The 461,373-nt window shown below is 45.8% G+C and carries 456 protein-coding genes, 10 tRNA genes, 1 other RNA gene, 1 pseudogene and 1 riboswitch (2 of these 469 only partly in view); of the genes and pseudogenes, 181 read left to right on the forward strand and 287 right to left on the reverse strand.

From position 1 onward, the window contains the following. The 3 genes from tilS to C2759_RS04865 all read left to right on the forward strand — a co-directional run. A protein-coding gene (gene tilS / locus C2759_RS04855; protein WP_215356516.1) for a tRNA lysidine(34) synthetase TilS crosses the window boundary here: on the forward strand, positions 1-289 show its final stretch. 1,025 nt of this gene lie to the left of the window's left edge; the window shows 289 of its 1,314 coding nt (coding positions 1,026-1,314); its start codon lies beyond the left edge, outside the window; the stop codon is at positions 287-289. An 82-nt stretch (positions 290-371) separates the two neighbouring features. Further along, the gene (locus tag C2759_RS04860; protein ID WP_215356517.1) at positions 372-1,622 is read left to right on the forward strand and encodes an aspartate kinase; all 1,251 of its coding nucleotides are present in this window, start codon (positions 372-374) and stop codon (positions 1,620-1,622) included. 90 nt (positions 1,623-1,712) lie between these two features. After that, positions 1,713-1,807: transfer RNA gene (locus C2759_RS04865), tRNA-Ser, on the forward strand. A gap of 73 nt (positions 1,808-1,880) precedes the next feature. Here the strand turns inward: C2759_RS04865 and C2759_RS04870 are convergent. After that, positions 1,881-3,197 (reverse strand): amidase, encoded by a 1,317-nt coding sequence (locus C2759_RS04870; RefSeq protein WP_251367032.1) that lies wholly within the window; start codon positions 3,195-3,197, stop codon positions 1,881-1,883. A 314-nt stretch (positions 3,198-3,511) separates the two neighbouring features. On the opposite strand from C2759_RS04870, the gene C2759_RS04875 reads away from it, so the two are divergent. From C2759_RS04875 to C2759_RS04895, 5 genes are all read left to right on the forward strand, one after another. Beyond that, entirely contained in the window at positions 3,512-3,808 is a 297-nt protein-coding gene (locus tag C2759_RS04875) for a hypothetical protein (RefSeq protein WP_215356518.1), read from the forward strand. Positions 3,809-3,854: 46 nt separating this feature from the next. Beyond that, a complete protein-coding gene (locus tag C2759_RS04880; RefSeq protein WP_215356519.1) occupies positions 3,855-4,295 on the forward strand; it encodes a Smr/MutS family protein in 441 nt (146 codons plus the stop codon). Positions 4,296-4,361: 66 nt separating this feature from the next. Further along, positions 4,362-4,697, forward strand: coding sequence for a YqjD family protein (locus C2759_RS04885; RefSeq protein WP_215356520.1), 336 nt, complete (start codon positions 4,362-4,364; stop codon positions 4,695-4,697). 6 nt (positions 4,698-4,703) lie between these two features. Then, entirely contained in the window at positions 4,704-5,072 is a 369-nt protein-coding gene (locus tag C2759_RS04890) for a phage holin family protein (protein ID WP_215356521.1), read from the forward strand. Continuing rightward, positions 5,069-5,353: a YqjK-like family protein gene (locus C2759_RS04895; protein ID WP_251367033.1), complete on the forward strand. Its 285-nt coding sequence runs from the start codon at positions 5,069-5,071 to the stop codon at positions 5,351-5,353. Before C2759_RS04890 ends, C2759_RS04895 begins: the two co-directional genes overlap by 4 nt. Positions 5,354-5,360: 7 nt before the next feature. On the opposite strand, the gene C2759_RS04900 is transcribed toward C2759_RS04895, so the two are convergent. Then, positions 5,361-5,879, reverse strand: coding sequence for an adenine phosphoribosyltransferase (locus C2759_RS04900; protein ID WP_215356522.1), 519 nt, complete (start codon positions 5,877-5,879; stop codon positions 5,361-5,363). Positions 5,880-5,890: 11 nt separating this feature from the next. Between C2759_RS04900 and C2759_RS04905 the strand changes: the two genes are divergently transcribed. Both C2759_RS04905 and C2759_RS04910 read left to right on the forward strand, forming a co-directional pair. Beyond that, the gene (locus tag C2759_RS04905) at positions 5,891-6,454 is read left to right on the forward strand and encodes a 5'-methylthioadenosine nucleosidase (protein ID WP_215356523.1); all 564 of its coding nucleotides are present in this window, start codon (positions 5,891-5,893) and stop codon (positions 6,452-6,454) included. Positions 6,455-6,490: 36 nt separating this feature from the next. Next, entirely contained in the window at positions 6,491-8,158 is a 1,668-nt protein-coding gene (locus C2759_RS04910) for an AMP-binding protein (protein ID WP_215356524.1), read from the forward strand. Between the two features lie 3 nt (positions 8,159-8,161). Here the strand turns inward: C2759_RS04910 and C2759_RS04915 are convergent, their stop codons facing one another. From C2759_RS04915 to C2759_RS04925, 3 genes are read right to left on the reverse strand one after another with little or no spacing between them, the layout of a single operon-like run. After that, on the reverse strand, positions 8,162-9,070 hold the full coding sequence (locus tag C2759_RS04915) for a transporter (protein ID WP_215356525.1): 909 nt from the start codon (positions 9,068-9,070) through the stop codon (positions 8,162-8,164). A 24-nt stretch (positions 9,071-9,094) separates the two neighbouring features. After that, complete coding sequence (locus C2759_RS04920) at positions 9,095-9,631, reverse strand: hypothetical protein (RefSeq protein ID WP_215356526.1); 537 nt, start codon at positions 9,629-9,631, stop codon at positions 9,095-9,097. 22 nt (positions 9,632-9,653) lie between these two features. Further along, positions 9,654-10,952 carry a U32 family peptidase gene (locus C2759_RS04925; protein ID WP_046330128.1) on the reverse strand — a complete coding sequence of 433 codons (1,299 nt, stop codon included), beginning with the start codon at positions 10,950-10,952 and terminating at the stop codon, positions 9,654-9,656. A gap of 189 nt (positions 10,953-11,141) precedes the next feature. Here C2759_RS04925 and C2759_RS04930 point away from each other — a divergent pair, with 189 nt between their 5' ends. Further along, complete coding sequence (locus C2759_RS04930; RefSeq protein ID WP_215356527.1) at positions 11,142-11,726, forward strand: hypothetical protein; 585 nt, start codon at positions 11,142-11,144, stop codon at positions 11,724-11,726. 63 nt (positions 11,727-11,789) lie between these two features. Here the strand turns inward: C2759_RS04930 and C2759_RS04935 are convergent. Continuing rightward, positions 11,790-11,864 (reverse strand) — tRNA-Asn (locus C2759_RS04935). 21 nt (positions 11,865-11,885) lie between these two features. On the opposite strand from C2759_RS04935, the gene thiD reads away from it, so the two are divergent. Beyond that, positions 11,886-12,770 carry a bifunctional hydroxymethylpyrimidine kinase/phosphomethylpyrimidine kinase gene (gene thiD / locus C2759_RS04940; RefSeq protein WP_215356528.1) on the forward strand — a complete coding sequence of 295 codons (885 nt, stop codon included), beginning with the start codon at positions 11,886-11,888 and terminating at the stop codon, positions 12,768-12,770. A gap of 31 nt (positions 12,771-12,801) precedes the next feature. On the opposite strand, the gene C2759_RS04945 is transcribed toward thiD, so the two are convergent. The 10 genes from C2759_RS04945 to C2759_RS04990 form a co-directional block, all read right to left on the reverse strand. Next, positions 12,802-13,728 carry a thiamine phosphate synthase gene (locus C2759_RS04945; RefSeq protein WP_215356529.1) on the reverse strand — a complete coding sequence of 309 codons (927 nt, stop codon included), beginning with the start codon at positions 13,726-13,728 and terminating at the stop codon, positions 12,802-12,804. Between the two features lie 12 nt (positions 13,729-13,740). Continuing rightward, positions 13,741-14,559 (reverse strand): thiazole synthase, encoded by an 819-nt coding sequence (locus tag C2759_RS04950; RefSeq protein WP_215356530.1) that lies wholly within the window; start codon positions 14,557-14,559, stop codon positions 13,741-13,743. A 9-nt stretch (positions 14,560-14,568) separates the two neighbouring features. After that, entirely contained in the window at positions 14,569-14,766 is a 198-nt protein-coding gene (gene thiS, locus C2759_RS04955; RefSeq protein ID WP_215356531.1) for a sulfur carrier protein ThiS, read from the reverse strand. Next, on the reverse strand, positions 14,757-15,908 hold the full coding sequence (locus C2759_RS04960; RefSeq protein ID WP_256441208.1) for an FAD-dependent oxidoreductase: 1,152 nt from the start codon (positions 15,906-15,908) through the stop codon (positions 14,757-14,759). Before C2759_RS04960 ends, thiS begins: the two co-directional genes overlap by 10 nt. After that, entirely contained in the window at positions 15,909-17,846 is a 1,938-nt protein-coding gene (gene thiC / locus C2759_RS04965) for a phosphomethylpyrimidine synthase ThiC (protein ID WP_251367034.1), read from the reverse strand. It lies immediately after the preceding gene. Positions 17,847-17,886: 40 nt separating this feature from the next. Further along, positions 17,887-17,993: riboswitch (TPP riboswitch) on the reverse strand. A gap of 75 nt (positions 17,994-18,068) precedes the next feature. Beyond that, the gene (locus C2759_RS04970; RefSeq protein WP_215356532.1) at positions 18,069-18,932 is read right to left on the reverse strand and encodes an NUDIX domain-containing protein; all 864 of its coding nucleotides are present in this window, start codon (positions 18,930-18,932) and stop codon (positions 18,069-18,071) included. Between the two features lie 211 nt (positions 18,933-19,143). Further along, a tRNA-Arg gene (locus C2759_RS04975) sits at positions 19,144-19,218 on the reverse strand. A gap of 61 nt (positions 19,219-19,279) precedes the next feature. Then, entirely contained in the window at positions 19,280-19,423 is a 144-nt protein-coding gene (locus tag C2759_RS04980; protein WP_215356533.1) for a hypothetical protein, read from the reverse strand. A 7-nt stretch (positions 19,424-19,430) separates the two neighbouring features. Then, positions 19,431-20,666, reverse strand: coding sequence for an MFS transporter (locus C2759_RS04985; protein WP_215356534.1), 1,236 nt, complete (start codon positions 20,664-20,666; stop codon positions 19,431-19,433). Between the two features lie 26 nt (positions 20,667-20,692). Continuing rightward, on the reverse strand, positions 20,693-21,175 hold the full coding sequence (locus tag C2759_RS04990) for a hypothetical protein (protein WP_215356535.1): 483 nt from the start codon (positions 21,173-21,175) through the stop codon (positions 20,693-20,695). A 147-nt stretch (positions 21,176-21,322) separates the two neighbouring features. Here C2759_RS04990 and C2759_RS04995 point away from each other — a divergent pair, with 147 nt between their 5' ends. Next, positions 21,323-22,804 (forward strand): NAD-dependent succinate-semialdehyde dehydrogenase, encoded by a 1,482-nt coding sequence (locus C2759_RS04995; protein WP_215356536.1) that lies wholly within the window; start codon positions 21,323-21,325, stop codon positions 22,802-22,804. A gap of 24 nt (positions 22,805-22,828) precedes the next feature. Then, entirely contained in the window at positions 22,829-23,836 is a 1,008-nt protein-coding gene (locus C2759_RS05000; RefSeq protein WP_251367035.1) for a tripartite tricarboxylate transporter substrate binding protein, read from the forward strand. Here the strand turns inward: C2759_RS05000 and C2759_RS05005 are convergent. Further along, positions 23,833-25,053 carry a CaiB/BaiF CoA-transferase family protein gene (locus C2759_RS05005; RefSeq protein WP_215356537.1) on the reverse strand — a complete coding sequence of 407 codons (1,221 nt, stop codon included), beginning with the start codon at positions 25,051-25,053 and terminating at the stop codon, positions 23,833-23,835. The genes C2759_RS05000 and C2759_RS05005 overlap by 4 nt on opposite strands. A 78-nt stretch (positions 25,054-25,131) precedes the next feature. Here C2759_RS05005 and C2759_RS05010 point away from each other — a divergent pair, with 78 nt between their 5' ends. Both C2759_RS05010 and parC read left to right on the forward strand, forming a co-directional pair. After that, on the forward strand, positions 25,132-27,120 hold the full coding sequence (locus tag C2759_RS05010) for a DNA topoisomerase IV subunit B (RefSeq protein WP_046330139.1): 1,989 nt from the start codon (positions 25,132-25,134) through the stop codon (positions 27,118-27,120). A 74-nt stretch (positions 27,121-27,194) separates the two neighbouring features. Then, positions 27,195-29,567: a DNA topoisomerase IV subunit A gene (parC, locus tag C2759_RS05015; protein ID WP_251367051.1), complete on the forward strand. Its 2,373-nt coding sequence runs from the start codon at positions 27,195-27,197 to the stop codon at positions 29,565-29,567. A gap of 65 nt (positions 29,568-29,632) precedes the next feature. Here parC and C2759_RS05020 read toward each other — a convergent pair whose 3' ends face one another. After that, entirely contained in the window at positions 29,633-30,592 is a 960-nt protein-coding gene (locus tag C2759_RS05020; RefSeq protein ID WP_046330140.1) for an XdhC family protein, read from the reverse strand. 75 nt (positions 30,593-30,667) lie between these two features. On the opposite strand from C2759_RS05020, the gene C2759_RS05025 reads away from it, so the two are divergent. Then, positions 30,668-31,324 carry an NTP transferase domain-containing protein gene (locus C2759_RS05025; RefSeq protein ID WP_215356538.1) on the forward strand — a complete coding sequence of 219 codons (657 nt, stop codon included), beginning with the start codon at positions 30,668-30,670 and terminating at the stop codon, positions 31,322-31,324. Here the strand turns inward: C2759_RS05025 and C2759_RS05030 are convergent. The 3 genes from C2759_RS05030 to C2759_RS05040 all read right to left on the reverse strand — a co-directional run bounded on the left by C2759_RS05030 (position 31,321) and on the right by C2759_RS05040 (position 33,916). Then, on the reverse strand, positions 31,321-31,779 hold the full coding sequence (locus C2759_RS05030) for a RidA family protein (protein ID WP_215356539.1): 459 nt from the start codon (positions 31,777-31,779) through the stop codon (positions 31,321-31,323). The genes C2759_RS05025 and C2759_RS05030 overlap by 4 nt on opposite strands. A 71-nt stretch (positions 31,780-31,850) precedes the next feature. Further along, entirely contained in the window at positions 31,851-33,026 is a 1,176-nt protein-coding gene (locus C2759_RS05035) for a VWA domain-containing protein (RefSeq protein ID WP_215356540.1), read from the reverse strand. Positions 33,027-33,058: 32 nt separating this feature from the next. Then, positions 33,059-33,916 (reverse strand): MoxR family ATPase, encoded by an 858-nt coding sequence (locus tag C2759_RS05040; protein WP_215356541.1) that lies wholly within the window; start codon positions 33,914-33,916, stop codon positions 33,059-33,061. Between the two features lie 165 nt (positions 33,917-34,081). On the opposite strand from C2759_RS05040, the gene C2759_RS05045 reads away from it, so the two are divergent. Then, the gene (locus C2759_RS05045) at positions 34,082-34,447 is read left to right on the forward strand and encodes a cytochrome c (RefSeq protein ID WP_215356542.1); all 366 of its coding nucleotides are present in this window, start codon (positions 34,082-34,084) and stop codon (positions 34,445-34,447) included. A 17-nt stretch (positions 34,448-34,464) separates the two neighbouring features. Beyond that, positions 34,465-34,809, forward strand: a complete 345-nt coding sequence (locus tag C2759_RS05050; RefSeq protein ID WP_215356543.1) for a cytochrome c — start codon at positions 34,465-34,467, stop codon at positions 34,807-34,809. A 79-nt stretch (positions 34,810-34,888) separates the two neighbouring features. Here the strand turns inward: C2759_RS05050 and C2759_RS05055 are convergent, their stop codons facing one another. Next, positions 34,889-35,527, reverse strand: coding sequence for a GntR family transcriptional regulator (locus C2759_RS05055; protein WP_215356544.1), 639 nt, complete (start codon positions 35,525-35,527; stop codon positions 34,889-34,891). A 149-nt stretch (positions 35,528-35,676) separates the two neighbouring features. Between C2759_RS05055 and scpA the strand changes: the two genes are divergently transcribed. From scpA to C2759_RS05095, 8 genes are read left to right on the forward strand one after another with little or no spacing between them, the layout of a single operon-like run. Beyond that, entirely contained in the window at positions 35,677-37,818 is a 2,142-nt protein-coding gene (gene scpA / locus C2759_RS05060; RefSeq protein WP_215356661.1) for a methylmalonyl-CoA mutase, read from the forward strand. A 22-nt stretch (positions 37,819-37,840) separates the two neighbouring features. Beyond that, positions 37,841-38,866: a methylmalonyl Co-A mutase-associated GTPase MeaB gene (meaB, locus tag C2759_RS05065; RefSeq protein WP_215356545.1), complete on the forward strand. Its 1,026-nt coding sequence runs from the start codon at positions 37,841-37,843 to the stop codon at positions 38,864-38,866. A gap of 10 nt (positions 38,867-38,876) precedes the next feature. After that, positions 38,877-40,409: an acyl-CoA carboxylase subunit beta gene (locus C2759_RS05070; RefSeq protein ID WP_215356546.1), complete on the forward strand. Its 1,533-nt coding sequence runs from the start codon at positions 38,877-38,879 to the stop codon at positions 40,407-40,409. Positions 40,410-40,436: 27 nt separating this feature from the next. Next, positions 40,437-42,461, forward strand: coding sequence for an acetyl-CoA carboxylase biotin carboxylase subunit (gene accC, locus C2759_RS05075; protein ID WP_215356662.1), 2,025 nt, complete (start codon positions 40,437-40,439; stop codon positions 42,459-42,461). An 8-nt stretch (positions 42,462-42,469) separates the two neighbouring features. After that, the gene (locus C2759_RS05080; protein WP_215356547.1) at positions 42,470-42,934 is read left to right on the forward strand and encodes a VOC family protein; all 465 of its coding nucleotides are present in this window, start codon (positions 42,470-42,472) and stop codon (positions 42,932-42,934) included. An 18-nt stretch (positions 42,935-42,952) separates the two neighbouring features. Next, the gene (gene tsaB / locus C2759_RS05085) at positions 42,953-43,675 is read left to right on the forward strand and encodes a tRNA (adenosine(37)-N6)-threonylcarbamoyltransferase complex dimerization subunit type 1 TsaB (RefSeq protein WP_251367036.1); all 723 of its coding nucleotides are present in this window, start codon (positions 42,953-42,955) and stop codon (positions 43,673-43,675) included. Continuing rightward, positions 43,668-44,213 carry a ribosomal protein S18-alanine N-acetyltransferase gene (gene rimI / locus C2759_RS05090; RefSeq protein ID WP_215356548.1) on the forward strand — a complete coding sequence of 182 codons (546 nt, stop codon included), beginning with the start codon at positions 43,668-43,670 and terminating at the stop codon, positions 44,211-44,213. Before tsaB ends, rimI begins: the two co-directional genes overlap by 8 nt. Positions 44,214-44,215: 2 nt before the next feature. After that, positions 44,216-44,770, forward strand: a complete 555-nt coding sequence (locus C2759_RS05095) for a hypothetical protein (protein ID WP_215356549.1) — start codon at positions 44,216-44,218, stop codon at positions 44,768-44,770. 9 nt (positions 44,771-44,779) lie between these two features. Here the strand turns inward: C2759_RS05095 and lplT are convergent, their stop codons facing one another. Beyond that, the gene (lplT, locus tag C2759_RS05100) at positions 44,780-46,099 is read right to left on the reverse strand and encodes a lysophospholipid transporter LplT (RefSeq protein ID WP_215356550.1); all 1,320 of its coding nucleotides are present in this window, start codon (positions 46,097-46,099) and stop codon (positions 44,780-44,782) included. Between the two features lie 73 nt (positions 46,100-46,172). Between lplT and alr the strand changes: the two genes are divergently transcribed. After that, positions 46,173-47,273, forward strand: coding sequence for an alanine racemase (alr, locus tag C2759_RS05105; RefSeq protein WP_215356666.1), 1,101 nt, complete (start codon positions 46,173-46,175; stop codon positions 47,271-47,273). Positions 47,274-47,294: 21 nt separating this feature from the next. Here the strand turns inward: alr and C2759_RS05110 are convergent, their stop codons facing one another. Further along, positions 47,295-48,167, reverse strand: coding sequence for an outer membrane protein assembly factor BamD (locus C2759_RS05110; protein WP_215356551.1), 873 nt, complete (start codon positions 48,165-48,167; stop codon positions 47,295-47,297). A gap of 20 nt (positions 48,168-48,187) precedes the next feature. Here C2759_RS05110 and C2759_RS05115 point away from each other — a divergent pair, with 20 nt between their 5' ends. From C2759_RS05115 to C2759_RS05145, 7 genes are all read left to right on the forward strand, one after another. Beyond that, on the forward strand, positions 48,188-49,231 hold the full coding sequence (locus tag C2759_RS05115) for an RluA family pseudouridine synthase (protein ID WP_215356552.1): 1,044 nt from the start codon (positions 48,188-48,190) through the stop codon (positions 49,229-49,231). Then, positions 49,212-49,991: a peptidoglycan editing factor PgeF gene (gene pgeF / locus C2759_RS05120; RefSeq protein ID WP_215356553.1), complete on the forward strand. Its 780-nt coding sequence runs from the start codon at positions 49,212-49,214 to the stop codon at positions 49,989-49,991. Before C2759_RS05115 ends, pgeF begins: the two co-directional genes overlap by 20 nt. A 101-nt stretch (positions 49,992-50,092) precedes the next feature. Continuing rightward, positions 50,093-51,727 (forward strand): class I poly(R)-hydroxyalkanoic acid synthase, encoded by a 1,635-nt coding sequence (phaC, locus tag C2759_RS05125; protein WP_215356554.1) that lies wholly within the window; start codon positions 50,093-50,095, stop codon positions 51,725-51,727. A gap of 21 nt (positions 51,728-51,748) precedes the next feature. Further along, the gene (locus tag C2759_RS05130) at positions 51,749-52,489 is read left to right on the forward strand and encodes a 3-ketoacyl-ACP reductase (protein WP_215356555.1); all 741 of its coding nucleotides are present in this window, start codon (positions 51,749-51,751) and stop codon (positions 52,487-52,489) included. A gap of 116 nt (positions 52,490-52,605) precedes the next feature. Beyond that, positions 52,606-53,166: a polyhydroxyalkanoate synthesis repressor PhaR gene (gene phaR, locus C2759_RS05135; protein WP_215356556.1), complete on the forward strand. Its 561-nt coding sequence runs from the start codon at positions 52,606-52,608 to the stop codon at positions 53,164-53,166. 2 nt (positions 53,167-53,168) lie between these two features. Beyond that, positions 53,169-54,527 carry a 30S ribosomal protein S12 methylthiotransferase RimO gene (gene rimO, locus C2759_RS05140; RefSeq protein WP_215356557.1) on the forward strand — a complete coding sequence of 453 codons (1,359 nt, stop codon included), beginning with the start codon at positions 53,169-53,171 and terminating at the stop codon, positions 54,525-54,527. A gap of 79 nt (positions 54,528-54,606) precedes the next feature. Beyond that, a complete protein-coding gene (locus C2759_RS05145) occupies positions 54,607-55,791 on the forward strand; it encodes an acetyl-CoA C-acyltransferase family protein (RefSeq protein WP_046330162.1) in 1,185 nt (394 codons plus the stop codon). Here the strand turns inward: C2759_RS05145 and serB are convergent. Both serB and mfd read right to left on the reverse strand, forming a co-directional pair. After that, positions 55,788-56,678 (reverse strand): phosphoserine phosphatase SerB, encoded by an 891-nt coding sequence (gene serB / locus C2759_RS05150; RefSeq protein WP_215356558.1) that lies wholly within the window; start codon positions 56,676-56,678, stop codon positions 55,788-55,790. The two genes, C2759_RS05145 and serB, sit on opposite strands and share 4 nt — an antisense overlap. A gap of 20 nt (positions 56,679-56,698) precedes the next feature. Continuing rightward, positions 56,699-60,253 (reverse strand): transcription-repair coupling factor, encoded by a 3,555-nt coding sequence (gene mfd, locus C2759_RS05155; protein WP_215356559.1) that lies wholly within the window; start codon positions 60,251-60,253, stop codon positions 56,699-56,701. Between the two features lie 23 nt (positions 60,254-60,276). Between mfd and ispD the strand changes: the two genes are divergently transcribed. From ispD to C2759_RS05200, 9 genes are all read left to right on the forward strand, one after another. Then, a complete protein-coding gene (gene ispD / locus C2759_RS05160; protein WP_215356560.1) occupies positions 60,277-61,035 on the forward strand; it encodes a 2-C-methyl-D-erythritol 4-phosphate cytidylyltransferase in 759 nt (252 codons plus the stop codon). A 25-nt stretch (positions 61,036-61,060) separates the two neighbouring features. After that, a complete protein-coding gene (ispF, locus tag C2759_RS05165) occupies positions 61,061-61,564 on the forward strand; it encodes a 2-C-methyl-D-erythritol 2,4-cyclodiphosphate synthase (protein WP_215356561.1) in 504 nt (167 codons plus the stop codon). 81 nt (positions 61,565-61,645) lie between these two features. Beyond that, positions 61,646-61,732: transfer RNA gene (locus C2759_RS05170), tRNA-Leu, on the forward strand. A 57-nt stretch (positions 61,733-61,789) separates the two neighbouring features. Continuing rightward, positions 61,790-63,127 (forward strand): trigger factor, encoded by a 1,338-nt coding sequence (tig, locus tag C2759_RS05175; protein WP_215356562.1) that lies wholly within the window; start codon positions 61,790-61,792, stop codon positions 63,125-63,127. A gap of 27 nt (positions 63,128-63,154) precedes the next feature. Beyond that, positions 63,155-63,784: an ATP-dependent Clp endopeptidase proteolytic subunit ClpP gene (gene clpP, locus C2759_RS05180; RefSeq protein WP_046330168.1), complete on the forward strand. Its 630-nt coding sequence runs from the start codon at positions 63,155-63,157 to the stop codon at positions 63,782-63,784. Positions 63,785-63,810: 26 nt separating this feature from the next. After that, positions 63,811-65,172: an ATP-dependent Clp protease ATP-binding subunit ClpX gene (gene clpX / locus C2759_RS05185; protein WP_215356563.1), complete on the forward strand. Its 1,362-nt coding sequence runs from the start codon at positions 63,811-63,813 to the stop codon at positions 65,170-65,172. Between the two features lie 178 nt (positions 65,173-65,350). Then, positions 65,351-67,783 (forward strand): endopeptidase La, encoded by a 2,433-nt coding sequence (lon, locus tag C2759_RS05190; protein WP_215356564.1) that lies wholly within the window; start codon positions 65,351-65,353, stop codon positions 67,781-67,783. A gap of 117 nt (positions 67,784-67,900) precedes the next feature. Then, a tRNA-Val gene (locus tag C2759_RS05195) sits at positions 67,901-67,976 on the forward strand. A gap of 106 nt (positions 67,977-68,082) precedes the next feature. Next, complete coding sequence (locus C2759_RS05200; RefSeq protein ID WP_215356565.1) at positions 68,083-69,549, forward strand: peptidylprolyl isomerase; 1,467 nt, start codon at positions 68,083-68,085, stop codon at positions 69,547-69,549. Between the two features lies 1 nt (position 69,550). On the opposite strand, the gene C2759_RS05205 is transcribed toward C2759_RS05200, so the two are convergent. Further along, the gene (locus C2759_RS05205; RefSeq protein ID WP_215356566.1) at positions 69,551-70,201 is read right to left on the reverse strand and encodes an arylesterase; all 651 of its coding nucleotides are present in this window, start codon (positions 70,199-70,201) and stop codon (positions 69,551-69,553) included. Between the two features lie 26 nt (positions 70,202-70,227). On the opposite strand from C2759_RS05205, the gene C2759_RS05210 reads away from it, so the two are divergent. Genes C2759_RS05210 through C2759_RS05220 form a run of 3 tightly spaced genes read left to right on the forward strand, consistent with a single transcriptional unit; the run spans position 70,228 to position 75,745 of the window. Next, positions 70,228-70,908 (forward strand): ABC transporter ATP-binding protein, encoded by a 681-nt coding sequence (locus tag C2759_RS05210; RefSeq protein ID WP_215356567.1) that lies wholly within the window; start codon positions 70,228-70,230, stop codon positions 70,906-70,908. Positions 70,909-70,929: 21 nt separating this feature from the next. Further along, positions 70,930-74,964, forward strand: coding sequence for a phosphoribosylformylglycinamidine synthase (gene purL, locus C2759_RS05215; RefSeq protein WP_215356568.1), 4,035 nt, complete (start codon positions 70,930-70,932; stop codon positions 74,962-74,964). Positions 74,965-74,968: 4 nt separating this feature from the next. Further along, on the forward strand, positions 74,969-75,745 hold the full coding sequence (locus C2759_RS05220) for a spermidine synthase (RefSeq protein ID WP_251367037.1): 777 nt from the start codon (positions 74,969-74,971) through the stop codon (positions 75,743-75,745). A gap of 74 nt (positions 75,746-75,819) precedes the next feature. Here the strand turns inward: C2759_RS05220 and C2759_RS05225 are convergent, their stop codons facing one another. Further along, the gene (locus C2759_RS05225) at positions 75,820-78,405 is read right to left on the reverse strand and encodes a bifunctional aconitate hydratase 2/2-methylisocitrate dehydratase (protein ID WP_215356569.1); all 2,586 of its coding nucleotides are present in this window, start codon (positions 78,403-78,405) and stop codon (positions 75,820-75,822) included. A gap of 386 nt (positions 78,406-78,791) precedes the next feature. On the opposite strand from C2759_RS05225, the gene C2759_RS05230 reads away from it, so the two are divergent. From C2759_RS05230 to ftsB, 4 genes are read left to right on the forward strand one after another with little or no spacing between them, the layout of a single operon-like run. Further along, positions 78,792-80,453 (forward strand): CTP synthase, encoded by a 1,662-nt coding sequence (locus C2759_RS05230; protein ID WP_215356570.1) that lies wholly within the window; start codon positions 78,792-78,794, stop codon positions 80,451-80,453. Positions 80,454-80,462: 9 nt separating this feature from the next. Beyond that, on the forward strand, positions 80,463-81,326 hold the full coding sequence (gene kdsA / locus C2759_RS05235; RefSeq protein ID WP_215356571.1) for a 3-deoxy-8-phosphooctulonate synthase: 864 nt from the start codon (positions 80,463-80,465) through the stop codon (positions 81,324-81,326). A 33-nt stretch (positions 81,327-81,359) separates the two neighbouring features. Next, positions 81,360-82,646, forward strand: a complete 1,287-nt coding sequence (gene eno / locus C2759_RS05240) for a phosphopyruvate hydratase (protein WP_215356572.1) — start codon at positions 81,360-81,362, stop codon at positions 82,644-82,646. Between the two features lie 21 nt (positions 82,647-82,667). Next, a complete protein-coding gene (gene ftsB / locus C2759_RS05245) occupies positions 82,668-82,994 on the forward strand; it encodes a cell division protein FtsB (RefSeq protein ID WP_215356573.1) in 327 nt (108 codons plus the stop codon). Positions 82,995-83,033: 39 nt separating this feature from the next. Here the strand turns inward: ftsB and C2759_RS05250 are convergent, their stop codons facing one another. Beyond that, entirely contained in the window at positions 83,034-83,999 is a 966-nt protein-coding gene (locus tag C2759_RS05250; protein WP_215356574.1) for an Hsp33 family molecular chaperone HslO, read from the reverse strand. 68 nt (positions 84,000-84,067) lie between these two features. Between C2759_RS05250 and gltX the strand changes: the two genes are divergently transcribed. The 4 genes from gltX to C2759_RS05270 all read left to right on the forward strand — a co-directional run bounded on the left by gltX (position 84,068) and on the right by C2759_RS05270 (position 85,877). Further along, positions 84,068-85,471 carry a glutamate--tRNA ligase gene (gene gltX, locus C2759_RS05255; RefSeq protein WP_371816915.1) on the forward strand — a complete coding sequence of 468 codons (1,404 nt, stop codon included), beginning with the start codon at positions 84,068-84,070 and terminating at the stop codon, positions 85,469-85,471. 81 nt (positions 85,472-85,552) lie between these two features. Further along, positions 85,553-85,628: transfer RNA gene (locus tag C2759_RS05260), tRNA-Ala, on the forward strand. Positions 85,629-85,668: 40 nt separating this feature from the next. Next, positions 85,669-85,744, forward strand: a tRNA-Glu gene (locus tag C2759_RS05265). Positions 85,745-85,800: 56 nt separating this feature from the next. Continuing rightward, positions 85,801-85,877 (forward strand) — tRNA-Asp (locus tag C2759_RS05270). A gap of 56 nt (positions 85,878-85,933) precedes the next feature. On the opposite strand, the gene C2759_RS05275 is transcribed toward C2759_RS05270, so the two are convergent. From C2759_RS05275 to C2759_RS05285, 3 genes are all read right to left on the reverse strand, one after another. After that, positions 85,934-86,758 carry a M48 family metallopeptidase gene (locus C2759_RS05275; RefSeq protein ID WP_251367038.1) on the reverse strand — a complete coding sequence of 275 codons (825 nt, stop codon included), beginning with the start codon at positions 86,756-86,758 and terminating at the stop codon, positions 85,934-85,936. Between the two features lie 35 nt (positions 86,759-86,793). Then, positions 86,794-87,390, reverse strand: a complete 597-nt coding sequence (locus C2759_RS05280; RefSeq protein WP_215356575.1) for a hypothetical protein — start codon at positions 87,388-87,390, stop codon at positions 86,794-86,796. Between the two features lie 112 nt (positions 87,391-87,502). Further along, positions 87,503-88,444 (reverse strand): LysR family transcriptional regulator, encoded by a 942-nt coding sequence (locus C2759_RS05285; protein WP_215356576.1) that lies wholly within the window; start codon positions 88,442-88,444, stop codon positions 87,503-87,505. A gap of 127 nt (positions 88,445-88,571) precedes the next feature. Between C2759_RS05285 and gcl the strand changes: the two genes are divergently transcribed. The 5 genes from gcl to C2759_RS05310 all read left to right on the forward strand — a co-directional run bounded on the left by gcl (position 88,572) and on the right by C2759_RS05310 (position 93,760). Next, a complete protein-coding gene (gene gcl / locus C2759_RS05290; protein WP_215356577.1) occupies positions 88,572-90,362 on the forward strand; it encodes a glyoxylate carboligase in 1,791 nt (596 codons plus the stop codon). 62 nt (positions 90,363-90,424) lie between these two features. Beyond that, the gene (gene hyi, locus C2759_RS05295) at positions 90,425-91,204 is read left to right on the forward strand and encodes a hydroxypyruvate isomerase (protein ID WP_215353645.1); all 780 of its coding nucleotides are present in this window, start codon (positions 90,425-90,427) and stop codon (positions 91,202-91,204) included. Positions 91,205-91,254: 50 nt separating this feature from the next. Beyond that, a complete protein-coding gene (gene glxR, locus C2759_RS05300; RefSeq protein ID WP_371816894.1) occupies positions 91,255-92,151 on the forward strand; it encodes a 2-hydroxy-3-oxopropionate reductase in 897 nt (298 codons plus the stop codon). Positions 92,152-92,161: 10 nt separating this feature from the next. After that, positions 92,162-92,749, forward strand: a complete 588-nt coding sequence (locus tag C2759_RS05305) for a YqiA/YcfP family alpha/beta fold hydrolase (RefSeq protein WP_215353648.1) — start codon at positions 92,162-92,164, stop codon at positions 92,747-92,749. A gap of 39 nt (positions 92,750-92,788) precedes the next feature. Further along, positions 92,789-93,760 (forward strand): DUF3108 domain-containing protein, encoded by a 972-nt coding sequence (locus C2759_RS05310; RefSeq protein ID WP_251366909.1) that lies wholly within the window; start codon positions 92,789-92,791, stop codon positions 93,758-93,760. A gap of 33 nt (positions 93,761-93,793) precedes the next feature. Here C2759_RS05310 and C2759_RS05315 read toward each other — a convergent pair whose 3' ends face one another. The 6 genes from C2759_RS05315 to mltG form a co-directional block, all read right to left on the reverse strand. Next, on the reverse strand, positions 93,794-94,333 hold the full coding sequence (locus tag C2759_RS05315) for an ion channel (RefSeq protein WP_215353649.1): 540 nt from the start codon (positions 94,331-94,333) through the stop codon (positions 93,794-93,796). A gap of 78 nt (positions 94,334-94,411) precedes the next feature. Continuing rightward, entirely contained in the window at positions 94,412-95,110 is a 699-nt protein-coding gene (locus tag C2759_RS05320) for an ankyrin repeat domain-containing protein (RefSeq protein ID WP_215353651.1), read from the reverse strand. After that, entirely contained in the window at positions 95,107-95,895 is a 789-nt protein-coding gene (locus tag C2759_RS05325; RefSeq protein ID WP_215353652.1) for a TatD family hydrolase, read from the reverse strand. The genes C2759_RS05320 and C2759_RS05325 overlap by 4 nt, the downstream gene beginning before the upstream one ends. An 11-nt stretch (positions 95,896-95,906) precedes the next feature. Continuing rightward, the gene (locus tag C2759_RS05330) at positions 95,907-97,052 is read right to left on the reverse strand and encodes a DNA polymerase III subunit delta' (RefSeq protein WP_251366910.1); all 1,146 of its coding nucleotides are present in this window, start codon (positions 97,050-97,052) and stop codon (positions 95,907-95,909) included. Beyond that, the gene (gene tmk / locus C2759_RS05335; RefSeq protein WP_215353654.1) at positions 97,053-97,691 is read right to left on the reverse strand and encodes a dTMP kinase; all 639 of its coding nucleotides are present in this window, start codon (positions 97,689-97,691) and stop codon (positions 97,053-97,055) included. It lies immediately after the preceding gene. A 5-nt stretch (positions 97,692-97,696) separates the two neighbouring features. Next, complete coding sequence (gene mltG / locus C2759_RS05340; RefSeq protein ID WP_251366911.1) at positions 97,697-98,791, reverse strand: endolytic transglycosylase MltG; 1,095 nt, start codon at positions 98,789-98,791, stop codon at positions 97,697-97,699. Between mltG and C2759_RS05345 the strand changes: the two genes are divergently transcribed. Then, positions 98,790-99,797, forward strand: a complete 1,008-nt coding sequence (locus C2759_RS05345; protein ID WP_215353656.1) for a folate-binding protein YgfZ — start codon at positions 98,790-98,792, stop codon at positions 99,795-99,797. The genes mltG and C2759_RS05345 overlap by 2 nt on opposite strands. Positions 99,798-99,824: 27 nt before the next feature. Further along, complete coding sequence (locus C2759_RS05350; RefSeq protein ID WP_215353658.1) at positions 99,825-100,682, forward strand: NRDE family protein; 858 nt, start codon at positions 99,825-99,827, stop codon at positions 100,680-100,682. 19 nt (positions 100,683-100,701) lie between these two features. Here C2759_RS05350 and C2759_RS05355 read toward each other — a convergent pair whose 3' ends face one another. Continuing rightward, positions 100,702-101,187 carry a PaaI family thioesterase gene (locus C2759_RS05355; RefSeq protein WP_215353659.1) on the reverse strand — a complete coding sequence of 162 codons (486 nt, stop codon included), beginning with the start codon at positions 101,185-101,187 and terminating at the stop codon, positions 100,702-100,704. Between the two features lie 55 nt (positions 101,188-101,242). Between C2759_RS05355 and C2759_RS05360 the strand changes: the two genes are divergently transcribed. The 8 genes from C2759_RS05360 (at position 101,243) to C2759_RS05395 (ending at position 106,763) form a co-directional block, all read left to right on the forward strand. Continuing rightward, positions 101,243-102,709, forward strand: a complete 1,467-nt coding sequence (locus C2759_RS05360) for a YdiU family protein (RefSeq protein WP_215353661.1) — start codon at positions 101,243-101,245, stop codon at positions 102,707-102,709. Between the two features lie 17 nt (positions 102,710-102,726). Then, positions 102,727-103,140, forward strand: coding sequence for a peptide-methionine (R)-S-oxide reductase MsrB (msrB, locus tag C2759_RS05365; RefSeq protein WP_215353663.1), 414 nt, complete (start codon positions 102,727-102,729; stop codon positions 103,138-103,140). Between the two features lie 27 nt (positions 103,141-103,167). Next, a complete protein-coding gene (locus tag C2759_RS05370; protein ID WP_215353665.1) occupies positions 103,168-103,716 on the forward strand; it encodes a septation protein A in 549 nt (182 codons plus the stop codon). Next, positions 103,713-103,997: a BolA family transcriptional regulator gene (locus C2759_RS05375; RefSeq protein ID WP_215353667.1), complete on the forward strand. Its 285-nt coding sequence runs from the start codon at positions 103,713-103,715 to the stop codon at positions 103,995-103,997. The genes C2759_RS05370 and C2759_RS05375 overlap by 4 nt, the downstream gene beginning before the upstream one ends. Positions 103,998-104,047: 50 nt before the next feature. Beyond that, positions 104,048-104,842, forward strand: a complete 795-nt coding sequence (locus C2759_RS05380) for a peptidylprolyl isomerase (RefSeq protein ID WP_215353669.1) — start codon at positions 104,048-104,050, stop codon at positions 104,840-104,842. Between the two features lie 99 nt (positions 104,843-104,941). Further along, on the forward strand, positions 104,942-105,328 hold the full coding sequence (gloA, locus tag C2759_RS05385; RefSeq protein ID WP_215353670.1) for a lactoylglutathione lyase: 387 nt from the start codon (positions 104,942-104,944) through the stop codon (positions 105,326-105,328). 17 nt (positions 105,329-105,345) lie between these two features. After that, positions 105,346-106,518 carry a GNAT family N-acetyltransferase gene (locus tag C2759_RS05390; RefSeq protein WP_215353672.1) on the forward strand — a complete coding sequence of 391 codons (1,173 nt, stop codon included), beginning with the start codon at positions 105,346-105,348 and terminating at the stop codon, positions 106,516-106,518. Next, positions 106,515-106,763: a DUF1289 domain-containing protein gene (locus C2759_RS05395; protein ID WP_215353674.1), complete on the forward strand. Its 249-nt coding sequence runs from the start codon at positions 106,515-106,517 to the stop codon at positions 106,761-106,763. The genes C2759_RS05390 and C2759_RS05395 overlap by 4 nt, the downstream gene beginning before the upstream one ends. 4 nt (positions 106,764-106,767) lie before the next feature. On the opposite strand, the gene C2759_RS05400 is transcribed toward C2759_RS05395, so the two are convergent. Together C2759_RS05400 and C2759_RS05405 are read right to left on the reverse strand one after the other, a co-directional pair. Further along, positions 106,768-108,375 (reverse strand): ABC-F family ATPase, encoded by a 1,608-nt coding sequence (locus C2759_RS05400; RefSeq protein ID WP_215327195.1) that lies wholly within the window; start codon positions 108,373-108,375, stop codon positions 106,768-106,770. A gap of 101 nt (positions 108,376-108,476) precedes the next feature. Next, positions 108,477-109,187, reverse strand: a complete 711-nt coding sequence (locus C2759_RS05405) for a queuosine precursor transporter (protein ID WP_215353676.1) — start codon at positions 109,185-109,187, stop codon at positions 108,477-108,479. A 97-nt stretch (positions 109,188-109,284) separates the two neighbouring features. Between C2759_RS05405 and C2759_RS05410 the strand changes: the two genes are divergently transcribed. Continuing rightward, entirely contained in the window at positions 109,285-110,463 is a 1,179-nt protein-coding gene (locus tag C2759_RS05410; RefSeq protein WP_215353678.1) for an acyl-CoA dehydrogenase, read from the forward strand. Here the strand turns inward: C2759_RS05410 and mnmH are convergent. From mnmH to C2759_RS05495, 17 genes are all read right to left on the reverse strand, one after another. After that, positions 110,460-111,533 carry a tRNA 2-selenouridine(34) synthase MnmH gene (gene mnmH / locus C2759_RS05415; protein WP_215353680.1) on the reverse strand — a complete coding sequence of 358 codons (1,074 nt, stop codon included), beginning with the start codon at positions 111,531-111,533 and terminating at the stop codon, positions 110,460-110,462. The genes C2759_RS05410 and mnmH overlap by 4 nt on opposite strands. A gap of 9 nt (positions 111,534-111,542) precedes the next feature. Beyond that, complete coding sequence (locus tag C2759_RS05420; RefSeq protein WP_215353682.1) at positions 111,543-111,962, reverse strand: thioesterase family protein; 420 nt, start codon at positions 111,960-111,962, stop codon at positions 111,543-111,545. Between the two features lie 28 nt (positions 111,963-111,990). After that, positions 111,991-112,335, reverse strand: a complete 345-nt coding sequence (locus tag C2759_RS05425; protein ID WP_215353684.1) for a TIGR01244 family sulfur transferase — start codon at positions 112,333-112,335, stop codon at positions 111,991-111,993. A 58-nt stretch (positions 112,336-112,393) separates the two neighbouring features. After that, positions 112,394-112,825 carry a DUF6691 family protein gene (locus C2759_RS05430; protein WP_215353685.1) on the reverse strand — a complete coding sequence of 144 codons (432 nt, stop codon included), beginning with the start codon at positions 112,823-112,825 and terminating at the stop codon, positions 112,394-112,396. Between the two features lie 3 nt (positions 112,826-112,828). Then, the gene (locus tag C2759_RS05435) at positions 112,829-113,266 is read right to left on the reverse strand and encodes a YeeE/YedE family protein (RefSeq protein WP_215353686.1); all 438 of its coding nucleotides are present in this window, start codon (positions 113,264-113,266) and stop codon (positions 112,829-112,831) included. 22 nt (positions 113,267-113,288) lie between these two features. After that, entirely contained in the window at positions 113,289-114,410 is a 1,122-nt protein-coding gene (locus C2759_RS05440; protein ID WP_215353688.1) for a YeeE/YedE family protein, read from the reverse strand. An 18-nt stretch (positions 114,411-114,428) separates the two neighbouring features. Further along, the gene (locus tag C2759_RS05445) at positions 114,429-114,743 is read right to left on the reverse strand and encodes a hypothetical protein (protein WP_215353690.1); all 315 of its coding nucleotides are present in this window, start codon (positions 114,741-114,743) and stop codon (positions 114,429-114,431) included. Positions 114,744-114,803: 60 nt separating this feature from the next. Then, positions 114,804-115,772, reverse strand: coding sequence for an MBL fold metallo-hydrolase (locus C2759_RS05450; protein WP_215353692.1), 969 nt, complete (start codon positions 115,770-115,772; stop codon positions 114,804-114,806). A 3-nt stretch (positions 115,773-115,775) separates the two neighbouring features. After that, a complete protein-coding gene (locus C2759_RS05455) occupies positions 115,776-116,201 on the reverse strand; it encodes a DsrE family protein (RefSeq protein ID WP_215353693.1) in 426 nt (141 codons plus the stop codon). A 22-nt stretch (positions 116,202-116,223) separates the two neighbouring features. After that, the gene (gene soxB / locus C2759_RS05460; RefSeq protein WP_215353695.1) at positions 116,224-117,954 is read right to left on the reverse strand and encodes a thiosulfohydrolase SoxB; all 1,731 of its coding nucleotides are present in this window, start codon (positions 117,952-117,954) and stop codon (positions 116,224-116,226) included. 45 nt (positions 117,955-117,999) lie between these two features. Further along, positions 118,000-118,638: a sulfur oxidation c-type cytochrome SoxX gene (soxX, locus tag C2759_RS05465; protein WP_215353697.1), complete on the reverse strand. Its 639-nt coding sequence runs from the start codon at positions 118,636-118,638 to the stop codon at positions 118,000-118,002. Between the two features lie 16 nt (positions 118,639-118,654). Next, entirely contained in the window at positions 118,655-119,470 is an 816-nt protein-coding gene (soxA, locus tag C2759_RS05470) for a sulfur oxidation c-type cytochrome SoxA (protein ID WP_215353699.1), read from the reverse strand. Between the two features lie 56 nt (positions 119,471-119,526). Continuing rightward, positions 119,527-119,835 carry a thiosulfate oxidation carrier complex protein SoxZ gene (gene soxZ, locus C2759_RS05475; RefSeq protein WP_215353701.1) on the reverse strand — a complete coding sequence of 103 codons (309 nt, stop codon included), beginning with the start codon at positions 119,833-119,835 and terminating at the stop codon, positions 119,527-119,529. Positions 119,836-119,891: 56 nt separating this feature from the next. After that, positions 119,892-120,344 (reverse strand): thiosulfate oxidation carrier protein SoxY, encoded by a 453-nt coding sequence (gene soxY / locus C2759_RS05480; protein ID WP_215353703.1) that lies wholly within the window; start codon positions 120,342-120,344, stop codon positions 119,892-119,894. 85 nt (positions 120,345-120,429) lie between these two features. After that, positions 120,430-121,509 (reverse strand): c-type cytochrome, encoded by a 1,080-nt coding sequence (locus tag C2759_RS05485; RefSeq protein WP_215353705.1) that lies wholly within the window; start codon positions 121,507-121,509, stop codon positions 120,430-120,432. Continuing rightward, positions 121,493-122,848: a sulfite dehydrogenase gene (gene soxC / locus C2759_RS05490; protein WP_371816921.1), complete on the reverse strand. Its 1,356-nt coding sequence runs from the start codon at positions 122,846-122,848 to the stop codon at positions 121,493-121,495. Before soxC ends, C2759_RS05485 begins: the two co-directional genes overlap by 17 nt. A 79-nt stretch (positions 122,849-122,927) precedes the next feature. Next, positions 122,928-123,269, reverse strand: a complete 342-nt coding sequence (locus C2759_RS05495; protein ID WP_215353710.1) for a metalloregulator ArsR/SmtB family transcription factor — start codon at positions 123,267-123,269, stop codon at positions 122,928-122,930. A gap of 101 nt (positions 123,270-123,370) precedes the next feature. Here C2759_RS05495 and modB point away from each other — a divergent pair, with 101 nt between their 5' ends. The 3 genes from modB (at position 123,371) to C2759_RS05510 (ending at position 125,612) form a co-directional block, all read left to right on the forward strand. Then, positions 123,371-124,021 (forward strand): molybdate ABC transporter permease subunit, encoded by a 651-nt coding sequence (gene modB / locus C2759_RS05500; RefSeq protein WP_215353717.1) that lies wholly within the window; start codon positions 123,371-123,373, stop codon positions 124,019-124,021. Continuing rightward, positions 124,021-125,130: an ABC transporter ATP-binding protein gene (locus tag C2759_RS05505; protein ID WP_215353719.1), complete on the forward strand. Its 1,110-nt coding sequence runs from the start codon at positions 124,021-124,023 to the stop codon at positions 125,128-125,130. Before modB ends, C2759_RS05505 begins: the two co-directional genes overlap by 1 nt. A gap of 170 nt (positions 125,131-125,300) precedes the next feature. Then, complete coding sequence (locus C2759_RS05510) at positions 125,301-125,612, forward strand: high-potential iron-sulfur protein (RefSeq protein WP_046330217.1); 312 nt, start codon at positions 125,301-125,303, stop codon at positions 125,610-125,612. Between the two features lie 40 nt (positions 125,613-125,652). Here C2759_RS05510 and C2759_RS05515 read toward each other — a convergent pair whose 3' ends face one another. From C2759_RS05515 to C2759_RS05630, 24 genes are all read right to left on the reverse strand, one after another. Then, entirely contained in the window at positions 125,653-126,276 is a 624-nt protein-coding gene (locus tag C2759_RS05515) for a bifunctional 2-polyprenyl-6-hydroxyphenol methylase/3-demethylubiquinol 3-O-methyltransferase UbiG (protein ID WP_215353721.1), read from the reverse strand. A 31-nt stretch (positions 126,277-126,307) separates the two neighbouring features. Then, positions 126,308-127,516 (reverse strand): O-succinylhomoserine sulfhydrylase, encoded by a 1,209-nt coding sequence (locus tag C2759_RS05520; protein ID WP_215353723.1) that lies wholly within the window; start codon positions 127,514-127,516, stop codon positions 126,308-126,310. A 69-nt stretch (positions 127,517-127,585) separates the two neighbouring features. Next, the gene (gene purF / locus C2759_RS05525) at positions 127,586-129,124 is read right to left on the reverse strand and encodes an amidophosphoribosyltransferase (RefSeq protein ID WP_215353725.1); all 1,539 of its coding nucleotides are present in this window, start codon (positions 129,122-129,124) and stop codon (positions 127,586-127,588) included. A gap of 4 nt (positions 129,125-129,128) precedes the next feature. Continuing rightward, complete coding sequence (locus tag C2759_RS05530) at positions 129,129-129,695, reverse strand: CvpA family protein (RefSeq protein WP_215353727.1); 567 nt, start codon at positions 129,693-129,695, stop codon at positions 129,129-129,131. Continuing rightward, complete coding sequence (locus C2759_RS05535) at positions 129,695-130,462, reverse strand: SPOR domain-containing protein (protein ID WP_215353729.1); 768 nt, start codon at positions 130,460-130,462, stop codon at positions 129,695-129,697. The genes C2759_RS05530 and C2759_RS05535 overlap by 1 nt, the downstream gene beginning before the upstream one ends. Positions 130,463-130,465: 3 nt before the next feature. Continuing rightward, positions 130,466-131,791 carry a bifunctional tetrahydrofolate synthase/dihydrofolate synthase gene (gene folC / locus C2759_RS05540; RefSeq protein ID WP_215353731.1) on the reverse strand — a complete coding sequence of 442 codons (1,326 nt, stop codon included), beginning with the start codon at positions 131,789-131,791 and terminating at the stop codon, positions 130,466-130,468. A 5-nt stretch (positions 131,792-131,796) separates the two neighbouring features. Continuing rightward, positions 131,797-132,684 (reverse strand): acetyl-CoA carboxylase, carboxyltransferase subunit beta, encoded by an 888-nt coding sequence (gene accD, locus C2759_RS05545; RefSeq protein ID WP_215353733.1) that lies wholly within the window; start codon positions 132,682-132,684, stop codon positions 131,797-131,799. Between the two features lie 22 nt (positions 132,685-132,706). After that, positions 132,707-133,504, reverse strand: a complete 798-nt coding sequence (gene trpA / locus C2759_RS05550) for a tryptophan synthase subunit alpha (RefSeq protein ID WP_215353735.1) — start codon at positions 133,502-133,504, stop codon at positions 132,707-132,709. A gap of 47 nt (positions 133,505-133,551) precedes the next feature. Beyond that, on the reverse strand, positions 133,552-134,745 hold the full coding sequence (gene trpB, locus C2759_RS05555; protein ID WP_215330680.1) for a tryptophan synthase subunit beta: 1,194 nt from the start codon (positions 134,743-134,745) through the stop codon (positions 133,552-133,554). A 31-nt stretch (positions 134,746-134,776) separates the two neighbouring features. After that, positions 134,777-135,451 carry a phosphoribosylanthranilate isomerase gene (locus tag C2759_RS05560; RefSeq protein ID WP_215353737.1) on the reverse strand — a complete coding sequence of 225 codons (675 nt, stop codon included), beginning with the start codon at positions 135,449-135,451 and terminating at the stop codon, positions 134,777-134,779. 40 nt (positions 135,452-135,491) lie between these two features. Continuing rightward, positions 135,492-136,319: a tRNA pseudouridine(38-40) synthase TruA gene (gene truA, locus C2759_RS05565; RefSeq protein WP_215353738.1), complete on the reverse strand. Its 828-nt coding sequence runs from the start codon at positions 136,317-136,319 to the stop codon at positions 135,492-135,494. Positions 136,320-136,325: 6 nt separating this feature from the next. Beyond that, positions 136,326-137,699 (reverse strand): FimV/HubP family polar landmark protein, encoded by a 1,374-nt coding sequence (locus tag C2759_RS05570; protein ID WP_251366912.1) that lies wholly within the window; start codon positions 137,697-137,699, stop codon positions 136,326-136,328. Next, positions 137,692-138,855 carry an aspartate-semialdehyde dehydrogenase gene (gene asd, locus C2759_RS05575; RefSeq protein ID WP_215353739.1) on the reverse strand — a complete coding sequence of 388 codons (1,164 nt, stop codon included), beginning with the start codon at positions 138,853-138,855 and terminating at the stop codon, positions 137,692-137,694. The genes C2759_RS05570 and asd overlap by 8 nt, the downstream gene beginning before the upstream one ends. 52 nt (positions 138,856-138,907) lie before the next feature. Next, the gene (gene leuB, locus C2759_RS05580; protein ID WP_215353740.1) at positions 138,908-139,981 is read right to left on the reverse strand and encodes a 3-isopropylmalate dehydrogenase; all 1,074 of its coding nucleotides are present in this window, start codon (positions 139,979-139,981) and stop codon (positions 138,908-138,910) included. Between the two features lie 24 nt (positions 139,982-140,005). Beyond that, the gene (gene leuD, locus C2759_RS05585) at positions 140,006-140,653 is read right to left on the reverse strand and encodes a 3-isopropylmalate dehydratase small subunit (protein ID WP_215353741.1); all 648 of its coding nucleotides are present in this window, start codon (positions 140,651-140,653) and stop codon (positions 140,006-140,008) included. A 27-nt stretch (positions 140,654-140,680) separates the two neighbouring features. Beyond that, the gene (locus C2759_RS05590) at positions 140,681-140,890 is read right to left on the reverse strand and encodes a hypothetical protein (RefSeq protein WP_251366913.1); all 210 of its coding nucleotides are present in this window, start codon (positions 140,888-140,890) and stop codon (positions 140,681-140,683) included. Positions 140,891-140,899: 9 nt separating this feature from the next. Further along, complete coding sequence (leuC, locus tag C2759_RS05595; RefSeq protein ID WP_215353742.1) at positions 140,900-142,309, reverse strand: 3-isopropylmalate dehydratase large subunit; 1,410 nt, start codon at positions 142,307-142,309, stop codon at positions 140,900-140,902. Positions 142,310-142,329: 20 nt separating this feature from the next. Beyond that, positions 142,330-143,643, reverse strand: coding sequence for a citrate synthase (gene gltA, locus C2759_RS05600; protein ID WP_215353743.1), 1,314 nt, complete (start codon positions 143,641-143,643; stop codon positions 142,330-142,332). Between the two features lie 82 nt (positions 143,644-143,725). Then, positions 143,726-143,995, reverse strand: a complete 270-nt coding sequence (locus C2759_RS05605; protein ID WP_215353744.1) for a succinate dehydrogenase assembly factor 2 — start codon at positions 143,993-143,995, stop codon at positions 143,726-143,728. Continuing rightward, positions 143,992-144,696, reverse strand: coding sequence for a succinate dehydrogenase iron-sulfur subunit (locus tag C2759_RS05610; RefSeq protein ID WP_215325017.1), 705 nt, complete (start codon positions 144,694-144,696; stop codon positions 143,992-143,994). Before C2759_RS05610 ends, C2759_RS05605 begins: the two co-directional genes overlap by 4 nt. Positions 144,697-144,713: 17 nt before the next feature. After that, a complete protein-coding gene (sdhA, locus tag C2759_RS05615; protein ID WP_215353746.1) occupies positions 144,714-146,492 on the reverse strand; it encodes a succinate dehydrogenase flavoprotein subunit in 1,779 nt (592 codons plus the stop codon). A gap of 4 nt (positions 146,493-146,496) precedes the next feature. Further along, complete coding sequence (gene sdhD, locus C2759_RS05620; protein WP_215329841.1) at positions 146,497-146,862, reverse strand: succinate dehydrogenase, hydrophobic membrane anchor protein; 366 nt, start codon at positions 146,860-146,862, stop codon at positions 146,497-146,499. Positions 146,863-146,886: 24 nt separating this feature from the next. Further along, positions 146,887-147,306 carry a succinate dehydrogenase, cytochrome b556 subunit gene (sdhC, locus tag C2759_RS05625; RefSeq protein WP_215353748.1) on the reverse strand — a complete coding sequence of 140 codons (420 nt, stop codon included), beginning with the start codon at positions 147,304-147,306 and terminating at the stop codon, positions 146,887-146,889. A gap of 141 nt (positions 147,307-147,447) precedes the next feature. Further along, on the reverse strand, positions 147,448-148,185 hold the full coding sequence (locus tag C2759_RS05630) for a GntR family transcriptional regulator (RefSeq protein WP_215353750.1): 738 nt from the start codon (positions 148,183-148,185) through the stop codon (positions 147,448-147,450). Positions 148,186-148,333: 148 nt separating this feature from the next. On the opposite strand from C2759_RS05630, the gene C2759_RS05635 reads away from it, so the two are divergent. Then, positions 148,334-149,323, forward strand: coding sequence for a malate dehydrogenase (locus tag C2759_RS05635; RefSeq protein ID WP_215353752.1), 990 nt, complete (start codon positions 148,334-148,336; stop codon positions 149,321-149,323). A gap of 12 nt (positions 149,324-149,335) precedes the next feature. After that, positions 149,336-149,710, forward strand: a complete 375-nt coding sequence (locus tag C2759_RS05640) for a hypothetical protein (RefSeq protein ID WP_215353754.1) — start codon at positions 149,336-149,338, stop codon at positions 149,708-149,710. Between the two features lie 82 nt (positions 149,711-149,792). Here C2759_RS05640 and C2759_RS05645 read toward each other — a convergent pair whose 3' ends face one another. Both C2759_RS05645 and yaaA read right to left on the reverse strand, forming a co-directional pair. After that, positions 149,793-151,004: a DUF2863 family protein gene (locus C2759_RS05645; protein WP_215353756.1), complete on the reverse strand. Its 1,212-nt coding sequence runs from the start codon at positions 151,002-151,004 to the stop codon at positions 149,793-149,795. Positions 151,005-151,015: 11 nt separating this feature from the next. Beyond that, on the reverse strand, positions 151,016-151,792 hold the full coding sequence (gene yaaA, locus C2759_RS05650) for a peroxide stress protein YaaA (RefSeq protein WP_215353757.1): 777 nt from the start codon (positions 151,790-151,792) through the stop codon (positions 151,016-151,018). A gap of 68 nt (positions 151,793-151,860) precedes the next feature. Between yaaA and C2759_RS05655 the strand changes: the two genes are divergently transcribed. From C2759_RS05655 to C2759_RS05715, 13 genes are all read left to right on the forward strand, one after another. Beyond that, complete coding sequence (locus tag C2759_RS05655) at positions 151,861-153,063, forward strand: methionine aminotransferase (protein WP_215353759.1); 1,203 nt, start codon at positions 151,861-151,863, stop codon at positions 153,061-153,063. A 41-nt stretch (positions 153,064-153,104) separates the two neighbouring features. Continuing rightward, positions 153,105-153,812: a glutathione binding-like protein gene (locus C2759_RS05660; protein WP_215356676.1), complete on the forward strand. Its 708-nt coding sequence runs from the start codon at positions 153,105-153,107 to the stop codon at positions 153,810-153,812. A gap of 1 nt (position 153,813) precedes the next feature. Next, positions 153,814-154,668 (forward strand): 3-hydroxybutyryl-CoA dehydrogenase, encoded by an 855-nt coding sequence (locus C2759_RS05665; RefSeq protein WP_215353761.1) that lies wholly within the window; start codon positions 153,814-153,816, stop codon positions 154,666-154,668. Positions 154,669-154,737: 69 nt separating this feature from the next. Then, positions 154,738-155,217 (forward strand): DUF3429 domain-containing protein, encoded by a 480-nt coding sequence (locus C2759_RS05670; RefSeq protein WP_215353763.1) that lies wholly within the window; start codon positions 154,738-154,740, stop codon positions 155,215-155,217. A gap of 10 nt (positions 155,218-155,227) precedes the next feature. Next, a complete protein-coding gene (locus tag C2759_RS05675; protein ID WP_215353765.1) occupies positions 155,228-156,541 on the forward strand; it encodes a replication-associated recombination protein A in 1,314 nt (437 codons plus the stop codon). Next, positions 156,538-157,179 (forward strand): 2-hydroxychromene-2-carboxylate isomerase, encoded by a 642-nt coding sequence (locus tag C2759_RS05680; protein ID WP_215353767.1) that lies wholly within the window; start codon positions 156,538-156,540, stop codon positions 157,177-157,179. Before C2759_RS05675 ends, C2759_RS05680 begins: the two co-directional genes overlap by 4 nt. Before the next feature lie 52 nt (positions 157,180-157,231). Beyond that, complete coding sequence (locus tag C2759_RS05685; RefSeq protein ID WP_215353769.1) at positions 157,232-157,807, forward strand: peptidylprolyl isomerase; 576 nt, start codon at positions 157,232-157,234, stop codon at positions 157,805-157,807. 37 nt (positions 157,808-157,844) lie between these two features. After that, complete coding sequence (locus tag C2759_RS05690; protein ID WP_215353771.1) at positions 157,845-159,671, forward strand: bifunctional chorismate-binding protein/class IV aminotransferase; 1,827 nt, start codon at positions 157,845-157,847, stop codon at positions 159,669-159,671. Positions 159,672-159,680: 9 nt separating this feature from the next. Beyond that, positions 159,681-160,241 (forward strand): NUDIX hydrolase, encoded by a 561-nt coding sequence (locus C2759_RS05695; RefSeq protein WP_215353773.1) that lies wholly within the window; start codon positions 159,681-159,683, stop codon positions 160,239-160,241. 13 nt (positions 160,242-160,254) lie between these two features. Then, positions 160,255-160,992, forward strand: a complete 738-nt coding sequence (gene aat / locus C2759_RS05700) for a leucyl/phenylalanyl-tRNA--protein transferase (RefSeq protein ID WP_215353774.1) — start codon at positions 160,255-160,257, stop codon at positions 160,990-160,992. Continuing rightward, positions 160,989-161,735, forward strand: coding sequence for an arginyltransferase (locus tag C2759_RS05705; RefSeq protein ID WP_215353776.1), 747 nt, complete (start codon positions 160,989-160,991; stop codon positions 161,733-161,735). The genes aat and C2759_RS05705 overlap by 4 nt, the downstream gene beginning before the upstream one ends. Before the next feature lie 9 nt (positions 161,736-161,744). Then, entirely contained in the window at positions 161,745-162,776 is a 1,032-nt protein-coding gene (locus tag C2759_RS05710; protein ID WP_215353778.1) for a quinone-dependent dihydroorotate dehydrogenase, read from the forward strand. Positions 162,777-162,858: 82 nt separating this feature from the next. Beyond that, positions 162,859-163,677, forward strand: coding sequence for an IclR family transcriptional regulator (locus C2759_RS05715; RefSeq protein ID WP_215353779.1), 819 nt, complete (start codon positions 162,859-162,861; stop codon positions 163,675-163,677). A 28-nt stretch (positions 163,678-163,705) separates the two neighbouring features. On the opposite strand, the gene C2759_RS05720 is transcribed toward C2759_RS05715, so the two are convergent. Both C2759_RS05720 and C2759_RS05725 read right to left on the reverse strand, forming a co-directional pair. Continuing rightward, positions 163,706-164,746 (reverse strand): serine hydrolase, encoded by a 1,041-nt coding sequence (locus tag C2759_RS05720; RefSeq protein WP_215353781.1) that lies wholly within the window; start codon positions 164,744-164,746, stop codon positions 163,706-163,708. Positions 164,747-164,865: 119 nt separating this feature from the next. Beyond that, on the reverse strand, positions 164,866-165,747 hold the full coding sequence (locus C2759_RS05725) for a DMT family transporter (protein WP_215353783.1): 882 nt from the start codon (positions 165,745-165,747) through the stop codon (positions 164,866-164,868). 199 nt (positions 165,748-165,946) lie between these two features. Between C2759_RS05725 and C2759_RS05730 the strand changes: the two genes are divergently transcribed. Continuing rightward, positions 165,947-166,513, forward strand: a complete 567-nt coding sequence (locus C2759_RS05730) for a phasin family protein (protein WP_215353785.1) — start codon at positions 165,947-165,949, stop codon at positions 166,511-166,513. Between the two features lie 104 nt (positions 166,514-166,617). Here C2759_RS05730 and lpdA read toward each other — a convergent pair whose 3' ends face one another. Genes lpdA through aceE form a run of 3 tightly spaced genes read right to left on the reverse strand, consistent with a single transcriptional unit; the run spans position 166,618 to position 172,443 of the window. After that, entirely contained in the window at positions 166,618-168,408 is a 1,791-nt protein-coding gene (gene lpdA / locus C2759_RS05735) for a dihydrolipoyl dehydrogenase (RefSeq protein WP_215353787.1), read from the reverse strand. 9 nt (positions 168,409-168,417) lie between these two features. After that, positions 168,418-169,731, reverse strand: coding sequence for a dihydrolipoyllysine-residue acetyltransferase (gene aceF / locus C2759_RS05740; RefSeq protein ID WP_215353789.1), 1,314 nt, complete (start codon positions 169,729-169,731; stop codon positions 168,418-168,420). A 15-nt stretch (positions 169,732-169,746) separates the two neighbouring features. After that, positions 169,747-172,443, reverse strand: coding sequence for a pyruvate dehydrogenase (acetyl-transferring), homodimeric type (gene aceE, locus C2759_RS05745; protein ID WP_215353791.1), 2,697 nt, complete (start codon positions 172,441-172,443; stop codon positions 169,747-169,749). A gap of 203 nt (positions 172,444-172,646) precedes the next feature. On the opposite strand from aceE, the gene C2759_RS05750 reads away from it, so the two are divergent. The 6 genes from C2759_RS05750 (at position 172,647) to C2759_RS05775 (ending at position 181,340) form a co-directional block, all read left to right on the forward strand. Continuing rightward, positions 172,647-175,181 carry a PAS domain-containing sensor histidine kinase gene (locus C2759_RS05750; RefSeq protein WP_215353792.1) on the forward strand — a complete coding sequence of 845 codons (2,535 nt, stop codon included), beginning with the start codon at positions 172,647-172,649 and terminating at the stop codon, positions 175,179-175,181. A 37-nt stretch (positions 175,182-175,218) separates the two neighbouring features. Beyond that, positions 175,219-175,866 (forward strand): response regulator transcription factor, encoded by a 648-nt coding sequence (locus tag C2759_RS05755; RefSeq protein ID WP_215353794.1) that lies wholly within the window; start codon positions 175,219-175,221, stop codon positions 175,864-175,866. Positions 175,867-175,871: 5 nt separating this feature from the next. Beyond that, positions 175,872-176,729: a bifunctional methylenetetrahydrofolate dehydrogenase/methenyltetrahydrofolate cyclohydrolase FolD gene (folD, locus tag C2759_RS05760; RefSeq protein WP_215353796.1), complete on the forward strand. Its 858-nt coding sequence runs from the start codon at positions 175,872-175,874 to the stop codon at positions 176,727-176,729. Between the two features lie 72 nt (positions 176,730-176,801). Next, positions 176,802-178,937: a M3 family metallopeptidase gene (locus C2759_RS05765; protein WP_215353798.1), complete on the forward strand. Its 2,136-nt coding sequence runs from the start codon at positions 176,802-176,804 to the stop codon at positions 178,935-178,937. Positions 178,938-179,147: 210 nt separating this feature from the next. Continuing rightward, positions 179,148-179,987, forward strand: a complete 840-nt coding sequence (locus C2759_RS05770; protein ID WP_215353800.1) for a class I SAM-dependent methyltransferase — start codon at positions 179,148-179,150, stop codon at positions 179,985-179,987. Between the two features lie 9 nt (positions 179,988-179,996). Further along, complete coding sequence (locus C2759_RS05775) at positions 179,997-181,340, forward strand: APC family permease (RefSeq protein ID WP_215353802.1); 1,344 nt, start codon at positions 179,997-179,999, stop codon at positions 181,338-181,340. A 41-nt stretch (positions 181,341-181,381) separates the two neighbouring features. Here the strand turns inward: C2759_RS05775 and xth are convergent, their stop codons facing one another. The 10 genes from xth to hrpA form a co-directional block, all read right to left on the reverse strand. Next, positions 181,382-182,230 (reverse strand): exodeoxyribonuclease III, encoded by an 849-nt coding sequence (xth, locus tag C2759_RS05780; RefSeq protein ID WP_215353804.1) that lies wholly within the window; start codon positions 182,228-182,230, stop codon positions 181,382-181,384. After that, complete coding sequence (gene ntrC, locus C2759_RS05785) at positions 182,223-183,674, reverse strand: nitrogen regulation protein NR(I) (RefSeq protein ID WP_215353806.1); 1,452 nt, start codon at positions 183,672-183,674, stop codon at positions 182,223-182,225. Before ntrC ends, xth begins: the two co-directional genes overlap by 8 nt. Next, a complete protein-coding gene (glnL, locus tag C2759_RS05790) occupies positions 183,671-184,807 on the reverse strand; it encodes a nitrogen regulation protein NR(II) (RefSeq protein ID WP_215353808.1) in 1,137 nt (378 codons plus the stop codon). The genes ntrC and glnL overlap by 4 nt, the downstream gene beginning before the upstream one ends. 11 nt (positions 184,808-184,818) lie before the next feature. Further along, positions 184,819-186,234 carry a type I glutamate--ammonia ligase gene (gene glnA, locus C2759_RS05795; protein WP_215353810.1) on the reverse strand — a complete coding sequence of 472 codons (1,416 nt, stop codon included), beginning with the start codon at positions 186,232-186,234 and terminating at the stop codon, positions 184,819-184,821. A 197-nt stretch (positions 186,235-186,431) separates the two neighbouring features. Next, positions 186,432-187,295: a molybdopterin-binding protein gene (locus C2759_RS05800; protein ID WP_215353811.1), complete on the reverse strand. Its 864-nt coding sequence runs from the start codon at positions 187,293-187,295 to the stop codon at positions 186,432-186,434. Continuing rightward, entirely contained in the window at positions 187,288-188,148 is an 861-nt protein-coding gene (locus C2759_RS05805; protein WP_251366914.1) for an EI24 domain-containing protein, read from the reverse strand. The genes C2759_RS05800 and C2759_RS05805 overlap by 8 nt, the downstream gene beginning before the upstream one ends. A 43-nt stretch (positions 188,149-188,191) precedes the next feature. Then, positions 188,192-189,169, reverse strand: coding sequence for a sterol desaturase family protein (locus C2759_RS05810; RefSeq protein ID WP_215353815.1), 978 nt, complete (start codon positions 189,167-189,169; stop codon positions 188,192-188,194). 15 nt (positions 189,170-189,184) lie between these two features. Continuing rightward, positions 189,185-189,955 carry a polysaccharide deacetylase family protein gene (locus C2759_RS05815; protein ID WP_215353817.1) on the reverse strand — a complete coding sequence of 257 codons (771 nt, stop codon included), beginning with the start codon at positions 189,953-189,955 and terminating at the stop codon, positions 189,185-189,187. Positions 189,956-189,964: 9 nt separating this feature from the next. After that, on the reverse strand, positions 189,965-190,981 hold the full coding sequence (locus tag C2759_RS05820; RefSeq protein WP_215353818.1) for a cytochrome D1 domain-containing protein: 1,017 nt from the start codon (positions 190,979-190,981) through the stop codon (positions 189,965-189,967). 59 nt (positions 190,982-191,040) lie between these two features. Further along, positions 191,041-195,081, reverse strand: a complete 4,041-nt coding sequence (gene hrpA, locus C2759_RS05825; protein WP_371816895.1) for an ATP-dependent RNA helicase HrpA — start codon at positions 195,079-195,081, stop codon at positions 191,041-191,043. 59 nt (positions 195,082-195,140) lie between these two features. Here hrpA and argA point away from each other — a divergent pair, with 59 nt between their 5' ends. Continuing rightward, the gene (gene argA, locus C2759_RS05830) at positions 195,141-196,505 is read left to right on the forward strand and encodes an amino-acid N-acetyltransferase (RefSeq protein WP_215307362.1); all 1,365 of its coding nucleotides are present in this window, start codon (positions 195,141-195,143) and stop codon (positions 196,503-196,505) included. A gap of 56 nt (positions 196,506-196,561) precedes the next feature. Then, positions 196,562-196,834: an oxidative damage protection protein gene (locus C2759_RS05835; RefSeq protein ID WP_215304216.1), complete on the forward strand. Its 273-nt coding sequence runs from the start codon at positions 196,562-196,564 to the stop codon at positions 196,832-196,834. Between the two features lie 221 nt (positions 196,835-197,055). Here C2759_RS05835 and rpiA read toward each other — a convergent pair whose 3' ends face one another. Further along, on the reverse strand, positions 197,056-197,766 hold the full coding sequence (gene rpiA, locus C2759_RS05840) for a ribose-5-phosphate isomerase RpiA (RefSeq protein WP_215353820.1): 711 nt from the start codon (positions 197,764-197,766) through the stop codon (positions 197,056-197,058). Positions 197,767-197,877: 111 nt separating this feature from the next. Here rpiA and tal point away from each other — a divergent pair, with 111 nt between their 5' ends. Together tal and trxC are read left to right on the forward strand one after the other, a co-directional pair. Then, positions 197,878-198,846, forward strand: coding sequence for a transaldolase (gene tal, locus C2759_RS05845; protein ID WP_215353822.1), 969 nt, complete (start codon positions 197,878-197,880; stop codon positions 198,844-198,846). A gap of 30 nt (positions 198,847-198,876) precedes the next feature. Continuing rightward, positions 198,877-199,299 (forward strand): thioredoxin TrxC, encoded by a 423-nt coding sequence (gene trxC, locus C2759_RS05850; RefSeq protein ID WP_215353824.1) that lies wholly within the window; start codon positions 198,877-198,879, stop codon positions 199,297-199,299. Here trxC and rlmB read toward each other — a convergent pair. Together rlmB and rnr are read right to left on the reverse strand one after the other, a co-directional pair. Next, the gene (gene rlmB, locus C2759_RS05855; protein WP_215325064.1) at positions 199,292-200,047 is read right to left on the reverse strand and encodes a 23S rRNA (guanosine(2251)-2'-O)-methyltransferase RlmB; all 756 of its coding nucleotides are present in this window, start codon (positions 200,045-200,047) and stop codon (positions 199,292-199,294) included. The two genes, trxC and rlmB, sit on opposite strands and share 8 nt — an antisense overlap. Positions 200,048-200,075: 28 nt before the next feature. Continuing rightward, positions 200,076-202,478 (reverse strand): ribonuclease R, encoded by a 2,403-nt coding sequence (rnr, locus tag C2759_RS05860; RefSeq protein WP_215353827.1) that lies wholly within the window; start codon positions 202,476-202,478, stop codon positions 200,076-200,078. Positions 202,479-202,622: 144 nt separating this feature from the next. Here rnr and C2759_RS05865 point away from each other — a divergent pair. Next, a tRNA-Leu gene (locus tag C2759_RS05865) sits at positions 202,623-202,709 on the forward strand. A 160-nt stretch (positions 202,710-202,869) separates the two neighbouring features. Here the strand turns inward: C2759_RS05865 and C2759_RS05870 are convergent. Genes C2759_RS05870 through C2759_RS05890 form a run of 5 tightly spaced genes read right to left on the reverse strand, consistent with a single transcriptional unit; the run spans position 202,870 to position 206,332 of the window. Further along, positions 202,870-203,052, reverse strand: coding sequence for a 4-oxalocrotonate tautomerase (locus C2759_RS05870; RefSeq protein ID WP_215304222.1), 183 nt, complete (start codon positions 203,050-203,052; stop codon positions 202,870-202,872). Positions 203,053-203,061: 9 nt separating this feature from the next. Next, a complete protein-coding gene (locus C2759_RS05875; protein WP_215353829.1) occupies positions 203,062-203,823 on the reverse strand; it encodes a class II aldolase/adducin family protein in 762 nt (253 codons plus the stop codon). 41 nt (positions 203,824-203,864) lie between these two features. Beyond that, the gene (locus C2759_RS05880; protein ID WP_215353830.1) at positions 203,865-204,362 is read right to left on the reverse strand and encodes a hypothetical protein; all 498 of its coding nucleotides are present in this window, start codon (positions 204,360-204,362) and stop codon (positions 203,865-203,867) included. Positions 204,363-204,386: 24 nt separating this feature from the next. Continuing rightward, the gene (locus C2759_RS05885) at positions 204,387-205,073 is read right to left on the reverse strand and encodes a dienelactone hydrolase family protein (protein WP_215356678.1); all 687 of its coding nucleotides are present in this window, start codon (positions 205,071-205,073) and stop codon (positions 204,387-204,389) included. 29 nt (positions 205,074-205,102) lie between these two features. Then, positions 205,103-206,332 carry an MFS transporter gene (locus C2759_RS05890; protein WP_251366916.1) on the reverse strand — a complete coding sequence of 410 codons (1,230 nt, stop codon included), beginning with the start codon at positions 206,330-206,332 and terminating at the stop codon, positions 205,103-205,105. 80 nt (positions 206,333-206,412) lie between these two features. Here C2759_RS05890 and C2759_RS05895 point away from each other — a divergent pair, with 80 nt between their 5' ends. Beyond that, positions 206,413-206,937: a hypothetical protein gene (locus C2759_RS05895; protein ID WP_215353832.1), complete on the forward strand. Its 525-nt coding sequence runs from the start codon at positions 206,413-206,415 to the stop codon at positions 206,935-206,937. Positions 206,938-206,979: 42 nt separating this feature from the next. Beyond that, positions 206,980-207,135, forward strand: a complete 156-nt coding sequence (locus tag C2759_RS05900) for a hypothetical protein (protein WP_215353834.1) — start codon at positions 206,980-206,982, stop codon at positions 207,133-207,135. A gap of 98 nt (positions 207,136-207,233) precedes the next feature. On the opposite strand, the gene C2759_RS05905 is transcribed toward C2759_RS05900, so the two are convergent. The 15 genes from C2759_RS05905 to ndk all read right to left on the reverse strand — a co-directional run bounded on the left by C2759_RS05905 (position 207,234) and on the right by ndk (position 224,348). Next, positions 207,234-207,737, reverse strand: coding sequence for a hypothetical protein (locus tag C2759_RS05905; RefSeq protein ID WP_215353835.1), 504 nt, complete (start codon positions 207,735-207,737; stop codon positions 207,234-207,236). Between the two features lie 91 nt (positions 207,738-207,828). Further along, the gene (locus tag C2759_RS05910) at positions 207,829-210,045 is read right to left on the reverse strand and encodes a malate synthase G (RefSeq protein ID WP_215353837.1); all 2,217 of its coding nucleotides are present in this window, start codon (positions 210,043-210,045) and stop codon (positions 207,829-207,831) included. Positions 210,046-210,106: 61 nt separating this feature from the next. After that, the gene (locus C2759_RS05915; protein ID WP_215353839.1) at positions 210,107-211,447 is read right to left on the reverse strand and encodes an adenylosuccinate synthase; all 1,341 of its coding nucleotides are present in this window, start codon (positions 211,445-211,447) and stop codon (positions 210,107-210,109) included. Positions 211,448-211,498: 51 nt separating this feature from the next. Further along, positions 211,499-212,662 (reverse strand): ATP phosphoribosyltransferase regulatory subunit, encoded by a 1,164-nt coding sequence (locus C2759_RS05920; RefSeq protein ID WP_215353841.1) that lies wholly within the window; start codon positions 212,660-212,662, stop codon positions 211,499-211,501. Between the two features lie 18 nt (positions 212,663-212,680). Further along, positions 212,681-213,553, reverse strand: a complete 873-nt coding sequence (hflC, locus tag C2759_RS05925) for a protease modulator HflC (RefSeq protein WP_215353843.1) — start codon at positions 213,551-213,553, stop codon at positions 212,681-212,683. Further along, positions 213,553-215,067: an FtsH protease activity modulator HflK gene (gene hflK / locus C2759_RS05930; RefSeq protein ID WP_215353844.1), complete on the reverse strand. Its 1,515-nt coding sequence runs from the start codon at positions 215,065-215,067 to the stop codon at positions 213,553-213,555. Before hflK ends, hflC begins: the two co-directional genes overlap by 1 nt. Beyond that, entirely contained in the window at positions 215,060-216,334 is a 1,275-nt protein-coding gene (gene hflX / locus C2759_RS05935; RefSeq protein WP_256441194.1) for a GTPase HflX, read from the reverse strand. Before hflX ends, hflK begins: the two co-directional genes overlap by 8 nt. Continuing rightward, a complete protein-coding gene (hfq, locus tag C2759_RS05940) occupies positions 216,294-216,536 on the reverse strand; it encodes an RNA chaperone Hfq (RefSeq protein ID WP_046330286.1) in 243 nt (80 codons plus the stop codon). Before hfq ends, hflX begins: the two co-directional genes overlap by 41 nt. A gap of 178 nt (positions 216,537-216,714) precedes the next feature. Continuing rightward, positions 216,715-218,079 carry a ribosome biogenesis GTPase Der gene (der, locus tag C2759_RS05945; protein WP_215353845.1) on the reverse strand — a complete coding sequence of 455 codons (1,365 nt, stop codon included), beginning with the start codon at positions 218,077-218,079 and terminating at the stop codon, positions 216,715-216,717. Further along, positions 218,076-219,230 carry an outer membrane protein assembly factor BamB gene (bamB, locus tag C2759_RS05950; protein WP_215353846.1) on the reverse strand — a complete coding sequence of 385 codons (1,155 nt, stop codon included), beginning with the start codon at positions 219,228-219,230 and terminating at the stop codon, positions 218,076-218,078. Before bamB ends, der begins: the two co-directional genes overlap by 4 nt. Further along, positions 219,230-219,889 (reverse strand): tetratricopeptide repeat protein, encoded by a 660-nt coding sequence (locus C2759_RS05955; RefSeq protein WP_215353847.1) that lies wholly within the window; start codon positions 219,887-219,889, stop codon positions 219,230-219,232. The genes bamB and C2759_RS05955 overlap by 1 nt, the downstream gene beginning before the upstream one ends. A gap of 47 nt (positions 219,890-219,936) precedes the next feature. Continuing rightward, positions 219,937-221,265 carry a histidine--tRNA ligase gene (hisS, locus tag C2759_RS05960; protein ID WP_215353848.1) on the reverse strand — a complete coding sequence of 443 codons (1,329 nt, stop codon included), beginning with the start codon at positions 221,263-221,265 and terminating at the stop codon, positions 219,937-219,939. 79 nt (positions 221,266-221,344) lie between these two features. Further along, positions 221,345-222,613: a flavodoxin-dependent (E)-4-hydroxy-3-methylbut-2-enyl-diphosphate synthase gene (gene ispG / locus C2759_RS05965; protein WP_215353849.1), complete on the reverse strand. Its 1,269-nt coding sequence runs from the start codon at positions 222,611-222,613 to the stop codon at positions 221,345-221,347. 18 nt (positions 222,614-222,631) lie between these two features. Then, positions 222,632-223,831, reverse strand: a complete 1,200-nt coding sequence (gene rlmN / locus C2759_RS05970) for a 23S rRNA (adenine(2503)-C(2))-methyltransferase RlmN (protein ID WP_215356681.1) — start codon at positions 223,829-223,831, stop codon at positions 222,632-222,634. Between the two features lie 91 nt (positions 223,832-223,922). Next, on the reverse strand, positions 223,923-224,348 hold the full coding sequence (ndk, locus tag C2759_RS05975; protein WP_046330292.1) for a nucleoside-diphosphate kinase: 426 nt from the start codon (positions 224,346-224,348) through the stop codon (positions 223,923-223,925). Between the two features lie 294 nt (positions 224,349-224,642). On the opposite strand from ndk, the gene C2759_RS05980 reads away from it, so the two are divergent. The 3 genes from C2759_RS05980 (at position 224,643) to C2759_RS05990 (ending at position 226,183) form a co-directional block, all read left to right on the forward strand. Next, a complete protein-coding gene (locus C2759_RS05980; protein ID WP_215353850.1) occupies positions 224,643-225,344 on the forward strand; it encodes a Bax inhibitor-1 family protein in 702 nt (233 codons plus the stop codon). A gap of 228 nt (positions 225,345-225,572) precedes the next feature. After that, the gene (locus tag C2759_RS05985) at positions 225,573-225,872 is read left to right on the forward strand and encodes a type II toxin-antitoxin system RelE/ParE family toxin (protein WP_215353852.1); all 300 of its coding nucleotides are present in this window, start codon (positions 225,573-225,575) and stop codon (positions 225,870-225,872) included. Next, positions 225,869-226,183, forward strand: a complete 315-nt coding sequence (locus tag C2759_RS05990; protein ID WP_251366917.1) for an addiction module antidote protein — start codon at positions 225,869-225,871, stop codon at positions 226,181-226,183. Before C2759_RS05985 ends, C2759_RS05990 begins: the two co-directional genes overlap by 4 nt. Before the next feature lie 67 nt (positions 226,184-226,250). Here the strand turns inward: C2759_RS05990 and rlmD are convergent, their stop codons facing one another. From rlmD to dnaX, 12 genes and pseudogenes are all read right to left on the reverse strand, one after another. Continuing rightward, positions 226,251-227,684, reverse strand: coding sequence for a 23S rRNA (uracil(1939)-C(5))-methyltransferase RlmD (gene rlmD / locus C2759_RS05995; protein WP_215353853.1), 1,434 nt, complete (start codon positions 227,682-227,684; stop codon positions 226,251-226,253). Further along, entirely contained in the window at positions 227,677-228,498 is an 822-nt protein-coding gene (locus C2759_RS06000) for a 3'-5' exonuclease (protein WP_215353854.1), read from the reverse strand. The genes rlmD and C2759_RS06000 overlap by 8 nt, the downstream gene beginning before the upstream one ends. 31 nt (positions 228,499-228,529) lie before the next feature. Then, positions 228,530-229,300: a peptidoglycan DD-metalloendopeptidase family protein gene (locus tag C2759_RS06005; protein ID WP_251366918.1), complete on the reverse strand. Its 771-nt coding sequence runs from the start codon at positions 229,298-229,300 to the stop codon at positions 228,530-228,532. An 8-nt stretch (positions 229,301-229,308) separates the two neighbouring features. Further along, positions 229,309-229,932, reverse strand: a pseudogene (locus C2759_RS06010) (protein-L-isoaspartate(D-aspartate) O-methyltransferase); the annotation flags it as partial. Between the two features lie 29 nt (positions 229,933-229,961). Beyond that, positions 229,962-230,756 carry a 5'/3'-nucleotidase SurE gene (gene surE, locus C2759_RS06015; protein ID WP_215353857.1) on the reverse strand — a complete coding sequence of 265 codons (795 nt, stop codon included), beginning with the start codon at positions 230,754-230,756 and terminating at the stop codon, positions 229,962-229,964. Positions 230,757-230,781: 25 nt separating this feature from the next. Continuing rightward, positions 230,782-233,859 (reverse strand): efflux RND transporter permease subunit, encoded by a 3,078-nt coding sequence (locus C2759_RS06020; RefSeq protein WP_215353859.1) that lies wholly within the window; start codon positions 233,857-233,859, stop codon positions 230,782-230,784. Continuing rightward, a complete protein-coding gene (locus C2759_RS06025; protein WP_251366919.1) occupies positions 233,860-235,134 on the reverse strand; it encodes an efflux RND transporter periplasmic adaptor subunit in 1,275 nt (424 codons plus the stop codon). Positions 235,135-235,140: 6 nt separating this feature from the next. After that, on the reverse strand, positions 235,141-236,706 hold the full coding sequence (locus tag C2759_RS06030) for a TolC family protein (RefSeq protein ID WP_251366920.1): 1,566 nt from the start codon (positions 236,704-236,706) through the stop codon (positions 235,141-235,143). Between the two features lie 138 nt (positions 236,707-236,844). After that, on the reverse strand, positions 236,845-238,263 hold the full coding sequence (locus C2759_RS06035; protein ID WP_215353861.1) for a carbohydrate porin: 1,419 nt from the start codon (positions 238,261-238,263) through the stop codon (positions 236,845-236,847). Between the two features lie 83 nt (positions 238,264-238,346). After that, positions 238,347-238,961: a recombination mediator RecR gene (recR, locus tag C2759_RS06040; protein ID WP_215353863.1), complete on the reverse strand. Its 615-nt coding sequence runs from the start codon at positions 238,959-238,961 to the stop codon at positions 238,347-238,349. Between the two features lie 25 nt (positions 238,962-238,986). Continuing rightward, positions 238,987-239,310 (reverse strand): YbaB/EbfC family nucleoid-associated protein, encoded by a 324-nt coding sequence (locus C2759_RS06045; RefSeq protein ID WP_046330302.1) that lies wholly within the window; start codon positions 239,308-239,310, stop codon positions 238,987-238,989. Positions 239,311-239,338: 28 nt separating this feature from the next. Continuing rightward, a complete protein-coding gene (gene dnaX / locus C2759_RS06050) occupies positions 239,339-241,003 on the reverse strand; it encodes a DNA polymerase III subunit gamma/tau (RefSeq protein ID WP_215353865.1) in 1,665 nt (554 codons plus the stop codon). Between the two features lie 32 nt (positions 241,004-241,035). On the opposite strand from dnaX, the gene ffs reads away from it, so the two are divergent. After that, positions 241,036-241,133: signal recognition particle sRNA small type (gene ffs, locus C2759_RS06055), an RNA gene on the forward strand. A 48-nt stretch (positions 241,134-241,181) separates the two neighbouring features. Here the strand turns inward: ffs and C2759_RS06060 are convergent. Both C2759_RS06060 and C2759_RS06065 read right to left on the reverse strand, forming a co-directional pair. Next, positions 241,182-241,331, reverse strand: coding sequence for a hypothetical protein (locus tag C2759_RS06060; RefSeq protein WP_215353867.1), 150 nt, complete (start codon positions 241,329-241,331; stop codon positions 241,182-241,184). A gap of 47 nt (positions 241,332-241,378) precedes the next feature. Further along, on the reverse strand, positions 241,379-241,759 hold the full coding sequence (locus C2759_RS06065; protein WP_215353869.1) for a hypothetical protein: 381 nt from the start codon (positions 241,757-241,759) through the stop codon (positions 241,379-241,381). Between the two features lie 761 nt (positions 241,760-242,520). On the opposite strand from C2759_RS06065, the gene C2759_RS06070 reads away from it, so the two are divergent. From C2759_RS06070 to C2759_RS06080, 3 genes are read left to right on the forward strand one after another with little or no spacing between them, the layout of a single operon-like run. Then, positions 242,521-242,691: a hypothetical protein gene (locus tag C2759_RS06070; RefSeq protein WP_215353871.1), complete on the forward strand. Its 171-nt coding sequence runs from the start codon at positions 242,521-242,523 to the stop codon at positions 242,689-242,691. Between the two features lie 5 nt (positions 242,692-242,696). Continuing rightward, positions 242,697-243,122, forward strand: coding sequence for a polymer-forming cytoskeletal protein (locus C2759_RS06075; RefSeq protein WP_215353873.1), 426 nt, complete (start codon positions 242,697-242,699; stop codon positions 243,120-243,122). A 48-nt stretch (positions 243,123-243,170) separates the two neighbouring features. After that, positions 243,171-243,569 (forward strand): hypothetical protein, encoded by a 399-nt coding sequence (locus C2759_RS06080; RefSeq protein ID WP_215353875.1) that lies wholly within the window; start codon positions 243,171-243,173, stop codon positions 243,567-243,569. A 19-nt stretch (positions 243,570-243,588) separates the two neighbouring features. On the opposite strand, the gene C2759_RS06085 is transcribed toward C2759_RS06080, so the two are convergent. From C2759_RS06085 to C2759_RS06105, 5 genes are all read right to left on the reverse strand, one after another. Beyond that, positions 243,589-244,116: an HD domain-containing protein gene (locus C2759_RS06085; protein ID WP_215356685.1), complete on the reverse strand. Its 528-nt coding sequence runs from the start codon at positions 244,114-244,116 to the stop codon at positions 243,589-243,591. Between the two features lie 499 nt (positions 244,117-244,615). Beyond that, a complete protein-coding gene (locus C2759_RS06090; RefSeq protein WP_371816896.1) occupies positions 244,616-244,831 on the reverse strand; it encodes a BrnA antitoxin family protein in 216 nt (71 codons plus the stop codon). A 5-nt stretch (positions 244,832-244,836) separates the two neighbouring features. Beyond that, positions 244,837-245,115, reverse strand: coding sequence for a BrnT family toxin (locus tag C2759_RS06095; RefSeq protein WP_215353878.1), 279 nt, complete (start codon positions 245,113-245,115; stop codon positions 244,837-244,839). A 169-nt stretch (positions 245,116-245,284) separates the two neighbouring features. Next, positions 245,285-246,937, reverse strand: a complete 1,653-nt coding sequence (locus C2759_RS06100) for an ion transporter (RefSeq protein ID WP_215353880.1) — start codon at positions 246,935-246,937, stop codon at positions 245,285-245,287. Continuing rightward, entirely contained in the window at positions 246,934-247,494 is a 561-nt protein-coding gene (locus tag C2759_RS06105; RefSeq protein ID WP_215353888.1) for a hypothetical protein, read from the reverse strand. The genes C2759_RS06100 and C2759_RS06105 overlap by 4 nt, the downstream gene beginning before the upstream one ends. 113 nt (positions 247,495-247,607) lie before the next feature. Here C2759_RS06105 and C2759_RS06110 point away from each other — a divergent pair, with 113 nt between their 5' ends. Both C2759_RS06110 and C2759_RS06115 read left to right on the forward strand, forming a co-directional pair. After that, a complete protein-coding gene (locus C2759_RS06110; RefSeq protein ID WP_215353890.1) occupies positions 247,608-247,799 on the forward strand; it encodes a hypothetical protein in 192 nt (63 codons plus the stop codon). Between the two features lie 37 nt (positions 247,800-247,836). After that, positions 247,837-248,493 (forward strand): putative quorum-sensing-regulated virulence factor, encoded by a 657-nt coding sequence (locus C2759_RS06115; protein ID WP_215353892.1) that lies wholly within the window; start codon positions 247,837-247,839, stop codon positions 248,491-248,493. 31 nt (positions 248,494-248,524) lie between these two features. Here the strand turns inward: C2759_RS06115 and C2759_RS06120 are convergent, their stop codons facing one another. The 5 genes from C2759_RS06120 to C2759_RS06135 all read right to left on the reverse strand — a co-directional run bounded on the left by C2759_RS06120 (position 248,525) and on the right by C2759_RS06135 (position 252,356). Further along, complete coding sequence (locus C2759_RS06120; RefSeq protein ID WP_046330315.1) at positions 248,525-249,067, reverse strand: TIGR00645 family protein; 543 nt, start codon at positions 249,065-249,067, stop codon at positions 248,525-248,527. Between the two features lie 179 nt (positions 249,068-249,246). Beyond that, positions 249,247-249,378 (reverse strand): hypothetical protein, encoded by a 132-nt coding sequence (locus C2759_RS10615; RefSeq protein WP_256441196.1) that lies wholly within the window; start codon positions 249,376-249,378, stop codon positions 249,247-249,249. Positions 249,379-249,572: 194 nt separating this feature from the next. Next, entirely contained in the window at positions 249,573-250,874 is a 1,302-nt protein-coding gene (locus tag C2759_RS06125; RefSeq protein WP_215353894.1) for a Y-family DNA polymerase, read from the reverse strand. Then, positions 250,871-251,365: a LexA family transcriptional regulator gene (locus tag C2759_RS06130; RefSeq protein WP_215353896.1), complete on the reverse strand. Its 495-nt coding sequence runs from the start codon at positions 251,363-251,365 to the stop codon at positions 250,871-250,873. The genes C2759_RS06125 and C2759_RS06130 overlap by 4 nt, the downstream gene beginning before the upstream one ends. A 154-nt stretch (positions 251,366-251,519) precedes the next feature. After that, positions 251,520-252,356 carry a tetratricopeptide repeat protein gene (locus C2759_RS06135; protein ID WP_215353898.1) on the reverse strand — a complete coding sequence of 279 codons (837 nt, stop codon included), beginning with the start codon at positions 252,354-252,356 and terminating at the stop codon, positions 251,520-251,522. Between the two features lie 194 nt (positions 252,357-252,550). On the opposite strand from C2759_RS06135, the gene C2759_RS06140 reads away from it, so the two are divergent. Next, positions 252,551-252,823 (forward strand): BrnT family toxin, encoded by a 273-nt coding sequence (locus tag C2759_RS06140; RefSeq protein ID WP_215353900.1) that lies wholly within the window; start codon positions 252,551-252,553, stop codon positions 252,821-252,823. Beyond that, a complete protein-coding gene (locus C2759_RS06145; RefSeq protein ID WP_215353902.1) occupies positions 252,804-253,151 on the forward strand; it encodes a BrnA antitoxin family protein in 348 nt (115 codons plus the stop codon). Before C2759_RS06140 ends, C2759_RS06145 begins: the two co-directional genes overlap by 20 nt. 8 nt (positions 253,152-253,159) lie before the next feature. On the opposite strand, the gene C2759_RS06150 is transcribed toward C2759_RS06145, so the two are convergent. Further along, positions 253,160-256,666, reverse strand: a complete 3,507-nt coding sequence (locus C2759_RS06150; protein ID WP_251366921.1) for an exodeoxyribonuclease V subunit beta — start codon at positions 256,664-256,666, stop codon at positions 253,160-253,162. Further along, positions 256,663-259,647 carry a PD-(D/E)XK nuclease family protein gene (locus C2759_RS06155; protein WP_215353903.1) on the reverse strand — a complete coding sequence of 995 codons (2,985 nt, stop codon included), beginning with the start codon at positions 259,645-259,647 and terminating at the stop codon, positions 256,663-256,665. Before C2759_RS06155 ends, C2759_RS06150 begins: the two co-directional genes overlap by 4 nt. A 118-nt stretch (positions 259,648-259,765) precedes the next feature. On the opposite strand from C2759_RS06155, the gene trxA reads away from it, so the two are divergent. The 5 genes from trxA (at position 259,766) to C2759_RS06180 (ending at position 265,291) form a co-directional block, all read left to right on the forward strand. Then, positions 259,766-260,092 carry a thioredoxin TrxA gene (gene trxA / locus C2759_RS06160; protein ID WP_215304272.1) on the forward strand — a complete coding sequence of 109 codons (327 nt, stop codon included), beginning with the start codon at positions 259,766-259,768 and terminating at the stop codon, positions 260,090-260,092. A gap of 220 nt (positions 260,093-260,312) precedes the next feature. After that, positions 260,313-261,575 (forward strand): transcription termination factor Rho, encoded by a 1,263-nt coding sequence (rho, locus tag C2759_RS06165; RefSeq protein WP_046330324.1) that lies wholly within the window; start codon positions 260,313-260,315, stop codon positions 261,573-261,575. 146 nt (positions 261,576-261,721) lie between these two features. Then, positions 261,722-262,069 carry a type B 50S ribosomal protein L31 gene (locus C2759_RS06170; RefSeq protein ID WP_215353905.1) on the forward strand — a complete coding sequence of 116 codons (348 nt, stop codon included), beginning with the start codon at positions 261,722-261,724 and terminating at the stop codon, positions 262,067-262,069. A 99-nt stretch (positions 262,070-262,168) separates the two neighbouring features. Further along, positions 262,169-263,896: a glycosyltransferase family 39 protein gene (locus C2759_RS06175; protein ID WP_215353907.1), complete on the forward strand. Its 1,728-nt coding sequence runs from the start codon at positions 262,169-262,171 to the stop codon at positions 263,894-263,896. 3 nt (positions 263,897-263,899) lie between these two features. Then, entirely contained in the window at positions 263,900-265,291 is a 1,392-nt protein-coding gene (locus C2759_RS06180; protein WP_215353909.1) for an MATE family efflux transporter, read from the forward strand. A 15-nt stretch (positions 265,292-265,306) separates the two neighbouring features. On the opposite strand, the gene C2759_RS06185 is transcribed toward C2759_RS06180, so the two are convergent. The 5 genes from C2759_RS06185 to C2759_RS06205 all read right to left on the reverse strand — a co-directional run bounded on the left by C2759_RS06185 (position 265,307) and on the right by C2759_RS06205 (position 268,150). Further along, positions 265,307-265,795, reverse strand: coding sequence for a glycine zipper family protein (locus tag C2759_RS06185; protein ID WP_215353911.1), 489 nt, complete (start codon positions 265,793-265,795; stop codon positions 265,307-265,309). Between the two features lie 35 nt (positions 265,796-265,830). Next, positions 265,831-266,322: a hypothetical protein gene (locus tag C2759_RS06190; protein ID WP_215353913.1), complete on the reverse strand. Its 492-nt coding sequence runs from the start codon at positions 266,320-266,322 to the stop codon at positions 265,831-265,833. 112 nt (positions 266,323-266,434) lie between these two features. Then, positions 266,435-267,478 carry a tripartite tricarboxylate transporter substrate binding protein gene (locus tag C2759_RS06195; protein WP_251366922.1) on the reverse strand — a complete coding sequence of 348 codons (1,044 nt, stop codon included), beginning with the start codon at positions 267,476-267,478 and terminating at the stop codon, positions 266,435-266,437. Continuing rightward, on the reverse strand, positions 267,423-267,986 hold the full coding sequence (locus C2759_RS06200; RefSeq protein WP_215353915.1) for a disulfide bond formation protein B: 564 nt from the start codon (positions 267,984-267,986) through the stop codon (positions 267,423-267,425). Before C2759_RS06200 ends, C2759_RS06195 begins: the two co-directional genes overlap by 56 nt. A 5-nt stretch (positions 267,987-267,991) precedes the next feature. After that, positions 267,992-268,150, reverse strand: coding sequence for a DUF5993 family protein (locus C2759_RS06205; protein ID WP_215353917.1), 159 nt, complete (start codon positions 268,148-268,150; stop codon positions 267,992-267,994). A gap of 74 nt (positions 268,151-268,224) precedes the next feature. Here C2759_RS06205 and C2759_RS06210 point away from each other — a divergent pair, with 74 nt between their 5' ends. Then, positions 268,225-268,998 carry an enoyl-CoA hydratase/isomerase family protein gene (locus C2759_RS06210; RefSeq protein ID WP_215353918.1) on the forward strand — a complete coding sequence of 258 codons (774 nt, stop codon included), beginning with the start codon at positions 268,225-268,227 and terminating at the stop codon, positions 268,996-268,998. Between the two features lie 20 nt (positions 268,999-269,018). Here the strand turns inward: C2759_RS06210 and C2759_RS06215 are convergent, their stop codons facing one another. The 4 genes from C2759_RS06215 to C2759_RS06230 form a co-directional block, all read right to left on the reverse strand. Further along, positions 269,019-269,711 carry a fumarylacetoacetate hydrolase family protein gene (locus C2759_RS06215; protein WP_215353920.1) on the reverse strand — a complete coding sequence of 231 codons (693 nt, stop codon included), beginning with the start codon at positions 269,709-269,711 and terminating at the stop codon, positions 269,019-269,021. Between the two features lie 91 nt (positions 269,712-269,802). Further along, positions 269,803-270,072: a SemiSWEET transporter gene (locus C2759_RS06220; protein ID WP_215353922.1), complete on the reverse strand. Its 270-nt coding sequence runs from the start codon at positions 270,070-270,072 to the stop codon at positions 269,803-269,805. A gap of 4 nt (positions 270,073-270,076) precedes the next feature. Continuing rightward, the gene (locus tag C2759_RS06225; protein ID WP_215353924.1) at positions 270,077-270,469 is read right to left on the reverse strand and encodes a cytochrome c5 family protein; all 393 of its coding nucleotides are present in this window, start codon (positions 270,467-270,469) and stop codon (positions 270,077-270,079) included. Positions 270,470-270,551: 82 nt separating this feature from the next. Then, positions 270,552-271,577: a substrate-binding domain-containing protein gene (locus C2759_RS06230; protein ID WP_215353925.1), complete on the reverse strand. Its 1,026-nt coding sequence runs from the start codon at positions 271,575-271,577 to the stop codon at positions 270,552-270,554. 75 nt (positions 271,578-271,652) lie between these two features. Here C2759_RS06230 and C2759_RS06235 point away from each other — a divergent pair, with 75 nt between their 5' ends. Genes C2759_RS06235 through C2759_RS06245 form a run of 3 tightly spaced genes read left to right on the forward strand, consistent with a single transcriptional unit; the run spans position 271,653 to position 273,588 of the window. Beyond that, the gene (locus C2759_RS06235) at positions 271,653-272,474 is read left to right on the forward strand and encodes a substrate-binding domain-containing protein (protein ID WP_215353927.1); all 822 of its coding nucleotides are present in this window, start codon (positions 271,653-271,655) and stop codon (positions 272,472-272,474) included. A 5-nt stretch (positions 272,475-272,479) separates the two neighbouring features. After that, positions 272,480-273,355, forward strand: coding sequence for a substrate-binding domain-containing protein (locus tag C2759_RS06240; RefSeq protein ID WP_215353929.1), 876 nt, complete (start codon positions 272,480-272,482; stop codon positions 273,353-273,355). A gap of 8 nt (positions 273,356-273,363) precedes the next feature. Continuing rightward, a complete protein-coding gene (locus tag C2759_RS06245; RefSeq protein WP_046330336.1) occupies positions 273,364-273,588 on the forward strand; it encodes a molybdopterin-binding protein in 225 nt (74 codons plus the stop codon). A gap of 89 nt (positions 273,589-273,677) precedes the next feature. Here C2759_RS06245 and C2759_RS06250 read toward each other — a convergent pair whose 3' ends face one another. Then, entirely contained in the window at positions 273,678-274,259 is a 582-nt protein-coding gene (locus tag C2759_RS06250; RefSeq protein WP_251366923.1) for a hypothetical protein, read from the reverse strand. 141 nt (positions 274,260-274,400) lie between these two features. Between C2759_RS06250 and C2759_RS06255 the strand changes: the two genes are divergently transcribed. From C2759_RS06255 to C2759_RS06270, 4 genes are all read left to right on the forward strand, one after another. After that, positions 274,401-274,847 carry a GNAT family N-acetyltransferase gene (locus C2759_RS06255; protein WP_251366924.1) on the forward strand — a complete coding sequence of 149 codons (447 nt, stop codon included), beginning with the start codon at positions 274,401-274,403 and terminating at the stop codon, positions 274,845-274,847. 16 nt (positions 274,848-274,863) lie between these two features. Beyond that, entirely contained in the window at positions 274,864-275,283 is a 420-nt protein-coding gene (locus C2759_RS06260; RefSeq protein WP_215353931.1) for a YbgC/FadM family acyl-CoA thioesterase, read from the forward strand. Positions 275,284-275,304: 21 nt separating this feature from the next. Then, positions 275,305-275,883, forward strand: coding sequence for a hypothetical protein (locus C2759_RS06265; protein ID WP_215353932.1), 579 nt, complete (start codon positions 275,305-275,307; stop codon positions 275,881-275,883). Positions 275,884-275,990: 107 nt separating this feature from the next. After that, on the forward strand, positions 275,991-277,274 hold the full coding sequence (locus C2759_RS06270; RefSeq protein ID WP_215353934.1) for a DEAD/DEAH box helicase: 1,284 nt from the start codon (positions 275,991-275,993) through the stop codon (positions 277,272-277,274). A gap of 39 nt (positions 277,275-277,313) precedes the next feature. Here the strand turns inward: C2759_RS06270 and mmsB are convergent, their stop codons facing one another. Further along, positions 277,314-278,195, reverse strand: a complete 882-nt coding sequence (gene mmsB, locus C2759_RS06275; protein ID WP_215353935.1) for a 3-hydroxyisobutyrate dehydrogenase — start codon at positions 278,193-278,195, stop codon at positions 277,314-277,316. Between the two features lie 84 nt (positions 278,196-278,279). On the opposite strand from mmsB, the gene C2759_RS06280 reads away from it, so the two are divergent. Further along, entirely contained in the window at positions 278,280-278,573 is a 294-nt protein-coding gene (locus tag C2759_RS06280; RefSeq protein WP_215353937.1) for a DUF1330 domain-containing protein, read from the forward strand. 58 nt (positions 278,574-278,631) lie between these two features. Here the strand turns inward: C2759_RS06280 and C2759_RS06285 are convergent, their stop codons facing one another. Next, positions 278,632-278,823, reverse strand: coding sequence for a hypothetical protein (locus tag C2759_RS06285; protein ID WP_251366925.1), 192 nt, complete (start codon positions 278,821-278,823; stop codon positions 278,632-278,634). Positions 278,824-279,133: 310 nt separating this feature from the next. On the opposite strand from C2759_RS06285, the gene C2759_RS06290 reads away from it, so the two are divergent. Genes C2759_RS06290 through C2759_RS06300 form a run of 3 tightly spaced genes read left to right on the forward strand, consistent with a single transcriptional unit; the run spans position 279,134 to position 281,245 of the window. Continuing rightward, positions 279,134-280,717 (forward strand): rhodanese homology domain-containing protein, encoded by a 1,584-nt coding sequence (locus tag C2759_RS06290; protein ID WP_215356689.1) that lies wholly within the window; start codon positions 279,134-279,136, stop codon positions 280,715-280,717. Between the two features lie 5 nt (positions 280,718-280,722). Then, on the forward strand, positions 280,723-281,019 hold the full coding sequence (locus tag C2759_RS06295) for a hypothetical protein (protein ID WP_215353939.1): 297 nt from the start codon (positions 280,723-280,725) through the stop codon (positions 281,017-281,019). Continuing rightward, the gene (locus tag C2759_RS06300) at positions 281,009-281,245 is read left to right on the forward strand and encodes a TIGR02450 family Trp-rich protein (protein WP_215353941.1); all 237 of its coding nucleotides are present in this window, start codon (positions 281,009-281,011) and stop codon (positions 281,243-281,245) included. The genes C2759_RS06295 and C2759_RS06300 overlap by 11 nt, the downstream gene beginning before the upstream one ends. A gap of 52 nt (positions 281,246-281,297) precedes the next feature. Here C2759_RS06300 and C2759_RS06305 read toward each other — a convergent pair whose 3' ends face one another. Continuing rightward, positions 281,298-281,825, reverse strand: a complete 528-nt coding sequence (locus C2759_RS06305; RefSeq protein ID WP_215353943.1) for a hypothetical protein — start codon at positions 281,823-281,825, stop codon at positions 281,298-281,300. A 114-nt stretch (positions 281,826-281,939) separates the two neighbouring features. Here C2759_RS06305 and C2759_RS06310 point away from each other — a divergent pair, with 114 nt between their 5' ends. Further along, positions 281,940-282,329, forward strand: a complete 390-nt coding sequence (locus tag C2759_RS06310; protein WP_215353945.1) for a group II truncated hemoglobin — start codon at positions 281,940-281,942, stop codon at positions 282,327-282,329. Between the two features lie 27 nt (positions 282,330-282,356). Here C2759_RS06310 and C2759_RS06315 read toward each other — a convergent pair whose 3' ends face one another. From C2759_RS06315 to C2759_RS06325, 3 genes are read right to left on the reverse strand one after another with little or no spacing between them, the layout of a single operon-like run. Continuing rightward, complete coding sequence (locus C2759_RS06315; protein WP_215353947.1) at positions 282,357-283,574, reverse strand: aminoacetone oxidase family FAD-binding enzyme; 1,218 nt, start codon at positions 283,572-283,574, stop codon at positions 282,357-282,359. 14 nt (positions 283,575-283,588) lie between these two features. After that, the gene (locus tag C2759_RS06320; RefSeq protein WP_215353949.1) at positions 283,589-284,104 is read right to left on the reverse strand and encodes a hypothetical protein; all 516 of its coding nucleotides are present in this window, start codon (positions 284,102-284,104) and stop codon (positions 283,589-283,591) included. A gap of 40 nt (positions 284,105-284,144) precedes the next feature. Continuing rightward, the gene (locus C2759_RS06325; protein ID WP_215353951.1) at positions 284,145-285,002 is read right to left on the reverse strand and encodes an LOG family protein; all 858 of its coding nucleotides are present in this window, start codon (positions 285,000-285,002) and stop codon (positions 284,145-284,147) included. 208 nt (positions 285,003-285,210) lie between these two features. Between C2759_RS06325 and C2759_RS06330 the strand changes: the two genes are divergently transcribed. The 3 genes from C2759_RS06330 (at position 285,211) to C2759_RS06340 (ending at position 287,459) form a co-directional block, all read left to right on the forward strand. Then, the gene (locus tag C2759_RS06330; RefSeq protein ID WP_215353953.1) at positions 285,211-285,414 is read left to right on the forward strand and encodes a hypothetical protein; all 204 of its coding nucleotides are present in this window, start codon (positions 285,211-285,213) and stop codon (positions 285,412-285,414) included. 170 nt (positions 285,415-285,584) lie between these two features. After that, positions 285,585-286,472 (forward strand): NAD(P)H-hydrate dehydratase, encoded by an 888-nt coding sequence (locus C2759_RS06335; RefSeq protein ID WP_251366926.1) that lies wholly within the window; start codon positions 285,585-285,587, stop codon positions 286,470-286,472. 6 nt (positions 286,473-286,478) lie between these two features. Beyond that, positions 286,479-287,459 (forward strand): DMT family transporter, encoded by a 981-nt coding sequence (locus C2759_RS06340; protein WP_215353955.1) that lies wholly within the window; start codon positions 286,479-286,481, stop codon positions 287,457-287,459. Positions 287,460-287,467: 8 nt separating this feature from the next. Here C2759_RS06340 and C2759_RS06345 read toward each other — a convergent pair whose 3' ends face one another. The 3 genes from C2759_RS06345 to C2759_RS06355 all read right to left on the reverse strand — a co-directional run bounded on the left by C2759_RS06345 (position 287,468) and on the right by C2759_RS06355 (position 289,986). Further along, positions 287,468-287,734: a protein tyrosine phosphatase gene (locus C2759_RS06345; RefSeq protein WP_215353957.1), complete on the reverse strand. Its 267-nt coding sequence runs from the start codon at positions 287,732-287,734 to the stop codon at positions 287,468-287,470. A gap of 90 nt (positions 287,735-287,824) precedes the next feature. Beyond that, positions 287,825-288,973 carry an aminotransferase class V-fold PLP-dependent enzyme gene (locus tag C2759_RS06350; protein WP_215353959.1) on the reverse strand — a complete coding sequence of 383 codons (1,149 nt, stop codon included), beginning with the start codon at positions 288,971-288,973 and terminating at the stop codon, positions 287,825-287,827. Positions 288,974-289,077: 104 nt separating this feature from the next. Further along, positions 289,078-289,986: a DMT family transporter gene (locus C2759_RS06355; protein ID WP_215353961.1), complete on the reverse strand. Its 909-nt coding sequence runs from the start codon at positions 289,984-289,986 to the stop codon at positions 289,078-289,080. 146 nt (positions 289,987-290,132) lie between these two features. Between C2759_RS06355 and C2759_RS06360 the strand changes: the two genes are divergently transcribed. The 4 genes from C2759_RS06360 (at position 290,133) to C2759_RS06375 (ending at position 292,466) form a co-directional block, all read left to right on the forward strand. Continuing rightward, on the forward strand, positions 290,133-291,278 hold the full coding sequence (locus C2759_RS06360; protein WP_215353963.1) for an alpha-hydroxy acid oxidase: 1,146 nt from the start codon (positions 290,133-290,135) through the stop codon (positions 291,276-291,278). An 88-nt stretch (positions 291,279-291,366) separates the two neighbouring features. Beyond that, a complete protein-coding gene (locus C2759_RS06365) occupies positions 291,367-292,080 on the forward strand; it encodes a hypothetical protein (protein WP_251366927.1) in 714 nt (237 codons plus the stop codon). Further along, positions 292,077-292,268 carry a hypothetical protein gene (locus tag C2759_RS06370; protein ID WP_046330353.1) on the forward strand — a complete coding sequence of 64 codons (192 nt, stop codon included), beginning with the start codon at positions 292,077-292,079 and terminating at the stop codon, positions 292,266-292,268. The genes C2759_RS06365 and C2759_RS06370 overlap by 4 nt, the downstream gene beginning before the upstream one ends. 21 nt (positions 292,269-292,289) lie before the next feature. Then, entirely contained in the window at positions 292,290-292,466 is a 177-nt protein-coding gene (locus C2759_RS06375) for a hypothetical protein (RefSeq protein WP_170217000.1), read from the forward strand. 42 nt (positions 292,467-292,508) lie between these two features. On the opposite strand, the gene C2759_RS06380 is transcribed toward C2759_RS06375, so the two are convergent. Both C2759_RS06380 and C2759_RS06385 read right to left on the reverse strand, forming a co-directional pair. Further along, a complete protein-coding gene (locus C2759_RS06380) occupies positions 292,509-293,609 on the reverse strand; it encodes an alkene reductase (RefSeq protein ID WP_215353965.1) in 1,101 nt (366 codons plus the stop codon). A 77-nt stretch (positions 293,610-293,686) separates the two neighbouring features. Further along, the gene (locus C2759_RS06385) at positions 293,687-294,634 is read right to left on the reverse strand and encodes a hydrogen peroxide-inducible genes activator (RefSeq protein ID WP_215353967.1); all 948 of its coding nucleotides are present in this window, start codon (positions 294,632-294,634) and stop codon (positions 293,687-293,689) included. Between the two features lie 172 nt (positions 294,635-294,806). On the opposite strand from C2759_RS06385, the gene C2759_RS06390 reads away from it, so the two are divergent. Both C2759_RS06390 and C2759_RS06395 read left to right on the forward strand, forming a co-directional pair. Then, complete coding sequence (locus tag C2759_RS06390) at positions 294,807-294,974, forward strand: rubredoxin (protein WP_046330356.1); 168 nt, start codon at positions 294,807-294,809, stop codon at positions 294,972-294,974. Between the two features lie 48 nt (positions 294,975-295,022). Then, a complete protein-coding gene (locus tag C2759_RS06395) occupies positions 295,023-296,189 on the forward strand; it encodes an NAD(P)/FAD-dependent oxidoreductase (RefSeq protein ID WP_215353969.1) in 1,167 nt (388 codons plus the stop codon). Between the two features lie 88 nt (positions 296,190-296,277). On the opposite strand, the gene C2759_RS06400 is transcribed toward C2759_RS06395, so the two are convergent. The 6 genes from C2759_RS06400 to C2759_RS06425 form a co-directional block, all read right to left on the reverse strand. After that, positions 296,278-296,871 (reverse strand): urate hydroxylase PuuD, encoded by a 594-nt coding sequence (locus C2759_RS06400; protein WP_215353971.1) that lies wholly within the window; start codon positions 296,869-296,871, stop codon positions 296,278-296,280. Positions 296,872-297,062: 191 nt separating this feature from the next. Beyond that, positions 297,063-297,839 (reverse strand): 3-hydroxybutyrate dehydrogenase, encoded by a 777-nt coding sequence (locus tag C2759_RS06405; RefSeq protein ID WP_215353973.1) that lies wholly within the window; start codon positions 297,837-297,839, stop codon positions 297,063-297,065. A gap of 130 nt (positions 297,840-297,969) precedes the next feature. After that, the gene (locus C2759_RS06410; protein WP_215353975.1) at positions 297,970-300,366 is read right to left on the reverse strand and encodes a xanthine dehydrogenase family protein molybdopterin-binding subunit; all 2,397 of its coding nucleotides are present in this window, start codon (positions 300,364-300,366) and stop codon (positions 297,970-297,972) included. A gap of 20 nt (positions 300,367-300,386) precedes the next feature. Continuing rightward, a complete protein-coding gene (locus C2759_RS06415; RefSeq protein ID WP_046330362.1) occupies positions 300,387-300,896 on the reverse strand; it encodes a (2Fe-2S)-binding protein in 510 nt (169 codons plus the stop codon). A 42-nt stretch (positions 300,897-300,938) separates the two neighbouring features. Then, entirely contained in the window at positions 300,939-301,793 is an 855-nt protein-coding gene (locus tag C2759_RS06420) for a xanthine dehydrogenase family protein subunit M (protein WP_215353976.1), read from the reverse strand. Between the two features lie 44 nt (positions 301,794-301,837). Next, on the reverse strand, positions 301,838-302,311 hold the full coding sequence (locus tag C2759_RS06425; protein ID WP_046330364.1) for a CoxG family protein: 474 nt from the start codon (positions 302,309-302,311) through the stop codon (positions 301,838-301,840). Between the two features lie 105 nt (positions 302,312-302,416). Between C2759_RS06425 and C2759_RS06430 the strand changes: the two genes are divergently transcribed. The 8 genes from C2759_RS06430 (at position 302,417) to C2759_RS06465 (ending at position 309,592) form a co-directional block, all read left to right on the forward strand. After that, positions 302,417-303,127, forward strand: coding sequence for a TetR/AcrR family transcriptional regulator (locus C2759_RS06430; RefSeq protein ID WP_251366928.1), 711 nt, complete (start codon positions 302,417-302,419; stop codon positions 303,125-303,127). A gap of 1 nt (position 303,128) precedes the next feature. Then, complete coding sequence (locus C2759_RS06435; RefSeq protein ID WP_215353978.1) at positions 303,129-303,587, forward strand: VOC family protein; 459 nt, start codon at positions 303,129-303,131, stop codon at positions 303,585-303,587. 6 nt (positions 303,588-303,593) lie between these two features. After that, entirely contained in the window at positions 303,594-304,832 is a 1,239-nt protein-coding gene (locus C2759_RS06440; protein WP_215353980.1) for an FAD binding domain-containing protein, read from the forward strand. 104 nt (positions 304,833-304,936) lie between these two features. Beyond that, complete coding sequence (locus tag C2759_RS06445; protein WP_251366929.1) at positions 304,937-306,172, forward strand: ABC transporter substrate-binding protein; 1,236 nt, start codon at positions 304,937-304,939, stop codon at positions 306,170-306,172. A gap of 88 nt (positions 306,173-306,260) precedes the next feature. Then, the gene (locus C2759_RS06450) at positions 306,261-307,145 is read left to right on the forward strand and encodes a branched-chain amino acid ABC transporter permease (RefSeq protein ID WP_215353982.1); all 885 of its coding nucleotides are present in this window, start codon (positions 306,261-306,263) and stop codon (positions 307,143-307,145) included. A gap of 14 nt (positions 307,146-307,159) precedes the next feature. After that, on the forward strand, positions 307,160-308,119 hold the full coding sequence (locus tag C2759_RS06455) for a branched-chain amino acid ABC transporter permease (protein WP_215353984.1): 960 nt from the start codon (positions 307,160-307,162) through the stop codon (positions 308,117-308,119). After that, positions 308,119-308,874, forward strand: coding sequence for an ABC transporter ATP-binding protein (locus tag C2759_RS06460; protein ID WP_215353986.1), 756 nt, complete (start codon positions 308,119-308,121; stop codon positions 308,872-308,874). The genes C2759_RS06455 and C2759_RS06460 overlap by 1 nt, the downstream gene beginning before the upstream one ends. Positions 308,875-308,887: 13 nt before the next feature. Continuing rightward, on the forward strand, positions 308,888-309,592 hold the full coding sequence (locus C2759_RS06465) for an ABC transporter ATP-binding protein (protein WP_215353988.1): 705 nt from the start codon (positions 308,888-308,890) through the stop codon (positions 309,590-309,592). 16 nt (positions 309,593-309,608) lie between these two features. On the opposite strand, the gene C2759_RS06470 is transcribed toward C2759_RS06465, so the two are convergent. Beyond that, positions 309,609-310,112, reverse strand: a complete 504-nt coding sequence (locus C2759_RS06470) for a YqaA family protein (RefSeq protein ID WP_215353990.1) — start codon at positions 310,110-310,112, stop codon at positions 309,609-309,611. A gap of 185 nt (positions 310,113-310,297) precedes the next feature. Between C2759_RS06470 and C2759_RS06475 the strand changes: the two genes are divergently transcribed. After that, positions 310,298-311,467 (forward strand): acyl-CoA dehydrogenase family protein, encoded by a 1,170-nt coding sequence (locus tag C2759_RS06475; RefSeq protein WP_215353992.1) that lies wholly within the window; start codon positions 310,298-310,300, stop codon positions 311,465-311,467. Positions 311,468-311,513: 46 nt separating this feature from the next. Beyond that, entirely contained in the window at positions 311,514-312,698 is a 1,185-nt protein-coding gene (locus C2759_RS06480; protein ID WP_215353994.1) for a CaiB/BaiF CoA-transferase family protein, read from the forward strand. Here C2759_RS06480 and cls read toward each other — a convergent pair. The 3 genes from cls to C2759_RS06495 are packed head-to-tail and all read right to left on the reverse strand — an operon-like array spanning position 312,695 to position 315,164. Continuing rightward, a complete protein-coding gene (cls, locus tag C2759_RS06485; protein ID WP_215353996.1) occupies positions 312,695-314,170 on the reverse strand; it encodes a cardiolipin synthase in 1,476 nt (491 codons plus the stop codon). The two genes, C2759_RS06480 and cls, sit on opposite strands and share 4 nt — an antisense overlap. Next, a complete protein-coding gene (locus C2759_RS06490; RefSeq protein WP_215353997.1) occupies positions 314,167-314,919 on the reverse strand; it encodes an endonuclease/exonuclease/phosphatase family protein in 753 nt (250 codons plus the stop codon). The genes cls and C2759_RS06490 overlap by 4 nt, the downstream gene beginning before the upstream one ends. Next, complete coding sequence (locus tag C2759_RS06495; protein WP_215353999.1) at positions 314,919-315,164, reverse strand: hypothetical protein; 246 nt, start codon at positions 315,162-315,164, stop codon at positions 314,919-314,921. The genes C2759_RS06490 and C2759_RS06495 overlap by 1 nt, the downstream gene beginning before the upstream one ends. 21 nt (positions 315,165-315,185) lie before the next feature. On the opposite strand from C2759_RS06495, the gene C2759_RS06500 reads away from it, so the two are divergent. Beyond that, positions 315,186-315,881 (forward strand): ABC transporter permease, encoded by a 696-nt coding sequence (locus C2759_RS06500; protein WP_215354001.1) that lies wholly within the window; start codon positions 315,186-315,188, stop codon positions 315,879-315,881. Further along, complete coding sequence (locus tag C2759_RS06505; protein WP_215354003.1) at positions 315,874-316,584, forward strand: ATP-binding cassette domain-containing protein; 711 nt, start codon at positions 315,874-315,876, stop codon at positions 316,582-316,584. Before C2759_RS06500 ends, C2759_RS06505 begins: the two co-directional genes overlap by 8 nt. On the opposite strand, the gene C2759_RS06510 is transcribed toward C2759_RS06505, so the two are convergent. From C2759_RS06510 to C2759_RS06565, 12 genes are all read right to left on the reverse strand, one after another. After that, positions 316,585-316,875 (reverse strand): hypothetical protein, encoded by a 291-nt coding sequence (locus tag C2759_RS06510; protein WP_205621263.1) that lies wholly within the window; start codon positions 316,873-316,875, stop codon positions 316,585-316,587. Positions 316,876-316,885: 10 nt separating this feature from the next. Then, complete coding sequence (locus C2759_RS06515) at positions 316,886-317,944, reverse strand: formate dehydrogenase subunit gamma (protein ID WP_215354005.1); 1,059 nt, start codon at positions 317,942-317,944, stop codon at positions 316,886-316,888. 47 nt (positions 317,945-317,991) lie between these two features. After that, positions 317,992-318,228: a hypothetical protein gene (locus C2759_RS06520; protein ID WP_215354007.1), complete on the reverse strand. Its 237-nt coding sequence runs from the start codon at positions 318,226-318,228 to the stop codon at positions 317,992-317,994. Next, the gene (fdh3B, locus tag C2759_RS06525) at positions 318,225-318,884 is read right to left on the reverse strand and encodes a formate dehydrogenase FDH3 subunit beta (RefSeq protein ID WP_215354008.1); all 660 of its coding nucleotides are present in this window, start codon (positions 318,882-318,884) and stop codon (positions 318,225-318,227) included. Before fdh3B ends, C2759_RS06520 begins: the two co-directional genes overlap by 4 nt. A 27-nt stretch (positions 318,885-318,911) precedes the next feature. Then, positions 318,912-321,896 (reverse strand): formate dehydrogenase subunit alpha, encoded by a 2,985-nt coding sequence (locus C2759_RS06530; protein ID WP_215354010.1) that lies wholly within the window; start codon positions 321,894-321,896, stop codon positions 318,912-318,914. Positions 321,897-321,957: 61 nt separating this feature from the next. Continuing rightward, on the reverse strand, positions 321,958-322,179 hold the full coding sequence (locus C2759_RS06535; protein WP_215354012.1) for a formate dehydrogenase: 222 nt from the start codon (positions 322,177-322,179) through the stop codon (positions 321,958-321,960). Positions 322,180-322,312: 133 nt separating this feature from the next. Beyond that, positions 322,313-322,957 (reverse strand): molecular chaperone, encoded by a 645-nt coding sequence (locus C2759_RS06540; protein WP_215354014.1) that lies wholly within the window; start codon positions 322,955-322,957, stop codon positions 322,313-322,315. Further along, entirely contained in the window at positions 322,954-325,044 is a 2,091-nt protein-coding gene (locus C2759_RS06545; protein ID WP_215354016.1) for a 4Fe-4S dicluster domain-containing protein, read from the reverse strand. The genes C2759_RS06540 and C2759_RS06545 overlap by 4 nt, the downstream gene beginning before the upstream one ends. A gap of 10 nt (positions 325,045-325,054) precedes the next feature. Next, a complete protein-coding gene (locus tag C2759_RS06550; protein ID WP_215354018.1) occupies positions 325,055-325,615 on the reverse strand; it encodes a DUF3306 domain-containing protein in 561 nt (186 codons plus the stop codon). Then, positions 325,615-326,136, reverse strand: a complete 522-nt coding sequence (locus C2759_RS06555) for a DUF3305 domain-containing protein (protein ID WP_251366930.1) — start codon at positions 326,134-326,136, stop codon at positions 325,615-325,617. Before C2759_RS06555 ends, C2759_RS06550 begins: the two co-directional genes overlap by 1 nt. A gap of 24 nt (positions 326,137-326,160) precedes the next feature. Next, positions 326,161-327,249 (reverse strand): iron-sulfur cluster carrier protein ApbC, encoded by a 1,089-nt coding sequence (gene apbC / locus C2759_RS06560; protein WP_215354021.1) that lies wholly within the window; start codon positions 327,247-327,249, stop codon positions 326,161-326,163. Positions 327,250-327,382: 133 nt separating this feature from the next. After that, complete coding sequence (locus tag C2759_RS06565; protein WP_215354023.1) at positions 327,383-327,577, reverse strand: heavy-metal-associated domain-containing protein; 195 nt, start codon at positions 327,575-327,577, stop codon at positions 327,383-327,385. 73 nt (positions 327,578-327,650) lie between these two features. On the opposite strand from C2759_RS06565, the gene C2759_RS06570 reads away from it, so the two are divergent. Continuing rightward, positions 327,651-329,939, forward strand: coding sequence for a cation-translocating P-type ATPase (locus C2759_RS06570; RefSeq protein WP_215354025.1), 2,289 nt, complete (start codon positions 327,651-327,653; stop codon positions 329,937-329,939). A gap of 1 nt (position 329,940) precedes the next feature. Here the strand turns inward: C2759_RS06570 and C2759_RS06575 are convergent, their stop codons facing one another. Then, positions 329,941-330,792, reverse strand: coding sequence for a DUF3047 domain-containing protein (locus C2759_RS06575; protein ID WP_251366931.1), 852 nt, complete (start codon positions 330,790-330,792; stop codon positions 329,941-329,943). Between the two features lie 3 nt (positions 330,793-330,795). Between C2759_RS06575 and C2759_RS06580 the strand changes: the two genes are divergently transcribed. From C2759_RS06580 to C2759_RS06600, 5 genes are read left to right on the forward strand one after another with little or no spacing between them, the layout of a single operon-like run. Next, positions 330,796-332,292 carry a glycosyltransferase family 39 protein gene (locus C2759_RS06580; RefSeq protein WP_215354027.1) on the forward strand — a complete coding sequence of 499 codons (1,497 nt, stop codon included), beginning with the start codon at positions 330,796-330,798 and terminating at the stop codon, positions 332,290-332,292. A gap of 48 nt (positions 332,293-332,340) precedes the next feature. Continuing rightward, positions 332,341-333,384: a lysylphosphatidylglycerol synthase transmembrane domain-containing protein gene (locus tag C2759_RS06585; protein ID WP_215354029.1), complete on the forward strand. Its 1,044-nt coding sequence runs from the start codon at positions 332,341-332,343 to the stop codon at positions 333,382-333,384. A gap of 18 nt (positions 333,385-333,402) precedes the next feature. Then, on the forward strand, positions 333,403-334,662 hold the full coding sequence (locus C2759_RS06590) for a glycosyltransferase family 9 protein (RefSeq protein WP_215354030.1): 1,260 nt from the start codon (positions 333,403-333,405) through the stop codon (positions 334,660-334,662). Positions 334,663-334,667: 5 nt separating this feature from the next. Next, positions 334,668-335,465, forward strand: coding sequence for a phosphatase PAP2 family protein (locus tag C2759_RS06595; protein WP_215354031.1), 798 nt, complete (start codon positions 334,668-334,670; stop codon positions 335,463-335,465). 2 nt (positions 335,466-335,467) lie between these two features. Further along, positions 335,468-336,334, forward strand: coding sequence for a 23S rRNA (adenine(2030)-N(6))-methyltransferase RlmJ (locus C2759_RS06600; protein WP_215354032.1), 867 nt, complete (start codon positions 335,468-335,470; stop codon positions 336,332-336,334). Positions 336,335-336,375: 41 nt separating this feature from the next. Here the strand turns inward: C2759_RS06600 and C2759_RS06605 are convergent, their stop codons facing one another. The 25 genes from C2759_RS06605 to bchF form a co-directional block, all read right to left on the reverse strand. Next, on the reverse strand, positions 336,376-336,747 hold the full coding sequence (locus C2759_RS06605; protein WP_215354033.1) for a phosphate-starvation-inducible PsiE family protein: 372 nt from the start codon (positions 336,745-336,747) through the stop codon (positions 336,376-336,378). A gap of 33 nt (positions 336,748-336,780) precedes the next feature. Then, the gene (locus C2759_RS06610; RefSeq protein WP_215354034.1) at positions 336,781-337,062 is read right to left on the reverse strand and encodes a winged helix-turn-helix domain-containing protein; all 282 of its coding nucleotides are present in this window, start codon (positions 337,060-337,062) and stop codon (positions 336,781-336,783) included. A 52-nt stretch (positions 337,063-337,114) separates the two neighbouring features. Then, the gene (gene hemE, locus C2759_RS06615; RefSeq protein WP_215354035.1) at positions 337,115-338,236 is read right to left on the reverse strand and encodes a uroporphyrinogen decarboxylase; all 1,122 of its coding nucleotides are present in this window, start codon (positions 338,234-338,236) and stop codon (positions 337,115-337,117) included. Between the two features lie 17 nt (positions 338,237-338,253). Further along, on the reverse strand, positions 338,254-339,222 hold the full coding sequence (locus C2759_RS06620) for a B12-binding domain-containing protein (protein ID WP_215354036.1): 969 nt from the start codon (positions 339,220-339,222) through the stop codon (positions 338,254-338,256). Positions 339,223-339,346: 124 nt separating this feature from the next. Beyond that, positions 339,347-340,567: a Coenzyme F420 hydrogenase/dehydrogenase, beta subunit C-terminal domain gene (locus C2759_RS06625; protein ID WP_215354037.1), complete on the reverse strand. Its 1,221-nt coding sequence runs from the start codon at positions 340,565-340,567 to the stop codon at positions 339,347-339,349. Positions 340,568-340,571: 4 nt separating this feature from the next. Then, complete coding sequence (dxs, locus tag C2759_RS06630) at positions 340,572-342,455, reverse strand: 1-deoxy-D-xylulose-5-phosphate synthase (RefSeq protein ID WP_215354038.1); 1,884 nt, start codon at positions 342,453-342,455, stop codon at positions 340,572-340,574. A 6-nt stretch (positions 342,456-342,461) separates the two neighbouring features. Next, positions 342,462-343,763: a glutamyl-tRNA reductase gene (gene hemA, locus C2759_RS06635; RefSeq protein WP_215354039.1), complete on the reverse strand. Its 1,302-nt coding sequence runs from the start codon at positions 343,761-343,763 to the stop codon at positions 342,462-342,464. A gap of 12 nt (positions 343,764-343,775) precedes the next feature. Beyond that, on the reverse strand, positions 343,776-344,261 hold the full coding sequence (locus C2759_RS06640; RefSeq protein WP_215354040.1) for a TspO/MBR family protein: 486 nt from the start codon (positions 344,259-344,261) through the stop codon (positions 343,776-343,778). Then, positions 344,258-345,463 (reverse strand): geranylgeranyl diphosphate reductase, encoded by a 1,206-nt coding sequence (locus C2759_RS06645; protein WP_215354041.1) that lies wholly within the window; start codon positions 345,461-345,463, stop codon positions 344,258-344,260. Before C2759_RS06645 ends, C2759_RS06640 begins: the two co-directional genes overlap by 4 nt. A gap of 5 nt (positions 345,464-345,468) precedes the next feature. Continuing rightward, positions 345,469-346,797 carry a BCD family MFS transporter gene (locus C2759_RS06650; protein WP_251366932.1) on the reverse strand — a complete coding sequence of 443 codons (1,329 nt, stop codon included), beginning with the start codon at positions 346,795-346,797 and terminating at the stop codon, positions 345,469-345,471. After that, positions 346,797-347,675 (reverse strand): chlorophyll synthase ChlG, encoded by an 879-nt coding sequence (chlG, locus tag C2759_RS06655; RefSeq protein ID WP_215354042.1) that lies wholly within the window; start codon positions 347,673-347,675, stop codon positions 346,797-346,799. The genes C2759_RS06650 and chlG overlap by 1 nt, the downstream gene beginning before the upstream one ends. Before the next feature lie 114 nt (positions 347,676-347,789). Beyond that, positions 347,790-348,731, reverse strand: coding sequence for a 4-hydroxy-3-methylbut-2-enyl diphosphate reductase (gene ispH, locus C2759_RS06660; protein WP_215354044.1), 942 nt, complete (start codon positions 348,729-348,731; stop codon positions 347,790-347,792). Between the two features lie 11 nt (positions 348,732-348,742). Then, positions 348,743-349,501 (reverse strand): putative photosynthetic complex assembly protein PuhE, encoded by a 759-nt coding sequence (puhE, locus tag C2759_RS06665; protein WP_215354046.1) that lies wholly within the window; start codon positions 349,499-349,501, stop codon positions 348,743-348,745. A gap of 6 nt (positions 349,502-349,507) precedes the next feature. After that, positions 349,508-350,584: a magnesium-protoporphyrin IX monomethyl ester (oxidative) cyclase gene (gene acsF, locus C2759_RS06670; RefSeq protein WP_215354054.1), complete on the reverse strand. Its 1,077-nt coding sequence runs from the start codon at positions 350,582-350,584 to the stop codon at positions 349,508-349,510. Continuing rightward, positions 350,581-350,934 carry a hypothetical protein gene (locus tag C2759_RS06675; RefSeq protein ID WP_215354056.1) on the reverse strand — a complete coding sequence of 118 codons (354 nt, stop codon included), beginning with the start codon at positions 350,932-350,934 and terminating at the stop codon, positions 350,581-350,583. Before C2759_RS06675 ends, acsF begins: the two co-directional genes overlap by 4 nt. Next, positions 350,934-351,368 (reverse strand): photosynthetic complex assembly protein PuhC, encoded by a 435-nt coding sequence (gene puhC / locus C2759_RS06680; RefSeq protein WP_215354058.1) that lies wholly within the window; start codon positions 351,366-351,368, stop codon positions 350,934-350,936. Before puhC ends, C2759_RS06675 begins: the two co-directional genes overlap by 1 nt. Positions 351,369-351,376: 8 nt before the next feature. Further along, positions 351,377-352,057: a photosynthetic complex putative assembly protein PuhB gene (puhB, locus tag C2759_RS06685; RefSeq protein WP_215354060.1), complete on the reverse strand. Its 681-nt coding sequence runs from the start codon at positions 352,055-352,057 to the stop codon at positions 351,377-351,379. Beyond that, complete coding sequence (gene puhA / locus C2759_RS06690; RefSeq protein WP_215354062.1) at positions 352,054-352,818, reverse strand: photosynthetic reaction center subunit H; 765 nt, start codon at positions 352,816-352,818, stop codon at positions 352,054-352,056. The genes puhB and puhA overlap by 4 nt, the downstream gene beginning before the upstream one ends. A gap of 23 nt (positions 352,819-352,841) precedes the next feature. Further along, positions 352,842-354,272 carry a BCD family MFS transporter gene (locus tag C2759_RS06695; protein WP_215354064.1) on the reverse strand — a complete coding sequence of 477 codons (1,431 nt, stop codon included), beginning with the start codon at positions 354,270-354,272 and terminating at the stop codon, positions 352,842-352,844. Then, on the reverse strand, positions 354,269-354,970 hold the full coding sequence (gene bchM, locus C2759_RS06700; protein ID WP_215354066.1) for a magnesium protoporphyrin IX methyltransferase: 702 nt from the start codon (positions 354,968-354,970) through the stop codon (positions 354,269-354,271). The genes C2759_RS06695 and bchM overlap by 4 nt, the downstream gene beginning before the upstream one ends. 2 nt (positions 354,971-354,972) lie before the next feature. Continuing rightward, positions 354,973-355,884, reverse strand: coding sequence for a ferredoxin:protochlorophyllide reductase (ATP-dependent) iron-sulfur ATP-binding protein (gene bchL, locus C2759_RS06705; protein WP_215307735.1), 912 nt, complete (start codon positions 355,882-355,884; stop codon positions 354,973-354,975). Beyond that, complete coding sequence (locus tag C2759_RS06710) at positions 355,884-359,645, reverse strand: magnesium chelatase subunit H (RefSeq protein WP_251366933.1); 3,762 nt, start codon at positions 359,643-359,645, stop codon at positions 355,884-355,886. The genes bchL and C2759_RS06710 overlap by 1 nt, the downstream gene beginning before the upstream one ends. A gap of 10 nt (positions 359,646-359,655) precedes the next feature. Further along, positions 359,656-361,287 (reverse strand): ferredoxin:protochlorophyllide reductase (ATP-dependent) subunit B, encoded by a 1,632-nt coding sequence (gene bchB / locus C2759_RS06715; RefSeq protein ID WP_215354068.1) that lies wholly within the window; start codon positions 361,285-361,287, stop codon positions 359,656-359,658. Positions 361,288-361,296: 9 nt separating this feature from the next. Next, positions 361,297-362,589 (reverse strand): ferredoxin:protochlorophyllide reductase (ATP-dependent) subunit N, encoded by a 1,293-nt coding sequence (locus C2759_RS06720; protein WP_215354070.1) that lies wholly within the window; start codon positions 362,587-362,589, stop codon positions 361,297-361,299. Then, the gene (gene bchF / locus C2759_RS06725; RefSeq protein WP_215354072.1) at positions 362,586-363,059 is read right to left on the reverse strand and encodes a 2-vinyl bacteriochlorophyllide hydratase; all 474 of its coding nucleotides are present in this window, start codon (positions 363,057-363,059) and stop codon (positions 362,586-362,588) included. Before bchF ends, C2759_RS06720 begins: the two co-directional genes overlap by 4 nt. A gap of 198 nt (positions 363,060-363,257) precedes the next feature. Here bchF and C2759_RS06730 point away from each other — a divergent pair, with 198 nt between their 5' ends. From C2759_RS06730 to C2759_RS06750, 5 genes are all read left to right on the forward strand, one after another. Next, positions 363,258-364,082 (forward strand): B12-binding domain-containing protein, encoded by an 825-nt coding sequence (locus tag C2759_RS06730; RefSeq protein ID WP_215354074.1) that lies wholly within the window; start codon positions 363,258-363,260, stop codon positions 364,080-364,082. A 34-nt stretch (positions 364,083-364,116) separates the two neighbouring features. Next, complete coding sequence (gene ppsR, locus C2759_RS06735; protein WP_215354076.1) at positions 364,117-365,541, forward strand: transcriptional regulator PpsR; 1,425 nt, start codon at positions 364,117-364,119, stop codon at positions 365,539-365,541. 6 nt (positions 365,542-365,547) lie between these two features. After that, complete coding sequence (locus C2759_RS06740; protein ID WP_215354078.1) at positions 365,548-366,240, forward strand: spheroidene monooxygenase; 693 nt, start codon at positions 365,548-365,550, stop codon at positions 366,238-366,240. Further along, positions 366,224-367,717: a 1-hydroxycarotenoid 3,4-desaturase CrtD gene (gene crtD, locus C2759_RS06745; RefSeq protein ID WP_215354080.1), complete on the forward strand. Its 1,494-nt coding sequence runs from the start codon at positions 366,224-366,226 to the stop codon at positions 367,715-367,717. Before C2759_RS06740 ends, crtD begins: the two co-directional genes overlap by 17 nt. An 86-nt stretch (positions 367,718-367,803) precedes the next feature. Continuing rightward, the gene (locus C2759_RS06750; RefSeq protein ID WP_251366934.1) at positions 367,804-368,634 is read left to right on the forward strand and encodes a carotenoid 1,2-hydratase; all 831 of its coding nucleotides are present in this window, start codon (positions 367,804-367,806) and stop codon (positions 368,632-368,634) included. A 9-nt stretch (positions 368,635-368,643) separates the two neighbouring features. Here C2759_RS06750 and C2759_RS06755 read toward each other — a convergent pair whose 3' ends face one another. From C2759_RS06755 to C2759_RS06820, 14 genes are all read right to left on the reverse strand, one after another. Next, on the reverse strand, positions 368,644-369,708 hold the full coding sequence (locus C2759_RS06755) for a phytoene/squalene synthase family protein (RefSeq protein WP_251366935.1): 1,065 nt from the start codon (positions 369,706-369,708) through the stop codon (positions 368,644-368,646). Beyond that, positions 369,698-371,257 carry a phytoene desaturase gene (locus C2759_RS06760; RefSeq protein WP_215354082.1) on the reverse strand — a complete coding sequence of 520 codons (1,560 nt, stop codon included), beginning with the start codon at positions 371,255-371,257 and terminating at the stop codon, positions 369,698-369,700. Before C2759_RS06760 ends, C2759_RS06755 begins: the two co-directional genes overlap by 11 nt. 59 nt (positions 371,258-371,316) lie before the next feature. After that, positions 371,317-372,360, reverse strand: a complete 1,044-nt coding sequence (pufC, locus tag C2759_RS06765; protein ID WP_215354084.1) for a photosynthetic reaction center cytochrome PufC — start codon at positions 372,358-372,360, stop codon at positions 371,317-371,319. After that, on the reverse strand, positions 372,357-373,355 hold the full coding sequence (pufM, locus tag C2759_RS06770) for a photosynthetic reaction center subunit M (RefSeq protein WP_216860405.1): 999 nt from the start codon (positions 373,353-373,355) through the stop codon (positions 372,357-372,359). Before pufM ends, pufC begins: the two co-directional genes overlap by 4 nt. 32 nt (positions 373,356-373,387) lie before the next feature. After that, positions 373,388-374,212: a photosynthetic reaction center subunit L gene (pufL, locus tag C2759_RS06775; RefSeq protein ID WP_215354086.1), complete on the reverse strand. Its 825-nt coding sequence runs from the start codon at positions 374,210-374,212 to the stop codon at positions 373,388-373,390. Between the two features lie 98 nt (positions 374,213-374,310). Continuing rightward, positions 374,311-374,487: a light-harvesting antenna LH1, alpha subunit gene (gene pufA / locus C2759_RS06780; protein WP_071608677.1), complete on the reverse strand. Its 177-nt coding sequence runs from the start codon at positions 374,485-374,487 to the stop codon at positions 374,311-374,313. 10 nt (positions 374,488-374,497) lie between these two features. Continuing rightward, entirely contained in the window at positions 374,498-374,719 is a 222-nt protein-coding gene (locus C2759_RS06785) for a hypothetical protein (RefSeq protein ID WP_215354088.1), read from the reverse strand. Between the two features lie 50 nt (positions 374,720-374,769). Then, positions 374,770-374,916 carry a light-harvesting antenna LH1, beta subunit gene (gene pufB, locus C2759_RS06790; protein WP_046330418.1) on the reverse strand — a complete coding sequence of 49 codons (147 nt, stop codon included), beginning with the start codon at positions 374,914-374,916 and terminating at the stop codon, positions 374,770-374,772. A gap of 123 nt (positions 374,917-375,039) precedes the next feature. Further along, positions 375,040-376,497 carry a chlorophyllide a reductase subunit Z gene (bchZ, locus tag C2759_RS06795; RefSeq protein ID WP_215354093.1) on the reverse strand — a complete coding sequence of 486 codons (1,458 nt, stop codon included), beginning with the start codon at positions 376,495-376,497 and terminating at the stop codon, positions 375,040-375,042. After that, entirely contained in the window at positions 376,497-378,020 is a 1,524-nt protein-coding gene (gene bchY / locus C2759_RS06800) for a chlorophyllide a reductase subunit Y (RefSeq protein WP_215354094.1), read from the reverse strand. Before bchY ends, bchZ begins: the two co-directional genes overlap by 1 nt. Positions 378,021-378,034: 14 nt before the next feature. After that, positions 378,035-379,042 carry a chlorophyllide a reductase iron protein subunit X gene (locus C2759_RS06805; protein WP_215354095.1) on the reverse strand — a complete coding sequence of 336 codons (1,008 nt, stop codon included), beginning with the start codon at positions 379,040-379,042 and terminating at the stop codon, positions 378,035-378,037. After that, positions 379,039-379,989, reverse strand: coding sequence for a chlorophyll synthesis pathway protein BchC (gene bchC, locus C2759_RS06810; protein WP_046330422.1), 951 nt, complete (start codon positions 379,987-379,989; stop codon positions 379,039-379,041). Before bchC ends, C2759_RS06805 begins: the two co-directional genes overlap by 4 nt. A gap of 79 nt (positions 379,990-380,068) precedes the next feature. Beyond that, entirely contained in the window at positions 380,069-381,232 is a 1,164-nt protein-coding gene (locus C2759_RS06815; protein ID WP_215354096.1) for a methyltransferase, read from the reverse strand. Positions 381,233-381,252: 20 nt separating this feature from the next. Beyond that, entirely contained in the window at positions 381,253-382,158 is a 906-nt protein-coding gene (locus tag C2759_RS06820; RefSeq protein WP_215354097.1) for a polyprenyl synthetase family protein, read from the reverse strand. A gap of 141 nt (positions 382,159-382,299) precedes the next feature. On the opposite strand from C2759_RS06820, the gene C2759_RS06825 reads away from it, so the two are divergent. Continuing rightward, positions 382,300-383,184, forward strand: a complete 885-nt coding sequence (locus C2759_RS06825) for an alpha/beta fold hydrolase (protein ID WP_215354098.1) — start codon at positions 382,300-382,302, stop codon at positions 383,182-383,184. Positions 383,185-383,283: 99 nt separating this feature from the next. Here C2759_RS06825 and C2759_RS06830 read toward each other — a convergent pair whose 3' ends face one another. Then, positions 383,284-385,098: a magnesium chelatase subunit D gene (locus tag C2759_RS06830; RefSeq protein WP_215354099.1), complete on the reverse strand. Its 1,815-nt coding sequence runs from the start codon at positions 385,096-385,098 to the stop codon at positions 383,284-383,286. Next, positions 385,095-386,129 carry a magnesium chelatase ATPase subunit I gene (bchI, locus tag C2759_RS06835; RefSeq protein ID WP_215354101.1) on the reverse strand — a complete coding sequence of 345 codons (1,035 nt, stop codon included), beginning with the start codon at positions 386,127-386,129 and terminating at the stop codon, positions 385,095-385,097. Before bchI ends, C2759_RS06830 begins: the two co-directional genes overlap by 4 nt. Before the next feature lie 214 nt (positions 386,130-386,343). Between bchI and C2759_RS06840 the strand changes: the two genes are divergently transcribed. Continuing rightward, entirely contained in the window at positions 386,344-388,113 is a 1,770-nt protein-coding gene (locus tag C2759_RS06840; RefSeq protein ID WP_215354103.1) for an ABC transporter transmembrane domain-containing protein, read from the forward strand. 254 nt (positions 388,114-388,367) lie between these two features. On the opposite strand, the gene C2759_RS06845 is transcribed toward C2759_RS06840, so the two are convergent. The 19 genes from C2759_RS06845 to C2759_RS06935 form a co-directional block, all read right to left on the reverse strand. Then, on the reverse strand, positions 388,368-388,781 hold the full coding sequence (locus C2759_RS06845) for a BLUF domain-containing protein (RefSeq protein ID WP_215354104.1): 414 nt from the start codon (positions 388,779-388,781) through the stop codon (positions 388,368-388,370). Positions 388,782-388,888: 107 nt separating this feature from the next. Continuing rightward, positions 388,889-389,530, reverse strand: coding sequence for a heme-binding protein (locus C2759_RS06850; RefSeq protein WP_251366936.1), 642 nt, complete (start codon positions 389,528-389,530; stop codon positions 388,889-388,891). A gap of 10 nt (positions 389,531-389,540) precedes the next feature. Continuing rightward, the gene (locus C2759_RS06855) at positions 389,541-390,485 is read right to left on the reverse strand and encodes an LD-carboxypeptidase (protein WP_215354106.1); all 945 of its coding nucleotides are present in this window, start codon (positions 390,483-390,485) and stop codon (positions 389,541-389,543) included. Beyond that, positions 390,482-390,937 (reverse strand): tRNA adenosine(34) deaminase TadA, encoded by a 456-nt coding sequence (gene tadA, locus C2759_RS06860; protein WP_215354108.1) that lies wholly within the window; start codon positions 390,935-390,937, stop codon positions 390,482-390,484. Before tadA ends, C2759_RS06855 begins: the two co-directional genes overlap by 4 nt. Positions 390,938-390,945: 8 nt before the next feature. Then, entirely contained in the window at positions 390,946-391,410 is a 465-nt protein-coding gene (gene queD / locus C2759_RS06865; protein ID WP_215354110.1) for a 6-carboxytetrahydropterin synthase QueD, read from the reverse strand. Between the two features lie 41 nt (positions 391,411-391,451). Continuing rightward, positions 391,452-392,105, reverse strand: coding sequence for a 7-carboxy-7-deazaguanine synthase (gene queE / locus C2759_RS06870; RefSeq protein WP_215354111.1), 654 nt, complete (start codon positions 392,103-392,105; stop codon positions 391,452-391,454). Positions 392,106-392,133: 28 nt separating this feature from the next. Continuing rightward, positions 392,134-392,862: a hypothetical protein gene (locus tag C2759_RS06875; protein WP_215354113.1), complete on the reverse strand. Its 729-nt coding sequence runs from the start codon at positions 392,860-392,862 to the stop codon at positions 392,134-392,136. Continuing rightward, entirely contained in the window at positions 392,838-393,536 is a 699-nt protein-coding gene (locus C2759_RS06880) for a hypothetical protein (protein ID WP_215354115.1), read from the reverse strand. The genes C2759_RS06875 and C2759_RS06880 overlap by 25 nt, the downstream gene beginning before the upstream one ends. A gap of 57 nt (positions 393,537-393,593) precedes the next feature. Beyond that, positions 393,594-395,462 carry a radical SAM protein gene (locus tag C2759_RS06885; protein ID WP_215356707.1) on the reverse strand — a complete coding sequence of 623 codons (1,869 nt, stop codon included), beginning with the start codon at positions 395,460-395,462 and terminating at the stop codon, positions 393,594-393,596. 23 nt (positions 395,463-395,485) lie between these two features. After that, positions 395,486-396,322 carry a ferritin-like domain-containing protein gene (locus C2759_RS06890; RefSeq protein ID WP_215354116.1) on the reverse strand — a complete coding sequence of 279 codons (837 nt, stop codon included), beginning with the start codon at positions 396,320-396,322 and terminating at the stop codon, positions 395,486-395,488. A gap of 25 nt (positions 396,323-396,347) precedes the next feature. Then, positions 396,348-397,949: an FMN-binding glutamate synthase family protein gene (locus tag C2759_RS06895; RefSeq protein WP_215354118.1), complete on the reverse strand. Its 1,602-nt coding sequence runs from the start codon at positions 397,947-397,949 to the stop codon at positions 396,348-396,350. A 270-nt stretch (positions 397,950-398,219) separates the two neighbouring features. Further along, positions 398,220-399,011, reverse strand: coding sequence for a phosphonate ABC transporter, permease protein PhnE (gene phnE, locus C2759_RS06900; RefSeq protein WP_215354119.1), 792 nt, complete (start codon positions 399,009-399,011; stop codon positions 398,220-398,222). Position 399,012: 1 nt separating this feature from the next. Next, a complete protein-coding gene (locus C2759_RS06905) occupies positions 399,013-399,846 on the reverse strand; it encodes an ABC transporter permease (RefSeq protein WP_215354121.1) in 834 nt (277 codons plus the stop codon). A gap of 31 nt (positions 399,847-399,877) precedes the next feature. Next, positions 399,878-400,675 (reverse strand): phosphonate ABC transporter ATP-binding protein, encoded by a 798-nt coding sequence (locus C2759_RS06910; protein WP_215354123.1) that lies wholly within the window; start codon positions 400,673-400,675, stop codon positions 399,878-399,880. A gap of 2 nt (positions 400,676-400,677) precedes the next feature. Next, the gene (locus C2759_RS06915; protein WP_215354125.1) at positions 400,678-401,538 is read right to left on the reverse strand and encodes a putative selenate ABC transporter substrate-binding protein; all 861 of its coding nucleotides are present in this window, start codon (positions 401,536-401,538) and stop codon (positions 400,678-400,680) included. Between the two features lie 78 nt (positions 401,539-401,616). Further along, entirely contained in the window at positions 401,617-403,224 is a 1,608-nt protein-coding gene (gene guaA, locus C2759_RS06920; RefSeq protein WP_215354127.1) for a glutamine-hydrolyzing GMP synthase, read from the reverse strand. 36 nt (positions 403,225-403,260) lie between these two features. Continuing rightward, positions 403,261-404,727, reverse strand: a complete 1,467-nt coding sequence (gene guaB / locus C2759_RS06925; protein WP_215354129.1) for an IMP dehydrogenase — start codon at positions 404,725-404,727, stop codon at positions 403,261-403,263. A 26-nt stretch (positions 404,728-404,753) separates the two neighbouring features. Next, positions 404,754-405,104 carry an RnfH family protein gene (locus C2759_RS06930; RefSeq protein ID WP_215354131.1) on the reverse strand — a complete coding sequence of 117 codons (351 nt, stop codon included), beginning with the start codon at positions 405,102-405,104 and terminating at the stop codon, positions 404,754-404,756. Then, positions 405,097-405,528 carry a type II toxin-antitoxin system RatA family toxin gene (locus C2759_RS06935; protein WP_215354133.1) on the reverse strand — a complete coding sequence of 144 codons (432 nt, stop codon included), beginning with the start codon at positions 405,526-405,528 and terminating at the stop codon, positions 405,097-405,099. Before C2759_RS06935 ends, C2759_RS06930 begins: the two co-directional genes overlap by 8 nt. A gap of 26 nt (positions 405,529-405,554) precedes the next feature. Between C2759_RS06935 and smpB the strand changes: the two genes are divergently transcribed. Next, positions 405,555-406,007 (forward strand): SsrA-binding protein SmpB, encoded by a 453-nt coding sequence (gene smpB, locus C2759_RS06940; protein ID WP_215354135.1) that lies wholly within the window; start codon positions 405,555-405,557, stop codon positions 406,005-406,007. A gap of 142 nt (positions 406,008-406,149) precedes the next feature. Here smpB and ppsA read toward each other — a convergent pair whose 3' ends face one another. Next, the gene (gene ppsA / locus C2759_RS06945) at positions 406,150-408,552 is read right to left on the reverse strand and encodes a phosphoenolpyruvate synthase (RefSeq protein ID WP_215354137.1); all 2,403 of its coding nucleotides are present in this window, start codon (positions 408,550-408,552) and stop codon (positions 406,150-406,152) included. Between the two features lie 106 nt (positions 408,553-408,658). Here ppsA and C2759_RS06950 point away from each other — a divergent pair, with 106 nt between their 5' ends. Both C2759_RS06950 and C2759_RS06955 read left to right on the forward strand, forming a co-directional pair. Further along, complete coding sequence (locus C2759_RS06950; protein ID WP_215354139.1) at positions 408,659-409,486, forward strand: pyruvate, water dikinase regulatory protein; 828 nt, start codon at positions 408,659-408,661, stop codon at positions 409,484-409,486. A 363-nt stretch (positions 409,487-409,849) separates the two neighbouring features. Next, a complete protein-coding gene (locus C2759_RS06955) occupies positions 409,850-410,770 on the forward strand; it encodes a glycosyltransferase family 4 protein (protein ID WP_215354141.1) in 921 nt (306 codons plus the stop codon). Between the two features lie 345 nt (positions 410,771-411,115). On the opposite strand, the gene C2759_RS06960 is transcribed toward C2759_RS06955, so the two are convergent. The 16 genes from C2759_RS06960 to rpsB all read right to left on the reverse strand — a co-directional run bounded on the left by C2759_RS06960 (position 411,116) and on the right by rpsB (position 426,081). Further along, positions 411,116-411,940: an RNA methyltransferase gene (locus C2759_RS06960; protein ID WP_215354143.1), complete on the reverse strand. Its 825-nt coding sequence runs from the start codon at positions 411,938-411,940 to the stop codon at positions 411,116-411,118. A gap of 8 nt (positions 411,941-411,948) precedes the next feature. Continuing rightward, positions 411,949-412,542 carry a ribonuclease HII gene (gene rnhB, locus C2759_RS06965; protein ID WP_215354145.1) on the reverse strand — a complete coding sequence of 198 codons (594 nt, stop codon included), beginning with the start codon at positions 412,540-412,542 and terminating at the stop codon, positions 411,949-411,951. Next, a complete protein-coding gene (gene lpxB / locus C2759_RS06970) occupies positions 412,539-413,741 on the reverse strand; it encodes a lipid-A-disaccharide synthase (RefSeq protein WP_371816897.1) in 1,203 nt (400 codons plus the stop codon). The genes rnhB and lpxB overlap by 4 nt, the downstream gene beginning before the upstream one ends. 10 nt (positions 413,742-413,751) lie before the next feature. Further along, a complete protein-coding gene (lpxA, locus tag C2759_RS06975; protein WP_215354149.1) occupies positions 413,752-414,549 on the reverse strand; it encodes an acyl-ACP--UDP-N-acetylglucosamine O-acyltransferase in 798 nt (265 codons plus the stop codon). Beyond that, a complete protein-coding gene (gene fabZ / locus C2759_RS06980; protein ID WP_215354151.1) occupies positions 414,546-414,998 on the reverse strand; it encodes a 3-hydroxyacyl-ACP dehydratase FabZ in 453 nt (150 codons plus the stop codon). The genes lpxA and fabZ overlap by 4 nt, the downstream gene beginning before the upstream one ends. A gap of 49 nt (positions 414,999-415,047) precedes the next feature. After that, positions 415,048-416,103 carry a UDP-3-O-(3-hydroxymyristoyl)glucosamine N-acyltransferase gene (gene lpxD, locus C2759_RS06985; RefSeq protein WP_215354153.1) on the reverse strand — a complete coding sequence of 352 codons (1,056 nt, stop codon included), beginning with the start codon at positions 416,101-416,103 and terminating at the stop codon, positions 415,048-415,050. 5 nt (positions 416,104-416,108) lie between these two features. Beyond that, positions 416,109-416,636 carry an OmpH family outer membrane protein gene (locus C2759_RS06990; protein ID WP_215354155.1) on the reverse strand — a complete coding sequence of 176 codons (528 nt, stop codon included), beginning with the start codon at positions 416,634-416,636 and terminating at the stop codon, positions 416,109-416,111. An 18-nt stretch (positions 416,637-416,654) separates the two neighbouring features. Beyond that, on the reverse strand, positions 416,655-419,003 hold the full coding sequence (gene bamA, locus C2759_RS06995; RefSeq protein ID WP_371816898.1) for an outer membrane protein assembly factor BamA: 2,349 nt from the start codon (positions 419,001-419,003) through the stop codon (positions 416,655-416,657). Next, a complete protein-coding gene (locus C2759_RS07000) occupies positions 419,000-420,133 on the reverse strand; it encodes an RIP metalloprotease (RefSeq protein WP_215354157.1) in 1,134 nt (377 codons plus the stop codon). The genes bamA and C2759_RS07000 overlap by 4 nt, the downstream gene beginning before the upstream one ends. Positions 420,134-420,145: 12 nt before the next feature. After that, positions 420,146-421,336 carry a 1-deoxy-D-xylulose-5-phosphate reductoisomerase gene (ispC, locus tag C2759_RS07005; protein WP_215354159.1) on the reverse strand — a complete coding sequence of 397 codons (1,191 nt, stop codon included), beginning with the start codon at positions 421,334-421,336 and terminating at the stop codon, positions 420,146-420,148. Beyond that, complete coding sequence (locus C2759_RS07010) at positions 421,336-422,163, reverse strand: phosphatidate cytidylyltransferase (protein WP_215354165.1); 828 nt, start codon at positions 422,161-422,163, stop codon at positions 421,336-421,338. Before C2759_RS07010 ends, ispC begins: the two co-directional genes overlap by 1 nt. A gap of 15 nt (positions 422,164-422,178) precedes the next feature. Then, positions 422,179-422,952, reverse strand: coding sequence for an isoprenyl transferase (locus tag C2759_RS07015; protein WP_215354168.1), 774 nt, complete (start codon positions 422,950-422,952; stop codon positions 422,179-422,181). A 29-nt stretch (positions 422,953-422,981) separates the two neighbouring features. Beyond that, a complete protein-coding gene (gene frr, locus C2759_RS07020; protein WP_215354170.1) occupies positions 422,982-423,542 on the reverse strand; it encodes a ribosome recycling factor in 561 nt (186 codons plus the stop codon). Between the two features lie 11 nt (positions 423,543-423,553). Then, positions 423,554-424,264 (reverse strand): UMP kinase, encoded by a 711-nt coding sequence (gene pyrH / locus C2759_RS07025; protein ID WP_046330461.1) that lies wholly within the window; start codon positions 424,262-424,264, stop codon positions 423,554-423,556. A 189-nt stretch (positions 424,265-424,453) separates the two neighbouring features. After that, a complete protein-coding gene (gene tsf / locus C2759_RS07030) occupies positions 424,454-425,332 on the reverse strand; it encodes a translation elongation factor Ts (protein WP_215354172.1) in 879 nt (292 codons plus the stop codon). Further along, positions 425,332-426,081: a 30S ribosomal protein S2 gene (gene rpsB, locus C2759_RS07035; protein WP_015421433.1), complete on the reverse strand. Its 750-nt coding sequence runs from the start codon at positions 426,079-426,081 to the stop codon at positions 425,332-425,334. The genes tsf and rpsB overlap by 1 nt, the downstream gene beginning before the upstream one ends. 166 nt (positions 426,082-426,247) lie before the next feature. Between rpsB and map the strand changes: the two genes are divergently transcribed. Both map and C2759_RS07045 read left to right on the forward strand, forming a co-directional pair. Then, on the forward strand, positions 426,248-427,174 hold the full coding sequence (gene map, locus C2759_RS07040) for a type I methionyl aminopeptidase (protein ID WP_215356710.1): 927 nt from the start codon (positions 426,248-426,250) through the stop codon (positions 427,172-427,174). Positions 427,175-427,196: 22 nt separating this feature from the next. After that, a complete protein-coding gene (locus tag C2759_RS07045; protein WP_215354174.1) occupies positions 427,197-429,800 on the forward strand; it encodes a [protein-PII] uridylyltransferase in 2,604 nt (867 codons plus the stop codon). On the opposite strand, the gene ligA is transcribed toward C2759_RS07045, so the two are convergent. The 3 genes from ligA to smc are packed head-to-tail and all read right to left on the reverse strand — an operon-like array spanning position 429,797 to position 436,419. Beyond that, positions 429,797-431,812 carry an NAD-dependent DNA ligase LigA gene (gene ligA / locus C2759_RS07050; protein ID WP_215354175.1) on the reverse strand — a complete coding sequence of 672 codons (2,016 nt, stop codon included), beginning with the start codon at positions 431,810-431,812 and terminating at the stop codon, positions 429,797-429,799. The two genes, C2759_RS07045 and ligA, sit on opposite strands and share 4 nt — an antisense overlap. 8 nt (positions 431,813-431,820) lie before the next feature. Further along, on the reverse strand, positions 431,821-432,879 hold the full coding sequence (locus C2759_RS07055) for a cell division protein ZipA C-terminal FtsZ-binding domain-containing protein (RefSeq protein WP_215354177.1): 1,059 nt from the start codon (positions 432,877-432,879) through the stop codon (positions 431,821-431,823). 18 nt (positions 432,880-432,897) lie between these two features. Then, a complete protein-coding gene (gene smc / locus C2759_RS07060) occupies positions 432,898-436,419 on the reverse strand; it encodes a chromosome segregation protein SMC (RefSeq protein WP_215354179.1) in 3,522 nt (1,173 codons plus the stop codon). 174 nt (positions 436,420-436,593) lie between these two features. Between smc and dapD the strand changes: the two genes are divergently transcribed. The 3 genes from dapD to prmB are packed head-to-tail and all read left to right on the forward strand — an operon-like array spanning position 436,594 to position 439,526. Beyond that, on the forward strand, positions 436,594-437,421 hold the full coding sequence (gene dapD / locus C2759_RS07065; RefSeq protein WP_215354181.1) for a 2,3,4,5-tetrahydropyridine-2,6-dicarboxylate N-succinyltransferase: 828 nt from the start codon (positions 436,594-436,596) through the stop codon (positions 437,419-437,421). Positions 437,422-437,438: 17 nt separating this feature from the next. Then, positions 437,439-438,590 (forward strand): succinyl-diaminopimelate desuccinylase, encoded by a 1,152-nt coding sequence (gene dapE, locus C2759_RS07070; protein ID WP_215354183.1) that lies wholly within the window; start codon positions 437,439-437,441, stop codon positions 438,588-438,590. 39 nt (positions 438,591-438,629) lie between these two features. After that, positions 438,630-439,526 (forward strand): 50S ribosomal protein L3 N(5)-glutamine methyltransferase, encoded by an 897-nt coding sequence (gene prmB / locus C2759_RS07075; protein WP_215354184.1) that lies wholly within the window; start codon positions 438,630-438,632, stop codon positions 439,524-439,526. A gap of 15 nt (positions 439,527-439,541) precedes the next feature. On the opposite strand, the gene radA is transcribed toward prmB, so the two are convergent. The 3 genes from radA to C2759_RS07090 are packed head-to-tail and all read right to left on the reverse strand — an operon-like array spanning position 439,542 to position 443,357. Further along, positions 439,542-440,906, reverse strand: a complete 1,365-nt coding sequence (gene radA / locus C2759_RS07080) for a DNA repair protein RadA (RefSeq protein ID WP_215301308.1) — start codon at positions 440,904-440,906, stop codon at positions 439,542-439,544. Between the two features lie 4 nt (positions 440,907-440,910). After that, positions 440,911-441,420, reverse strand: a complete 510-nt coding sequence (locus C2759_RS07085; RefSeq protein ID WP_215354186.1) for a hypothetical protein — start codon at positions 441,418-441,420, stop codon at positions 440,911-440,913. Next, entirely contained in the window at positions 441,417-443,357 is a 1,941-nt protein-coding gene (locus tag C2759_RS07090; RefSeq protein ID WP_215354188.1) for a potassium transporter Kup, read from the reverse strand. The genes C2759_RS07085 and C2759_RS07090 overlap by 4 nt, the downstream gene beginning before the upstream one ends. A gap of 156 nt (positions 443,358-443,513) precedes the next feature. Between C2759_RS07090 and C2759_RS07095 the strand changes: the two genes are divergently transcribed. Further along, positions 443,514-443,590, forward strand: a tRNA-Met gene (locus C2759_RS07095). 241 nt (positions 443,591-443,831) lie between these two features. On the opposite strand, the gene C2759_RS07100 is transcribed toward C2759_RS07095, so the two are convergent. The 4 genes from C2759_RS07100 to C2759_RS07115 are packed head-to-tail and all read right to left on the reverse strand — an operon-like array spanning position 443,832 to position 449,139. Then, positions 443,832-446,330: a DNA internalization-related competence protein ComEC/Rec2 gene (locus C2759_RS07100; protein ID WP_251366937.1), complete on the reverse strand. Its 2,499-nt coding sequence runs from the start codon at positions 446,328-446,330 to the stop codon at positions 443,832-443,834. 4 nt (positions 446,331-446,334) lie between these two features. Continuing rightward, positions 446,335-447,195, reverse strand: a complete 861-nt coding sequence (locus C2759_RS07105; RefSeq protein WP_215354190.1) for a TatD family hydrolase — start codon at positions 447,193-447,195, stop codon at positions 446,335-446,337. Further along, positions 447,192-447,887, reverse strand: coding sequence for a lipoprotein-releasing ABC transporter ATP-binding protein LolD (lolD, locus tag C2759_RS07110; protein WP_215354192.1), 696 nt, complete (start codon positions 447,885-447,887; stop codon positions 447,192-447,194). Before lolD ends, C2759_RS07105 begins: the two co-directional genes overlap by 4 nt. Further along, the gene (locus C2759_RS07115) at positions 447,880-449,139 is read right to left on the reverse strand and encodes a lipoprotein-releasing ABC transporter permease subunit (protein WP_215356713.1); all 1,260 of its coding nucleotides are present in this window, start codon (positions 449,137-449,139) and stop codon (positions 447,880-447,882) included. Before C2759_RS07115 ends, lolD begins: the two co-directional genes overlap by 8 nt. A 49-nt stretch (positions 449,140-449,188) precedes the next feature. Between C2759_RS07115 and C2759_RS07120 the strand changes: the two genes are divergently transcribed. From C2759_RS07120 to lysS, 4 genes are all read left to right on the forward strand, one after another. Then, entirely contained in the window at positions 449,189-450,169 is a 981-nt protein-coding gene (locus C2759_RS07120) for a hypothetical protein (protein WP_215354193.1), read from the forward strand. After that, entirely contained in the window at positions 450,166-451,911 is a 1,746-nt protein-coding gene (gene recJ / locus C2759_RS07125; RefSeq protein ID WP_215354195.1) for a single-stranded-DNA-specific exonuclease RecJ, read from the forward strand. Before C2759_RS07120 ends, recJ begins: the two co-directional genes overlap by 4 nt. 28 nt (positions 451,912-451,939) lie before the next feature. Continuing rightward, positions 451,940-453,044 (forward strand): peptide chain release factor 2 gene (gene prfB, locus C2759_RS07130; protein WP_215354197.1). Its coding sequence is split into 2 segments (ribosomal slippage): positions 451,940-452,020 and positions 452,022-453,044, totalling 1,104 coding nucleotides; the frame shifts between segments, so codons are not numbered across the junction. Positions 453,045-453,078: 34 nt separating this feature from the next. Next, a complete protein-coding gene (gene lysS, locus C2759_RS07135) occupies positions 453,079-454,635 on the forward strand; it encodes a lysine--tRNA ligase (protein WP_215354198.1) in 1,557 nt (518 codons plus the stop codon). A gap of 81 nt (positions 454,636-454,716) precedes the next feature. Here the strand turns inward: lysS and C2759_RS07140 are convergent, their stop codons facing one another. From C2759_RS07140 to C2759_RS07150, 3 genes are read right to left on the reverse strand one after another with little or no spacing between them, the layout of a single operon-like run. Beyond that, positions 454,717-455,169: an OsmC family protein gene (locus C2759_RS07140; protein ID WP_215354199.1), complete on the reverse strand. Its 453-nt coding sequence runs from the start codon at positions 455,167-455,169 to the stop codon at positions 454,717-454,719. A gap of 28 nt (positions 455,170-455,197) precedes the next feature. Continuing rightward, positions 455,198-455,683: an isoprenylcysteine carboxylmethyltransferase family protein gene (locus C2759_RS07145; RefSeq protein ID WP_215354200.1), complete on the reverse strand. Its 486-nt coding sequence runs from the start codon at positions 455,681-455,683 to the stop codon at positions 455,198-455,200. A 40-nt stretch (positions 455,684-455,723) separates the two neighbouring features. Further along, on the reverse strand, positions 455,724-455,996 hold the full coding sequence (locus C2759_RS07150; protein WP_215354201.1) for a hypothetical protein: 273 nt from the start codon (positions 455,994-455,996) through the stop codon (positions 455,724-455,726). A gap of 150 nt (positions 455,997-456,146) precedes the next feature. Between C2759_RS07150 and C2759_RS07155 the strand changes: the two genes are divergently transcribed. After that, positions 456,147-456,923, forward strand: coding sequence for a ferredoxin--NADP reductase (locus tag C2759_RS07155; RefSeq protein ID WP_046330487.1), 777 nt, complete (start codon positions 456,147-456,149; stop codon positions 456,921-456,923). A 106-nt stretch (positions 456,924-457,029) separates the two neighbouring features. Then, positions 457,030-457,194 (forward strand): hypothetical protein, encoded by a 165-nt coding sequence (locus tag C2759_RS07160; protein ID WP_170217003.1) that lies wholly within the window; start codon positions 457,030-457,032, stop codon positions 457,192-457,194. A 9-nt stretch (positions 457,195-457,203) separates the two neighbouring features. Here the strand turns inward: C2759_RS07160 and C2759_RS07165 are convergent, their stop codons facing one another. The 5 genes in view from C2759_RS07165 to C2759_RS07185 are tightly spaced (at most 42 nt apart) and all read right to left on the reverse strand, a layout consistent with a single transcriptional unit that may run on beyond the window. Further along, positions 457,204-458,196, reverse strand: coding sequence for a YeiH family protein (locus C2759_RS07165; RefSeq protein ID WP_215354202.1), 993 nt, complete (start codon positions 458,194-458,196; stop codon positions 457,204-457,206). 4 nt (positions 458,197-458,200) lie between these two features. Next, positions 458,201-458,920, reverse strand: a complete 720-nt coding sequence (locus C2759_RS07170) for a GntR family transcriptional regulator (RefSeq protein WP_215354203.1) — start codon at positions 458,918-458,920, stop codon at positions 458,201-458,203. Positions 458,921-458,929: 9 nt separating this feature from the next. Then, positions 458,930-460,102, reverse strand: a complete 1,173-nt coding sequence (locus C2759_RS07175; RefSeq protein WP_215354204.1) for a UxaA family hydrolase — start codon at positions 460,100-460,102, stop codon at positions 458,930-458,932. A 42-nt stretch (positions 460,103-460,144) separates the two neighbouring features. Further along, entirely contained in the window at positions 460,145-460,426 is a 282-nt protein-coding gene (locus tag C2759_RS07180) for a flagellar biosynthesis protein FlgA (RefSeq protein ID WP_215354206.1), read from the reverse strand. 33 nt (positions 460,427-460,459) lie between these two features. After that, on the reverse strand, positions 460,460-461,373 hold the 3' portion of the coding sequence (locus C2759_RS07185; RefSeq protein WP_215354208.1) for an Ldh family oxidoreductase. The gene runs 97 nt beyond the window's last position; only the last 914 of its 1,011 coding nucleotides appear in the window; its start codon lies off the right edge, out of view; it ends in the stop codon at positions 460,460-460,462.

Raw genomic sequence — 461,373 nt, forward strand, 5'->3', positions numbered from 1 at the left:
AAGTAAGTCACTTGGCTTGCCTGCTGATTGGGTCAATACCGCCAAAGAACAAGGCCTAATTGAGGAAAGACTGCGCCAGGGAGCAGAAAAGATTCAAATCAAACCCAATACCCCACGCAAAACACTCAAGAATCTCTTTCAAGAATCGGATACACCGCCTTGGGAGCGACAGGCTCCGCTGCTCTATATCAAGGACCAGCTCGTAGCCGTTGCTGGAGTGGGGGCGAGCTACCCTCATCTAGTCTCCATTGGCAGGCGAGTGCTCCCTGTGTGGCTTGAGAAGCCATAGTAAAGCGTAAAACCCTGTAAAATAAGCCCCTTTTAGACCCTGGGGAATGTAATTCCCTATAAATAACAATACAACGGTTTTTATGGCTCTTATCGTTCATAAGTATGGTGGCACCTCAATGGGCTCGGTTGAGCGCATTCAGAATGTCGCTAAACGCGTTGCCAAGTGGATGCGTGCAGGTCACCAAGTGGTTGTAGTGCCATCAGCGATGTCCGGCGAAACCAATCGTTTGCTTGGCTTGGCAAAAGACATTAATCCTGATGCAAGCCCACGCGAACTCGATCAAATTGCCTCCACAGGCGAGCAAGTCAGTTCGGGTTTATTGGCCTTGGCCTTGTTGCGTGAGGGTGTTGATGCAGTTAGCTATGCCGGTTGGCAAGTAACAGTTCATACAGACTCCTCATTTACTAAAGCACGCATCAAGAGTATTGATGACAAAAAAATCCTTGCTGATCTCAATGCAGGACGTGCAGTAGTAGTAACGGGCTTTCAGGGTGTTGATCCAGATGGCAATATCACCACCTTAGGTCGCGGGGGTTCTGATACATCAGCTGTTGCGATGGCTGCAGCGCTTAAAGCAGATGAGTGCTTGATCTACACCGATGTGGATGGTGTCTACACCACTGATCCCCGAGTTTGTGAAGATGCACGTCGTCTAGACAAGATTACTTTTGAGGAGATGCTAGAGATGGCAAGTCTAGGCTCAAAGGTATTGCAGATTCGTTCAGTTGAGTTTGCCGGTAAGTACAAAGTTAAAACCCGTGTTCTGTCATCATTGACAGATCCGTTGATGCCCTTAGACCAAGAGATGAAGTCGGGCACCTTGATTACATTTGAAGAGGACAGCACTATGGAAGCCGCAGTTATTTCCGGCATCGCCTTTGCGCGTGATGAAGCAAAAATTACCGTTCTGGGGGTTCCTGATCGCCCAGGTATCGCCTATCAAATCTTGGGTCCAATCGCAGATGCCAATATTGATGTGGATATGATTATTCAGAATCAATCATTTGAAGGTAAGACAGACTTTACTTTTACAGTTCCCCGCGCTGACTATCAAAAAGCTTTGGACTTGCTCAAGAAAAATGTGCAAGCTCATATTGAAGCAAAAGAAATTAATGGCGATCCCAAGGTTTCTAAGGTGTCAGTGGTAGGTGTAGGCATGCGCTCCCATGTGGGTGTTGCTAGCAAAATGTTCCGCACGTTATCGGAAGAGGGTATCAATATTCTGATGATTTCTACTAGCGAAATCAAGATTTCAGTGGTGATTGATGAAAAGTATATGGAGCTAGCTGTGCGTGCATTGCACAAGGTGTTTGATCTGGATCAGAAGTAAGAATACGCAGGAATTACCTAAAAAAGGCATTAAAAGCTCGCAGTCAAGCAAATCCGTTAAACTGTGAGTCGTTGTAGATGTAGTGGGTAGGGAGACGTGGCCGAGCTGGTCGAAGGCACTCCCCTGCTAAGGGAGCATCGGGGCTAAAACTCTGATCGGAGGTTCGAATCCTCTCGTCTCCGCCAAATCCTTGTGATTTAACCTGCTCATTACCGCTGCGACAAATAACTAAGCCCCATAACTGGGGCTTTTTTATTTCTACCTTTCATCTTTGAAGCACGTTTCAGCAAATTCAGCGATGTTGAGTAGTTTTTCATCTTCCCTGTAATTGCCAATCAGCTGAATTCCTAGCGGTAATCCGTTGCTAGATTGATGCACTGGAAGTGCGATTGCTGGGGTGCCTATAAAAGTCCAAAGGGAGCAAAAGATGGGGTTTCCGGTAAAGCTCAGACCCTTGGGGGCTTCCCCCGTGGCAGGAGCTGCCAGTATTGCATCAAAGTTTTTAAAATATTGTGAAATGGCGAGACGTAAATTCGCTTGAAGATCTTTTGCCTGCAGGTAATCTTCCATCGAATGAGACCTACCTTTTTCTATGAGCTCTTTGATATCGAATCCTAAAAGCTCCGGAAACTGCTCTAAATGCTTTTCATGAACAAGCGCAGCTTCGCAAGCCATTAAGACAGCCAAGGCCTCGATACCATCCCAGTATATTTGGGGTAGTGTCATTTCCTCGATATGAGCACCCGATTTCTTAAGCAAAGTTGCCGCATGGTTCACAGTCTTTATCTGTTCTTGGCTTAATAATTCATCAAAGGGCGTTTTGAGATAAGCAATGCGAGGCTGATGATTGCTTAGTTCTTCACTCAGAGGTTTAGACAAGATCTCAGGAATAACAATGGCATCTTTCTCATTGATATCGGTGTTGCGGAGTAAATTAAAGGCGTATCTCGCATCTGCAACCGTTCTAGTAAAAAATCCAATATGGTCTAAGGAGTCGGAGACGGGGTGTGCGCCTGTTCTTGGGACGGCTCCAAAGCTAGCCTTATAGCCCACGACCCCGCAATAAGATGCCGGCCTAATAATGGACCCAGCTGTTTGCGAGCCTAAGCTCAAAGGGACTATTCCACTGGCAACAGCTGCAGCTGAACCACTAGATGATCCGCCTGGTGTGTGAGCACTATTCCATGGGTTGCTTGTGGCACCTGCGTGACGCCAAGCAAATTCAGTAGTGACTGTTTTCCCAAAGATGACGCCACCTAAATTACGAATCTTTCGGATAATTTCAGCATCTTCACTAGGTACAAAGTTTTTGTATATTGGTGAGCCATTCGTTGTTACAAAATCCTTTGTTGCAATGATGTCTTTTACGGCTACAGGTATCCCCATCAGTGGACCAAGCCCTGACCGTTGGCAAAGCTCTTTTAAAGAGGCTCTCACTGTAAACGCCTTTAATTCGGACTCAACTTGATCCGCGCGTTCTACACATTCGGCTAGATAGTCATCGACCTTAAGCTGACCTTGTTGAATTTTCTCGCATGCTTGCAATAAACCGATGGCTGGTCTCATTTTGCTCATATCCGCCTCTAAGTGGGTTTTCTCACTTTATCACTGACCCTCATTTTCAGGCTAATTTAAGCCCGAATAAATATTATTAATAAACTTCACAACTTCACAACTTCTGTGGTATAGTATTTGCAAAGGAGGTGAAATGAGAAGAGCGATACCAAAAACACATCAAGCTTTAGATTGGATAGGGAAGGGAATGACCGCAGCTCAGGCCGCTAGGAAGATGGAAATTTCAGAATCTAGCGTCTATGCCGCCTTAAGAAAAACCAAAGCAAAAGATTTGGGTTGTTGTCCAACCTGTGGCCACAAAATAAGGAAATAAGATGAAGAAAACTCTATTGGCAGTTGTCTCAATCTCTGTAGCTGCATTTGCATATGCAAATACCTCATCGGATTCTTCTGAATTGCTAAGCCAGCAATGCAAGATTTCTGCTGAAGCAGTGTCTACATTGAAGGGCTTGCGCTACGGCAATACCTCCATTCGAAAGGATGTAGCAGGCTTAATCAATTTAAATCTAAAGGTCCAAGAGAATAAAGAGGCGGCGCAAATGACTCTAAACCGAATGGTGGATGATCAAATCAATTCAAGCTCTGCTTTAGAGGCAAAATATTGTTCTTAATGCTGTAATGAGTTGGGTATTGCTCAATCATCTGTGAAGGCGTTTGATGACCCATTCATTTGAGTGTCCAGAATGTGGCAATTCCCGAGGAATGCTTGGGGCATGTCATCAATGCGGAAGTGAGGAACTTCCTCTGCCGCACAGTGACACGATGGTGCTGAATGTAAAGTTCGATAGTCCAAGTGCCGAGGAGGCTTTGGATAGATTAACTATTGGACTGCGTCGAGCATCTGAGGTCGGTATTAAGGCAATCATCCTGATACATGGTTATGGATCCAGCGGTGAGGGTGGCAAGATTAAGTGGGCCATTCATGATGCCCTTAACAACAACTATTTCTCAGATCGGGTTGATGAGTATCACTTCGGCGAACAAACCGCATTTGGTAGCGAGGCATACCATGCCCTTTTAAGAAGAAGGCCAGGATTAAAGGCCTATCTGAAGCACTTCAAGGAGGGTAATGCAGGTATGACGGTATTAATACTGTGATCTCTGTTGGAATTGCTTAGAATGGGCTTATCCCATTAAATTTGATGGCATCAGCAAGGAGTGGTAATGACTGCTAAAAAATCGACAACTGTGCAGGAAGAAGCGAACATCAATTCTGAAAATTTAATTGGTGACTTTAAGGCGCTGATGGCAGATGCAGAGGAGCTCATTAAGGCAACGGCAAGTCACGACGATGGCCAGCTTGGCGCAATTCGTTCCAAAGCTTTGGAGACCCTTAATAGCGCAAAAGAAAGTCTTTCCTCTGTAGAGGGCACTGTGACCGAAAAGGCCAAAGTCGTTGCTGAGCGTACGGATGAGTTTGTCCATCGAAATCCCTGGGAGGCGGTAGGCGTCGCTGCCGGGATTGGCTTGTTGATTGGTCTATTTATTCGTCGTCACTAGGTATTTATGTCACAAGAAAATCTTTTTTCCGCACTAAAGAATCTTGTCTCCACTGGGGCATCGATTGCTCAGACTCGTTTAGAGTTGATCTCTACTGATGTGCAGATTGCACGCACTCAGTTTCTGAATCTCTTAGTGATGGTGACCTGCGCATTATTTTTCTTGTTCTTTGGTTTGGTGATGCTCGCCTTACTCATTGTGATTTATAGCTGGGAGACTGATAGGGTACTGGCGCTGAGTCTATTAACAAGCGGTTTCTTAGTCGTAGGCATTATTCTGGCGCTGGTAGTTTTGCGCTCAATCAAAACGATGCCCAAATTATTCGAGGCAACGATTGCAGAGTTGGCTAAAGACCGCCAGGAGCTTTCTAAATGATGAGTCAAAAGCTAGCTGAACTTCAGGCTAGACAAAGAGTGCTGCAGGAACAGGCAGCCCAAGAGCGTGCTGACTTCGCCTTGCATTTCGAGCCCATAGAAAAGCCCCTATCCTGGGCTGATAAAGGTATAGATGCGTTTAATTTCATGAAGAGCACCCCAATTTTGTGGACAAGCGCGTTCGCTGTGCTAGCCCACTACAAACCCAAGCTTGCTAGTAAGTTGCTTACCGTAGGCTGGGGTACCGTCAAGCTTCTAAAGGGTGCTAAGAGTCTTCTGTAGCTAGAACTTAAGCAACTAAGACCGTCTTATTGGTAATTCCGGTTTGGCTCAAGATCTTGCCACCATTTAACCCATCGATTTCTAGCAAGGTCAAAGCGCCAGCTACGTCAAAGCCAGCTTTTTTCAGTAGTTTGCTAGCCGCAATGATGGTGCCTCCAGTGGCCAGAACATCATCCACAATCAAAACACGCGCACCTACTGGCATAGTAGATTGCGCAATTTCAAGGGAGTCAGAACCATATTCCAGTCCATAAGACTCTCGGTGGCTGGCTAAAGGTAGCTTATTGGGTTTTCGGGCTAAAGCGAGGCCCTTATGGGTTTGATAGGCGAGGGCAGTGCCAAAAATAAAACCCCGTGATTCAATACCTAAAATATGGCTGTAATCAAACTGCTGTGCAAGGGCCTCTAGCTGTAGCGTAGCCTCCTTAAACGCACTCGGGTTGGCCAACAAAGGGGAGATATCCCTAAAGAGGATCCCCGGCTTTGGAAAGTCTGGAACTCCGGGTAGATAATCTAATAAATTCATTATTGGCTGATATGAAAACACAATTGCTCATTATTACCGCATTAGAGTCCGAGCTGGATAAAAGCGCATTGCCCGCCGGTGTAGATATTGTGTATTCCGGGGTCGGAAAAATCAATGCAACGGCAGCAAGCCTGCAGGCTATCCATCAATATCAGCCTCAACGGATAGTGAACTTTGGGACCGTTGGAAAAATTAACTCTACGCTAGAAGGTTTATTAGAAATCGGTAGGGTGATTCAGCGTGACATGATGACAGTACCTCTGGCTCCACGAGGGCAGACCCCATTTTGCTCAAAACCGTCTCAATATTTATCACTTGGCGGTGAGCATACTTGCGGAACTGGCGATAGTTTTGTAACGGCTCACGATCCTTGGTTGATATCCCAGGGTATTGATGTGGTGGATATGGAATTATTTGCTATTGCCAATATTGCTTATCAATTTAATATCCCATGGCAATCATTTAAATACGTGACCGATGATGCTAATGCTGACTCTGGAAAAGAATGGACTGACCGCGTCAATCACGGTCAAGAACTCTATTTAGCCAAGCTTAAAGACTTGATGAGCGTCTAAAGCAGGCTCAACATCATTACCTAATTAACTGCGCAGATGAATACTCAAAAACCTTGGCTGAAAAACTATCTCGAAGGCGTTCCTCATGAGATTGATTTGGCAGGGTACGCATCAATTGTTGATTTCATAGAAGAATCTTTTGCTAAGTACCCCGATCGCATTGCAATAGAGTCGATGGGCCACAAAATCAGCTATCGTCAACTTGATATCCTATCCAAGGACTTTGCTGCTTATTTGCAAACTTTAGGTTTGGAGGCGGGCTCGCGTATCGCCATCATGTTTCCAAACGTTCCACAGTACTTAATTGCAATGTTCGGTACCCTCCGCGCAGGATATGTTGTGGTGAATATAAATCCGCTCTACACCGCCAGAGAGCTCGAACATCAATTACAAGATAGCGGAGCATCTATTTTGGTGATGCTAGAAAACTTTGCTCATGTGTATCAGGAGATTGCAAATCAGGGACTTGTCAAAAAGGTGATTGTGAGTAGCTTGGGTGAGAGCCTAGGCCCTAAAGGCGTCATCATCAATTTAGTCGCTCGCCATATTAAAAAGCTCATCCCACACTGGAAGTTTCCTTGCGTTAAATTGAATCAGGCCCTTAAGCTAGGTGCTGGCCATGGCTTTACTAGGCCGACTTTAGCGCAAGACGATATCGCGTTTTTGCAATACACGGGAGGCACTACGGGGGTATCTAAAGGCGCAGTTTTATTACATCGCAATATATTGGCCAACATCATTCAAATTGAATCTTGGCTTGAGCCTGCCTTGAAAAAACGGCAGCAGCAATTAGTTTTTTTATGCGCCTTACCTATGACTCATATCTTTGCCTTGACTGCCTGTGGTCTGCTTGGAATGCGTAAGGGCGCTCAATTATTATTAGTCGCCAATCCCCGTGATATCACTAGCTTTATTAAGCTCTTGATGAAACGCCCTGATATCAATATTTTCCCGGGTGTCAACACGCTATTTCATGCGCTGATACACCGCCCAGAATTTAAACAGGTACGCCTACCTAATCTCTTGGTCACGATCGGCGGTGGCATGGCGGTTCAAAAGAAGACAGCTGAACTTTGGCAGCAAATGATGGGGGTACCGATTGCTCAGGGATATGGGCTATCGGAAACTTCACCAGTGGTGTGTGTCAATACTCCATTTGTAAAAGAATTTACTGGATCCATTGGTATGCCAGTGCCTAGTACGGATGTAGTGATACTGGGTGATGATGGAATAGAAGTTCCATTTGGCATGACCGGAGAAATTTGTATTCAGGGTCCGCAGGTGATGGCAGGTTACTGGAATAGACCTGAGGACACGGAACAATCTATTACACCAGCGGGATATTTTAAATCTGGCGATATCGGCATCATGAGTCCTGATGGCTTTGTACAGATTGTTGATCGCAAAAAGGACATGATTGTAGTTGCTGGCTATAAAGTATTCCCCAATGAAATCGAGGAAGTCATTTCTCAAATGCCTGGCGTAAGAGAATGTGCCGTCATTGGATTGCCGCACCGTAAGCTGGGCGAGATCGTCAAGGCCTACATCATCAAAGACAAGTCTGAACTAACTGAGGCCCAAGTCATTCAGTATTGTAAAGAGCAAATGACCAGTTACAAGCGCCCCAGAAAGATTGCTTTCATCGATGAAATGCCCAAGTCGAATGTGGGCAAAATCTTGCGCCGTCATCTGCGCGACTTATAAAAATTATAGGCCACCGCCAAAGCGGTATTGCCAAGAAATACCATACAAGTCATAGCTATTATTGGTTCTTGAGTAAGCCCCCGTGCTCGCTGAAAGGCGAATCGAATTATGTTTATTTACTGGGTAGGACATCGTTGTACCAAAGCGCCAATTCTCTTGACTGCTACTAATCGGGTTGCCATTGAGATAAGATTGCCCGCCAATAAAGTAAGTGGCATCTACTGAGATCCAGGCGGTATTCTGAAAGTAGTAGATTCCGTGTGTTTGTGTTGAGTAAACCGGGTTCTGAGATAGCGAGTTGCCGTCCATATAGTCAGTATTGCTAGTGTAGAAAATACCAGCACCAGCAAGCTCAAATCTCCAAGGGCCAACTGCCTTAGATACGCCAAGACCCGGCTGGATAAACCAACGATTAGCACCTACATTAATCAGTTGATTGTCATCGTATTTGCCCCACGGGACCGAGGCTGCAAGACTCACGCCAGCAATGAGATCTTGCTGATAGTCCTTAAATTGATCCAGCGTTAATGCTGGAGCTCCGTAGAGATTAATCGCAGCCTTGATGAGTGGGTCAGATAAACCCTCAGTGCTCGCATTGACTGTGCGCCCGCCAATTATTTTTGACCCACTAAATTGAGCGTACGGAAGGACAAGTGTGAGCTTGCCTGACTGCCCGCCAGCATCAAATATATGAGTCAGGCTCATTACTTCGCTAGTAAGGCTGTAGTTATTCGTTTTCGCCTGAACTACACCGGCACTCAAAAAATTAATTCCGATAGGGGTGTTGGAGTAGGTGCGCGCCTCGATTTCTTGGGAATGAGATAAGGTTGGTACTAAAGCAAATGTAATGAACAATAGGCAGGCGCCTATTACAAAAGCCCGACTATGAGGAATGGAGGGTAAATTAATCATCCGAGTTGCATCACTCAAGCTTGATTAGTTGGGCTTCGATTTGTCACCAAACAAAATCTTCAGGGTAGCGTTGCTGCCAAGCATGATGGTCATCCCTGTGAAGAGTAAATAAGGCCACACAATTAACCAGTACACAATCGACATGGCCACTACGCGTAAAGGATTGGATTGCCCAAAGTCAGTCATGGATATCAAAAACGGTTTGCCATGAATTAATCCATGTACTCCGGCCTCTAAATAATTTAAGCCTAAAACAACCAGAAGATAAATTAGGGACTCCAAGAGAAGTGAACTCACAATCCCATGTCGCTTATTCACTTTAATTGGGAATGCAGCCTGAGCTAGTAGCATAAACTTGGCGCAGATAGCCGCTTTGAACAAAGCAAAGCCAAAGATAGATAAAGGAATCGGCCTCTCATCTAGTGAGGTTGCGGCCAAAAAGGCCAGAGCACAAAACCACGCTCCAAAGTAAATGGTTAGCTGAAATGCTTTGACAAACTCCTTTTTAGCTTTTTCTTTCAAGCTTTGTGTTGGAGCAAAATTAGGCGACGTCGCGCTCATAAAAACTTTCTTGAGTATTGCATTAGCAGTTGCTGCAAGAGCTAGCTTCAACAGGCGCTGGTTCTTGGGTATAGCGCGCAATAAATGCATGCTTACTCTTGAGTGGCAATTTAATCCACACGAAGTGACCCGAGCCAGGGGCAACATCAATGGGTTCATCTTTGAGATTCCACATGGCATCGAGCACCATATCTTGATTACCCTCGGGCTCAATGATTTCTAACTTATCACCAATCGAGAAACGATTTTTTACATCTACCTTGACGCGACCAGAGGCCTCATCAATTTCTAAAGTTTCGCCAACATATAGACTTCTACCCGAGAGGGAGTGACCACGCATATAGAGCTGATACTCTTTATCGTGGTGACGCTCATAAAAACCATCGGTATAGCCACGATTGGCAAGACCTTCAAGATTACCAATCAGAGACATATTCATTGGACGACCAGCTACTGCATCATCAATTGCAGTGCGGTAGGATTGGCAGGTGCGAGAAACGTAATAGGGCGACTTGGTGCGGCCTTCAATCTTGAATGAATCGACACCCATCTTTGTTAAGCGCTCAATATGCTCAATTGCCCGCAAATCTTTAGAGTTCATGATGTAGGTGCCATGCTCATCTTCTTCCATGGGCATTAAGTCATCTGGACGACGTGCTTCTTGCAGGAGCACCACATCGCCGCTGGTATTTTGTTGTCCCGGCTTTACTTTGTAATCCCAGCGACAGGCATTGGTGCAAGCACCTTGATTTGAGTCACGATGGGACATGTAACCAGATAGTAGGCAGCGACCAGAATAAGCAATACACAGGGCGCCATGCACAAATACTTCTAATTCCATTTCTGGGCAGTCTTGACGAACTTCTTCAATCTCATCGAAAGAAAGCTCACGTGACAATATCACCCGGCTAATACCAACAGAGCGCCAGAATTTTGCTGAGGCACCATTGACCGTATTGGCCTGAACGGATAAATGAATTGGCATATCTGGCCAAGCTTCTCTGGCCATCATGATGAGGCCTGGATCAGACATGATCATCGCATCAGGTTTTAATGCAACTACAGGATCCATATCTTTAATGTAGGTACGTGTCTTACCGCCATGAGGAAGTAGGTTAGATACCAGATAAAACTTTTTACCTAAAGCATGTGCGGTATCAATACCTTCTTTGAGCGTCTCCATTTTTCCGAAGTCGTTATTACGTACTCGAAGGGAATAGCGCGGCTGTCCGGCATAAATGGCATCGGCACCAAAGTCAAAGGCAGTACGCAGCATGGAGAGGCTACCGGCGGGGGCGAGGAGTTCTGGAATCTTGGTCATGAGCCTATTTTAGTGAATACAGACATTCTTGCTAAATTTAATGGGCTTAAAAGGCTCTAGAGCCTGCTAGATCTGGTTTTATCTATGTATTTCAGCTAATCAGATAGTTAATGAAGAGTATCCTACGGGGTCTGTGGCGCGCCTTTCCACTCGTATTTAGAGCGCCTACTAAAGAATGTAGAAAGAACAATGACAAAACTTACATCCAAACCCATCCTAAAAAAAGCCAGCGGCATTTTGGCTCAAGAGTTTGCTATACCTAAAGATATCGCCTGGGCCTGGGTTACATTGCTGCTTTCGCAAGAAGAGCAAAAGCGCGATAGCGAAGAAAAACGCTACGCCCGTATTGCAGAATTTGAAACCTGGATTATGGAATTAAATCTCCCAGCTGATCCAAAAAATCCCAAGGGCGGCGCAGTAAGTCCAGAGTCAGTAAAAAATTCAGCCAGAAATGTATTTGAGTGGCCTCATGAATATATTTTTGATGAGCCCGCAGCGCCCAAACACCCAGACTCTAAAGTCACCTATGGCGATACGATTACCAAGCCAATCTTAGATGCTATTAAAGATGCCGGAGGATCCGATGATCGCCCAGCACTCATTGCTATTTTGGAAGGCTATGCAAAAGAGGGTAAAGAGCCTTTTGCCAATGTCACAGCAGAGGGCATTGAGTGGAAAGGCAGTAATTGGTCAGAAGGGGATAAGCTCAATCTACTTACCATCAAGACTTTAAATAACCGCCTTGCCAACCTAAAAAAGAAGGGGTTGATTTAGACTCAATTGATTCACCGAGACCGTCAAAGAAAAAACCACCTAAAAAGGTGGTTTTCTTGTATTTGGCTCCTCGACGTGGGATCGAACCACGGACCAACAGATTAACAGTCTGCTGCTCTACCGCTGAGCTATCGAGGAATAAGCCGATATTATAGCAAGATGAAATCATCTACTCCAAGTTCTGTGCAGATCCCTAAAGTATTGACCATCGCTGGGTCCGATAGCGGTGGTGGCGCGGGCATTCAGGCTGACCTTAAAGTTATTTCAGCCCTGGGTGGATATGGGATGACTGTCATCACGGCGATTACCGCCCAGAACACTTTGGGAGTGACTCGTATTCAAGACATTGATCTTGATGTGGTTGAGGCTCAGATCGATGCGGTATTTATGGATATTGGGGTGGACATCGTCAAGATCGGCATGTTAGCCAGTCCAGAGATCGTTCGCACTGTGGCATCTGCCCTAAAGCGCCATGGAGCTAAAACAACAGTCCTAGACCCTGTATTGAGAGCTACTTCAGGTGCTAGTCTTGGCGGAGACGACACCGCTCAAGCCATGATTAAAGACTTATTTCCGATGGCAAGCATAATCACTCCTAATTTAGAAGAAGCGGGTTTGCTCTTAGGTCGTGAGATTCAGGGAGTGAAAGATTTCAAAATGGCGGCAGAGGAGTTGCTTGAGATGGGTCCTCAGGCAGTCTTGATCAAGGGTGGACATCTGGATGCGAGCCATACTCAGCTGACAGATTTTCTGATGTGGCGAACCATTGAAGATGGTCTGGAAGTTGTTCAATCAAAAGAATTTAAGCACTATCGTGTTAATACGCTCAATACCCATGGCACTGGCTGCTCACTATCATCTGCGATTGCGACTTATTTAGCAGATGGTCATGATCTTGCTCATGCGGTTGCTAAGGCGATCTCTTATGTTGAGGCTGGGCTAGAGAAAGGACGCTTCTTAAGTATTGGTGAAGGTCCAGGACCTTTATGGCACATGCATGATTTTTATCCAACTGCATTGCCAGAAGAAGAGGGTAAGTATTAAAGATTAAACACTAAAGACTAAAGATTCAGCCTTAGGTTTTCATTAGCTCTTGGAGTTTCATGACTGCCACCTTAGGATCGCTAGATCCATTGATTGCTCTAACAACCGCAACTGAACCAACTCCGCTTTGCGCTACTGCATGAATACTATTTTCATCAATGCCGCCAATAGCCACTAAAGGATAGTGACTCATCAATTGAGCATATTTATATAAACGTCCCAAGCCTTGCGGAGCGGTTGCCATCTTTTTCAGATTGGTTGCAAAGACTGCGCCCATCGCGATATAACTCGGGCAGAAGCGATCTGCATGAACCATCTCAGCATAGCCGTGGGTACTCAGACCTAAGCGAAGGCCTGCAGTTCGAATTGCCTCTAAATCTGCCACTTCTAAATCTTCTTGACCTAAATGAACACCATAGGCATTAGCTTCAATCGCCTCTTGCCAATAATCATTAATAAAGAGCAAAGTTTTGCTGCCTTTGACTGCTTCAACAGATTGTGCAATCTGCTTACGGATCAGTCTGCGATCATCTGATTTAAGGCGCAGTTGCACCGTTGGTACTTCAGCCTCAATTGAGCGCTTTACCCAATCAGCATCTGGCATAACAGCATATAAACCCAAGCGCTGAGGGCACTCCGCAAAGGCATTGGGATTCATGTTGCGTGTCCAGGGGAGTAAATCAAAATGCTCGGGCCTAGAAGGCCATTTAGATGGATTAAATCCACCATCTTGGTGAGCCATGCGTGACCAAGCTTTGCCTAATACTTTGGCATCACATTCAATAAAGCCCATCTCAATCGATGCAAGTGCGCCTGCCAGCTCATAGTGATCTGCTGCGTGCTCATTATCAATTTTTGGTGGTGGGGATGACGCGCTATACGCTGGGATCGGTAAGCACACATCATCCTTGACATGAGCTGCAACAATTTGATCCGCAAGATCTCGCACTAAGCTCATCTCATTGACTCTTTAACTTTGATGCCAGAAAGGCGTGCCAACTAATGGCGTACTAGCTTGGGCGGATTGTTGGGCTTTCATAGCGCCAGAGAGGTAGGCAGTCCGCCCAGCATCGACTGACATTGCAAATGCATTAGCCATCGCCACTGGATCATCAGCTAGTGCAACAGCTGTATTGAGTAGGACTCCATCAAAACCCCACTCCATTACGCTGCATGCGTGCGAGGGAAGACCTAAACCAGCATCCACCAGAAGAGGAACTGTTAAGCGGTCACGTAAAAGTTTTAATGCATAAGGATTTAAAGGGCCTTGACCTGTGCCAATGGGAGCGGCCCACGGCATTACTGCCTGGCATCCAACATCGACTAAGCGTTGGCACAAGATCAAATCTTCAGTGCAATAAGGCAAGACTTTGAAACCATCTTTAATTAACGTTTCGGCTGTAGATACTAATCGCAAAGTATCTGGTTGCAGAGTGTAGTCATCGCCGATCAGTTCTAATTTAATCCAGCTCGTTTCAAAAACCTCACGTGCCATTTGTGCAGTGGCAATCACTTCTTTTGGGCTGTGACATCCTGCAGTATTCGGTAAGACCGGTACAGCCATTTTCTTTAAGAGGTCCCAAAAACCAGAATGCGCTTCTGTAGTTGAAGTGCCTTGCCGACGCAGGCTTACCGTAATCATTCCGGGATTGGATTGCTTCACGGCATTTTCTAAAACCTGCGGAGAGGGGTAACGCGAGGTTCCTAGTAATAAGCGACTAGCAAAGGTCTCACCGTACAGCACTAGAGAATCGGCCGTCTTGAGAGAGTTTGGTAGAGGTGCTGTCATATTAATCAATTAACCGCCGGTGACTGGTGCAATGACTTCCATCTCATCGCCCTCATGGAGCACTTCTTCTGCATGTCGAGTCTTTGGAACAAATTCATAATTAATGGCAACAGCAAAGGGGGGCTTTGCATTAATCAGCATAAGAACGTCATCAATCGTACTCTGATCTGGAATCTCCTGAGCAACTTGATTCACCATTATGCGCATGTACTCAGCTCCTCATTTGAAGAGGCTGTCACCTGAAGACCCAAATCAATCGCTGTGCTACTAGACCCGGAATCTAATATTTCTAACGCGCAATCCAGAATCGCTGGTGAGATCATGAAACCATGTCGATAGAGTCCATTAATCATCATCAGGCCAGCTTGATTTAGTTTTTGATCAACGGAAATCTCTGGCAGATTATCTTTGAGCGTAGGGCGACATTGCGTTGCCATTTCCAAAATACGTCCTTCAGCAAAGCCACTATGGACGGTATAAACCGCACTAAGTAATTCTAGGGCGGAGCGCACACTCATCGGAGAGAGATCTTCGGATTCAATTTCTGTTGCGCCAACAACGTAGACATCATCCTCTTTAGGGGCGATATAAATCGGATAGCGTGGGTGAATTAGGCGCGTAGGACGACGCAACTTCACTTCGGGGGCATAGAGGCGAATGACTTCACCACGTACTCCTCGTAAATCTTTATCAGAGTTACTAGCATGCTCCCAAGAAGCTTTAGCACCCAGGCCACGACAATCAATGACCCAATCAAAACCATTCTTTTGAGTACGAAGTTGTTCGGGATCGGTAGTTTGATTCCAATGACAAGGCACCTTCATTAAAGTCAGCTCAACTAACAAAGCCTCCAGCAATTGGCGGTTATCAAGCTGGCCTTCATTGGGAAGATAGAGGCCTTGGTTAAACCGTTCAGCAACACCAGGCTCGATTTCTGCAAGAGACTGACTATCCAAATGAATCGGTTTAGAAAGCGCTTGATTGTGATCGCAATTTCTTGCCAGATGGGAGGCAAAGCGCTCTGCATCACTAGTATCTTGACGATGCCACAAGATGAGCGTGCCATTTTGCTGAAAATATACCGGCTTTGCTAATTCATCAATAAGTTGCTTCCAGCGCGGCAGGCTATGAACACCCATGCGTACAACGTTATCTTCGGTGATAGCTGATTCTGCCAATGGAGCCAACATAGCAGCAGCAATCCGAGCTGCCGCTAAGTTAGCGTCTGAACCGCCTTTCTCAAACAGCTCTACCTGAGCGCCGCGCTTAGCAAGTGCGACCGCAAGCAGCCGACCCATGAGGCCGGCGCCGACGATAGCATATTTGCTGTTTGAGAATGCGTGACTCACTTACTGATAAATCTCGCTACCGCGTTTACGGAACTCAGCTGACATTTCTTCCATACCCTTTTGTGGGTCGGTTGAGGCTTCTGCGGTAATGGGAATCACTTTTGACTTAGGATTGCCATCCGCATCTAATGTGGCAGCGTAGTCACGCACTTCTTGTGTGATCTTCATCGAGCAGAACTTTGGTCCACACATGGAGCAGAAGTGCGCAATCTTTGCGCCTTCTGCAGGCAAAGTGGCATCGTGGTACTCACGAGCACGCTCAGGATCTAAGCCAAGATTAAATTGATCTTCCCAGCGGAACTCAAAGCGGGCTTTGGATAAAGCGTTATCTCGTACTTGAGCGCCTGGCAAACCTTTAGCCAAGTCTGCACCATGGGCTGCAATTTTATAAGTGATGATGCCGGTACGGACATCCCCTTTGTCCGGTAAACCTAAATGCTCTTTTGGAGTGACATAACAAAGCATCGCTGTACCGTACCAACCAATTTGCGCAGCACCAATGCCACTGGTGATGTGATCGTAACCAGGAGCGATATCGGTAATCAATGGTCCGAGAGTATAGAAAGGCGCCTCTAGACAGTGCTTCAACTCTTCAGTCATGTTTTCTTCAATGCGTTGCATTGGCACGTGACCAGGGCCTTCAATCATGACTTGCACATCATGTTTCCAGGCTTTGGCAGTGAGTTCACCAAGGGTGTGCAACTCGCCAAACTGCGCAGCATCATTGGAGTCGGCAATACAACCAGGACGCAAGCCATCACCCAAGCTAAATGACACGTCATAGGCTTTCATGATTTCACAAATCTCATCAAACTTCGTGTAGAGGAAGTTTTCTTTATGGTGAGCCAAGCACCACTTCGCCATGATGGAGCCACCACGAGAGACGATGCCAGTAATACGGTCAGCCGTTAAAGGGACATAGCGCAACAACACGCCAGCATGAATAGTGAAATAGTCCACACCTTGCTCAGCTTGTTCTACTAAGGTGTCGCGGAACATTTCCCAGGTGAGGTCTTCTGCAATACCACCGGTTTTATCAAGCGCTTGATAAATTGGAACTGTGCCAATCGGAACTGGTGAGTTGCGAATAATCCACTCACGCGTTTCATGAATATGCTTTCCTGTGGAAAGGTCCATGATCGTATCTGCACCCCAACGAATTGACCAAACCATTTTTTCAACTTCTTCATTAATGGAAGAAGTCACAGCAGAGTTACCCAGGTTGCCGTTGATCTTCACACGGAAGTTACGACCAATAATCATTGGCTCGAGTTCGGGGTGATTAATGTTTGCTGGAATGATCGCGCGACCGGCAGCGATTTCAGAGCGCACGAACTCACCAGTAACAATGTCAGGCAGATTCGCACCATAGCTCTTGCCGGGATGCTGCTTGAGCAGTTGTTTGTATTCTGGATTCTTGCGTAATTGCTCAAGACCCATGGATTCACGCAAAGCAACGTATTCCATTTCAGGAGTCACGATGCCTTTACGGGCGTAATACATTTGGCTGACATTCTGACCCGCTTTAGCAACACGCGGCGGATTGATGTGGGCGAAACGCAAATTCTGCGTTGCCGCATCTTGTGAGCGGGCAACGCCGTACTCAGAACTTGGCCCAGCTAATTGCACTGTGTCACCGCGCTCTTCAATCCAGTTTTTACGTAATAAAGGCAAACCTTTTTCCAGATTGATTACGATCTCTGGATCACTGTAGGGACCTGATGTGTCATAAACCGGTACAGGGGGGTTGGGCACCATTTCTTCACCAACGCGGGTTGATAATTGCTCGATCATGCGAATCGGCGCTTTGATATCTGGACGCGAACCCTCTAGATAGGTTTTAGTAGAAGCGGGGTAGGCAAACTTTTGGCCAAAGTCACGCTCTAAGCTTTTTAAGCTAGGAATTTCTTGTTTTGATTTAGTGCTGGTATCGCTCATGTCCATCTCCTGACTGTTTTTAGATGGACGAAACCGGGTGACGGTCTGATGGAAAACTCCCCACGCCAGCATTACCTGGATCGGGTTATAGGGTCTTTCTCAGCGCCTCGTAGCAAAAAACACTCAAGGGCACCCCTGTTTCATCCTTAGATCTTATTTAACCACGAAATGCCTCTTTGCTGGGTGATCAAAATCAAGCGCTTAAATCCAATTTGGAGGGATCTAGTCCGAACTGGTATTACGCAAAATGAAATCCGCAGTTACAAAGGCAGCATCGCTAGTGAATTCATCGGCCAAAATGCGGGCTGCAGCCTCTGAAAGCGAGATTTCAATAAAACCACTGACTTCTCCGTCATGATTCGTGGGTATAAAGTGATCTGCTAGTTCTAGGTCATAAATATAGAGCTGCTCATCATGAAATCCCCGTCCTTGTATGGGGCGGCGCATGTGTATGCGACCTACGGGCTCAATTTGATCGGAAATCTGGGCTGGCACACCCGCTTCTTCCCACAACTCCCTGCGGGCATTAATCCAAGGGGTTTCATCTGCCCCAATACCACCTGCAGCCAGATTATCCAGACGGCCAGGGTCGGTAGATTTCGTTTCGCTACGTCTCCCAAGCCAAAGATTGCCAGACTTGGTATATCCATTGATATGGGTTGCCATACTGCGAAAGCCAAAAGCTCGGAAGGTAGAGCGCTCTAAACGGAAGTATTCGTGACCGTTTTGGTCAATCCAAGCGAAATCCTCATTCCTCCAACCTGGAATCAATCCACCTTGACGCATCCGATCGGCCATTTTTGAGAGACTCTCGGAGAGCGTTACAGGTTTTGCAGAGTGAATAGTCAGGCGATCGTGGCCGATTTCAATGTGAGGAATCGGGTTTTTCGCCAATGAGTTTTGTAAATAGCCAGTGAAATCAGGGCACAGCTGCCCAATAATTTGTCCAGCTGTGGAGCCGCCCAAGAAATGGATGGGTAGGTAATCTGGTGGAGCCGGTCTTGCCGTATTTTGGAGTAATTCCTCTAGGGCAGCGGTGGTGCTAGGTGTGAGCTTTACTGAGTGCTTATTGTTGAGCTTTTGCATGCTCTAAGTGTAAGAGATATTAAAAATAACAAAAAATTTGCTCTATAAATTTATAAATAAATTTAAATTGTCAACAACTCTTTACGTATATTTTTCCTGAAGGCAGATGCTCATAAATTAAGCAAGCTAGGTCACTCTATACAAATCTACGACTTACGAAAACTTTTGGGTATTTATCCACACAAGCTGTGGATAAGTTCTGATGAAGAAGTGGTCCCGCCGACAGGAATCGAACCTGTATCCCACGCTTAGGAGGCATGTGCACTATCCATTGTGCTACGGCAAGATTGAAAAAAAGTAAAACGTTTTATTAAAAAGATGTTAAAGCAAGTTTCATTATCCACTGATTACCAGCCACACAGTGCCCACACTTGATTGGTGATTGCTACTGTCAACTCTGGTGCAAAGTATGCGGAGAAAATAATTCCTAAGAGCATCACTGTTAGAACATATAAAACCAAGCGCAAAATAGAAGGAGTGGAAATGTTCATGAAAAAATTATGCAGCAGCAAGGCGCTCAATTGCTCGCTCTTTAACAGGTAAATTAATTAAGAATGCGAACACACCAAAAGCAATCGCTATATTCCAGACGATGAGATAAGAGCCGGTGCGATCAAATAGATAGCCACCAAAATAAGCCCCGCAGAAGCTACCAAGTTGATGAGAAAAGAACACCAAACCAGAGAGCATGGAGAGGTACTTCACACCAAAAATCTGCGCAACGATGGCATTAGTCAGTGGGATAGTAGACAGCCATAAGAAGCCCATAATAGCTGCAAAAATATAGGTAGTAGTTGGGCTCAGAGGCATATAAACAAAAGCGATGATCGCCAAAGACCTGCCGATATAGATGGTTGATAAGAGGTAGCGCTTTGGCAAGCGTTGCCCTAATATTCCGGCGGCATAGGTTCCAAAAATATTGAACAGGCCAATTAATGCTAGGGCGGTAGTGGCTACAAAAGGTGCACCAACATCCGGATACATCTTGGATAAATCTTTTAGGTAGGGCGCTAAGTGAACCGCGATAAATACCACTTGAAATCCACAAACAAAATAACCCAAAGTGAGCAATCTAAAACTGGGGTTACCCATCGCCTCTCTTAAAGCTTCTTTAATAGTTTGATTGCTACCTTGCTGTAAATTCACAGTATTGGGTTCGCGTAGCATAAACGCAATTGGAATCATCAGACTTGCCATGATCGCTAGTATGAGTAGTGCATCATTTGCACCAAAATTGGATAACAAGCCTTGCTCAACTGGAATCATTAAAAATTGTCCGAATGATCCTGCAGCTGCTGTGATGCCCATGGCCCACACTCTTTTTTCTGGAGCAACGTTACGACCTAAGATCCCGTACACCACGCTATAGGTAGTTGCAGTTTGTGCAAGACCGATTAGCAAGCCACCTGCCAATGTAAAACTAAAAGCATCAGTAGAGATTGCCATGCCGGCTAAACCCAGCGCATAAAGTAGGCCCCCGGCAATCATAATTTTTAGTGCGCCGTAACGATCGGCTAATGCCCCAGTGATGGGTTGAACTGCGCCCCAAATTAAATTTTGTAATGCGATAGTAAGAGCAAAAGTTTCTCGTCCCCAACCATTGGTAAAAGTAATGGGGAGGTTAAAGAGTCCAAATCCATGGCGTATACCCATCGAAAATGTCACCATCAAACCACCAAAGATCAGCAGATTCCTCAGCGTGAGGGTGTTTGATGGGCTAGATTGCACTGTCATTGATGTTTTTCTCGTAAGTCCGGTATTCAGGATAGCTTGATTATTTGTTTGCCCAAACACCTACCTTCAAGTAGGTCAATAAATATCTGAGGCGCATTTTGAAGGTTTTCAGTAATTTTTTCATGTACCGGCATTCCTGCGGCTCCTAGAAGCCAGGTTTCAGAAAAAGGGGGCTGAGGAATTGGCTTGATCGCTGCACAATTCATGACGGCATGGGTTTGCCATCCCAGCATGCCAATCACTCTATCTCCCGCTTTAAATTGATCCGATTGGGAGTCAATCACGATTCCAATGCCTTCGCCAATGACAACATCGCCAAGCGACATTGAAGGTGCATAGGATTTGCGCTCACTCATTCTGCCGCGCACATAGGGATCTAGCGAAAGCCATTGATTTAAAACTAAGACTTGGCCGTTCTTGAGTGGTGCTATATCAGCGTCAATGCATTGAAAGTTATCTTGTGTTACGGTTTGATTTGGCCTGTTATGCAGAATAATTTTAGTATTCATTTTTTATTACAAAATTTTCTTCGTATCTAATCATCAGTGCTTAGGAAAGTTGTATTTTTCTAGGGTTTTTACTGATTAGTAGGGCCGCAACATTTTTTAATTAATGAGCAATTTTGCCACTTACAAGATTCTTTGGAGTATTTATTTATGTCAGCAGTAAATCATATTAGTTCGTTATTGAAAGATAAAAATCTCCTTAAGGGTGATGCATTTATCGGCGGTAAATGGCTTCAAGCTAAATCTGGCAAAGTTTTCTCAGTAACTAATCCTGCAACTGGCGAAGAAATTGCTCAGGTTCCCAATCTTGATGTTGCTGATGCACTGAATGCTGTTGCATCAGCCGACAGTGCATTTGCTTTATGGCGGACAAAAACTGGCAAGGAGCGTGCTGCGGTTTTGCGTAAGTGGTTTGACTTAATTACAGAGCACACCGAAGATCTTGGGATCATCATGTCTTTGGAGCAAGGTAAGCCTTTAGCTGAAGCTAAAGGTGAGATTCATTATGGATCCTCTTTTATTGAGTGGTTTGCTGAAGAAGCAAAACGGGTAACCGGGGCCATTCCTAGCTCAACTTGGGAAGACAAGCGTCTGATGGTTCTCAAGCAACCAATCGGAGTTTGTGTGGCGATCACTCCTTGGAATTTCCCTAGCGCTATGATTACTAGAAAGGTATCTCCGGCGCTGGCCGCGGGCTGTTCCATTGTTATTAAGCCTGCCGAACAAACACCTTTGTCAGCATTGGCATTGGCTGAACTAGCTTCTCGTGCGGGAGTTCCTGATGGTGTAATCAATATTTTGACTGCGGATGCCCACAATTCCATCGCAATTGGTAAGGCCCTTTGCGATTCTCAGGTTGTTAAGCATCTCTCGTTTACTGGATCTACTGAGGTTGGCAAGTTACTGATGATGCAGTGTGCCCCCACAGTAAAAAAGATTGCTCTTGAGCTGGGTGGCCATGCACCATTTATTGTTTTTGAAGACGCAAACATCGACAATGCCGTTGCTGGAGCCATGTTTGCAAAGTATCGTAATGCAGGACAAGCTTGTGTTGCGGCCAATCGCTTTTATGTGCATAAAAAAGTTCATGATGAATTTGTTGAAAAGTTTTCGGCTGCTACTAAAGGACTCAAAGTGGGGCATGGTTTAGAGTCAGGAGTGACTCAAGGTCCATTGATTGATGAGCATGCACTTGCTAAAGTCCAGAGGCATATTGCTGATGCAGTTGCTAAGGGAGCAACCTTGGTTACCGGCGGCAAGTCTTCTGAGCGAGGCGGTACTTTTTTTGAGCCGACCATTTTGGCTAATGTAGGTAATTCCATGTTAGTGGTAACTGAAGAAACCTTTGGACCAGTTGCACCAGTCATTCCTTTTGAGTCTGATGAGGAGGTGGTAAAACTGGCTAATAACAGTCAATTTGGATTAGCTTCTTATTTCTACAGCCGTGATATTGGTCGAATCTGGAAGGTTGCTGAGGCTCTGGAGTTTGGTATGGTCGGTGTAAATACAGGCCTCTTTTCAAACGAGGTTGGCCCATTTGGTGGAGTAAAACAATCCGGTCTCGGTAGAGAAGGTAGTTCTTGGGGTATCGATGAATACCTTGAGATGAAGTATGTCTGTGTAGGTCTATAAAAAATAAATGGAGGAGACAAAATAATGCATTCCAAGAAAAAACAAAAAATCGGAATCTTCTTAGGCTGTTTATTTTCTGCAGCGATGTTGTTTAGCCAGAGTTCTTTTGGTCAGACAGCGACCGCTGAAGAGTCATGGCCTAACAGACCAATTTCAATGATCATCCCATTTCCGCCGGGCGGGGTTGCCACAGTTGTTGGTAGACCCATTGCTGATGGTATGGCTAAAAATCTTGAAAAGCCCATCATCATGGAGAACAAGCCTGGGGCAGGTGGCGGGATTGGTAATGCCTACGTTGCCAAAGCAAAGCCAGATGGTTACAACGTTTTATTTGCCATGTCCTCTGTTTCTACCATTCCAGAGACGGATAAGATTGCTGGCAAAACAGCTTCGTACGCAACCAACCAGCTAAGACCGATTGGCCGCATTACTTCCGATCCATTAGTGATTGTTGTTAAGAGTGATGCACCATGGAAAACCATGACTGAGTTTGTTGCTGATGCTAAAAAGTATCCAGGTAAATACAATTTCAGCTCTTCAGGTAACTATGGAACTATGCAGTTGCCAATGGAGATGCTTAAAACGAATCAGAATATTTTCGTGGTTCATATTCCCTATGGCGGCGCTGGCCCTGCTGTACTGGCTGTTCTCAGTGGAGAGGTTGATATTGTTGCTAGCGGCCCATCAACCGTCGTTCAAAATATCAAAGCTGGAAAACTGAGAGCTTTAGCTCATACCGGAACAGGCAAGATGGCTGCGCTACCAGATGTTCCTTCTCTCAAGGAGCTTGGAATTCCCGTTGAATACAATCAGTGGACTGGGATTTTTGTGCCGAAGAGTACGCCTGAGCCGATTGTCAAAAAATATCGTGATGCATTGAGAGTTGCTGTTAACGACAATTCCATCCGCTCAACCATTGGCAATGCTGGCAGCCCTATCGATTATCTTGATGAGCCTGAATTCCAAATCTTTTGGGATAAGGATATTGCCAAGATGAATGAAGTGGTCAGAAAAATTGGCAAGCTTGATTAAATCGAGCCATTTTGTCTGAGCAAAACGATATCCTGTGCGCTAAGACCTAGTCTTTCGCGCAGGATCTCATCAGTATGTTGTCCCAATGTTGGAGGTGCCATTCTCACTTCTACAGGTGTTTTTGAAAGTCGCATTGGGCTCGCCACTAGTTTCATATTGCCTGCTGTGGGGTGGGGCACATTCATTTGAATATCACGGGCTTTAACCTGTTCATTTTCAAATACTTCCTGGAAATTATTAATTGGCCCACAGGGAACATTTGCTTTTTCAAGCAAAGATATCCACTCTGCCTTAGTTTTCTTTCTCGTCATTTCCTCAAGCAGAGGTACCAGCTTTTCGCGGTGCTTTACCCGCATTGGATTCTCGGAGTACAGGGGGTTGTCGGCTAAATGGGCTTCATCGCCCGCTGTCACAAAATGCCTAAATTGGCCATTATTTCCTGCAGCAACAATCATCCATCCATCTGATGTTGGAAGTGTTTGATAAGGCACTATTGTTGGAGATGCATTACCCCAGCGTTTGGGGATTTCATCAGAGCATAAATAGGCGCTAGCCACATTTGCCATGACTGCTATTTGCGTATCAAGAAGGGCCAAGTCAATGTATTGACCCTCGCCAGTATGGTTTTTATGGGCAATAGCCGCCAAAATCGAGGTGGTGGCGTACATTCCTGTAAAAATATCGGCGATTGCAACCCCAGCTTTTTGCGGGCTAGCACCCGGAAAGTCGTCCGCTTCACCGGTAACGCTCATGAAGCCCCCCATTCCTTGGACAATAAAGTCATATCCAGGGCGTTTTGCGTAGGGCCCAAATTGACCGAATCCAGTAATTGAGCAGTAAATCAGATCTGACTTTACTTTTCTCAAGCTCTCGTAATCAAGTCCGTACTTAGCCAATTGCCCAACTTTGTAGTTTTCAATAACAACATCAGACTCTTTTGCGAGCTGGCGAACGAGATCCTGACCTTCTGGCTTACTAATATCGATGGTGATTGAGCGTTTATTGCGGTTAATGGATATGAAATACGCACTTTCAGTCGTATCTTTACCATCTTGATCTCTGGCAAAAGGAGGGCCCCAGTGACGTGTATCGTCGCCCTCACCAGGTTTTTCAACCTTAATGACGTCTGCACCAAGATCGGCAAGGTTTTGTGTGCACCACGGGCCGGCAAGTACACGGCTGAGGTCTAAAACGCGAATATGACTTAAGGCTCCCATCCTGCAATTTTGGCATGAAAAAAAGGGTAATTCAGGAAAATTCAGGTTTTCGTTCAGACATGACTACAATTTGCGCGCATGGCTACCCGTAAAACATCTGAATACAGCGAATCATCGATTCAAGTCCTAAAAGGGCTCGAACCCGTCCGTCAGCGGCCGGGAATGTACACCCGCACTGATAACCCATTGCACATTATTCAGGAGGTGTTAGATAACGCTTCTGACGAGGCATTAGGTGGATTTGGCAAGCAAATCATTGTGACTTTGCATACCGATAGTAGTGTGAGCGTCGAGGATGATGGTCGCGGCATTCCAGTGGGTATTCATCCGACTGAGAAGCTCCCAGTAGTCGAAATCGTCTTCACCCAACTCCATGCTGGCGGTAAATTCGAAAAAGGCACTGGTGGTGCCTATGCCTTCTCTGGTGGTTTGCATGGTGTTGGTGTCTCTGTGACTAATGCCCTATCCAAAAGGCTGGAAGTCACGGTATGGCGTGAGGGTCAGGTCTCTACATTGACCTTTGCTGATGGCAAGGTCATTGAAAAGCTTAAAACCAGTGCCGCTGGCAAAGAGGATAAATCGCACGGTACACGGGTACGGGCATGGCCTGATGGCAAGTATTTTGATAGTGCAGCCATTCCCATGCCTGAACTGATTCGCTTGTTGCGCTCTAAGGCAGTCTTATTGCCAGGCGTAAAAGTGACCCTGATTCAAGAAAAGTCTGGCGAGAGCCAAACTTGGCAATATGCCCAAGGCTTGCGCGGCTACTTAAATGAAGCGATGGCGCAAGCAGGTCACGGAGCGGAAGTCATTCCTCCATTTGAAGGTGAGCAATACGCTACTGGAAACGGAGATGATGACTCCTTTGCTGAAGGCGAGGGCGCAGCCTGGGTTGTGACCTGGACTGAAGATGGTGCACCTGTGCGTGAGAGTTATGTGAACTTGATTCCGACTCCTGCAGGTGGCACGCACGAAAGCGGACTACGTGAAGGCCTTTTTAATGCGGTCAAAGGTTTTATTGAGATGCATGCTTTGCAACCCAAAGGCGTGAAGCTCATGCCTGAGGACGTCTTTGCGCGCGCCTCATTTATTTTGTCTGCCAAGGTCTTGGATCCACAATTTCAGGGACAAATTAAAGAGCGTCTGAACTCTAGAGATGCAGTGCGCTTGGTTTCAGGTTATGCTAAATCTGCATTGGAGCTTTGGCTTAACGAACATGTGGATTACGGTCGCAAATTAGCGGACTTAGTGATTAAGCAAGCCCAAGCTAGAACCCGTGCGGGCCAAAAAGTTGAGAAGAAAAAATCTTCTGGTGTGGCAGTTCTCCCTGGAAAACTTACCGATTGCGAAAGCCAAGACATTAGCCTCAATGAAATTTTCCTGGTTGAGGGAGACTCAGCAGGCGGCTCAGCCAAGATGGGGCGTAATAAAGAGTACCAAGCGATTCTGCCTTTGCGCGGTAAGGTTCTCAATACTTGGGAAGCCGAGCGCGATCGCTTATTTGCGAACAATGAAGTGCATGACATTGCGGTTGCCATTGGCGTGGATCCACATGGTGCTAACGACACGCCCGATCTATCGAATTTGCGTTATGGCAAGGTCTGCATATTGTCTGATGCGGACGTCGATGGCGCGCATATTCAGGTATTGCTGCTCACCTTGTTCTACAAGCATTTTCCTAAGTTAATTGAACTGGGGCATATTCATATTTCTCGGCCACCATTATTTAGAGTGGATGCGCCAGCGCGCGGTAAAAAACCGGCACAAAAGATTTATGCACTCGATGCCAGCGAACTGCAAGCAATTGAAGATAAGTTACGTAAAGACGGCGTCAAAGAGTCAGCTTGGCAAATTTCTCGCTTTAAAGGTTTAGGTGAGATGAGTGCCGAACAATTGTGGGATACCACCCTCAATCCTGATACGCGCCGCCTCTTACCGGTGACCTTGGGCGCATGGACAGAAGATGAAACAATTAAAACAATGGATATGTTGATGGGTAAATCCGAATCCGGGGCGCGTCGTGATTGGTTAGAAGAGCGCGGCAACGAAGTTGAGGCGGACATCTGATGGCGATTAAAAAAACTCCAGGTAGTAATAAACCAGCTGAGCAAGCAGATTTGTTTGATGGTGAGCCAATTGAAATGAATATCGTAGAAGTAGATAAGCCGATTGCAGCTCAGGTGGGCGGACCGAATGATCCGCATGATCCCAAAAAGATTGAGCTCAATGAGGATGACAAAGACAGCCTAACGCTAGCCGTCTACGCTGAACGTGCCTACTTAGATTACGCCATTAGCGTTGTCAAAGGCCGTGCACTACCGGATGTATCCGATGGTCAAAAGCCAGTTCAACGCCGCATTCTGTTTTCGATGAGCGAGATGGGCTTGCGCGCTGATGCTAAGCCTGTAAAGAGTGCGCGTGTGGTTGGTGATGTCCTGGGTAAATTCCATCCACATGGCGATCAATCGGCTTATGACGCATTAGTACGTCTCGCCCAGAGCTTCTCATTACGTTATCCATTAATTGATGGACAAGGTAACTTTGGTTCACGTGATGGTGATGGTGCAGCAGCAATGCGTTATACCGAAGCACGTTTGACTAAGATTGCCGGTTTGTTGCTGAGCGAGATTGATGAAGGTACGGTAGATTTTGCACCGAACTACGATGGATCGTTCCAAGAGCCGAAGTTATTGCCGGCACGCTTACCCTTTGTTTTATTGAACGGTGCATCAGGTATCGCGGTCGGTATGGCTACAGAGATTCCTTCACACAATTTACGGGAAGTAGCCAGCGCAGCCATTGCCTTGATGAAGTCTCCAAAAATGAGCACGTCAGAGTTGCTTGAAATTATTCCTGGTCCAGACTATCCAGGAGGCGGCCAAATTATTTCTTCTCCAGCAGAGATCACGCAGATTTATGAAGCGGGTCGTGGAAGTCTAAAAGTGCGTGCGCGCTGGTCTGTTGAGGAATTGGCTCGTGGCCAGTGGCAAATTGTGGTCAATGAACTGCCACCATCAACTTCATCGCAGCGCGTATTGCAAGAGATTGAAGAGATTACCAATCCTAAAGTGAAGGTTGGTAAGAAGACTTTAACTCCAGAGCAAAGTAATCTCAAATCCACCATCTTGAATGTCCTTGATGGCGTCCGTGATGAGTCGAGCAAAGACGCAGCTGTTCGCTTGGTATTTGAGCCCAAGAGCAAAAATATTGATGTCAATGAGTTTGCCAACTTACTGCTAGCTCACACATCACTTGAATCCAATGCGCCAATGAACTTGGTCATGATTGGTACCGATGGTCGTCCACGTCAAAAAGGCCTTAAAGAAATTATTTCTGAGTGGATTTCTTTCAGGGTCGGCACGGTTACACGGCGCACTCAACATCGCTTAGGCAAAGTGAATGATCGGATGCATATTTTGGAAGGGCGCTTAATCGTTCTTCTGAATATTGATAAGGTCATTAAGATCATTCGCAATAGCGATGAACCTAAAGCTGATCTCATAAAAGAGTTCAAGCTGAGTGATCGTCAAGCAGAAGATATCTTAGACATCCGCTTGCGTCAGTTAGCCCGCCTTGAGGGTATTAAGATTGAGCAAGAGTTAAAAGAGCTTAAGTCTGAGCGTGATGACCTTGAAGGTTTATTGCAGAGCGATACTGTTTTACGCAAACGCATCATCAAAGAAATCGAATCCGACATGAAGGATTTTGGTGACGATCGCCGCACTCTGATTCAGGAAGATAAGCGTGCTGTAGCTGAGACTAAGGTATTAGACGAGCCTGTCACCGTGATTGTGTCGCAAAAAGGTTGGGTGCGCGTTCGTCAAGGTCATGAGCATGATGCAACGCAGTTTGCCTTTAAAGCTGGTGATGCTTTGTATGGCACATTCGAGTGCCGCACCGTTGATGTGATGCAAGGATTTGGTAGTGATGGTCGCGTCTATACCGTTCCCGTAAGTGAGTTGCCTGGCGCACGTGGTGATGGCTCGCCATTAACCAGTTTTGTGAACTTAGCTGCTGGATCACAAATGGTTGCCTACTATGCTGGTCAACCCGATGATCTTGTGTTGATTTCTACTAGATCAGGCAACGGCTTCCTGGCAAACGTAGCAGACATGTCTACCCGCAATAAGGCTGGTAAATCATTTGTTGGTATCGACAGCAAATTTCCAGGTGGTGATGCCCCTCTGGGAGCCGCTAAGGTCATGGCAGGTATGAAGCAGGTAGCTTGCTTGTCTGAAAGCTCTAAGTTATTAGTGTTCCCGCTCGATGAGCTGAAGCGCTTACCGACTGGTGGTAAAGGTGTCATTCTGATGGGCTTGGATGATAAAGAGAAGCTGGCTTCTGCCATTGCGGTTGGACCTGACGGCGCTACGTACTCCGGTGCGGGTCGCGCTGGTAAGCCAACGGAGTTAAGTCTCGATGCGAAAACCTTGAAGTCGTTTGCAGGTAATCGTGCCCGTAAAGGTCACTTCGTAGAGCCCCGACTCAAGGACGGAAAACTCAAAGCAAACTAAGAAGCTAAGCTAGTTTTGCTAAATTAAAAAACCCGGTCATGATTGATCGGGTTTTTTATTGGCGCTTAAACCTTCTGAGGTATTGGTACGCCGTACTTGACGGCAATCACTTCAGCCAAGATGGATACGGCGATCTCGGGCGGAGTCAATGCGCCAATAAATAAACCAACGGGTCCGTGAAGACGTTCAACTTGTTCCTGCGTCACATCAAATTCCAGTAAACGGGCTTTCCGTTTCTGAGTATTGATTCTGCTACCCAGTGCTCCCACATAAAAAGCGGGAGACTTCAATGCCTCCATCAAGGCCATGTCATCCAGTTTGGGATCATGCGTTAAGGCAACAACCGCCGTATGGGAGTCAACCCCAATTTCTAGCAACACATCATCTGGCATACCCTTGATAAACTGAATCTGTTCACGATTAATCCCTTCTGCATACTCTTCGCGTGGGTCAATGACGATCACTTCAAAGTCCGATGCAAGAGCAAAGTCAGCGGTGTACAGCGATAGTTGTCCTGCGCCAATGATCACCATGCGCCAGCGAGGACCATAGGTGGTTTTCATGAAGTGCTCATCGCAAATAAATGCCTGATTACGATTACCAGCTTCGAGTGTCGATTTGCCAATCGAAAGATCAACTGTGCGCGAAGTGATTTGATGATTGCTGATGGACTCTAGAATGGCTTCCAAAATAGCCAGCTCTGGTTTGGGCTCGACGAGCAATCGTAGCGTGCCACCACAGGGCAGGCCAAATCGCGCAGCCTCTTGTTGACTAACGCCATAGACCACCATTTCTGGTAAATCTCGAGTCAGGATTTCGGTTTGTACTCGGCGAATCAGATCATCCTCGACACATCCACCAGAAACTGATCCAGTAACTTGTCCATCACCTCGAATGGCCAGCCAAGATCCAACAGGTCTTGGAGCGGAACCCCAAGTCTGGACAACTGTAGCTATGGCAACCGGATGGCCCGATTTGAGCCAATCCACCGCTGCTTTTAATACGCTTAAATCAGTACTATTCATTTCCTGCCATTAATTTCTTACGTTAAATTTTTTATATTTATTATTTTTGCTAGCAATCTAATTATTATCACCCTAATGACAAGTTCTAGCCCATCTGCCCATGATTCACAATTGCGTATAGCTGCGCTCTTATTGGCAGCTGGCGAGGGCAGTCGACTCGGTTCACATCCGAAGGCTTTACTTCACCGTGATGGGAAAACGCTTTTAGAGCTTTTTTCGAGTGCAATTCAAGGGTTTAGTCCTGTCGAATGCATTGTGGTCACCGGCTTCCACGCGCAGTTAATCGAGTCTGAAATTGCAAAAATGAATACCTCTTTGACTCATCCGATGAAGATCATCAGAAATGGATCGCCAGAAGAGGGTCAACCGTCATCTGTTCGCTTGGGCCTGGAATCACTACGAACTAACTTTGATGTCTTGCTTGTTGCGCTATCGGATCAGCCTGAAGTTGGCGCAAAGGAAATACAAGAATTACTTGACGAATACGCTAAGCGAGAAGATGGTCAGGAAATCATTCTGCCAATGGTAGATGGAAGACGTGGCAATCCTGTTTTATTTTCCTACCAAGCAGTCTTAGATGTATTAGCCCAACCAGGTATGGTTTGTCGAGACTACATGGATACCCATCACGATAAGGTAAGGGCAATGCACACCAGTAATCAGGCATTTGTGATGGATGTCGATACACCAGAAGACATCCAGAGGCACAAATTAAAGCGATTTAGTTTTTAAATCTCAGCAATCAGTTCAATTTCAACGCAAGCACCCAGAGGAATTTGCGCCACACCAAACGCGCTACGAGCATGTTTTCCTGCATCACCAAAGACTTCAAACAGCAGTTCCGAACAACCATTCACTACTATGTGCTGCTCAGTAAACTCCGAGGTCGAATTCACTAAACCCATCACTTTGACTATGCGCTTTACTTTATCCAGTGAGCCTAAGTGATTTTGTAGTGTGGCCATTAAATCAATTGCAATGGATTTAGCTGCAGCTTTACCAGTATCAGTATCCATATCAAGACCCAGCTTACCAACCCAGGGCTTACCATCTTTTTTGGCAATATGGCCGGAGAGGAAAACGGTATTGCCAGTCGTTGCAGCCATGACATAGGCAGCAGCAGGGGGCCCAGGCGGAGGTAATTCAATACCAAGAGTTTTCAGGCGATCGCTAATGTGATTTGTCATAGAGTTTTAGTAAAGAAATAAATAAAGAAAAAAGGAGAGAATAAAGAGGGGCTGATGTAAATATTACTGGATTACTTTGAGAGTTGACGCATAGCGCTCTCGAGACCATTTAAGGTCACAGGATACATCCGGTCTTTCATGAGACCTTTCATGATGTCGATCGATTGACGATATTGCCAAACCGATTCTGGTTCTGGATTGAGCCAGGCAAAGTGAGGGAAGTGGTCAATGAGGCGATTAATCCACGCTGCACCAGTTTCTCGATTGTTGTACTCAACCGATCCATTGGGGCTCAGAATCTCATAAGGAGACATAGTGGCGTCTCCAATGAAAATGAGTTTGTAGTCGGGGCCATATTTATTAATGATGTCTTGGGTTGCATTGACTTGATCGCGTCTGCGACGATTACTTTGCCAGAGATATTCGTATACGCAGTTATGAAAGTAGTAATACTCTAAGTGCTTGAATTCTGTTTTGACGGCCGTAAATAATTCAGAGATGCGCGCAATGTGATCATCCATTGAACCGCCCACATCCATTAGCAATAAGACTTTGACTTGATTGTGACGCTCAGGTCGCATTTGGATGTCAAGCACTCCTGCGTTTGCAGCGGTAGAGTGGATGGTCTTATCGAGATCTAGCTCCAGATTCGAGCCTTCTCTAGCGAAGCGGCGTAACCGCCGTAGGGCCATTTTGATATTGCGCGTCCCTAGACTAAGATCACTGTCATAGTCTTTAAACTCCCTGGCTTCCCAGACTTTAATAGCCGTTCGATTACCCGCACTCTCGCCACCAATACGAATGCCCTCAGGATGGTAGCCGCTATGTCCAAAGGGTGATGAGCCTCCCGCACCGATCCATTTATTACCACCACCATGCCATTCTTTTTGTTCTTTCAAAAGCTCTTGAAGTCGCTTTTGTAATGCTTCTGGGCCACCTAGTTTTTGGAGTGCCGCCTTTTCTTCTTCGGTTAATACGCGTTGCAATTTTTTCTCAAGCCAGTCCAAGGGAATATCGGGAGCTAGCGCCATGATCTGTTCTACACCATTGAAGTAGGAGCCAAACACTTGATCGAATCGATCAAAGTGCTGCTCATCTTTGACTAAGGTCATCCGGGCCAGTTGATAAAACTCATCAATTGAGGGTTCAATGACACCTTCCTTTAGGGCCTCAAGCAGTGTTAAAAATTCTCGAACAGAAACAGGCACCTTGGCCTCTTTGAGATTCAGAAAGAATTGAATCAACATGATTCAGTTATGGAAAAAATTAGCTTGTTAGATCAGCGGTGATTGCGGTTCATCATCACTAAACGCTCAAAGAGGTGAATATCTTGTTCGTTTTTAAGAAGTGCACCATGCAACGGAGGGATCGTAATTTTGTCATCACCGCTATACAAGGCGTCAGCAGGAGTATCTTCTGCAAGCAGTAGCTTTAACCAATCGATGAGTTCAGAGGTGGAAGGTTTCTTTTTTAAGCCTGGTAAAGAGCGGATTTGATAAAAAGATTGGAGTGCAGCTTCTAATAATTCTTGCTTGATATTGGGATGGTGGACATCAACAATACTCTGCATCGTTCCTGCATCTGGAAAAGAGATGTAGTGGAAGAAGCAGCGGCGCAAAAATGCATCTGGCAATTCTTTTTCATTATTTGATGTGATGATGACAAGAGGGCGGTGCTTCGCTTTAATCAACTCACGCGTTTCGTATACGTAGAACTCCATACGGTCGATTTCTCGTAAGAGGTCGTTTGGGAATTCAATATCGGCCTTATCAATCTCATCAATCAGCAAAACTACGGGTTCATCTGCTTCAAATGCTTGCCAAAGGACGCCCTTAACTATGTAATTGCGAATGTCGTTTACTTTTTCATCGCCAAGCTGAGAGTCTCTTAACCTGCTAACGGCATCGTATTCATAAAGGCCTTGTTGAGCCTTGGTGGTTGATTTAATATGCCATTGCATCAGAGGCATCTGCAAAGCTGCAGCCACTTCCTCGGCCAGCATGGTTTTACCTGTTCCCGGCTCTCCTTTAATTAACAGCGGGCGCTGAAGTTGTATCGCCGCGTTGACAGCCAATTTCAAGTCATTAGTGGCTACATAGCTTTTCGAGCCGTCGAAACGGGATTGGATCTTAGTCATGGTGAGGGCAATCAGTTTGTCTGTAAATAGCCATCAAGTATAGGTAAAAGGATTGGCATTTTCAGTGTTTTTACTCATTTCAAGGGGTGAAAACAGGGTATCTTGGCTCGTCTCCGCTATACTCTTCCAAATTGATTTGAATCAAACTCGTTAATAATGATTTCTATGAAAAAACACCTCATTCTTTCCCAATTGACTCTCTGCGCTGGTCTAGCTCTTGCCGGATTCTCAGCTCAAGCTCAAGACGTTAAAGGTTCTGCTCAAGCTGGACAGGGCAAGGTTTGGCTCTGTATTGGTTGCCACGCCATTCCTGACTACCGCGCTGACTATCCTTTGGTCTACAAAGTTCCCATGATTGGTGGTCAAAACGCCGCTTATATTGCTAGCTCCTTAGCTGCATACAAAAAAGGTGAAAGAAAGCATCCAACCATGCGTTCTATCGCGGGTAGCTTGTCTGATCAAGACATGGCTGATCTCGGCGAATACTATGCTGCGCAAACTGCCAGCTCACCAAATAATCCATTGAAGTGATATTTAGAGGCACGTTTATGAAATTCGCACTAATTACCGCCATTTTGTTGTCAAGCATTGGTGTAGCTCAAGCAGCCAGCGCCGAAAAAGGCCAAGCACTGGTAGAAAAAGGCAACTGTGCCTCCTGCCACGGCGCCGGGCTGAATGCGCCAATCTTGCCTGCATACCCAAAGTTAGCTGGCCAGCATGCTGATTACCTTTACTATGCATTGCGTGCTTACCAAGTTGGCGGCTCTAATCCCCAGTTTGGCCGTAACAATGCAGTAATGTCTTCTCAGGCTAAGCCCTACAGCGATGCTGATCTTCACGACATGGCTGCTTACATCGCTAAATTGCCTGGTAACTTTGTTATCAAGAAGTAAATTACTTAGTTAGATCCAAACGAAAAGGCTTAGGTTAATCACCTAAGCCTTTGTTTTTTAAGTATTTAAAGCGCACTTCTTATTTTGTGGCCTCAAGCCCTCTAGCAAGGTGATTGCGCATAGCCAGCTCTGCCGCTATGGGGTCTCTTTTGAGAATGGCCTGAAGAATTTCCCGATGCTCAAGCAGTGAGCTTAAAAGGCGATCCCCTCTACTTAAAGAATCACGCCTTTGGAGTTTGAGCACTTTGCGCAGATCGTCGATAACCCCGTTCATCCACTTATTTCCTGCGATTTCTTGGATTAATTCGTGAAATTTGACGTTAAATTCAAAAAACTGCCCGATATCTCGATCTGCCGCTGCCTTTTCTAACCGGTGGTGCAGATCATCTAATTGGGTTAACTGTGCCTCGGTAGCCTTAATTGCAGTTTCTTTAGCCGCCTGACCCTCCAGTAGGGAGAGAACAGTAAAGATTTGCTCTAAATCACCTCTGTCAACCTCAGTGACATAAGAGCCTTTATTCATTTTGCTTGTTACTAGACCCTCGGAGGCAAGAACCTTGATAGCCTCCCGCATGGGTGTCCGGCTGATTCCGAACGCTATTGCCAGACTTTGTTCATCTAGCCAGCTTCCGGGAGCTAATTCATGGGAGAAGATTTGCGCGCGCAATCGTTCGGCAACATCTTCATATAGAGGTCTGTTAATTAGTTTTGTATTCATAATTATGTATACAGTATCTAGACAAATCTAAAAAAGTCAAGCAAAATGGACTTACAAAACTAGTGATGATGTAAAAAGCCAACCGGGAGTGCTTTGTGAGTACAAGTGAGAAAAAGTCTGCATCGAATTCATCCAATACTTGGCCCAATGTGCCTGATTGTGATTTAGATGCTTGGAAAAAATCAGCCCAAAAGTCAGCGCCCAATGGTGATATTGATAAATTGGGTTGGCAAACGCCGGACGGAATTCATCTGAAGGCTTTATATACTGCCCAAGATACTGAAGGTCTTCAATACACCCATTCTTTGCCAGGCTTTGAGCCATTTGTTCGTGGACCTCAAGCAACGATGTATTCAGTGCGACCTTGGACTATTCGTCAGTACGCTGGCTTCTCCACTGCAGAAGAGTCCAATGCGTTTTATCGCAAGGCGCTAGATGCAGGCGGGCAAGGTGTTTCTGTTGCTTTTGACTTAGCAACGCATCGTGGTTACGACTCTGATCATCCACGCGTGACTGGTGACGTTGGTAAGGCAGGTGTTGCTATTGATTCAGTTGAAGACATGAAAATCTTGTTCGATGGAATTCCACTCGATAAGGTATCTGTTTCGATGACGATGAACGGAGCGGTACTGCCAGTATTGGCTGGTTACATCGTTGCTGGCGAAGAACAGGGCGTAAAACAAGAGTTGCTGTCAGGCACGATTCAGAATGACATTCTGAAAGAGTTTATGGTGCGCAATACTTACATTTATCCACCAGAGCCTTCAATCCGCATTATTGGCGACATCATCGAATACACCGCCAAACACATGCCCAAATTTAACTCGATCTCGATTTCGGGTTATCACATGCAAGAGGCAGGCGCAAACCAAGTACTCGAATTGGCATTCACATTGGCCGACGGTAAAGAGTACGTCAAAACAGCTTTAGCAAAAGGTTTAGATGTTGATGGCTTTGCTGGCCGACTCTCTTTCTTCTTTGCTATTGGCATGAACTTTTACCTAGAGGTCGCCAAGTTACGTGCTGCACGTCTTTTATGGTGGCGCATCATGAAGTCCTTCGAGCCAAAGAATCCAAAGTCCTTGATGTTGCGAACCCACTGCCAAACCTCTGGCTGGTCTTTAACTGAGCAGGATCCGTATAACAACGTTGTTCGCACCACAGTTGAAGCAATGGCCGCTGTATTTGGGGGCACACAATCATTGCATACCAATTCCTTTGATGAAGCGATTGCCTTACCGTCAGAGTTCTCTAGCCGTATAGCCCGAAACACTCAATTAATTCTGCAAGAAGAAACTCACATCACTAGCGTGATCGATCCATGGGCTGGTTCTTACATGATGGAAAATCTCACTCAAGAGATGGCTGATAAAGCCTGGGAGATTGTTCAAGAAGTGGACGCCATGGGCGGCATGACCAAAGCGGTAGAGAGTGGTTGGGCTAAGCTCAAGATTGAGGCTGCAGCCGCTGAGAAACAAGCGAAGATCGATTCAGGTTCTGATGTCATTGTCGGCGTCAATAAATACAAGCTTGGAAAAGAAGACTTGGTGGATGTTTTGATGATTGACAACGATAAGGTTCGAGAAAGCCAAGTTGCTCGCCTAAAAGAGATCAAGGCGAAGCGGGACTCTAAGAAAGTAGAAGCTGCATTAGAAGCATTAACTAAAGCCGCAGAAGAAAATACTGGCAATCTATTGGAATTGGCTGTGCAGGCCATCCGTTTGCGCGCTACGGTTGGCGAAGTTTCTGATGCATTGGAAAAAGTTTACGGGCGCCATCGCGCCGATACTCAAAAGGTGACTGGTGTGTATGCAGCTGCTTATGACTCAGCTGAAGGCTGGGATAAATTGAAGGTCGAGATCGCTGATTTCGCAAAAGACTTTGGTCGTCGTCCGCGAGTGATGATTGCCAAGCTTGGCCAAGATGGTCATGATCGCGGGGCTAAAGTAGTCGCGACCGCCTTTGCTGATTTAGGTTTTGACGTAGACATTGGGCCCTTGTTTCAGACTCCTGAAGAGTGCGCGCGTCAAGCCATTGAGAATGATGTTCATGCCTTAGGAGTTTCTACTTTGGCAGCAGGTCATAAGACTTTAGTTCCTGCCATCATTGCTGAATTGAAAAAGCAGGGTGCCGACGACATTATTGTTTTCGTGGGCGGAGTTATTCCGAGACAAGACTATGAGTTCTTATACGAGGCTGGAGTTAAGGGTATTTACGGCCCAGGAACTCCGATTCCAGCATCTGCAAAAGATGTACTTGAGCAGATTCGTAAATCTGTAAAGCCTGATTAATTCTAAATAAAAAGAAATCAGCATGCTCAATGCGGTAGACCAAGCCTTGGTGAATGATCTCACTGGTGCGCCCTCATCGGCGCAGCGCAGAGCATTGGCCAAGATCATTACTTTGCTTGAATCTACCCGCATGGATCATCGTCATCGTGCTGATGAGGTTCTCAACACTTTATTACCAAAGACAGGTAAGTCATTTCGCTTGGGCATATCAGGCGTACCTGGTGTTGGTAAATCTACTCTCATCGAAACACTAGGCTTGGATTTAATTGCAAAAGGCCATCGTGTTGCGGTTCTAGCCATTGATCCATCTTCGAGCTTATCGGGCGGCTCTATTTTGGGTGATAAGACTCGTATGGAGAGATTATCTGTTCTGGATAACGCCTTTATTCGTCCGAGTCCTTCATCCTGCACATTGGGTGGCGTAGCCGAGAAAACTCGTGAGGCAATGTTGGTTGCTGAGGCTGCAGGATTTGACATTGTGATTGTTGAAACCGTAGGCGTAGGTCAAAGTGAAATTGCCGTTGCCGGTATGACCGATATGTTTCTCTTATTGCAACTACCTAATGCAGGCGATGATCTACAAGCAATTAAAAAAGGTGTGATGGAAATTGCAGATCTGATTGTGATTAATAAGGTGGATATTGATCCCGATGCCGCTATGCGCGCGCAATTGTTTATCACCAGCTCTTTGCGACTATTAGGCTTTCAAGGTAACCCTGACCATGCCACACATCACTTGGAGAATTGGCATCCTACTGTTATGACTATGAGCGCCTTAGAAGGTAATGGCGTTCCTGAGTTGTGGGAAAAAATTCTGCATTTTCAGAAGTTACAAAACGCCAATGGCCAATTAGCATCTCGCCGTAAGCAACAAGCGGGGGCTTGGATGTGGGATCGAATCGATGCGGGCCTCAAAAATGCTTTTCAGAATCACCCAGCAGTACAAGCACTTTTACCCAGCCTGAGCGCTGAGGTGAATCAAGGAACTATGGCCGCCTCTGTTGCTGCGAGACGTTTGCTCGAGGCAATGGGCCACGAATTTTTCTAAGGGAATAGTTATGAAAGAAATCATTCAACAGCTAGAAGCAAAGCGTGAGCTCGCCAGATTAGGTGGTGGGCAAAAGCGTATTGCTGCTCAACACTCCAAAGGTAAGTTAACTGCACGCGAGCGTATTGAGCTCTTGCTTGATGCCGGCACCTTTGAAGAGTGGGATATGTTTGTTGAGCATCGTTGTCATGACTTTGGTATGGCTGATCAGACCGTTCCCGGTGATGGCGTCGTTACAGGCTACGGCATGATCAATGGTCGCTTAGTCTTTGTATTTTCACAGGACTTTACCGTGCTGGGCGGCTCGCTTTCTGAGGCCCATGCCGAGAAAATTTGCAAGATCATGGATCAGGCACTCAAAGTAGGCGCACCTGTAATCGGTTTAAATGATTCTGGTGGCGCACGTATTCAAGAGGGCGTTGCTTCCTTAGGTGGCTATGCTGAAATTTTCCAGCGCAATGTCACCGCTTCGGGCGTAATTCCACAGATCTCCTTGATCATGGGCCCATCAGCGGGCGGCGCTGTTTACTCACCCGCACTCACAGACTTCATCTTTATGGTGAAGGACAGTTCTTATATGTTTGTGACGGGCCCAGAAGTCGTGAAGACGGTGACGCACGAGGATGTCACTGCTGAAGAGCTTGGTGGCGCAATAACTCACTCGACTATTTCAGGGGTTTGCGACCTCGCCTTTGATAATGATGTTGATGCCATCATGATGCTTCGTCGCTTCTTTAACTATCTTCCATTATCTAATCGTGAAAAGCCGCCCATGATTAATGGGGCGCAGCGTACCGAAGAGCCTGATTACTCGCTCGATACCTTGGTGCCAAGCAACCCTAATCAACCTTACGATATGAAAGAGTTGATTGGAAAAATTGTCGATGATGGTGAGTTCTTTGAGCTCCAGCCAGATTACGCTAAAAATATCTTGATCGGTTTTGCGCGCATGGAAGGTCGCTCGATTGGCATCGTCGCTAACCAGCCTTTGGTTTTAGCTGGCTGCTTAGATATCAAAGCCTCTATCAAGGCTGCACGTTTTGTTCGCTTTTGCGACGCTTTCAATATTCCGGTAGTGACCCTAGTTGATGTACCAGGATTTATGCCAGGTACATCTCAAGAATATGGCGGCATTATTAAGCATGGTGCCAAGTTGCTTTACGCTTATGCGGATTGCACCGTTCCTAAGGTCACGCTAATCACTCGCAAGGCTTATGGTGGAGCCTATGACGTGATGGCCTCTAAACACTTGCGTGGTGATGTGAACTTTGCTTGGCCGTCAGCTGAAATTGCCGTGATGGGCCCAAAAGGGGCTGTTGAAATTATTTTCCGCGAAGAAAAATCTGACCCGGCAAAAATTGCGGCTCGGGAAGCAGAGTACAAGGCTAAGTTTGCCAATCCATTTGTAGCTGGTCGTCGTGGCTATATCGATGATGTGATCCTACCCCATGAGACACGTAAGCGTATCTCAAGGTCTTTGGCAATGCTCAAGGATAAGGTGCTCACCAATCCATCGCGCAAACACGGCAATATTCCTCTTTAAGGCGCCGAAATAATCATGACTACGAAAATGTTTAAGAAAATTTTGATTGCTAACCGCGGCGAGATTGCTTGCCGTGTGATGAAAACCGCTAAAAAGATGGGCATTAAGACAGTTGCTGTCTACTCTGAAGCTGATAAAGAAGCACGTCATGTTCAGATGGCTGATGAAGCGGTTTGTATCGGGCCTGCACCTTCACGTGAATCTTATCTAGTGATGGATCGTATTATTCAGGCCTGTAAAGAGACAGGCGCCGAAGCGGTTCACCCTGGCTACGGTTTCTTATCGGAGAACGAGCAATTTGCACGTCGTTGTGAGGAAGAGGGGATTATTTTTATTGGCCCCAAGCATCAATCTATCGCAGCAATGGGTGACAAGATTGCTTCCAAGAAGCTTGCCTTAGAGGCCAAGGTTAATACGATTCCCGGATTTAATGAAGCGATTGAAAAAGCGGAAGATGCTGTCAAGATTGCTCAGGGTATTGGTTATCCCGTCATGATTAAGGCGTCTGCAGGCGGTGGCGGCAAAGGTTTACGTGTTGCCTTTAACGACAAAGAGGCTTTCGAGGGATTTACAGCCTGCCGTACTGAAGCTCTTAATAGCTTCGGCGATGATCGTGTCTTTATTGAAAAATTTGTTGAAGGCCCTCGTCATATCGAGATTCAGGTGCTGGGCGATGCACATGGCAATATCGTGTATCTCGGTGAGCGTGATTGCTCGATTCAGCGACGTCATCAAAAGGTGATTGAAGAGGCGCCGTCTCCATTTATTGATCCCGCAACCCGCAAGGCCATGGGCGAGCAAGCCGTTGCTTTAGCAAAGGCAGTTAACTATCAATCAGCTGGTACCGTAGAGTTCGTAGTAGGTAAAGATAAGTCCTTTTACTTCCTTGAGATGAATACCCGTTTACAAGTTGAGCACCCAGTGACTGAAGGTATTACTGGTCTTGATTTAGTCGAGCAGATGATTCGTGTGGCTGCTGGTGAAAAGCTAGCATTCAAGCAGGAAGATATTAAGCTCGATGGTTGGTCGATGGAGTGCCGTATTAACGCAGATGATCCATTTCGTAACTTCTTGCCCTCAACAGGCCGACTAGTCAAATACCGCCCACCAGCAGAGCTAGATGGTGTGCGGGTAGATACAGGCGTTTATGAGGGCGGTGAAATCCCGATGTATTACGACTCCATGATTGCCAAATTGATTGTGCATGGCAAGGATCGTACTGAGGCAATTGAAAAAATGCGCGCTGCGCTCAATGACTTTGTCATTCGCGGCATCCACTCAAACATTCCTTTTCAAGCAGCTTTATTGCAGCACCCACGCTTTGTATCTGGCGACTTTACTACCGGCTTTATTGCTGAAGAGTACCCTGATGGATTCAAAAAGGATTCTGTACAACCTTCGGACTCTCAGCGTTTGGCAGCCCTAGCGGCATTTATGCGTTATCGCTACCTTGAGCATATCAAAATGATTGATGGTCAGTTGGCAGGTCATGAGATGACCATTGCTAAGAAATTTGTAGTGGTTACAGGATCACGCGTCGGATCACATGATGTAATGCAAGAAGTCCCTGTTCGTGTTGATCTAAAGGATGGCGTCTATTCGGTTTATGTTGAAGAGGAAAGCGATGTTAGTCGTTACAACATCGTTAGCGATTGGCGCCCAGGACAAATTTGCTTGCATGCAACAATCAATGGCACTCATAAAATCACTGCACAGGTAGAGCGTAATGATGTGAAATACACCCTCGTTTTAGACGGTGCGCATTACGAGTGTATGGTCTTAAGCCCATTAGGTGCTGAACTTCAGCGCCGTATGCTGAAGAAAGTTCCGCCAGACACTTCCAAATTAGTCATGTCACCAATGCCAGGTCTGTTGACTAATATTTCCGTCAAAGTTGGCGAGGCTGTTACAGCTGGGCAGAAATTGGCTGCAATTGAAGCAATGAAGATGGAGAACACGCTGGTTGCTGCTCAGGATGGTGTAGTTGCTGAAATATGCGCCAATATTGGTGAAAGTTTGGCCGTCGATCAGTTGATCATTCGCTTTGAATAAGGCCAGTCATGACTAAACCATTCAAGATATTAGGGATTCAGCAGATTGCTATTGGCGGCGAAGATAAGGATCGTCTACGCAAGCTTTGGGTTGACTTATTGGGCTTTGAGTACAAGAGTACTTTTGTATCTGAGCGTGAGAACGTAGATGAAGATATTTGCGCTATCGGTAAAGGGGCTCACGAGATTGAAGTGGATTTGATGCAACCATTTGATATTGAAAAGAAGCCAGCTGTTCATCAAACACCACTTAATCACATTGGTTTATGGGTTGATGATCTTCCTAGGGCTGTCGAATGGTTATCTGCACAAGGTCTTCGTTTTGCTCCTGGTGGGATACGCAAGGGTGCAGCTGGCTATGACATTACTTTTGTTCATCCCAAAGGTAATGAAGAGTTTCCATTTTGCGGTGAGGGTGTGTTGATTGAGCTTGTTCAAGCGCCGCCAGATATCATTGCGGGTCTGAGTTCTTAAATAACTAGAGAGTCCCAATTGACCCATATATTGGCCATCGACACCTCATCAGCTTGGTGTTCGGTGGCTTTATCTTTAAACGATGCTGCGCCAATAGTTCGCCACCAAAATGTGTCAGCTGGCGCCAGTCAACTTTTGCTGCCTTGGGTACAAGAGTTGTTATCTGAAGCCTCAATTGAACTTGCCGACCTCGATGCCATTGCAATAGGAATCGGGCCTGGAGCCTTTACAGGTGTCCGTCTTGGGGTTGCTGCTGTTCAGGGTTTGGCAACAGCAGCTCGCTTGCCGGTAATTCCAGTTGCTAGCCTAGATGCCATTGCCAGCCAACTAGTTCAAACTTCTGCATTTATTACCTCTGGAGCCCAGTCTTTTGTCATTGCTGTTGATGCTCGAATGCAAGAGGTTTACTGGGCCAGCTATCAACTGGGATCAACTCTATTGCCTCAGCGCCAGGGTGATATTCATCTGACCGCTCCAGAGGGAGTCGAGCTCTTGCAGATTGATTTTTTAGCGGGTAGTGCAATTACGGAGTTTGGTGATTGTCTCTTTACTAGTGCTCCCAGCCCATTTTCTAGCACTCATCTTGATTCAAGTATCGGGGTCAATGCCTTAGGTGTTTTAGCTTGCGCCAAAGATATGTGGAGTAAGGGTCTGCAACAAGATGTTCACCTATTAGAGCCCTTATATATACGCAATAAGGTAGCGCTGACCTATGCGGAGCGTAGTCAACAGCATGGTTGATAGCCTTCACTCTGCGCAATCGAATACTGAAGGTATTTCAGAGCTTTCTTTTCTGCCTATGGCTGCTGCAGATTTAGATTCCGTGATTGCTATCGAATCTGTTTCGCATATTCATCCATGGACTAAAGGTAATTTTTCAGACTCATTGGCTGCAGGTCATTGGGCTTATTGTGTGAGACCCCAATTAGCAGATCCAGTAAAAGGTAGTTATTTAGACCCAGATATTCTTTGGGCCTATTGCATCCTATTTCCAGCTGTGGATGAGTTACATCTTCTGAATATTACGGTTTCACCAAAATTACGTCGCTTGGGTATCGGCGTAAAAATGATGAATGCGATTGAGGGCGTCGCTGCCCAACAAAATATGCCCCGAATTATTTTAGAAGTTCGGCCCAGCAACGTAGCAGCCCTTCAGCTCTATCAAAGTCTCGGGTATGAGCAGATTGGTTTGCGAAAAAATTATTACCCAGTGGATGCTGCCAATGGCTTACGTGAAGATGCGCTAGTTTTGGCTAAATCGATTAAGCTTGAGGCATGAATATGAGTACAAATTCAAGCTTTCTTAAAGAAATGGGTATCACCGAGTGGACATCGCGCGATGCCGCCCCTGAACTTGCTCAAACGATTCTTGCTGCCGAGGTGAGTAATAATCAGCTTGGTGGGGTTACCTCTGAATTGCCTGTAGTTGCACGGGTGCAAGAGCGTAGATCGTCTGGAATATGGTGGTTTTTTGGCAATAAACCTCAGGGTGATGCTGAAATTCTGTTTCAGAACACCATTCGGGTTCTCGGTTTAACGCCACAAGAGTGGTCTTGGAAAAATCCTGCGGACAAATTCAATCCCGAGCAATTGCCACAAGATGGAACACCCATAGTTGCCCTAGCGTTTGGTGGTGCTGCGGCACAAAAATTATCGGGTGAACGTGATGGGTTGCCAGAGCTTCGAGAGACTGTCTTAGCAATTAATGCTGACGGTGCGGAGGATCTGCCGCTGATAGCTACTTTTGAATTAAATCAATTGCTTTCAAGACCAAAGGATAAGGCGCTATTCTGGCAAGATCTACTGCTTGCTAAATCAGTGTTACAAAATATCTAAGCCTTGGGCTTAGTGCTTGTGTTCACCAATTAAATGCATGGAGTCGTATTCAGCTTGGTTGGCAGCGTGACGTTTAATGACTAGCCACATGATCGCGCTCACTACTACGCCAAAGCCAATAATGACCGCCTGAATTGGAACATCCAACCAAATCAATCCGGAGTAAATTAGCAGCATCATCAAAACAGAAATATTTTCATTAAAGTTTTGAACTGCAATAGAGTGACCGGCAGACATCAACACATGCCCACGATGCTGAAGGAGGGCATTCATAGGCACTACAAAGTAGCCCGCTAACCAGCCCACCAAAATCAATAAGAAGTACGCTGGTACTAATTTGAGCGAAAGCTCAAACTTGCCGACAGTCAAGACTGTAATATTAGGCAACATATCTGAGTTATAGATGGCCATGACGCAAACGACTAAACCCATGGCAATGCCGTAAGGCAGAACCTTGAGTGAACTTCTAAGAGGTATTCGCCAAGCAGCATATACAGCCCCTCCGGCAACTCCAAATGCAGATATTGCTTGGAGAATGGCGCCTTGGGATAGGGTCATATGAAGGGCTACCTGAGCCCACTTAATCACAATAAATTGCAAAGTGGCACCAGCCCCCCAAAACAGAGTTGTAACCGCCAATGAAATTTGGCCAAGACGATCAGCCCAAAGCGTCTTAAAGCAGATAGAAAAATCTTTTATTAACTCGATTGGATTGGTCTTTTGCGACTCGTAGCGAGCCCCAGTATCGGGGATGCGTAAATTGATGAGTGCTGCCAAAACATAAATCATCATGATGATCATGATGGCGGACTCCGCTGCGGTATCGATGCCAGTTTCTAGGATGGGCACGTCAAATCTGAGGAGACTTTCAGATACCGATTTGCTGATCAAGACTCCGCCAAGAACTGTACCCATGATGATGGAGCCTACCGTAAGACCCTCGATCCAGCCATTGGCTGCTACCAGCTTTTCAGGTGGGAGTAATTCAGTGAGGATGCCGTATTTGGCAGGAGAGTAGGCAGCTGCACCCAAACCTACAATCGCATAGGCTAACAAGGGATGGCTTCCAAATAGCATGACTACACAACCGACAAATTTAATCGTATTAGTGATGAACATGACATTGCCCTTTGGGCGGGAGTCCGCAAAGGCCCCCACAAAGGCTGCCAGCAACACATAAGAGAGAACGAAGAATAATTTGAGTAAAGGCGTCATCCAGGCCGGAGCGCTAAGCTGGACCAATAGGGCGATTGCTGCGATCAGCAATGCGTTATCAGCAAGCGACGAAAAAAATTGCGCCGCCATAATGATGTAAAAACTACGGTTCATTCGTACAATCTAGTCATTAAAGTAATTAAAACATGAAAGGAGGGTGTAAATGAGTCTGTCTGCTAACCGCTTTATTAGTAGGCCTATTGTGGCAACTATACACACTGATGCCTTTCGACATAATTTAGGTCGTATTCGGGAGCTTGCCCCGGAATCTAAAATCTGGTCTGTTGTGAAGGCAAAAGCCTATGGCCACAGCCTAGAAGCTGCGTTTAAGGGCTTGGAATCTACCGATGGCTTTGCCTTGCTAGATCTTGCAGATGCACAGTGGTTAAGAGACCGCGGTTGGGAGGGTCGCATCCTTCTTTTAGAGGGTCTTTTTAGTGAGCAGGAGCTTGAACGGGTAATCCAGCTGCGATGTGACCTGGTGGTTCATAGCGAGAAGCAGGTCGTATGGCTTGAAAGCCTTAAAAACCATTCAGGTCATCCAATCAATATCTTTCTGAAGCTCAATTCTGGAATGAACCGCCTTGGTTTCAGGCCAGAGGAATACCGAACTGCCTTTCATCGTTTACATGCTGCCGGATACCATCTGCATCACATGACCCACTTTGCCAATGCAGACCAGGTTGAGGGTTCACCATCGGTTGGCGAGCAAATGGAGTGCTTCAATAAAGCGACCGAAGGGCTAGAGGCGCCATCTTCTTTGGCGAATTCTGCTGCGATCCTTTGGCATCGCAATGCTTTGGGAGACTGGATCCGTCCAGGCATTCTGCTCTACGGTGTTTCACCAACTGGGGTGCATGCCGATATCGTTCGCTCTGAATTTCAAGCTGTGATGAGTTTGCGTAGTGAAATTATCGATATCCAAAACCTAAAAAAAGGCGATTTTGTAGGTTACGGTGGCCGCTATGAGGCTCCAGAAGATATGCGTATTGGTGTGATCGCTGGTGGCTATGCTGACGGATATCCACGTCATGCGGAAGATGGCACGCCAGTGTGGGTTGATGCCGCTGATGCTCAGGGCGATGGTGTGATTTGCCCGATTGTTGGAAGGGTCTCCATGGACATGTTGACTATCGATTTACGTGAAGCTCCTAATGCCAAAATAGGCAGTGTGGTGGAGCTTTGGGGTAATGAGGTTCCAGTCGATGATGTGGCTCAAATGAGCGGCACCATCGGTTATGAACTGATTTGCGCATTAGCGCAAAGGGTGCCGGTGCTTACTGAGTAAGGCTGCCGGCTTGATTGATTCTTACTTATTCCAGATCTGCCACCAGCGACGCTCTTTTTGAACGCGTTGACCGGTGACCATCATTTGGCTGTCGGGGAAATTTAGCTTAAAGACACGTGCTGCATCGTTGCTCAGATCAGTCATGCCGAGCTTCTCGTAAGACTTTGTCAGCAAGTAGAGCGCTTCTTCAACGGCTGGAGCGCGATCATAATCTCGAATCACCAACTGAGCTCGATTGGCGGAAGCTAAGTAGGCGCCGCGTTGATAGTAGAAGCGAGCCACAATCACATCTGCCTCCGCTAAGGAGTTGACGATGTAGCGCATCCGATCTAAAGAGTCGGGCGCATATTTACTATCAGGAAAACGCTCTACAACCACCTTGAAAGATTCAAAAGCTTCTTTGGCCGCCTTTGGATCGCGCTCACTCAAATCCTGCCCTGTAAATTTACCGAGCCAACCTAAATCATCATTAAAGCTGATTAAGCCCTTCAAGTAGTAGCCGTAATCTAAATTAGGACTGCCTTGATGCAGCTTGATAAATCGATCGATAGCAACTTGGGCTTGGGCTTGCTCTTGCGCTTTCCAGTAACAGAAAGCAGCATTAATTTGCGCCTGTTGAGAATAGGGTCCAAATGGGAAGCGACCTTCTAGCTTTTCAAAGTACTTGCCGCACTTTGCATAGTCCGCATCTTTCAGTTTCTCATTGGCTTCGGAATACAGTTTGGTTTCTGACCAAATATCAGTGTCATCCTTTTGGCCATCGCTACCCGCGCATCCACTGAGCACAAGAAAAGCAGTGCTAGCGCTAACCAGTAAAGAAATAAAGGATTTTCTGGAAGATGACCCAAGGGTAGCAGCAAGCCTTAAACTGGCGTCTGTAATAACGTCCGACATAACTAAAAGGCTCTTTAAGCGTGGCATTGCCGCATACTCCCGATTCGAATCCCATTGATTATATCGATGATGAGGATTTCATAGCCCTAGAAGTTCCCCCTGAGGTCAATGGTGAGCGTTTGGATAAGTTTCTTGGTAGCGCTTTGCCGGATTATTCCCGTAATCGACTCAAATCCTGGGTTGAGGCTGGGGCGGTAACAGTCGATGGAAAAGTCACCAAAGTGCGTCATTTACTGCGTGGGAGCGAGAGTATTAAGGTATTCCCACAAGAAATGCCTGAACAGTTCGCTTTTTCCCCTGAAAATATTGCGCTAGATGTTGTCTATGAAGATGACTCTATTATTGTGGTCAATAAACCTGCTGGACTCGTGGTGCATCCTGCTGCTGGTAATTGGACGGGAACCTTATTGAATGCCTTGCTTTATCACTATCCGGAGCTAAAGCAGCTTCCAAGAGCGGGAATTGTCCATCGCCTAGACAAAGACACCTCTGGATTAATGGTGGTTGCTAGAACAGATATAGCCCAAACCTCACTGGTAAGGCAACTTCAAGAGCGAACAGTGGGAAGGCGTTACCTATCGTGGGTGTGGGGTGATGCCCCTTCTCAGGGCAAGGTGCTGGCGACCGTGGGTCGAGATCAACGCGATCGACTCAAAATGGCTGCTGGTTCTGCTCAAGGTAAGCCTGCTGCCACCTTATTTCGGCGCTTGGCTAAAGGGAGCTTTACAGAAAGTTCAGTTGCTTTGCTGGAGTGCCGCTTAGAGACTGGCCGCACTCATCAAATTCGGGTTCATTTAGAGTCTTTGGGCTTCCCTCTTTTAGGTGATCCGGTTTACCGTAAGAGGACTCCTGGAGTGGCTAAATCACTGCCTTTTAACCGCCAGGCTTTGCATGCTTATGCCTTAAGTCTGCAGCATCCGGCAACCCAGGAAATCATGACCTGGTTTAGATTGCCTCCCCAAGATTTGATTGATTTGCTGCCCTTGGTAGGAATGACTGAAGCCGACTTGCCAAAAGAAGAGGCTCTAATGGCCTCCATTAAAAATGATCAACGCGCTCAATAAGATTGAACCAAGCTGGACCGTGTCGGCGCCAATTCAGGCTTTTTGTACTACCCGACAAGGTGGCCTAAGTCAGTCACCATTTAATAGTCTGAACCTTGGACTGAACGCGGGCGACGATTCAGTAGATGTTCTTCAAAACCGCTGCATCCTGAGGTCAGAGCTTCCTGCCGAACCACTTTGGCTCAAACAGACTCATAGCGTCATAGTAAGCACCCCGACCTCGAGGAGGGCTCTGACTAATGGGGCATTTGAGGCAGACGCTTCTGTCACCAATATTCCAAATGAGGTGCTAGCCATTCTGACTGCGGATTGCATGCCCGTTTTATTTGCCAGCAGGAGTGGTGATGTGATTGGGGCGGCTCATGCCGGTTGGCGTGGCTTGAGCGGCGGTATTCTGGAAAACACCATCGCAGAAATGGTCGCACTATCTCCAGGCCTCGCGATAAGCGATATCAGCGCATGGATGGGTCCAGCAATTGGGCCTAGCGCATTTGAAGTGGGCGATGATGTCTTGCAAGCCTTTGCTCCTCAGGGCCAAGACATACTCTCCAAAGCCTTTACTCCTATTCCCGAGAGTTCCGGGAAGTACTTGGCCGACCTCTATTTATTAGCAAGAGATCGTTTAAATATACTAGGTATAAAGCAAATCGATGGCGGTGAGTTTTGTACCGTGAATGATCCGGAGCGCTTCTTTTCATATCGCCGGGATAAAGTCACGGGACGCTTTGCCTCGCTCATCTGGATTTCAGATAAGTCTTAAGTTGGGGTTATTACCAGCTTAGCTCTAGGGCTAGGGTTAGTGCGTATAACCCTAGCAGCCCGATAGATGGAGAATGGTCTCAACAACTTTACGAGATCATTATGTTTGCAGGCATGAATACCGGTGTAGCGCCATCATTGGCCCCACACCATATGGCGTTAATTCCTCCAGAACGCTTGGCGGAAATTCAGAAAGAATACTTCGCTGAGTTCTCTCATCTTGCAACCAATCCTGAGGCCGTCGAGGTAAAAGATCGTCGCTTCTCCGGCAAGGCGTGGCATTCCTCATGGAGCAAGATGATTGCGGTAACCTATTTGCTGAACTCAAAACATTTGCTTGCGCTTGCTAAAGCGGTTGATGCGGATGAAAAAACCAAAACTAAGATTTTGTTCACTACAGAGCAAATGATTGATGCTTTATCACCATCAAACTTTATTGCAACCAATCCTGAAGTGCTTGAAAACATTATTAGCTCGCAAGGTCAGTCCATACAAAATGGAATTGTGAATTTGCTTGGCGACCTAAAAAAGGGGAAAGTTTCTCAGACGGATGAAAGTGCTTTTGAAGTCGGCAAGAATATTGCAACAACTTCAGGTCAAGTAGTATTTCGCAATGATCTCTTTGAATTAATTCAGTACACGCCGCTAACCGAAACGGTTTATGAGCGCCCATACTTAATGGTGCCACCTTGCATTAATAAGTACTACATTTTGGATTTGCAACCAGATAACTCGGTCGTACGTTACATGGTTGAGCAAGGTCACACCGTTTTCTTAGTCTCCTGGAAAAATCCAGATGCTTCAATGTCTAAAGTGACCTGGGATGACTACGTAGGTGATGGCGTCATTAAAGCAATAGAAGTTGTCAAGGATATTGGCGGCACAGATCAAATTAACGTACTCGGTTTTTGTGTCGGCGGCACTTTAACTTCTACTGCCTTGGCAGTATTAGCAGCTCGGAAGAAGAATTACGTCGCCAGCTTAACTTTGCTCACGACCTTGTTGGATTTTAGTGATAGCGGCATCCTAGATGTGTTCATCGATGAAGGTATGGTGAAGTTACGTGAGGGCACCATTGGTGGTGAAGGCGGTCAATTTGGAATGATGTCTGGCTTAGATTTAGGCAACACCTTTTCCTTCTTGCGCCCAAATGACCTAGTCTGGAACTATGTTGTGGAGAATTACTTAAAAGGTAATTCGCCGCCGCCATTTGATTTGCTCTATTGGAATGGTGACTCCACTAATCTGCCCGGCCCAATGTACTGTTGGTATTTGCGTCATACCTATTTGCAAAATGAATTAATCAAACCTAGCAAGCTCACAGTCTGCGGTGAAAAAGTTGATCTAGGTAAGATTACTGTGCCAGCCTATATCTATGCATCGCATGATGATCACATCGTTCCCTGGAAATCTGCTTACGAATCTACTCATATATTGAAGGGCAAAAATCGATTTGTTTTGGGTGCCTCTGGACACATTGCTGGCGTGATCAATCCCCCGGCAAAGAATAAGCGTCATTATTTTGAGAACAATAAATTAGCCAAGACTGCGGATGAGTGGTTGGCTGCAGCAAAAGACATCAAGGGTAGTTGGTGGCCCAACTACGCAAAATGGTTAGAAGAGTTTGGTGGCAAAAAAGTAAAGGCTAGCAAGACATTTGGTAATGCACGCTACAAAAAACTAGAAGCAGCGCCTGGCAAGTACGTGAAAGAAAAAATATCCACAGCTGCTCAATAATATTTTCATAAGGGGAAATACATGTCTCAAAAGATTGCATATGTAACGGGTGGTATGGGTGGCATTGGTACGGCTATATGTCAGCGTCTTGCCAAGGATGGCTTTAAGGTCATCGCTGGTTGTGGCCCGAATTCCCCACGCAAAGATCGCTGGATTGGCGAACAAAAAGCTTTGGGTTATGACTTTATTGCTTCTGAAGGTAATGTTTCCGACTGGGATAGTACGGTTGCTGCATTCGATAAAGTCAAAGCTGAAGTAGGGCGTGTCGATGTTTTGGTGAATAACGCTGGAATTACTAAAGACAGTGTTTTCCGCAAAATGACCCCAGATCAATGGAAAGCGGTGATTGATACCAATCTCAATTCTTTATTCAATGTCACCAAACAAGTGGTCGATGGCATGGCTGATAACGGGTGGGGTCGCATTATTAATATCTCTTCTGTTAATGGTCAAAAAGGTCAGTTTGGTCAATCGAACTATTCGACAGCAAAAGCGGGTTTACATGGATTCACGATGGCTTTATCACAAGAGTTGGCCTCTAAAGGCGTCACAGTGAATACGGTTTCCCCAGGCTATATCGGCACCGATATGGTCAAGGCTATTCGTGAAGATGTGCTTGAAAAGATTGTTGCCGGTGTTCCAGTGAAGCGCTTAGGCACTCCCGAGGAGATCGCTTCGATCTGCTGTTGGATTGCCTCTGCTGACGGCGGCTACGCTACTGGCGCTGATTTCTCCTTGAATGGCGGTCTGCATACGGGCTAAATCTCATCAAAACTGAGTTTTTGTGGTCTCCTCATCGGCATATTTACCTTTAGCTCAAACTAGAGATAAACTATGCCGATGTTGCATTGCAGTACCAAGAGTTAGGAAAAAACTACATGGCCACACGTTCTAAAAAAGCTGGCGATAGCCGCTTAATTAAGAAGTATCCCAATCGTCGTTTATATGACACCCAAACCAGCGCCTATGTTACGTTGGCTGATATTAAAAATTTAGTGATGGCCGGTGATGCTTTTAGTGTTGTGGATGCAAAAACTGAAGATGACTTAACTCGCAATATCTTGCTACAAATTATTCTGGAAGAAGAGGCTGGCGGAGCTCCAGTTTTTTCAACTCAAATGCTTTCTCAAATTATTCGCTTTTACGGAAATTCCATGCAAGGTTTGATGGGTAGCTATCTTGAAAAAACCATGCAATCTTTTGTGGATATTCACAATAAATTGGGTGATCAAACTGAGGGCTTAGGCGCTGGCAGCACACCTGAGGCTTGGGCAAAAATGATGAATCTTCAAAACCCAATGATGCAAGGTCTCATGGGGAACTATCTGGAGCAAAGCAAAGATCTTTTTGTGAAGATGCAAGAGCAAATGCAAAACTCCCCGAATATGTTTAGTAGCTTTCCGTTTCCTGGACAGCCTAATAAGACAGAAAAAGAATAGTCGTGGCAGGTAAAGTTGGTTTTGTTTCCTTAGGCTGCCCTAAGGCGCTAGTTGATTCTGAACTCATCCTCACGCAACTCAGCGCTGAAGGTTATGAGACCGCTAAAGATTATTCTGGTGCCGATCTGGTGGTTGTGAACACCTGTGGCTTTATTGATTCTGCGGTAGAGGAAAGTCTAGCCGCGATTGGTGAAGCCTTGTCTAAGAATGGTAAGGTGATTGTGACGGGTTGCTTAGGCGCCCGCAAGAATGCAGACGGTAGCGATCTCATTCAGAGCATTCACCCCAAAGTCCTTGCTGTGACTGGGCCACATGCTACCCAAGAGGTAATGCAAGCCATTCATTTACATCTCCCAAAGCCGCATGATCCTTTTACGGATTTGCTGCCACCGATTGGCGTCAAGCTCACACCAAAACATTATGCGTACTTAAAGATATCCGAGGGTTGCAATCATCGCTGCACTTTCTGCATTATCCCAAGCATGCGTGGCGATCTAGTTTCACGTCCCATTGGTGAAGTCTTGCTTGAGGCAAAAAAACTATTTGAGTCAGGCGTCAAGGAGTTGCTAGTTGTCTCGCAAGATACGAGTGCCTATGGCGTTGATATTCAATATCGCACTGGTTTTTGGGATGGCAAACCTGTTAAGACGCGAATGTTTGATTTGGTCAATGCTTTAAATCAAATTGCAAGGGAGCATCAAGCTTGGGTGCGTTTGCATTATGTCTATCCATACCCACATGTCGATGATGTCCTGCCTTTAATGGCTGAGTTTGCTGATCACGGTTTTGGCGTACTTCCTTATTTAGATATTCCCCTGCAACACTCGCATCCAGATGTTCTGAAGCGGATGAAACGTCCAGCTAGTGGTGAAAAGAATTTAGAGCGCATTCAGGCATGGCGAGCTACTTGCCCTGATCTCGTCATTCGCAGCACCTTTATTGCGGGCTTCCCTGGCGAGACTGAGGAAGAGTTTTTGCACCTATTAAATTTCCTTGATGAGGCTCAGATTGATCGCGCCGGTTGTTTTGCCTATTCACCGGTGGATGGAGCGACTGCCAATACTTTGGACAATCCAGTTCCGGATGCATTGCGGGAAGAGCGTCGTGCTCGCTTTATGGCTAAAGCTGAGGAAATCTCCATTAAGCGACTTGCTAAAAAAGTAGGCAAGCGTATTCAAGTAATTATTGATCGAGTGGATGAGTCAGGTGGAGTGGGCCGAACTATTGGTGATGCCCCTGAAATCGACGGCTTGGTGAGGGTTTTACCTCCAAGCAAGCCATCCAAGCGCTATCGCGCTGGCGAAATCATCAAAGTAACGGTGATTAACTCCCAAGGGCATGACCTAATAGCCGAAACTTGACTATTAGAATAAAACTAGTGTTTTGGCCTCGTATTGAGGCCGCTATTTCGCCTAATTAGGCACCGCAAAGGGGATTGTTATGAGTCGTGATGTCGTCGTTTTAAGTGCCGTACGTTCTGCAATTGGCGCCTTCAATGGTTCGCTCAGCAGCCTAGAGCCAAGTGAGCTCGGCGGCATTGTGATGAAAGAGGCTGTTGCTCGCTCTGGAGTAGATCCAGCATTAATTAACTACATCACGGTAGGTAATACGATTCCGACTGATAACCGTTACGCCTATGTTGCTCGCGTAGCTTCTATTCAGGCTGGTTTGCCAATGGAATCTGTAGCGATGGCTTTGAATCGTTTATGTAGCTCTGGCTTACAAGCGATTGTGACCACAGCCCAAGCCATCATGTTGGGCGACTGCGACTACGGTGTTGGTGGTGGTGTTGAGGTGATGTCACGTGGCATGTATGGCTCACCCGCAATGCGAAGTGGTGCTCGCATGGGCGACACCAAAATGATCGACTTGATGGTGTCTGTTTTGACTGATCCATTTGGCGTTGGTCATATGGGCGTAACAGCTGAGAATTTGGTTGAAAAGTGGAAACTCACCCGTGAAGAGCAAGATGCCCTTGCAGTAGAGTCCCATCGCCGTGCAGCACATGCCATTAAAGAAGGTCGCTTCAAATCACAAATTGTTCCGATCACCATCAAAACTCGCAAGGGCGATGTGGTGTTTGACACAGACGAGCACTGCAAGCCAGATACCACGATGGAAACTTTAGGGAAGATGAAGGCGGTCTTCAAAAAAGAGGGTGGCAGTGTTACTGCAGGTAATGCATCCGGTATTAATGATGGCGCAGCATTCTTTGTGCTTGCTGAAGCGGAAGCGGCGAAGAAGGCTGGCCATAAGCCAATCGCTCGTTTAGTTTCTTATGCGATTGCTGGCGTTCCTAACCACATCATGGGTGAAGGTCCAATCCCCGCAACCAAGATTGCCCTTGAGCGCGCCGGCCTGAAATTAGATCAAATCGATGTGATCGAATCTAACGAAGCGTTTGCTGCGCAGGCATTGGCAGTGACTAAAGGTTTGGGCTTAGATCCAGCCAAGACCAACGTCAATGGTGGAGCGATTGCATTGGGCCACCCAATTGGTTGCTCTGGTGCTGCGATTGCCACTAAAGCCATCCATGAATTACATCGGGTTCAAGGTAAATATGCTTTAGTCACCATGTGTATTGGTGGCGGCCAGGGTATCGCAACTATTTTTGAGCGCCTTTAATCAATCAGTAGTAAGGCAGCATCCAAGCCGACTCGGTCAAAAGCCGCGTCGGCTTTTTCTTTAACAATCGGTTTTGCTCTATAGGCAATACTGATGCCTGAGCCTTGCATCATTGGTAAATCGTTGGATCCGTCACCCATAGTGATGGAGTTCTCTTTATGGCAATTCATCAGAACACAGGCTTGTTCTAAATAGGCATTTTTAGCAGCACCATCAACGATATCGCCAATGACCTTGCCTGTTAGTTTGCCATTGATGATTTCCAAGGTATTGGCTTGGGTTTGTTTAAAGCCTAACTCTTGTTGAAGCTTATGAGTAAAGAAGGTAAAGCCGCCAGAAACGAGCAGCGTATAAAGTCCTTGAGCATTTGCTCCAGCCAGTAATTGAGCGGCACCAGGGTTGGGACGTAGACGTTCTTTGTAGACCGAATCCAGAACATCAGCAGATACACCAGCTAAAAGAGCTACACGTCTGCGCAAGCTTTCTTTAAAGTCTTTAATTTCACCACGCATGGTGGCCTCAGTGATTTCTGAAACAGCGGCTTTCTTACCAGTAAAGTAGGCAATCTCATCAATGCACTCAATGTTGATGAGAGTGGAGTCCATGTCCATGGCAAGCACTTTCACTTCATCCGACTTAAATCCGGATGAAAGAAAAGCTAAATCGGTGTCGTGTGCTGCGGCAATATCTCGCATAGCGACCCTTGCTTCAGGCAATAAGGCTTGGGAGCAAGTCCAGCGGGTAGTGAAGTATTTGGAGTGCGTATGCCCTACAACTTCCTTTGTTATTGCAATGCCTAAGACTTTTGCGTGCTCGATCAATGCCATGTGTAATTCTGCAGGGATCGCAGTGTTAGCAAGGGCGACAAGTGTGAGGTGATTAGACATGGGTTGTAAGCAATCAATAATTAATTGGCTTGAGCGGTATTGAACATGGCAGATGCATTTAAGCTTCTCAGAATTTTCCGAATTTGGTCGAGGCGTTGCTCTAGTTTCTCAAAATCCTTCTCTTTTTGGGGGAGAATTTTTAATTTATCTTGGCCATTCAGTTGTATATATTTTGATGATTGAATCAGTTGAATAATCTTCATCGGGTCAATGGGTGGATTGGGGATGAACTGAATCTGAATGGACAATGGGCTGGCGTCAATCTTTTTGATACCAAAGCGGGTCATCTCCAGACGTAAGCGATGGGTTTCATAAAGAGATTTGGCCTGATCAGGTAAGTCACCATAGCGATCTACTAGTTCCTCACGCAATCCCATCAACTCAGAGAAGTCGTTTGTACCGGCAAAGCGCTTGTACATCGATAGTCGCTCGTGGACATCTGGGCAATAGTCATTTGGAAAGAGGGCTGGTACACCTAAATTGACATCAGTTGTTGCTTGGAGTGGTGACAAGAGATCCGGCTCTTTACCGCTGCGCAGAGATTTCACTGCACGATTGAGCATCTCGGTATAAAGCTGAAATCCAATTTCATGAATCTCACCAGACTGCTTATCTCCTAGGACTTCACCAGCACCCCGAATTTCTAAATCGTGCATCGCTAAATAAAAACCAGAACCGAGTTCTTCCATCGCTTGAATGGCATTTAAACGTAATTGCGCCTGCTTACTCAGTGCCTCAGGATCTGGTACCAGTAAATAAGCGTAGGCCTGATGATGTGATCGTCCAACACGTCCACGTAATTGATGTAGCTGCGCCAAACCAAACTTATCAGCACGATGCATGATGATCGTATTGGCGGTAGGCACATCAATACCAGTTTCAATGATGGTGGTGCATAACAAGATATTAGTACGCTGGGTCACAAAATCACGCATCACCGACTCCAACTCACGTTCATGCATTTGACCGTGCGCTACGCTAATGCGCGCTTCTGGAATCAGTTCTTGTAAGGCATGCTTACGATTTTGAATGGTGTCGACTTCGTTATGCAGGAAGTAGACTTGTCCACCACGTTTAATTTCTCGCAGGACCGCTTCACGAATAACGCCATCACCTTCTCGTCGCACAAAGGTTTTGATGGCTAAGCGCTTCTGGGGCGCAGTAGCAATAACAGAGAACTCTCGTAAACCTTCCATCGCCATACCAAGTGTTCGTGGAATGGGGGTGGCAGTTAAAGTCAGAATATCTACTTCAGCACGTAATGCTTTCAGTGCATCTTTTTGACGAACACCAAAACGATGTTCCTCATCCACAATCACTAAGCCTAAATTAGCGAACTGAGTTTCTTTAGATAGCAGCTTATGTGTGCCGATAATAATGTCGGCTTCACCTTTGGCAATCGCTGCTAGTGCAGCATTAATCTCTTTAGTAGTTTTAAAGCGGGAGAGCTCAACGATGCGCACAGGCCAATCGGCAAAGCGATCTTTCCAGGTCGCAACATGTTGTTCAGCAAGTAGGGTAGTTGGCGCTAAGATGGCCACTTGCTTACCACCCATGACCGCAACAAAACTGGCGCGCAGTGCAACCTCTGTTTTACCAAAGCCTACATCACCGCATACCAGTCGATCCATCGGTGTACCACTAGTCATATCCCCAATCACTGCTGCAATGGCATTTGCTTGATCAGGAGTTTCTTCAAAGCCAAAGCTTTCTGCAAATGCAGCGTAATCATGTGCTGAGAATTCAAAAGCGTGACCTTTACGAATGGCTCTAGCGGCATAGAGATTTAAAAGTTCAGCTGCGGTGTCGCGTATTTGCTGGGCAGCCTTACGTCTTGCCTTATCCCACTGGCCCGAGCCTAGCTGATGCAATGGTGCTGAATCGGGATCAGAGCCTGCATAACGGGTCACCATTTGCAGTTGTTGTACTGGTACGTATAGAGTGGCATCTTTGGCGTATACCAAGTGCAAGAACTCTTCAAAGATAGGCTCTTCCTTAGGCGGCGCTAAATTTAGAAGCACCAAACCTTGATAACGACCGATCCCATGATCAGAGTGCACAACCGGATCACCAATTTTGAGCTCAGATAAATCTTTAAAGAGCATGTCTGGATCAGCACTCTCACTCTCCTTACCCTTACGTCTTTGACGAGCAGTGGCTGTAAACAGCTCTGCCTCCGTGACGATGATCAAGTTTTCAGCAGGCCAGGTGAAACCATTAAACAGTTGCGCTGTTACCAGACCAAATAGAGCATCGCCTTTAATAAAATCGGAGACGCCTTCAAAACCTTCTGGCTTCAGTGGATAGAGTGGTTTGCCATGTTGACCGGCTACAGAATTGCTCTCTTCAAATAGTTGGCGAATCGATTCTTTTCGACCATTGCTATCGCTGCAAATGAGTACACGTACTTTTTCTTGAGCAACTAGAGTGCGCAGTCGATTGATGGGGTCGGTATCTCGCCGATGAACAGATAGGTCGGGAACTGCTAAAAATTGCGGAGACTCTTGGGCTTGTTTATCCACTTCTTTATTCAATGCCAAACGCGCATATGGCTTAGCTGCAGTAAAGAATTGATCTACATCCAAAAATAATTCAGCTGGCGGAAGAATAGGGCGATCAAGATCATGTTTTAAGAATTCGTATCTGGAAACGGTATCTTTCCAAAAGCCCTTGATGGATTCTTCAACATCGCCGATGCTCACAGCCCAAACGGGATCGCCTGAGCGGGGAAAGTAATCAAAGACTGTCGATGACTCTTCAAAAAAGAGCGGTAGATAAGATTCAATGCCTGCACTAGGAATTCCGAGGTTGGCATCTTTATAAATCGAGCATCGCGTTGGATCACCTTCAAATACTTCGCGCCATCGCCCACGAAATGCCGTACGGGAAGCATCATCAAATGGAAATTCGTGACCTGGTAATAAGCGAACTTCTTTTACTGGATAGAGACTGCGCTGAGTATCGGGATCAAAAGCTCTAATTTGCTCAATCTCATCACCAAAAAGATCAAGGCGATAAGGCAGACTAGAGCCCATTGGAAATAAATCAATCAAGCCACCCCGGATGCTGTATTCACCAGGACGCATTACTGAGCTGACGGGATCGTAACCGGCCTGTTGTAGCTGCAATTTCAGTGCAACTTCATTGAGCTTGTCACCCTGTCTAAAAAAGAAGGTGTGACCAGATAAAAAGTTTGGTGGGCCCAGTCTTTGCAGTGCTGTAGTAATGGGAACCAGAACAATGTCGCAGCTGCCGTTGAGCAATTCATACAAAGTTGCTAGGCGCTCTGAAACCAAATCCTGGTGTGGCGAGAAATGGTCGTACGGTAGGATTTCCCAGTCAGGTAGTAGGCGTGTTTTGAGTTGCGGGGCAAAAGCGGGAATTTCTTCCAAAAGGCGCTGAGCCTCCTGTGCCCGGGCACAGAAAATGACCATGACTGAGAACTCTGAGCGATATCGAATGGCAGATTGGGCGATGAGCGCAGCATCCGATGAGCCAACTAGGCCTGAAAAGGTAAAGCGCTGCCCAGCCCGGGGTGCGGGTATGGGGGGTACTAGTTTTAATGCATCAGACATCTAAGCTCATTATAGAATCAGGTATGCCTGCTGGAAATCAATCTTCACCATCTTTAGCTCAATGTCATGCCCTGTTGCCTACGGCAGGTACGGGATCTCGGCTTGGCGGAGCTTTGCCAAAGCAGTTTCAGGAGCTGGCAGGAAAGCCGATGCTAGCTTATGCCCTAGATGCTTTTGTTCAGACTCCTGAGATTGCCTCTATATGGGTGGGTGTAAGCCCTAGTTTTATCGATAACCCCATCCTAGGCACGCTTACCAGTAAAGCTCCAGCGATCCGCTTCACTCCAAGCGGGGGACCCACCCGCCAAGAAACCGTCCTCAATACTTTGGCAGAGATGCTCAAAGCAGGTATTCCTGAGAGCGATTGGGTTCTAGTGCACGACGCTGCTAGACCAGGAATCACACCTCAACTCATTCAAAAACTCATTCTTGCTGTAAATCAAACGGGCGAGGGTGGCTTATTGGCAATGCCACTAGCTGACACCCTCAAGATGGCTGATGCTAACTCCGCGATTGCTGGTAATCCCAGCCGGTCTGTGAAGACAATATCCCGAGATCATCTATGGCAGGCCCAAACACCTCAGATGTTTGGCTTAAAGCAGCTGCACGATGCCATTGAAGAGGGCATTCGCTTGGAGGCGGATATTACAGATGAGGCCAGTGCCATGGAGCTGATTGGCAAAACCCCCTTATTAATTGAGGGTGCGACTCGTAATTTCAAAGTAACCCACCCGGCAGATTGGGATTTGATGCAAACCCTCTTGCGCACCTCTAAAAACTAATCGTCAAGAGAGTATTTACAAGCCCATGACATCCAGCACACCTCATATTCCTCAATTTCGCATTGGCCAAGGCTACGACGTTCATGCCTTGGTCGAGGGTCGTAAGCTGATTCTCGGTGGGGTCCATGTTCCTAATGAAAAGGGCTTGCTGGGACATTCTGATGCGGATGCCTTGTTGCATGCTTTGACGGATGCTTTACTGGGTGCTGCAGGCTTGAATGATATTGGGCAGTTATTTCCAGATACGGATCCACAGTTTAAGGACATGGATAGCCGCATTTTGCTCAGAGCAGCTCTGCAAAAGATCCAAGCAGCTGGATTTCACGTGGGCAATGTGGATGCAACGATTATTTGTCAAAAACCTAAATTAGCCACTTTCTTGCCGGAAATGGTCCACAATATTGCAGCAGATTTGCTGGTGACGCCCAGCCATGTCAACCTCAAGGCTAAAACCAATGAATCTCTTGGGCACCTTGGCAGAGGCGAGGGCATAGCAGTTCATGCCGTGGCTTTGCTCTACAAGGTCTAAATATCCTTCAAAACCGCTAAGCATTGTAGAATTGTGGTCTTTAGAGTGAAGCTTCAGCTCGGTAGTGTTTGCGGAATTCGCGCGAGGATGGCGAAATTGGTAGACGCACCAGGTTTAGGTCCTGACGCCAGCAATGGTGTGGGGGTTCGAGTCCCCCTCCTCGCACCACAAGATAGCTACTTGGCTTGGGCTTCACATAATCCGATTTTCAATTAAGAGACGAGAATGGCTGTGCAGATAGAAAATTTAGGTCAGTTAGACCGCAAAGTGACCTTAGAGTTCGCTCGCGTCGATTTGGCGAAGGCAAGAGAAGACCGTTTGGCTAAATTGGGTAAAACCATGAAAGCCCCAGGCTTCCGTCCAGGCAAAGTGCCTAAGACTATGGTCGAAAAGCAATACGGCATGCAGGTCGATTTCGAACTTCAGTTTGATAAAGCTCAAGAACTCTTTTATGACTTAGCCCAAAAAGAAAAAATTCAATTGGCTGGTCAACCACGTCTCGACCCTAAATCAGAATTAGACGCAGACAAGATCGTGTTTGACGCTTACTTTGAAGTCTTGCCAGAAGTAAAGATTGGCGACATCACTAAAGCAGAGGTAACTAAGTACACAACGGATATCTCGGATGCAGAGATTGATCGTGCACTCGATGTGTTGCGCAAGCAGCAAGTACATTACCATCCACGTGGCGATGCCGGTGATCATGGTGATGGCGGTGCAAACACCGCTGCGCAAGCTGGCGACCAAGTGGTTATTGACTTCGTTGGCAAGATCGATGGCGTCGAATTTGCAGGCGGCAAAGCAGAAAACTTTGAATACGTGCTCGGCGAAGGCCGCATGTTGCCAGAATTTGAAGCTGCTACTTTAGGTCTCAAAGCAGGTGAAAGCAAGACTTTCCTATTAAGCTTCCCAGCGGATTACCACGGTAAAGATGTTGCCGGTAAAACTGCTGATTTCACGATCACTGTCAAGTCAGTGAATTGGGCGCACTTGCCAGTAGTTGATGACGCATTTGCATTGTCCTTAGGTGTTACCGAGGGTGGCGTTGCGAAGATGCGCTCAGAAGTCAAAGAAAATTTAGATCGCGAAACTAAGCGTCGCATTACTTCCCTACTAAAAGGCGAAGTAATGGAGAAGCTCAACAGCATTTGCGAATTTGATGTGCCCAAGTCTTTAGTTGCTCAAGAGCAAGAGCGCTTAGCTGAGTCTGCACGTCAAGACTTAATACAGCGCGGCATTCCAAATGCAAAAGATGCGCCAATTCCAGCAGAGATGTTTGCTGAGCAAGCCGTGAAGCGTGTCCGCCTCGGTTTGATTCTGAGTGACTTGGTTAAGCAGCAGAATTTATCTGCTACTGCAGATCAAATTAAAGCTGAGATTGATGAGCAGGCTGCTACTTACGAAGATCCAAAAGAAGTAGTGCGTTGGTTCTACAGCAATCCTAACCGCCTCAAAGATGTTGAGAACTTGGTGCTTGAAGATAATGTGATGAAGTATTTCACTTCTCAGGCTAAAGTAATTGACAAAGCAGTTACTTTCGAAGAACTCAGCAAGCTTAACTAAGTCAATAATTAATAAAGGTCTGACCACATGAACCAGAATCATTTCCAGTCTGAGAATTTAGAGCCAAAAAGTTTGGGTTTAGTTCCAATGGTGATTGAAACCTCTGGTCGAGGCGAGAGGGCTTATGACATTTACTCTCGCTTACTCAGAGAACGCGTCGTTTTCTTAGTTGGCGAAGTGAATGATCAAACTGCCAACTTAGTGATTGCACAGTTGCTATTCCTCGAGAGCGAGAACCCAGATAAAGAAATCTCTCTGTACATCAACTCTCCAGGCGGCTCCGTTTCAGCTGGCCTCGCAATTTATGACACGATGCAATTTATCAAACCGCACGTGAGCACATTGTGTATGGGTATGGCTGCAAGTATGGGTGCGTTCTTATTGTGCGCTGGTGAGAAGGGTAAGCGCTATGCTTTGCCGAATTCACGCGTGATGATTCATCAGCCATTAGGCGGTGCACGCGGTCAAGCTTCAGACATTGAGATCCAAGCTCGTGAAATCCTCTATCTGCGTGAGCGCTTAAATCAGATTTTGTCTGATCGCACAGGCCAAACAATTGAAACAATCGCCAAAGATACTGATCGCGATAACTTTATGTCTGCAGACCAGGCTCAAGAGTATGGCTTGATCGATAAAGTCATCGATAAGCGCCCTTAATTCGAATTTTATTTTAGACAGCTACTTTGAGCGATATCAACTCTACTAACAGCACAGACAAAGTTCTGTATTGCTCTTTTTGCGGCAAGAGTCAGCACGAAGTTAAAAAGCTGATTGCCGGTCCTTCCGTATTTATTTGCGATGAGTGTATTGACCTTTGTACGGACATCATTCAAGAAGAACTATCAAAGCTACCCAAGCTCGAGGGCGATGATTCTTTGCCGACACCCCATCAGATTCGCGAGAATCTGGATCAGTATGTGATTGGCCAAGATCATGCCAAGAAGACTTTGGCAGTAGCGGTCTATAACCACTACAAACGCCTGCAGTATTTACCAAAGCCAAAAAAAGAGAAGTTGGATAAAGATGGCAAGCCTGCAGAGACTTCTGATAAAAAAGAATCTAAGCTTCCTGCTAAAGCTATGGTTGACGGTGTCGAATTAGCTAAAAGTAATATTTTGCTGATTGGCCCAACTGGCTCTGGCAAAACCTTGTTAGCTCAGACCTTAGCGCGTATGTTGGATGTGCCGTTTGTGATGGCTGATGCAACTACCTTGACCGAAGCGGGTTATGTTGGTGAAGACGTTGAGAATATTATTCAAAAATTGTTACAGGCTTGCGACTACAACGTAGAAAAAGCGCAACGTGGCATTGTGTATATCGATGAGATTGATAAAATCTCCCGTAAATCGGATAACCCATCTATCACTCGTGATGTATCGGGTGAGGGCGTTCAACAGGCGCTTCTAAAGCTAGTTGAAGGCACTATGGCTTCTGTGCCACCTCAAGGCGGTCGCAAGCATCCCAATCAAGATTTCTTACAAGTCGATACCACTAATATTTTGTTTATCTGCGGTGGCGCATTCGATGGCCTTGAGAAGGTCATACAGCAGCGTACTGCAAAGACCGGTATTGGATTTAATGCCACGGTTCCAGGTAAAGACGATCGCGGTATCAGCGACCTCTTGATCGAAGTAGAGCCTGAAGATCTCATTAAGTTTGGCCTCATTCCTGAATTGATCGGTAGATTGCCAGTCGTAGCCACTTTGGCGCAATTGGATGAAGCAGCATTGATCCAGATTTTGACTGAGCCCAAAAATGCCTTAGTTAAGCAATATCAGGCTCTGTTGACGATGGAAGGCTCTGAGCTAGAAGTTCGCCCAACAGCTTTGTCAGCAATTGCTAAAAAAGCCATTGCTCGTAAGACCGGTGCTCGTGGCCTACGTTCTATTCTTGAGGGATCCCTCATGGATGTGATGTATGACCTGCCCTCTTTGAAGAATGTTCAAAAGGTGGTCATTGATGAAAGCACCATTGCTGAAGGCGGTAAGCCCATCTTGGTCTACAAACAAGGTGAAGAATCTACAGAATTGAGTAAAAAAGCCTAATTTTTGCTACTTTTTTGCTGTTTTTAGTAGTTTTTACTCACTTTTTGCCTATTTCCCCCTTGTTTTTCGCTAGGCGGCACCCACATAGGTAGTATCCTATTCTCTAATAATGACTGTATCTAGTGGTACGGCATTTTTAGAGATATTTACGGAATGACTATTTTGGAGGAATTGCCCCATGCCTGGCCACTTATTACTACCCTCTGAACCTATTCAACTGCCATTGCTCCCATTAAGGGATGTGGTGGTATTTCCTCACATGGTGATTCCATTGTTTGTGGGACGTCCAAAATCCATCAAAGCACTAGAAGCTGCCATGGAAACTGGTAAGAATGTACTTCTAGTTGCGCAAAAGACTGCTGCGAAAGATGAGCCTAGCGTAGAAGACCTCTACGATGTGGGCTGCATTGCCAATATTCTGCAGATGCTGAAGTTGCCCGACGGCACTGTCAAAGTATTAGTGGAAGGCGTTCAACGTGCTGAAGTAAGCCAAGTGGAGGATAGCCAAGGCTACTTCTCATGTGAAGCAACTCCAACGGCAATGTCCTCATTAGATGCTCACGAAACTGAAGCATTACGTCGCGCCATCATGGCTCAGTTTGATCAGTATGTGAAGCTCAATAAAAAAGTGCCTCAAGAAATTCTCTCCTCATTAGGCGGCATCGATGATCCAAGTCGTTTAGCCGATACCATTTGCGCACATCTGCCGGTCAAGCTTGAGCAAAAGCAACGTTTGCTGGAGATGTCGGATGTCGTGCAGCGACTGGAAAGTCTTCTGGCCGATCTTGAGAGCGAGATCGACATCTTGCAAGTGGAGAAGCGTATTCGCGGACGTGTAAAGCGTCAGATGGAAAAGAGCCAGCGCGAGTACTATTTAAACGAACAAGTTAAAGCGATTCAAAAAGAATTGGGTGAGGGTGAAGAGGGTGCCGATCTTGAGGAACTCGAGAAACGCATTAAAGCTGCTCGCATGCCTAAGGAAGCATTGAAGAAGGCTGAGTCTGAACTAAAGAAGTTAAAGCTGATGTCACCAATGTCTGCTGAGGCAACGGTGATTCGCAACTTCATTGATACCTTGGTGACGCTCCCATGGAAAAAGAAAACCAAGATCAATAACGATTTAACCAATGCAGAAAAAGTATTGGACGAAGACCATTATGGTCTTGATAAAGTTAAAGAGCGTATTTTGGAATATCTCGCGGTTCAACAACGGGTTGATCGTGTTAAGGCTCCGATCCTCTGCTTAGTTGGGCCTCCAGGCGTTGGTAAAACCTCTCTAGGTCAATCGATAGCCCGCGCAACAAACCGCAAGTTTGTGCGTATGGCTTTGGGTGGCGTTCGTGATGAATCAGAAATTCGGGGACATCGTCGTACTTATATTGGTTCTATGCCGGGCAAGATTTTATCTAGTCTAACTAAGGTCGGTGTACGTAACCCTTTATTCCTCTTGGATGAAGTCGATAAGATGGGTATGGATTTCCGTGGAGATCCCGCAAGTGCCTTGCTAGAGGTCTTAGATCCTGAGCAGAATCACACATTCCAAGATCACTATGTTGAAGTCGATTTTGATCTTTCAGATGTGATGTTTGTTGCTACATCGAACTCCTTGAATATTCCCGGTCCACTTTTAGATCGTTTAGAAATTATTCGCCTTGCCGGCTATACGGAAGATGAGAAGACGAGTATTGCTATCAATTACTTAATTCCTAAGCAAATTAAAAATAATGGCTTGAAGAAGGATGAACTGAAGATCGAGGAATCTGCTGTCCGTAGCATGATTCGTTATTACACTCGTGAGGCAGGTGTTCGTTCTCTAGAACGAGAGATTAGTAAGATTTGCCGTAAGGTGGTGAAGTTACTCCTCCTGAAAAAAGAAGCCGCTCCAGTTACTGTAAATGTCGACAACTTAGAGAAGTTCTTGTCTGTGAAGATGTATGACTTTGGTCTTGCGGCGAAAGAGAATCAAGTTGGCCAAGTTACTGGCCTAGCTTGGACTGAAGTTGGTGGCGATCTGCTCACCATCGAAGCAGCAGTAATGCCTGGTAAAGGTGTTATTACTCGCACAGGCTCCATTGGCGACGTCATGAAGGAGTCTGTAGAGGCGGCAAAGACAGTGGTTCGCTCACGAGCAAGAGCCCTTGGCATTACTGACGAAGCATTTGAGAAGAAAGATATTCATATTCACTTCCCTGATGGTGCGACTCCGAAAGATGGTCCGTCGGCTGGTATCGCCATCACAACTGCCTTGGTATCGGTATTTACTGGAATTCCAATTCGTTCAGATGTGGCAATGACAGGTGAGATCACCTTGCGTGGTGAGGTACTTCCGATTGGTGGTTTAAAAGAGAAGCTATTGGCAGCGCATCGTGGTGGCATCAAGTTGGCATTGATTCCAGAGGAGAACATCAAAGATTTAATTGATATCCCTGATAACGTCAAGAATGCAATTGAAATCGTGCCGGTACGATGGATTGACAAAGTTTTGGAGTTGGCTTTAGAGCGAAAACCAGTTGCTTTGTCTGACCCAACGCCAGAAGAGCTTGCTAAAAAGGCCGCTGAGGCTAGCAAAGCCAATGAAAAGATTTCTTCTGGAGAGGTCTTGAAGCATTGATGTGATTGGATGTTTGAGGGATTTTGAGTCAGATTGAGCGGCTTGTTACGGCCCACTTTGTTGAAGAATCCCTCTTTTATTCCCGCACTAGGTTACAATCTCGTCTGTATTAATTTGGGGCGCTTAGCTCAGATGGTAGAGCGTCTGCCTTACACGCAGAATGTCGGCGGTTCGATCCCGTCAGCGCCCACCAGTTTCCCCATTTGCATTTGTTTTCCCTCAAATAGGCTTACTAGCTCCCTCTAGTCCTTCCGCCTAGTACACTCGTGTTATTAATTTTATTTTCGAGCGATTAATTCATGTTTGATTCAGTACGTAAACACCAAAGAGTTCTGCAGTTTGTTTTGATGTTGTTCATCGTCCCTTCTTTCGCCTTATTCGGTATTTCAAGCTATTCCGAATTTATGGATAAAGAAACTGACATTGTGAAAGTCAATGGCAAGCCTATTACTGCGCAAGAAGTTGATACTGCTGCAAAACGTCAAGCTGAGCGTGTTGGTGGAAATGCGCAGATTGCTCAAAGCCTACCTTTTCGTCAGGCGATCCTGAACGAGTTACTGCAACAACGCATTCTTGGTTTTGCGATTGGCGACCTCCGTCTGCAAGTAGGCAAGCAAGAGTTAGTTAATAGCCTGCAAAAGATTCCACAGATTCGCGCTTTATATCGACAAGATGGCACATTTGATGATGTGCGCTTTAAGCAATTACTCGCTAGTAATGGCATGAATGAAGAGCAGTTTTATGCTGGCCAAAGTTTTGATTTAAAAATTCAACAGTTAATAAATTCTGTTGCTCGTACAGAGTTAGCTAGCCCAAAATTATCTGAGATTGTTTTATCTTTATATGACACTGAAAGACAGGTTCAGACTTTGCAGTTCAACGCTAAAGATTATTTAGCCAAAGTGAATCCAAGCGCTGATGAGCTGCAGGCTTTTTATGAGGCCAATGCCAAGTTGTTTGAACGTCCTGAATATATTGATGTTGAGTACATCGTGCTAAAGGCGGATCCGAAAGAGGATTCCAAGGTTTTTAATGACAAAGCAGATCAGTTTGCCAATATCACTTATGACCAGGCTGATAGCTTGAAGCCTGCCGCAGATAAGTTGAAACTCAGCATTCAAACCCAGAAGGGCGTTACTCGTAGCGGCGCAGCTGGCGTGTCTAGAGATCATCCTTTAGCCAATGCCAAAGTAGTTCAGTCACTTTATGGTGATGAGGCCCTGAAAAATAAGCGCAATACCGAGGCCGTGCAAATAGCACCCGGTGTGTTTGTATCAGCTCGAGTAGTGACCTTATACCCAGCCCAAGTTCTGCCTTATCAAGATGTTGCGGCAGAAGTGAAGCGTCAGGTAAGTCAACGTGCTGCGGAGAAGCTAGCTATTTCAGCTGCTAGCGAAAAATTAGACGCCCTTGAAAAGGATCCCAAGAACGTAGCTGGTTTTGGCAGTGCTACTTGGATTTCACGCAACAAGCCAGGTAGTCTAGTGGGCTCATCCATGGATGAGGTCATGTCCGTGAATGCAAGTGCATTACCAGCTGTAGTTTCAGTTACGAATCCAGGTGTTGGTAGCACGATTTACCGCATTGATCAGGTACGTCAACCGACAGCGGTAGATGCTAAGGTTCAAAAAGCACAAGCACAACAGATCCAAGCGCTGGCTGCACAGTCAGAGTTTGCAGGCTTTATGGCTTACTGGCGTAATAGCGCTGGCGTTAAAGTGATTAACCCACTGAAGCAGGCAAGCGCTGGAAGTGCGGGAAGTTAAGCTAGGGTAGTTTTTTCAGCAAGTTACTGTATGGGGCCATTGAGCCCCATACGTTTTTAAAGATAATGCTTTGCGCATCTACATTTGGATGCAGTCGATCTGCTTGAAATAATTCTGCTTTAGTAGCAACGCCCTCCAGGAAGAAAGGTAGTAGCTCAACTTGTTCTTGATTCGCTATTTGAGGATAGAGTTGTTTAAATTGCTTGGTATAAGTTTGGCCATAGTTTGAGGGAATCTGAATGCCACAGAGTAAAACCTTGGCGCCTGCTTTTTTACTCATCTGAACCATCTGCCGTAGATTGGCTTCAGTTTGATTAACCGGTAAGCCGCGTAAAGCATCGTTAGCACCTAACTCGATCAGGACAATTCCCGGCTTTTTCTGACTTAAGAGGGCGGGTAGACGAGTTAAACCACCAGAGCTTGTCTCACCGCTAATACTGGCATTAAAGACGCTCCAAGGACTCTTATCCTTTACAAGCTCTGCCTCAAGTAGTGTGACCCAGCCAGTGCCACGCGGTAGACCATATTCTGCCGATAGACTATCACCCAATACCAGAATAACGGGCTTTACTTGAGCCCAAGAACAAATGCTCATTAAGAGGCAAAATAGACCTGTAATGAATTTATTGGCGATTAAAAGCTGAGTCTGCATTTTTCCATTCTTGAAAACTTTTTTACATGAACAAACAGTCTAATTCCATTGTTGCTGATCTGGTGAGCAAGCTGGTTAAAACGGCTGATGGCAACCTGAGTATTTTGCACGAGCTGAGCTTTCAGATTGAGCAAGGCGAAAGTGTGGCCATTGTGGGGGCATCGGGTTCTGGAAAAAGTACTTTATTAAGTCTGCTGGCTGGACTAGACCTGCCAAGCGCGGGGCAAATCGACCTTATGGGGCAAAACCTCAACTTGCTCGATGAGGACGGCAGGGCCCGTTTACGTGGTCAGTTAGTTGGCTTTGTTTTTCAATCATTTCAGCTCTTGCCTCACCTGACCGCCTTGGAGAATGTGATGCTCCCTCTTGAGATCGCTGGGAATCCTCAGGCTGAAGCAAGGCTGTCCGCCCTGGATTGGCTTGAAAAGGTCGGCTTAACACCTAGAGCCAATCATTTCCCTAAAACCCTTTCCGGTGGCGAGCAGCAGCGTGTAGCGCTAGCTCGAGCCTTTATTAATAAGCCAGCCATTCTGTTTGCCGATGAACCCACCGGAAGTCTAGATGAGGCCAGCGGTAATAGGGTGATTGAGCTCCTTTTTGAGCTAAATCGGGAGAATTCTTCGACACTAGTTTTGGTGACCCATGATCCAGCCTTAGCTGCTCGGTGTGGGCGCCAATTGAGTCTGCATGGCGGACGATTGGCCTAATCAAAACCTTATAATCTTGGCATGTCATTATTCTGTTGTTTGCCCGGGGCTAATGCCCTTTCTGCCTTCCGCCAACAGCGACTTTTAGCTTCGCTGGCTGCTCAAGGAATTCAACTGGAGTCTATTGAGGCTCAATACCTTCATTTCATTTGGTCTGAGTCTGAGCTCAATACCAAAGACAGAGAGGTGCTCGAAAGTCTGCTGACTTACGGCCAGCCTTTTGTATCGAAAATGAAGAGTGGTGGCTCTCTATTCACTAAGTCTGCTGATAAACAATCTGCGATTTCGATTCCCCGTTTTGGCACAGTTTCTCCATGGGCTAGTAAAGCTACAGATATCGCTCGTCAGTGCGGCCTTCAGATTTTGCGTATTGAACGTGGTGTTCAATACGCGTGGCAAAGTAAAAAAACACTCAATGCAGAACAGCAACAACTGGTGTTAGCCGCGCTTCATGATCGAATGACAGAAGTTGTGATCGGCGACATCAATGAAGCAAGCACTTTATACCAATCACTTCCTGACAAACCTTTTGTTCGCATCCCAGTGCTTACCGAGGGTAGGTCTGCATTAGATAAAGCGAATCAAGACCTTGGTCTTGCTCTTTCAGAAGATGAAGTACTTTATCTAGTTGAGAACTTTATACGCTTAGAGCGCAATCCCAGTGATGTTGAATTGATTATGTTTGCTCAGGCGAACAGTGAGCATTGTCGTCACAAGATATTTAATTCCAGCTGGACGATTGATGGTGATGATCAGGATAAATCTTTATTTGCGATGATCCGTAATACGCACCAACTACAGCCTGAAGGTACCATCGTTGCCTACTCAGACAACTCAGCTGTGATGGTCGGGGCTGAATCGGAAACTTGGTCAGCCAAAGGTCAAGATCGTCGTTACGAAAAAGACACGCGACTAGTTCATACCTTGATGAAGGTAGAGACACATAACCACCCTACAGCAATTGCACCGTTCCCAGGCGCATCTACTGGTGCTGGTGGTGAGATTCGAGATGAGGGTGCAACAGGTATAGGTGGACGCCCTAAGGCAGGTCTCACTGGCTTTACTGTATCCAACCTCAATATCCCGGGCACTGATTTACCATGGGAGACCGAGAAATACGGCAAGCCTGAGCGCATTGCTAAACCACTCCAAATTATGATTGATGGCCCATTGGGCGGCGCTGCATTTAATAATGAATTCGGTCGACCTATTTTGGGTGGTTATTTCCGCGTATTTGAGCAAACCTTAGAGGGTGTTCGTCGCGGTTACCACAAGCCCATCATGATTGCGGGCGGTATTGGCAGTATTGATTCAATCCATACGGCAAAGAAACAAATTAAAGCAGGCCACTTGTTTATTCAATTGGGTGGTCCCGGTATGCGTATTGGTATGGGTGGTGCAACGGGTAGTTCTGTTGCAACCGGAACTAACACTGCAGATTTAGATTTTGATTCAGTTCAACGTGGTAATCCAGAAATGGAACGTCGCGCGCAAGAGGTGATCAACTCTTGTATCGCTATGGGCACGAATAACCCAATTGTTTCGATTCATGACGTTGGTGCTGGAGGAATATCCAATGCATTCCCAGAGCTTGCTGATGGCGCTGGATTGGGTGCGCAATTTCAATTACGAAAAGTGCCGCTAGAAGAGAGCGGTATGAGTCCTGCAGAAATTTGGTGCAATGAATCTCAAGAGCGCTATGTCCTAGCAATTGAAGCTAAAGACTTGGAGCTTTTCAAGTTGCTATGTGAACGTGAGCGTTGCCCATTTGCCGTTGTTGGTGAAGCGACAACAGAACGTCAACTTCAGTTAAGCGATAGCAAAGAAGTTGCTGGTAGTGATGCTGCCATGCCGATCGATATGCCAATGGAAGTCTTGCTTGGGAAGCCTCCACGGATGCATCGTGATGTTAAGCGCGTTGCTCAAGAATTCGAAGAGTTAGATGTCACTGACGCTGATCTCGCGCAATGCATTGCTTGGGTTCTACAGCAGCCTACTGTTGCCAGCAAATCATTCTTAATCACTATCGGTGATCGTACCGTCGGTGGTCTTAACGCACGCGACCCTTTTGTAGGTCCTTGGCAAGTACCTGTGGCTGATTGTGCCGTTACCTTGATGGATTACAAAGGCTATCACGGTGAAGCAATGTCCATGGGTGAGCGCACTCCACTAGCTGTGATCGATGCACCCGCTGCAGCCAAAATGGCGGTAGGTGAAGCCATTACCAACTTATTAGCTGCAGATATTCGCCGCTTAGAGGATGTTAAGCTTTCTGCTAACTGGATGGCCGCTTGTGGATCACCTGGTGAGGATGCAAAGCTATATGACTCAGTTCAAGCGATTGGTATGGATTTATGTCCAGCGCTAGGAATTTCTATTCCAGTTGGCAAAGATTCCTTATCCATGGCAACAGCATGGCAAGAGGGTGATCAAGCTAAAAAGGTCGTTTCTCCAGTTTCACTCATCATCTCTGCTTTTGCAGCAGTTCAAGACGTTCGTAAAACCACAACGCCTTTGTTAAAACTGCACGATGAGTCTGGTACAGCCTTAGAGACTGAATTGATTTTGATTGATTTGGGCCGCGGTAAAAATCGTATGGCTGGAAGCATCCTGGCGCAAGTGCTCAATCAGTCTGGTAAATCAGCTCCCAATGTAGATTACTCAGAAGATCTCAAAGCCTTGGCTGAGGCGATGATCGAGTTGCGTAAAGACAATCAATTATTGGCATATCACGATCGCTCTGATGGTGGATTATTTGCCTGTATCGCAGAGATGGCTTTTGTATCTCACACTGGTATCTCCGTGAATGTCGACATGATTGCGGTAGATGTTGGTCAAGAAGCAGATTGGGGTGACGCTAAGAACTGGGCACAACAAGTATCTGGACTTCGTCACGAACAGACCATGCGCGCCTTATTTAACGAAGAGCTTGGTGCAGTGATTCAGATTCGTAAAGCGGATCGTGATGCGGTGTTTGCGGTTTTACGCAAATTAAATCTCAGCGCTTACAGCCATGTAATTGCAAAGCCTAATACCAACGGCCGTCTTGAAATTTGGCGTGATGCTAAGAATATTTTTGCAGAGCCACGAGAAGTTCTTCAAAAGATGTGGGCTAATACGAGCTACCAAATTGCGCGCTTGCGCGATAATCCCGACTGCGCTGACAGCGAGTTTTCGCTACTCGATCAGGTTGCTGATACAGGAATGTCTCCCAAGTTAACTTTTGACATTACGGATGATGTTGCGGCACCATTTATCAATCAGAATGCCCGACCTAAAGTTGCCATCTTGCGTGAGCAGGGCGTGAACTCTCATGTTGAGATGGCTTACGCCATGAACTGGGCAGGTTTTGATAGTTATGACGTGCACATGTCAGATTTGCTTTCTGGTAAATCCAAGTTAGATGATTTCCGTGGTCTGGTTGCCTGTGGTGGATTCAGTTACGGAGATGTCTTAGGGGCTGGTGAAGGCTGGGCCAAGACCATTCTATTCAACAGTCAACTGCGCGATCAGTTTTCTACATTCTTTAGCCGCCAAGATAGCTTTGCGTTAGGTGTTTGTAATGGCTGTCAAATGATGAGCAATCTTGCAGGCATTATTCCAGGCGCAGAAGCTTGGCCTAAATTTACGCGCAATCAGTCTGAACAATATGAAGCTCGCTTGGTCATGGCTGAGGTAATGGCTTCACCATCAATCTTTACGCAAGGCATGACAGGCAGCAAGTTGCCAATTGCTATTGCGCACGGCGAAGGTTTTGCTAATTTTAGCCAGCAAGGTAACTTAGAGGCTCTACAGAAACAAGGGCTAGCTGCACTACGATTTGTAGATCATCAAGGTAGTCCAACTGAAATCTACCCAATGAACCCAAATGGTTCGCCTGGTGGCTTGACAGGGGTTACTACTCCGGATGGGCGATTTACTGTGATGATGCCGCACCCTGAGCGAGTATTCCGGACCGTGCAAATGAGTTGGGCTCCAAAGGAATGGTTGGACGCGCCCGATGGAGCGAGTCCTTGGATGCGCTTATTTCGCAATGCGAGAGTCTGGGCTAAATAAGCCAATGTCAGATACATCTATGGCTATGGAGCCGGTCACGTTTTCTGAGAGCGGTGGAGTGCGTTATTTGCATTTTGGCAGTGAATTAATTCAAGGCGCCATGCGCATCCGTGATCCGGATGAGATTTATCTGGAATACAACCAGCAGATGATGGCATGGTTGCTATTCCTGGAGACCAAGCCAGGTATGCGTGTTGCTCAACTTGGGCTTGGCACTGGTGCTCTCACCAAGTTTACGCATCGCTATTGTCCTGCGGTCAAAACTACCGTCGTTGAACTCAATCCTGCTGTGATTGTTTCTGCTAGAAGTATGTTTTTCACACCTTCTGATGATCGGCGTCTTGAGACACTTCAAGCTGATGCAAAAACCTTTGTGAAGAACACCAAATATCAAAACTACTTTGATGCGGCTCAAGTGGACCTCTACGATGCAATTTGTGACGGCCCATCTGCGAGTTCCTTGGATTTTTATAAAGGCTGTTTTGATATCCTGAGATCACCTGGTGTGTTAACAGTGAACTTATTCTCAAGCCATAAGAGTTTTGATATCAATCTCAATAATATCTGCGAAGCATTTGATAACCGAGTTCTGTTGTTCCCGGAATCGCATGATTGCAATGTGGTGGCAATTGCTTTTAAAGGTCCACTTCTGGATGTAGAGTGGAAAGAGGTTTCTAAGCGTGCCAAACTGATTATGGAAAAAACGGGCTTGCCAACCAACACCTGGGTATCTGGGTTGAATCGTGAAAATGCGCATCAAGAAAATAAGCTATCGATCTAAAGCAAGCGGGATATGAAAAAAGGCGATCGGTTGATCGCCTTTTTTGTTGCCCTCAGATTCAGGGCTGATTTGATTTAAATTGTGACTGTGTCTGCAACATCACTAAATGACTTAATCTTGTCAAAGTTCATGTACTTATACACTTCACCAGCTTTAGCATTCAAGGATTCTACTTGCTCGAAATATTCTTGCGGAGTTGGTAGACGACCCAAGAGTGCAGCTACGGCTGAGAGCTCCGCAGAAGCGAGGTAGACACGAGTATCAATACCTAAGCGATTTGGGAAATTACGTGTCGAGGTAGAAACTGCTGTTGAACCTTTACGGATCTGCGCCTGGTTACCCATACAGAGTGAGCAACCCGGAGTTTCCATGCGAGCACCAGTAGCTCCCAGAATGCCGTAATAACCTTCCTCGGTCAGAATCATCTGATCCATCTTAGTTGGTGGTGCAACCCAAAGTCGGGTAGGCATATCTTTTTTGCCCTGAAGAACCTGACCGGCAGCACGGAAGTGGCCAATGTTAGTCATGCATGAACCAATAAATACTTCATCGATTTTCTCGCCAGATACTTCAGATAAGAACTTCACATCATCCGGGTCGTTAGGGCAGGCTAAGATGGGTTCTTTGATATCACTCATATCAATTTCGATAATCTCAGCATAGTCAGCATCAGCATCGGCTTTGAGCAATTCAGGCTTAGCAATCCAAGCTTCCATTGCTTTAATACGACGGCCTAAAGTACGCTTATCTTCGTAGCCATTGGCAATCATCCACTTCATTAACGTGATGTTGGAGCGCATGTATTCAATGATCGGCTCTTTGCTTAATTGAACGGCACAACCGCCAGCAGAACGTTCAGCCGAGGCATCTGATAATTCAAATGCTTGCTCAACTTTCAGGTCAGGCAAACCTTCAATTTCTAGAATACGGCCAGAGAAAATGTTTTTCTTACCTTGCTTCTCAACCGTTAACAAACCTTTTTTGATTGCATATAAAGGAATTGCATTAACCATATCGCGCAAAGTAATGCCAGGCTGCATTTTGCCTTTAAAGCGGATCAATACAGACTCAGGCATATCCAAAGGCATTACACCAGTGGCGGCAGCAAAAGCAACTAAGCCAGAGCCGGCAGGGAAAGAGATTCCGATAGGAAAACGAGTGTGGCTATCGCCACCAGTGCCACAAGTATCTGGCATGAGTAAACGATTTAACCAGCTGTGAATGACACCATCACCTGGCCGTAATGAAACGCCACCACGATTGGTCATAAACGCTGGCAATTCATGGTGAGTGCGAATGTCTACTGGTTTTGGATAAGCAGAAGTGTGACAGAAAGATTGCATGACTAAGTCAGCGGAAAAGCCTAGGCAAGCAAGATCTTTTAATTCATCGCGGGTCATTGGACCAGTGGTGTCTTGCGAACCTACAGTAGTCATGTGCGGCTCACAATAAGTGCCTGGACGTACGCCTTGACCTTCTGGCAATCCACAAGCGCGACCAACCATCTTCTGCGCCAAGGTGAAGCCCTTCTTGTTATCAGGCGGGCTAACGGGAATGCGGAATTCTGTAGATGCTGGTAAACCTAAGGCTGCACGCGCTTTAGCTGTGAGGCCACGGCCGACAATTAGAGGAATACGACCACCTGCACGAACTTCATCCAAAATAACTGGTGACTTCAGTGAGAAAGAAGCAATTTCTTTACCGTTTTTAAAGGCCTTACCTTCGTATGGACGTAATTCAATTTCATCACCCATATTCATATCAGAAACATCTAGCTCAACAGGCAATGCACCAGCATCTTCCATCGTATTAAAGAAGATCGGGGCAATCTTTGCGCCTAAGCAAACACCACCAAAGCGCTTGTTTGGAACAAACGGAATATCTTGACCTGTCCACCACAACACCGAATTCGTTGCGGATTTACGCGAAGATCCTGTACCCACTACGTCACCAACATAGGCAATTTGATTGCCTTTTTTCTGGAGAGCTTCAATTTGTTTCATTGGTCCACGCACACCAACCTCGTCTGGTTCAATGCCTGGACGCGGGTTCTTTAACATGATCGTTGCATGCAATGGAATATCTGGACGGCTCCATGCGTCAGGCGCAGGGGACAGATCGTCAGTATTGGTTTCACCGGTTACTTTAAATACAGTCAGCTTCATGCTCTCTGGAACAGCTGTGCGACTTGTAAACCATTCAGCATCAGCCCAGCTTTGCATGACTGCTTTAGCTTGCGCATTACCTTTTTCCGCCAATTCCTGAACATCATGAAAATAGTCAAACATCAATAAGGTCTTTTTCAATGCTGCTGCTGCACTGGCTGCACACTCAGCATCTGATAACAATTCAACTAAAGGCTTAATGTTGTAACCACCCAGCATGGTGCCCAAGAGTTCAGTTGCTTTAATGCGTGAAATCAATGGCGATTTCTCTGTCCCCTTGGCAATAGCATCTAGAAACTCGGCTTTCACTTTAGCTGCTTCATCCACTCCAGCAGGTACGCGATTGGTAATGAGCTCTACTAATTCCGTCTCTTTACCCTTCGGAGGATTCTTAAGCAAACCCACTAATTCAGCAGTTTGATCTTTAGTTAGGGGGAGGGCTGGAATTCCAAGGGCTGCGCGTTCGGCAACTTGAGCGTTGTAGGCTTCTAGCATTGTGTTTCCTATTGGGTAAGAGTTATCAACAGTAAATCTAAGCAGGGTATGCCCCTTTATTACTCTATTCTAATTCCAAATTCATGTCTTATATAAGACTTAATTATCAAAAATATCCTAAATTGCTTAAAATTTAGGCAATTACAAACTAATTCGCTGCTGACGCAGTCAATTTTAAGTTTTTATAAGAGGGTTAGGGGACATTCAACTTGCTCAGAAGCGATTTCATAGGCTATAAATCATTCCACATTGCAAAAAATGCAAGTCTATAAATTGGATATTTTCTGATTGTCTGTCTTCAAGCCGTGTAGGTGCTGAGCAAGGCCTGAATTGCTAATCGTTCAGTCGCTATCGTTATAATTACTTTTTCCAACAGAGCTTAAGCGATGACCAAATACGTTTTTGTCACTGGTGGTGTGGTTTCTTCTTTAGGGAAAGGAATCGCAGCTGCCTCGCTTGCCGCGATTCTCGAATCCCGCGGCCTGAAAGTCACCCTCCTAAAATTAGACCCTTATATCAACGTTGACCCCGGGACAATGAGCCCGCTTCAGCATGGTGAAGTCTTTGTTACTGAAGATGGCGCTGAAACCGACCTCGATCTAGGGCATTACGAGCGCTTTGTTTCTGCAAAGATGCGTAAGAGTAATAACTTCACCACGGGCCAGATCTATGAATCTGTAATCAGCAAAGAGCGACGCGGTGAATACCTGGGTAAAACTGTTCAAGTAATTCCGCATATTACGAATGAGATACAAGCCTTTGTAGAGCGGGGCGCTAAAGCGAGTCACGATGGTCAGGCCGACATTGCGATTTGCGAGATCGGTGGAACTGTGGGCGACATCGAGTCCCTGCCATTCCTAGAAGCTGCTCGGCAAATGAGCATTCGACTTCCAAGACATAGCTGTGCGTTTGTTCACCTGACTTTGGTGCCGTATCTCACTAGTGCTGGTGAGTTAAAAACTAAACCTACTCAACATTCTGTACAAAAACTGCGTGAAATCGGCATCATGCCGACGGTGCTTCTGTGTCGTGCAGATCGCCCGATTCCAGAAGACGAGTGCGCCAAGATTTCTCTTTTCTCAAATGTACGTGAAGAAGCGGTAATCTCAGTTTGGGATGTCGACACTATCTATAAGATTCCAGAGATGCTGCAAGCACAGGGCATGGACGATCTAATTTGTCGCGAATTGGATATTGAAGCAAAGCCTGCAGACCTATCAGTCTGGGCAAATCTGGTTTATGAGTTAGCCAACCCCCAGCATGATGTCACTATTGGCATGGTTGGTAAGTATGTTGAGTTAACTGAATCTTACAAGTCATTGATCGAAGCTTTGCGTCATGCAGGTATTCATAATCACACTCGCGTCAACATCAACTACATTGATTCTGAAGTCATTGAAAAAGATGGTGTCGATTGCCTGCAAAATTTAGATGCGATCTTAGTTCCAGGTGGATTTGGTAAACGCGGCACCGAAGGAAAGATTGCTGCCATTCGTTATGCCCGTGAAAATAATGTTCCCTATCTAGGTATCTGCTTGGGCATGCAATTGGCCGTGATCGAATTTGCACGCCATGTTGCCAACATTGCTCACGCTAACAGTACTGAGTTTGACCCAGAGACCGATAACCCAGTCGTTGCCTTGATTACAGAATGGGTTGATCGAGAAGGTCGTGTTGAGAAGCGTAGCAATGATTCGGATCTAGGCGGAACGATGCGCCTAGGTGCACAGCGCTGTCCTGTCAAGGCAGGTACATTAGCTCATGAGATTTATGGTGATGAAGTCAATGAACGTCACCGTCATCGCTATGAGGTCAATAATGTTTATGTTCCTCGTCTTGAGAAGTCTGGTCTCATTATTTCTGCTAGAACTCCAAATGAGTCTTTGCCTGAAATGATGGAATTGCCTAGTGCTATGCACCCGTGGTTCTTTGGTGTGCAATTCCATCCAGAGTTCACCTCGACACCCCGTGATGGCCATCCATTATTTTCTGCGTTTATCAAGGCATCATTAGTTCATCAGGCTGCAACTCAAAAGCAAGTTGCCTAGGAGAAATACATGAGTGCATTTAAGTTATGTGGTTTTGATGTTGGCTTGGACCATCGCTTCTTTTTGATTGCAGGTCCTTGTGTCATCGAGTCTGAGCAATCCGCCTTAGATATTGCAGGTGAGCTCAAAGAGATTACTGCTGCGCTAGGTATTCCATTTATTTACAAGTCTTCCTTTGATAAAGCCAATCGCTCCTCCGGAACTTCTTTTCGGGGCTTGGGCATGGAAAAGGGTCTTGAGATTCTGGCTCGGGTGAAGCGTGATATTGGTGTGCCGGTATTGACTGATATCCATGACATCAGCGAAATTGCGCCGGTATCGAAAGTAGTTGATGTACTTCAAACGCCAGCTTTCTTGTGTAGGCAAACGGATTTCATTCGAGCTTGCGCCCAAAGTGGTAAGCCAGTCAATTTCAAGAAGGGGCAATTTTTATCCCCCCATGAAATGCTCAACGTAATTGATAAAGCACGCGCTGCTGCAGCCGAGGCAAATCTTCCAGATCAGTTTATGGTTTGCGAGCGTGGCGCTTCATTTGGCTACAACAACTTAGTTTCTGATATGCGTAGTTTGGCCATTTTGCGAGAAGCAAAAGCACCAGTGGTATTTGATGCGACCCATTCAGTTCAGCTTCCTGGTGGGCAAGGCAATTCCAGTGGTGGTCAACGTGAATTTGTTCCCGTACTAGCTCGCGCTGCTGTTGCGGTTGGTATCAGCGGCTTATTTATGGAAACGCACCCGGATCCAGCTAAGGCGCTTTCGGATGGTCCAAATGCTGTGCCTTTAAACCGCATGAAAGAATTGCTTGAGTCTTTGCTTGCGATTGATTCCGTTGTGAAGAAGCCCGGTTCATTTTTAGAAGACAGCTTTAAGTAACACCCCATATTCATTTCATTTAGGAGAAGGTGCATGAGCGCCATTGTTGACATTATCGGTAGAGAAGTTTTAGATTCACGCGGCAATCCCACCGTTGAATGCGATGTATTGCTTGAGTCTGGTGTGATGGGTCGTGCAGCAGTACCTTCAGGCGCATCGACCGGTTCACGTGAAGCTATTGAGCTACGTGATGGCGATAAGGCCCGTTACCTCGGTAAAGGTGTACTTAAGGCTGTTCAAAATATCAATATCGAGATCGCTGAATCGATCTTGGGTCTTGATGCAAGTGAACAGGCTTTCTTAGATCACACTTTGATCGAGTTAGATGGCACTCATAACAAGGCGCGCTTAGGTGCTAATGCAACCTTGGCAGTTTCTATGGCTGTGGCACGCGCTGCTGCAGAAGAGGCCGGCTTGCCTTTGTATCGCTACTTTGGTGGCTCAGGTGGTATGCAGTTACCTGTGCCAATGATGAATATTGTTAATGGCGGTGCTCACGCAAATAATAGTCTTGATATACAGGAATTCATGGTGATGCCAGTAGGGGCGCAAAGCTTCCGTGAAGCCTTGCGTTGCGGCGCTGAAATTTTTCACGAGTTGAAAAAGATTTTGGGCGCCCAAGGCATGCCAACCACTGTTGGAGATGAGGGTGGCTTTGCACCCAATTTCAAGAGCAATCAAGAGTGCTTGCAAACCATCATGAAGGCAATTGAAGGTGCCGGTTATCAAGCTGGTGAAGATGTCTTGCTGGCCTTGGATTGTGCCGCTAGTGAATTCTATAAAGATGGTAAGTACCACCTGGCAGGCGAAGGCTTGCAACTTTCTTCAAGCGAATTCTCGGACTACCTTGGTAACTTGGCTGATCAATTTCCAATCGTATCGATTGAAGATGGCATGCATGAGAGTGATTGGGACGGATGGGCTGACATTACTCAAAAATTGGGCAAGAAGATTCAATTGGTTGGTGATGATCTCTTTGTTACCAACACGCGTATTCTCAAGGAAGGTATTGAGAAAGGGATTGCTAACTCTATCTTAATCAAGATTAATCAAATTGGTACCTTAACTGAGACCTTTGCTGCGATTGAAATGGCTAAGCGCGCCAATTACACGGCCGTCATTTCTCATCGCTCTGGTGAAACAGAAGACAGCACCATTGCTGATATTGCCGTTGGTACGAATGCTGGCCAAATTAAGACTGGCTCTTTGTCCCGCTCTGATCGCATTGCTAAATATAACCAGTTGTTACGCATTGAAGAAGACTTGGGTGATGTTGCTACTTATCCAGGTAAGTCCGTTTTCTATAACCTGAAACGCTAATCACTAGCTAGCTTTTAGCTCATGCGCCTTGTCATCTACTCGATGCTGCTATTGCTAATCGCAATACAGTACCCACTTTGGTTGGGTAAGGGTGGATGGCTGAAGGTATACGAGATGGAGAAGCAGCTTGAGTTGCAACAGGCTAAAAATAGCCTACTAAGCTTGCGTAATGCCAAGCTCACTGGCGACGTTAAAGATTTAAAAGAGGGTAGCCGTGCGATTGAGGAGCGGGCTCGTGTTGAGCACGGCATGCTAAAAGAAGGAGAATTCTTTGTGCAAATTCTGCCGTCTGAAAGATCTACCTCCAATGCTGCTGATGTCGTAAAGCCATCAACAACGAAGCAGTAACGAAGTAGTAACTAAGCAGTAACTTAGCCATCAAATCGCTTAATGCCCGCTGGATGGTGGTCTCGTAGCATCTGCCAATAAATCTGTTTTAAAGACTTGCCTGCAATCAACTGCATCAAAGCGATAGGCTTTAGCGCAAAAATCGCACTCAGTTTCTACCGCACCTTGCTCTGCAAGAATACTTTCAACCTCTTCTTCGCCCAGCATTCTCAAAATATCAGCTACTTTGGTGCGTGAACAGCGGCAGCTAAAGCGAACAGGGCGAGGCGGGAAACTTCGAACACCGCTTTCGGTTGACTCCTCCAAAAAGAGGCGACGAAGAATGGTATCCGGCGAGAGCGTGAGTAATTCTTCATTGGTAATCGTTTCACCCAGGGTCTGAATTCTGGTCCAACCTTCAGCCGCAAGTTGAGGATCCAGATGGGCATGACCCCCCGAATCCGGTAATCGCTGCAATAGCAATCCGCCAACATGGGTGTCATTAGATGCCAGCCAAATGCGGGTATCTAATTGCTCTGAGTTTTGCATATACAGAGCAATAGCTTCTGCAGCGCTAGTAACAGGCTTAATAACGGTGCCACGATGCTCTTGTAGGGCGACGATGCCTTGGTAGGGCGGTTGACCGGGTTGACGGTCAGATGGGTCTAGGGTGATGACTAGACGCCCAGAATTGTCGGCATCTAGTAGCTCACCGAGGGTGGCATTAGGATCAATGCTGGCAGGGTCTACAGATAGCTTTACAGTAGCTCGCATGGTTAGGTCGGACTTGCACTCCACCACAAGAAGCTGAATAGGGCCTTTACTTTGAGCCTGAATAATCAAAGTGCCATCAAATTTAAGGCTGGCACTCAACAGGGTCGCTGCACCCACAAAATCACCCAGGATTCGCCTGACTACAGGAGGATCATTACGACGCTCTAATACAGCCTGCCAGGCGGTACTAATGGAAACAATTTCCCCGCGCACCGGGGCGCCATCACACATAAATACAAGTAATTCGTTCATAAGTGAAAGTATCCACTTTTTTGATGATCAGAGTGCCAAATCATCAAATCTAAAGCCGACCTGAGATAATGCTGTTTATGCATATAAGAACACGCTTCGCCCCCAGTCCAACGGGCTTCATTCACTTGGGCAACCTTCGCAGTGCTTTATATCCTTGGGCCTTTGCTCGCCATAACCAGGGTGACTTTATCTTGCGCATCGAAGATACCGATGTGGAGCGCTCCACACAGGAGGCTGTCGACGTCATTATTGAGGGCATGGCATGGCTTGGCCTCGATTTAGACGAAGGCCCAATTTATCAAATGCAGCGTATTGATCGTTATCGTGCGGTTGTAAAGCAAATGCTCGATGCTGGCCTGGCTTACCCTTGCTATATGAGTGAAGCAGAATTGAATAAGCTGCGTGACCAACAAATGGCCAATAAAGAAAAGCCACGCTACAACGGCCAATGGCGTCCTGAGTCGGGTAAAACTCTGCCGGAAATACCAGAAGGTGTTTTGCCGGTGATTCGCTTCAAGAATCCCATTGGCGGATCCGTGATTTGGGAAGATGCAGTTAAGGGCAAGATCGAAATTAGCAATGATGAGTTAGATGATTTAGTCATTGCCCGTCCTGATGGCACCCCAACCTATAACTTCTGCGTTGTAGTGGATGACCTTGATATGAATATCACCCATGTGATTCGTGGTGATGACCATGTTAACAACACGCCACGCCAAATCAACATCATGAAGGCGCTCGGTGGTACACCGCCGGTATATGCCCATTTACCAACGGTCTTAAACGACTCTGGTGAAAAAATGAGTAAGCGTAATGGCGCCATGAGTGTGCGTGATTATCAAAAGGCGGGCTACTTACCTGAAGCTATTCTGAATTACCTAGCAAGACTAGGTTGGTCACATGGCGATGCAGAAGTTTTTACCAAAGAGCAGTTTGTCAATTGGTTTGACTTAGGCAGTCTTGGTCGATCACCAGCACAACATAATCCCGAAAAACTACTCTGGCTTAACCATCAATATATTCAGAATGCAGATCCTGCAGATTTGGCAGAGGCGACTAAACCATTCGCACATGAACTTGGCATCGATACAGAAAATGGTCCGGACTTTGTTCAAGTAGTTGCACTACTAAAAGATCGTGCCAATACGCTGATTGAAATTGCGGAAGGTGCCAAGCTGTTCTATTTACCGGCACCCGCTCATAGCAGTGAGCAAATTGCAGAAAATATCCCAGCTGAAATTATTCCCGCCCTAAAGGATTTGATTGAAGCCATTCAATCTGCTGAGCATACAAAAGCAGCTTACGGGGCAGCCTTTAAAGAAGTATTAGCCAAGCATCAGATCAAAATGCCAGCATTAGCAATGCCTGTGCGTTACGCTTTATTTGCAACTACACAGACGCCAGCCATTGACTCCGTCTTGCTAGTAATAGGTAAGAATGAGGCGGTAGCAAGGCTTTCTAAGGTGGTCTAAACCAGAACTTGCCTCCTCCTACAAAAATAGGATAAAATCTTGGATTGTTTTGAGTGTCTTGTAGAGTTTTAACGAGATTACGGGGGTATAGCTCAGCTGGGAGAGCGCTTGCATGGCATGCAAGAGGTCAGCGGTTCGATCCCGCTTATCTCCACCAAGCATTTAGAATGGCAGCATTAGTTTTAGTAGTAGTCCAGGTCCCCATCGTCTAGAGGCCTAGGACATCACCCTTTCACGGTGAGTACGGGGGTTCGAATCCCCCTGGGGACGCCAAAATTTTGGCTAGTTGTGAGCAGTAAGAAGTGACACAAGTAGCAATCGATGTAATTGGAGCGGTAGTTCAGTTGGTTAGAATATCGGCCTGTCACGCCGAGGGTCGCGGGTTCGAGTCCCGTCCGCTCCGCCAAGTTAGTTTAGAAAGCCCCTGCATAAGGGGCTTTTTCTATTTCTACTTCATCTTTTTTAAAGCTTTTTCATGGGCGGTGGTTTTGGTGCCGCTTTATACAAAGGCTCTACTGCCGGCATGAGCGCAGTGAGTTGTTCTATTCGGGTTTCACCAGAAGGGTGGGTGGATAAGAACTCTGGAGAACTTTTACCTTTGGTTGCCTTCAACATTTTTTGCCAAACGCTAATTGCGCCCATGGGGTTATAACCCGCTCTTGCTGCAAGCTCTAATCCAATTGCATCTGCTTCTGATTCATTCTCTCTAGAGTTTGGCAAAACAATTGCGTATTGGGCAACTTGGTTTGCTGCGCTCACTGCTGAGCCATAAGGACCAGCTACAGCCATAGCAATATTTACCAATACGCTTTGTGCGGTTGCTTGGGATACTCGCTCCCGACCATGCTCTCTTAAGGCATGAGCGATTTCATGGCCCATGATGGCTGCAATTTCATCATCATTTAAATTCAGCTGCTCAATAATTCCGGTGTAGAAAGTGATCTTTCCTCCGGGAGCACAAGTGGCATTCAGAATGGGTGCATCAATTAAGGTGAGCCGCCAATCCCATTGCTTGGTGTCATCTCGAAATGCCTCGGTCTGTGGGATCAACCTATTTGCAATGAACTTCAATCGTTCGTAGGTAGGCCCAGAAGTAACGAGTATATTTTTCTCTTTTGCCTTTTGATTCTGCTCGTTATAACTTACCGCAGAGATACGATTAACTTCTTCTGATGAAGCCATCATGAATTGAGATCGGTTAACGCCAACAGCTCCCGAGCGGGTTGTGTTGGCGCACGCCGATAGTAAAACGACAAATGCAAGGATCAGAGAGATGCGAATGCTCAAATGAAATCCTTGCTATTAATGCATACTTTTTTAAATTACTTCTTCTTTGGAGGCGTAATCGACGCGGCCATCGCATCAAAGTAAATCACTCGAACCTGCTCACCAACATTAACATCTGCTAGCAACTGCGGGTTCTTTACGGTAACAACAGTAACTTTGCCACTTGGACCTTTAACTGAGACCAATTTCTTAGGGCGATCAACAGCGATGATGTCCGCAATAATGGTCGTGGTGTTTGTGATGGTGCGTGTTGGTTTTTCACCAGGCTTTGAAGTTACCTCAGAAGCAGTTTCCACTTTGCTGCGAATGCCATCGCTTTTGGTCTTAATCAGCTCTATTGCAACAGCAAGTTCGTAGGTCACATTGAGTCGGTCACCTACTTTTATCTGATCAAAACTCTTAATTTCAGGACCGGCAATAAACTTGGATTCACCATCATTATTTTTGAAGAAAATCGTGCGTGTTTTCTTATCAATCTTCGTAACAGTACCTTCGTACAATTGGAAAATATTGTCAGTCACAGCTGCGTCCACCACTACAGCATTTGCAGCAGGCGCCTGTGCCATTACTAATACTGGGGTAGTCAATAATGTGGCGGCTACTAGGGTAATTTGGGCGATTTTAATTTTCATAACTTTCCTTGATATTAAGTTTTTCTATAACGATATTAGCGTATTTCAGTTGCAAAATTCTGTTAGCAAGCACACAGATGAATGGGGGTAAATTAGTAGAAAACAGTTGACCCTATGTACCAATCGAATCACTTGGGAGCCTTTGAGCCTCAAGTTGCTCCCACCAGTTGCCAGAAAAATGACATTGCAACCAGTCGATACACTTACTCACCTTGCCCGGGACCAAACGAGGCGATGAAAATACCGCGTGAATTTCTTGGGAGGGCAGGCTCCAATCAGTCAGTATGGGCTTTAAGGTGCCCTTATTGATAGAGTGGTAAGCGACATACCAAGGGATGGTAGCCAAGCCCATGTTCCCGATGGTCGCTGCCAGTAGAGCGGATAGGTTATTTGAGTAGAGCGGGCCCTTAACGGGTATCGAGACGGTCTCGCCGTCACCTCCACTAAAGTGCCAGCGGTGATTATCTTGAACTGAGCTATAGATTAAGGCCTGATGTGCAGTCAAATCCTCTGGATGATTTGGAATGCCATGCTGCTTTAAGTACTCTGGGCTGGCAACCAAGACCCATGGATTTAAACCTAAATAGCGCGAGCCCAAAGAGGAGTCTGCGAGGCGACCCATGCGGATTGCAAGATCAACACCACTTTCAACCAAATTGACGTATTTATCCTCAAGACTCAAATGCACCTCTAATTTTGGGTTTTGACTCATAAATTGCAGTACCAATGGAGTCAAAATACGTCGCCCAAAGGCGACCGAAGAATTAATAGTCAACTTACCCTGCGTTTCTCCTTGGAGTAGGGCGGCCAGATTGTCTGCTTCCTCAAGCTCCCTTGAAATGATTTTGCATTTTTCATAGTAGATCGCACCAATTTCCGTTGGGGTGACCCCCCTTGTGCTGCGATGCAATAAAAGGGAGCCGAGACGCTTTTCTAAAAAGGCAATGTGTTTAGTTGCAGTGGGCTGAGTAATGCCCAGGCTAGCTGCAGCCTTGCTAAATGAGCCGGTTTCTACAACTCGAACAAAAAGGGCTATTCCCTGAATACGATCCATATATGAATTCTAACTGGATTTAGTTTAGGTATTCCATTTTGGAATAGCTCATATGATGGTGGATGGCATTCTCATTTCATCGTTAAGTGTTGATGATGTATCCATTCTTAACAGCGAGGGAAACATCATGGCCAAAATGAAAGCCGCAATGGCAGCAGTTCTTGTAATGGAAAAAGAGGGCATCACCACTGCTTTTGGTGTTCCTGGAGCCGCTATTAATCCACTCTACGCCCAGTTGCGTGAGCGTCAGTCGATTACTCACATCCTAGCCCGACACGTTGAAGGCGCTTCACACATGGCTGAGGGTTATACAAGGGCTAAGGCAGGCAATATTGGCGTTTGCATCGGCACTTCCGGCCCAGCTGGTACGGACATGATTACTGGACTGTATTCAGCAAGTGCTGACTCCATTCCTATTCTCTGCATTACTGGACAAGCTCCACGTGCTCGTCTTTACAAAGAAGATTTTCAGGCTGTTGATATCGAGACGATTTCTAAACCAGTAACGAAGATGTCTGTAACAGTTCGTGAGCCTGGCTTAGTTCCACGAGTTTTCCAGCAGGCATTTCATGTGATGCGTTCAGGCCGTCCCGGTCCTGTATTAATTGATTTACCGATTGATGTTCAATTGGCTGAAATTGAATTTGATATCGATACCTATGAGCCATTGCCGGTATACAAACCAGCAGCTAGCCGCAAGCAGATTGAAAAAGCGCTGGGAATGCTAATGTCGGCCAAGAAGCCATTAATTGTTGCTGGTGGTGGAATTATTAACGCTGATGCAGATGCACTGTTGGTAGAGTTTGCAGAATTGACTGGCATTCCGGTGATTCCAACGCTTATGGGTTGGGGCACTATTCCAGATGATCATCCACTCATGGCGGGTATGGTTGGACTTCAAACCTCCCACCGTTATGGCAATGCCACCATGCTAGCTAGTGATCTTGTTTTAGGTATCGGTAACCGCTGGGCTAACCGTCATACAGGATCAATCGATGTGTATTGCAAAGACCGTCAGTTTATTCACGTTGATATTGAGCCAACACAAATTGGTCGCGTATTTAATCCCGACTACGGCATCGTTTCGGATGCAAAAGCGGCGCTAGAGTTATTTGTAGAAGTTGCGAAAGAATGGAAAGCAAAAGGCAAGCTTACTAACTATAGTGAGTGGGTTGAGCGCTGCCAGGAGCGGAAGAGCTTGATGCTCCGTAAAACCAACTTTGATAATGTACCTATCAAGCCACAACGGGTCTATCAAGAAATGAATTCCGTATTTGGTCGCGACACTGTATATGTATCGACTATTGGTCTGTCACAAATTGCGGGTGGACAATTCTTACATGTCTATGGCGCTCGTCAATGGATCAACTGCGGTCAAGCTGGTCCTCTAGGCTGGACAATTCCAGCTGCATTAGGTGCATTAGCCTCTGATACAACAAAGACTGTAGTCGGACTTGCTGGCGATTACGACTTCCAATTCTTGATTGAGGAATTAGCAGTTGGCGCACAATTTAACTTGCCATTAGTCATGGTCTTAGTGAATAACAGTTACTTAGGCTTAATCCGTCAAGCGCAGCGGGGCTTTGAAATGGATTACTGCGTACAACTGGCCTTTGACAATATCAACGTGGATGATCACAACCTGAAGGGCTATGGCGTTGATCACGTTCAAGTTGTTGAAGGGCTTGGTTGTAAGGCTATCCGAGTTTCAGATCCAAATAAAATCAATGCTGCATTGATTGAGGCACAAAAGATGGCTAAAGAGCATCGTGTTCCCGTAGTAGTGGAGATCATTTTAGAAAAAATCACCAATATTGCGATGGGTACCGAGATTAACAATATCAATGAATTTGAAGATATTGATTGCCGTCATCCTGCTGGAACAGAGGGATTAGTAGCTGCCGGCCTTCTAGAGTAATCGAGGCATTGCCTTGAATTTAGCCATGTATCATCCAATTTGATTGTTATTAAGGAATAGGAATGCCCAAGTTTGCAGCCAACCTCACCATGTTGTTCAACGAAAAACCATTTTTGGAGCGTTTTGCGCTAGCCAAGATTGGTGGTTTCAAAGCCGTTGAATTTCTATTTCCTTATGCTTTTGAAGCTAGCGAAATCAAATCCGCTTTAGATAACAATGCCTTAAAGTTGGTATTGCACAACTTGCCAGCTGGCGATTGGGACGCAGGGGAGAGGGGTATCGCATGTCACCCGAACCGTGTTGCTGAGTTTCGTTCCGGAGTTGCCAAGGCAATTGAGTACGCCAGTATTTTGGGCGTACCTCAACTCAACTGCTTAGCAGGAAAGACCCCCGAGGGTGTTGATCCAGCTTTGGTTCATGACACCTTTGTTAGCAATTTACAGTTTGCCGCTGCTGAGCTGAAGAAGTCTGGATTAAAACTGTTGATTGAGCCAATCAATACTTTTGATATCCCTGGTTTCTATCTTTCTAAAACTGCTCAAGGTATTGCAATACTGGATGCAGTTGGCGCTGATAACGCGTTTTTGCAATACGACATCTACCATGCTCAGCGTATGGAAGGTGAGATAGCCAATACGATACAAAAGTACTTTGATCGAATCGCCCATATACAGCTAGCGGATAATCCGGGTCGTAATGAGCCTGGTACCGGAGAAATTAACTACGGTTACTTATTTGATTTATTAACTCGTCTTGGTTATACAGGTTACATCGGTTGTGAATATAAGCCTTTGAAGACTACTGAGGCTGGCCTGCATTGGATGGGTCAATACGAGCAGTAATATCAACTGATCTGTCTATCAATACATCAATAAATATTTAGGAATGAATGATGAGTAAATTAAAACTAGGCTTTGTGGGTTTGGGCATTATGGGTGGGCCAATGGCTGGACATTTGGTTGCAGCAGGTCATGAGCTATTTATCAATACCCGTAGCAAAGTTCCAGATGAGTTAGCCAATACTGCCGCTGTTCTCTGCGCAACTCCAGCAGAAGTTGCAACTAAGGCAGACATCATTATTACGATGGTTCCAGATACTCCTGATGTAGAAAAAGTACTTTTTGGAGAGAACGGTATTGCTTCAGGCATCAGCAAGGGCAAGATCGTTGTTGACATGAGTTCAATCTCCCCCATTTCTACAAAAGATTTTGCGAAGCGCATCAATGATCTAGGCTGTGAATATTTAGATGCTCCTGTATCTGGTGGCCAATTAGGCGCAAAGGGCGCTAGCCTCACCATCATGGTTGGTGGTAAGCAAGCCACATTTGATAAGGTGAAACCTGTCTTTGATTTGATGGGAAAAAATATTACTTTAGTTGGCGATAATGGTGCTGGTCAAGTTACTAAGGTGGCCAATCAGATTATTGTTGCCTTAAATATCGAAGCGGTTGCAGAGGCCTTGGTATTTGCCTCTAAGGCGGGAGCTGATCCGGCGAAAGTCAGACAGGCATTAATGGGTGGCTTTGCCAGCTCAAAAATACTGGAAGTTCATGGTGAGCGTATGATCAATCGCACTTTTGATCCTGGCTTTAGGATTGAACTTCACCAAAAAGATTTAAGTTTGGCCCTCAGCAGCGCCAAGGCTCTGGGCGTTAGTTTGCCTAATACAGCTAGCGCACAAGAATTATTTAATTCCTGTGCAGCACATGGTGGAAAATCGTGGGATCATTCTGCTATGGTCAAAGCATTAGAAAAAATGGCTAACTTTGAAATAGGTCAAAAAAGCTAGAGGAAGAAGTATGGCAGTAACCTTGGTTGTTTATTTGCATGGCTTTCGGTCTTCACCAAACTCAACCAAGGCGATAATGACTGGCGAGGCGGTGAGGGCGCTCTCGTCGGAAAGCCATTCTTATGAGTGGTATTGCCCTCAATTGCTTGCGTCTCCAAAAGAGAGCCTGGAGATGGTTGTCAAACACATCAATCAAGCCAAATTTAATCGCTTGGTCATCATCGGATCTTCCTTGGGCGGTTTTTATACCAACTACCTTGCAGAAAAATTTCATTGCAAAGGCATCGCCCTTAATCCTGCCGTGTATGCTGCTAGAGAATTAGAGCCCCATGTTGGCATGATGAATGCCTATGACAGCGAAGACCCTTTTGATTTTAAGGCGGAGTACATCGATGAATTGCGTGCTTTAAAGATAGATTCAATTACAGATCCAACGCGTTATTTTTTAATTGCCGCAAAAGGTGATGAACTGTTGGATTGGAAAGAAATGACGGCTTTTTACCCTGGTGCCAAACAACTGATCCTCGAAGGTGGCGATCATGGAATTTCTGACTACGCCAATCATTTACCTGCAGTAATCGAATTTATTAAGCATTAATCGCTCTTGATGGATGCAATCGGCAATCGGTTTCAATTAGTGCCAAAAAAATCCCTGTGGATTCTAAGTGCTGCAATCTTTCTATCGCTGTTTGGGCACCTGATTTTATTTTTTGGGATTCCATTCTTCTCTTTTGGTAGTGCGCCCCCCATTGCCGAAGATCTCATCATCAAAACAGATCTTCGGGTAGAGTCGCCAAAGAAAATCCAAATGACTACTGCGTCAAAGAAAAAGGCATCACCCAAGCAAACTAACGCAGTATCAGCAGATCCTTTAGCAGATCAGGGGAAAGGAGAGCAGGGTGCATTGGGCAATCAGTCTGGGCAAGCATTTCGTCTTCCTGAATCTGGAACGTATTATTTTGATGCCTATGTCGATGGGCAACTCATTCAAGCCGCTCAATTGGACTGGATTACTGAGGGCAATAATTACCGCTTGTATATCAACATACCTTACGCCATCGTCGGCCCTTTTGTTTTTGAATCTAGAGGCACTGTCGATGCCTATGGCATAGCGCCATCCATTTACTGGACACAGCGGGGTACAAAACCACCGCGCTATTCTCGCTTTGATCGCGATCAGAGCGGAGGAGGGAAGATGTACTTCTCTGAAAAGCCTGAGTTCACACCGGATCTACTGCCAGGCACTCAAGATCGATTTAGCCTACTTTTTCAATTAGCCTCTTTACTAAATGGTAGCGACAAGATTGATGAGGCTGGCAGTATTCGTAGTATTCCTGTAGTCGACTATGACACGCTCGAAATGTGGCAATTTAAAAGTTATGGCGAGAAAGAATCAGAAGATATTCCAAGCATGGGTAAGGGTGTTAATCGCCATTACGCTTTGTTGCAGCGAGAGAGTAGTAAATTTAAGCGTCAAGTGGATATTTGGCTGGCCAGGGATCTGGATTGGCTTCCAGGCAGAATGCGCTCTCTTGAGTCTAACGGACGTACCCTAGAGCTTATATTTAAGCAAAGGGCACCAATCGATAAATCTAGGCTACTTAACTAAGCTTAGGGATAGCCAAAACTAGATTAATCTACTCTAGAACCCCGAGCCTGATTTAGGGTTTTGGTTTGATCTTCCCAATAAAGCACCCATCATGGTGTACAGCGCAGCCCCAGACATGGATACAGCAAAGATTCCAGAGAAGGAAATAATGATGGGCAGGATACGCCAGCGCTCAGTCAGAAGGTAATTACCATAGCCAACAGTTGTGTACATCTCGCCGGCAAAATACAGGGTTTGCAGGTTTGTTGGGAATACCTGCAATCCCAAACAAATATAGGCCCAAGCAATAATTTCAAGCAGGTGAATAACAATAATCAATAAGATGGCAACGAAATACGATACAAAGTTGGCCCCGTAGACCCGTTTATTTTCAAGTTTTTGGTCAATCCAATGAAAAATACCCGCGATTGATAAAACGCTCAAACCATGGAATGTGAGCATTAAACACGTTAGAAATAACAAGAACCAGATATCGCTATCGCCCATATCCGCATTAATTTCAGAAAAGAGTGTGCTGAAGCTGGGGAGGGAGTTCAGGCCAGGAAGCTTGTCCAATAAGCTGCTAAAAGTCATCGATGCTATCCGTTAAATCCAGTGACATTTCTTGTTTGACATAATAATGATTATACGCATATTCAGATATGCCACTTATCAGGGAGTCTTCTTAGGACCGCCTGGATATGGCTGGTTATAGAGCTTTATCCAACGTGACATTAAGCCATCACGAATATCATCCTTGCCAAATAATTGAGCAACATCTATGGCTGTATATCCCTCATGATTTCTCATGCGCAAGTCCGCGCCATTATCAAGTAGGTATTTAATCAGCTGGACATTACCTGAGCCGATAGACATCATTAATGGCGTTGTCTCACTTGGACTTAATGCATTAATCTGGGCACCATTGGCCATTAGAAACTGAGTTATTTCTAAATGGCCATTGGTGGCTGCATAGTGAATTGGTGCCCAACCAAGCTTATTAACAGCAGCTTTCTTTTGAAGAACCAAGTTCTTGACTAAAGCAAGTTCGCCATCAAATGCAGCCAACATGAGCGCATTTTCACCACTTTTATTAGTCAAATTCACATCTGTAGCTGGATTGGCAAGCAATAAATCCGTGACCTTAAAAGATTTATCCCGTACAGCAAGGATCAACATGGGAGTGCCTTTAGGATCCAATGTATTGGGGGTAACGCCTGCCTTGATTAGGGATCGCACCTCTGAGACGTCATCAAACTTTGCTGCTTTGGTGAAATCCGCAATCTGATCGGCAGTTTGTGCGCTAATCAAGCCTGAGAAGCACAATAAGTAGGCATGAAAAAGACGGTTAACTTTAAAAGAACTTCTCATGATATTGCTCTATTTATCTGAAAACATTGAAAAAAATTATTTGAAGTTTGTTCTGCTAGCAATTCAACAGAAACACCCTTTAGTTCTGCAACATACTCACCAACCTTGGAAACCCAAGCCGGCTCATTCGTCTTGCCACGATAAGGAATTGGGGCCAAATAAGGCGAATCTGTCTCAATCAGCATACGATCCAGAGGAACTTCCCTACAGGTTTCCTGTAGGTCCTTGGCGCTCTTAAAAGTCACAATGCCAGAAAACGAGATGTAAAAGCCCATATCAATAGCAGCCCTGGCAACTTCAGTGGTTTCTGTAAAGCAATGCATTACACCGCCAATCTGATCAGCGCCCTCTTCTTTGAGGATTCTGAGGGTGTCAGCGGAAGAGGATCGCGTATGGATGATGAGAGGCTTCTTGGCTTCAATAGCCGCGCGAATGTGCGTTCTAAAGCGCTCCCTCTGCCATTCCATGGATTCATAGCTGCGATCGCCCATACGGAAGTAATCAAGCCCAGTTTCGCCAATCGCAATGATTTTGGGGTGCTTTGCTTGCTCGACCAGGAATTCAAAACTAGGCTCTGGCGTATCTTCGTAATCCGGATGTACCCCAACCGAGGCATACAAATGAGGATGATCTTCGGCTAGCTTTCGTACCTTAGGAAAGTCCGGAATATCTACTGATACGCACAAAGCATGACTCACCTTGCAGGCGGCCATATTCGATAACACCTCAGGTAGGCGGGTTTGAAATTCGGGGAAATCGAGATGGCAATGTGAGTCTATAAACATGACTCGCTATTTTAGTCTTCAAATACCTGCTGGTACTGAGAAAGCAATGCCTCTAGTTGAATGCGGGTAGCCAGCGGGTGATTTTCATGGCGCCGAGCCTGTAACAGAGACTTCCAGAAGCGGAGTAGCTTTGGTAGTCGCGCTTGTTGTGCAAGCGTCTTGATGGCAGTATAATGCTTAGGGTAATAGCGCGGCGCACCCATTTGGGCGCAGCTTTGCAAATCAGAGACCCACCGCTGCATAGTAGCCAGCAAAACTGAATATCGGGCTTTTTGCGTCCTTTCAGCAGCGTCTAGCCAATTGATTCGAGCGCCCTGCGACATCGCTTGCAATAAATAATTTGATGCCTGAATGGCAATCGCAAGCTCATCCTTCTCATCTTTATTGTGACGCGCAATTAAGGAGTCTAAAACTGCATAAGGTGCCCCACCCTGCTCGTCATAGATCGACTCGACATCGGCATCACTCATTTTTAAACCAGGAATCGTGCTCAGCTGAGTGCGCAACCAACTGAGCCCGCTCAATCGATCTGGTCGGGGTGCGGACAGTAAACGACAGCGAGAGCGAATAGTTGGCAACACGCGATCAAGGCGATCTGCTAGCAAAATAAAGATCGTATTTTTGGGGGGCTCTTCAAGAGACTTCAGTAAAGTATTCGCGGAGTCAGATCTGAGCATTTCTAAGGGATAAACCAGGATGACTCGGTTTCCGCCACGGTGAGTCCCAATAGACAGCCCTTCAATTGCACTGCGGGCATCTTCAATAGAAATGCTCTTCTTTTCTTTTTTCTCGGGCGCATCACCATCGCCATCAGCTTGACTAGCCTTGGATTTTTTTGGGGATTCAGCATCTGAATCAAAATCACCCTGTGGCAAAAGCTTGCTATGCGTTTCTGGCACTAGAGCAATAAAGTCAGGGTGGTTGCCGGAATCAAACCACCGACAGGCTTCACATTGATTGCAAGGCTTGATGGCAGCAGATGTCTCACATAAAAGCGCTTTAGCCAATTCAATAGAAAACTCAAACTTACCGATACCGGATTGACCATGAATCAGAACTGCATTAGGCAATGCAGCCAAGTTCATGCTATCCCAGACAGGCTCAAGCCATGGCGCTATTTTCTTGACCAACTCATTTGGAAACATCACAATACTCATTTAGAGCTTCATCTTCAATGACTCGAGCTCAAGCCAAATAGCTTCTGGTGTTTGGGTAGCATCGACTAGATAAAAGCGATTTGGATCTGCCTTTGCTCTACGTAAATACTCTTGACGAACTTTTTCAAAAAAATCCAAATCCATTTTTTCAAATTTATCGGGCGCCCTTACCTTCGACCTCCTACCTTCAGCAACCGAACCAGGTAAATCAAAAAGGAAGGTCAGATCCGGTTGAAGTAATGAACCATCGGGACGACCCTGAACCCATTTCTCCAAGTCGTTTAACTTTGCTAGGCTTAAGCCGCGACCGCCACCTTGATAAGCAAAACTCGCATCTGTGAAGCGATCGGAAATCACAATCTTTCCTGCTTTCAATGCTGGCTCTATCACTTGTGCAATATGTTCCCGACGAGCAGCAAACATCAGCAGCGCCTCAGTTTCCAAATTCATTGGCGCATCAAGTAATAGGGCGCGAAGTTGTTCGCCTAATTGGGTACCACCAGGCTCCCTAGTCATCACAACATCGCGATCAGGATGCCGCTGTTTAATCAAGTTGCTAAAAGATTCAATGTGCGTGCTTTTACCCGCGCCATCGATACCTTCGAAGCTAATGAAATAACCTAGAGATTGATCTGTCATAACGATTATTGTGGCTTTGCTTGAGTGGAAGAATTGCGTTTACGTTGAAACTGATCAACTGCGCTTTCATGCTCTTTGTATGTTTTCGAGAAATGGCTAGTGCCATCCCCACGCGCCACAAAATATACCGCGTCACTTTTTGCCGGATGAACCACAGCAAGGAGAGACTCCTTACTCGGCATCGCTATTGGCGTTGGTGGCAAACCCTTGTTCATATAAGTATTGTAGGGACTGTCCTTGCGCAAATCTGTTTTTCGAAGATTGCCATCAAATTTGGGGCCAATTCCGTAAATGACGGTTGGATCGGTCTGTAAAGGCATCTTCAAATTGAGGCGATTGACGAAAACCGCTGAGACCAAAGACCTATCGCTTGAGCGCCCCGTCTCTTTTTCCACAATCGAGGCCAAAATAAGTAGGTCATAAGGAGTTTTTAAGGGTGTGGCTGGGTCCCTTTGCTCCCAAGCAGTTCTTAGCTGCCTTTGCATCGCCTGTGAAGCCCTTCGATAGATTGAAGTATCTGAATCATCCGGGTCAAAAATATAGGTATCTGGATAAAAGAGTCCCTCATCGCCTGGGTAATTCAGTCCAATGGTCATCAACAGCTCTTTTGAACTCATACCTTTAGTTTGATGAATTAGCGCGGGATGTTGATCAATCAGGTTTCTCAGTTGCCATATGGTCATACCAGGAATGATGGCTACACTCTCTCGAACTCGATCACCACGGGCTATTTGCAACAAGATATTTCCCAAGCTAGCACGGGGAGCCAACAGATAGGTTCCCGGTTTTAACTTAGAGCCAACTAAAAGCACTCTTGCTGCCACTTGTAAAGTAACTACATTTGTAGATACTCCCTGCTCTGATAACTGACCTGCAATTGCAGATAGGCCAGATTGGGGAGTAATCTTGACTTTGTAGGCAGCTCCCTTATCAACATTTGATGTGGCTGGCACAACTGGCCATAAAAAGATGGCTCCGTACAAGATCAGCAGTAAGGAAAAGAAAATGAGGGCACAGGATTTCCATAGCCCACCTTTTGAGGGATTAATAAAAAGACTTCTCTGAAATTTTCTGCTCATCGAGATATGATAAAAGCTCATGACCCCAATCCCAAAAAACATCGCCATGCCCGCCTCCAGCCTGAACTCTGGTTTTACCCCCCTAAGCCATTGGGGCCTGATCTTGGTCCAGGGGGCTGATGCTGCAGCCTTGCTACAAAGCCAGTTAAGCAACTCCGTACTTAGCCTCAAGCGCACCTTGCTGGGTGATATTGCGCAAAGCCACGATTCTGTTCGACTAGTTGGCTATTGCAGCCCCAAAGGGCGTCTACTGGCTAGTGCTTGGCTTGGCTTATTTCCTGAATCAGTTGATTCGGACGACCGTTTTGCCCTTTTTGTTTCCAAAGATATTGCAGCGAGCACTGCAAAACGATTATCAATGTACGTACTTCGCTCAAAAGTAAAAGTGGTGGATGCCTCAGATGACTGGGAAGTTTTAGGTACTTATCAAAACGAGGATGCTAGTCAATCAACCAATCTACCCAAAGACTCTCTTGCCTTGCGAATGCCTGATGTACTTGCTCAAGATCAATCTTTTCAGCGTACTCTGATTGCCCGCAAAAAGGTGGGGCCAACACCGTCATCAATAGATCAGGCCTCACTAGATCAGTGGAATTCTTTAGAGGTATTGAGCGCCATCCCCAGAATTGTCTTGGCGACTCAGGAGCAATTTGTTCCGCAGATGATTAACTTTGAATCCGTTGCTGGCGTAGATTTCAAAAAAGGCTGCTATCCGGGTCAAGAAATTGTTGCGCGAAGCCAATACCGTGGCGCAGTAAAACGTAGACTCCAACTCGCGCATATCGATACCAGCGTAACTGCATTGGAACTGGCTAAACCAGGTGTGGAATTATTTCAAGAAGGTGATGCTAGTCAGCCATGTGGCATGGTAGTGCTGGCTGCTGCCAATGCAACAAATTCAGCACGTATTGATCTTCAGATTGAATGTAAGCTTGATGCTCTTGAAATTGGAGCTATACATCTTGGTGCAAACGATGGGCCGGTCTTAACACCAGATTCTCTCCCCTACCCCTTATTAGAAATTTAATCTCATTCCAACTCCACTCATAATGCTATGTGCTTAATTCTCTTTGCCTGGAAATCGCATCCAGACTACCCTTTGGTGGTTGCGGCAAATCGGGATGAATTTTATGAACGCGATACTGACCCCATGGGTTGGTGGTCTGAGCACCCTCATGTATTGGCTGGTAAAGACCGAGCGGATGTATTAGGTAGTCCTGGAACTTGGCTGGGCTTCACCAAGACAGGACGTTTTGCTGCGTTGACCAATGTCAGAGCGCCGAGCGAAAAAAATCCTGACGCAAGAACTCGTGGTGAGCTCAGCCTGCACTATCTTACGGGTCAGCACAAGCCGCAGGCTTACATCCAAGAGAATGCAAAACGGTTTGAGCTGTACAACGGATTTAATTTACTGATGGCTGATCTGAGCGATCCAGAGAATGCGGAAATGCATTGGGTAAGTAATCGCCTCATGATGGGTCAAAGCATCCGCCCAAGAAAAGTTTTTCCTGAGCAAGCACTAAGCCCTGGAGTCTATGGCCTGTCAAACGCAATGCTCGATACACCATGGCCTAAAGTAAACCACCGGGTAGCAGCGTTCGCTCAAACCTTGGCAATGGACAGTGGGCAACTCAAAAATGCAGATCACTATCTGCGCTTATTGGCAGATACTCATGAAGCAAGCCCACAAGAGCTTCCGAATACCGGCGTGAGTCCAGATTGGGAAAAAGCTTTATCTGCTGCGTTTATTAAGACTCCAAGCTATGGAACGCGTTCAAGCACCATTTTGCGTGTTCGCAAAGATGGTCAGTTTGAGATGGTGGAAAGACGATTCGATGCCAATGGCACTGTAGGTCACGATGTTGTCACCGGTGAGCTTACTGCTGCACCGGGATCCAACCTTTCGGTATAGGCGACTGAACAGCGCTGAATTATTTTTGCTGACGGGAGTCCTCATTAATGACTCGTTCACCATTTGCATTTTTACTTGCCAGTCGCTTGATAAACTGAAACGTCCCAGTTGACATACAGCAGATCTCGCCCTGATCGTTATAAAGTTTGGCCTCGCAAAAAGCCATCGTGGCAGTGCGACGTACGGTATCCGCTTTTACACGCAAGATGCCATTAGCAGCCTGCATGAAGTTATTTTTCATCTCCACGGTCACAACACTTCGATCACCAGGATCACTTGAGCGTGCAGCAACAGCCATGGCAACATCCATCAACGTGAGCAAAACGCCACCATGAGCCACATCCCAAGTATTGGTATGCTCTGGCTTGAGGGCTAGGAGTATTTCGCCTTTACCCATTTCAGCAGTGATTAGTCGCACGCCTAGAAGCTTTAAAAAGGGAACGTTAAGCTCTTCACCTAGGTTGGCAAGTTGAGTTTCTACATTGAGTTGTACTTTATTTGTCATAGGGTCATTTTAGAGGCTTCTGCGACGCTTGTGAATTACCCATAGAATACAAAATATGCCTTTTACGCTCCGTGGCGACGATGTATGCCAGCCAACCCCACCTACCCCTATATCCAATCCCTACTGGGTTGCGTTTTCAGCATCTGCTGCCAAACTAGTACTCCTTGAACTCGGAGCCACTGGCTTACCCAAGGATCCTGATTGGCTTGAACTTTTAGCGGGAAATCAACTCAATGTCGGTGGGCTCACATTCTCCAATCCGATTTCAACTGCCTATAGTGGCCATCAATTTGGGTCATGGGCAGGTCAATTAGGCGATGGTCGTGCCATCCTGCTAGGCGATATAAATCAGCTTGAGCTCCAACTGAAAGGGGCTGGTAAGACTCACTACTCCAGAATGGGTGATGGCAGAGCTGTCTTAAGATCTTCTATCCGTGAGTTCCTCTGTAGCGAAGCAATGCATGCCTTAGGCATACCCACCAGCAGAGCCCTTTCGGTAGTCGGATCAAAGCAGCGCGTTATTAGAGAAAAGGTGGAGACCGTAGCAGTGTGTTCACGCATTGCCCCAAGTTTTATTCGGGTCGGACACTTTGAACACTTTGCCTCACTTCAAAATACTGTCCGCCTTAAAGAGCTAGCGGATCTTCTGATGAGCGAATTCTATCCAGAGTGCCTTACTAAAAAAGATCCCTATTTAAATCTATTTAAAGAAATCAGCGCTCGCAATGCCAAATTGGTTGCTCAATGGCAATCAGTAGGATTTTGTCATGGCGTCTTAAATAGCGACAACATCAGCATCCTCGGTCTCACCATTGACTATGGACCATTTGGATTTCTGGATCACTTTGAAATAGATCATATTTGTAACCACAGCGATCATGGCGGTAGATATGCCTATCATCGCCAGCCACAAATCATGCATTGGAATATGGCCTGCCTTGCTAGCGCCATGCTTCCCCTGCTTGAACTAGAGCATTCAACGGAAGAATCCCAAGCTCTTTTACGTACAGCGCTCGAAGATTTCCCAGTGGTTTATGCAAAGGAATGGCAACACATATTCCGCTCTAAATTGGGCCTGCAGTTAGAGCAAGATAGTGATATTGAGCTCATTGAACGCCTCTTACAAGCGATGCATGATTCAAAAGTAGACTTCACCACATTTTTCCGTCAGCTTAGTAATATCCAAAGAGACTCTCGGTCGACAGAGATTATTCTGAGAGATGAATTCGACGATCGTGAGAATATTGATCAATGGTTTACCGACTACCTCAATAGACTTCAATCTGAAATATTGAATGACGAAGTCAGAAAAAGAATGATGGACCAAATCAACCCAAAATACATCCTAAGGAATCACCTCGCTCAAGCTGCAATTGAAAAAGCACAACAAGATGATTTTTCTGAAATCGAACAATTGCAGCTCATACTCAGCAAACCCTTTGATGAACAAGCGGCTTTTGAACATTATGCGAAAGCGCCACCCGTCGACATGCAGCGTATAGAAGTCAGCTGCTCCTCATAACCTACTACCTTTGAGCCATGAACAAGAAAACAGATCAAGAATATAAAAAATCACTGAGCGATATTCAATATCGAGTGACCCGAGAGGCTGCAACAGAAAGGCCGTTTTCTGGTGAATTCTGGGATCACTGGACTGCCGGTCAATATCGCTGCATTTGCTGTGATACCCCTCTATTTCAATCTTCAACTAAGTTTGATGCTGGGTGTGGCTGGCCTAGCTACAACGCACCAGAAAACAATGAGGTCATTACAGAAATTCGGGATGCAAGCCATGGAATGATTCGCACTGAGGTGCGCTGCACTGCATGTGATGCCCATTTAGGACACGTATTTGAAGATGGCCCACAACCTACTGGGCTGCGCTATTGCATCAATTCAGCATCCTTAGCATTTGAACCTTCTGAGAATGCCGCCCCAATTAAAGCGGAATAGCTTATAAATAGCTGGATAATCAAGCCCATGAAATTTCTATTTGACCTATTCCCGATCATCCTCTTTTTTATCGCCTTTAAATTTGGTGATATCTACACTGCAACTATCGTAGCGATGGTTGCCACCATTGGCCAGATACTCTGGGTGTATTACCGACATCGTAAGATTGATGCCATGCAATGGGTAAGCCTTGTCATGATTCTGGTATTTGGCAGCCTAACCATTTTCTTGCACGATAAGACTTTCATTCAACTGAAACCCACTGCGCTTTACTGGCTCTTCGCAGCCGCTCTATTTATTAGCGCTCAATTTTTTCAAAAAAACTGGATTCAAGTGTTGATGGGTAAACAAATTACCCTGAAAGAACCCAGATCAAAATCAGTTTGGCATCAGGTGAATATGGCCTGGGCAACCTTTTTCTTTTTTATGGGCGCTCTCAATCTCTATATTGCTTTTGAGTACTCAGAAGAAACGTGGGTCAACTTTAAGCTCTTTGGCAGCACTGGATTGCTAGTTGTATTTGTGATTCTTCAAGGGGTTTGGCTCACTCGTCACATGGAGCACCCTACAGAATGAATATCAACCAAGCACGCATTGCCCTATTTGAATCTGATCTCAGGTCAGCATTTCAGGTGGGCCATTTACAAATTGAAGATGAAAGCCATCTTCATGCAGGTCATGCGGGCGCCGCTTCTGGCGGAGGTCACTTTAAACTGACCATCGTAGCTCCAGAATTCGAGGGAATGACTAAGGTAGCCCGTCATAGAGCTATCTACGCTGCTTTAAATAGCCACTTTCCTGATGCAATTCATGCTTTGACCATTCTGGCATATACCCCTAGTGAAAGTACCCACTAAAAGCAGATTGCTTTAAGATTCTTATTTACCAATATTTAACTCCCTTACCTATGTTTAACACACGCCAAATTTTGACCATCAGCGCTTTCAGCGCTGCACTTTTATCAACAGCCGTTTATGCCCAAAACGCAGCCATTGTTAATGGCAAGCCAATTCCGAAGGCGCAGCTAGATAAATTAATTCAAAAATCGAATCAACTAGATAATCCCCAAGTGCGAGATCAGGGTAGAGAAATGCTAGTGACTCGTGAGCTCATTTTGCAAGAAGCCAATAACCGTGGCATCACACAAAAGGAATCCGTTCGAGACCAATTGGAGCAGTCCAAAATGGGCGTGCTCATTGCTGCCGTGTTTGAAGACTTCGTTGAAAGAGAGGGCGTAACTGAGGCCGAGTTAAAGGCTGCTTACGAGCAAGTTAAAGGGCAATACACTGGTAAGGAATATCACGTAGAACATATTCTGGTAGAAAATGAAGCAGATGCAAAAGCGCTTACCGCCCAAATTAAGGCCGGGGGCAATTTTGCCCAAATTGCTAAAGAAAAATCAAAAGATCCTGGCTCTGCACCGAACGGTGGAGATCTGGGCTGGGTAAGCGATAAAGCGCTTGTTCCAGAATTTTCTAAAGCGATGGTGCAGCTCAAAAAAGGTCAAATTACAGACAAACCAGTCAAGACCCAGTACGGCTGGCACATCATCAAGATGGATGATATTCGCGATGTCAAAGCACCAAGCATGGAGGAAATCAAAGACCAGCTTAAGCAGATGATCACAGCAGATCAAAATTGGCAAAAAGCAAAGTTCTCTGAGTTGATGCAAAAGCTTCGTGCAAAAGCCAAAATCCAATAAGTAAATTGATTTTGTAGCTTACTAACTTATGAACCCAGGTCAACCCCCTGGGTTTTTTCTTGGCTAACGAGAAACTGGATTTAGCTTTATATTGATAGGATGATGATTCTCCACACTATGCTCAGGGTCGGCAATATGACTCGTTCGATCGATTTCTATACCAAAGTTTTAGGAATGAACCTGCTTCGTAGCACTGAGAGGCCAGAGCAAAAATATTCTCTCGCGTTTGTAGGTTTCGGTAAAGGGAATGTAGATGGTCAATCTGAGATTGAGCTCACTTACAACCATGGTGTTGAGAGTTACCAGCTTGGTGACGCCTACGGCCACATTGCGATTGGCGTTGCTGATGCCTATGCTGCTTGTGAAAAAATCAAGGCTGCTGGCGGGAATGTAACGCGTGAGGCTGGTCCAGTCATGGGTGGTAATACCGTCATCGCCTTCGTCACAGACCCTGACGGCTACAAAATTGAATTAATTCAACGCTAGTATTTCTTTTAAGCTAGTTGAAGCAAAGCGCCCTCCAACTCCGAGTTATTGATAGTCTTTCGCAAATTGCTGAGGATGATTGGAACGCCCTGCTATCCCCGGAAGCAGGCCCATTTCTAAAGTATGCATTTCTCAATACATTAGAAGTAAGCAAATGTGTAGGTGGTAATACTGGATGGCAAGTTGCGCACTTGCTCGTTGAGGACTCTGATTCAAGACTGCTGGGTGCCATGCCACTTTATCTAAAGCAACACTCCTATGGAGAGTTTGTTTTTGACTGGGCTTGGGCTCAAGCCTACGAGCAAAACGGCATGCCTTACTATCCCAAGGCATTGTCTGCTATCCCCTTTACTCCAGTACGCGGGCCTAGACTACTCGTAGCGCAAACATCTGATAAGAGCGCAGTACAACAGACTTTAGTTGCTGGATTAAAGACACTGGTTGGTCAAAACGCACTCTCTTCTGCCCATGTCCTCTTTCCTGAGAGTGGTGAGTTATTAGAGCTAGAGAAGCAAGGATTTATGTTGCGTAACTCGGTACAGTTTCATTGGCAGAATACGGGTTACCAAGATTTTGAACAGTTTCTTGCAGATCTCACAATGAAACGTCGAAAAAATATTCGGCGGGAGCGTGCATCTGTAGCCATGCACAAAATCAGCTATCGACATATTCCAGGAGCGCAAGCCAGTAAAGACGATTGGGCATTCTTTTATCGCTGCTATGAAAATACGTATATCGAGCATCGCTCTTCTCCTTATTTAACGGAAGAATGTATCCAAACTCTTGGAAGGGATATGCCTGAGAATTTTCATCTCATCATTGCCATTCAGGATGAGAGGCCAATCGCCTCATCGTTGCTGGTAGTCGATCGTCCGAATTCAAAAGCATACGGACGTTATTGGGGTGCAGTCGAGCATATCCCCTGCCTACATTTTGAATTGGCTTATTACCAAGCAATTGAGTATTGCATTGAGGAAGGTATCAAGATATTTGAAGGTGGCGCTCAAGGCGAACATAAGATGGCTAGAGGTTTTTTACCAACCACTCTGCAATCAGCGCATTGGATAACAGATGCCGGCTTTTCCAATGCAGTGAAGCGTTTTTTAGAGCGTGAATGTGAAGGAATGGCAGCCTATGTTGATGAGCTCGAGCAACGCATTCCTTTGAAATCGTCTAAAGTACAGCCATGACCGAATCCAATAACAACGCACCAGAACAAGCTGGAGCCAATTCTTTAGCTGTTGGTGATGATAGCTCTGACTCCCCTTGCATTGGGGTCTGCACCACGCTTTACGATGATGTCTGCCAAGGCTGTGGTCGCACCCTAGGTGAAGTCAGTAATTGGGTCTTCTTCAGCCAAGAAGAAAAGGATGCCGTATGGAAACGCATTCGTACAGAGGGCACTGCAATGCGCTTCCAACGTCAAATTAAGTAAGTATTTAACCAGCCAAAGCTTGGCTGCGTAAGTACTCTTCGTAGGTTCCTGAGTAGTCAGCAATCGTTCCATCCATCTTCACTTCTAGAATGCGATTAGCTAACGCTGAGACAAACTCACGATCATGAGATACGAAAATTAAAGTGCCTTCGTATTTCTCAAGGGCAATTTGCAAACTCTCGATCGATTCCATATCCATGTGGTTAGTTGGCTCATCCATTGCAAGCACGTTGTGCTTTTGTAGCATCAACTTACCCCAAATCATGCGACCCTTTTCGCCGCCAGACAGCACTTTGACAGACTTACCGATGTCATCGCCAGAAAATAAGAGGCGACCTAAGGTGCCACGAATGACCTGATCATCGTCACCAGTATTACGCCATTCATTCATCCAATCCATGAGCAATTCGTCTTTTGCGAACATCTCGGTATTGTCCTGAGGCATGACACCAACGTTAGCATTCTCCGCCCACTTCACATCACCGCTATCTGCTGAAATCCCACTAAAGCGTTTGCTAAGAATAGTCTTCAGCAGCGTTGTCTTGCCAGCGCCATTCTGACCAATGATGGCAATCTTTTCACCAGCGCGGATGCCGATCTTGAAGTTCTTAAAAATAGGACGGTCATATGCTTTGGAGAGCGCATTACACTCAACCGCCATATTGTGCAACTTCTTCTCAGAATCAAAACGAATAAATGGGTTCTGACGCGAAGAAGGTTTTATTTCAACAATCTCAATTTTCTCTAATTGCTTTTGACGTGAAGTAGCCTGACGCGCCTTCGATGCATTTGCAGAGAATCGGGCCACGAAAGCTGCTAATTCAGCAATCTTTTCCTTAGCCTTATCGTTGGAGCTTAGCTGTTGTGCGCGAGCCTGAACAGAGGCCAACATGTAGGAGTCATAGTTACCTGGATAAACTTTCAGAGTGCCGAAGTCCATATCCGCCATATGCGTGCATACCTCATTGAGGAAGTGGCGATCATGGGAAATGATGACAATCGTGCTCTTAATTTGGTTCAGAATATCTTCAAGCCAATGGATAGAGTGAATATCCAAGTTATTGGTTGGCTCATCCAGTAGCAATACATCTGGATCAGAGAACAAGGCTTGCGCCAACAATACGCGCAATTTCCAGCCCGGAGCCACGGCACTCATCGGTCCATTGTGTTGCTCAATCGGAATACCAATTCCCAATAACAACTCCCCTGCTTTAGCTTCCGCCGTGTAACCACCATACTCTGCATAACTGCCCTCGAGTTCAGCAGCCTTCATGTAATCTTCGTCAGTGGCATCGGGGTTTGCATAGATCGCATCACGCTCTGCAGCTGCTTTCCACATTTCTTCATGGCCCATCATCACCACGTCGAGTACGCGCTGATCTTCGTAAGCGAATTGGTCTTGGCGCAATTTACCCAAGCGAATGCCAGGATCGAGACTCACATTTCCGCTGGTTGGCTCTAGCTCGCCACCCAAAATTTTCATGAAAGTGGATTTACCGCAACCGTTGGCGCCAATGAGGCCATAGCGATTACCGCCACCAAACTTAACGGAAATGTTTTCAAACAGGGGTTTTGCCCCAAACTGCATAGTGATATTAGATGCGGACAGCACGGATGTATTCTTACTTTCTGATAGGTCAATTCGAGGATGCGGATGTAGCCAATGCATCAAAGAGCATTATTTTAACGGCTTGCGGCTAAAAAAGCCGTAAATTAGACTTTCAGCTTAAATGGCGTGAAATCAGTATGAATATCGTAGTGATCCTGATTTTCCTTACGCTTGAGAAAACCAATCACCCAATAGGTTAAAGGGGTTGCTAGAACCTCCCAGGCAGTCTTTAGGACGTATTGAGATGCAGCGACAGCCAAGACCTCATTTATAGGCCACAGCCCGTAAAAAGCCAGCATATAGAACAGTGAAGAGTCGACCAACTCTCCGCAAGCGGTAGAGCCAATAGTGCGCATCCACAGATGGCGCCCTTGGGTCAGGATCTTCATTTTTGCCAGGGTGTAGCTATTGACGAAACTACCGCAGCAAAAAGCAATCATGGAGGCAAGTGCTACCCGCCAAGAATTGCCAAATACCGTCTCCATACCCTGCTGGTAGTTAGCCATGTACGAGCCTGGGGCGACAGGCAAAGCAATCACTAGTTGGGCCATGATCGCTGCAAAGGCAAGTGCTGCAAACCCTGCCCAAACTGCACGGCGATCGTAAGCGTAGCCATAAACCTCAGTCAATATATCGCCAAAGAAATAGGCGATTGGGAAAAAGAGGATTCCAGCTCCGAAGGTGACGTTACCAAAATAAGGTAAATCTAACGTTGCGGCCTTGCCGGCACCAATAAAATTGGAGCATAACAAGACCACCACAAAGGCAGCCAATATCAGGTCGTAGTAGCGATGGTGACGTCTAGGTGCGTCCATATGTCTAGAAAAATGGATAATAGGACAAAAGAATATCCGCATTCTTAAAAATTGACAGAACGCTGATTAAACCACCCCTATAGGATCATTAAGAACCATGAGTAAAGCTAGTTTTAATTGGGCCGACCCCCTTCTCCTTGATACGCAACTGACAGAAGATGAGCGCATGGTACGTGATGCTGCTGCTGAGTATGCACAAGGTCGTTTAATGCCGCGTATTCATGATGCCTATCGCAATGAAACTACTGATCCCGCCATCTTTCGCGAAATGGGTGAATTAGGACTACTGGGCATCACCATTCCCGAACAGTACGGTGGTGCAAATCTGAATTACGTTTCCTATGGATTGATTGCCCGTGAAATTGAGCGCGTCGATTCAGGCTACCGTTCTATGATGAGCGTGCAGTCTTCTCTAGTCATGGTGCCGATTAATGAATTTGGTAGCGAAGCACAAAAACAAAAATATTTACCCAAGTTAGCCACTGGCGAATGGATTGGTTGCTTTGGCTTGACTGAGCCTAACTATGGCTCTGATGCGGGCGGCATGATCACCAGGGCCAAAAAAGTTCCCGGCGGTTTCTCTTTAACTGGCTCTAAGATGTGGATATCCAATTCCCCCATCGCGGATGTATTTGTTGTCTGGGCTAAAAATGATGAGGGCTTGATTAGAGGCTTCATTCTAGAAAAAGGCATGAAGGGTTTATCAGCACCTAAGATCAGCGGCAAGATGGGTCTACGCGCCTCCATTACTGGTGAAATCGTGATGGATGAGGTCTTTGTTCCAGCCGAAAATGAATTCCCAGAAATTACCGGCCTTAAGGGTCCATTTACCTGCTTGAACTCTGCCAGATATGGCATTGCCTGGGGCACGCTTGGGGCTGCTGAGTGGTGCTGGTACGCAGCGCGTCAATACACTATGGATCGCAAGCAATTTGATCGCCCTCTTGCAGCAAATCAGCTGGTGCAAAAGAAGCTGGCCGATATGCAAACCGAAATTACCTTGGCACTACAAGGTTGCCTACGTTTAGGTCGTATGAAAGATGAAGGCATTGCCGCACCAGAAATCACTTCCATCATGAAGCGTAATTCCTGCGGTAAATCACTAGATGTAGCTCGTTTAGCCAGAGACATGCACGGTGGTAACGGCATCTCTGACGAGTATGGCGTAGTGCGCCATATGCTCAATCTAGAGGTAGTCAATACTTACGAAGGTACGCATGATATTCACGCCCTCATCTTGGGTCGTGCACAAACTGGAATCCAGGCTTTTAGTTAAAGCCCAAGCTTGGTGATGAGGTCTTTTGCTGTTTTCGCAAAGGCTTCATCGCTGTCATTCTCAAGCTGCACAAAATGCTCTTCGCGATAGCTCGGAAAGTTACGAACAATTGAGGATTGGTAAGATGGGTCGTAATGCATCACCAGTAACTCTTCTACCAAGCTCTCAAAATCTCCTGCATCGATGGCCTCATGCCATTTAGCAATCTGCTCCTTGCCGTACCGAGATGTCAGCAAGCTCAGCTTTTCTTTAAAGCTTTCAGGATTAGATAAGAAATGCTCATACTCTCGTAACAACCACGAGACTCGCGTATGAGTGCTCGAGCGAAGCTCAATACATTGCCCACCTCGAATGCGCTCCATCAGGGGATCTGGAATATGCACACCCCCTACCTTTTTACTTTCTGACTCAACAAATACTATCTTGGATGGATCTAAAGAATTCAATGCATTCCATAGGTTTGTCTCAAAGCCTTTTTGTGAAGGCTGCTCTATATTGGGCTCATTACCCAACACCGATCCACGGTGAATAGCCAAACCTTCCAGATCTAGGATCTGTTGCCCAAGTAAACCAATTTCTTGGAGGATGCGCGTCTTACCGCTTCCTGTCATGCCAGCAATCACCTGAAAAGAAAAATCTTTAGCAGCTTGGTCGAGATCATTAATCACAACACGTCGGAAGCCTTGATAACCACTTTGTAATTGCAGGGCTTTCCAACCAATACGATTGAGGATATGAGTAAAGGCACCACTTCGTTCGCCACCACGCCAGCAATAAATTAAAGGGCGCCATTCTCGCGGAAAATCAATCAGGGAGCTTTCTAAATGATTGGCAATATTGCGAGAGACATAAGCAGCACCGAGTTTCTTAGCAACAAATGGCGAGGCTTGCTTGTACAGCGTTCCAATCTCAATACGCTCTTCATTACTCAGGACCGGAAGATTGATTGCGCCAGGAATATGGTCTAAGGCAAACTCCGCTGGCGTCCTTACGTCAATTATGACATCAAACTCAGGTAAAGAGGATGCCAGCTTTTCAATACTGAGAATATGCGAGTTACTAGGTTGCAAAAAGATATCCTATTGCAGCTTAGAGATCACATGATCTGGCCAAGGTGAGGATTTACCCGTCTTAAGATCGACCCACACCATAGTGGCGCCACCAACAGCAGCCATCGTTTCTGGCGCTGTAGTTAAAGCCATCGTAGTGTAAACATCCAAACTGGAGCGGCCAATATTACCAATATAGGTTTTTAAAATGAGTTCACCTGGATAAGTGAGTTGTTGATGGAAGTTACAAAATCCATTAATCATCAACATAGATTCGTCACCGGGAGCAACGCTATATCCGAGCGATGTAATCCACTCTACCCTAGCCTGCTCCATGTAGCGAAAGTACACCGTGTTATTGACATGTCCAAATGCGTCCATGTCACCCCAACGAATCGGCATACACATCTCATGCACAAACTTTTTCTCTTCTGGGATCTCAATGCGCATGAATAATGGCTAAATAATCAATGAAGCTTCAGCGAACCTGTAATGCCATGTGATACAAATTGGTAGAGCGAGCGCCAGAACGACAAAAGGCCAAAATTGGGCCCGGCATTGTCTTTAATAAGCGTGCCATCTCCACTACTTGATCCGGCGTAAAAGCACCTGGAATTACGGGCAAAAAGGCGTAGTTCAAACCTAAAGCTTCGGCTTGTGCCTGAATTTGCGCATTCGTAGGTTGGTCAGGACCACCTTCAAAATCTGGACGATTATTGATTACGCTTTTGTAACCTTGTTTAACAATCTCAGCTAAATGGCCTGGATCAATTTGACCTAGGGTACCGAATTGGTCAGTATGGCAAGCTATGGGAAGGCTCATCTAAACCTCAAAAAATAATAAGAATTTAAAGACTAATAACTTAGATTCTAAATCAGACTTACTTTTTGTGACCCGTAAAGAAGCGGTTGCAGATCGCCATACCAGCTAACATTGCCAATATAAAGACGAAAGCCTTAAGGTGACCAGCCCCCAGAGCAACAATTGCAGGCCCTGGGCAGAAACCAGCGATACCCCAACCCGCACCAAAAATAAGGCTGCCAATGATCAGGGGCTTCGAAATATCTCTACGAGTGGGAATATGTAGCGCACCACCGAAAAAAGCTTCGGAGCGCTTGGAGACCAAATAAAAACCAGCGAGGCCCACCAGGATTGCGCCGCCCATCACAAAGATGAGGGATGGGTCCCAGTTACCAGCCAGATCAAGAAAATTCAGAATCTTTTTCGGGTTGCTCATACCGGAAATGATCAGGCCAATTCCGAACAACACGCCAATTAAATATTGGCTAATAAAACTGAAATGTCTTCTCATGATTTATAGGCCCAACACATGACGAATGACAAAGACTATTAAAAATCCAGCACTCATGAAAGACACCGTAGCAACTAAAGATCTTGGTGAAAGACGCGACAGACCACAAACACCATGACCACTAGTGCAACCGGAACCATAGTTGGCACCAAAACCGACTAGTACACCCGCAATAATGATGGTGATCCAATCGGCATCAATTACAGTAATTGTATGAAGACCAAAAAATAGGCTCGCCAAAATTGGCGCGCTCAATAAACCCAAAGCGAGACTTAAGCGCCATTGAATATCACCATCTTTAGGCGATAGTAGCCCAGAAACAATCCCACTGATACCTAAGATACGACCATGGAGAATGACATATAAGGCAGCTGCGAGGCCCAACAAAATTCCGCCAAGAAACGCGGGGACAGGAGAAAAAGCAAGCCAATCTATCTGCATATCGTTTAGCCTAATTTATCAATTAACTGCAGGGATTAGGTGCGTTGCGTGTTTCTAAATAAAGCAGGGCTAGGTAGGCACCGAAGATAAATCCTGGCAAGGCAAGCAATGATCCGATTGCCAATGTGGAGATACCACTCAAGCCTTGGCCAACAGTACAGCCAAGTGCTGTAACTCCGCCGAACCCCATTAAAGATGCGCCAATTAAATGGTTGGCTGTATCTTCAGTATCGCGAAAACTCTCCCAACGAAATGACTTAGTCAAAATAGAAATGCAGGCTGATCCAGAAATCATTCCCATGACAGCAGCAATGCCAACGGTAATCACCTTTGAGGTATCGCTATACATCATCAACCAATCTAAGGAAAAGGCATAAGGCGCTACAAACGAGAGACTCTCCATGCGACCAGAGTTAGTCACCAAGAAAACTTCTTCCAAGGTATTAGGATCCTCAGCAACAAAGCCCAAGTTGCCTGATATCCACCACACAGCGCAAATAGCCAGGCCAACAAAAGTTCCGGCAAATAGGTTTTCAGCCGTCCAGAATACTTTACTTGCAAGTGCATATGCAATGAAGGCAAATCCCACCACCAAACCTAAAGCTAGGTGTAAGTTGTTGCGAGCTATGCCAGTCATTGGAGCTAAGATACTTGGCAAATCTTGAGATGTATTTAGGGCAATGAATACGGAATCTAGAGTGTTAACACGAATTACACCCAAAAATCCTTTCATCGTCATATAAGCAGAAAGTCCAAGGACGATAAATACGATGATGGACTTCAGATTGCCGCCGCCAATACGAACAAGAGTCTTGCTGCCGCAGCCAGATGAAAGCACCATACCAGAACCAAATAGCGTACTACCTACTATTGAAGATAGCCATAAAAACCTATTGCCGGTATACATGCTCTTTAAGGGATCAATAAGCCCCAAGTAAGACATTAAAGCAAAACCAATAATCGCCACGCCGATGGCCAGAAACCATTGCTTTAGACGACCCCAGCTAGACATAATAAAAATATCCGAGACTGCACCCATGCTACAGAAACCTGTTTTTTGCATCACTGCACCCAACAGGAAAGTCACTCCAAAAGTAGCAAATAAAACTGATTTGCTAAGAGAAGAAATATCTACCGCATCCATAAAAAATCTTTACTGAAATTATTTAAATTTATAAAACTGCTTATTGAGAAAGGCTGTGACATCAGCCTCATCCTCAGGGAAAAGATCAAGACGTAATTCTGTATTACACCTAGCAACCATCGTCCTTAGGTTTTGAAGATTTTTAACCTTGCTATCACTGCGGGTGTAGATCATGTCACCATTGCCAAAACCAGATTTTTTAGCATGGCAGGCATAGCATTTCTCTTGGTCAATTTTTTTGCCGTTTGCAAGGTCCGGCGCAGCATAGACAGATAAATGCAGGCCGAACATGGCAGCGAATACAAATATAAGCTTAATCAGTGGTAATTTCATTTGAAATCAGTCATTTAGCAAAGTAATCGGCTATTTTAAAGCCCAGATGACAAAAATGCCTTATTCCGCCTGAATTGATAGATATACGTTGTATGCATTCATGCGGTTTGCAGCCCTAAACAAGGGCATTCCTTCATATTCTGACCAGTCAGCCTGCCGATAAGCCTCCTCAAAGGGGTCCATATCGACGGCCGCCCTAGCCATCGATTGGCGCAAATATCGTAAATACTCCCGTGTAAAACGGATATCTTCAATGGGATTAATCGAGTGCGCACCGTGGCCGGGAATCACAATACTGGGATTGAGTGATTCAATCTCATTCAAGGCCTGCAACCAGCCCTTGCTATCAGCGTTACCAACAAAGGGAATACGACCCCGAAAAACCAAATCACCTGCAAAGAGGACTTTTTCAGATGGTATATAAATAATTAAGTCTTCAGGCGCATGAGCTGGACCCACCCTACCAATCTTAAAGTTCACACCACCAACTGTGAGTGCGTAACTCTGATCTATCCAGACATCTGCTGATATTAAGTTGGTCGAGGAATTTACCCAAGGGGCAAAGTCAGTTCGTGATGCGATGAGACGTTGCCGAGCCGTCTCCGAAGAGATGTAACTCCTCCCCTCCCCTTGAGCATAAATTTTTGCACCAAGCTTCTTAAACTCTTGGAGACCGTAAACATGATCTGCATGGTAGTGAGTAACGATGACAGCGACAATTTTTTGAGGAGTAATTTTTTTAATTTCAGCAATCAGCTTCTTGGCAAGGACTGGTGATCCTAATGCATCAACCACCACCACGCCTTTAGGGGTAATCACAAACCCTGCATTAGAAATAAAGTTTTGATTTTTACTGCTGCCCATCTCCGGCAAGCCTTGTACGAAATACGTATGTGGCGCTACTTGAATAGGTCTAAGGATTAAATCATCGGATGCGTGAGTAGGAGTTGCAGATATAAATAGCAAGACCAAAAAAAGTGAAAGCACTCGGAGTACATCTGAGCGCAATTCAAAATACGACCACTGCATAGCTTAAGGCTTTATGTAAGCGAAATGATTTTGATACTGAAGATCGGCAACACGAACAACTCCCGATGGGGTGAAGTCTGTATCTAGAATGAATTGATCCTTCTTCAGATTGCGGTTCTTTAGCGTAATCTCGCAGACTTCAAATCGAACGCCACGTGACTTCAGTGCACCAACCAAGGGGGCGTATTCAATTCCATTCTTATGATCTTTTGCACCTTCCATCATGATGTCGACGCCATTGGCATGGGTAACAACAATGACTTTAGTCTTCGGGGATACATCCAAATGATTGCGTATATTACGCAGACCTTTAATGCCCTGAGACTCAGCATCATCAATGTGATAAACCACCTCAGTGGGCCCTGCAGCATAAGCTCCGCCAACAAACAGGGTAAAAGTAACTGCGAGGCACTGAAGTAATTTTTTCATTATTGATCTCGGATTAATAGTATTAAAGTGAAACCATTCCAGGATTATTTTTTACACCCTTAATGATCGGCTCGTTGAGCTTCACAGCCTTAACTACCTTCACATCACGCAAATGGCGTTCCATTACATCCCAAATTGCTTCACCACCAGCATTCTTAGCATCTTCGCTAACTGGCGCCCAGCCAGCAACCTTATATGTCTTGCTAGGATCAATATCCTTGCCATTTAAACGCATATCGCTAATCCGCTTGCCAGCAGATGCCGCCGGATCAATGGTGTATTGCATACCACCCACACGAACCATGTCACCACCCTGCTGGTAATACGGATCAGGGTTAAATAAATTGTCTGCCACATCTTCCAAAATAGTCTTGATAGTTTCACCAGTCATATTGGTAACTGTGGTGTAAGGATAGGTAATGGCGGTTTGATCTAACAAGTTCTCACGGGTAATAGCTTGCCCTGGCAATAAGCTGGTACCCCAACGGAAGCCTGGAGAGAAAGCAATCTCCGCGTTCTTCTGAGCCATCAATCCGTCCAAAATTAACTGGTCGAAACTGCCATTGAAATTACCACGGCGATACAACAGACCATCTGTAGTTGCTAGTTTTTCATTCAACTTCGCTTCATATGGGGCTCGTACTTTAGCGATCAGCTTGTTCATCGCAGGATCAGCCGGAATCATATTCGAGAAAATTGGGAAAAGCTTGTAGCGAAAATCTACTGGCTTGCCACCTTTGACATCAAAATCGAGTACGCCCAAGAATTTACTATTGGAACCTGCATTGGTAACTAAAGTCACCCCATTCGAGTTCTTGACCTTGACTGGAGTTGGAACACCATCATGCGTATGGCCACCCATAATCGCATCTAAGCCTGTAACACGGGATGCCATCTTTAAATCAACGTCCATACCGTTATGGGATAGCAACACAACTACTTTTGCACCCTTGGCCTTTACTTCATTAATGGTCTTCTGAAGATTTTCTTCCTGAATACCAAATGTCCAGTCTGGTGTGAAGTAACGTGGATTAGCAATTGGGGTGTAAGGGAAGGCCTGGCCAATCACGGCAACTTGAATACCGTTCTGCACCTTCATGACATAAGGATTAAAGACCGAGTCACCAAAGTCTGCGGTCTTAATGTTTTGAGCGATAAAAGAAACCTTGCCTTTGAAATCGCCATTCACAATTTCCATGACGCGTTTCTCGCCTAGGGTCATTTCCCAGTGGGGAGTCATGACATCAACACCTAACAGCAAGGCCGCATCAACCATATCTTGACCATTGGTCCAGAGAGATGTACCTGATCCCTGCCAAGTATCACCACCATCTAATAACAGCGCACCAGGACGACTTGTTTTAATTTGCTTAATCAGAGTTGCCATATGAGCGAAGCCACCCATCTTGCCGTAGTTTTGTGCAGCTGCAACGTAATCAAGATAAGTAAAGGCATGCGCATCTCGCGTCCCTGGCTTAATACCGTTTGCCTTTAAAAAATATTCGCCGACTAAATGAGGTGTCTTGCCCTCTTGCGAGCCAATACCGAGATTGACATTAGGCTCACGGAAATAGATTGGCAATAACTGGGCATGGCAATCCGTGAAATGCAGAAAATGTACATTCCCGAACTTCGGTAAATCATAGAATTTTTGAGCTGTAGTCTGCGCATTAGCAAAATTCGATTGCAAACTCATTCCACCAGCAGAGGCGATAGCCAATGCTTGCAAAAATTCGCGTCGATTTAATGACATAGTAATTCCCTTAAGAAAACAGGCCTTGCGGCCTGTTTAAATGTGTTATTTGTTCACAGGTGATTCTGGGTCAAGCAGCAGAGCCATGACGTCCTGTATTTGCTTCTCATTTAATAACTTGAAGTGGGCAAAGCGCGGCATATTGCTGCATGCGTTATACGCCTTGGAGTTATTAATTCGGTTCCAGGTATAAGTAACAACCTCTGGAGAATATCCACGCATTTTTCCATATCCAGTTAAGGATGGGCCGATGTTCCCATAAGAAATTTCTTTGGGGTCAATTTGATGGCAGTTATAACAACCACCACCAACTGGGGCATCAGCCTTATCAGACCACGTAGCTCCACGACCGCTTTGTGCAATTCTTTCACCACTCTTCCAGTCGCCTATATATTTTCCATCAGACGGCTGCTTGATAGTATCCATATTGATCTTCTGGATTTTCTCGCGCATAGATTGACCCTGCTTGCTATCGGCAAACTTAGGATCTGAGCAGAACTTTTGTGTTGCATCTTGGTCGATGCGATCCAATCCAGCAATACCTTCTGCGCGGAAGCTATCTTGAATCATCTTATTAAATTTTGGATCATTTTTTTGTTGAGCAAGAGCAGGAGTCTGCACTAAACCAGCAGCAAAAATAAATCCAGTGGCAGCTAAGAGTTGTTTTAAGTGTGTAATTTTCATATTCATCTCTTATCCATTAACGCTTTAAGCCAGGTGTTTCGACAGTACCACCATTGCCGGTTTTTGCCATATACATAGACAAAGCGATAGTCACATCTGAGCCATAAATAGGGTAAGGAAAGCGTTGCTGACGGAAGCAATCATTCAAGCGTTGTTGCATCGTCCAAAATTGTCCGCTCGATACGCGGTAGGCTGGCCAATAACCCCAACCCAAAGCGGCACCCTTTTGCTCTGTGATGTTCGGTAAATCCTGTAAGCGAATACGCTTGCCGTTTTCAGCATGACAAGATGCGCAAGAGAAGTCCATTGGACCACCCTGGAAGAAGAAAGCACGCTTACCAAGGTCATACATCTCTTTTTCTTTTGGATGCGCGGTACTTACTTTAATCTTGTCACCCTTAGATAAGGTAACAACATAGGCAACGATAGCCTCCATATCCTTTTTAGGACCCTTTTGGAATGGAGCATCAATCATTTCCTGTGGATCGCGACCCTGCAATACCTGCATGCACGTCATCAAGCGTGACTCTAAATCTTGAACCTTATTGGTGTCTTTAAAGTAGCGTGGCAGTTGTGCCGCTGCGCCCTTCACTACCCCCGGCCCTAAACCCAGATTACATTGCTCAAGAGTTGCGTTCTTTGGGCCAGCCGGCTTTTTCCACAACTCTTCACCTGCCGCCTCGTAGAGCTCTGAAGGATTTCCATCGGCAATCATCTCGCGATATTTAGCAATATCGTCAGTAGCACTCTTTTGTGCTGACACCGAAGATGTCATTGTTAATAAAGCTGCTACCAAACCAGTAGCTAGCCCTAAGGTCAATTTACGCTGCATTTCCTACCCTTTCAGAACCACGGAGGCGGTGAAGATTTATTAAAGCAAAAAAACAATTAAGAAACAGTTGCTTCATCAGTGCGTTTATCGCCCTTATTATCATTCCAAGTCACAGCAATTTTGTCGCCCTTAGCGCCCTTGTACTTAAAGTTCAAAAATGGGTCCTTAGAAACTGCAGGACCAAATTCGCCAGCGAATACTTTTTTGCCGTTGGCCGTAACATTAATGGTGCTGATAAACCACTGAGGAATAGTTTTGCCGGCAGCATCTTTGCGCTGACCAGATTCCATATCGTGTTTCATCAAAATTTTTACGTCAACAGTACCGCCATTTTCAGCAGCTCTTACGCGCATTGGATCAGCCATTTTGGTTCCTTTTTTACTTTATATGTAAATGAATTGTTCTATTGAATTACCGCGAATTAACCGCCGCAACCACCAAGCGTTACTTTGACTTCTTTAACAGTCATCAACCACTTACCATCAGCCTTGACTAATCCATAGACATTAGATGTTTGACCCATCTTGATACGGGTAGTAACGAATGGCTCAGTACCAGCAGGAATAAAGAATTGGGCAGCGAGTGAACTTGGGTTCTTTTCAACCAAAATTGCCATCTGCTCCGCTTTAAGCGAGGTAGTAATTCCGACAGGAACTACCGCACCATTTTCGGCAATATCAGGAGCATTCAATGTAACTGCGGCAGATTTATCTGGGCTACCAGCACCTAAAATTTTAAAAACATCATCCAAGCTCTTACCTTCAAAAGCGGCTTTATTCCACTCTTGGGCTTGAGCAGTACTAATAAGGCCTGTAGAAGCCATCAAGCCAAACACTGCTGAGTACTTCAATACACTGCGACGCTGCTGATTCATAAAAACTCCTTTATTAATCTTCATTACTCTCAATTTATTGCTTATTTTGCATTAAAACACTGTGGATACCACCTAATTCCTTAATTTATTTACCGCCTGAAAGCATCCAAACCACCAAAGCCTTGCGATCCTCATCAGAAAGCTGTGCTTGAGCTGGCATCGGGATTGAACCCCAAACACCCGCTCCCCCAAGCTTCACCTTGGTCATTAACCGATCCACCGCACCACTTTGCCCCTCATACTTTTTGGCAATATCTGCAATTGAAGGCCCAACTAACTTGGCATTAGGGGCATGACAAGCTGAGCAGTTCTCATTCTTAAACAGTGCTGCCGTACCTTTTGCTGCGGAAGAATGGGTATCTGCTGCATGTGCCAAACCCGCACCTGAAGCCCCAGGCAATTGCTTAATCGGTGGTTTTGTAGTGTCTGCACCGCGATATGGGCCATACATACGATTTTGCTCTGCAATATTTTCATGCGCATTGCGAGCAAAGTCTGGCAAGGTTGACCCAATTTGCACAAACGAAACACAGTTATGCATACATGCATTGCCAGTAACGTCAGGCTTATCTTTTACATTCCAAAAGCCGTGCTTAGTCGTCATGCCGTTACGGTTCGGCATTTTAATTTCAGCAATATTCTTATCGCTCAGAACGAAATCGTCAGGAACAATTTCGCCAAGACTCAAAATAAATGCAACCAATGCATAGGTGTCATCAGGAGTTAGCGATCTAGGCGCATTCCACGGCATTGCGCGGTAGATGTAATCCCACAATGTGGATACTGTAGACAGCTTCATTAAAGTAGTTCTTTGCGGCTGCTTTGTATCTTTTAATGAGGCAACTCGACCCGTCTTCAGATCATCCTTAGTGGTACCACCAGCAATAGGTGTAAAGATTTCATTTGACTCACCGAAGGTACCGTGACAACTGGAACATTGAGCCTCCCAAATAATCTGCCCTTTTTCAACTGAACCAGATCCTTTTGGCAAACCCTTAAAGTCTGGACGCACATCAATATCCCAAGCTGCAACTTCAGAAGGAGTTGCCACTCTACCAACACCAGGAAATTTTGTTGAGTCTGATTGAGCAAATACGAATTGCGCAACCACTGTAATGAGCGCCGCAACTCCTAGGCGGATCTTCAATTTATCCAACTTGAACATTGCTCACCTCGCCATTTGAATCTAATTTCCATGATTGAATTGCATTGTTATGGTAAATCGAGCGTGTACCGCGAACATTACGAAGTGTCTTGATCGTTGGTTGTATGTAGCCGGTGTCATCCATGGCTCTTGATTGCATGATTGCCGGAGAGCCATCCCACACCCAATCAATATTAAAGCGCGTAATGGATTTAGTAAGTATGGGCGTTTCTAAACGGGCTGTACGCCAATTATTACCGCCATCGAAAGACACATCGACTCGTGTAATTTTTCCTCGACCAGACCAGGCCATGCCGCTGACGTTGTAAAAACCTTTATCTAAAAGTTGTTGGCCGCCTGATGGTGTAGTGATAACAGATTTGCATTCCTGAATTGATGCATATTGACGGTGATCACCATTTGGCATCAAATCGATGTAATGAATTGCCTCATCCTTAGAGTTCCATGGGGCATCGCCTACTTCTAAGCGGCGTAACCATTTCACCCAACTAACGCCCTGAACCCCAGGAACTACTAGGCGTAACGGGAAGCCATTTTCTGGGCGCAGCATCTCACCATTCATGGCCCAAGCCACAATGGTGTCGTTAAGGCAGCTCTCAAGATTAATGGTACGAGTCATTCCTGAGCCATCACCGCCCTCAGCCAACATGAACTTTCCTTTTTTGAGATCAGCACCGCACTCTTCCAGCAATACCTTTAAAGGAACTCCTGTGAATTCACAGCAAGAGAGCATGCCATGCGTGTACTGGACAGTTGGAACAGCTACGTTGCCCCATTCCAATCCAGTATTCGCGCCACACTCAATAAAGTGAGTACGAGAAACTGACGGCAAGCGCATTAAGTCGTTCATCGTGAAAACACGCGGGTTCTTAACTAAGCCATTCACCATCAAACGATGTGTTTCAGGATTGATGTTGTACCAACCTTGATGGTGACGTTCAAAATGTAAACCGTTTGGAGTGATAGTTCCAAACAGACCTTGGAGAGGTGTAAAGGCGACAGATGCAGCAGAGACACGCGTAAGCCCAGGAGACTCACGTCGAATTAAATTAGATTCATAAATAGATGGCACGCCGTATGGCATGGTTGCTACGTTTTTGCCAAGCGTGGTTTGCCATTCTTGCTTCTCAAGGATAGCTGGATCGCCATCACCTGCTGCCATAGCTAGTGGAGCCGCTAGTCCAGCGGCTGCACCACCAAGTGCAGACATAAAACCTTTACGTAAAAAACCACGACGATTTTCATCCAATCCGTTTGCATTGATGTCGGCGATGAGCTCCTGAGAAATAAAATGTTCAGGTGCCTTTACAAGACGAGCTTGATTGGGCGGCTTTTCGATAGCGCTAATATCCTGCGCGCTAATCTCAATTTGTTTTTTGGTCATTTGATATCTGCTTTGGTCAATAGATATTTCGAAATTAATGCAAGCTCTCAGCAATTTTTGCGCACACGGTTTGGCACATTTCTACAGTGGCGTTATCAGCAATTGAGTAAAAGACAGTGGTACCCTCTTTCCGCCTCAGCAAAATTCCCGCTTTATGAAGCGCAGAAAGGTGACGTGAAACATTGGCCTGACTTGAGCCGCATAATTCAATCACCTCGGACACAGACTTTTCACCGCTACATACTGCATACATAATGCGCAGACGTGACGGCTCCGAAAGAACATTGAAGTATTCAGCAACTCGTGAAAAAACCTCTTCCATTGCTTGTGGGGAAAGGTCCTTGGTAGCTTTTTTTGCCTTAGCTTTTACATTCATTATTTATAATCATATATGCGTATACATACATATTAAATACCTAAGGACCCTGTATTCATATAGAGAAATACCCTAGCCTATAGACGCAATACAATGTGAGGATGGATATTGATGCAATTCTGCTGTCCTTAAAGCTCGCTTTTTGTACCATGGCCCTGATGTTGCCATTTGGGATATGGGTTGCCCATAAGCTAATGCATCTCAATAGAAGCAGACCATGGGTTGAGGCTGCTTTGGCACTCCCCTTGGTACTTCCACCTACAGTTTTAGGCTACTACTTTCTGGTTTCATTTGGTAACACTAGTATTTTGGGCGTTCCTCTGGTTTTCTCATTTACAGGGATCTTGCTTGCTTCGCTCATTGCTAATATCCCATTTGCCATTCAGCCCATACAAAGAGCCTTTGAGGCCATTAACCCTGAAATTCGGGAGGCTGCCCAAGTCAGCGGCCTGAGTAATTGGCAAATCTTTCGCTTAATTGAACTGCCTCTCTCTTGGCGTGGCATCACTGGTGCCGCTGCCCTCACCTTTGCCCATACCCTTGGTGAATTCGGAGTTGTCCTGATGGTGGGCGGCGCAATACCAGGCGAGACAAAAACAGCTTCTATTGCAATTTACGACAAAGTTCAAAGCTTTGATACCTCCGGTGCCGGTGCCATTGCACTTGTGCTCTTAAGCATATCCCTGGTTTGTATTGCGCTTTCCTATGGAGTATTAGGGCGTAGGCCAAATCCGAGTAAAGGCCTAAGCTAATGCTAAAGGTCAAAATTCAGCAGGCAAGCCCAAGCCCGCTGCAAATTAGTCTGGAGTGCGCACCAGGTGAGTTGCATGCTTTGGTTGGGCCCTCAGGAAGCGGCAAAACTACAGCCCTTAGAACTATTGCAGGCTTAAATAAACCTGCTAGCGGGAAAATTGAGTGCGATGGTCAAGTCTGGTTTGAAGCCGATGATCTTGGCAATAAAGTGCAACAACTCTCCCCCGCGGAGCGCTCTTGCGGCTTCTTGTTTCAGCAATATGCGCTTTTTCCGCATCTGAGCGCCCTAGGCAATGTGATGATTCCATTACAGAACTCCGATCTCAACACATCGCAGCGCAAAGCAATTAGCCTTGATCTACTGGATCGCATGGGCATTGCCAATCTTGCAGAGCGCATGCCAAATCAACTGTCTGGCGGACAGCAGCAACGCGTGGCCCTTGCAAGAGCGCTTGCTAGACAGCCTGAAGTCTTATTACTTGATGAACCATTTTCAGCGATTGATACGCCGACACGCCAAAGTTTATATAAAACTTTGGCAGACTTACGCTCAGACTTAAATATCCCTATCTTGTTAGTCACGCATGACCTGCGTGAGGCTGATTTATTGGCTGATCAAATTACGGTGATTGACCAAGGCATCAGTCTGCAAACTGCGGCGCCGCAAGTACTCTTTCAGAAACCAAGAAATTCCAGAGTTTCTGAATTGGTCGGCATCAGTAATATGTTTCATGGTGTATTTGACTCTGGCAGCTTGAGTTGGGATGGTTGCGACAGGGTCTTTAACGTTGCCGACAAAGGCAAGATTCCTCCGAAAGTTCGCGTAGCCTGGGTTATTCCTCAAAGTGGCTTGAGCGTTCATGCTGGCCCGAGTAATGCTAGCTTGCCAGCGGTAGTTGAAAAGATGAGCAGCCTTGGCCAAATAGCCGTTATTCAATTACGAATTCAGAATAGTCAAAACACGATTGAGTGGGAAGCCTCTTCAGCTGAAGTCAAAAGGCTGTGTATGGAGGTTGGCAGTCTGATGCATTTAGAACTTGATGGAAATCAAATTCACATCATGCCATTACGCCTAATTAATGACCCTAGACGCTTCATAGGGCACTAAAAAAGTGTTTTGAGCTGAGATAGCAGTCAGGTCTCGAGCTGGGGCGCCGTTCATTAAAGTCCTACTAAAACGCTAGTGTTTATTACCCTATGCATAGAAATGGTATTTTGATTAATATGCTAGTGTCGTCTCAACATCATTAACAACCTTCTCAAATAATGGAGTTTTATATGCAAAATAGTCGTCGTCAATTTATGATTTTATCTGCTGCTGGTGCCTGTACTTTGGCATTGAACGGTCAAGTTCAAGCTCAAGCCATGGTTGCTGAAACTGATCCACAAGCTGCTGCATTGGGTTACAAAGCAAACGCTACTACTGTAGATAAAGCTAAGTATCCAAAGTACGCTGCTGGTCAGGTTTGCAGTAACTGCGCCCTGTATCAAGGTAAAGCAGGTTCTGCTGCTGGTGGTTGCTCATTGTTTGGCGCTAAGCAAGTTGCTGGTCCAGGCTGGTGCTCTGCTTATGCTAAGAAAGCCGGTTAAGTTGCAACGCTAAATCAAAAAGCTGCTTCGGCAGCTTTTTTTACGCCCTCTTTTTGGCTACCATCCCAAGCAATGCTGACATACCAGTATGCCTTGCTCCCTCTGATAATTCTTTTTCGTAGCACTGGAGCTCAAGCACTTCAAAACCTTGACTTAACTCGCGAATCATTTCTTCGGTGTAGAGATGCTCTATCAGTGATGGGCCACCGGTTTTGTATTCCAGTTGCTTTGGGGTGTATCCCTGCAAAATAAACAGGCCGCCTGATTTCAAAGTCTGGCGTACTTGTTGGAAAATTCTGGCGCGCATTTCGGGATCGGCAAACTGGATGAAGATCCCAACTACCGCATCATATGTATTGGCCTGCCAATCAAAGCCATCGGTGTCACAAAGACTGTATTGAATATTGACTTCGTTATCAGCAGCGAGCTGATTGGCTTTGGCAAGTGCAATATCAGAAACATCGAAGCCCGTTACGCGCATCCCTTGCTTGGCAAGCCAAACACCATTTCGCCCTTCTCCATCAGCAATACAGAGAACAGAAGAGTTGGGCTTTAGATAATGGGACGCTTGCTCAACCAGAAATTCATTTGGCTCTTTTCCAAAGATAAATTCTTGTTTATTAAAACGTTCATTCCAGAACTGGGTAGCATCACTAAAGCCCATAAATTCCCTGATCTTGAATATTTTATGGAACTTACTTCTTCAGTCCACCAATGAGATCACTCTTTAAATCTACCACGCTCTCAAGCCCAACAGCGATACGGACCAAGCCATCAGTAATACCTGCGGCTTTACGAGCCTCTGGACTGACTCGACAGTGTGTTGTGGTAGCAGGATGGGTGATCGTTGTGCGAGTGTCCCCAAGGTTTGCAGTAATGGAGCAGAGCTTTGTTTGATTAATCAAATTGAAAGCCGCTTTTTTTCCACCCTTCAGTGTGAAAGACAAAATAGCGCCACCTGCTTTTTGCTGGCGCTTAGCCAACGCATGCTGCGGATGGGACTTCAGACCAGGATGGTAAACACGCTCTACTCCCGGCTGTTTTTCTAGCCATTGAGCAATCTCTAGAGCATTTTGACTCTGCTGCTTCATGCGCAACTCGAGAGTTTCCAAACCTTTTAAGAATACCCAGGCATTGAAGGCTGAAAGTGTTGGGCCGGCAGTACGCACATAGGGAAATACTTTGCCCATAATGAAATCATTGCTGCCAACAATTGCACCACCAACTACGCGACCCTGGCCATCCAAGTATTTAGTTGCCGAATGAATCACGACGTCAGCACCTAATAAGAGAGGTCTTTGTAAAGCCGGCGTACAAAAGCAGTTATCAACCGCAAATAGTGCCTGAGCTTTCTTTGCTATTTTGGAGATAGCCTTGATATCAGCAATCTCAGTCAAAGGATTGGATGGTGTTTCCAAGTAAAACAATTTGGTATTTTCTTGGACGGCATTTTGCCAAGCCTTGGTGTCCGCTAAATCCACATAGGTCGTTGTAATACCAAAGCGTCCCAGAATATTGCTAAATAATTGGATGGTGGCGCCAAACACAGAGCGAGAGCAAACAACGTGGTCTCCGGCCTGAAGATGGGACATTGCCATTGTCAAAATAGCAGCCATACCAGAAGAAGTGGCAATACAAGCTTCGCCACTTTCTAGAGCAGCCAAACGATCCTGGAACATGCTGACAGTAGGATTGGTAAAACGAGAATAAATAAAACCCTGATCTGCATGTGCAAAGCCATCCGCTGCAAGCTCTGCACTATCAAAGCAAAAACTGGAAGTGAGGAACATAGCCTCAGAGTGCTCTTGGTATTCAGCAGTACGGCGAGTACCTGCACGAACCGCTAAGGTTTCAAGCGCAAGTTTAGAAAAATCAGGTTTTTTTCGGATTGGTTTACTCTTCATACCGCTATTTTGACACCGAATTACAGAATTGCCTCAGGCGCACACGCCCGAGGAACTCGATCGTTGTTTTTAGTCTTCTGTTGCTAAATGCAAATGCAGTTGAGAACGGGCAAAGTCGCTAGAATCGTGCTGACGGTCGGCCTTCGCTTCGGAAGTATTGCGAGCAGCCTCCAGAGCATCCAAATAAGATTCATTGATATCGCCAGTAATGTAGTGACCATCAAAACAAGATGCCTCAAAGTTCTGGATATCAGGGTTGATATCTTTGACGGCCTGCTTCATATCTTCGACGCTTTGATAGATTAATTGGTCTGCACCAATCAACTTATTGATCTCTTCATCAGTGCGGCCATAAGCAACCAACTCACTACGCGTTGGCATATCGATGCCATACACATTAGGGAAGCGCACAGGTGGTGCAGCGGAAGCAAAAATCACTTTCTTGGCGCCGGACTCTCGTGCCATCTGCACAATCTCAAATGAGGTAGTACCACGAACAATAGAGTCGTCCACAATTAAGACGGTCTTATCTTTGAACTCAATGCGCATGGCATTGAGTTTCTGACGGACTGATTTTTTGCGCACAGCTTGGCCAGGCATGATGAAGGTTCTACCGATATAACGATTCTTGAAGAATCCTTCGCGGTAATCAACACCCAGACGTTTAGCAACCTGCATTGCTGCTGGACGGCTAGAGTCAGGAATCGGCATCACAACATCAATCTCGCCTGGAATCGTTTCTTTACGAATCTTTTCAGCGAGGTAATCACCCATGCGCATCCGCACGTTATAAACAGTCACGCCATCAATTGTGGAGTCTGGACGAGCCATGTAAACATATTCAAAAATACAAGGTGTCAGAACTGCATCAGCAACACACTGACGCGAAGAGAAATTGCCATCCAAATCAATATAAATTGCTTCACCAGGATTTACATCGCGCACAAAGGTAAAGCCAAGGCCATCAAGTGCAACAGACTCAGAGGCAATCATCCACTCTGGACCCTTCTGTGTATCCATGCGCCCAATGCAGAGAGGTCGAATTCCAAACGGGTCGCGAAACGCCAATAAGCCATAGCCCGCTATCAAAGAAACTACAGCGTAAGAGCCTTTAACACGCTTAGTGACTTGTGTAACAGCGTTAAACATCGCGCTCTCATCTAATGCAGCGCTATTGGTTTCTTTTTGAAGTTCATCAGCCAATACGTTCAACAACACTTCTGTATCGGAACTGGTATTGATGTGGCGACGATCACGATAAGCCATCTCTACACGCAGGCTAGCCGCATTAGTCAGGTTGCCGTTATGCGCCAGAATGATGCCGTAAGGAGCGCTGACATAAAACGGTTGAGCCTCTTCCTCACTGCTTGCTGATCCAGCAGTTGGATAACGAACCTGACCAATACCAGCACTACCTAAAAGACTTCGCATATTGCGAGTTCTAAATACATCTCGCACAAGACCATTGGCTTTATGCATCGTGAATGAATTGCCATTCATCGTTGCCATGCCAGCAGCATCTTGACCACGATGTTGTAGCAACAACAACGCGTCATAAATGAGCTGATTCACTGGGGAGTGGGAAACTGTTCCGACGACGCCGCACATAAGCCTAGATCCCTATTGTTAATGAAGGTGTAACGGTGGGTGTAATTTTAGGCATTGCATTACTTAATTGCTTTGCCCAGTCTGCCGGCAACCAACCCTTAATTAAGCCAGTTGCCATATCGATAGCTGGTCGGGTAATTGCCTTCTGCCATGCGACGCTCTGAGGAATAGGAGTCAAGGCAGCTAATGTAGCCATCACTACGACAACGACACCACCACGCGCTAAGCCAAATACGAGACCAAGAAATCGATCTGTCATGCTCAATCCAGCAGACGCAATAATCTTCTGAATCACATTGCCGATCAAACCACAGACAATCAAGGTAAGGATAAAGAGAATGAGGAAGCTCACACCTAAGCTCAGTAACTCATCCATATGAAAAGTAGATAACCATTCGACAGAAAGGTAGTTTGTATAGTGATATGCAACCCAAGCAGCTACAAACCAAGATGCTAGTGCCAGCACCTCTTTGAAAAGACCTCGAGAAATCCCCACCAATGCAGAAACTAATAGCACTACCAGGGTGAAGTAATCCACCGTGGTTAACTTCAGGGTGGACAAATATTCCATTAAGGGGCTTCCACCTCAACTAGCCTTGGAGATAAGCCCATGGCTTTCACTTTTTTCTCAGCAGCTTCAGCAGCATCCTTATCAGCAAAAGGCCCCGCTCTCAATAAGAAAAGTTTTACTCCGTCAGTACCGGTCTTATTTAAAACGTAATTAGGAATCTTTTGATCCTTCATCTTGGCTATCCAGCCCTTAGCTCGCTCTTCGGATGCAAAAGCACCAACCTGGATGACATATTTACCGGGCCCCATTTTTTTAGGGGGCTCTTCAGTTTTTGATTTAGTGATTGCATCTGGTGCAATGATGACTTCTTCACCGGCGGCCAAGCCACTAATGGAATTTGATTTACTTACTGCGGGGGATGATTTCGCTGCAAGCTCTTTGGGTGGAGTAGGCGCTTTTTCTTTCGCTGGCACTTCAACAGTAGCAGCCGAACTCGGCTTCTCATCATTTCCGGATAAAGCAGCGTTAGGGGTAGGCAGACTAGTCACAATATTGACAGCAATATCGTTATTCACAGACTTAGGCTTATTGTCCAAAATACGAGGAAGGCCAACTACCGCAATTAATACTAGAACGGCCGCACCAATCAGACGATGGCGGGCACGTTGTTGATCTGGATCTTCTGTAAAAGCGAGCTCTTCATTTTCTTGAGCGCGCTGAAAACTGCGGGGGGCTAATTTATTGACTGTACGACGGCCCCTCACCGAAGCCCGATCAAGGTCTTCAGTCTCAAAGTTTCGCTTAAAAAGCTTAGGTAAACGAATCATGGATCAATGGGCCTGGTTATTTCGATATGCCATTACTCCGGCAACGGTATAGAAGGATCCGAAGATAACAATTCTATCACCCTCACCGGCCTTAGAAAGCGCTTTTTGATACGCTGCAGCAGGATCTGGGAAGCATTCAATGCCACCATCTTCCCCATTTTTAACGGACACACCCAGATCTATCAACTTCTCAGATAGTGCTGCGGTACTAGCGGCGCGTGGAGTTGGTAAATCTGTGCAAAACCAGAAGTCCACGCTACTTAATAAGGGCTTAATAACCCCAGCAATATCCTTATCTGCCATTGCACCAAAAATGGCATAGGTATAGGGGTGGTAGCCCATCTTATCCAAGCCTTGCCCCAAGGTGGCTGCTGCATGAGGATTGTGGGCAACATCTAAAACGATCGTTGGCTGACCTGGTAGAACCTGAAAACGACCTGGCAGCTCCACCATAGCAAAGCCATTCCGAATATCCTGCGCACTAACCGGCAGTCGTTGATGTAAGGCCATTAATGCAGCAATCACGGCGGAGGCATTCAGAATTTGATTGGCACCACGTAATGCAGGGTAGCCTAAGCCGCTAAAGCGTTTTTGACGCCCTGCCCAACCCCACTGCTGCTTATCACCCTGAAAGTTATAGTCACGGCCTTGGAGCCATAAATCACAGCCGAGTTTTTCAGCGTGATCAATCAAAGTTTGTGGAGGTACTGGATCTCCACAAACTGCAATACCACCAGCTCGGAAAATACCTGCTTTTTCAAAACCAATTGCCTCACGTGTGCCACCCAAAAAATCGGCATGATCAATATCGATACTCGTGACAATCGCACAATCTGCATCAACAATATTGACCGCATCCAAACGGCCACCCATTCCAACTTCAAGCACTACTGCATCTAATTGAGCATTGGAAAATAAATGCATGATCGCCAAGGTGGTGAACTCAAAATACGTTAAGGTTGGCGCATCCACTAAGCTAACGCGAGCTTTTTCAACAGCTGCAAAATGCTCTAGCAAAAGATCATCTTTTACCTCTTCACCATTAACGCGTGCACGCTCGTTAAAGACGAGTAAATGTGGCGACATATGGCAGCCAACCTTGTAGCCAGAGGCTAGCAAAATAGTCTCAAGGTAGGCGCAAGTAGAACCTTTGCCATTGGTGCCAGCCACAGTAATCACCGGGCAATCGAAGTGAAGGCCTAGGGCATCTTTAACACGATTGATGCGTGCAAGACCCATATCAATACCAACGGGATGGGCTGTTTCGAGGTGACTAAGCCAAGCCGTTAAGCTAGAAAAAAGGATGGGAGTTTGGAGGGCGAGATTCAAGCGCTTTATACAGCTGCGCTACCCGCAATCGCAGGCTCAGGGAGTTGCTGTAGCAAAGCCAACAAACGGGCAATCTCACCTCGCATCTGGCGACGATCAACGATCATGTCGATGCCGCCCTTTTGCATCAAAAACTCAGAGCGCTGAAAGCCTTCTGGTAATTTTTCACGCACAGTTTGCTCGATCACACGCGGACCAGCAAAACCAATTAAAGCCTTTGGTTCGGCCATCACTACATCGCCCATAAACGCAAAGCTGGCAGAAATTCCACCCATGGTTGGGTCTGTTAAAACGCTAATGTAGGGCAAACCTTTTTTAGAGAGCAGAGTGAGCATCGAGTTAGTCTTCGCCATCTGAAAAAGAGATAGCAAGCTTTCTTGCATACGCGCACCGCCAGTAGCGGTCATACAAATAAAAGCACACTTCTTAGCAATGGCTTCCTGTACGCCGCGAGCAAAACGCTCACCTACTACCGAACCCATTGAGCCACCCATGTATTGGAATTCAAAGCAGGCCGTCACCACTGGAATGCTCTCAATTTTTCCGCCAAGAACAATTAAGGCCTCGGTTTCGCCAGAAGCATCACTAGCTTCTTTTAAGCGATCAGGGTACTTTTTGGAATCTTTAAATTTGAGTGGGTCGACTGGATAAATATCAGCGCCAATTTCATAGCGACCCTTTGGGTCTAAAAGACTATCGAGGCGCTGACGGGCGCCAATGCGCATGTGATGACTACACTTAGGACAAACCGATAAATTTGCTTCGATATCAGTGCTATACAGTACGGTTTCACAGCTGGGACACTTAACCCAAAGTCCTTCAGGAACAGACTTGCGATTAGCAGGATCCGTATGTTGGATTTGCGGGGGTAGTAATTTATCGATCCAGCTCATCAGTATTTAACTATCCAGTGCATTAACTATCTAAAGCGACGCGAATTTCACGAATGAAGGTTTCGAGTGATTGTACCGCTTGGCCAGGGGCAGAATCCTCCAAAAGACGAATAATTCGACTACCAATCACCACCGCATCAGCGGTTTTTGATACTGCACGGGCACTTTCAGCATCATTAATACCAAAACCGACTGCGATCGGAATTGACGTAGCCTCACGAATTTTAGGAATAATGCTTGCCACATCCTGAGTATTCAGATGAGATGCGCCAGTTACTCCGCGCATAGAGACATAGTAGATATAACCAGAAGCTATTTTAGCAGCGTCTTTTATACGCTCTGGTGATGAAGTGGGAGCCAATAGAAAAATTGGATCTACGCCCGCTGCCCTCATTTGATTAGCAAAATCAACGCACTCCTCTGGAGGATAGTCCACGATCAAAACACCATCAACGCCGGCAGCTTTAGCTTCCGTTGCAAAGCGCTCCGCTCCCATCTGTTCGACTGGATTGGCATAGCCCATTAAAACGACTGGTGTAGCAGTATCGACTTTACGAAACTCTTTCACCATTTCTAAGCAACCACGCAGAGTAACGCCTTGTGTCAGCGCTCTTTCAGACGAGCGTTGAATAACAGGACCATCTGCCATCGGGTCAGAAAATGGCACCCCAAGTTCAATGACGTTAGAGCCACCACGAACTAATGCGTGCATTAATTCAACAGTGAGTTTGGGATCGGGATCACCAGCGGTAATAAAAGGGATTAAGCCTTTTTTCCCGCTAGCTTTTAGTTCATTGAAGAGTGCAGTAATTTTTGACATGGAAAATCGTATCTATTCTTATATGTGACCTAATGATGAACTAGGGATTAGCCCTCGGAACCAGTAGCTTGTGCAACGGTATGCATGTCCTTGTCACCACGTCCAGATAGGTTGACCAAGATCGTTTTATCTTTAGGAAGTGTGGCCGCTAATTTACATGCATAGGCAATCGCATGAGCAGATTCTAGGGCGGGAATAATGCCTTCAATACGGCAGCAGTCATGAAAAGCTTTTAATGCTTCTTCATCCGTTATTGCTACATAGTCAGCGCGGCCAGAGTCCTTTAACCACGCATGCTCAGGACCAACGCCTGGGTAATCCATGCCAGCAGAAACTGAATGCGTTTCTGATATCTGTCCATTTTCATCTTGCAAAAGATAGGTGCGATTGCCGTGCAAAACACCTGGCTTTCCAACGCAAAGGGCTGCTGAGTGAAGGCCACTATTGAGGCCATGACCTGCAGCTTCAACTCCAATTAATTTTACTTCCGGGAAATCAATGTAAGGATAGAAAATACCCATAGCGTTAGAACCGCCGCCAACGCAGGCCATGACATAGTCAGGCTGACGCCCAGTCATTACAGGCATTTGTATTTTGCACTCTTCCCCGATGACGCTTTGAAAGTCTCGGACCATCATTGGGTACGGATGGGGTCCAGCGACAGTACCAATAATGTAAAAGGTATCTTCTACATTAGTAACCCAGTCACGCATGGCTTCATTTAAGGCATCCTTTAGCGTCTTCGTTCCAGATTCAACAGGCACCACTTTTGCGCCAAGTAATTTCATACGGAACACATTTTGCGCTTGACGCGCTACGTCAACAGAACCTTGATACACAGTGCAATCTAAACCGAAACGTGCGCAAATAGTTGCAGTAGCAACACCATGCTGCCCTGCTCCAGTTTCAGCAATAATGCGAGGCTTGCCCATGCGCTTAGCCAACATAGCTTGACCGATCACATTGTTAATTTTGTGCGCGCCAGTGTGATTCAAATCTTCACGCTTAAGATAAATTTGTGCGCCGCCTAACATCTCACTCCAACGTTTAGCGTGATAGACCGGTGATGGACGACCTACAAAATGCTTGAGCTCATAATGAAATTCTTCTAAGAATTCAGGATCGTATTGATATTTTGCATAAGCCGCCTTGAGCTCATCCAAAGCAAACATGAGCGTCTCAGAAACAAATACGCCACCGTAAGGACCAAAGTGTCCCCGTGCATCTGGCTTATCGTACATAAATACCTCTTTTATTAGTTACAGCAAATGATTAGGTTGGCGTGCTTGCATCTGCTGCACGCACTGCCTCGATAAACTCTTTCATCAAGGCGTGGTCTTTTACACCTTTGCTGATTTCTACGCCACTAGAGACGTCAACCGCGCAAGGATGTAGACGAGCAATAGCTTCGCCCACGTTGTGAACGTTCAATCCACCACTCAAAACGACCCGAGGCGCGTTTGCGCTTATCCATGCTTGTGGAATTCCTGACCAATCAAAAGGAATGCCCCCTCCCCCATAGCCCTCAACGAGCGCATCGAGCAAAAGAGCATTTGCTTGCCCATATTGTAGGGAAAAATCATCAAACGCGAAGCCTGCCCCAACACGGGCGGCCTTCATCCAGGGCTGACCTGCAGCTAGGCGTTGGCACTCCTCAGGAGACTCATCCCCATGAAACTGCCACAAAGTGATCGGGGCCGCAGCCCTGATGGCCTCAAATTCAGCATCGGTAGCATTGACGACCAATCCAACCGCATCAACCCCAGCTGGAAGCCTAGAAATCAATGCGGCAGCGATATTGGGAGTAACGGCCCTAGGACTTGGGGGGTAAAACACGAATCCAAGCGCATCAACACCTGAGGTGACAGCTGCATCGACATCCCCTGGCGACTTAAGACCGCAGATTTTGACCCTAGTTCGGCCTGGCGAGTTTGTTATTAAGCCCATAAAGGGAAATGATAAGGGTCTTGAGCTCTTAAAGACATATTTATACAAAAATCGCCTTAGGCAACCAGGAGTTTGAAAGCCAGGGTTTGGGGATATTAAATTCTTCCGGGTAGGCAATTTGCGCTAAATAGAGGCCTGAAGGTGAAAATGTGGGGGCTGCAACACTACGATTTTTTGCGGCCAAAACTTCAGCCATCCAATCAGCTGATTGCTTGCCTACGCCAATTTGGATAAAGCTTCCCACTAAATTGCGAACCATGTGATGCAAGAAGGCATTTCCTGTGATCCTAAAATACAGCCACGGCTCATTCGAGAAAATGTCGATGGAATACATCGTCTTCACTGGAGTCTTACTTTGACATTCTGAGGAACGAAAAGAAGTGAAATCATGCTCACCAATCAAGCATTTAGCAGCAGATCTCATCGCATCGATATCAAACCAGCGATCTGCTGGAAGCATCACATAACCAGCGCGATCTGCAGCCATGGGAGAACGACAAGGCCCTGCATGTAATGCATAGATATAAGTACGTTCGTAAGCAGAATAGCGAGCACTAAATTCATCCGCAACTGGTTGAGCCCAATTGATCACAATGGACTCTGGCAGGAATGCATTAACGCCCCTCACCCAAGACCAGTTATCTCGCTCAACCTCGACATCAAAGTGAACAACTTGACCTAATGCATGAACGCCTGCATCGGTTCGACCAGCAGTGACAACACGTATGGGATGAGAATTCTGGGCATCATTGCCAACAAACGAGGCAATAGCTCTCTCTAACTCATCCTGAACAGTAAGCTGATTGACCTGTGTCTGCCAACCAGAAAAAGCACTGCCGTCATACTGAAGTCCGAGGGCAATGCGCATCAAAGTTTAGCTATTACTCTGCGGAAGCTCGACTAATACACCTTGGGCTTCAACCACAATTTCAGGGTCAATTGATGCGCCAATACGGACAATCTCTTCAAGCGACTTCTTGGCGGCAGAAAAGTCTTCAATGGTGACGTAGGCCCGGGCTAGATTTAATCTCACCCTAAGCTCATCAGGCGTCAGATCCGATGTGGAAGGCTTAGCAACAGGTAAATCCAGATTAATGCTTCCGAATAATGCCTTGGCTTTATCGGACATACCCTCATGATGAGCGTGATCACTTCTATGGTGATCGGGTGCTGGAGATTGCTTCTGCTCGTCTTCAACTGGGTAGTCACGAGCATGAACAGGAGGTAAAGCAGCTTTACGAGAATTATTAACAAAGTACCAAATCAAAAGTCCCGTGATCAAAACAAAAGCAAGCAGACCAAGAAAAGCTGTCTTTACATTAAATCCGCTCTTTCCGGAGTCAAGCACCTCTGGGACACCTTGAGATTCAGCTAATAATTTTTTTAAGTCTGAAATATTCTTCTCTAACTCTTGTGCTCTAGCATTAGTTTGTTCAAGAATTTTTTCTTGTGCAACGATTTCTTCGGTAATACGCTTGTTATCCGCATCTCGGTCTCCACTAGAGCCGATCTTTAAACGATTTTCAGACTTAACAACATCATCAACGCTCACTTCTACGCTAGCTAGGTCACTCTTTTTCTCGGTCCATTTTTGCGCCGACGAGTCTACAAAGTCCTTAGCAAGCTTAGAATCAATCGCTTGCACTGCGGCAGGATCAGGAATCAAGAGCTCTGCGCCAGCGCGCAAACGATTAATATTGCCACCCGCAAAAGCATCTGGATTGGCTTGATACAAAGCCATCATTTTCTGATCGATTGAAAACTCTGGTGAAGCCGGATCCATCTGTGAAGCAATCGAAGATAAAGTTTGCCCAGGCTCCACAATGAACTTAGGCAAAGCACCATTTAAAAATGTATAGATCCTAGTGATCGAACCTGTTGACCAATTTAAGGTCAGCAATAAATCTACAAAGATATCCTCAGAGATCGGTACAGCTTTTACCGTTTCTACCAAAACCATCAAACGCCCATCCTTTGATCGGTACACCATCACTTGGGCATTAAAGTCCAAAATTTTAGGTGAAATACCGAGCCGCTCATAAGCGCTTGCCGATGGTATTGATGCCGATAAAGTGGTTAAAAGAGCTTGCTCATCTGCAGATAATTCAATGGGCACCTCAATTCGAAGACTTTCGCCGGGATTAGATACTAAATTTGCCTTGCCTAATGACACGGCAAAAACACTAGTTGATAGTGCAATGCCAATAAAACTAGCAAAGATAAATTTCAGCATCTGATTATTAGGCATTGCTATCCAATAGAATTCTTAACATTCGACGTAAGGGCTCCGCAGCACCCCACAAAAGTTGATCGCCCACAGTAAAAGCACCAAGATATTCAGGACCCATCGCCATCTTATGCAATCGTCCGATAGGTACCGTCAATGTGCCGCTAACAGCGGCTGGAGATAATTCACGTTCAGTAATCTCGCGATCATTTGGAACCACCTTGACCCATTGATTGTCATTGGCCAATATGGCCTCAATCTCTTTAAGCGGAATATCTTTTTTGAGTTTGACAGTCAGGCCTTGTGAGTGGCAGCGCATCGCACCAACACGAACACATAAGCCATCAATCGGAATGCTGCCTGGGGTTCTAAACGCAGGTCGACCCAAGATCTTATTAAACTCAGCTCCGCCCTTCCATTCTTCTTTGGTTTGACCGTTCTCAACAGGAACGTCAATCCAAGGAATCAAACTACCGGCTAGAGGAGTATTGCGGAAGTTTTTCTTTGGAAAATCCGGTGAACGTAATGTCTCAGTAATTTTGCGATCAATATCCAGAATCCAAGAAGAAGGGTCAGCTAATTCAGTGGCTACGCTATCGCGCAATGCGCCCATTTGCAATAACAGTTCACGCATATTTTGGGCGCCAGCACCTGAAGCTGCCTGGTAGGTCATAGCACTAATCCACTCGACCATATCAGCCTTAACCAAACCACCCATAGCCATCATCATTAAACTGACTGTGCAGTTACTACCAATCCAGTTTTTTCCGCCGGCGGCCAGCGCTTTATCAATCACTGGACGATTTACTGGATCCAAAATCAAGACCGCATCATCCTTCATGCGCAAAGCGCTAGCGGCATCAATCCAGTGACCCTGCCAACCAGCGGCACGTAATTGAGGAAAAATCTCATTGGTGTAATCACCACCCTGACAGGTCAAAATAATGTCGCAACGCATCAGTGCTTTGACATCGTTTGCATCGAGCAAAGTATTTTCACTCTGAGTCACTTTTTGACCATTTAAGAGTGGCACTTCACCACCAGCCTGGCTGGTACTAAAAAATACAGGCTCAATCAGGTCAAAATCTTTTTCAGCCAACATTCTCTCCATGAGAACGCTACCAACCATACCCCGCCATCCAACTAAGCCGACTAAAGGTGTTTTTGTATTTGACATGATGAGCAACTATCTATTCAGTGTGATGAAATATTTTTAATATAAGTAATTCTTATTTTGCAAGGGCAGCAACCACGGCATTACCCATTTCAATGGTAGAAACTTTTTTTGTACCTTCGGTGTAAATATCGGCGGTACGCAAACCTTGGGATAAAACCTGTTGGACTGCCGCTTCGATACGATCTGCTTCTGCAGGTAAACCCAATGAGTAACGCAACATCATGGCAGCAGAAAGAATCGTTGCCAATGGATTGGCAATACCCTTACCCGCGATATCGGGCGCTGAACCATGACTTGGCTCATACAAGCCTTTATTGTTTTTATCCAATGAAGCCGATGGCAACATACCAATTGAGCCAGTCAACATCGAAGCTTCATCTGAAAGAATATCGCCAAACAAGTTACCAGTCACCACCACATCAAATGCTTTGGGCGCCTTCACTAATTGCATAGCAGCGTTATCAACATACATATGCGTTAACTCAACATCAGGATAATCTTTGCCAACACGAATCATGACATCACGCCACAACTGTGAAGTCTCTAATACATTGGCCTTGTCCACGCTGCACACCTTTTTGCTACGCTTACGGGCCGCTTCAAAAGCGACACGGCCAATACGCTCTACTTCAGGTTCGCTGTAGTGCATCATGTCGAAACCTTCACGCGCACCCTTAAATAAAGGCAATTCAGAAGTACGAATACCACGTGGCTGACCAAAGTAGATATCGCCGTTCAGTTCGCGAATAATCAATATATCCAGACCACTAACGATCTCAGGCTTTAAGCTGGACGCAGCGGTAAGCTCGTCATAGCAAATAGCAGGTCTAAAGTTGGCAAACAGCTCAAGATGCTTGCGCAAACCTAAGATGGCTTGCTCTGGACGGAGTTCACGAGCCAAGGCATCATATTTCCAGTCACCCACAGCACCAAACAAAATAGCATCTGCTTTTTTAGCAAGCTCTAAAGTTGCAGGCGGCAATGGATGTCCAGCGACATCATAAGCAGCACCGCCAACAGGTGCCGTCTCTAGGTCAAATTGAGGACCGAGCGCGTTTAGCACCTTGACGGCTTCAGCAACGATTTCCGGGCCGATACCATCGCCCGGTAGGACTGCAATTTTCATGAAAAGGCCTTTAACTCTATAAAACTAGGGCAGTTGTGTAGCAAGCCAAGGCATCTTCAGAATGCGCTCAGCTTCGTAAGCCTTGATTTTATCTGCATGTTGCAGGGTTAAGCCAATATCATCTAAGCCGTTCAGCAGGCAATGCTTTCTGAATGGCGCCACATCAAAGCTGTAAGCGGTTCCATCAGGCAGGATAACTTGCTGGGCCTCTAGATCAATTGTGAGCTGATAACCACTAAAAGCCAGAGTTTCGTTAAATAAATGGTCTACCTGTATCTCCGAGAGGACAATCGGTAAAAGACCGTTTTTAAAGCAATTATTGTGAAAGATGTCGGCAAAACTAGGGGCAATCACCGCCCTAAAGCCATACTGATCTAAAGCCCAAGGTGCATGCTCACGGGAGCTGCCACAGCCAAAGTTCTTCCGGGCCAGCAAAATACCGGCATCTTTGTAACGCAGTTGATTTAAAACAAAATCTGGATTGATTGGGCGTGCGCTGCAATCTTGACCAGGCTCACCATGATCCAAATAACGCCATTCATCAAATAAATTTTGGCCAAAACCCGTTTTCTTAATTGATTTTAAGAACTGCTTGGGAATGATGGCATCGGTATCCACATTTTCGCGATTCAGCGGGGCTACCAAGCCTTTGTATACCGTAAATTTTTCCATAGTATTTTTATGATGATTGCTGTGAACTTACTTCACTGGCGTCACAACAACATCTTTCCCTTGAGTTTGGGACTGATTGCTTGTGTTGGAATTTTTGCTTCCACCCATAGAGTTACCCATAGTTTGAAGATCTTTACCAACACCTTCCATTGTATTTGCGCAAGCAGACAGGATGATGCCGATGGCAGCAACTATCGTCAATTTTTTAATCATTGTGAAAGAAGACCATTTAAACACTGTAACTCCTTATGAAATCTTACGAACATCAACAAAATGACCTTCAATCGCAGCGGCAGCAGCCATTGCTGGGCTCACCAAGTGCGTTCTTCCGCCATTACCTTGGCGACCTTCAAAGTTGCGATTGGATGTAGATGCGCAACGTTCACCAGGCTCAAGGCGATCAGCATTCATCGCCAAACACATAGAGCAGCCAGGCTCGCGCCACTCAAATCCAGCAGCTTTAAATACCCGATCTAAACCTTCGCGCTCAGCTTGGGCTTTTACCAATCCAGAACCAGGAACTACTAATGCCAACTTCACATTAGCAGCCACCTTCTTACCTAAACGATCAACCACCTTGGCAGCAGCACGAATATCTTCAATACGACTATTGGTACAAGATCCGATGAATACTTTATCAATAGAGATATTGCTTAATGGTGTGTTCGGAACGAGACCCATGTATTCAAGTGCACGCTCCATTGCAGAACGCTTGTTTCCATCACGCTCTTTCTCAGGATCGGGAACGCGATCACTAATAGCTAAGACCATTTCTGGCGAAGTTCCCCAAGTTACTTGAGGGGCAATTTCTTCAGCGCGTAGCTCAACTACGGCATCAAACTGTGCATCTGAATCTGAATGTAAGGTGCGCCAGTATTGCAGAGCATGTCGCAAAGCCTCACCTTTGGGGGCGTATGGTCTACCTTGGATGTATTCGATCGTGGTTTCATCAACGGCCACAAGTCCGGCGCGAGCACCAGCTTCAATGGCCATATTACAAACAGTCATCCGACCTTCCATAGAGAGGTTGCGAATAGCCTCACCAGCAAAATCAATGGTGTAACCAGTTCCACCAGCAGTACCGATCTTACCAATCACGGCGAGGACAATGTCTTTCGCAGTAGAACCAGGTTGCAGACGTCCGTCCACCTTAACCAACATGTTCTTGCTTTTTTTCATCAGCAAAGTTTGGGTGGCTAAAACATGCTCGACTTCAGATGTCCCAATACCAAAAGCTAGCGCACCAAATGCACCATGCGTACTGGTATGTGAATCACCACAGACTACGGTCATACCAGGCAAGGTTGCACCCTGCTCTGGTCCAATGACGTGAACAATCCCTTGGCGGGTATCGTTCATTTTGTATTGCGTAATACCAAAGGCGTCGCAGTTTTGATCAAGCGTATCTACTTGTAACTTCGAGATAGGATCAGCGATCCCTTCAGAGCGATCGGTTGTTGGAACATTGTGATCCGAAACAGCCAGATTCGCAGAGATTCGCCACACTGGACGGCCAGCTAAATTAAGTCCTTCAAAAGCCTGAGGACTGGTTACTTCATGCAATAACTGACGATCTATGTAAATCGTGGCCGTGCCATCTTCTTCGGAATAGACGACATGGTCATCCCACAATTTGTCATAAAGCGTACGTGACATGGATACCCTCGAGAACTTTTTTATTTACGTACAGAGATGTTGGGAACCTTACGTGAAGTTTCTCCAACATATAACTGACGTGGACGACCAATTTTGTACTCAGGGTCAGTAATCATTTCTTCCCACTGAGCAATCCAACCTACTGTTCTCGCCAAAGCAAATACACAGGTAAACATTTCAGTTGGAATACCCAAAGCGCGCTGAACAATTCCAGAATAGAAGTCTACGTTTGGATAGAGCTTGCGGCTGACAAAATATTCATCTTCCAAGGCAATCTTTTCAAGAGTCATGGCTAGCTTGAACAATGGATCATTCTCCAGACCCATTTCTTTCAATACTTCATGGCAAGTTTCACGCATCAGTTTTGCACGTGGGTCAAAGTTTTTATAAACCCGATGACCAAAGCCCATCAAGCGAACGCTAGAGTTCTTATCTTTGACTTGAGCAATGAAGTCATGAATCTTATCCACACCGCCATTAGCCTGAATTTCATTCAACATCTCTAAGCAAGCTTCGTTTGCACCGCCGTGAGCTGGGCCCCAAAGGCAAGCAATACCAGCAGAGATAGCAGCAAATGGATTGGTACCAGAAGAGCCGCACAAACGCACTGTGGAAGTAGAGGCATTTTGCTCATGGTCAGCATGCAGGATAAAGATGCGATCCAAAGCACGTACTAAGACTGGATTGACCTTGTACTCTTCGCATGGTGTTGCGAACATCATGCGCATGAAGTTGGCTGTGTAAGACAAAGAATTATCTGGATAGATAAATGGCTGCCCTACAGAATACTTGTAAGACATTGCAACCAAGGTTGGCATCTTAGCAATCAGACGAATCTGAGCAATTTCGCGTGCTTTAGTCTGACTATAATCAATTGCGTCATGGTAAAAAGCCGCCATCGCACCAACTAAGCCAGTTAATACAGACATTGGGTGCGCATCACGTCGGAAACCGCGCAAGAAAAATTGCATTTGCTCGTGAACCATCGTGTGATGTGTCACCAATTCCTCAAAATCTTTTTTCTCGGTAGCATTAGGTAACTCACCATTGATTAGAAGGTAGCAAACTTCCAAGAAATCACAGTTATGCGCAAGATCTTCAATTGGGTAACCACGATAGAGCAACTCACCTTTATCGCCATCAATGTAAGTGATTTTGCTATTACAAGAAGCGGTAGATAAAAAACCTGAGTCGTAAGTGAACTTGCCGGTTTGACCGTAAAGTTTACGAATATCAATTACATCGGGACCAACGGTGCCTTTATAAATTGGCAAGTCGATATCTGGTGTGCCGTCCGAAAACGATAATTTTGCCTTGATGTCCGATTCAATCATTTCTAATCCTTAGTCATTCAAATTGATGATTACTGCATTGTGTGATCACGCATCTAAACTACAACTGCAACACCATGCTGAATTATTTCTGTCTCAGCTTTTGTAATACCGCCTTAAAAGAGTCTTCTTGAGACTCTTTTTCCAATCCCACCACAGAATCCCTGCGACCAATTAAAATGTCCATCAAGTCATTGTCTTCCAGAGCAAATAACTGGCTCAATACTTTTCCATCTTCTGCGCTTATTTGAGAGCCATAGCGCTCAAAAAAACGCTGCAGAATCAGATCGTTTTCAAGCAAACCCCTGCGGGCATCACTCTTTAAACGATATAACTCTGCATTACTGAGGGTCATACAGCCCTACGTACCATCAATTCCTTGATCTTTCCAATTGCCTTGGTCGGATTGAGATGCTTAGGACAAACGTCCACGCAGTTCATGATGGTATGGCAGCGGAATAAACGGTATGGGTCTTCCAAGTTGTCTAAGCGCTGTGCTGTATCTTCATCTCGGCTGTCTGCAATAAATCGATATGCCTGAAGCAAACCAGCAGGACCGACAAACTTATCTGGATTCCACCAGAAAGATGGGCATGAAGTTGAGCAGGAGGCACACAAGATGCACTCATATAAACCATTCAACTCTTCACGCTCTTCAGGACTCTGGAGACGCTCTTTCTCTGGGAATGGATTGTCATTAACCAAGTAAGGTTTGATAGAAAGATATTGCTTAAAGAACAAAGTCATATCCACAATCAAATCACGCACCACTGGTAAACCAGGCAATGGGCGCAAGGTAATGACTTTAGGCAGGGTCAACATATTGGTTAAGCAAGCCAATCCGTTCTTGCCATTAATGTTCATAGCATCTGAGCCACAAACACCTTCACGACATGAGCGGCGATAGGAGATACTTTCATCTTGTTTCTTTAAAGAAATCAAGGCATCCAGTAACATACGTTCACCAGTTAACTCGAGCTCATAGCGCTCCATGCGTGGAGCAGCATCGACATCTGGATCGTAGCGGTAAATTTCAAATACACGAATATCACTCATTTTTAATTTCTCTTCGCTTAGAAAGTACGTTCTTTTGGAGGGAAAGACTCAACAGTCAATGGCTTAAGGACAACCGGCTTGTAGTCCAAGCGGTTACCTTCGCTATACCAAAGTGTGTGCTTCATCCAGTTGTCATCATCACGATGTTGATGATCATCATGAGAATGAGCACCACGACTTTCAGTACGTGCTGCAGCTGAAATCATGGTTGCATTTGCAGCCTCGATCAAGTTAGCAACTTCCAAAGCTTCGATACGCGCCGTATTGAAAATTTCAGACTTGTCTTTTAACCATAAGTGTTTAGCGCGCTCTGTCAACTTCGCCATTTGACGAACACCCTCGTCCATCAACTCTTGATTGCGGAACACGCCAGCGTATTTCTGCATAGTCTTACGAATATCGTTTGCAACATCTTGCGCATACTCACCAGAAGTGGATTCATCAAGAGCAGCAATACGAGCCAAAGTTTGCTCACCAGCATTAGCAGGCAATGGTTTGAATTCGCGCTTCTTAAGATCCATCGCAACAATATGATTACCAGCTGCACGACCAAATACCAAGAGGTCGAGCAATGAGTTAGTACCTAAACGGTTTGCACCGTGAACAGATACACAAGAGCACTCACCAATGGCATAAAGGCCATTCACGATTTCATTAGGTTTACCTTTAGCTGGGACAACAACTTGACCATTAATGTTGGTAGGAATACCGCCCATCTGATAGTGAATTGTTGGCACAACAGGAATCGGTTCTTTCGTCACATCAACGTTAGCAAAGTTAATACCGATTTCATAAACCGAAGGTAAACGCTTCATGATGGTCTCGGCACCAATGTGCGTTAAGTCGAGAACAACATAATCGCCATTCGGGCCACAACCGCGCCCTTCTTTAATTTCCTGATCCATGCAGCGAGATACAAAATCGCGCGGCGCTAAGTCTTTATAAGTTGGAGCATAGCGCTCCATGAAGCGCTCGCCATCCTTGTTACGCAAGATGCCGCCTTCGCCACGACAACCTTCAGTCAACAATACCCCTGCACCAGCTACGCCAGTTGGGTGGAATTGCCAGAACTCCATATCTTCCAATGGAATGCCTGCACGTGCAGCAAGGCCCATGCCATCGCCAGTGTTAATAAATGCATTGGTAGATGCATCCCAAATACGACCAGCACCGCCAGTAGCCATCATGACTACTTTGGTTTCTAAAATATAAACTTGACCTGTTTCCATTTCGAGCGCAGTAACTCCAACGACATCACCCGCGTCATCACGAATCAAATCGAGAGCTAACCACTCAACGAAGAAGTTTGTTTTTGCACGAACGTTTCGCTGGTACAAGGTATGTAACATGGCATGACCAGTACGGTCAGCTGCAGCGCAAGCACGTTGCACGGCTTTCTCGCCATAGTTTGCTGTGTGTCCGCCAAATGGGCGTTGATAAATAGTGCCGTCAGGATTGCGGTCAAAAGGCATACCGAAGTGCTCAAGCTCATAAACAACTTTTGGAGCTTCGCGGCACATAAACTCGATCACGTCTTGGTCGCCTAACCAATCTGAACCTTTAATCGTGTCGTAAAAATGATAGTGCCAGTTGTCTTCACTCATGTTGCCGAGTGAGGCACCGATACCGCCCTGAGCAGCAACGGTATGTGAGCGCGTTGGGAAAACCTTAGTTAATACCGCAACATTCAGGCCAGCCTCTGCTAACTGCAAAGAAGCACGCATACCTGAACCACCTGCACCGATAATTACCGCGTCGAACCGACGGCGTGGCAATACTTTTTTAATCGCGGTCATTGAATTACACTTTCCACAAAATTTGTACGGCATAGGCCGCACAGGCTACAAGATACAAAACAGTTAACACTTGGAGTGTTAAACGAATGCTGACAGGCTTGATGTAGTCCATCCAGATATCGCGGATACCAATCCATGCGTGATAGAACAAGCTGATAAAAAATAATAGCGTCAAGAGCTTCATGAACTGGTTGCTAAATAAGGAAGCCCAACCTTCATAAGTTGCGCTACCGGTGATGCAGTAGTCCACCAAAAGAACAATCGTAAAAACCACCATCACGATGGCTGTAGCGCGCTGAATAATCCACTCTTTGAGGCCGTAATGGGCGCCAACAACTAAGCGCTTAGGTCCAATTTGATAAATAGGCATTCGATTTCCTTAGTGAATAAGTGCTTAATAAAGGCCAAAAAGTTTGAGGCCAACAATCGCGGTTAGAGCTAGGCCTAAGCAAAATACAAAAATTGCAGAGCGGTTGGCATCAGCCTTTTCAACGCCAATCTCTAAATCCAATAGAAGATAGCGAATGCCGGCACAAAAATGGTGCAAAAAGGACCAGATTAATCCCAAAAGGATAATTTTTACCAATACATGACCCGTAATTGCCTGGAAGGTTTGGTAACTCATCTCAGAGGCCAAGCTTTGATCTAAGAGATAAAGCAAGAATGGCAACATCAAGAACAGTGCCGCTCCGCTGATTCGGTGAAGAATAGAAACTTTCCCAGCCCAAGGAAGGCGGTACTTAATTAACTGAGCCAGACCAATGTTTCGGTAAACAGGTCTATCTTTTTTTACATCTTGCTGTGCATCAACCATGGGTAATCTCAATCTTTCGGTGGAGGTTCAGTGTGGTTTTGTTGTGTTGCAACATATTCTATTAGAAACCTAGTGATGGTGGGGACTTTTTAGCGTTTAAAGGGGTTAAAAACTGGTTTTTGCTATTTTTGAGTGTACTACCTAGTTTAATTTGTTGTCGTAATGCTGACCGTTAGTGTCATATCTTGCGTGCCGAATTTCTACTGGTTTATTCCCGTAGGTGAAAGCCACACGTTCAACAGAGAGTAAGGCGGCACCCTCTGAAATTTGGAGATATTTGGCTAGGTCTGAACCCGCCAAGACGGCCTTAATTTTTTCCTCCGCCCGAACCATATGAGTAGCATATTCACTCTCATAGAAGGCATACATTGGGCCAGGCCAAGCATTGAGCATCTCTAGATTTAAGCCTTTAAAACGGGCTTCGGGGAGCCAAATCTCTTCAAAAGCGATTGGTCGACCCGCAGAGCTTTGTATTCGATCAATCCGAATAATTGCATCACCTGGCTTGAGCTTGAGTAAGCGAGCAATATAGGGGTCCGATGGGATGTTCTCGCAGGCTAAAAACTGGTTTTTTAGGTGCAACTTCTCACCAGAATCAGGCTCTAAACGTAAAAAACGATATTGGAAGTCTTCCTCTTGGTGGGTTGCTACAAAGGTACCCTTGCCCTGGCGACGAATTAGCAAGTTTTGCGCAGCTAGTTCATCAATGGCCTTACGAACCGTCCCCTGACTCACTGCGTATCGGGCTGCAAGTTCCATCTCACTGGGGATTGCATCACCAGGCAACCATTCAGAGGCCTGCAAACTCGCCAATATCATGGCTTTAATTTGCTCATACAGCGGGCTAAACGAGGCAATTGGTTCGGATATAAGGGACAAATTAGCTCCACTACAACTGATGTTGGATAAAATTGAGGCTTATTTCATATCTTATATAAGACATGATTGACAGTGTAAATGGAAAGTCCATACACTTGAATGGATAATAGAAAAAATAATTAATTAACCTCAACTGGAGTTATTAGTAATGGCAAAAGCCCCAATGCGTGTTGCAGTCACCGGTGCAGCCGGTCAAATCGGATATTCCCTACTCTTTCGTATCGCCAATGGCGACTTATTGGGCAAAGATCAGCCAGTTATCCTTCAGTTATTAGAAATTCCTGACGAAAAAGCTCAAAAAGCCCTAGCTGGCGTGATGATGGAGCTCGAAGACTGCGCTTTCCCCCTGTTGGCAGGTATGACAGCGCACTCTGACCCAATGACCGCATTCAAAGATATCGATGTTGCTTTATTGGTTGGCGCACGTCCACGTGGCCCAGGTATGGAGCGCAAAGATTTACTCTCAGCCAATGCGCAGATTTTTACAGCGCAAGGTAAGGCATTGAACGCCGTAGCTAAGAAAACAGTCAAAGTATTGGTGGTTGGCAATCCAGCAAACACCAATGCCTATATCGCCATGAAGTCTGCACCAGATATCCCTGCGAAAAACTTTACAGCGATGTTGCGCTTAGATCACAACCGCGCGCTCTCACAATTGGCTAACAAGCTAAACAAGCCTGTTGCTGATATTGAGAAACTGGTTGTGTGGGGTAACCATAGCCCTACCATGTACCCTGATTACCGCTTTGCGACTATCGACGGCAAGTCTGTAAAAGACAGCATCAATGATGCAGCATGGAATAAAGACACTTTCATTCCTACAGTTGGCAAGCGTGGCGCGGCCATTATTGAAGCCCGAGGCCTGTCTTCTGCAGCATCTGCAGCTAATGCGGCAATTGACCATGTGCGCGATTGGGTTTTGGGTACCAATGGTAAGTGGGTCACTATGGGTATTCCATCTAAAGGCGAATACGGTATTCCTACTGAAGTAATCTACGGCTACCCAGTAACTTGCGAAAACGGCGAATACAAGATGGTTGAGGGTTTAGAAATTGATGAGTTCTCACGTGAACGTATGAACCACACGCTCAATGAATTGCTTGAAGAGCAAGCTGGCGTTAAACATCTCCTCTCATAAGGATTTATACATATGAAGCAAACCCTTCTCATCGCTAGCTTGGTCGCAGGCGCCCTTCTGGGATCTGCCCAAGCCATTGCTAGCGAAGAAGTATCCACTTGGATTTGTAGTGAAAGTAAGCAATTCAAAACTTCAGGAACAACTGAAACGGTTCGCCTTACTTGGGAATCGAAAACATTTGACCTGAAGCGCGAAAACTCCCTACCGGGAAGCTTGCGTTATAAAAATGCTACTACCGGACACGATCTTGTCGTGTTGGGCAATAAGGCAATGCTGTTCAATATTAAGTCTGGAACTCGCCTTGCTGATTTCTGCCAAACAGCAGAGATGAAGACTGGCAAGCTTCCACACTTGTTTGCGAATTCAGAGCCTTTTGTACAGAACTAAAGCAATGCTTCATAGTAAAAAAGCCGAGACGTTCTCGGCTTTTTTATTTGTATCTTTCAGTTTTAAAACTGACTGAATTAATTTAATGAAATAAGGGTTGCTGTGTCGGCGCATCATCTGGTAACTCCGCATGCACAGCATCACCTGATCGATCTGGGAATAGCGGAGCTCCGCAGTCATCACAAAGCTCTGGGTCAAAAAGCATTGCATGGCGAAAGACATCTTCAACACCAGCATTACGAAGCGCATCTGCAATTCGCTTCATCGGACTTTCATCATCAGACAAATCATTGAGTGCATCGTTGGCAACACTCTCGCGATCGTACAAAGGCCAGATCACTCCATACACCACTTCAGCAGAGCCTTTTAAGCTAAAAGAAATTCGATACTCATCCGCCTGATCTTCACCAAAAGCTCCCACTACGCAGGACAATCCCGCAGGCATCACTCCGAGAGTACTCTCTAGAAAATTCGCAGCAGCTCGAATACTCAGTGGACGTACTTGTTTATCCGCCAATCGACAGTTAGTGAAATACGCCTCCGGCAATAGGAGCTCAAACTCGCAACCCGGTAAGAGTGCGGCAATAGGATCTTGCATTGCGTTTTGCCAACCAATTAAGCTCACGCCACGCTCTTGACGTGTTGGCACCTCAGCTTGCCAACGGAATAAGGGCATTCCAGATGGGGCAGCAACGGCAGCGATGATGAAACGTGGATCAGCTAAAACTGCAATGGTCTCCGACATATCGCGCAACTCTAACTTCACTTCACTGGCGGTAATAGCGGCCGTAGCTAGAGCCTCGGTTAGTAAACGCGTTTGGCAGTGAGAGTGCGGCATTTGATCAATGCTGTAAAGCCAAGGAACAATCGCCAGGCGGGTGTCACTAGAAGCTATTGAGCTATGTAATGCAGCGGCAGTAGATTCAATGACATTTACCGGCAATGCCCCGGAAGGAATTTGATAGCGAGTGTGGGCAACGATGGGTAAAGCCAATAGCAGCACATCCCAATTCTGACCTTCATGCTCCATGACTAAGGATTCAGCTAGCGTCTCAGCACAATCAGCAAGTACCTCGAAGGCCAGCGTATTAATTCGAAATGTTTGATCTAGGGATGCGTCGATCACATTTTGATTTTGACTTTTGAGAAGGCGCATTAAGCGAACATTTAAGCGCTCTTCCCAAAACTGGTCTTCAATATGACTCCCAGAAGCTGCTAAAGAGATAGCATCAGCTACTAGGCGCTCAACATCTGGTGAAGCACGTTGTGAGGATTTAGTGCGATGAACAGCCATGGTGCACTCTCCTACTTTCTCTCGGGACGTCTAAATAACGGTTTTTCTAGTTTAGATTCAGAGGCAACATATTTGTAACCATCCAAATTGAAACCCTTCAAATCTGCAGGATCGGTAATCCGGTTTTCGACAACATAGCGGGCCATCAACCCCCTTGCCCGCTTGGCGTAGAAAGAGATGATTTTGTACTTACCATCCTTACCGTCTTGAAATACCGGAGAGATCACAGGGCAATCTAAGTTTTTTGCTTGCAAGACCTTGAAATACTCTTCGGATGCTAAGTTGAGAAGTACAGGCTTCTTTTGCTGCTCCAGTAGTTTCTTAAGGGACTCAGTCACGCGCTCTCCCCAAAAAGCGTATAGATCCTTACCTCGGGCATTCTTAAAGGAAGTGCCCATCTCCAAGCGGTAAGGCTGCATTAAATCTAGGGGGCGGAGAGCACCATACAAGCCTGACAAGATACGAAGATGATCTTGTGCAAAATCCATGGCCTTGGAATTTAGTGTCTTGACGTCAAACCCGTCATAGACATCGCCATTAAAGGCGTAAATAGCCGGCTTGCTATTCGCATCTGTAAATTTCTTAGACCAATCGCGATAGCGGCCCACATTCAATGCAGCCAACTGATCAGAAAGACCCATCAGATCGGCGACCTCCTGAGGTGAGAGCTTCTTCAAATCAGCTATCAGCTTGGCTGATTCAGAGACAAACTCTGGCAAGGTTGGAGCCTTGACCCTGACTGGGGTTTTGTAATCTAGGGATTTCGCGGGTGAAAGGACGATCAGCATGGCACAATTTGAAGATGAATTTCCACCATTCTAGCGACTACCTTCGATATTTGCCCTAAACCGCCTGCATGGACCAAAACCTCGCCCTCAGCCCAGACTTTCCAAGTCGCCTACCCAAGGTAGGTACAACTGTCTTTACGATCATGTCGGCCCTCGCTGCCAAGTATCAGGCCATTAACTTAGGGCAAGGTTTCCCGGACTTTCCCTGCGATCGAGAGCTCATATCTGAGGTTCATGCAGCAATGCTGGATGATCACAATCAATATCCACCGATGATGGGAATTACAGAGCTACGCCAAGGTGTGTCACAAAAAATATCCGCGTTGTATGGTCGTGACTACGATACTGATACAGAGATCACCATTACAGCCGGTGGCACCCAAGGAATTATGACAGCCATTTTGTGCTGCGTCAGTCCAGGCGATGAAGTGGTCATCATTGAACCCGCTTACGATAGCTATCGACCATCGATTGATTTAGCAGGAGGTAAAACGGTTGCCGTATCTTTAACTGCCAACCGCGATGACCAAGGAATTGTGAGCTCTTATTCAATACCCTGGGATGATCTGGCAAAAGCAATCAATACCAAAACCCGACTCGTCATAATCAATACACCGCACAATCCAACCGGCATGGTGTGGCAGTCAACCGATCTTGAGCGTCTAGCCAATTTGGTCAGAAATACAAATGCACTGATCTTAAGCGACGAAGTCTATGAGCACATGGTGTTTGATGGACATCAACACATTAGTATTGCAAGTCACCCTGAATTAGCAGCGCGTAGTTTTCTGATATCCAGTTTTGGTAAGACCTATCATGTCACCGGCTGGAAGGTGGGCTATGTAGCAGCGCCTGCAGCGATGATGGCAGAGTTTCGCAAGGTGCATCAGTTCAATGTGTTTACAGTCAATACGCCAATGCAATATGGTCTTGCTGAGTACCTCAAGAATGCAGATCACTATTTAGGATTACCATCTTTCTATCAAGCTAAGCGGGACTACTTTAGAAAAGGTTTACAGCAAACCAAGTTCAAACTACTGCCCGCCCCAGCAAGCTATTTTCAGTGCGTCAATTACACCGAGCTCGGAATCTCACAAGCAAGCTTAAGCGAAGCAGATTTTTGCTCTTGGTTAACCACCGAGATTGGCGTAGCAGCTATTCCGGTCTCTGCTTTTTACGCCAAGCCAATTGAGTCAGGTGTAATTCGTTTTTGTTTTGCCAAAGAAGAAAAAACGCTTTCAACTGCATTAGAGCGTTTGCAAACTCTATAGAAAAGGAATTGATCGTGACCATAATTAAATCAAAAAAAGACATCATTGATGTTTATAGCTGGCCAACACCAAATGGACATAAGGTCCACATCATGCTCGAGGAGTGTGGCTATAAGTTAGGCAAAGACTGGATTGCCCATCCCATTGATATTGGTGCTGGCGATCAGTTTAAAAAAGAATTCTTGGCGATGAGCCCAAATAACAAGATTCCAGCTATCACCGATCCCAATGGCCCTGATGGTAAACCGATCCATTTATTTGAATCCGGTGCCATCTTGCTCTACCTAGCCGCCAAAACGGGAAAGTTTTTACCTAAATCTACTCGAGGCAAATATGAGGTGTTGCAATGGCTCATGTTCCAAATGGGAGGCCTAGGGCCACTTTTAGGGCAAAACCACCACTTTCGAATCTACGCTCCGGAGAAAATTGATTATGCGATTAATCGCTACACCAATGAAGCTAAGCGACTGTATGGAGTAATAGATCATCAACTGAAAGATAATGCTTATATCGCTGGAAAAAGTTACTCCATTGCGGACATTGCTATTTTTCCTTGGACGCGTAACTGGAAGAACCAGGGGATTGATATCAATGAGTATCCTCACTTTAAGCGCTGGTTTGAAATGATTGGTGAACGCCCTGCTGTAAAGCGTGGCGTTGAAGTATTAACTGCATTACGCAAGCCCTTGCACGATGACAAAGCAAGAGAACAATTATTTGGCTCATCACAGTATCAAAAAAGGAAATAGCATGAAGATTCAATCAGTCGGAGTAATTGGGGCAGGTACGATGGGCAATGGTATTGCGCAGGTCTGCGCAGTTGCCGGTCTTGATGTCGTCATGGTTGATATCAGCGATGCCGCTGTTGAGCGCGGCTTAAATCAAATTAGCAAAAGCTTAGATCGCTTGGTGAAAAAAGAAACACTGACCAATGAGAATAAAGATGCCGCACTCAAACGCATCAAAGGTGGAACTTCATACGCTGACTTTAAGGGACTCCAACTGGTGATTGAGGCTGCTACTGAGAACCAGGCTGTCAAAGAAAAGATTTTGAAGCAGGTTGATGAGATCGTTAGCAAAGAAACTATTATTGCCACCAATACCTCCTCACTCTCCATCACTAAGCTGGCTGCCTTAGATTCCAATCCTAGCCGTTTTATTGGTATGCACTTTTTCAATCCGCCACCGATGATGGCATTGGTTGAAGTAATTCGAGGCTTACAAACCTCAGACGCAACTCATGCTGCCATTATTGAAATGGCAAAACGTATTGGTAAAGAGCCCATCACCGTTAAGAACTCTCCTGGATTTGTAGTGAACCGTATCCTGCTACCGATGATTAATGAAGCTTTCTTTGTTCTATACGAAGGACTCGCTAGCCCCGAAGATATAGATGCCGGTATGAAATTGGGCTGCAATCAGCCGATTGGCCCACTCGCTTTAGCCGACTTAATTGGTCTTGATACTTGCTTAGCCGTGATGGAAGTCTATTTTGAGAACTTCAGCGATTCTAAGTATCGCCCTTGCCCACTGTTGCGCGAGATGGTTGCCGCTGGCTACCTCGGTCGTAAGTCTGGACGTGGCGTCTTTACCTACGATCAATAATTTTCAATTCAAGATTCACGATTTACTATTCACCATTAACCCTCCACCAACTCAGATAAAGAAGTTTTTGTGAACCCATTACCCCCTCTAGTCACTAAATTAGGTTATGCCGGTCTAATTCCCTTTGTTGGTCTTGCATTGATGGTCCAGCTAGCGCCAACACCATTAAATTATTTAAGCGCAGAGTCACTAGCGGGATACGGGGCTGTGATCACCGCATTTATGGGCGCCATGCATTGGGGTGCTAATTTACATGTACTGGGCAAAGCACCTCGAGGCGATCGGTGGGCAGATCGTAATGCATGGATCTGGGGCGTCATCCCAGCACTAGTTGCCTGGCTTGCACTACATATTTACATACCAGTTGGCCTAGTCATCTTGGCGTCGGCATTAGTTATTCAGCGCAATATCGATAAAGAAACTTATCAATACTATTTTTCTAATGAAGAGGCGCTCAATGCATTCATCACCATGCGAAACCGACTCACATTGGTTTCTGCTGGATGCTTAATTTGGGCGGCCTTAGTTATTTTGTTCGTACAAAATTAAATTAGCGCTGATGGGCAATCTATTTGATCAAGCACCTCCGCCACCATTAGCGGAAGTCTTGCGCCCAAAATCGATTGAGGAAGTGATTGGACAGACACATCTTCTCGCCGCTGGTAAACCGCTGAATCTTGCCTTTGGATCTGGCAAGCCACACTCAATGATTCTCTGGGGTCCGCCGGGAGTTGGCAAGACTACCTTGGCAAGACTTTCTGCAAAAGCCTTTGATCGAGAATTTATCGCAATTTCAGCTGTGCTTGCTGGAGTAAAAGAAATTCGCGAGGCTATTGAACAAGCTGAGCAGAGCATGTCTCAATATGGCAGACAAACTATATTGTTTGTTGATGAAATTCATCGATTTAATAAGAGTCAGCAAGATGCCTTATTGCCTCATGTTGAGTCTGGCTTATTTAACTTCATTGGCGCTACCACTGAAAATCCTTCATTTGAGGTCAACTCAGCCCTACTCTCACGTGCACAAGTCTACGTACTGAAATCATTAAATGCCGGGGAGCTTAAGCAGCTGTTTGATCGCGCATGTATTTATGCGATGCCTGATATTCCTTTTGAGCCAGAAGCAATTGATAGCTTAATTTCACATGCAGATGGTGATGCTAGGAGATTGCTCAATCTAGTGGAGCAAGTACGTAATGCCGTCTCATCGCCGAACTCTCAGATTCGCACAATAGATCAGCAGTTCATTGAAAATGCTTTAACAGTCCAGGCACGTCGTTTTGATAAAGGCGGAGACCACTTTTACGATCAAATATCTGCCTTACATAAATCAGTGCGGGGTTCAAATCCTGATGCTGCGCTGTATTGGTTTTGCAGAATGATCGATGGCGGCGCTGACCCTCGATATCTTGCACGCAGAATTATTCGCATGGCCTGGGAAGATATTGGACTTGCCGATCCTAGAGCAATGCAGCTAGTCAATGATGCAGCTCAAACTTTCGAACGGCTTGGCTCACCCGAAGGTGAATTGGCGCTTGGTCAAGCCGTTGTTTATTTAGCGATCGCCGCTAAAAGTAACGCAAGTTATAACGCTTACAACGCGGCAAAAGCTTATGTTGCAAGTGATCAAAGTAAGCCTGTACCAAACCATTTACGCAATGCCCCAACTAAACTCATGAAAGAGTTAGGTCATGGCAAAGAATACCGTTATGCACACGATGAGCCTAACGCCTATGCCGCTGGAGAAACTTACTTGCCCGATGGCATGGCAGAGCCTCATTGGTACCAGCCGGTTGATCGGGGCTTAGAAAGTCAGATTGCCGAGAAGATGGCCTTCTTGCGCAAGTTAGATGAGGAGTCGAAACAGAAATGACCCAAGATCAAGTGGATGGAAAACGAATTGAAGGGACGCTTTACTACGACATCATTTCTCCATTTTCTTATTTTTATATCAAGCAACGCCATCGTCTTGAAAAACGCATCGATATTCAGCCCATCCCCATCTTATTAGGGGGCCTATTGCGCGCTACTGATAACCGTGGCCCTGGTGAGGTGGAGGCCAAACGTCCCCATACCTATCAATATTGCGTGTGGCTCGCTGAAAAGTTAGGCCTCCCTTTTCGCTTTCCAGAGCATCACCCTTTTCTCACTGTTGCAGCACAGCGTTTGCTGGTTCAGCAAAATGCTCAATGGTACATGGTTGAGCGCGCGTTTGAATATATTTGGGTAGAAGGTAAAGACCCCAATTTATCTTGGCCAGAGTTTTGCCAATACCTTGGTTTAGCGGTTGACACACCAATACCAGATACGCCAGAGGTCAAAGCCAAGTTGATGAGCAACACCGAGAGAGCAAAAGCGGATGGGGCATTTGGTGTACCCACCCTAGTTATCGCAGGGCATACTTTTTGGGGTGTCGACACCATCGATTGGGCCTTAGACTATCTCGATAGGCCCAATATGTTTGAAGAGGCGGCTTATCACTATGCCGGCCAAGTTCCCTCCGGGCTTTGAGCAATACAATCAGATTTACTCTATTTTCACTCGATTCTTAAGGATACCCAGTATGCGCAAAATCATTGCTTCCCTATTTTTAGTTACCAGCCTTATTGCTAGTGCTACCAGCTTTGCTGGTCCTAAAGTGGAATTTAAAACCACCATGGGTAATTTTGTTGTTGAGCTTGATTCAACGAAGGCGCCAAAAACTTCAGCCAACTTTTTAAACTACGTCAATAGTGGCTTTTATAACGGCACGATTTTTCATCGTGTGATAGATGGCTTCATGATTCAGGGCGGTGGATTTACTCCGGACTTAACACAAAAACCAACTAATGCGCCTGTGGTTTCGGAAGCACAAAATGGCCTCAAGAATCAAACTTACACCATCGCTATGGCACGCACTTCCGACCCCGATTCAGCAACAGCCCAGTTCTTTATTAATGTTAAAGATAATGAGAGCTTGAATTTTCCAAACGCTATGGGTAATGGCTACACCGTTTTTGGCACAGTGATTTCAGGCACTCAAACAATCGACGCTATCCGTAAAATCCCAACCATGGTGGCCTCATCACCAAGAATGGGTCGTATGGCAGATGTACCTAGCAAGACTGTCACGATTGAGTCGGCCACTGTTCTAAAGTAAATTTCATTTTTTTACTTGAACACTGAGGACAGATAGCATGATATTGCTTGATGATGCTCAGAGCACCGCAGCGCAGCCGAGCAGTCGCTTGTATGAGCAAGCAATACAGCTCTGGGCGATCTATCCTCAGTCTAGCCACACACAGACAATTGCAGCTGTAGATCAATGCCTCCAAGAAATTAATAAAGCTTTAGATCAAGGAGAATATGTTGTCGCTGCGTTTGCTTATGAGTTAGGTCTATATATACACAATATAGATCGATCAGTTGAACCTGAAAGTAAAGATCATCCATTAATACAGGCATGGTCTTTTAAATCTTACGAAAGATTGAGCAAGGCGGATGTTGATACCTATATTGAAAAAAAGATAGCGACTCTAGAGCCTGAAGCTCAAGTTGCTGGAGTGGCTGATCTTGAATTTTCCCTTGATCAAGAGAAGTTCACCGCCGATATTCAGGGTATTCAGGAATACATTCGCAACGGCGACACTTATCAAATCAATCACACCTTTCGGATTACGGGTGAAGCTTATGGAGATCCACTCTCTCTGTATGCACGATTAAGGGAGCGACAGCCGGGAAGGTTTGGCGCATTTATTGCACAAGACTCGAACTTTATCTTGTCCCAATCACCCGAATTATTTATTCAGAAGCAAGGCAATACCTTAAAAGCCATGCCAATGAAAGGCACTGCCAGTGCATTAAGCGATTCTGCTGAGCACTTATCAGCAGATGCAAAGAATCAAGCAGAAAATGTCATGATCGTGGATTTATTACGCAACGATCTAAGTCGACTTGCCTTACCGGGAACAGTCACCGTTCCCAAGCTATTTGAAGTCACTCAGTACGGCGACGTCCTGCAAATGACCTCTACCGTTGAGGCTGAGATCAAGCCTGAAATGAAATTGGGTGACGTGCTAAATGCGGTGTTTCCCTGCGGGTCTGTCACGGGCGCTCCTAAAAAACGCAGTATGGAGATCATCCAAAAATTAGAGCCTCAAGAGCGAGCCTATTATTGTGGCGCCTTAGGTTGGATTGATCCTAGTAGTGATTTTGCGTTTAGCGTTCCGATTCGCACCCTTGAAATTCATCAGGATACAAAAACACATGCCTCACCCTTTTCTTTAGGCATAGGTGCTGGCATTACGATTGACTCAGAGCCTGCGCAGGAGTGGGAAGAGTGTCAAATTAAAGCTGCCTTCTTGAGCAAGTTACCCAGTAGCCTGGGATTATTTGAAACTATCTTGGTCAGCAAAGGTCAGGCTCAGAATCTAGAACTTCATCTAGCACGCTTGACCGATTCTGCTTTAGCGCTTGGCATACCTTGCTTTCTACCAGACATGATGAAAGTGATTGATCTTGGGTGTGAAAACTGCTCAATAGATTCTGAATATCGATTGCGTTTGGATCTCAATCATCTAGGAATTGCAAGTTATCAAATCACTCCCATTAGCCCACTCGAGGGATCGGTAAAAATCTTTTGGGCTAGAGATATTCTGCCCGATTCAAATCAGGCTACCCTTCGCTCTGGCAATGTTCTATTAAGACATAAGGTAAGCATTCGAAATGTCTACGACCAAGCCTGGCGATTGGCAGAGGGTCATGGTGGCTTTGATGCCTTATTTACTAATGAGCAAGGCTATGTCACTGAGGGTGGAAGAAGTAGTGTTTTTATCAAATCTGGAGATAGATGGCTAACACCCCCCGTCTCAGCAGGTCTGTTACCAGGGGTTATGAGATCCATCATATTGAATGATCCCCAATGGAATGCCCATGAGGTCAACCTGACTATTGATGATGTTCGGAATGCAAAAGAGATTATGCTTAGTAATGCTTTACGCGGTCTCATCCCCGCCCATTTCTAGAAAGTCCACATGAAGTTTTGCTCGCACTGTGCAGCGCCTATCAGCATCAAGATTCCTGCGGATGATTCGCGGGAACGCCATGTCTGTGACTCTTGTGGAAGTATTCATTATTTCAATCCACGTAATGTAGTTGGGAGCATCCCGGTCTTTGGTAAGCAAGTTTTATTGTGCCGTCGCGCCATAGAACCTCGCCATGGCTATTGGACTCTGCCTGCTGGATTTATGGAACTTGGTGAAAGCACCAGTACTGGGGCGGCACGTGAAACTCATGAAGAAGCTGGCGCTATCGTTCAGATTGGTCCGCTCTACTCCCTGCTCAATGTGCCACATGCTGAACAGGTACATCTTTTTTATCTAGCTTCGATGAATTCTCCAAACTTTCAAGCGGGAGAAGAGAGTCTAGAGGTTGCTTTATTTGATGAGCAGGATATCCCGTGGGATGAAATTGCTTTTCCAACGGTAAAGCAAACTCTGGAGTGGTTCTTTGCTGATCGTGCTGCCGGAGTATTTGATTCCGACAATGAATTTAGCGTTCGTAGCAGAGACATTCTGCCAACTGAAAAAATCTAAGCGTCACAAGCTCATGAGCAATATCAGCTGGCTAGGGTCTCAGGATGAATTTCCCAATCCTATTCACCACGCAGATCCTGATCCGAGTGTCCCCGGCTTAATTGCGGTAAGTGAACGGATATATCCAGGACAGTTAGCTCGCGCGTATCAAATGGGAATCTTTCCCTGGTACTCCGATAATCAACCAGTCTTATGGTGGTCGCCCAATCCCCGGATGGTATTAAAGCCTGATCACTTTAAATGTCATGACTCCCTGAAGAAATCCATTCGTCATTTTTTATCTGACTCTCGCAGAGAAATCGGGGTTGATGAAGACTTTGGTGCGGTCGTCCGCTCCTGCGCAACTGCGAGCCGCAAGGATCAGGATGGCACTTGGATTACGCATGAAATCATGGATGCCTATACCAATCTTCATGAAGAGGGTCATGCTCATAGTATTTCAATCAAGGAGGATGGTCGCCTAGTAGGGGGCCTTTACTGCGTCTCCTTTGGCGGGATGGTTTTTGGTGAGTCGATGTTTAGTCATCAAACAGATGCTTCTAAGATTGCTTTAGCTGCTCTTGCAGCCTGGTGCGAGCATAACCAAGTGGAAATGATCGATTGTCAGCAAGAGACTGCACACCTGAATTCCATGGGGGCCGCGCCGATATCTCGCAGTGAATTTTTATCCCATCTGCAGCTTGCTTTAAATCAAACTAATATAGAGATTCCCTGGAAATTTGATAAACAGATTCTTCGTCACTGGCTATGACCCAGCTAAAAGAGCTTCCTCTCACTGAATTGCAGTTTTATGCAACTGCACCTTACCCCTGTAGCTACTTACCGGGGAAGACTGCGCGCTCTCAAGTCGCCACTCCCTCACATTTAATACATGCTGATTTATATGGTGAATTAGTCAATGCGGGGTTTCGTCGCAGTGGTTTATATACTTACCGACCTTATTGCGATGAATGTAATGCCTGTACTGCAACGCGCATTCCAGTAAAGCATTTCTCCCCAAAGCGCAGTCAAAAACGCGCCTGGAGAAAACATGCTGGACTAGATATTCGCGTGCTTAATCTTGGCTATCAAGAGGAGCACTATCAACTCTACCAACGCTATCAGCAGGAGCGTCATGCTGGTAGTGAAGTAGATCAAGATGATCAAGACCAGTACATGCAGTTCTTATTACAAAGCCGGGTGAACTCCAGAATTGTTGAATTTCGGGATGGTCCTCACGATTCAGACCCAGGGCGTTTGCGCATGGTCAGTATGATTGATATCTTAGATCAAGGGATCTCTTCGGTTTATACCTTCTTTGATACCAGCAATGCCTCTGCAAGCTATGGAAGCTTTAGTATCTTGTGGCAAATTCAGCAGGCCTTAGAGCTAGATCTTCCCTATCTCTACCTTGGCTATTACATCGAACAAAGCGAGAAAATGTCCTATAAGGTGAAGTTTCAGCCGATTGAGGGCTTGATCGATGATCACTGGCAACCCATCATTGGGCCATAATGTCTTCTCATGATTGACAGCTACCCTCTTCTGCGCCCCTGGCTTTTTTCCTTAGATCCAGAGCAAGCTCACAACACCACCCTGAGTAATTTAGATCGTACTCAGCGTTGGGGTCTATTGCGCCACTTGTGCGATCAACCAGTGTCAGATCCGCGTAAGCTTTGCGGTATAACTTTTCCAAACCCAGTGGGTCTCGCTGCTGGTCTAGATAAAGATGGCAAACATATTGATGCGCTAGGCAGCCTAGGCTTTGGTTTTTTAGAAATTGGTACTGTTACCCCAAAACCACAACCCGGCAATCCAAAGCCTCGTATGTTTCGTTTGCCGCAAGCCCAGGCCATCATTAATCGCATGGGCTTTAATAATGACGGCGTTGATGCTTGTGTAAAGCGGGTTCGTAATTCAGCTTATTGGCAGAATGGCGGCATTGTTGGTCTCAATATCGGCAAGAACGCCATAACGCCAATCGAAGATGCTGCAAGCGATTACGTCACGGCCATGGAAGCAGTCTATGAGGTGGCCTCTTACATCACCGTCAATATCTCATCACCAAATACACAGAATTTACGTGCACTTCAAGGTGAAGATATGTTGCGCTCTTTGCTGCAATCACTGCATCTTGCTCGCGAAGCTTTAAGTGACCAGTTTGGCGTACGCAAACCCCTCTTTTTAAAAATTGCACCCGATCTTGAGCAAAACGATATCAAGCTCATCGCTGATCTCTTGGTGGAATTTAAAATGGATGCCATCATCGCCACCAATACAACGATTGCCCGCGATGCTGTTCAGGGGCTTGAATTCGGTCAAGAAGCTGGCGGCCTCTCTGGAGCACCCGTTCGTGATGCCTCCACCGAAGTCATTCGAAGTCTCAAAGAATATTTAGGCGGTGCCATTCCGATTATTGGCGTTGGCGGCATTATGTCTGGCAAAGATGCGCAAGAAAAAATCTTTGCAGGTGCTAGTCTGGTTCAAATCTACAGTGGCTTGATCTATCGGGGTCCGAAACTCATTTCTGAGTGCGCAGCAGCCCTTAAAGGCTAATTAGGCTTAAATAAACGGTTTTTGGTGTTGTCGCTGTATTTCATATTGTGCAATTTAAACAAAAATCGCTACAATTGACAACATGGCATCGACTAAATCTGAAAAAGTTATAAAAACACCAGGTGAAGCTGGCAAAACAGCGATTCAGGTCATTGAACGCATGATGAACCTGCTCGATGCCCTTGCATTGCACGAAGAGTCCAGCAGTCTGAAAAACCTAGCTGAAGAGACTGATTTACACCCCTCCACAGCTCACCGCATTTTGAATGACTTAGTGGCCTGCCGCCTTGTAGAGCGTGGCGATGGTGGCACATATCGCCTTGGACTGAAGTTGCTTGAGCTGGGCAACCTCGTTAAAGCCCGTTTATCGGTCCGTGAAGCAGCACAAGCTCCAATGCGGGCACTGCACAAGCTCACTGGTGAAACCATCAATCTTTCTGTTCGCCAAGGCGATGAGATCGTCTACATTGACCGTGCCTATAGCGAACGGTCTGGCATGCAAGTAGTGCGTGCTATTGGTGGTCGAGCGCCGCTGCATTTAACGTCTGTTGGCAAATTGTTTCTGGCAAGCGATGACCCAAACCAAGTTCGCGCTTATGTCACACGCACGGGTTTAGCTGGTCACACCAGAAACAGCATTACCGAATTGGGAAAATTAGAATCGGAACTCAATCAAGTTCGTAAGTTTGGGCATGCGCGCGACAACGAAGAGTTAGAGTTGGGCGTCAGTTGTGTGGCAGCTGAAATCTATGATGACAGTGGTAAGTTGGTAGCCGGACTCTCATTGAGCTCACCTACCGATCGCATTCAGGCGGATTGGCTCAAGCTATTACAGGATACCGCCTTACAAATCTCTAAGGGAATGGGATACAAACCCAAGATTACTGAACCGCATTCTTAAGATTTAGCTTTTCTTAAGAATGTCATTCTTACATCAAGCGACGAATTGCCTGAGGCTCACCTAATGGCATGCGCTCATACCAATCACGCACTCTCACTGCATCAGCAAAACGCGATTGCGTCCCAACAGAATCCAAGAAAACCAGCAGTAAGGGCGTGTTGTTCACGCGGGCCTGCATCACCAAGCACTTACCTGCCGCATTAATAAATCCAGTTTTTTGTAAGCCGATATTCATATCGCCTGCACGAACTAAGCGATTGGTATTTAAGAACTTCTGTGGTCGCTTGCCAATCACCATCGTCAAGTCTGGCCAGGTAGAAAATTCACGAATCATTTTATATTGATAGGCAACACTCAACATTCGCGTGAGATCTTCTGCTGAAGCCACGTTTTCACTCTTGAGGCCAGTGGGATCAGCAAAATAAGAATGAGTCATCCCAATCTCTTTTGCCTTACGGTTCATGGCGTCAATAAATGCAGAAATACCGCCTGGATAATTTCGGCCCAGCGTATAGGCTGCACGATTCTCAGAGGACATTAGCGACAATAACAAAGCCTCTTCTCTCGTCAACACCGTTCCCCCCGCAAGGCGGGACGAGCGATAAATATTGACGTCATCTGCATTAATGACAATCGTTTCATCGAGAGGCAATTTAGAATCCAGCACCACCATTGCCGTCATCAACTTAGTAATCGAAGCAATCGGTAAGCTTACTGAAGAATTTTTTTCAAAATACACTTCCTTGGTATCTTGATTAACAACCATGGCTACGCTGGACTGCAAACTTAGATCATCATGCTGACCGCGTAAACCTAGTGCCGTTGCAAAGGAAGGTCTTGCTGAGACAGCGGACTCGCCTGGACGAGTAACGGTCGTTCGAACCGTTTTTGGTTTTTTGGTTGATTTAACTACCTTTTTGGAATCCGATTTTGCAGGCGTCTTTGCTGCTGCTTTGTTAGTCTTTGCAGTTTTAGAATCTGGGTTAGCCGCCATTATCGGAAAGGAGGTAGTAGCTCCAAAAGAGATTAGGCAAACGAGGGCGACGAGCCAAAAACGATTCAAATACATCCCAAATTGCCTTCCAAAACTTTTAACATACGGAATGATAAATAACTTTTACTTCTCGACTGCAATTTTTAGCAATAGAAGTAAAAATAACCCTTCTATTTAACGCACTTCGTAGAAACTTATTCTGCAATCGTAGCAACAGTAGTTGTTTGACCTCGATTAACCAAAACAACTCCAGTCATTGTGAGTAATAAACCACCTGTCATCATAAAGGTAAAGGGCTCATCAAATAAGAACCACGCCATTGCCGCAGTGGTGGGCGGTGTTAAATAAAGAAGACTCGTCACCTTGGTGGCGGCCCCTTTCCGAATCATCATAAAGAGCAAGCTAATCGAACCTATTGAGAGCGGAAAAATCGCCCATAGTAGCGCTCCAATGACCGAGGCATTCCAAACCATGACAGCGGACTCAAAGTAATACATACAAACAAAGCACAGTATGGCTGATACGCCAAACTGAATGGATGAGCCCGCCCGCAAGTCAAAGACTGGACAGAATTTCTTTTGATAGAGAGTGCCAAACGTAATAGAGAGTAAGGCAGCAAAAGCCAATACGTAACTCAATGGAGGGATGTGGGCAAAGCCGATTTTTTCCGCTACCACTAAAGCTACTCCAGCGAACCCGAATCCCAAACCGATCCATTGACGCCCCGTAACTTTTTCAGACACCCAGGCGGCAAACCATGCTGTCAGGATGGGCTGTAAGCCTACGATGATTGCTACCAGGCCTGCAGTCATTCCTAGTCGGACTGCAAACCAAACTCCAAGTAAATAGCCAAATTGAAGCAATATGCCAGCAATAGCTATGTGCTTAAATTGCGACCAGCTTGGCCAGCTGATTCTCCAGACAAGACTTAGGCATGCCATAGCTATCAATACCCCTGAGAAACGCCAAAATAAGAAGGTGGCAGGCTCAACATAAGGCATTGCCAATCGCGCAATCACAAAGCCCGTACTCCAAATCAATACAAATAAGGGGGCAATTAGACTGTCAAGCTTCATTTAATGGATAACTTATTGAAAGTACGGGATTTTTTAATTAAGCTATGATTTTAGGCTTATTTAATAGGCCACAGCCCAGATCTTGGGGGTGCTGCAAAATTAATTCTCAATCCCGATCAATACGGCCCGAATGAATTGACAATGTGCGTAAAAAGGCCATAGTAAGTAGAGCCATGAAATTAATAGGAAAGGTATTGATATGAAATTAACGCCAGAACAAATGGCAGCAGCTCAAAAAGCCAATCTTGAAACTTTGAGTGGACTTACTAACCAAGCGCTTCAAAGCATAGAAAAATTAGTTGAGCTGAATATGCATATTGCCAAACAAAGCTTAGGCGAAAGTATGAGCAGCGCCAAGAAAGCGCTTGAAGTGAAAGATATCCAGCAACTCCTCGCTCATCAGGCTGAAGCAGTCCAGCCAATGGCTGAAAAAATTATGGCTTATAGTCGCCACCTTTATGAGCTGGCTCATGAAACTCAAGTAAGTTTTACCAACTCCGCTGAAAAAGAATTTCAAGAAGGTCAGAAAAAAATGAATGCCTTAGTGGAGGACTGGACTAAGAATGCACCGTCAGGCTCAGACGCCGCAGTACATGTTATGAAACAAGCGATCACTTCTGCCGCCATTGTATTTGAAACTAGTCAGAACGCAGTCATGCATGCAGTTGAAGTTGCTCAAACCAACCTGAGTAATGCCACTAGCGCGGTTGAGAAGAACGTCCAATCAAGCAGTAAAACAGCAAGTAAAAAAAGTAGTCGGAAGTAATTACTATGTGATTGCTATGTGATTACTGCATTAATCTTATTGTAGAAGTGCATAAAAAAAGCCCCGTTTTTTCGGGGCTTTTTTAGTAAGGCAAAGAGGGCAAATTAATGCGCCTTCTTCTTCACTGGCGGTAAATCAGTACAGTGACCAAGAGCGGCCTCTGCGGCTAAGCCAACCGATTCACCCAAAGTTGGATGTGGATGAATCGTTTTACCAATATCCACAGCATCGGCACCCATCTCAATTGCAAGACAAACTTCACCAATTAAATCGCCGGCATGGGTACCAACAATACCGCCACCAATAATGCGTTTGCTTGTAGCATCAAAAATCAGTTTAGTGAAACCTTCATCTCGACCATTAGCGATCGCTCTACCACTGGCTGCCCAAGGGAATAAACCTTTTTCATAGGCAATTCCTTTGGCCTTACATTGCTCTTCAGTCAAGCCTGCCCAAGCTACTTCAGGATCGGTATATGCCACCGATGGAATTTGCTTAGCATCAAAGTAGGATTTTTCACCAGCAGCGACTTCAGCGGCAACGTGGCCCTCATGTACTGCTTTATGAGCAAGCATGGGTTGGCCAACAATATCGCCAATCGCAAAGATGTGATTCACATTAGTGCGCATCTGATTATCGACAGGAACAAAGCCGCGCTCATCTACAACAACGCCTGCAGCCGCTGCATCAATCTTTTTGCCATTCGGTGTGCGCCCAACCGCAACTAATACCAAGTCGTAAGTCTGCGGCTCGCTAGGGGCGCCCTCGCCTTCGAAGCTCACTGCAATACCATCGGCCTTCACTTCAGCTTTAGAGGCACGAGTTTTAAGCATGATCTTTTCAAAGCGGCCGGCATTGAATTTTTCCCAGACCTTTTCTAAATCACGATCTGCGCCTGCCATCAGGCCGTCCATCATTTCCGCGATATCAATGCGGGAACCTAGGGTGCTATAAACAGTAGCCATCTCCAAGCCAATAATCCCACCACCAATGACTAACATGCGCTTTGGAATACTCGTGAGTAGTAAGGCGCCAGTACTGTCTACGATACGAGGATCTTCTGGCAGGAACGGTAGTTTTACTGGCTGACTCCCCGCTGCGATGATTGCTTTTTGAAAGCGAACCACTTCTTTTTGCCCGGTTAAATCTTGGCCATCACCTTGGGTTAACTCGACTTCTACGTGATTCGCATCCAAGAATCGACCCAATCCGCGCACTACAGTAACTTTGCGAGCTTTTGCCATACCGGCCAATCCACCCGTTAACTTGGCAATGACTGAATTTTTATAGCCACGCAACTGATCAATTTCAATCTTGGGAGTGCCATAGCTAATCCCATGTTTTGACATTGTTTTTACTTCATCCATCACTGCAGTTGTGTGAAGCAATGCTTTCGAAGGAATACAACCCACGTTCAGGCAAACGCCGCCTAAGGTTGAATAGCGCTCTATCAAAATGGTGCTCATACCCAAATCTGCACTTCGGAATGCAGCACTGTAACCGCCTGGGCCAGCACCAAGCACAAGTACTTCACACTCATGATCGACTTTGCCGCTGTATTGACCAGCAATCGGAGCGCTGATCACAGGTACTGCTACTGGAGGAGGCGTTGGAGCAGATGCTGCTGCAGTCGCAGTAACTTGAGGTGCAGTTGCTGCACCCACTTCAATCTCCGCTACAACACTACCCTTACCAACCTTATCACCAGCTTTTACAGAAATGCTAAGAACAGTTCCGGCGGCATCAGCTGGAACTTCCATTGTGGCTTTGTCGGATTCTAGAACGAGCAGTGGCTGCTCCTTTTCGATGACATCACCCACTTTAATGAGTACTTCAATCACTGGCACATCTGAATAATCGCCAATATCGGGTACGAGAATAATTTGCTTAGCCATATCTTTTCCTTATAGCGCTGCGCGGCGGAAGTCAGACATCAACTGAGCGATATAGACGTTAAAACGAGTAGCCAAAGCGCCATCAATCACACGATGGTCAGCACTTAATGACAATGGACAAATCAAGCGTGGCACAAATTGCTTACCATCCCAAACTGGCTTCATAGCAGCCTTGCTAACACCTAAAATTGCCACCTCAGGGGCATTCACAATCGGTGAGAAATAAGTACCGCCAATACCTCCCAAAGAGGAGATAGTGAAACTAGCGCCTTGCATTTGATCTGGCTTTAGTTTGCCATCACGCGCAAGTGCAGCTAACTCGGAGGTTTCGCGAGCAAGCTCAAAGATGCCTTTTTTATCTGCATCACGAATCACTGGGACTACTAATCCGTTTGGCGTATCAGCAGCAAATGCAATATTGAAGTACTTCTTCAACACTAAGTCATCGCCATCGATAGAGCTATTGAACTCAGGATATTTTTTGAGAGCCGCAACAGCAGCTTTCATTAAGAAAGCCAGCATCGTGATTTTGAGACCCTGCTTTTCATTCTCTTTATTGGTCAGCACTCTGAATGCCTCAAGGTCAGTAATGTCCGCATCCTCGTGATATGTCACAGCAGGAATCATGACCCAGTTACGGCCTAGATTAGCAGCGGTCAGCTTCTTAATACGATTTAATGGCTGACGCTCTGTATCACCAAATTTAGAGAAATCCACTTTTGGCCAAGGAATGAGATTCAGGCCACCTAAGCTTCCGCCAGATGCAGTCGATACGCTGCCAGCACCACCACTCATTGCAGCTTTAACAAAAGCCTGTACATCTTCTTGGGTAATTCTGCCTTTCGGACCAGAACCCTTGACTTGATGGACCGTGACACCGAGTTCGCGAGCAAACTTACGGACCGAAGGACTTGCGTGACTAGCTGTTGGATCGACCTCAACTGGAGTATTACTCACAGGAGGTGGTGCTGGTGCACGCACAATTGGCGGCTCTACTTTCGGAGTTGGTGCCGCAGCAGGTTCGACTTTTGCCGCTACGGGAGCGGGAGCGGTTTGTACAGCAGCTGGAGCTGCAGCCGCACCACTCTCTTCAAGCACCAGAACAATGGCTCCCTCTGAGATAGAGTCGCCCACTTTCACCTTGACCTCTTTCACAAGACCGGAGTGTGACGAAGGAACGTCCATGGTTGCTTTGTCTGATTCCAGAACAACAATAGATTGCTCTTTCTCAACACGGTCACCGGCTTTTACCAATACCTCGATGACGGGCACATCTTTGTAATCCCCAATGTCTGGGACTTTAATATCAATTAGTTGGCTCATAGTATCTATCTCTTATCAAACCGTCATTGGGTTTGGCTTGGTGGTATCGATGCCGTATTTCTGAATTGCTTCGGCTAACTTTTGGCGATCCAACAGGCCAGCATCGACCAAAGAGCGCAAGGCGGTGAGAACGACCCAGCGACGATCTACTTCAAAGAAATCGCGTAACTTTTCACGAGTATCAGAACGTCCGAAACCATCTGTTCCTAGAACCTCAAAGCGTCGGCCTAGATGCTGAATAGCCGGACGAATTTGTTCAGCAAACAGACGCACATAGTCAGTAGCAGCAATGATTGGACCCGCAGTATCTTTCAGGCACTGCTCTACATGAGATAAAGCAGGTGCTGCAGTTGGATTGAGAAGATTATTACGATGAACCGTATTCCAATTACGACCTAGCTCAGTAAAGCTTGGGCAACCCCACAAATCAGAGGCGACACCCCAATCTTTATGCAAGATTTCAGCAGCTTCAATGACTTCACGGAAGATGGTTCCAGAACCTAAAAGTTGTACACGCAATTTCGCATTAGCATCGCCAACCGACTTGAGTTTATACATACCTTTAATGATGTCTTGCTCCGCCCCTTTTGGCATCGCTGGATGAGCATAGTTCTCGTTCATCAAAGTAATGTAGAAGTACACATCTTCTTGTTCAGCCAGCATGCGACGCATACCATCTTGAATGACTACGGCTACCTCAAATGAGAATGAAGGGTCGTAGCTGATGCAGTTTGGAATTGCAGAGCTCCACACTTGACTATGACCATCTTCGTGCTGAAGACCTTCACCATTCAATGTAGTTCTACCGGCAGTACCGCCCAATAAAAATCCACGACTACGCATATCACCAGCGGCCCAACAGAGGTCGCCAATACGCTGGAAACCAAACATGGAGTAGAAGATGTAGAAAGGCAACATCGGTACGCCATGGGTTGAGTATGAAGTGGCAGCGGCAATCCAGTCGCACATACCACCTGCCTCATTAATACCTTCCTGCAAAATCTGACCAGTCTTATCCTCTTTATAGAACATCAATTGATCATGATCTTCTGGAGTGTAGAGCTGGCCTAACTGATTCCAAATGCCTAGCTGGCGGAACATACCTTCCATACCAAAGGTGCGCGACTCATCAGGAACAATCGGAACAACTCGCTTACCCAAAACCTTGTCGCGCACAATCGTATTCAATATACGAACAAATGCCATTGTTGTAGAAATCTCACGACCATCGGTAGTTGCTTCTAATAATGGTGCGAATACGTCAAGCGCAGGAACCGGTAGGCTCTCGGCCTTCATGCGACGCTGCGGCAAGTAACCGCCCAACTCTTGACGACGTGCTTTCATATATTCAAGCTCTGGACTTCCTTCAGCAAATTTCACTAAAGGCATTTCATCTAGATGCTCATCTTTGACGGGGATCTCAAAACGATCACGGAAACGGCGAACATCATCCGCATTCATCTTCTTGGCTTGGTGCGCAATATTCATCGCCTCACCTGAGCTACCCATACCGTAACCTTTAATGGTATGAGCCAAAATAACGGTTGGTTGGTCCTTGTGATTTACTGCGCAATGAAAAGCTGCAAATACTTTGTGGGGATCATGACCACCACGATTAAGTTGCCAAATCTCATCATCACTCCAGTCGCTGACTAGTGCTTTTAATTCAGGCGTATTGAAGACAATTTCGCGCACGTAGGAGCCGCTCTTCGCTTTCATAGTCTGGTATTCACCATCAACGATCTGACCGAGACGCTGCATCAAGATGCCTTTTTTATCGCGAGCAAACAATGCATCCCAGTGACCGCCCCAAACAACCTTAATTACATTCCAACCAGCGCCACGGAACTCACCTTCGAGCTCTTGAATAATCTTGCCGTTACCACGAACAGGTCCATCAAGACGTTGTAAGTTGCAGTTCACAACAAAAATCAGGTTATCGAGTTTTTCACGACCGGCCATACCAATAGCACCGAGTGACTCTGGTTCATCAGTTTCACCATCGCCGAGGAAAGCCCAAACTTTTCTACCTTCCGCTTTAATGAATCCACGATCTTGCATATAGCGCATAAAGCGCGCTTGATAAATAGCCATGATGGGGCCAAGGCCCATTGATACGGTTGGGAACTGCCAGAAATCCGGCATCAACCAAGGGTGCGGATAGCTTGAGATACCTTTGCCGCCAACTTCTTGACGGAAGTTATTGAGCTGCTCATCTGACAAGCGACCGAGCATGTAGGCCCGAGCATAAATTCCAGGGGCAGAATGCCCTTGAACAAATATTAGATCGCCACCATGCTCTGGAGATGGGGCATGCCAGAAATGGTTAAAGCCTACGTCATATAGAGTTGCAGCAGACTGGAAAGAAGAAATGTGACCGCCGACGTTGGTATCATTATTAGCGCGTAACACCATCGCCATTGCGTTCCAACGAGTGTAAGAACGGATGCGGTGCTCGACATTTTGATCGCCTGGAAGACGTGCCTGCTGTTCTACCGGGATTGTGTTGATGTACGGAGTTTCAGCATGAAAGGGTTGATTGACCCCATTGACTCGAGCATGAGAAATTTGCTGATCAATCAGATAGGCGGCACGTTCTGGACCCTCATTCCGAATAACGCCATCAAGGGCCTGTAACCACTCTTGGGTTTCACCTGGATCCGCGTCTTGTTTTCCTGCGCTACCCAAAATTTGTTCTGGAACCGCTGCCATAAACTGCCTCCATTATTTACATTGATTTTATTGATTGACTCTATAGCCAATATTTTAGGAAGGTCTATGGGTGTAAACAAGCAATTTTCCACATAATGATAATATTTTTCACTATATGATATTTTGTTGCATCGCAATCAGACTATTGCAGCAATCAAAAAGGGGGTAGAAACGCTAGCCCTAGGGCAAAATAGGCTGATTACATGAAAAAAATAGCGCTTTCTTTTTGGCAACTCAAACCCGTGCAGTGGATACGACGAATACGGGGATTTAAGCTTGTCTATACACCGCTCATAGCCATTGTTCTCTTCACCATAGTGATGGGCATCATTATGGGCACCTTGCAATTGCAGGAAAAAGGTCAGCAAGAAGCTGCACTATTTAGAGAGCTCTCTTTTGCAAAGCAACGCATTCAATTGCGGTTTGCAAACAATACCGATGTTATTCAGTCTCTTGGACGTGACTATGTGAGTGGTGGTGAATCCATCAAGTCAAAAGAAAACTTCATTATTCAGGCTGAAAATTTATTACAGAGTAACCATGAGATTGCACAAATCGTTTGGATTGATAAAGTCGGTCAACGTCAATGGAGAATTCCGCTAGATAACTTAAGAACAGAGTGGTTCAATAAGAATGTCAATACTGAGACTATCAATCAAGGTCTAAGAAAAACTCTTGAGCTCAGTACATCAACAGGCAGGCCCGCTTTTAGTCAGTTCATGACACTCGAAGTTCCTAGCGACGAAGTCATCTCAAAAGAAATTCGTAACGTATTTTGGCAAACAGTTCCCCAGATTTCTGGTAATGAAATTAATGGCATGGTGGCTGTTCTTTACACCACGCAAGGTTTACTTGAAATGATTCCTGGAGAGCTCAAGGGACAGTATCGCTTCACATTAATTACAGACAATGACAGAATCCTAGCCATCTCATCCGATAAAAATATACCTAGACGCGCTTTTAGTAATCAAACTAGTCTGGATATTGGTGTGCTTAGTCCAAACCTCAGCTTACGCATCGATACCTACCCGCCAGCGACGAATTTAACATTCAGGATGTTAATTGGTGTTGTGCTTGGCTTGAGCGCATTTGTGATTTGGAGCTTATGGTCTGTTCTCAAACAGATGCAGGTTAGGCAAGAAGCTGAAGCAAACCTTCGAGCTGAAACCAATTTCCGTAGTGCGATGGAAAATTCGACTCCAGTCGGAATTCGCGCACACGATATGAATAAAGTGATTACTTATGTAAATCCAGCATTTTGTGAGATGACGGGGTGGTCCGCTGAAGAGCTCATCGGACTGAGCCCCCCTTTTGCATTCTGGCCTGAAGGTCAGAAAAATGAGCTGACTGACAAAATGGATAGGGCCCTCAAAATAGCCTTGAGCCAACGAAGAAAAATTGGAATTGAGGGTTCAATTCTCCACAGGGATGGATCTGTCATTCAGACGCGAACATTTATTGCTCCCCTCGTGGATGAAAAGGGTCAACAAACTGGCTGGGTCACTTCATTAATTGATATTTCCGAACCTAAGAAAATTCGAGAAGAATTGGCAGCTTCACAAGAGCGATTCGTTGCCGTGTTGGAAGGTCTTGATGCAGCAGTTTCAGTAGTATCCAATGAGAATGGTGAGCTCCTATTTACGAATCGCTTCTATCGTGAGCGCTTTGGTAATACTGCCAAGGGTCACTTTGAATTATCCGGTAATGATATCAACGAAAATATCATGCAAAGTCTGTCTAAAGACTTTAGTGATGTGACGGCTGAAGGTGTTTCACCTTCATCACTCTACCAAGAAACTGAATCAGAAGAAATTCAATTACTAGATGAGGTATCAGGAATTTCAAAATGGTATGAAGTTCGTAGACGTTTTGTCCCGTGGGTAGATGGTCATTTGGCACAATTATTAATTGCCACAGATATTACTCCGCGCGTCGAAGCTGATGACTTAGCTCGACAACAAGAGGAGCGGATGCAATTTACTAGCCGCTTAACCACCATGGGTGAAATGGCCTCTTCCCTAGCCCATGAATTAAATCAGCCGCTTGCTGCCATTTCGAACTATTGCATGGGTGTAGCAAAGCGCTTACAGGGGCATCTTGATCCCGCCTTACAAAAAGATATTCTTCCTGCACTAGAAAAAGCATCTGATCAGGCTCATAGAGCAGGTACGATCATTCAACGCATTAAAGGGTTTGTAAAACGCAGTGAACCGCAAAGAAAGTCTAGTGACATTACTGGGATCATTAATGATGCCGTTGGATTGGTGGAAATTGAAGCCCATCGCCATCGCCTGAGCATCAATGCTGAAGTTGCTGAAAATCTCCCTGCAGTTGACTTAGATCCAGTCTTAATTCTGCAGGTCTTAGTCAATCTCCTGAAAAACTCCCTGGACAGTATGAGAGAGGTTTACCCCCTTTCCTCCCGCTGGTCAGCCCCTCCCGTGCAGATTTCAGCAGATTTAGACACCAGCACCTTCCCTGCCATGTTGCGCATCCAAGTAAAGGATACAGGCGCTGGAATCGCTGAATCAGTGATTGAACGCATGTTTGAGCCTTTTTTCAGCACTAAAAGCGATGGTATGGGCATGGGTCTGAATATTTGCCGATCTGTGATTGAGTCCCATCAGGGTCGTCTTTGGGCAACAAATCTGATGGATGCCGAACATACAAAGCTATCAGGCTGCACCTTTACAATACTATTACCCTTAGAGTCTCCGGGCTCAAGGGATAGTATTTAATTTATGTATTTTTTTAGGTTTATCTGCGAGAACGAATATGAACATCAGTGCTGCCACCAAACCCAATCAAGCTGAAGTAGTTTATGTTGTTGATGACGATGAGGCGGTTCGCGACTCTCTCACTTGGCTACTCGAAAGTAATGGCTATGTTGTTCGCTGCCATGCAAGTGCTGAGCGTTTCTTGCAGTCACTCCAAAGTACTGATAAATCAACCATTTCTTGTGCCATCCTAGATGTCCGCATGTCGGGTATGTCGGGCCTTGAATTGCAAGAGCGTCTCATTAGTGAAAATCTGCCCATGCCAGTTGCTTTCATTACTGGTCACGGCGATGTGTCGATGGCAGTTTCTACAATGAAGCGTGGCGCGGTGGACTTTATCGAAAAACCATTTAAAGAAAATGATCTCTGCGGCTTAGTAGACCGAATGCTTGGAAAAGCGCGGATTGATTACTCCCAGGCAAGTCAGCGTAAGACCACCCAAAGCCTCTTGAGTAAACTCACTGGGCGTGAGCGCCAAGTGCTCGAGCGAATCGTAGCCGGTCGTTTGAATAAACAAATCGCAGATGATCTAAGTATCTCAATCAAAACTGTAGAAGCTCATCGCGCAAATATTATGGAAAAACTCAACGTGAATACCGTTGCAGATCTTTTACGCCTGGCCCTTTCTGATCCACAACCTAATTAATTTTTATGCCTGCACAGTTACTCGATGGCGTCGCCCTATCCAAAAAATTACGCACTGAAATTGCTGCACGTGGAGCAATCGTTACCGCCAAAGGTGTTAGACCTGGTCTAGCGGTTATCGTTGTTGGAGAAAATCCTGCCAGCCAGGTTTATGTCAGGAATAAAGTCAAAGCCTGCGAAGACGTTGGTTTTCACTCTGTGCTTGAGCGCTACTCCGCTGAATTAGGCGAAGAAGAATTGCTTGCCCGTATTGCCACTTTGAATGCTGATCCAGCTATTCATGGCATCTTGGTTCAATTGCCACTGCCTGAACACATCGCTGCTGAACGTGTACTAGAAGCAATCGCCCCTGAGAAAGATGTAGACGGCTTTCACGTAGCGAATGCTGGTGCCTTAATGGTGGGTCAGCCAGAATTCAAGCCATGCACTCCCTATGGCTGCATGAAGATTCTGGAGAGTATTGACTATCCTATCCGTGGCGCACGCGCCGTAATCGTAGGCGCCTCTAATATTGTTGGCAAGCCGATGGCCATGCTCTTGTTACAAGCAGGTGCAACAGTCACTATCTGTAATAGCAAGACTCGTGACTTAGCGCATCACACCAAGGATGCTGATATTTTGGTAGTTGCCACCGGTAAGCCAAAAATGGTTACCGGTGATATGGTCAAACATGGGGCCGTAGTGATTGACGTGGGCATCAATCGTATGCCTGATGGAAAACTCTGCGGCGACGTTGATTTTGATGCCGTTCAATATGTTGCCGGCTGGATTACTCCTGTACCCGGAGGTGTTGGGCCTATGACTATCACCATGCTTCTGATGAACACACTAGAGGCCGCAGAAAAGGCAGCAAAGCCCTCTTAATAGAGGTCTTCATATGAGGTCTTTTTAAGGGCCTGATTAGCAAAAGTTCCTATCGTCCATTAAGCTATAGGGATGACTAATTCAATCACATCAAAGCCCTCTCCTGAACTCCAGCAAAACCCACTGATTGCATTCGGAAGAGGCATTTGCGCCTACTCCGAGATAAAGCCATCTGATATTGCGCCAGCAATCGATTTCCTGCTACAGCAGGCGCAATCTGCAGTCGATCATGCAGTGGATCCGAGCACTCCTGCAAACTGGAATGATTTAGTGGAGCCTCTCGAGGATGCAACCGAATCTTTAAGCCGGTCTTGGGGAGTGATTTCTCATCTCAATAGCGTTGCAGATACCCCAGAACTTCGGGCGGCTTATGGCGAGATGATGCCCAAAGTAAGCGCATTTTTTTCTGGCCTAGGCCAAAATTTAGCGCTCTATCTAAAGTTCAAAGCACTCAGTCAGGATCCTAGCTTTACCAAACTGAATTACGCACAGAAAAAAGTAATTGATAACTCATTAAGAGATTTCCGCCTCGGTGGCGCAGAGCTCAGTGATGCTGATAAGCCTCGCTTTGCTCAAATTCAGGATGAGCAAGCATTGTTAGGTAAAGCGTTTTCTGAGCATGTTTTAGATGCCACTGATAGCTTTGTCCATGTCATTACTGATCAATCCGAACTAAAGGGCTTGCCAGAGGACGCTATCGCCGCAGCCGCGGATACAGCGCAACAAAAAGGGCTTGAGGGCTGGGCTTTTACTCTGCACTTCCCCTCTTACTACCCAATCATGCAGTACTCCGAGAGTCGCTCACTGCGACGCCTCATGTATGAGGCCTACGTCACACGAGCCTCTGAACTAGCTCCTCAATACGCTCAGGGCAAAGTCGATTGGGACAACACGCAAAACATGCTTGAGCAACTCAAGCTACGCGACGAAGAAGCACATATGCTGGGCTTCAAAAACTATGCTGCTCTGAGTTTGGCACCAAAGATGGCGAGCAGCGTTGAGGAGGTTGATACTTTCTTGACGAATTTCGCTCAAAAGGCAAAACCCTTTGCACTAAAGGATTGGCAAGAGCTCTCTGAATTTGCCAAAACTGAATTGTCTATTGTTGATGGATTAGAGCCATGGGATATTGCTTTTGCTTCTGAGAAATTGAAGCAAGAACGCTATGCGTTTTCTGAAAATGAATTAAAACAATATTTTCCTTTGCCTAAAGTGTTGGAGGGCTTATTTGGCGTAATTCAAACTTTGTTTGGCGTGAAGATTGAAAAGGCCGATCTGCCAACTTGGCATGCCGATGTACAGTCTTTCTCGGTTAAAAATACTGAAAACAAGATCGTTGCTTATTTCTATCTAGACCCATACGCTCGTCCTGGTAAACGCGGTGGTGCCTGGATGGATGATGCTCGCGGTCGCCGTGAATTGCCTAATGGAGAGATACAGATTCCAGTTGCCTATCTTGTTTGCAACTTTGCAGCTCCGGTAAAAGTAAATGGCGTATTGCGCCAACCCACAATCACTCATGATGATGTGATTACACTCTTTCACGAGAGTGGTCATGGCCTGCATCACCTATTAACGCAAGTCAGTGCTTTAGGTGTATCTGGTATCAACGGTGTCGAGTGGGATGCAGTTGAGTTACCAAGTCAATTCATGGAAAACTTTTGCTGGGAATGGGAAGTTTTAGAGAAAATGACAGCACATGCTGAAACCGGCAAGCCACTACCCAAAGATTTATTTAATAAGATGCTCGCCGCTAAGAATTTTCAAAACGGCTACATGACCTTACGCCAAGTGGTGATGTCGCTAACTGATTGGCGCCTGCATGCCAGTTTTGATGCTAAAAATGCTCAGGATCATGCAGTACTTGATCTGTCCAGAAGTATTGCAGAACAATTCAATGTCATTCCTCAGCCAGCAATCTCCCGCTGGATCAACACCTTTAGCCATATTTTTGCCGGTGGATATGCTGCTGGTTATTACAGCTATAAATGGGCTGAAGTTCTTTCTGCCGACGTCTACTCTGCTTTTGAAGAGGCTGCAAAACTCACTGGTAGCGTCCTTGATGCTGAAACTGGTAAGCGCTATCGTACAGAGATTTTAGAGGTGGGTGGCAGTCGCCCTGCCGCTGAATCCTTTAAAGCATTTAGAGGAAGAGAGCCTAGTATTGATGCTCTATTAAGGCATGGTGGTTTAGCTTTAGCAAATTAAACTTAATTTAGTTGTTAATGAAAAAGCCACCTACGGGTGGTTTTTTCAAACGATGGGCTTGTCTATGGGCTTATGTCCAGCTTTGATTTGCATGCCTATGGGTTTAGCTTAGAACATCAGTCTAAATCTGAAAGATTTTAGATAATGTCACTAAGTACTGTTATAAGAATGAGTCTTACTAAGAATCTTTACGTTTTTACGGGAATTAATGTGCAAAAAATAAAATATTTTTTATTTACTCTTTGTTGCAGCCTGTCCTTAACTACGATGGCCGATCAATCGAGCGTCAAAGTTAATGACTCATATGCACCAAGCCTCGGTCAACCTGGGAAAGATGTTATTTGGCTCCCAACGGGTACTGAGCTTGTGAGTTTGATGCTCAAAACGGCGAATGTCACCAATAAAGATTTAGTTTACGACTTGGGTGCTGGCGATGGCAAGATTGCGATCGCAGCTGCGAAAGAGTTTGGGGCAAAAGCAGTTGGTATTGAATTCAATCCAAACATGGCTGCATTTGCACAAAAAAATGCTAATCAATCTGGCGTGGGGCAGTTGGTCACAATCATCAATGGCGACATTTTTGTCGAGGACTTCAGTCAAGCTACTGTAGTCACCCTGTATTTATTGCCCGATCTCAATATGCAGTTACGACCTACTATTCTCAAGATGAAGCCCGGTACGCGCATCGTCTCTCATGCTTTTACTATGGGAGACTGGGAAGCCGATAAGGTAATGGAGCTAGAGGACAAAGCTTACTATTGGGTAGTTCCAGCCGATGTCATAGGTGAATGGTCATTGGAAGGTCTTGAAATCAAAAATGTCACCCTAACCCTTGCTCAACGATTTCAGAAAGTTGGCGGGAATATTAAAATTGGTAATCAGTCTCAGCCAATCCTGGATTCTCGCCTAGAGGGCAAGCAACTTAGCTTTGCATATATTGATCTGAACAAAAATTACATAACCGTTAAGGGTGATATCAATGGCTCGGAGTTCAAAGGCGAGTACCAAAATATCTTCTCTCAAGGCCCTGTTTCAGGTAAGCGTCGCTAATACTTTAGTATGACAAAAGGTGTTGCTCCACAGCAATTATTAAGTCCAACTGGGGCAATCGCGATCATTGTTGGGATTGTGATCGGTGCTGGCATTTTTAAAACACCATCTATGGTGGCCGGTATTACAGGCGATGTTGGTTGGGCACTCTCAATCTGGATTGCAGGCTCTTTGATCTCCATCATGGGGGCACTTTGTTATGCAGAATTAGCTACTGCCTTCCCTCATGCCGGTGGTGACTATCATTTCCTAACACGCGCTTACGGCAAGAATGTTTCATTCTTATATGGCTGGGCAAAAGCGATGGTCATCAATACAGGTTCAATAGCTTTATTGGCATTTGTATTCGGTGATTACATGACCAAGGTTTTACCAATCGGAGCCAACTCGACTATGTATTGGGCTGCACTGATCGTAATTGCGCTTACCCTGATCAATCTTATTGGCATCCACACTTCGGCAGGAATACAAAGCTTCTTAACGATTTTGGAAGTATGTGGTCTTTTGGCAATCATCGTCGCAGGTTTCGGAATTTTTGCCGCTCCCTTACCTATAGTCGAAAACCCTCCTTTATTTTCTAGTAACCCTCAACTGGGTATGCTGGGATTGGGAATGGTATTTGTTTTATTAACCTTTGGGGGCTGGAATGAGTCTGCCTATATTTCTGCAGAACTTAAAGGTACTAGTAAGACTGTCGTGACAGTGATTGTGGCTAGTCTTGCAATCATTACCGTGATTTATTTATTAGTGAATCTAGCATTGATTAATGGTCTTGGCTTAAAAGTATTGGCCAGCAGTAAAGCAGCGCCTGCTGATTTATTGGGCCTTGCATTTGGTCCATTGGGTGAAAATTTACTGGCCCTCTTTGTGGCAATTGCCGCCCTTACCAGTATTAATGCCACCATGATTGTGGGAGCTAGAGCAAATTACGCTATGGGCGAGGACTGGCAAGGTTTAAGAAAAATGAGTCGATGGGAATCATCTCGTGGATCGCCAAGCATTGCGTATTTAGTACAAGGGTTGGTTAGCCTTGCTTTGGTGGGTTTTGGAGCCCTACAAAGTGATGGCTTTGAGGCGATGGTGGAGTTCACAGCACCTGTTTTTTGGATCTTCTTATTCTTGGTTGGGCTTGGCTTATTTATCTTGCGCTTTAAAGATCCTTCAGTGCGTCCATTCAAGGTGCCACTTTATCCAATCACCCCACTGATCTTCTGTGCCTCTTGTGGATATCTTGCTTATTCAAGCATCATGTATGCGCATAGCAAAGGAGCTGTTGCGATTTCTGCATACGTGATGATGGCTGGCTTAGTGGCGCTGATGTATTTGAGATTGAAAAAGTCTCCCAATAATTAGATCGCTAAATTGGCCGGCCCAATATCATTGCACTGTGTGAGTTAAGCCTTTTTGATTTCTGCGATGACTGGGGCGTGATCTGAAGGCTGTTCCCAGGTGCGCGGCTCTTTATCGATTATGCTGGAGTTGCACTTTTCTTTAAGCGCATCACTGAGAAGAATGTGGTCGATGCGCATACCGGCGTTTCTGCGAAAGCCCATCATGCGGTAATCCCACCAGCTAAAGGATTTGGGCGCTTGCTCAAACATTCGGAAAGAGTCTGTTAAGCCCAATTCCAGCAACTGCTGAAAGGCTTTGCGTTCTTCTGGAGAAACTAGATTTTGCCCAATCCATTTTGAGGGATCATGCACATCAATATCACTTGGTGCGATATTGAAATCACCCAAAAGAGCTAAGCGGCTATTCTGAGTTAACTCTTCTCTTAACCAATTTTCCAACGCTTTGAGCCAGCCTAGTTTGTAAACAAACTTGTCACTATCGGGCGACTGCCCATTAGGAAAGTATGCTGATACTAGACGAATAGGTTGCATTCCCTTAAAGCACACCGTGGCAGCTAAGATGCGTTGTTGCTCATCTACATTTTCTGGAATATTTCTGACTGGCTTTAGAAAAGTAGTGTCATGATCGGTAGCAATAGGCGCTAATGCAGCTTTGCGAACAATAATAGCCACACCGTTATAAGTTTTTTGCCCAGCAGCAATGCTGATATATCCCGCCTCTTCAAGCTCTTGATGCGGATACTTATCATCAGTCAGCTTAAGCTCCTGAAGACAGAGTGCATCAATAGGTGTTTTTGCCCGCTCATGATCTTGTAACCACTTGAGTACTTGGGGCAAGCGCACCTTCAGGGAGTTCACATTCCAGGCGGCAATTCTGATTGAATCAGTCATTAATTCCTAGCTCCTGCAACTTCCGAGTAATGGTATTGCGGCCGATACCCAATCTTTGAGCCGCTTCTACACGCCTACCGCGCGTAACCTCTAGAGCAGCTTGTAGCACTGCCTTTTCAAATTTAGAGCACAGCACGTCATATACTCCCGGATCTCCATCCTGCAACATTTTGACTGCAAGGCGACCTAAGCCGCTCTCCCAATCGACAGAGTTAGCTTTAACAGCAAGCTGCACATGAGAACTAGACTCGCCCTGTAACAGTACCGGTTGCTCACCGGCTTCCGCCAAAATATCAGCAGGTAAGTCGCTTACTCCAATAACATTAGACGGCGTCATTACTGTCAACCAGTGACAGAGATTTTCCAATTGACGCACATTGCCAGGAAATGGCATGACACTAATTTCTTTTAAAACGTCATCCGAAAGATTTTTAGCTTCAACACCCAAGGACTTTGCACAGGACAGCATGAAATGCCGTGCCAAAACGGGAATATCTTCTGCACGCTCGCGCAATGCTGGCATGCGCAGGCGAATGACATTTAGGCGGTGCAATAAATCTTCCCGGAAGGCGCCTGCAGCCACTCGAGCTTCTAAGTTTTGGTGGGTCGATGCAATGATGCGTACATTGGCTTTAATCGGATCTTGACCGCCAACACGGTAAAAATGACCATCGGTTAGAGCGCGTAATAAACGTGTTTGTAGGTCGAATGGAATTTCACCAATCTCATCCAAGAATAAGGTACCGCCATCAGCCTGTTCAAAGCGCCCACGGCGTAAAGTCAAGGCCCCAGGGAAAGCACCGCGCTCGTGGCCAAACAACTCTGACTCCAATAAGTCCTTGGGAACCGCTGCGGTACTAAAGGCAACAAAGGGGCCTTTCGCGCGGGGACTATGCTTGTGCAATGCTTGCGCAACCAATTCTTTACCAGTACCAGACTCGCCGGTAATTAATACCGTTGAATGGGACTGAGCTAAACGTCCGATCGCTCTAAAGACCTCTTGCACTGCCGGAGCTTGGCCAATAATTTCTGTGGTGTCTTGCCTCCAACCATTCATCTCTTTATTACCAGATTGATTGCGCTCACTCTGCTCCATGGCGCGACGAATCAACTCAACCGCTTTATCGATATCAAATGGCTTAGTAAGGTATTCAAATGCGCCACCTTGAAAAGACGATACCGCTGAGTCTAAGTCAGAATAAGCAGTCATGATGATGACAGGAAGTAGTGGATGGGTTTCCTTTACATTTTGTAAAAGGTCCAAACCATTGCCCCGTGGCATACGAATATCTGAAATCAATATCTGTGGCGTATCTTTCTCCAATGCATCAAGCACATCATTGGGATTAGAAAAACTCTTGTGAGGAATATTCTCACGAGCAAGCGCCTTTTCCAGGACCCAACGAATAGATTGATCATCATCCACGATCCAAACGGGTTTCATATTACTTTCTCCTGCCTACGGTAAGGAATTTGAATTTGGAAATCAGTCCGCCCAGGACGGCTGTCACAGGCGATAAATCCTTGATGTTGCTGCACAAAAGTTTGAGCTAGGGTGAGACCAAGACCACTGCCTCCATCCCTACCAGATACCAATGGAAAGAAAATGCGCTCGCGAATATCTTCTGGGATACCAGGTCCGTTATCAATCACATGTAAATCCATCGCCATCTTGTAGCGTTGCTTAGAAATGGTTACCGAGCGAGCTACTCTGGTCTTCAATTCAATTTGAGCTGTGCCTTGAGCAATCTCTTCAGTAAGCGCTTGGGCTGCATTGTGGGCAATATTTAATACAGCCTGTATCAACTGCTCACGATCACCTAAAACCTCAGGAAGACTAGTGTCGTAGTTACGAATGATTCGGAGTCCTTTTGGAAACTCAGCCAATACAAGACTGCGAACTCGCTCTAGAGCCTCGTGAACATTAAATGACTCCATAGCATGGGCCTTACGATGCGGCGCCAATAGTCGATCAACTAGATTCTGTAGACGATCCGATTCTTTAATGATGACTTGGGTATATTCACGCAAGCCCTTTTCTGGAAGCTCGAACTCGAGCAATTGAGCGGCGCCACGAATGCCGCCCAAAGGATTTTTAATTTCATGCGCTAAGTTACGCATTAACTGTTTATTTGCTTCAACTTGCTGCGTTACTCGCTCATCACGCTCACTACGTAACTGCTGATCGATTGGAAACCACTCCATCATGATGAGGCTTGGATCTTCAAGGCTCGCTACCACCACATGAGCAGGAATAGATTCTTGATGAATGCTACCGGGCAATGAATGCAACATCATTTCCTGTCGTTTTGCGGAAAAGTGCCCTGCCTTGACCTCTTCAATCATATGATTAAGAGAGTCATTTGACCCGAATAAGTCGCGGACAGATTGACCCTCAAGTGATTTACGAGAAAGATCTAGCGCAGACTCTGCCGCAGGATTCACATAAACCAATTGTTGGTTGTCCGCCTCAAATACCACGATGGCATTGGGCATCTGATCAAGCAATGTCGGAAAAAAAGGAGCAGCCGAAGCTGCCCCTTTGAACGAATTGCGCAACAGACCTGCGCTCAACATTTCTCCTTCGCTTACAGGGAGTAGTACATATCGAATTCGATTGGATGAGTCGTCATACGGAAACGTGTGACATCTTCCATCTTCAAAGCGATATAGGCGTCGATCATAGAGTCTGTAAAGACACCACCACGAGTTAAGAACTCACGGTCTTTGTTCAAAGCTTCTAATGCCTCTTCCAAGCTTGCACAAACGGTTGGGATCTTTGCATCTTCTTCTGGTGGCAAGTCATACAAGTTCTTGTCAGCAGCTTCACCTGGATGAATCTTGTTCTGAACACCATCTAAACCTGCCATCATCAATGCTGAGAAGCAGAGGTATGGGTTAGCCAGTGGATCAGGGAAACGAGTTTCGATACGACGACCCTTAGGGCTTGAAACGTGTGGAATACGAATCGAAGCAGAACGGTTACGTGCAGAGTAAGCCAACTTCACTGGAGCCTCAAAGCCTGGAACTAAACGCTTGTATGAGTTTGTACCTGGGTTGGTGATCGCATTCAATGCCTTAGCGTGCTTAATAATGCCGCCGATGTAGAACAATGCGAACTCTGACAAACCTGCATAGCCGTTACCAGCAAATAAGTTCTCGCCGTTCTTCCAAATGGATTGGTGAACGTGCATACCAGAACCGTTGTCGCCAACGATAGGTTTAGGCATAAATGTGGCTGTCTTACCGTATGCATGAGCAACGTTTTGAATGACATACTTCTGCCAGATAGTCCAGTCAGCGCGCTCAACTAATGTGCTGAACTTGGTACCTAATTCGTTTTGACCTTGGCCAGCAACTTCATGGTGATGCACTTCAACAGGGATACCCAAAGACTCAAGGATCAAACACATTTCAGAACGCATGTCATGGAATGTATCTACTGGAGCAACTGGGAAGTAACCACCCTTTTTACCTGGACGATGTCCAGTATTGCCACCTTCGATTTCGGCACCTGAAGACCATGGAGCCTCTTCAGAATCCACCTTCACGAAACAACCCTGCATGTCAGCACCCCAACGGACGCCGTCAAAAATAAAAAATTCTGGCTCTGGACCAAAGTACGCTGTATCACCCAAACCGGTGCTCTTCAAATAGGACTCAGCACGCTTAGCGATCGAACGTGGATCACGGTCGTAACCTTTGCCATCTGAAGGCTCTATCACATCGCATGTGATCACCAATGTTGGCTCTTCATAGAATGGGTCGATATAGCAAGCTGTTGGATCTGGCATCAACAACATATCAGATGCTTCAATACCTTTCCAACCAGCAATAGATGAACCGTCAAACGCGTGACCGCTCTCAAATTTGTCTTCGTCAAAATGGGAAATGGGTACTGTTGTGTGCTGCTCTTTACCCTTTGTATCTACAAAGCGGAAATCAACGAAAGTACATTCTTTCTCTTTAACCAACTTCATCACATCAGCGACGGTCTTCGTCATGCAAATCTCCTCTATTAACTGAATTCGGAACACAAACTTAAGGTGTACACCCTTGTTTATTCCAGGCATCAAATATGCCCTTGGGATGCATCTAATTTACTGAAGCAAACAAACGGGAATAATCATTATTGCACTAATTAAGTGCTGAAATACCCCTTAAAACCCTAAAAATTACAATATTTGCACCAAATTAGTGCTCAGTCAGATTTTGAAATATCGTGAATGGCATAACCCAAAGCCTCGGTGCCTGTGCGCAAAGCAATCCAAGCGCTTTCTAGGAGAATAGCGTTTCCCTTGATACCCAATTCAATATGGCGCTCAGCGTAAACACCCCCTCTAGATGAGTCGCCAACCGACGGAAGACTAAAGACCTTTACCCCCGGAAAAGAGGCCTCAATGCGCTCCATTAAGGGCGTTAAGACCGATTCAATCCCTTTTGGAACAATAAAACTTTGCTCTGCCCAGTTTTCACGATGAAATAAATTCTGATAATAGGTATCCAAGCACCAAGCCATCATGGGGGCAGCCATGACCGGAAAGCCAGGAACAAAATAGTGCTCACGAATCGAAAAACCAGGAATTTGGTTATAGGGATTGGGGATGATGTCGCTACCAATTGGAAACTCACCCATCTTGAAACGATGCTGGTTTTCAGCGGTATTCAGATCAGCCTTCATCGGATCACCCTCTGCCATGATCTGAATACGGCTTGCAATAAGCTCTTGTGCAGTCGGATGCAGTTTTGTTTTTGTGCCCAAGGCTAAAGCGGCGCATTGTCTCGTGTGGTCATCGGGCGTGGCTCCAATGCCGCCAGTACTAAAAACTACATCACCACTAGTGAAGCTGTCTTTCAGGGTAGCGGTAATTTGCTCTGGATCATCAGCAACATATTTAGCCCACGATAAGCTGAGGCCGCGCTCATTTAAAAGCTCGATCAATTTACCTAAATGCTTATCTTGACGACGACCAGACAAAATTTCATCGCCAATCACAATTAAACCGAAACGACGAGCGTTCACATCAGAGCCCTCGACACTCAGCTTTTTTATGACCTCAACCATGGTTCGGTAACTCCGTATCAACAACACGCGCTTCTATATTTAAGGATTGATCTAACTCATTACTGCGCAATTCTTTTAAGGCCTCAAGCAAATAATGTGTAAACCAGAGCGCAGCAAAGACAAAGATTAAAGAATAGACCCAGAGAGCAACAAAGCTGACAATGGGAAATAAGACTAAAGCTAAAGCTGAGGTTGCCCAGAAAAAAGTGGGTACCGCTCCTAGCATCCCAGAAATAATTCCCATAGTTAATAGTGGCCAACGATGTTTATGTAAAAGGGTGTCCCGCTCCTCTGTGGAAGCATGTAAAGCCAACACATCGTAAGACATTAAACGCATAGTCAACCAACCCCAAAGTAGTGGGGGTAAAACAGCGACTAGTGGAGGCATCCACCACACTGGCAAAGTGAGCATCGCTAAGGCTAAGCAGATCAAAGTAGACCAAAGCGTATAGACAAAACTGCCAAATACACTACCGCCCTTTTTCTTCGCAATATCCTTATAGGCATATTGCCGCGTGACTACCTTGACGATAGTAGGTACAGTTGTTACAGCGATGAATACCAATAAACTAATTGAAATTAAGGGGATCAGTAGCATTACAAAGAAGAGCGGTGCTATCCAGGCACGAGCACTCTCGAAACCGGCCCAAATTAAACCATCAGCAATCCAGCTAGTGAAAATAGAGGCAGTCAGGAAAGTACTCAGTATCTCCAGTGCTGGCGTCCAAGTTAGCCAAATTAAGGTGCCCCATAAGACCGAGACAATCAAAAATGGTCGCAGGCTCAACCACAGCATTTTGGGATGCATTGCGCCAACCAAAGCTAAGCCAAAAGACTTAAAAACTTGCTGCATGCTATCCATAGATTTCCATTACTACCGTGTGAACCACTAACGACTACTTTGCTTTGGGTAAGATTTCTCGTATCGAGTGCAGGAGACTCTGCCACTGGTGCTGCAATACATTGGGCGACAAAACTAAGTCCCTAACTCCAGTGGGATGAACCTCTTTTGAAAAGATAGCAGTATTAAGCATCATGTCCCACCAAGGAAACAAGACGCCAAAGTTACAACCACCTAAAACACCTGGCTTACCTTTAGCCTCATGACCGTAACCTACCGCGTGATGCATCCGGTGATAAATCGGAGAAATTAACAGATACTTAAAGGGGCCCAGATGAATCTTCAAATTAGCATGTTGCCAACTTTGAATTAACTGACTCAATACCACTAATAAAATAAATTGTGCGGGTGAAACACCGAACAGTAGAGCAAAGAAGGAGAATACAAACGCATGCATGATGTCATCGACAATGTGATTGCGATCATCAGACCAAGCAGTCATCACTGTTTGACTGTGATGCAAGGCATGCAGTTGCCACCACCAATTGAAAACATGGGAAGCGCGGTGATATAGATACTCCACAAAATCAAGCAATACAAAGTAAATACAAAAACTCACCAAGGGTATTGATGTCACTGACGGCCACCAAGACTCTACATTCAGCCTGCCGAAACGAAAATCATGCAAGACTGAATCAATCTGAAAGAAAAATCCAGATAAAGCAATAAATATCAGGCCATGAAAAATACCTAGGCGATGAAATAAAGTGTAAAAAATATCCGCTTTGGAACTTTTTGCAAACCGCTCTTGTGTCTCTGCAGGAGAAAATCTCTCCCAAACTCTGAGAACCACAGCGATTAGGAAAATCTGGATGCATCCAAATAAGAACCAGTCGATACCGTCAAATACATCCTCAGCCATCGACATCAGATCAAATCGATACAGAATCGGCCCAGCCACGTAGGTAAATAAGAATTCTTGAACGCTAGCGTAGGCTGAAGCGATGGCGGCTATCACAGGGTTTGAGTCCATATACTTAATTGTGACTTATTTATCGCGTTTTGGCAGAGTTGCAAAACAAAAACCCCGGGCCTTCAAATTCAATATCAGCTGCTCTAATACTGCTGGAGCCCAAGGATCCTTGCGCGACCAAATACCTAAGTGAGCCATAGTGATATCGCCATCCTGAAGTTGGCTACTGGCCTTATCCAACAGCATTTTGTTGGGATGTGTCTGTGAACTGAGTTCATCACCTAAAAATCCCGCAGGACTCCAGCCAACATGCTGGTAAGAGCATTGATCACCCATCCTGATCGAACGGGGCGATGTTTTTCCGCCGGGGGCACGCCAGATTTTTTGAAGACTAGTGCCGGTTAACTCTTTAAAGCGCTCGTCCACTCGTCGGATTTCTCGGCAATAAGATGCTTCGTTGTACAGATTTACCACTCCAGCCTTTGGCCCAAATTGTGGCCTTGCAAAGATCTCTCCGCTTGGGCCATCTTTCACAAAGTACACATGGTCATAAGTATGACTACCAAAATGATGGCCTTCACGAACGCGATCTTGCCAATACGATTTCCAAGAATCATCTAAAGAAAAATCGCCACGGCTAGTTTTTTCATTTGCTAGAAAAAAGGTAGCTTTAACATTTTGACGATTCAAAATATCGGCAATCGTTTGTGCTACAGACATATTGCCGGTGTCAAATGTAAGGTAAATCGTTTTTTTACAATTCGCCTCTTGTGAAAAGCTAAGCGAATAGCATGCCGCCAAACAAATAAATGCCGTTAGTTGAGCGAGAGTCGCAATCCACTGCATCTATTTGGGCTATTCCCAACTAGCACGCGGTGTAAAGAAGACACCATGAGGAGATCTACCAACAGGAATCACCGAGACCAACTTCATCGAGGGAATATCAATTACTCCCACCTTTTTAGAAAAGCGGAGAGTAACCCACATGGTTTTTCCATCAGGCGTAATTTCCATATCGTCCGGACCTGCCGGTAGGCCAGTAATATCGCCCGTTTTTTCTAGGGTCTGCATATTAATCAGGCTGATAGTCGAAGCAATACGATTGGTTACGAACACATGCTTTTTATCGCCTAAGGGGCGGAAGTTGTGGGCACCCTTTCCAGTAAAGATTCGCTTTACCTCTTTACGGGTTTTCCAATCAATGACTTGAACATAGTCCTCACCAGTAATGCCAACCAATATATATTGATCACCGGGCGTCATCCAAACACCTGCTGGTACTTTACCCGTAGTCATTTTCCACATGACAGTCTGGGTATCCAAATCAATTGCCGCAAGTTCATTGGAATCTTGCAAGGTAACAAAGGCGATCTTGCTGTCTGCTGTAAATGCGACATGACTTGGCGTCTTACCTAGCTTGATTGCTTTAGCTAACTTCAGATCTGCCCCTTGCGCTTGGTAGACGTCCACCCTGTCTAAGCGATTGCCGTTTGCAACAAACCACTTATGGTTTGGCGAGTAACCAATTTGGTAAGGATCAATGATGTCCGGAATTCTGCCAGTCAACTCACCGGTAGTCGGATTCATCAATACAACATCATTACCCGCAGCATTGGCAATCAGCAAAGTCTTTTGATCAGGAGTCATCATTAAGTGATGAGGCTCTTTTCCAACTGGTACGGTCTTGATCACTTTGCGACTAGGCATATCGATCAGACTGACAGTGGCCTCACCAGAATTTAAGACTACGGCCAACTTAGGCTCGGGTGCACTGACACCTTGAGCATAGACAACATTTGATAGCCCTACTAGGGCAAACACTGTCAGGATCGAAATACTGCCAAATTTGGCTTTACTAATGTAGGTATGCATGAGCGTTATTGTAAGCAATTGATTCGTCTAACGCAGGCCTTTAAGCAGAATCATTTGACCTATCGCAAGCTAGCTAAGACTTTTTCTAGACGCTTTAAGGACATTGGGCTTGGAGTCTTTAACTCCTGGGCATATAAAGCCACTCTTAATTCCTCCAGTTGCCAGCGAAAATCAGCTAAAGCCTGATCTTCACTGATGGCATATGCCGCAGAGCCATGGCTAGCCTGAAGGAGTTTTTGCCATGGCCTAGCAACCGACTCCCAGTCTTTTTGACACTGCGCATCCCGGCTAGGGTTAGCGCGCAATTTATCAATTCGCATGGCAATAGCCTTGAGATAGCGAGGGAAATGCACCAACTGGCCATAGGGCGTATCTGAAACAAATTTAGAAAAGATGAGACCCTGGACTTGATTCTGAATATCTCCATGGGCAGTAGCTGAGGCAGCCTTTGCTTGGGATAACTTCTTTTGAAGATCTGCAAAAGCCTGCAAAGCCGCTAAGGCATGTTTTGCAATCTCCTGCGCAATCAGAGTTAATCGGGGCTTACCCGCTTGCAAACGCTCTGCAAATTGCTCGGCATTCATGGGTAATGGATCACTCATAAATGCCCGCTCTAAGGCGAGATTCAGAATTTGCTCAGTTAAGTCATCGACTGATCCAATATTGATAAACAACAATCCCAGCTCCCGAATTCCAGGGAGTTGTTTTTGCAAGGCTTTGAGCGTGTCTTTATTCGATAGTGCAAATAATCTACGCAATCCTTGCCAATGATGTTTTCTAGCTTCCAGCAAATCATCAAACACTTCAAGATCGCATGCTTCAGTACGGTCTACTAAGGCAGGGTATCCAAATAAGGTGCTATTGCCTTTCTGAATTTCTAGAGTCTCCGGTAGCTCTCCAAAGTCCCAGCTTCGATAACCGCCCTGCTCTACGGTTTTTACTGAAGATGCATTACCGCTTTGATTCATTTTGCCGACAAGCGCCGAGTTATTTACTGGGGCACTGCTCCCAAGCTCATCGTGGACTGCTTGTTGCGCTATGGCTTGAAAGGCTGTGCGGGCAGTCTCTCCATACTCAGCGCGTAATCGAGATAAATTACGCTCTAACTCCAGTTGGCGGCCGTGCTCATCCACTAGGCGAAAATTCATTGAAGAATGTAGCGGCAAAGATTCAGGCCTGAAATCAGTCCGCTTAATTTCTAAGCCGCGCTCTTTACGAATATCAGTAATGAGGCTATCCAAAAAGTCGCCTACTCCGAACTGTTTACTTGATAGCATCCGCTCTAAAAAAGATTTTGCATACTCGGGCAGCGGAACGCAGTGGCGACGTAATTTTTGAGGCAGTGATTTGAGTAATAGCCCAATTTTTTCTTCACACATGCCTGGAACTAACCAATCACATCGACGACCATCAACCTGATTCAATAGAGTCAAGGGCACAACCAGCGTTACCCCATCTTTGGGACTGCCTGGCTCGAAGTGATAAGTCAAACTCAGTTCGCTACCACCAACCATCATCTTTTTAGGATAGCGATCCACCGTAATTCCAGCTGCCTCATGACGCATTAAATCTGATTTAGCTAAGCGCAAAAGAGTATCGGGTGCCTCTTCAGGAACTCCTTTACTCGCCGATGTCTTTAGCAGCCAGGCTTTCATACTTTCCCTACTCAGAACATCCTCAGGAATGCGTGAATCATAAAAAGCAAAAAGGAGGTCATCATCCACCAACACATCGGGACGTCGTGAGCGATGCTCTAAAGCCTCAATCTCTTTAATCAGTCTGCGGTTATGCCAAAAGAATTCAAAACTCACGGGATATTTTTTTCTAGCATCGGCCTCAGTCTCTCGCATCAATGCCGGGGTATCCATACGGCCGAACATCTCTTCTTGAACTAAGGCCTGGGTAATAAATAAATTACGCGCATCTGTTGGGTTGTGTGGCTCATAACGCACGCGGCGACCGTGATAAATGGGGAGTCCATATAAAGTGCCACGCTCAAAGGCCATCACTTCGCCTTGACGACTATCCCAGAAGGGCTCACTCAAGGATTTAATCAGGCGGTGGGCTGCAACCTTCTCAACCCACCCTGGCTCGATTTTGGCAATCGTGCGAGCATACATACGATTGGTTTCTTGCAGTTCACCAGCCAAAATCCAGGCGCCGGCCTTTTTGCCAATCGTTGAACCTGGCCAAATAAAGGGACGAATACCGCGAGCGCCCATATAGCTGCCAGTTTTACTACCACGCTCCTGAGATTTTTCGTCCTCTTCTTTTTTAGCTACATAACCTAAGAGGCCAGTTAATAGCGAAAGATGAACTTGTTCATAAGTAGCGGCGGATGGGTTTTCTTTCCAGCCCTTTTCAGCCAACATTGTATGTAGCTGGCTATGGACATCGCGCCATTCACGTAAGCGTCTAGGTGATAGAAATTTACTGCGGCACAGATTTTCTAATTGTCGATTGCTGTGCTTATGCTTTAAGGCATCTTGATACCAATCCCAAAGCTTAACGAAACTTAAAAATTCCGAACGCTCATCCGCAAACTGTAAATGCGCTTGGTCAGCGGCAGCAGACTGGTCCATGGGTCGATCACGCGGATCTTGTGTAGCCAAAGCAGAGGCGATGACAGTAACCTCACGCAATGCATTGTGCTCCTTGGCAGCCAATAGCATTCGTCCAATCCGAGGATCTAATGGCAGATCTGCTAACTGCCTACCAATGGGGGTGAGCTTGAATCTGCTATTGCTATCTGTATCGCTACTAATGGTGGCATCGTCATAAACGATAGCGCCCAACTCATCTAAGAGCTGGACACCATCAGCAATCGCGCGACCTAGAGGTTTATCAATAAACGGAAATTCTTGAATACGGGGTAAACGTAGAGAACTCATCCGAAGCAACACCGCCGCCAGTGAGCTACGCAAAATTTCTGGATCAGTAAATTTAGGGCGACTTAAATAATCTTGCTCGCTGTAGAGACGAATGCAAATACCATCAGACACACGACCACAACGACCTGCCCTCTGGTTGGCAGCTGCCTGAGAGATTGACTCGATCTGAAGTTGCTCTACTTTATTGCGATAGGAATAGCGTTTGACGCGCGCTAATCCGCTATCCACCACATAACGAATATTGGGAACGGTTAATGAGGTCTCGGCAACGTTAGTCGTCAAAATAATACGTCGGCCATTGCCAGGACTAAATACGCGCTCTTGCTCTGCAACTGATTGTCGAGCAAAAAGACTCAAAATTTCGGGATGAAAACGCTGCTGGAGAACATGGTCTTTTCTGAGAGCTTCAGCACAATCCCGAATCTCCCGCTCTCCCGGCAGAAAGACCAGCACATCACCTGCGCCCGATACACCCTCACGCCATACTTTTGCAATTGCTTCTGTTACAGCGTCAGAAAGCTCCTTAGCTTCTTTGGATTCCTTTTTTCCGTCAGGCTTAGCATCAGGTTCCAGCGGCTCATAACGTTGCTCAACCGGGAAAAGTCGCCCACTCACCTCAATCACTGGAGCAGACTTACCATTTATTGCGAAATGATCCGAAAAATGCTTGGCATCAATGGTCGCTGAGGTAATGATCAATTTCAGGTCTGGGCGTTTGGGTAGTAACTGTCGCAGATAACCCAATAGAAAATCAATATTGAGGCTGCGTTCATGAGCCTCATCAATAATGAGGGTATCGTAGGCACGAAGCTGTGGGTCTCGCTGCGTTTCTGCGAGCAAGATACCGTCGGTCATCAACTTAATTGAAGCGCCCTGGCTGGTCTTATCAGCAAAGCGCACTTGGTAACCCACATCTTGACCTATTGGAGTACCCAGCTCCTGGGCAATACGCTTTGCAGTGGCTGTAGCAGCGATACGGCGAGGTTGCGTATGACCAATAAGGCGGCCACTATTAATGGTGCCCCTGCCAAGATCTAAACAGATTTTGGGTAATTGGGTTGTTTTGCCCGACCCAGTCTCTCCACAAACAATCACAACCTGATGGGAGCTCAAGGCATCCTTGATGATTTGGCGCTGGCTTGATACCGGCAACTCCTCCGGAAAGCGAATCTCTAGCCGTCGAAGGGTGTTGGAAGCAGGCACAGTCACGGAGCTTGCTTTGGGTTTTTGTTGGTTTAATGGCTCTTGCACCCTATAATTTTCTCACTATGCCAACAAATGCACCGAATCCCGGCTCAAATGCCGAAGAATCCAGCTCTAACTTTCCTTTTGTAGGATGGTTGCGTGACGTTGCGCCCTATATCCACAGCTTCCGTGAGAAGACCTTTGTCATTGCCTTTGCTGGTGAGCTAGCTCAAGAAATTGGCCTAGAAAATCTGATTGAAGATATCGCCATGTTGCACGCCATGGGTATGCGCATTGTTTTGGTTCATGGCATACGCCCTCAAATTGAAGAGCAGTTAATGCTCCGCAATATTAAGAGCCAATTTGGTCAAAGCGCAATGCATAGCTATCGGATTACCGATGCAGCAGCCCTAGAATGCGTCAAAGAAGCTGCTGGTGAATTGCGCTTAGATATCGAGGCAGCATTTAGTCGGGGATTACCCAACACTCCGATGGCAGGCTCACGAATATCTGTTATCTCTGGCAACTTTATTACAGCAATGCCGGTAGGCGTCGTTGAGGGAATTGATTACATCCATACTGGCTTAGTGCGTAAAGTAGATTCCACCTCTATTAAGCTCTCACTCGACAGCAATAAGATCGTACTGCTCTCACCATTGGGATTCTCGCCAACTGGTCAAGCATTTAATCTTGCTTTTGAGGATGTAGCTGCCTCTACTGCTGCAGCACTCAAAGCAGATAAATTGATTTTCTTAAGTCCTTATGCAGGCTTGAAAGATGAGGAGGATGACTTCATCACTGAACTCTCAATGCCCCAGCTTCAAGAATACGTAGCCCAACATCCAGAGCTAGACCTAGGCATGAAAAGTTTGTTGAATATTTCTGGAAGAGCTATTCGTGCTGGTGTAAGTCGAGTGCACTTTTTACCTTGTAATCAAGATGGCGCCCTCCTAGAGGAACTCTTTACCCATGACGGTATTGGCATGATGTTAGCCTCATCGGATATTGAGAATTTGCGTGAAGCCAATCAAGATGACGTTGGCGGTATTTTGCAGCTTACTAGCCCGCTGGAAGAAGAAGGTATTTTGGCTGCACGAGGTCAAGATGTAATTGAGCGTGATATTCAGCGCTTCTCTGTGATTGAGCATGACCGCGTTCTCTTTGGATGCGCAGCCCTCTTCCCATTCCCGAATGGCGTAGGTGAACTTGCTTGTCTCGCAGTAGATCCCGATGTTCAAGGCTCAGGCGATGGAGAGCGTTTGCTTAAGCGGGTCGAGATGAGAGCAAAACGGGAAGGTATCAAGAAGCTTTTCGTCTTGACGACCAGAACAGAGCATTGGTTTTTGAAGCGCGGCTTTAAGCGCGCTTCGGTAGACGACCTTCCAGAAGAAAGAAAGCAAATTTACAACTGGGATCGCAAATCGATGGTGTTGACCAAAGATCTGTAACAAATTATTCGTTTTATATTTTCTCTTTAGTACACCGTATTTGAAAGGCAACACAAATGGCACGCATGGTTCAATGCATCAAACTCAACAAAGAAGCTGAAGGCATGGACTTCGCTCCACTACCAGGCGATCTCGGTAAGAAAGTTTGGAATCAAGTCTCCAAAGAGGCCTGGGCCGCTTGGTTGAAGCACCAAACTATGCTCATTAATGAGAATCGCCTTAATATGGCCGACCCTCGTGCTCGTCAGTACCTCCTAAAGCAAGTTGAAAAATACTTTTTTGAAGGCGGCGCAGACATGGCCCAAGGTTACGTACCACCAGCGGAGTAATGATTTCTGAATATTGCTTGACGAGTTAAATTCAAAGGCATAGGATGGAATCGTAGTCAGTCAGTTTTTGTGATCGACTACATTGGCGAAAGCCACTACTCGTAAGCATATCTATATGCTTATGGGCATCGGGAACTTAAATTCTTCCCCGTGCCCGCGTCATGAATCATCATGACAAACAAACCCGATGGATCAGCTTGCTGCCCCGTCGGGTTTTTTAATTAAAAAGTAATTCTGCTCACGCCAGAGGCATTACTCACCAATAAAATATCCGCTTTCTCTTTTGCGAATAAACCAACAGTGATTACGCCAGCGATTTGATTAATTTGCGCCTCAAGAGCAATGGGATTGGCGATCTTTAAACCGGCAATATCCAAAATCCATCCGCCGTTATCTGTCACAAAGGGCTGGCTTGCTGCTTGACCTAAATCTGCACGAGTCTCTTTGCTCATTCTGAGTGTTACTGTACCGCCCAACTTATTGAGCTCTTGAGTAACAATTCCTTTTGATAAAGGAATGATTTCTACAGGCAATGCAAAGTTACCCAACACCGGAACTTGTTTTGAGGCATCACAGATGCAGATAAATTGCTTGGCCATAGAAGCAATAATTTTTTCACGGGTTAAAGCACCGCCACCCCCTTTAATCATGTGGCCAGTAGGATCAATTTCATCAGCACCGTCCACATAGGCAGGCAGATGATCTACCTCATTGGGGTCCAAGACCTTAAAGCCGTGCTTTAACAGACGCTCTGTCGTGGCATTAGAACTAGATACTGTTCCCAAGAAATGATCTTTATGTGGTGCTAAGGCATCGATGAAGTAGTTGGCGGTAGAGCCCGTCCCAATGCCCAAGATCTGACCTGCGGGGAGCTTTAGTACCTCATCCCGAGCCGCCTCGCCTACTAATTGCTTTAGTTGATCTTGATTCATGATCTTGCCCGATATCCCTTATCTGTACTGGAACAGCCTGATTTATCCATCTATCATATGATATTCAAACTGTTTCATCTGATTAATACATCGAGAGTATTGCAAATAGCCATGACATCACCTGCAAGCGCACTGAGCCAACTCAAACAATTCACCACCGTCGTGGCCGATACCGGCGACTTTGAGTGTATGCGGGAATACCAACCGCAAGACGCCACTACCAACCCATCCCTGATTCTGAAGGCCGCCCAGCAAGCCAACTATCAGGCCTTGGTAAATCAAGTCAAATCAGCGCACCCTGGCATCAAACCCGTCGATTTAGTTGACCATATCCTGGTGGCTTTTGGTCTGGAGATATTAAAGATCGTCCCTGGCAGAGTTTCGACTGAAGTTGATGCCCGCCTTTCTTTTGATACTCAGGCAACCATTCAGAAGGCTAAGCACCTCATCTCGCTGTATGAATCACACGGAATTGAGCGTAAACGGGTCTTGATTAAGCTAGCTGGAACATGGGAAGGAATTGAGGCAGCCAAAGCTTTAGAGTCAGAAGGCATTCACTGCAATATGACACTCCTCTTCTCTTTGGTGCAAGCGGCAGCTTGCGGTGCAGTCAATGCGAAATTGATTTCCCCTTTTGTAGGGCGAATTACCGATTGGTACAAAGCCAAACTTGGCAGTAATTGGAGTGATGAACACAATGGCGGAGCAAATGATCCCGGAGTTACATCGGTCAAGCGCATCTTCCACTATTACAAGCATTTCGGAATCAATACCGAAATCATGGGCGCTAGCTTCCGCAATACCAGTCAAATATTAGAGCTGGCCGGATGTGACTTACTCACTATTAGCCCAGAGCTATTGGGCGATCTACAAAAAAGCACTGCTGTAGTCGAGAAAAAACTGAACGCTAGCAATGCGGCTAGCGCACTTGCCAGCGAACATATCCTTGCACTCAAGCTAGATGAGTCAAACTTTAGATTGCAGTTAAATCATGATGCAATGGCTACAGAAAAACTAGCCGAAGGAATTAGGAATTTCTGTATTGATACTGAGAAACTAGAAGCGCTCTTAAGTAACTAATTCTGTCAATTGCTAGACTGAGGAGTCAAGATGATTATTCATTGCCCGCATTGCAATAAAGGAAATCGCGTTCCTGCTGAAAAGCTCAATCAAACGCCTGTCTGCGGAGCCTGTCAACAAGAACTCCTATCGCTACCCATTAATGCCACTGCGGCAAACTTTAGCGAACTGGTAACTCAATCCGCAATGCCAGTCATAGTGGATTTCTGGGCGCCATGGTGCGGACCTTGCAAGATGTTTGGTCCGACCTTTCAGGCAAGCGCCCTTACTTATGCAAATCAAGTTTTGTTTGTGAAAGTCAATACCGAGGCAGAGCAACTACTTGGATCGCAATGGAATATCCGATCAATTCCGACCCTAGCAGGATTCAAAGGTGGTAAAGAAGTGCACCGTGTTAGTGGTGCCCTGCCTCCAGCCCAACTAGATCAATTTGTGAAACAGTTGACTACTTAGGCTCTTTGGATAAACGCTGCCTGAGTGCCTCATACAAGCAGACGCCACTGGCAACGGATACATTCAGGCTCTCTACAACACCCTTCATCGGGATACGTACCAACTCATCACAAGTCTCGCGAGTTAAGCGGCGCATGCCCTCACCCTCTGCACCCATAACAATACCGATGGGACCAGTCAAATCTAAGTCATAGATCGATTTTTCAGCTTCATCATCGGTACCGATGAGCCAAACACCTGCTTCTTGCATTTCTTTCATGCTTCGAACCAGATTGGTAACAGTAATGACCGGCATTACCTCAGAAGCACCGCTCGACACTTTGCTCACAGTAGCATTAATTGAGGCCGAACGATCTTTAGGAATCACTACAGCATCTACACCAGCACCATCAGCCACACGCAAACATGCACCAAAGTTATGCGGGTCGGTAACACCATCTAAGACTAAAAACATTACCTTGCTTTGATTACTTTGCGCATCCTCTACCACCTCGGTAATGGTCCGCGCAATGGTCATCTTCTCGGCCAGTGCCACTACACCTTGGTGGCGATCATGTCCCGCCAACTTATGAAGACGCTCGGCATCGGCAGCATGTAGTCTTTCACCTAGAATTTCTTCAGCCTGCTTGAGAAAATCACCCATACGGCGATCACGCCGACTAGGATCGAAATAAACTGACTTCAAACTTGCTGCATCCACTCGTAAGCGCGCTTGAACCGCATGAAAACCAACTAATATTTGCTTCATCTTTACTTATCTCGTCTAATATTGAAACTTATTTGCGACGCGCTTTAGTACTGCGAACAGGTGGTTTTGTGCCTGCAGGTTTGCCAGCAGGTCTTGTGGGCTTCCCAGACTTAGCAACTTTACTTGCGGTGCGCCCAGCTTGATTCTTGGATTGATTTGCGCCAAGGTTACCAGCAGATTTAGCAGCGTTGACATTCACACCAGAATGCTTCTGCGGCTCTTTGCTACCTGGGCGACCTTTTTTGGGTGCAGCTTTTTTATTAGGTCTACCAGTATCGCTAGCCAATATGATTTGACGACGATTGGTAGTGCCACCAGGCTCTAAGCCAACCGATTTCACCAGACTAAATTCAATCTTACGTGCATCTAGATCCACTCGACTGACTAAAACGTGCACCCGATCACCTAAGCGATAACGAATACCTGTTCTCTCGCCACGCAATTCTTGACGGGCTTCATCGTACTGGAAGTAATCACCGCCCAATTCAGTCACATGGATCATGCCCTCAACAAAGAGATTTTCCAGTTGTATGAACAAACCAAATGTAGCTACCCCAGTCACTGTGCCAGCATATTCTTGACCCAAATGATCGCGCATGTAATAGCACTTAAGCCAAGCCTCTACATCGCGGGATGCCTCATCTGCACGACGCTCATTTGATGAACAATGCACACCTAGTTGACCCCAAATAGGCATTGCCGCGTTAGCACCCTTAGGTAATTTAGGTAATCGTGTACCGTTAGCTGCAGCCTCTTTTGCATCACTGTGAGACTTCTTAGCGTTCACAGCATTTTCGCGACCCTTACCTTTGCGTGGCAAAGTGAGATTTAAGGGAACCGTTGGCGGCAATACTGGCGTGTAAGGTTTCTTAGTCAGAATTGCTTTGATGACGCGGTGGGTCAAAAGATCAGGATAGCGACGAATCGGGCTTGTGAAATGGGAATATGCAGGATAAGCAAGACCGAAGTGACCCTCGTTATCAGGCTGGTACATAGCCTGCTGCATAGAGCGCAAAACAACCGATTGCAACATATTGGCATCGGGGCGCTCTTTGATTTCACGCATAAGCTTGGCATAGTCTTTTGGTTTCGGCTTTTCACCACCGCCTAAAGATAAGCCACTGGTACGTAAAACCTGGCGCAAAGTCATCAATCTCTCTTCGGAAGGCTCACCGTGTACACGATAGAGACTGAGATGCTTATTTTTATCAATGAAATCAGCAGCGCAGACGTTTGCCGTCAACATACATTCTTCGATCAAGCGATGAGCATCATTACGCAGGCGAGGCTCAATCCGCAAAATCTTACCCAACTCATTGCTGATGATTTGAGTTTCGGTTGTTTCAAACTCAATAGCGCCACGTTTTTGGCGTGCATCTAGCAATATTTTGTATAGAGAATAAAGATTGGTCAGTAGAGGTCTAAACTGCGCAAAGCGTGTTGCCTCAGGACCTTTGCTGTTCGAGAGAATCTCCCAAACCGTATCGTATGTAAAACGCTGCACAGAATGCATCACTGCTGGGTAGAACTGGTAGGCCAAAACAACCCCACTTTGATCTACTACAGAATCACACACCATACACAAACGATCAACATCAGGATTCAAAGAACAAAGACCATTTGAGATCTTTTCCGGCAGCATCGGTATTACCCGTCTTGGGAAATACACTGAGGTTGCACGCAGAAGTCCCTCATCATCCAAAGGATGTCCTGGCTTGACATAATGAGATACATCAGCAATCGCGACAATCAGGCGCCAGGCCTTAATCTTGCCGAACATAAGCGGCTCGCAATACACGGCATCATCAAAGTCACGCGCATCAGCACCATCAATAGTGACCAAAGGAACGTCGCGCAAATCCACGCGACCTTCAAGATCAGATTGTCTAACAGTGTCAGGCAAGGCCTCTGCTTCTTTTTTTGCAGCCGCTGAAAATTCGTGGGGCACGCCATATTTACGAACGGCGATTTCGATTTCCATACCAGGATCATCAATTTCACCCAAAACTTCGATAACACGGCCAACGGCTTGACGATAACTATCTGGATAGTCAATGATCTCGACACTGACCACCTGACCTAATTTGGCGCTACCCTGACCTTTTGGTGGAATCAAAATATCGTGACCAATGCGCTTGTCTTCCGGCGCAACAATCAAAACGCCATTCTCGTTTAAGAGACGTCCAATAACTACTTTATTAGCATGCAAGATGACATCGACGATCTGACCTTCTGGGCGACCACGCCGATCAGTTCCTAATACTCGGACATTGACCCTATCTGCATGCATAACACGGGACATTTCTCTTTCAGAAAGAAAAATATCTTCACCACCGTCATCAGGGATGACAAATCCAAATCCATCTCGGTGACCCTGGACTGTACCTAAGCGGTCAGCCTCTCGTGGCACCAAGTTTTTTGCTTTACGCATTTAATTCCTTTGGCAATACATGCCTTATGTTTCAATGAAAATTCTGAATTAGCCTACTGTATCAAACCATCAAGTCTGAAGGGTGAAAGGCCAAAACAAGTTAAGAAGTGGGCCAGAAGGCGCATACCTTTATAATAACGGCATGCCCAGGTGGCGAAATTGGTAGACGCACCAGCTTCAGGTGCTGGCGATCGTAAGGTTGTGGGGGTTCGAGTCCCTTCCTGGGCACCAAACAAGGTTTAACAGCGCCCTGCGTCTGAAAATACAAGGCCATTTTAGAGAAAAATGGCCGTTTCTACATAAAAGCACATAAATTCTATATGGGGACGTCATTCTTAAATACAAGCCCCATTTAGGTTTCCACATTCAGGCATTGATTAATACGCAAATATCAATCACTCCATAACTTGCCTGCAGTCGCCCAATCTGACTTCTTAACGTCCCGATAAATAACATCCACTGATTCAGCGCTGCATCCCATAATTTTGACCGCAGCTTCCGTAATCGCCTTGGCGTATTCGCGCTTGACCTCATCGCTGCGACCCTCAAATATTTGAACTTGAATTAATGGCATAGATATCTCCTATTCACTATTTTTTAACAAACCTAGATAAGCCGGCCACTCCATCTGACCTTCCTCATCACCATCACTGCAGAGTTGTTCATAAGTCATCCTGCAAATTGCCGGATCAGGGGTTAACAATCCTTCTGCCGCACCTGCCAGTATTTGAATTTTGCAGGCCTTATCTAATACGTCCATCAAATAAAATACCTGTTGAATGCTGACTCCACAGATGATGCTGCCGTGATTTTCTAACAATAAAACCTTTTTATCTCCAAGAGCTGATATAAGTCCTGCTTGCTCAGATGCTGATAAGGCCAACCCTTGATAGCGATGCCTTTCAATATCGCTATAGAAGCGTAAGGCATGCTGTGACAGCGGTAATAAACCTTGCTTTTGTGCAGAGATAGCAATCACAGAATCAACGTGCAAATGTAGTACACACGCTGCATCTGGTCTGGCCGCATGTACCACCCCATGAATAGCAAAACCAGATTTGTTCACTGGCCCTATGCCCGAGATAATCTCTCCATCCAGATTCACCTTGACTAAATTTTCTGGAAATACTTCATCAAAGCGCAAACCAAATTGATTGATGAGATAGGCACCCTCTTCGTTTGGAACAGAAGCTGAAATATGGGTATAGATGCCATCATCCCAACCCTTCATTGCAGCGAGACGATACGCTGCAGCTAAATTGATTCGAACTTCTTCTTCAGTCTCATTGCGACACTTGAACTTGACGTCATCAATGAAATTATGTGGATTTAATTTATCCGTCATAAAACATATTCTCGCTGTTGTCCTGGCGTCATATGAAAGAGCTAGAGTCCCATAGAGCGATGCAAAATCTTGGGTTTCATTTCTTCCCAAAGACCTTCAAACTCTTCTGCCCTATCTTCGGATAACTCGATCGGCTCAAACAGTCCACTAAAAAAGATTGTCTTTTTGGGAGCTAGGATCTTTTCAAACTCCGTTAACCCAACCGGCTTATCGTCAATATCCCGCGTTAATTGGGCGGAGCACACAATAGCCTCAGCATCATCTTGATCAATCACTGCAAACTCAATGAGTTGTTGAGACTTCTCTAGAACCACTAAAGTGCCACGTGCATAACAAACCGCCTCATGCTCTTGCACGATATAAGCCAAAAATTGAATTTCTTCTTCCGCATTCATGCGCAAGTCATCAATAAAAAAGAGGTATTGACTTCCTTCTCCATTAACCAAGGTAAAGACCTTAGGAATCACTCCATGCCCTAGGGCAAGATTACGGTAATAAGAAGAAAGTTCAACAGCGAGGTTTTCGGCAAAAAGATGCATAGGACAGATCTGTAAATTAGGCGCTTATAGAGTGAGCTGAGTTTTTAAGAAAATCATTGTGCGCTCCCAGGCTAAATCAGCAGCAGCTGGGTTGTATTGCAATGGTGGCAGGCCCCTAGCATCTGACTTTGGATTAGCAAATGCATGCTTGGCGTCATAGCGCTCGAAATCATAACTCACTCCAGCTGCTTTTAACTTTTCTTCCAGTTGATCTACACAAGCGATAGAGAAAAAATCATCATGCAGCGCCCAGTGTGCCAACATCGGCTTTTTGATCGCCGCTGCATCAACATACTCCAGTGGAGGGTAACCATACCAAACCACCGTGCCATCGCATTCTGGAACAAGGCCAGCAGACAATACTGTGAGCGCCCCGCCCATACAAAAACCGGTGACAGCAACTTTAGCGCTACCCGTTGCCTTGAGATATTGAACAGCACCACGGATATCTTGACTGGCAGCATCACCAAAATTCAGATCATTCATCAGGTGCTCTGCTTCATTTGCTTCTAGGGCGAGCTTGCCTCGATACAGATCCGGGACTAAAGCACGGTATCCCGCTTTTGCTAAACGATTGGCAACATTCTTAATCTCATCGTCAAGGCCCCACCACTCTTGAATCACCACCACACCCGGAGCATTAGTCGGATTAGCCGGCTCAATTAAATAGGCCTCTACTGAATTACCATCTGGTCTCTTAAATGAAATCATCACAATCTTTCTTTTCAAATCAATTTGGTTTATTGCGCTTGCTTGTCAGTATGAATATAGCCCACCAACCAGAAGGTAAGCAAGCCACATGCCGCCGCCCCATAACCAACTAGGTTGTAATGCTCCATTTTCCCATCCGTACCAATAGTCACCACCATGCCCGCGAGTACTGAGGCAAGCCCCGATGCCAACATTTGCACAGAGCCCACCAAACTCATAAAGGTACCCCGAATTTTGGCATCCACCATTTGACTGACAATTGCCATCGCCGGAATCATGCGACCTGAAACTAAGACAAAAAATGCAGTGGAGTTAATCAACACGACCCAAAGCGGCACCGGCATCAAATTAGTCGTCACCAGCAATGGCACCAAGCTGATCACTGCCAGCATTCTAAATACTCTAACCTTGCCATAACGATCGGCCAGATGGCCAATCCAGCGAGAGCTCATCAGCGTAGCAATACCGCCGCAAAGATAGATCAAAGAAATATAGGAATTATCAACACCTACATTAGAGGTAAGATAGAGCGCAATATAAGGAATAACAGAAAATCCAGTCAACATCATCAGCGCCATAAAAAAGAATGCACGGAGATGCTGGTGGGCGACAAAGACATTCCAGACTTGACTAAGGCGACTCCCCTCGTGGGAGTGCAGCAAGTGACCAGATATTTTGGGAATGTTGCGATACCCCGAATACAAAATGAGGCTAGATATCAAAGCAATGAAAAAGAATGGCGCTCGCCAACCTAAGTATAGAATGTTATTGGCCAACAATAGACTGAGGGGAACTCCCGCTACAGTCGATACAGAGAAAGCAGACATCACTGTTCCCAAAGCTTTGCCTCTGCGCTCAAACGGAATAGAGTCCGCAATGATAGTTTGAACTAATGAACCCAAGATGCCACCAAATGCGCCTGCACATGCTCTAGCAATAAAAAGGGAATGGTAGTCCGGTGCCAAACCACAGACTAAGGTTGCAATAATGAAACAAGCATACAAACTTAGAAGCAGTACTCGCCTCTCAAAGCGATCTATGAAGTAGGTAGCAAAGACGCCGGCAAGAGCTGCGGCAAAAGTATAGGAAGAAAGCAATAGCCCGAACTGATGGGTGTTGATATTGAGCTCACGAATAAATTCAGGGCCCAAAGGCATCATGATCATGAAGTCTAGGATGTGGGTGAACTGAATTCCAGCTAGGGAGAATAAGAAAAAGTATTCCTTCTTCTTTCCACCTGGCATGTGATGATCGGTCAATGGTTTCTTTACACGAAATTAGAGATGTGCCATTATCAACCCACCAAGAAATCAAGGCTTGAGCCCTCCTGCAGACTCCAATGAATAACATCATCACCGCTTACTCTGAATTCCCTTTTTTACTCCTAGTGCGGGATTCTGCGTGGGGAATTGTTTTTCTGATCTTTATATTGGTATTCCATGGCAGCGCCATTAACCATGTCTACATGCGCTTTGAGCGCCTTACCCGTAACAATCTTGCGAAACAACAATATAACCGCGTCTTCTTTCACTTTTACGCAGCCTTTGTATTTCTAGCCATGTTCCACTTGCTGGAAATTCTCTTTTGGTCGTTTTTCATTATTGGCTTGGGAATTATGAAAACACCGATTGATGCCCTTCTCTTTGCAGGAAGCTGCTACACAACCGTAGGCTTTGAGTCAGATACATTGCTTGATGGCTGGAAAAGCTTTGCATTTTTTATCTCATTAAGCGGCCTGTTTTCCTTAGCATGGACCACGTCCGTCATGATTGGCATGACTACAGCCTATAAAAACGCTTGGGACCAAAAGTACCGGCACACTAGCGTTTATTTAACAAAATCATCCGTATTCTGCAATGAATAGAGTTAGGGTGTATCATTAGGGTTAACCCTTAAGGAGCTCACCATGGCACATTCAAACTCAGTTCAATTTCAACAACCATCAGCTATTAGCTTTAAGCCTTTTCTAGCAATTAAAGATTTCTTTGTCTTATTAGCGACTGCCTTTAGCGAAGCGAAAGTGATGGAGCAAAAATCACGTAGAACTAGTGGAAATTGGTAATTTATTGCTGATTTAGCACTGTTTTAGGCCATTTTTGGCCATTTATTAAGAAATGAGCCTCTGCATTTTGGAGGCTTTTTTCTTTGTCAAAAGCGTCCCTAGCGCAAAATGTAATAGCCATATACACAGCGTGACCCACCCCGAGAAGGATTGTGGGTATCTTGGATAACCCCATCAATTATAGCAGTTAAGTGCTTAGAAACTTTCACAATTAATCTGCCAGAGGGTAGCTCATTTGCCAGTAAGTGCACTTTACAACCAGCGCCAACCTGCATTGTGGGAATCCAATCAAACCCATGGGACAGAATGTAATCATGAAAAACATTGCGATGATTGCCGTTACGGGGTGAGGCACCCTTAGCATTGAGCCGTCTAGCCAACTTGTCGTTTCTTTGATCAGCATAGGCCGCATTAGCAGCACGAAGATCTTCGTAGACCTGCAAATAAGGCAAATGGGCAGCAATAGCAATCGCTCGAACCACGCAGTCACCAGCCCCAGTTTTGAAACCTGCAAGCGCCCTACCTCCATCATTCAACTGAAAGCCTAGCTCTTGGCCACGAGCATTAGATGGTCTGGTGAAGAGGTTTAAGAAACTAAACATAGAGTGGTTAGGTGTTTAGATAAGCTCTGACAAAAAGAAAAAATGGACTTGCCATTCGACAAATCCATTCTCATTTGCTACTCACTAAAGATTACTTTGCTTGCACCTGCTTGACCTTCAACCGCCAAGCATGCAGCAATGGCTCGGTATACCCGTTTGGCTGCTCAAGACCCTTAAAGATCAGATCACTTGCAGCTTGAAAGGCGGATGAGTCCTTATAGTTTGGCATCATCGGCTTATAGAGGGGATCATCAGCATTTTGAGAATCAACAATAGTAGCCATTCGTTGCATAGCTTCCTCAACTTCTGCCTTAGTTACATACTTATGTAGCAACCAGTTAGCAATGTGCTGACTAGAAATACGCAATGTTGCGCGATCTTCCATTAAGCCTACGTTATAAATATCAGGCACCTTAGAGCAACCAACACCTTGGTCAATCCAGCGAACTACATAACCCAAAATACCTTGGCAATTATTGTTCAGGGATTCGCGAATCTCCTCTTTGGTCCAATCAGGATAGAGCGCAATTGGTACAGTCAAGAGATCATCGATTAAAGCCTCATACTCAGCTGCAGTATCTTGCTTCTCCATCTCCTCTTGGATCTTTGCCACATCGACCTGGTGATAGTGAATTGCATGCAAAGTAGCAGCGGTAGGCGATGGCACCCAAGCGGTATTAGCTCCAGCTTGAGGATGTGCAGCTTTTTGCTCAACCATTTCTTTCATGAGATCTGGTGCAGGCCACATGCCCTTACCAATCTGTGCACGACCACGTAGACCGCAATCTAAGCCTGCCAACACGTTACGGCGCTCGTAAGCCCCAAACCATTTGGCAATCTTCATTCTGCCTTTGCGAACCATGGCGCCACCATACATACCGGTATGCATCTCATCACCAGTGCGGTCTAAGAAGCCGGTATTAATAAAGGCAACGCGAGCACCAGCGGCGGCAATAGCAGCTTTAATGTTGACGCTCATACGGCGCTCTTCATCCATGATGCCCAACTTCACGGTGTTTTCAGGCAAGCCCAGTAATTTCTCAACCCGACCAAAGAGCTCACCAGCAAATGCCACTTCTTCTGCGCTGTGCATTTTTGGCTTCACAATATAGACAGAGCCTTTACGTGTATTGCCAATAGTTTGAGTTGCTGGGCGATTGATGTCATATAAAGCAATCAATACCGTCACGACTGCATCTAAGATGCCTTCGTAGATTTCCTTACCATCGCCAGTAATGATGGCTGGGTTAGTCATCAAGTGACCAACGTTACGGAGAAACAAGAGTGATCGGCCGTGCAAAGTAACAACGCCATCTTTAGCGTTGACTGCGCCAATACCTGCAGTGTAATTACGATCTGCATTGAGTTTACGAGTAAAGGTCTTTCCGCCTTTGCTCACCTCTTCAACCAAGGTACCCTTGAGAATGCCTAACCAGTTCTCATAAGCAAGCACTTTGTCATCGCCATCAACAACTGCTACCGAGTCTTCTAGATCCAAAATAGTTGAGAGCGCAGCTTCAAGCACCACATCATTTACACCAGCAGGATCAGAAGCACCAATGGTTTTAGTCTTATCAATTTGAATATCAATATGAATACCATGATTGCGCAATAAAACAGATGATGGCGCAGAGGCATCGCCCTGGTAACCAACAAACTGCTTCTCATCTGTCAAACCCGTTGTGCTGCCGTCTTTAAGTTTCACAGACAGTTTTTTGTCTACTACGCTATAGGCAACTACATCACCATAAGAGGCTTTAGCTAAAGGAGCCGCTTGATCTAAAAACTGACGTGCATAGGCAACGACCTTAGCACCACGAATTGGGTTGTAGGCTCCCGCTTTAGTAGCGCCCTCTTCTTCAGAGATCACATCTGTGCCGTACAGGGCATCATACAAAGAGCCCCAACGCGCATTCGCCGCATTTAAGGCATAGCGTGCATTGAGCACCGGAACAACTAACTGTGGACCAGCTTGGAGAGCTAGCTCATCATCCACATTCTGAGTAGTCGCTAAAACTTTAGCAGGCACATCATCGATATAACCAATTTCTTTCAGATACTTGCGATAAGCAGGCATATCTTTGATTGGACCAGGATTAGTTTGATGCCATTTATCTAAATCCAATTGCAAGCGATCGCGCTTGGCTAGCAATGCTTCATTTTTTGGGCTTAGATCTTTAACGATCTCGTCAAAACCTTTCCAAAAGTCTGCGCTGTTAATGCCTGTACCAGGCAAGACTTTATCTTCAATAAAACGGTAAAGCGGTGTAGCTACTTGAAGGCTATTACATTGTGTACGTGCTGTCATTTCTAAATCCCAAAGCAAATGTGTAAATTAAATATAAAAAGTTGAAAAAGGAAGTGCTTTATTAACCTTTGAATGGATGTTGTAGAAGAATCGTTTCATCGCGCTCAGGTCCTGTTGAGACCATGGCGATCGGCTTCCCTGCAACTTCTTCGATACGACGCAGGAACTTCTGTGCCTCTATTGGGAGTTTGTCCCATTCACGAATACCAAAAGTAGTTCCCTTCCAACCCGGGAAATCCTCATAAATTGGTTCACAACGCGCAACAGCTTCAGCGCCGCGCGGCAATACATCTAATTTTTGACCATCAAGCTTATAGCCCACGCAAAGACGAATAGTCTCAAAGCCATCTAGTACGTCAAGCTTAGTAATGCACAAACCAGATAAGCCGTTGATCTGAATAGAACGCTTCAGTGCGGCAGCATCTAGCCAACCAGTACGGCGTGGACGGCCGGTAACAGAACCAAACTCTTTGCCCACTTCAGCCAAACGGATGCCAACTGGATCTTGCTTGGCTGGGTTATCAAAGTCATATAACTCACTTGGGAATGGGCCAGCGCCAACACGTGTGCAATAAGCCTTAGTAATACCCAAGATATATTGCAATGAGTCTGGACCGACACCAGATCCCGCAGCTGCATTACCAGCAACGCAGTTACTGGAAGTCACGTACGGATAGGTGCCATGATCAATATCGAGCAAAGTGCCTTGTGCACCTTCAAATAATAAATTTTGACCAGCTTGCTCTGCTGCATATAAAGCGCTAGAGACATCGACCACCATCGGCTTGATGCGCTCTGCATAAGACATGGCCTCTTCTAAAGTCTTTTGAAAATCGACTGGCTCAGCCCCATAGTAGTTTGTGAGCATGAAGTTGTGATACTCCAAGTTTTCACGCAATTGCGCAGCAAACTTTTCTGGATAAAACAAATCTTGGACGCGTAGAGCGCGTCGAGCTACTTTATCTTCGTAAGCCGGTCCGATACCGCGACCCGTAGTTCCAATCTTGGCATCACCCCGTTTTTTCTCACGGGCATGATCTATGGCTACGTGATACGGCAAGATTAAAGTGGTTGCTTCAGAAATCTTCAAACGGGACTGCACATCCAAGCCGGCAGCTTCTAACTCACCGATTTCTTTGAAGAGCGCCTCTGGAGAAAGCACAACACCATTACCAATGTAGCAAATCACGTTCTTATGCATGATTCCGGAGGGAATCAAACGCAAAATTGTTTTTTTATCGCCAATAATCAGCGTATGGCCAGCATTATGTCCACCCTGAAAACGTACGACAGCTTGCGCATGGTCAGTTAACCAATCGACTACTTTGCCCTTGCCCTCGTCACCCCACTGGGTACCAATGACAACGACGTTACGACCATGAGCTTGTTGCTTTAAAGACATAATGAAATCCAAAAGATAATTACAGAATTAGTGTGTTGTTAATAAAGCCGATTACTTCTTTTTTACCACCCATGCGCTATCTTGCTTTACTAACTCACGATCACAAAGATATTCGGCGGTTTCTACATCATCACCGCCAAGCGTCTGGATGACCACTTCACCAGCATTGCGTAACTCGGCAATCTTGCCAGCAAGTCCAGCCTCCAAAGTCCAAGGCGCTACGATAGCGGGTTTTCTTTGCGCTACAGGCGCAAGATTAGCCAAGGTCAATAAATCCATTGAAAAGCCAGTCGCAGGACGGGATCGTCCAAATGCCTGACCAACGTGATCGTATCTGCCGCCTCTAGCAATTGGCTGTGGCAACTGATCAACATAAGCAGCAAACATCACGCCGCTGTGATATTGATATCCACGCAAATCGGCCAGATCGATACTGAGCTCAACATTACCTGGAAGGGCATTAGTTTCTGCAGCCAAATTTTCCAATTGGGCCAAGGCCTCATCAATCAATGGATGTTTCGGCAAAGACTTTCTAGCGCCAGCTAATACTTGAGCACAGGGACCATTTAATTCAGTAAGAGCCATTAAAGCTTCAGCGGACTTGGTCGGCAAGCATTTAGACCAATTCGCCAAGCGTGGGCGATCTTTGCTTTGCAACAAGCTATACAGAGCTTCAACATCACCCTTGTCTTTAACTTGCCCATCCAGAATGCCTTCGAGCACACCCGCATGCGAAAGATCAAGGTACACCTTATTCAGCCCTGCCACACGCAAAGTTTCTAGCAGTAAAGAAACTGCCTCGAAATCCGCTTCCCAAGTAGCGCATCCATAAATCTCTGCGCCCAGTTGCAATTCTTCGCGAGCAGAGCTACCCACTGGAGTACGAGCATGAGCAACAGAGCCCGCATAGCAAAGGCGGGTTACGCCCTTACGATTAAGTAAGTGGGCATCAATACGCGCAACTTGCGGAGTCATATCGGCACGCAGGCCCAATGTTCGGCCAGATAACTGATCAACCAATTTAAATGTTTGCAAATTCAGATCTGAACCAGTGCCAGTAAGCAAAGAATCTAGGAACTCCAATATAGGCGGAGCAACTAGTTCATAGCCATAGGATTGATACAAATCCAAAATGGCGCGACGCAGTGTTTCAACCTTGCGAGCCTCGGCTGGCAAAACATCAGCAATATCTTCAGGAAGTAACCAGCGATTCATGATTTGCAACATTCACTCTTAATTTTTTTTGTTCATGAATTTAAAGAACTCGCCATTAGGTTCAACCACCATCACGTCCCTCTTATCCTTGAAGGAACTTCGGTAGGCCTGAAGACTCTGATAGAACTGAGCAAACTGAGGATCGCGTCCAAATGCATCGGCATATAAAGCGGTTGCTTTAGCATCACCAGAACCTTTAATTTTCTGCGCTTCACGATAGGCTTCAGCCAAAATCGTGTCACGTTGACGCTCTGCATTAGCGCGAATCTTGTCTGACTCTGCGGCACCGGTGGAGCGCAACTCATTAGCAACGCGTTTACGCTCCGCTTCCATCCGTCGGTAGACGGAGTCGCTGATTTCAGCCAAGAGATCTACGCGCTTGAGGCGAACGTCAACTATTTCAACGCCGATATCAGATGCATCATCAGCTACCTTTTTACGAATGCCCTGCATCACTTGTTCACGTTGATCTGAAATGATCTCTCTAACTGTGCGTTTGGTGAATTCTTCGTTTAAGGCAGAGCGCACTAACTGAGTTAAGCGATCCTGTGCCAAGCGTTCATCACCTTTAAAGCTAACAAAGAACTTGCGAGGATCAACAATGCGCCACTTCACATAAGAATCTACCAAGAGGTTTTTCTTCTCAGAAGTAATAAAGCGCTCCGCTTCCGGAGTATCAATCGTCAAAATACGACGATCAAAAAAGCGTACGTTTTCAAAAGGCGCTGGAAGCTTAGCTTGCAAGCCAGGCTGCTCAATTACCCGCACAATTTGCCCGAATGAAAACACCACTGCGTAGTTACGCTGATCGACTACAAAAATACTAGAAGTCAGTACATAGAAAAGGCCGATCAGACCAGCTATAGCGGCTAAGAGACGATTTGCATTCATTATCTTGCATCCCCTCTATCACGGTTTCTCAGGCCGTCACGTTTTTCGGAAGCACCAATGCCTGAGGTGTTGCTTGGGCTTGGGCTAGTTGTATTGTTACTAAATGGCGCTGCTGGATTGCCCGTCGCACCACCCACGGTTACAGATCCAGTAGGCGTTGTAGCTGGCGCCTGACCAGTAGCGACTTGCGTGCTTTCTGCGCTGACTTGGGCAATGATTTTATCCAGAGGCAAATACAGCATGCTGTTGCTCTTTGTAGTGTCTACCAAAACTTTAGACACGTTGTTATACATCTCTCGCATGCTATCAATGTACATACGGTCACGCGTCACGCCAGGCGCTTTTGCATACTCAGTCTGGACTTGCTTGAAGCGATTTGCATCACCCTCTGCGGTTGCGACTACTCTAGCCTTATATCCTTCGGCTTCTTGAATGAGTCGATCAGCCGTACCCTTTGCACGTGGAATGATGTCGTTCGCATATGCCTGACCTTCACTCTTCAGGCGCTCCTGATCTTGGCCGGCCTTGACAGCATCATCAAATGAAGCTTGTACTTGCTCAGGCGGCTGAACGTTTTGAACAGTCACGCTGGTCACATAAATACCGGTTTTATAACTATCCAGAATTTTCTGTATCGAGGCAGCTAAATCAATTGCAATCTTTTCGCGACCTTCATACAAAACGGTATCCATCTTGCTACGCGCCACAATTTCACGTACTGCAGTTTCCGCAGCTTGAACCACGGTGGTATCGGGATCGCGATTATTAAACAAATAGTCAGTTGGATCTTTTAAGCGGTACTGAACTGCAAAACGCACATCAATGATGTTTTCGTCTTCAGTGAGCATGGAAGTGTCTTTTTGATTAGTTGCTTTAATCAAAATGGAACGACCAACCTCGACAGAACGCACTCCCGAGACGTTGACGATTTGCTCAGTCTGCACGGGCCAAGGCATGCGCCAGTTAATACCAGGACCTGCGGTGTAAGCATACTTACCAAAAGTGGTAACCACGCCTGACTGGCCTTCTTGAATGATGTAGAAACCACTAAAAATCCACAGCACTACTACGCCGCCTGCAGCCATGATCACTGTGAATTTGGAACCAAAGGGGTTAGTGAAATTAAAGTTGGGCACATTAAAACCACCGCCGCCATTGCCACTGCCGTTGCCGCCACCGTTGCCACGTTGTGATGGCGGAGGAATATCAGCACTGTTTGGCTTATTCGCTGGTGCGCCTGATGTGGAACCTGGCTTTTTCTTACCGCCAAAGATTCCGCTTAGGCGATCATTAAAGTCACGCCATAACTCATCTAAGTCTGGAGGGCCATTTGGTCGCGCAGGCTGATTTTGAGGTTGAGTTTCAACAGGCTTATCTGACCCCGGATTTGCAGGATCTCCTTTTGGAGCCTGATCAGAACCTTGACCCTCTTTAGCATCTTTAGATCCGCTACCAGGTTGGCTATTACCCCAGCCTGGATCATTGATCGAAAACAGTTCGAGAAATTTACGCATCGTTTGGTGAGTACTTACGGTTAGGTATCGGATTAAATTCGGAAGTTTCTGGTCGTTCTGGTAAAGGAGCTAAAAACTCGTCTGGGTTCATTTGAACTTTGGCGCGATTCTGCTCGACCCTTATTCTATCAGTCATTTGAGAGCATTCAGCAAGGGCTGAGCGCAATAAATCAAGGCCTAGGCCAGTTCTGGCAGAGAGGAAAACCTGGCTCGGAATTCCCTCAGAATCGCGAGTCAGGACAGCCCCTTCCGTAAAGGTCTGGGGCATCTGATCAATCTTGTTCATGATCTCGATACGGGGGATGTCATCGGCCCCAATTTCCCGTAAAACAGCCTCTACTTCGGCCTTTTGCTCCCTTGCGACTGGGCTACAGGCGTCAATCACGTGCAGAATCAGATCTGCATGAATCGTTTCATCCAAGGTAGCCCTAAATGCCTCCACCAGTTGGTGCGGTAACTCACGGATGAAACCTACGGTATCGGAAACCACTATTGAACCCACACCGTCTAAATGGACTTTACGGGAGGTTGTATCCAGGGTTGCAAATAACTGATCTGCCGCATAAGTCCCTGCTTTTGTAAGGGCATTAAACAAGGTGGATTTACCGGCGTTGGTGTAACCCACCAGCGAAACTGAAAAGACATCCTTGCGATTGCGGGCTCTTCTTTGGGTTCTTTGCTGGCGCTGAAGCTTCTCCAACTCCAGCTCTAGACGCTTCGCCTTGGTCGCCAGCATTCGTCGGTCTAACTCCATCTGAGTTTCACCAGGACCGCCACGCACACCAATACCGCCCCGTTGACGCTCTAAGTGACTCCAGGCACGCACTAATCTAGACATGCGGTAGCGAACCTGGGCTAACTCAACCTGCGTTTTACCAATATGACTTTGTGCTCTTTGGCTAAAGATGTCCAAAATGAGACCTGTTCGGTCCATGACATGAAAGCCAATATGGCGCTCTAAATTGCGTTGCTGAGTTGGAGATAAAGGATGGTTAAAGATGACTAATTCGGCACCTTGCTCTTCCATCGCTTTTTTAACTTCGTTCGCTTTGCCGGAGCCGATAAATAAAGCGGGATCAGTTTTACCCTTACGGGCAATCACACTAGTAATGGGTATAGAGCCGGCACTCTGTGCGAGCAGGCTGAGTTCTGCCATGCTGTCCGCAAAATCTTCGCGGCCTGTATCGACTCCAACCAGAACGGCACGCGCCGCATCTACACCCGTTTTAAACAGAGCTAGCTTCTTCCGTGCGGAACTCCACTGCACGAGCAGGAACAATCGTAGAAATAGCGTGCTTGTAAACCATCTGAGTTACGGTGTTACGCAAGAGCACCACGTATTGATCAAACGATTCAATATTACCTTGCAACTTAATGCCATTAACCAGATAGATGGAAACAGGCACATGCTCTTTGCGCAGGGCATTGAGGAAAGGATCCTGAAGTAATTGGGTTTTGCTGTTGTTCATACTGCTCCTTAATGGTTTTTATTTGCTGCTATTTTGGGAGTCTTGCTTTTTTATCTACTATTTAACTGCTAGGCAATGCTAAAACAACTACCTGTCTCCAACATAAGGGGTCTGACATTCAAAAAACAAGTCCCCCCACTTAAAACACAATTAAAACTGTAGCGCTATTTTTACTTTTTTACTTCTTTTTACCTTTTTTACCCTTGTCCGCATCAACATAAGGGTTTTTAGCGGTATTCATCTGAATACGTAATGGGGTACCCGTTAACTTAAAGACCTCTCTGAAGCGACCTTCAAGATAGCGCTTATAGCTGTCGGTTACACCACTCAAGGATGTGCCATGAATCACCACAATCGGGGGATTCATACCGCCCTGGTGGGCATAGCGTAATTTTGGACGACCCATGCCCACGCGCTTAGGCTGCTGGTGCTCAATAGCATCTTGCAGAATGCGAGTGAGTTTAGGGGTTGGTAATTTAGCCATGGCTGCGGCATAAGCTAGATCAACGTCTTTAAATAGCTCTTTGAGACCAGTACCCTTCTTGGCAGAAATCGGATGTACATTTGCAAAATCAAGAAAGCGTAATTTTTGAGCGATCTCTAAACGCGCGCGCTCTTTGACGTAAGAATCAAGACCGTCCCACTTATTCACGGCGACTACTAATGCACGTCCTGCCTCCACAATAAACCCAGCAATATGAGCGTCTTGCTCAGAAATATCTTGTTGGGCATCGAGCATCAGAATGACGACATTGCAATCTGCAATCGCCTGTAATGTTTTAACCACTGAGAACTTCTCAATCGCTTCAAATACTTTTCCACGACGACGCAGACCTGCAGTATCTACGAGGATATAAGGCTTACCATTGCGCTCAAAGGGCACTTCAATTGCATCGCGCGTTGTACCTGGCATATCAAATGCAATCACACGCTCTTCACCAATCAATTTATTGATCAGAGTGGATTTACCAACGTTAGGACGACCCACTACCGCAATCTTCATTGGGCGATTGGGATCGTTTTCTTGCTCTTCTGGTTCTGGCTCTGGTATGCCTAAAGAATCCAAAGCATCATCAATCAAACCGCGTACACCATCACCGTGCGCCGATGAAATCGGAAATGGTTCACCTAAGCCCAGTTCATGGAAGTCTGCAGTGACCACACCAGACTGCATACCTTCAGTCTTGTTCACCGCTAGGATGATCGGTCTACCCGTCTTGCGCAAGAAATCCGCAATCACACGGTCTTGTGGAGCCATACCCAAACGGCCATCCACCAAGAAAATAATGATGTCCGATTCCGCAACAGCTTGCTTGGTTTGCTTGGCCATCTCGGCCACAATGCCAGTCTTCGCTACAGGCTCAAAACCGCCGGTGTCTACGCATATAAATGCCCGTTCGCCAATGCGACCTTTACCGTAGTGACGGTCTCGAGTTAAACCTGAGAAGTCAGCAACCAATGCGTCACGTGAACGTGTAAGCCGATTAAACAGTGTCGATTTGCCAACGTTAGGACGACCGACAATAGTAATTACTGGATTCATTTTGGACTGTACGCCGCTAGTTTTCCACCTTGAGACTGAACCAAGATGAGGCCGTTCACCGCAATCGGTGCAGCTGTGATGGGACTACTGTCATGACGAATGCGTGCCAGCATTTCACCATTCGCTTGTGAGAGTGCATGCACATAACCTTGCGCATCACCAACGAGTAATACCTTACCAACTGCCATCGGCTCACCAACATCTCTAAATGTCAGCTGCGTATTTTCCCAAGCTTGTGAACCATCTTTCACCGCAAATGCAGTAACATGCGATTTTTCGTTTGAGGAGAAAACCAAATCAGGACTTTGCGCTGTACCGGTATAGCTTGAATAATCTTTGAACCACAATAAATTACCTGTGCGCGCTTGACCACAACCTACGCGACCCTGATAAGAGACGGCGCAAATGATTTCGCCTTCCATACTTGGCTTAGCAGTCACATCATTGAGGCGCTCAATTTCAGAGAATCCTTTTGGAAACGAAACTGGAGTTTCCCAAACTAGACCGCCATTCGCAATCGCAATCATCCCAAAGCGTCCCCCGGAAAATCCAGTCACAATCACTTCATTACCAATGGCAAGCATGCCGTAGCCAACGCGCAATGACAGAGCAGATTGTTGACGTTGATAAGTCCACTTACGCACACCTGTCTGAGCATCAAAACCCACAAAGCGATTATCTAAGGTACGAATGATGACTACACCACCAGCAACCACTGGCTCTGATAGGACCTCGCTGCCAACGCTGACATTCCAAATGGGCTTGCCAGCGTCATCATAAGCAAAGACTGTTCCTTTGGTGGTGACTACCGCCGTAGTGCGGCCATCCGATCCAGGTCCAATCGATAGACGATCTGGCACAGATACTTCCCATACTTTTTGACCAGTACGTAAATCAATCTTGGCAAGATTACCGCGATGAGAAGCAGCGTAAACAGCATCACCCGCTACCGCAGGATGAAAATTAAATGGCTCAGATGAACCTACGCTGGTTGTCCATACGGGAGCAAAATCAAATTGATTGCTAACAGGAACTAGCTCAGCAGGCTTGCGCACACGCGAGCCGCCTGAACAAGCTACTAGGGCCACTACCACTGAGCCTAGTACTAAAGCTGTACTTGCTAGTTTTGCTACGCGTTTGCAATCCATCATCACTGAGCTACTCCTCCGACGGCATCTAATTTAACCTTCAAGAGACGACGTGCCTCTTCAGGGAATTCTTTTGAATCATTTAACTGCTTCCATGCAGCCTCATAGCTCTTGCGTGCTTCAGCCGTATTCTTTTGAGCTAAATACCAATCTCCGCGACGCTCTGACCACAGGGCCTCAAAACCTGAAACTGGCTTTTCTTTCAATAGGGCATCCGCTTCTGCAAAATCCTTTTCAGTACCCAACTCAATTAATTGAGCTGTTAAGCGTAACTTAGCTAAGGCTAAATATCCCTGGTCAGATGCATTCTTGGTGGCCCAGCGCAAATAATCGATTGCTTTGGCTGAGTCACCCGCATCAGCGGCAATCTTCGCAGCTACTAAACTAGACATTGCAGCATAGGGCGTACTAGAGAACTGTTTTTGCAAATCATCAGCGGCAAGTAAAGTTTGATCTTTATCGCCCTTGTTAATCGCAGTAACCATGGTCTCGTATAACTGGGATGCGGCCGCAGCTTGGCTAGAACGCCACCATTGATATCCGTTATATCCCGCATAGGCAAATAAAGCAGCCGTGACCACGCCGGTGATCAGATTGCGATACTTTTGCCAAAACGCTTTGAGTTGATCTAATTGTTCTTGTTCTTCTAGGTCTAAAGGCATGTCAATCCAAGCAAATAAATACAGTATTAATAATGAATGTCTTAATTCTATTCGGTGGCGCCAACTATGGCGTCAATTACTGCTTCTACAACGCTGTCCAGGGCTACCGCCTTCTGTTCACCAGTACTACGTAAATCTTTCAGTTGAGCCTCATTCCGAGCCAATTCATCCGGACCAATGATGACAGCATAGGCTGCCCCGCTCGCATCGGCCTTCTTCATTTGTGACTTAAAGCTAGCAGCCTGGCCATCAGGAGGGCAAAAGAGGATGGCATCAATACCCGCATTACGTAGGCGCTCAGCAATGATCATGGCGGCAGTTAAAGTCTCACCCCCTTGGTGAATAACAAAAGCATCGCATTGAGCTGGCGCTTCCGGTAAAGATCCAGAAACCTTCATGAGCTCCAAGACACGTTCCATGCCCATTGCCCAACCGCAAGCTGGGGCAGCTTTGCCACCCATACGCTCAATCAAAGGGTCATAGCGACCACCACCGGCAATCGTGCCTTGAGCTCCCAACTCTTCGGTAATCCACTCAAAAACAGTCAGGTTGTAATAATCTAAACCACGCACTAAACGGTGGTTGATCTTGCAAGGAATGTTATTGGCCTTGAGTAGTGCTTGCACCGCCTCAAAATGCTTAAGTGATTCTTCGCCCAAGAAATCCAATAACTGGGGAGCGCCTTCAATCAACTCTTGCATTGCTGGATTCTTAGAATCCAAGATGCGCAATGGGTTCGTTAATAAACGACGCTGTGAATCTTCATCGAGTTGATCTTTGCTTTTCTCGAAGTACGTTACCAAGGCGGCGCGATGTTCTGCACGCTCAGGAGCTTGGCCTAAAGAATTAATCTCTAAACGCACATCCTTCAGTCCGAGCTCATCCCACAGGCGTTGACCCATCAAAATGATTTCTGCATCGATATCTGGGCCAGCAAAGCCCATCGCTTCAATACCAAATTGATGGAACTGACGATAGCGGCCACGTTGTGGGCGCTCATGGCGGAACATGGGCCCGGTGTACCAAAGACGCTTGGGTCCTTCGTACAGTAAATTGTTTTCAACCACGGCGCGCACGACAGCGGCAGTACCTTCTGGACGTAATGTGAGCTGCTCACCATTCAGGCGATCCTCAAACGAATACATCTCTTTTTCAACAATATCGGTGACTTCACCAATACCGCGCTGAAACACTGCCGTCGCTTCAACAATGGGGGTGCGTAAGAATTCGTAACCGTAGGCGCGTGTGAGATCACGCAGAACATGCTCTAAATATGTCCACTGCGCAGCATCCGCCGGCAAGAGATCATTCATGCCGCGTACGCCATTAATCTTCTGAATCTTTTGCGTTTTAGCTGGGTTTGCCTGTTCAGTCATGATGTGCTTTGCTCAGTTTCTTTTTTATTATTGTTGTATGTTGTTGCTATAGCTTTGGCTCTGGTTTTTTTGCTTACTTTTACTTCGGAGCGTAATTCTTCTGAACGTACTCATCGACAATGACCTGAAACTCTTGAGCAATATTTTCGCCACGCAAAGTTTTGACTTTGATACCATCCACGAATACCGGTGCGGCAGGAGTCTCGCCAGTGCCTGGCAATGAGATACCAATATTGGCGTGTTTACTCTCACCGGGGCCATTAACAATACAACCCATCACAGCGACATTCATTGCCTCAACACCTGGATGGGTCTTTTTCCAAACCGGCATTTGCTGGCGCAAGTAAGACTGAATATTGGCAGCCAGCTCTTGAAAAGTGGTGCTCGTTGTTCTGCCACAGCCCGGACAAGCAATCACCATGGGTGTGAAATTACGCAAGCCCATCGTTTGCAAAATCTCTTGAGCCACAATGATTTCATTTTCCCGTGGCGCACCTGGGTCAGGCGTTAAAGAAACTCGAATGGTGTCGCCAATACCCTCTTGCAACAAGATACCTAATGCAACAGTTGAAGAAACAATACCTTTGCTTCCCATGCCTGCTTCGGTTAATCCTAAATGCAATGGGTAATCTGAGCGATTGGATAGATCGCGATACACCGCTACCAAATCTTGAACGTTACTCACTTTGCAAGACAAAATAATTTGATTTGGATTCATACCAAACTCCACCGCTTTTTCAGCAGACTGCAAGGCTGACTGAATCAAAGCCTCAATCATGACTTCTTGCGCAGTCTTGGGAACTGGCAGTGCTGCATTAGCATCCATGATGCTAGCTAACAAGTCTTGATCCAAGCTACCCCAATTCACGCCAATCCGAATCGGCTTATCGTATGTGCAGGCCGCTTCAATCATTTGCGCAAATTGCGGATCACGTTTAGCGCCCTTACCTACGTTACCGGGATTGATTCGATATTTCGATAAAGCCTTGGCACATTCGGGATAGTCTTTTAATAGGGTATGACCGTTGTAATGAAAGTCACCGATCAATGGCACCAAGACATCCATCTTGTCTAGCTGCTCACGAATATAGGGAACTGCTGCAGCTGCAGCTGGTGTATCAACAGTAATGCGCACCATCTCTGAACCAGCACGAGCCAACTCTTTAATCTGTATAGCAGTACCGACTGCATCAGCAGTATCGGTATTGGTCATCGATTGGACGCGCACTGGCGCGTTACCACCAATCGTAATGATGTTGGTTTTCCAAGCAACCGTTGCTTGACGTGTTTCCCGCTTTGGCGATGGACCTAATGGCAGCTTTGGGGAATTGTTAGAGGTATCACTCATAGGACTCTTTTTATGAAATTAGTCGTCTAATCTTTTAAGCCATTGCACTGGGCGTTCAGCTTGGTACTCTTGCTCTTCTTCTTCATCATCATCAAGACTATCAATATCGTCATCTTGATCCAAATGAATTTGCTTGTTATGCACGGCACGCTCGCGCACTCTAGTACGGTCAACCACATCACCCGCTAATTGACCGCAAGCTGCAGCAATATCATCGCCACGGGTTTTGCGAACAGTGGCTACCATGCCAGCATCTAATAAAATGCTAGCAAAGGCATGAACACGCTGCGCTGATGAGCGTTTTAATCCAGACTCTGGGAATGGATTAAATGGAATCAAGTTAATTTTGCACTTGATGTTGGCTAATAAACGCACTAGTTCTTTAGCCTGGATGTCCGAGTCATTGACACCATCGAGCATGCAATATTCAAAGGTTAAAAAATCTCTTGGGGCAAAAGGTAAATACCGTTCGCACGCAGCAAGCAATTCTCTTAAGGGATATTTTTGATTGAGCGGAACGAGTTGATCACGTAGCTTGTCATTCGGCGCATGTAGCGACACCGCCAATGCAACTGGGCAATCTTGTGCCAAGCGATCCATCATCGGTACTACGCCAGAGGTAGATAGCGTCACGCGACGGCGTGATAAACCATAGGCTCTGTCATCGAGCATCAAACGTAAAGCCGTCACCACGTTGTCATAGTTAAGCAAAGGCTCACCCATACCCATCAGAACCACGTTCGAAATTACACGACCCGTATGTTCCCATCCTGGGGTTGGGTACTTCTCAATACGGCGCACTGCATTTGGGTCAGTGCGGAGCAAGTGCTCAGCAAACCAGAGTTGGCCAATGATTTCACCGGCGGTGAGATTGCGGGAGAAGCCTTGATGCCCAGTTGAGCAAAAACGGCAATTGACTGCGCAACCAGCCTGAGATGAAATACACAGTGTGCCACGATCATCTTCAGGAATAAATACAGATTCGACAGCATTTCCAGCGCCAACATCGAGCAACCACTTGCGGGTGCCATCGGCTGCATGCTCATCTTTAATGATGGGAAGTGAAAGAACTTCTGCCTTATCAAGCAATGTTGCTCTAAAGCTTTTTGCTAGATCACTCATGTCGTTGATGTTGGATACACCGCGTTGGTGGATCCACTGCATGAGTTGCTTGGCCCTAAAGGGCTTTTCATTCAACCCCGCGACATACGCTGCCATTTGGTCAGCGTCAAAATCTAAGAGATTTACGCGCGGGGAGGTCAATGCGCCTACTTATGTATTAAATAGGTTGTTCGTGAGCAATCGTGAATTAACGATTGAAAACGTTCATGCCAGCGAAGAAGAATGCAACTTCGACAGCAGCAGTTTCAGGAGCATCAGAGCCGTGAACCGCATTTGCATCGATGCTGTCAGCAAAATCAGCACGGATAGTGCCTTTGTCTGCCTTCTTAGGATCGGTAGCGCCCATCAAGTCACGGTTCTTAGCAATGGCGCCTTCGCCTTCCAAGACCTGAATCATTACAGGACCAGAAATCATGAAGCTCACCAAATCTTTAAAGAAAGGACGTGCTGCATGAACAGCGTAGAACTGCTCAGCTTCAGCTTGTGACAAATGCGCCATTCTGGACGCAACAATCTTCAAACCAGCTGACTCGAAACGGTCATAGATCTTGCCGATCACGTTTTTTGCTACAGCGTCAGGTTTGATAATAGAAAGGGTGCGTTCGATAGCCATGTAAAACTCCAATAGTGATTTCAAAGATTTTGCCGAATTGGCGCTGAATTAGGCCGGGAAAGAACTTCTTTCCCGCTCACTACAGCGCCCTAGGAATTCAGCGACCCCCAAATTATACATCGGCTGACCGTATTTACCCTGATCTGAGCGTGGCTAAGCCCTTGAATTTACAGGGCATAACCCTTTAAGTTGTAGTCCTTTTCATGGGGGACTTGAAATTACCCTATTTTGTCTATACTTACTGTCAACAGTCCCTCGTGGGCTTATGTTTTTACTTTGAAAAAAGGAGTCAATATGAGCGATCTAAACTCTTACGGCTTTGGGCAAACTGGCTCGATTAGCACCCCTCAAGTACGCAACCGCGTACTGCGCAACACTTACGCCCTTTTGGCGCTTTCGATGGTTCCTACTGTCATTGGCGCATGGCTTGGCGTTGCTTTTGGGCTTAACTTCATGGCAGGTAGTCCTTTTCTAGGCTTCATCGTCTTTATGGCAATCGCTTTTGGCTTCTTCTGGGCGATTGAGAAAAACAAAGATACTGGTGCTGGTGTCCTGTTGCTGTTGGGTTTCACCTTCTTTATGGGCATCATGATGTCCGGCTTAGTGGGCTATACCCTCAATAGCTACAGCAATGGCGCTACCTTGATCATGTTGGCCTTTGGTGGCACTGCGGCAATTTTTGCTGTAATGGCAACCATTGCTACTGTGAGCAAGAGCGACTTCTCAGGCATGGGTAAATGGTTGATGGTAGGTGTACTACTCTTGATCGTGGCTTCATTAGCTAATATCTGGTTGCAATTACCTGCTTTGATGCTCACTGTGATGGTTCTCGCAATTGCGATCTTCTCAGCTTTCATCTTGGTTGACGTGCAGCGCATCATCAACGGTGGTGAGACCAACTACGTCATGGCTACTTTAGCTATTTACCTGGATGTCTATAACGTCTTCACCAACTTGCTCGCACTCTTGGGCATTATGGGTGGCAACAAAGACTAAGTATTAGTTCAACTTCAACAGAAAAGGCACCTGCGGGTGCCTTTTTCTTTGCCCCAACTATTTACCCTAGTTATTTATGCCAACTTCTCGCGCGATCAAAGGCCACTGCGGGTTTAAAAACCTTCCGAGTTAAGTAATTAGCACCAACTAAAGCCTCAGGGGTTTGATAGCGCTCATTTCCGGAAAAAACTTTGCAATTAGTATTCGATCGATTACAATATATAAAATATGTACACGGTTAAAGAAACACCAGAATTCCAAGATTGGCTTGATAACATTCGCGATCTCAAAACAAGAATCCGACTAGCCAAACGCCTAGTAAAGGTACGGAACGGTACCATGGGGGATATAGAGCCGGTAGGTGATGGAATAAGTGAAATGCGTGAGCATTTTGGCCCAGGATGGCGAATGTATTACATAAAGCAGGGAAAAGTCATTATTGTGATGTTAGGTGGCGGAGATAAATCGACCCAAACAGCAGACATTAAGGCAGTTAAAAGAATGCTAAAAACGTTGGAGGAATCATGAAAGCCGTTAAAGAGATAAAGAAAACCAAGATCGATGCACTGCCTAACTTTGACATGGCGCGCTATTTAAATAGTGATAAAGCGATAACGGAATACTTGAACCAGGTGCTTGAAGAAGGTGATGATGCATTATTAGCGGAGGCTCTTGGGGATATTGCCAGAGCTAAAGGTATGGCGCAAATTGCCCAAACTACAGGCATTACCCGTGAGGCACTTTATAAGGCGCTAAGACCAAATGCTAAACCCCGTTTTGATACCATTAGTAAGGTTATTGGGGCTCTAGGCATTAAATTGGTTGCACAAAGAATTTAAATCCCTCTAGCCGTTCCTTTTTCCGGCGCATACTCTTTACGCACCGCTTCATTCCAGCTCTGTATCCTTAATTATTAGCAAGATCAAAGACTGCCATGGATTCCACATGGGAGGTGTGGGGGAACATATTGACGATACCCGCACTCTTGAGAATGTAGCCTGCTTGATGACACAGAATCTCTGTATCTCTAGCCAGGGTTTTGGGATTACAGGAAACATAGACAATGCGTTGCGGTGGTAGATCGCTACCTTGTTCATGCAATTGGGCTAGGGCTTGGCATATTTCCATAGCGCCTTCGCGCGGCGGATCCATTAACCAGCGCTCAGCTTTACCCCATGAAGTAATCGTTTCAGTTGTCACTTCAAATAGGTTGCTTTGCATAAAGCCCACTTTGTCTGCGAGCAGGTTGTGCTCGGCATTGGCTTTCGCTCTGGTTGTTAGGGTTTCTAGGCCCTCAATACCTAAGACGGCATTTGCTCGTCTTGCCAGCGGCAAGGTGAAATTGCCAATGCCGCAGAATAAGTCGAGCACTCGATCGCTTGCCTGGACATCTAAGAGGCGAATCGCCCTACTGACCAATGCACGATTCATCATGTGATTGACTTGCGTGAAATCCGCCGGTTTGAAGGGCATCTCGATTTCAAATTCAGGCAGGCGATAACAAAGCTTGCCTGTTAATGGATAAAACGGCGCAACGGTTTCGATACCTTTGGGCTGCAACCAGATCCAGACCTGATACTGATCAGCAAAGTCTTTGAGTAACTGTTCATCTGCTGGCGTTAAGGGCAGAAGATTTCTGAATACCAAAGCAGTGACCGGCTTTGTTTTTTTAGGATCTTCTGAATTCGGATCCTCAGGTTCGCCTACAGCGATTTCAATTTGGGGCATGCGATCCACAATGGATAAACCATTGACCAACTGTCGCATTGCTGGCAACAAATCAGAAACATGCTTTGGCAAAATCTCACAAGCAGTCATATCAGCGACATAGCCACTCTTGCCTTCATGAAAGCCAATCAGCACAGTACCTTTTTTAATCGAGCGATTGACGGCACTTAAGCGTGCGCGATGGCGATATTCCCAAGCGGGACCACCCATCGGTCGAAGAATTTCTTCAGGAGCGACTTTGGCGATATGCTTTAGGTCATCTTCTAGTACGCGCTGCTTCATGGCTACCTGAGCTCGAATGTCCAAGTTCTGCATAGTGCAGCCACCGCACACACCGAACGCTTTGCACTTGGGCTCCGCTCTAAATACAGCAGGCTTAAGAATATCGAGAACTTTGGCTTTGCTGAAACGGGCTTTGTCACGGGTAATGACATAAGTCACTAGCTCGGTTGGCAAAGCGCCTTGAATAAAAATGACCTTACCGCTTTGACCTTGAGCGGCTTCCTCTTCGTTGGGCGCCAAGCGTGCGATCCCTTGCGCATCTAGATCAAGAGAATCAACTCGTACTGGCTCAGTCACCACAATTTGGACTGGCTTTTCTCCTCTACGCATCCCGAGTAAAGCCTAGGAGATATTCTTGCCACTGCTCACCATGGGGCTCTTTAGACTCTTTCTCTAAATACGCTTTAACGAAAGCAATTTCTTCTTTGTATTCTTCTAATGAGAAACCCCCACGCAGGAGTTGAAAGCGGCAATACATCAGATAGGTATTGACCACATCGGTTTCACAGTAGCGACGAATCTCATCAATTCTGCCCTCTTGATAGGCAGGCCATACTTGACTACCATCCATTCCCATCTTGCCTGGGAAACCACAGAGTTTTGCTAAGCCATCTAAAGGTGCATTAGCGCGACCATTGAATTTCGCCAAGAGATCCATCAGATCTAGATGGCGCATGTGATAACGACTAATGTAGTTGTTCCACTTAAATTCACGGCTATCATTTTCTTGGCTCTCGCCCATCTCCCAATAGCGCGGTGCTTGAACGTGATTTGCTAATGCGCGGTAGTGCAGCACTGGCAGATCAAAACCGCTACCGTTCCATGAGACCAACTGGGGGGTGTACTTTTCAACCAACTCAAAGAAGGTCTGGATTAACACCTTCTCATCATCTTGCGCACTACCTAGCGTACCCACCTTAATTTGAGGTGAGCCATCTTTACTAGTTCTACGAATGACACAAGAGATGGCGCAGATGCGTTGTAAATATAGCGGGAGAAATTCGCTACCGGTTTTCTCAGCTCGCTCAGCCATGGCTTTACTTGCCACTTCACTATCTGACAGCGTGCCCGGATAGTCATTGAGACGACGCAGTCCTGCCACATCGGGAATAGTTTCAATATCAAAGACGAGAACGGTTGCCATACTCAAATTGCTAACAATGGATTGAAAGCAATTACTGCAAGTATGGCGTTGGATTTACCGGCTTGCCATTCACGCGGAGTTCGAAGTGGAGCTTGACTGAAGTTGCATCGGTATCGCCCATCTCGGCAATCTTCTGCCCCTTCTTCACCGAATCACCCTCTTTTACTGTGAGCGTGCGGTTGTGGGCATAGGCTGTGAGATAAGTATTGTCATGCTTGATGATGACCAGATTGCCGTAGCCACGCAAACTATTGCCAGCGTAAACCACCTTGCCTTCAGAGGCTGCTGTTACAGGCTCACCTAACTTACCGGCAATATCAATGCCTTTAGTCTTTTCACTGAAATCATCCGTGACCTTACCTTTGGCTGGCCAAGATAAACGAATGCCCGGCTCTGCAACGATTTCTATAGGGGGTTCTTTGGCTGCATCTACTTTTGGTACTTCGGCTTTGGGAGTATCGCCAGCAGTTTTAGGAATTGGCTTCACAGTCATTTTGCTGCTGGCTGGTGGCCTTACTAAAATGAGCTCATCCACTTCAATTAAATTGGGGTTCGATAAATTGTTCCACTGCACTAAATCGCGTGGAGACTGGCCGTTATCTAAGGCAATTCGAGCCAAGGTATCGCCCCGCTTGACGCGATAGTAGCCTGGCGGAGCGGGCTCACTAGTTGCACTGCTGCTGCCACCACTGCGGTCTACTACCGTGGCAGGTTTTGCTCTGGGCGTGGTTGAGCAACCCACATTCAGTACTAAAGAAGCCATTGCGAGAAGCAATAGGAGGTATTTAGATGGCATATTCATAAGGATTTTCATACTACCCCTGATTGTAAGGGGACAAAAAAGACCTCGTCTAGAACGGTTCTTTGATAGCGCTGGGAGCTCATCCGCTCCACCATAATCAATTGCTGCTCTTTCTCATTCTTGGCAACCGGGGCAACTAGGCGTCCACCAATAGCCAATTGCTCTAATAAAGCATCCGGAATTCCCAAACCGGCTGCCGCCAGAATAATGGCATCAAAGGGGGCAGCCTGAGGCAAGCCTAGGATGCCGTCGCCGTAGATGAGGCGCAGATTTTTAATCCGAAATGGACGTAGCTTCTCTCTCGCCATATCGTGCAATGGACGAATACGCTCAATCGAATAGACCTCATCAGACAGCAGGCTGAGAACAGCGGCTTGGTAGCCACAGCCAGTACCAATCTCTAATACCTTACCCAATTGCTGCTTTGGCTTATGCAAAAGCTCAATCATGCGTGCCACTACTGATGGCTTGGAAATCGTTTGTGAGTGACCGATTGGTAAAGCAGTATCTTCGTAAGCCTGAGGATGCATCCCTGCATCCATAAAGGCATGGCGCGGAACAGTAGCGATGGCCTCTAAGGTTTTGCCGTGCTTAATCCCAGCTGCAAGCACTTTGGCTGCTAAAGCTTGCCGATGGCCGGCATTGCGCTCTGCTGCTGACTTCAACCGCGTGTCCAGCCATTAGCGCGCATTGCAGCCAAACGGGCATGATGCGTTAAATCCAATTGCATTGGCGTAATCGAAATACAGCCTTCATCAATTGCATGAAAATCGGTACCTTCAGAACTATCTTTTGCATGTCCTGCCGCACCAATCCAATAAATATCATCACCACGTGGACTTTTTTGCACCACCACTGGTTGTGAATGGTGGCGATTACCTAAACGCGTTACACGCCAGCGATTGAGGTCGGCATAGGGACGATTCGGAATATTGACGTTCAGCAAAGTAGCAGCGCCATCGGTGTGAGTCAAATTGGATGCTAGAGTTTGCGCAACGATATCGTGCGCTGCCTTTGCAGCATCTTCAATCCGGTTCCAGCCTTTATCAATTTGTGAGAAGGCAATTCCGGGAACGCCAAACATCACGCCTTCAACTGCAGCAGCCACAGTGCCTGAGTACAGAGTATCTTCACCCATGTTCTCGCCTTGATTGATGCCAGAGACGACTAAGTCAGGTTTCTCATCCAAGAAACCCGTCATGGCGATGTGAACGCAATCGGTTGGTGTGCCATTAATAAATAGGAAGCCATCACGCTCACCACCCGCTACCCGATGAATCGAGAGTGGTCGTGAGAGCGTTAAAGAGTTCGAGGCACCACTGTGATTTTGCTCGGGGGCAATGACTGTGACGCGACCTAGTGGACGAATAGCGTTAACCAAGGCTAAAAGACCAGACGCAAGATAGCCATCATCATTCGAAATCAGAATGTGCGGCTGTTTTGTGTTTTCACTCATGAATATCAATACCTTCTTAGCAGCCCTAGGCCTTTGCCATTTGGGTTAATGCGCGACCTCTAAACCATCCATATATTACTGGTAATACCAAGAGGGTCAAAATAGTCGTCGTCACCATACCACCCACGATCACCAGGGCTAAAGGACGCTGGGCCTCAGAGCCAATCGAGTGAGATAAAGCGGCCGGCAATAACCCTAATCCAGACAGTGCCGCTGTCATCAGTACCGGGCGAACTCGCAAAGAGGCACCCTCTACCATCACATCCTTCATCTCACCATGCTCGGTAGCGGCCGTTTTATTAATAAAGGAGATCAGAATCACACCATCCTGAATCGCAATACCAAACAAGGATAAGAATCCAAAGAAGGCTGAAATGCTTAAGGTCTCGCCTGCCAGGTGCAATGCGATCACACCTCCAATAGCAGCAAAGGGAACATTAATCATCACAATGACTGCATCCCGGAAATTACCAAAAGCACTCACCAGCAATAAGAAGATACCCAGCAATGCCAATGGCACGATCAGCATCAACTTCTTCTGCGCCTGCTTCATTTGATTAAATTGACCATCCCAGCTAATGGAATAGTTAGGTGGCAAGGTAATGTTTTTTTCTACTAAAAATTGTGCATCCTCTACAGCGCTACCTAAGTCACGGTTACGTACGCTGAACTTAATTGCGATATAACGCTTACCTGCTTCACGATAGATGAAGAATGGGCCATCTGTTAGCTGAACCGTAGCAACCATTGATAAAGGAATCGACGCCCCATTGGGCGCATCAACTAGTAGGTGGCCAATATCGGCAACGTCATTACGACTACCTTCATTTAAGCGAATTGCGATGCCAAATGTCTTTTCATCTTCGAGAAGATTTGTCACAGCAGCGCCACCAATCGCATTGGCAACAACCGTTTGAATATCATTCACATTAATGCCATAACGTGCAGCGCGCTCCCGATCAATCTGAATATTTAAAGTCGGCTGACCTAATTCCTTCAGAATGCCCTCATCCGCTACACCGCGTACTTTTTTGAGTTGATTAATCACCTCATGGGCTTTTTGGTCCAAGACCTCCAAATCCGGTCCATAGATTTTGACGGAGTTCTCACCCTTCACTCCTGATAGCGCTTCATTCACATTGTCCTGAATGTATTGAGAGAAGCTATAAGTGATGCCAGGAATCTTATTGAGCTCTAGCTCTAAATGGGCAATTAAATCCTTTTTGCTAGACCCGTTTGGCATTTTCTCTGGGCTCTTTAAATAGAGACCATATTCTTGGTTAAATACGCCAGTAGAATCCGTGCCATCATCAGGTCGACCAATTTGAGCGGCAACCTTTTCAATCTCTGGCTGCTTTAAGAAAGTCTCGCGCAGTTGATTAGCAATTTTGACGGAATAATCTAAGTCCACTGTATTTGGCAAAGTGACGCGTAGCCAAATATTGTTCTCTTCTAGAGTTGGCAAGAAGGCTGTGCCTAGGCGAGTAACACTTAATAAGGTCAGGCCCAGAACAAATACCGCAACAGAAACTACTGTTAACGGGCGGTCCATCCATTTTCGCAAGAGTGGTTTATAGCCACTGAGCAGCTTAGTCATAAATCCTGGTGGCTTGTGATGTAAGTTCTCACCGAATACCAGAGAGATCATGGCAGGCAAGAAAGTGAGACTCAGGATCATGGCGGCAATCAAGGCAAAGCCCATAGTGAATGCCATTGGCTTAAAGATAATGCCCTCTACTCCACCCATGAAGAACAGGGGTGAGTAGGCAACGATGATGATTCCTGTGGAATAGATCATGGCGCGCTGCACTTCACTCGTTGCCAAGATGATGCTTTGATTGAGTCTCTTGCCGCCCTCTTCCAAGTGACGCATGACGTTCTCGGTCAGAATTACCGCCGAGTCGACGATGACACCGAAGTCAATCGCTCCTAATGAAATCAGATTGGCTGGCACGCTCCACAAATGCATCTGAATAAACGACACGCAGAGTGCTAATGGGATGACGGCTGCTACTACCGCTGCGGCACGTAAGTTACCTAAAAAGAAAAAGAGTACGGCTAGCACCAATGAGATACCAAAGAATAGGGTGTGCTTAACAGTACCGATCGTGATATCTAGCAAGACTTGGCGATCATAGAACGGCACTACCTCAATTCCGGGCGGGAGTACTTGCTTGTTGATGTTCTCAACCGTATTGCGAACCCTCGCCAATACTTCGGTGGCATTTTCACCGCGACGTAAATAAACGATACCTTCGACTGAGTCTGGGTTGTCATTGAACTGGAACATGCCTAATCGCGGAGCATTACCAATCTCCACCCTGGCAACATCACCAATTCGAATTGGTACACCATCATGAATAGAAACAACCACCCGCTTAATATCATCAATATTTTTTAGGAGGCCTACGCCGCGAACCACAAACTGCTGCTCGCCACTGGGCAATAGTCCACCACCTGTATTGCTATTGGCATTGGTTAAGGCGGCGATCAACTCATTGACACTCACGCCTTTAGATTGCAGACTTTCTGGGCTGACGATGACTTGGTATTGGCGAACCCTTCCGCCGAATGAGGAGACATCAGCTACGCCAGGCGTTTGCTTGAGCTCCTTATAAATTTCGTAGTTCTGTAATGTCTTTAATTGTGTAGATGAGGCGTAATCTGACTTCACCTCGTAACGCATGATCTCGCCAGTGGCATCAGAGTCTGGACTAATGCTAGATGTGACTCCAGGTGGAAAACTCACATTAGCTAAGCTAGTAATGAAAGTTTGGCGCGCTTTAAAAGGATCGGTCGTATCGTTGAACTTGAGCGTCACAACTGACAAACCAAATAAAGAAACCGAACGGAAGGCTTGTAAACCAGGAATACCTGCCAAGGCATTTTCTACAGGGATGGTGACTTGCTGCTCTACCTCGGTAGTGCTTCTGCCTGGCCATTGAGAAATCGCCTGAATTGTTAATGGCGCAACTCCTGGGTATGGCTGAATTGGTAATTTAGAAAGACTGAACATCCCCAAACCGAGGAGCACGACTGAGCCAACGATGACCAGCACGCGTTTCTCAAGTACGCCTCGAATAAAGGAGGTAAATGCGCTCACTTAGTCTTCCTGCTTAGCAAATCGATCATTTAACAAGACAGCACCCTCAGCTAAGATACGCGCACCAGGCTCTACACCTTCAGTAATCGCAAAGGTCTTACTGTTTAGGTCATAGCCTTTAACAGGAAGGCGGCGATAGACCTCATCTCCGACTTTCACAATCACGTAACGCATTTCCCGAATCCGTACCACTGCGGTTTGCGGAACGACAATGGCGTCGGCCATACCGGTAGTCAGTTTTGCCGATGCATACATATCAGGACGCAGAAGATCATCGTGATTCTCAATCTCTGCACGCACCAATAAGGCACGGGTTTGTGGATCAATTGTGGGAGCGATATAGTTTGCATAGGCCACAAATTCTTTATCAGGATATGCCTCTACGCGTAAAACGATTTTTTGTCCTGGTTTAATTAAGCGCAAGTCCTGCTCAAACACATTACCCAAGAACCAGAGCTGTTTTGGATCAGCCAAAGTAGCAATCACATCGCCAGAGTTCACGGTGGCACCTGGCTCAACGCTGCGTTTGACCACTACTCCCTTTAAAGGGGAGCGCATCACTAAGTTAGTTTGGGTTCTACCAGTCACTTCAATTGCATTAATGTCGCCATCACCAGCACCGAGATTGCGTATCCGATTTGCGGCCGCTTGCTGGGTGATGCGAGCATCACCTAGCAGGTCACTCATCGTCTTACTGGATTCCAACACTCTTGCGGTCTTAGAGGAGAGCAAATACTCTTGCTGGGCTGAAAGGAATTCAGGGCTATAGAGCTCAACTATTGGAGAGCCCACATTGACTTGTGCACCATCAAAAGCAAAGATACGCTCTACTCGACCGGGTGCACGCGCAGATAACACTTTAGATTTTTCAGCATTAAAGGCTAGACGACCAGTCACTTTAATATCTACCGGTACCTGTACTTTTTCTGCAGTTTGGAAAACATACACTACTGGATTGAGTTTTACGCCAGCTAACTTCAGCTCGAGAATGCCGCTCTTCTCAACTTTCAATGCTTTATCAGAGACTTCGATTTTAACGTTGCGATTCACGTTGGTAATGCGACCCAAAACGATGCCTATAGAAAGAATAGCGAATGCAACAGCAGCTAAACGAACGCGACTACGGTTTTGAGGGCTCAAGTTCCAATACAAGCCGGCAACACTAGCAAAAGCTAGCTGCAATCGATGACCGCCAAAGCGCAAGACCTTATCGGTGATGGGCTTTGCCTTGTCAGCCAACTGCTTTAAAAAAGAAAGAATTTGGTCTTTCAACACTGCTCCTTAAAAAGGTTCTTTGCCAGATGTCACTAGCAACACTGCTTGCGCTTGCAATAAATTACTTTCCGCTAGCGCTAATTGAACTTCGAGATTGCGCAATTGCGTTTGCGCTGTCAGCAAATCGTTGAATCCCTGACCATTATTTGAGTACTGAGTTAAACCAACCTTGTAAGCAGCATCTGCTTGAGGAACTTGGCGCTCCTTTAGAAATTGGGTTTGATTCTTGGCTTGCTCGTAGCTTGCAAAGGCGCTATTCACAGCCAGCACAATTTGTTGACGATTGGAGATATTGCCTGCCTCAGCAGCTGCTTGATTGCGCTGCGCCTGCTCTACCCCATATTTCTCTTTGGTAAAGAAATATAGTGGGATGATGAGATCAAGCTCTAGCTGATAAAACATCGCGCCGTTGTTAGCTGAGAATGGACCGCGCGGAGTAAAGGATGAGCCTATCACTTGGAAATCCGGTAGGTAGGCCTTCTTTGCCAAATCAACACCCTTACGAGCAGCCTCTAATTGCAAAGCGGAGCTCTTTAATGATGGATGGCTAGTTTCCGCATAGTCTTCTAGCTCCAGCAAAGTGGGTACGCTATTCATTGCGCGACGTACATCACCGCGCAAGATCAACTTCTCTCTCGAGTGACGACCCACCAAAGTATTGATATTGTTTAAGGCAACCGATAGTTGACGCTCAACATTAAATTGATCGGCTTGCGCTGCGCTTTGTGCCACTTGAGCGTTGAGATATTCAACATAAGCAGCGGCATTATTAGAGTAACGTGCTTTAGCTACGTTCTTAATCATCTCCAAACGCATGACTGATTCTTTGAGAACCTGCAGTTGTTTCTGCGATGCCAAGGCGGTGTAATACAAAGTCGATAGTTGAGCGCCTAGCTGCAAGTAGGTAGATTCGCTTTGCGCTAAAAGTGCCTCAGCGTTTGTATTGGCAATATCGGATGCCAAACTCTTCTTGCCTGGGAACTGAAATGGCTGGGCTATCGAGATTGCGTTGTTACTGCTGATCCCATTAGGATTCTGTGGCGTTGGTGTATTTGCCCCACCCAGTGCAAATGGGGAGTTGACTGGCATGCCTGACCAGACTAAACCTACTTGTGGATTGGCTGGCGCGTTAATCTGTGGCACGGTTGCCTTGGCAGATAAATAAGACTCACGCAATGAAGATAACTGTGGATTATTGAGTTTGAGCTCATTCCACAGTTGACGCAAATCCATATCCGTTGGACCAGATGGTGCACCCTTGGTATAAATCTTGGGGGTATCACTCTTAGTAACTGGTGCAAATAGAGATGCAGCATTCGCAGGATTGGCCGACTGATTGCTAACAACTGGGGGTGTGGACAAGAGATCTTGGGCTTCATTTGCCTGCACAGTAACAGTGGCAGGGATCAATGAATTAAGGGGTGAAGTTTGCGCAAAAACAGAGGCAACAAAAAACAGTGAAGCATAAGCAAGCCACTTTGCAGGGTTTGCGCTTGCAACAATCAGTTTGTTAGTTGTCATCCGGCCGTGAATCAAATCGGCTGCCTCTAAATCTGCACTAATGCTGTTCATTTAGCCTTGAATGTGGATTTCCCTACATTTCAAGGGGTTTTAATGATTATAGGGTGCCGGGCGCAAATGTCCACGAAATACGAATTCTTATCTTATTGATTCTAAAGACAATAATGAATTTATCCATGCTTGCAATACCTAGAATTCAGCATGAACCCTGAAAGACAGGATGTTTACCGGCCCACGCGCAGAGTTATAGGCAGGATTGATGATGTGCTGGAAGTTCACACCCGCAAGCACGTTCTTGATCACAGTAGCGTTGTAATAGACCTCACCAATCCGCTCAGGTGAATAAGAAATCGTCTGACTAGGACTAGCGTAGTCACCAATGAAATAAGACACGCCTCCTGCTTGTAGATAGCCACGGCGATAACTGGATAAACCGTTTTGCATCATCGAAATACCGATGCTGTCACTGGGGCGCTGCCAACTAGTGCCATTCATACCCATACCCACAGATATGGAATTGTCTGCCTCAGTAAACGACATGGTCTCGGTCTGACCATCTGATGTGAATGCGCGACCATAGATGCCAAGGTCTTTGGTCAAGGCCTGCTCACCATGTATACCAATGCCCGTCTTAATTTGATTGCTATTGCGTACATTGTTAATCGCTTGCGTACCCTGACGTGCTCCTGGATTTTGATCAATATAGTTCGTAGCATCTTCAAAGCGCGCCAAGATCATTTTGTTGCGGTAGGCTAAGACGCTGACCTTGCCTGGCAAGTCGGCAATGTTGTGTTGGCGCTCTACTTCCAATTGATCACCATAGGCATTAAAGATTTGCCAATTGAGGTCACGACCATTCGGTGACTTGGGAGCGAGCATGCGGGAGGCGCGCATCACCCAGTTATCGAGATACCACTCACCCGCTAAGCCCCAGCTATAACCTCTCGCATCGGCTGCATAGTCATAAGCTAGATAAGTCATATTGCCCCAGTTCATAAACTGGATGCGGGGGTCTTTGGCATAACGGCTATCGTCAAAAATATCGAGCGTAGAGAACTGACCACCAGTCAGCACTACGCGATTACTGCTGATAGTTTGGGTAATTTGATTAGCTTGATCCTCTAGAACAAGCTTATCGCCCTCTTGATTGATGGTGTGACGAGCAAAGGCACGGGCAGAATAAAACTTGGCTTGTGTACCAGAAGCTTTATTACCCTCACCGTTAGGAAATCCACCCAGTCCGACTAATCCAGAAAAGGGCACTCCAGAAACGACTTCTGGATTGAAATAGATATCGGTGTCGGGAGCAATACGTGCGCCCATGAATAAGGTTCCAGACCAGCTATAACTCATCGAGTTTTGAGCATTCAAACTATTCTGACCAGAATAGGGGGAGTTGAAATTTTTATAGCGTTGATTGATATATGTTGTTTGCCCGTGAATATTGACTGGCAATCCAAAGAGCTCACCCTCAGTGGGAAAACCATCAATGGGGGCAGCAAAACTTGCAATCTGATCGGAGCCTGATCCCGCTTTCTGAGCAAGCGCAGATTGGCTGCAAATGGCAGCGAGCAAGCTCAGCAGAAAAAGGTAGGATTTGTGGGTCATTCAGAATTTCATAATACTTAGCGTATCAACAACAATCTAACTGGAATTTATGTCGGCTTAGTGACCACTTAGCTCTGAAAATATTAGCGACGATCCATTAGCGCTCTGGCCAAGGTACCTGCATCGACATACTCGAGCTCTCCACCCACCGGAATACCTCTAGCGATTCTGGTGACTTTGATGCCTTTGGATTTGAGCACTTCACCAATGTAGTGGGCAGTGGCCTCGCCTTCACTAGTGAAATTCGTTGCCAGAACCACTTCTCTGACTGGCACTCCAGTATCAGGGGCTTCAATACGATTGAGCAATCGATCAAAATGAATTTCATTAGGACCCATGCCATCGAGGGGTGAGATGCGACCCATCAATACAAAGTAATTACCTTTAAAGCTCAATGTCTGTTCCATCATCACTTGGTCAGCTGGTGTTTCTACAATGCACAGCAGCGATGAATCACGGCGGTCATCAATACAAGTAATACAGATTTGGGTCTCTGAAAAAGTATTACAACGGGCGCAGTGGCCTACAGTCTCAACAGCTTCACCTAATGATTTGGCAAGAATAGCTGCCCCATTGCGATCATGCTGCAGTAAGTAAAAAGCCATGCGCTGGGCAGACTTGGGTCCTACTCCAGGCAATACGCGCAATGCCTCGATCAAACGACCAAGGGCATCTTGCGGAGCTTCTTGACGTGCCATTAAATAAACAGTTTTTGATGAATGATTAAAACGGCAACTTAAAGCCAGGAGGCATTGGCATACCCGCAGTAGCACCAGACATCACTTGTGAGCTAGCCGCTTCTACTTGTTTGAATGCTTCTGTATAGGCAGTGACAAGCAAGTCTTCGAGCATTTCGCGATCATCCATTGCGCCTGGATCAATCTGTACACGCTTCATCTCGTGTTTGCCAGAGATGGTGACTTTCACTAAACCACCAGCTGCTTGGCCGGTGACTTCGAGCGCAGCCAATTGCTCTTGCGCTACTTTCATCTTCTCTTGCATCTGCTGGGCTTGTTTCATCAAACCAGCAAGGCCACCTTTCATCATCGCTTTATTTCCTTATGTTTTCTGATCTTTAGATTGGCTTCACAGAGCCGCCCACTACTTTGGCTCCAAACTCTTTTTCTAATTGCTGAATAAATGGATCTTGCGCAATCATTTGTTCTGCGTTGAGTCTTTTCTCTTGGTGTATCTTGGCATCGACTTTTGCGACTGTCTTGCCTTCAACCTCACCCTTTTCGATGACTACTTTCACTGGTTTGCCAAAGTGTGCGGTGAGCGCATCTGCAAGACGTCCAATGGAAGCTTCTGAAGCTAATTGGGGCATGGGAGTCACCACCGTGGCGCGTACGCCTGCTGGTGAATCTTCCCAATCTTGTAACTCTGTCTGAAACGCTAACTGCTGAACCAATCCTTTAACCGGCAACTGACGGACCAAGGTATGCCAGTCGGGACGATCTGCGCTAGACGGAGTTGGCGCTGATGCAGCAGGCTTAGCTACTTGAGCTAGTGCTGGTGCTGCAGACCTGACTGGAGCAGCAGTTTGATTTGCTGGCGCAGAGGGTCTTGGCGCTGATGCTACCGAAGCTACTGGCGGCGCTGAACTACTGCTTGTACCTCCTGCCCTACCTGGAGTTTCATTACCGGGACGAAAGGCCAACATCCGTAAGAGCGTCATGGCAAAGCCAGTTTGCTCATCGGGTGCTAATGATAAGTCTGGGCGGCTGGTAATGCTAATTTGATAAAATAGCTGCGCTTCTTCTTTTGTCAGTGCACTAGCTAAGCGACGAATCTCTAATGCTTCTGGCCAATCTTCCAATACTGACTCAGGAACAATTTGTGCGGCAGCGATTTTCTGAATCAGGCTGGATAAATCAGCCAGCGCTAATGAGAAAGACATACTGCGCTCACCCATTTCATTTGAGATAGCCAATAGTGTTGCGCCATCTTTTGCAATGAGGGCATCTAAAATTTTAATGAGGTAGGCATCATCCAAAGTGCCAAGCATGCCGCGCACGGCTTCTTCGGATACTTTGCCAGCAGCATAGGCGATGGCTTGATCAGTCAGAGATAAGGCATCTCGCATGGAGCCTTGGGCCGCTTTTGCTAGTACACGCAGTGCATTGGTTTCACTATCGACTTTTTCAGAGGCAAGTACTTTTTCTAGATGATCCACGATGAGCGTTACTGGCATTTGCTTGAGATTGAACTGCAAGCAACGCGACAGAATAGTGACTGGGATCTTTTGAGGATCAGTTGTGGCCAGTATGAACTTCACATGTTCAGGCGGCTCTTCGAGCGTTTTGAGCATGGCATTAAAGGCATGATTGGTGAGCATGTGCACCTCGTCAATCATGTAGACCTTATAACGTGCATTACTAGGTGCGTAGGCTGCTTTTTCTAATAGAGCGGCAATGTCGTCTACCCCGCGATTACTTGCAGCATCCATCTCGATATAGTCAACAAAGCGTCCTGCATCGATTTCTAGGCAAGCTGGGCATTTTCCGCAAGGTTCTGAGGTCATGCGACCTTGGCCATCTTCCCCGGTGCAATTGAGGGCTTTGGCCATAATTCGGGCAATGGTGGTCTTTCCGACCCCGCGAGTGCCTGTAAAGAGCCAAGCGTGGTGTAGTCGACCCTGGTCTAAGGCATGGGTCAGAGCTTTGACCACATGGTCTTGTCCTACCAATTGGGAGAATGTTTTAGGGCGCCACGAGCGGGCTAAAGCCAAAGCTGTCATGTATTACATTCTAACAAGCTAAAATGGAGTTGGACGGGCCTTCCCGCATGGCGGTTTGGATAACCTGGTCAGGTCGGGAACGAAGCAGCCAAACCCAATTCTGTCAGTGCCGGGGGTCGGGCTCGTCCACCTTCCCCTACTCTTCATTAAGGCCTAGATTGCCTTTGTTGCCTTTGGCTCACTTTTTCCAAAAACAAGATAAACGACGGTCAATACCAGCAGCATAGTCGTGGTAGACCCACTTACTACAAATAAACTGGTCAACCGTAATGAGTAGGATTAGCGCTAGAGCTAGCAATATCAGCGACCATTTGAGAGCAGCATTCATACAAAAAGATCCATTGAGGTTTTTGCAATTGAGAATAATTGACGCACTTAGGACTCTATCTTCATTTTCTTAAACTTATCTAACAGTGCCAAACTCGCCAAGATTTGATTGGCCATATCGGCATCAAGCTCCCCTTTGGCTAGCGCATAGAGCACTTGATCGGCGTGCTCTGCTTCTGGGGCAGCTAGTAGTTCCTTAAAGATTTCTTTTTGAGTCATGCCCAAATGAATCTGCAATGGCACTAGATTGATTTGCACGGCGCCTCCTTTGATGCCAAAGCGCACCTGGGCCATCTCAATGAGTTCACTACGCTGCTTTTCTTGGAGCTGGGCAAATGAGGGCATTTGGGTACTTGCATTCGCTGCACTCGCAGGAGAAGCGATGGCAGGTCCTTTGCGAGGCTTTTTATATATCAAGTCATCATCCACAAAAGTCTCCAATCTCACGATGCATACCATTCTGCTGAAATACTACCTTGACTGAAGAGTTTTGACTGAACTTTTGTGGGATCGCTTGTACCCTGCAATTAGAAATACTAAATAATCTTCAAAATTTTAAAGATGCCCCAAATCATCCAAATGATGGCTATAACCAGCATGGTTCGAGAATCTAGCTGGATCTTGAATAACTGTAGCTGCCTATGAGAACACTCAATCGAAACTCGCAAAGCTGACCTCCTTCTGTAGAGAAAGGTTTTAGCGTAGAGAGTTAGGTTGGTAATGAAAAGTGATAAAGGATGAATTGGATGTAGGTAAGTATTGCCCCCCTAGACCCTAATAATAATGACTACTTTTGCGGGCAATAGTTGATCGCCCACGATGACCCTTGCCGCAATGAATTTGCTCAAGTTGTTAAAGCATGTGGGCTTTCGCCCCAACTTCGTATGCGTTAACTAATAAGACAATAACCTTATTTGCATAAGGGATTACATCATTTTTTTGTCATATGTCTACTAATATTTTGATCCGTATATAGATGAATCAAGCACTTAGAAGCTACATGACATTGTTGCATTGCAACTAAATTTCATCTCGTAAAAAATTCAAAAATTGATTGGACAAGATGGCTCTTCAAGAACAAGATAAATCTATGTCGATAAATCAGTTAAGCGTGCGAACGGTCCCGTTTCGACACAGCATGAATTAACTGATTTGTTGACAACCATATTGGCGTTCTTGAGAAATACATCATGAATCAAAAACAATTAGAAATCGAGGAAAACCAACTTCCAAAGCATGCATTTGAATTACAAAATCACGAATTAATCGAAGAAAGACTGATTTGGCAGCATCTGACGAGAAAGAAATCACAAAAGATGAAGTGGACTCCAAAGTCGGACTCTAGCAAGTTAAGGGATTAATAACGATGTTTGATAGAAAACCATCTAGTTCACAACTGACCTTCACCAATGAAATTGGCTCGGGGTCTAAAGTACTTGGAAACCTCGAGGGCAATGGCAATATCCGGGTTTTGGGTAATTTTGTAGGCAACATTACAGAATCATCTGGAAGTAAAGCAACCTTAGTGATCGACAAAGATGGTGTTCTGACAGGCGATTTGCACTACACCAATCTCATTGTTGCTGGGACGATTGAAGGCACCATTACCGTAGATGAAAAAATTGAGGTCTACCCTAGCGCGCTGATCCGCGGTGATATTCACTATAAATCGATTGATATCCATCCCAATGCGAGAGTCAATGGACTTCTCACTTGTGCAGTTTTAGATAAGAACGCACATCAGCCTTCGGATGTGATTGCCTTTGATCTCACCAAGAAGATCGCCTCCTAATCTACTAACGTCAGCTACTACTTCGGATAATACTCAACGGAGTTCTCTATGTCTTTTAGTATTTCACCTAAAAAAGAATTTCACCTTACCGAGCGTATGACCTACCGCAAAGATAATAAAGAAATGCATTGTGGCTTTCTTTGGAAAAGCGGGTCTTTCATTACAGAGAATCCGCCCAATTTTTTAGCCGAATATGATGAAAATATTGGTATTAGCGTGGGGAGTCAGGACTTTACGGAGGTAAACCTCTCTAGCGAAGGTCAGCACCTCATCTACTTCTCTGAGACCGTGCCACAAGATGAGCAAACAGACTTAAATGCCATTTTTCGGCAGAGCAAAACCACAGATGATTTTGATATTGGCTTTCAACACAAAGGTTGGCAATTGGTCGATATGGACATCGTGATGTGGGGTGAATTATCAATCACTAGCAAGCTCGATACCTAGATCCAGTATCAAGGCTCACCTACTGCATTTGCTCAGCCTCTTGTAGTAAGCCATCAAATACCTTTTCTAGCTTGGCATTAGTTCCTCTAACGCCAGCTACCACTGCTTCAGACCAAGCAAAATACTCTTGCTTGCGTTTGAGATCCCAGCCAGCTGGCGGTGCGACCAAAATATCACGTAGATTGCAAATCTTATCGGCGAGTTTGACAAGCTTGGCCTCATGACTAGCAAAGGGGGCGTGAGCAATTTGCAAGCTTTTACGCACCTCTTTGGCAAGCGATTTATCGTCGGTCAACTCTTTCACAATCGCAGTGACTTTTTTACCAAAATGGTTAATTAACTCTTCTTCAGTCGTTTGGGTATCTTCAAGTACATCATGTAGTAAGGCTGCGCACAGAACATCCCAAGACAACACTCCGCCCTCATTTACTAAAACATTCACTAGCTCAATCGGGTGATTAATATAAGGCGTAATTTGCGCATCTTTGCGCCGCTGATTTTTATGTTTCTCAGCTGAAAATGCCAAGGCATGGACAAAATGATTAATCATGATGTCATCCATTATAGGGATTGCTATGGTGTTTTTCCATTGGCTTATATGCCACGGTCATGTTGCTCATCAAGCTACTCAATACTGACTTAGCCACTGACTGCGCCAGGCTTTTGTAAGGCCTCTGCACGGCGCGCGACATACTCTAGATTTTTTGATCCTAGTAAACCTATTTGCTTATCAACATTATTACTTAATATTTTTAGGTTTAAAGCCTAGACAAGCGATGTTGGTATTAGCCAAAACTTGAGCGTCTGGGGTTGTCTTAGACTTAATTTCGTATAGCTTGCAACCATAGGGAAACCTCTTGTCCCAGGTAATATAGAAAAATTGACATTCTTTACAGTTCATCTCTAAACCATATCATTAAGCCGTGGAAGAGTAAAAAAATACTGATAGTCCAAATGAAAAAACCGCCCGAAGGTGGTTATGAAGTTCTTGGCAACCCGGGACTGAGTCAATCAAGACCTTAAGAGATTCTTATCCTAACTCTAAACTACTTCCAGCTAAGGTTCAATTTCTTATGCGAAGTAGCGCAATCTCTCAAATAAAGATTAATGAGGCTTTGATAAGGAATACCTACCTCTTCTGATACAGATTTAAAGTAGTTCACTGAATCCTCATCCAATCTAATGGTTATAGGCTTCTTAAGCATGGAAGCATATGGGTTTTTACGTGCTTTTGAGAAATCATATTCTTTACGCATCTTCATCACCTTTAATAAGCTTTTGACTCTTTAGGACTGGCCTTGCGAGCCGAAATAATACGAACAACATTACCCTTACTCCGATAGCAATGGCAAACCAAAATCACTCGAAGAGAATGACTTACTCCCAGCAGGATAAATCTGTCTTCATCCTCCGAATGATCGGGATCAGAAATTAACTTGGCACTTTCATCATAAAACACTGATTTAGCCTCTTCAAAAGAAATGCCGTGTTTTTTCAGATTAGCCGAAGCTTTTCGGGGCTCCCATTCAAATTGCAACGAATTCATATGTACATTGTACATATATTAATTAGAAGCAGCAAGTCCGCCCGACCAAAAGAAAAATGCCCCGCATAAGCAGGGCATTGTTTGAGCTTGGTGACCCCAGGCAAAATCAAACCAAAGACACAAGGATTTTTAATCCTCGCTCACAGAGTTTTAATGGTCTATAGAAGATCTAGCCTTTATTCTTCGCCTTTTCTCCACCATGCTCTAAGAGTAATTTCAGCATATTGCCTTGCAAGGCTGTAACGTTGTCTGGGTTATCAGCAAATTTACTGAGTTCTTGACGATCCGATACGCTAACGATTTGCTGAAGTTTTGAGATCGTAATCTTTAATTGCTCTGCGGCAAGTTCAGGATGTTTCGATAAAAACTCTAGACTAATTTCTCCCGAAACGCTCTTACCTTTAGGGCCTTTCGCATCATTGTCTGGGGCATGCTCTAGGCCCATTTCGACCTTGGCCTTTTCAAGTAGGCGCATGAGCTCTCCTTGAGACAAATGTAAACGTTTAGCTTCAGCTTCGATAAGCTCTTGCTCATCGGCTGAAATCACACCATCTTCTAGCATGTGATAAAGCTCATTCATCATTTTTTCACGTTCAATCCGTAGTTGATCACTCAGTGCAGATGAAAGAATTGCTGCCGGAATCGCAAAAATACCGATACCCAAGAGCGCTATCACAATCGTAATGGCTCTACCTGCAGGGGTAATGGGCGAGATATCTCCATAACCCACACTGGCCAACGTAATCACAGACCAATAAATAGCCTGCGGAATATTTTCAAATTTATCAGGCTGGGCTTCATGCTCAAAAACATAACCCAAGCAGGCAGCGAGCATCACTAAAAGCAGGAGAATGAAAACAGCCGCCTTCATCACCGGCCACTCACGCTTGATCACGGTGAATAGGGATTGGGTCGCTCCCGAATACCGCGCTAGCTTGAGTAAACGCATCAATCTGAAGACGCGCAAGAAACGCAGATCAAACAGGTGATGGAGCAGACTCTCTAAATAGAAAGGCAAAATAGCTAACAGATCAATAATGCCTGTTGGTGTACTTGCACAGCGCAGACGCCCCCTAAACCAACCTTGGAACTTTGGATCCTCAGGAGCACTATAGATCCGCATAAAATATTCTGTGGAGAAAATCACCACCGCAATAGTGTCAAGAATAATGAATTCAGAATGCAGGTGGTAATAAATACTTTGGACTGACTCAAGAATGACAGCGAGCACTGACACAATCACCCAAGTCACAATAAACATATCAAAGATCTGATGCAGATTGCCGCTCGTAGGCGTTTCATTCACTAAGGCATAAATTTTGTAACGAAAAGATTTATCTTTATTTTTTTCTAAGAATTCATTTACCGCTGGCGCTAAGGCGCGAAATAGTTTTAATAGGCGCAGTAAACGCAGAGCTCTTAAAGCACGCAAGTCAGCATCTAAGAAAGCGCCTAAATAAAACGGCAAGATCGCTAATAAGTCAATGATGGCAAAAGGGCTCTTAAAGTAAGCAAAACGCGGATGTTTAGCAGAACTAAAAGTGGGATCTTCCGGCGCCACATAAAAACGCAAGGCGTACTCAATAGAAAAGATGGCCAGTGAGACCACATCAAAAATATGAAAGAGCTGTTCGCGGGTTTCATAAATGACCGGAATATTCTCAAGCACTAAACCCACCATATTGAGCAAAATCATGTAGGTAATGAAGCGCTCAAACTGATTGCAATAATTATGCTTAATCTGATGATTAAAAAATAGATCGAATATCGACTTACGAATCTGCAAGTTCAAGCGACCTAAAGAAATTGACTGGAGATTCATAATTTAAACTCTCCAATTTTGACTAGGTAGTAACCGGTATCGCAAACACTTAAACGAATATTTAAACCGCTGATCAGCTTTTCACCAGGCTCTAGTGGGGAGATCCCGGGAGGTCCGGCAGGATTGATAGTCATTTTTTCAAAGATAAAAGATCCGCTCGTCAGCAGATCTTTTCTATTGCATTTCATGCTGTAAACCAGGCCATCTGATTTTAAAAGATTGGTGTAGCTCTCAAAGGGGCCTTTGGCTGCAAAGAGTGCCTCAACGCAATCTTTCCAGTGATTTACTTTGGCACCTTTAATAAATTTACTATCTTCATCATTGGGCCTACATGCTGCGGGTTGAATCGGTTCATTCGCCTCAAGCTTGCCAGCTAATTCACTAAACCACGTAATGATTGCTTCACCCCTATCTTGGGTTGCCGCAACCTTATCGGCGTTTTGATAATTGCCATATCCGAGATAGGTCAGTAAGATTACGTTGGCAATGGCGACTACGATAAAGAAGAAGTCCGAGACGCTCATCTCTCGAAATAGACTTTGGATATTCTTGCCCAATACGCTCTCCCAGCTTTTCTTGATTAAAGCGACTATCTTGCCGCTTTTAATTCCTGTATATTTGGTTTTGAATTCAACAAGACTCCACCAACACAGCCACACGGGGATTATCAATGTTTTTCCAAACAGTGTTACAAAATTTATTAAAGAAAAAGAGAGTAAAACTCGGAGTTAATCCCGCCCAGCCTACTCAAGATTTATCCCCAATGGCTCAAAACATCATGCAAAAACTGGCTGAACACGACAAAAACAAGGGTTTATCCCCAGATGCTGCTAGTAAATCAGATATTCCAGGCAACAAATAGCTAGCCTGGCTTTAAGCCATTCTCTTTTAAGATTTTTATGATCCAAGCCATTATTTTTGATGTTGAAGCCACCGATAAGACGGTTGCCGTCATTATTGAAGCTGCCTCATTAGATGTCGCCTCTATTAATCCATTATCCGTTGGTAATCCTTGGGTGCAACGTTACAACCCAGGCAAGCCGATTAGCCTAGGTGCACTAGCAACCCACCACATCATGGATGAAGAGCTAGTGGGCTGTCCACCTAGCAGCTCATTCAAGTTACCTGCTGGGATTCAATACATCATTGGTCATAGTATTGATTTTGACTGGGAGGCCATTGGTAAACCTGAAGTCAAACGCATTTGCACTCTAGCGCTTGCTCGCAGTCTTTGGCCGGATCTGGATAGTCACACCCAAAGTGCCCTGCTCTATCACTTTGAACGTTCGTCCGCTAGAGAGCAGTTACGCGATGCACACAGCGCGCTAGCTGATGTCTGGATTTGTTCGAAGATACTTGGACAGATTATTGAGAAGCTCAAACCTGCTTCTCTAGATGCTTTATGGGAAATGTCTGAGAAGGCTCGCATTCCGACCATCATGCCCTTTGGTAAACACAAGGGTGAACTCATTAATCAAGTACCGCCCGATTACAAGCAATGGATGCTGCGACAAGACAACGTCTCTGAATACCTTCGCAAAGCCTTACAGGCCTAAGTTTTTTAAGTTCTATTAAGCTCTAATTAATTTAGTGCTTTTGGTGCGCAGAAGCTACAAGCTTTTCTGTATAGGCAATCGCAAGAGCTGAAAATACAAAAGTCATGTGAATGACGGTTTGCCACAGCAAGGTTTTTTCATCGTGCGAAGATGCATTAATAAAGGTCTTGAGCAAATGGATCGATGAGATGCCAATAATGGCAGTTGCCAGCTTCACCTTGAGTACGCCTGCATTGACATGCGATAACCACTCAGGTTGATCCGGATGATTCTCCAGCTCTAAACGCGACACAAAGGTTTCCCAACCGCCGACGATGACCATCACCAGCAAATTAGAGATCATCACCACATCAATCAAGCCCAACACAATGAGCATGAGTGCGGTTTCTGTCATGTTCTTCTCTGACATCATGCTGATGAGATGAGCCAACTCTAACCAGAACTGCCATACATAAACACCCTGGGCTACGATTAAGCCAATATAGAGAGGTGCCTGCAACCAACGGGACATGAATATCCAGCGCGGTAGAGGGCGTAATTTTTTATCTAAAAAGGTTTGCTTGTCTTCAGTCATGGCGTTATTTTAACGATATTTAAGGCATTTCTATTACATACAAATACCTAGTTTATTGCGTCTTTATGCTGAAATACTGATCTCTTTGCCTTGCCTTTGGCAGGGAATAAGGAATCCGTGATTTCCTTATTCCCGCTTATTGGCTTACTGCTGATTCTTGCTACTTTTACTGATTACTCTTACTGATAGTCGCGGCTAAACATGCGTGACTTTTTTTGCTCACTGCGCTTAGTATTTTTCAAGACTGCGCAGTAAGACAAAACCATAATCACTGCAAGTGAGATGCCGTTAAAGTTATTTAATAGTTCCATTTGATTTCTCCTGGTATGTATCTAAGTTAATGAGGTTTTGTTGTTTTTTTATTGCTGTTTTGTTTCTATGTATTCAGAATATTGACTTACTAGCTCACAAAATGAGCTAGTAAAATTAGCTTGGTTATTTGTTGTTTTTTATTCATTTTTTTCATTGTTTGTTCTATTGTTTGTTTCATTTTTTTGCTTGTTCTTTAGCGCACTACCGGCAACTCATCCCACTGCGTGGTGTAGTTCGGTGATTTGTTACCTGATCGCATCTTCCAGTCTTGCTTGGTTCCGGATGCAGCGGTTTTGATTGCAGTACCACCAAAGCGAGTATTGATCGAGTCCATCGCTTTCATAAGACCGGCGGACTTGCCTTTGACTTCCATGTCATCAAATAGGGATTGCTGCATCGTGGGTTTGTCGGCCAAGAGGTTGAGAATGACTCCTGCCTTCTTGTACTTAAAGCCTGCTTTATAGATTTGCTTCAAACCTTTTAATGCGGCGCTAGTCAGCGTTAAGGTGTTATCACTAGGATCACTCAGAACTACTGTGATGCTTTGATGATGTTGTGGCTCAAATGGTTTGTGCGGGTTAGTTTGTACAAAGATCGTAAGCGCGCCCGTGACTGACTTCTGGCTTCTGAGCTTCTCAGCACCTCTTGCGGCATGAGTGGCAACAGACTCAGACAGACCTTCCATTGAAGCTACTGGCTTACCAAAACTTCTTGAGGAAATAATCTGCTGTTTGGCTGGAGCTACTTCTTCGAGATGTAAACAAGACACGCCGCGCAATTCGTAGCAAATACGCTCGATCACAACGCCAAACTGTTGACGCATAGCTTGTGGCGATATTTGCACTAGATCAAACACGCTATTGATCTTGAGCTCTTTGAGTTTCTTGGCAGTCTTCCCACCAATACCCCACACCTCACCTACCGCTGTCTCGGCCATCCACTGATAGAGCACTGCTTTAGGCATGGAGCTGATGTCACACACACCAGCAAACTGAGGATTCTTTTTGGCCAAGTGATTAGCCAACTTAGCGAGTGTCTTGCTAGCACCAATACCTACGCATACTGGTAAGCCTGTTGTATCTTTAACGTCTTGCTTGATGATTTGACCTAAGCTAGTCGGATCAGCATATTGCTTGAGCACTGTCTCGATTTGCAGAAAGCTCTCATCAATGCTGTAGACCTCTAAATTGGGTGTGAACTTTCTTAAGACTTCCACTACCCTGCTGCTCATGTCGCCATATAAGGTGTAGTTTGATGAATAGGCTTGGATGCCATGTTGCTGAGCCAGATCTTTCATCTGAAACCAAGGCGTACCCATCTTCACACCCAGCGCTTTCACTTCAGCACTGCGCGCTACGGCGCAACCATCGTTATTCGATAGAACTACCATCGGCACATCTTCCAGTTTGGGAGCAAATACACGCTCGCAAGATACATAGAAATTGTTTACATCGACCAGTGCGAAGAGTTGATTAGTTTGGCCGGCTTGGTTCATGCCGACCTGCCGTTTCTGCTGCTAGCGTGGCTGTACTTACGCACTACTCCAACGACCACACCCCAGATTTGGAGTTCGCTGTTCTCATTAAAGGTAATGGGCTTGTAATTGGGGTTCTCTGGCTGTAACTCGGTTTTGCCACGCAATTGATAGAGGCGCTTAATGGTGTACTCATCGTCCACTACCGCAACGACGATATCTTTATGTTTTGGTTTCAGCGCTTTATCCACCACCACCTTGTCGCCGTCACAAATGCCCGCGCCCATCATCGAGTCCCCTTTGACGGTAAACATGAAGGTGGCTGGCTTGTTTTGGACTAAATAACTATTGAGATCGAGACCTTCCTCGGCATAATCGGCCGCTGGACTCGGAAATCCGGCTGAAATGCGGTGACTTAGAAGCTTGAACTCATACGCAGAATGAACCCCCAAGGCTTGTGGAGCTTGGCTTAAGGTCGATTTTGGGGAGATCAGCTGAGTCGTCATGTTCATTAATATACTGTATATCTATACAGTATATGTAAAAAGCTGAAAAATAATGTAATTTTTGTTGCTTTTGAGCTATTTGCTTAAATATTAGGCGATAAAAAACCACCCGAAGGTGGTTGTTGTGGCTGAGTTGTCTAGCTTCTGATCAACAAGTAAATTAAACGTCACTCATAAAGTCGCCACCACCACTGTCATCCCATGAGCTGGCGCCGCTATCATCCCAAGAGCTGGCATCACGCACGCCAAAATTTGGATCTAATGATGCTGGGCCACCTACTTGGTTCATGTTGGAGTTGGCATTAGCGTTGGAATGACCGCCATCACGACCACCCATAAGGCTGCCTGCTAATGCTTGACCAGCGTACATACCGGCACCTAATGCAGCGCCAGTTGCAAGACTACCCATTAGGCCGCTACCCATACCACCTGCAGCTGGAGCTCCAGGGTAACCAGGGCCGCCAGGGCCACCAGGATAGCCAGCAGGGCCGCCTGGAGTGCCAGGGTAACCAGCGCTTGGGGCGTTATAAACCTGTACTGCTTGAGCTTTACGACGCTTCATCACGATAATGACGCCTACTACCAAGATGGCAATCAAACCCCAAAAAAGTGGATTGCTAAAAATGGAAGATGGAGCTGAACTAGCAACAGAACTACCTGCGCCACTGGCGAGTTGCACTTGCAGTTTTTGCACAGACTCAGGCTGAGCAAACGGCAAACCAGGAGCTAAGTTTTGCGCTTTGATGAAATGATTGCGCGCTGCTTCTACCTTACCTTCTTTGAGATAAAGCTCAGATGCTACATAGTGCGCCTTTGCACTATTAGGATGATTTTGCAGAACCTCTTTCATCATCGCATCGGCTTTAGCCATCTGCCCAGATTGCACAGCCTTGTATACCTCTGGCAAAGTTGCCTCGGCAAACACAGCGTTGCTAGTTAACAATACCGCTGCTGCGAATACGCCAACAAATAAATTGATTACCTTACGAATGTTCATCAAGACTCCTTGTAGGATGTTTCATGTGAATTTCATTATCCCTAGTTTGGGGATTTTTGCTATTCCCTATTTATATTGGGTCTTTAGGGGAGATTTCAAGGGGAGCGTCGCAATTCTAGAGATTAAGTATCCTTATTTTTTGTAGCTATATTAATTCATTGCTGATATGATTTAACGTAGCTACAATATTTCCGATGAAATTATCTTATGATTCGGCTAAAAATGGTTCAAATATTCAGAAACACGGTTTATCTCTTGCAAAGGCTAGTCTACTTGAGTGGGATACAGCCCTAGAGTGGATTGATGGCAGGAAAAATTATGGTGAGGAAAGACGCATAGCACTGGTTCTAATGAAGCAACGCCTGTACTGCATCGTTTACATTGAACTAAAAGTAGGCATCAGAGTTATTAGCTTGAGAAAAGCAAATGTTCGGGAGGTGGAAAAGTATGAAAAAGAAAATAATTAGACCGACTGCAGCAGAAGATGCTGCAATCACAAAAGCTGCAATGGCAGACCCAGACTCCATTCCGTTCACCGATGAAGAATGGGAGAAAGCTAGGCCTACAATGGTTCGCGGTCGCGGCAGGCCCCTCGGTAGCGGTAGCAAAGAGCAAGTTACCCTGAGAATCGATAAAGATGTTTTAGATTTTTACAAATCTAAGGGTGAGGGTTGGCAGACCTTTATTAATCTAGTGCTAGGTGAGATTAAAAAAGAAGCTAAATCGATATCGGCAGTTGAGAAGAAAATCATCAAGGGCAATTTAATATCAAACAAACTAAAAATTGCCGCATAAGAATGCACTTAATTAACTTCCGAAATCTCACCTCTAGCGGAGATTAAAAAGGCCTTAGCAGGCTTATCTGGGCGTATTCTGGCAAGCTCTTGTTTGTAGTTATTGAGTTGTGCCCGGTACTTGTTATACGCCTCACTGCCCGTCTCGGGGATTGTGAGCTTGTAGTCGAGGATGGCCAAATGATCTTCAAACTCTACTAAGCGATCTAAGCGGAAGCTTTTACCATCTAGACTAACAACATCAATCTCATTCCAAGCCTGTACCCACTGATTTGCTGTGAGATATTGCGCAAGCTCTTGAGCATGAAGAACAGTATTTGCTTGGTCTAGCGCTTTCTTTGCTAACTCCTCAGTAACACCGAGCCAGCGAGCTACTTGATCCACGCTCATGGACTCTGGATTAGTTGCCCCAGTTTGCAGGGTGAGATGTTCTAGTAGTTGATGAAAGCGCACACCCTCTTCCAATATTTTGGAGTTGACTGGTGCGCTACCATCTTCTTGGAATATTTCTAGACTTGAGCCGCTCTCGATATCTTTGAGCTGCTGCTCATGACTCGCCTTAGCTGCACCCCAGGAAAGCTCAAAGTCGTCCATCATGAAATTCTTTGAATTGACCGTCTTTTGGCTTACTGGCGTCTGAGTTTTACTGTATGTCGATCCTGGCAGATCCTTAAGTACAGTCAGCTGCCCTAGTGTCGCTCTGCCATACCAAGACTTCTCATCTAGGCCTATAGGGTTTTTTGCGGTGGGCGCTTTTGCTACACCACTAATCCAAAGCCCTTGTTTTGCTCTAGTCATCGCAACATAGAGCAGATTCCAGTTTTCGTTCTTACCAATGAGCAGCTCGCGCTCACGCACTTCACTACGAGGATTGGTTAAGGTGGCCGTGGTGTACATCGACAAATGACTAGGACTCTCGCTCTCGGGCGGCCAATCCAATAAGACACCACGATGATCTGCCTTGCCTTCAGTATGGTTTGCATCCAGCATGATCACAAATGGGGATTCCAAGCCTTTTGCCCCGTGAATGGTCATCATACGAACGCGCTTGTTTTTATCTTCGTCAGATAACTCACTCTCTTCATCAAGCTCCACCAGATCAGGCTCAGCATCCACATCACCTTCATCTGGAGTTTCATCATCATCGCCACGACGAATGGTGTTGATCTCCTCAATAAAGCGACCTAGGCTTGGATAACGGCCTCCATCTTGATTGAGCGCTAGCTCCAGGAAGGCATCGAGGTTCGCCAAAACCTGAGCGCGGGCAATTTCTTGAGAAACGCTGGCGTATTTCATGCGCAAATCACTCTCTTGATAGATGCGGTCTAGCAAGTCATGCACTGGTAGACGCTCACCTAGCACGCGCCAATGCTCTAAATATCGTGCCGCCTGCATCAAGCTTGCATCTGGACTATCTTGCAAGGCATCCCACCAAGAGCGATATTGATTTGAGGTGATTGCCTTAGCAAGGGTTTGCATTTGGCTTTCAGTAAATGCAAAGATCGGGCTTCTCAATACCTGAGCAAGTGGCAAATCATGGCGCGGTGTTACCAAGACAGTTAAGAGTGCAATCAGATCATCAATCTCTAGGGTAATGAGCAAACCGCCGAGCCTTGAGCTCTCGAATGCTAAACCTGCCTCACGCAGAGCGCGCTCAAATTGCGGAAGGTACTTGCGGCGCTTCACCAATAATAAGAAATCACTCTCTCTTGCCTTACGCCAGACCTCTTGTCCATCAACACGATCAACTACAGGACGCGTCTGAATGAGATGCTGGATCAATGCACTGATCTGCTGGCCCTCAATATAGCGCTGAGTAACATCAGCAGTTTGCCTCGCATCCACAATAGCTTGCTCAAAAGCATTGCCTGCTCTTTGCTCTAGCTCTTCAGGCTCGTATTTCACAAGGGGTAATAAGTAAGCCTCACCCTCGCTTGAATATGGCGCTTCTGCAGTATTTCCTGCTGGCGCTTTCCATAAAGTGTTTTGAGCGGTAAATGGATATGACTCTGGCAATTGTTCTGCGCCGAAAATCTGATTCACTGCTGCGTTGATTTTCAGGGCATTACGGCGGGTCGTGTTTTGATTTAATGAGGCTGCGTTCATTTCTTTTATCAAGAAAGCCTGCGCATCATTAAATAATCTCGGGTCAGCACGGCGGAATCGATAAATCGATTGCTTTGGATCTCCGACGATAAAGACGGTGGGTTTGGATTCATCCTGACCATAACCCTCTAACCACGCCCGCAGAATTTGCCACTGCAAAGGATTGGTGTCTTGGAACTCATCTACTAGAATATGTTTGTACTTTGCATCCAATCGAGACTGTAAATAGGCTGCATTGGCAGAGTCTGCCATGAGTTGACTGACACCGATCTCCAGATCATCAAAATCACGCACACGCATAGACTCTTTAGTTGCGTTAACGTGATCCATCATTGCGGTACTCATTGCAAACCAGGCTTCATTGAGAACTAAAGCCTCTTGCTCTTTTTTCCAAGCAACAAATTCTAAGAAAGCTGCTGCCCAAGCTTGCTTATAAGTTACATGCTCTTGTTCACGATCTAGCTCACCCTCTTTTTTGAGATATTTCTTAAGATCGCCTGCGGCTTTGTCGTTCGAGGTGCGATTGGTTTCGTCTTGAGTCAAAAATACTGACTGCAGTATCGACGCCATCTCCATCACATCACCGCCACTAGCCTTTAAATCCATTGCCATCTGAATGGTGGGCGCATAAGCCATTTCTGTAGCACTGCTATTACTAAAGCAGCGATGCAAATACTCTAAGTCTGCTTTAGCGTTGATACCGTTCCAGACTCCATTGAGCGGATTATCAATCTTTAATCTCGATAAATCCGTTTTGAGTTTCTCTATTGGGGTAGTGCCGTGCGCTTTACATGCTTGCGAGAAAAATGTCCAAGCGCCTCTTTGCTTAAAGAGGCTGTAATTACTCATCAAGAACTTTTGAGTTTCACTTGCACCCAGAGCTTTCAGTAAGGTGTCGTAATGCGCCGCAATACCCTCTGGCAAATTACCCCACCAATCTTCCAAACACTCATCTTGCAAACGCTTTGCATCCTCTCGCAAGCTAAAGCCAGGCTGAATGCCGGTTGAGATCGGCGCCGCACCTAAGAGCCTGCCAAACCAACCATGGAAGGTATCGATCACAATGCCTTGTGGGCTTGATAATACTTTGGCATAGAGGGACCTGGCGGTAGGTAGCAATACCTTCGCTTCATCGGCAGTCAGACCGCGATCAGTTAAATGCTGGAGCAGCTGCTCGTCATTCGATTGCGAAAACTCTTCCAACAAACGATAGAGGCGATCACGCATCTCTTGCGCGGCTTTTCTGGTGAAAGTGAGCGCAAGGATTTCTTGAGGCTTTGCTCCTGCCAGCAGAAGGCGAGCCATTCGAGTAACTAGTAACCAAGTCTTTCCGCTACCTGCGCATGCAGATACGATTACAGAGAGATTAGGATCGCAAGCAACCTTAACCGGGAAAGTAGAATTGCTCACCACATCCCCTTTCTGCAGATGCCTCTTGCTTCGCAATACTGGCAAACACTATCAGGGGCAAATGCCGTCAGAGGCTTACCAGACCAGAGTGATTGCACATCCTCAGTCATTTGCTCAGAAAATACTTGCATGAGTTCTGGCATTTCTGCGACGACTACCGAGCGCTCAGCCCCATTGCCATCTTTCTTCACATCAGCTTTTAAGGCGACCCACTCGGCAGCGCTCACTGCACACCCGGGGATCTTGTTACTCTCATTAGAGGCCCTGGCATAGATTAATAACTGTGGGTCATCTAGCACCACTTCTGAGCGCTGCTCTACTTTAGTAAAACTCTGATTCTTATAGTCAATAACCGATGCGAGCTCAGGATCATCAACGCTCACATCAAAGCGGTCTGCGTAACCCTCAATGCGAATGTGACGCTCGTTCCCATCTACATCCGTAAACGGCAGATCAAAGCCGACCTTCACTTCGGCATCGTGGAACTGCCAACCCTGAGCCTCACGATCTAACTGCCATTGAATAAAACTGGGGATTTGTTTTTGCCAATCTCTTAAGACGCCCAAGACTCTGGCATCACCCTCAATTAAACGCTTAAAGACTTGTTCAGAGATAAGTGTGAGCTGATCTTGCATCCAAACTCCACGCATCTCCGGATCAGTTGTGATTGCTGCGGCAGATTTTTGTGCTTCACTTTTTATAGCGTGATAAAAGTTACGCAAGATCTTGTGGAGCGTTTGCCCAGCGAGAGAAGCATCAAAGCCCTCTTCAAAGCCCTTTAGCTTGCGTAAACCTAACAGGCTACGAACGTAGTATCGATAAGGGCAATCACGCAAAGCTTTGTAAGCACTTGGGCTCATCGAAATTGGCATTGGCAAATCTGAATCTAGTTTTGCTATCGCCATTTGTGACGGAGTTGCTGTAGCACTGCGCGGTGCAAATAAGGCGCTGGCATTTTGTACCTGCCAATTGGGTAAAACCATTTGAAGACGCTGAATCCAAGCAGAAGGTCTTAGCGGCTCCCCGCTCTTGCTCTTACTTTGCCAAAGGAGATCAACGCTTGAGAATGAAATCAGCAATTGGGATAAGTCTCGTGCCTGCTGAATAAATTGAGCCTCGATACTCGATCCGCCCAAGAGTCGATTCAAGGCATCCGAGAAAAATAATGGTGGCTCTGAAAACGCAGGAAGTTGCTGTTCATCACAACCCACCATGACTACGGATTCAAATTCCCTAAAACGAGTGGAGCTGAGTGGCAGGATACTTAAAGTAGCCGCCGCATTAACACCCCTCTCTTCATAAGAAGATTCTTCGATGACGGTCTTTAATAAACTCAGCCATTCATTTAAGCGCATGGCAATTTGCTGATGCTCCACATCAAAATAAAATGTTTCCAAAAGCTCAAGCAATTGCTTGCCAGCAGAATCTTTTTCTAAACCATGGGTCATACCCATTAACTCAATATCATCCATCAGATACTGATGTGCAAGAGCGCAATTGATCTTGATTCCACGCCAGCGATTGAGTCGACCTCGAATGGATTGCAGAAGCTCTAGTAAAAGTGGATTAGGCGCGGCTGAACCATGAGAGACCGAGCCCTCGATCGCCATATGAAAAGTTTCCCAGCCCGATTTAGCCTGGCTGGCAATCAGAATATCTTCGAGCTGTGCCACCAATCCATTTAAGGATTCTGGATCACGCGTGCTGTTGGAGTTTAGACACTTACTAAGGTCTAAGAATGGATTTTGTAAGAACTCCAAAAGGTCAGCCGCACTGGGGCCCTCAGGAGGTGCACGCAATAACTCCAACCAACTATTGAGCGATGCAGCTGCTCTGGTGGTGGATAACTTCCAACCAGTTTCATCTTGAATTTTGAGTGATGGGCCAAGACGCGCTAGTAGTGCACGCGCCCTTCTGGCAACCAGACGATCTTGCGCCACTAAGGCAATATTTGTTTTGCCGCTGATTAGCTGTTGTTCAATTGTTTTAGCAGTCGCCCATGCTAACTCTTCAAATCGCTTTGCGGCAATTAGATGCCAATGCTCTGGATGTGCATTACTAGTATTGGTTTGAATAGTTTGCAGCTTTTGCTCTTCAGGCATTTGGGGGCTTAATGCCTCTGCCCAAAGTGCAACTGATTCCCAGTCCATTGTTACTTCAACTGTGGGGGCATGCTGCGCAAAGTCTGCTAAATATTCTTGAATGAGCTGCTTATCAATCGGGGTTAGATCTGCTGTCTCTACCCAAATTAATGGTCTTACATTTGTTGGTGCAATTCTCTGAGTAGCCTCAAGATGGGCAGCCATAGCAAATTGCTTTCTAAATGCAGGATCGCTTGAGCTGGTGATGTACCTCCAAAAGGTCAGCAATACTTGCGCTTCTTGATCCACTACTTTTTTAGCAAGGGCTGGGTATGCCTGACCAATAGCGCGGTCTAACGATGGTTCTAGAGCTTCGATCCAAGATTGTGTGTTTTGGGTGATGAGCTCTTCTTGGTTTGAAATCAGCTGATGAAGTTCTTTTTGCAGGCTGGGTGCTATTGAGTTGGATAAGGTATCGCAAGCCGCAATGATGGCTTGCGCTAAGCCCCATGAACCCGCTTCAGTTTCAGCCTTGAACCACGATTGCAGCTCTTTGTGTTTGCGAAGCGTGGCATATACAGATAACCATCGCTCTAAATCAGTTTGTTTTTTTGGGAACTTCCATGCTCCTGGTGCCGCTTCTAGCCAGTCGTTAAAACTCATGACTTGGGGTAGGAAGGCAATGTGGCTGGGTAGATCTTTGGGTCGATACTGCTCTAAAGCTGTCCTCACTCCCATGAGCGGCCCAGCAGTACTGAGCACCACTAAGGGGCGTTGATTGGTTTGCACTGCACAATTCCAAATACCCTCTGCGAGTGACTTCAGAGCACTAGTATTGGGTGCTATTGACCAAGCATATGGCTGCTCTTGCTCGTTTAGGGTTGGAAATGGGTGCGGCATTGATGGTAGTTCTATGGCTTCTTTTGAGAATTTAGGCAGAAAGTGTGGCTTATTGCTAATATAAGCGCTGTATCGTAATCACTATATAAAACTAAGTAAGACTAATTAAGGAATTTTCATGAGTGCCGGCATCAAATATGTAACTGACGCTTCTTTCGAAGAAGACGTTCTCAAGTCCGATAAACCTGTTCTCCTGGATTTCTGGGCTGAATGGTGTGGTCCTTGCAAGATGATCGGCCCTATCCTTGAAGAGCTGGCTGGTGAGTACGGCGACAAGATCCAAATCGCCAAGATGAACGTGGACGAGAACCAAGGCGTTCCTGCCCAGTTCAATATTCGTGGCATTCCGACATTGATCCTCTTTAAGAACGGCACTGTGGCTGCTCAAAAAGTAGGCGCTTTGGCTAAATCCCAGTTGACGGCATTTATTGATAGTCATCTGTAAATAGTCCTCGATCACAGGTTCACTGGGTGAGCCTGTGGTTCTTAGTAGTTCTTAGCTGTTTTTAGTGTAATATCTATTTCATTAGTAGTTCAACGCACTTCCAGTGCCCCTCTTTTTTAGCAAACTCCCCAAACATTCCGCTTTTCAATTCTGTCTGATGTCCATCTAGACAGCGATACCCCAAAACACATTTACACCCTTATCTACACCCGAGAACCACATGCAATTATCTGAACTCAAAGTACTCCACGTATCCGCCCTGCTCGAAATGGCAGCTAGCTTGGAGATTGAAAATACACAACGTATGCGCAAACAGGAGTTGATGTTTGCCATTCTGAAGAAACGCGCCAAGGAAGGTGAATCTGTTTTTGGTGATGGCACTTTGGAAGTGTTGCCAGATGGCTTTGGTTTCTTGCGCTCCCCAGATGCCTCTTATATGGCTTCTCCGGACGATATCTATATCTCCCCTGCCCAGATCCGCCGCTTTAACCTGCACACTGGTGACAGCGTTGAGGGCGAGGTTCGTACCCCTAAAGATGGTGAGCGCTACTTTGCCCTGGTGAAGGTAGACAAAATCAACGGTTTGGCTCCTGAGGCCTTGAAGAACCGCATCATGTTCGAGAACTTGACGCCGCTGCATCCAAATCGTGTCATTCAGCTAGAGCGTGACATTAAGGCGGAAGAGAATTTAACTGGTCGCATCATCGATATGATCTCCCCAATTGGCTATGGCCAGCGTGGCTTGATCGTGTCTTCACCCAAGTCCGGTAAGACCGTGATGATGCAGCACATCGCTCATGCGATTTCTGCAAACAATCCTGATGCCATCTTGATCGTATTGTTAGTAGATGAGCGCCCTGAGGAAGTTACTGAAATGCAGCGCTCTGTTCGTGGTGAAGTCGTTGCCTCCACTTTTGATGAGCCAGCTGTGCGTCACGTACAAGTTGCCGAGATGGTGATTGAAAAAGCCAAGCGCTTAGTCGAGATGAAAAAAGACGTCATAATCTTGCTTGACTCGATTACCCGTCTGGCTCGCGCCTACAACACTGTCATTCCTTCATCCGGAAAAGTACTTTCTGGTGGTGTGGATGCCAATGCATTGCAACGTCCAAAACGCTTCTTCGGTGCGGCTCGTAACGTGGAAGAAGGCGGTTCGCTCACCATCATTGCTACCGCTTTGATTGAAACAGGTAGCCGAATGGATGACCTCATCTACGAAGAGTTCAAAGGTACTGGCAATATGGAAGTACATCTTGAGCGTCGTTTGGCTGAGCGTCGTGTTTATCCATCAATTAACCTCAACAAGTCTGGCACCCGCCGTGAAGAGTTGCTGGTTAAAGCTGAAAACCTCCAGAAAATCTGGGTATTGCGTAAGTTATTGGCCGATATGGACGATATTGAGGCGATGAACTTTATCGTTGATAAGCTCAAATCCACCAAAAACAATGGTGAATTCTTTGATTTAATGCGTAAGGGTGGCTAATTTAGGCTCTCGAAGTCGGTAAAAGTGCGCTTTGTTGTTGATTTCATGGCATAATTTCGCCTTTACCGCTTTAATCATTTGCATTTAACTTGGGTAAGTATTTAGGTTTAAAGACCAAAACGGCTGCCCGCTAATAGGACTCAATAATGAAACCTGGCATTCACCCCGAATATCGTGAAATCGTCTTTGTAGACGTTTCTAATAACTTCAGCTTCAAGACTCGCTCCACCATGTCTACTAAAGAGACAATCAAGTGGGAAGATGGCAAGGAATATCCATTGTCCAAGATCGAGACTTCATCTGAGTCACACCCTTTCTACACTGGTACCCAGAAGATTATGGATACTGCCGGTCGTGTTGAGAAATTCCGTCAGAAATTCGGTACTAAGGCTGTTGCTAAAGCTACTGGTGATGGCGCTGCTAAAACAGCTGAGAAAAAAGCTGCTGCTGCAGAAGCCAAAGCTGCTGAAAAGCCAGCTAAGAAGAAGGCTTAATAATAGGCTTACTAACAAAGGGGCTGGGTATTCACTATTCACCCTCCCCTGCGAGATAATCAAGGCAGCGTTTGCTGCCTTTTTTATTGCTAGTTTTATATGGTCAAACTCACCGCCGCCGCCACCACCTCTATTCCACGCGTCATTATTTTTGCGTTGACCTTGGTCTATGGTTTTGCCGGCCTCTTTGCGCGTGACCCGTGGAAGAACGAAGATGCCATTGGATTTGGTGGCATGTGGACTTTGCACAGTGGCAAAGCACTTGATTGGATTGTTCCGCACCTTGCGGGACGCGATATTTCTCTTGGCGCACCCCTTCCGTACTGGCTAGGCGCTACCCTGATGGATCTGTTTGGTCCATTGCTTGGCATCACGAATGCTGCGCGCCTCTATGCGGCAGTTTGCTTTTTTGCTGCTGCACTAGCGATTTGGTATGCAACTTATCTATTAGGACGTCGCCCAGAGGTTCAGCCAATGGTGTTGGCAGTTGGTGGTCAGCCCGGTCGTAAAAATTACGGCATGACTTTGGCTGATGGTGCGCTACTGATTTTCTTAGCTTGCGTTGGACTTGCGCAGCGTGCGCATGAGACTACGCCGATGATGGCGCAATTGATGGGCATCAGCATTGTCTTGTACGGTACCGTGCGCGGTTTAGATAAACCTTGGCAAGGCGGTCTCTGGACTGGTCTGGGTATTGCGATCGTTGCCCTCTCAAGCAATCTCACACTCAGTCTTATCATTGTAAGTTCCACCATCATTGCAGTACTCGCTAGCAATGCGAAGTTGCGCTTTCGCTGGACCTTAACGAGCACATTACTAGGTCTGATTGGTTTTGCAGTTTGGCCGGCGCTTTGGTATTTAGGCAACCTGACTCCAGAGTGGCGTCATATCGCACAAGAGGGTTGGCGCAATATGCCAGAGATGCGCGCAACCCCTTCAATCGAATCGCTGGGATTTTTAAGCGTTAACTTTTGGGCCTACGCCTGGCCAGTTTGGCCATTAGCCATCATCTCGCTCGCACATTGGGGTCGAGTAAAAGAGGCGGGTCAATGGCGCGCTCCACATCTGTGTATTCCGCTGAGTTTGTTTATTGGTTGTTTGATTTATGTTCTATTTCGCTTAGAGGCAAATGAACATGACCTCATTATTTTGATTCCCAGTTTGTCGATCATTGCCGCATTTAGTTTGCCGATTCTGAAACGTAACCTGATTAGCTTTATTGATTGGTTTGCGATGTTTAGCTTCACCATGATTGCTTTGGCGATTTGGATTATTTGGCTTGCAAAAGTGACTGGCTTCCCAGAATCAACTGCTGCCAATTTGGCAAGACTGCTACCTGGCTTTCAGGCACAGTTTGACTACATCGGTTTTATTGTTGCGCTTCTGATTACCGGTGTCTGGTTAGCAATTGTGCGCTGGAGAACTTCTCGTGCCCCGAAAGAAATCTGGCGCTGCCTCATCATCTCGGCCTCGGGTACTACTTTGATGTGGGTGCTGTTGATGACTTTGTGGTTACCAACAATTAATTTCGCTAAGACCTATCGCTATGTTTCTGATCGCCTGGAAACCATTATTGCCAATACGCCAGGATGTATTGACACTACTAACCTAGGTCCAGCTCAATTAGCTTCATTTAGTTATTTCACAAAACTGCCTTTGCGTGATGATTCCAGTTGCAACCTGATGCTGACTCACAGCTCATCAGAGGCCAAGGCATACGCCAGTCTCAATAAAAAGAAAATTGAATTACTTTGGGAAGATCGCCGCGCATCCGATCGTGACGAGCGTCTGCGCCTCTATCAAATTACCCCCGTAGGCAAAGAATAAAACGTGTTGCACTTTAAATTATCGCGTTTGCGCGAGGATGTCCCTTCTCTACTAAAACTCGCTGGCCCTCTACTGATTGGTCAGTTGGCAGTGATTACCTTTGGTGTTTTAGATACTGCTATGACAGCGCGCTATTCTACTGATGACTTAGCCGCTCTGGCGATGGCTTCAGCTATCTTTATTAGCATCTATGTTGGCCTCACTGGCGTGATCTCTGCCCTGGCCCCAATTGCTGGACAGCTCTTTGGTGCTAAGCGTTTTGGTGAGATTGGTGAGGAAGTGCGTCAAGCCACTTGGCTCGCTCTTGGGCTCACCTTATTGGGTACTGCAATCTTGCTCAATGCAGATTACTTACTGCATATCTCCCAAGTAACGCCAGATATTGAAGCCAAGGCTAAGTTGTATCTGAATATTCTGGCAATTGGTTTACCAGCGAGTATGGCCATGCGCGTGCTCATGGCACTTCACAATGCCGTTTCAAGACCAACCGTAATTACCGTAGTGCAACTAATTGGTTTGGGCTTAAAGCTGCCACTCAATCTCTTGTTTATTTATGGTGGCTTGGGTATTGAGGGCATGGGTGGACCAGGTTGCGCAGTAGCGACCGTCATCATCAGCTGGTTCTGGCTCATCATCACACTAGGCTTTGTAATGTTTGATGGCTTCTATAAGCCATTCAAAATCTTTGAGCACTTTAGTTGGCCTGACTGGCATCGTATCTGGACTCTTCTGAAACTGGGTGCGCCCATTGGCTTTAGCTATTTAATAGAAGTGACCTCATTCACTTTTATGTCCCTCTTTATTGCGCGTCTTGGCACCACTGCTTTAGCAGGCCATCAAATTGTGGCTAATTTGGGAACGGTAATTTACATGGTGCCTTTATCGTTATCAATTGCTACGATGACCTTAGTGTCTCAATCGATTGGTGCCAATAAACAAGAACGTGCAGAAGAAATTGGCTGGTCGTCGGTTTTCTTCACCACGACTTTGTGTGTTTTTATTGGTGTGATCGTCTGGATTTTTAGAGTGGACTTGCTTGATCTTTATGACCCGCCGGAAGAAGTAAAGGCGTTCTCTATTCCACTCTTTTTGTTTATCGCTTTTTACCAGCTCTTTGATGCCCTACAAATTACTGCGGCGTTTATTCTGCGCGCCTATCGTATTGCCTTCTGGCCTATGCTAATTTATGCGGGCTCACTCTGGGGCGTTGGACTTGGTGGTGGCTACCTAATGGGCTTTAATGTATTTGGCAATACCCCGGAGTTTTTGCAAGGCGCTAATGGTTTTTGGGCTGGCAATAGTATGAGCTTAGGTTTGGCTGCACTCTTATTGCTCTACCTCTTCAGAAGAACGGCGGCACGCTTTGAGAAAACGCATCCGCCGGTTGAGGTTTAATTTCAGTAAATTGCTTTACTGAATAGGTTTAAATCCACTGCTTGGAGGTCTGTAGTTAGAGCCCCCGCCCTGTGATGAATAACTCGGCACCTGATTACCTTTGGAGTACATGCACTGCTGATAAGCGATGTTGTATTGAGCCTGCGCTTGGTTTTGTTTACCAGAGGCATTCATAGCACCCATGGCTGCGCCACCAAGCAAGCCAATGCCAGCACCAGTGCCAATGTTCTGACTGCTACCTCCCTGAATGACAGCACCGGCTGCAGCGCCGATAGCTGCGCCAATAGCAGCACTAGTTGCACCCTCTTTTAAGGAAGCATTACTGGTGTCTTTAATCGCATTTGCAGCAAACTCACGGCACTGCTGATCCTCCTGCTGAAACACATCAAAGGGCTTGCCTTCACGCGGCATGATCGCGATGGTTGGACCAGTCGGCGCAGAGACGCAAGCAGCTAAAGACGCTAAAGAACTGATGATGGCCAAAGTCAGTACAGCACGTTTCATATTCAATCCTTCAATCGGGGCAATGAGTTAATTAATTAGTTTTGTCGCTGCTGCCTGGTGGGCGTACTGCCAGATGGCGGCATTGCTGGCTGAGTCTGCCAACCTGATGAACAACTTTGTACATATGGAAAATATTGCCCGCTCGCTTCGCAGTAATACCAAACTGGGGCTTGAGGCTGAGAAGCCAAGACCATAGGCTGTTGAGGGGCTGCATAGCTCACTACTGGTGGCGATGCATAAATAATCGGTGGCGCATAGTAAGCACCAGCATAAGGGTAGCCATAGCCGGGCCCGTAATAACCGCCACGCCAGCCCGGACCCCATCCACCGCCATAGCCAGGCCCGTATGCTGCAGGACGCCAACCGCCGCCATAACCACCTCCGTAACCCCCGCCAACAGAAACCGCCCAGCCGACATTACCCGCCTGGGCCGGTAATGGTGCAAGTACAAGTAATCCCGCTACCGTGAGGAGCGTCAACATCACTTTAGAGATGCCAAATGGGTATTGCAGTTGAGCTGTATTCATAGTGGACCCCGTTAAATGGTCGCCTCCTACTATCTTTAACGCTTCACCTAAATCTAGGCTGACAGGAATTGGGCTTTTATTGAGATATTTATTACTTTGTCGCGTGTGACAACTACTCTAATTTTGCGCCTGATTTGTAAACAATCCTACCCCATTTATTTGTCTCGGATTGGATCAGTTTATTGAGTTCTTGAGGACTTCCTGGAGCCGGTTCCAAACCGCTAGCGCGAAGCTTGTTTTTGACTTCGGCCTGATTAAGGGTTTGACGAGTCAAGGCATTTAAACGCTTTTGCAAGGTTGGAGGTAGATTTGCTGGTGCCATAAGAGAAAACCAAGACGTTGCCTCAAATCCAGGCAAGCCTTGCTCAGCCATAGTTGGAATCTCTGGAGCTACTGGTGAGCGTTTAAGAGTGGTAACAGCCAAAGCCTGAGCCTCACCTGCCTTAATCAAAGGTAGCGATGAAGACAGATTATCAAACAGCATTGAAATACGTCCACTAATCAGATCCGGCAGGGATTGGGCTCTACCTTTGTATGGAATATGACGAATCTGCACTCCCGTCATTTCTTTAAAGAGTTCACCAGACATATGCAATGAAGTGCCGACACCAGAAGAGCCAAAAGTCAGCTCATTGGGTTTGGCTTTGGCGAGTTCAATCAGTTCATGAAGATTATTGACACCCAACTTCTTGTTCACCACTAGTACATTGGGGGTACTGGCTAAAAAACTAATGGGCGTGAAATCATTGATCGGATGAAAAGATAATTTGTCATAAAGAGCGCCATTGATTGCATGTATGCCCACCGTACCAATCAAAAGCGTGTAGCCATCTGGCTCGCTCTTTGCCACTAGCTCAGCCCCAATATTGCCGCCATAACCAGGACGATTTTCTACTAGCACTGGTACGTCTAGACTCTTCTGCCAACTCTCAGCCAGTACACGCGCCAAAATATCGGGCGCCCCACCAGGCGTGAAGGTCACCACAATTTTGATGGCCTGTTTAGGCCAAGCAGTATTGACTTTGTTTGTTTGGGAGTGAGCGAAATGATTCAGACCCAAGAAAACTAGCAGGGCTAGAAAACACTTCATAGGCACCGACTTAAAAACCAAAGCGCGTACGCAACCAAATCCATCCGTCATATTGAACTGGATCATCAGCACAAGGACCAATACCGCATTCCAACAAAGTGGATGCTAGATTAGCAAACACTAAAACAATAAACAGAATGATTAATGTATTGGCAAATAGTGAGCGCGAGCGCACGTCTCGGTTAGGCAACATCAATAGAATTGCTAGGTCTGCAATAAGCCCAAGATAAGCCACAAAGGCCCAAGTGTAGAAGTGCAACTCTAAGAAGGTGGCACCAAATCCTTTATCTCCCGGTAAAACATGCAAGAGCACTTGACGCAAAGACACCATCATGCCGACCAAGCCACCGATGATGCCCCAGCCATAGTGAGCGGAATGGGCTCCACAACGAATATTGAGTACCAAAGCAAAACCGATAATCACAAAACCCATACGCTGCATAAGACACAGTGGGCATGGCAATTCACCGAAATAGAGTTGATCGACAAAGGCATAAGACAACATGCCAATAATTGCAGCTAAGGCTAGCTGGTTACCAAGACCCGCTAAGGAAGAAAAAGAATGTTTACTCATCTTCTTTAGAAGTTCAGATTGAGGTGGCTGTTCGCATGAATGCGGAACCAGAACATCAGAATACCGACGGTAATGGCAAGTACAAATAAACCTGCCAGACGCTTCTCAAACCACACAAGGACAAGGCCGATAAAGGCCGTCAGAAAAGGGAGGAACATATACATAAATGAATTCTATCGCAGGTCGATCCAGGCCTAATAACAAGTGCCTCAAAGGGTCTTTTGTTTAGAATGGGATCATGAAATCCACCCCACCCTGCATCGACCTACAGCTTGATGGCTCTATTGCTCGAATCACCTTCAATAATCCCGCTGCACGTAATGCCTTGACGTGGCCAATGTATGAAGAACTTAGGCGAATTTGCGATGCGATAGCCAATATGCCAGAGATCAGGGTAGCTATCTTTAGAGGCGCTGTCGATAAAGCCTTTGTATCGGGCAGCGATATTCAACAATTTGTAGGCCTTCAAAAAGATGAAGCTTATGAAGTTGCTGTAGATACTATTTTTCACTCTCTCCAACATTTACCTATTCCGACAATTGCACTCATCGAAGGATTAGCAGTGGGTAGCGGTTTACTCATTGCTACTGCATGTGATTTCAGAATATCGACCGATGATGCGCGCTTTGGTATTCCAGTTGCAAAGACTTTAGGTAACTGTCTATCGCCTAGCAATCTATCTTGGATCGCTTATCACTTGGGCGTACCAATGGTAAAGCGCATGCTCCTAACCGCAGAACTTATTAAAGCACCTGAGTTACTTAACTCAGGCTACCTCTATCAAACTACTTCGCCTGATTCTATTGGAGAAGTCACTGAAGTCTTGGCGAGTACATTAGCAGCACTCGCGCCAATTACACAAAAGGCGAGCAAAGTCACCTTGGCACGCTTAATCGAGAGCAACTTACCGGATTGCACTGAACTCATGCGCGAGACTTACAACAGCGTCGACTTCAAAGAAGGAGTCAATGCCTTCCTTAAAGGACGCCCGCCTCAGTGGCTAGGTAAGTAATTTTTTGGCTAATCGCCGCATTAAACAATCTTGATTTTCAGAGATCTCAGACCTTCAACCGATCCCTCAAGTACATCACCTTTTTTCACAGGACCCACGCCTGCAGGTGTACCAGACATAATTAAATCACCTGGCTCAAGCGTGAACAAAGTAGAGAGGTATGCAATGGTGTCAGGAACATTCCAAATCAGTTGGTTTAAGTCGCCCTCTTGGCGCACTTCACCATTAACCAAGAGCTTGACTGTGCCTTTAGTGGGGTGGCCAAACTGAGTGGCAGGGGTCAGCGCAGCGCATGGCGCGGACTGATCAAATGCTTTGCCGGTATCCCAGGGACGACCCATTTTTTTAGCTTCACCTTGCAAGTCACGACGAGTCATATCCAACCCAACTCCGTAACCATAAACATGCTCAAGCGCTTTATCCGCAGTAATATTGGCGCCGCCCTTACCAATCGCGACAACCATTTCAATCTCATGGTGAACATCATTTGACAGATTTGGATATTGCATATCCTTACCATCGGTCACAATTGAGTTGGCCGGCTTCATAAAAAAGAATGGTGGCTCACGATCGGGGTCATGACCCATCTCACGGGCATGATCAGCATAGTTACGGCCAACGCAATAGATGCGATTCACCGCAAAACGGCGGGTGTCACCTACTACGGGTAGCGATGGAATGATGGGGGGATCAATAACGTATGCAGTGCTCATGAATGACCTTTGTAATGAATGTCTAATTTTTAATAACTCTGATCTAAATAAATTATGACATTACTTGAATCAATGTCATTACTGCCCCTTGCTACCCCTTACTACGGAGCTTGATTACCAAGATGCTCAGAGCCAAGGCAAAGGTCAAGGCATTAGCCAAAATCAAGGGCCACTTCTCAATGATGAGACCGTAGATGAGCCACAAACCTACCCCAGCAGTAAATAGGCTATACATACCTACCGAGATCCCTGAAAGATCTCGGGTGCGCCAAGATTGAATAGCCTGAGGCAGAAAGGCAATCGTCGTTAAAAATGCAGCGCAGTAGCCAATGATCTCAATCTGATGTGGCAGTAAAGTCATGCGCTTACGGCTTCTTATTCAGGCTCGCTTTACGCGCTTCAATTTCTTTGTTAATGGCTGCTAGGGTTTTTGCATCAGGAGTCTTCCAGTTGCCACCGGCCTTATTGACCATATAAACCACTGCCTCTGAGAATCCTTCCACCGTGAGATTGGGATTGCCGCCTTTGGCGGGCATTCCTCTCACGCCAACATAGCCGTGTGCAGTGAGGGTAACTTGACCTTCGGCAATCAATGGGGCCCACTGAGCTTTATCACCAAACTTAGGAGCCTTCAGAACGCCAGCGCCATGGCAGGCTGCGCAGACTTGCTTATAAGTACTCTCACCAGGTTCAGCAAAGGCGGCTAATGGGGCGAAAAAACAAGTGGCAAGAATAAAGGGGCGAAGGAGCGATTTCATGGGAAGCTTCTCTGAGATAAGTGGGTATGACTCATAATTTATCTCATTTTTCAATCGGCGTACTTATTTAGGCTTGCGCTAGTTAAAGCCAACCTGCAATCTGCCGCTTGAGCCCGATCGACTTATAGCCCGGACTAGCGCTGGAAAGAACCCGGATTTTTCGAATCAGTTTTGCGAAATCGGTATTCAGACTAAGGTCCTTGTTCATGGCAAGAAAGAAGATTTCATCTTTCAATTGAATGAAATCTAGCCCATTCTCCAATGCAATACTTTTGACACCCATGCCGGCATCTGCTTTTTTGGCCAATATCGCTGTAGCAATTGCGGAGTGGGTGAACTCTTCATTTTCGTAGCCCTTAATGCCCTGCGCATCAATACCTTCCTTAGCCAAAATCGTATCCAGTAGCAAACGTGTACCAGATCCTTTTTGGCGGTTAATAAAGCGAACTTTGGTTCTTAGTAAATCTTTAGGAGAAATAATATTGAGCGGGTTTCCTTTGGCCACCAACAGACCTTGTACACGTTTCATTACGGGGAATATTTGCATCCCCTCTTTTTGCAGTTGCTTGGAAATAATCAAGGAACTTTTGGGATCTGAAACGTGGTAACCGGCAATATCAACTTCATAATTTTGCAGTCGCTCCAAAGCCTCACCTGATCCAGCAGTAATGAGTTCAAAGCCACCAATATTGAGTACCGCCTTTTGAATGATCGGATCACTACTACTAGCAAAGCGCCATTGTTTTTTGGCCTTCACCCTAAATTGGGCAAAGCCTTCTTCTAGGTGCGACAGGCTGGATTGCCCTAATCGCATCGTCTTTTGATCAAAGTCTTCGGTAAATTGAATCAAGTATCTTGCGTATTCTGATAATTGAGAGCCGTGCCCCCTCACACGATCCATCAACTTAAATCCTAAGGCCAGCTCTACATCGTTGAGTTTTTGCCAAACATTTCTATAAGAGAGCCCCATTTTTTTACAGGCAGACATCAGCGTTTTACCGTGATCAATGTCCTTTAATAAGGCAGTTAACCACACCAAATCCACCACAGCTGGATCTTTAGCATTCTTATTTCCAAATACTAGGGTTGGCCGGATCTGAATTCTCATATGTAATTTTTTGCATATTAATGTTTTGTAATATGACAAATCTTAACCGAACCTACCTTATGGAGCTCTACTCAAATGAAATTCTCACTGAACCGATTAATGGCAAGCGTCATTACTGCACTGATGCTGATCAGCAGCTCAGCTTACGCACAAGAGAAAAGTATTGTCCTTTCCTCAACGACCTCCACAGAGCAATCTGGTCTTTTTGGATTTATCTTGCCCATCTTCAAAATGAAGAGCGGGATTGATGTCAAAGTAGTTGCTGTTGGAACAGGTCAAGCCCTAGACATTGGACGTCGTGGCGATGCAGATGTCGTGTTTGTTCATGACAAACCTGCCGAAGAAAAATTTGTTGCTGAGGGCTTTGCTACAAAACGTATTGAAGTCATGTACAACGACTTTGTCTTGATTGGACCAAAATCAGATCCAGCCAAAATTGGCGGTGGCAAGGACATCAAAGTCGCATTTCAAAAGATCGCTACAGCTCAGGCACCATTCGTATCCCGTGGTGACAAGAGTGGTACACATGCGGCTGAATTGCGTTACTGGAAAGATGCTGCTATCACCGTGGCTCCAAGTGCTTGGTACAAAGAAACTGGCTCAGGTATGGGTCCAGCATTAAATACTGCTTCAGCAATGAATGGCTACATCTTGGCCGATCGCGCTACTTGGCTTTCATTTAAGAACCGTGGCGATTTAACAATCCTAGTTCAAGGTGACCCAAAGCTATTTAATCAATATGGCGTGATGTTGGTAAGCCCAGCTAAATTCCCGCATGTGAAAAAAGCTGAAGGCCAAGAATTCATTGATTGGATTACTTCTAAAAATGGCCAAGACGTGATTGCCAGCTATCAAATTGGTGGCGAACAACTCTTCTTCCCGAACGCCAAGAAATAATGCATATGAAATATCCACATCTATTTACTAGCACCCTACTCACCACTTTGCTATTGGGACTTGGAATGCAAACATCGACAGCGCAATCCACTCTGCCAAAAGTAGAAGCTACTTATGGTCAAGGTGCTAAGAGCTTTAAATTAGCCACTGGTAGCCCTGGTGAGCTGGGTTTACTACAACAACTTGGTGAGGCCTTTGATAAAAAAGAAGGTGCGCGCTTGGTGTGGATTAAGGCAGGAAGCGGCGCCTCCCTCAATTTGCTGAAAACGAAGCAAGTTGACATGATCATGGTGCATGCACCAGATGGGGTTAATAAGGCAATTGCTGAAGGATGGGCAACTGGTAGAACGCTGATTGGATCTAATGAGTTTTATATAGTGGGCCCCAAAGCCGATAAGGCCAAGATCCAATCTGCAAGTAGTGGTGCAGATGCTTATACAAAGATTGCGAAGACCCAAGCCAACTTTATCTCTCGAGGTGATAAATCGGGTACGCACCAAAAAGAAATGGATATTTGGAAAAAAGCGGGGGTCGTGCCAGAGGGTAATTGGTATATCGTGACTAATGACTTTATGACGGCATCACTCAAAAGAGCGAATGCAGATAAAGCGTATTTCATGACAGATAGCAGCACTTGGGTGGCGGAGAAAAATATCGCTCCTGAGTTGCAAATTCTGTATCGAGGTGACCCTTACTTAGTCAATACCTATGATGCTTTAGTAGCACCTGTAGGTGCAACTGAAAATCGCGATATTGCCGCTAAGTTCATTCAGTTTGTAGCATCTGATGAAGGTCAGACCATCATTCGCAATTATGGAAAAGCTCAGTACAAAGAAGCCCTCTACAATGATGCCGTCTACGCCAAACAATACGTCCAATAGGAGAAATCATGGAACTTAAAGTCAAACTCAGCGCACGCAATACTCTTAGCGGAAAAGTAGTTGAACTCAAAATGGGTCAAACTACCTCTCACGTTAAATTAGATATCGGTGCTGGCCATATTGTTACCGCCTCCATTACCAATGAGGCAGTCGACGAGTTAAATCTCAAGGTTGGAGATCAAGCTTGGGCGGTCATTAAAGCCTCTGATGTCATGATTGCTAAAGACGCTTAAGTGATTAGCTGCTACGCAAAAGGCCCGCATTGCGGGCCTTTTTGTTTACTTCATCAGCACTAAGTCATGCTGAATCCATTATTGAATGCTTACTTCTTTGGTGTTACGAACCCAATTGCTGTGTCGTCAACGAACTCAACCATGACGTCATCACCAGCCTTGAATTTCTCAAGACCTAAGACACTTTGATCCACTTTCACTCTTTGCTTCTCACCTGATGGCAATGTGAATGTCACAACACGAGTTTTTGCATCGATAGTGCTAATTTTGACGGTTGCATACACAGTGTCAGTGGTCTCTTCAAATGGCTTAGCTGAACCTTTGCCAGAGATGACGACAGCGCGGACACCTGAAACGCCAGGCTTGGCATCCTTAGGAGCGGCAACTAAACCAACTGCAATCGCTTGAGCGTGCTCAACCACAAACAGATCGCCCTTCTTCACTTTATCCAAATCATTGACTTGCTTGGATACATTCATTTGGGCCAAGTTACCGTTAGCGTCTTTCAGCACTACGATGCGCTTCTTTACGTCGACTGAATCAACAGTAGCAGTTAATACAACTGCTTCGGCTGCCAAAGGCAACATTTTTGCTGGTGCTTGAGCAAATACTGAGCCTGCAACAACTAAACCGAGTGAGGCAACTAATGTAGCTAGTAAAGATTTCTTCAAAATAACTCCTAAATAAAGGTTTTAAGGGGCAATGCTAAGCAAAGCCACTAATCCATTCTAACCATGAAGTGAGTTACTTTTAAGTCTTAGCAACCATATTTACACCTTTAATGGGTGCAATTTGCTACATTGGAAGCGTTTATGACTCATTTGCAGATGCCCATCGTGATCCTGATTAAAACCTGGCAGGATGCCAAGTTGGATGCTTACTCCATTCGAAAGCGCGTCTTTATCGAGGAGCAAGGGGTTCCAGAAGAGATGGAGCTAGATGAATTCGACCTGAATGCTCAGCATGCACTTGCCTATGCAGACTCAGAATGCATAGGCACAGCTCGCCTAGTTACTCTAGCCGGTAATCGTGGAAGAATTGGACGTATGGCGATACTGCCAAAGCATCGAGGGGACGGCATTGGTAAACAACTACTGGGGGCTTTACTAAAAGCATGTCAATCTCAGGGTATTGAGCAAATAGAGCTGCATGCCCAAGTAACAGTGATCCCGTTTTACGAGCAATTTGGGTTTATTGCCCAAGGTGATATTTATGACGAAGCCGGCATTCCACATCGCGATATGATTCTACGTATCTAATAGTATTGAAATGATCATGACTCAAACTAATCACCCTCCTTTTCTTTTTCGCGTTTGCTACTCTGATACCGATGCAGCAGGCTTTGTGTATCACGCCCGTTATTTAGAGATCTTTGAGCGCAGTCGCTCGGAGTGGCTTCAGCAACGAGGTTTAAGTCCAACAAAATTGGTGAATGAGTTTGGCATTCTTCTTCCCGTTCGAGAGCTCACGATGAACTTTCATAGACCAGGACGCTTAGATGATCTTTTAAGTATTGATCAGCTGATTGAGCATCGTGGTCGCACTCAAATTGCAGTAAAACAAACTGCCAAACGAATTGTTGCGGATAGCGAGCCCGAGCTGATTGCCAGCGCTGTTCTTCATATTGTTTGTGTTGATACTACCACCCTTAAACCTAAGGGCCTTCCTGATTGGCTGTTTGCAGCTGATCAATAAGACTTCAATTTAGGAGCACGTATGCAAGAAGGAAAATTACTGAGCTTTGTAAAAGGTCTCGCAACACTACTTGAAACTAATCCGAGTGAAGAGATCATTTTCTCCAAAGGTAAAAAACTCTTAGAAAACTTAATCCAGTCTGATGACTGGCTGTCAGAAGAGTTCTGTCAACCACACCCACAGTATTATCAGCAATACTTGCTGTATGCAGATCCATTAGATCGCTTTTCTGTAGTGAGCTTTGTATGGGGCCCTGGTCAAAAGACGCCGCTGCATAACCACACCGTCTGGGGAATGATTGGTCAGCTACGAGGGCAAGAACGTAGTGCCGACTATTACCGCCAGCCTGATGGCAGCTATCAAGCCGATCAGTCTTTCATTTGCAATCCAGGTCAAGTAGTCACTGTATCTCCCAATACACATGACATTCATGTAGTGGAGAACGCCTTGAGCGACCAAACCTCTATTAGCATCCATGTTTATGGTGGCAACATTGGCCGTATCGAACGAGCTGTATTTGATCCGTCTACAGGTTCAGAAAAATTATTTATCTCGGGGTATGCCAATTCTGTAACGCCAAATCTTTGGAATGCAGCCTGATAGCTTAAAATAGCAACTCTTTCTGCAAACACTGCAAGTGTGGCAGCTCACCCCATTGGCCGGGATAGTCGTTTAATTGAATACGGGCCAATATTTATTTGGCTCCTATGTTATTTACAGATCTTGGTTTATCAGAACCCATTCTTCGCGCGATTAGCGAGGAAGGCTATACCAGCCCTACCCCTATTCAAGAAAAATCAATCCCCGCCGTATTGAAGGGTGGAGATTTACTTGCCGCCGCTCAAACTGGTACCGGTAAAACTGCCGGCTTTACCCTGCCGATTCTCCAGCGCTTAAGCAGTACGGCTAAGACCAGTGGCAAGCGTCAATTACGTGTATTGATTTTGACCCCCACCCGCGAACTAGCTGCTCAGGTTCAAGAATCCGTCGTTACCTACGGCAAATACACTGGTCTTAAATCGACTGTTATTTTTGGCGGCGTCGGCGCTAATCCCCAAATCAAAGCCATTGCTGCAGGGCTCGATATTTTGGTGGCAACACCAGGTCGCTTGCTCGACTTAATGTCACAGAACTGTGTCTCACTAGCCAATATTGAAATTCTGGTACTTGATGAAGCAGATCGCATGTTGGATATGGGCTTCTTGCGGGACATTAAAAAGATCCTAGCAGTATTACCAAAGCAACGGCAGAACTTATTATTTTCAGCGACCTTCTCTACTGAGATCAAAGCATTAGCTGATGGCTTACTGAATTCACCAGCATTAATTGAAGTAGCGCGAAGCAATAGCACCAATGACGCTATTGCCCAACTCATCCACCCAGTAGACAGAAATCAAAAACACCCTTTGTTAGCCCATCTGATTAAATCCAATCAGTGGCAGCAGGTTCTGGTGTTTACTCGCACTAAACATGGCGCCAATAAATTGGTTACTCAGCTTGAGAAAGATAGCATTACCGCCATGGCTATCCATGGCAATAAGAGTCAGAGTGCTCGTACCAAAGCTTTAGCAGAATTTAAAGATGGGAAAATCACTGTCTTAGTCGCTACTGATATTGCAGCAAGAGGTATCGATATTGATCAACTACCCCACGTTGTGAACTACGACCTGCCAAATGTCTCTGAGGATTATGTTCACCGCATCGGTAGAACCGGCAGAGCTGGCTCAAACGGGGTTGCGGTTTCTTTAGTCTGCGTTGACGAACATCAGATGCTCCGAGATATTGAAAAATTGATCAAGCAAAAGCTGCCGCAAGAAGTGATCGCTGGATTTGAACCCGATCCAAATGCCGTAGCGCAACCAATCCAATTAAGAAGCCAGCAACACCAGCAATCCAGAAAACCTCGACCAGGTAATACTGGTGGTGGTAACGGCGGAGCCAGGCCTCCAGCTAAACGCAGTAGCCCACCCAAACGCAGCTTTAATCGATAACTGCAGGCCATGAGACGGGCTGCATTTAAGAGCCCATTCTCAATCTAGCTTGAGATTAAATACGCTAGAAAAGTCGAGTTGCCCATTGCCGGCTTGACTATGGACTTCGTAGAGTTTGCGGGATAACTCTCCGAGTGGAACGCCCTCATCTAAATCACTTGCATTTTCAGTGGCTAAGCCAAGATCTTTTAGCATCAAATCTACGCCAAAGCCACCCGCATAGCCTTTTGAAGATGGCACGCTATCCATGACCCCAGGACAAGGGTTGTAGAGCTCTAACACCCAGTTACGCCCAGAGCTCTTAGACATGATGTCGGAGAGTACCTTTGGGTCCATGCCATTAGCAATGCCCAGGCGCAATGCCTCGCTCGTGCCAAGCATCTGAATACCCAAGAGCATGTTGTTGCAGACCTTCACAGTTTGGCCGCTACCGCTTGTACCTGCATGAAAGATATTCTTACCCATCTTCTCTAGCAATGGTCGAGCACGATCAACATCTACGGCATCTCCACCGACCATAAAGGTCAAGGTTCCAGCCTGAGCACCAGCGGTTCCTCCAGATACGGGTGCATCAATCATGGCAAAGCCTTTGGCTTTTGCTTGGGCAGCGACAGCTTGCGATACCTTCGGAGAAATCGTCGAGCAGTCAATGAGTAAGGCCTTGGGATTAGCTACGGCAAGTAAGCCAGAATTACCCAAGTACAAAGCCTCAACATGTCGTGAGGCCGGGAGCATGCTAATAATGACATCTGCATCAGCAACGGCGTCGGATGCACTCAGCACAGGAAATCCGCCGCCAGCCTTAAAAGCATCCAGTTGAGTCTGAACCAGATCAAACCCCTGAACCTGGTGACCTGCTTTCACTAAATTAAGGGCCATAGGAAGACCCATATTGCCCAAACCTAAAAATGCGACTTTCATAAGCGCCTCGTATGCAATAGTAAAGTTCTAACATCTCACTATAGCTTGCTAATACACTAGCTTGATAAATTTCTGGGGAATGAAATGACGATTAAAGTAATTGGTCTTATTCAGCTAAATGATCTTGAGGCATTTGAGGAGTACCGGTCGCAAGTAGGAGATACAGTCAGCCTCTATCAGGGCAAGATCCTCTCTCGTGGATCGTTCAACGCATTTTTATGGAATGAATTGCAATGTGATTCCTTTAGCGCCGTTGTAGAGTTAGAGTTCCCAGATCTAGAGCACTCAGAATCGTGGGCCAATAGCCCTGAGTATCAAAACTTACTGGCGATTCGCAGTAAAGCGATGAAGCTCACGTTATTTTCTGTCAGCCTATAAAAAATAAAGCCCGGCTCCTTGTGGGGGCCAGGCTGAATTCAATTTAAGGTAAGAAGAGTTACTTCTTGGCTTCCATAGCCTCTTTGGCAGCAGTAATTTCTTTACGACGCTCTTTGCATGCGCCAGCAATTTCTTGCAAAGCTTTACGAGCACGAGCAGCAGATGCCTTAACGCCCTTTTCAATAAACTTTTCGTTCTCTGCTTTGTAAGTTTCAAAAGCAGCCAACAATGTATCGTGTTGTGACATCATGTCTCCTAGATCTTTAATTAAAGTTTGAGTATTGAGCTCGGAAATAGTATATCCCCATAAAAAGCAGGGAATTACAGGTCTAGCCCTAGGGATAACTCTTATATTGTCTAAATCCTCCAAAATAGAAAAAACTAATAAAAACGATTGAGACAGACGCAAAAAAACAAAAATGCCCCATTTATAGCCTATTGTCTTAAATAGGCAAACCAATGCTTTCGGGGTATTTTTAGTCCGATATCTTGCGTGAAAATTGAATATTTCTTTGAATTAGCACCTAAATTAACGACCCCAATTAATACAGAAAAGAATGATGTCCATCAAAAATCAAGACTATGCATTTGTCCGTAATAAGTTACTCAAAAAAGAAGAGGTCGCCCTTTTAGATGTTCGCGAGGAAGATCCTCACGCACAAGAACATCCTTTGTTTGCAGCCAATCTTCCACTCTCACGGATTGAGGTTGATGCGCTCAGTAAGCTCCCTAGAAAAGATGTGCCGATTGTGACACTTGATGATGGTGAAGGGCTTGCGCAATTGGCGGCAGAAAGACTTTCTAAGCTTGGCTATATAGATGTTGCCGTGTTTGAAGGCGGCGTTACAGGATGGAAAGCTGCTGGCGGAGAAGTCTTTAAGGACGTGAATGTTCCCAGCAAATCTTTTGGTGAATTTGTGGAATCTAAGCGGCATACACCTTCCCTGTCAGCACAAGAAGTGAAGAAATTAATTGATGATAAGGAAGATGTAGTGGTGGTGGATGTCCGTCGCTTCGATGAATATCAAACCATGAGTATTCCGACGGGTATTAGCGTACCTGGTGCAGAGCTGGTTTTGCGCCTTCCAGAATTAGCACCTAATCCAAAAACGAAGATCATCGTCAATTGCGCAGGAAGAACCCGCAGCATTATTGGCACTCAATCACTGATTAATGCTGGCATTCCAAATGAAGTGAATGCATTACGTAATGGCACGATTGGCTGGACCTTGGCTGGTCAAGAGCTTGATAAAGGTCAAAGTCGTAAATTCAAAGAGGTAAGCGAAAGTACTGCCGCCAAAGCTGCTGAGTGCGCACGCAGCGTCGCAGATCAGGCTGGTGTGAAGCGAGTGAAGCTTGCTGATATCGAGCAATGGAAATCCCAAGCTGAACGGACTACCTATTTCTTTGACACAAGAACACCTGAAGAATATGAAGCAGGTCACCTGCCTGGATTTAGGTCAACACCGGGCGGGCAATTAGTTCAAGAAACAGAAATGGTAGCGCCTGTTCGTGGTGCTCGTATCGTGCTATCCGATCCGAGTGGTGTGAGAGCCAATATGCCAGCATCATGGCTTGCGCAGATGGCTTGGGATGTCTATGTCATTGATGACATCAAAGTAACGGATCTGACGGAAAAAGGATCTTGGGTTGCGCCTCAGCCGCAAATGCCTCAAATTCAGATGGTAGATGCGAATACTGCTGCATCATGGTTAAAGGATGATGCCAAGACAATTTGCATTGATCTCAGCACCCATGCAAATTATGTCAAAGGTCACATTCCTGGCAGTTGGTTTGCACTACGCTCTCAATTTGCCAGCGCCTTAAAGAATCTTCCTGTAGCCAATCGTTACGTTCTCACCAGCACTACGGGTGATTTAGCTGTATTTGCTGCACAAGAAATTCAGGGTCTCACTCAGGCGGAAGTACACGTATTGTCTGGAGGTAATGCGGCATGGATCAAAGCTGGCCTTGATCTTGAAAAAGGGGCTACACATCTAGCCTCACCCCCAATGGATCGCTACAAGCGGCCATACGAGGGAACCAGCGTTGATCCAGCTGCGATGCAAGCCTACCTGGATTGGGAATTTGGTTTAGTAGATCAACTTGGTAAGGATGGAACCCATCACTTCTGGGTGCTTTGATAAAAGTGATATACAAAACAATCGCCGTCTTGATATTGGCTTTAGGACTCTCAGCTTGTGGACGAGAAACCTATACAACCTGGTCGTGCACAGATAGTGCTGGGATTAAATCTCCTTTGATTCTCAAAAAAGCGCAGATGCAGTTTCAGGATCGTCAATATGACTACTGTGGAAGCCTTGGTCCACTGAGTTATTTTGATCTGAAGTGCCCTGCTCAAATTCAGGACTCGAGCAATATCTTTACAACCAGTTCAGGCAAACTGGTCAGCAACAAAAATGAATTTCGATGCAATGAGCTCTAAAGAGAAAAACCTCCTTAGCCCCAAAAAATTACTACTCAGTAAATGGACGGCAGTAAAGCCAAGCCATAAGAGAAAACACTTTTTAGTCAGTAAAGTCATTCTTCCAGAGTTACCAGAGACGGCAATTGAGTTTGTAGAGCTTGAGGCGGTTTTTGACCAGCATTCCCAAATCATTCCTTGGCGTGAGCTTAAGGATACTGAAGTCTGGCTCCAAGGTTGGGTATAAAAAAACCGCCAATACCTTGGCGGTCTCTGAGAACTTAGTTAGAAAAAGAGAGTTATTTCGTCTTCTTGTTTGTGTCTGAAGATTTTCTCAAATGCTCTTCGATATTTTTCTCAGCAGCATCAGCAACTTGATTCACAATTTTACGACCCTCTTTAAACATCTTCTGACCAGCGGTTGACATGTCATGAACCACTTTGGATAACTTGTCAGCATGTCCTGGCAATTTACCTTCAACATCCTCAAGCCAGTTCACTAAAGAGCTGCGAACTTTTTCTAAATGCTTTTCAGTTTCATCAGCCGCATCATCACCAATGTCTTTGAGAACAGATTTCACTTTCTTCTGATAAACAGTCGCACGTTTGGCAGCTTCCTTGGTAGCCTGATCTTGAAGCTCTTTCAGCTTAGCGAGGTCATTTTTGGCGGCGGACTTGGCGCTCTCCATCGCATTTTTCATGCCCCACTGAATCTCTTCAAGATGGTGCGCACTGAGGTCTTTGGCCGCATCTAATAATTTATGGGAATAGGCAAATAACTCCTTAGCCTTTTCTTGCTGCCATGCTTGAATATCTTTGTTGTCCATTGCATTCCTCCTTGAGTTAGATAAACATTCCGATCAATTAAAAAGCATTCTTCTACTCTATACCCAAATCATATTCTTGCCAATTCCCTGCTATCTTGGCATTAAAATTGGGGCATGAGCGATAGAAAAAACCTATATGACATGATTGGTGGCGCAGCAAAGGTTGAGGAGCTGGTAGATCGCTTCTACGATTTAATGGCGCTAGAAGAACCCTTCGAAGCATTGAGAGCCATTCATTCCCAAGACTTATCGAGCTCCCGAGAAAAGCTCAAACTCTTTTTGTCAGGTTGGCTGGGAGGGCCAGACGTCTATTCTCCGAAGCATGGTCACCCCATGCTACGCGCTCGGCACTTACCCTTCAAGATTGGCCTCAAAGAGCGTAATCAATGGCTAGCCTGCATGTATCGCGCAATGGAGGATTGCGGAATTGATAGTCAGATTGGCGCCCAGCTAGAAGAGTCTTTTTTTAATACTGCCGACTGGATGAGAAATCAGCCAAACTAAAAAGAGTGCTGAAGTTTCGGGAACTCTCTAAATGGATTGGGCGCAGGCAAAGCCGCTAGCCCAAGCCCACTGAAAGTTATGACCCCCAAGATGTCCCGTGATATCAACACACTCACCAATGAAATATAAGCCCGGATGGTTTCGGGCCATCATGGTTTGACCATCGAGCTCTTTAGTATCTACACCGCCCAACATGACCTCAGCTTTTTTCCAGCCCAGCGTTCCAGCTGGCTTGACTGACCAATTGGTAATGAGCTCTTTCAGTGAATGGCGATCCTTTTTAGAGACTTCAGCCCATTTTTTACCTAGGAGATTTTTTTGCTCAGCAAATGCTTTTGCTAAACGCAATGGCATTACTGAAGCCAAGATATTCTCTGTCAATTTGAGGCGGTTATCCTCATGATTAAATAATTCATCACAACTAAATTGTCCGTTAGCCTCCACTGCACCCAACCAATCAACATGAATTTCCTCACCTTCGGCCCAGTAACTGCTAGCCTGTAAAACTGCAGGTCCGGACAGGCCCTTGTGCGTTAGGAGTAGATCCTCGTTAAAGCGACATGCACCATAACGATGTCCCTTGGAGCCTGCCGCAATGCGCACTGGCAAACTTAGACCAGATAATTCAATGAGGTTATCAAACTCGCCGGAAGTAAATGACAGCGGTACCAAAGCAGGACGAGGATCAATGACCTTCAGCCCAAATTGCTTAGCAATATCTAGCGAGAATGCCGTTGCGCCAATTGCAGGGACTGGTAGACCCCCGGTTGCCATTACCAGAGATCTTGATCTCTCAATGCCGGAATGTGTTTTCACATGCCAGCTACCTGCTTCATGAGAGATCGATTCCACCTGGACTGGATGGCGGATATCGACATGACCTTTAGCGCATTCAGCAAGCAACATCTCGATAATTTGCTTTGCTGAATCATCGCAAAATAATTGACCCTGATGTTTCTCGTGATAAGCAATCCGATAAGTCTGTACTAGCTTAATAAATTCTTTTGAGGGATAACGCGCTAAAGCACTTTTTACAAAATGGGGGTTTAGGGAAAGAAAGTTTGCTGGGCTACTATGCAAGTTGGTGAAGTTGCATCGCCCCCCACCACTAATCCGAATTTTTTCACATAAGATATCAGCATGGTCAAGCACTAAGACTTTCTTACCTAATTGACCAGCAACACCAGCACAAAAGAGTCCAGCAGCTCCACCGCCAATAATGATGGCATCCCATGCCTTACTCATCTTTGACTCATGCCTTACTTAAAACGCTCAATGACTTCAGGTGCAAGTTTTAGTTTCTGCATATGTAAACGGGTATAGGCTTGACGGAAATTCTTGGTCATGGAGATCATGACCGATGCAGTCCAAGCAAAGGCAAACATCCCCGAAAAAGCAATGATGATCGCTAGCATCTTCCAGCCACTCGGTAATAGATCGTCCATAAAACCCATTGCTGTATAGGTGCTACCACTGAACAAGATACTCTCACCTAAATTTGGCAAGAGATTAAATACTCGAAGTGCGATACCCCAAAGAATAATCTCAAAGATATGAATCAGGAATAAACACAGCACACTGACATAAAACACAAAAGCTACTGAAGAGTATTTATGCTCCGACAAATATAAAAATGACTTCACTTCGTAGCGCTTTGCAATTTGGAGCAAAGCAAACCCATGCACCAGCATCACGATGAGGAGCATAGCAATGCCAAACAAGTAGGCTGGTAAATCTAGCTCGGAAGTCAGGGTAACGGTATTGGTAATGGACATGATCTTTGGGGGCTATTTTACAGGTCTTATGAATATTCTCTTAGGCCAATTGATACCAATTCCGAATCACAGCCCAAGCCTCATCGGCAGTCTCGACAAAATGGATTAATTCCATATCCGCCTGATCTATCACGCCATGATCTAGCATTTGCTTGAAGTTGATCACCTCTTGCCAAAATGTCTTTCCAACTAAGATGATTGGGAATCGTTCCACTTTTTTGGTTTGCATCAAGGTGAGGACTTCGAAAAGCTCGTCAAAGGAACCAAAGCCGCCTGGGTAGGCCACAATTGCTCTTGCCCTGAGCATGAAATGCATTTTACGAATTGCAAAATAATGAAAGCGAAAGCTCAAACCTGGGGTCAGGTAGGAATTGGGATGCTGCTCTCTTGGCAGGCTGATATTAAAACCAATACTTTTATCCCCAGCTTCAAATGCACCACGATTAGCGGCCTCCATAATTCCAGGGCCTCCACCAGTGGCAATGTGAAGTTTGTTTCGATCTTCGGATTGCGTTGCGTTATAGCTTGCAACAATGGATCCAAACTCTCTGGCTGAATCGTAATACTTGCAGTGCAGTAAAGCGCGTTTGGCTTCAGCTATCGTCTCTGGGGTATTGGCCTGCTTTTCCAGATCTCGGGCTTTTTCACAGGATATAAAACGGGTGGATCCAAAAACGGTAATCGTATGCTCAATACCGTGCTCATGCAATAAGATCTCCGGCTTGAGTAATTCCAATTGAAAGCGCAATCCTAAAGTTTCTCGACGAGCCAAAAATGCTTGGTCATCAAATGCAAATTGATAGGAGTCTTTAGAGCTGTCTTCTGCCAACTGGCTTTTTTGAAGATTCAGAAAATCCGTAATTGTTTGAGAGTTATTTACAGGGAGTCTTGGACTCATATCGGCACCTTTATTCCAAGCTTTAACAATGATCTATCTTGAATCCTGAGCATGATTCTTACGCTGACGCGCCCAAGAGACATAGCTTCAGAATTAGTATTACTACCTAGAATATTGCATTAATTTCGCATCTAGGGCTTATTCGGATTTACCAGGAGCGCTTCAGGCATTAATATATGGGCATATTAACCAAACCGAAGGAAATGCAATGAGCAACCGTTCAATCATCATCATGGTAATAGTATTAATCTCTGCTACAGCCTATTTACTCATCAAAGGCGACGGCGATATTGATATGGGTGGCGAGAAGCATGGTGCTGAAGCTGCTCACATGGAAGAGGCTAAGAAAAATGCTCCTGCAGCGGCGCCAGCTGCTCCCGCACCTGCTCCAGCAGCCGATGTAAAGAAATAATCTCTTCTCGAGATAAAGAGGCCGCGGTTCGCCGCGGTTTTTTTATGCCAATTTCTGTATCGCTGCTATTAAATTAAAAGATTATTTGGAGACGCCCTGGAGTAATGCCATTGCTCCACCCTCACTCTTAATGCATCCTCTGCTGTAAAGCCACTCATCAGAGCGATACTATGGATATGACTCCCCCTAAAGAACTGAGATCTCTCGAACTCATCACTCGACTTCAGCGAGCGCCCACAGAACATAAAGGGAGCGCAGGTAAGGTACTGCTCGTTGGCGGTGCGCCGGGCATGGCTGGAGCCCTCATGTTGTCAGGTAAGGCTGCACTTCACCTAGGAGCGGGTTGGACTATTTTAGAAATGCTGGATCCCACATCCGCTCATGCACTACCGGAACAAGCAGAGCTCATGATCCGCCTTGCCAGCTTTAATGCTCAAACTCAACTAGAAACTACCGCACCGGATGTCATTGCGATTGGGCCGGGCCTGGGGTTTTCTGCTCTGGCTAGGGATTGGCTAATAGCTTCGCTAAGCTATCCAAAGGTGCCACTCGTAATTGATGCCGATGCGCTCAATTTGATTGCCGATAACCCAGAATTCTTAGATCTCCTCAAGCAGCGTAATACAGCATTTCCAGGCATGACCGTACTTACCCCGCATCCCGGAGAGGCGGCACATCTTCTCAACATGACTGCAGCCGGGATACAAGCAAATCGCGCTGCAGCCCTCTCTGATTTAGTCAAACTCACTAATTCTATTGTTGTTCTCAAAGGTCAACATACGCTAGTTGCCTCACCTCTTCACTCAGCTGAACAGTGCTCTCAAGGCAATCCTGGTATGGCCATTGGCGGCATGGGTGATGTCTTAACTGGCACTATCGCAGCCATTGCAGCCCAAGGCATCCGCCACAATCTGGATTTATGGGAGTCTAGCTGTATTGGGGTACAGCTACACGCTACTGCAGCCGATAGTTTGGTAGCGCAGCAGATTGGTCCCATTGGACTTACTCCATCAGAGCTTATTTTGGAGATGCGGAGTCTACTCAACAAGCTGTTATAAAACATCATGCAATCAGTCAGTGGAATTCTTCATCATCGCCGTTACGTCTACGGCCTCTTAATGGCTGGGCTGGGCTCCATACTGTTTTCCGGTAAGGCCATTCTGATTAAACTCGCCTTTGGCTACGGTGCAAATGCTGAGACGCTGATTGCTTTAAGGATGCTGATGGCGCTCCCACTCTTTTGGGGAATTTATTGGTGGCAAGCACGTAGACAAGTCATGAGTCCGCTGACATTGAAAGATCAAATCAAGATATTTTCCCTAGGATTTATGGGCTACTTTCTTTCCAGCTATCTTGATTTTTTAGGGCTGCAATATATTTCCGTTGGACTAGAACGTATCGTGCTTTACCTGACGCCCACGATCGTATTGTTGATTTCTTATTTTGTATTGAACAAATCGATTAGTCGCTTGCAGTGGTATGCATTAGCAGTAGGATATCTTGGCGTGATCGTTGTATTTATCCAAGATGCTAGCTCGACGGGATCAATGGCATTGCTCGGCATGCTACTGGTCTTTGCTAGCGCATGCTCTTATGCGATCTACATGATTGGATCCGGAGAAATGGTTAGACGTGTCGGTAGCGTCCGCTTAGTTGTCTATGCAAGTTCTGCATCAGCACTGATGAGCGTTATTCAAATTTTGATTTATGATCCAGCGGCTGTTTTTGTACAGGCACCGCAAATCTACTGGCTCAGCCTGCTCAATGCCAGTTTATGTACAGTCATTCCAATGTTATTAATCATGATTGCTATTAATCGCATCGGCTCGCCCCTCGTTGCCCAAGCTGGAATACTGGGCCCCGTCTCCACCCTATTTATGGGTTGGATCGTATTGTCTGAACCAATTACTTGGCTTCAAATAGGCGGGATGGGTTTGGTGATGGGAGCGATGTGGTTGCTAGTGCGCAACGATGCGCCGAACAAACAACAGGATCTGAACACTACAAAGCCTATAGATCCGGAGGGATCTGGCCCTCTAAGTTAGTTGCTAATTTATTGCTGGGGAGCTGCAGGCTCTTGAGCTGCTTTTACTTTCTTCTTGGATTTTTTCTTTGCCTTCTTCTCCGCCTTTTTATCTTTCTTCGATTTCTTTGCAGTCTTCTTTGCCGCTTTTTCTGGCTGGGTATCTGGCGTCGCTGAAGGAGCTGCCACAGGTGCTCCAGCTGGGGCTGGATCCGCTGCAACTACAGTCAATGGTAATAAACCAATTGAGGCAGAAACAATGGTGGCTAAGATCAATTTTGCTAAAGGGGTGTTCATTTGGGGGCCGATAGGTTCATGGGTAGCTTAATGATACTGAATTAAAAAGCCGTCCTAAGACGGCCTTTCGTAGAAACAAATTCAAGTTACTTAAGCTGGCTGTGCTTCAGTCTCAGTAATTTTTTCTAGTGCGGTTGCAAGATGGTCCACTGTACGGTCAACATGAGCCAACTTCTCTAGACCAAATAAGCCGAGGCGGAATGTACGGAAGTCTAGACGCTCATCACACTGCAAGGGCACACCAGCTGCTGTTTGCATACCAAGAGCAATAAACTTTTTACCTGACTGAATATCCGGATCCTTGGTATAGCTCACCACTACACCGGGAGCCTGAAAGCCTTTAGCTGCAACCGAGTTGTAGCCATTGGATACCAATAAGGCACGAACCTTATCACCCAACTCTTGTTGCTTCGCTTTGAGTGCAGCAAAACCTAAAGACTGAGTTTCTTTCATCACGTTACGCAAGATTTTGAGCGCATCGGTTGGCATGGTGGTGTGATACACGTGACCACCCTTTTCATAGGCTTCCATAATTTGAAGCCACTTATTCAGATCCATTGAGAAGCTGCTACTTTGAGTTGATTTAATGCGCTCACGTGCTCTATCACCCATGGCCACCATTGCGCAGCAAGGTGAACTACTCCAACCTTTTTGAGGTGCAGTGATTAACAAGTCGATATTACAAGCCTTCATATCTACCCAAGTTGCGCCTGATGCGATGCAATCGAGTACAAACAAACCATTGACTGAGCGTACTGCTTCACCCACTGCCTTGAGGTAGTCATCCGGCAAGATAATGCCTGCGGAAGTTTCTACGTGAGGAGCGAAAACAACTGCTGGCTTTTCCTTTTTAATAAAAGCCACTACTTCTTCGATCGGCGCAGGTGCAAATACACCTTGCGTAGCATCTTCTAATTGCCTACCTTTAATAACGGTAATGTCTTTGGTGATATTGGCCAAATCAAAAATCTGAGTCCAGCGATAGCTAAACCAACCGTTACGCAAAATAAGACATTTTTCGTTATTGGCAAATTGACGAGCAACGGCTTCCATACCAAAAGTGCCACTACCTGGAACGATCACTGCAGAACTTGCGTTGTAAGCATCTTTCAAGACACTAGAAATATCCACGATGACTTTTTTGAATTCTTCAGACATGTGATTTAGCGAGCGGTCAGTGTAAACAACTGAGAACTCTAAGAGACCGTCTGGATCAACATTTGGGAGCAAGCCTGGCATAGTAATTTCCTAGTAAATCGTGTGATTAGCCCTAAATGATACTGATTTAGCGCTATTTGGGTACTTAGCCTTTGAAAACGGCCTTTTTGAGTCAATAAAAGGGGTTAGGTACTTTTCTGCCTTGCAGATGAAACCAGTATTCCGACTACGATCAGGACGAAAGCTAAGCCATGAAAAAGCTGGGGTGGATCTCCTAGGATCGCAGCTGACAGCAGCGCTGTAAATAAGGGTATGAGGTTGGCAAAGAATGCTGCCACCGTCGGTCCGGCTCCATTCACCCCCAAACCCCAGCAGCGATAAGCAATTAAGGAGGGGCCAATGGCTACAAATAAGATCAATGCCCCTGTCCAATAATTGAGATCAATAAAGGCGTGCCCCGTGGCAATTTCCGCGCCCTCAAACAACATCGTCCATAAGAATCCAATTAAGACCTGCGCCATCAAAAACTCTGCCCAGGGCCACTGCCGCTCAGTACTCTCTCCCGGGCGACTAATCATCCAGCTATAAAAGGCCCAGAGAATCGTGGCTAACATAATGAGCAAATCACCCATGACTACTTCCATGCTCAAGAGACTGGCAGGCTCACCCCGCGTGAGAACTACGGTAACGCCCACCAAGGAGACAACTGCACCTAAGAGCTGTAGCAGCGTCGGCTTCACTTGATAAAAGATAGTCCCGATCAGGAGCATCCAGATTGGCATGCTCGCACCAATGAGGGTGACATTAATAGCAGTCGAGGTTTGCAAGGCGAGATACAAGAGCACGTTATAGCTACCTACCCCCAATAATCCCAAAACAAGGAAGCGGCTCTTGTTTTGCCATAGGGCGCTACTTGGCTTTAGGATCCGCCAGCCAAGAGGCAGTAGCAGTAGAGCCGCTAAACCCCAGCGGACAGCACTGAGGGTGATCGGCGAAATGCTTCCTACTAAGACCCGTCCAGCGATTGCATTACCTGCCCAAAGGAGGGTCGCAAGCGATAAATAAAAGACAGTTGAGAGGGGTATTTGAGGCATTCGGGGGATGTAGGTGAATGAGTGGCTGTTTAGAGCCTCAAGAAGGGCTTTGCCTAGTCATTGTAGAAACAAATGCTCGGTATTGCTAAGATAGAGCTTAAATTAGCGTCAGACATCTGGCGCTAGCAACACACCGAGGGGTTTTAGTGACAATCATCACCAACATTGAAGATTTACGAGTTCTGCATCAGAAGCGCACCCCCAAGATGTTTTATGACTATGCGGACTCCGGGTCATGGACTGAATCCACCTACCGCGCGAATGAGTCGGATTTTCAGAAAATCAAACTACGTCAACGCGTAGCCGTCAATATGGTCAACCGCACCACCAAAACAACCATGGTCGGACAAGAGGTTGCTATGCCAGTGGCATTAGCGCCTACTGGACTTACTGGCATGCAGCATGCTGATGGTGAAATTTTAGCGGCCCGCGCTGCAGAAAAATTTGGCGTCCCCTTCTGCCTTTCTACGATGAGTATTTGCTCGATTGAAGATGTGGCAGAACGTACTACCAAACCATTTTGGTTTCAGCTTTATGTCATGAAAGACCGCGGCTTTATTGAGCGTCTCATTGAGCGTGCCAAAGCAGCCAAATGCTCTGCCCTCGTTCTCACTTTAGATTTACAGATTCTGGGACAACGCCATAAAGATTTAAAAAATGGTTTGTCTGCACCTCCAAAGCTGACGATTGCCAACATCATCAACATGATGACTAAGCCCCGTTGGTGCATGGGCATGGCAATGACTCCCCGTAGAACCTTTCGCAATATTGTTGGTCACGCCACTGGTGTTGGCAATATGTCCTCCCTCTCCTCTTGGACTGCCGAGCAGTTTGACCCAGGTCTGAGCTGGGATGATGTGGAATGGATTAAAAAGCTCTGGGGCGGCAAATTGATTATTAAAGGCATCTTGGATGAAGAGGATGCCCGCTTTGCTGCTAATTCTGGTGCGGATGCCCTCATTGTTTCCAATCATGGTGGCCGTCAATTAGACGGCGCAATCTCCAGCATCAAAGCATTGCCCGGCATTGTGGATGCTGTTGGTAAAGATATTGAGGTGTGGATGGATGGCGGCATTCGTTCCGGACAAGATGTTTTAAAAGCTTGGGCATTAGGAGCACGTGGCACATTAATTGGTCGCCCCTTCCTCTATGGCCTGGGTGCTATGGGCGAGGCCGGCGTCACTAAATGCTTAGAGCTGATTCATAATGAATTGGATATCACTATGGCGTTTACAGGACACCGTGATATCCAAAATGTGACTAAAGATATTTTGTATCCAGGAACTTTTTAATATTCCACACTTCGCTAATTATCCCGGACTCGTATTTGTCATCTCTGCTGTAGCCCTCTCAGGCTCAGTATGGTTTGGTAATGCCGTATTGAGTAAGTACCGCACTAAAGATACGGAGACCTCTGCAGACTTAGGAGTGATCCAAAGTGCAACCCTCACCCTACTTGGCCTCATTATTGGATTCACCTTTTCCATGGCGATTGCTCGCTATGACTTGAGGCAGACTTATGAGGAAGCTGAGGCAAATGCCATTGGTACAGAATTTTTAAGGGCCGACCTATTGCCCGGCAAAACTGCGGAATCCATCAAGGGACTTCTCAACGAATATTTGGATCAGCGTATTTTGTTTTACTCTAAGCAAGATCATGAGACGGCTAAGCAAATTACAAAACGCACAATTGCTCTAGAGAATGCCATGTGGAACGAATTGCTCCCTGTGGCACGAACACAATCAACCCCAACTATTGCGCTCGTCATCTCAGGAATGAATGATGTGATTAACTCCCATGGCTATACCCAAGCAGCCTGGTGGAACCGTATTCCGACTGGCGCTTGGTGGCTGATGGCTGCGATCGCAATTGCGGCCAATGTATTGGTGGGCTTTGGAGCGCGGAACTTTAAACCGAATGTCGGCCTTTTTATGATTTTCCCAACCATGATTGCCGTTGCCTTCTTTTTGATTGCAGACATTGATAGCCCTCGTGGTGGCGTTATTCGTATCGATCCACGAAATCTAATCGATTTAAAAAACAACATGAGCCCCCCAAATGGCTCAGCCCCTACTAGAGGCATTAATAAATGAAGCGTATTGTTGATGTATATAAAGATAGGGGTCGAGAGCTTGTGTGGACTTACGTCATTCACCTTGGCAATCTTGAATTTCACCCAGCTCAAATTGATTTTGAGCAAGAGGCACTGCGACTTTCTCAACTGGATAAACGTGGTACACCAAACGAGTTGAGTGCCAAAGCTAGACTTACCGTTCGATAACTTCTACCTTAGTTCCGAAATATGAAACCTTTAAGCAAAAAAGCCAAGATGGCAGTGGGATGGACAATCTTGATGACCGTCACTGGAACTGCCATGCTCCATCAATGGGAATTTTTTGCAATGGGATGTGCGTCCATTGCAATGCTGCTCGTTGCCAATCACTATGGCTTACTGAAAGATCCTGAAGACAAAAAATAAGGCCCCTATCTTTCGATAGAGGCCCTGATGGCTCTTTAGCAATTAGAGTGTTGGGTAATCCGTATATCCGACTTCTGCCCCACCGTAAAACGTTGCGCGGTTATAAGCATTGAGTGCTGCACCCTGCTTAAAGCGCTCAGCCAAATCCGGATTAGAGATATATAAACGTCCATAGGCTACCGCATCTGCCAAACCAGCCTCTAAAACAGCTTCGCCCATAGCCTGATCATATCCGCCGGCACTAATAAACTGGCCTTGATAAGCTGCACGGAACATCTCTGAGGTAATGGGCGCCTCTACGTTCACTTGATCATTGCCACCCGCACTTGTGGAACGTGGTTCAATCATATGAACATAAGATAAGTGATAGCCATTGAGTTTCTGAATCACTGCAGTGAACAAGGCAACTGGATCGCTGTCAGCCATATCATTAAAGCTACCGTATGGTGATAAGCGCACACCGATACGATCACTTGGGTACACCTTGGTAACAGATTCAATCACTTCGCCCAATAAGCGTATGCGATTTTCAATTGAACCGCCATAGCCATCAGTGCGTTGATTGGTTTTGTCTTGCAAAAACTGATCAAGTAAATAACCATTCGCTGAATGAATTTCTACTCCATCAAAACCTGCCGCTTTAGCATTAGCAGCAGCCAATTCAAAATCCTTCAGAAGACGGGCAATGTCTTCAGTGGTCATCGACTTAGGCGTTTCGTAATCGTGCAACTTCCAATCAGCACCATACGTTTGGCCAGCAGGCGCAATCGCAGATGGAGCTTCAGGGATACCCTGCTCGGGATGCAAAGAAGAATGGGAAATACGTCCAACATGCCATAACTGCGCAATCATCTTGCCGCCTTTGGCATGCACCGCACTCACAATCTCTTTCCAAGCAGCCGTTTGCTCAGCAGAATAGATACCAGGCGTTGCCGGATAGCCTTTACCAATTGCAGAAATTTGCGTTGCTTCGCTAATGATGAGGCCGGCACTTGCCCTTTGCTCATAGTAAGTTTTTGCGAGAGGATGTGGCACATCCCCATCAATGGCACGCATTCTAGTAAGCGGTGCCATCACAAGGCGGTTCTTTAATTCAATCGCGCCAAGTTTGACGGGGGTAAACATGATTTCTTTTCCGGACATGAACTACTTTCTTTGAGGGTGAAGATTTAATGAATGCGCAACTTTAGCAGGGATATTAAAGTCCCGCCGACACCATACTAGACTCTCTGGAAACTCTTTCGACTACCCCGACTAATTCTTGGGCTAGATTTAAATCTTGACTCAATACTATGGGCAAGCGCTTGGAACTCATCATGATGCGCGGTTGATAACCGGGCAACGAGTGCGATTACTCTTTTAGGAGCGGGCGGTGCTAAAGGCCGAGCAACCAATGTCGTGCCATTTAAAATCCCGCCTTTTACCGCCATCTCAGGAAGGAGTGCAATGCCCATGCCAGACTCCACCATTTGCAACAGCGTCAGTAAGCTAGTAGCTTCCATGCCCTCAGCATTGCGAATATCAGAATGCTTACAAGCTTGCATCGTGTGATCACGCAGGCAATGACCCTCCTCTAGCAAAAGCAGCCTTTCTGCCATTTTGGTAGGCAAATGAATTTCCTTCCCTTTTAATGCAGGGTCGTTAGCACCTGCAACCAACCAAAATTCATCTACAAAGAGCTCTTTCACCAAAAGGCCGGCTGTGTCATAGGGCAATGCAATTAACGCAAAGTCGAGTTGATGATCTGCTAAGCGCACCAATAGATTAGCGGTTAAATCTTCACGCAGAGCAATTTTTAACTTAGGGTAATGCTCCCGAATATCAGGCAACACATTTGGTAATAAAAATGGTGCAATGGTCGGGATTACTCCCAATCGAATTGTCCCTACCATTGGCTCACCAGAGGCACTCGCGTACTCCACCAGATCTTGAGATGAGGCTAGGATTGCCTTGGCCCTTTCCAAAATCTCTACGCCGATTGGGGTAATGGCCACATTTTGTCTATCCCGCTCCACCAAGCGGACCCCCAAAACATCTTCAAGCTCTTTTAAACCAGCACTGAGAGTAGATTGACCAACAAAGCAGACCTCTGCAGCCCTAGTGAAATTAAGCTCTTGTGCAACTGCTACAAAATAGCGAAGCTGTCTTAATGAAGGTAGAGCAGCCATGATCTGTACTTATCCATATAATCTATTTATTTGATAAATAATATCATTTCTATTTACTCAATAAATCATTGTTTTTTTGCTTGCTTGATACAAAACAACTAGAACGTTGTCTAGCAAGTGAATTTGAAATTCAATTTAAACTATCCTTAATCTCTTTTAGCAAGGAATCCCTATGAAATCTTGGCAATGTATCGTATGCGGCTTCATCTATGACGAAGCGAAAGGCTTGCCTGAAGATGGCATTCCTGCCGGCACTGCTTGGGCTGACGTCCCTGAAGATTGGGAATGTCCAGATTGCGGCGTATCAAAATCTGACTTTGAAATGGTACAAGTTTCCTAAGTTAAGCCAAACGCAACACCTTTAAACGCATTATTAGGGAGTCCAGTTTTGGATCATCAGAATCAATCATCCCCATCGGGGATTGTCATTATTGGTAGCGGTTTAGCAGGCTACACCGTCATACGCGAGCTTCGCAAAATAGACAAGGCGATTCCGATTACCCTTTTAACAAGAGAGCCAGGATATTTTTACTCCAAGCCGATGCTCTCTACGGCATTGGCAAGCAGCAAATCTGCAGAGCAATTAATTTCTACTAATGCCGATGGCATGGCAACACAGCTAGACATTACGATTCTGGGCGATGTTGATGTCACTGCAATTGATACTGCCGCACAAACAGTCACCACTTCTAAAGGCATTATTTCCTATGGCAAGCTCGTACTTGGATTGGGCGCTGATCAAATTCGTCTACCTTTAAAAGGTAATGCAGCTCATGAGGTCATTACCGTCAATGATCTAGAAGACTATGCTCAATTTCGCAAGACAATTGAAGGCAAAAAACGCATCGCTATCTTAGGCGCAGGCCTCATTGGATGCGAGTTTGCAAATGATTTAGTTTTAGGCTCCTATGAAGTAGATGTCATCGACTTAGCGCCACAGGCTTTGGGTAGACTCCTTCCCGAGGCTGCAGCTCAAGCACTTCAGACTAAGCTCAGCGAAGCCGGTGTACGTTGGCATTTCGCCACTACCGTGCAATCAATTGATCGAAGTGGTGACACTCTCTCAATTACGCTTGCTAACGGATCAGTAATTCATAGCGATGCATTTCTATCGGCTGTCGGTTTAAGACCTCGCCTAGATTTAGCCCAAGCTGCCGGAATTTCCACAGGTGAAGGTATTACCGTTAATCGCCAATTAGAAACTAGCGCCAAGAATGCTTATGCTATTGGCGATTGCGCCGAAGTCGAGGGCCTGGTACTGCCTTATGTCATGCCGATCATGCAGGCTGCACGGGCTTTAGCTCCTAATCTGCTTGGACAAGCGACTACACTCAGTTATCCCGCTATGCCGGTGATGGTGAAGACCCCCGCCCTACCAACCATTGTTTCACCACCGGCTAAGGGTGCAATCGGTGACTGGAAAATCAATGCGGTCGAAGGTGGTCTTGAGGCGCGCTTGGAATCTCGCGATGGCAAGCTACTTGGGTTTGCTCTTCTCGGTTCAGCCACTGCACAACGTGGCGCATGGACAAAAGAGTTGCCGCCCGTCTTGTAATCAAGATGGCTGACTACCATCCCTCAACGCCCTGCACTAAAGTAAAAGGCCCGCTCAGCGGGCCTTTTAAATGATCTAAAGCATTACCTTATGAGGCAATCACAAACCAAGTTGTATTGTGCGACTGAGCACTCATCAAAAATAGCATTGGGATAGAAAGCATTGTATTGAAGCGAGAAGTCAACATCGCAATGCGTGCAGACTTTGCTTTGACATCAGGCTCAACCACAACGATGCCTAAGGCACGTTTTTGATTTGGCCAAATAATGAACCAAACATTAAACGCCATGATCAAGGCGATCCACATACCTAAACCGATTGCACGGAAAGGTGCCTGCAAAGTGAATGCTTGATGCGCATATCCATTCACTATGGATAAAACTAAACCACTAATTACAGTCGCTAAGGCAGCCCAACGGAACCAAAAGAGCGCTGTTGGAGCGATAACTTTTCCGATTGCCGGCTTTTGCTCATCCGGAATCTTTGCCATCGATGGAATCTGTACAAAATTGAAATACCAAAGTAAGCCTATCCACATCACGCCAACCATCACGTGAATCCAGCGGAATAAGAATGACAACTCAATCGAGCCGAAGTTTGCGCCCATGGCAAGGACGATCAATGCTAGTAACACAAAGCCAGCTAAAACAGTGCGGCCTAATGAGGTAAAGATAGATGACATGAGAGCTTCCTAAAAAGGTAAATATATCAAGCAGGATTAGGCAAAATTCTTACTTGCAAAATCCAAGTTCACTACATTGTAAAACGTGATGATCAGTGGCTACAACAGCCACAACCGCCTTAACTATAGACGATTATGACGAATTTGTTGGGTACGAAGCACTAAAGGAGGGCTGGTGACCCTTTTAAAGGTTACTGAGCCGTCCAGCCACCATCCATATTCCAGGCCGCTCCACGTACTTCAGAAGCATCTGGGCTGCAAAGGAAAACAGCTAGTGCCGCCAATTGCTCTGAGGCCACAAATTCACCGGAGGGTTGTTTCTCAGACACCAAGGCTTTTTTGGCCTCTTCATTCGAAATTCCTTCACGCTCTGCCCGAGCATCCACTTGCTTTTGAACTAAGGGAGTCAAAACCCAACCAGGGCAAATCGCATTACAAGTAATCCCCGTTTTGGCATTCTCTAGAGCAGTCACTTTGGTTAAGCCAACAATGCCATGCTTGGCAGCGACATAAGCTGATTTTTGAACTGAGCCAACCAAGCCATGAACAGAGGCGATATTAATAATGCGACCCCAGTTGCGCTGCTTCATTCCAGGCAAGGCATGATGAGAGGTATAAAAAGCTGAGCTTAAGTTGATGGCAATAATCGACTCCCAATTATCTGCTGGAAAGTCTTCGATATTCGCTGTGTGCTGAATACCCGCATTGTTAACTAATATATCTAGCGAACCAAAGCGTTTTTCAGTCTGCTTGATCAGATCCTCAATCTCAGCAGGCTTACTCATATCAGCACCGTGATATTCCACTTCAACACCACAAGCTTGGATAGCAGCAATGGCGGCATCTTTTTCACCAAAGCCGTTCACCATAATATTGACACCCTGCTTTGCTAAACCAATAGCCATTGCCAAACCAATGCCACTAGTCGAGCCAGTGACAAGAGCTGTTTTACCTTTTAAATGGGACATATTTTTATTCGCTATATCAAGTTAATCGTGAATCCCCAGACTGAGGATTCACGTATGGTCAAATCTTGATGTTACAGGATGCGTAAACTCCTTTGATACGCGGAATGTACTAATTTAGAAGTACGCTAAATTAGACTTTTCCAAGCGCCTTGAGAATCTTTTCGCACGTGATAGGCTGGTCAAACACTGCAGCATTTAAAGGTGCCAGAGCATCATTAATCGCATTCTGAACCGCCCCAGGGGCACCGGCAGTTCCAGCTTCGCCAGCACCTTTTGCGCCTAACTTAGATGACTGAGTTGGAGTCTCAACGTGGGCCACTTCAATATCCGGCATTTCATTAGCCATTGGTACTAAGTAATCAGCCATACTGCCATTCCGCAGTAGGCCACTTTCGTCGTAGATACACTCTTCGAAAAGGACGCCGCCGATACCCTGGACAATTGCGCCACGCACTTGCTCATCTACCAACATGGGATTCAATACCCGGCCACAATCCTCAACTGCCCAATGTTTTAGAAGCTTTACAAATCCGGTATCCGGATCGACTTCAACATAAGAAGCTTGAACGCCATTAGTAAAAATAAATGGATATTCTTTTTGAGTGTAATGACGTGTCACCATCAAATCAGCCGAAAATCCTACTGGCAAAGTATCTGTACGGAAATAACCTATTCGCCCAATCTCACTAAACGGTAAGAGCTGCTCACCGCTAGCCTTATCTAAAACATGACCACGGCGGACGGATAACTCTTCAGGTGATCTACTCAAGATTGCACCAGCAAGCTTTAAGATATTTTCTTGAAGCGCTTGGCAAGCTAACAAGACTGTCTCACCACCTACACCAGCGCCACGTGAAGCCCAGGTACCGCCACCGTAAGGAGTCACATCGGTATCACCAGTAATGATGCGCACATCTTTAATCGACAGACCAACGGCATCGGCAGCAATTTGCGCATAAATACCTTCAGTACCCTGACCCTGCTCACCAACACCGATCAATATCGATACAACGCCGCTTGGATCTAAACGTGCAGAGGCACCATCCTGAGATGCGATGCGCGCACCACCGACCCCATAGAATGCTGGACTTGGGTTAGTTAGCTCAATTAATGTAGCAAAACCAATCCCGCGATAGATGCCTTTTTTACGCAACTCCGCCTGCTCTTTACGCAAAGCAGAATAGTCCATCATCTTTTCGATAGTTCGCAAGCACTGCTCGTGCGACAACACTTCCAACTTGATTCCGGAAATTCCCGAGCAAGGGTATGCATCATCAGGAATCACATTGCGCTTACGAAACTCCAAAGGATCCATATTTAACTTTTGAGCCGCCAAATCAACCAAGCCCTCAGTCACAGCACAGGCAATTGGGTGGCCTACGCCGCGGTACTGGCAGGTAGGCGTTTTATTCTGAAAGACCACATTAAGTTTGGCACGATAGTTCTGATGCTTGTATGGTCCGCCAACCAAGTTCACTACCTGGTTACCTTCGATTGCACTAGTTCTCGGGAACATAGAGTAAGGGCCAATCGCCGTGAGATCGTCAATCTCAAACGCCAAGATATCGCCCTCTTTATTGGCTGCAATACGTCCTTTAATCCGATGCTCACGCGCATGAATATCACTCGTAAATGATTCGAGTCGATCTGCAACAAACTTGACTGGGCGATCCAACATCATCGCTAAGCCCACCGTTGCAAAATCATCAGGATACGCATGCACCTTGATACCAAAGGATCCGCCTACGTCTTTACAAATGACATGGACATCAGACTCTGACAGGCCAAACTGACGGCAATATAAATCTTGCATCATGTGAGGCGCTTGTTGCGAGTGATACACCGTGAGACGACGATCGCCGGGATTGTAATCAGCGATTTGGCAACGAGGTTCTAAAGTTACGCCCGTATGTCGACCAAATCCAAAAGTAGCTTCAGCAACAATATCAGCTGTTGCAAACACTTCATCCACCTGACCAACATCCAAGGTGCGGGTAAAGCAAAGGTTGTCCCCAAGCTCAGGATGAATGACCGGGATATCTGCATCCAATGCCGTTTCCATTGAAACTACTGCAGGCAGCTCTTCCCACTCAACATCAACGAACTGCAAAGCATCTTCTGCTTGTGCGCGTGTCTCAGCAACTACAGCAACTACAGGCTCACCTTGCCAGCAAGCCCTATCAATTGCCAATGCATATTGAGGAGCGGATTTCATACCCGCAAGGTGGCCTAAGGTGGCAACCCATGGCTTACAAAGTTCGGCCATTTTCACGCCATCGACAATGGCCAGAACACCAGGCATCTTGCTAGCTTGTTCAGTATGAATTTTTCCAATTTTCATATGCGCTACTGGCGAACGCCAGTAAACAACATGACCCATTCTTGGTAGCTGAATATCATCTACATAAGTGCCCTGACCCTCGATGAGTCGACGCGCCTTGTGTCGGGGTTCACTACTACCGATATAGCGCTGGTCATTGGTTACTGGATCAAGAACCAATCCTTTAAGATCTACTGGCTTATTCATAATCAGTTTTCCCAGTCTTCTTAAGCGAGAGCAACAACGGGTTTAATTTTTTCACCTTTGGCACGAGCTTCAAGCACGGCCATGATGGCGTCTACTATGGAGTGGTAGCCAGTGCAACGGCAATAATTTCCAGAGATCCATTCACGCACTTCTTCACGGGTCGATTTAGGTTGTTTTTCTACTAATTCAGCTGCAGCAAGCAACATTCCAGAAGAGCAGAAACCACATTGCATTGCGTTATGGCGCATAAAGGCTTCCTGCAGATCTGCCAACGCTCCGCTCTTGGTTAATCCCTCAATTGTTTCAACTACACAACCATTGGCTTGTACAGCCAAATACAAACAACCGCGAATAATTTTCCCATCCACTTTCACCGTACAGGCACCGCAAGCACCCTGTTCACAGCCAAGGTGCGGACCTTTGAGATGGAGATCTTCTCGCAAAAAATCCACCAAATGACGACGGGGCTCAATTTCAGCATTAACTGTCAAACCATTGACGGTCATCGTAATTTTCTTCTTTAAGCTCATTAAAATCTCCGAACTAGATTTATCTTTTTATGTATTGATTGCTCAAGCAATTAAATGCTTTAAGCCACGCTCTAATAAAACACCAATAAGATGTTGCTTAGTTTCTGCACTGTTGGTGATATCCGCAAACGATTCAATCTCTTCTCTTGCAGCAGCAACTGCATTTTTAATTAATTCATCACTAAGAGGCTTACCATCCACCAAGGCTTGCGCCTTTTTCGCCATGATCGGCGTAGCGCAAACAGAGAAGAATGTAAAAGTGCAGTCACTCAGAACGTTGCCTACCTTATTAGCAACTAAGGCTAAGCCCGCAATCGCATAGTCTCCATGGCGACGAGCTAGTTCATGGAAATAAAAAACTTGATTACTGGTCGCAATCGGCATTTCTGTTGCTATGAGAATTTCATTGGGCTCTAAGGAAGTGGTGTAAAGATCAATGAAAAAGTCTTGCGCTGAAATGCGACGCTCTCCATCAGGACCACCAATCAACATGGTTGCATTAAGCGCCAAACTACAGGCAGGCCATTCAGCCGCAGGATCACCATAGGCCAAAGAGCCGCCCCAGGTGCCTAAATTGCGGATTGCTCTGTGCGCGATGTGAGGAGCTGCAGCCTTAAGAAGTGGTGCATGCTGCGCGATTAGTTTGGAGTCTTCAATCTCGGTATGGGTTACTAATGCGCCAATACGTAATTGATCTCCGACAATTGAAATGCCTTTTAATTCATCTAAATTCGTGATGTCAATCAGCATACTGGGCTCAGAAAGACGCAAGTTCAAGGTAGCTAAAAGCGTTTGTCCACCCGCAATCAATTGCGCATCTTCACCCGCTTCGGCCAACATTGCAAAGGCCTCGCTAAGAGCCTTCGGTTTTGCATAATCAAATGCTGCTGCTTTCATTGCGTCTCCTTCACTACTTTTATATTGACATCGCCTCGCATTACTTATTCTTGCGGGTCCGACTCTAGTGGCACTACTTCACCACCCAACTCTTTCGCAAATCGCTGGAAAAAATCATCCGCAATCTTTTTAGCAGAGGCGCTAATGAGTCGCCCACCGATTTGCCCAAGCTTGCCGCCAATAGAGGCCTCAGTCGTGTAGGAAACCAGAGTCCCACCCTCGGCAGGCTTCAATTCAACACGTGAACGACCCTTTGCAAATCCCGCAGCGCCACCCGAACCCTCAAAAGCCATGGAGCAGGACTGATCTGGAATGACGTCACTTAAAAATAACTTTCCCGAAAATCTAGCTCTGACGGGTCCAATTTTGAACATCACCTTGGCATGAATCTCCTCTGGAGAGACTCGACTGATTTCCTCGCAACCTGGAATAGACTTTGCTAGCACATCAATATCATTCAAGCCCTTCCATACATCTGGGATTGGGGCTGCAATGAGCTGCTCGCCATTTAATTCCATTACATCTCCTCGGGGTTTGTACGAATAGAGTCTTATCTACCAATTGCTCAACAATGTACCATTATTTAACTTTTGGTCAATAAGGCCAAATTCGGATAAACCCTGATGACAATGAGTTTCGAACGAGACAGCAGCACGAGAAGTAGCATCGCTTCTGAAGGCGCGCCATCTACTGCGCCTGCACGTCGCAGAATGAGCACTGCGGATCGTAAGCGTCAGATTTTGGATCGTGCCATCCAGTACTTTGCAAAGCATGGAATTGATGGCCAACTCAGAAACTTAACAAAGGGATTGGGTATTACCCACACCCTGCTCTATCACTACTTCCCCACCAAGGATGCTCTAATCAAAGCAGTCTATGAAGATGTCTTTGAGTCACGCTGGAAGCCAGAGTGGGAGCAACTGCTCGATGATAAGAATCTTTCTCCTGAGGAAAAATTTAATGCCTTCTATATCGACTACTCAAACACAGTACTGACCTATGATTTTGTACGTATTTTGATTTTCTCGGGCCTAAGCGATCATTCAATTAGCGACCGATTCTTTGAGTTATTGCGCGATCGCCTATTACCGCGCCTTATCCGGGAAACCCGTAAACACTGTGGTCGTAGCTCGCGCAGCAAGCCTTCGCAGCGAGAATTGGAATTTTTGATGGGCTTGCATGGCGGCATCTTTTATATTGGTATGCGACGTTGGATTTACGGGCAAGCCATTTATGACTCTGGCAACCCGCATACCGAACAAGAAATTATTCAAGATCGTATTAGCTCTTACCTCACTTCAGCAAAAACTTTATTCAATACTGGTAAAAAATAAAATGACGAACTTAAGCCTAAATCACTTCTCCATTCGTAGCCTAGAGATTGAACAAACCACCAAGTTTTACTGCGAGGTCTTTGGATTCACGGTTGGCCCTCGTCCAGATTTTCCTTTCCCGGGCGTCTGGCTATACAACGGCGATCCAAACGATTGGGCTAACGCAGTTGTTCATCTGATTGCAATTGATAAGAACAATCCTAATGGCTTGAAACAATATCTCGGGGAACGGGATCCCAGTTCACTCTATGGCTCAGGTGCGGTAGATCATATTGCCTTCTTTGCCGAGGGACTAGAGGCCAAACTGGCATTGCTGGAAAAGCTAGGCGTACCTTGCAGACAGCGTACCGTACCCGCAATTAAATTACACCAAGTGTTCATGGATGATCCTAATGGCATTGTGATTGAACTGAACTACCCTGCTGCAGAAAAGGCGGCGCTAGATGCCAAGGCTGCATAGGTAAAGATGGCCAAAATACTTGTCATCGGCGGATCTCTTGGCGGCTTATTTGTAGCCAATATATTGCTGCGCCAAGGTCATGATGTCACCTTGCTAGAAAAAGCAATTGGCTCCTTAGATGGGAGAGGCGCTGGAATCGTGACTCATGACGCTCTAGCAGATGCCTTGAGTCAAGCAGGTATTCAAGTTGATAACAGCCTGGGGGTTGCTGTATCAAAGCGAGTTACCTTGGGCGTTGATGGGGAGAACCTAGGTGAAATGCCGCTCCCGCAAATCTTGACTTCATGGAGCCGTCTGTACCACCTATTAAAAGAGAATTTTCCAAGCGAGCGTTACTTGCAGGGGAAGAATGTCAAAGTGGTGACGCAGGACTCTCATAGTGTTCAGGTCAGCTGTGAAGATGGAAGTACTTATCAGGCAGAACTCCTGATTGCATCAGATGGAATACGCTCAACGATAAGATCCCAAGTGGCACCAGATATTCAGCCTGAATACGCAGGGTATATTGCGTGGCGTGGAGTGTGTGATGAGAATAATTTATCCAATTACACTCTTGATACCCTATTTAATTATTTTGGCTTCTGCTTACCTAATGGTGAGCAGATGCTGGGTTATCCAGTTGCAGGGCCCGGCAATGACACTAGACCTGGCAAGCGTCGCTACAACTTTGTTTGGTATCGGCCCGCATCCGAAGATGATGAACTAGTCAAGCTCTTGACTGATGCAGATGGGCACTATTATCCGACCGGCATCCCACCGCAAAAAGTCTCATGGAAACATATTGCTGAAATGCGCACAATTGCCCGCGGTATTTTGGCGCCGCAATATGCAGAAATTTTAGAAAAAACACCCTCACCTTTTTTGCAGACCATCTATGACGTTCGTTCGGAGCAAATAGTCTTCGGGAGGATTGCCTTAATGGGTGATGCTGCGTTTGTCGGTCGACCTCATGTTGGCATGGGGGTAACCAAAGCAGGTGATGAGGCTATGGTAATTGCGCGTCACATCGCGGCCTTAGGAGCAACTCCTGCAGCACTCGAAGCCTATAGCAAGGAGCGTCTTGAGTTTGGTCAACAGGTTGTTGCAAGAGCGCAGTATTTAGGGCGCTACATGCAAGCACAGGGCAGCAAAGGTAGCAGAGATAACAATAGCCTTCGTAGAAATGCAGATACCGTTATGGCAGAAACAGCCATCGATATCAGTACTTTGTTGGCGACTGGAAAGGCAGTCCCGGAGACATATTAATTAAAACCCGCTGTAGATTTTCGTATTACTAGAAGCATTCAGTTAAGATTTATGAAATACGAAGTAGTCCCATTAACAAACTGCTTTAAATGGAGGAGATAACCATGAAACAAAAAGTAACGAATCAAACAAGAAGAAAAATGTTGATCGGCGGAGCTGCTGCTGCAAGCACTCCACTGTGGATGAATGTAGCTAGTGCCCAGTCTGAACCAATTAAGATTGGTTTTCCGACTCCCTTAACAGGACCATTTTCTGCAGAGGCACAAGATCAAGTAAAAGCAGCTGAATTAGCGATCAAAGAATTTAATGATGCCGGTGGCTTTAATGGTCGCAAAGCCGAACTTTTGGTTCGTGATGACAAACTCAATCCAGGTGAAGCTGCAACGCGCACTCTCGAGTTGATTGAAAAAGATAAGGTGAATTTTGTTGTCGGCTCACTCTCTGCTGCAACCCAACTCTCTATCAATGCTGTTTGCAAAGAGCGTAAAGTTCTATTCAATTCAATTAGTCAGTCTGATGCGATTAACGAGGTGAAAGATTGGAGTGTTTACACATTCCATGAGGCACTCAATCCAACGATGACAGCAGGTGCAGTGGCACGCTACTCCATCCCTCGTTTTGGCAAGAAGATCGTATTCCTCACCGCTGACTATGCTTATGGCCACGAGATGGTGCGTGCATTTGAGCGTGCAGGTAAGGAAATGGGCGCCACAACACTGGCCGATATTCGTCATCCCTTAGGTGCATCTGATTACTCCGCATTCTTGCCGCGCATTAAAGCCTTAAATCCTGACATCTTAGTACTTTGTAACTTTGGTCGTGACCTCGTCAATGCAGCCAAACAATGCACTGACTTTGGCTTGAAGTCCAGTATGAAAATTGTGACGCCGGTCTTGCTCTACACTGCTCGCCTTGCTGGTGGACCAGAGGCGTTTGAAGGAATTGTCGGTGGCACCTCTTACTACTGGGGCCTCGAGGATCGCATCCCAACAGCCAAGACCTTTAATGACGCATTCCGCAAGATGTATAACGGTTCAGTGCCATCAGACTACGGTGCACTGGGTTATGCCGGAGTCAAGACAGTTCTCGCTGCTGTGAAGAATGCTAAATCTACCGACACAAATAAGGTAATTACCGCATTAGAGAATCTCAAGTATGACTTTTATAAAGGTCCTGAGTACTATCGCAAGTGCGACCACCAAGCAGTCCAAACGGTCATCATTGTGGAATCAAAATCAAAGAATATGAAAGATAAATATGACGTCTTTAATATTCTGACGATTGAACCAACTACCGAAAAGAATATGCGTAGTTGCGCAGAGCTAGGCCACAAGGCTTAAATCTGAAATTCCAGGGCAGATCATCTGATTTGCCCTGAGCACCTCCCCTGATAGCAATAGCCGAAGGGGAGTTTTTCTGAGTATATATATGACCGGTCTTACATTTGAACTTCTCTGCATGCAGCTACTCACAGGAATTGCCCTGGGTAGTATCTACGCACTGTTAGCACTGGGCTTGTGCCTTATTTTTGGCATGCTCAATGTAGTGAACTTTGCACATGGCGCTTTCTTCATGGTTGGCGCATTTATGGGTGTCTATTTTTTAGGCGTCACTGGGAACTTTTGGTTCAGCTTGATTCTCACGCCGCTTGCTACTGGAGTTCTGGGTTTGGTTACTGAGCGATTCTTGGTGCGCCCCCTTTACGGTCGAGGTATTGACTATCCACTGCTCCTCACCTTTGGCTTGTCCTATGTACTAATTGAGGCAATGCGTGTTACTTTTGGCATCGAAGGTCTGCCTTCCGTTACTCCTGATGGACTCAAAGGAACTCTCGATGTTGGCATTGGATTCTTCCCCAAATATCGTCTATTCCTGATTGCGGCTACAGCAATTATCATTTTTGCAGTCTGGTTTTTCATTCAAAAGACTCGTTATGGTCTCATTATTAAAGCAGGCGCTGCCGACCAAGAGATCGTCAAGGTACTTGGCGTGGATATTGCTAAGGTGTGGTTAATGGTATTTGGACTAGGCTGCGCAATCGCTGGCCTCTCAGGAATACTAGCCTCGCCTACTCGCTCCGTTAATCCAGAAATGGGAATTCCGATCTTGGCAGAATCTTTTGTCGTGACAGTTGTTGGAGGCATGGGCTCAGCAGTCGGTGCTGTGGTCGCGGGTCTATTGGTTGGCGTGGTTTACAGCATGACCTCCTTATTCTTCCCAGAACTTGCGGAGCTTTCGATCTTTGTTCTGATGGCAGTAGTACTCTTAATTCGCCCACAGGGTTTATTTGGTAAAGCGGGGGCGATGGGTTAATCCCCTGAATATTTATGAAATCATTTTTCCAACTCATTGCGCGCCATCGGGTGCTAGCGAGCAGCCTCTTCTTGATGGTTTTTCCTTTCATCATGCCGTATGAAGCGCTAGCTATCAATATCTTGATCTTTGGCTTATTCGCCATGGGATTCAATCTCTTGTTCGGCTACATGGGATTGCTATCCTTTGGACATGCAGCCTTCCTAGGTATCGGCAGCTATCTCACTGGTATTGGGATCGTCCACTACTCCATGTCCTGGGGCACAGCAATATTGGTTGGTGTTATTGGCGCAGCTATCGGCGGTCTGATTATGGGCTTTCTAGCCATTCGCACCAGAGGGATTTACTTCTCCATGGTGACTCTCGCATTGGGTCAAATTGTGTTTTATTGCTTTTACAAAGCTGAGAGTTTGACTGGCGGGGAAAATGGCTTAAGAGGGGTACGAGTTGACACATTTAACATTCTTGGCTTTCCAGTTGATTTTTTGAATCCCATAGTGAAGTACTACATCATTCTCTTTTTTGTAGTCGTCGCTATGTGGCTCATATCCCGAATCTTGAGTTCACCCCTTGGAGCAGTCATGGAGGCGATTCGCGAGAATGAAAAACGTGCCGCAGCCTGCGGCTTTGATGTCGCCCGCACCAAACTATTAGTCTTTGTGTTGTCAGCCGCAATCTGTGGCTTAGCGGGCTCCTTGCGCGCTCTGCACCTTTCAATTGTTCCGATAGATTCACTCCACTACCTTCAATCCGGACAAGCGGTCATGATGAGTATTTTAGGAGGTATGGGTACTTTCTTTGGTCCATTTATTGGTGCCGCTGTCATGCTCTATTTAGAAGATGTAGTCACAACCTTCACCAAGCATTGGATGGCTGTTATTGGACTGGTATTTATGTTCTTCGTTCTGTTTTTCCCTAAAGGAATTTGGGGAACCATCTTGAGCAAGCTAAACCTCAATCAGGATTCGAAATAATGAGTAGCTCAAATCAAACCCCAATTCTAGAAGCTCGTAATGTCAGTAAGAGCTTTGGGAAATTTAAAGCCTTACAAAATGTCTCAACCTCATTTATGCCCGGCTCCCTTACGGCGATCATTGGACCTAATGGCGCAGGCAAAAGCACTTTCTTTAATGTTCTTAGTGGCGCGTTTCCACCATCTAGCGGCCAAATCTTATTTAACGGCAAAGATATTACCGGTATGCAGCAATATGAGTTTGCCCGTATTGGCATCTCCAAGAGCTTTCAGATTACCAATGTATTTAAGCAGCTTACCGTTCATGAAAATGTGCGCGTTGCTGCCCAAATGGAAACGGCACGTTATAACTTTTTACGTAACGCACAAAGTTATCCAGGTCCCATTGAGCTTGCAGACCAGTTTTTGCGTCGCGTCAACTTAGAGCATCTCAGAAATAAAAAAACGGGGGACTTAGCTCATGGTCAACAGCGTGCGTTAGAAATTGCGATGGCCCTTGCCTGTAATCCCAGCCTTCTTTTACTAGATGAGCCAACCGCAGGCATGTCTCCTGAAGAAACACTTGTCATGATGGACCTCATTCGCACACTGGCAAACGAAAGAACGGTGATTTTGGTTGAGCATAAGATGAAACTCATCATGGGTTTATGTAAACGCATCATTGTTCTCCATCATGGAGAGTTTTTAGCTGAAGGCACTCCAGAAGAAATTCAAAATAATGCAGAAGTACGACGTGTGTACCTAGGTCAAGGTTAAAGAAGGTTTATATATGTTGCGTGTAGAAAATTTAAATGCCTGGTACGACCGCAGTCACGTTCTGCAAGGCGTCTCCTTAGAGGTAAACAGCGGTGAAATCGTTACCTTAATGGGCCGCAATGGTGCCGGCAAGACTACAACCTTACGCTCGCTAATGGGCCTACTATCAAAGAGAGAGGGTCAAGCTTCTATTGATGGCACTTCTTTCTTGGACCTTGCTGCGCATGAGCGCTACCACTTAGGCTTAGCTTATGTCCCAGAGGATAGACGTATTGTTCCAGGATTAACTGTTAAAGAAAACTTAGAGTTAGGCGTTATTGCCAAAAAAAGTCGTGGCGATATGAGTGCCCTGGTTGACGAAATCGCAGAAACTTTCCCTCGCCTGAAGGAGCGATTACAGCAGGACGGCACTTCGATGTCTGGTGGTGAGCAGCAGATGCTAGCCATTGCTCGCGCCATGATTGCCAAACCAAAAGTGATCTTGCTGGACGAACCATCAGAAGGAATCATGCCAGTACTAGTTGAAGAAATGTTTGAGCTGTTTGCCAAACTAAAGCAGCAAGGCCTAACTATTCTGCTTGTGGAGCAAAATGTTCAGCAAGCGCTCAAGATTTCCGACAGAGCTTACATTTTGGATCAGGGTGAAATTGTTTTTCACGATACTGCTCAAAATCTTTTGAATAACGACGAGATTCAGCAAAAATACTGCGCCGTTTGATCTCTCTAAGTTTCACCTAGATTAGCCGCAGCCAATGTCCTAATTGGTGCCATACGCTGGTGGGTACCAAAGTTAATAACCAAGTCATTGTGAGATAGCGCAGTAATTTACCAATAAACATGTAGATTAAGCATGGGCCCCAGGCCAGCCTAAGCCAACCTGCCGCCAAACATAAGGGGTCACCAAAGCCAGGCAACCAAGATAGTAAGAGCATTTTTGGTCCCCGCTCTTCTAGCCAGCGCTGCATTCTGCCATTGCTAGGCCCTTTAAGGGATTCAAAACTGTTACGACTAATGAGCCCAAGCCACCAATCCAACATGCCGCCTAATGTATTGCCGATAGTGGCAACCATAATAGCGATCCAATATAAATGGGGATTAACTGAAACGTACCCGAACAATATGGGCTCGGAGCCAACAGGCAGCAACGTTGCGGAGATAAAAGCGCTGATAAATACCGCTGGCAAACCAATCGACGGCATCTCGAAGAAGTCAAAGAATTGAACGAGCATTTGCTCCATTAATTCAGAACTCCGGACAGGTTAGCAAGTAAACGCCTGGGCATCCCCTCAGTATGCCCTAAGAGGCCTCCAAACTAGTCATGCTCAGGAGTGTGGCACCTATTTTCACTCGCCCGTAATTCTGAATTCTTGCTTAAACTGTAGGTCTTAACATTGATTAACCCTCCTTACTTTTAGATAGCCATATGAATCACCCCATCCCTAAGCCAGACCAATATCAAGACATGCGAGAAGCTTTGCGCGACCTCTGTGGCAGCTTTGACTCTGCTTACTGGCAAAAGGTAGATCACGAGCGCGACTATCCTGAGGCGTTTGTGGATGCGATGGCCAAAGCAGGCTGGTTGGCAGCATTAATTCCCGAGGAATACGGCGGCTCTGGCCTGGGTTTAGCGGAGGCCTCAGTCATCATGGAAGAGATTAATTTTTCCGGCGGCAATGCTGGCTCGTGTCATGGTCAGATGTACAACATGGGAACCTTGCTTCGCCATGGCTCCGACTTACAGAAGAAACTCTATCTCCCCAAAATCGCTACCGGTGAATTACGCCTGCAAAGTATGGCGGTAACTGAACCGACCACGGGTACCGACACTACCAAACTCAAAACTACTGCCGTCAAAAAAGGTGATAAGTACATTGTGAATGGTCAGAAAGTTTGGATCTCTCGCATTCAACATTCTGATTTGATGATCCTGCTAGCTCGTACCACCCCCCTGGCAGAGGTGAAGAAAAAATCAGAGGGTATGTCGATCTTTATCGTCAACCTCAAAGACGCTATTGGCAATGGCATGGCAATTCAGCCGATTGCCAATATGGTCAATCATGAAACTAATGAAGTCTTCTTTGATAACTTAGAGATCCCAGCTGAGAACCTCATTGGCGAGGAAGGCAAAGGTTTTAAGTACATCTTAGATGGCCTCAATGCCGAGCGCGTCCTCATTGCAGCCGAGTGTATTGGTGATGCCTATTGGTTTGTAGATAAAGCACGTCGTTATGCTAATGACCGCGTGGTATTTGATCGCCCCATTGGCAAGAATCAAGGTATTCAGTTCCCGATTGCCGACGCTTTCATTGAGACCGAGGCTGCTAATCTAATGCGCTTTAAAGCATGCGAACTTTTCGACAACAATCAAGCTTGTGGCGCAGAGTCCAATATGGCCAAGTACTTGGCTGCAAAAGCCTCGTGGGAAGCGGCCAACGTTTGCCTACAAACGCATGGTGGTTTTGGTTTTGCTAATGAATATGATGTTGAACGTAAATTCCGCGAAACCCGCCTCTATCAAGTTGCACCCATCTCTACGAACTTGATCTACTCTTACGTTGCAGAGCATATTTTGGGTCTGCCACGCTCCTTCTGATGTTGTAGATCTTTTAATTGACTCAGTTTTCTAGATAAGTAATGACATGAGTATTCGTCCTTTGGATGGCATCACCGTAGTTTCCTTGGAGCATGCTATTGCTGCTCCTTTTTGCACGCGTCAATTGGCAGACTTAGGTGCGCGCGTTATCAAGGTGGAGAGACCCGGTGCCGGGGACTTTGCCCGCGCCTATGATGAGCGCGTCAATGGCATGTCTTCTCACTTCACTTGGGTCAATCGCTCAAAAGAAAGCTTGACCTTAGATCTCAAACAAGAATCTGCGCTAGTAGTATTAAAAATGCTTCTCAAAACAGCCGATGTTCTAGTACAAAATTTGGCTCCTGGTGCGGCAGCACGCATGGGGTTGACTGCAGAGCTCTTACAAAAAGATAATCCGGGTTTGATTTTGTGCGATATCTCAGGCTATGGAAATAATGGCCCTTATCGCGATAAAAAAGCTTATGACCTATTGATTCAAAGTGAAGCTGGGTTCTTATCCGTTACCGGCACCCCAGAAACTCCTAGTAAAGCAGGCAACTCCATTGCTGATATTGCTGCAGGCATGTATGCGTACACCAATGTACTCGCAGCACTATTGCAACGAGGCAAGACTGGCAAGGGATCTACGATCGATGTTTCAATGCTCGAGTCTTTGGGTGAATGGATGAGTTATCCACTCTATTACGCCTATGAGGGTACAACACCCCCTCCTCGCAATGGTGCATCCCATGCCACGATCTATCCCTATGGTCCTTTTAAGGCGGGCGATGGTGGCACCATCATGCTGGGCTTACAAAACGATCGTGAGTGGGTTTTATTCTGCGAAGTGGTGCTTGAGAATCAGGCACTCGCCAAAGATGAACGCTTTGATAAAAACTTCAAACGCAATGAAAAGCGTGATGAATTACTTTCCATCATTGATGCATGCTTTACCAAACTCACTACCGAGCAAGTCATAGCAAAGCTAGATCAAGCCCAAATCGCTAATGCCCGACTCAATGATATGCAGGGTTTATGGAATCACGATCAACTCAAAGCTCGCGAACGCTGGGTACAAGTCGGATCACCCGTAGGCCCTATTCCAGCGATGTTACCGCCTGGAAGCAATAGCAGCTTTGATTACCGTATGGATGACATTCCTGCCGTAGGTCAACATACCGCAGCAATCCTATCTGAGCTTGGCATTGCCGCAAGTGAAATTGAAGTAATGCGCCAGCAAGGAGCGATTTAAAGTAGGGGTGAAGTTAAGTGTGCCGCGTTCTCTAGCAGAACACGCCAACGCGGTCGCTTAGCCCAGATTACTGGATCAACTAAATCAGATTGCGCCAAGTAGGACTCAATCAAAGTCTCGAGTTTGGCGCAAAACGCATCGTTATAGACAATTAAGCTGATTTCAAAATTAAGACGCAAGCTGCGTTGATCGAAATTCACTGATCCAAAAATAGCTACTTGCTTATCTATTAGCAGGCTCTTAGTGTGCAACAAGCCACCATGAAATTCAGCAATATTGACACCAGCACCCATCAGGTCAGCATAAAAGCTATGGCTACTCCAAGCGACTAGTGCCGAATCGTTCAATTTAGGCACAATTAAGGTGACCTTCACACCACGGCCAGCCGCTGCCATCAGCGCCTGAATCAATCCATCATCCGGACCAAAGTAAGGCGTGGTAATGATGAGCTCTTTGCGGGCATCCATAATGGCGGAGAGCAGCACCTGATACAAGATGTCATCGCGATATACCGGTCCAGAAGAAAACTCTTGGGCAAGTACTTGTCCCTCGACCGGACTTAGAGTTGGTGCTGCTTTAGTGAAATGCGTAATCTTAGGGTTATCAACACTCCAGTCAAAAGAGAATGTCAGCTCAAACTGAGATGCAACCGGGCCTTCTATTCTGACCATGGCATCTACCCACTCACCCACACCAGAGTCTTGCTTAAAGCTGCGTGGATCGACCATGTTCATACTGCCAGTCCAAACGACGGTGTTATCGATCACAAATATTTTGCGATGCAATCTGAGATCCGCACGCCGAAATTGGAAGCGCCCAATTTGTATTGGTAATGCCTCAGTCACTTGAATGCCGGTGCTTCTAAAACGATTAGGCCAACTGGATTTAAACCAGTCCTTACTTCCTAAAGAATCCAATAACACTTTACAAGTCACGCCACGTTTAGCCGCTGCAATTAAGGCCTCACCAACGCGATCAGCATCGCCACCCAATGCCCATATATAGAACTCTAAATGCAGTGATTTTTTTGCCTGATTAATTTCGTCAATAAAATGCTGCAAGATTTCTAGTGAGCTGGTAAATAACTCTATCTTGTTGCCAGCAATCACCGGAGATCCATTTTTGGATTCGGCTAATAAGCTCAGGGCCCTGCCCTCGATTGGTAACTGCAACTTATCAGCTTGATAGTGATTGCGCATCTCTGCTGTGATGGCCGCATATTCCTTATCCATCCGAATAATTTTTCTTGTGAGCTTACGACCTACAGGGCGCTCACCAATCAGGATGTAGAGGCTGATACCTAAGAGCGGAAACAAGACCACAATCAAAAACCATGCAATCGCAACACCGACTGGTCTTCTCACAGAAATTAATCTAAATCCAAACAGAATCACAATGATTGCATGAACTATGGGAACCCAAATTAAAGAGAATCCAAAAATAGATCCCAAAAGAAAATTTAATATGCTCATATGATTTCCAGTTCAGCAGTAATACCTAGGTGATCGGAGAGCTTCAACCATTCATGCAACACTACTGCCGAATAAATCTTTAACCCTCGTACATAAATTCGGTCCATGGGAAGCATCGGCTTCACACTGGGAAAGGTTTTTGCAGGGGCGCCCGTAAGGACCTCAAAAACCTCTTGAAAACCAGCAGCACGCATTGGGGCGCTCACGCGATTACGCCAATCGTTAAAGTCGCCCGCCACAATGGTTGGGCCACCCTCTGCAAGAGTATCAATGTAACGAATAATTTCATCTAATTGACGCTCTCGCCCTCTTTCAAATAAAGCCAAATGCACACAAAAACAATGGATCGGCGTTGCAATACCTTCTAGCCGAGTAATGCTATGCAGCAAGCCTCGCCTCTCGAATCGATAGGCCGAAATGTCGTAGTTTTCACCTTTGTGCAATGGTCTCTTTGAAAGAATGGCGTTGCCATGATGGCCATCTGGATACTCAACATTCTTACCGTAATGCCAATCATGCCAAAAGTCTTCAGATAAAAAATGGGTGAGCTCTGTTAGTGGCCATTGGCCAAATCTCCTAATCCGCCCACGATGCTCTTGCTGAAGCTCTTGTAGAAATAGCAAATCTGGATGATGGCTACGCATTTTTTGACGCAACTCATAAATAGTCGATTTTCTGTGCAAGGGAGATAGCCCCTTGTGGACATTCATAGTCATGACGCTGAATCGACCGAATTGCACTGGCGTCATCAAAACTGTCCTGCAGCACGTTGTCGTCGTACCCGCGCTAAATAGATTTCACCCTCAACTAATTCTTGGCATTGCATGCACTTATTACAAATAGAGGCTTGCTCGCGTAAGTCATCAATCGAGTCAATTGAATGAGTATCGAGATATTCGCGAAGATCAACGTCAAGAACCTCGTTACAGAGGCAAATCACTTCAGCCATGAGTTTGGAAAAGAGGAATTGTTTGCATTTATGCCATTTTGCCATCCCCTTGCTAGAATCTAGCCCATGTTGATGACCTTTCAGGATGCTTTCAGACTACTCTTGCATTTAGATGCTGGGGTGATTGGCATTGTGCTGATCTCACTTCAGGTCAGCTTAAGCGCTTTAATCCTCGGTACGATTCTGGGGCTACCCATTGGCGCCCTATTGGCCACAGAGGAATTTAAGGGTAAACAAACAATTACGCTGGTCCTAAACACCCTCATGGGCGTTCCAACCGTGATTATTGGCGTCATTGTGTACCTGCTACTCTCTAGAACAGGGCCATTAGGAGTATGGGGATGGCTATTCACACCCAAGGGCATGATCCTGGCTCAAACACTGCTCACAACCCCCCTCATTGCCGCCCTGAGCCGCCAAATCCTAGAAGATTCTTGGAGAATTCATCGGGATTCATTTATGGCACTTCGCTTACCTAGGCTTTCCGCCCTGAAATGGCTTGTTTGGGATTGCCGATTTTCTCTCACAATTGCAGTTTTAGCGGGGCTGGCTAGAGCCATATCTGAGGTTGGCGCTGTCATGATTGTGGGCGGCAATATTGATAAATCCACTCGCACCATGACAACAGCAATTGCACTTGAAACCAGCAAAGGTGATCTCCCATTGGCGCTTGCCTTGGGTATTGTTTTGTTGGGTATTGTTTTGCTGGCAAACCTCTTTACATTTGTAGTTCGCCAAATTGCGGAGCGACGCTATGGTTAATCATTCGGAACAATTCCAGCAATTTATTGAGTTCGAGGGCGTCATCGTCAAACGTGATGAGCGCATCATCTTGGACATTCCTCATGCAGTTATTCCTACCGATCGAATTTGCGCTTGCATTGGCCCCAATGGCGCTGGCAAAACGACTTTCCTAAAATTAATTGACGGCCTAATCAAACCAGACTCAGGCACTGTTACCCACTCAAGTGGCCCCATCAAATCATCCTTAGTATTGCATTACACGCCGATGATCAAAGCCTCAGCTAGAACTAACATATCGATGGTGAAAGACTCAGACTCTTCAATTCATTCTTTAGCTATTGATACGGTAATGGAGCAGATCGGATTAAGTCATCTTGCTAATAGTCCCGCTCATAAACTCTCGGCAGGTGAAAGACAAAAACTGTGTTTGGGTCGAGCTATTTTGCAAAAACCGAACTTGATATTACTAGATGAACCTACTGCCAATTTAGATCCAAACACTACTGAACAAGTTGAAGAAATCATTCGCCAATTTAAGTCTCAAGGCTCTGACGTGATCTTCACATCTCACCAACTTGCACAAGTACAACGAATCGCGGAGTACATCATTTTCATTGATCAGGGCCAGATAAAAGAAAAGGGACCCGTAGGTCCCTTCATTGCCGATCCCCAGACACAAGCAGCTAAACGCTACTTACATCAAGAATTGCTCGTCGACTAATTACTTTGCTGCTGGTGCTGGCGCTGCTGCTGTTGGTGCTGCAGCACCCGGTGCAACAAATGGAGGCGGAGCTACACAAGCTGCAGGCGCCGGAGTACCAGGAACACGGTATTGATCAGCTACCTTATTTATTGCTTGGCATAACTGAAAAGCGCCGACCCGACCAGCATAAGCTGTTTTAGCCTTCGCTAGATCATCAGCCGCTTTGGCTTCTGGAGTGAGCGGCGGCAGAGTAGCAAACGCTGAAGCTGTTGCAAATGTACAGATCATAAAAGCAATGAGTTTTTTCATGGCCATGTCCTTATTTATTAACTTTGTCATACCAGAGCTCATGGTGCTCTTTAGCCCAGGTTGCATCAACGTAGCCGGTCATCATGCCATCTGATGAGCCTTGCATACCGATAGATCCGATATACATGTGGCCCATGGCCATTGCAGTCATGAGGATAGATGCTGAACTATGAATGATGTTAGCCAACTGCATGGTTCCACGGATGTATTGAACTTCCATGAAAGGGACAATCATGTCTAGTACAAAACCAGATCCTGAGATGACCAAGCCTAAGAAAGTCATACCAAACCAGAACCAAATTTTTTCTCCAAAGTTGAAGAAGCCGGCAGGAGGATGCTTACCACCAAACATTCCGCCAAACGACTTTATCCAAGTAAGATCGCCTTGCCCAGGGATATTTCTCGTAGCAAATAACAAGAAGAAAATTACTACGCTCAGTGTAAATAATGGGCCAGAGTAATTGTGAATATTTTTGCAGATATTGAGGAATGTGCCATAAGCAACGCCGCCCATTAAAGGCATTGCAAAATACTTACCCCACAAAATCAAGCTACCAGTAACAGCAAGTCCAATAAAACTGGCTGCCATTACCCAATGAGTAAAACGCTCAAAGCCATTAAACCGCTTAATCTTTTGACCGGAAAGCGGAGCATGCAGCTTGATTGGGCCTTTAATAATAAAGAGAGCAGAGATACCAAAGAAAGCAATGGCTAGCAGCCAAGCACCGTAAACAGTGATTACACCATTACGGATAACGCGCCATTGCTCACCGGCACGTTGAATTAATACGCTTGCCTCTTTATCAGGGATGCTGACAAAGTTGTAAGGGTCGCTGTTAGCAGAATTCCAAAGAAATTTCTCGCCGACCTGAGGAGAATTCGCAGGCTGTGATTGAGCCTGGGTACCATCAGAGATAGCACCGAGGTTCTTAGGGAAGTCAATTCCACTTGGAGATGGTAGAGGCGGCATTGGAGCACGCTCTGCCATAGCTACACCGCTAAGCAAACTTAGCGATACGCCAAGGGCTAGTACCCAGGAGCGACTAACACTAGAGAATGATCGATTCATACAAATATCCTTAAACGTTTTCGTTTTATTTATTGTTGTTTAACTGATCACTTAAAGCGTGAGTACTCAGTCTGATTCTGATTGCGCTTATCTACCGACTCTGTCCAACTTTTTTCATCCTTTGGCGTCCAACCCTTAGTCATGAAGCCGTTATCAGCTCCCATGTAAGGCGCAACGTCTGGACGCTTTGCAGCTTTAGCCGCAATCTCAGGAGGCTCGGAGCAAGCAGCCAACATGGTGCCTGCAACGAGACATAAACCAATTGTCTTCAGATTAAATCTCATGATTTGGCTCCTGGGATTTTGGCAGCAGGCGTTGGTTTTGGCGCTGGAGAATCCATTGGGCCGTAAGCAGTAGACCAACCAAAAATTTCTTTACTTGGATACTTACCATTTGCTTCGCGTACAGATACACGCTTGGCGTAAATAGAAGAGATCACTTCGCTATCACCACCAATTAATGCCTTGGTTGAGCACATCTCTGCGCACAAAGGTAATTTACCTTCTGCCAAACGATTACGACCGTACTTCTCAAATTCAGCAACGCTTCCATTAGCTTCAGGACCGCCGCTGCAGAAGGTGCACTTGTCCATCTTGCTACGGACACCAAAGGCGCCTGAACTCAAGAACTGTGGTGCACCGAATGGGCAGGCAAAGGAGCAGTAACCACAACCGATACAGATGTCTTTGTCATGCAAAACAACACCTTCATCGGTACGGTAGAAACAGTCGACTGGGCAAACAGCCATACAAGGTGCGTCAGAGCAGTGCATACATGCTACTGAGATTGACTTTTCTTTACCGATAATGCCGTCGTTTACCGTTACTACGCGACGGCGATTAACACCCCAAGGTACTTCGTTATCGTTCTTACAAGCGGTGACACAACCATTGCACTCAATACAACGCTCTGTATCACAAATAAATTTCATTCTTGCCATTGTGTTCTCCTGACTTTATTTTTTAACTTAGGCAAATTTTTCGATTTGGCACATGGTGGTTTTGGTCTCTTGCATCATTGTCACCTGGTCATACCCGTAAGTAGTTGCAGTGTTAACCGATTCACCGAGAATGATTGGCGCAGCACCTTCTGGATAGTATTTGCGCAAGTCATTACCCTGCCACCAACCAGAGAAGTGGAACGGTACAAAAGCAGTTCCTTGATCTACGCGCTCAGTAACCATCGCACGAACTTTGATCTTGGCGCCTGTTGGTGATTTAACCCAGACATAGTCCCAGTTCTTAATACCGCGAGATTGTGCAGCTTTTGGATTAATCTCAACAAAGTTCTCTTGCTGCAACTCTGCCAACCATGGATTAGAGCGAGTCTCCTCACCACCACCCTCATACTCAACCAAACGACCTGAGGTCAGGATGATTGGGAATTTCTCGTACAACTTATCGCTCAAGTTTTTATCTTGCAGCGTTTTGTACAGAGTTGGCAAGCGCCAGAAATTCTTCTTATCCGCAGATGTTGGATATTTACGCATCATTGGCTCGTTAGTGCTATACAAAGCCTCGCGGTGGACTGGAATCGGATCAGGGAAGTTCCAAACTACAGCACGCGCTTTAGCGTTACCAAATGGATGGCAACCGTTTTTCATGACAACGCGCTGAATACCACCTGATAAGTCTGTCTTCCAGTTCTTACCTTCAGCAGCTTTTTGCTCATCTTCAGTTAACTGATTCCACCAACCGAGTTTCTTCACCAACACATGGTCAAACTCTGGATAACCCGTCTTGATGGCAGAGCCCTTAGAGTAAGAACCATCTTCAGCCAACAAAGTTTTGCCATCCTTCTCAACGCCAAAGTTCGCGCGGAAGTTACCACCACCCTCCATCACAGACTTACTTGTGTCATAGAGATTTGGTGAGCCTGGGTGCTTGATCGCTGCAGTACCATAGCAGGGCCAAGGCAAGCAATAGTAATCACCAGTTGTGTCATAGCCTGAGACTGGATCTACACCACCTCTGGACTTCAGCGTCTTAGGATCAAAGGATCCCGCCATTCTCATGTGCGCTTTAATACGCTCAGGGGTTTGACCGGTATAACCAATCGTCCAAACAGAGCGATTAATTTCTCTGAGGATGTCTTCAATCAGCGGCTCTTTCCATTGCTTACCAGCAAACTTGGAGCTTTGCATCTTGAAATTCTTGGAAAGCTCTTGACCAAAACCAAGACGATCAGCAAAGGCCTGCATGATGACGTGGTCAGGTACAGATTCGAACAATGGATCGATAACTTTCTCGCGCCACTGAACTGAACGGTTCGATGCAGTTGCTGATCCACAAGTTTCAAATTGGGTTGTAGCTGGCAAGAGGTATACATTACGGTTCTTGTTAACTGAGTTACCTTCTGCAGGAGGCATTGCCGCCATTGCAGCTACTGCTGTTGGGTATGGATCAACTACAACGAGCAGATCTAATTTGTCCATCGCGCGCTTCATATCTAAGCCGCGAGTTTGAGAGTTTGCTGCATGACCCCAGAAGAACAAACCTTTAACGGCTGTTTGCTGGTCAATCATGTCATTCTTCTCTAGCACAGCATCAACCCAACGAGAAACGGTAGTACCTGATTTCTCCATCATGTCTGGTGCGTAGCGACCTTTAATCCACTCGTAGTCAACATCCCAAACAGTGGCGAAATGTTTCCATGAACCCGCTGCCAGACCATAGTAGCCAGGTAAAGAATCTGGGTTAGGACCTACGTCTGTAGCGCCTTGAACGTTACAGTGACCACGGAAAATATTTGTTCCGCCACCAGACTTACCAACGTTACCTAATGCCAACTGCAAAATACAGGAGGCACGCACCATGGCATTACCGATGGTGTGCTGAGTTTGACCCATACACCAAACAACTGTACTTGGACGATTCTTTGCTAATGTCTCAGCCACTTTATAAACTTCGGCCTCAGGAACACCACAAGCTTCTTCAACGTTCTTAGGAGACCACTTTTCCATCACTTCTTTGCGGATCTCATCCATGCCGTATACACGGTCGTTGATATATTTCTTATCTTCCCAGCCATTGTTGAAGATGTGATACAGAACGCCGAACAAGAACGGAATATCTGTACCTGAACGAATGCGAACATATTGATCGGACTTGGCAGCTGTTCTTGTGTAGCGTGGATCAACTACAACAACCTTACAGCCGTTTTCCTTTGCATTGAGCAAGCTCAACATCGATACTGGATGAGCCTCTGCTGCATTGGAGCCAATGTACATGGCAGCCTTGGAGTTCATCATGTCGTTGTAGCTATTGGTCATTGCACCATAGCCCCAGGTGTTTGCAACACCGGCAACTGTGGTTGAGTGACAAATACGTGCTTGGTGGTCTGTATTGTTCGTTCCAAAGAAGGAAACCCACTTACGCAACAAATAGGCTTGCTCATTGCTGTGCTTGGAAGAGCCGATAAAGAAAAGTGAATCAGGACTGTATTTTGTGCGGAGATCTTTCATCTGCGCAGTGATTTCAGTTAAAGCCTGATCCCAAGAAATCTTTTGGTATTTGCCATCAACGAGCTTCATTGGGTAACGGAGACGGAATTCACCGTGACCATGCTCACGTAGTGAGGCACCCTTGGCGCAGTAAGCACCCATATTGATTGGGGAATCAAAATTGGAATCTTGGCGAACCCAAACGCCGTTCTCAACAGTAGCGTCAGTTGAGCAACCTACTGAGCAGTGGGAACAAACTGTTCTCTTCACTTCAATCTTGCCCTTGCCATCTAACATCGCTCTATTTGGCTCAGCAACCGCTTTTTGAACAAAGCTGAGTTGGCTAGCTGCAATACCTGCACCTACACCAACGCCAGAGCGTTTCAAAAAGGTTCGACGATCCATGGTTGGCACCGCAGACTGAAGTCCGCGAGAAAGGCTACCAATGAGGCGAGACGCAGGCGTAGCGCGGCTGCTTTGTGATGTAGTGGATTTGCGAGTCAGACTCATATCTTGTCCCTGAGTAATATTTTTAATTAACTATTTAGAATTGACTAAATCAACAAATGGTTTAAAGCATGGTGGTTTCGTAATACTTACGAATGTGCGCTGTAAGTTGATAGCCATCATCTTTACCCTGCACTGTGCTGCCAATTTCTTGAATCACTGCTTTGCCAATCGGCGTTTGTGAGGCTATGGCTACGGCACCAACAGTGGCACCCGCCCCGATGAAGAACTTCCTACGGGAAGGCTTGTTTTCTTCGTTTGCTACGGATGTAGATTTGGCGCTCATCTGATGCTCCTATTTAGTTCTTATTTGATATTCGTCAAGTGTAATTGGTAATTGCATTTTTGACATATTAGCGACATAAAATTTATAAAAAAGAGGGGTAAACACTAACCCCACTTTTTGATGCAATGCAACATTAAATCATGTCAAAACCTTGGCCCTCAATAGCGAGGAACTCTCTGGCCAGGGAGGCTACAGAGTGATACAGACGCATCTCGGGAACGTTATCGATTGCATCGAATAAATCGTCATGCCATGGTCGAATATGGTCATTAAAAAAGACCCTTTGATTTGTAAGGTTGGAGATCTCTACGTCATCACCTGCAATTAGATAGCGCATCACTTCGCAGAGTGCAGAGATATGATCCTCAGTCTCAGAGATCTCCTCGGCAGATTCCAAGCCAAAAGCATGTAAAGCGCGGCGGATTTCTACCAACGGCCTCTCGTTTAAATAACCGGCCATATAAAAAGAACCATTCAGAATAATGATGGGCCGTCCAACGCTGATGAAATTCTGATCAAACTCATCCTGCCAGGCTTTCGCGGGGTTAGCTTTAGCCACTTCAACCAAATTCTGCCAAACCCTGGCTAAAGGGGCGTCTTCAGACTGAGCCTCCTGCCCCTCTGGAATGGAAGACACGATTTGATCCAACAACTCTTGATCGGGCGCCTCATGAAAGAGTCTTGCAATCAAGCCGTACAAATCCGCTCTAGCCAAATCTTCCGGCAAGCCCACATCACCCACTTCGGTTACGGAGCTTTCTTTTATCTGTTCACTCATGTTTCTTTTTTCACCATATCGACAACACGACAATCACTACACATTTTGAGTCTTTCTAAAGCCTCTCCAGCAAAGGCACTGTGAGCGCCCAGCTTCATCAGCATCAAATCAACCATTTTTGCTGTACCAAATACTTTTCCACAGCCGATGCAATGAAAAGGCTTGGTCTCGTTGAGTTCTACCTTTTGCTTGCGCTGTTCCACCGTCTGCAAACGAGGGGTCAAAGCCAAAGCCTGCTCAGGGCAAGTTTGAACACAAATGCCGCATTGGACGCACTGCTTTTCAATAAAGGAAAGTTTGGGCTCGTCTAAGTTATCAAGCAAAGCGCCTTCAGGACAGCTACCTACACAGGACATGCATAGCGTGCAAGCATCCTGGTTAATTTTTAAACCACCCAAGAAAGACGACTTGGGCAAAACTGCTCCCTCTATTGGTAACGGTACTTTTGCTTGCTTTTGCAAATGCTCCAAGACCGTTTCAATTGTTTCTCGCTTTTGATTGTATAAACCAAAGCTAGCGGGAGAACAGATAGCCGATAAAGCGCCACGCTGGCGAAGCTTGCTCATTACCTGCGAAGCTGGCTGAAGATCGGAGGTGGATTCCAGCTGTATTTGCGACAATCTGGCATCAAATCCGTAAGCAGCCAAAATGGCGTTACCCAACTCAATTTGAGTTTCTAGGGCAGCGCGATAGCTCGGGTCTTCATCGCCCGTTAGCAACAACACTACTTCACCAAAACCATAGCTGAGCGCACCGAGCCATAAATCCAAACCAGTAGAAGCTATATGCTCAATCCCGTAGGGCAACACATAGGATGGCAAGCTTTCAAATTGTTTTGGTCTGAGATGCGCAGCTCGTCCGAGAGAATCTAAGACCTGAGTTCCCGCCTTGAGTGTATGGAGTAACAGAGTTGGAGCAGAAGATTTCTTAGCTTTAGCACTCTCGACAGTAAATACCGTAGCCAGCGTTTTAATTTCTTTACCCTGATGCGGCACACTGGGATAGTTGTAGCGCATTGCACCGGATGGACAAACTGTCGAGCAAGCACCGCAACCCATACAAAGATTCGGATTGACATCAACTGTACCTTGTCCGTTCTTGAACAAAGAAGAAATAGCGCCGGTGGAGCAGACATCGATACAGGCATTGCACCCTACTTTGCCGTTGCGACCATGGGCGCAAACTTTCTCGTTATAAACAAAGTATTTAGGCTTCTCAAACTCACCAATTAATCCGAGCAATTGATTTGCCACCAGAGATTGCTCAAATGGATCCTGGCCTGGGGCAAAGTAGCCTTGCGGAGTTTGACTCATACGCAGCTGAGGGTTAGCGCGCAGATCCATAATTAAGTCAAATTCAGAGCTACGCTGACGCTCAACGCGATCAAAATTAATTGCCCCAATACCAGCACAGGCTGTGATGCAATCACGGTGAGACTTACATTTGTTTAGGTCAATTTGGAAAGAGTCATCAATCGCACCTTCTGGGCAGACTTCAACACAAGCGCCACAGCGAGTACACATCTCTGGATCAATGGGGTTTTGTAAATTCCAGTCGACCGTAAAGTGACCAAGATAACCATCTAACTTAGTCACCTCACCCGTATAGGTCGGGAAATTTCTGGCGATCGGCAATGCTCCTGGCTCGGTACATAGCACTGAGACATCAAGAGAGTCGCTCAATTTTTCAGCCCAAGGTAAAGCTTGATCTCCGGGCCCAACAATGAGTAAACGCCCCTGACTTTCGTAATTCACTACTGGTACGGGCTCGGCTTGTGGCATATCCGCCAAGGCAAGTAAAGCCGCAATCTTGGGTCCAGAATGTTTAGCCTCTTGAGTCCATCCAGCAACCTCACGAATATTGACAAACCGCAAAGGCGCTATCAATGGCTTCTCGGATTGTTCTGCCAGCTCGTTAAATAACGCGCCCTCTTGAGTACAAGCGATCACGAGTGAGTCATTGCCATTCATTGCCTGAATAGCGATGCCCACTTCTTGCCTGCACAAAGAGGTATGAATCGGTACGCCCAGTGCCTTTGCATCTAGAGGCATGGTTCCGTTGCAATTACAGACTAATTTTTGACTCATGGATTTCTTCTTAACTGGTTTTTTTATCCACGGATAAGGGGGCTTGATTTCCCACTTCCTGAATAGATGTTGGTGTGGATGTTAAATCAGTCCGGTCGGGAGCGGGCAAAGTTGGATCTTTAGATTCCGGATTATCGATACTGACAACGCTAGCAGTCTCAGGCTCACCATCATCATCCTTACGGAAAATGTTCAGCATGTCGGACTGAACCATACGCTTGAGCATCTCCAAAGGAATCGGGTCTGGCTTTGAATAATCATCGATATAAATATCCAAACCGTCCATGATGTTGAAGTGCGGGTCTGAAAACATCTTCTTCATTGCCGCTTGCTGAACTACCGGATCAACTCCAGGCTGCATAAAGGCTGAGAAATCTGGTGCAAAGCGATCCATCTTCTCAACATCATCTAAGGAAACAGGTGGCAGAGCATCTTCGATCTCGGTTGATTGCTGTTTAGCCTCAGAGCTGACAGCTAATTTTTGCTCAGCGAGCTCGCCTGATTTTTTCTCAGGCTCAATATCCTCACCTAACTTACGACGCGACCATCGACTTAAAAAACCATCAGCCATCAATCCTCCGCTGGGCGGTTTGCACCCTTGAATGATTCAGGACGATGACGTTTTTTTGGTTCAGGACGGTAGTGTTCATTGACATACTCTTGCAACCAAGAAGCATGCTCTGTAGACAACAGTACGCTATCAACCGACTCGCCACCATCTAATAGACGCCCTGCTTCGTTGTAGCTTACGCTGATCCGATGAGGAATGGCAAACGTAGGCTCTGATTTAGCCAAGTCAATAGACTTTGCGTCTATGTATCTCTCAACATCCTCCTCTAGACGCCACATCACAAACCAAGCGGGAAGGGTTGCTGATAAGTTGAGGTAATAGCCTTCAGCCTCATCTGGGAAAAGATTCAAGTCGAATCCAGTAAACAACCACGACTCACTCTGCTCATCGCGCCCGATGAACTGTCCAGAGATCTTATTACCTGCTATCGATGTGCTGTTAAATTGCCCAAAATCTGGCAATACCTCGTGCGGCGCCCACCGATAGGTAATCCACGGGTTATCAATAAACTGCTTACGCATGATCACAGCAAAACGCATAAGGCCTTAGGTGTTCTGAACCACAATGTTTGGAAATTTATTACTCATATCTTTAGATAGTGCTGCTACTTTGATGGCAACTCGTCTTGCAATCGTTTTATAAATTTCACTAATAGCGCCATCGGGATCTGCCACTACGGTTGGACGACCCGCATCTGCCTGCTCGCGTATTGATAAGTTCAGAGGCAATGAACCCAAAAAGTCTGCGCCATATTCTTGGCACATCTTTTGGCCACCGCCAGTACCGAACACATGCTCTTCATGACCGCAACTTGGACAAATATACGTACTCATATTTTCGATGATGCCCACAATGGGTACGCCAACCTTGTCAAACATCTTTAGACCTTTACGCGCATCTAGCAAAGCAATGTCTTGAGGCGTAGTCACAATTACCGCACCTGTAACAGGCACCTTTTGAGCAAGTGTTAATTGAATATCGCCGGTACCAGGGGGCATATCCACAATTAAATAGTCGAGATCACGCCAACGGGTTTGACGCAGCAGTTGTTCTAAGGCCGAGGTCACCATGGGGCCACGCCAAACCATAGGAGCATCGTTATCAATCAAAAAACCAATCGAACTGGCTTGGAGGCCGTGTCCTACCATGGGCTCCATGGTGTTCTCTTCAATGGATTCTGGTCTGCCGGTAATACCCAACATCATTGGCTGGCTCGGTCCGTAGATATCTGCATCCAACATACCGACTTGCGCACCTTCAGCGGCTAGAGCTAAAGCAAGATTAACGGCGGTAGTTGACTTGCCAACCCCACCCTTACCGCTAGCTACAGCAATAATATTTTTTACATTAGGCAATAGTTTGACGCCCCGCTGAACAGAATGCGCAACGATTTGACTACTTACATTCACGCTGACATTCTTAACATCAGGTAATTCACGGAGAACGGCAATCACCGATTTGCGAATAGCATCAAATTGACTTTTTGCTGGATAGCCTAAAACAATATCCAAACTAATATCACCGCCATCAACGCGTAAATTTTTAACGCTCTTAGATGTTACAAAATCAATTTGGGTATTTGGGTCAATCAGACCCTTTAGTGCTGCTTGCACAGTCTCTACAGTAAGCGACAAAACTTTCTCCTATTTAGAAGGGCGGGCTTTTTAAAAGCCGGCTCTACCTCTTTTATTAAGCCTGATGATGAAAAATCAAATAGTGCGTAGGTTAACCGCACATGCAAAAAATTGCTAAAGCCGAAATTAAGGGCTAATGTGAAACTGGAAATCCAGCCTCCGTTATCAGCCCAGAGGTTAACTCCGGAGAAAGACTGGTTTCTAGCGTGACCAGTTGCGTCGCCAAGTCCACCTGGACCTGCGCTTGGGGATCTTGGGCCTGTACAGCCCGAGTGACTGCGTTGATGCAACCACCACAAGTCATCCCTGAAACCTTAAGCGTAAACATAGCTTCTCCTTCAAAACGGTCAAAATACAGTTGCTAATGGCTTTTTTTCGCCTTGCAGTAGATTATCTTCTACATGAGCCCTACAGAATCGTCTAATTCAGAGTTTTATACCCTCGACATTGGTGGCATGACCTGTGCCTCCTGCGTCGGTCGGGTAGAAAAGGCTCTAGGCAAGATTCCAGGGCTAGAGGCGGCTAGCGTCAATTTAGCTACCGAGCAAGCAAGAATTCGCACTCAACGGGGTTCGTCCAGCTTGGCGGAGATCATTGCGCTAGTTCAAAAGACAGGCTACGAAGCTAAAGAAAGCTCTGCTAGAGGCAATCGAGATCAGAAAATTGGCAAGTCTTTTTGGGCTGCCGACGGCTTAGGTCGAGTGATTCTGAGTTTTGCGCTATCTGCCCCCCTCTTCTTACCAATGCTGTTCATGCCTTTTGGAATTCATTGGTCCTTATCAGGATGGTGGCAACTTGCCTTAGCCACACCAGTCCAGTTCATTTTAGGATGGCGCTTCTATGTAGCGGGCTATAAATCAGTCATGGCTGGTGCGGGCAATATGGACCTGCTCGTTGCCTTAGGGACGAGCGCTGCTTATGGACTCAGTCTCTATATATTGCTCACTTCAAGCCACGCACATGAACTTTACTTCGAAGGATCAGCAGTCATCATCTGCATGGTTTTATTAGGTAAATGGCTAGAGGCACGCGCCAAGCAACAAACCAGTGAAGCGATTCGCGCCCTGCAACAGCTCTGGCCAGAGCATGCCAAAGTTTTAAACACCAATGTTGATCTGCAGGGCAATAAGGCGATCGGCGCCGACCACTATCGCGACTTACCTTTAGAACAAGTGCTGCCTGGCGATAAAGTTTTCATTCTTCCCGGTGAACGTATTCCGGTAGATGGTGTCATTATTTTTGGTGCAAGCCACGTTGATGAATCCCTGCTCACCGGCGAAAGCGAGCCTGTTAAGAAATCAATCGAGTCAACAGTGATTGGTGGCGCCTTAAATGGTGAAGGCGTGCTAATAGTGATGGCTAAAGCTGTTGGTGTTGAAAGCGTACTCTCACAAATTATTAACTTAGTAGAGGAAGCGCAAACACAAAAAGCGCCGATTCAAAAATTGGTTGATCAGGTGAGCGCGATATTTGTACCGACCGTCATTGTGCTTGCGCTCTTGACGGGCCTAGGCAACTGGCTTTACTTAGACTCCATCTCCATTGCCATCTTACGCGCCGTATCGGTCTTGGTGATCGCCTGTCCTTGCGCGCTTGGCTTAGCTACTCCGGCTGCAATCATGGCAGGTACGGGTATAGCCGCACGCTTTGGCATTTTGATTAAAGACCCACAAGTATTAGAGCTGGCTCATAAGCTCAATATCGTTGCCTTTGATAAAACTGGCACATTAACAATGGGTAAGCCGCGCATGCTCGCCCTACTACCTTTTGATTCATCACTTAGCGATACTGATCAGATCCTCGCCACTGCTGCAGGCTTGCAGTTGGGAAGTGAACATCCTTTAGCTAAAGCACTGCTAGTCTCTTCCAAGGAAAAAGGGATCGCTCCGATTGCCACCGCATTTAGCAAGGGCTTGCCTGGTATTGGAATTGAAGGTATTCCAAGTAGCGGTCCTTTTGCAGGAAAAACACTGCGTTTGCAGAGCGTGGCCTCCCTCAAGGGCAGCAGTCAGCATGATCTCGTTTTACAAAAAGCACAGGCTTGTTTTGAACAAGGTCAAACTGTTTCTGTATTGATGGATTCTGCTAGCAAAGATGGGGAAGCGCCAACTCCAATAGCCGTGATTGCCTTTGGGGATGAACTGAAACCCAATGCAAAATTAGCAGTTGATGCATTGCATGCGTTGCATATTCGGACGGTGATGTTATCTGGTGATAATTTATCTGCTGCTACTCGTGTAGGAAAAATGATTGGTATTGATGAAGTCTTTGCACAAATTATGCCGAGCGATAAAGCGCAAAACATCCATCGATTACAAAACCCACCCTTGCTTCAAAAGCAATATGTCGCGATGATCGGTGATGGCGTCAATGATGCGCCGGCATTGGCGATGGCAGATGTGGGTATGGCGATGTCTACTGGGACTGATGTGGCGATGCAAGCCGCTGGAATCACCTTAATGCGCGGCGACCCTACTTTGGTGGCTGATGCAATTGATATCTCTAAAAGAACCTGGAACAAAATTGCTCAAAATTTATTTTGGGCATTTGCATTTAATACCGTTGGCATACCGATGGCAGCACTAGGTTATTTATCGCCCATGCTAGCTGGCAGTGCAATGGCGCTCTCCAGTTTTTGCGTATTGAGTAATGCCCTCCTCTTAAAGCGCTGGCGCCCAAAAAATCGATAGACTATTTGGAATTCTTGCGCAGTAACTCGATATCGCCGTACAGGGCTCGGGTCTCCGACTTTGTATTATCAGTATCCGTCAGCAGTGCAATGCCAATGACATTACCGGGTGCTTCTCCATAAGCCAACTTATAGTCCGCTGCTAAATCCCGCTCGTGCTTGCGCCACTCACCCAAACCATCCCAGCCAGAGTCCACCACAATCATCTTCACACGAGAAGTATGGGCGTTGTTCAATACAGTGTTGACTGAATTCTTACCTGACCAGATGTACATCACTGTGGCGTAAGGCATCTCTTGACCACTAATTAGGCTAGCCATCTCAAAGGTGAGCTTTTCTTTGAGGGGAAGCTTGGATTTGTTGCCATCAAAAGCTACCAAGATACGCAGTGGGGCATCGTCATGCCGACTATCTGCATTATCTGCCTGCGGTATTGCACCTACTGCCTTCCACTCCCACTGCAGCCATAAGTTTTGCGCAGAGCGCGGCCGAAGTTTTACTGCAAGGCCAGATGCCGATGTTTTAGAGTTAGCGGCCAATACCGTTCGACCTTGGTATTTCTCGAGTCGGTAAATGGTGTTCTTTTTATAAGGCGCTATCCGATAGAAATGCCAGCCGTCTGGCATCCCATTCCTTGGCTTCTCTGCAGAAAATTTTGGTAAGTCCTCTTGAGCCGGCAACTGATCCGCATTAAATGGCTGCCCCGCCTCATTCTCAATCGAGTTTCCAGTTAAACCCGCACAGCCCGCTAAGGAGATGGCTATGGTGGTCAAAAGCAACAGGGATCGGAAAGAGGTTTTTATAGCCATCCACTTCATTGTCCCAAAGAATGGGGTGCTTAAGTCTAAAATCATCCCATGCGCCATCAATCACCCTCCAGCTGGGCTGTTATCAGCATCTGCATTACTGCGCTGGTGCATTTTGCGCTGGGTTTCTCGATTGAGTTTTCTGTCGATGAAGCGCACTACGCTCTATATGCAAAGCATCTTGCCTGGAGTTATTTTGATCACCCACCATTGGTGGGTTGGATCCAATGGCCATTAGTAAGTCTGACATCATCCGAGGGGATCATTCGCTTGATTCCAGAATTACTCTGGGTGCTCTCCGCTTTCTTAGTGTATCGAGTGACAGTAGAAATTCACCGCTTGATACAAGGGCGTAATGCGGGTTACCTCACTACTGCTCTTCCATCAGCAAACCTGTGTGGATTGATGGCGGTATTAGCGATCATTGCAGCGCCATTGCCCCACGTTTTAGCAATTGGTCTTTTACCGGACACCCTGCTTGCTCCATTAAGTCTTGGCTTGATGTTGATGGCCTTACGTTGGACCCGAAAAGATCAATTCACCATTACGGACTGGATCATTACCGGCTTACTACTAGGCTTGGCAGGTCTAAGCAAGTACACCGCTGCGTTTACTGCATTTGCTTTGCTCTTCGTATTGTTAGCTTCGCCCAAAAAAACTTGGATTACTAAAGTCGGCTTTTGGCTAGCAGTCGCAATTGCCTTGATCGTGATTAGCCCCGTACTCTATTGGAATTGGATCAATGATTGGATCTCATTCAAATATCAAATTGCCCATGGTAGTGGTGGTGCTTGGGCATGGCGAAGAGTCGGCGCCTTTGTAGGTATTCAGATCGCCTGCTTTGGACCCTTATTAATTTTAGGTACCTATACTTTTTTAAGGCATTGCCTCTACTCGCAAAAGCTGATTCTGATTGCTCTACTGAGTTTCTTCGCAATTCCCTTTGTGATCTTTGCTGCGCTATCTGGTGGAGGTAGCCTGCCCCACTGGACTACGCCTGCTTGGTTTTGTCTTGCGCCATTTGCCGGCATCGGTCTAGCTAAAGCATGGGCCATGCAGCACCGCTTGGTAATTAGGATATTGCTTATTGGGCAGTTATTGATTTGCTTACTCGGTTTTGGTTTTGTTCTGGCTGGAGGCTTTACTAACTCGGCAGTGAAATCGAACCCGATTGCTGATCTCTATGGCTGGAAGCTTGCTGGCCAGAAAGCAGCTCAATTAGCGCAAGCTACTAAGGTCAACGGAATTGCAGTGCAAAACTGGACCCTAGGTAGTCGTGCCGCCTGGTACGCTCAGCCTCTCCCGGTCTTTGTGCTGGACCAAAGACAGGATCAGTTTGACCTTTGGTTTGGGCAATTGCCGGCTGGCGCAAACGTCTTACTCATTAACTGGTCGGGAATGAGTTTTAGGCCGCCTATCGGCGGAAATCTGGCCTTTGAAGTCTGTGAACCCTTAGATAACCTAGAAATTATTCAATTTGGGCGGGTCTTATCCAAATTTGATTACAGCCTTTGCCGGAACTGGCAGGGTGCTGGCGCAATGCGTTAATTCCCCAAATTCAAGACCTTAGGAGCCATAGGCATTATCCTTATGCCTATGAGTTCACAACCCCAAGCCACCCCCAAAGCCATATCTGGGTGGAAAGCAATCCTAAAGCGGGCATGGCCCACGATTCGTATTTTGTTGTCGATCGCCCTTCTCTGGAAAGCTACCAGCGGAATTGATTGGCACGCCATATTAGATTCCGATATTCAGATGCAGCCCTGGTGGTTTTTAGCAGCAGGACTGACGATGATCTCAGCGTTTATTTGTGGCGGACTGCGCTGGGGATTTTTGATGCGTAAGGTTGGCTTTCAAGGCAGTCTGATTAGTTTTGTTGCACTCTACTTTGCCGGTGGACTCATTAATCAGGGATTGCCAAGTACCTTAGGTGGCGATAGCTATCGCGCCATTACTGCTACTCATTTAAATAGTAGCGGCAGTTTGACTGAGGCAAAGAAGCTCGATGAAGAGCTACATCACTCTGTTGACCTAGAGCACGCTACTCCTAAACTTCGCCTGAGCTTTTCCATGGTATTGGTAGATCGCTTGCTTGGCTTGGCTGGAAATAATTTGCTAGGTGGACTTGGCCTCATTTTGGGTGGTGCGACCTTAGCCGCTTGGGGCACCGATCTCGGATATGCAGTCACTGGGATTATGGTGACAGCAGGTTTATTGCTCGCCGCTATTTTGGCATGGGGCCCTAGCTGTAATTTATTGCAAAAATTATTAGAGCGCGTACAAATGAATCACGCCCTGCCCGGTATCAAGCTCGCCTTTTCTTGGCCCATGAATGTAGCTCAAGCCGCATTTGCGATAGGCATTCACTCCCTGACTATTTTGACGCTACTCTTCTGCCTGAAGGCCTATGGAGTTGATGCGCCGATTGAGGCACTCATGATTGGCTTGCCCGCCTTAAGTCTTCTATTAATGCTACCAATCAGCATCTCCGGCTGGGGCTTACGTGAAGCGACACTTTCTTCTGTACTGGCATTGTGGGGCGTGAGTCCATCCATGACGGTATTAGCATCCATTAGCTATGGCGCCATCACCGTCTTATCGGTATTGCCAGGCGCTTACTTTTTATTAAAACGGAAATAATTTTTTTAGAGCCCTACTATGAGTATTAGCGTCAACACCATGCGTGCAATTGACCACTGGGTCGGCGTCCCACTTTGCGCATTAGCAAGCCCTGTCGTTGCTCTAATGGATGGCGTGAAGAATATCTTTGCTCGCAGTCCAGAGGCGCCCCGCAAATTACTCTTTATTGAACTATCTGAAATGGGCAGCGCAATCTTGGTTGATCCTGCCATGCGTAATGCACAAGCTCGTGGCGCTGAATTATTTTTCCTGATCTTTAAAAGCAATCGCGCCAGCCTGACTTTGTTAAATACGGTGAAACCTGAGAATATTTTCACAATCGACTCCTCAAGCTTAGGCGGCTTAATTAAAGATACGCTGAAATTTTTGCTACTCGCTCGCAAGCATCGTATCGATACCGTGATTGATTTGGAGTTATTCTCTCGCTTTACTGCTCTACTGACCGGCTTATGTGGCGCACGCCGTCGTGTGGGTTATCACATTTTTCATGGTGAAGGTTTATGGCGCGGCTTTATGCTGACACGCAAAGTCCATTACAACCCGCATATTCACATTACGAAGAATTTTCTCTCCCTGATTCATGCAGCATTTGCTAAAGAGATTGAAGTGCCATTTAGCAAGATACAGATTGCAGATTCAGAAGTTCGTCTAGAACAGGCGGTCATTGATCCGGCAGTATTGAGCAAAGTTCGTGAGCGTATTGAGAAACTGAGTGCGACTTTTGGCATTGCATTTAAGCAAGGTGAGCAACGCCTCATTTTGGTCAACCCCAATGCTAGCGATCTATTGCCACAAAGGCGCTGGGCTCAACAGCGTTTTTCTGAGCTGATTCAGGGATTAAATCAACGTTACCCAAATGATCTCATTCTGATTACTGGCTCCCCAGCTGAATTTGCCTATGTTGAAAAGGTTCGTGCAGTTGCTAATGTTAAAAATGCTCTGAACTTTGCAGGCCAAGTAAGCTTTGCAGAATTACCGCCGCTTTACACCCTGTCTGATGTGATGGTAACCAACGATTCTGGGCCTGGCCACTTCTCCGCTGTTACTCCATTGCGGACAGTCGTTCTCTTCGGACCAGAAACGCCAGCACTGTATGGCTCTATTGGTAAATCGATTGCCATTACTGCCAATCTGGCATGTTCACCTTGCGTAAGTGCAGCCAATCATCGTAAAACACCCTGCCATGACAATGTCTGCATGCAGGCCATCACGGTTGCTCAGGTGCTAGAAAAGATGTCACACCAATTAAATGAAGCCGATCAAGAGCGGGCACATTAAGTCGCATGACTGAGCAGCGCAAATCGGCTCTAGCAATTGCATCAATTTGGGTTTGGTGTATTCCGCTTCTACCTCTGAGTCTAGCAATTGCTATTTACTTTGGTGAATTACAAACCCCGACATTTTTATTCATTAATCGTTATACCCAGTTACTTCCAGATACATTTTGGACCTGGCTTACTTTTATTGGCAATGGCTGGGGTATCTTTGCGCTGTGCTTTCCCCTTTTACTACTAGCACCTAGATTACTAAGCGCAGGGCTATTGGCATCTTTGATTGGCGGCGCCATCAGTCAAATCATCAAGCCTCTATTAGAGCTTCCTCGTCCCGCTGGAGTATTGGCCTTAGAAGATTTTTATCGTATCGGCGAACCTCTACTGCATAAAGCAATGCCCTCAGGCCATACCTTGACTGCTTTTGCAGTAATTTCCGGAATCTACTTTGCTATCGATCGAGATAAAAGAGCCTCCTTGTGGTGGATCTTTATCGTTGCAGGTTTTTCAGGCATCTCTCGCAATGCACTTGGCGCCCACTGGTTCACTGATGTTTTAGCGGGCTGCGCTATTGGAATCTGGTCTGGCATGCTGGGAGCGATATTAGCTGGGCTCATTCCAGAAAAGCAGATGGCACCCAATCAGATCGGGCCTCGTTTACTTGCGCTAGGCGGAATGGCAACTATCTATGTTCTCCTTACGCAAACCTTAGACTCAGAACTCAACCAGTCTTTGCAATACGCGTGTGCGGCATTAATTAGCATTACCTTAGCTTTGTTTATTAAAGCGCAAAAACCCAAGGCCATATAAAGATGTTTAGTTATCGCCATGCTTTTCATGCGGGTAGTCATGCCGATATTCTGAAGCATCTGGTGATGATTCATCTGGTTGAATATCTACAAGAAAAGCCTGGGGCTTTGACGATTGTTGATACGCATGCTGGTGCTGGTATCTATAGTCTGACCGATGGCTTTGCCACTGTCAGCAAAGAAGCCGATCAAGGTATTTATCGCTTGGCTCAATTTGCAGAGAATAATGCCGTAAGTCCAGGTATCGCCAACTACCTTGAATGCATTCGTTACGAGAATGCTGCTAATGAGATTAACGTCTATCCTGGCTCTCCATTTATCCTGGCGCGTTTACTGAGGGCACAAGATCGTCTCAAGCTATTTGAGTTACATCCCAAAGAGATTGATATCCTGCGCCACAATATCAGCCAGCTTAAGCAATCAAAGCAAATCGATATTTATGCAGAAGATAGCTTTGCAAGACTGAAAGGTTTAATGCCACCACCCAGTAGGCGCGGTCTAGTATTGATTGACCCCTCTTATGAAGATAAGCAGGACTATCGCTATCTCGACACTGCAATCGAAGAGGCTTTACATCGCTTCGCTACCGGTTGCTACGCAATTTGGTACCCCTGCCTCTCCAGAAGAGAATCCGCTTCTCTACCGGATCACATGAAAAAGATTGCGGCAACCCACAAGCGCTCCTGGTTACAAGTTGAACTTCGGGTTGAGAATGCTCCTAAAGAGCGTCGTCTTCAGGCTAGCGGGATGTTCATCATTAATCCGCCATGGACTCTTGAAAAGCAGCTATCTGAAAGCCTACCCATTCTGGTTAAGGCACTGGGACAAGATGGTGGCGCCTCATTTGTACTAAAAAGTCTTGAGGTCTAGAGCCTAAGGCCTGAGCCATTAGGTAGCTCACTTAAGAGATTTTATACCTCTGAATCTTTAGTACTCATGGCTTTTTTAATGATGATCGCTGAAAGAGCCAGCAACAATACCGCTCCACTCTCATAGATTAAGTCAATCGTACTAATACCCTTACCCTGCAAAATAATGAGCCTGCAAAGAGCAGTAATGGCGATGAAGATGGGGATAGTGATTGGAATCTTGTTGTACTTGTAAAAAGCTGCCACCATGCCTAGCACCTCGGCATAAATGAACATTAGCAACAGATCGGTTAAAGTAATTTTTCCGTTGAGGATAACGGTATACATCTCTATGCCGACACTAAAAATAGTAAAAAACGCAATGAGAATTAAGATTCCTTTTTCAGCTGCAGTAATCCATTCGTAAATTTTCATAATGTATGTGCCTTAGCTAGATAAGAGGAAAAGTTAAATGGCATCACTGTGCAAGACTAATTGCTGAAAAACTGCTGGGATATTACTGGCGCAGTAGTAACGCCTATTTCTTCTGGTATTTTTTTTACTGACGAGATTGACGTTGATCAGTTTCTTCAAATGAAATTGCAAAGTACCTGAGTCCACCCCAAACTGCTCGACTATTTCTTTGGGTGCAACTCCGTCCTCACCTGCCTGCATGATGAAATCAAAAACTTGTAATCTGATTTCACAACCCAAGGCTTCAAACACTGAACAAAATTTCATGATCGTCATATTAGCTCCCTTGCATCACCTCAGAATCTGCCTTTAAAAAAATTGACTTCTCTTATTGGGTACTTGCCCTAAAGCTTGTTGAATACCGCTTAACGGCATCGACTAAAACAGCAACATTCTCTGGAGGGGTGAATTGTGAAATTCCATGCCCCAGATTAAAAGTATGTCCATCGAGTGGATTGCCACCAGCAACATCAGCCGTTGATAAACCTTGAAACAATTGCATGACACGAGCATCTATTTCAGCAGGGTTTGCTAACAAAATCGAGGGGTCTAAATTACCCTGAATTGCAATTGGGCTATTGGATACATGGTTAATGGTTTGTCGCGCATGTTTTAGGTCAATAGTCCAATCCAGACCAATCACATTGGCACCTGATTGCGCAATATCGCTTAACCAAAGACCCCCTCCCTTGGTAAACAAAATGATAGGCAGATCTTTGTATTTGGGATTGCTTTTAATACTGCTGATAATTGCTGACATGGGAGCTAGTGAATGCTCAAGATAGTCATTCGGGGTCAATAGGCCACCCCAAGTATCAAAAATCATGAGGGCCTGAGCGCCAGAATCTGCTTGCAGTGTGAGGTATTCAGTGATGGATTGGACGTTGATATCCAATATTTTTTGGATGAGATCTTTGCGGTCATAGAGCATCTTCTTTGTCTTAGCAAAGTCTTTTGATCCACCGCCTTCAATCATGTAGCAAGCTAAAGTCCAGGGACTTCCTGTAAATCCAATTAAGGGAACTTGCTGTTTGCCATTGGAGGTGAGTGCCTTAGAGATGGATGCTACGGCATCAAAAACATAACGGAGCTGCTCCATATCAGCTACTGGAAGCTTTTTTACATCTTCTTCGGAGCTTAATGGGTGCAAAAACCTCGGCCCCTCACCGCTATCAAAAGTGAGGCCCAATCCCATTGCGTCTGGAACAGTCAATATATCTGAAAATAGTATCGCGGCATCTAGGCCATAGCGATCTATAGGCTGCAGGGTAACTTCTGTTGCGTACTCTGGGCTTTTGGCTAAATCGAGAAAACTTCCAGCCTTAGCTCTGGTTTGGCGATACTCTGGAAGGTAGCGTCCAGCCTGCCGCATCAACCAAACAGGCGTTCTTTCTGTTTTTTGAGAAAAACAAGCTCTTAAAAAAAGATCGTTCTCTAATTCTGCCGCCATGCACTGACACCTATGAACTAGCGCAATCGCTCAACATAATAAGTTGCCTTTTCCAAGGCATCCGCTGCATCAAATCCAACCATGTCGGCACCCAATTCATCTACTAACTCAGGGTGTTGATTGAAAACAGGGCTGCCAACAATCACACCAACACGCGGATTTTTGGATTTAAGCTTGATTTCTTGAATCAGGTCTTTTAATTGCGGGAACTGTTCACGTAAACTTGCCGATAGGCCAATGACATCAAACCACTCTGTCTGTGCCATGGAAACAATATCCTCTTGTGTAGCAGCCAACTCACCCCAGATTCTCCAGCCCGCTTTAGCAAAAAACTCAGAAACCATAAATAGCCCTAAGTTATGTTGCGAGCCCGGCAAGGGAACAAGCATGATGCTCGAACCAGTTTTATTTTGCTCTGCATATTGCTGGAAGATGGGACTTAAGTCATACATCAACTGCTTGATACGCCAAAGTGCAATCGTGACGTCGGTGAAGCTAGACTGATCATCCTCCCACATTTCACCCAGCTTTCTCGCAACTGGAGTTAATAAGAGTAAATAAATATTTTCGAGACTAACGCCTGAAGCATGAATATCTTTGACGTACTTAACAGAGGTTCTCGCATCCTCTTGCAATACTAATTGCGTTAACTCGGTAATCGATTGTTGGGTAATCAGGTCGGCTGGAGGCGCTTTTAAAACTGAGGAAATCGATGTCTCTAGATGCTTCTCAACGATCAAGGGCAATATATTATTTTCAATCGTCTTGACTAGCGACTCAAGATACTCTTCTTCCGTGCAAGCTTTTTCTAATGGATGCGGGGTATCGTTTTTTTCAAATGTAGCCTTAGAGGGTGCATTTGCAACCAGGCAGTCCTCCCAGATGCTATTGGGCTCATTTGAGGGGGAATTCTGATTAAGTTTGGAGTCGTCTTGGCTAGATCTCTTTTTAGATTTAGCGATGCTCACTAGTCTGGATAAATTCATGAACATCACCTGATCAGATCACAGTCTCAAATCATTACTTGAGATCGCTATGACTGCCTAAGAGCCTATAAATGGGAATGTTTACTTTATAGGCTCATTTTTGAAGATACTCAAATGAATTAGCTTAAGTACTTTCCCTAGACCCCTTTATTTCATCACTAGAAGGCCGTATTTCATATTTTTCAAGCAAAACCCAGGTGGCTTTAGGCACCATATTTTTTATTTTGTGCGGCGCAATGCTACGTAAATGAATCACCGATTCGATTGCCTTCATCTCTACCCTCGCTTTAGCAAACTCTAGCCCTCGAGGCCCAAATCTCGGCATTACCCAGGCAAAAATACTGCGCATGAAGTTGGGCATCCGCTGCAATGGTAAGCCCCCTGCGGCGAGCTCCACATTTTTCATAAAGCCTTTAACGGGACCCAAACGATTGCCAGCGGAACTCACCGGTTCAAGCGATAGCTCGTTAGAAAGGAGATTTATGAGCTCTTGACCTTTTGGATTGCGAACAATAATCCATTGCTCCCCTGTGCCTGCCATATACCCCACCGTAATATCCGATAGGGAGTTGACGTAATCAACACAGGTTTTACAAGTCGTTGGGAAAAAATCTGCGGGCAAAGTGCTGAGAGGTAACTTTAAAAAAGGAATCTCTTGCACTTCACCATTTTTAAATCTCAATTCAACATGGTAATCGGCCCTAAATTCTAAATACGTAATATCTTCAGGATTGGGACTCAGCAAGCCTAAAAACTGATGAAAGTTTTCGGTTGTTGTGTTGTCAGAGCAAGGAGATCCAATGATGAGTAACTTCTCAAATCCAAGCTCTTTTTCTAATGCTCTTGCAGCGTAGACTTGGCAAGGTATTCCTACCATCACTACTTTTTTATATCCCAGATCCCTTGCTTGCTCAAGATACTGAATGATGGGCGCATAACCCATCTTCATACCTCGACACTCGGCCATATCCTCCGCTTTAGTAACGATGACTGGGCTGGGTTTCCAGCGATCCTCGGGGTCAGAACGCATGGTAATAACAGCGTCAACCTCCCCTCTCTCTAATAGCACTTCACATAAGCGACTGATAATTCCTGTCCATTGCGCACCAGGCAATGGATTGACTAGTCGAGCCCTAAACATGTGGAGATAAGCCCCAAAAAATACTTCATCCGAATTTTCTAGCTTACGCTCTCTACCATGAACTGATAGTTCGTATTTTGGGTAATCAGGTTGAATAAATTGACAGGCCGTAGCGCAGCGCTTCGGGGCTGAGGTGCGCGAAACTCCACAATCAGTACATAAGTCCCGATACGGAAGCTCTTGAATTAAATCCTGTCCTGCCAATACTTTATCCAAATCGTGAAATAACGCTCTGCTTTATCTTCTGAGCAGAGAGTCCGTAATGATCTAAGAGTAGATTGACATCGCCATGCTCTACATACTCATCCGGCAATCCAAGTTGAAGAGTTTCTATTTGAATATTTTTATTTGACAGCACCTCAAGGCAAGCACTTCCAGCACCCCCCTGAATCGCGCTATCTTCAATCAAGACCAGAGCGTCGTGAGACTGGGCAATAGTCAGAAGTAGCTCTTCATCAAGCGGCTTAACAAAGCGCATGTCTACTACAGTCGCATTGATTTCTTCAGCCACATCTAAGGCAGAATATAAAATCGGTCCAAAGCAGATAAAAGCAATTTTTTTCTTTGCTAGCACTCCATTATTTAAAGTGCGCACTATGCGGCCCTTACCAATTGCTAGAGTATCTAATGAAGGCTCAGTTGGAGTACCAATACCAGAACCACGTGGATATCGTACAGCTGCCGGGCCATCATGTTTGAAAGCAGTACTCAACATAGCACGGCATTCTTGCTCATTCGAAGGCGTCATCAGAACTAAGTTTGGCAGGCACCGTAAGAAAGCAACATCAAATGCGCCAGCATGCGTTGCACCATCCGCACCCACGATACCAGCACGATCAATCGCGAAAACAATCGGGAGATTCTGCAAGGTGACATCGTGAATCAGCTGATCGTAGCCGCGCTGTAAAAAGGTGGAGTAAATCGCTACTACCGGCTTTAAGCCCTCACAGGCAATTCCAGCAGCAAAGGTAACGGCATGTTGCTCTGCAATCCCAACGTCATAGTAGCGATCAGGAAAGCGAGCTTCAAATTCGTTTAATCCAGAGCCCTCACGCATGGCTGGCGTAATCGCAATCAGCCGCTCATCCGCAGCCCCCATATCGCATAACCATTCACCAAATACTTGAGTGAAGGTTTTCTTACTGGCTTTACCGGCTTGAATTCCGATGCTGGCATCAAATTTTCCTGGGCCATGATAAAGAATAGGATCCTCTTCCGCCCGACCATAGCCTTTACCTTTTTTGGTAATGATGTGAAGAAACTGAGGGCCCTCAGTTTGAGCAAGATGTTTGATGTTTTCTAAGGTGGGAATTAATACATCTAAGTCATGCCCATCAATTGGCCCGTAGTAATCAAATCCAAACTCTTCAAAAATTGTAGCTGGGCCAACCATTCCTTTTGCATGACCCTCAAGTCTTTTTGCGAACTCGCGTATCGGCGGAGCAACCGATAAAACCTTGTCGATACCTCTTTTGGTCGCGGCATACATCGAGCCCGATATGAGTTTGACTAAATAGCGATTGAGCGCACCGACTGCTGGTGAAATCGACATCTCGTTGTCATTGAGTATTACTATCAAAGGTACTTTTTTATTTACGCCAGCATTGTTCATGGCTTCGAATGCCATACCAGCACTCATAGCGCCATCACCAATAATGGCCACTACGCTGCGTTTTTCATTTTTAGTCTTCGCTGCCACTGCCATCCCTAAGGCAGCCGAGATACTCGTTGAAGAGTGCGCAGTACCAAAAGCGTCATACTCACTCTCACTGCGCTTTGGAAATCCTGAAATACCGCCATATTGGCGAAGTGTGGACATTCCCTCACGTCGCCCCGTCAGCACCTTATGGGCATAACTTTGATGACCTACATCCCAAATCATTCGATCATGAGGAGTATTAAATACGTAATGCAGAGCAATAGCAAGTTCTACGGTGCCCAGATTAGAGGATAAATGCCCCCCAGTACTAGAGACTGAGTTGAGAATAAAGCTGCGTAATTCTTGAGCTATTTGAGGAAGCTGATTAGGCTCATAAGTCCTCAAATCAGCAGGATTAGTGATAGTCTCGAGAAGATTGGTGACTTTTAACATGGTAATTTACTTAGATGTATAAATTGTCGAAATGATCTTCTTAAAATCTTCCAGATTTTCATGGCTAGAGTTCTGAAGCGCACAAATTGGGGCATGCATAAATTTATTGGCTAGTGCACTAGCCATTTGAGAAAGAACAATCATGGGATCCTCTCCTTTGGCAATTCTTCTACCTGCTTTTTCCAGTTCAATTTTTTGATACCGCTCACCCACATCCTGAATCGATTTAATGATGGGCACTACTGCTCTTTTTTCTAAGGCTTGATAAAACTCGATCACCCCTTTTTCAATAATCTTTTCTGCTTCATGGACAGACTCTGTGCGATTGGCTTTGCCCGCGCTCACAATCTCACCCAGGTCATCGATAGAATATAAATAGGCATCTTTGACACTCTTAATCTCAGATTCAAAGTCTCTTGGAACGGCTAAATCAATTAAAACCATGGGTCGAAACTGCCTTGCTTTCAAGGCTGTTTTAACCATGCCTAGGCCGATAATGGGCAATGAACTTGCTGTGCAAGATACCACTACATCGTATTCATGTAGGTGCTGGGCTAACTCGTGTAATGGGAATGCTTCAGTGACTAAATTTTGATCGGCGAAGGCTTTGATTAATTCACTACCCCTATCCACCGTGCGATTAGAGATCGCAATCTTTTTTGGCTTCTTCCCAGCAAAATGACTTGCACATAGGCCGATCATTTCTCCTGCGCCGATAAACAGCACATTACATCCATTGATGTCACCAAAAATACGCTGAACTAATTTGATTGAGGCGCCCGCCATCGATACCGAATGAGCGCCAATTTGAGTGCTGCCACGAACCACCTTGGCAACTGAGAAAGTTTTATCAAACAATGGCTTTAAATATGCGCCGACAGTCCCTACTTGATTAGCGCAATCAATTGCCTTCTTCATTTGTCCGAGAATTTGGGTCTCTCCGAGCACCATAGAATCTAGGCCACTACCCACCCTAAAGGCATGCTTAACAGCATCTGCTGATGTTGCAGAGTAAATGTAGGGACGCAGCGCATTACCCTGAACATTATTTTGCGCTGCTAACCAATCAAAAGCTCTTTTTTCAAAGTCGTTATCTGCGTACTCAATGTCATTTGCAGCACAGTAAATTTCCATACGATTGCAGGTCGATAGAATTGCCACTTCAGGGCTGCTGTTTGAATTTTTCCCCTGCAAGTACTTACGCAAATCAATCAATGAGTCTTGCAAAATCTCAGGGGCTACGGCAACACTTTCCCGAATATCTATCGGAGCAGTATGATGATTGACACCAAGATTAAGTAGTTTCATGCTGGCCATTGTTTAATAAGCCCCCGGATTGAGAACTAGAGTCTCCCAGTTCAGACACATCGCGATAGTGACCCAAATCAAATAAGGCAACATTAAAAAGGCTGCCAACTTATGAATAGGCCACATAACCACCATAATTCCTAAGACAGATAACCATAGAAAGCCTGCCTCTATCAGAGACCAATCTGGATGGTGCATACGAAAGTAAAAGATGCTCCAGAGGATATTTAAGAAACTATTGAGCACAAATAGGCTGACCAAGGAAATTCTCTGCGACCTTGTTGGGTGATTGTTAAAAGCAATCATCCAAGCAGCTGCCGATAGTATGAAAATAATCGTCCAGATCAAACCAAAGGCCCAATCTGGCGGTTTCCAAGCCGGCTGCTTCAACGAGAAATACCAAGGCCCGATCTCTGTAGCTAATCCACCCGCAACAGAAGTAATGATCATCCATGCGGCGATCATTAGAAGGTACTTGCGCTCGAAGAAAATCTTCATGCCTTAGCTAATCCCAATAAATGCCCCATATCTTTGAAGAAGATCTTGATATGAGCCAAAGGCTTTTTGCGTACAAGTTTTTTATTCATATAAGACTCGAAGGTCAGCTTCTGAACATCCTTGTCTTCACACATTTTGACAAAACTCTCGCGTCGCTTGTCAGTTGTGTACCAAAAATACTGCATGATTCCCAATACCCAGAAAGTCATACGATGCTCTTTCATAAAGCGCTTTCTGGCTAACTGTAACTTTGCGGGATCATTGCTCTCTACAAATTCATAGACAGCCTCGCCTGCTAATTGACCCCCCAGCATGGCGTAATAAATTCCTTCGCCAGACGCCGGGGCAACCACTCCTGCTGCATCACCAGCCAACACAACCTGCTGTCCATCATCCCATTTTTTAAGGGGCTTCATCGGCAAAGGTGCGCCCTCATGCCTGATGAGCTCCGCACCCTCAAGACCCACATCTGAGCGCAGCTTGGCAACAGCATTCCTTAAGGAGAAGCCTTTGTCAGCACTTCCAGTACCGATACTGATCGTATCGCCGTGAGGAAATACCCAGCCATAAAAATCGGGGGAGATCGGCTTTTGATACACCACATCACATCGGGTGGAATCAAAATGATGTGGCGTGTTTGGCGGAGTTTTAATGATTTCGTGATACGCAAAGACGTAATTGGCTTCAGCACAACCCTTTACTCCAGCACTTCTTCCAACTTGAGACTTAGCACCATCAGCGCCAATCACTGCTTTAGTAAGAACACTTTTGATAGCACCAGAATCGCCATCACGCGATCCTCTTGTGCGGTAATGAATGCGAGCCAGTGGGCCTTCACGTGTCAGAGTTTCAAAAAGACCATCTTCCCGAGTTGCTCCAGCAGCAACGGCGCGCTTGCGCAACCATTCATCAAATTGGGCTCGATCGACCATGCCAACAAAGCCATTATCAATCGGGATATCAACCGCTTTTCCGAGCGGTGAAACCATACGTGCTGATTTTGCCTTAGCAACTAACAGCTCATCGGGAATCTCAAAGTCTTTTATTAAGCGCGGAGGAATTGCTCCGCCGCAAGGCTTCACTCTGCCTCGCTTATCAAGCAATAAAACTTGCTTGCCTTTTTTAGCCAATGTTTGGGCTGCCGTAGCTCCTGCTGGACCACCGCCAATCACAACCGCGTCATAAATAAATTCTGTTCCCATTCGCTTTACCTCGCTTGACTCGTAGTGCTATTTTTTCTCTCAACTAGAGAGGCCATATATGCTGAAACAACAAACAACAGTGCTTCGATAAAAAAGACGCTGGAGTATGCAAAAGCAGGATTGGTGAAAATGGATCTCGCTAAATCACTAGCCCCAGCACCAATTAATCCACCCAAGCCAAAGGCAATGGCTTGCGCACCACCCCAAAGCCCAATGCGCACACCCTCTTTGCCTGCTCCACCCACTACCGCTAATCGCATCATGGAGGCAATCGCTGCAATTGAAAAAGCGCCATTTGCCAAGCCAAGCAAAAAGACATTCGGCTTTAATGGCCAGTCTCCTTCTAGCAAACCAGCTAAAACTAATCCAAACATGGCTAATGCAGAAGCAAGACAGCCATAAATCATCCATGAACGGAGTGAACCAAAATATTTGCGCAATCGACTCGATCCACAGACGGCGACCAATAGCATTCCGGTCAACACACCAGCATGCTGAATACCCGATAGACTGGTTGTCTCACCCAAGGTGTATTTAAAAACCATTCCTGCAAATGGTTCCAGAATTAAATCCTGTGCACTAAATGCCAGCATCGATAAAAAGATAAAGATCGTAAATCGCTTGGTATCTGGATCAGCCAAAATATCGCTTAAGGCTTTTTTGAAGGGGACTTTTTTATCTTTCTTCACTCTACTATTTTGTAGATCATGACCTTCTAGCTTGAACAGGGCTGCAAAAGAAAGCGCCATAGCAGACAGAGAGATGATGCCGGAGATCAAGATCACTTTTTCTGGTTCATACGGATCTAAAAATTTTCCAGCAATACCGCTCGTCATGGCAAAACCAAAAATCATCATGAGCCATACTGTTGTAGCAGCAGCTGCTCTGCGCTCGTCGCTGACACCCTTCGCTAGCAGTGCCAGCAAGGATGTACCACTCATACTGACGCCAACACCAATAAAGAAGAAAGCAACAATCGCTGAGGCAATGCCTAAGAGAAGATGCACTCCCATTAATGTTGTCGCGATAGCAGCACCAAATCCGCCTAAGGCTAATAAAGTAATTCCACCCAATATCCAAGGCGTTTTCTTAGCCCCACTATCGGACTCAAAGCCCATTCTTGGACGAATGACTTGTACAAAATAATGAATGGCCACTAAAAAGCCCGGGAGACTCGCTGGCAAGGCTAACTCGACAACCATGATTCGATTCAAGGTGGATGTCGTCATCACCACAATAGCCCCGATGCAAGCTTGCACAAGTCCAATGCGAACGATACTCAGCCATCCGAATGTCGAAAGATTTAATAGCGGTTGACTAATTGCGATACTCATTAGCTATCCATCCCCATCACTGCAAAAGCAGAAACCATCATTCCAGTAACCAAGACAGGCACTCCAAAGCCACTATAAAAAAGTGCTTTCTCTATGGGCCGCTTTAAAAAATCCCTTAATAAAATCACTTGCGCTACGATCAGTAGGCCAATGACTAAGGCATACATTTCCTTATTCCAAGATAGCAGCAGGCATAGCACCACTACCTGCGGAATCAACATGAATGCAGCTGCAACTTGCGCTGCTCTTTTGGCCCCGAGTTGCACAGGCAAGGAGCGCACTCCCATTTGCCGATCACCTTCAATCGCTTTAAAGTCATTTAAAGTCATGATGCCGTGAGCACTTGCGCTGTAAAGGCCGGCAAGTATTAGCGATGGTTTATTTGGCATTAAGCCACCTGAGAGCAAGGTAGCTCCGGTAACCCATGCCAAACCTTCGTAACTAATTCCGCACGCAAGATTTCCAAACCAACCATTATTTTTAAAGCGAATTGGCGGCATGCTGTAGAGCCATGCAAGCACTAAGGCTAATAAGGTTGCGGCAAATCCAATCGGACCCAAATAACTTCCCACCCAAATGGAAATCAAAGACCATAGGATCGCAATGTATAAACCCCAACGACCAGGTATGCGACCAGAGGGTATTGGACGCATGGGCTCATTGATCGCATCTACGTGTCGATCAAACCAATCATTGACCGCCTGACTAGAAGCGCAAACTAGTGGGCCAGTCAGGGCCAGTCCAACAAGAAAAATCGGTAAATTGTCAGCAATTTTTTCACTGCCAGTGATTGATCCACAAGCGAAGGCCCACATTGGCGGAAACCAAGTGATGGGCTTTAAAAGCGTCAAAATTGCTTTAGGATCAGGCAGATTCATGTAAATGATTTTGTCATTGACATTTAAAAGTGTCAATTAAATTTGACACTTTTATCACCTGTTTTTACAAGTGAAAACCCTTATAGAACAGCACTTAGGAGAAAAAAGAGGGGTTTAGGCCGCCCTGAGAAGCTCTTTTGGGAGGGAAAAGTTGACCGTTTCTTCAATTCCCTGGAGTGGCGAAACAGTTCCGCTGGAAAATAGGCCAATAGCCTCGACGATTTGGGCTGTTAATGCCTCTGGGGCGGAAGCCCCTGCTGTTACGCCAATATTGCGAACTCCTTCAAACCACTCCCCTTGAAGTTGTGAAGGATCATCCACTAAATACGCCGGCACATTCATGCTTTCAGCAAGTTCTTGAAGGCGCTTAGAGTTAGAGCTGTTTGGACTACCTACCACTACCACTAAATCGACCTGCGGAACCATTGCTTTGACGGCATCCTGACGATTTTGAGTGGCATAACAAATGTCCTGGCATTTTGGTGCATGGATATTCGGGAACTTTTTCACTAATGCTTTAGTGATTTCTTGCGTTTCATCGACCGATAAGGTCGTTTGAGTGACGTAAGCTATCAGCGCATCTTCTTCAAAGTAAAGCTGGGCGACATCTTGCACACACTCAATCAAATAGATCGAAGAATCTATTTGGCCCATCGTACCCTCAACCTCTGGGTGGCCACGATGTCCAATCATGATGATTTGATATCCACGCTCTTTTAAGCGCACCACTTCAGCATGCACCTTAGCCACTAAAGGACAGGTCGCATCAAATACTTTGAATTGACGATTGTTCGCTTCCACCCTGACGGCCTGCGAAACTCCATGCGCACTAAAAATCAGAATAGCACCCTGTGGCACATGATCCAATTCGTTAATAAAGATAACGCCGCGAGATTCGAAATCTTTAACAACATAGGCGTTATGAATGATTTCATGTCGAACATAAATCGGCGCACCATAGATTCTTAAGGCCTCCTCAACTATCAGAATAGCCCTTTCAACTCCGGCACAAAAACCGCGGGGTTGAGCTAAGAAAATAGTTTTAGTTGAAGCCATATTCAAATAAATTAGTGATTTTTTTTGTAGCCCCACTTCCAAAGCAGCTCACTTGGAAACGGCAGAATTAAAAAGAGATGCTCCAGTAAACCAAGAGCCAATAGAGTTCCTAGCAAGGCATATGAGGCCCTATCAAAGGGAGAAGAATCCACTCCAGCACTTGACCAGATCGGGATTAATATCATCACTGAAACTAAGATAGAAAATGGCATCAGGAAGTTCATTGCTCTGCGCCTGAAATAGGTGACCAAATACTGTAGGTGCTGTGGCAAGAAAGATTCATTGAAATTGAGGACGCCCAAGAAGATATTAATCTTCGTACTTTGGCGCATACCCCATAGGATGACAAAGGTCCAAAATCCAGTTTGATTCACGGAATCTAAGTTAATGAAAAATAGAATCGCTCCTAAACTGAGCAATGCCAGCTCATGATAATTAATCGTCTGAAATGCATACCAAGCTCTGGTCATGGGGCTTAGTCCACTAGGGCATTCTGAGCGCCGTGATCCAGTGATGTAGCCCAGTAGAAAGGCCAACTCTTGCCAACCCCAAATGATGATTGCGCAAGTAAATGAGCAATAAGCACCAGCAATCGTAGCCTGCTGACTAGAGATAGACAAGCCCCAAAAGGCGAGCAATAAAACTCCAATCGAGGCTATGAATATAGATTTAAAAAAACGCTTTGGAAGGCTATGCACCTTCAAGATAAGCCCTGTGCTAAACCACCATATAAAGACGGTGAATATCAGCGGGCTTATCCAGAAATACATATTGAATTACCAAACGGGTGCCATGCGAATATCGCTCGGTAATTCATTCGGAACTACGGGCAGCATGTAAAGACGCAAGAAGGTAGCAGTAGCTACAACCACTAGAGCACCTCGTTTGATAGCTGAGAAAACACCACCCACCTGCTTCAAATGATCTACCTCATCTGAAATTTTTCTCAGCTTTTCAAAGCACTCCCAAATTCTTGGATCATCTAAATTGATAGTGAAAGGGAAAACCTGCTTAGTAATATCAGAAGTAATTTCTAGTACCTTACGGTCGTAGTCTGTTGGCGATACTCCAAGCGCTTTATGAAACTCAGGCCTGGAATGATCGCGCACATACATCGTTGCGTATACCGCCAATAAGAAAAAACGAATCCACAGTCGATTGCCGCCATTAAGTAACTTAGGCGTAGACCGCATTAATAAGGCAAAGGCTTCACCATGCCGGAATTCATCATTACACCATTTCTCAAACCAGAGAAAAATCGGATGGAAGCGTAATTCTGGCTTGTTTTGAATAATTCGATAAATCGTGATGTAGCGGGCATAGCCAATTTTTTCAGACAAGTAAGTTGCGTAAAAAATAAACTTTGGCTTAAAGAAAGTGTATTTTTTAGTCCTTGCTAAAAATCCTAGATCAACCCCAATACCAAAATCTTTGAGCCATTGATTAATAAAACCGGCATGCCTACTCTCATCACGAGCCATGTATGAGAACAAGTCTTTTAAGTCAGGATTCCTAATTGACTTTTTAATTTCTGAATAGAGAACACAACCTGAGAACTCCGAAGTGATTGAGCTAATTAAGAAATCTAAAAACTCCTGGTACAAGCCCTCTGGCAAGTGGGAGTAGTCTTTGGACATATCTTCAGGACGCTGAAAGTGAGCCTGATTAATGTCTGACTCAAATTCTTGCATGAGCTTATCCCACTCAGGCTTGACTGAGCTGATATCAAAACGATCCATCTCGTCAAAATCAGTGGTGTAAAACCGAGGACTTAAGATCGTACTTTCTAGAGCGCGATCGGTTGATTCATTAATGGGGCGAACTGTATCCATAGTGGGGGCATTAGCGCTCATACTTCAATACCTTTAGTCACAATAAGGGGTTGGGCGTGCGCTACTGAGCGCACTCTTGGATATTTTTTTGCTTGACTGAATCGGGTGGTGGAAAAGCTCACTTCGTATAACAAGGTAATTTCGAGTCTTGCAGTGAGATATACCCATAAACGCGATAACCAGCCAGCCTTTGAAACTGTGGCTGTTCTTTGGTAGCTCAAGACCTCACCAAATGAAATTTCTGTAATCGGGTCATGCACTAGAACCTCATCGCCTGGCCCGACTTGAATGCCGTCAAGATCCACATGGGCATATAAGTACTCTGAGGTATTGGACATATCCACAGAACATTTGACCAGCTGTTTAGACATTATTGCCCCGCGCTATTTAAAAATGCAGCAAACTGAGCTGCGTTATCCCTACCAAATGATTCCAAATCAATTCGATTGCCCGTTGCTAGATCTACTAAAGTCAACCTGCCATCAGATCGACTCATTAATTCGAATGCATCATCACTGGTAATTTGCTGAATACGACGTTCACGAGCCAAGGCTCGCAAAATTCCCCTTACAAAACCAGCCTGACCCTCTACTTGTGCAATCATTTTCCCACTAGAAGCTGATATAACCCCTACCGATCCATCAGGGAGATCCCTAAAAAACAGTGTTTTTTTCGCGATCACGCTGGCATCCGCCTGTGTTTCTGATTTGCCAGACTGAACGGTATTAGCTACCAGGAAAACTATCCCCGCCAAAAAAATGACTACAAACAGTGCAATGTAGTTTTGGATGCGGATAGTATTCATACGCAAAATCATGCTGTCTCAGCCCTTGAATAAGGCGCATTCACCATCGATAGATTGTGTTGAGCGGCTTGAACTGACCTAGTAATGACATTATTCTGAGTAGCCCAAGCATCAACCAAAATTTTGGCTACTTCGGAGCAGTTGTTAATACACCGTAGAGTAGGCTGAGGACTAGCCCAATGGGATGGCCTTGAATGCGGCCATAAGTGAAATATCGCAATTTTTGTATCTTTGCTTAACTTGAGAGAAATATCTCCCGTACCCTGCTTAGTGACGCAGCAATCAGCCGACTCAATCATCTTGAGGGGGAAATTGAAAGTCATATTCAGCACAATCCCAATCCGCATCACTACACGCTTGTTGGTAATAGTGTAGACCGCAGTGGATGCCATGAGATAAGCAAGTAAGGCAACTAGAGATAAGCCAATGGCTGAAAAAATTGCAATCCTTAAGGAGGAGAAAAATATCGCACTGAAGGCTTCACCATCAGTAACCCCTGTAATAATCTGATAGAGCAAGATCAGGCCGAAATAAATCAATAGCCCTTTGAAATGAAACACTCGCAGAAGCATCGCCTTTACATCAGGCGAGCCCTGCCACAAAATACGTTCGCCCTCAGGTAACTTTTCTGGAAGTCCCAGCTCTGGCTCAAACTCATGCTCTGGACTACTAGGAATGTTCAGGCTCATATTAGTGGCTCCTGACGATCAGGAGTCGCATACAGAGTGCCGGCGCCATAGTACGCCATGATCTTCTCTTCTTCCAGTAAAGTAATTTCCTCTGGATTCTTTGTTTTTGGCACAGCCGCAAACTGATCTGCAAGGATTGATGCTACTTGTACATCTTGCTTTCCAATACGTGAGAAATTGACAGGCAATAAGACTGCTGACCCTTTGACATCAATCTCTAAATAACGGATTAGCATTTCCATATGATCAACCCAGACGTCTTTCACAACGCCAGCTTTATGACCATCTGCGCCAATAACGCTCAAGCCAATCGGATTAGTATCTTGCTTTGCAATTGCAAAATCATTTAGCTTCCTCAGCGGACGAATTCGCGCATGACCCTCTAGATCGTAATCAACATGATCAGCACGGTTTGCATAGGAGCCTGGACCTACTCCTGCTAATAATGGATTGCCAATTGGAGCAATCGGTGCGCCATTCCACGGATGAATTGGCTCTGCTGAAAGCTGCTCTGTATCCGGCGGAGTTTCCAAGGGGGAGTAATAGGTTTTGCCGAATTCGGTGACATATTTCTTCGTCTTTGGCATACCTAAAATGCCATCTTCGCGTCGAACCTTGCCGAAGCGTTCGGTTTCAAGAGGGAAACCCTCTCTCTTCCCTTCTAATGTTAGGTATATCACTAAACCAACAAAAAAAAGTAGAAATAGATAAAACGCTAATTGAGCGACATCTATATATTGTGTAATTGCACCAGTACCCATTTTTTCTCTCCTTCTTTAATAAACTAGCTTGGAAAATCCGCTAGGCCAAACTTACTCATTTTTGAAATCTCCAGGTTTCGCTTTTTGGCTACTAGTGGACCTAAGGCTATCAAAGTAATAAACAACAAATAAATCTCAATGTGATAAACAAAGCTATACCCAGTGGCAGGGTTCATTAAGGCAGAACCAATTGCACCGCCCATCGCCAAATCCGAGACGAGATCACGAATGACTCCTCCCAATGACATACCAATTCCAGAGCATGTTGCTGTTACCGCTCCCCAAGCGCCAATCACCATCCCAGTTTTATTCTCCTGATCCATACTCATGGCAATAGTGAGCGTACTCACTGCAAACAAGCCTCCACCAAAACCGATCAGAAGTGCGCCTAATCTAAAGAGATTGGGTGAACCTAATGGCTCTGAAAATATCACCATGGAGAAGGCAATCAGCCCAAGCAGGAGGCCGGCTGCAGAAATTCTGTAGGCGTTATAGCCCTTGCTTAACCAGCGTGCAGATAGCGTAAATGCCAGTAAAGATCCGCAGGCAATCAGCGCAGTCAAAAAGCTAGTAGCAGATACATCCAATAAGAGTATTTCTCCGCCATACGGCTCCAAGATAATGTCTTGCATGCTAAAGGCAGTAGTTCCGAGACCTAGCATGATGAGGAAGCGACGAACCTGTGGCGCCTTAATGAACTCACTCCAACTTTGTGAGAACTTGGGCTGAACAATAGAGGGCGCAGTATTTTTAGGCTGCCTTGCTTCTTGCTTCCACAAGGCGAATAAATTGAGTAATAAGGTAATGAGTGCAACTCCCTGAATCACCTTAATTAGCTGAATCGGGCTAAATGGATCTAGAAAGACACTAAACATTACCCCGCTTAAGACCATACCAAAGAGCAGCATGACGTACATCATGGCAACTACACGCGGACGATTTTTTGCGTCCGCCAAATCTGTTGCAAGAGCTAAGCCAGCAGTTTGAGTAGTTTGCATTCCTGCGCCGACCAGTAAAAAAGCCAACGCACTGCCAAGGTAGCTAAACCAAGCTGGCCAATGGGTATCTCCAGACAGAATGATGAGCGCAAAAGGCATGATGGCCAAGCCACCAAACTGCAACCAAGTTCCGATCCAAATATAAGGAACTCTTCTCCAACCTAATATGGATCGATGGGTATCTGACTTATGGCCAATTAAGGCCCTAAATGGTGCAAAGATGAGTGGGAGGGCAACCATTAAGGCCACCATCCAAGCATCCATGTGTAACTCAACAATCATGACTCGATTTAAGGTGCCAACCAATAAGGCAGTAGCCATACCTACCGAAACTTGAAACAAAGATAGTCTTAAGAGGCGGCTCAGAGGTAAATCTGGGGTCGCCACGTCAGCAAAAGGCAGAAAGCGAGGATCAATCCTCGTCCATGTCTTAGCCATCTTTGACAGATTGATCATGATACTTTTTCAATCTCCATGAGTTGTGACTTATAAAAACCACTTGAAACTAATTGGGTGTGGGGAATTTTCCAATCCACAAACCAGGGTGATTGATCTATTAACTTACTTAGCTTAGTTTGGCTTATAGGCTCTATAAAAGGTGCCCGATCTTTTCTAGGAAAAAGACGGCCAACACGAATCATGATTTCCAGCGGCAAGGTACTTGGCGCAAAAGTAAATACAATCTTATGTGAAACTCGCGGCGCCAACTTTTCAAGCACGACCAACATATCATCTGCGCAGTAATGGATCATCGAATCCATGCCTACTACGTAATCAAATTCACCTAAGCTGTCATCGAGCATATCGCCGGATCTAAAGTCAATATTTTGACGATCAGCCGGAGCAATTCTCTCTTTAGCTAACTCAATGAGATTGGGCGATAAATCAATCGCAACAACACTCGCCCCTTTGTTAGCTAATTCAAGAGCCAAAGCACCGGTGCCGCAGCCTGCGTCTAGGATCCGTTTTCCACTTAATGACTCTGGCAGGCGGGCAATCAGATTTGAGCGCATTTGGTCGCGCCCTGCTCTGACTGTTGCCCTGATTCCGCTCACCGGAGCATCAGAAGTTAATTTTGCCCAAGCATCATTTGCAGTCCGATCAAAATAGTCCTGCAACTTACTACGTCTATTTAAATAAGAAATAGCGCTCATGATTAGTCAAATCCAAGTAAGTCAAATATTTCACGGTCTTTGAGTGACTCTGTCAGCAAAGGATCGTCGTCTAAAAGTAGGCTAGCAGCTAAACGCATGTATTCATCTTTGACCTTCTCAATCTCTGGGGTCGATTCCATCTCAAAAACGGTACATTTTTTGAGACGGCTTTTACGAATCGCATCGAGATCCGGGAAGTGCGCCATTGTTTTTAAACCTACCCGCGTATTGAACTTATCAATCTGGTCTGTATCCGCGCTTCGATTGGCGATCACGCCACCCAAACGCACGTTATAGTTTTTTGCTTTAGCACTAATAGCCTGAACGATGCGATTCATGGCAAAAATTGAATCAAAATCATTCGCCGCGACAATAAGGGCTCTGTCAGCATGCTGTAACGGGGCAGCAAAGCCACCACACACCACATCGCCTAAGACGTCAAAAATAACAATGTCGGTATCTTCAAGTAGGTGATGCTCTTTCAAGAGCTTTACAGTCTGACCCACAACGTAGCCACCGCAACCGGTTCCTGCAGGTGGGCCGCCAGCCTCTACGCACATCACTCCGTTAAAGCCTTCGTAGACAAAGTCTTCTACTCTGAGCTCTTCCGAATGAAAGTCCACTGACTCTAGAATATCGATCACGGTAGGAACTAGTTTTTTAGTCAGCGTAAAAGTGGAGTCATGCTTTGGATCGCAACCAATCTGGATAACCCGCTTACCCAGCAGTGAAAACGCTGCAGACAAATTAGAAGAGGTAGTACTCTTACCGATCCCCCCTTTTCCATAAATTGCGAATACTTTGGCATTCCCAATTTTTTCATTGGGGTCCAGGTGAACCTGCAGGCTCCCCTCGCCATCGGTTGGCTTACTTCGAGTGTTAATCGAAGAAACTGGCACACTAACTGTATTCATTAAATAGGTACTCCCTCATAAACGCCTTCAAGTCGATCTTCAAAGTCATTAGCAACGCGACGCAAGGTCTCTAATACTGATGGCTCTGGCTTCCAATAATTTCTTTCTGATGCTTCCAATAGTCGACTTGCAACTTTTGCTGACGAAGCTGGATTGAGTTTCATCAATCGCTCTCGCATTTCTGGATCTAATATGAATGTTTGTGTCAAATGCTGATACACCCAAGGCTCTACTTGACCAGTCGTAGCAGACCAGCCAACAGTATTGGTCAGATGACTTTCTAGTTGGCGAACACCTTCGTAACCATGCTTGAGCATTCCTTCGTACCACTTTGGATTAAGCATGCGTGAACGGGTCTCTAGTGATACCTGTTCATTGAGCGTTCTAACTACGGCAGTACCACGAGTTTGGTCGCCAATATACACGGGCGCAGCTTTTCCACCCTTCGCTCTCCTCACCGCTCTACTAACACCGCCCAAGGTATCAAAATAAGTATCGATTGTGGTGACACCAAGCTCAATGGAGTCCAGGTTTTGATAAGTGAGCTCAACATTAGCCAGAATATTGTTGAGAAGCTCGCTTTGCAGCATGGGCACACCGGTTCTTCCGTATGCAAAGCTTTTGCGACGAGTATAAGTTTCAGCTAACTCGTTTTCATCTTTCCATAAGCCGTTATCAATCATCATATTGACATTGGCACCGTAAGCACTCTCAGCATTGCCAAAGACCCGTAACGCAGCAGTCTCAAGATCACAGCCGTTCTGAGCTTGATAAGCTAAGGTATGTTTTCTAATAAAGTTTTTCTCAAGAGGCTCATCAGCACAAGCCGCTAAGTAGGCTGCCTCTGCAAGAATGCGGATTTGCAAAGGCATCAGATCTCTGAATATCCCTGAAATGGAAACCATGACGTCAATTCTGGGTCTACCCAACTCTTCCAAAGAAACTAGTTGAGCGCCAGCTAATCTGCCGAAGCTATCAAAGCGTGGTGATGCACCCATCAGCGCCAAAATCTGGGCAATCGGTCCACCTTCAGTTTTTAGGTTGTCAGTTCCCCACAAGACCATCGCAATCGACTCTGGCAATGGATTGCCATCTGCTTTATAACGATCCAAGAGCATATTCGCTTGAGCTAGACCATCCTTCATTGCAAATTTACTTGGGATACGGAAAGGATCGAAGCCATGAATATTTCGACCAGTTGGCAATACCTGTGGGTTGCGCAGGACATCGCCACCAGGTGCTGGACGAATGTAGCGCCCCTCTAGGGCCTTCATCACACCCTGCATTTCACTATCAGCTTGTAGCTCGCTATACACTGCTAGTAATTCCTCTAGCTCGGCACGTAGTGTAGGAGTCAGATTGAGTTTTTGGGCTTTTACAAACTGCTCCAAACTATCGCTATTGATCAGCTTTTCAATGCTAGCTCGATCAATATTTTTGAGCTCGCCCTCTTGAACAGATAAGAAGCTTACCAACATATCTAAGCTTTGCTCCATACTCAGTGGACTACCAAGCACATGAAGGCCATAAGGAATCAGCGTGTACTCTAGTTCCAAAATTTGCTCGTTCAGACGCATCACAATCTGGTTGACTTCACTTGAACTTAAATTCTTCCATAGAGGTTCTGGCGAAGAAAATTCAAGTTCGACTGCTTGTGCTTGCATTGAGTTAAGTAACTCTTGCTCGGTTTCGCTCCAAGATTGTGCTGCTTCATTTGGAACCAACTTACGCCAATGCTCAACTGCTTCTTTAAATTCCAGCAAGCCTTGATATAGGCCTGCTTGTGAAACCGGTGGTGTCAGATAACTAATTAAGGTTGCACCAGCACGGCGTTTAGCAATCGCACCTTCAGATGGATTGTTTGAAGCATAAATATAGAGATTTGGTAAATCATGAATCAAGCGATCAGGCCAGCAGGCACCCGACATACCCGATTGCTTACCTGGCATAAATTCCAATGCACCGTGGGTTCCAAAATGCAATACAGCGGATGCTGCAAAGTCTTCACGAATGTAACGATAAAAGGCAGAGAAAGCATGAGTTGGTGCAAAACCCTTCTCATATAACAAGCGCATCGGATCGCCTTCGTAACCAAACCCAGGCTGAAGCGCTACAAACACATTACCAAACTGTTTGCCGAGCACAAAAAGTGATGATCCATTACTCAGGAGATTTCCAGGAGCTGGGCCCCACTGCGCTTCAATCTCTTTTAACCAAGGCTCGCGACGAATATGATCTGCGGCGCTAATCATTGCATGAACATTAGCATCAGTGCCATGCTCTTTCGCATTACCAATCAAAATCATGTCACGGAATTCATCGATAGATGCGGGTACATCAACACTATAGCCCTCTGCTTTAAGGCTTTTTAAGGTATTGAATACAGATTCAAAAACACTTAAATGAGCCGCAGTACCAACCCTTCCCGCATTTGGGGGAAAGTTAAACATCACCAGCGCCACTTTACGGTCGGCACGCTCGGCTTTGCGTAAGGCAATCAGTTTTGATACGCGCGCAGCTAACATTGCTGTACGTTCTATGCAGGTATGCATGTCATGACGATTAATGCTGGCCTCAAATACGCAGCCCTTATGGCAACCCTTGCACTGAACATTCGCATCACCTGCTCTGCCACCAAACACCATTGGGACAATCGCACCATCGAGCTCTGGTATCGCGATCATCAGCGTGTTTTCTACTGGCAGGAGTCCTCGATCAGAACTGCCCCATTCATTAAGAGTCTGAAACTCTAAAGGCTGTGCTGCGAGGTAAGGCACATCTAAAGAGGCGAGTATCTCCTCAGCTGCTTTTGCATCGTTATATGCAGGACCACCAACCAAGGAGAACCCGGTAAGCGATACAACCGCATCAACTACTTTCTCGCCATTTTGATAAAAGAATTGGTCGATAGCTGGTCTTGCATCCAAACCTACTGCAAATATAGGCAGAACTTGCAGTCCTTGTGCCTCAATTGCGGCGATAACTGAGTCATAATGCAAAGTATTGCCAGCCAAAATATAGGATCTGAGCAACAGCAAACCAACACGACCCTTAGATTTCCTATCAGAAACCAATTTAGGTAAATCGTTAATAGACTCACTCATGCGGCCTTTGAGCCGTGGATGATAAATACCGTTATCAGGGTAAATAACAGGCTCAACGAGCTTTTCTTTAGTCTTTAAAACTGCTCTCTCACCAGCGGCATAGCGATTAACTAAGTTGGTCACCATATGGAAGAGGTTCTCTTCGGAACCACCTAACCAATATTGCAGTGTTAAGAAATAGGCTCTGACATCTTGCGCATTACCTGGAATAAATCGGAGAATTTTTGGCAGTCGGCGCAACATGCGCATTTGAGCTGCACCACCAGTTTGAGCTTTCTCTTTATTTCCACGCAAACGCTTTAACAAAGCCATCAAGCCAGTTGCTGGCTTACCCATATCAAACCCGCCCATACGAGTCAGGGAAACCACTTCACCTGCTGACATTGCGCAAATCATGGCATCACAGTGTTCACGACGCGCTTTTAAGGCCTCAATCACTGGTTTGTAGTGATCCTCCATAAAGAGCATGGTCACAATCAGAATGTCTGCAGACTCAATATCGGTAATGCAGTTTTCTAGAGCTTTAGCATCCACAGTCCAACTAGAAGCCGCATGAATACTTAACTCAAGACTGGGTAGCTTTTTCTTGAGGGCATAACGAGCTCTCTCTGTCGCGCTACTCAAGTGCGTATCCATCGTAATGATAGAGACTCTCATGGGGATTTTCTTATCTACCATAGTGAGCCTTTGCGTCGTAGAGCGTTTCAATCGTGATATGGCTAATGCCATGCTCAACTGCGAACTTCTCGGTATTGCGTCGTGCTTTACCTCTAACGAAGAATGGAATTTTTCCCAATTCTTTTTCCGCTTCTGCATCCCATAATTTTGCTGGCTCTGTACCACTAAATATCTCAGCGTTTACCTGAGTGTGGCTAACTACTGGAGCGACCTCATTGGATTGAGGTGCTGGTGAGTGCAAGTTTTCTTTAACAGCTGCTGAATGCCCTAGATGGGAAGGTGCAGCCTTAGCACTAAATTCAAAATCATCGCGGAACATCATAATCAGATGCTCTTCAAGACCCATCATGAGTGGATGAATCCAGGTGTCAAACAATACATTGGCACCTTCAAATCCCATCTGTGGTGAGTAGCGTGCTGGAAAGTCTTGCACATGAACTGGTGCAGAAATCACGGCGCAGGGAACACCTAATCTTTTAGCGATATGGCGCTCCATCTGCGTACCCAAGACTAAGTCTGGGGTGAGCTCAGCAACTTTTTCCTCGACCTCTAAATAGTCATCGGTAATCAAAGCCTCTACTTCATACAGCTTTGCAGCTTCACGAACTTCGCGGGCAAATTCGCGGCTGTATGTTCCTAAGCCAACTACCTTAAAGCCAATTTCTTCTGATGCCACTTTTGCAGCAGCAATGACATGGCTTGCATCGCCAAATATAAATACTCGCTTATCGGTGAGATAAGTAGAGTCAACTGATTTTGCGTACCAATGGGCCCGCTCATCTTGGGACTTTAAAAAAGCCTCTGGGTTGATATTGGCTAATGCAGCCACTTCCTGAACAAAGGCTCTAGTTGCTTTAGTGCCAATTGGAATCGTCTTTGTGAAAGGCTGACCAAATGTTTTCTGTAACCAAGTACAGGTCAGTTGAGCAACTTCTGGATACAGCATGACATTAAAGTCTGCCTGAGGTAATTGGGTGATGTCTGCAACTGAGGCATTGAGTGGTGCAACCACTTTCACCTCGATACCCATCGCCTCCAATAGAGACTTGATTTCTTGAATATCGTCGCGATTTCTAAATCCTAATGCAGTAGGTCCGAGAATGTTGCAGCTCGGCTTTTGATCCTGCTTAGCATTAGTGGCACGCATCTCTTGATACTGCTGGGCACTAATAGATTTATCGAACGCCACTAATCCACGGACAATGTGATAAAAAGTTTCTGAAGCGCCCCAGTTTTCTTTTTTCTGATACGAAGGGAGTTCAAGTGCAATCACAGGAATTGGTAAAGTGAGTGCTCTTGCCAAACCACCTGGATCGTCCTGAATTAATTCTGCAGTACATGAAGCACCTACGATCATGGCTTTAGGCTGGAAACGTTCATATGCAGAATTGACAGAATCCTGGAATAACTGCGCTGTATCACCACCCAAGTCTCTTGCCTGAAATGTCGTATAGGTAACAGGCGGACGGGTTTTAGCGCGTCCAATCATCGTAAACAATAAGTCAGCGTAGGTATCACCCTGTGGTGCATGCAAGACATAGTGCAAATCGGTCATCGAGGTAGCAATACGCATTGCACCAATGTGTGGTGGGCCTTCATATGTCCAAAGTGTCAGTTGCATGTGAACCCCTTAAGCCGCTAGTTTCAGACTGCGATTTAAAGGCCGTGCAAACAGCTCTGCTAAATCAGCAGCCTGCTCATACCCATGCACGGGGCTAAATACCAACTCAATTGACCACTTAGTCGTAATACCCTCAGACTCAAGGGGATTGGCTAAGCCAAGTCCACAAACCACGATGTCGGGCTTATCACTCCGACAGCGATCTAATTGCTTCTCGACATCCTGGCCTTCAACAATGCGAATATTTTCCGGCAATAAATCAAATTCACATTCCAAATGCTGTTTATGAATATAGGGTGTACCTATCTCCAGAACTTTCATGCCACATTCTTTGGACAAGAAGCGCGCTAAAGGAATTTCTAGTTGTGAATCTGGAAAGAAAGAAATACTTTTATTTTCCAAAGCTGGCAGGTAACGTGCGAGACTCTTTTTAGCCCGATCAATTCTGACTTGGGTTACTTGATCAAATTTGCCATCATCAATATTCCAAGCCTTGGCTGCAGCTTTAAGCCATGCGGTAGTACCTTCAACTCCAAATGGGAATGGTGCAGATAGTCTCTTTGAGCCCCGCTCCTCAATGAGTCTGGCAGTTTCAGCTAAGAAGGGCTGGGCAAGTAGGTATTGAGTATTGCTATTGATCTCAACTACTTGCTTTGAACTCTTTGGCGGGAAGAACGATACATTCGTAATTCCCAGCTCATTAAAAATGCGTTGGAATTGATCTTCAACAATATCTGGCAAGCAACCAACAATGAGTAAATTTTGCTCGGCTGCGGGAGCTTGTTTTGGTGTGTCGGTTATTAAGGATGCCAAGCATGCATCCTCGCCTTGAGTAAAGGTTGTCTCAATCCCGCTACCTGAGTAACTCAATATGCGGCATTGATTGATCATTTCTTTACTCAATCTTTGCGCGGCACGAGAGAGATCTAATTTAATCACTTCTGACGGGCAAGAGCCTACTAAAAATAGCATCTTGATGTCGGGACGTCTTGTCAGTAAGGCCTTTACAACCCGATCTAGCTCATCATGCGCATCCGCAATTCCAGCAAGATCACGATCATCAATAATCGCCGTCGCAAACCTTGGCTCTGCAAAAATCATGACCCCAGCAGCTGACTGAATTAAATGCGCACAGGTTCTAGAGCCAACTACCAAAAAGAAAGCATCCTGAATTTTTCGGTGCAGCCAAATAATCCCTGTGAGCCCGCAAAATACTTCCCTTTGACCACGTTCTTTATAGATTGGAATATTTTTCCCAACATGGGACTGAGCTTCTTTTGGCAGATCAACGATAGCGTTCATGCTGCAACCTGGTCATTAAACTGCAGGCGAGCCATCCGAAGCTTGTAAATAAACTGGCCTGCATTAATAAAGTAGGATGCATACGCTGCGAGAGCGAGATACATCAGACTACGATCGCTCATGCCGCCAGCTATGAGGAAGTAGAGATAAATCGTATGTAAGGAAATGACCAACATACTAAATACGTCTTCCCAGAAGAAACTATCGGCGAATAAATACTTTCCGAAAACAACTTTCTCCCAAATACTTCCAGTAAGCATGATCAGATACAAGAAGAAGGTTTTAACCACTACTGAAATGGTGGCTAATTCATAGTGATGGCCAGAAATGAGATATTGCACGACCAAGTACAGGCTAATGAGGCAAACTAAAAATTGAACAGGCGCCAAAATCCCCTGGACTAGGGTCCACACAGTAGCATCGCGTTTTGCGCGTTGTTCCTGACTGTATAGAGGCTTATTGATCTTCATTTTTGGGCGTGATGTATTTGGCTATGTGTAAACAAAACTTTACGCTTATTAGAACTTACTAATACTGGTACTTTCCCTAGTTTATATTAGTGTTTACCCTAGTTAATAGAAAATAATTGCTATTATTAGATCTCTAGTGTAATAATTATTTTACATATGTTTGTAAATAACACAACACTTTAGATCAAGGGCCATTGGGTGAATCCATCTTTTAAAAAAGAACTCATCATGGAAGTGTTCAGCACTCAACTGCCCCACTTAGTTGAGGAAATTGAACGCAAGGTTGAGGGAGCTAATAAGTCCAAAGCCTCCAACGAAGATGGTTGGATTGAGACCCCCATACCCACTCTGAGCAAACAAGGGGAAGTATTAGGCGATGAGGAGATTAATCGCATTACCCAATTACTACTCTCTACCGAAGATGGGGCCTTTGAGCTGGCGATTACAGTACTCAAGACTCATGGGGTATCGATCAATTACATTGTCTTAGACCTCATACCCACTATTGCTAGAAGACTAGGCAAGCAATGGGAAGATGACACACTGAGTTTTGCCGAGGTATCAATTGGGGTTAATAAGCTTGAGCGGGTTATTCATAAGCTCGACTACCTTTTTCAAGTAACTCAATTAGAAAAACGAGGTGACCGCTCGATTCTGATCTCAAATTTTCCAGAATCACAGCACTCTCTAGGCACACTTATTCTTTCTAATTATTTTATTCATTCTGGATGGCGTGTTTGTCGCCCGGAAAATAACAGTATCAAATCCATCAGCCGAGAGCTTGAGTCTAATAATCATGATGCTATTGCCATCTCAATATCTTGTGACGAGCAATTGGATCTGCTGCCAAATACTATTAGCTTTCTGAGGGGAAAATCTAAGAACCCCAAAATTAAGGTACTGATTGGGGGTCCGCTCTATAATAGAGCGCCTGCAACATTTGATTGCATTCAGGCGGATATAAAAGCATTTACCCCTGAAGAATCTGTTGAAAAATTAGAGCTTGTTCTCAGCCAAATATAAAAATAATTATTAGAAAAATCGGTAAATAAACATAGTGACCAAAATTTTCAATTTAGCTCCACAAGCAATCGATGCCTTAGATGTGCATCAAGCAGCTGCAATACTGTCGCTTTCAGTCGATCTTGTGTTTGTGATGAATAGCTCAGGCTTAATAGAGAATGTATTAAACGGCTCAAAGCCTATTGCCAGCAATACGCAGTCTTTAATTGGGAAAAATTGGCTCGATACGGTTGCTATTGATAGCCAACCTAAAGTCAATGCTCTTCTCAAAACAAGCGAGGATGAGTTAGAGCAAAAGTGGCGCCAAGTAAACCAATGGATTGAAGGATCGCCCTCTTTTCCAATTCAATTTAGTACGATTTTTTTTTCAAAAGAAAATAAGTTAGTTGCTATTGGCAAAGATCTCAGCAGCATCTCTTTGCTGCAGCAAAAACTGGTCGACTCTCAACAAGAAATTGAGCGTGACTATGCCAATCTTCTTGCAATACAAAATCGTTACGTCCAACTATTTAATAACATTGATCAAGCCTATTTAATAGTAGACAGCCAAACCCTAAAGATTCTTGAGGTGAATAAATCTGCGGGCTTTTTGGTAGGTGACCTAAAGAAAATTCAGGGAAAACTATTTACTAATTTATTTCCTGTAAAAGATTATGAGGCTATACAAACTTATTTAGCAGAATCAAAATCAGGAATTTTGCAGTCTCCTATCCAATCGACACTGGAGAATCTCAAAGAGAATGTAGAAATCTCTAGCGTCTTGTTGCGTGAGGGCAATCAAAATATTTGCCTAGTATCCATTAAGCCAAGATCGAAGAGTGTCCCGACTAACAATCTAAATGAGCAAACTACTTTGCTCACACAGGCCATTGAAGACTTTCAAGATGGTTTTATTGTGTGCAGTACTAGCGGCGTTATTTTGACCGCCAACAGTACCTTTGTTTCTATGTCTCAATCTGCCCAGAAAGAAAATATTCTCGGCAAGTCCTTGGAAATATGGCTAGGTAGAGCGGGAATTGATTTAAAAATTATCCTCGGCACCGTGCGCGAATATGGCTCGATCAAAGACTATTCAACAACAATTACCGCCGATGATGGTAGCTCACCGCGAGAAGCCCAAATTTCAGCAGTCAGCTTTATCAGTGGAAAACTTTCAGCAGTTGGTATTAGCATTCATCTGATTTCGAAATCTGTACAGCAACCTAGCGCTAAATCTGAGAACCTAGGAAAGAATGCCAAGGAACTAACCCAATTAGTTGGCAAAGTTCCTTTAAAGCAAATCGTTACTGAGACCACTGACATTATTGAAAAATTATGTATTTTGGCTGCCTTAGATCTCACGATGTCCAACAGAGCCTCAGCAGCTGAATTACTAGGCTTATCTCGACAAGGTCTTTATATCAAAATGAGGCGTTTTGGCATTGTTGATAGTAATGCTGCTGAAGATATTGATGCCTAATTTCTCATGACTAATCAGACAGCAGTATTAGCTTTAATCAATATTGCTGCTGGTTCTAGTGGATGGGGGCTATCACGCTATGTTCTGGGTAAATACCCCTTCGCTGGGTTGCAAGGCCTGCAATTTTGCAAAGTACTAGGCTCTGGATTTAACGGGGGATTTAGTACAAAACCAAGCCTCACAAAACAAGGCTTCTTTTGTGTATTTGATGAGCCTGAAAATGCAGCCGCTTTCTTAAAAAATGCTGCTATCTTGCGTGCATACCAAGATCACTCCAATGAAATGTTTACCGCCACACTTCAAGCCTACTCTAGCCGTGGTTCGTGGTCTTCATTTCCAATGCAAGACTTGGTAGCAAAACCGATAAGAGGCCCTATTGCATCTCTGACTCGAGCTTCAATCAGACCCACTAAAGCGATGCAGTTTTGGAGCAAGGCAAAGCCTGCTGAAGTTTCCATTAATCAGGCATCTGGAAAAATACTGACGGCTGGACTTGGTGAGGCACCCTACCTTCGCCAGGCAACCTTTACTATCTGGAATGATGAGCAGTCTCTAGATCGTTATGCGCAGGAAGGGGCTCATCTCGCAGCCATTAGAGCTGCATACGGTAAGGACTATTTTTCAGAGTCCATGTTCACACGCTTTGTAGTCAATTCAGCTCAAGGTGTATGGCAAGGTAAGTATGTTGAAATCGCCTAAGGTTCTTATTGTTGGAGCGGGTATTGGTGGTCTTAGCGCTGCTTTGACCTTATCCCATCAAGGTCTCGATGTCACGGTCATCGAGAAGAATGCAGGGCCAGGTGGAAAGATCCGCCAAGTGCAAGCAGGCAGTTCTTTCATTGACTCTGGGCCTACGGTCTTTACGATGAAATGGATCTTTGATGAACTCTTTGCAGATTGTGGAGAACATTTTGATTCAGAATTCGAACTTGAGTCACTAGACATTCTCGCAAGACATAGTTGGGGTGATGCTTACTTAGATCTCTACGCTGATAGCCAAAAAAGTGCTGATGCTATTGGTCAATTTAGTGGAGCACAACAAGCAAGGCAATTTTTAGAGTTTTGTAAAACAGCAAAAAAAGTTTATCAAGCACTCAAATCACCTTTCATTGAGTCCCCTCGCCCTAGTATGATGGGAATGATGTCCTCTTTAGGGCTAGCAAAAAGTAAAGTGCTATGGGACATCGGCCCTTTTAGTAGCTTATGGTCAGCATTAGACAGCTACTTTCCTGATCCTCGTCTACATCAGCTGTTTGGGCGTTATGCAACTTACTGTGGCTCATCGCCTTATTTGGCTCCGGCAACCCTGATGCTGATTGCGCAAGTAGAAATGGAAGGTGTTTGGTCTATTAAGGGCGGAATGATCAAAATCCCCGAGGTCATTGCACGCTTAGCCCAAAAGAAACAATGCAACTTTAGATACAACTCGGAAGTCCAATCGCTGGATATTGCCGGGGATAAAGTAAAAGGTGTATTGCTCTCTTCCGGCGAATATCTTGAATGTGATTACCTGATTTTCAATGGCGACATTAACGCCTTAAAGCATGGCTTACTGGGTGAACCAGCTAGTGAAGCGATTCCTAAAAATCTTCAACAGTCTGACTCTCTATCTGCAGTCACTTGGTCAATGCAAGTTAAAGCATCCGGCTTCCCCTTAGTCAGACATAACGTTTTCTTTAATCAACCTTACCGAGATGAGTTTTCGGATATTTTTTCTCAGAATAAAATTCCAGAAAATCCAACGGTGTATATATGCGCTCAAGATAGAACGGATCACGCGATCGAGAGCGACTCACATGAACGACTGCTTTGCCTGGTCAATGCGCCAGCAAATGGTGACAGTTCAACTTACGACGTAAAGGAAGTAGATCGATGCGAGCAAAAAATATTTTCACTCATGAGCCAATATGGTCTGCAACTTCAAAATCTGGAAATGACTCGAACGAGCCCTCAAGAATTCACCAAACTCTTTCCGGGTCGCGGAGGAGCTCTTTATGGTCAAGCAACTCATGGATGGATGAGCTCATTTCAGAGGCTCGGTTCTCAATCTCAAATCAGCAACCTTCTACTCACGGGGGGAAGCACGCATCCGGGTCCGGGAGTTCCCATGGCGGCTATGTCCGGTCGATTGGTGGCCGCAACCCTAATGGAACACCTCGGTTTGACCAAGCGGTAGATCCAGGAAATTATCTCTGGTGGTATGTCGATGGTCTGAGTGACGATGGTCTTTATGGCTTTAGCATCATTGCTTTTGTTGGCAGCGTGTTCTCACCCTATTACGCTTGGGCCAATAAAAAGCAGCCCGCAAATGCAAATGACTACTGCGCTATCAATGTTGCGCTTTACACGACAAGTTCAAAATACTGGACTATGACTGAGCGAGCTCAGAATGCGATCAAGAGAACAGAGCATACTTTCACGATTGGCCCTAGTCATTTGCATTGGGAGAATGATGTTTTAACTATTAAGATTAAAGAGCGCGTACCTTTACTGGGGAGCAAGGTAGAGGGCACTATTAAGGTTTATCCAGATCAACTCTTTAATCAGGTTGTTGCATTAGATGATCAAGATAAGCATCGCTGGGGGCCGATCTCTCCGTCAGCAAGGGTTGAGGTGTCCTTTACTAAACCCAATTTAGATTGGAAAGGGAGCGCCTATTTTGACTCGAATGAAGGCGATGAGGCAGTCAGCCAATCGTTTAGCGAATGGGACTGGTCTAGAGCACACCTGAAGGATGGAAGTACAGCCGTTATTTATGATGTCCGCCAAAACAATGGTGCAGAGCGCATCATCGCCTCCAAATTTAATCTCGATGGTACGGTTGAGCCCTTTGTAGCGCCAGAGAGAGTCTCCCTAAGAAAAACTGGCTGGGGCATCAAAAGAAATATGCGCTCAGAAAAACCTCAGTCGATGGAGCTCTTAAATACCTACGAAGATACCCCGTTTTATGCGCGCTCCAGAATCCAATCCCATCTGCTTGGGGAAGAGGTCATTTCTATGCATGAGACCCTCAACGTCAATCGCTTAAAGTCCAATATTGTCCAACTCATGCTACCTTGGAGAATGCCGAGAAACCCAACAATGATTTTTTAAACAGAGTTTTTAAGCTTGTTGCTGAGCGTTGGCGTGATAAGTTGCCGCTTTTCGGAGCTCGACTTTTTCAAGTAGCCCTACAACCCAAATTAATCTTTCCTCAACACTTCCAGTGTAATGAGCGTACGGCTCTTCTGGCCTAACGACATTAACCAAAAACTGTATCGAGGCGATCTGGCTGAAACTACGAGTCGGCTTAGCGGTAAAAATAGCGGTTCTAAATGCCTTAACAAGTAAGAGTAGCTTTCTCTTTTTGGAGACTACGGCACGTCGAGAGACCGAATCATAGGCTTGTCGCTCTACCTGACGACTGATTTCTGAGTAAATAAAGCTAGCAGCAGCAATTGCCGATCTACAGTTACGCGGCAAGCCAGAGAATCCAAAGGAAGAACGGCTGTAAAGGTCATCCGCGTAAGTAATCAGTCTTTTAACTACCCTGGATAATGCGGGACTAAATTGGGGATTAAGTAACCACTGATCCGGATCAATACCCTCCTCCTCAAGCCACTGCTTTGGCAAATAGAGTCGTTGATTTTTTGCATCCTCACCAACATCTCTAGCGATATTACTTAGCTGCATTGCTAGTCCGAGCTCACATGCTCTCTCTAAAACCGCACGATCTCTGACTCCCATAATTAAAGTCATCATGACACCTACGGTAGAGGCCACTCTTGCGGAATAATCACACAGCTCTTCTATTGTGTCGTATTGCCTACCACTGCGATCCCACCTGAATCCCTCAACTAGAGCCTCTAATATTTCTCTAGGAATCAAGAATCGTTCAACGACTAAAGCAAGTGCTCTGTCTGCAGGGATATCAGCAGGAGTCTGCGCATAAATACAATCGAGTCGATACTCAATTTGCTTGATGACATCATCTGGCGCATTAGGATCATCTACCATGTCATCCAATAGACGGCAGAATGCATAAAGTGCAATGGCAGAATCCCGTATTTTGCTAGGCAATATACGTGAGGCAGAAAAGAACGACTTAGAGCCCTCCTTCATCAGACTTTCGCAAGTCTGCAGATCTTGCTGAAAACCAAATTCAGCGGTAATCGCTCTATCGTGCACGGCTATCTGCAACCTTAACAGGCTCGATTAATGAATCTAGAGCTTTAGCTGACGACAGTACTCCAGGTATGCCAGCACCAGGATGGGTGCTTGCCCCAACCATATAAAGACCTTCAATATCTTCACTGCGATTGTGTGGTCTAAACCAAGCGCTTTGGGTTAGGAGAGGCTCCAATCCAAATGCTGCGCCCTTAAAAGACAAGAGTCTGTCTTTGAAATCTTCGGGAGTCATCACAAAGGATTCCACTAGATTCTCTTCTAAGCCTGGCAATACCGTCTCTTCTAACATTGTTGCAATAGCCTGCCTATAGGGCTCAGCCTCTTTTTTCCAATCCGTTCCACTATCTAAATGGGGTACAGGAGATAAAACATAAAATGTGTCACAGCCCTCTGGCGCCAATCTGGGGTCAGTAGCGGTCGGGCGATGTAAGTAAAGACTGAAATCTTTTGCCAAGTGATGACGTTTAAAAATGTCCTCTAGCAATTCTTTATAACGCTTGCCAAGCAACATCATATGATGCGGGATTTGTGGATACTGTTTCTTAGTTCCAAAATACCAAACAAATAAACTCATGGAATACTTTCCATTGTTTATTTTTCTATCTGTCCAAATTTTTCTATGCTGCGGCTCAATCAGATTTTTATAGGTCCATGCAGTATCTGCGTTTGACACCACCTTATCAGCGTAGATCACTTCCCCACTTTCTAAGGTGACCCCAGTGACCTTGCGATCAACGATATTGATTTTCTTGACCGTGCTGTTATAACGAATAGAAACCCCAAGACCTTCGAGCAAGCCTACCAATCCCTTGACAATGGCGCCAGTGCCACCCATCGCTGAATGCACACCCCACTTACTCTCTAGGGAGTTTATTAAAGCGTAGACAGCTGTTACTGAAAAAGGATTTCCACCAATCAGCAGAGGATGAAAGCTCATTACCTCTCGCAGCTGAGGATCTTTCATATGCTTGGCTACTAGACTGTAGAGGGTTTCCCAAGCGCGCATTTTGATCAGACTGGGAAATGCCTTTGCAAGATCAGCTAGGTTGTCGAAGGCGACATCGCCTAACTCTTCAAAACCTAACTTATAACGGTATTTGGCATCTTCCAGAAAGCGTAAATAACCCGGCAAATCCTTTGGATTAAATTTACTGACCTCCCGCTTCATTTGCTCTAAATCGCCGGTGTAATTAAAGATCCGTCCATCAGCAAATCGGATTTGGTAGAAGGGATCCATGGCTCTAAGATCAACATCATCAGCCATTTTTTTACCGCACATCTCCCACAACTCTTCCAATAGAAATGGTGCAGTAATAATGGTCGGGCCAGCATCAAAGGTAAAGCCATTCTTTTTATGAACGAATGCTCTACCGCCTGGACTCTCGAGTCGCTCTAATACTTGTACTTGATAGCCTTTTTTTGCCATGCGAATGGCGGAAGCTAGACCCCCGAATCCTGAGCCAATGACTAAAACACGCTCAGCATGATTGCCGTCATGAGGGTTTGTGATTTGCCCCGGAATCTTAAATAGATCGACCTTTTGGTCCATCACACTTCCTTTAGTGAAATCCCCCTCTTACTCACAATGAACAAGAGGGGGTTACTACATCAATTCTTAGAACTATGAATACTATCGGCCGGTTTAGTTTTGGCAGGAACAAGATATGGATAATCTTTGACCATGCTTTGTCCTAAGAGAGGCTTATTTACACCCTGATGGCAAGTGGCGCAATTGGCTTTGGCTACATCACCATCTGGTCCCTTACGGTTATCGGGGAAAGTAGATGCTAATGAATCTATATAGTTGGTATTTACATCTTTCAGCATCTGAATACCATGCCAAGCTTGTATACGTTGTGGCGTACTCTGCTCCCAACTACTAAAGGCGCGACTGTTATGACAGTACGTACAATTGACCCCAAGAGAGTTCGACATGTGCGACATCACGCCATACACACTCTCGGTACTTTGTAGAGTTGCTTTATGTCCATTAGGCAATGCATCACCCCCAATAACACGCGCTGCACCGGCACCGGCCACGAAGTAGCTTCCAAAGGTGTTATTAGGTAAGGAGGCATAGGCGCTACCTGCCGTTGGATCATTTTGACCATTCTTATTACCCAGCATATTACCGCCACGGTTTTCGACTGTATTGAACCAAACATTTTGCGGGATGTTATTACCACGGTGACAGGTATAGCAAGTTACACCTGTAGTTTTTACGTGATTATTCCAAGTGCCATTGATCTCTTGATTCATCAAGATCATTTTTCTAGCAACGGTCTTGGTGTACATAGAGTCATCGGCAAAGTTTTGAACGTTATGACAGTAAGCACAACCTTCTTTAGGAGCAACCCAAGCGGTCATAGACACCATAAAAGCGCTGAACTGAGCAGCACTCAAGTTATTAAGCACCTTGACGTTCTTGTATACAGCACCAGCCTTGGGTCCATCGGCCGATGCTGGAATTCCTGCCGGCATTTCATTGAGCTTGGCCAGCTGAGCATCTGTTCTTGGATTATTAATCTCAGCCATACCAGTGCCTCGGAAGCCAGTTTGCTTTGATTCTATTGGCGGCCGCTCACATGCGGTCAGCATCAAGATGCCCAGAATTCCGAATACAACTGTTAATTTATGACGTAGGTTCTTCATTTTTTCTCTCCTATAGCAATTGGAGCAGCGGGCGCTGTAAGGGCGGGATCCGTCATCGTTCCATATATTGCTGGATAAGCAGGTGCTATGTCGTGCTTCACACCCCATAAATACCAGTTATCAACTACTGTGCCAGTCAACAAGATACCAATACCACCGGTCAGCGGTGTCAATATTGCAAACCACCAAGCCCAACGGTGAATAGATTCCATAGTTGCATTGAAGCCCATGGTCCATCTCCAAAACAGTGCGGCCCGCTCTGAAGCTGTACCACGATCAACAATTTGTTCGATTTCTCGCTCTCCACCAAAACGGCTCACCGCCAGAATGGTTGCACCATGCATTGCGAAGAGCAGGACAGAGCCATATAGAAATACGATTGAGAGCATGTGGAACGGGTTATAAAACAAATTTCCGTAGCGAATCGAGAGGGCAGCCGTCCAGTCCAAGTGAGAAAAGATGCCAAATGGAACTCCTTCACTCCAGCTTCCCATCAATACAGGTCGAATCAGACCGAGCACTAAAAATAACCAGATTGCGGAAGCGAATGCCCAAGGTACATGGTTACCCATGCCAAGTGCTTGTGCGCGGCGGAAAGTTCTGAACCACCACAACATAATGGATATCGTGGAAAAGAGACCCACAATCAGCCACCAACCACCCTCATTTAGAGGGGGGAAGCTAAGGCCATACTTAGGTGAGGGGGCATCTAGAGAAAGCCAGAACAGTTTTCTGACAAACTGAAGTGGATTCCACCCTACTTGTGCCCACATATTCATACCAATGATGAAAAATGCCGTCATGCCGAACATGAGTGACGCGACACCAAGCCGTCCCAGATAAATCGGTCCAAGCTGAGCATTGCCTAGGCGACCCAGTAAATGGCTAACGCCGATTGAGCGAGTTCGCTCACGCATATCGTATGCGTTAATGGGCACGCCATGACTAGCAGGTCCAGTTACTTGAGTTTGAGTAAATAAGTTTTGATATTCCATAATGCTCTCCGCATATTTAATTCAGCTGAAAACTACCCCCAGATAGGCAAATTCAACCACCACGTCCACCACTCAGGCCATCCTTTTGTCCAGAAAGGCCCGCTGATCACGATACAAACTGCACTCCAAAAGACGGCTGCTAATGCCAGGAATAAACCGAGGCGGTGAATTCCCAAGGTTCCTACTGAATAACCAATAATGTCCCTGAAGAAAGTATCTTCATGCTCCGGAGTCCTGACAGTCTTACCAGCAGCAGGATTGGTAGAAGACAGAACTAAAGCACCATGCAGGGCAAGCGCTAAGGTTGTAGTGAAGAATAAGGTCACCGCAATCATATGAGCCGGGTTGTAATGAAAGTGCAGGTACTGATAACCGGTATTGGATACCCAATCAAGGTGACTCAAGATTCCATACGGGAATCCATGTCCCCATGCACCCATCAGCACTGGACGAATTACCACCAAGCTAAAGTACGCAAAAATTGCCATGCTAAAAGCCAGCGGAACATGAAGACCCATACCCAGTTTTCTGGAGATCTCTACCTCGCGCAAAGCCCATGATCCGAATGCGCCTAAGGCACAAATCGTAATGATTTGCCAAAGTCCGCCCTCCATCATGGGAGCTGGCCCTAGACCATACTTCAGATCGGGCGGAGCAATATTGATTAGCCAGGGATTAAAGACCCCTACCTGAGAGGTTCCCCAAAAAATCATTGCAGTCCCGAGAAACGTAAAGAAGACTGTAGTGACACCAAAAAATCCCACGTAAAACGGGCCTACCCAGAAATCAAATAGATCTCCACCGATAAGTGTCCCGCCGCGTACGCGGTATTTCTTTTCAAAGTTGAGCATGGCCATTTAGCGCTCCTTGCACTATGAGATTTTTCTCATAATTAATTAATATTGCGTAGACGAATCACTATCTCTAGAAATTCGTCTACGGTTTGTACATCTACTTACTTCTTCGCTGCAGAGATTGCTGCTTTGTACTGCTCTTGACTCATGCCATCCAACCATTTGTACTGAACAGTGCTCAATAAAATGAGATGAATCATCGCTGCCAAAGCAAAGAGAAAAACTCCTTGGGCAACCATTGCACGTAGTGGGTCGTATAACTTCCAAATTCTCCACATAATATTTCTCCTAATTTAAGTAAGACATAAAGCCGTAAACACCTGACTCGACTGATTTGAAGAATGATCCCCCATCAGATCCAGAAAATAACCACGCCTTCTGGGAGCCAGGCAATACAACCAAAAAGAGAGCTGCCATGAAGATCACTACATAGCTAATTAAAAAAATGATCTTGAACGACACCGTGTCGGGTAGATGACTCTTGTTGATTAAATCTGCGTTGGTCTTCATATAAAACACTCCTTTTAGTTGAATCTATTTACTATGTACTTACTGCTGCATCAAAAGAACCATGGACGCCATGCCCATACAAGTATGTGCGCGACGACAGCGATGGCAGTAAATCCAAGAAGACCTTGCACATAAAATGCATGGAATTCTTGAGCTTCTGCATCGGTAAGCCCAGATATAGATCTGTTTTCACTCATGATGACTACTCCTTGAGACTGACCTTACGGTCTTTTCTACATCACCCCTGTAGATTTGGGGATATAGCTTTACTACGCCATATACGTTGAGCCTTTTAATAAGGCAATTTCTTTTATCAAAAGTCATACTGTCTCTCCACTCAGGTGGGATAGCGTGGACTTTTGAACACAATCGACTGTCACTCTTTCAATATTCTGTTTGCGTGCCTCAAACTCAGCTTCATCACGAATTCTTTTTGCAGCTGAAATTTGCGTCAGCACAGGTTGATTACTAATTAATTTATTCATCAATGCTTGGGCTTCTTCTTCCCAAGGAATAGAGGCAATCTGGCCTTGTATTCTTGCTGGGGTTGGATCCACCTTATCCATCTCTGTACCTAATGGCAGGATGTGAAAGAGCGCATCAAATAAGGAGTTACACACTTCCTGAATCAGATAGACCGCCCCGGAATAACCCATAAACGGAGTGCCGGTATGTCGACGGATAATCGCGCCAGGGAAGGAAGCGGGAATATAAGAGAAACGTGCATTCACTTCGCTTCCGTACATCCGCTCGTTATAACTACCAAACATGACTAATGGTGTTTTCTTCTGCACCAAATCTCTCACTTCGACGTTATTCGTTTTATTACCAGGCAATCTAGAGACGGCAAAGTTACAAGGGAGACCCATCTCATCTTCCAAGAAATTACGTACACCACGGGTATAGGTTTCGTTAGCAACGATGGCAAAACTAGCTGTGCCAAAAAAGTCTTGAGTCACAGAGCGCCATAAATCCCATGCTGGTTTGAGTGTGGTGTGCTTTTCTTTTTCGATAAAACTTTCCACATCGATCTCACAGAGCTCACCCAGCTTACGCAGGAATGCAGTGGTCGATTGCATACCAATTGGCGCCTGTAAATAAGGGCGCTCCAGGGTCTCACACAATAAACGTCCATATTCGCGATACATGCAAATATTGACATCCGCATTGACTAACTTGGCAACATCGGCCAGATGAGAGCTCAATGGGAACACCATATTGACCTCTGCACCAATGCCCTCTACCAAACGTCGAATTTCTGCGAGGTCGCTATATAAATTAAAGCTGCCATAGGCTGGGCCAATGATATTGACTCTCGGCTTTTCGCCTTCTGCTCTGACGCGCTGCGGAATCTTTTTGAGGCCATACTCTGTCCATAACCAATTCATGGCACGATTTGCGCACTGCCACTGATCTTCATCAATGGTTCTGGGTAAGAAACGCTTAATTCCAGTTCCTTCTGGTGTCACACCGCCGCCAATCATTTCAGCAATAGAGCCTGTAACTACTACTGCTGGTAAATTGGGATCGAGCACCTTGTGGGCCCGCTTCATCGACTCTTCTGTACCTTCTCTACCGAGCTGCTCTTCTGCTAATCCAGTAACCACAATCGGCAACTCATGCGGAGGCAATGCATCGGTGTAATGCAAGACTGAAGTCACTGGTAAATTTTCACAACCGACAGGTCCATCAATGACAACCTGCAGCCCCTTGATAGCTGTGAAAACATACACGGCTCCCCAATAGCCGCCAGCGCGATCGTGATCAATGACTAACATTAGCCCATCTCCTCCGCTTTTTGCTTGGCAATTGCTTTCTCAAGCTTACGGCGAACTTCGGCCTTAAATTCAGGGCGATCTACCGGCATGTCTTCCCAAACTCCAGTTGTATGCTCAGTACCGACACCTTCAAAGAATTCAGTCATGTTGTTGAATCGCTCTTTATTAGCTAGAGCTGCATTCACAACCTGGGCTAATGAACCCGCGCCTGCAGCACCCATCAGCGGCCGCGCAGATATTAAATTCGTGAAATATAAGGACGGTATAGCCAATTCTTTTGCTTTTTGGACCACTGGCGTAGTACCAATCACTAAATCTGGTGAAAACTCTTTCATTGCGGCAAGGTCTTGCTCAAGAGAAGCGCGATATTGGACATGTATGCCTCTGGATTCGAGCCAATCTAAGTCTTTGCTACTCCAAATAGTTTTTGGACAAGCTGTTCCAACATAGCGAACGTCTGCCCCACTCTCCACTAGTAGTCTGGCAACCAGCAACTCAGAGCCTTCGTAACCGCTGACAGTGATTCGACCTTTAATAGGCTTAGCACTTAAGGCCGCCTTGATCATCGGTAAAAACTTGGTTTTTGCATTGCCAATTTTTTCAGCGCTAACACCACAAGCATTACCTATCTCATCTAGCCAGTCGGCTGTACCGTCATATCCGATAGGTGCAGATCCGACAATTTGTCTACCGGCAGTCTGAAACTCACGAATACTCGCTGTATAAAAAGGATGAATGGCAGCAACTACTTTTGAATCCATTGCTTGATACAGTTCACGCCATTCTCTGGTGGGAACAACCGTACCGACAGCTAAATCCATGGGCTCTAACATCATCCCAATACTGATAGGATCTACTGGGAACATTTCTCCAAGCAAGGTGATAGTTGGCTTCTCTGATACACCATTACGAGGCGCTTGAACTGGGCCACTCTCAATTTCATTCCGTGCATAGCGCAACATAGCGCTAGCTAAAACATCTTTTGCTTCGGCATGGGTCGGAACTCCAAAGCCAGGAACATCGATACCAATGATGCGAACACCATTAATTTCTTTTGGTAGTAGTTGAAGTGGTACACCACTGGCAGTCGGTACGCATAAATTAATAATGACGATGGCGTCGTAGAGCTCTGGGTTAGCCTCTTTGTAAACAGCCTCTCGGATATCTTCAAATAACTTACCAGTTACTAAAGATTCCGAATTAAATGGCACATAACCCACGCTGCGACGGGCACCATAAAAATGCGAGGTAAAAGTTAAGCCATAAACGCAACAAGCAGAACCCGACAGAATGGTGGATGTGCGACGCATTCTTAAGCCAACCCGCAGAGATCCAAATGCAGGACACATGCTCTGCGGTTGGTCATGAGGCCCCTTTGGGTAATCTTGAGCGTACTGCCCCAAGATCTCGCCCTTACTAGCATTTTTTGCTGCTGCCAGTAATCCTTCTGCGCCAGAGTGGCAAGCAATCCCCGATACATCGGCAGATGCATTTTGAATAGGAATTACTTTAGATGATTTCATTTGGCTCTCAGTCTCTATGCTTTGTCATAAATTACTTCGAGGGTTGGCTTAATCACTTCATTTTTGCCAACCATGTCAAAAATAGTTGCAGGCTCTAGTACGACATCTCTACCGACTTGGCTTGCAGAAAATAATCCTAGCAAATCATCTGGAGCCATTGGTTTTGGTCTTACAGGTGGCGCCCCTGCAACGTTGCTAGCTAACTCTTCAAAGAGTGGACCCCATTGTGAATCTGGTCGACCGATGATTTCGTAACTAGCACTCTTTCTTCTAATATCGTCATTGGCAGGAATAACAGACAGGATGGGAATCCCGACTTGTTCAGCGAAGGCGGTGGCCTCACCAGTACCATCATCGCGGTTGATGACCATACCTGCCACACCCACATTGCCACCCAACTTCCTGAAATATTCCACTGCAGAGCAAACATTGTTTGCTACATAGAGAGACTGCAAATCGTTACTTGCTACCACAATCACTTTTTGGCACATATCGCGAGCAATTGGAAGACCAAAGCCACCGCAAACTACGTCACCCAAGAAATCGAGCAGCACATAGTCAAAGCCCCAATCATGAAAGCCAAGCTTTTCTAAGGTTTCAAAGCCATGAATGATTCCGCGTCCACCGCAGCCTCGGCCAACCTCAGGCCCACCCAACTCCATGGCGTAAACGCCATCGCGCTTAAAGCAGACGTCGCCAATCTTGACTTCTTCCCCAGCTAATTTTTTCTTTGAAGATGTTTCGATGATGGTTGGACATGCTTTACCACCAAAGAGCAATGATGTTGTATCGCTTTTAGGATCACAACCAATCAGTAGTACTTTTTTACCTTGCTGCGCCATCATGTAAGACAGATTGGCTAAGGTAAAACTTTTGCCGATACCACCCTTGCCATAAATTGCAATGATTTGAGTTTCTTTTTTGATCTCACCGGTATGAACCTGATCAGGTTCGATAGCAGCCTCTTTCTTTAATGCTGCGAATTGAATCGTAATTTCTTTTGGGACGCTTGGTGCATTCATGATGCTTCTCTCCAGTCAACAATCATTTTGAGACAGTTTGGATCCTCAAATGCGGTGTGATAAGCCTCACCAATTGAGCTTGGGGTTCTGTGATGCGTAATCAATCCTTGAAGATTTAAATGTCCGCTTGAGATCATTTGCTTCACATCAGCTAAATCCTGCGGCGCCCACTGAGCGGCAATTCGAAATCTCGCCTCTTTCATGAAAGCTTTAGGAAAGTTGAATTGAATGTCCTTGTTATAAAAGCCAGCCAAGGTAATTTCGCCGCCTGGCAAGAGCTGTCCAACTAAAGAATTTAAGACGTCCACTTGACCACTAGCATCACAAATGTTTTTGTACTTGCTCTCTTGGTCTTCGCTAGGATGAACGACGGTATAACCATCAGCCTTACCCATACGATCTGAATCAATTTCCCAAACAACGGGATGGCCACCTAACATCACTGCGATTCTGGCAATCAAGCGGCCCAGTACGCCATGCCCAACAATCAGGTCTGGTTGCAAAGCCTTCTTACCCTGAGTCACGTGATATGCAGTAGCTGCTAGTGCAAGCAATACACCTTCCTCACCAATTGTTTCAGGCAAGGCAATAATTCGATCGCTTGGCACCACAACATGAGAAGAGGCTCCGCCAAATAATCCTTTCACATCACCAAAGCATTTAGCGCCAGGAACGAACACCCGTTGATTCAAGCTAAATTTTGATTTTTTACCGACTTTAGTAATGCGGCCAACAGATTCATATCCAGGCACTAATGGATAGCCCATGCCAGGGAAATCAGGCATGGTTCCATTCCAGAGTAATTTTTCTGTACCAGTGCTAATTCCGCTCCACTCAATCTGCACAACAACATCCTCATCCCTTGGCTCATCAAGCAAAAGACGCTTCAACCGAAGCTCTCCTGGAGATTCGAGTAAGACTGCTGTTGAATGAAGTTGACTGGGCATTTGTATATTTTTATTTACTTTGCTGTATGTAAACTAATTTATACACATTATAAGATATGCGCATTAGCATTTACCCTAATTAACGACTAATTAGTAAAACTTGGGCATTAATTGGCATGTTGGAGGGTAAAACCTCCACTTTTTTGAAGCCTGAGTCGATTGCCAAGGCCGAAATCTCGGAAATACTTCTCGGTTTACCACGGCCCATTGCCAATAGATAAAAACCAAAATAAGCCCGTCCCATCGCTGGGTGGCCCGGTGTATCAGCCATCGGCTCAGCGATTAATAGCTTTCCATTGGGCGGGAGCGCTTCAAAAACCGAACGCAAAAGAATTTTGACGCGCGCATCGTCATGATCAAAGATTACCCGAATCAATGTAATCAAATCGGCACCATGAGGCAGAGGATCTTTAAAAAAATCACCGCCGTATACCTGAATATCTTTTTGTTTTTGGTCTTTCAAAAAACCATCTTGTGCAAGCTGCGCTACGCCTGGCAGATCAAATAATTTTCTCTGTAATTGAGGCGCATTCAGATGCACTCGTTTTAAAAAAGTTCCTTGACCACCACCAACATCTAGAAGACATTGATGCCTAGAAAAATCGTATGCATCGACTACTTGATCGGCGACTAGTGGTAGTGATGCTGACATTAAATCTGAATAATTTTTAACACGATCTTTATCTAACAAAGATTCTTGTTCCTTTTGATCTTCAGAAACATAAGGCCAAAATTTTTCTAGATTTTTATTTTTAATACCGCCCGATAACAACAACAAAGGATCTTTAAGATCTTCATACAGTACGGTGTGATGCTCGATCATTGCAGACAATGCAGTGTTGCCAACCATGGGGGCGCCGAGTGTACCTAAACCATATCTCTGATGAGAGCGCAGCTCTAGGAGATCAATCGATACTGCGCCATCGAGTAACTTCTGCAATGCATTCAACTCAAGACCGCAGTTATTTTTTATGAACCCGATTTCTAATGGTCCATTTTTTAACAGGTTAAATAAATTGATTCGAACACAAGCAAGTAGTATCTGTGTGTAGACAAAGCCAGCCATCAAATCAAACAGTTGATTGGCTCTTTTTTTTGCAATTCGATTGATAAAAGGAATTTTTGAAACTGCGTTTTGAAAGCGACTATTTGCAATGAGTTGATCTCGATAGATGTAGAGTTTTTCCCAAGGGCTATATTCGCTAAAGCCTGTATTGATGGCGGATGATTCAAGTGGTGACATATTGAATAAACGATTTGAATTTAAGCAATCTGTCTTTGAGTAGCTATAGCAATTTGTCTCTCGCCACGCTCGAACCACGATGAAGGAAGGAGTCTCTCCGCCTCAAATGCCACCAATTTTTTTAATGCTTTATCACCAGCGCAACTAGGGATGGAAAGTATTGCTTTTCCAACTAAAGAATCAAAATGTTCAACAGCGCCATTGAGCCCTAATTCTTTTGCAGAGCTTGGTCGGTGATGCTCTTCATCCTGCCCTGCTGGCTTACCAAGAAACTGGGCATCCCCCAACACATCACGAATATCGTCGGCAATTTGATAGGCCTCACCTAGCCATTCGCCCAAGCCCATCCAGGTTTGTGCATCAGCACCAGCAGCTTGTGCGCCGCTAGCTGTTGCTGCAGCAAACAGTGCGCCCGTCTTTGATCTTTGGTAGTCACTGAGAACTGCTTGCGATTCGCACTCCCAAGATTGGCCGGCAATAATTCCGAAGGGTGCCCCTACTCCCTCAGAAATCGTTTTGATAATTGGGGCTAAACGTTGCGCTGATCTTCTCGAGGCGGCAGCAACAGTCTGGTATGCCATCACAATCAGAGCATCACCCGCTAGTACCGCAAGCCGTTCTCCAAACTCTTTATGAACCGAGGTTTGACCTCGACGCATTTCCGCGTCATCGAAGCAGGGCAAATCATCGTGCACTAGAGAGCCACAGTGAATCATCTCAATCGCAATGGCACTTGCCATGGATAGTTGCGGATCATCGTTACCGCAGGCATGAGCCACTGCCAGAGTAAGTTGCGGTCTAATGCGCGCACCCCCAGGAAATACAGCATGTCTAATAGCTTTGCTCAATAAAGCCGGCCCTTTTGCTGACTCATGGGACTTCAATGCTTGCTCTAAGGCTCTATCCAAATGCTTGATTGGTGACATGTTCTTGCCCCTAAAGGAATAAATTACTTTGTCAAAATAAGAATACGATTTAATATGTAAAAAAATATAGACACTATTTGGAGAGCTGTCAAACCAAAATATTCGGGTTAACCCTTAATTTTTAAATGTAAGTTGCTTAGGATGATAAAAAGAGTTCCAAATGATTGGCCCAATAGCGCCTTTAGCCAAGAAATTCAGGTTGGGGATTTGTTTTGGCACGTTCAAGTTTCTGGAACCTCACCAAGTCACCTGCTGCTGCTTCACGGCACTGGATCATCAGCACATACCTGGGGGGCGATCTTTGCAGAGCTTTCAAAGCATTACACCGTGGTTGCAGTAGATCTACCGGGGCATGGCTTTACAAAAAACTTAGGCAATAAAACGCTCAGCCTAGATCAATTGGCTGACACACTTACCGACCTTAGGAAAGCTTTAAAGATTGATTATTTCGATAGCATTATTGGGCACTCTGCAGGAGCAACGCTAGCCTTAAGTTACGCACTAAAAAATAAGCAACCAAAGACGATTATTGGACTAAATCCCTCACTCATTAGCTTGCCTAATTTTTACAATAAGTTCGTAGCACCGTTTCTCAATCCGATTGTGACCTCATCATTTTTTACGGCTGTGTTGTCTGACTTACTGCCAAGGACAAGCATGATTGATAGTCTATTAGATTCAACCAAATCAGTCCTGCCACCTGAAAAAAAAGAGCGCTATAAAACACTCTTCAAAAGTGCTGATCACCTCAATGGCTCTATGAGCTTCATGGCTGGAGCAGATATCCCGAGCTTACTCAGTCAGTGCAAGAAAATTAGTTCTCGATTGACATTTATTGTCACAGAAGATGACGGCTGGATTCCGATAAAGCAACTCCGTGAGGTGATTAGAAAAGACTTTGTAAATCCTCGCATCATAGAGATCGAAGGTGGTCATTTATTCCATGAGGAATCAGAAAAACTAGCGCTTGAATTCATTATGAGTGCATTAACAGAAGAAGAGGCAAAGCATGTTCACACTAACTAATGTCGCACTATGTCTAAGCCTTGTACTTGGTCTAGGACTTTTTATGAATGCCTACCTTAAGGGTAAGAAAGTCTTAGGCAAGCTTTCTCAAAAGAAACCTTATTGAACATTAGCAAGCTGTATAGCAGCATGCGAAATTATCTTGCCTGAGCCGCTGTAAGGTAAAGCTAGATATTGCGCAGCCATCATCTGGGAAAGCTCTTGCGCTAAAACTTCAGGCTGAGGCGAGGTATCAACAAATAAAACGCAGTGATTTTTTACTCTTAGCTCTTTAGCAGCCATCAGGGCATCGTTGTGAGCCTCAGATCTACCACCAACTCCCTTGAGATTGACGTTTGCTTTACCGTCACTCAAGATAACAATGACGGGGGTTAAGCCTTTTCTCTTGAGTACTACAGCCATTTCATTTGCCGCTCTAAAGCCCGTCGCCAGAGGCGTACCTCCGCCGCCTGGGAGTGTTGCTAGATTTCTCTTTGCCCTAACAAGAGATCGCGTCGGCGGCAGAATAAGCTCAGCTTTAGAGCCCCTCATCGAGAGCATCGCTACTTCGTCACGACGGATGTAACACTGAGCCAGGAGTTGCTCAAGAGCCCCCTTGGCCTCGGCCAGGCGCTGTGTCGCGGAAGATCCTGATGCATCCACTAAGAAAATGGTGACAGTTCCCCGTCTTTTTAGATACTGCTTGATATGTAAATCTTCAGACCGAAAATCAATTTTATTTTTTCCAGAACTACTATATTGCTGTGAGCCAACATGTCTCTCACGCAAACGCTGCCAAGGAATCGCAGCCCGAATACTTTTTAAAACGTCTAAGCGTCGACCACCTCCTGGCTGCCCTTTGCGTGAACTCATTGGCCTTCCACTGATAAAGCTATTTTGAGACGTACCAGATTTTCCAGAAGTCTGCGATGCCGCATGAGTCGAGCGAGCGCCTTGTTTAGCTTGAGCCAGGAAATCCATAGGGACGGATGCTTTAGCCGCTGCAACCACAATATCTTCCAGCTCTTCCTGAGATGGTGACTGGGGATTGGATTGCTGATCTTCATCCTCTTGCTCGTTGTCTGAATCCTCTTCAGGGCGGTTGTTTTCTGGATGCTGATCATTGTCACCCTCATCTTGAGAGTTTTCTCCATCATCTCGGTTTGGCTGCTCCGCTTCTGGTGGCGCATGCAATATTTTGGAATAGGTATAGACCAAGCGGGCTGCATCAACCACTTCATCTTGGCCCACCTCTTGCAACCCCCTCAATGCTGCTAATGTCTTAGCAGTTTCTACTGCGAACTGGTTAGCCCTAAAAGAACCAATGCCAATCTTCAGGGCGGATTTGGTCAGTACTTCAATGAAATCAATACTACAAACTAATTGAGGTAATAATTTTTTTGCGCTCCGAATATCATCTGCATGAATTGCTAAATTTTCTTTTATGTCCGCGAGAGAAAATTGATCGAGATAGACTTCAAAGGCCAATCTATCCATCATCCTGGGGCTAAAGCTATCGCCAGTAGCCTCGGATTCATCTAGGGCGATTACTCCAAATTCAGCGCCATACGTATCGCTACTATCTAATGCTTGCGAGATTAATGCCAACACCTGGGTATCCATGCGCTCAGCCATCGATAACAATAAGAAGTTGCCTTGAGCCTTCTCTAAAAGCCCTTTACTCAGTACTAAGGAACCTTGATTGAGAGTCACTTCAATATCTAATGAGCCCATGAGTTGCTCTGCCACTAGGTTGGCAGGCGCCTTGAGCAGGCGAGCTGTCGGGGCACACAGATCCGAGAAATAACTGAGCCATGAATCTCTAACAGGGCCAAACTGACCTCTGAGACAGACGCCTTTAAGTCCCCGAGGATTAATTGCTACTAGAGCAGCAACTATATTTGCATCAAACCACGCTACTTGATCTGAATTCACTTCGATGTATCAGCAAAAAATTCTTGCATCGCGCGCTCAATGCGCACATTGGAGCTACTGTCATCTAGGGGATTACGGCGTAGACGATGACCTAGTGCAATAGGGGCAATTTTCTTTAAGTGCTCTAAGTTTGCTTTTTTCTTACCCTCAAATGCAGCAAGGGCCCTGACTGCTCTCAAAACAGTCAGCTCTCCTCTGAGACCATCCGTGCCCAAGTGTGCGCAAAGCTTGGTTGCCAGCTCCAGAAGGCTGTCATCAACCTCAACTTTATCTAGCATTTTTTTGGACTTACTAATTTTTTTCTTCAGCTCTAATTCTTCTTCTTGGCATTGAGCAATAAATTGCTCGGGATTGCGCTCAAATTCATCACGCTTTTTGATGATCGATACCCGCTCTTTAAAATCTGAAGGGGTTCGCACCTCAATTGATAAGCCAAATCGATCAAGCATTTGGGGGCGAAGCTCGCCCTCTTCAGGGTTACCGCTTCCAATCAAAACAAATCGTGCTGGGTGCCGAATACTCAAACCCTCGCGCTCAATAATATTTTCTCCGGAAGCAGCAACATCAATCAGGAGATCCACCAAGTGATCTTCAAGCAAATTGACTTCATCAATGTAAAGGTAACCACGGTTTGCTTTAGCCAGCAGCCCCGGTTCAAATGACTTGATTCCTTGTGTCAGCGCTTTTTCAATATCTAAGGCACCAACCACCCTATCTTCAGTCGCCCCCAAGGGCAAGTCAACAACGGGAACAGGAATCAGCTGTGATGATAGTTTTTGTCCGCTCGCTTTTTTGGCCAAACAGTCTGTACAAAGATTGCTTGAGTCTGGATCGCAGTGATAGTGGCAAGCGGCAACCGACTTCATCTCTGGCAGCAAGGAGGCTAAGGAGCGAATGGTGGTAGATTTTCCTGTACCGCGATCTCCAAAGATCAGCACTCCACCAATGGAAGGATCGATCGTACAGAGTATGATGGCAAGCTTCATTTCAGCTTGTGAGACTATTGCTGTGAACGGAAAATTAAGGGCCATCGTTGTTCCAGGGCAGTTTAGTATTGAGTTTTAATTTTACTTAGATTAGTGTAACTAAAAGTGTGCGACACCCCTCAATATTTGAGGATTTTCAGATAGTTAGCATCAGAATTAAACGCGCTGAACTGATTCCCGCCACTGAAAGCCTCATTTCTAGGGCTTACCACCCCACCTAATAACGATATCCTGAAGCGCATCAATAGAAAAACCATCAATGTCTGAAAACGAAATACACAGTAGCGACAAGCTAAAAGCCTTAAAAACGCTTTTGCCATTCATAAAACCCTATAAAAGACAGCTTTTATTAGCAGCAATCAGCTTAGTACTTGCTGCTGGGGCAACCCTAGTAATTCCACTGTGCTTTAGAACCATCATTGATCAAGGCTTTAGTGAGGCAAGCCAAGCCCAAATAAACCGTACTTTTATAAATTTATTCGGGGCGGCAGTCGTATTGGCATTTGCTAGCTCCCTGCGCTATTACCTCGTGTCATGGCTCGGGGAAAGAATCACTTGTGATATCCGGAAAAAAGTCTACTCCCATATCATTTCTCAAAGCCCTGAGTTTTTTGAGACTCAGCAAAGCGGAGAGATACTCTCCCGCATCAATAATGACACCACCATTATTCAAGTCCTCTTGGGTACCAGCATTTCAATGGCGGTAAGAAATCTATTTCTATTGCTTGGTGGTATGGCGATGATGTTCATTACTAGCATTCAACTCTCCCTACTGATTTTATTAACCCTCTTGCTGACGGTCATTCCAATCGTCTTAATGGGAAAGAAAGTGCGACAGCTTTCTAGAAACTCTCAAGACAAAATCGCTCTTACGTCAGCCATAGCCGGAGAAAAGATCAATGCCATCTTTACGGTGCAATCATTTGCAAATGAAGAGAAAGAAATAAAAGCCTTCAATCAATCAATTGAAAAATCATTTTTAGCATCAATAAATCGTAGTGCTGCACGTGGAAAACTCACTTTTGTTGCCATCCTTTTAGGTTTTACTAGCATCATTTTGGTGCTATGGCTTGGCGCCTATGCCGTAAGCAATCAGGAAATATCTGGCGGTCAACTGACTCAGTTTTTTCTTTATGCGGTCATTGTTGCCGGTGCCATAGCGGCACTATCTGAAGTTCTCGGGGATACGCAAAGAGCGATGGGTGCGGGAGAACGACTGCTAGAACTTTTGAGTTCTCAATCCAAGGTGGTGAGCCCATCAACACCACATATTAGGACTCAAAGTGCAGATCAGGCCATTCATGTTCAGATCGAGAATCTGAGTTTTGCCTATTCATCCAATCCCAATCTCGTCCTCTCTAACATCAATCTGTCGATTAAAGCAGGGGAAAAGATTGCTCTAGTAGGTCCTTCGGGGTCTGGAAAAACAACGCTCTTTAAATTAATACAACGCTTCTATGATCCCCAGTCTGGTTGTATCAAATTTGATGATGTTGATATTAGAGAATTTAAGTTAGAGGATTTGAGAAGATTAGTTGGGGTTGTTCCACAGGACATCAGCATATTTTCTGAGAATGCCTTAGAAAATATTCGCTATGGTAGAGAAGATGCTACTGATGAAGAAGTGCATCAGGCGGCTGTGCAAGCTGCTGTTGATGAATTCATTTCTAGACTTCCAGATCGCTATGAATCGTTTTTAGGGGATCGGGGAGTCAGACTATCTGGTGGACAAAAACAGCGCATAGCAATAGCAAGGGCGCTACTGAAAAATCCTCCATTACTACTTTTAGATGAGGCAACCAGTTCCTTGGATGCAGAATCAGAAAGACTTGTGCAACAAGCTCTTGAAGTTGCTATGGACGGAAGAACTACGATTGTGATTGCGCATAGACTCTCTACCGTGAAACAGGCAGATCGAATTATTGTGATGGAGCATGGTCGAATTATTGAGACTGGTAATCATGCAAGCCTGATAGCTCAATCAGGGCTGTATTCACAACTGGCAAAACTACAATTTACTGATATGTAATATCAGGGCTGCTCTACGGAGCACTCTTCATACTCAGAAATTGAGTTTGGATACGAACCAGACGCAAGCAGCGATCGTTGAGAAAATGCCTGTAAAAATCAAGATACCTGTAAGGTAGATGTTTCTTGATTTATCACGTATAGAAATAATGCGCTTATGTTCCATTTTTATATCCACAAATTCTATTAATTAATGGATATTAATACATTTGACCGAACGGCGCAGGGTGCGTAAATGTCACCTCTTAAAACTGCTTACTTGAGTAGTTTCTTACCTTCACCCCGTAAAGCTGATAGCAGGGGGTGGTCAACAGGAAAATTAACCTCCTCAATAGCAGCACTCACCTCGGGCAAGCCTTTAAATAATTCTTTATCGCCCTGAAAAACCATGGTCCATTTTTCAAAGTTCCTGGCGCTAATACTTTTTCTCTCTACCAATCGAATATTTTTATGGCGATCATCTTTTTGAATTTTCTCCCACAATGCATCAATCACATCCTCGGGACCCTCAATCACTTGACCAAATTGATTGTTTTCAAAAATAAGAGCGCCAGTAATTTCTAATCTGAGGTTTCTCAAATAAGAGTGGTAAAGAAGCCGCATAAGACCTAAAAATGACATCCCTTGAACGGGTTCACTTACATAGGTTAATTCAATGAGTTTTGACATTCCCCCATACTATGGAGGAATAATGATAGATTCTGTAGGAATATACCCTAAAGTAAGTGCCCGATAGATATGCGCCTTCGATTAATGACTTCGATTGATACCTTCGATTAGTCTCGGACTGTTATCAGAATTTCATTACGGCGCATAAAAGGTATAGACCAAGGAGGGTTATAGCGCGCAAATTGGGGGCTTCCGATTGCCTGCCATTGCTTACTTTTAATCCACTCTTCCAGTGCCTTTGTTTTTTCAAGGACTTTAGCGTCGTTATAAAAACCAGAAAAGGTAATTGCCGCACGTTTTTGAGCAGGCAACTCCCGAATGGTCACCAAGGGATTGATTGGTTTTGGCAGTGTCGCCATAGTGTACTCAGATGGCATTACAAAAGAAAATACCCATTGATTTACACCCTTCACAGAATCCTTACTAGCCTCAATACCTACCGGAACAGTCATCGCAATCTTGGTACTTTGTGATGTTTCTATTCCGACTGGAACAGTCATAGTAATTTTTTCACTGACTTGATTCTGCCCAAAGATGAAAGCAGCTATCAGGCGAAATCCTTGACTAGAGGCAGCGTCTAAATCGCCCTCCACTTTGACCTCAGCTACTAACTGAGGCGCATAAGCACGAAGCTCAAAAGGTTCTGATTTTTCAATAATAGAAAATTTAGGTTCTTCGGTTGCCATTACAGTGCTCGCAATCAATATGCTTGTCAGAAATACTGAGAATCGGGAGATGGAAATTTTCATGATTAATTACTTACCAGGCTGAGTGAATAGTAAACCCTGATTCATCATATTGAATGTGGGCTTGCGCACCTACCGGCAAAGTCAACTTCTCAGCTTGATGCCCAAATGGTAAGCCTGTTAACACGGGAATATTTTCAGGAAGACGCTGATTAATCGCTTCAATGGCAGTTTCCAATGCATAGCCACGGTCATTATCATAAAGACGATAGGCCGAAAATCCACCAAAGAGAATGGCACTTTGATTGGCCAATATGCCTGCATCTAATAATTGCATCAGCATCCGCTCAATACGATAAGGATGTTCATTGACATCCTCCAGAAATAAAATCCCGCCTTGAGTTTGCTGCTGATTTGGCAAGTAAGGCGTTCCAACCAAACCTGCCAGCACTGTTAAGTTTCCACCCCAGAGTATTCCTGACGCTTGGCCTGAGGCAGACTTTCTTAAAAAGGGTTGCGCGGCTTGGATAGTGCAATCTAATTTACGATCTTCAATTGCATTCTGAAAATGCGCCCACATAAATGCATTAGGGATAATGCCCACACCCTGCTCGCCTTGGCAAGCAAAATCAAAATTGAGCATGGGTCCAGCCAGAGTGACTGCACCAGTTTTAGCTAACAAGCCCAACTGGAAAACTGTGAAATCGCTATGTCCACAAATTTGCAAGCCACTCTTAATGGCTTTGCTAATAGCACTCCATTCAATATCTGAGAGCAAGCGATGCAATCCGTACCCGCCACGCATAGCTACCACAACCCTATCGGGAGAGAGCGTGGCAAGTTGATTGATTTCAGCTAAACGCTCAGCATCCGAGCCAGCAAAACGTTGCTCAACTCGATCTATACAAGCGGCATTGAGAACTTCAATACCCTGCTTCTGAAGCCACTCGATTCCAGCTAATGGGCTGCGTGTATCTAAGCTTGCTCCGGAAGGAGCAATTAAATGAATTGACTTCAACGCCGCTCCTTAAAAAAATCGCGCAGTATTTGCCCACACTCTTCGCTCATAATGCCACCTTCAACCTGAGTCTGGTGGTTAATCTGTTTTTCTGAGAATACATTGAGCACACTTCCTGCGGCACCAGTTTTAGGATCAGCAGCGCCAAATACCACGCGCTCCACTCTGGCATGTAGCATCGCTCCAGCACACATAGTGCAAGGTTCTAGCGTGACATAAAGAGTTGTACCAGGCAGACGATAGTTTGATTCGTCTTGAGCTGCGGCACGCAATGCCATCATCTCGGCATGGGCGCTAGGATCGCTACTGCTAATCGGCCGATTAAAGCCTATTGAGATTACTTGACCATCTCGAACCAATACAGCACCTACAGGCACCTCACCAGCTGCCGCAGCTAGCTTAGCTTGATCCAAAGCCTGCTGCATAAATTGATGATCAAGCTCTGCTTGCATATTACTTTTTATGGGTGAGAAACGTCAGCCCAACAATTGGGGGTTTCATAAAGACGAATCGATGCCAGCTTAAGACGACCATCAAAGGCTTTTTCAAAAACAGGCTGCAACACTTTAAAGGCTGCACTGGCTAGGTTTTCAACAGTGGGTACATGCTCCATCACCACAGTCTTGTGGTTGGGAATGGAATTTAAATAATCTACTAATCCAGCGTCTTCTTTAGCCACCAGAAAAGCATGATCCCAGGGCTCCACTACATATTGATTGGTGAGGCGCTTGATATCTCCAAAGTCCAAGACCATGCCATCATCCGCTTTGCCAGGATGATCTGCAATTACACCTGTTAGCGTGACTTCAATTGCATAGCGATGACCATGCAGATGACGGCACTGCCCATCGTGATTCGGAATGCGATGACCTGAATCAAACTCAAGTCGACGGGTGATGGAAATAGCTTCTTGCTTTGCGGTCATTTTATGTTTTCTAAATACTTAAAAATTACTTGATCAGACTCTTATCGGATACCAATGATCTTATGGGTTTGAACACTCAAACGCCATAAGGGACGCTTCTGGCAGAGACGGACTGCTAATGCGAGGTTATCTTGGAGATTTGGGCCATCCATGGCTTGCAAGAAACGGTTGCGATAATCCATTTTCTCAAACCGAGCTAATAATGTTTCAATAGAGGTATGTCCAGTTTGAGGTATTACCAGCTTCATCTCATCAGCCTGCAAGACAATGAGTTCAGACCCAGCCTTAGGGCTCACACATACCCAATCAACGCCCTTGGGCACCTTGATTGTTCCATTCGTCTCAATGGCAATCGCAAAGTCCTTGGCATGCAAAGCATCAATCAAGGCAGTATCAAGTTGTAGTAGTGGCTCGCCACCAGTAAAGACAACGTAGCGTTGTTGTGGTCCCGCAGAGGTGCTGCTCCATACGTTTTCAATGGTATCGGCCAATAGAGAGGCGGTTTCAAACTTTCCGCCACCAGCGCCATCACTCCCAACAAAGTCGGTATCGCAAAATTGGCAAACTGCAGTGGCGCGATCTTCTTCGCGACCGCTCCATAGGTTGCAGCCAGAAAATCGGCAAAATACAGCCGCACGACCAGCGTGGGCGCCCTCACCCTGAAGGGTTGGAAAGAGTTCTTTTACGGTATACATAGCTATGCCACGATTTTAAGCGCTTTGCTTACTTCCAGGACACAAGCTCCCACTCTAAGTAGTCTTCCCATAGGGCATTGCCCCAAAACATACCGGCCCATAAATACTGACCCGAACTACGCCGAATGACCCAGCGACCGATTTCCGGGGAAAGCCAAACGTCTTCTTGGCGATAGTTAGCCACTCGAGAGAAGTCATTACTGGTGAAATAAGGCACCTCACTTTGATACTTTAGGACCGGGAATTGACCTGCAGGAGCGCTGACACCCTCCCAGCCTACTGCGGTAATGTTCAAGCCCCAATAGTAATCATTGTCTGGATAACCAAGCACCTGATAACGATTGCGATAAAACCCAGACCATCCTGGAACCAGTTGCTCAGGCCACAAGGGGATGGGCTGTAAAAACCGTTGAGGAGGATTCCAATGGGGATCTTGAACAATGTAACCCCAAGGTTGCTGGATCTCATCCGGAAGCGGTCCAGTCTTCAGTCCGCTGCGCTCAATCCGAACCTGAGATCCAACCGACACAACCCTCTCCGTAACGATATCCACTAGCTCTTGGTTAAACACATTGCGTACGTTGTAGACCCACTGCTGACCAACTTGCGGCAACCTCACTTTTGGTGGATTAATAGGCTGCGGTAAAGGTGTTGAAGCTGGATAGGGCTGTGAAGCAATGCAAGCCACCAGCAGTGCTGGCGACAGCAATAAAAAAAGCCTCCGTATGGCGTTTACTTGTAAGAGCTCAATTGCCATTGATAGCTACCTTCTAAAATCACTCCACCAATCTGCCCCTGAATTTGATAAGAACCAGATGCCTCACGCGCAACCCAGCGACCAATCTGAGGTGCAAACCAAACTGTTTCCTTGCGGATGCAATCAACCTTGTTTGGATCTTCACTCTCATAATTAATCAAAGTCTGAAAACGGAGCGCCACGAACTCTCCAGCAGGAACAGTAATTTTTTCCCAGCCCTGAACAGTCATATATTCCTGCCAATTCATTCTCGAGTCTGAGTAGCCCGCGATGCTGTACTTAGTATTAAATTGCTTAGCCCAGGTAGTGGATAGTTGCTCGGGCCAAAGCGGTAAAGATGGACTGAAGTTCAGCAAACGTGACCACTGCGTATCGGTAGCAACCATTCCCCAAGAGGTTTGGATTTCGCTGGGTAAGCGAGCGCCATCAGCAGTAGAACGATCAAGCACAATAGTTGATCCAATATTAGCAATACGCTCCGTAATTACATCTAGCGTTTTGCCGTCAAAAATGTTTTTCTTAATATAGGTCCACTCTTGACCGACTTCCGGAGGACGAACAATAGGTAGAGGCTTTGGTTGAGCAACTGGAATTCCATGCTCATAAGAAAGGCTTCCACAAGCTACGGGAGCTAGAGCAGCTGATACGATGAAAGTACGGCGAGATAAATTCATATTCCTACCCAAGATGATTAAAGATTAAAAATAAAGAAGTAAGGCAATAAATAAAGTTTATACATGCTTCAATGTTTTTGCTATTTTATTGCGCCTCACTGAAGTCTTTGGAATATCAGGCATATCAAACCACTGATGAGCCTCTTCCTCAAAACCTACGCCGTGCATAAAGTTGTAGATCGCTTTTTTGAGGCCAAGCCCAAGATGATCGTGATCTACACCTGTGGGATCGATAAAGGCAACATCATTCTTAGCAAAACTAATAGGTGGCAATGGGACAAGTTCGATGCCATAGGCTGCCGGATCAAGACCTACTGGGGAATGGACCGTACAAGTAAATCGATGAAAAAAGCCACTCTGAATACAGCCATTTTCAAAAAGCTGACGAACGTACTCAAGAGAGTCGACAGTTTCTTGGACAGTTTGCGTTGGGAAACCGTACATCAGATAAGCATGCACCAAGATGCCCGCATCTGAAAAGCCTTTGGTCACTTGGGCCACCTGCTCTACAGAAACACCTTTTTTCATCAGATCAAGAAGTCTGTCGGAGGCCACTTCTAAGCCGCCAGACATCGCAATGCAACCACTTTGCGCCAATAAATCGGACAGCTCTGGTGTAAACGTCTTTTCAAAACGAATATTACCCCACCAAGAAATCACCACCTTGCGACGTATTAATTCCTCAGCAAGTGCCTTCAAAATCTTCGGTGGCGCAGCCTCATCAACAAAATGAAATCCTGTCTGACCAGTCTCCGCAACAATCGCTTCAATGCGATCAACCAATAGACTGGCTGAAGCTGTTTCGTAACGAGAAATGTAATCTAGACTGACATCGCAAAAGCTACATTTTTTCCAATAGCAGCCATGCGCAACAGTGAGCTTATTCCAACGCCCATCACTCCATAGGCGATGCATAGGATTGAGCATATCTAGCAAGGATAAATAAGAATTGAGAGGTAGGCCATCCCAAGTAGCAGTACCTACCTCTTCAAAAGGTATATCAGGCTCTTGCCAATTGATGTAACGCACTTCATTACCAGTGGTTCTAATAAATGTACGAACTAATCTTTCCGAAGAACGCTTGCCATATAAATGCTCTAGGAGTGCAAGTAAAGGTCGCTCACCAGAATCCAGAGTGATGAAATCGACAAAATCAAATAGGCGTGGATCGGTGAGTTCACGTAGCTCAGTATTCACGTAGCCACCACCAAGACCAATTTTGATGCCGGGGTAATGTTGTTTGATGGTTTGAGCAATACGTAGAGCAGCGTACATGGCTCCGGGGAAAGGTACTGATAACAGCACCAAAGTGGGTCGATGCTTTTCTATGGAAGACCTTGTTAGGTCCTGTAAGTGCAAATCCATTAGTGAGGGACTTGCGGCCAAAGCATCCGCCAAAGGCGTAAAGGTGGGCTGACTACCTGCTAGGGATTCTGCATAGCGAACAAATTCAAAGCGCTCATCGACTGCATCACGCAGAACGTCAGATAAATCATTGAGATAGAGGGTAGCCAAATGACGTGCTCGATCCTGAGAGCCTAGTGCACCAAAGGCCCATGCTAATGAATCCCCACCCTCCTCTTCTTCATAAGAATCTAAGGATGCAAAGCGTGGGCCTTCCGGCAACAAAGTGCGACTATTAATGCGGTGAGCAAGCGTACTATCGCGCCCTTGTAAAAATGCAATAGCCAATCCAATAGTACTTTGATAATCTGCAAAATAATCCAGAAAGAAGTTAACGCTGGCACTGCGATTTTCTTCAGGGAGCTTCAATGCCTGGTCTTGAATCTCCAGCAAACCTTGCGGAGTAAAGAAACCGAGAACTAAAGCTAAAGCCAAATCTTCTTGAACGGCTTCAAATCTACGTGAACGCAAAAAGCCAGTGAGATAGGCCGTTGATGGATATGGCGTATTGAGCTGCGTCATCGGCGGAATGAGGCTCAGGATCTTCACGCTGCTTGGGTCCGCTTCTCGCCAAGAGATTCTAGCAACTCCAATTCTTCTGAAGTAAAGCCAGCTTGCTCGCGTGCTTCAAAATTAAACGGCCCCTTCAAAGTGGGCGCACGATATTTTTCGGCTAATTCTTGATAAGTCGCAATCGGGGATACGTTCTCATTGGCGCATAAGAAATTAAACCAACGATTGCCCACCAGCACGTGGCCGATTTCATCATGAAGGATAATTTCTAGGATCTCTACAGCGCGCTCATCCTGAATTTGCTTAAACCGATCCCGAATCTCTGGAACCGCATCTAGACCTCTAGCTTCCATGGTTCTCGGAACTAGCGCCATTCGAGCAATCACTGAATCCGAAGTTCTCTCCACCATCTCCCACAGACTATTGTGGGCAGGAAAATCGCCATAGCTATATCCAAAAGACTGCAAATGGGCATTGATCAAGCTGAAGTGGTACGACTCTTCTTTGGCAACCTTGAGCCAGTCCTCGTAATAAGCCCTGGGCATATTTGGAAAGCGCCAAATTGCATCTAAAGCGAGATTCATGGCATTAAATTCAATATGCGCCAGGGAGTGCCAAAGAATAGCTCTACCCTCAACCGTATCCATTTTCCTCTTGGGAACAAACTTGGGCGCTACTAATTCTGGCTTATTGGGACGACCAGGAATTTCGATATCTTGACTAGTGAAGTTAGCAGCGAAGTGCTTAGAAGCATTGATAGCAATACGCTGGGCCAAGTACTCATCGTACAAGCCGAATAGCCGGACCACCTTAGATTGCGGGTCAGTATTTGCCAGTATTGCTAGGGCGGTTTCTCTTAACTCAAGCATAGATATAGACCGGGCTTAATAAGACCTATTGAAGGGCTAAGCCAAATCTACTAGTTTGAGCCCTATCCCAATACTGCACATACTCCTGAGGTAAATCTTTTTGCAAAGAGGCGGCGGCACCTTGCAATAGTGCTCCAGGAATCAGGGTTGTGAGCTGAGATGCTAAGGACGTTATCTTGCCAGAACCATCTCTGCTCAAAAGATAATCAGGTGTAATTTCGGTAGGATGCGTCAGACCTGCAGAGCCAATTAAATCAGCCAAAGATGCAACCGTATTCTCGTGAAATGCAAATACGCGCTCAGCCTTATCGGGAACCACTAATGCTCTTTGACGACCTAAATCCTGAGTTGCAACACCTGTAGGACACTTATCCGTATGACATGTTCGTGACTGAATGCAGCCCAATGCAAACATAAACCCTCTTGCAGAGTTACACCAATCAGCTCCTAATGCAATAGCTCGAATAATGTCATAGCCAGAAATAATTTTTCCAGAGGCCCCAATCGCAATCTCCTTGCGCTTATTGATTCCAACTAAGGTGTTGTGGACCAATCTAAGGCCATCACGAAGTGGCATCCCTACATGATCTGTAAATTCAACGGGGGCAGCACCAGTACCACCCTCGCTTCCATCAACCACAATGAAGTCGGGACTAATGCCTGTCTCTAGCATCGCCTTAGCGATACCGAAAAACTCCCAGGGCTGGCCAATACATAATTTAAAGCCAACCGGCTTGCCACCGCTCAACTTACGCAAACGCGCAATGAATTTCATTAACTCTAAAGGAGATGAAAATTCAGCATGATGAGCCGGAGAGACGCAATCCTCACCAATCGGTACACCTCTAGTAGCAGCAATTTCAGCAGTAACTTTAGCGCCAGGCAAGACTCCGCCATGGCCTGGCTTAGCGCCCTGAGATAGCTTAATTTCCACCATCTTGATTTGCGGATCGACTACTTGAGCAGTAAATTTTTCCTCTGAAAATCGACCATCCGCGGTGCGACAGCCAAAATATCCAGATCCAATTTCCCAAATAATATCGCCGCCAAACTCCCGATGATATGAAGAAATTGAGCCTTCGCCGGTATCGTGTGCAAATCCACCCAGCTTGGCACCTCTATTCAACGCTCTAATAGCATTTGGTGAAAGCGATCCAAAACTCATCGCAGAAATATTGAATATAGATAAAGAGTAAGGCTGAAGACAGCTTGGACCACCAACTTGAACGCGAAAGGTGCTTGGGTCAGGATGACATGGAGAATTGGAGTGCCCTAACCACTCACCCTCAGAACCATACATAGACTTGATTGAACCAAACCCCCGCTTATCGTTATCTTTTTTAGAACGGCTATAAACCATAGCCCTTTGATTTCTGGAAAAAGGAAGTTTCTCCTCATCATCCTCTAGGAAATATTGACGAATTTCTGGACGAATATATTCAAGCAAAAAACGCAAATGTCCTATCAGGGGATAGTTCCGCAAGATTGAATGCCGCTTTTGCATTACATCCCTCAAACCAAGCAGAAATAATGCTACGAAAAAAATAGAGAGGTATGGGCTAAAGGGAAAAGAGAGGATTGCAAATACAACTGTGGAGAGCCAAAAGAAATATCTGGAATAGCGCATTCGAAGTTCCCTCACCTCAATTTTTGATAAACGGAAATTAAAAAATGATGCCTTCTACATCTACAGCAAGATATACAGAATGATGAATTATCTGAGTATAGCTTTTATGTGCTATCGACAGATATATGACATTTAAATGAAAATGTAAGCTTATTCAACTCAGAACGGGATGCTATCCAAAGTTATCGCCCCTTTTTAGGCTTTGACTGCAATTAATCCTAGCAACAACATAGCTCGCGCTATTGATAACCTAAGATCTATCGATTCACTTTAATTATCGAGATATCTTCTCAAGAAATACGAGAAACTATCTACTAGTAATACCAAACCAATCATCGTCATTAAAATCGTGCTGGTATCTTGCATTTGAAAGAGGCTCATATGAAAAGCGAGCATCTGCCCCAAGCCGCCGCCGCCAACCACCCCAAGAACGGTCGCAGCCCTAATATTATTTTCCCAGCGATATAAGCTATATGAAATTAATTGCGGCAGAATGCTTGGTAATGTGGCGTATAGGAAAATTTTTAACTCACCAACCCCCATGATGCGCAAAGTCTCTCCCGGTTGGGTTGGCGCATTTTCAATTGCGTCCGCAAACAACCTCCCCAGCACACCCGTGGTGTGCAAAGCCAGTGCCAATGTTCCCGCAAAGGGGCCTAGACCAACCGATATCAATAACAATGCAGCCCAAACTAGCTCTGGAATGGATCGTAGTGCATTCAATATCCACCGAGTAATAGTGCGAATATAAATTGGATCATTAGCATATCTTTTGCTGGCAGGAAGGGCTAAAGCTATGCCAAACAAAGCTGCAATGAGAGTACCTAGAGCTGACATTGCCAAGGTCTCAAGTGAGGCTTGGAAGACCTTATTTAGAAAGCTCCCGCTAAGATTAGGTACGAGCAACTCACCAAAAAATTTACCCATTAATTCCCAACTACGAACTGAAAGTAATTTTGATAGCTGTATATCTAGGGACCAGAAGCTAGCGATGATGAACAAACTCATACCCATAAGTACGATGTAAGGATGCAATGAAAGATGGGGAGACTTTAATTGCATATCAGTTGATTAATTTTCTGAGTTGGGCACTAAACCAGTCTGCCAAACCAACTAAGATCATGAACGCAATCAAAATAGTCGCCACTTCGGAACCATTAAACATTTTCATGGAGTTATCCATTTGCTGGCCTAAACCACCTGCACCAACAAACCCAAGCACTGCAGAAGAGCGGACAGCGCACTCCCAGCGATAAACGGTGTAACTTGTTAGCTCACTCGAGTTTTGAGGCAGGACGGCATACAAGAAGGTTTGTAAGCGGCCCGCTCCATTGCGAAGCAGTGCTTGACTTGACTCATGACTCCCACTCTCTAAGATTTCAGCATAGATCTTCCCAAGCATGCCTGCATACGTTAGTGCGATTGCCAACACTCCTGCGGCAGGGCCAAGACCAACTACCCTCACAAATACCAAAGCCCACACTATTTCAGGAATACTGCGCATCAGGATCAATACGATTCGAATAACTTGTCGAATCACGAACGGTAAAGTTGCCATTCGACCTGTTAACGCAGAAATAGACAGCACACGGGTGCTTACCAAGGTAAGCGGGATTGCTAGCACGAGAGCCAAAACCATCCCGGCAGTTGCAATGGCAACAGTACGCCAAGCCTCTATAGCAACTAATTTTAGAAAGTCGGGCTTAGTATTAGGCGGGACAAAGTCAGCCAAAAACTTTAGGGTAACCTTTAGATTGTCTGCCTCAAAAAAAACCCAAGGCTTAAATTCTGTTGAGATTAATGCTGGTACTAATAAAACAATGGCCAGAATAGCAAGACTAAGACGTGAATGCCATGCGGGATCTTTTAAATCTAAATGAGCGGAAGCTAAAGTCATTGAAAATATTGAGGCGGTAACCGATTAGACTTCACTCAGCATGGAAGACATGAGCCTCTAACTGAGTAATTTCATGCTCACTTTGTGCATATAAATTTTGAAGAATATTTTTCATAATCTGATCAGATGGCAAATCAAATGCCAGCTCCCCAGCTTGCAATCCAATCACCCTAGAAAATTCCTTGGTTGCAACATCGACTTGGTGCAATGTCACAATTAAAGTGACGCCCCGTTTCTTTGCCTCTGCAATCAGTATCTGAATAGCCTGCCTTGATCTTTTGGGATCCAGGGCAGATAAAGGCTCATCGACCAACCAAAGATCAGCTTGGCTCATTAAGATTTTTGCTAAACCAACCCGCTGACGCTCCCCACCGGACAGACGATCTACCCTGCTCCACAATTTTTCACTAAGATCAAATAGCGATAAGGTATTGAGAGCTTCTTGAGAATATTGTGGGTAAATTAAATTCAATATGCTCTTGCTCAATCCCATTTCACCGAGCCGACTGGCGGACAAGGAAGTAACTACGCGTTGTCGTGGAGGCAGTGGCGGAATTTGAGGTGCATAAAAAAAGCGCTGCCGTAGCTGACGTAATGCCCCTCCAGAAATTGACCATGGATTGATTCCGCCTAGAGACAGAACCCCGGACTGAGGTTTCATTGCGGCTGCAATAATTTGCAACAAGCTAGTCTTACCAGAACCCGACGGCCCAATGATCGCTACATGCTCACCGGTTTTTACTTGAAAAGAAACATTCTTTAAGGTAAAGACTTCATCCTGCTCACGAGCAGGATGATAGGCATTAATATTTTCTAAATGTACGTCCACGACTATTTGATTAAGCCTGCACTACGGCCAGCAAGCTCTAGATTTTTATAGTTATCGGCTTTTGTTGGAATGTATTTGGTAGCACGATTTAAAGTCAATATTTCTTTGCCTTCGGGAGTGTTCATATCCAATGCAAATAGAGCCTTGGCAATCTTCTCACGTTGAGCGGCAGGCATATCTGCATGAACCGACCAGTTGTAATTAAAGTAAGGGGGTGTTGTGTAAAAAACATCTACCTTGCTCGTGTCTACCTTACCTTCGTTAACAAACTTATTCCAAACGGTAATGTCTAGTGCTGCTGCATCCACTCGACCACTCACTACTGAGGCAATCGTCGCATCATGAGCACCTGAATAAGCCACGCGCTTGAAATCAGTTTCTGGATTAATTCCAGCTTCTAAGAGGAAGGTACGCGGCATCAGATGCCCAGACGTACTGGATTGAGAACCAAAACTGACTTGCTTGCCCTTTAAATCCGTTAGCTTAGTAATTCCTGAATTTTTCTGCGTAATAAAAACGGAGCGGAATTTAGTATCTTCCTCGCGCTGCGCAAATGGAACTACTTTTCCGCCTGAACGAATGTTTGCCTGTACATAAGTAAATCCACCAAACCATACTAGGTCAACTTGTTTATTCACCATAGCTTCTACTGCAGCTGGATAGTCGTTAACTGGCGTGAACTCCACTTTCATACCAAGATTCTTTTCGAGATAACTGCTGAGTGGTCCAAACTTTCTCATTTGCTCGGTAGCAGCCTCTTCCGGGATAGTTGTCACTCGGAGCACTTGCTGCGAATAACTCAGAGGAATGTGCAGTAAACAAGCCAACACCGCTATTGATCGTATCCATTGAAGCGTATTCATGATTTTCCTGTATTAATAAGACGACTATTTGACACTACAGCAAACTGTTGCAATCCGCAGGCACGGAAATCAATTACCTCATTCCCACTCAATCGTTGCCGGAGGTTTTCCGCTGATGTCATAGACCACGCGATTGATGCCACGCACTTCATTGATGATGCGGTTCGATACCTTACCTAGCAGATCATGCGGCAAGTGGGCCCAGTGTGCAGTCATGAAGTCTTGTGTTTGCACTGCTCTGAGGGCAACAACATATTCGTAGGTTCTACCGTCACCCATGACGCCCACCGATTTCACTGGCAAGAACACGGCGAAGGCTTGGCTAGTGAGGTCATACCAAGATTTTTGAGAAGCTTCATCAATCGTATTACGCAGCTCTTCAATGAAGATGGCGTCAGCACGTTGCAAGAGGCTGGCGAATTCGGCTTTGACTTCACCCAAGATGCGCACACCAAGACCGGGTCCTGGGAATGGATGGCGATATACCATTTCACGGGGTAGACCTAAAGCAACCCCTAGTTCACGCACTTCATCTTTAAACAATTCGCGTAAGGGCTCAAGTAACTTGAGATGCATATCTTCAGGTAAGCCGCCTACATTGTGATGACTCTTAATCGTATGCGCGCCCTTCTTACCTTTACCGGCAGACTCAATGACGTCTGGGTAAATTGTTCCTTGAGCAAGCCACTTAGCGTTTTCGATCTTGCCAGACTCAGCCTGGAAAATCACCACAAATTCTTTGCCGATGATTTTTCGCTTGGCTTCAGGATCTGCAACACTGGCGAGCTCAGACATAAACTTCTCTTTAGCATCAACCCGAATGACTTTGACACCGAGATTGCGGGCAAACATTTCCATCACCATGTCGCCTTCATTTAAACGAAGCAGGCCATGATCAACAAATACACAAGTGAGTTGCTCACCAATGGCGCGATGTATTAATGCCGCTGCCACACTAGAGTCAACACCACCGGATAAACCTAAAATGACTTCTTCATCGCCGACTTGCTTACGAATATGCTCAACTGCTTCACTAATGTAGTCGCCCATGACCCAGTCTGGTTTGCAATGACAGATCTCATGCACAAAGCGAGCTAGGATAGCTTCGCCTTGTAAGGTATGCGTCACTTCTGGGTGAAACTGGAATGCATAAAAACGGCGCTCTTCATCAGCCATACCTGCAATTGGACAGGACTCTGTTGAGGCCATCAGTTTGAAAGCTGGCGGCATTGCAGTTACTGAGTCGCCATGACTCATCCATACCTTCAGAATGCCGTGGCCTTCACTAGTAGAAAAGTCCTGGATACCTTTTAACAAATTGGTATGGCCATGAGCGCGCACTTCTGAATAACCAAACTCACGGGCTTTACCAAGAGATTCAGCGGAAGCAACTGCGCCACCCAATTGGGTTGCCATGGTTTGCATGCCGTAGCAAATACCTAAAACAGGAACGCCCAGTTCAAAAACGATTTGCGGTGCACGAGGGCTACCCTCTTCTGTTACCGAGCTTGGTCCACCAGAGAGAATGAGCCCCTTACCACCCTGCTCTTGAATGAACTTGCGAATGAATTCTGGATCGCAATCGTAGGGATGGATTTCAGAGTAGACGCGGGCATCACGCACGCGCCGAGCAATCAATTGGGTGACTTGTGAACCAAAGTCGAGAATCAGTATTTTGTCGTGCACGAAAGGATTACCTTAAATTCAGCCTGCTTTTACTTCTTAATCAATATGGTAATTTGGCGCTTCCTTGGTGATCTTCACATCATGAACGTGCGACTCGCGCACACCCGCTGAAGTGATTTCCACAAAATTCGCTTTCTCATGAAGCTCATCAATCGTCTTGCATCCAAGATAGCCCATTGATGAACGAATACCACCAGTCAGTTGATGCAAGATGGCAAGTACGCTACCTTTGTAAGGCACTTGACCCTCAATACCTTCAGGCACTAACTTCTCAGCATTCGCTGCACTGATATCGCTTTGGAAATAACGATCTGCAGAGCCATCTGCCATTGCACCCAAAGATCCCATGCCGCGGTAACTCTTATATGAACGACCTTGATAGAGGAACACTTCACCAGGAGCTTCTTCAGTACCAGCAAACATACCCCCCATCATCACTGAGCTTGCACCAGCAGCTAAGGCTTTTGCAACGTCACCTGAGTAACGCACACCACCATCAGCAATGAGAGGAATGCCTGTGCCTTTGAGTGCAGCAGCCACATTCACAATGGCACTAATCTGAGGTACACCTACACCTGCAACAATCCGGGTGGTGCAAATAGAGCCAGGACCAATGCCGACCTTAACGCCATCAGCGCCATGATCAGCCAATGCTTTAGCAGCTTCACCTGTGGCAATGTTTCCACCAATCACTTGTACGTGCGGGTAGTTTTTCTTAACCCACTTCACGCGATCCAATACGCCTTGGCTATGACCATGCGCGGTATCCACCACAATCACATCGACGCCTGCACGAACTAAAAGCTCAATGCGCTCATCGTTATCAGGACCTACACCAACGGCGGCTCCAACGCGCAATTTACCTTCGCTGTCTTTACAAGCATTTGGATGCTCAGTCGCTTTCAAGATATCTTTAACGGTGATGAGGCCACGTAATTCAAACTTGTCATTGACAACCAGTACGCGCTCTAAGCGGTGCTGACTCATCAAACGCTTTGCCTCTTCTAAAGAACAGCCTTCTTTAACTGTAATCAAGCGCTCACGTGGAGTCATTTTGGATTTCACTGGCGCATCTAAGTCTTCTTCAAAGCGCAAGTCGCGGTTGGTAATAATGCCCACCACCTCTTTGCCGGTAAGCACCGGAAATCCGGAGAAACCATGTTCACGAGAAAGTTGAATAACTTGGCGTAGCGTGGCATGCGGATCTACCGTAATAGGATCGCGCAAAATGCCGGACTCGTAACGCTTCACCTTGGCTACTTCCCTAGCCTGTTCAGCAAGCTTGAGATTTTTATGAACAATGCCAATACCACCCTCACTGGCCATAGCAATTGCCAAACGGCCTTCAGTGACGGTATCCATGGCTGCCGACACCAACGGTGTATTGAGTGAAATTTCTCGAGTTAACTTACTTGCCAAGCTGGCATCTCGAGGGAGTACCGAAGAATAAGCCGGTACGAGGAGCACATCGTCAAAAGTGAGTGCTTTTTGAATGAGTCGCATGCAAAACCCCTAGTCGCAAAAACCGATTATAGCCTCCTAGCCTTTCTTTTAGCTGCAGCAGCCTGGAATTTGGCATCTTGATTCTGATTAGCCTTCTTACGACGGACAGCCTTGGGGTCAACTAGGAGTGGTGAATACAGCTCCAAACGATCGCCCTCGTAAATAGGGCTATCCCAATCCTTGCGCTTGCCAAAGACGCCAAAACAGCCTTTTCTGGCCAAGACGGAATCATTGGGGCCTTGGGCAATTCCAGCCTTTATGAGGGCAAGCCCAACGGTAGGAGCCTCGGAGGGCGATAAGTGCAGCGTGAAAGGGCTTAACTCAGGCTCACCCAAGCGGGCATCACAAATCAGAATCTCCATAGACTGACTAGCCATAGAGGTCTTCAGCTCGCTTGACGAAACAATCAACAAAGGTGCCTGCAATATGCCCGAATACTGGGCCAATGATCTTATCCAGGATGACGCTCTTAAACTCCCAGTGGAGCTTAAACTCCACCTTACAGGCATCATCCTTAAGGGGGATGAAGTTCCACTGCCCAGAAAAATGCTTGAATGGGCCATCCACAAAGACCATATCAATGCTTTCGGGGCGACGATTGGTGTTTCGGGTATGAAAATACTGATTAATGCCCTTAAAGTGGATATTGATTTTGGCATCCAAAACAGTCTCGGATTGCTCAAAAATTTCCACCCCTCCGCACCAAGGCAAGAACTCTGGGTAGCGCGCAACATCAGTTACCAAACCATACATGCGGTCCGCGGATTGGCCAATTAAAACGGTCTTGTTGACGTCTGCCATAATCGATCTTGAGAAGCTAAATAAATATGAGTATCGTCGATAACAAAAAAGCCTTCTTCGATTATTTTATCGAGGAACGGTTCGAGGCAGGGCTGGTTCTGGAAGGCTGGGAAGTAAAAGCCATTCGCGCCGGTCGCGTGCACATCAAAGAAGCGTATGTTGTCATCCGTCAGGCGGAGCTGTTCCTAATAGGCTGCCACATCACCCCTCTGCTATCAGCTTCCACTCACATAGTCCCAGACAGCACCCGCACCCGCAAACTCCTTCTTAATGCTACTGAGATCAAAAAACTCATCGGCAAAGTGGAGCAAAAAGGCTACACCTTGGTCCCATTGAACCTGCATTTCTCAAAAGGGAATGTGAAATGCGAGATTGGACTAGCCCGCGGCAAGAAACAGCATGACAAACGCGCTGCTACCAAAGAGCGTGAATGGGAAGTCCAAAAGGGTCGCATTGCCAGAGGCGATCTCAACGCCTAATTTGCTGCGGCAATAAGAATCTATATATGCACCAATAAAGTGCATGACGATGGACTTGGGAGAGTAATCTCAGCCCAAAACAAAATGCCTAGATTTGCATCTAGGCATTTTTTCATCTCGCTAGTGATTAGCCGATTGGGAGTTAAGCTTCCTTCTTACCTAACATCTCCCAGGTAGCTACTACGCTATCCGGATTAAGGGAGATCGAAGTAATGCCCTTAGCAACTAGCCAACGTGCAAAGTCTGGGTGGTCTGAAGGGCCTTGACCGCAAATACCGACATACTTGTTTTGCTTGAGGCAAGCTTCAATAGAGCGAGCAATCATGAACTCTACTGCAGGGTCGCGCTCATCAAAGTCAATTGCTAACAATTCCATACCGGAGTCACGATCTAGACCCAAGGTTAACTGAGTCATATCGTTTGAACCGATTGAGAAACCATCGAAATGCTCAAGGAATTGGTCAGCCAAGATGGCATTAGAGGGAATCTCGCACATCATGATCAGGCGGAGGCCATTCTCACCACGCTTGAGGCCTAACTTTGCCATCATGTCGATGACACGCTCAGCTTGTTTGATGGTGCGAACAAAGGGCACCATGATCTCAACGTTATCTAGACCCATATCTTCACGAACACGCTTCATTGCAGCGCACTCCAAAGCAAAGGCTTCACCGAAATCTGCTGATACGTAGCGGGATGCACCACGGAAACCCAGCATTGGATTCTCTTCGTCCGGCTCATAGCGTGAACCGCCAATGAGCTTCTTGTACTCGTTTGACTTAAAGTCGGACAAGCGCACGATCACGGGTTTTGGATAGAAAGCAGCAGCAATCGTTGCTACACCTTCAACCAATTTATCTTCATAGAACTGGCGTGGACTTGCATAGCCACGAGCAACACTCTCTACTGCGCGCTTGAGATCAGGATCAATATTTGGATACTCCAATACAGCGCGGGGATGAACACCAATGTAGTTGTTGATGATGAACTCAAGGCGAGCCAAACCAACGCCGGCATTGGGGATCTGGCAGAAATCAAAGGCCAACTGAGGATTACCGATATTCATGGTGATCTTGACTGGGATCTCTGGCAATACGCCACGAGAAACTTCAGTCACTTCAGTTTCAATCAAACCATCATAAATATGACCTTCATCACCTTCTGCACAAGAGACGGTCACCATCATGCCGTCTTGTAAATGCTCAGTCGCATCACCGCAGCCTACTACCGCAGGAACACCTAATTCACGAGCAATAATCGCAGCGTGACAAGTACGACCACCACGGTTAGTGACGATCGCAGAAGCGCGCTTCATCACTGGCTCCCAGTTGGGATCAGTCATGTCGGCAACCAATACATCACCAGGCTGCACACGATCCATCTCACTTGGGTCACGAATAATACGAACCGGGCCCGCACCAATCTTTTGACCAATGGCACGACCTTTAGTCAATACCTTTGAGCTACCTTTTAACTTATAGCGCATCTCTACCTGACCGGCAGCTTGGCTCTTCACTGTCTCTGGGCGAGCTTGCAGAATGTAAATACGGCCATCCTGACCATCTTTACCCCACTCGATATCCATTGGACGACCGTAGTGCTTTTCAATGATGACGGCGTATTTTGCTAATTCGGTAATGTCAGCATCTTCCAATGAAAAACGGTTACGCTTTTCAGGAGCGACATCCACGGTCATTACCTTCTCAGCAGAGCCTGCTGGGGCAAATTGCATTTGAATCAACTTGGAGCCTAAAGAGCGACGAATAATCGCCTTCTTATCTTTTGCCAAGGTAGTTTTGAATACATAGAACTCATCTGGGTTCACTGCGCCCTGAACTACTGTCTCGCCTAAGCCATAGCTGGAGGTGATGAACACCACATCTTCAAAGCCAGACTCCGTGTCCAAAGTAAACATCACGCCAGCAGCACCCAGGTCAGAGCGCACCATACGTTGGATACCAGCAGATAGCGCTACCTCAGCGTGGGCAAAGCCCTTGTGAACACGATAAGAAATCGCACGGTCGTTATATAAAGAGGCAAATACTTCACGAATCTTCTTCAAAACATCATCAATACCTTCAACGTTCAAGAAAGTTTCTTGCTGCCCTGCAAATGAAGCATCAGGCAAGTCTTCTGCAGTTGCCGAAGAGCGAACGGCGAATGAGCCCTTGCCAGAGTCATCCAATGTTTTAAATGCGATACGAATCTCTTCATCAAGACGCGCCTGAAATGGGGCAGTCTCAATCCAACCGCGAATTTCTTTTCCAGCTTCGGCCAGAGCACGAACATCATCAATATTGAGATTTTCCAAACGCTTTTGAATGCGCTCGGTCAAGTTATTGTGTTCTAAGAAATCACGAAACGCCAATGAGGTAGTTGCAAATCCAGTAGGCACACGTACACCCGTGGAGGACAACTGAGAAATCATTTCGCCAAGTGAGGCATTTTTACCGCCGACTGACTCAACATCCGTCATGCGGAGTTGCTCAAAAGGCAAAACGTAGGCGTTTGCTACATCGTTACTTTGTTGCTGTTGGTTGGACATAAAATACTCTCTAAGGATAAGGAAACTGGTCGAGCGGCCGGATAAAATACGGCATACTTCATTAACTACATATTGTAGTGCTGACCAAGACCTCTAGGCCAATCTCATGTCTACCCAAACGCGTATTGTTTTTATTGTTTCTGATGGCACCGGTATTACCGCCGAGAACTTCAGCCAATCGATTTTGGCCCAATTTGAGGCCACTTTTAAGCATATTCGAGTACCTTTTGTGGATAGCCCTGAAAAAGCCCATGACGCTGTTTCTAGCATCAATCAGGCAGCCTCTAAATATGAAGTTCAGCCTATTGTTTTCACCACTTTGGTCAATCCCGAACTGAACACTATTGTCGGCAAAGCCAATGGCCTGATTTTGGATATGTTCCAGACTTTTGTGGCGCCTTTGGAGCAGGCTCTTGGGGTTAAATCAACCCATGCCATGAACCGCCTGCATCACAATGCGGATACTGAGGCCTACAAAAACCGGATAGAGGCCATCAACTACTCCTTGGCCCATGATGATGGCCAATCCAATAAAAATCTAGCTGAAGCTGACGTTATTCTGGTGGGTATATCGCGGGTGGGCAAAACACCAACCAGCCTTTACTTAGCAATGCAATATGGCATGAAAGCAGCCAACTACCCCTTAATTCCAGAAGACTTTGAGCGTGGGCAGTTACCCAAAGATTTAATTCCGTATCGTAGTAAGATTTTTGGCTTGATGATTGATGCTGAACGCTTGTCAGAGATTCGTAATGAGCGGCGTCCTGGTAGTAATTACGCCAAGTTAGAAAACTGCCGCTATGAAATCAATGAAGCTACCGCCATGATGAAAAAAGAATCTATTCCTTGGGTGGCTACAACCAGTAAATCGATTGAAGAGATCGCCACTACCGTATTGCAATCCATGAAATCAGATAAAACAATTCTTGGCTAGAAAAGCATTCTTTAATATCTGCTTTCTACCCAATGCGGACGGTCAAAAAAACCACCCGAAGGTGGTTTTGTTGTTTCTTGGTGGCCCGGGGCGGAATCGAACAACCGACACAAGGATTTTCAAATATCCTACGATAGACCGCTTTCGCTTTGATTTCAAAGACTTGAGCCACCAACCTCAACTTGTCAAAATTGTGCATCCGAGTCTTATCGATCAAGCGCCACGGTTGCTCTTATCCATACCCAATATCTGATTGATGCATATTAAACAGAACAATACATTTATAACTGGCGTCATAGCTCCCTTTATAAACAATAAAAGCCAATATAATCAATATATAAGATCACTATTGACTGATTAATAATGGAAAAATTTCAAAGCATGGGAGGCTCAGAGCTAACTTATAGCAAGTTAGTAAGCAAGCTTGATCCAAAATATTTTGCGGGCATTAATTTAATATTTAATTCGGCTCATGAGTCATTTTTGAAAAAAGATTGCGTCAATATAGTCTGGAATCAACACAATATCGATCAAACAGCAATATCAAATATGGCCAACCAAGAGTATATAAAAAAAGTTGATTACTTTGTCTATGTTTCACATTGGCAATTTGAAAAATATCGATATAAATTTGGCATTCCTGAGCATAAATCTATAGTCATCCAAAATGCTGTTGATGAATTTAGCGCCACTGTAAAACCAAAAAAAATTAAGTTGATCTACACATCGACTCCTTGGCGAGGTCTGGAAGTATTACTTGAATGCTTCCACCAGCTTGATAGAGATGATTTAGAGCTGGATGTATTTTCTTCGACGTCAATCTATGGTACTGATTTTGATAAAAGTAATGGTCCTATATATGCCGAACTTTTCGATAGAGCAAAAAATATGAAGAATGTTAATTACCGAGGATTTGCAAATAATGAAGATGTGCGTATTGCGCTTCAAAATGCCCATATTTTTTCGTATCCATGTGTCTGGGAAGAAACCTCATGTATGTCAGCAATTGAGGCGGGAATGGCCGGCCTTAATCTTGTTACAACCAATTTAGGAGCTCTTTATGAAACCTGCGGCTCTTGGGCAAAATTTATTAGCTATGATCCCAATAATTCGAATTTAATAACAAAATATACTCATGCACTTAATAAAACAATTAACCAATTTTGGGAAGAGGAAAACCAGGCCAAACTTTTAGAACAGTCGAAATACTTTAACCAATTCTACGGCTGGAATGGTCGCATTAAAGAATGGGTAAACTTTTTAAGTCAGGTTAACAAAAAATAAATTCTGTCTGAAATCTTTTATATTCGTAGCAATCTATCCTAGCGAATCTAGTATTTCTTACCTTTTCTGCCCTTAGAAACCTCAATTTCTTAATCGCCAAGCATCACTTCAATTGATGCTTGGCGATCGCAAGAATATCCCATTAGTTTGTCGTTTTAAACGACATCTCGAATCAAAGCAAGGCGCAAGACCATGCCAAGCCATAAAAGAAAATAGCCCAACAATTGGGCTATTGAGATTCTTGGTGGCCCGGGGCGGAATCGAACCGCTGACACAAGGATTTCTAATCCCCTGCTCTACCGACTGCTAATGGCCGAAAGCAGGCCATCAGGAAAAGAATGTCAACTAAGCGCGTCTCACCCTTAGGGTCTCAAACAAGCAAACTGCCGCTGCTGTAGAAACATTGAGCGATTCGACTCTTGGATCAATCGGAATAGAGACGCCTTTGGCTTGAGCCATCAAATCCTCAGAGACACCCAGGCCCTCACTTCCCATTACCCAAGCAACCGGATGAATCAATACCTTGGGCATATTAAATAGATCGAGCTCGCCGTCGGCAGTAGCGGCCAACAAAGGCGCAGTGACCGCACTGAGCACATGCTGAGATGACCAGCCTTCATAAAGATCTAGCAAGCGATGGGCGCCCATGCCAGCCCGCAATACTTTACTTGACCATAGGTGGGCACAACCGGACAGTGCAATCACTTGAGTAAAGCCTGCTGCAGCTGCAGTGCGCAAAATAGAACCCACATTACCTGCATCCTGAATGCGATCCAAAATAATGACGTCTCCTTCAAGCGTAGCAACCGACTTTTGCGGGTTCAATGCAGATTGCGGAAGATCTAGCAAGCCCGCAAGCTGCGGCGCATTGACCAGATCACTAAGCAAATCCCATAAACCGGTATCCAGTTGATAAACACGAGTCTCTGGACAAATTTCTACATGGTCATATACAGCCTGAGCAATTTCTGGATTTTGCAAACCCAACTCGGAGGTAATTAATGTCTTGAGGGCTGGATTACCCACCCAAGTTTGTACTAAATGAATGCCTTCTAACAAAGCTTGTCCACAAGCAAATCTGGCCTTTTGTCCTTTAGGGCCAGTGGCTTGTAATTGACGAATCTCCTTAAATAAGGAATTGTCTTTTGAGCTGATATATTCAATTTTCATAGCTGGGATTATCGACCATGCAGTGCTAATACATTGCGCACAGGAGAAAAGCTGCGGCGGTGTTGATCACATGCGCCAAACTCCTTCAGTGCAGCAAAATGCGCTTCAGTTGGATACCCCATATGCTGAGCAAAACCATACTGGGGATGCAGTTCATGCAGGGCTATCATTTGACGATCACGTGTGACCTTTGCCAAGATCGAGGCAGCTGAGATTGCCGGCTCTTTAGCATCACCCTTCACTATAGCTTCTGCAGAGATTGGCAGCTCAGGACAGCGATTACCATCAATCAAGGCTTTATCTGGCCAGCCACCTAAACGTGTAGCAAGATCTTCAATGGCACGGCGCATGGCCAACATCGTCGCTTGCAAAATATTGATCTCATCAATCTCGGCTGGGCTCGCCTCGCCAATGCCCCAGGCTTTGACCTTCAGCTGAATTTGCTCAAACAAAAACTCACGTCTGATAGCTGATAACTTCTTAGAATCTTTTAGTCCGCTAATGGGATTATCCGGATCAAGTACAACGGCACCAGCAACTACTGCCCCCGCCAGTGGGCCACGTCCTGCTTCGTCGACACCACATACCCAGATCAAGCTCACACAGTAACCCGATGCTTTGCGGCGGTAATGGTTTGCGCTACAGCCTGTGCAACCAATAAACCAGTTGGTCTACGCAAGGTCTCATGCATTTCTGCAAAACGGGTTTTTAGTTGAGCGACTTTACTAGGGTTATCTAACCAAGAAAGCAAGGCATCGGCCAACTTGCTCGGAGTAGCATCGTCTTGCAGAAGTTCAGGAACAACAAACTCACCGCAGAGAATGTTGGGCAAACCAACATATGGCAGATAGCCCTGTCGTTTCATGATCTGCGCTGTCAACCAAGGCACCTTATAAGAAATCACCATCGGCTTTTTCCAGAGCGCCGCCTGTAATGTCGCTGTACCACTAGCAATCAGCACAACATCGGCAGCTTCAAGAACTGTATCAGCCTCGCCATCAATCAGATGAATTTGAAGATCAGGATTTTGATCAAGTGTATTTTTAAGCAATGCTTCTAGCGGCTCACGTAGGCGTGGTGTTGCCACCGGGATTACAAAATGGAGAGACTGTCCCGGCATACGCTTTGCAAGCTCAGACATGGTCTCAAAAAAAACTGGCGCAATCAATTCAATCTCTGAACCGCGACTTCCCGGCAATACCGAGATAACTATTCCACTCAACATATTGCCTGAAAGATTTAAGATTTTTTCTATTTTTTGCTTGGCAGTTGCTGGGTTGGGTTCTAAAGGTATCTCACTGGCCAGCGGGTGTCCGACATAAGTTGCGCTAATGCCAGCGCGCTCATAAATCTCCGTCTCAAACGGGAAGATGCAGAGCATGCGTTCAACTGCCTGCTTAATTTTGGTAATGCGCCCTGCTCTCCAGGCCCAAATCGATGGGGAAACAAAATGCAAAGTCGGAATACCTGTTTTGCGCAAAGCCAACTCAACACCTAAATTGAAATCCGGTGCATCAATACCAAGATACATATCTGGGCGGCCTTCACCCAAGAGATTGGCAATCAACTCTTTGTGCAACTTCAGAATAGCGGGTAACTGTTTAATTGCCTCAACGTAACCACGGACACTCAATGTCTCCATTGGCCAATCTGAGCGCAGGCCCTCGGCCTGCATGCGAGGCCCACCAATACCATAGACGTCCAAATTAGAAGTGTCGGGTATCTGCTTTAGTGCCCTCAATACTGGCGCTGCCAACAAGTCCCCCGAAGGCTCTCCGGCAACACAAGCAAGTTTAGACACTAGATTTACTCTATCGAATAATGCCGCGCGTAGAGGCGGCAATAAAATCATGGAACTCGGTCAGCTTTTCTGCAGTTTGGGCATCGGATCCACTAGCGAGAACCATCTTCTGAATCTCCACCTTAGCTTCTTCAAAGCTGAGACCATCTTTATAGAGAACCTTATATGCCTGACGTAGTGCAGAAATCGTTTCGCTAGAGAAGCCACGACGTTTCAGACCCTCCACATTAATGCCATGAGGAGAGGCTTTATCTCCAGCTGCAATGACAAACGGTGGAATATCTTGGACTAATGCAGAAGCACCGCCCAACATAGCATGCTGTCCGATACGAACAAATTGATGCACGCCAGACATGCCACCCATGATCGCCCAATCACTCACTTTTACGTGACCAGCAATTTGTGCGTTACTCGAAAAAATCGTATGGTTACCGATTTGGCAGTCATGTGCAATGTGCACATAAGCCATGATCCAGTTGTCATCGCCAATTCTAGTGACACCCTCATCCTGCGATGTGCCAGTATGAATGGTCGTGAACTCACGAATGGTGTTGCGATCTCCAATAATCAACTGGGTAGGTTCGCCACGGTATTTCATATCCTGGGGAGCGCCACCAATAGCGGCAAAGTGGGCAAAGTTATTTTCTTTGCCAATCGTGGTGTAACCCTCAATCACAGTGTGAGAGCCAATTTTGCAGGCAGCACCAATTTTGACGTTAGGCCCAATGACAGAATACGGACCAATCTCTACGTCGCTGGCGATCTCCGCTTTACTATCAACTAGAGCAGATGCATGAATCCGAGTCATTGCGCACCTTTCGTACGAACGGCACAAGTGATATTCGCTTCAGCGGCTAACTCACCGTCCACCGTAGCCTGCACTTGGAACTTATAGATACCAGCACGCTCACGCTCTAACTTAGCCGTCATGATCAATTGATCACCAGGTAATACCGGCTTCTTAAAGCGCGCACCATCAATGCCCGCAAAGTAATAAACCGCGTTCTCTTCACGCACTTCGGAAAAGGTCAGGAGTGCCGCTGTTTGGGCAAGCGCTTCAATAATTAAAACCCCGGGCATTACTGGAAAATCTGGGAAGTGACCCTGAAAGAACGGCTCATTCATAGTGACATTCTTAAGCGCGGTAATGCTTTGACGAGGCTCAATCTCCAATACGCGATCAACTAATAGAAATGGATAACGGTGCGGCAGCAACTTCAAAATTTGATTGATGTCGATAGCGATAGGTTTGCTCATGTATTTACCTGCTGAATAAAGTTTCTATATTTTGTAAGATGGTGATGATTTATTTGGATTTATCTAATAAACGTAAGCGTTGACGGATTTTATCGAGACCTCGCAGAATGGCTGCGTTTTTCTCCCAAGCGCTGTGGAGCATTGAAGGGTACACGCCCGTGTAATGCTGCCCCGGCTCCGTAATCGAACGAATAATTGAGGTATTACCCGACACGGTTGTTCTATCTGCAATGGTGAGATGGCCGGCAAAATTCGCTGCGCCACCAATAATGCAAAAGTTACCAATCTTGGTGCTTCCCGAAATAGCAGCGCAACCAGCAATCACACAGCAATTACCTACCACTACGTTATGCGCAATTTGAACTTGGTTATCAATCTTGGTACCATTACCAATGATGGTGTCACTCATAGCGCCACGATCGATTGTGCTTGACGCACCCACCTCGACATCATTGCCGATGAGAACAGCGCCAGTTTGCGGGATCTTGACCCACTCAGCACCCGAAGCGGAAAAGTCAGGGGCAAAACCAAAACCATCTGCGCCAATAACCGCTCCGCTATGAATAATGCAGCGCTCACCAAGCTTGGTTTCTGAATAAATGGAAACATTGGGATAAATCAAAGTATCACTGCCAATATTGGAATTTCTAGCGACAGAAGTATTTCCCAACAAGACAACTCGCTCCCCTAATTTAACGCCAGGACCGATTTGCACAAATGATCCGATATGACATGTTGCTGGAATACTCACGCTAGGATCAATTGCGGCACTGGGATGCACCCCAGGTGCGTAAACGGGTGCAGAAGCCTTAGCAAAGTACTGCGCCATTCTGGCAAAAGTGGCGTAGGGATTTTTAGAGACAAAAAATACTCGCCCTGCCGTGTTGCTTCCAGGGCTCGCCTGGAGAAAATCTAAATCCGCCTGACTGACAATCAAAGCACCTGCAGCGCTATCACTAGCTTGTTGGCGATACAGCGGATTTGAAAGAAAGGAGATTTGACTTGATTGGGCCCTCTCGAGAGGAGCGAGACCTAGAAGCGAGAGGGAGCCATCCCCCACCAAGCTTACTTGAAACTGTTCGGCCAGCTCAATGGCAGTGGGCATAAAACTTACTTAAGACTATTCAAAGCCTTGATGACATCATCAGTAACGTCAACCTTGGGATTGGCATAGGCTGGATCTTGAATAATGACATCAATTTTTCTTTGTTCAGCAATTTGCTTCAGGGCTTGATTAGCCTTTTCAGCAATCTTGGCACGCTCTTCAAAGTTGCGCTGATTAAGATCCTCAGTGTACTCACGCTGTTTGCGCTGCAATTCACGGTCTTGGTCGGCCAACTCACGCTGACGACGTGCGCGCTCAGCCTCAGACATTACCGCTGAATCACGATCTAACTTTTCTGCGGCAGATTTAATTTTTTGGGCGCTTTCACGAATTTCGTTTTGGCGTTTTGTAAATTCATTCTGCAACTTAGTCTGACTAGCTTTAGCCATGTTTGATTCGTTAAATACCTTTTCAACGTTCACAGCTGCAACTCGAGTTCCAGCATCTTGAGCCAATGCCGATGGCAAAGCAATAAGTGATGAAACAGCAATTAAGCCGTACTGGATCCATGTGGAAGATTGACGAAGCTTCATAAAACTTTCCTTAAACAATTAAAACGCTGTACCCACTTGGAACTGCAAACGCTGAATGTTATCCGTCGGCAATGATTTGACCGGAATACCGTAACTAAACTTGAGCGGGCCCAATGGTGATATCCATGATAAACCCAAGCCATAAGAATATCGCAAGACGAGATTGATATTCTCGTTATAGACGTTACCACCATCTACGAAACCAAATACTCGCAGGGTTTTGTCTACACCAGAGCCTGGGACTGGCACGGTGTACTCCACGTTATTGACGATTTTTGACTGTCCACCGGTAGGCTGATAGCGACCGATTAACGAGTTGTAATAAGTAGGTCCAAGTGAACCAGGGGAATAGCCACGAACTGAGCCGATACCACCGACATAGTAGTTTTTGGTAATCGGAAAGGGATTATCGCCATAAGCCTCTCCGTAACCTAACTCCCCGTTATAGGACAGAATATTACCTTTTGAAAAAGAGTGGTATTTTTGGTATTGACCAAATATACGGTAGAAAGTCATATTCCCAATAGGAGTTCCTACCTCAGCATTCAATTGCTGCAAGGAACCAGTAGAAGGTATCAAAGCGCTGTCTCTACCATCTCTTGACCAGCCAACAGTTAATGGCACGTTATACGTGGTGAGTGTTCCAGGATATCCAGGTGAAGCTATGCCATAATTTTGAGCATAACTTAAATACGGGATGGGAGTACTGCTTGTGGTTTGAATCTGGAATGCCTCAATACCCGTTCCAAAAAATACTCTGTCAACTTCGGTGTACGGAACACCAAACTTAATATTTGAGCCAACCGACTTAATTTGATAGTCAGGATCGCCAACATAGTACAAAGGCTTGGATGAACGATAGAACAAATCAGTGTATCGACTAATACCGTCCTCAGTAAAGTAAGGATCGTAGTTTGACAAGGCCAAGCTTTGATTGATCTTGCCAAGGGAGAAATTCAAACCAACTGCGGTACCCGTACCAAATGCATTTTCCTGGTTAATACCGGCAGAGAGGATTAATTTTTCAGTTGAAGAGAAGCCTGCACCAATCGTGATGGCACCGGTTGGCTTCTCAGTGACCTTCACATTGACGTCTACCTGATCTGCTGACCCAGGAACATCCTGAGTAGAAACATCACTCTCTGAGAAATATCCCAAACGACCTAAACGTTTTTTTGAGAGATCAATCTTTTCACTATCGAACCAAGAACTTTCAAACTGGCGCATCTCACGACGAACCACTAAGTCGCGAGTCTTGGCGTTACCGGTAATGTTGACTTGGCGCACATAAACGCGTCTACCAGGGTCGACTACCAAGGTCAGATCTACTTCGCTTAAGTCACGACGAATATCCGGCTGTGGGTTGATGGTTGCAAATGCGTAGCCATACGAACCCAAAATTTCAGCAATCGCCTTAGTGCTTTCGGTCAACTTAGCAGATGAAAAGGTATCGCCTGGCTTAAGAGTTACCAGTTGGATAAGCTCGGCCTCTTTGCCCAATAAGTCTCCAGCTAGACGCACATTCTTGACCGTGAACTTATTTCCTTCGCGAATACTAACCGTGAGAAAAATACCTTTTTTATCCGGAGTAATAGAAACCTGAGTAGATTCGATTACAAACTCAAGATAACCGCGATTAAGGTAGTAGGAGCGAATATTCTCTAAGTCAGCTGTCAGCTTTTGCTTTGAATACAAATTGTCTTTACTGTACCAAGAAAGCCATCCACCTGTCTTCAATTGCATCTCGCTTTTGAGAGTGCTTTCGCTAAAGACTTTGTTACCAATAAAATTAATCTCTTGGATCTTGGCAACTGGGCCCTCATCGATATTGAAGTAAATCGCCACTTGATTACGTTCTACCGGGGTAACGGTTGCAACCACCTCAGCGGCGTACATACCCTTTCCAACATATTGACGCTTGAGCTCTTGCTCGGCTTTGTCAATCAGCGCTTTGTCATAGAAACGGGCTTCAGCTACACCCACTGCCTTTAAAGATTTGCGGACAATTTCTTGGTCAAACTCTTTCATCCCAGTAAATTCGATACGGGAGATAGTTGGGCGTTCCTCAACGATCACAATCAAAACATTGCCTTGAGCCTGTATCTGTACATCTCGGAAAAAACCAGTGCTATACAAAGCCTTAATTGCCTCAGCACTCTTTTCATCAGTCAAGGTGTCGCCCACTTGAACAGGTAAATAGCTAAATACAGTTCCTGGCTCAACACGTTGCAAGCCCTCGATTCGAATATCTTTGATCACAAAGGAGTCGGCAGCCTGTGCATTTACACAAAAACTGGCAGCAACAATCAGGACTAACTGAGCAAGGAAGCGAGTCACAGAGCGAATGGAGGGAATCAGAAAATTCAAAATGAAAGGTAGCGTTGCAAATCGTTAAACAAGGCTAGCAAGGAAAGGGATATCAGAAGCAAAAAACCCACTTTTTGGAGCTTTTCCTGCAGTGATAAAGATATTCGCTTACCAGCAACCAACTCCCATGCATCATACAGGAGCTGACCCCCATCGAGCATTGGTAAAGGCACTAAATTCAAGAGTCCAATACTGATACTCATGAGAGCTAAAAAGGCCACAAATGGCTGCCAGCCGACCTGGGCCGACTTACCTGCCATATCAGCAATACTTAAGGGCCCACCGAGCTGCTTTAGGGTCGTTTTACCCGTAAATAAACCCAGCATTAACCGGAAAGAGACCTTGGTTATCAGAGAAACGCGCTGGTATGCAAAACCTAAGGCATCTATCGGCCCTAACTTGAGCTCAATCCACTCCGAGGGTGGGGTCACTTGGGGGAATAAACCGAGAGCCTGAAATGGATCAGAATCAGGTGCAATTGGAGGTAAATCGCCCTGCTTAAAGGATTTAACGTGACGGGCACCAGCAGCATCCTGGATTTCTAGGGCAAAGCCTTGCTCACCAGTAAGTGCGTTTAAGAGAAGCCAACGCAATGCATTCCAACTTGGGACCGGGTCAAACTCATCAAGAATAGGGGCACCACTGTAGTCAGACGACAGGGATTGCCAACCTCGCACCTGATCACCTGCCGCCACCCCTAGTTTTGCGGCAATCGATTGCTCAGGAGGAGTTTGAAGTCGAGCAGGAAGCTGGGGCACACCCGAAACATAAATTACCGAGAACAAAATAACTGCCAACAGGAAGTTAGCGAAAGGTCCTGCAGCCACAATCATGGAGCGTTGCCATAGGGGCTTTACATCAAAAGATTGAGGACGCTCTTCTACTGGAATTATTTGTTCACGATCACGGCCGTCTAACAATTTGACATAGCCACCTAAAGGAATGGAGGCAAGAACCCACTCAGTGCCGTTGCTCGCGCGATAAGTAAATAGCGGCTTACCAAATCCTAAGGCAAAGCGAAGAACTCTAACTCCACATAAACGAGCTGCTAGAAAATGACCATACTCATGAAAACTGACCAGCACACCAAGTGTGACTAAGAATGCAGCAAGTGTGATTAAGGCTTGCATTAAAAGATCAATCTATTTCTGAATGTTGCGAATAAATTGATTGGCTGCTTGACGAGCCTGAGCATCAACCCCAAGGATTACTTCTAAAGAATCCGCAGGAGCCGATGGCAAAGCATTTAAACAGTGCTCGACTACCCTCGGAATACTTAAGTAAGGCAATCCATCGCCCAAGAAGGCGGCAACGGCAACTTCATTGGCGGCATTTAATACGGCAGGCGAAGTCCCCCCTGCCTTTGCAGCGGCAAACGCCAAGCTCAAACAAGGAAATTGAGCAAAATTAGGTTCTGTAAAACTGAGGCCGCTCAACTGCGTCAGATTCAAAGGAGCAACACCAGCATCAATACGTTCAGGCCAAGCCAGTCCATAGGCAATCGGAGTGCGCATATCAGGTTGACCCATTTGCGCTAAAACCGAGCCATCGCGATAACGCACCATCGAGTGCACTACGCTCTGCGGATGAATCAAAACCTTAATTTTTTCTAATGGCAGGCCAAACAACCAAAAAGCCTCAATGACCTCAAGACCTTTATTCATCATCGTCGCAGAATCAACTGAAATCTTGCGACCCATCACCCAATTTGGATGGGCGCAAGCTTGGTCGGGCGTAATGCCCGCTAAATCTGCGAGAGGTCTATCTCTAAATGGTCCACCAGAGGCAGTTAACCAAAGCTCTTCAACGCCCAAATGAAGAGATGGAGTTTTTGTAAAGCGATCAGGTAAACATTGAAAAATTGCATTGTGCTCGCTATCAATCGGTAGCAATTCGCCACCGCCCGCTTTCATCGCCTGCATAAATAAATTACCCGACATCACGAGTGCTTCTTTGTTAGCGAGCAGCACTCGCTTGCCGGCTTTTGCTGCTGCCAACGTTGGGACTAGGCCGGCGGCCCCTACAATTGCTGCCATTACGGTATCGCAACCCGACACTGTTACTGCGCTGACTAAAGCCTCGGGCCCATAGAGAACTTGAGTAGAAATCTTCTTCTCTTGTAACAGTTGACTCAGTTGAGCGGCACCATCAGCATCAGCCACCACTGCGATAGCAGGCTTGAACTCAATACATTGCTCGGCTAAACGCTCAATTTGTTTTGCGGCAGTCAGGGCTACCACTTTGAAGCGATCAGGATGCGCGCGGATCACGTCTAAGGTATTAACACCAATCGATCCAGTTGACCCTAAGATAGCAAGCTGTTTAAGAGGCATTAAATCCACCCTGCTAGTAATGCAGCAATCGGCATTGTCGGAATGAGTGCATCAACGCGGTCTAGTACACCACCATGACCTGGTAATAGATGACTGCTATCTTTGACGCCAGCCAAACGCTTTAACTGAGATTCAAATAAATCCCCAAAGACGCTGAACGCTGTTAATACCGAGACCATCAGGAACATCGGCACCCAACCGAATTGAATAGCCCAAGCGCCAAATAAAGTATCACCTAGTGGTAAAAACGTGACGCATAAAAATGCATAGAGATAACAAAGCAGTAGACCACCAAGCGCACCCTCAATCGATTTTCCTGGGCTAATACTCACAGCTAGCTTATGTTTTCCAAACGCTTTACCGACAAAATAAGCGCCAATATCAGCTACCCAAACTAAAGCCATCGTTGTTAATAAAAAGACTAAGCCCAGCTCACGCAAGAAAACCAAAGCAAACCAGGTTGCTGGCAGAATAATCAAGCCCGCAATGCTGTAGAAAGGTTTGAATTTTTGAAGCGAGAGATTCATTCCTTTGGCTAAGGTGAATGGCGCTACAAAGAACCAAAACAAGACCGCCATCATGAGCAAAGAAAACTGCCATGTGATTGCTTGCATACCCAGCAACAATAAAATAATGACCAAACAAAAAACAGCATAGAGCCAAGCAGCCTTCTTAGCTTCCGGAGCAATCATGCGACTCCATTCCCAAGCGGCAGCAACCAAGGCAATTAGGAAAAATACACCCAAGTAAATCGGTGGCAAGAAAAATAAAATAGGTAATAGCACTGCCATCAAGATGGTGGCAGTAATGATTCGAGTGATTAGCATGGAGAAATAAGAAGGTTAGACTGCGTCGCTCAATGACTCAGACGCTAACTGAGCACTAGTGCGTCCAAAGCGACGCTCGCGCTGACTGAACCAGTCAAAAGCTTTATGTAATTGAGCTTCATCGAAATCAGGCCAAAGAGTATCCGTGAAATACAACTCGGTATAAGCCAGTTGCCATAGCAGAAAGTTGCTGACGCGCTGCTCGCCACCAGTTCGAATAAACAAATCTGGTTCTGGCGCATAAGCCATAGATAGATAAGGTTGCAATAATTCCTCAGACACTTGCTCTGGCTTCAAACTAGGATTGGCGGCCAAAGATTGGCGCATCGCCTGAAAGATATCCCAGCGTCCACCATAGTTGGCAGCAATCGTGAGCGTAAGCCCTTTGCAGGCTGCTGTTTTTTCTTCGGAGAACTGCACCATCTCCTGAATCCCAGAATCAAAGCGGCTTAAATCCCCAATGAGACGAAGACGGATGTCGTTTTCAGCTAAACGAGAGACTTCACCTTTTAAGGACTTCAAGAATAGCTTCATTAAAAAGCTAACTTCTTCTGGAGGGCGACGCCAATTTTCAGAGCTGAAGGCAAACAGAGTGAGATATTCCACGCCTAGCTGGCGACATTCTTGAACAATCTTACGAACAGCACCTAAACCCTCTGAGTGACCCGCTACCCGCGGCATGAAGCGCTTACTTGCCCAACGTCCGTTACCGTCCATGATGATGGCGACATGACGTGGAATAGCACTAACCTCTGGGATAACTAAGGTTGAGCTAGTGTGCTGTGTCATAAGGCGAATAATGAGAATGAATCTGACGATTAAACCGTCATGATCTCTTTTTCTTTTTCAGCAACGATCTTGTCGATCTCGATTACTGCGCGATCAGTCATCTTTTGAATATCATCAGTCGCACGACGCTCATCATCCTCGGAAATTTCTTTATCTTTGGTAAGGCGCTTTAAATGCTCATTTGCATCGCGACGCAGATTACGCACGGCAATCTTCGTATCTTCACCCTCGTTTTTGACAACCTTAGTCAGATCACGGCGACGTTCTTCGGTTAATGCAGGCATAGGTACTCGAATTACGGTGCCCTGGGATGCTGGATTTAGACCCAAACCCGAATCACGAATCGCCTTTTCAATTACGGCAACCATCGTTTTTTCAAATGGCTGCACGTTAATCGTTCTAGCATCAGCCAAACCTAGGCTGGCCACTTGGCTTAGTGGTGTTGGATTGCCATAGTAATCCACCTGGATGTGCTCCAAGATTCCAGGGTTTGCACGACCAGAGCGAATCTTCGCCAAATTGGTTTTCAGAGCCTCAAGAGACTTCTGCATCTTTTGATCGGTAGTGGTTTTAATTTCTGCTGCGGACATCAAGCCTCCTATTAAACGTGTACTAAAGTACCTTCAGACTCACCCTGAACCACACGCATTAATGCGCCTGGCTTGAGAATCGAAAACACTTTGATTGGTAATTTGCGATCACGGCACAATGCAAAAGCAGTTGCATCCATTACCTGCAAGTTTTTGATAATTGCCTCGTCAAAAGTCATTGTTTTATACAAAGTCGCTGTTGGGTCTTTCATTGGATCAGCGCTGTAAATACCATCTACCTTAGTAGCCTTGAGCACGATTTCAACGCCCATCTCTGCGCCGCGCAAAGCGGCTGCCGTATCGGTAGTGAAGAATGGATTGCCCGTGCCAGCTGCAAAGATCACTACCTTACCCTCACTCAGAGCACGAATCGCGCGAGGGCGAATATAAGGCTCGACTACTTGATCCATTCTCAGAGCAGATTGCACGCGAGCTTCAACACCTTTTTGGCGCAAAGCATCTTGCAGCGCAAGAGAATTCATCATTGTGGCCAGCATTCCCATGTAGTCAGCGGTTGCGCGATCCATACCGGCCGCACCGCCTGCTACACCTCGGAAAATATTTCCGCCACCAATCACGATAGCCAATTGAACGCCGCTATTCACTACATCGGCTATTTCTTTCACCATGGAATCAATTGTGATTGGATTAATTCCAAAAGCATCATCCCCCATGAGGGCTTCACCAGAGAGTTTTAAGAGAACACGTTTGTAGGCTGGCATTGTTTTATTTTCCGTAATTTGCTGGGCAATTTATCTGCTTAGCTTATTGATCTTTAAGTACTTTTTAATATATTGCCCAAATTATAAAGGGCTTGGCACAGATCAAAGAAAAGGGCATGGAAACCGAGGTTTCTATGCCCTTTTGGGTATTGCAGCCTTACTGGAAGAACCCAGCAAGCTTGGAGCTAATTAAGCGCCCTTAGCAGCGGCAACCTGAGCAGCAACTTCTGCTGCAAAGTCGTCTTGACGCTTCTCAATGCCCTCGCCCACAACAAACATAGTGAAACCTTTGATCGTGGTGTTAGTAGCTTTGAGCATTTGCTCAACAGATTGCTTGTCGTTTTTAACGAAAGTTTGGTTCAACAAAGAAACCTCTTTGAGGTACTTCTGAATAGAACCTTCAACCATCTTCTCGACGATTTCTGGTGGTTTGCCAGATTCAGCAGCCTTTTGAACCGCAACACTACGCTCAACAGCAATCGCTTCAGCAGGAACATCAGCCATCGACAAAGCCACTGGCTTCATTGCAGCAATATGCATTGCTACGTCTTTGGCTGCAGTCTCATCACCCTCGAACTCAACCATAACACCAATACGAGTACCGTGGAGATAAGAAACCAACTTGTTGCTGCCAGCAAAACGTTTGAAGCGACGCGGCATGATGTTCTCGCCGATCTTACCGATCAAGGCGCTACGAACTTCATCTACAGTTTGGCCATTCATAGGTAATGCAAGTAAGGCAGCAACGTCGGCTGGATTCTTTTCAGAAATCAAATTTGCGCAGGCTTGTGTAAATGCCAAGAAATCATCATTTTTAGAAACGAAGTCAGTTTCGCAGTTCACTTCAAGCAAAGTACCTGTAGTGCCATTGATCGCCGAAGCAACGATACCTTCAGCAGTAATGCGGGATGCGGCTTTACCAGCTTTGCTACCGAGCTTTACACGCAGAATTTCTTCCGCGCGAGCCATATCGCCATCAGCCTCAGTCAATGCTTTTTTGCACTCCATCATCGGAGCATCAGTCTTGGCGCGTAACTCGCCAACCATTGCAGCGGTAATAGCAGCCATTATTCAGCTTTCCCTTCTTCAACAAACTCTTCTTCGCCTTCTTTAACGGCAGTCAAGATTTCTTGAACCGAGTTGGATTTACCTTCGAGGATTGCATCAGCAATACCACGAGCGTAGAGCAGAACAGCTTTGCTGGAGTCATCGTTACCAGGGATGATGTAATCAACACCTTCTGGTGAGTGGTTGGTATCCACTACAGCGATAACAGGAATACCAAGCTTGTTAGCTTCAGTAATAGCAATCTTGTGATAGCCAACGTCCACTACGAAAATCGCATCAGGAACGCCGTTCAAATCTTGAATACCACCAAGTGCTTTTTGCAACTTGTCGAGATCGCGATCATTAGTCAACGCTTCTTTCTTGGAAAGCTTTTCCCAATCACCAGCCTCTTTAGCAACGGCCATGTCCTTCAAACGCTTCAGGGAACCTTTAACAGTTTTGAAGTTCGTGAGCGTGCCGCCCAACCAACGGCTGTCGATGTAAGGCATACCAGCACGAGCAGCTTCTTCAGCAATGATCTCGCGTGATTGACGCTTAGTACCAACGAATAAGATAGTTCCACGGTTAGCAGCAACTTGTTTTGCAAATTTCAAGGCGTCCTGAAACATTGGCAATGTTTTTTCTAAGTTGATGATGTGAATTTTGTTGCGATGGCCGAAAATGTAAGGGGCCATTCTTGGGGACCAGAAACGGGTTTGGTGACCAAAATGGCAACCGGCTTCCAGCATTTGACGCATAGTTACTGACATAACTTCTCCTAAGGGTTGGTTTCTGAGATTGAGTCCTAGCTGCGCTAAAAAGCGCCACCCTGGAAGGCTCAACCCGCTATTTCAGATCAAAAATGACCTGAGAACGAAATTATAGCTTAAATATCAATGGTCTAGACGCCCCACCCTTGGCGCCTTACTAGAAAACCTGCTCAGAAATGCCGTTAAATGGTGCGTCTGCCTATTATTTAGGCATCCTCCCACTAGTAAAAAGCTTCAAGTCGTTGATAATCAAGGCATGAATAGTGTATTTACCGCCGAAAAAGACATCCAAGGGATGCGCGAAGCTGGTCGCTTAGCCAGTGAAGTTCTTGACCATGTTGCCCCACACGTGAATGCTGGTGTCAGTACGGCTGAACTCGATCGTATCTGCCATGAATATATGCGCGATGTCCAAAAGACGATTCCAGCCCCTCTGAACTATCAGCCGCCCGGCTACCCACCCTTCCCGGCATCGATCTGTACTTCAGTCAACGATGTGATCTGCCATGGCATCCCTGGTGAGAAGATTTTAAAAGCTGGGGATGTCGTCAACCTCGACATTACTGTGATTACGCCTGATGGCTACTACGGCGATACCAGCCGCATGTTTATGGTTGGTGAAGTTTCAGTATTAGCTAAACGCCTCACCCAAATTACTTTTGAATGTATGTGGCTTGGTATTGCGCAAGTGAAGCCTGGCGCATCGCTCGGTGACATTGGCCATGTTATTCAGACCCATGCTGAAAAAGCCGGTTATTCAGTTGTTCGTGAATACTGCGGTCATGGGATTGGCAAAGTGTTTCATCAAGATCCACAGATACTTCACTATGGCCGTCCTGGCACCGGTGAAAAGTTAAAAGAAGGCATGACTTTCACTATTGAGCCGATGATCAATGCTGGTAAGCGCGATATTCGGACAATGCCTGATCAATGGACGGTGAAGACTAAAGACCGTAGCCTCTCAGCACAATGGGAACACACACTTTTAGTGACAGCCACTGGCGTTGAAGTATTAACATGGTCAGAGGGTAGCAATCCAATTCCTGATTGCGTTAAAGGTCTGTCATTTAGACCAAATCTAGCCAACGCGTAATTACTAAACTAGCTCAAGCGCAATGGGTCAAACTCTCGCAGCAATGAAACCTATTGTTGATATTTCCAGCTTAAGGGTTGCACGAGAATTAGCCTATGACGACTTTCGCGAGCATCAAGTTGTTGGACGATTAACCAAGCAACTGAGCAAGCTCAGCGATCAACTCCTCATTAGCATATGGAATTCCTGCGATATAAATTCGGATGCTGCACTCGTGGCAGTGGGTGGATTTGGCAGGGGTGCACTCTTTCCCTATTCCGACATTGATATTCTGATTTTGCTGCCTGCAGATAAGCAATACTTTGAAGATGTTCTTGCAGGCAAGATTGAAAAGTTTGTAGCGCAATGCTGGGATACCGGATTAGAAATTGGCTCCTCAGTGAGAACTGTTGCCGAGTGCATATCCGAGGCAGAACAAGACATTACTGTTCGCACCTCCCTACTTGAATCACGACTCATCTGCGGCAAGAAAGCTCTCTTCAAAGAGTTTGAATCTGTTTATGAAAAGACTTTGGATCCAAAATCATTCTTCCAGGCAAAGCTGGCTGAGCAAATCCAGCGTCATTACAAATATCAAGACACGCCCTACTCATTGGAGCCTAACTGCAAGGAGAGCCCTGGTGGCTTGCGTGACTTACAGGTGATTTCTTGGGTCAGCAAAGCTGCACATTTTGGTAATACCTTCAAGGATCTCAGTCTTGCAGGCTTGGTAACTCAACGCGAACTAACTGAGCTTAATCGCAACCAGCGTTTTTTAGAAACTCTGCGCGCAAACTTGCATTTACTAGCGAAGCGTAGACAGGATGTTTTGGTGTTTGACTTACAGACACCATTAGCAGCAGCCATGGGCATTACAGAAGAATCCTCTAGACTGGCCAGTGAGGCTATCATGCGCCGCTACTACTGGGCGGCAAAAGCAGTCAGTCAATTAAACGATGTATTACTTCAAAATATTGAAGCACTCCTTTTCCCTCAAGAATCCAAGACGACCCATGCTATTGCTGGCGAGGGTAATGAATGCTTTATTGAGCGGCAAGGGGTCCTAGACATTACTGACCCTCAGTTATTTCAAAAGCATCCAGAACAAATTCTGCGGACCTTTTTAGTTTTTGCGCAAACATCCAACGTCAAGAGCTTATCGGCAACGATCTTTAGGGCTTTGTATAACGCTCGCCAAAAAATGGATAGCCAATGGCGCAAAGATCCGGTCAACCGCGCACTATTTATTGAAATTCTTAAGGAGCCTGAGGGAGTCAGTCGCGCCTTCCAACTCATGAATCGGACCAGCGTTCTTGGTCGCTATCTGCCAGCCTTTAGAAGAATCGTTGGCCAGATGCAGCATGACTTGTTTCATGTCTACACAGTGGATCAACATATCCTGATGGTGCTTCGCAATGTACGCCGCTTTATGGTGGTTGAGCATACGCATGAATTTCCTTTTTGTAGCAGCCTGATTGCTCATTTTGAAAAGCCTTGGCTATTAGTCATTGCCGCACTCTTTCATGACATTGCTAAAGGGCGCGGTGGTGATCACTCCGAACTTGGTAAGGCAGATATGCGCAAATTTGCCAAAGATCATGGTTTAGATAAAGCAGATACTGAGCTCTTAATTTGGCTAGTTGCAGAACACTTAAACATGAGTCAAGTAGCCCAGAAAAAAGACATTACCGATCCCGACGTGGTTCAAGCGTTTGCTAAAAAAATGGGTGATGAGCGTCATCTCACTGCACTTTACTTGCTCACGGTTGCCGATGTCCGCGGAACGAGCCCCAAAGTATGGAATGCCTGGAAAGGCAAACTATTAGAAGATCTTTATCGTGTAACGCTACGCGTATTGGGTGGAGCAAAGCCAGATGCCTCCTCTGAACTCGCACAACATCAGGAAGAATCGCGCGCCAAGTTGCGCCTCTATGCAATTGAAGACTCTGCTTATGAAAATCTCTGGAAGCAATTGGATGTTGCCTTCTTCTTGCGCCAAGATGCTGCTGATATTGCCTGGTTAACTCGCCATCTACTGGATAAGGTGGATAGCAAAATCCCCGTTGTACGTGCTCGCCTCTCCCCAGTTGGCGAAGGATTGCAGATTGCTGTCTATGTCAAAGACCAAGAAGACCTTTTCGCCAGAATTTGCGCCTACTTTGAGCGGCACGGTTTCTCAATTTGGGATGCGCGTATTCATACAACAAAGCATGGCTATGCACTTGATACCTTCCAAATCTCAGGAAGTAACTTAGTAGATGAAGGTGGTAGCTACCGAGATCTGATTCAATTAGTTGAATACGAATTAACAGCTGCGCTACAACATAACGACCCATTACCATCACCTAGCATGGGTCGCCTATCGAGGCAATCACGCACATTCCCAATTCAGCCACGAATACACATGACTCCAGATGAGCGCGGTCATTACTATGCTCTATCCCTCTCAGCGAGTGATCGTACTGGTTTACTCTATGTCATCTCCAGAATATTAGCCAAGCATCAAGTCTCATTACATACTGCACGCATCAATACATTAGGTGAGCGAGTGGAAGACGTATTTCTATTAGATGCGGCTAACTTGAGTAAGAATCCTAAGCTGCAGATCTTGTTGGAGACAGATTTGTTAGAGGCCTTAGGAGCTTAAGCCAAGAGCAGAAGCATGCTTGCCTCATCAATTACTGGAACGCCTAGCTCCTCTGCTTTATTCAGCTTGCTTCCAGCATCGGTACCTGCAACTACATAGTCAGTTTTTTTGGAGACTGAACCTGCTACTTTGGCACCTGCTTTTTCGAGAAGATCTTTTGCTTCATCTCTTGTCATAGTTGGGAATGTGCCGGTCAGTACAAAAGTTTTACCTGCTACCACTGCACTAATGACTTTTTCTTCCACAGAGAGCTGCATTCCTGAGGCTAAGAGTTGCTCAATCACCTCACGGTTGTGGGCTTCTGCCATAAAGCTAGTGATGGAGTCTGCCACTACTGGGCCAACGTCTTTTACTGTCAACAAGTCATCGAGCTTGGCCTCCATGAGGGCATGCATAGATTGGTAGTGATTGGCCAAGTCTTTGGCAGTGGTCTCACCTACGTGACGTATACCGAGCGCAAAGATAAATCTGGCTAAGGTGGTATTTCTTGACTGGTTAATAGATTGAATGAGATTGTCAGCTGACTTCTCACCCATGCGTTCCAAGTTCGCAATAGCTGTGAAGCCAAGGCGATAGAGATCAGCCGGCGTTCTAACTAGATTGTGATCAACTAACTGATCCACAATCTTCTCGCCCAAGCCTTCAATATCTAATGCACGTCTATGTGCAAAATGAATTAATGCCTGCTTACGCTGTGCGCCGCAAAATAAGCCACCACTGCAACGGGCAATTGCTTCGTCAGCCAATCGTTCTATATGTGAATCGCACACTGGGCAATTTGTTGGCATGACAAATACTGATGTATTGGCTGGTCTACGCTCCTTAATAACCGACACCACCTCAGGAATGACATCCCCCGCCCTTCTTACAGAAACAGTGTCACCAATGCGTACATCTTTACGCTTGATCTCGTCTTCATTGTGCAAAGTGGCATTCGTAACGGTGACGCCACCCACTTCAACTGGAGCAAGTCTTGCCACAGGAGTGATTGCACCAGTGCGCCCAACTTGGACGTCGATACCGAGTACAGTGGTTAAAGCTTCTTGGGCTGGGAATTTATGGGCCAAGGCAAAGCGTGGAGCTCTAGATACAAAGCCCAGTTTAGCTTGCTCTGCAAAGGAGTTGACCTTATAGACCACGCCATCAATGTCATAAGGCAAAGAATCACGCTTTGCTCCCACCTCCTTATAAAAGACCAAAATATCTTCAACGGACTTGAGCACACGACGCTCAGCGCAGACTGGCAAACCCAACTTCACATAAGCATTGAGAAGCTCTTCATGGGTTTTTGGCAGCCAAGACTGTGGTTCTAGAGCTCCTAATCCATATGCAAAAAACGAGAGTGGTCTTTTGGCAGTAATCTTGGAATCTAGTTGGCGCAAACTTCCTGCTGCAGCATTACGGGGGTTGGCAAACTCTTTCTCACCCTGGGCAGCAGCTTGTGTATTCATTTTCTGGAAATCGTTCAGATACATAAAGACTTCACCGCGCACTTCCAATACTGCTGGAATATTCTCACCTGTAAGCTTGAGTGGAATAGCCCGAATAGTTTTGATGTTGGCAGTGACATCTTCACCACTGGCGCCATCGCCTCGGGTAGCAGCTCTGACCAAAGAACCATTTTCGTAGCGCAAGGAGATTGCTAGGCCATCAAATTTAAGTTCGCCTGCGTAATCTACTTGATCAACATGCAGACCTTCACGGCAGCGACGATCAAAGGCAATTAACTCAGCATCTTCAAACGCGTTATTCAAAGAAAGCATCGGCACTGCGTGAGTTACCGAATCAAATTCCTTCAGTGCGGCACCACCCACCCTTTGCGAGAGTGAATCCTTTGAAATCCATTCAGGGTGCAAAGATTCTATCTCAAGTAACTCACGATATAGACGGTCGTACTCACTATCAGGAACTATTGGGTTATCCAGAACGTAGTAGGCATGCTCTAAGCGCGCTAGTTCTGCTTGTAATAATGCATAGCGATCCGCTAAATTTGTCGGATTAGAGGACGACAAGTGATTCCTCAGCTAAAAAGTCTGCTGGCAGCAGAGGATCCTGCAGGAACACCATTTTTCTCGAGGTTTTCATATAAACCCTCAAGGTGCTTACGAATGCTTTGAATAGAAATTTCAGATAAGTTGATGCCGTTGTCATCGGCCAAACGACCATGAGCAACTTGAGCAATTTCAAGACCCTCTGCCAGCATGCGCTCGAATGCTTTCTCATCAAAAGAAACTAAGGGCAACTCTAGGAGTAAGGTCAGTTGCTCCACAGGCTTACCAGGATTAAGGTCATTGCTGCTAAAAATAGGCACTCGATTACTAAAGTATTCATAAGTGCGGCCACTGTGCGACAAGATAAATCCACGTTGACGCATCAAAGAATCAAGGCTGTTCCAAGGGTATGCTTCATCAAATAGCACATTGATGCTCAATTGAATATCGCTTTCGGCAGCCATGAAGTCCAACTCTTTAGCCTTATCCAACATCGTAGTTACGCTTGGCATGTCAATCTGAGAACCAAGTGTTAAGGCAAGCGCCTGAGCCCTAGAACAAAAGTCAGATAACTCCAGCACGCCTATAGGCCCGCGACGACTTGCTAATTGAATAGCAAGCTGAAGTTCTGAATAAGAAGAACTAGGCGATAGCAAACCCCATGGCTCAGAAGAATCAAGATCCACATTCAAACCCTCGCACATCCAGCGGGCTGAAGATGGGGCAGATAAATCCTCCCAAGAATGCATTTCTTTTAGGATCTCTGATCCCATAATTGGCTGGGAAAAACGCAAAGTAATAACGCAGTCTATTCTTGGATCAATTGAAAAGGTTGGTAATTCAACCTTTACTGGCAAGGAGCCTTCTTTAAAAACCGGCTCAATCTGTTCGCCGGGAATGGGGTCAGCAAAACCAGCCCCAAAAGTTGGTTCACGCGCACTTCGCTCAGCGGCGTAATATTCAACGCTCGCTTTTGCTTTACGCAGTGCGCGAGCATATTTAACATTCAGAATAGCCACTAAGATCAGTATTAGTAGGCCGATAACAGCCAAAGCAAACTGCAAGTCAGACAAACCTAGCATTGTCATGAATTGCTCTAGAGCCACTTAAGCTGCCTCCACCATCGATACTGCAGAAGAAATATCCACTGCCACAATGCGAGATACACCTTGCTCTTGCATGGTGACACCAATCAACTGATGAGCGATTTCCATAGTGATCTTATTATGTGAAATAAATACAAACTGCGTCTTATTAGACATTTTGGCAACCATCTGCGCATAACGCAAGGTGTTCGCATCATCTAATGGCGCGTCAACCTCATCGAGTAAGCAGAACGGCGCAGGATTGAGTAGAAAGAGAGAAAAGACTAGGGCAATTGCGGTTAGCGCTTTTTCGCCGCCGGATAACAAATAGATGGAACTAAGCTTCTTACCTGGAGGCTGAGCCATTACTTGCACACCAGAATCCAAAATCTCTTCACCAGTCATGACTAACTCCGCATGACCACCACCAAACAGCTCAGGGAATAACTTACCGAAATGGATATTGACCTGATCAAAGGTGCCCTGCAATAGATCACGAGTTTCTGCATCAATCTTAGCAATCGCATCCGTCAAAGTCTGCATTGCTTCGTTCAAGTCAGCTGATTGCGCATCTAAGAACTGTTTACGCTCACGTGAACTAGAGAGCTCATCCAAGGCAGCCATATTAACCGGGCCTAAAGATTGAATCTCGGTGTTGAGGCGGTTTACTTCAGTTTGCAGTGCCCCTACCTTCAGATCTGGACTAAAGCTCACTTCAAGTGCAGATAGGTCGGCTTCAGCATCTGATAACAAAGTTGCAAACTGTTCAAAATTCAAACGGGCAGCCTGTTCGCGCAACTGTAAGTCGACCACTTTGTCACGCATAGGTTGAAGACTGCGCTCAATCTGCAAGCGCACTTCATCTGCTTCACGCAATTGATGCAATAGTGCATCTTGTTCTGTACGGGCATTTGCCAATGCGGCTTCGCGAGCGCTGCGCGCCAGCAAGAGGCCCTGTAATTTATCTTGAGCCTCTTCATCACTCAGAGTTTCTAGCTCTTGCTCGGAAGTAGCCTGCTTATCCTGAATCTCCATGATCTGTACACGGGCGGTACTTTGATCACGCTGTAAATCAGCAATCCGCTGCTGTAAAGATCTAGTTGCAAATGCTGCTTCTTGGGCAGACATCTCAGATGAGCGTAAAGATTCACGGAGACGATCGCGCTCTTGAGTGGCTAACTCCAGTTTTTCTTGAGCAATGGCTAGATTCTCTTGCAAGCCCTGTTTGGATTCTTCTGACTGTGCAAGCTCCTCAGAGGATTGCTCTTGGGTTTGACTCAACTGCTCCATTTGCTGACGCAGCTCACTTAACTCACCTTGAATTTGCTCAGCACGCTGACTATACTTTTCTTCAGCTTGAGTTAACTGCATTCTTTCTACTTCAAAGCCATGTACTTCTTGAACGGCATGCTCTGCGGCAATGCGGGTTTGCTCAGCAGATTGATGGGCAGCTTGGTAATTAGCAGCGCATTGGTCTAGCTCACCTTGCAACTCACTCTGAATTAACTTCTGTGCACGTAATTGCTTCTCAAGACCCTCCATCTCTTGAGCACGTGCCAACATGCCAGCTTGCTCAGAGTCTGCTGCATAAAGCTGCACACCCACACGGCTCACTAAGTGACCTTGCTGAGTAACGAAAGCACCACCAGCAGGTAACTTTTCACGGCGATGCAAGGCATCTTCCAAGCTATTGGCAATGTAAATGTTATCCAACCACTCTTGCAATACAGCAGCTACGCGTGGTGCGCCTGCACTTTGAACGCGGGTCAATAGTGCAATGAAATCGGCTGGCACGGTAGTGTGCGCAGGAGAAATGTCTTCTGTGAGCAAAATCGCTAAACGACTTGGAGGCGCATCATTCGCTAAGGCTAAAGTTTCTTGAACGCTCTTGGCTGTAACAGCAGCTAGGCGCTCGCGCAATACGGACTCTAAAGCGGCTTCCCAACCACTCTCGACTTTAAGCTCTTGCCATAAACGCTTGCTCTCTTTTAAACCCTTGCTCTCAAGCCATGGACCAATTTTGCCTTGAGCTTGAACGCTGGCTTGCAAAGCAGTCAGCGCAGTTAATTTAGCTTCGGTTTGTGCCAACTCTTGGTTAGCTGATTGAATCAGTTGTTGCGCGATATTACGAGCCTCATCGGCAGCAGGCACACGTTGTTGTGCTTCACCTGCTTTTTGTTTCGCTTCATCCACCTTGCGTTGTGCCATCGCATGACGATCGATTGCCATTTGCAATGCTTCGGCATCAGGCCTACGCATACCTGCGAGCTCAGCCTCAAGACGGGTATCGCGCCCCTTGAGTTCCTCAACTTGCGAGGCGAACGCTTTCACACGCTCGCCCAAACTGGCTAAGCGCTGGTCAATCGTGGCCAAGTTCTCGCGTGCATCATTGAGTTCGCGTACATGAACTTGATAGGCTTCTTCGCGTGCTGGCATTTGCTCTTGCAAACCAGATAAATCCGCCATTAATGTTTGCTCTTTTTCCGCAGCCAAGCTGAGCTCATGCTCAGCAGTACGTTGCGCTTGAGCGGCATCAGTTTCTTGAACAGTCCAACGTTGTAGTTGAGCTTGTAAATCTTGTGATTGTTGTTGCAGGCGCTGACGCGCTTCTTGCACGTAACGAATTTGTGACTCAACCTGACTCACATCAGCATTGGTTTGATACAAATCGCCTTGAGCTTGAGAAACCTGATCTTGCAATGCGTACTGCTCAGTGCGCATTGTCTCGAGCTCAGTCTCCACGTGACGCATTTTGGCAGTCTGCTCTTCTAGGCTGACTTGGGTGTCACGAATACCATTGGCATGACGCTCCTGTTCTTTACCAGCTTCAGTCTGACGTACAAACCAGAGCAACTGCTGTTGCGACTTCATTGCAGTAGATAATTCAGCATGGCGCTCAGCAACAGTAGCCTGCTTCTCTAAACGTGTAACCTGCTGATCAAGTTCACGCAAAATATCTTCTACGCGAACTAAGTTTTCTTTTGTATCTTCAAGGCGGGAGGCGGTTTCTTTACGACGCTCTTTATATTTAGAAACACCAGCTGCTTCTTCTAAGAAAACACGCAACTCTTCTGGCTTTGCTTCCAAGATGCGGTTGATGGTGCCCTGGCCGATGATTGCGTAGCCTCTTGGACCCATACCAGTACCCAAGAAAATATCCTGAATATCTTTACGACGCACGACTTGATTGTTGACGTAATAACTAGAATTACCATCGCGTGTCAAAACGCGCTTAATACCCAATTCGGTAAAAGCACTCCACTGACCTTGAGCACGTCCCTCAGAATTATCAAAAATGAGTTCGACGCTGGCACGACCCGACGGTTTACGCAAACCAGAGCCATTAAAAATGACGTCTTGCATGGACTCGCCACGCAATTCACTAGCGCGAGACTCACCCAAAACCCAACGCACGGCGTCAATGATGTTCGACTTTCCGCAACCATTAGGACCCACAACACCGATCAATTGACCTGGCATTTCAAAGTGGGTTGGATCGACGAAGGACTTAAAGCCGGAAAGTTTGATGGATTTCAGTTGCACGGCGTACTTTGCAGGGAAAAAGGGGGTTCAAATAAGGGGGTAAAAATTATTACTAAAGTGGGAAGATGATAGCAAGCTTAAGGCTCCCCACACGGGTTTTTGCCCCACCGATATAATGATCAATCTATATCCAGGGACAAAATCCCTTAACAATCTGATAGTTAACTGAAAAGCATGAGCAAATCACCACAAAGCATCATCGATCAAGCCTGGGAAAACCGCGCAAACCTGTCTCCTGAGGCCGTTTCTGGAGAAATCCGCAACGCCGTGAACGCCGTTCTCGAGGGCCTGAATACAGGCAGCATTCGCGTTGCTGAGCGCCTCAGTGTTGGCAAATGGGAAGTAAACCAATGGGTCAAAAAGGCAGTTTTGTTGTCTTTTCGCCTAGAAGACAACAAACCCATGGGCGCTGGCGGCTATACCCAGTTCTACGACAAGGTGCCGAGCAAGTTTGAGAACTACACCGCAGAAGACTTCGCCAATGGCGGTTTCCGCGTAGTTCCCCCTGCAATGGCTCGTCGTGGCTCATTTATTGGCAAAAATGCCGTTTTAATGCCTTCCTACGTCAATATCGGCGCTTACGTCGGTGAAGGCACCATGGTTGATACTTGGGCAACCGTAGGGTCATGTGCCCAAATCGGTAAAAACGTGCATCTATCTGGTGGTGTTGGTATTGGTGGTGTTTTGGAGCCAATTCAAGCAGGTCCAGTGATTATTGAAGATAACTGCTTTATTGGCGCCCGCTCTGAGGTCGTTGAAGGCGTGGTTATTGAAGAGAATGCTGTTCTCTCAATGGGTGTTTATATTGGTCAAAGCACCAAAATCTACGATCGCGAAACCGGTGAGATCCATTACGGCCGTGTACCAGCAGGTTCTGTTGTGGTGCCAGGCTCTCTTCCTTCCGCCTGTGGCAAGTACAGCCTATACGCCGCAATCATCGTAAAGAAGGTGGATGCTCAAACTAGAGCTAAGACTGCGATTAACGAATTGTTACGTGATTAAGTCTTAAAGCTAAATATATGAGTGCCACCCTAGAGTTAACTGAAGCCCTCATCTCCTGCCGCTCGGTCACCCCAGCGGACGGAGGCTGTCAGGACCTCATTGCCAAACGCCTTCAAGCCATTGGTTTTCACACAGAGAGCGTAGTGAGTGGTCCCGAGAATTTTCAGGTTACTAATTTGTGGGCAATCAAAAAAGGTGCGTCTGGAGATCAAGGTAAGGTCTTAGTATTTGCCGGCCATACTGATGTTGTGCCAACTGGCCCACTAGAGAAGTGGACCAATGATCCGTTTACCCCAACCATTAGAGATGGCATGCTTTACGGTCGTGGGGCTGCGGATATGAAAACCTCTCTTGCAGGATTTGTCGTCGCTACCGAAGAGTTTGTCATAACCCATCCAGATCACAAAGGCACGATTGCCTTTCTGATTACTAGTGATGAAGAGGGTCCTGCGAACGATGGTACCGTCATCATGTGCGAGCGCTTGCAAAAACAAGGTCAGCGTTTAGATTACTGCGTAATTGGTGAGCCAACTTCAGTTGATCAACTCGGTGACATGATTAAAAATGGTCGCCGCGGATCACTCTCCGGCAAGCTTCGGGTTAAGGGTATTCAGGCGCATATCGCCTACCCTCACCTGGGTAAAAATCCGATTCACCTTTCAGCGCCTGCAATTCAAGCGCTAGTTGAGACTGAGTGGGATAAAGGTAACCAGTATTTCCAGCCTACGAGCTTTCAGATTTCGAATATTCATGCAGGTACTGGTGCGAACAACGTCATTCCCGGCGAGCTAGCGATTGATTTCAACTTCCGTTTCTCCACTGAAAGTAAGCCAGAGGAATTGCGTAGCCGCCTAGAAGGAATTCTCAAAGCCGCAGGTCTCGATTTTGAAATTGATTGGGTCTTGGGTGGTAGCCCATTTATTACTGGTGATGGCGCCCTTGCTGGCGCCCTACGAAAAGCCATTAAAGCTGAAACCAAAATTGATACAGAACTCTCCACTACTGGCGGCACAAGTGATGGTCGCTTTATTGCGAAGATCTGTAAGGAAGTGGTCGAATTTGGTCCGCTCAATGCTACGAGCCACAAGATTGATGAGTGCGTGATTGTGGATGATGTTGTGCCACTCAAAAATATCTATCGCAAGACACTCGAGCAACTGGTTGCTTAAGACTGTTTCGTCAATTACTCTTTCTTATAAACACTCCTCATGGACCCTGCGCCCCAGCAATCTCTGACGCTTGATCAATGTATTGATCACATTGCACAACAACTAGAGGCAGCAGATTTACATTATGGTCATGGTGCTATTGATGCGCAAAGTGAAGCCCTCTGGATTGCCAGTAAACAGCTTGACTTAAGCCCTGCAGATGCGCTGGATCACTTAGAGCAAGTGATGAGTGCCGAGCAAATTGCTCAGGCGCTTGAAGTGACGAAAACCCGCATCTCCACACGCAAGCCATTAGCCTATATCTTGGGTGAAGCCTGGTTAATGGGTGTGCCTTTTTTCTCCAGTGAGCAGAGCATTGTTCCCCGCTCCTGGATAGCCGAGCTCATCGTCGATGGCTCGCTAGAGCCTTGGTTGCCGGCTGATGGCAAAGCGCTCGATCTTTGTACTGGCAATGGCTCTCTAGCGATTTTGTTAGCCTTAACTTGTCCCGATATTCATGTCAGTGCTTGTGACATCAGTTTGCCTGCATTAGCAGTGGCGTCTCGCAATCTCGATCGTCATAGCCTGACTTCACAGATAGAGCTTTTTGATGGTGATCTCTGGGATGCGCTACCAGAACCTCATGAAGATAATCTTTTTGATCTCATCATTTGTAATCCGCCTTACGTCAATACCAACTCGATGAATGCCCTGCCCGCTGAATACCATGCGGAGCCTGCTATTGCATTAGCCGGTGGCGATGATGGCATGGATCTGATTCGGAAGATTATTGCTGGTGCTCCCGACTATCTATCTGAGCGTGGCGCCATTCTGATTGAGATTGGCAATGAGTATGAGTACTTTAAAAAGGCTTTCCCTCAAATCCCAGTCATCTGGATGGAAGTATCTGCAGGCGATGAGCAAGTACTACTGATTCAAGCAGAAGACTTACGCTAAATTACATCCTGAGATTTAACTAAGCTCTGCTGCTGCAGAAATAGCTTGATCAATACGCTCTACCGGTATCACCCTTAATCCCGGAATCTTTGTCTTCGGCATATTGGCCTTCGGGATGATTGCTACAGTAAATCCAAGTTTAGCGGCCTCTTTTAAGCGTTCCTGACCCCTCGGGCAGGGGCGAATTTCTCCAGCTAAACCAACTTCACCAAATACGATCAGCTCTTTAGGCAGGGCCTTATTGCGAATCGAAGACTGGATTGCTAACAGCACTGCTAAGTCAGCTGCTGGCTCTGAGATCTTCACACCACCAACCGCGTTTAAGAAGACATCCTGATCAAAGCAGGCAACACCAGCATGACGATGAAGTACCGCTAAGAGCATGGCTAAACGCGCTTGCTCCAAACCAACGGCTAGGCGACGTGGATTAGGAATATGCGCAGTGTCTACTAGTGCCTGAATTTCTACCAACAGTGGGCGACTGCCCTCTTGTGTAACCAATACGCAGGCACCCGGAACCATCTCTGCATGCTGCGATAAGAAAATCGCTGAAGGGTTGGCAACGCCACGCAGACCTTTTTCGGTCATCGCAAATACACCGAGCTCGTTGACTGCACCAAAGCGGTTTTTAATCGAGCGCACTAATCTAAATGAAGAATGTGTATCACCCTCAAAATACAAGACGGTATCGACAATATGTTCCAGTACACGAGGGCCTGCTAAATGACCATCTTTAGTCACATGTCCCACCATTAACACGCAAATGCCGCTAGATTTAGCAGCCCTAGTTAATTGCGCAGCACACTCTCGTACTTGCGCAACCGAGCCTGGTGCCGAACTGAGTACCTCTGAATACAAAGTCTGAATCGAATCGACCACCAAGACCTGCGGCTTCACCGTATCCATAATGGATAAGAGCTTTTCTAACTGAATCTCAGCGAGCACTTCTAATTGTGGCGCATCGAGTGCAATACGTTTTGCACGTAATGCAATTTGCGCTGCAGACTCTTCGCCACTGCTATAGAGTACGTTCATACCAGCAGCACTCATCTCAGCGAGGGCTTGGAGCAAGAGAGTGGATTTACCAATCCCAGGATCGCCACCTAAGAGCACAACACCACCAGGAACTAATCCACCACCTAGTACGCGATCAAACTCTTCTACGCCAGTACTAAAGCGCGGGAGATCTTCAGCCGAAATAGCAGATAGCTTTTGACGGGGAAGTGACTGCGCCAATCCCTGAAAGCGAGTATTTGAGCTCACCTCAGGCAAGCCCTCCTCCAGCGTGTTCCATGCCTGACATGAGGGGCATTGACCTTGCCATTTGGCAGAGGTCCCACCGCATGACTGACAAATATAGATTGTTTTTATTTTAGCCAATGGATTAATCGAGCTGAGTGCCCGCTTTGTTTTCTTGAGCACGTTTAGGTGCATCTTTACGGCGCTGTTCTAAATCGGCTGCACGAGCGGCGGCTGCTTTTTGCTTCTCTTCAAATTCTTTTTGGTTAGCTGAGCGCTCAGCTGCTTTTTCAGCAGAAGCACGTTCAGCAATCTTAGCGGCATCGCGTTGATCTTTAATACTGGCGCGTAACTTGCGCTGCACTTCATGTAACTCAACCTCTTGCACACGAATGGGATCGATTTCTTTACGATATAGCGCACGTGAATCTTTTAAGCAATCATTAACCCAATACTTTTGATAGCACTCTGAATTAGTTTTATCCCAACGATACTTAGCCCAATCCCGTTGCAACTCGAGATCACGCTCAATCTTATCTAACTGCTCTAACTGGGCTTCCTCAGCAGGAGTAGCGAGTGCTAGGCTGCTAAAGGAGCAAGTCAATAGAAATGCCCCCAATGAGAGCATTGAACGTAAGGTGCCGAACCTTGTCAAATCTCTACCTTTGCGCCGAGCTCAACTAAGCGATTGGTAGGAATCTTAAAGAAATCCGATGGCTTAGCTGCGTTTTGCATCATCCAACCAAAAAGCTTCTCTCGCCATAAGGCCATTCCAGGATTTGCCGATGGGACAATAGTGTCACGCGCAACAAAGAATGAGGTATCCATTAAATTAAATTGAATATTTTTCTGCTCACTGAGTAATGACAATACCTTATTGATATCTGGCGATTCCTTAAAGCCATACACTGCTCTGACTAAGAAGATATTACCGCCCAAATCGTTAATACTCAAACGCTCCTGATCATTGACGTAAGGCACATCCCAGGTACTAAGCTTCACAAAAAAGATGCGCTCATGCATTACTCGGTTATGTTTTAAGTTATGCAACATCGCGATTGGCACATAATCGATGTGCGCGGTTAAAAAGATGGCTGTTCCCTCAACACGGTGTGGGGGGTGAGCCAATAAACTAGCCACAAATTCTTTCAAATGGATCGATCCTTCGACTAATTTATCGCGCAAAAGTTTGCGTCCTCGATACCAAGTAATCAAACAGGTAAAAATGATGAGGCCTAAAAATAAAGGGTACCAACCACCATCTTTAATTTTAATTAAGTTAGCACTCCAAAAAGCAAAATCTACAGTAAAGAAAATTGCTGTCAAGGATAGTACTAAGAAGAGATTCATCTTCCATTCACGATACATGACCACGCCCAATAAAATTGCTGTAATCATCATGGTTGATGTAACTGAAATACCATATGCTGCAGCCAAGTTCACTGATTCTCTAAATTCAATAATGGTGACAACCACCATAAACAAGAGGGCCCAATTTACTACTGGAATATAAATCTGTCCCTGCTCAGAATCAGAGGTGTGCATGATGGTCATGCGCGGCATGAAGCCCAGTAAAATTGCTTGACTCACTAAAGAGTACGCTCCTGAAATCACCGCTTGGGAAGCAATGACTGTAGCTGCAGTAGCAAGACCAACAACAGGCCATAAAGCCCAATCTGGAACCATTAAATAAAATGGGTTATAAGCAGCCTCTGGATTGGATAACAAGAGTGCGCCTTGCCCAAGGTAGTTAATTAAAAGGCTAGGCAAAACAACAATGAGCCAAGCATATCGGACAGGGTTTCTTCCAAAGTGCCCCATATCCAAGTACAGCGCTTCAACACCAGTAACAACCAAGACTACAGCGCCCATCACTATGTAAGCAGTAGTGGGGTGATCCATTACAAACTGTACTGCATACATTGGATTAATTGCGCCAATGATTTGAGGCGCTGCGCCGATATTAATAACACCTAATACTGCAAGAGTAATAAACCAAGTGAGGGTCACTGGGCCAAATAAATTACCAACAGCCGCCGTGCCATATTTTTGAATCATAAATAAGGCTACTAAAATCACTAGGGAAATAGGGATAATGAATTTATGCAAGCCAGGTGCTGCAATTTCAATACCTTCAACGGCAGATAAAACAGAAATCGCCGGGGTAATGACAGACTCACCAAGAAGCATGCAAGCACCGAGCATGCCTAGAATCATTAAGAAGAAATAGCCTTTTGATTTACTATCAAACGATCTGAGCGCTAAAGCCATCAAAGATAAAACGCCACCCTCACCTTTGTTATCGGCCCGCATCACAAATAAAACGTATTTAAAGGTCACGATCAAGATCAAAGACCAAATCATCATCGCAATCACACCAAATAATGCCTCTGGCGAGAACGGGATGCCATGCTTGGGATCAAAACATTCTTTAAGGGCATACAAAGGACTGGTGCCGATATCACCAAAAACTACACCAATGGCAGCTAACATCATCGTCCCCAAGCCTTTTTTATGGCTATCGTGATCACCATGCAGATCAACGGGCTTTAATAAATCAGAACTTGAAAACTCAGGATTGCTAATAGACATCTCATCGCCTTTGAGTAATATTGCGTTGCGGTATGTTACACCTTATACAGACTGACTCTCAAGCCATATTTCTGTTTAAAAATCGTATTTTTAAGCGCTAAATTAAGGAATATCTCGACAGAGGTGGTCCAAAAATGGTAGAATATCAGCTTCAGACGCGGGGTGGAGCAGTCTGGCAGCTCGTCGGGCTCATAACCCGAAGGTCGTAGGTTCAAATCCTGCCCCCGCAACCAGTATTACAGCTCTAAGCCCTTACTTTTAAGGGCTTTTTGCTTTTCTGGGATTTGGGATCTACAAGCGCCTAGTGCATATCTTAAAATTTTTTCTTTGCTGCATCACTCTCTCCAGGGCTTTATAGCCCCTTTGGCTTTTTAATAGCCTCATGAAAACCACCATTAGCAGCCAGCTCAATTGCACTTGGATATTTCATCTTCCCTCCTCTAGGTCAATACTTTTTCACGCTGGCACCGCCAATCATTTACCCACGTCTATCGGAAGGCGATGCCACAGCCTTTGGGAATGCCTTCTCTGAAATAGGGGGTCTTCATTTAACTTGTTTGCGTTATAAAAACTCCAAACCTGTGCACCAGTAGTTGGTGTTTGATAAAACGGAATATTCATACCTTGGTATCGAGCAGTGACTGTTGGGTGTGGATGGCCGTATCGATTGCGATATCCGTTTTGGGCAAATGCTTGATTAGGACTGAGCGCTGTTAAGAGTTCTTGAGATGAGGATGTTTTGCTACCGTGGTGTGGTGCCATGAATATCAAATTCTTATCCTTAAGATGATTGAGGGCTGTTTGGGTTAAGCGCTCAGTGATTTCAGCCTCACCCCGCTTTTCTACATCACCCGTTAACCAGAATGAAGTTGACTGATTGCGAACCTCTAAGACACAACTGACTTCATTAGGCTTTCTGGGTTGCTGATCCTCAAAAATCGAATGCTCATGCGGATGCCAAATATGAAAGTCCACCCCATCCCATGACCACTGCTGACCAAAACGACAGGGAATGGCGGGGATCTTTCTCTCTTCCAAATTGGTGAGCAAGGGATTAGTGCTGGGCAAGGATCCCATCATGGAGTCAAAGCCAATTTCTTTTAGTAGAGTTGCGGCGCCTCCAATGTGATCACTATCGCTATGACTAATGACCATGCGATCAATTTGATTAATCCCTTTACCCCTCAAATACGGCAAGATAATTCTTTGACCAGCGTTATCTTTTCCCTGAATGGGTCCGGTGTCGTATAGCAGTCGTTTTGTTTTGGTTTCAATCAGCACCGCTGTACCCTGGCCGACATCAAGTACCGTTGCGCGGAACTCTCCTTTTTTCAAATAACTATTAGTCAGCGGCTGAATAAATAGAGTTGCGCACAACACGAGACCCATCACTCTCGACGCCCAAGCCTCTTGCATAGATCCAGTACGAATCGCTATGACGATTCCGATAGTGGATAAGGCTATCGCCCACCAAGAAGGCTGGCTAGACCAGGCGATTGACCATTTCCAGTTCGCCATCCATGCAAGCATGATGGCCAAGTAGTCCATCGTGGCATGTGCTGGCATCAATAACAACCTACCAATGAAGTCAGGCAACAAAGCCCCAGCAATCGCTAAGGGAGTCACAATGTAGCTCACTATGGGAATAGCAATGGCATTTGCCAGTGGTGAAACGATCGAGACTTGATAAAACCAATATAAGGTCAATGGCAAAAGTGCGATGGTAACGACCGCCTGAACCCGGCAGGCTTCACGTAGGGATTGAATCACTCTATCTTTCCAATGAATCTCCAGCTCTCTGCCGGTAGGTAGACCTAACAAACCATCAGAATCTTGCATGGCATACAAAATCGCTGCTACCGCTCCAAACGAAAGCCAGAAACCCGGCGTATAGGGCGCCATCGGATCAATGACTAGTACAAAAAATAGAGCCCACCACCAGATATCAAAAGACCGAGGATTTCTGCCAGACCATAAGGCAAATGCAACTACTCCCACCATATACATCGTTCGCTGCGCTGGAATCTGAAAGCCTGCTAACCATGCATACACAAAGGCCGTCAAAAAACCTACTGCAGCGGCGACCTTACCAACTGGGACTAAAAGTGGCAGCGTGTTACGACGCCAGAGTAATGTGGCCAGCATGACGCCAAATCCAGCCAACATCGTTACATGCAGGCCCGATATGGAAATAAGATGCCCGATCCCAGTAGCATTAAATACACGCCAATCTTCTTGGTCGATTGCATTTTGATCGCCCATCACCAAGGCAGCAATCACTCCGCCATAGCGTGCATCCCTTGGTAGCAAGCGCTTAATCTTTTGCCTTAACTTCCAACGCTGATACTCCATGGCTAGAGCAAATTCTGTAAAGGCAATATCTTTCTCAAGAATTAGCTTTCCTGACCTAACTGATCCACTGGCACCAAAGTCTTGATGGAAGGACCAGCGCTCAAAATCAAAAGTATGGGGATTGAGGGATCCATAAGGTCGTTTGATTTTGACCTTAAATTCCCAGCGCTGACCCGGAATGACTTCGGGCACAACCTGAGGATTGCGCCATGCGGGCTGCCAGCTCAAATAGATCTGCGGAGGAAATGATTCAATCCTCTCGCGCCCCAAAAATGCCTGATCTACCTTAAAGGAAAACTTGGCGCTACTTGGAGAGCTTTGTGGCAAGGCATTCACTCTACCCTCGAGCACAAGATCTTTACCTTCATGCTCTATGGATAGAACATTACTTAAGCGATCCTGCGCGTAGTGTGCATTCCAAGCAAAACCCAAGCTACAACAACAGGCCGCTAGTAATGCACCGCTAACATGACGAGATTGGAGCAATACATAATTAACACGAGCACCAAGCAGAGAGACAATGACGACTGCTGCACATATCCAGCGCCAATACTCTGGCACAGTAGGTAAAAATAAAAGTAGCGATCCCCCGGCGATAAACGCCGCAATATTGGTGCGCAAGTTTTTAAGAGGCGGATTGGAGGTTTGAGTTGTCAGTCATTAGGGATGACCAACGGGGCAATGCTTGCATGGTATTTTGCCACACTGCTTTTGAAAATACTTCTTTACTGACTCCACGAATATCTGCCAATTGGCTAGCGATTCTGGGAAGCAAAGCTGGTTCATTGAACTTACCACCCTCCTCTTTTAACCAGGCCGGCGGAATGTCAGGGGAATCGGTTTCAGTAACAATGCTTTCTAAAGGCAACTCTTTTAAGAGACGGCGAATCTGTAACGCTCGATCGTAGGTTGCAGCGCCTCCGAATCCCAACTTGAATCCCAGCTCAATAAATTGTTCAGCCTGCTGATGACTGCCATTAAAGGCATGCGCGATACCGCTAGGAACCGTTTTTTTACGGAGCGCTTTAAGAATGGCATCCTGCGAACGGCGCACATGCAAAATCACTGGCAATTGAAATTGCTGCGCTAAATCTAATTGTTTGTGAAAGAAAAATTCTTGTCGCTGAGGATCGAGACCCTCAACAAAATAATCCAAGCCAATCTCACCAATACCCACAAATCGAGGATCATCTAATGATTGCTCAATTTGACCTTGAAGAACATCGATATCGCTATCTTGTGCTCGATTAATGTAAAGCGGATGAATTCCTAGCGTATAGACCAATCCTGGGATTTGATTGCCATACTGGCTTGCTAAATGTTTAGCTAGTACCCAATCAGAGGCCTGAACCGTAGGCAGCAAAATAGCTTTAACACCTTTATCGGCCGCACCTGAAATAATCTCTGGGAGAGAGTCTCTAAACTCTGGAGCATCTACATGGCAATGGGTATCTACCCATGTCAGGTCTGTATTTATTTCGCTCATTGTGCGAAGGTCTTTAATACTCCGTGCTCTAAATGCAAAATCCGGTCACAACGTTTTGCGCGAATAGGATCATGGGTCACAATCACAAAAGCAGTACCCTGCTCACGAGCAATATCTAACATCAAGTCAAATACGCCGTCAGCAGTTTCGGTATCGAGATTACCCGTCGGCTCATCCGCTAGAACACAAGTGGGATTACCAACTAGCGCACGGGCCACTGCAACACGCTGACGCTCACCACCAGACAATTCGCCTGGCGTATGCTGAACACGCTTTGCCAGACCAACCGCATTCAACATCACACTCGCTCGCTCCATGGACTCTTCATTACTCAAACCACGAATACGCAAAGGTAGCGCTACATTCTCAACAGCACTGAATTCATCCAAAAGATGGTGGAATTGATAAATAAAACCCAGATTGTGATTGCGTAGTTGATCTAATTTACTTACCGACAGTTTGTGGAGATTCTGCCCAGCAAGCATGACAGTACCAGCACTAGGGCTGTCTAAGCCACCTAATAGATGCAATAAGGTACTTTTACCTGATCCAGAAGATCCTACGATGGCAACCTTCTCAGAAGCGCTTACCTGTAAATCAATTTCTTTCAGGACATCAACTGCAGTAGGTCCTTTGCCATAGGTCTTTGCTAAACCCGATGCACTCAGAATAATTTGATTGGAATTACTCATAACGCAATGCCTCCGCAGGCTGAACTTGAGCAGCTCGGCGACTTGGGTACAAGGTGGCCAGTACAGAAAGGCCAAAAGCCATTAGGCCAACAGTAAGGACATCAGACAAACGAACGTCCGATGGCAGCTCACTAATAAAGTACACATCGCGAGGCAAGAATCGTACACGGAAGATAGCTTCAATTGCAGGAACGATCACATCAATATTTAAAGCAATCAGGAGACCCAAGCCAACACCGGCTAGAGAGCCTAGCAAACCAATCGCTAAACCTTGCACCAAGAAGATTCGCTGAATGAGTCCAGGACTTGCGCCCATGGTTCTTAAGATCGCAATATCAGCTTGCTTCTCATTTACTGTCATTACTAGAGTAGATACCAAATTAAAAGCAGCAACCGCAATAATCAAGGTCAAAATGATGAACATCATCTTACGTTCAGTTTGAACAGCAGCAAACCAATTGCGATTGGAGCGCGACCAGTCGCTCACCCACAACGCTTGTGGCACAACCTGAGCTAATTCAGAAGCTATCTCTGGTGCGCGTTGCATATCATCGAGCTTCACGCGTAAACCCGATGGATCTTGCAAGCGCAGTAAAGCAGCGGCATCCCTCCAATGCATGATGGCTAAAGAGCTGTCGTATTCATAATGACCACTATCCACGATGCCGACGACTTGTAATGTTCGCATTCTGGGCATAGCGCCTGCCGGTGTGAGATCACTTTCTGGCACTATTAAATTCACACGATCACCAAGGCGAGCACCAACCATATTGGCAAGCTGTGCACCTAAAGCAACCCCAAAAGCGCCTGGCTTTAAATCATCGATGCTGCCGGCGACGAACTGCTTTGGCAAATCAGAGACCTTACCCTCATCACTTGGCAGCACCCCACGAATAGATACACCACGCATCACATTCTCACGACTGAGTAAACCTTGCGAGGCGACCATTGGGGCGACACCCACAACGTGGGGCTGGGCAGCTACCTTCAGTGCAATCGGCTCCCAATTCGCTAAACCATCTGGGGCAGTAATCTCCACATGAGAAAGAACGGATAACATGCGGTCGCGCACTTCCTTCTGAAAACCATTCATGACTGAGAGCACCACTATCAGGGCGGCGACGCCCAAAGCGATACCTGCAGTGGAGATTCCAGAAATAAAAGAAAGGAAGCCATCACGCTTACCTACCGTCTTGCGACGCTTGGATCGGGTATAACGCAGGCCAATTTCTAGCTCAATAGGAAGTCTCAACATACTTACAGTTTAGTGAATTAAACGAGCAAACCAATGGATTCTGTAAATGCCACCTAAAATCAGGGGAATGACTGCTAATTTGATCTCCCAAACAAGTACTTTGCGACGCTTTACCCTGATGGTGTCAGGGGAAGATGCTATTGACGCTGGATTAGAGCGAGATACCCCGCCCAGCGGACTTCCGCAAGAGCGCTTTCTACTGGGTGATCGACTGCCGATTGCCCCAGTCTTACTATTAGGCCAAAGCGACCTCACAGTTAACCCAAATGAAGTGATTGTCTGTCTACAGCCAGTCCACCTTCATGCCACCCGAGATCATTTAATCCTCATGGCTCAAAATCAGATTGATCTGACAGCAAATGAATCCGCCAACTTGCTACAAGTTGCCCTCCCCTTTATCGAAGAAGATTTTAGAAACAAGGTGTTATTTCAGGGACAGCGTGATTGGTTTATTCCAGCAGGTCCATTTATCAGTCTTGCAACGCACTCTATTGATCAAGCGCATGGTCGTAATATTGATTGGTGGATGCCGCGCGATACAAACGTGACTGGAGTTGCTAAGCTCTGGCGAAAACTCCAAAATGAAATTCAAATGCTTTGGCACATTGATCCGGTCAATCAGGAACGCGAACAACGTGGATATCCCAGCATCAACTCCTTATGGATTAGCGGTATCGGTAAACTAGCTGATATTCAGACTCCTCCATTGCTGGAGAATGTGAATCAGCTATATGGCGATCACCCCCTCTTGGTTGGGTTAGCCAAATATCTTGCAATCCCTCAGCAGCGTGAGATTGATTTCTCAAACTTACAAAATACCTTTGCGTGGCTTGATCGTCCTGAGGTTATTTGGGACAGCTTGAGAACAGCCCTTTTAAGTAAAGAGTTAGATGAAATCGAAGTGATCGATTTTCCTCAGGGTCAAACTCGCCACAGAATCCTCACAGCCAAGGACTTAAACAAAAAATCATGGGCCTTCTGGAAAAAATCAGAACCTTTAACTTGGCAAGAAATCATTTCAGTATGAATCTTTTTTCTCAGCGCCCCTTTTCTGATCGCACGGCTAGCTGGTTACAGCAAAGTGGTCTGCATCCCCTATTAGCAAGGCTGTATGCAGCTCGTGGCATTGATAAACCAGAAGAGCTATCTTTAGATCTAAAGCAACTACTCTCACCAGTAGAGCTAAAGAACTGCATTAATACTGCCGCCTTACTGGCCGATATTTTGGAGCGTAAAGAATCCATGCTGGTAGTGGCAGACTATGACTGTGATGGCGCTACTGCATGTGCTGTTGCTTTGCGTGGATTGAAGATGTTGGGTGGGCCAGATACTCCTATTCAGTTTTTGGTACCCAATCGTTTTACGATGGGCTATGGACTCACTCCAGAGGTAGTTGATCTTGCTGCTCAACAAAACCCCAAACCTAAATATCTCATCACTGTTGATAACGGCATTGCTAGCGAAGCTGGGGTAGACCGGGCTCGCGAACTGGGCATGGAAGTCATCGTGACTGACCACCACCTGCCAGGTGATCGACTGCCCAAAGCCACTGCAATAGTTAATCCGAATCAACCAGGCTGTAGCTTCCCAAGCAAAGCGCTTGCTGGTGTCGGCGTCATGTTCTATTTATTAGTTGCTCTACGAGCAGAACTTCGCAAGCGTGGAAAATTTACTGCTGAGACTCAACCTAAGATTGAGAGTCTATTGGATCTCGTAGCCTTAGGTACCGTAGCGGATGTGGCACAGCTTGATCGCAATAATCGCATCTTGGTTTCTAATGGTCTTAAACGCATTCGCACAGGAGTATCGCAAGCTGGTATTCAGGCACTATTCCAGGCGGCTGTACGCGATCCTCGCAAGGCCAATACTTTTGACTTGGGTTTTGCTATAGGGCCTCGCTTAAACGCAGCAGGACGTCTAGCGGACATGACTTTAGGCATTCGCTTATTGATTTGCGATAAGCCCGAAGAAGCCATTGAGTTAGCTTACGAACTTGATCGCATTAATCGCGAGCGGCGTGTGATTGAAGGCGGCATGCAAGAAGCTGCTCTCGCCCATCTCGCTGAAGATCAATTAGCAGGCACTATGGCAGAGCGTTCCAGTATCTGCCTTTGGAATCCAGAGTGGCATCAGGGAGTAGTTGGCATCGTCGCTTCGCGCCTGAAAGAACGATTTAATCGTCCCGCAATTGTCTTCGCTCCAGCTGATGGTGCTAGCGGAGAAGAATTGCGTGGCTCTGGTAGATCATTGACAGGCTTTCATCTACGTGATGCCTTGGATATTGTTTCTAAGCGCGAGCCTGGCTTAATTCTGAAGTTTGGTGGTCATGCCATGGCGGCAGGCCTCAGTATTAGAAAAGCTGATTTTGAAAAGTTTGACACCGTGTTTCAGCAGGTTGCTAATGGCTTACTCAATGATGAATTGCTAGAGCGTCGCCATATTCATGATGGACCACTGGATCTATCTGAATTCACACCCGAAACCGGCGATCTCTTGGCTGAAGAAATCTGGGGGCAAGGCTTTCCTCAACCCATTTTTTATGGTGAATTTGAGATTGGACAGCAAAGCCTAATGAAAGAAAAACACCTGCGTCTGCAGCTTCGTCCAATTGGCATCGGTCCATTGGCTAGCAAGCCATTTACTGGAGTCTGGTTTAACCATACCCAATCCTTGCCAGCCAAGGCCAAGCTGGCCTATCGCCTAGTCACCGACCGTTTTCAAGGGCAGGCACGCGTACAACTCATGATTGAGGCCCACGACGAGGCTTAGACTGGAATAACCCCCTTATAATCTGGGGATGGAAGCCGAACAACTCAATATTATTTCAAATACCCTGTCCGATCTGCTCACCCGTGAGCAAGCACTTCGGGGGTATCTTTGACTTCGAAGTAAAGTCACGACGCCTTACTGAAGTGAATTCAATTCTTGAAGATCCGACCATCTGGGATGATCAAAAGAAAGCACAAGCCCTCGGCAAAGAGAAGAAATTGCTCGATGGTGTTGTTGCAACCCTCACCGATTTGAATAGCAATATCACTGGCGCCCTCGAATTATTCGACATGGCTAAAGAAGAAAGTGATTTTGAAACTATTGCTGCTATCGAACAAGATGTTGAGAGCTATAGCAAGATCATTCATGATCTTGAGTTCCGCCGCATGTTCCATAACGAAATGGATTCTTGCAATTGCTTTATCGATGTTCAAGCTGGCGCAGGTGGAACAGAGGCTTGCGACTGGGCCAGCATACTTCTGCGTCAGTACCTTAAATATTGCGAGCGCAAAGGCTACAAAACAGAAATCCTAGAAGAATCCGATGGTGATGTAGCCGGTATCAAGAGCGCCACCATCAAGGTCGATGGTGAATATGCTTACGGACACTTGCGCTCAGAGACTGGTGTGCACCGTTTAGTACGCAAGTCACCTTTTGATTCCTCCAATGGTCGCCACACTTCGTTTGCCAGTATCTACGTATACCCAGAGATTGATGACTCGATTGAGATTGACGTTAATCCAGCAGATATTCGTACCGACACCTATCGCGCCTCAGGTGCGGGTGGTCAGCATATTAATAAAACCGACTCTGCTGTTCGCTTAACCCACCTGCCCACCGGAATCGTGGTGCAGTGTCAGAATGACCGAAGCCAGCACCGCAACAGAGCCGAAGCGATGACGATGCTCAAGTCACGCCTGTACGAGCATGAGATGCAAAAACGTCGTGCAGAACAAGATAAGCTTGAAGCCAGCAAAACCGATGTGGGCTGGGGTCATCAGATTCGCTCCTACGTGCTGGATCAAAGTCGCATCAAAGACTTACGCACTAACGTTGAGATCTCAAATACACAAAAAGTATTAGATGGTGATCTTGATGCCTTTATTGAAGCTAGCCTGAAGCAAGGCGTTTGATTCATTACCCCTATTCCAGTTATTAATATTCCATATGAACGATCCAGTGAATTCAACTCCTAACCAAGCTACAGCCACTGAAGCTGTGGATGAAAACCATATCATCGCCGAGCGTCGTGAGAAATTAGCCAAGTTACGCGAAGGCGGTATCGCGTTTCCGAACGACTTCGTACCGACCCATTTAGCTACAGATCTTCATACTCACTACGACAGTCTTACTAAAGAGGAATTGGCCGCTAAGAAAGTACATGTCAAAGTGGCTGGCCGCATGGTACTCAAGAGGGTGATGGGTAAGGCCAGCTTTGCCACCATTCAAGATCGTAGTGGCCAGATTCAGTTCTACATTAATGACGAAATCAGCGGTGCTGATATTCATGGTGCATTCAAGCACTGGGATATGGGAGACTTTATCTCCGCTGAAGGTCATTTATTCAAGACCAATAAAGGTGAGCTCTCTGTTGAATGCAGCAAGCTACGCCTGCTGAGCAAGTCTTTACGTCCACTGCCAGATAAGTTTCATGGTCTATCAGACCTAGAGACCAAGTATCGCCAACGTTACGTTGACTTGATCGTCAATCCAGAAAGTCGCAATACTTTCAGAGCTCGCAGCAATACGATTGCTTCTTTGCGTCGCCACATGCTCGATGCAGACTTCATGGAAGTGGAAACACCCATGCTCCATCCGATTCCTGGTGGCGCAACTGCTAAGCCCTTCATTACGCACCACAATGCTTTGGATATGCAGATGTTCTTGCGCATTGCGCCAGAGCTGTACTTGAAGCGCCTTGTGGTTGGCGGCTTTGAGCGTGTGTTTGAAATTAATCGTAACTTCCGTAATGAGGGTGTTAGCCCACGTCACAATCCAGAATTCACGATGATGGAATTCTATGCAGCCTATACCGATTACAGCTGGTTGATGGATTTTACGGAGAACTTAATTCGTTCTGCTGCAATGGATGCGCAAGGTACTGCTGTTCTAACCCACCAAGGTCGTGAACTGGATCTCAGTAAACCTTTTCAGCGCTTAACAATTACTGAAGCCATCCTGAAATATTGTGGCCAATCAAACAAGAGCTATGAAGCAGCTCAATTAGAAGATGCTGCATTCATTCGCGCTGAATTGAAAAAAGGTGGCGAGAATCCAGACTCCCCTACACTCAAGAACGCCGGCATTGGCGCTCTTCAATTAGCCCTATTTGAATTGGTAGCTGAGTCACATCTTTGGGAGCCAACCTACATCATCGATTACCCAATCGAAGTCAGCCCTCTTGCCCGTGAATCCGATACCCGTCCTGGCATTACCGAGCGCTTTGAGCTATTCATTACCGGCCGTGAAATCGCCAACGGCTTCTCAGAGTTAAATGATGCCGAAGATCAAGCCAATCGCTTCCGTAAGCAAGTAGAGCAAAAAGAAGCGGGTGATGAAGAGGCGATGTACTTTGACCATGACTTCATTCGCGCTCTGGAATACGGCATGCCTCCGACTGGTGGTTGCGGTATTGGTATTGACCGCTTAGTCATGCTGCTAACTGACGTACCCAATATTCGTGATGTGATTTTGTTTCCACATCTACGTCGCGAAGAAGAGTAAGTAGTTAGAACACCTTCTCCGTAAATCAAAAGCCGCAGAATTCAAACTCTGCGGCTTTTTTCTTGACTACATCAGGAAGGGTTAAGTAGTTGGATATAACTTCGTGCTCTCGCTGTCAATGACAGTCACATTCACCGGAATACCAAGACTCACACTAGAAGATACAGTACAGAAGTCCTGAAACTGAGCCAATACGCGCTCAAGATTCTCAAGGGTATTACCCGGAACGCCAATCCGAATCTCCACGTTTATAGTCAATATGCGTAAGCGGTTTTCAGCGTTTCTACCGATTTCACAACTGGCCTTTGTTTCGATTGGCTCAGGATTTTGCTTAAACTTTCTGAGCGCAAAGAGCAGTGAATCAGACAAGCAATTCGCTACACCAGCCAATAAGAACTGTGATGGTGTAGCGCCTTGTGATTTTCCCAGGGGTGGTGGCTCATCGCCATAAACAGGATCACGCTCTTCGTTGTAATAAATAGCAAATTGGTAATCAGCTTGCTGAACTAGTCTTACTGAAGGATCGCTACTCATAAAAACTCCAATAACTTAAAACACTATCTTAATAGATAGCAGGAATTAACTTTTTGACCCTACGCTGGTAGTCTCGATAATCTGGAAAACGCTCTACCAACCAGACTTCCTCCCGCCTTGCTTTGACATCAAATAAGAAAAATAGGCCAATGGCATAGATCAAGATATAAATACCGGGGAAGATGAGTAGCCAAGCAAGTGCTGCTAAGAGCACCCCAAAGTAGATCGGGTGCCTTACAAGTTGATATAAGCCGTTTTGAATCAGAATGGCATTGTTTTTTGGGCAAGGCAGAGGGGTGAGATTTTTACCGAGATTAATCACGGCAATTACCATGATTAAAGTAGCTAGCAAGCCAATCGCAATGCCACAAGACTGGAGAATGGAAGCAAGGGGTTCGGAGCTGATTAAAAGAGAACCTTGTGGGCCGAACAAGATCAGGCCAATCAGAATTCCCTGTATCACCACATACCATGCACCTCTCTCAAAGATCGATTGATGTGGCGATGAAGTCATGGCGTGGCCTTATGAAGATAAGACCACAGTCTAGCTTGAATTAGTACGTTAATGCCTTATTAAAGTGCTCATCAATGCTAGCCTCGTCTTGGGTCAACACATGTTGTGCAATCAGGAAAACCCCTGAAATAAAGCTGAGGCAAACTAGCACCCCAAAAGCATGATATTGATTTAGGCCACTCTGATTCAGGGCATTGAGATACAGGGCGCTATCCAGGGCCAGGTGGGTGGATAAGCTCAGTAGAGCCAAACCCAAAAATATCTGGATGATGGTTAAAAATAAGGGCTTTTGGACTTTGGGCTTAGCAGACATAGGATTCTCTCGATTAGGCATAAAAGAATCATAGGGGGCTAGCCTACATAAGTAAAAGAATCCCTTTTTATAAGCTAAATACTTTTTTATCTATAGAACCATCCCTAGAATGAGGATAATTGGGTTTTACACCCTCAATAATTCGTATTTATGGCTGCCTACAACACTGAAACCGTTCTCACTGTTCATCACTGGAATGACACCCTGTTTAGCTTTACAACCACCAGAAACAAAGGTTTACGCTTCCGTAGCGGCCATTTCTTGATGATTGGTTTAGAAGTTGAAGGCAAGCCATTAGTTCGCGCCTACAGTGTGGCGAGCCCTAATTATGAAGAGCATTTAGAGTTTTTAAGTATCAAAGTTCAAGATGGCCCCCTCACCTCTCGTCTTCAGAAGATTCAGGTAGGTGACCCCGTTTTGGTGAGCGAGAAATCCGTGGGCACCCTAGTCATAGATGACTTGAACCCAGGAAAACACCTTTACTTATTTAGCACCGGGACAGGATTGGCGCCTTTCATGAGCATTATTCGTGATCCGGATACTTATGAGAAGTTTGAGAAAGTAGTCTTGATTCATGGTGTTCGTTTAGTAAGCGAGCTGGCTTACGGTGATTACATTAAAGATGAGCTCACTCAAGACGAATATATTGGCGAAATCATTCGCGAGAAATTAATCTACTACCCAACAGTGACGCGCGAGGCTTTTAAACACACTGGTCGCTTAACTACCGCGATTGAGTCAGGCCAACTATTTAAAGATATTGGCTTACCCCCATTAGATCCAGCAGTCGATCGCGCCATGATCTGCGGTAGCCCATCCATGCTAAAAGAAACTGCTGAGATGCTCGATTCCAAGGGCTTCAAGGTATCCCCTAGCCTTGGTCAATTGGGTGACTATGTATTTGAGCGCGCATTCGTAGAAAAGTAAAAAGCCTATATACCCAAAAGTAATTTAGTTATCGCTATATGTTTCTTGTGGATATATAGACACCTTGGTAAATTAACCCTAACAAGATATTTACCAAGGAATTGAGATGTCCCCTGTCCGAGAGCACTACAACCCGATCATTACGCAGTTATTGCGTGAACATGATCGCTTGCCACATGAGAATGTGGCTGAACGAAAAAACTTCCAACGCAGAATTCTGTTCTTGATGACCACTATCAAGATGGAAGAGTTTGAGGACTCTTACAGTTAAAAGTCTTTCTTACAATGAGCTGCTAATAAAGATCAATCCGATTGCAGCAATAAATACAGTTTCAACAACCAACATGACTACCGGCTGCCAACCTAATTTTGCCAACTCCTGAAAGTTGGTTTTCAGTCCAGCCGCGCCAATAGCAATTACCAACATCCAACGGGACATTTCACCAATAGATTGGGTAACTGAGCTTGGTAAAATCTGCATAGATGCAACGACTGATAGCGCCACAAACCCCAATAAGAATGTCGGTATCAGGCGAAGACTTCCCCATCCTAAGCGTTGAGATGATTTTTCAGCACCAAAGAAAATAGAGATAAATAAAACGACAGGCAATAAGAGAGCGACACGGAAAAGCTTTACGACAGTCGCTACATCACCTGCTTCAGGTCCAAACAGCATCCCCGCAGCAACTACCTGCGCCACATCATGAATAGTAGCCCCTAGAAAGATGCCAGCAGGTAATGCGGTGATATTGAGCAATTGCAACGCGAAGGGATATACCACCATAGCAATAGTGGAGAGGACGGTTACCCCTACTACTACAAGCAGAGTAAAACGCTCATTCTCTTTTGTTTTTGGCAGAACTGAAGCTACTGCTAAAGCTGCTGAAGCTCCGCAAATACCAACGGATCCACCCGCAATCAATCCAAAATCTGGAGACAGCTTTAAGAGCTTGGCCAGGAAGAATCCCAATGCTACGGTGGTAGCAACCGCAAACATCACCATTAATCCGGTATTCAAACCGATTGCACCAATATCAGCGAACGTAATCCGAATACCCAGAAATGCAACACCTAAACGGAGAACCGTTTTGGCGCAAAAATCAATTCCTGGCTTTACTGCCTCATTGAGATATAAAAAATGGAGCGACAAACCAATCAGTAATGCGTACAACAACTGGGGGCCACCATAGTTCTCAGAAAGAAAACTGGTAGACATGGCAATGAGCAGGCAAACCAAAAGTCCTGGAGTATTTTTCCGAATGGTGGTCAACATCAAACTAAGCTACCAACTCACTGAAATACTCATGTTGAGTAGTATTTAAAGTGGAAACACGCCACTCTAGAGGCTCATCCTGAATGCCCAGCGCCACTCTTCGAATAACTAGTACGGGAGATTCTGGATTTAATCCTAGCCATTCAGCGTGCTGTTTACCCGCTAGGCCGGCACGCAAACGCTCGCTGCTTCGCACAACAGTTTGGCCGTACTCCATTTGATACATCTGATAAATACTGCCCTTGCGCTCAATAAAGTCTGCACGGGTTAATTCCTTGAACCGCTTTTTATCTAGCGTGATCTGATCGATCATGACGCACTGCTCTTCCAATGACAGGCGATTGGTAATTCTCCAAACGGGTGCACCCTCTTTTATCTCTAACTTACTCGCCTCTTCCTTATTGGCAGTAGCGCTAATTAGGGAGACTAATTCAACTTTGGGGTAAACCTTTTTCTCAGCATCGTGTTTAACAATGTGAAAAAAATAATATAAAAGTCTTTTGAGATCATGCTCAACAACATAGGTTCCCCTGCCTTGGCGTCGGACTACGATACCTTCCGCAACCAACTCGTCCACCGCTTTGCGCAGGGTACCTATAGATACATCTAACTCTTTTGATAAATCCTTTTCGGCAGGCAATGCCTGCCCCATAGGATATCGACCCCTGACCAGATCCTCGGTGATCTTTTGCTTAACTTCCTCGTAAGCGGTCAGGTTTCTCATGCTGCAGTCTTATGCTGATTCGTATAAACGAGTCAATACGAACTCACGGTGACCAAGAATTTCAGAAGCAGTTAACTCACCATCAGCTGTACGCTTCAAGCAATCCAAGAGCTTATCTCCCGCTTGATCCATGTTCTCTTCGCGACGCAATAAGCCAGACACGTCAACGTCGATATGCTCACCCATAGTACGAACAGTCTTTGGATTAGCGCAAATCTTAATGACTGGAAGAATTGCATTGCCGATCACATTACCCTGACCTGTTGGGAAGAAGTGGGCAGTAAAGCCGGCAGCTGCGCATAAGGTGACCATTTCAGCGGCAGCTGATGATGAGTCCATGAAATGCAGTCCAGGAATCTTTGGCTCTTCACCCTTATCCAGCACGCTATCCACAATACATTTCTTACCAATTTTTTGGATATTGCCCAAAGCCTTCTCTTCGATGGTTGTTAAACCACCTGCAATATTGCCCTTAGTTGGCTGAGAGTCAGATAGATCGCTCGTCTTATGACGCTCAATCACATCCTGGTAACGATCAAACATCTCGCGAAACTTTTTCTTCACTTCAGGAGTGCGGCAACGCGCTTCAACCAAGTGTTCGCCACCAGTTAACTCGGTGGTCTCACCAAACACCATGGTTGAGCCAATTTCATACAACTTATCAAAAGCATCACCTACGGTTGGGTTTGCACCACAACCAGAAGTCGTATCGGATTCACCGCATTTTGTGGAAACCCATAACTCAGATAATGGAGCAGAAACACGTTTTTGCTTAGATGCATGCTTCATCATGTTGTAGGCAGCTTTACTAGCGGAGGCAATGGTTGCTGTGTCGCCATTGCCTTCAATCCAGAATCCCTCAACTGGCTTGCCTGATGCCTTAATGCCATCAACGATAATTTTTGTCCACTGCGGCTCAATACCGATTACCACTACAGCAGCAACGTTCGGATTAGAACCCGTACCAATTAAGGTGCGAAAGTGTAAATCCAAGTCAGCTCCGAACTGTAAACGGCCATAGGAGTGAGGGATTGCCATCGTTCCTTTGATGTTATTGGCTACTGCTTCACAGGCTGCATTGGATAAGTCATCCAAAGGCAAAATCAATACGTGATTACGAATACCCATGCGGCCGTTTTCACGGCGATAACCTAAAAAGGTCGCGTCTTTCAAATTAGTCATTTTTTATATCTCTCTCAATGAATAGGTAGGTCAGGTGCCGGATTACCAGCGCTTAGTTTTTACGTTTTGGACATGAAGGTGCTCGCCCTTTTTGACTGGGGCTACTACCTTGCCAATATCAACGCCGTATTTCATTACCGTGTCACCTGGCTTGAAATCGTTCAATGAAATTTTGTGACCAATAGGAATGTCACTTTCAGACTTGATATTTAGAGTAAGGTCACCATCCATAACCCAACCAATTAGGTCTGTTCCAGCCTTTACACCCTCGACTACTACTACACCTACGCCATCTGCTGGCTCATGCACGACAAAGTGGATCATTACTATCTCCTCAATAATCTCGTTTATAAAAAACTACTCAGTCCATGACTGGCGAATGCCAGTCTGAATTTCTTCCACAACCACATCTGAAACTGTGACGCCATCACTCAATCCTGTAGCGCGCTGCTGAAAACGACGTTGTCCAGGAAGACGGGTACCAGCATCGGCACTTAAGACCTGCAAGAAATCCTGAATACGGCTTGCAAAAATAGATGCGCCCGCCAAACCAGGATCAATCGTTAAGATCAACTGTCCAATACGCGGGCGATTACCTTTAGGATCAAAAAAGGAATCCGCTTCATAAGAAAAGCGACTACCTGAAAGCCCAACTACTAGTAATTCAACAATTAGGGCAAGTAAGGCTCCTTTGTCGCCACCCAAAGGAAGCATTAAGCCCTTCAAGCCTTCTTGCGGATCAGTAGTCGGCTTACCATCTGCAGTCAATGCCCAGCCTTCCGGAATGGCTTGACCATTTTTTGCTGCAACCAATAGCTTTCCGCGGGCCACTGCGGAAAGTGACATGTCTATAACTAAAGGGTCGCCGCCAGGGGTGGGAAAAGCCGCAGCTAAGGGGTTAGTTCCAAAGATGGCTTTGCTACCACCAACCATCGGCATCGCAGCTGGAGTATTTCCAAACAGCAAAGAGACGTAACCTGCTCGTGCCGCAGCTTCAACATAATGTCCCGCAACACCAAAATGATGGCTATTGGTCACAGCCACTAAACCAAGACCATTTTTTGAGGCTAGATTCACCGACAGGTCAGTTGCAAACCGTAGCGCAGGAAAAGCTAGGCCATCACGCGCATCAACCAAAGCAGCTGCCGTTTTAAATGGCCGAACCCTTAACTTAGGATCTAGCTCAATTCGACCATTTTTTGCATGTGCAGCATATTGGGGAACTCTCGCCAAGCCATGCGAAGCCAATCCATCCAACTCCGCCAGTGCCA

The sequence above is a fragment of the Polynucleobacter sp. MG-Unter2-18 genome, from assembly GCF_018687675.1.
Taxonomy (GTDB): domain Bacteria; phylum Pseudomonadota; class Gammaproteobacteria; order Burkholderiales; family Burkholderiaceae; genus Polynucleobacter.

Excerpts from the sequence above, each read along its gene's own strand:
- C2759_RS04860 (WP_215356517.1), top strand. The coding sequence starts at position 372 with ATGGCTCTTATCGTTCATAAGTATGGTGGCACCTCAATGGGCTCGGTT.
- C2759_RS04870 (WP_251367032.1), bottom strand. The coding sequence starts at position 3,197 with ATGAGCAAAATGAGACCAGCCATCGGTTTATTGCAAGCATGCGAGAAA.
- C2759_RS04875 (WP_215356518.1), top strand. The coding sequence starts at position 3,512 with ATGAAGAAAACTCTATTGGCAGTTGTCTCAATCTCTGTAGCTGCATTT.
- C2759_RS04880 (WP_215356519.1), top strand. The coding sequence starts at position 3,855 with ATGACCCATTCATTTGAGTGTCCAGAATGTGGCAATTCCCGAGGAATG.
- C2759_RS04885 (WP_215356520.1), top strand. The coding sequence starts at position 4,362 with ATGACTGCTAAAAAATCGACAACTGTGCAGGAAGAAGCGAACATCAAT.
- C2759_RS04890 (WP_215356521.1), top strand. The coding sequence starts at position 4,704 with ATGTCACAAGAAAATCTTTTTTCCGCACTAAAGAATCTTGTCTCCACT.
- C2759_RS04895 (WP_251367033.1), top strand. The coding sequence starts at position 5,069 with ATGATGAGTCAAAAGCTAGCTGAACTTCAGGCTAGACAAAGAGTGCTG.
- C2759_RS04900 (WP_215356522.1), bottom strand. The coding sequence starts at position 5,879 with ATGAATTTATTAGATTATCTACCCGGAGTTCCAGACTTTCCAAAGCCG.
- C2759_RS04905 (WP_215356523.1), top strand. The coding sequence starts at position 5,891 with ATGAAAACACAATTGCTCATTATTACCGCATTAGAGTCCGAGCTGGAT.
- C2759_RS04910 (WP_215356524.1), top strand. The coding sequence starts at position 6,491 with ATGAATACTCAAAAACCTTGGCTGAAAAACTATCTCGAAGGCGTTCCT.
- C2759_RS04915 (WP_215356525.1), bottom strand. The coding sequence starts at position 9,070 with ATGATTAATTTACCCTCCATTCCTCATAGTCGGGCTTTTGTAATAGGC.
- C2759_RS04920 (WP_215356526.1), bottom strand. The coding sequence starts at position 9,631 with ATGAGCGCGACGTCGCCTAATTTTGCTCCAACACAAAGCTTGAAAGAA.
- C2759_RS04925 (WP_046330128.1), bottom strand. The coding sequence starts at position 10,952 with ATGACCAAGATTCCAGAACTCCTCGCCCCCGCCGGTAGCCTCTCCATG.
- C2759_RS04930 (WP_215356527.1), top strand. The coding sequence starts at position 11,142 with ATGACAAAACTTACATCCAAACCCATCCTAAAAAAAGCCAGCGGCATT.
- thiD (WP_215356528.1), top strand. The coding sequence starts at position 11,886 with ATGAAATCATCTACTCCAAGTTCTGTGCAGATCCCTAAAGTATTGACC.
- C2759_RS04945 (WP_215356529.1), bottom strand. The coding sequence starts at position 13,728 with ATGAGCTTAGTGCGAGATCTTGCGGATCAAATTGTTGCAGCTCATGTC.
- C2759_RS04950 (WP_215356530.1), bottom strand. The coding sequence starts at position 14,559 with ATGACAGCACCTCTACCAAACTCTCTCAAGACGGCCGATTCTCTAGTG.
- thiS (WP_215356531.1), bottom strand. The coding sequence starts at position 14,766 with ATGCGCATAATGGTGAATCAAGTTGCTCAGGAGATTCCAGATCAGAGT.
- thiC (WP_251367034.1), bottom strand. The coding sequence starts at position 17,846 with ATGAGCGATACCAGCACTAAATCAAAACAAGAAATTCCTAGCTTAAAA.
- C2759_RS04970 (WP_215356532.1), bottom strand. The coding sequence starts at position 18,932 with ATGCAAAAGCTCAACAATAAGCACTCAGTAAAGCTCACACCTAGCACC.
- C2759_RS04980 (WP_215356533.1), bottom strand. The coding sequence starts at position 19,423 with ATGAACATTTCCACTCCTTCTATTTTGCGCTTGGTTTTATATGTTCTA.
- C2759_RS04985 (WP_215356534.1), bottom strand. The coding sequence starts at position 20,666 with ATGACAGTGCAATCTAGCCCATCAAACACCCTCACGCTGAGGAATCTG.
- C2759_RS04990 (WP_215356535.1), bottom strand. The coding sequence starts at position 21,175 with ATGAATACTAAAATTATTCTGCATAACAGGCCAAATCAAACCGTAACA.
- C2759_RS04995 (WP_215356536.1), top strand. The coding sequence starts at position 21,323 with ATGTCAGCAGTAAATCATATTAGTTCGTTATTGAAAGATAAAAATCTC.
- C2759_RS05000 (WP_251367035.1), top strand. The coding sequence starts at position 22,829 with ATGCATTCCAAGAAAAAACAAAAAATCGGAATCTTCTTAGGCTGTTTA.
- C2759_RS05005 (WP_215356537.1), bottom strand. The coding sequence starts at position 25,053 with ATGGGAGCCTTAAGTCATATTCGCGTTTTAGACCTCAGCCGTGTACTT.
- C2759_RS05010 (WP_046330139.1), top strand. The coding sequence starts at position 25,132 with ATGGCTACCCGTAAAACATCTGAATACAGCGAATCATCGATTCAAGTC.
- parC (WP_251367051.1), top strand. The coding sequence starts at position 27,195 with ATGAATATCGTAGAAGTAGATAAGCCGATTGCAGCTCAGGTGGGCGGA.
- C2759_RS05020 (WP_046330140.1), bottom strand. The coding sequence starts at position 30,592 with ATGAATAGTACTGATTTAAGCGTATTAAAAGCAGCGGTGGATTGGCTC.
- C2759_RS05025 (WP_215356538.1), top strand. The coding sequence starts at position 30,668 with ATGACAAGTTCTAGCCCATCTGCCCATGATTCACAATTGCGTATAGCT.
- C2759_RS05030 (WP_215356539.1), bottom strand. The coding sequence starts at position 31,779 with ATGACAAATCACATTAGCGATCGCCTGAAAACTCTTGGTATTGAATTA.
- C2759_RS05035 (WP_215356540.1), bottom strand. The coding sequence starts at position 33,026 with ATGTTGATTCAATTCTTTCTGAATCTCAAAGAGGCCAAGGTGCCTGTT.
- C2759_RS05040 (WP_215356541.1), bottom strand. The coding sequence starts at position 33,916 with ATGACTAAGATCCAATCCCGTTTCGACGGCTCGAAAAGCTATGTAGCC.
- C2759_RS05045 (WP_215356542.1), top strand. The coding sequence starts at position 34,082 with ATGAAAAAACACCTCATTCTTTCCCAATTGACTCTCTGCGCTGGTCTA.
- C2759_RS05050 (WP_215356543.1), top strand. The coding sequence starts at position 34,465 with ATGAAATTCGCACTAATTACCGCCATTTTGTTGTCAAGCATTGGTGTA.
- C2759_RS05055 (WP_215356544.1), bottom strand. The coding sequence starts at position 35,527 with ATGAATACAAAACTAATTAACAGACCTCTATATGAAGATGTTGCCGAA.
- meaB (WP_215356545.1), top strand. The coding sequence starts at position 37,841 with ATGCTCAATGCGGTAGACCAAGCCTTGGTGAATGATCTCACTGGTGCG.
- C2759_RS05070 (WP_215356546.1), top strand. The coding sequence starts at position 38,877 with ATGAAAGAAATCATTCAACAGCTAGAAGCAAAGCGTGAGCTCGCCAGA.
- accC (WP_215356662.1), top strand. The coding sequence starts at position 40,437 with ATGTTTAAGAAAATTTTGATTGCTAACCGCGGCGAGATTGCTTGCCGT.
- C2759_RS05080 (WP_215356547.1), top strand. The coding sequence starts at position 42,470 with ATGACTAAACCATTCAAGATATTAGGGATTCAGCAGATTGCTATTGGC.
- rimI (WP_215356548.1), top strand. The coding sequence starts at position 43,668 with ATGGTTGATAGCCTTCACTCTGCGCAATCGAATACTGAAGGTATTTCA.
- C2759_RS05095 (WP_215356549.1), top strand. The coding sequence starts at position 44,216 with ATGAGTACAAATTCAAGCTTTCTTAAAGAAATGGGTATCACCGAGTGG.
- lplT (WP_215356550.1), bottom strand. The coding sequence starts at position 46,099 with ATGAACCGTAGTTTTTACATCATTATGGCGGCGCAATTTTTTTCGTCG.
- C2759_RS05110 (WP_215356551.1), bottom strand. The coding sequence starts at position 48,167 with ATGTCGGACGTTATTACAGACGCCAGTTTAAGGCTTGCTGCTACCCTT.
- pgeF (WP_215356553.1), top strand. The coding sequence starts at position 49,212 with ATGATCAACGCGCTCAATAAGATTGAACCAAGCTGGACCGTGTCGGCG.
- phaC (WP_215356554.1), top strand. The coding sequence starts at position 50,093 with ATGTTTGCAGGCATGAATACCGGTGTAGCGCCATCATTGGCCCCACAC.
- C2759_RS05130 (WP_215356555.1), top strand. The coding sequence starts at position 51,749 with ATGTCTCAAAAGATTGCATATGTAACGGGTGGTATGGGTGGCATTGGT.
- phaR (WP_215356556.1), top strand. The coding sequence starts at position 52,606 with ATGGCCACACGTTCTAAAAAAGCTGGCGATAGCCGCTTAATTAAGAAG.
- C2759_RS05145 (WP_046330162.1), top strand. The coding sequence starts at position 54,607 with ATGAGTCGTGATGTCGTCGTTTTAAGTGCCGTACGTTCTGCAATTGGC.
- serB (WP_215356558.1), bottom strand. The coding sequence starts at position 56,678 with ATGTCTAATCACCTCACACTTGTCGCCCTTGCTAACACTGCGATCCCT.
- mfd (WP_215356559.1), bottom strand. The coding sequence starts at position 60,253 with ATGTCTGATGCATTAAAACTAGTACCCCCCATACCCGCACCCCGGGCT.
- ispD (WP_215356560.1), top strand. The coding sequence starts at position 60,277 with ATGCCTGCTGGAAATCAATCTTCACCATCTTTAGCTCAATGTCATGCC.
- ispF (WP_215356561.1), top strand. The coding sequence starts at position 61,061 with ATGACATCCAGCACACCTCATATTCCTCAATTTCGCATTGGCCAAGGC.
- tig (WP_215356562.1), top strand. The coding sequence starts at position 61,790 with ATGGCTGTGCAGATAGAAAATTTAGGTCAGTTAGACCGCAAAGTGACC.
- clpP (WP_046330168.1), top strand. The coding sequence starts at position 63,155 with ATGAACCAGAATCATTTCCAGTCTGAGAATTTAGAGCCAAAAAGTTTG.
- lon (WP_215356564.1), top strand. The coding sequence starts at position 65,351 with ATGCCTGGCCACTTATTACTACCCTCTGAACCTATTCAACTGCCATTG.
- C2759_RS05200 (WP_215356565.1), top strand. The coding sequence starts at position 68,083 with ATGTTTGATTCAGTACGTAAACACCAAAGAGTTCTGCAGTTTGTTTTG.
- C2759_RS05205 (WP_215356566.1), bottom strand. The coding sequence starts at position 70,201 with ATGCAGACTCAGCTTTTAATCGCCAATAAATTCATTACAGGTCTATTT.
- C2759_RS05210 (WP_215356567.1), top strand. The coding sequence starts at position 70,228 with ATGAACAAACAGTCTAATTCCATTGTTGCTGATCTGGTGAGCAAGCTG.
- purL (WP_215356568.1), top strand. The coding sequence starts at position 70,930 with ATGTCATTATTCTGTTGTTTGCCCGGGGCTAATGCCCTTTCTGCCTTC.
- C2759_RS05220 (WP_251367037.1), top strand. The coding sequence starts at position 74,969 with ATGTCAGATACATCTATGGCTATGGAGCCGGTCACGTTTTCTGAGAGC.
- C2759_RS05225 (WP_215356569.1), bottom strand. The coding sequence starts at position 78,405 with ATGCTAGAAGCCTACAACGCTCAAGTTGCCGAACGCGCAGCCCTTGGA.
- C2759_RS05230 (WP_215356570.1), top strand. The coding sequence starts at position 78,792 with ATGACCAAATACGTTTTTGTCACTGGTGGTGTGGTTTCTTCTTTAGGG.
- kdsA (WP_215356571.1), top strand. The coding sequence starts at position 80,463 with ATGAGTGCATTTAAGTTATGTGGTTTTGATGTTGGCTTGGACCATCGC.
- eno (WP_215356572.1), top strand. The coding sequence starts at position 81,360 with ATGAGCGCCATTGTTGACATTATCGGTAGAGAAGTTTTAGATTCACGC.
- ftsB (WP_215356573.1), top strand. The coding sequence starts at position 82,668 with ATGCGCCTTGTCATCTACTCGATGCTGCTATTGCTAATCGCAATACAG.
- C2759_RS05250 (WP_215356574.1), bottom strand. The coding sequence starts at position 83,999 with ATGAACGAATTACTTGTATTTATGTGTGATGGCGCCCCGGTGCGCGGG.
- gltX (WP_371816915.1), top strand. The coding sequence starts at position 84,068 with ATGCTGTTTATGCATATAAGAACACGCTTCGCCCCCAGTCCAACGGGC.
- C2759_RS05280 (WP_215356575.1), bottom strand. The coding sequence starts at position 87,390 with ATGAAAATTAAAATCGCCCAAATTACCCTAGTAGCCGCCACATTATTG.
- C2759_RS05285 (WP_215356576.1), bottom strand. The coding sequence starts at position 88,444 with ATGGATCGTATTCAGGGAATAGCCCTTTTTGTTCGAGTTGTAGAAACC.
- gcl (WP_215356577.1), top strand. The coding sequence starts at position 88,572 with ATGGCCAAAATGAAAGCCGCAATGGCAGCAGTTCTTGTAATGGAAAAA.
- hyi (WP_215353645.1), top strand. The coding sequence starts at position 90,425 with ATGCCCAAGTTTGCAGCCAACCTCACCATGTTGTTCAACGAAAAACCA.
- glxR (WP_371816894.1), top strand. The coding sequence starts at position 91,255 with ATGAGTAAATTAAAACTAGGCTTTGTGGGTTTGGGCATTATGGGTGGG.
- C2759_RS05305 (WP_215353648.1), top strand. The coding sequence starts at position 92,162 with ATGGCAGTAACCTTGGTTGTTTATTTGCATGGCTTTCGGTCTTCACCA.
- C2759_RS05315 (WP_215353649.1), bottom strand. The coding sequence starts at position 94,333 with ATGACTTTTAGCAGCTTATTGGACAAGCTTCCTGGCCTGAACTCCCTC.
- C2759_RS05320 (WP_215353651.1), bottom strand. The coding sequence starts at position 95,110 with ATGAGAAGTTCTTTTAAAGTTAACCGTCTTTTTCATGCCTACTTATTG.
- C2759_RS05325 (WP_215353652.1), bottom strand. The coding sequence starts at position 95,895 with ATGTTTATAGACTCACATTGCCATCTCGATTTCCCCGAATTTCAAACC.
- C2759_RS05330 (WP_251366910.1), bottom strand. The coding sequence starts at position 97,052 with ATGAGTATTGTGATGTTTCCAAATGAGTTGGTCAAGAAAATAGCGCCA.
- tmk (WP_215353654.1), bottom strand. The coding sequence starts at position 97,691 with ATGACAGATCAATCTCTAGGTTATTTCATTAGCTTCGAAGGTATCGAT.
- C2759_RS05345 (WP_215353656.1), top strand. The coding sequence starts at position 98,790 with ATGACCCCAATCCCAAAAAACATCGCCATGCCCGCCTCCAGCCTGAAC.
- mltG (WP_251366911.1), bottom strand. The coding sequence starts at position 98,791 with ATGAGCTTTTATCATATCTCGATGAGCAGAAAATTTCAGAGAAGTCTT.
- C2759_RS05350 (WP_215353658.1), top strand. The coding sequence starts at position 99,825 with ATGTGCTTAATTCTCTTTGCCTGGAAATCGCATCCAGACTACCCTTTG.
- C2759_RS05355 (WP_215353659.1), bottom strand. The coding sequence starts at position 101,187 with ATGACAAATAAAGTACAACTCAATGTAGAAACTCAACTTGCCAACCTA.
- C2759_RS05360 (WP_215353661.1), top strand. The coding sequence starts at position 101,243 with ATGCCTTTTACGCTCCGTGGCGACGATGTATGCCAGCCAACCCCACCT.
- msrB (WP_215353663.1), top strand. The coding sequence starts at position 102,727 with ATGAACAAGAAAACAGATCAAGAATATAAAAAATCACTGAGCGATATT.
- C2759_RS05370 (WP_215353665.1), top strand. The coding sequence starts at position 103,168 with ATGAAATTTCTATTTGACCTATTCCCGATCATCCTCTTTTTTATCGCC.
- C2759_RS05375 (WP_215353667.1), top strand. The coding sequence starts at position 103,713 with ATGAATATCAACCAAGCACGCATTGCCCTATTTGAATCTGATCTCAGG.
- C2759_RS05380 (WP_215353669.1), top strand. The coding sequence starts at position 104,048 with ATGTTTAACACACGCCAAATTTTGACCATCAGCGCTTTCAGCGCTGCA.
- gloA (WP_215353670.1), top strand. The coding sequence starts at position 104,942 with ATGATGATTCTCCACACTATGCTCAGGGTCGGCAATATGACTCGTTCG.
- C2759_RS05395 (WP_215353674.1), top strand. The coding sequence starts at position 106,515 with ATGACCGAATCCAATAACAACGCACCAGAACAAGCTGGAGCCAATTCT.
- C2759_RS05405 (WP_215353676.1), bottom strand. The coding sequence starts at position 109,187 with ATGGACGCACCTAGACGTCACCATCGCTACTACGACCTGATATTGGCT.
- C2759_RS05410 (WP_215353678.1), top strand. The coding sequence starts at position 109,285 with ATGAGTAAAGCTAGTTTTAATTGGGCCGACCCCCTTCTCCTTGATACG.
- C2759_RS05420 (WP_215353682.1), bottom strand. The coding sequence starts at position 111,962 with ATGCGCATTGAGATCCCAGAAGAGAAAAAGTTTGTGCATGAGATGTGT.
- C2759_RS05425 (WP_215353684.1), bottom strand. The coding sequence starts at position 112,335 with ATGAGCCTTCCCATAGCTTGCCATACTGACCAATTCGGTACCCTAGGT.
- C2759_RS05430 (WP_215353685.1), bottom strand. The coding sequence starts at position 112,825 with ATGAGAAGACATTTCAGTTTTATTAGCCAATATTTAATTGGCGTGTTG.
- C2759_RS05435 (WP_215353686.1), bottom strand. The coding sequence starts at position 113,266 with ATGCAGATAGATTGGCTTGCTTTTTCTCCTGTCCCCGCGTTTCTTGGC.
- C2759_RS05440 (WP_215353688.1), bottom strand. The coding sequence starts at position 114,410 with ATGGATGCGGTAGATATTTCTTCTCTTAGCAAATCAGTTTTATTTGCT.
- C2759_RS05445 (WP_215353690.1), bottom strand. The coding sequence starts at position 114,743 with ATGAAATTACCACTGATTAAGCTTATATTTGTATTCGCTGCCATGTTC.
- C2759_RS05450 (WP_215353692.1), bottom strand. The coding sequence starts at position 115,772 with ATGCAGTGGTCGTATTTTGAATTGCGCTCAGATGTACTCCGAGTGCTT.
- C2759_RS05455 (WP_215353693.1), bottom strand. The coding sequence starts at position 116,201 with ATGAAAAAATTACTTCAGTGCCTCGCAGTTACTTTTACCCTGTTTGTT.
- soxB (WP_215353695.1), bottom strand. The coding sequence starts at position 117,954 with ATGTCATTAAATCGACGCGAATTTTTGCAAGCATTGGCTATCGCCTCT.
- soxX (WP_215353697.1), bottom strand. The coding sequence starts at position 118,638 with ATGAAAATTACACACTTAAAACAACTCTTAGCTGCCACTGGATTTATT.
- soxA (WP_215353699.1), bottom strand. The coding sequence starts at position 119,470 with ATGCAGCGTAAATTGACCTTAGGGCTAGCTACTGGTTTGGTAGCAGCT.
- soxZ (WP_215353701.1), bottom strand. The coding sequence starts at position 119,835 with ATGGCTGATCCAATGCGCGTAAGAGCTGCTGAAAATGGCGGTACTGTT.
- soxY (WP_215353703.1), bottom strand. The coding sequence starts at position 120,344 with ATGAATCAGCAGCGTCGCAGTGTATTGAAGTACTCAGCAGTGTTTGGC.
- C2759_RS05485 (WP_215353705.1), bottom strand. The coding sequence starts at position 121,509 with ATGTTCAAGTTGGATAAATTGAAGATCCGCCTAGGAGTTGCGGCGCTC.
- C2759_RS05495 (WP_215353710.1), bottom strand. The coding sequence starts at position 123,269 with ATGAATGTAAAAGCTAAGGCAAAAAAAGCTACCAAGGACCTTTCCCCA.
- modB (WP_215353717.1), top strand. The coding sequence starts at position 123,371 with ATGGATATTGATGCAATTCTGCTGTCCTTAAAGCTCGCTTTTTGTACC.
- C2759_RS05505 (WP_215353719.1), top strand. The coding sequence starts at position 124,021 with ATGCTAAAGGTCAAAATTCAGCAGGCAAGCCCAAGCCCGCTGCAAATT.
- C2759_RS05510 (WP_046330217.1), top strand. The coding sequence starts at position 125,301 with ATGCAAAATAGTCGTCGTCAATTTATGATTTTATCTGCTGCTGGTGCC.
- C2759_RS05515 (WP_215353721.1), bottom strand. The coding sequence starts at position 126,276 with ATGGGCTTTAGTGATGCTACCCAGTTCTGGAATGAACGTTTTAATAAA.
- C2759_RS05520 (WP_215353723.1), bottom strand. The coding sequence starts at position 127,516 with ATGAAGAGTAAACCAATCCGAAAAAAACCTGATTTTTCTAAACTTGCG.
- purF (WP_215353725.1), bottom strand. The coding sequence starts at position 129,124 with ATGTGCGGCGTCGTCGGAACAGTTTCCCACTCCCCAGTGAATCAGCTC.
- C2759_RS05530 (WP_215353727.1), bottom strand. The coding sequence starts at position 129,695 with ATGGAATATTTGTCCACCCTGAAGTTAACCACGGTGGATTACTTCACC.
- C2759_RS05535 (WP_215353729.1), bottom strand. The coding sequence starts at position 130,462 with ATGATTCGTTTACCTAAGCTTTTTAAGCGAAACTTTGAGACTGAAGAC.
- accD (WP_215353733.1), bottom strand. The coding sequence starts at position 132,684 with ATGAGCTGGATCGATAAATTACTACCCCCGCAAATCCAACATACGGAT.
- trpA (WP_215353735.1), bottom strand. The coding sequence starts at position 133,504 with ATGTCAAAAATTACTGCACTCTTCAATGAACTAAAAGCTAGCGGGAAA.
- trpB (WP_215330680.1), bottom strand. The coding sequence starts at position 134,745 with ATGTACGATAAGCCAGATGCACGGGGACACTTTGGTCCTTACGGTGGC.
- C2759_RS05560 (WP_215353737.1), bottom strand. The coding sequence starts at position 135,451 with ATGGGCTTAATAACAAACTCGCCAGGCCGAACTAGGGTCAAAATCTGC.
- truA (WP_215353738.1), bottom strand. The coding sequence starts at position 136,319 with ATGCGCATTGCCCTCGGACTTCAGTATGACGGCAGTGCTTTTTCTGGT.
- C2759_RS05570 (WP_251366912.1), bottom strand. The coding sequence starts at position 137,699 with ATGCCTAATAATCAGATGCTGAAATTTATCTTTGCTAGTTTTATTGGC.
- asd (WP_215353739.1), bottom strand. The coding sequence starts at position 138,855 with ATGTCAAATACAAAAACACCTTTAGTCGGCTTAGTTGGATGGCGGGGT.
- leuB (WP_215353740.1), bottom strand. The coding sequence starts at position 139,981 with ATGAAAATTGCAGTCCTACCGGGCGATGGTATCGGCCCGGAAATCGTT.
- leuD (WP_215353741.1), bottom strand. The coding sequence starts at position 140,653 with ATGGAAAAATTTACGGTATACAAAGGCTTGGTAGCCCCGCTGAATCGC.
- leuC (WP_215353742.1), bottom strand. The coding sequence starts at position 142,309 with ATGTCACGTACGCTTTATGACAAATTGTGGGATGACCATGTCGTCTAT.
- gltA (WP_215353743.1), bottom strand. The coding sequence starts at position 143,643 with ATGATTGAATCGGACATCAAGGCAAAATTATCGTTTTCGGACGGCACA.
- C2759_RS05605 (WP_215353744.1), bottom strand. The coding sequence starts at position 143,995 with ATGACCCTCAGTAATGCAGAGTTATATCGTTTAAAGAGTGATGCCCGC.
- C2759_RS05610 (WP_215325017.1), bottom strand. The coding sequence starts at position 144,696 with ATGAGTGATATTCGTGTATTTGAAATTTACCGCTACGATCCAGATGTC.
- sdhA (WP_215353746.1), bottom strand. The coding sequence starts at position 146,492 with ATGACCGCGATTAAAAAAGTATTGCCACGCCGTCGGTTCGACGCGGTA.
- sdhD (WP_215329841.1), bottom strand. The coding sequence starts at position 146,862 with ATGCCTATTTATCAAATTGGACCTAAGCGCTTAGTTGTTGGCGCCCAT.
- sdhC (WP_215353748.1), bottom strand. The coding sequence starts at position 147,306 with ATGGTTGATGCACAGCAAGATGTAAAAAAAGATAGACCTGTTTACCGA.
- C2759_RS05635 (WP_215353752.1), top strand. The coding sequence starts at position 148,334 with ATGGCAAAAGCCCCAATGCGTGTTGCAGTCACCGGTGCAGCCGGTCAA.
- C2759_RS05640 (WP_215353754.1), top strand. The coding sequence starts at position 149,336 with ATGAAGCAAACCCTTCTCATCGCTAGCTTGGTCGCAGGCGCCCTTCTG.
- C2759_RS05645 (WP_215353756.1), bottom strand. The coding sequence starts at position 151,004 with ATGGCTGTTCATCGCACTAAATCCTCACAACGTGCTTCACCAGATGTT.
- yaaA (WP_215353757.1), bottom strand. The coding sequence starts at position 151,792 with ATGCTGATCGTCCTTTCACCCGCGAAATCCCTAGATTACAAAACCCCA.
- C2759_RS05655 (WP_215353759.1), top strand. The coding sequence starts at position 151,861 with ATGGACCAAAACCTCGCCCTCAGCCCAGACTTTCCAAGTCGCCTACCC.
- C2759_RS05665 (WP_215353761.1), top strand. The coding sequence starts at position 153,814 with ATGAAGATTCAATCAGTCGGAGTAATTGGGGCAGGTACGATGGGCAAT.
- C2759_RS05675 (WP_215353765.1), top strand. The coding sequence starts at position 155,228 with ATGGGCAATCTATTTGATCAAGCACCTCCGCCACCATTAGCGGAAGTC.
- C2759_RS05680 (WP_215353767.1), top strand. The coding sequence starts at position 156,538 with ATGACCCAAGATCAAGTGGATGGAAAACGAATTGAAGGGACGCTTTAC.
- C2759_RS05685 (WP_215353769.1), top strand. The coding sequence starts at position 157,232 with ATGCGCAAAATCATTGCTTCCCTATTTTTAGTTACCAGCCTTATTGCT.
- C2759_RS05690 (WP_215353771.1), top strand. The coding sequence starts at position 157,845 with ATGATATTGCTTGATGATGCTCAGAGCACCGCAGCGCAGCCGAGCAGT.
- C2759_RS05695 (WP_215353773.1), top strand. The coding sequence starts at position 159,681 with ATGAAGTTTTGCTCGCACTGTGCAGCGCCTATCAGCATCAAGATTCCT.
- aat (WP_215353774.1), top strand. The coding sequence starts at position 160,255 with ATGAGCAATATCAGCTGGCTAGGGTCTCAGGATGAATTTCCCAATCCT.
- C2759_RS05705 (WP_215353776.1), top strand. The coding sequence starts at position 160,989 with ATGACCCAGCTAAAAGAGCTTCCTCTCACTGAATTGCAGTTTTATGCA.
- C2759_RS05710 (WP_215353778.1), top strand. The coding sequence starts at position 161,745 with ATGATTGACAGCTACCCTCTTCTGCGCCCCTGGCTTTTTTCCTTAGAT.
- C2759_RS05715 (WP_215353779.1), top strand. The coding sequence starts at position 162,859 with ATGGCATCGACTAAATCTGAAAAAGTTATAAAAACACCAGGTGAAGCT.
- C2759_RS05720 (WP_215353781.1), bottom strand. The coding sequence starts at position 164,746 with ATGTATTTGAATCGTTTTTGGCTCGTCGCCCTCGTTTGCCTAATCTCT.
- C2759_RS05725 (WP_215353783.1), bottom strand. The coding sequence starts at position 165,747 with ATGAAGCTTGACAGTCTAATTGCCCCCTTATTTGTATTGATTTGGAGT.
- C2759_RS05730 (WP_215353785.1), top strand. The coding sequence starts at position 165,947 with ATGAAATTAACGCCAGAACAAATGGCAGCAGCTCAAAAAGCCAATCTT.
- lpdA (WP_215353787.1), bottom strand. The coding sequence starts at position 168,408 with ATGGCTAAGCAAATTATTCTCGTACCCGATATTGGCGATTATTCAGAT.
- aceF (WP_215353789.1), bottom strand. The coding sequence starts at position 169,731 with ATGAGCCAACTAATTGATATTAAAGTCCCAGACATTGGGGATTACAAA.
- aceE (WP_215353791.1), bottom strand. The coding sequence starts at position 172,443 with ATGGCAGCGGTTCCAGAACAAATTTTGGGTAGCGCAGGAAAACAAGAC.
- C2759_RS05750 (WP_215353792.1), top strand. The coding sequence starts at position 172,647 with ATGAAAAAAATAGCGCTTTCTTTTTGGCAACTCAAACCCGTGCAGTGG.
- C2759_RS05755 (WP_215353794.1), top strand. The coding sequence starts at position 175,219 with ATGAACATCAGTGCTGCCACCAAACCCAATCAAGCTGAAGTAGTTTAT.
- folD (WP_215353796.1), top strand. The coding sequence starts at position 175,872 with ATGCCTGCACAGTTACTCGATGGCGTCGCCCTATCCAAAAAATTACGC.
- C2759_RS05765 (WP_215353798.1), top strand. The coding sequence starts at position 176,802 with ATGACTAATTCAATCACATCAAAGCCCTCTCCTGAACTCCAGCAAAAC.
- C2759_RS05775 (WP_215353802.1), top strand. The coding sequence starts at position 179,997 with ATGACAAAAGGTGTTGCTCCACAGCAATTATTAAGTCCAACTGGGGCA.
- xth (WP_215353804.1), bottom strand. The coding sequence starts at position 182,230 with ATGACTGATTCAATCAGAATTGCCGCCTGGAATGTGAACTCCCTGAAG.
- ntrC (WP_215353806.1), bottom strand. The coding sequence starts at position 183,674 with ATGAAACCCGTTTGGATCGTGGATGATGATCAATCTATTCGTTGGGTC.
- glnL (WP_215353808.1), bottom strand. The coding sequence starts at position 184,807 with ATGTTGAGCGCAGGTCTGTTGCGCAATTCGTTCAAAGGGGCAGCTTCG.
- glnA (WP_215353810.1), bottom strand. The coding sequence starts at position 186,234 with ATGACGAAGACCGTCGCTGATGTGATGAAGTTGGTTAAAGAGAAAGAA.
- C2759_RS05800 (WP_215353811.1), bottom strand. The coding sequence starts at position 187,295 with ATGGTTGAGGTCATAAAAAAGCTGAGTGTCGAGGGCTCTGATGTGAAC.
- C2759_RS05805 (WP_251366914.1), bottom strand. The coding sequence starts at position 188,148 with ATGCAGCAAGTTTTTAAGTCTTTTGGCTTAGCTTTGGTTGGCGCAATG.
- C2759_RS05810 (WP_215353815.1), bottom strand. The coding sequence starts at position 189,169 with ATGGACTCAAACCCTGTGATAGCCGCCATCGCTTCAGCCTACGCTAGC.
- C2759_RS05815 (WP_215353817.1), bottom strand. The coding sequence starts at position 189,955 with ATGCAGTGGATTGCGACTCTCGCTCAACTAACGGCATTTATTTGTTTG.
- C2759_RS05820 (WP_215353818.1), bottom strand. The coding sequence starts at position 190,981 with ATGCATACCTACATTAGTAAAGCCAAATTTGGCAGTATTTCGATCCTG.
- argA (WP_215307362.1), top strand. The coding sequence starts at position 195,141 with ATGCCAACAAATGCACCGAATCCCGGCTCAAATGCCGAAGAATCCAGC.
- C2759_RS05835 (WP_215304216.1), top strand. The coding sequence starts at position 196,562 with ATGGCACGCATGGTTCAATGCATCAAACTCAACAAAGAAGCTGAAGGC.
- rpiA (WP_215353820.1), bottom strand. The coding sequence starts at position 197,766 with ATGAATCAAGATCAACTAAAGCAATTAGTAGGCGAGGCGGCTCGGGAT.
- tal (WP_215353822.1), top strand. The coding sequence starts at position 197,878 with ATGACATCACCTGCAAGCGCACTGAGCCAACTCAAACAATTCACCACC.
- trxC (WP_215353824.1), top strand. The coding sequence starts at position 198,877 with ATGATTATTCATTGCCCGCATTGCAATAAAGGAAATCGCGTTCCTGCT.
- rlmB (WP_215325064.1), bottom strand. The coding sequence starts at position 200,047 with ATGAAGCAAATATTAGTTGGTTTTCATGCGGTTCAAGCGCGCTTACGA.
- rnr (WP_215353827.1), bottom strand. The coding sequence starts at position 202,478 with ATGCGTAAAGCAAAAAACTTGGTGCCACGAGAGGCTGACCGCTTAGGT.
- C2759_RS05870 (WP_215304222.1), bottom strand. The coding sequence starts at position 203,052 with ATGCCATTAATTCAAGTTCAAATATTTGAGGGTCGCAGCGATGAGGTC.
- C2759_RS05875 (WP_215353829.1), bottom strand. The coding sequence starts at position 203,823 with ATGACGGATAAATTAAATCCACATAATTTCATTGATGACGTCAAGTTC.
- C2759_RS05880 (WP_215353830.1), bottom strand. The coding sequence starts at position 204,362 with ATGCATCTTTTTGCCGAAAACCTCGCTGTTGAACTTTCTTCTTATTAC.
- C2759_RS05885 (WP_215356678.1), bottom strand. The coding sequence starts at position 205,073 with ATGATTTCATTTAAGAGACCAGATGGTAATTCAGTAGAGGCCTATTTA.
- C2759_RS05895 (WP_215353832.1), top strand. The coding sequence starts at position 206,413 with ATGAATAACATCATCACCGCTTACTCTGAATTCCCTTTTTTACTCCTA.
- C2759_RS05900 (WP_215353834.1), top strand. The coding sequence starts at position 206,980 with ATGGCACATTCAAACTCAGTTCAATTTCAACAACCATCAGCTATTAGC.
- C2759_RS05905 (WP_215353835.1), bottom strand. The coding sequence starts at position 207,737 with ATGTTTAGTTTCTTAAACCTCTTCACCAGACCATCTAATGCTCGTGGC.
- C2759_RS05910 (WP_215353837.1), bottom strand. The coding sequence starts at position 210,045 with ATGACAGCACGTACACAATGTAATAGCCTTCAAGTAGCTACACCGCTT.
- C2759_RS05915 (WP_215353839.1), bottom strand. The coding sequence starts at position 211,447 with ATGTCTTTAAAGCAACAAGCTCATGGTCGTAACGTCGTTGTCATTGGT.
- C2759_RS05920 (WP_215353841.1), bottom strand. The coding sequence starts at position 212,662 with ATGAATCGCTGGTTACTTCCTGAAGATATTGCTGATGTTTTGCCAGCC.
- hflC (WP_215353843.1), bottom strand. The coding sequence starts at position 213,553 with ATGAATGCAAATCGTCTCTTAGCCGCTATAGCTGGTCTGATCGGCCTT.
- hflK (WP_215353844.1), bottom strand. The coding sequence starts at position 215,067 with ATGCGTAAATTTCTCGAACTGTTTTCGATCAATGATCCAGGCTGGGGT.
- hfq (WP_046330286.1), bottom strand. The coding sequence starts at position 216,536 with ATGAACAACAGCAAAACCCAATTACTTCAGGATCCTTTCCTCAATGCC.
- der (WP_215353845.1), bottom strand. The coding sequence starts at position 218,079 with ATGAATCCAGTAATTACTATTGTCGGTCGTCCTAACGTTGGCAAATCG.
- bamB (WP_215353846.1), bottom strand. The coding sequence starts at position 219,230 with ATGATGGATTGCAAACGCGTAGCAAAACTAGCAAGTACAGCTTTAGTA.
- C2759_RS05955 (WP_215353847.1), bottom strand. The coding sequence starts at position 219,889 with ATGCCTTTAGACCTAGAAGAACAAGAACAATTAGATCAACTCAAAGCG.
- hisS (WP_215353848.1), bottom strand. The coding sequence starts at position 221,265 with ATGACTGAACAGGCAAACCCAGCTAAAACGCAAAAGATTCAGAAGATT.
- ispG (WP_215353849.1), bottom strand. The coding sequence starts at position 222,613 with ATGAGTGATACCTCTAACAATTCCCCAAAGCTGCCATTAGGTCCATCG.
- rlmN (WP_215356681.1), bottom strand. The coding sequence starts at position 223,831 with ATGGCAGCGTATGTCGCGGGGTTGAATGAAAAGCCCTTTAGGGCCAAG.
- ndk (WP_046330292.1), bottom strand. The coding sequence starts at position 224,348 with ATGGCTATCGAACGCACCCTTTCTATTATCAAACCTGACGCTGTAGCA.
- C2759_RS05980 (WP_215353850.1), top strand. The coding sequence starts at position 224,643 with ATGAGCGATCTAAACTCTTACGGCTTTGGGCAAACTGGCTCGATTAGC.
- C2759_RS05985 (WP_215353852.1), top strand. The coding sequence starts at position 225,573 with ATGTACACGGTTAAAGAAACACCAGAATTCCAAGATTGGCTTGATAAC.
- C2759_RS05990 (WP_251366917.1), top strand. The coding sequence starts at position 225,869 with ATGAAAGCCGTTAAAGAGATAAAGAAAACCAAGATCGATGCACTGCCT.
- rlmD (WP_215353853.1), bottom strand. The coding sequence starts at position 227,684 with ATGCGTAGAGGAGAAAAGCCAGTCCAAATTGTGGTGACTGAGCCAGTA.
- C2759_RS06000 (WP_215353854.1), bottom strand. The coding sequence starts at position 228,498 with ATGGCAACCGTTCTCGTCTTTGATATTGAAACTATTCCCGATGTGGCA.
- C2759_RS06005 (WP_251366918.1), bottom strand. The coding sequence starts at position 229,300 with ATGAATATGCCATCTAAATACCTCCTATTGCTTCTCGCAATGGCTTCT.
- surE (WP_215353857.1), bottom strand. The coding sequence starts at position 230,756 with ATGAGTGAAAACACAAAACAGCCGCACATTCTGATTTCGAATGATGAT.
- C2759_RS06030 (WP_251366920.1), bottom strand. The coding sequence starts at position 236,706 with ATGAACAGCATTAGTGCAGATTTAGAGGCAGCCGATTTGATTCACGGC.
- C2759_RS06035 (WP_215353861.1), bottom strand. The coding sequence starts at position 238,263 with ATGACCCACAAATCCTACCTTTTTCTGCTGAGCTTGCTCGCTGCCATT.
- recR (WP_215353863.1), bottom strand. The coding sequence starts at position 238,961 with ATGGCACGTCAAGAAGCTCCGCAAGATGCCCTTGGTCGTTTGATCGAG.
- C2759_RS06045 (WP_046330302.1), bottom strand. The coding sequence starts at position 239,310 with ATGATGAAAGGTGGCCTTGCTGGTTTGATGAAACAAGCCCAGCAGATG.
- dnaX (WP_215353865.1), bottom strand. The coding sequence starts at position 241,003 with ATGACAGCTTTGGCTTTAGCCCGCTCGTGGCGCCCTAAAACATTCTCC.
- C2759_RS06060 (WP_215353867.1), bottom strand. The coding sequence starts at position 241,331 with ATGAATGCTGCTCTCAAATGGTCGCTGATATTGCTAGCTCTAGCGCTA.
- C2759_RS06070 (WP_215353871.1), top strand. The coding sequence starts at position 242,521 with ATGAATCAAAAACAATTAGAAATCGAGGAAAACCAACTTCCAAAGCAT.
- C2759_RS06075 (WP_215353873.1), top strand. The coding sequence starts at position 242,697 with ATGTTTGATAGAAAACCATCTAGTTCACAACTGACCTTCACCAATGAA.
- C2759_RS06080 (WP_215353875.1), top strand. The coding sequence starts at position 243,171 with ATGTCTTTTAGTATTTCACCTAAAAAAGAATTTCACCTTACCGAGCGT.
- C2759_RS06090 (WP_371816896.1), bottom strand. The coding sequence starts at position 244,831 with ATGAAGATGCGTAAAGAATATGATTTCTCAAAAGCACGTAAAAACCCA.
- C2759_RS06095 (WP_215353878.1), bottom strand. The coding sequence starts at position 245,115 with ATGAATTCGTTGCAATTTGAATGGGAGCCCCGAAAAGCTTCGGCTAAT.
- C2759_RS06100 (WP_215353880.1), bottom strand. The coding sequence starts at position 246,937 with ATGAATCTCCAGTCAATTTCTTTAGGTCGCTTGAACTTGCAGATTCGT.
- C2759_RS06110 (WP_215353890.1), top strand. The coding sequence starts at position 247,608 with ATGTTTTTCCAAACAGTGTTACAAAATTTATTAAAGAAAAAGAGAGTA.
- C2759_RS06115 (WP_215353892.1), top strand. The coding sequence starts at position 247,837 with ATGATCCAAGCCATTATTTTTGATGTTGAAGCCACCGATAAGACGGTT.
- C2759_RS06120 (WP_046330315.1), bottom strand. The coding sequence starts at position 249,067 with ATGACTGAAGACAAGCAAACCTTTTTAGATAAAAAATTACGCCCTCTA.
- C2759_RS10615 (WP_256441196.1), bottom strand. The coding sequence starts at position 249,378 with ATGGAACTATTAAATAACTTTAACGGCATCTCACTTGCAGTGATTATG.
- C2759_RS06125 (WP_215353894.1), bottom strand. The coding sequence starts at position 250,874 with ATGAACCAAGCCGGCCAAACTAATCAACTCTTCGCACTGGTCGATGTA.
- C2759_RS06130 (WP_215353896.1), bottom strand. The coding sequence starts at position 251,365 with ATGAACATGACGACTCAGCTGATCTCCCCAAAATCGACCTTAAGCCAA.
- C2759_RS06135 (WP_215353898.1), bottom strand. The coding sequence starts at position 252,356 with ATGAACATTCGTAAGGTAATCAATTTATTTGTTGGCGTATTCGCAGCA.
- C2759_RS06140 (WP_215353900.1), top strand. The coding sequence starts at position 252,551 with ATGAAATTATCTTATGATTCGGCTAAAAATGGTTCAAATATTCAGAAA.
- C2759_RS06145 (WP_215353902.1), top strand. The coding sequence starts at position 252,804 with ATGAAAAAGAAAATAATTAGACCGACTGCAGCAGAAGATGCTGCAATC.
- C2759_RS06155 (WP_215353903.1), bottom strand. The coding sequence starts at position 259,647 with ATGCCGCACCCATTTCCAACCCTAAACGAGCAAGAGCAGCCATATGCT.
- trxA (WP_215304272.1), top strand. The coding sequence starts at position 259,766 with ATGAGTGCCGGCATCAAATATGTAACTGACGCTTCTTTCGAAGAAGAC.
- rho (WP_046330324.1), top strand. The coding sequence starts at position 260,313 with ATGCAATTATCTGAACTCAAAGTACTCCACGTATCCGCCCTGCTCGAA.
- C2759_RS06170 (WP_215353905.1), top strand. The coding sequence starts at position 261,722 with ATGAAACCTGGCATTCACCCCGAATATCGTGAAATCGTCTTTGTAGAC.
- C2759_RS06175 (WP_215353907.1), top strand. The coding sequence starts at position 262,169 with ATGGTCAAACTCACCGCCGCCGCCACCACCTCTATTCCACGCGTCATT.
- C2759_RS06185 (WP_215353911.1), bottom strand. The coding sequence starts at position 265,795 with ATGAAACGTGCTGTACTGACTTTGGCCATCATCAGTTCTTTAGCGTCT.
- C2759_RS06190 (WP_215353913.1), bottom strand. The coding sequence starts at position 266,322 with ATGAATACAGCTCAACTGCAATACCCATTTGGCATCTCTAAAGTGATG.
- C2759_RS06195 (WP_251366922.1), bottom strand. The coding sequence starts at position 267,478 with ATGATCCAGTTCAATATGACGGATGGATTTGGTTGCGTACGCGCTTTG.
- C2759_RS06200 (WP_215353915.1), bottom strand. The coding sequence starts at position 267,986 with ATGAGTAAACATTCTTTTTCTTCCTTAGCGGGTCTTGGTAACCAGCTA.
- C2759_RS06205 (WP_215353917.1), bottom strand. The coding sequence starts at position 268,150 with ATGTATATGTTCCTCCCTTTTCTGACGGCCTTTATCGGCCTTGTCCTT.
- C2759_RS06210 (WP_215353918.1), top strand. The coding sequence starts at position 268,225 with ATGAAATCCACCCCACCCTGCATCGACCTACAGCTTGATGGCTCTATT.
- C2759_RS06215 (WP_215353920.1), bottom strand. The coding sequence starts at position 269,711 with ATGAGCACTGCATACGTTATTGATCCCCCCATCATTCCATCGCTACCC.
- C2759_RS06220 (WP_215353922.1), bottom strand. The coding sequence starts at position 270,072 with ATGACTTTACTGCCACATCAGATTGAGATCATTGGCTACTGCGCTGCA.
- C2759_RS06225 (WP_215353924.1), bottom strand. The coding sequence starts at position 270,469 with ATGAAATCGCTCCTTCGCCCCTTTATTCTTGCCACTTGTTTTTTCGCC.
- C2759_RS06230 (WP_215353925.1), bottom strand. The coding sequence starts at position 271,577 with ATGAGAATTCAGATCCGGCCAACCCTAGTATTTGGAAATAAGAATGCT.
- C2759_RS06235 (WP_215353927.1), top strand. The coding sequence starts at position 271,653 with ATGAAATTCTCACTGAACCGATTAATGGCAAGCGTCATTACTGCACTG.
- C2759_RS06240 (WP_215353929.1), top strand. The coding sequence starts at position 272,480 with ATGAAATATCCACATCTATTTACTAGCACCCTACTCACCACTTTGCTA.
- C2759_RS06245 (WP_046330336.1), top strand. The coding sequence starts at position 273,364 with ATGGAACTTAAAGTCAAACTCAGCGCACGCAATACTCTTAGCGGAAAA.
- C2759_RS06255 (WP_251366924.1), top strand. The coding sequence starts at position 274,401 with ATGACTCATTTGCAGATGCCCATCGTGATCCTGATTAAAACCTGGCAG.
- C2759_RS06260 (WP_215353931.1), top strand. The coding sequence starts at position 274,864 with ATGACTCAAACTAATCACCCTCCTTTTCTTTTTCGCGTTTGCTACTCT.
- C2759_RS06265 (WP_215353932.1), top strand. The coding sequence starts at position 275,305 with ATGCAAGAAGGAAAATTACTGAGCTTTGTAAAAGGTCTCGCAACACTA.
- C2759_RS06270 (WP_215353934.1), top strand. The coding sequence starts at position 275,991 with ATGTTATTTACAGATCTTGGTTTATCAGAACCCATTCTTCGCGCGATT.
- mmsB (WP_215353935.1), bottom strand. The coding sequence starts at position 278,195 with ATGAAAGTCGCATTTTTAGGTTTGGGCAATATGGGTCTTCCTATGGCC.
- C2759_RS06280 (WP_215353937.1), top strand. The coding sequence starts at position 278,280 with ATGACGATTAAAGTAATTGGTCTTATTCAGCTAAATGATCTTGAGGCA.
- C2759_RS06285 (WP_251366925.1), bottom strand. The coding sequence starts at position 278,823 with ATGATGTCACAACACGATACATTGTTGGCTGCTTTTGAAACTTACAAA.
- C2759_RS06290 (WP_215356689.1), top strand. The coding sequence starts at position 279,134 with ATGTCCATCAAAAATCAAGACTATGCATTTGTCCGTAATAAGTTACTC.
- C2759_RS06300 (WP_215353941.1), top strand. The coding sequence starts at position 281,009 with ATGAGCTCTAAAGAGAAAAACCTCCTTAGCCCCAAAAAATTACTACTC.
- C2759_RS06305 (WP_215353943.1), bottom strand. The coding sequence starts at position 281,825 with ATGGACAACAAAGATATTCAAGCATGGCAGCAAGAAAAGGCTAAGGAG.
- C2759_RS06310 (WP_215353945.1), top strand. The coding sequence starts at position 281,940 with ATGAGCGATAGAAAAAACCTATATGACATGATTGGTGGCGCAGCAAAG.
- C2759_RS06315 (WP_215353947.1), bottom strand. The coding sequence starts at position 283,574 with ATGAGTAAGGCATGGGATGCCATCATTATTGGCGGTGGAGCTGCTGGA.
- C2759_RS06320 (WP_215353949.1), bottom strand. The coding sequence starts at position 284,104 with ATGTCCATTACCAATACCGTTACCCTGACTTCCGAGCTAGATTTACCA.
- C2759_RS06325 (WP_215353951.1), bottom strand. The coding sequence starts at position 285,002 with ATGAGTCCAAGACTCCCTGTAAATAACTCTCAAACAATTACGGATTTT.
- C2759_RS06330 (WP_215353953.1), top strand. The coding sequence starts at position 285,211 with ATGAGCAACCGTTCAATCATCATCATGGTAATAGTATTAATCTCTGCT.
- C2759_RS06335 (WP_251366926.1), top strand. The coding sequence starts at position 285,585 with ATGGATATGACTCCCCCTAAAGAACTGAGATCTCTCGAACTCATCACT.
- C2759_RS06340 (WP_215353955.1), top strand. The coding sequence starts at position 286,479 with ATGCAATCAGTCAGTGGAATTCTTCATCATCGCCGTTACGTCTACGGC.
- C2759_RS06345 (WP_215353957.1), bottom strand. The coding sequence starts at position 287,734 with ATGAACACCCCTTTAGCAAAATTGATCTTAGCCACCATTGTTTCTGCC.
- C2759_RS06350 (WP_215353959.1), bottom strand. The coding sequence starts at position 288,973 with ATGCCAGGCTTGCTCCCAAATGTTGATCCAGACGGTCTCTTAGAGTTC.
- C2759_RS06355 (WP_215353961.1), bottom strand. The coding sequence starts at position 289,986 with ATGCCTCAAATACCCCTCTCAACTGTCTTTTATTTATCGCTTGCGACC.
- C2759_RS06370 (WP_046330353.1), top strand. The coding sequence starts at position 292,077 with ATGAAGCGTATTGTTGATGTATATAAAGATAGGGGTCGAGAGCTTGTG.
- C2759_RS06375 (WP_170217000.1), top strand. The coding sequence starts at position 292,290 with ATGAAACCTTTAAGCAAAAAAGCCAAGATGGCAGTGGGATGGACAATC.
- C2759_RS06380 (WP_215353965.1), bottom strand. The coding sequence starts at position 293,609 with ATGTCCGGAAAAGAAATCATGTTTACCCCCGTCAAACTTGGCGCGATT.
- C2759_RS06385 (WP_215353967.1), bottom strand. The coding sequence starts at position 294,634 with ATGGCTGCTCTACCTTCATTAAGACAGCTTCGCTATTTTGTAGCAGTT.
- C2759_RS06390 (WP_046330356.1), top strand. The coding sequence starts at position 294,807 with ATGAAATCTTGGCAATGTATCGTATGCGGCTTCATCTATGACGAAGCG.
- C2759_RS06400 (WP_215353971.1), bottom strand. The coding sequence starts at position 296,871 with ATGTCATCTATCTTTACCTCATTAGGCCGCACTGTTTTAGCTGGCTTT.
- C2759_RS06405 (WP_215353973.1), bottom strand. The coding sequence starts at position 297,839 with ATGTCCCATTTAAAAGGTAAAACAGCTCTTGTCACTGGCTCGACTAGT.
- C2759_RS06410 (WP_215353975.1), bottom strand. The coding sequence starts at position 300,366 with ATGAATAAGCCAGTAGATCTTAAAGGATTGGTTCTTGATCCAGTAACC.
- C2759_RS06415 (WP_046330362.1), bottom strand. The coding sequence starts at position 300,896 with ATGAGCTTAAAGAAGAAAATTACGATGACCGTCAATGGTTTGACAGTT.
- C2759_RS06420 (WP_215353976.1), bottom strand. The coding sequence starts at position 301,793 with ATGAAAGCAGCAGCATTTGATTATGCAAAACCGAAGGCTCTTAGCGAG.
- C2759_RS06425 (WP_046330364.1), bottom strand. The coding sequence starts at position 302,311 with ATGGAATTAAATGGCGAGCAGCTCATTGCAGCCCCAATCCCAGATGTA.
- C2759_RS06430 (WP_251366928.1), top strand. The coding sequence starts at position 302,417 with ATGACAATGAGTTTCGAACGAGACAGCAGCACGAGAAGTAGCATCGCT.
- C2759_RS06435 (WP_215353978.1), top strand. The coding sequence starts at position 303,129 with ATGACGAACTTAAGCCTAAATCACTTCTCCATTCGTAGCCTAGAGATT.
- C2759_RS06440 (WP_215353980.1), top strand. The coding sequence starts at position 303,594 with ATGGCCAAAATACTTGTCATCGGCGGATCTCTTGGCGGCTTATTTGTA.
- C2759_RS06445 (WP_251366929.1), top strand. The coding sequence starts at position 304,937 with ATGAAACAAAAAGTAACGAATCAAACAAGAAGAAAAATGTTGATCGGC.
- C2759_RS06450 (WP_215353982.1), top strand. The coding sequence starts at position 306,261 with ATGACCGGTCTTACATTTGAACTTCTCTGCATGCAGCTACTCACAGGA.
- C2759_RS06455 (WP_215353984.1), top strand. The coding sequence starts at position 307,160 with ATGAAATCATTTTTCCAACTCATTGCGCGCCATCGGGTGCTAGCGAGC.
- C2759_RS06460 (WP_215353986.1), top strand. The coding sequence starts at position 308,119 with ATGAGTAGCTCAAATCAAACCCCAATTCTAGAAGCTCGTAATGTCAGT.
- C2759_RS06465 (WP_215353988.1), top strand. The coding sequence starts at position 308,888 with ATGTTGCGTGTAGAAAATTTAAATGCCTGGTACGACCGCAGTCACGTT.
- C2759_RS06470 (WP_215353990.1), bottom strand. The coding sequence starts at position 310,112 with ATGGAGCAAATGCTCGTTCAATTCTTTGACTTCTTCGAGATGCCGTCG.
- C2759_RS06475 (WP_215353992.1), top strand. The coding sequence starts at position 310,298 with ATGAATCACCCCATCCCTAAGCCAGACCAATATCAAGACATGCGAGAA.
- C2759_RS06480 (WP_215353994.1), top strand. The coding sequence starts at position 311,514 with ATGAGTATTCGTCCTTTGGATGGCATCACCGTAGTTTCCTTGGAGCAT.
- cls (WP_215353996.1), bottom strand. The coding sequence starts at position 314,170 with ATGAGCATATTAAATTTTCTTTTGGGATCTATTTTTGGATTCTCTTTA.
- C2759_RS06490 (WP_215353997.1), bottom strand. The coding sequence starts at position 314,919 with ATGACGCCAGTGCAATTCGGTCGATTCAGCGTCATGACTATGAATGTC.
- C2759_RS06495 (WP_215353999.1), bottom strand. The coding sequence starts at position 315,164 with ATGGCAAAATGGCATAAATGCAAACAATTCCTCTTTTCCAAACTCATG.
- C2759_RS06500 (WP_215354001.1), top strand. The coding sequence starts at position 315,186 with ATGTTGATGACCTTTCAGGATGCTTTCAGACTACTCTTGCATTTAGAT.
- C2759_RS06505 (WP_215354003.1), top strand. The coding sequence starts at position 315,874 with ATGGTTAATCATTCGGAACAATTCCAGCAATTTATTGAGTTCGAGGGC.
- C2759_RS06510 (WP_205621263.1), bottom strand. The coding sequence starts at position 316,875 with ATGAAAAAACTCATTGCTTTTATGATCTGTACATTTGCAACAGCTTCA.
- C2759_RS06515 (WP_215354005.1), bottom strand. The coding sequence starts at position 317,944 with ATGAATCGATCATTCTCTAGTGTTAGTCGCTCCTGGGTACTAGCCCTT.
- C2759_RS06520 (WP_215354007.1), bottom strand. The coding sequence starts at position 318,228 with ATGAGATTTAATCTGAAGACAATTGGTTTATGTCTCGTTGCAGGCACC.
- fdh3B (WP_215354008.1), bottom strand. The coding sequence starts at position 318,884 with ATGGCAAGAATGAAATTTATTTGTGATACAGAGCGTTGTATTGAGTGC.
- C2759_RS06530 (WP_215354010.1), bottom strand. The coding sequence starts at position 321,896 with ATGAGTCTGACTCGCAAATCCACTACATCACAAAGCAGCCGCGCTACG.
- C2759_RS06535 (WP_215354012.1), bottom strand. The coding sequence starts at position 322,179 with ATGAGCGCCAAATCTACATCCGTAGCAAACGAAGAAAACAAGCCTTCC.
- C2759_RS06540 (WP_215354014.1), bottom strand. The coding sequence starts at position 322,957 with ATGAGTGAACAGATAAAAGAAAGCTCCGTAACCGAAGTGGGTGATGTG.
- C2759_RS06545 (WP_215354016.1), bottom strand. The coding sequence starts at position 325,044 with ATGAGTCAAAAATTAGTCTGTAATTGCAACGGAACCATGCCTCTAGAT.
- C2759_RS06550 (WP_215354018.1), bottom strand. The coding sequence starts at position 325,615 with ATGGCTGATGGTTTTTTAAGTCGATGGTCGCGTCGTAAGTTAGGTGAG.
- C2759_RS06555 (WP_251366930.1), bottom strand. The coding sequence starts at position 326,136 with ATGCGTAAGCAGTTTATTGATAACCCGTGGATTACCTATCGGTGGGCG.
- C2759_RS06565 (WP_215354023.1), bottom strand. The coding sequence starts at position 327,577 with ATGTTTACGCTTAAGGTTTCAGGGATGACTTGTGGTGGTTGCATCAAC.
- C2759_RS06570 (WP_215354025.1), top strand. The coding sequence starts at position 327,651 with ATGAGCCCTACAGAATCGTCTAATTCAGAGTTTTATACCCTCGACATT.
- C2759_RS06575 (WP_251366931.1), bottom strand. The coding sequence starts at position 330,792 with ATGATTTTAGACTTAAGCACCCCATTCTTTGGGACAATGAAGTGGATG.
- C2759_RS06580 (WP_215354027.1), top strand. The coding sequence starts at position 330,796 with ATGCGCCATCAATCACCCTCCAGCTGGGCTGTTATCAGCATCTGCATT.
- C2759_RS06585 (WP_215354029.1), top strand. The coding sequence starts at position 332,341 with ATGAGTTCACAACCCCAAGCCACCCCCAAAGCCATATCTGGGTGGAAA.
- C2759_RS06590 (WP_215354030.1), top strand. The coding sequence starts at position 333,403 with ATGAGTATTAGCGTCAACACCATGCGTGCAATTGACCACTGGGTCGGC.
- C2759_RS06595 (WP_215354031.1), top strand. The coding sequence starts at position 334,668 with ATGACTGAGCAGCGCAAATCGGCTCTAGCAATTGCATCAATTTGGGTT.
- C2759_RS06600 (WP_215354032.1), top strand. The coding sequence starts at position 335,468 with ATGTTTAGTTATCGCCATGCTTTTCATGCGGGTAGTCATGCCGATATT.
- C2759_RS06605 (WP_215354033.1), bottom strand. The coding sequence starts at position 336,747 with ATGAAAATTTACGAATGGATTACTGCAGCTGAAAAAGGAATCTTAATT.
- C2759_RS06610 (WP_215354034.1), bottom strand. The coding sequence starts at position 337,062 with ATGACGATCATGAAATTTTGTTCAGTGTTTGAAGCCTTGGGTTGTGAA.
- hemE (WP_215354035.1), bottom strand. The coding sequence starts at position 338,236 with ATGGCGGCAGAATTAGAGAACGATCTTTTTTTAAGAGCTTGTTTTTCT.
- C2759_RS06620 (WP_215354036.1), bottom strand. The coding sequence starts at position 339,222 with ATGAATTTATCCAGACTAGTGAGCATCGCTAAATCTAAAAAGAGATCT.
- dxs (WP_215354038.1), bottom strand. The coding sequence starts at position 342,455 with ATGTTAAAAGTCACCAATCTTCTCGAGACTATCACTAATCCTGCTGAT.
- hemA (WP_215354039.1), bottom strand. The coding sequence starts at position 343,763 with ATGAAACTACTTAATCTTGGTGTCAATCATCATACTGCTCCGATAGAT.
- C2759_RS06640 (WP_215354040.1), bottom strand. The coding sequence starts at position 344,261 with ATGAAGATTTTCTTCGAGCGCAAGTACCTTCTAATGATCGCCGCATGG.
- C2759_RS06645 (WP_215354041.1), bottom strand. The coding sequence starts at position 345,463 with ATGGGAACAGAATTTATTTATGACGCGGTTGTGATTGGCGGTGGTCCA.
- C2759_RS06650 (WP_251366932.1), bottom strand. The coding sequence starts at position 346,797 with ATGAGTATCGCAATTAGTCAACCGCTATTAAATCTTTCGACATTCGGA.
- chlG (WP_215354042.1), bottom strand. The coding sequence starts at position 347,675 with ATGAATCTGCCTGATCCTAAAGCAATTTTGACGCTTTTAAAGCCCATC.
- ispH (WP_215354044.1), bottom strand. The coding sequence starts at position 348,731 with ATGGCTTCAACTAAAACTATTTTCTTAGCTCAACCCCGCGGTTTTTGT.
- puhE (WP_215354046.1), bottom strand. The coding sequence starts at position 349,501 with ATGTATTTCTGGATAAGCCCGCTGATATTCACCGTCTTTATATGGTGG.
- acsF (WP_215354054.1), bottom strand. The coding sequence starts at position 350,584 with ATGAGCGCTAATGCCCCCACTATGGATACAGTTCGCCCCATTAATGAA.
- C2759_RS06675 (WP_215354056.1), bottom strand. The coding sequence starts at position 350,934 with ATGTCTAAACAGCTGGTCAAATGTTCTGTGGATATGTCCAATACCTCA.
- puhC (WP_215354058.1), bottom strand. The coding sequence starts at position 351,368 with ATGAATACTATCCGCATCCAAAACTACATTGCACTGTTTGTAGTCATT.
- puhB (WP_215354060.1), bottom strand. The coding sequence starts at position 352,057 with ATGAGCCTGAACATTCCTAGTAGTCCAGAGCATGAGTTTGAGCCAGAG.
- puhA (WP_215354062.1), bottom strand. The coding sequence starts at position 352,818 with ATGGGTACTGGTGCAATTACACAATATATAGATGTCGCTCAATTAGCG.
- C2759_RS06695 (WP_215354064.1), bottom strand. The coding sequence starts at position 354,272 with ATGATCAATCTGTCAAAGATGGCTAAGACATGGACGAGGATTGATCCT.
- bchM (WP_215354066.1), bottom strand. The coding sequence starts at position 354,970 with ATGAGCGCTATTTCTTATTTAAATAGACGTAGTAAGTTGCAGGACTAT.
- bchL (WP_215307735.1), bottom strand. The coding sequence starts at position 355,884 with ATGAATACAGTTAGTGTGCCAGTTTCTTCGATTAACACTCGAAGTAAG.
- C2759_RS06710 (WP_251366933.1), bottom strand. The coding sequence starts at position 359,645 with ATGAGAGTCTCTATCATTACGATGGATACGCACTTGAGTAGCGCGACA.
- bchB (WP_215354068.1), bottom strand. The coding sequence starts at position 361,287 with ATGCAACTGACACTTTGGACATATGAAGGCCCACCACACATTGGTGCA.
- C2759_RS06720 (WP_215354070.1), bottom strand. The coding sequence starts at position 362,589 with ATGAACGCTATCGTTGATCTGCCAAAAGAAGCTCAGTCCCATGTTGGG.
- bchF (WP_215354072.1), bottom strand. The coding sequence starts at position 363,059 with ATGAAGATCAATAAGCCTCTATACAGTCAGGAACAACGCGCAAAACGC.
- C2759_RS06740 (WP_215354078.1), top strand. The coding sequence starts at position 365,548 with ATGACTAATCAGACAGCAGTATTAGCTTTAATCAATATTGCTGCTGGT.
- crtD (WP_215354080.1), top strand. The coding sequence starts at position 366,224 with ATGTTGAAATCGCCTAAGGTTCTTATTGTTGGAGCGGGTATTGGTGGT.
- C2759_RS06760 (WP_215354082.1), bottom strand. The coding sequence starts at position 371,257 with ATGGACCAAAAGGTCGATCTATTTAAGATTCCGGGGCAAATCACAAAC.
- pufC (WP_215354084.1), bottom strand. The coding sequence starts at position 372,360 with ATGAAGAACCTACGTCATAAATTAACAGTTGTATTCGGAATTCTGGGC.
- pufM (WP_216860405.1), bottom strand. The coding sequence starts at position 373,355 with ATGGAATATCAAAACTTATTTACTCAAACTCAAGTAACTGGACCTGCT.
- pufL (WP_215354086.1), bottom strand. The coding sequence starts at position 374,212 with ATGGCCATGCTCAACTTTGAAAAGAAATACCGCGTACGCGGCGGGACA.
- pufA (WP_071608677.1), bottom strand. The coding sequence starts at position 374,487 with ATGTGGAGAATTTGGAAGTTATACGACCCACTACGTGCAATGGTTGCC.
- C2759_RS06785 (WP_215354088.1), bottom strand. The coding sequence starts at position 374,719 with ATGAAGACCAACGCAGATTTAATCAACAAGAGTCATCTACCCGACACG.
- pufB (WP_046330418.1), bottom strand. The coding sequence starts at position 374,916 with ATGAGTGAAAACAGATCTATATCTGGGCTTACCGATGCAGAAGCTCAA.
- bchZ (WP_215354093.1), bottom strand. The coding sequence starts at position 376,497 with ATGTTAGTCATTGATCACGATCGCGCTGGCGGCTATTGGGGAGCCGTG.
- bchY (WP_215354094.1), bottom strand. The coding sequence starts at position 378,020 with ATGAAATCATCTAAAGTAATTCCTATTCAAAATGCATCTGCCGATGTA.
- C2759_RS06805 (WP_215354095.1), bottom strand. The coding sequence starts at position 379,042 with ATGAATGCACCAAGCGTCCCAAAAGAAATTACGATTCAATTCGCAGCA.
- bchC (WP_046330422.1), bottom strand. The coding sequence starts at position 379,989 with ATGCCCAGTCAACTTCATTCAACAGCAGTCTTACTCGAATCTCCAGGA.
- C2759_RS06815 (WP_215354096.1), bottom strand. The coding sequence starts at position 381,232 with ATGTCACCACTTGAATCATCCGCCATCAATACAGGCTTTAGCGAATAT.
- C2759_RS06820 (WP_215354097.1), bottom strand. The coding sequence starts at position 382,158 with ATGTCACCAATCAAGCATTTGGATAGAGCCTTAGAGCAAGCATTGAAG.
- C2759_RS06825 (WP_215354098.1), top strand. The coding sequence starts at position 382,300 with ATGATAAAAAGAGTTCCAAATGATTGGCCCAATAGCGCCTTTAGCCAA.
- bchI (WP_215354101.1), bottom strand. The coding sequence starts at position 386,129 with ATGGCCCTTAATTTTCCGTTCACAGCAATAGTCTCACAAGCTGAAATG.
- C2759_RS06840 (WP_215354103.1), top strand. The coding sequence starts at position 386,344 with ATGTCTGAAAACGAAATACACAGTAGCGACAAGCTAAAAGCCTTAAAA.
- C2759_RS06845 (WP_215354104.1), bottom strand. The coding sequence starts at position 388,781 with ATGTCAAAACTCATTGAATTAACCTATGTAAGTGAACCCGTTCAAGGG.
- C2759_RS06850 (WP_251366936.1), bottom strand. The coding sequence starts at position 389,530 with ATGAAAATTTCCATCTCCCGATTCTCAGTATTTCTGACAAGCATATTG.
- tadA (WP_215354108.1), bottom strand. The coding sequence starts at position 390,937 with ATGCAAGCAGAGCTTGATCATCAATTTATGCAGCAGGCTTTGGATCAA.
- queD (WP_215354110.1), bottom strand. The coding sequence starts at position 391,410 with ATGACCGCAAAGCAAGAAGCTATTTCCATCACCCGTCGACTTGAGTTT.
- queE (WP_215354111.1), bottom strand. The coding sequence starts at position 392,105 with ATGTATACCGTAAAAGAACTCTTTCCAACCCTTCAGGGTGAGGGCGCC.
- C2759_RS06875 (WP_215354113.1), bottom strand. The coding sequence starts at position 392,862 with ATGGCAATTGAGCTCTTACAAGTAAACGCCATACGGAGGCTTTTTTTA.
- C2759_RS06880 (WP_215354115.1), bottom strand. The coding sequence starts at position 393,536 with ATGAATTTATCTCGCCGTACTTTCATCGTATCAGCTGCTCTAGCTCCC.
- C2759_RS06885 (WP_215356707.1), bottom strand. The coding sequence starts at position 395,462 with ATGACGCAGCTCAATACGCCATATCCATCAACGGCCTATCTCACTGGC.
- C2759_RS06890 (WP_215354116.1), bottom strand. The coding sequence starts at position 396,322 with ATGCTTGAGTTAAGAGAAACCGCCCTAGCAATACTGGCAAATACTGAC.
- C2759_RS06895 (WP_215354118.1), bottom strand. The coding sequence starts at position 397,949 with ATGCGCTATTCCAGATATTTCTTTTGGCTCTCCACAGTTGTATTTGCA.
- phnE (WP_215354119.1), bottom strand. The coding sequence starts at position 399,011 with ATGCAATTAAAGTCTCCCCATCTTTCATTGCATCCTTACATCGTACTT.
- C2759_RS06905 (WP_215354121.1), bottom strand. The coding sequence starts at position 399,846 with ATGACTTTAGCTTCCGCTCATTTAGATTTAAAAGATCCCGCATGGCAT.
- C2759_RS06915 (WP_215354125.1), bottom strand. The coding sequence starts at position 401,538 with ATGAATACGCTTCAATGGATACGATCAATAGCGGTGTTGGCTTGTTTA.
- guaB (WP_215354129.1), bottom strand. The coding sequence starts at position 404,727 with ATGCGACTCATTCAAAAAGCACTCACTTTTGACGATGTGCTCCTCGTA.
- C2759_RS06930 (WP_215354131.1), bottom strand. The coding sequence starts at position 405,104 with ATGGCTAGTCAGTCTATGGAGATTCTGATTTGTGATGCCCGCTTGGGT.
- C2759_RS06935 (WP_215354133.1), bottom strand. The coding sequence starts at position 405,528 with ATGGCAGACGTCAACAAGACCGTTTTAATTGGCCAATCCGCGGACCGC.
- smpB (WP_215354135.1), top strand. The coding sequence starts at position 405,555 with ATGAGTATCGTCGATAACAAAAAAGCCTTCTTCGATTATTTTATCGAG.
- ppsA (WP_215354137.1), bottom strand. The coding sequence starts at position 408,552 with ATGTCCAACCAACAGCAACAAAGTAACGATGTAGCAAACGCCTACGTT.
- C2759_RS06950 (WP_215354139.1), top strand. The coding sequence starts at position 408,659 with ATGTCTACCCAAACGCGTATTGTTTTTATTGTTTCTGATGGCACCGGT.
- C2759_RS06955 (WP_215354141.1), top strand. The coding sequence starts at position 409,850 with ATGGAAAAATTTCAAAGCATGGGAGGCTCAGAGCTAACTTATAGCAAG.
- C2759_RS06960 (WP_215354143.1), bottom strand. The coding sequence starts at position 411,940 with ATGAAAATTGAATATATCAGCTCAAAAGACAATTCCTTATTTAAGGAG.
- lpxA (WP_215354149.1), bottom strand. The coding sequence starts at position 414,549 with ATGACTCGGATTCATGCATCTGCTCTAGTTGATAGTAAAGCGGAGATC.
- fabZ (WP_215354151.1), bottom strand. The coding sequence starts at position 414,998 with ATGAGCAAACCTATCGCTATCGACATCAATCAAATTTTGAAGTTGCTG.
- lpxD (WP_215354153.1), bottom strand. The coding sequence starts at position 416,103 with ATGCCCACTGCCATTGAGCTGGCCGAACAGTTTCAAGTAAGCTTGGTG.
- C2759_RS06990 (WP_215354155.1), bottom strand. The coding sequence starts at position 416,636 with ATGAAGCTTCGTCAATCTTCCACATGGATCCAGTACGGCTTAATTGCT.
- C2759_RS07000 (WP_215354157.1), bottom strand. The coding sequence starts at position 420,133 with ATGCAAGCCTTAATCACACTTGCTGCATTCTTAGTCACACTTGGTGTG.
- ispC (WP_215354159.1), bottom strand. The coding sequence starts at position 421,336 with ATGCCTCTTAAACAGCTTGCTATCTTAGGGTCAACTGGATCGATTGGT.
- C2759_RS07010 (WP_215354165.1), bottom strand. The coding sequence starts at position 422,163 with ATGCTAATCACTCGAATCATTACTGCCACCATCTTGATGGCAGTGCTA.
- C2759_RS07015 (WP_215354168.1), bottom strand. The coding sequence starts at position 422,952 with ATGACACAGCACACTAGCTCAACCTTAGTTATCCCAGAGGTTAGTGCT.
- frr (WP_215354170.1), bottom strand. The coding sequence starts at position 423,542 with ATGTCCGCAGCAGAAATTAAAACCACTACCGATCAAAAGATGCAGAAG.
- pyrH (WP_046330461.1), bottom strand. The coding sequence starts at position 424,264 with ATGCCAGCCTACAAACGTGTTCTCTTAAAACTCTCTGGTGAAGCCCTC.
- tsf (WP_215354172.1), bottom strand. The coding sequence starts at position 425,332 with ATGGCTGCTATTACCGCTGCAATGGTTGGCGAGTTACGCGCCAAGACT.
- rpsB (WP_015421433.1), bottom strand. The coding sequence starts at position 426,081 with ATGTCAGTAACTATGCGTCAAATGCTGGAAGCCGGTTGCCATTTTGGT.
- C2759_RS07045 (WP_215354174.1), top strand. The coding sequence starts at position 427,197 with ATGGGTCAAACTCTCGCAGCAATGAAACCTATTGTTGATATTTCCAGC.
- C2759_RS07055 (WP_215354177.1), bottom strand. The coding sequence starts at position 432,879 with ATGACAATGCTAGGTTTGTCTGACTTGCAGTTTGCTTTGGCTGTTATC.
- dapD (WP_215354181.1), top strand. The coding sequence starts at position 436,594 with ATGAGCAAATCACCACAAAGCATCATCGATCAAGCCTGGGAAAACCGC.
- dapE (WP_215354183.1), top strand. The coding sequence starts at position 437,439 with ATGAGTGCCACCCTAGAGTTAACTGAAGCCCTCATCTCCTGCCGCTCG.
- prmB (WP_215354184.1), top strand. The coding sequence starts at position 438,630 with ATGGACCCTGCGCCCCAGCAATCTCTGACGCTTGATCAATGTATTGAT.
- C2759_RS07090 (WP_215354188.1), bottom strand. The coding sequence starts at position 443,357 with ATGTCTATTAGCAATCCTGAGTTTTCAAGTTCTGATTTATTAAAGCCC.
- C2759_RS07105 (WP_215354190.1), bottom strand. The coding sequence starts at position 447,195 with ATGAGCGAAATAAATACAGACCTGACATGGGTAGATACCCATTGCCAT.
- lolD (WP_215354192.1), bottom strand. The coding sequence starts at position 447,887 with ATGAGTAATTCCAATCAAATTATTCTGAGTGCATCGGGTTTAGCAAAG.
- C2759_RS07120 (WP_215354193.1), top strand. The coding sequence starts at position 449,189 with ATGCCACCTAAAATCAGGGGAATGACTGCTAATTTGATCTCCCAAACA.
- recJ (WP_215354195.1), top strand. The coding sequence starts at position 450,166 with ATGAATCTTTTTTCTCAGCGCCCCTTTTCTGATCGCACGGCTAGCTGG.
- lysS (WP_215354198.1), top strand. The coding sequence starts at position 453,079 with ATGAACGATCCAGTGAATTCAACTCCTAACCAAGCTACAGCCACTGAA.
- C2759_RS07140 (WP_215354199.1), bottom strand. The coding sequence starts at position 455,169 with ATGAGTAGCGATCCTTCAGTAAGACTAGTTCAGCAAGCTGATTACCAA.
- C2759_RS07145 (WP_215354200.1), bottom strand. The coding sequence starts at position 455,683 with ATGACTTCATCGCCACATCAATCGATCTTTGAGAGAGGTGCATGGTAT.
- C2759_RS07150 (WP_215354201.1), bottom strand. The coding sequence starts at position 455,996 with ATGTCTGCTAAGCCCAAAGTCCAAAAGCCCTTATTTTTAACCATCATC.
- C2759_RS07155 (WP_046330487.1), top strand. The coding sequence starts at position 456,147 with ATGGCTGCCTACAACACTGAAACCGTTCTCACTGTTCATCACTGGAAT.
- C2759_RS07160 (WP_170217003.1), top strand. The coding sequence starts at position 457,030 with ATGTCCCCTGTCCGAGAGCACTACAACCCGATCATTACGCAGTTATTG.
- C2759_RS07165 (WP_215354202.1), bottom strand. The coding sequence starts at position 458,196 with ATGTTGACCACCATTCGGAAAAATACTCCAGGACTTTTGGTTTGCCTG.
- C2759_RS07170 (WP_215354203.1), bottom strand. The coding sequence starts at position 458,920 with ATGAGAAACCTGACCGCTTACGAGGAAGTTAAGCAAAAGATCACCGAG.
- C2759_RS07175 (WP_215354204.1), bottom strand. The coding sequence starts at position 460,102 with ATGACTAATTTGAAAGACGCGACCTTTTTAGGTTATCGCCGTGAAAAC.
- C2759_RS07180 (WP_215354206.1), bottom strand. The coding sequence starts at position 460,426 with ATGATCCACTTTGTCGTGCATGAGCCAGCAGATGGCGTAGGTGTAGTA.